Raw genomic sequence first — 368,155 nt, 5'->3', positions numbered from 1 at the left:
CACTGCAAGACCTGCGACATCAAGGACCCGACGCAGAACATCGTGTGGGTCACGCCGGAAGGCGGCGGCGGGCCGAACTACCCGAACATGTAATCGCCGGAACGCGCCGCCACGAGCGGCGCGTTTTTTGGCTGCCGCAAACGAAACGGGGCGCTGCCTGAAGCAGCGCCCCGTTTTGCATTCTCCGCGCAACTGCCGGGCGAGACGCGCTGCGCCCCGCCTGCTTGCGTCAGGTCGCGCTGCCCGCGATCTTCGGCGTCGGCGTCTCGACGTCGCCGCACTGCGCGCGATGGCGCAGCGCATGATCGATCAGCACCAGCGCGAGCATCGACTCGGCGATCGGCGTCGCACGAATGCCGACGCACGGATCGTGACGGCCGAACGTTTCCACCGTCGCCTCCTCGCCGGCCTTCGTGATCGACCGGCGCGGCGTGCGGATGCTCGACGTCGGCTTGATCGCGATCGACACGGTGATGTCCTGCCCCGTCGAAATCCCGCCGAGCACGCCGCCCGCATGGTTGCCGACGAAACCGCCCGGCGTCAGCTCGTCGCCATGCACCGAGCCGCGCTGCGCGACGCTTTCAAAGCCGGCACCGATCTCGACGCCCTTCACCGCGTTGATGCTCATCATCGCCTTCGCGATGTCCGCATCGAGGCGGTCGAACACCGGCTCGCCCCAGCCGACCGGCACGCCCAACGCAACGACGTCGATGCGCGCGCCGATCGAATCGCCGTCCTTGCGCAGCGCATCCATGTACGCCTCGAGCTCCGGCACGACCGCCGCATTCGGCGAGAAGAACGGATTCTCGTGCACGTGCGACCAGTCGACGAACGGCACGTCGATCTCGCCGAGGCCGCTCATGTAGCCGCGCACCTCGACGCCGAAGCGCTCGCGCAGCCACTTCTTCGCGACCGCACCCGCGCCGACGATCGGCGCGGTCAGGCGCGCGGACGAACGGCCGCCGCCGCGGTAGTCGCGGATGCCGTATTTCTGCCAGTAGGTGTAGTCGGCGTGACCGGGACGGAACGTCTCGACGATGTTGCCGTAGTCCTTGCTGCGCTGGTCGGTGTTGCGGATCAGCAGCGCGATCGGCGTACCGGTCGTCACGCCTTCGAACACGCCCGACAGGATCTCGACCTCGTCGGCCTCCTGCCGTTGCGTCACGTGGCGCGACGTGCCGGGCTTGCGGCGATCGAGCTCGATCTGGATGTCGGCTTCGGTCAGCCCCATTCCCGGCGGGCAGCCGTCGATCACGCAGCCGATCGCGGGACCGTGCGATTCGCCGAAGGTCGTGACAGTGAAAAGCGTGCCGAGGGTATTGCCGGACATGATGGAACCGCCCAAAGAGAAATGGGCAAACCGATGCGCTGCCCAGGCCGCAGGCAGGTCGATCGTTTGCCGGTCGAGAAAAAGAAGTAAGCCGCTATTATGCCAGCCGTCCCGGGCACGCGGGCCGCATGAAACGCAGCCCGGACGCACGGGACGTCCGCGCGCGGCCCGGCTGGCGCGGCAGAAGCCCGTTCCGGCCAGGTTGTAGCCGAATGCCTGCCGCCAGGCGCGCGCCTACTTCCGCGCGCCGCGCAGTTCGGTCACGGCGGCCTGCAGCGCCTCGGGCGTCGCGACCGACGCCGGGATCGGCTCGCCGACCGCCAGCGTCAACCGGCTCATCACGCCGCGCTTGATGGGCCGCGGCATCCGCGCATCGGAATGCCGCGAGAAATAGCTGCCCCACAGCCCGCGCAGCGCCATCGGAATCACGGGTGCCGGCGTGCGGTTCAGGATCTCCGTGATGCCGTGGTGGAACGTGTTGATGTCGCCCGTCTTCGTCAGCTTGCCCTCGGGGAAGATGCACACGAGTTCGCCGTCCTTCAGCGCGGCCTCGCAGGTGTCGTACGCGCGCGCGAGCATCGCGGGATCCTCGTGACGCGGCGCGATCGGGATCGCCTTCGCATGCCGGAACACCCAGCCCGCGAAGCGCGTCTTGAAGATCCGGTGGTCCATCACGAAACGGATCGGGCGCGGGCTCGCGGCGGCCAGCACGAGTGCGTCGACGTAGCTGACGTGGTTGCACACGAGCACGGCCGCCCCTTCGACCGGAATCCGCTCCGCGTGCACGAGGCGAATCCGGTAGAAGGTATGCACGAGTACCCACGCGACGAAGCGCAGCAGGAACTCGGGCACGAGCAGGTAGATATACGCGGCGACGATCACGTTCAGCAGCGCGGTGACGAGGAACAGCCCCGGGATGTCGACGCCGGCCTTGGTCAGCCCCATCGCCATCAGGGCCGACAGGATCATGAACAGCGCGTTCAGGATGTTGTTCGCCGCGATGATCCGCGCGCGGTGCGTGGGTGCGCTGCGGCTCTGGATCAGCGCGTACAGCGGCACGCTGTAGAAGCCGCCGAACATCGCGAGCAGGAACAGGTCGGCCAGGATGCGCCAGTGGCGCGCGCCGGCCAGGAACTCGCCGACCGACAGCAGATGGCCGGGCGACGGCAGCGCGTGGCTCGCGAAATACAGCTCGATCGCGAACACGCTGATGCCGATCGAGCCGAGCGGCACGAGGCCGATCTCGACGCGCCGCTGCGACAGCCGTTCGCACAGCAACGAGCCGAGGCCGATGCCGACCGAGAACGTCGCGAGCAGGATCGTGACGACGTCGGGGCTCGCGGACAGCACGTCCTTCGCGAAATTGAAGAACGACGTGAGGAACGTCGCGCCGACGAACCACAGCCACGAGATGCCGAGCAGGCTCAGGAACACGGTGCGGTTCTGGCGTGCGAGCCCGAGGTTGCGCCAGGTCTCGCTGACCGGATTCCAGTTGATCACGAGATCGGGTTGCGGTGCCGGCGTGGATGGCACGCGCTGCGCGACGAACCGCCCCGCGATCGCGATGACGACGACACTCACCGCGAGCACGCGCTCGCCGCTGCCCTCGATGCCCGCCGCCGCGCCGCCGATGATCGTGCCGATCAGGATCGCGATGAACGTACCCATCTCGACGAGGCCGTTGCCGCCAACCAGCTCATGTTCACCGAGATGCTGCGGCAGGTACGAATACTTGACGGGCCCGAACAGCGTCGAGTGCATCCCCATCATGAACGTGCACAGATACAGCAGCGGCGCGCTGTGCGTGACGAAGCCGGCCGCACCGACCAGCATCAGCACGATCTCGAAAGTCTTCACGAAGCGCGTGAGGGTCGCCTTGTCGTACTTGTCGGCGATCTGGCCGGACGTCGCCGAGAACAGCACGAACGGCAGGATGAAGATCGCGGAAATCAGGAAGGCCGCCGTCTTCGCATCGACGCCGGAGAACCGCGCAGTGTGATAAGTGACGAGCGACGTGAAGCCGATCTTGAAGACGTTGTCGTTCAGCGCGCCGAGGAACTGGGTCGTGAAGAACGGCGCGAAACGGCGCTCGCGCAGCAGGTCGAACTGCGACGCGTGCGCGTGCCGTTCGTCACGCCGCCCGGAAGTGGCTTGCGTTTGATCGCTCATGCGGAATACGCGCGCGTTGTCTGGGCAGCGCTGCGCGGGCCTCGTGTGGTCATTGAAAAAACGGCGGCGCAGGACAAACCTGCGCCGCCGCGCGCCGGGTGGCGGCGCCCGCGCATGACGGCGACGGGCGCGGCGTGGTTCACGACTTGTGCGCTTCGGCTTCCGATTCCGGCCAGTCGCGGATGTACGCCTTCAGCATCCGGTTCTCGAAGCTCTGCGCCTCGACGACCGTCTTCGCGACGTCGTAGAACGAAATGACGCCCATCAGCACCTTCTTGTCGAGCACCGGCATGTAGCGCGCATGGCGCTCGAGCATCATCCGGCGCACTTCGTTGACGTCCGTTTCCGGCGTGCACGTGAGCGGCTCGTCCATCACCTTGCGCACCTGCACGTCGCCGATCGCGCCGCCGTTCACGTGCAGACGCAGGATGATCTCGCGGAACGTCAGCATCCCGACGAGATCGCCGTACTCCATCACGACAAGCGAACCGATGTCGTGCTCGGCCATCGTATCGACCGCTTCGCGCAGCGGCTTATCGGGCGTCACCGTAAACAGCGTGTTGCCCTTCACTTTCAGAATATCGCTGACGCGCATCGTAGTCCCCTCATGCTTGAATGCAAAACCTCTTTCGATCCTATCGGAAAGCCTGTCAAAAGGAAAGCTCGGGCCCGCGCGGCGGGCCGCCCCCCGCTTGCCGAAGCGGGCCGCCGGCAGCACAATGGCCCTATGAACAGCGGCCCGAGGAGACGGCCATGGCCCATACGCATTCGGAGCAATTCGCCAGCTTCGCTGATTTCTACCCGTATTACCTGAACGAACACCAGAACCTGACGTCACGGCGGCTGCACTTCATCGGCTCCCTCGGCGTGATCGGCTGCGTCGCGATGGCGATCGCGACCGGCGACTGGCTGTGGCTGCCGGCAGCGATCGTCTGCGGCTACGGGTTCGCGTGGGTCGGACACTTCTTCTTCGAGAAGAATCGCCCGGCCACGTTCCGGCACCCGATCTACAGCCTGATGGGCGACTGGGTGATGTTCAAGGACATCTGCACCGGCAAGATCCCGCTGTAACGGCCGGGCGCCCCGCTCACGCGGGCCGCGGCGGCCGTGCATGCGGGTCGGACACGCCGCTCGGCGCCTGCCCCGGGGCGCCCGCCTGCTGTGCGCCGGCAACCCGGTGCGCGGCGATCAGCGACGCGAGCGACACGCCGAACCGGTCGCTCGACAGCACCGCGAGCAGCGCGGCGCCATCGACATGGCTGCGGCGCCGCTGCAGCTGGTAGGTCAGTTCCGTGCGGTCGATCACCAGCACGTCGAACAGCTGCGCGAGCGTCAGTTGCTCCGGGTTCGCGAGCAGGATGTAGCGCGGCGTGGTCTCGCCGCCGCCGTCGAGCCGCGCAATCCACTCCCGCTCCTCCATCGTCGTCAGCAGGCGCTGGGCGGTTTCCATGTCGCAGCGCAGCATGGTCGCGAGCCGCATCGCCGTGTAGCCGCGCTTGCCGGCCGTGCGCGCTTCCGCCAGCCGCGCGAGCATTTCCAGCGCGTCGAGCAGGTCGCTGCCCGGATAGTGGATACGGTGGAACTGGCCGACGCGGATCGCCGGCAGCGCGGAGGCCACCATCGCGCCGAGCAGCGCGATGAACCAGCTCAGGTAAACCCATAACAGGAACACGGGCAGCGCCGCGAACGCGCCATAGACCGCCGTATAGGTCGGAATGCGCCGCACGTAGTAGCCGAAGCCGCGCTTCGCGAGCTCGAACGCGACGGCCGCGAACAGCCCGCCGATCACCGCGTCGCGCCATGCGACCGTGCAGTTCGGCAGGTACACGTACAGCAGCGTGAACGCGAGCACCGTCAGCGGCAGCGACACCAGCGCGAGCAGCCACTCGACGATCGACGTCGACGGTGCTGCGCCGGTAAATGCAAGCGACTGCGTGAACAGGTACGACGAGATCGACAGGCTCACGCCGAACAGCAGCGGGCCGAGCGTGATCAGCGCCCAGTACGCGAGCACGCGCTGCGCGAACGGCCGCGGCTTGCGCACCCGCCAGATCAGGTTGAAGGCCGATTCGATCGTCATCATCGTCATCACCGACGTGACGACGAGCACGATCAGGCCGGCCGTCGTCAGCCCCTTCGCCTTCGACGCGAACTGGTTCAGGTACTTGAAGATCTGGATGTTGAACTGCGCGGGCATCAGGTGATCCGCGAGGAACCCCTGCAGCGAGATCTGGAACGACGCGAACATCGGGAACGCGGTGAACAGCGCGAACGCGACCGTCACGAGCGGCACGAGCGCCAGCATCGTCGTGAACGTGAGACTGCCCGCCACTTGCGGGATGCGATCCTCGGCGCTGCGCCGGGCCGCGAACTGCGCCAGGCGCTTGAGGGTGTCGAGATCGACGCTCAACTTCGGCAAACGGCTTCTCCTTCTTGATACCGCGCGCCCGACGGCGCGCCGCCGCCGCGCTGCGCGACGGCTTCAGCCCCTATAATAGCCGCTCGATTCCAGCAGGGGCCGACTGCACCGGGCACGCGCGCGGCCGCACGCGGCTCCGTCGCCCATGAAAGACATCCTCGTTCTCTATTACAGCCGCCACGGCGCCACGCGCGATCTCGCGCTCGCGATCGCGAACGGCATCGACAGCGTGCCGGGCATGCAGGCCCGCATCCGCACCGTGCCGCCCGTGTCGGCCGTCTGCGAAGCCACCGCCCCCGACATCCCCGCCGACGGCCCGCCGTACGCGGAACTCCGCGATCTCGAGGAATGCGCGGGCCTCGCGCTCGGCTCGCCGACCCGCTTCGGCAACATGGCCGCCTCGCTCAAGTATTTCCTCGACGGCACCACACCGCAATGGCTGTCGGGCGCACTGACCGGCAAGCCGGCCAGCGTATTCACGTCGACGGGCAGCCTGCACGGCGGCCAGGAATCGACGTTGCTGTCGATGATGCTGCCGCTGCTCCATCACGGAATGATGATCGTCGGGATCCCGTATACGGAATCCGCGCTCACCACGACCCGCACCGGCGGCACGCCGTACGGCGCGTCGCACGTCGCGCAGCACGATCGCTCGGCAGCCGCCGGGCTGTCGGCGGACGAAAAGGCGCTCGCGGCCGCGCTCGGCGTGCGGCTTGCACGCGCGGCGGCCGCCCTCTCCAGCGCCCAGGCCGCCGAGGCCGCATGAACGCCCCCGCCCGCCCCGCCGTCGCGGCCCGGCCGCGCTACGCGCTGGTCGCCACCGCGTGCCTCGTCGCGCTGATCGCGCTGTCGCTCGCGTGGGAGCTGTGGCTCGCGCCGCTGCGTCCGGGCGGCTCCGCGCTGATGCTCAAGGCCATCCCGCTCGCGCTCGCGCTACCCGGCGTGTGGCGGCGTAACATCTATACGATGCAGTGGGCGAGCATGCTGATACTCGTCTATTTCGCCGAAGGCGTCGTGCGCGGCATGTCCGATCGCGGGCTGTCCGCGACGCTCGGCTGGTGCGAGACCGCGCTTGCCGTCGCCTTCTTCGTGGCGGCGCTGGCGTACGTCGCGCCGTTCAAGCGCGCGGCGAAAAAGTCGCGCGCCGCGTCCTGACCCTTACGCGACAAGGTAATGATGTCTTCCGAAGCTTTCGTTTCCGCGTGCCGCGACGCGATCGGCGCCGATCATGTGCTGACCGACCCGCACGATACCGAGCCGTTCCTGACCGACTGGCGCCGCCGCTACAAGGGTGCCGCGTGCGCGGTGCTGAAACCCGCGAACACGGCCGAAGTCGCCGCGCTCGTCAAACTGGCCAACGCACACGGCATCGCGCTCGTGCCTCAGGGCGGCAACACGGGCCTGGCCGGCGGCGCCACGCCCGACGCGAGCGGCAGCCAGGCCGTCCTGAGCGTCGCGCGCCTGAACCGCGTGCGTGCGCTCGATCCGCACAACAACACGATCACCGTCGAAGCCGGCGTGATCCTCGCCGACGTGCAGGCGCGCGCCCGCGAAGGCGGCCGGCTGTTCGCGCTGAGCCTTGCGGCGGAAGGCAGCTGCACGATCGGCGGCAACCTGTCGACCAATGCCGGCGGCACCGCGGTGCTGCGCTACGGCAACGCGCGCGAGCTGTGTCTCGGGCTCGAGGTCGTCACGCCGCAGGGTGAAATCTGGGACGGCCTGCGCGGACTGCGCAAGGACAACACGGGCTACGACCTGCGCGACCTGTTCATCGGCGCGGAAGGCACGCTCGGGATCATCACGGCAGCCGTGATGAAGCTGCATCCGCTGCCGGCCGCGCAGGTCACGGCACTCGCCGCGCTCGAGTCGCCGCACGCGGCGCTCGATTTCCTCGCGCTCGCGCAGCGCGCGGCCGGGCCGCTGCTGACCGGCTTCGAGCTGATGTCGGACTTCTGCATGCAGCTCGTCGGCAAGCACTACCCGCAACTGCGCTACCCGTTCGCGCAGACGCATGCGCAGACGGTGCTGCTCGAGCTGTCCGACAACGAAAGCGAAGCGCATGCGCGCGCGCTCTTCGAGAAACTGATGGAAGAAGCGTTCGAGGCCGGGCTCGTGGTCGACGCGGTGGTCGCCGAGAATCTCGCGCAGTCGCGCGCGTTCTGGGACCTGCGCGAGCACATCCCGCTCGCACAGGCCGACGAGGGGCTCAACATCAAGCACGACATCGCGGTGCCGATTTCGTCGATCGCGCGCTTCATCGACGAGACCGACGCGGCGATCCAGCAGGCCGCGCCGGGCGCACGGATGGTCACGTTCGGCCATCTCGGCGACGGCAATCTCCACTACAACGTGCAGATGCCCGAAGGCGGCGACCCGAAAGCGTTCCTGGCCGCGTTCCAGGCGCCGATCAACCGGATCGTCTACGACAACGTGCACCGCCACCACGGCACGATCAGCGCGGAGCACGGCATCGGCCAGTTGAAGATCGACGACGCGCAACGCTACAAGTCGCCGGTCGAAACGACGCTGATGCGCACGCTGAAGACCGCGCTCGACCCGCGCGGCCTGATGAACCCCGGCAAGGTCCTGCGCTGAAGCCGCCCACTCCGGAGCCACGCCCGTGAAAATCCGCGTCCTGTCCGACCTGCATCTCGAAAGCAACCTGCCCGACGCGATCCCGCATGCCGACGCGGATCTCGTCGTGCTGGCCGGCGACATCCACAATCACGCGGAAGGGTTGCGCTGGGCCGCCGAAACGTTCGATCCCGAGGTGCCGGTGATCTACGTGCCGGGCAACCACGAGTACTACGACGGGGAATTCGGCGCGCTGGAGACGGCGATGCGCGATGCGGCACAGGCGCTCGACAACGTGCACTACCTGAACAACGACGTCTACGTCGATCCCGCGCAGCGCTTTCGCGTGCTAGGAACTACGCTCTGGGCCGATTTTTCGCTGTTCGGCGCCGACGAAGCCAGCCTTGCCAGCTCGATCGAGGCCGGGCTGCGCGTAATGCTCGATTTCAAGGGATTGATCCAGGTGACCTGGCCGCATGACGCGGCACTGCATGCGGCGCCGGGCACGCCGGAACGGGATTTCTCGCCGGCCGACGCGATCGCGCTGCATCGACGCAGCCGCGCGTGGCTCGAAGCGCAGCTCGCGACGCCGTTCGCGGGCCAAACGATCGTCGTTACCCACCACGCGCCGCACCGGCGTTCGCTGGCGGAGCGCTATGCGGAAGATCTTGCGTCGGCGGGATTCGTTACGGACATGGCGGAACTCGTGCAGCCGCCGGTCAATCTGTGGCTCCACGGCCACACGCATACGTCATTCGACTATGTGGCGGACGGCGGCACACGCGTGGTGTGCAATCCGCGCGGCTACATCCACCGGCGCACCGGCGAACTGGAAAATACCGCGTTCGCGTGGGACAAGGTCGTCGAGCTCGGCTGAACGCCGGCCCGCCCGGCCGCGTTGCGCGGCCATTTTCGACCCAGAGCGCGACCGCGGGATCAGCGGCCGGGGCGGCGTTGCTCGCGCACGCGCACCGGAACCGGCTTCATCTGCGCCTTCGCCTTCATCGCACGCAGCAGGTCGCGGGTCGCCGCGGCGGCCGCGGCCGCGCCCAGCAGGACTCCAAGGCCGATCATCAGGTGCGTATCCATTGCTGCTCCGGGGTTGCGTATCTCGTTAATTCCCACAGTATCAAACTGTCCGACACACGTTCGTAAAAAAATGTTGCGTGAAGGACAAATCTCGTCAGATTGCGGTCAACCGCGCTGTCATGTCGCACGCGTGTACTGCTCGAGCGCGGCTTCGTCGGCTGCGAGCGTGGCCGGCAGTTCGTCGCGCAGGAAATCGACCCAGGTGCGAATTTTCGCGTCGAGGTACTGGCGCGACGGATACAGCGCGTAGATGTTCATCACGTGCGACCGGTATTCGGGCATCACGCGCACGATGTGCCCGCTGCGCAGCCAGCCGATCGCCGAATAGAGCGGCAGCCCGCCGACCCCCATCCCCTCACGCACCGCCACTGCAAGCGCCTCGGCGACGTTCACGCGAAACGGCGGCGCCGTGATCGGGACGACCTCGTCACCGTTCGGCCCCGCCAGCGCCCATTCGTCGAACTGAAAGCCCGGCGCGACCATCCCGAGACAGATGTGCTGCGCGAGATCGGCCGGCCGCTGCGGCACGCCGTGCGCCTCGACATAGGCGGGCGATGCGCATACGACGCTGTAGCTCTCGCCGAGCCGCTGCGATACGAGCCCCGAATCCGGCAGGTCGCGGCCGACGACGATCGCAACGTCATACCCCTCGTCGAGCAGGTCGGGCATCCGCTGCGCGAGCGTCAGCTCGACGTGCACGTCCGGATAGCGCTCGCGATAGCGCGCGATGGCCGGCACCAGGTAGTGCTGGCCGAGGCTCGTGAAGCAATGAACCTTCAGCTTGCCCGACGGGCGTGCATGCGCATCGCCCGCCTCGGCTTCAGCCTGGTCGACATACGCGAGGATCTGCTCGCAGCGCTGCAGATAGCGCTCGCCGGCTTCGGTCAGCGCGATCCGGCGCGTCGTGCGATTCAGGAGGCGCGTGCGCAGGTGCGCCTCGAGATCCGAGACCGCGCGTGACGCGTAGGCGGTGGTCGAATTCATCTGCTGGGCGGCCGCGGTAAAGCTTCCCGCGTCGACCACGCGGACGAATACCCGCATGTTTTGTAGCGTATCCATCCCATTACCCGTGTGAATCCGGACGGATTGTTGCACAGACGCGAACAAGTATTGTCTCAGGATTCGTAAAAATGACTTTCACCCTTGTCCATTTATTCAGGAATCGCTGAAAAATATAATCGCATCCGACTCATCTATATCCGAAAGGGAGAAAATCGTGCAGTCTCCGGCAAAAAAAGGGACGATCGCACTGGCGGTTCTTGCAGTCTCATTAATAATGGCCGGATGCGCGAGCATGGGCGACAACAAGCCGCAGTCGGCCCGCATCGAGGCGAACGCGCTCGACGCCGGCGCCGCGATCCGTGCGGCCGACCGTGACGCGGGCTGGCCAGCAGCCGACTGGTGGCGCGCCTACCGTGATCCGCAACTCGACGCCTGGATCGCCAACGCCCAGGCCGGCAACCCGACGCTCGCGGCCGCCGAGGCCCGGGTGCGCGAAGCGCAAGCGATGGCACGCGTGGCCCGCTCGGCCGAATTGCCGCAGATCAACGGCAACCTCTCGCTGATGCGCGAACACTGGCCGGACAACGTGTACTACGGCCCGGGTCCGCTCGCGAATGCCGATACCTGGAACAATACCGGCACGCTCGGCCTGTCGTACCACCTCGACCTGTGGGGCAAGGACAAGAACGCGACCGAACGCGCGCTCGACACCGCGCATGCGACCGCCGCCGACGCGCGCGCGGCGAAGCTCGAACTCGAAGTCAACGTCGTGCGCGCGTATGTCGGCATGTCGATGAACTACGCGCTGCTCGATCTCGCGCACGAAACGTTCGAACGCCAGCGCTCGCTCGCCGATCTCGCACGCAAGCGGCTGCAGGCCGGCCTCGGCACGCAGCTCGAAGTGAGCCAGGCGGAATCGACGCTGCCCGATTATGAGCGCCAGATCGACAGCTACGAGGAAGCGATCCAGCTCGCGCGGCACCAGCTTGCCGCGCTGGCCGGCAAGGGTCCGGGCGCCGGCGATGCGATCAAGCGGCCGCAGCTGTCGCTCGACGCGCATGCCGGCCTGCCGTCGGCTATGCCGGCCGACCTGCTCGGCCGCCGCCCCGACGTCGTCGCGGCGCGCTGGACGGTCGACGCGCAGGCGCGCGGCATCGATGTCGCGAAGGCGTCGTTCTACCCGAACATCGACCTGCTCGCGACGGTCGGCGGCTTCGGCGTGACCGCGCCATTCACCGACTTCCTGCGCGCGATGAACGGCGGCTGGACGGCCGGCCCCGCGCTGTCGCTGCCGATCTTCGAAGGCGGCCGGCTGCGCGCGCAGCTCGGCGCGGCGAATGCCGGCTACGACCAGGCGGTCGAGCGCTACAACCAGACGATCGTCGGTGCGCTCAAGGACATCGCCGACCAGGTCGTGCGGATCCGCTCGCTCGATACGCAGAAGAAGGACGCCGCACGCTCGGTGGCCGCCAACGACCGCAGCTACCAGCTGTCGCGCGAAGGCTTCCGCCGCGGGCTGACCGACTACGTGAACGTGCTGGTCGCGCAGCAGCAGTTGCTGCGCGCGCAGGAGACGGCCGCCCGCATCGATGCGGAACGCCTCGCCGCGCACGCGCAGCTGATGGCCGCGCTCGGTGGTGGTGTCGAGACGGGTACGGATATACCGGGCGGCGATCCGTCGGGCGGCGATCCGTCGCACGGCAAATCCTCCGCGGGCGCAGCCGCGCCTGCCGCCGCGTCGGTCGCGAAGCCCGTGGCAGCAGTCGCCCGGCCCGCGCAGGTCGCCGCCGCCGGTGCGTCCGGCGTGCCGGCCGCACGATAACGCGGAGCGACGCCATGTCTGCCTCTTCCCCCGCTTCCACGCCCGCCGGCGGTCCGTTCGCGGCCTGGACCGCCGCGTTCGGCGACTGGGCCCGCACCGACGGCGCCGCGTGGCTCTACCTGTTCAAGGCGCTGCTCGCCGCGTTCATCGCAACCGGCGTGTCGATGCGGCTCGACCTGCCGGCGCCGAAGACCGCAATGACCACCGTGTTCATCGTGATGCAGCCGCAAAGCGGCGCCGTGCTCGCGAAAAGCTTCTACCGGGTCGCCGGCACGATCTTCGGGCTCATCGCGACGCTCACGTTCGTCGGGCTGTTCCCGCAGCAGCCGCAGCTGTTCCTGCTGGCCGTCGCCCTGTGGATCGCGCTGTGCACCGCCGGCGCCGCGCGCAACCGTAACTTCCGCAGCTACGGCTTCCTGCTCGCCGGCTATACGACCGCGCTGATCGGCCTGCCCGCGTCGCAGCATCCCGACGGTGCATTCATGAGCGCGATGACGCGCGTCTCGGAAGTCATCATCGGGATCGTGTCGGCCGGCGTCGTCAGTGCGCTCGTGTTTCCGCAGTACACGGGCGAGCAGATGCGCACGACGGTACGCAAGCGCTTCGGCAGCTTCGTCGACTATGTCGCGTCGGCGCTGTCGGGTCAGCTCGACCGCGCGCACATCGAGACCATCCACACGCGCTTCGTCGCCGACGTGGTCGGCTTCGAGGCCGCGCGCAGCATGGCCGTGTTCGAGGACCCGGACACGCGCATGCGCAGCGGCCGCCTCGCGCGGCTGAACAGCGAGTTCATGAGCGCGTCGAGCCGCTTCCACGCCCTGCACCAGTTGATGAACCGGCTGCACGCAGTCGGCGCGCAGGCCGCGATCGATGCGATCGAGCCGTATTTCCGCGAGATCGCGCCGTTGCTGACGACGCCCGCCGGCGAGCCCGTGCGTACGTCGACCGACGCGGGGCTCGCTGCCGGGCAATTGCTTGCATGGCGCGACGCACTGCCGCGCCGCATCCGCGCGACACGTGCGGTACTCGAGACGCAGCCGGACTTTCCGCTGCTCGACTTCGATACGGCCGCCGAGCTGTTGTACCGCTTCATCACCGACCTGCACGAGTACGCGGCGACCTACGCATCGCTGTCGACCGCGACGCACGAACGCGAGCGCTGGATCGAGCGCTACGAGCCGCGCACCAACGCGACGGCAATGGTGATCGCGGCGATCCGCACCGCGACCGTGATTCTCCTGCTCGGCTGGTTCTGGATCGAGACCGCGTGGCCGAGCGGCGTGACGCTCACGCTGACGGCCGCGGCCACCTGCGCGCTCGCGTCGTCGACGCCGCGCCCGACCGCGATGTCCGCGCAGATGGGCATCGGTACGGCGCTCGCCGTCTGCACCGGCTTCCTGCTGATGTTCGGCATCTATCCGCATATCGACGGGTTCCCGCTGCTGTGCGTCGCACTCGCGCCGCTGCTCGCGATCGGCATCTACATGACGCTGAAGCCGAAGCTCGCGGGCTACGGAATGGGCTACCTGATCTTCTTCTGCTTCCTCGCCGGCCCCGACAGCATCACGCACTACGACCCCATGAGCTTCATGAACGACGCGCTTGCGCTCGTGCTGTCGATGCTCGTATCGGCGATCGCATTCGCGGTGCTGTTCCCGCCGACCGCGCCGTGGCTCAAGAAGCGGCTGTTCGCCGACCTGCGCCACCAGGCCGTCGCGGCCGGCCACGCGCGGCTCGCCGGCTTGCGCACGCGGTTCGAGAGCGGTGCGCGCGACCTGATGTACCAGGCGCACGCGCTGTCCGCCGATCAGCCGGACGTGCAGCGCGACGCGCTGCGCTGGATGTTCGCCGTGCTCGAAACCGGCAACGCGACGATCGACCTGCGCCACGAGCTGGCGGCACTGCCAACCGACCCGCGCTATGCGCCGGCAATGCCGTGGCGCCGCGCGATCGAGACGATGCGCACCGCGCTGTCGACGCTGTTCTCGAAGCCGAACGTTGCACGCTTCGACGCAACGCTCGCCGCGACCAATGCGGCGATCGATGCGACTCGGCAGACGCTCGACGCGTTCGAGCTGTCGCGCGAGGAGCGCCACCGGCTGCAGCGCATCCTGAGCCACCTGCATTTCGTGCGCACGGCCCTGCTCGATCCTGAATCGCCGCTCGCCGCGCTCAACCGCAACCGCCCCGTGCGTCCCCAACCAGGAGCCTCGTCATGATGCCGCGTGAAATCGCCATTCTCGATGCCTACATGCCCACGGTGGTGCTGATGTTCGTCCTCGGCGCGCTCGCGACCTGGGCCGTCGACCGCCTGCTCGCCTATACGGGCCTCTACCGTCTCGTCTGGCACCCGTCGCTGTTCCGGGCCTGCCTTCTTGTCTGCATTTGCGGCGGACTGAGTCTTGCCGTTTACCGTTGATTCCGAACCATCATGATTCTCAGAAAACTCTTCGGCTTCGTCGCGACCGCCGTCATTCTTCTCGTCGCGATCCTGATCGGGCGCTCGCTGTGGGTGCACTACATGGACGATCCGTGGACGCGCGACGGGCGCGTGCGCGCCGAGATCGTCAACGTCGCGCCGGACGTGTCGGGCGCGATCGTCGAATTGCCCGTGCATGACAACCAGCTCGTGAAAAAGGGCGACCTGATCATGCAGATCGATCCGTCGCACTATCAGATCGCAGTCGAGCAGGCGCAGGCAGCCGTCGCCGCCCGCCGCGCGGAACTGCAGATGCGCCGTGACGACGCGGCCCGCCGCGCGGATCTCGATGCGCTCGTCGTGTCGAAGGAAAACCGCGAGAACGCCGCGCACAGCGCATCGAGCGCCGATGCGCAGTACCAGCAGGCGATCGCCGCGCTCGACGCCGCGAAGCTCAACCTCGAGCGCACGCGCGTCGTCGCGCCGGTCGACGGCTACATCACGAACCTGCAGACGTTCAAGGGCAACTACGCGGTGGCCGGCCAGGCGAAGCTCGCGATCGTCGACAGCCACTCGTTCTGGGTCTACGGCTACTTCGAGGAAACCAAGCTGCCGCGCGTGAAGATCGGCGCGCCGGCCGAGATGCGGCTGATGAGCGGCGGCGTGATGAAGGGCCACGTCGAAAGCATTTCGCGCGGCATCTACGATCGCGACAACCCGCAAAGCCGCGATCTCGTCGCGGACGTGAACCCGACCTTCAACTGGGTGCGCCTCGCGCAGCGCGTGCCGGTACGCATCAAGATCGACGACGTGCCGGCCGACGTGGTGCTGTCGGCGGGCACGACCTGCACGGTCATCATCGATCCCGACAAGCAGAAGAAGTCGTAATGGCTGAACGGCCGGGCGCGCTCAGGCCGCGATGCGAAAGCGCCCGACCAGCGACTTCAACGCCTGCGCCTGCTCGTCGAGCGCGTTCGCCGCGGCGGCAGCCTGCTCGACGAGTGCCGCGTTCTGCTGGGTGCCGGAGTCCATCTGCGTGACCGCGCGGCCGATCTCGTCGATCCCGGCGCTCTGCTCGTCCGATGCGGCAGAAATTTCACCGATGATGTCGGTCACGCGCTTGACCGCTCGCACGACGTCACCCATCGTGCGGCCCGCATCGTGCGCGAGCGCCGCACCGTTGGCGACGCGCTCGACCGACGCGCCGATCAGCGCGCGGATCTCCTTCGCCGCGGTCGCCGCGCGCTGCGCGAGCAGGCGGACCTCGCCTGCGACCACCGAGAAGCCGCGCCCCTGCTCGCCGGCGCGCGCGGCCTCGACCGCCGCGTTCAACGCGAGAATGTTGGTCTGAAACGCGATCCCCTCGATCGTGCCGATGATGTCGCGGATGTTCTTCGCGCTGTCGTCGATCTCGCTCATCGTCGCCACCACACGCCCGACGACTTCCCCACCCGTCTCCGCCACGGCCGACGCATTGGCCGCGAGCGCGCTCGCCTGCCGCGCGTTCTCGGCGTTCTGCCGTACGGTCGACGTGAGCTGCTCCATGCTGGCCGCGGTACGCTCGAGCGCGACGGCCTGCTGCTCGGTGCGTTTCGACAGATCGAGATTGCCGGTGGAGATTTCGCCGGAAGCGGCCGCGATCGCCTCGGCGCTGACGGCGATCTCGCCGACGGTCGCCGCGAGCCCCGTCTGCATCTCGGCCAGCGCACGCACCATGCTGTCGCGGTCGTGCCGGCCCAGCTTGATCGGTTGCGTCAGGTCGCCACGCGCGATGTCGGCGGCGATCGCCTTCGCGTGCGCGGGCTCGCCACCGAGCTGCGACGCGAGACGGCGTACGACGCGCTCGGCGATGACGATCGCGAGCACGATCAGTGCAACCGTCATCGCCGCGATCATCGCGAACGACGACGAGAAAATGGTGGCGGACGCATCGAGTGTCGCCTTCGACTTCGCGCCGCGCGTCTTCACGAGCTCGGCGACGAGTTTCTCGAGCTTGCCGGTTTCGACCAGCAGCGACACATCCTGCGTGCCGACCTGCCAGTTCATCTGCGACAGGTCGAGCGGCTGCGCGCGCACGAGCTCGACGAAATCGCGCAGGTGCGCGCTCCACGTGCCGACCGCCGTCGAGAATGCGCGCAGCCGCGCCGAGTCGTCGACGTCGGCCGGATCCGCGTAGCGCTGCAGCGTGCCGAGCGCGTGGCCGATCGACGCGAGCCCCGCGCCCACTTCCGCGCCCAGTTCGTCGCGCTCCTTCGCGGTGGTCGCAGTCAGCAGCATCTTCTGGGCACGGCTCGCGCGCAGCACTTCGGCCCGAACCTCCTCGGCCGCGCGGCTCGCGACGTGGCCCTGCTCGTAGACTGACGCGATCGACGCGTTCAGCCGGCTGATCTGCCACAACGAAAACATGCCGATCGCCAGTGTGCCGACGAGCAGGATCGCGAATGCGGCGCGCAACGTCGCCTTGACGGTCCACGGCCGGCGCTCGCGACGCGCCGCTCGCAGGCGCCGGGCGGCGCGGCCTGCGGCAACGTCGGGTGCGGCGGCCGCCGCACCTGGCTGTGGATGCAAAGATGCTGCTTTCATCGAACTATCCCCGTATTGATCACGCGGCCGGAAAGGTCGGTCCCGGCATTCCCGCGATGGCTGGCCATGCCGCGCGTCCTGCGCCCGCACGGCGGGTAGCCGGTGCCGGGCGCGGCGCGCCTGTTGTCTTGTCATTGGGTCGTTCTACGGCCGCCACCGCCGTTTCTTGAGTCCGGGAAACCACGCACCGGCCCCGGCGCGGCTCCCGCTGACAGGCGGGAGCGCCGCCAGCGGTTATACCTGGCCAAAAAAACGGGCACCGGCCGATCCGTCAGATGAATGTCCGATTCACGATAAAACTTGTCCGGACATTCTTGATACGCCACATTACACTTCTTTGACGCAGCAACGATTCAAGACGCGCCAATCCCCAGCAGAGCGCGCCCGCCACCTCAACTCGTTCAGCTCTCACATGGAAACCAGCCTCGACAACGGCTCCGCCCGCGCGGCCGCCGCCCAGCCGCCCGCGCCCCCCGTTGCCCGTACCGTCTACCCGGTGCTCGGCGCGATCAGCTTCTCGCACATGCTCAACGACATGATCCAGTCGTTGATCCTCGCGATCTATCCGATGCTCAAGAGCCAGTTCGCGCTGTCGTTCGCGCAGATCGGCCTGATCACGCTCACCTACCAGATCACCGCATCGCTGCTGCAGCCGCTCATCGGCCTCTACACCGACAAGCGTCCGAAGCCGTATTCGCTGCCAGTCGGCATGGGCTTCACGCTCGCTGGGCTGCTGCTGATGTCGGTCGCGCCCAATTTCCCGATGCTGCTGGTCGCCGCTGCGCTCGTCGGCTGCGGCTCGTCGGTGTTCCACCCCGAATCGTCGCGTGTCGCGCGGATGGCGTCGGGCGGCCAGCACGGGCTCGCACAGTCGGTGTTCCAGGTCGGCGGCAATGCGGGCTCCGCGCTCGGGCCGCTGCTTGCCGCGCTCGTGATCATTCCGCACGGCCAGCACAGCATCGCGTGGTTCTCGGCGGCCGCGCTCGTCGCGATGATCGTGCTCACGCAGATCGGCCACTGGTACAAGAAGCATCCGTCGATGAAGAAGAAGGCAGCGGCAACCGGCCACCCGACGCTGTCGCGCGGCCGCGTGATGGGCGCGATCGGCGTACTGGTGCTGCTCGTGTTCTCGAAGTACTTCTACCTCGCGAGCATCAACAGCTATTTCACGTTCTACCTGATCGACAAGTTCCACCTGTCGGTGCAGGCCGCGCAGATCCACCTGTTCGTGTTCCTCGCGGCCGTGGCGGCCGGCACGCTGATCGGCGGGCCGGTGGGCGACCGGATCGGCCGCAAGTACGTGATCTGGGTGTCGATCCTCGGTGTCGCGCCGTTCACGCTGCTGCTGCCGTACGCGAACCTGTTCTGGACCAGCGTGCTGACCGTGATCATCGGCATCGTGCTGGCGTCCGCGTTCGCCGCGATCCTCGTCTACGCGACGGAGCTGATGCCCGGCAAGGTCGGGATGGTGGCGGGCCTGTTCTTCGGCTTCGCATTCGGCCTCGGCGGGGTCGGCGCGGCCGTGCTCGGCCAGCTCGCCGACGCGACGAGCATCACGTTCGTCTACAAGGTGTGCTCGTTCCTGCCGCTGATCGGTGTGCTGACGGTGTTCCTGCCGAACCTCGAAAGCAGCCGGCGCAAGAAGGCGTGACGAACCGGCCGCGGCGTGCGCGCCGCGGCCGGTCGAACGGCTCGAATGAAGAGATGAAGAAAACGACGGCGGCTTCAGGCCGCCGTCGTCGCATGCAACGTCAGGAAACGCTTGAGGATGCCGGACGAATAGCTGCTCGCGATCGCCGACAGGAAATGCGAGAACGACTGCGTCGCGTGATCGTCGGCCGTATCGGAAATCGTGCGCACGAGCGCGAACGGCACGTCGTGCTCCGCGCACACCTGCGCGATCGCGGCCCCTTCCATTTCGACCGCGAGCGCATCCGGCAACGCATCACGCAGCGCGACGACCTCGCGCTCGCTCGACACGAAGCGGTCGCCGCTAATGATCAGCCCCGCGTGCAGCGTCGCCCCGGCCAGGCCGAAGCGTGCGGCGAACTGTGCGCCCTCTTCCGCGACGAATTCCGTACACGCGGCCCGCAAGCGTGCCGTCAGCGCCGCGTCGGTCGCGAAACGCGTGATGCCGAGCAGCGGCACCTCGTAGCGCGGAAAAAGCGGCGACGCGTCGAGATCGTGCTGCAGCAGCGTATCGGCGACGACGACGTCGCCGACGCGCACCGTGCGCGACACGCCGCCCGCGACACCGGTGAACACGACGCCCGCCACGCCGAACACGTGGATCAGCGCGCTGACCGTCGCGGCGGCCGCGACCTTGCCGACCCGTGCGAGCGTCACGACGCAGGCCGCGCCGTGCACGGTGCCGACGTGATAATCGCGGCGGCCGAGCGTGACCGTCTTCATCGCGCCGTCGGCACGCATCGCGGCGATCAGGTCGCCGAGTTCCTCGGGCAGTGCAGCCAGGATGCCGAGCGGACGGGGTGAAACCGTACCCACCATGTCGATGCCCATCATTCCACCGCCTGCAGTTTCGCGACCGCGAGCGCGAGCCACTTCTCGCCGTGCCGCTTGAATTTCACCTGCGCCTTCGCGTCGGTGCCGTTGCCTTCGAGCGCGGTGACCGTGCCTTCGCCGAACTTGGTATGGAACACCTGCTGGCCAACCCGGAAGCCGGCATCGGCCGCGCGCTGCTTGTTCGCGAACGAGGGCAACGGCGCGGACACGGCCGGGTCGACGATCTGCTCGCGGCTGCCGCCGCCCGGCCGCGCGAACCAGTCGCGCCCGTACCCGGCGTTGTCCGACCGGCCGCCCCAGCGCGAACCGGCCTCGACCTTCGGCGTCAGCCACTTGAGCACGTGCTCGGGCAGTTCGTCGAAGAAGCGCGAGCGCACGTTGTAACGCGTCTGGCCATGCAGCATCCGGCTCTGTGCGAACGACAGGTAGAGCCGCTCCTTCGCACGCGTGATCGCGACGTACATCAGCCGGCGCTCTTCCTCGAGTCCGTCCGATTCGAGCACGCTGTTCTCGTGCGGGAACAGCCCTTCCTCGAGGCCCGTGATGAACACGGCCGAGAATTCGAGCCCCTTCGCCGCGTGCACCGTCATCAGCTGCACGGCGTCCTGCCCGGCCTGCGCCTGGTTGTCGCCGGCCTCCAGCGACGCATGCGACAGGAAGCCGGCGAGCGGCGTCATCGTGTCGGGGTTCTGCGCCGGGTCGGCGGGCGATACCGGATCGAGCACGTCGACCGCCGGATCGTCCGTCGCGGTGCCGAGCTCGGGCGCCGCGATCGCGCCCGCGCGCAGCGGGATCGAACGGGCCGGCGTGTCGAGCCCGTAGCCTTCCTCCGCGATGAACGCGGTGGCCGCGTTCACGAGTTCCTGCAAGTTCTCGAGACGGTCCTGGCCTTCGCGCTCGCCCTGGTAGAAATCGGCGAGACCGCTGGCGCGCACGATGTGCTCGACGGTGTCGGGCAGGTTCATGTGCTGCGTATCGGCGCGCATCTTCGCGACCAGGTTCGCGAACCCGCCGAGGCTCGTGCCGGCCTTGCCCGTCACGTACGGAATCGCGGCGGCCATCGAACAGCCGTACAGGCGCGCGGCGTCGGCCAGCTGCTCGATCGAGCGCGCGCCGATGCCGCGGGTCGGGAAGTTCACGACGCGCACGAACGCGGTGTCGTCGTTCGGGTTGTCGATTAGGCGCAGGTACGCGAGCGCGTGCTTCACTTCCTGGCGTTCGAAGAAGCGCAGGCCGCCGTACACGCGGTACGGGATGCCCGACGACATCAGCGTGTGCTCGATCGAGCGCGACTGCGCGTTGCTGCGGTACAGGACGGCCACTTCGCTGCGCGCCATCCCCGTGTTGATCAGCGAGCGGATCTCCTCGACGATCCAGCCGGCTTCCTGCGAATCGGTGCTCGCCTCGTACACGCGCACGGGCTCGCCGTGGCCCGCGTCGGTGCGCAGGTTCTTGCCGAGGCGGTGCGCGTTGTTCGAGATCAGCTGGTTCGCCGCGTCGAGGATGTTGCCGTGCGACCGGTAGTTCTGCTCAAGCTTGATCAGGTTGCGCACGCGGAATTCGTCTTCGAAGTCGCGCATGTTGCCGACGTTCGCGCCGCGGAACGCGTAGATCGACTGGTCGTCGTCGCCGACCGCGAAGATCGCGTTCTCGCCACCGGCGAGCATCTTGAGCCACGCGTACTGCAGCTTGTTGGTGTCCTGGAACTCGTCGACGAGGATGTGCCGGAAGCGCGCCTGGTAATGCGCGCGCAGCGGCGCGTTGTACGCGAGCAATTCGTAGCAGCGCAGCAGCAGCTCGGGGAAATCGACGACGCCCTCGCGCTGGCACTGCTGGTCGTACGCCTGGTACAGCTCGACGAACTTGCGGTTGAAATTGTCGGACGCATCGACCTTGTCGGGACGCAGCCCCTGCTCCTTCGCGTTGTTGATGAAGTACTGCACGTTCTTCGGCGGGTACTTCTCGTCGTCGACGTTCGCCGCCTTCATCAGCCGCTTGATCGCGGACAGCTGGTCGGCGGTATCGAGGATCTGGAAGGTCTGCGGCAGGCCGGCGTCGCGCCAGTGCGTGCGCAGCATCCGGTTGCACAGGCCGTGGAACGTGCCGATCCACATCCCGCGCGTGTCGATCGGCATCATCGCCGACAGGCGCGCCATCATCTCGCGCGCGGCCTTGTTCGTGAAGGTCACGGCGAGCACGGTGGGCGGCGACGCGTAGCCCTGCTGGATCAGCCACGCGATGCGGGTGATCAGCACGCGGGTCTTGCCGCTGCCCGCCCCTGCGAGGATCAGCGCCGGTTCGTTCGGCAACGTGACGGCGGCGAGTTGTTCGGGGTTCAGATTGGCGAGCAGATCGGGCATGGAGCGGCAGCGAACGGGCGAGAAAAATGCGGACCCGACATTATAAGTCGGCCGCGCGATGCTGTTCCCGATCCGTTCGACGGCACGTCACAAGCGCGTTGCGGCCGCGTCGCGACAGGCCCGCGCCGGCAAGGCGATGGCTGGTCGATGTGCATCCATTTATAATTGTCGGATTCGGCATCCAATTCACGCATTTTTCGGCAGATTTCCAACATGAGCGACAACACGCTTGCGAAGAGTTTCGAACCCCACACTATCGAGTCCCAATGGGGGCCGGAGTGGGAAAAACGCGGCTATGCGGCCCCGGCATTCGACCCGGCCCACCCCGATTTCGCGATCCAGTTGCCGCCGCCGAACGTGACGGGCACGCTGCATATGGGCCACGCGTTCAACCAGACGATCATGGACGGCCTCGCCCGCTACCACCGGATGCTCGGCGAGAACACGCTGTGGGTGCCCGGCACCGACCACGCGGGGATCGCGACCCAGATCGTCGTCGAGCGCCAGCTTGACGCGCAGGGCGTGTCGCGCCACGACCTCGGCCGCGAGAAGTTCGTCGAGCGCGTGTGGGAATGGAAGGAAAAATCCGGCTCGACGATCACCGGCCAGGTGCGCCGCCTCGGTGCGTCGACCGACTGGTCGCGCGAATATTTCACGATGGACGACAAGATGTCGGCCGCCGTGCGCGACGTGTTCGTCACGCTCCATGAACAGGGCCTGATCTACCGCGGCAAGCGCCTCGTGAACTGGGATCCGGTGCTGCTGACCGCCGTGTCGGACCTCGAAGTGGTGAGCGAAGAGGAAAACGGCCACCTGTGGCACATCCGCTACCCGCTCGTCGACGGCTCGGGCTCGCTGACCGTTGCCACGACGCGTCCGGAAACGATGCTCGGCGACGTCGCGCTGATGGTCCACCCGGAAGACGAACGCTATGCGCACCTCATCGGCAAGCTCGTCACGCTGCCGCTGACGGGCCGCGAGATCCCGGTGATCGCCGACGACTACGTCGACCGCGAGTTCGGCACGGGCGTCGTGAAGGTCACGCCCGCGCACGACTTCAACGACTACCAGGTCGGCCTGCGCCACAAGCTCGCGCCGATCGAGATCCTGACGCTCGACGCGAAGATCAACGACAACGGCCCCGAACAGTATCGCGGCCTCGACCGCTTCGACGCGCGCAAGGCGATCGTCGCCGACCTCGACGCGGAGGGCTTCCTCGACTCCGTGAAGCCGCACAAGCTGATGGTGCCGCGCGGCGACCGCACGGGCGTCGTGATCGAGCCGCTGCTGACCGACCAATGGTTCGTCGCGATGACCAAGCCGGCGCCGGAAGGCACGTTCCATCCGGGCAAGTCGATCACCGAGGTATCGCTCGACGTCGTGCGCGACGGCCAGATCAAGTTCGTGCCGGAAAACTGGACGACCACCTACTACCAGTGGCTCGAGAACATCCAGGACTGGTGCATCTCGCGCCAGCTGTGGTGGGGCCACCAGATTCCCGCGTGGTACGGCGAGAATGGCGAGGTTTTCGTCGCGCGCAGCGAGGAAGACGCCCGTGCGAAAGCCGACGCGCAAGGCTATACGGGCGCACTCAAGCGTGACGAAGACGTGCTCGACACGTGGTTCTCGTCGGCGCTCGTGCCGTTCTCGTCGCTCGGCTGGCCGAACGAAACGCCCGAACTGAAACACTTCCTGCCGTCGTCGGTGCTCGTCACCGGCTTCGACATCATCTTCTTCTGGGTCGCCCGGATGGTGATGATGACCACGCACTTCACGGGCAAGGTGCCGTTCCACACGGTGTACATGCACGGCCTCGTGCGCGATGCCGAAGGCCAGAAGATGTCGAAGAGCAAGGGCAATACGCTCGACCCGATCGACATCGTCGACGGTGTCGACCTCGAGACGCTGGTCGCGAAGCGCACCACCGGCCTGATGAACCCGAAGCAGGCGGCGACGATCGAGAAGAAGACGCGCAAGGAATTCCCGGACGGCATTCCCGCGTTCGGCGCCGACGCGCTGCGCTTCACGATGGCGTCGATGGCGACGCTCGGCCGCAACGTGAACTTCGACCTCGCGCGCTGCGAAGGCTATCGCAACTTCTGCAACAAGCTGTGGAACGCCACGCGCTTCGTGCTGATGAACTGCGAAGGCCACGACTGCGGCACCGACAAGCCGGAAGTCTGCGGCGCGGGCGATTGCGGCCCGGGCGGCTACCTCGACTTCTCGGCGGCCGACCGCTGGATCGTGTCGCTGCTGCAGCGCACCGAGGCCGACATCGCGAAGGGTTTCGCCGATTACCGCTTCGACAACATCGCGACCAGCATCTACAAGTTCGTGTGGGACGAGTACTGCGACTGGTATCTCGAACTCGCGAAGGTGCAGATCCAGAACGGCACGCCGGAACAGCAGCGCGCGACGCGCCGCACGCTGCTGCGCGTGCTCGAGACGGTGCTGCGCCTTGCGCACCCGGTCATCCCGTTCATCACTGAAGCGCTCTGGCAGAAGGTGGCGCCGCTCGCGGGCCGCTATCCGCAAGGCAAGGCCGAAGGCGAAGCGTCGCTGATGACGCAGGCGTACCCGGTCGCGAACCTGCAGAAGATCGACGAGGCGTCCGAACAGTGGGCGGCCGACCTGAAGGCGATCGTCGACGCGTGCCGCAACCTGCGCGGCGAGATGAACCTGTCGCCGGCAACCAAGGTGCCGCTGCTTGCAGCCGGCGACGCCGAGCGCCTGCGCTCGTTCGCGCCGTACGTTCAGGCCCTCGCGCGCCTGTCGGAAGTGCAGATCCTCGCTGACGAAGCGGCGCTCGACAAGGAAGCGCACGGCGCGCCGATCGCGATCGTCGGGCCGAACAAACTGGTGCTGAAGGTCGAGATCGACGTCGCGGCCGAACGCGAGCGCCTGTCGAAGGAAATCACGCGCCTGACGGGCGAGATCACGAAGTGCAATGCGAAGCTCGGCAACGAGGCATTCGTCGCGAAAGCGCCGCCGGCCGTGGTCGAACAGGAGCAGAAGCGCGTCGCGGAATTCCAGAGCACGCTCGAAAAACTGCGCGCGCAGCTCGATCGGTTGCCTGCGTAACAAAGGGTAAGGTCGTTTGCGTTCACTATAATGCGGACGTGAACATAGACCGTCTGACAAGTCGATTACAGGAATAAAGGTTCGATCATGTTGAAAGTTACCAAGGCAGTGTTCCCCGTGGCCGGTCTCGGCACGCGGTTCCTTCCGGCGACGAAAGCAAGCCCGAAGGAAATGCTGCCGGTCGTCGACAAGCCGCTGATCCAGTACGCAGTCGAGGAAGCGATCGCCGCCGGCATTACCGAGATGATCTTCGTCACCGGGCGCAGCAAACGCGCGATCGAGGATCACTTCGACAAGTCGTACGAAGTCGAGGCCGAACTCGAGGCGCGCGGCAAGGAAAAACTGCTCGAACTCGTGCGCAGCATCAAGCCGAGCCATGTCGACTGCTTCTACGTGCGCCAGCCGGAAGCGCTCGGCCTCGGCCATGCGGTGCTGTGCGCGGAGAAGCTGGTCGCGGACAACCCGTTCGCGGTGATCCTCGCCGACGACCTGCTCGACGGCAACCCGCCCGTGATGAAGCAGATGGTCGACGTGTTCGACCACTATCACAGCTCGGTGATCGGCGTGGAAGAGATCCCGCCGTCGGAGACGAAGTCGTACGGGATCGTCGACGGCAAGGAGTGGGAGGAGTCGATCGTCAAGATGTCGGCGATCGTCGAGAAGCCGGCGCCGGAAGTCGCGCCGTCGAACCTCGGCGTGGTCGGCCGCTACATCCTGAAGCCGCGGATCTTCGAGCACCTGCGCGCGCTGAAGCCCGGCGCGGGCGGCGAGCTGCAGCTCACCGACGCGATCCAGGCGCTGCTCGCCGATGAGCAAGTGCTGGCCTACAAGTACCAGGGCACGCGCTACGACTGCGGCAGCAAGCTCGGCTACCTGAAGGCGACGGTCGAATTCGCGCTGCGCCACGCGGAAGTCGGCGCGGAATTCGACGCCTACCTGCGCACGCGCGGCGGCGCACACACGGCCGACTGAACGCGGCAAGGGCACAAGGGCTCACTCCGGCGAGCCCGCCCTCACCTCACCGGCCGACGCTCAGCGCGCTTCGGCCGGCTTCACCGAGACGACGCCCGGCATCCCGCCCGCGTCGTCTTTTTTCGTCTTGACGAGCCAGCCGCCGCCGTCGCCGAACGGCACCTTCGCGAGCGCGCTCTTCACGAGCGCCGGCACGGCCTGCTGCGTGCCGGGGTCGCGATCGCGCAGCGCGGCCGACACGCGGTAAACGTCGGCGCCCGATTTCGCGTCGACGAAACGCAGCGTCAGCACGTGGCGATACACGCGGCCCATGAACGGCAGCGCGAACGGCGCCGGCCCGTCGACCGTCACGCATGCGCTGCTCGCGGCGCCGCACCCGTCGGCGCTCGCCGCAACCGTGGCCGGCTGCGTCGCATACGCAATCGACAGCCGGTAACGCGCGGCCGCGAGCGGCTTCGCCTCGAAGCCGCGGTGCGCGAGTTCGTCGCGCACGAGCGTCTCGATCTGCCGGTATTCGGCATCGTCGGCCTGCGCGGCCGTCCGCACGAAGTCGTAGCCGTGCGCGTCGGATGCGAACGCGTTCGGCTGCCCGAGCGCACTCACGCCGCTCGTCACGCCGGCGCACCCCGTCAACAGCGACGCCGCCAGCGCGGTCGCTGCCCATTCCTTTCTCATGGCTTTCCCCAAATGCCTGCCGTCGTGCCCGGCCCTGTCAGGCGGACGGCTCGTCGATCGCGGGTAGCGACACCGTCACCGCGGTGCCGACACCCACCTCGCTGTCGACCGACACGCTGCCCCCATGGCGCGTGACGACCGTCTTCACGAATGCCATGCCGAGCCCGGAACCCGAGATTTCGGGCCGCTCGCCGGCATGGAACCGCTTGAAACGCTCGAACAGATGCCGCTGATGTTCCGGCGCAATGCCGTATCCCTGATCGCGAATCGTACAGAACATCCGTTTCGACGCGTGCTCGACCGCCAGCGTACACGTGATCACGGTATCGGACGGACTGTATTTGACTGCATTGTTCAACAGGTTCACGAACGCGCGCGTGATCAGCGAACGGTCCGCGCGCACCCAGCACATGTCGGTGCCGACGTCGGTGTCGACGCGAATGTGCTTCGCCTGCGCCTGTGGCCACACCTCGTCGCTCGCATCGATCAGCACGTCGACGAGGCTCGTCACCTCGAGCTGGTACACCTGCGACTCCGCGCGCGCCAGCTGCACGAACTCGTCGGCCAGCGACAGCGCGCGGTGCGCGTAGCGCTCGATCCGCGCCAGCAGCCCGCGCATCGCGTCGGTCTCGGCGCGGTCGCGCTCGATCTCGACGAGCGCGAGAATCGACGACTGCGGCGAGCGCATGTCGTGCGACAGCAGGTGCAGCGCTTCCTCGCGCTGCCGCTCGGCCGCGTGCAGCTCGGTCACGTCGACGAGGCCGGCGATCCAGCCCGTCACGCGGCCCTGCGCGTTCGTGCAGGCCGCGTAGCGTAGCAGATGGTCGAGCCCGTCGCGATCGCGCACCTCGATGCCGCGCGCCATCGCGTCATGTTCGGCCTCGAGCGTCGGGTCGAGCGCGGCCGGCCAGTGCTCGCGGATCGCCACGTCGTGTTCGGCATTGCCGTCGACGGTCTTCATGAAGGTCAGCTCGCCGAGCGCGATGCGCAGCGGCCGCCCTTCCGGCAGCGGCAGCGACAGGCGCGACCCGTAGCGCTTGGCCGCATGGTTCGCGATCAGCACGGTGCCGGCCAGGTCGGTCACGAAGATCGGCTCGGGCATGCTGTCGAGGCTGTCCCACACGAAACGCTTCATGTCCTGCACGCGCTGCGCGGCTTGCGCCATCAGCGCCATCTGCCGCTCCAGCACGTCGCCGCCGACGCTGCGCGTGCGCGGCGCCTCGGGCAGCAGGTGCGGCTCGTCGGCAAGCCGCTGCAGCTCGCGGCGCAGGTACGACATCGTCATTTCCAGGCGCCGCCAGTTCCAGATCGGGTAGACGGCGACCAGTCCGAAGATCGCGGGCGCCGGTGACAGCCAGATGCGCGCTTCGAACAGCAGCACCAGGCTCGCGACGACGGCGAGCACGGCAAGGCTCAGCGTCAGCAGCAGCGCGCGCCACGGCGACAGCATCAGGAAGCCGCCCAGCAGCACGGCGAGCGGCAGCAGCGACGCGATGAACAGCCCGGCGCGCGACGCGGGCGAGATCGCGCTGCCGGTCGCCAGCATGTCGAGCACGTTGGCATGGATATACACGCCGGCGAGCGGCCCGAACTCGCCGGACACGGGTGTCGCGAAGCGGTCGTACAACCCCGACGCCGTCACGCCGACGACGACGATCTTGCCGCGCAGCGCGTCGGGCTTCACACGCCCTTCGAGCACGTCGTCGAACGAAAGCGTCGGATACGCGGGCGTGTTGCGACTGAACGGGATCAGGTAGCGGCCCTCGCCGGCCGCGTCGCGCGACAGGTCGTGAGCATGCGCGCCGGGCGCGCCGCCGACCGGATGGAGCCGGCCGCCCTGGATCGCGCGATACACGGGCACCATCAGCTGCGGCCAGCGCACGCGCCCGTCGCTTTCGTACAGCGCCACGCTGCGTACGATGCCGTCGCGGTCGACTTCGAGGTTGATGTGGCCGAGCCCGACCGCACGCGCCGCGAGCGCAGCCACCGGCGGATCGACCGCGCGCGTGCCGTCGGCCTGCTCGGGGCTCAGCAGCACGGGCAGGAAGGTCGGTACGCGGCTCATCGCGTCCGCGAACGCGCGATCTTCCGGCGACGGTTCGGTAAACAGCACGTCGTAGACGACGGCGGCCGGTTGCGCGCGCGCCAGCGTGTCGAGCAGCCGCGCATGCTCGTCGCGCGACCACGGCCAGCGGCCGAGCGCGGATACGCTCTGGTTGTCGATGTCGACGACGACCACGTCGGGCGACAGCGGCAGGCTGCGCAGCATCAGCAGCCGGTCGTAGATCAGGCCGTCGACGCTCGACGACAGGCGGCCGAGCGCGCACGCGAGGATCACCGCGATCCCGAGGCAGCCGATCGCGATCCATTCGATCAGGAAGCGGCGGCCGAGGCGCCGCCGCGGGGAAACGGAGTCGGGTTTCATGCGCCGCGGATCAGCGCGACAGCGTGAACGCGCTGACCGGACTGGTCTTCTCGTAGAACTTGCCGCCTTCGAACTCCTCGACGGTCACGGCCCAGAAATAGTCGCCCGGCGGCAGGTGCGCGACGGTGATCTGACGCGCATGCAGGCCGACCTGGTCGACGACCGGTGCGCTCAGGTCCTTCGAGCGCGACAGCACGAACCGGTAGCGCGCATCCTTGCCCGAACCGTTCGGCGACCAGCGGAACTCGTAGCCGCCGGCACCCGGCGACGCGCTCGCGTCGAGCCCCATCACGCGGCGTTCGAACGCGTACGTGCGCGGCCGGCCCTCGAGGCCATTCGCATCGATCGCGGCGACCCGCACGAAGTAGTTCCCGTTCGGCACGTCGCGGAAGACTGCGCGCGGCGAATCGGTGCGCGTTTCGCGGAACAGGTCGAGCAGCCCGGCGTCGTGCGCGAGCTGCACGCGGTATGCCTGTGCCTGCGCGAGCGGCGCGACGTCGAATGCGACGTCGGGCTCGTCCTGCACCTTGTCGGGATGCGCGAGCGCCGGTGCGGGCAGCAGCTCGACGGGCGCGCCGACCGCGCCGGAGGCGGTCGCGACGCTGCCGAAATTCGCATGCACGAGCGTCGGGTCGGCCGGCTTCTGGCCGCCCGCGACGCCGACGGTGCCGTCGAGCACCTCGACACGCGTCGACGCATTGCCGCCCGCGTCGTAATTCACGCGGAAGTGCGTGCCGCGCACGCCGGCCACGACCGACGGCGAACGGATCTGGAAGCGGTCGTCGCGTTTCTTCAGATGAGTGACCTCGCTGTCGACCGAGCCGCGCGTGAGCTCGAACTCACGATCGAGCGTGCCGGTCAGCACCGTGCGGCGCAGCGCCTTCAGGTCGAGCTGGCTGTCGGGCGGCAGGCTCATGTGCGTGCCGTCGGCGAGCTCGAGCGTCACGAAGCCGTTCGGCCCCGTGCGCACGCGATCGCCCTCGGCGAGCGTCGCATCGTTCGCGAGCGGCGAGTACGCGTCGCCGGACGCGCGTTCGGCCGTACCCTGCACCGCGATGACGCGCGCGGTCAGCTTTTCCTTGCGCAGACGCGCGACCGGCAGCTTCAGCGCGATGCCGGGCTGCAGGTGCTTCGGTGCGGGCACGCCGTTGATCTGCTGAAGCAGTTGCCAGTCGTCCGCGCCCTGCAGGTAGCGCGCGGCGACGTCGTACAGCGTGTCGCCCGCCTGCGTGCGGTAGACGACCATCTTGCCCGCGGCAGCGGGCGGCTGCGCGGCCGCATGCTGCGCGGCGAACGCCAACGCAACCGCGCAGGACACGCGCAGCGCCGCCGTGCGCAGGTTCGCCGTGCGCCGCGTGATTCCCGTGGTCACTCCGGTTCTCCCTGGCCGACCCGCTCGAGCCGGTAGCCGTAGCCGTAGATCGGCGCGAGGCGATAGCCGTTTTCGGGCCGCAGGCCGAGCTTGGTGCGCAGCATCGAGATGTGCGTATCCATCGTGCGCGACGGGATGTCGGTCGCCTGCTTCCACACGAGATCGAGAATGTGCGCGCGCGACAGCGGCCGGTCGAGGTGCTGGAACAGCAGCAGCGCGAGCTCGAATTCCTTCTGCGTGAGGCTCACGGCCTTGTCGCCGACGTAGGCCTGCTTCAGGTTCACGTCGAAACGGAACTGATCGAATTCGCGAACGGTGGCCTCGGCGTTGACCGGATACGCGCGGCGCAGCAGCGAGCCGATGCGCGCGCGCAGGATCGGGCCCGACACGGGCTTGACCACGTAATCGTCGGCACCGGCGTTGAGGATCTGCGTGATCCCTGCCTCGTCGTCGCGGCTCGTCATGAAGATGATCGGCAGGCTGTGCTCGGTCTGATTGGCACGCACCCACTTCAGCACTTCCTCGCCGGACATGTCGGGCACGTTCCAGTCGAGCACCAGCAGATCGAACGTCTCGCGCTGCAGACGCTTCTTCAGGGCCTTGCCTTCCTTGAACGCATAGCACGTATGGCCAACGGCCGTCAGCGTTTGACTGACGAAATCCGTCTGGGCCGGATCGTCATCCAGTACAGCAATTCTCATAGCACCCCGCAAATCGAAATCGATTCGTCCAGTTCAGCTCCCCGCCCTCACCCTGCCGCGCAACACGCGCGCGGCGTCCGGATACCGGCCGGCGAGCCGTCGTTCGCCGCTCGCGCCTCCTGCGCAAACCGGCGACCCCGGCTTAATATCTCAAAAACGGGGCACGGACGAACCGGCGATTTCATCATAGTAGTATGAAATTCGCCAATAAATTGCGCGGACTACCGTCTTTTCTTCGAATAATCCTTCCTGCCACGCAACCGAACGCCTAGTCGACGCCCGCGATACCCGCCACCGGCTCGGCCACCTCGTCGGCCGGCATGCGCGGCGACGGCGGTTCCGGACGCACCGGTTGTACAAGCATCCGCTGCAGCTGGCCGCGCACGCGCTCCCACGCGGTGGCCGCGTAATCCGGCTGGCTCGCCGCCCACGCCTGCGCCAGGTCGAACACGCGCTCGATCGTCGCGCCGCAGTAGGTCAGGCCCGAGCCGTCGTCCTGCGCGGCATCGCGCAGCCGTTCGTCTAGCCACTCGGCCAGCCACGGCATCTCGGCCGCGGCCGAATCCGCGTAGGCCTCCAGCGCGGCACGCGCGTGGCGATCCTGTTGCGGGTCGAGCTCGATACGGCTCAGCCCCGATACGCTGCGTTGCGCTCCGGACGGACTTCGAAGGGTCCCTGGTCTAAAGGACATGTCCTCTCCCCGTTTGTACGACGGTAGCGTCAGGCATGGCCCCCGTGCCCGCCATATGACGTACCGTGGCCGGCGCATCCGCTGGGAGCGGACGACCGGCCGGGTCAGTATACGCAGCCGATCACGAAGCGAGGTTTAAGAATTGTCAGAGAGACGGGGCCGGCGAGGTGTGGCCGGCGAGGTGCAGCCGGCCGGCGCCAGGCGGTGCCGGCACCGTGATGCGGGCCGTCAGCGGCGGCGCATCAGGAACACGAAGGTCTTGTCCTGCGTCGTCGATTCGACGATCTCGTTGCCCGTCTGCTTCGCGAACGCGGCGAAATCGCGCTGCGAGCCCGGATCGGTCGCGAGCACCTTGAGGATCTGCCCGCTTTCCATATCGGCGAGCGCTTTCTTGGCACGCAGGATCGGCAACGGGCAATTGAGCCCGCGCGCGTCCACTTCCTTGTGAATCTGCATCGGCTGTCGACCTTCGAATGACGCGCCATTCAAGGCGCGGAGAGAAGCCGGGATTTTACCGCAGCGCCGCGGTGCCTGCCCGGGCCGCCTGCGGCCCGGCGCCCGCGGACACCCGGCTCAGGTGCCCGAAAAGCCGCCCGCGAGCCGTTCGCGCAGGTGCCGCACGAGCGCGCGCACCGCGCTCGGCACGACCGGGCTGTACGGGCGGATCGCGAAAATGTGGTCGCCGAACGCGCCCGACGGCCGCCAGCCGTCGAGCAGCGCGACGAGCCGGCCGGCGTCGAGATCGCGCTGCGCGCTGAAATCCGGCAGCAGCGCAATGCCGAGCCCGCCGAGCGCGGCTTCGCGCATCGCCTCGCTGTTGTTCGCCGCAAAGCTGCCGCGCACCGGCACGCTCACACGCTCACGCCGCCGGCCATGCGGCTCGAAGCTCCAGGCGGCCGGCTCGTTGTCGCGCAGGTAGCACAGGCAGCTGTGCTCGACGAGCTCGCTCGGGTGCCGCGGCGCGCCGCGCGCGTCGAGGTAGTCGCGGCTCGCGACGAGCAGCGAGCGCGTGTCGCACAGCTTCCATGCGACGTGGGTCTGCGGCGCGGTGGTCGTATGGCGGATCGCGAGGTCGAAACCTTCCTGCGTCAGCGAATGCAGCCGGTCCGACAGGTCGAGCTCGATCTGCACGCCCGGATGCTGCCGCAGGAAATCGGGCAGGTGCGGCACGACCTGCTGGCGACCGAGCGCGACCGGCACCGTCAGGCGCAGCAGGCCGCGCGGCTCGCCGGCCAGGTCCTTCACGCGCGCGAAGTGCTGCCCGATCGACTCGAACGCGTCGCGCGTGCTGTCGACGAGCGTCTGGCCCGCATCGGTGAGCCGCACGCTGCGCGTCGTGCGACGCACGAGCGGCACGCCGGCCGCCTTTTCGAGATCGGCGATGCGCTGGCTCATCGCGGCCTTGCTGATGCCGAGCCGCTGCGCGGCGGCCGTGAAACTGCCCGCCGCGGCCAGCACCGTCAGCGAATGGATATGCGGCCAGAGCGCCTGGACATTTTGCTGATTCATCCATTGATTATTCAGAATTCTGAACAGTGAATCAAGCTGCGCGGCCTTCTCCCGCCCGGCGCGTTTGCCTAGACTTGGTGCTGTCCACCCCACCCGATCCCCAGGAGACACGATGAATCCGGTTCCCGCGTACACCTCCGACGCCGACGTCGGCCACTATGTCGACGGCGCGCCCGTCGCCGGCCGCAGCGGCCGCTTCCAGGACGTTCTCAATCCCGCGCTCGGCCGCGCGGTGCGCCGCGTGGCGCTCGCCGACGACAGCGAAGTGCAGCAGGCCGTCGCATCGGCCCATGCCGCGTTCCCGGCCTGGGCCGCGACGCCGCCGATCCGCCGCGCACGCGTGCTGCACCGCTTCCTGCAACTGATGAACGAGCACCGCGACGCCCTCGCGGCGATCATCACGGCCGAGCACGGCAAGGTGTTTTCCGACGCGCAGGGCGAAGTCGCGCGCGGCATCGACATCATCGAATTCGCATGCGGCGTGCCGCAGCTGCTGAAGGGCGACTTCACCGACCAGGTCAGCACCGGCATCGACAACTGGACGATGCGCCAGCCGCTCGGCGTCGTCGCTGGCATCACGCCGTTCAACTTCCCGTGCATGGTGCCGTGCTGGATGTTCCCGGTCGCGATCGCGACGGGCAACACGTTCGTGCTGAAGCCGAGCGAGCGCGACCCGTCGGCGGCCTTGTTCATCGCCGACCTGCTCACGCAGGCCGGGCTGCCGGCCGGCGTGTTCAACGTCGTGCAGGGCGACAAGGGCGCGGTCGACGCGCTGCTCGACCACCCGGACGTGCAGGCCGTCAGCTTCGTCGGTTCCACGCCGATCGCGGCCTACGTGCAGCAGCGCGCCGTGCAATCGGGCAAGCGCGTGCAGGCGCTCGGCGGCGCGAAGAACCACCTCGTCGTGATGCCCGATGCGAACCTCGAGCAGGCCGTCGACGCGCTGATCGGCGCCGCGTACGGCTCGGCCGGCGAACGCTGCATGGCGATCAGCGTCGCGGTGCTGGTGGGCGACGTCGCGGACCAGATCGTGCCGCTGGTGGCCGAGCGCGCGCGCAAGCTGGTGATCGGCGACGGCATGTCGCCGGAAGTCGAGATGGGCCCGATCGTCACCGGCGATGCATTGAAGCGCATCGAAGGCTATATCGAGCAAGGCGTGAACGAAGGCGCGCAACTGGTGGTCGACGGCCGCGGGCTGCGCGTGCCGGGCCGCGAGGCAGGCTTCTTCACCGGCGGCACGCTGTTCGACCACGTGACGCCCGACATGCGGATCTACAAGGAAGAAATCTTCGGGCCCGTGCTCGGTTGCGTGCGCGTGAAGGATTTCGGCGAAGCGGTCGACCTGATCAACGCGCATGAATTCGGCAACGGCGTGTCGTGCTTCACGAGCGACGGCGGCATCGCGCGCGAATTCGCGCGGCGCATCCAGGTCGGCATGGTCGGCATCAACGTGCCGATTCCGGTGCCGATGGCATGGCACGGCTTCGGCGGCTGGAAGAAGAGCCTGTTCGGCGACATGCATGCATACGGCGAAGAAGGCGTGCGCTTCTACACGCGCCAGAAGTCGGTGATGCAGCGCTGGTCGTCGAGCATCGGCAAGGGTGCCGAATTCGCGATGCCGACCGCGAAGTAACCGCCCGACGGCACGCCGCCCGCCGATCAGTTAAGCGGGCGGTGCGCCGGCCGGATGCGTCAGCCGGCCTGCGTGCCGTGCGCGCCGTCGGCGGTCGGCAGGTACGACAGTTCGAGCCGGTACGCGAGCGCGACGAACAGGCTCTGCGCGAGGCCCATCGTGGCCGTCAGCGCACGGAAACCGAACGTCGCGCTGTCCTGCACCATCAGCGTCACCTCGGCCTCCCGCGCCAGCGGGCTCATCCGGCTGTCGGTGATCGCGATCAGCCGCGCGCCGCGCTGCACGGCCTGCTGCGCGACCTGCACGGTTTCCTCCGCATACGGCATGAACGAGATGACGATCATCACGTCGCCCTCGCGCACCGAGCGGATCTGCCCGAGATGCATGCTGCCGAGCGCGCTGAACAGCCCGATGCGCTTGTCGGTGTGCTGCAGCGCATAGTCGAGGTACACGGCAATCGGAAACGCGCGCCGCGAGCCGGCGATCCAGATCGCCTGCGTGTCGGCGAGCAGGTCGACGGCCTGCGCGAGCGCCTGCGAATCGAGCGTCTGCCGCAGCTGCTGCATCCCCGCAATGCTGCCCTTGATGAATTCGTCGGCGATCTGCTCGGGCTGCAGGCTCGACGAGCCCGATTCGATCACGTCGCGCAGCCGCAGGTTGTACGCGCGGCCCGGCGCGATCTGCTGCGCGATCCCTTCGCGGAACAGCCGCTGCATCTCGGAGAAGCCGGAGAAGCCGAAATGCTTCGCGAAGCGCACGACGGCTGACGGCTGGACACCGCACGCTTCCGCGAGCGACTGGATGCCTTCCAGGCCAAGCTGGTCCCGATGCGTTTCCACGTGGCGCGCAATCACCTTCAGGCGATTGCTGAGGCCGTCGTACTCCTGCGTCAGATGCTGCAGGAACTGCTCGACGGTGGCGGGAGGTTTCTCGGATGAACTCATCGGATAGCGCGAAGTTGACGGCCCCGGCATGCGCGCGATGTTGACTGACGCGGCCCGGGGCTCACCTGGATACATGCATGAAGGGCGAATTTAATCACGTTTGCGGCGCGGCCCGCGCCGCGTGCTCGCTCCCACGCGCTCGATCATCACTTGCCTACGCTCCACGGCGATACTGGAAGCGATTGTCCAACGCTCTCGCGGCGTCGTAAAGATTAGGGCGTCTACCAAGCCGGCCATCGGCGGGAAGCGGCGCTAAACCGCCCGCCCTGCGCCCCGGCCGGCCCGTGCCGCCGGTTCAACGATAGTCGACCCACACGCCGCCCGCATCGGCGGAGCGCACGCAGTTCTCGACCCAGCGCACGCCTTCCACGCCCGCATGGACATCCGGATAGCGGATGTTCTTCAATGCCTCGGCGTCGCCGCGATCGGCCGCATCCATTGCGAGCGCGAAGCGCGCATAGAGATTCGACCAGGCCTCGAACAGCCCTTCCGGATGCCCGGCGCCGATGCGATCTTCGCGCAATGCGTGCGGATGCAGATAACCCATCCCGCGATCGAGCACCTGCGCCGGCTGCCCCTGCACTTCGTAGCGCAACTGGTTCGGGTGCTCGTCCCACCACTCGACGCTCGCCTTCGAGCCGATCACGCGCACCTTCTGACTGTGCATCGAGCCCGCGTTCACCGCGCTCGACCACACGTAGCCGACCGCGCCCGTGTCGTATTCCATGATCGTGAACGCGTTGTCTTCCAGCGGCGCGCGGCTCTTCACGAAGCTCTGCCGCGAACACATCAGCCGACGGATCTTCAGCTCGGGCGCCATCACTTCGGAGATGTACAGCGGATGCGTGCCGATGTCGCCGAGCACATAGCTCGGGCCCGCGAACTTCGGGTCGACGCGCCAGCGCGCGGCCGCGCTCGCGGCCTCGACGCCCTCGCTGTGGAACCCGTGTGCAAACTGCATCTGCACGATGCGGATCTCGCCGAGATCGCCGCGCGCGATCATTTCGCGCGCCTGTTCGATCATCTGGTGTCCGGAATAGCCGTACGCGACGCCGACGATCAGGTTCTTCTCGACCGACAGCCGCTGCAGCGTCTCGGCCTCGTCGGTCGTGAAGCACAGCGGCTTCTCGCAGACCACGTGCAGCCCCGCGTTCAGCGCGGCGCGGCAGATCTCGAAGTGCGTGTTGTTCGGCGTCGCGATCGACACCGCGCGAATGCCGTCCGGACGGCGGGCCTCGGCATCGAACATCGTCGTGTAGTCGGGATAGCAGCGTTCCGCTGCAACGCCGAGCTTCACGCCGAACTGGCGACCGCGTTCGGGATCGATGTCGAACGCGCCGGCGACCAGCTGGAAGCTGCCGTCGCGCAGCGCGGCCGACCGGTGGCTGTAGCCGATCTGGCTGCCGAGCCCGCCGCCGACCATGCCCCAGCGAATCGAATGTCCAAGCAGAATCTGTCCGTCAATCATGATGGTGGTGTTCCTGGTCCGTGTTCAGGGTGTGCGTGGCGCGGTGGATCATGCGAAGCCGGCCGACGCGAGAAACGCGCGGCTCGCGGCGACGTCGCGCAGGCTCGTGCCGGCGTTGCGCGGGTCGCGCTCCTGCTCGATCGTGATGTAGCCCGCGTAGCCGATGTCGTCGAGCGCGTGCCGGATCGCCCGGTAGTCGAGCACGCCGGTGCCGATCGGGCACATCACGCCGCGCGCGCACGCGGCGAAGAACGCGATGTGCTCGCCCATCACCGCGTCGTACACGGCCGCGTCGATGTCCTTGAAATGCACGTAGTCGAGGCGCGCCGCGTGGCGGCGCAACCACACTTCCGGATCCATGCCCGAGTAGTACAGGTGGCCCGTGTCGAGACAGAGGCCGGCCGTGTCGGCCGGAATATCGGCGACGATCCGGTCGATCTCGTCCGCGAACTCGATGTAGCCGCCCGCATGCGGATGGATCACCGTGCGCACGCCGAACTCGTCGCGCGCGATCGTCGCGATCTGCCGGATATGCTCGACCATCGTCGACCAGCTTTCGTCCGACAGCCGCGGCGCGCGATCGCCATGGCCCGCCGCGTAGTCGCGTTCCTCGTGGCCCCAGTCCATCACGACGAGGTACGGCGCCGCATGACGCTGGCCGTCCTGCGTCGGCAGCTTAGGCAGCCGCGTGACCAGCGCGCAGATGTCGCGCGTCTGGCGCAGCAGGTTCGGCAGGTTCTCCGGCGCTACGAGATCGTCGAAGATCGTGCCGGCGGTGATGCTCAGGCGCTGCCGCTCGAGCTCCGCGCTCACCACGTCGAGCTCGAGCGGGATGTAGCCGTACGGCCCGAGCTCGATGCCCGAGTAGCCGGCCTCGGCCGCCTCGGCGAGCACCTGCCGCCACGGCGGCAGGTGCGGGTTCTTCACGTCGTCGACACCCCAGCAGCACGGTGCGCAACCCATCTTCATCGTCATGTCGGTCAGTCCGGCAGATAAGCGGTTGCGGTTCAGCCGCGATAGAACGCAGGGCGTTCGGCCATCGCGATCGGCTCGACCGCCCCGCTCTTTTGCGCACGCACGCAGGCGTCGGCCGCGACCGCCGCCGCGTAGCCGTCCCATGCGGACGGCCCGGTGAGCGCGTTCGCGCGCACGCCGTCGATGAACGCCTGCAGCTCGACGTCGTACGACGCGATGAAGCGCTCCTTCCAGTCGGTCATGATCTCGACCGACTGCCGCGCCGCATGCTTGAGCCCCACGGCCGGCGGATCGGGCAGCTTCGCGATGCCCTGCTCGCCCACCACCTCGCACTGGATGTCATAGCCGTACTGGCAGTTCACGAAGATCTCGACGTCGATGCGCACGCCGCTCGCGGTTTCCAGCAGCACGATCTGCGGATCGGCGAGATGCGAGGACGCATGGCGCGTCTTCTTCGGATAGACGACCTGGGTGCTCACGTAGTCCTCGCCGAGCAGCCAGCGCAGCACGTCGAGCTCGTGGATCAGCGTGTCGGTGATCGCCATGTCGGTCGTGTAGCGCTCGCCGACCGACTGGTTGCGGTGCGCGCAATGCAGCATCAGCGGCGCGCCGATCTCGCCGCTGTCGATCACACGCTTCAGCGCGCGATAGCCTTCATCGTACGGACGCATGAAGCCGACCTGCACGAGCCGCTTGCCGTGCGCGACTTCGGCCTCGACGATCCGCATGCAGCCTTCGGCCGTGACCGCGAGCGGCTTCTCGCAGAACACGGGCTTGCCGTGCGCGATCGCATCGAGCACGAAGGCTTCGTGCGTCGGCCCCCACGACGTGACGAGCACGGCCTGCACGTCGGCGGCCGCGACCACCTCGTGGCCGTCGCCGTAGATCTCGGCGTCGAGCCCGTACTTCGTCACCGCGTCGCGCGCCTGCTGCGGATCGATGTCGTTGACGGCCACGACACGCGCGCCGGACAGCGTGCGGGTCAGTCTGCGAATATGGTCCTGGCCGATCGCACCGCAGCCGATCACGCCGATTTGCAAGGTCATCTAAGAGTCTCCAGTCGTTCATTGGCGGTGCGGCACGCGCCGCACCGGTCAGCCATCCGTCAGCGCGCCGTGCGATCGAAATGACGATCGACGTAGCGTTGGATCGTGTCGCGCATGTAGCGCGACGACGCTTCCGCACGGTCCTCCCACGCAAACACGCACGACGACATCACGCCGTCGAAGCCTGCCGCGCCGAGCGCGCGAAAGAACACGTCCCAGTCGATCTCGCCCTGCCCGATGTCGAGATGCTGGTGCACGCGGATCTGGTTCGAACCCGGCGGGTTCACGATGTAGCGCAGCTGGCTGCTCTTGCGGTGGTCGAAGGTGTCGGCCACGCGCACGTGTGCGAGGATCGGCGCGGCCTGCGCGATCATCGCGGCCATGTCGTCGCCGTAGTAGAACGTGTGCGGCGCGATGTACGACAGCTTCAGCGACGGCGAGCCGATATTCGTGACGATGTCGATCGCGGGCTGCAGCTGCTCGATCCAGTCCTCCGGATGCGGCTCGACCGACAGCACGATGCGTTCGCGCTCGAGGATCGGCAGCAGCTCGTCCATCGACCGGAACCACGCGGCTTCGCATAGCTCCTTCGGGTTCGCGCCCGGCCGTTCGCCAACCGAGCGCTCGGGCGACGCGCCGCGCCCGAACTCCGACACCATCAGCGCGCACTCCATCTCGACCGCCACCTCGATCGCCTTCTTCCAGCAACGCACCGCCCATTGCCGCTCGTCCTCGAACGGGCTCGCCCAGCGGTACATCGGCTGCAGCGACGCGAGGCCGACGCCGCTCGCGCGCATGGCCTGACGGAACGCGGCCATCCGCTCGCGCGTCGCGCGGGGCATCACCCACCAGTCGAGAAAGTCGCTGCGCGGCGACAGCTCGATCTGGTCGTAGCCGAGCTCGGCCACCGCGTGCGGCAGGCGGTCGAGCGGCAGGTGGCGAATCATGTAGGGGTCCAGCGCGATCTTCATCGAATGTCCTCGACGGTGGCGGGTTCCGGTCGAAGGCGGCGGCACGTGCCGCCCTCGTCCGGCGATGCTTCTTGGGTCAGCGGCGCTTCTTCTTGTTGCGGTACTGGTCGGCGATCACCGCCGCGACGATGATCGCGCCCTTGACCATCTCCTGGTAATACGCGTCGATGCGGATGAACGTGAAGCCCGACGTCATCACGCCGAGGATCAGCACGCCGATCACGGTGCCCGTCACGCGGCCGAGGCCACCCGACAGCGACGTGCCGCCGATCACGACCGCCGCGATCGCATCGAGCTCGTACATCACGCCCATGCCCGACTGGCCCGAGATCGCCCGCGCGGCCGTCACGGTGCCGGCGATCCCGCTCAGGAGGCCCGCGATCGCGTAGACGAAGATCAGGTGGCGCGTGACGTTGATGCCCGACACGACGGCCGCATGACGGTTCGCGCCGATCGCATACGTGTACTTGCCGAAGCGCGTGTAGCGCAGCACGACGTGGAAGATCGCGGCGATCACGAGAAAGATGATCACCGGATTGGCGCCCGCGCCGATGGCCGCGAACGGGTCGGTCAGCATCGACACCGGCATCCCGTTCGTGAACCACTTCGCGAAGCCGCGCGCGGCCACCATCGTGCCGAGCGTCGCGATGAACGGCGGAATGCCCGTCATCGCGATCAGCGAGCCGTTCAGCAGGCCGACCAGCAGCCCGACGCACACGCCGGCCAGCACGGGCCAGATGATCGGCAGGTCGGTCAGGTGCGGAAACACCGCGCGCGGGAAGTCGGACACCTGCGCGAGACTGGCCGAGACGACCGCCGCGGCGGCCACGACCGAGCCTGACGACAGGTCGATCCCGCTGGTGATGATCACGAGGTTCACACCGACCGCGATGATGCCGATCACGGCCATCTGCAGCACGATGATCTCGAGCCGCTCGGTGTTGAACAGGAAGCTCTGGCCGACGACGATCCAGCCGACGATCTCGAAGAACAGGCTGATGCCGACGAGCACGAGGAAGATGCTCAGCTCGGGCGGCCACTTCGTGTGCCGCGTCTTGAGGGTCATGGTCTGCGCATCCGCGACCGGGTTCATGTTGCCCATTTCCTTGTCTCCAATCTTGTTTCGGCTCAGCGCGACGCGAGATCCATGATGCGGACCTGGTCGGCGTCCTTGCGATCGACGATGCCGGTCATGCGCCCTTCGTGCATCACCATCACGCGATCGCTCATTCCCAGCACTTCCGGCATTTCCGACGAGATCATCAGCACCGCGACGCCCTTGCCGGCGAGCGCGCTGACGAGCCGGTGAATCTCGGCCTTCGCGCCGACGTCGATGCCGCGCGTCGGTTCGTCGAGGATCAGGATGCGCGGCTGCGTGAGCAGCCAGCGGCCGATCAGCACCTTCTGCTGGTTGCCGCCCGACAGGTTCTGGATCTCCTCGTGCAGCCCGGGCGACTTCACGCGCAGCATCCGGCTCATTTCCTCGCAGTCGCGCTTCAGCTGCGCCTGCCGCACGAAATTGAACTTCACATAGCGGTTGCTGAGCACCGCGGCTTCCATGTTCGCCAGCAGGTCGAGATTCAGGAAGCAGCCGGTGTCCTTGCGGTCCTCGGTGAGGAAGGCCATCCCGTACTTCATCGCCTGCGCGGGCGTCGTGATGCGCACCGGCTTGCCGTCGATCCGGATCTCGCCCGACGTGGCCGGCACGACGCCGAACAGCGCCTCGGCAACGTTCGAACGCCCCGAGCCGACGAGGCCGGCCACGCCGAGGATCTCGCCCGCGCGCAGTTCGAAACTCACGTCGCGGAACACGCCGTCGACGCCGAGGTTCTTCACCGACAGCACGACGTCGCCGATCGGCACCTCTTCCTTCGGGAACATCTGCGTGATCTCGCGCCCGACCATCATGCGGATGATGTCGTCGCGCGTGACGTCGCTCGATGCATGCGTGCCGATGTACTTGCCGTCGCGGAACACCGAGAACTCGTCGGCGATCTCGAACAGCTCGTTCATCTTGTGCGTGATGTAGACGATGCCCTTGCCCTGCTCGCGCAACTGGCGAATGATCCGGAACAGGTGCGTGACTTCCTTGTCGGTCAGCGCCGAGGTCGGCTCGTCCATGATCAGCACGTCGGAGTCGAACGACACGGCCTTCGCGATCTCGACCATCTGGCGGCTCGCGACCGTCAGCGTGCGCACGTCGGTTTCCGGATCGATGTCGATCGACAGCCGCTCGAACAGCTCGGCCGTCTGGCGGCGCAGCGCCGCGTGATCGATCAGGCCGAAACGGTTCTTCGGTTCGCGGCGGATCCAGATGTTCTCCGCGACCGTCATGTACGGCATCAGGTTGAGTTCCTGGTGGATCATCGCGATGCCGCGGTCGAGCGCATCGAGCGGGCCGTTCAGCACGACGGGCTCGCCATTGATCAGGATCTCGCCCTGGTCGGGCGTGTAGACGCCGGCGATGATCTTCATCAGCGTCGACTTGCCCGCGCCGTTCTCGCCCATCAGTGCATGGACGGTGCCGCGACGCACGCGGAACTGCACGCCGTCGAGCGCAACGACGCCGGGAAAGGACTTGCCGACGCCGCGCACCTCGAGCACGCAGTCGGCCGCGGAAGAAGCCGGCGGGGCCGACGAGCCGGTCGAGCCGGACGAAGCGGCCGGCGCATCGCCGCCGGCCATCGGGCGCGCGACTCTGGCTGTAAACATGGACGTTCCTCGACAAGTCGCGCGCGAGCCCGGCCATGCCGGGCCCGCGCAGTTCAACGGATCACCGGTCAATGCTTCGCGTACTGGTTCATGTTCTCGGGCGTCACGAGCTCGAACGGCACGTTCACGTAGCGGTCGACGGGCTGTTTCTTCGCGAGCTTGAGTGCGGCCGCGACGGCCTGCTGCCCCTGCCCGGCCGCGTTCTGGTACACCGACACCTTCAGCTCGCCGCTCTTCATCGATGCGAGGCCGTCAGGCGTCGCGTCGATGCCGGCGACGATCGTCTTCGGCGTCAGCTTGCGCGCCGCCTTCAGCGCGTTGATCGCGCCGATCGCCATCTCGTCGTTGTTCGACACGATCGCGTCGAACTTCGTACCGGAGCTCAGCCAGTTCATCGTGATGTCCTGGCCCTGCGTGCGGCTCCACTTGCCTTCGCGCTTGTCGACGATCTTCATGCCCGCGCAATCCTTCGTCGCGATCACGTCCTCGATGTCCTTGGTGCGGGCGCGCGCCGATTCGTTGGACAGCTCGCCCATCAGCACGAGCAGGTCGCCCTTGCCGCCGAGCAGCTTGCACACCTGGCGCGCCTGCAGCGTGCCCGACTGCTTTTCGTCGGACGCGACGACCGCGACGCCGGTTGGCAGCTTGTCGAAATCGACCGGCTTGCGGTTCACGTAAACAAGCGGAATCTTGGCCGCCGTCACCATCTTGGTGATCTTCGGCGTCGCGTCGGTATCGACCGCGTTCACGATGATCGCGTCGACCTTCTGCGCGATCATGTTCTGGACCTGGCTCAACTGCTTGCCGACATCGTTGCCGCCGTCCTCGATCTGTACCGTCGCGCCGTCCTTCTTCGCCGAATCGGCGATGCTGTTGCGCAGGATGGTCAGGAACGTGTCGTCGAACGACGCCATCGTCACGCCGATCTTCTCGGCATGCGCGAGCGGCGCAGCCAGGATCGCGGCGGCCGCGACGGCCATCAGCTTGGTCTTCATGATCAATCTGTCTCCTCATCTCCGGGGGGCGGAAGACGGCGCGTTGCGCGCCGCCGGGCCGAGTCCGATACGGACTGAAGCATCCGGATGAAACTGTAGATCACTTCCTCGAAAATTTGGAAATTTATTTCTACGTGATTTCACCTAGGGAACTGGATTTCCAAAAAGTCTAGACTCCGTTCCGTAGCCCGATTCCTTGCGGCAGGCAGTCCCGCGTCGTGCAGCACACGTTGCGGATCGCCACCGATGGATCGGTCCCCTAATCTGCCGGCATCGCCGAACGCCGGCCGCGAGCGTGACACGTGATATGAGCCTGCTGAACTTTCCGAGTGACCGCCCCATCGATCTCGCCTGCCTCGGCCGCGTGGCCGTGGATCTCTATGCGCAGCAGTACGGCAGCCGCCTGGAGGACGCGCGCAGCTTCCAGATGTATCTCGGCGGCTCGTCCGGCAACGTCGCGTTCGGCGTGGCCCGGCTCGGGCTGAAGACCGCGATGATCTCGCGCGTCGGCGACGAGCAGATGGGCCGCTTCCTGCGTGAAACGCTCGAGCGCGAAGGCTGCGACACGAGCCAGCTGCAGACCGACCGCGAGCGCCTCACCGCGCTGGTGCTGCTCGGGCTGAAGGATCGCGACACGTTCCCGCTGCTGTTCGTGCGCGAGAACTGTGCGGACATGGCCGTGCGCGCCGACGAGATCAGCGAAGACTTCATCGCGGGCTGCCGCGCGCTGGCGATCACCGGCACGCACCTGTCGACGCCGGGCACGCGCGAGGCGTCGCTGACCGCGCTCGGTTATGCACGCCGCCATGGCGTCGTGCGGATCCTCGACATCGACTACCGGCCCGTGCTGTGGGGACTGACCGCGCGCGGCGCGGGCGAAAACCGCTACGTGCCGGACGCGCAGGTGACGCGGCAACTGCAGCAGGTGCTCGGCGAATTCGACCTGCTGGTCGGCACCGAGGAGGAATTCCTGATCGCGGGCGGCGTGCCGCACGACGTGATCGGTTCGTTGCAGGCGGTGCGCAAGATCACGAATGCGACGCTGGTCGTCAAGCGCGGCGCGCTCGGCTGCTGCGTGATCGAAGGCGACATTCCCGCCCGCATCGACGATGCACCGACCTACCTCGGCGAACGCGTCGAGGTGCTCAACGTGCTCGGCGCGGGCGACGCGTTCCTGTCGGGCCTGCTGTCGGGGCTGCTGCGCGGCCGCGACTGGGCCGAGTCGACGCGCATCGCGAACGCGTGCGGCGCGATCGTCGTGTCGCGTCACGCGTGCTCGGCCGCGATGCCGACGCCGGCCGAACTCGCGCACTGGTTCGACGGCAGCCGCAATCCGGTGGTCGACGCCGACCGCACGCTCGCGCACCTGCATCGCGTGACGGTGCCGCGCCGCGAATGGAACGAGCTGTGCGTGATGGCGTTCGACCATCGCAGCCAGTTCTACGAACTCGCGGTGCAGGCAGGCGCGGACGAAGCGCGGATCAAGACGCTGAAGCGCCTGCTCGTGCGCGCGGTCGAACAGGTCGAGCGCGATCGCCATCTCGAAGGCCACGTCGGCGTGCTGATCGACGGTGGCGGCTACGGCAGCGACGCGCTTGCGTCGGCCACCGGACGCGGCTGGTGGGTCGGCCGCCCGGTCGAGCTGCCGGGCTCGCGGCCGCTGCGTTTCGACGAAACGCGCTCGGTGGGCTCGTCGCTCACGCACTGGCCGACCGAACAGGTCGTGAAGTGCCTCGTTCACTATCACCCCGACGACCAGGTCGACCTGCGCGTCGAACAGGAGCAGCGCGTGCTGGAACTGTGGGAAGCCACGCGCGCCAGCGGCAACGAGCTGCTGCTGGAAATGATTCCGCCGCGCGCGGTCACGCCGGCCGGCACCGAGGACGATGCGGTGCTGCGCACGATCGCGCGCTTCTACAACCTCGGCGTGATGCCCGAATGGTGGAAGCTCACGCCGCTGAGCGCCGACGGCTGGGCGCGGCTCGCCGCGCTGATCGCCGAGCGCGACCCGCACTGCCGTGGCGCGGTGATCCTCGGGCTGAACCAGCCGCTGCAATACCTCGTCGACAGCTTCCGCTCGGCGACCAACCCGATCGTCAAGGGCTTCATGGTCGGGCGCACGCTGTGGGCCGATGCATCGCTGAACTGGTTCGCCGGCCGGATCGACGACCAGGCGCTGATCGACGAAGTCGCCGGCAACTTCGCGCAGCTGGTCGACGCGTGGCTCGGCCGACGTGCCGCGGCCGCCCGCGCCGCCGCGGCCTGACGCGACGCCCGCGATGACCCATTCCTCTTCATCGACCGACATGACCTCTACCGTAAGACTGACCGTCAGCCAGGCGCTCGTGCGCTACCTGGCCGCCCTGCGCGCCGAAGTCGTCCAGCCCGACGGCCGCACCGAGATCCTGCCGTACTGCGGCGGCGTGTTCGCGATCTTCGGTCACGGCAACGTGGCCGGGCTCGGCGAGGCGCTGCACGCGGAAAAGGACCGGCTGCCGACCTTCCGCGCCCACAACGAGCAAGGGATGGCCAATGCGGCCGTCGCGTTCGCGAAAGCGAATTTCCGCCAGCGGATGATGGCCGCGACGTCGAGCATCGGCCCCGGCGCGACCAACATGCTGACGTCGGCCGCGCTCGCGCACGTCGGCCGGCTGCCGCTGCTGCTGTTGCCCGGCGATGTGTTCGTGTCGCGCCTGCCCGACCCCGTGCTGCAGCAGGTCGAGGATTTCGAGCAAGGCGACGTCAGCGCGAACGACTGCTTCCGGCCGGTGACGCGCTACTTCGACCGGATCACGTCGCCCGAGCAGCTGCTCGTCGCGCTGCCGCGCGCGATCCAGGTGATGACCGATCCCGCGCAGTGCGGCCCGGTGTGCCTCGCGCTGCCGCAGGACGTGCAGACCTTCGCGTACGACTGGCCCGAGGATTTCTTCGCGCCGCCGGTGATCCGGATGCGCCGGCCGCCGGCCGACGCGCTCGAGCTCGCCGATGCGCTCGACGTGCTGAAGGCCGCGAAGAAGCCGCTGATCGTCGCGGGCGGCGGCGTGCTGTACAGCCAGGCGTGGGACGCGCTGCGCGCGTTCGCCGATACGCATGGCGTGCCGGTCGCCGAATCGCAGGCCGGCAAGGGCAGCCTCGCGTGGGACCATCCGCTGAATCTCGGGTCGATCGGCGTGACGGGCTCGCCCGCCGCGAACCACGCGGCCGCGCAGGCCGACGTGGTGTTCGCGGTCGGCACGCGGCTGCAGGACTTCACGACCGGCTCGCACGCGCTCTATGGCAATGCCACGCTATTGAGCCTGAACGTGCAGCCGTTCGACGCGGGCAAGAAACGCGGCCATCAACTGGTGGCCGATGCGCGCACGGGCCTCGGCCAGCTGTCGGCCGCGCTGGCCGGCTGGCATGCCGATCCGGCCTGGACCGCAGGCAGCCGCGACCAGGCCGCCGCTTGGAGTGCACGCGTGACCGAACTCACGACGCGCGTGCCGAAAGACACGCTCCCGTACGACGCGGAAGTGATCGGCGCGGTGCGCGATTCCGCAACCGACGCGGGACTCGACAGCGCGCGCGACGACCTCGTCGTGTGCGCGGCCGGCACGCTGCCGGCCGAGTTGCACAAGCTGTGGCGCAGCGGCGTGCCGGGCAACTACCACATGGACTATGCGTATTCGTGCATGGGCTACGAGGTCGCGGGCGGCCTCGGCGCGAAGCTCGCGCGGCCCGAGCGCGAAGTGATCGTGATCGTCGGCGACGGCTCGTACATGATGCTCAACGCGGAACTCGCGACGTCGGTGATGCTCGGTCGCAAGATCATCGTCGTGATCCTCGACAACCGCGGCTACGGCTGCATCGAGCGGCTGCAACTGAACTGCGGCGGCGCGAGCTTCAACAACATGCTCGACGACTGCGTGCCGGAAGGCGGCGAGCGCTCGACGATCGATTTCGCGATGCATGCGCGCGCGATGGGTGCCGAAGCCGTGCACGTGCGCGACATCGGCGAGCTGCGCAGCGAGATGAAGCGCGCCCGCGCCGCGAAGAAGAGCCAGGTGCTCGTGATCGATACCACGCACCGGCGCACGACCGACGACGGCGGCGCATGGTGGGAAGTCGCGGTGCCGCAGGTGTCCGAACGCACCGGCGTCGACGCAGCGCACCGCGCGTATCTCGATGCGAAGACCCGGCAGCGGCGCTGATGGCGCGCACTGCCCACGAACCCTCCCCGCGAAAAACACATTCGAACCAAGGAAGCACGCCATGAGCTGGAACGTCCGCATCGGTATCAATCCCCTGTCGTGGATGAACGACGACCTGCCGTCGCTCGGCGGCGAGACGCCGCTCGAAACGGCATTGAAGGAAGGCGCCGAGATCGGCTACGCGGGCTTCGAGCTCGGCAACAAGTTTCCGAAGACGGGCCCCGAGCTGAAGGCGAAGCTCGCCGAGTTCGGGCTCGTGTGCGTGTCGGGCTGGTATTCGGGTTTCCTCGCCGAGGTCGAGCCGGGCATGAGCGACGCCGAGGCGGTCGCCTCGGAAGTCGAGCGCTGCCGCGCGCACATGACGAAGCTGCAGTACAACGACGTGAAGGTGGTGGTCTACGGTGAATGCGCGGGCACGATCCAGGGCAACATCGACACGCCGGTCGCGAAGCGGCCGCGCTTCGTCGACGACGACGCCTGGCGGCGCTACGCGGCACGCCTCGACGCGTTCGGCGCGCACCTGCTCGACACGTACGGCATCAAGCTCGCCTACCATCATCACATGGGCGCGTACGTCGAGTCGCCCGACGACGTCGACCGGCTGATGGCGCTGACCGACCCGGCGAAAGTCTTCCTGCTGTTCGATACCGGCCACGCGTATTTCGGTGGCGCGGCCAACCCGGTGACACTGCTGAAGAAGCATGTGTCGCGCGTGGCCCACGTGCATTGCAAGGACGTGCGGCCGCAGGTCGTCACGCAGGCGCGCAACGACGGCTGGAGCTTCCTGAACGGCGTGATCAACGGCACCTTCACGGTGCCGGGCGACGGCGCGCTCGACTACGAGGCGACACTGCACACGCTGAAGGACGCCGGCTACGAAGGCTGGCTCGTCGTCGAGGCCGAGCAGGATCCGGCCGTCGCGCCGAGCTATGCGTATGCGAAGAAAGGCTACGAATCGCTGCGCGCGATCGTCGACCGGTTGAGCGCGTAAGCGCGTGAACGCATGAGCCCTACCCTGTTGCGGAGCCCCACCCCATGACGATTTCTCCCCTGCTGGTCAAAGCCTCTGCCGACCGCGAAATCTGCAACGTCACGCCCGAGTCGGCCGGCTGGAAGCACGTCGGTTTCCGTGCGCTGCGCCTGAAGGCCGGCGACACCGAAACGCTCGACACCGGCGCGCGCGAGCTGTGCGTCGTCGTGCTCACGGGCACGGTGCGCGCGGACATCGACGGCACAACCTACGATGCGCTCGGCAAGCGCGACAGCGTCTTCGAGGACGTGTCGCCGGACGCGCTATACGTGCCGGGCGACAAGACGGTCACGCTGGTCGCGACGCGCGATGCGGAAATCGCGCTGTGCACCGCGCCGTACGCGAGCGGCGACAAGCCCGTGCAACGCCTCGACGGCGAACGGATGCGCCGCTCGGTACGCGGGCAAGGCACCAATACGCGCTACGTGTGCGACATCCTGATGGGCGACAACCCGGCGGCCGACCGGCTGCTCGTGGTCGAGGTCGTCACGCCGGCCAGCCATTCGAGCAGCTATCCGCCGCACAAGCACGACCGCGACGCGGCGCCTGAAGAAACGTCGCTCGAGGAAACCTATTACCACCGGATCGATCCGCCGCAGGGTTTCGCGTTCCAGCGCGTGTACACGGACGACCGCAGCCTCGACGAAGCATGCGCGGTCGAGGACCACGACGTCGTGATGGTGCCGCGCGGCTACCATCCGGTCGTCGCGCCGCACGGCTACAACCTGTACTACCTGAACGTGATGGCCGGGCCGAGCCGCGCGTGGGCGTTCAAGAACGATCCCGCGCACGAGTGGATGCTCGACGCGCCGAAGCGCTGATGGAAAGACGGGCCCGCGCGCGGCCCGTGACGATGCGACGCCCGGCACGCGCACCCAGAGCCGGCGACGCCACGGAGCCGCCATGGTGACGACCCTCTTTCGCCTCGAACCCCATCCCTTCGACGACGACGCGTCGAATCCGGCACTGCCGCGCTTCGATGCGGCCGTCGCTCGCCGGCTGGGTGAAATCGCTGTCAACCTTGCCTCGCGCCGCGGGCTGCCGATCGCGGTGAGCATCGTCGGCGAGCAGACACCGCTGTTCTACTGCGCACTCGACGGCAGCGACGCAGGCGACAGCGACGCGATCCGCCGGCGGCAGAACACGGTATTGCGCTTCGGCCTCAGTTCGCTCGCGGTCGGCGAGCGCTTTCGCCGCGCCGGCTGGTCGCTGCAGTCGCAGGGGCTGTCGGATGACGACTATGCGCTCGACGGCGGTGGCGTGCCGTTGCGGATCGCCGGGGCGGGCATCGTCGGCGCGATGACGATCGCGGGGCTCGACTCCGCCCACAATCACGCGCTCGTCGTCGAGAGCCTGCAGTGGCACGTCGGCCGTTACGCGCTCGCAATGCACGCGTAACGATACGGGCGGCGCGACCGGCGCGGGCGCGCCGATGCACCGCCCTGCACGATCAGTTCAACCCGCCGCTCACGACGAGATGCTCGCCGGTCATCCAGCGTGCATCGTCCGATGCGAGGAACACCGCAACCGACGCGATGTCGTCCGGCTCGCCGAGGCGGCCGAGCGGCGTCTCGCTGCGCACCTGCTTGTCGAGATCGGAACCGATGATGCCCGCGCTGTGCGTGCCCTCGGTCACGATCATCCCCGGGTTGATCGCGTTCACGCGAATCTTGCGCGGGCCGAGTTCGAGCGCGAGCACGCCGGTGATCGCGTCGACCGCACCCTTGGTGCCGCTGTACACGGCGCTCGCGGGCGGCGTGATGCTGGTCACCACCGAGCTGATGTTGATGATGCTCGCGCCTTCGCCGAGATGCTTGACCGCGGCTTGCGTGGTCAGCAGCACGCCGAACACGTTCGTGTCGAACTGCCGGCGATAGTGCTCTTCGGTGATCGCTTCGATGGCCCCGAATTCGTACACGCCGGAATTGTTGACGAGCACATCGAGACGGCCGTACGACTCGATCGCCGTATCGACGATGCGCTGCGCGTCGGCTGCCTTCGACACGTCGCCGCCCACCGCGACCGCGCGGCCGCCGGCTTCGACGATCGCGCTGACGACCGCATCGGCGCCCGCCTTGCTGCTCGCGTAGTTGACGACGACCGACGCGCCTTCCGCGGCCAGTGCCTTCGCGATCGCCGCGCCGATGCCCTTCGATCCGCCCGTGACGATCGCTACCTTGTTTGCCAGCTTGCTCATGATCTCATTCCTCAGTCAGAAGACTCTCGATGGATGGTGCCGGCTGCCGCGTTGTTACGTCGATGTGCAACCGGTATGGCTGGCAATTTACTGTGCGGTGCGGCGGCGATAAAGCGGCTCGACACGAATTGACTGGCGGAGTTTTACGAACAATCGCTCGCGCGCCGTCAGCCGGCGCTCAGCCATGCGTTCGCGACCTCGCCGCCCAGCCCGTCGAGCGCGCCGTCGTAGACGATCCGTCCGCGCCCCATGACCGCGACGCGCCGCGCGAGCCGCGGCGCGAACTGCAGCCGCTGCTCGATCAGCACGATCGCGACACCGTCGGCCTGCAGCGCGGCGAGGCACGCGCCGACTTCGTCGACCGCGAGCGGCGCGAGCCCTTCCGCCGGTTCGTCGACGATCAGCACGCGCGGGCGGGCGGCCAGCGCACGCACCAGCGCGAGCACCTGCTGCTCGCCGCCCGACAGCCGCCCCGCCTTCACGTCCGCGCGCGCGGCCAGCAACGGAAAACGGTCGAACAGCCGGTCGAGCGCCGCGCGTTCGGCCGCACCGCCGGCGCCGCGCAGCCCGAGCCGCAGGTTGTCGCGTACCGTCAGCAGCGGGAACACGTCGCGGCTTTCGGCGACGTAAGCGACGCCGCGCCGCGCGATCTCAAACGTGCGTGCCCCCACGCATTCGGCGCCGGCGATGCGCACCGAGCCGGTCGTGCGCACGAGCCCCATCACGGCCTTCGCGAGCGTCGAGCGGCCCGAGCCGTTGCGGCCGAGCAGCGCGAGCGTCTCCCCTGGAGCCAGCGCGAGGTCGACACCGTCGAGCACGGGTTGCAGCCCGTACCATGCGCGCAGGTCGCGGATGTCGAGCAACGCGCTCACCGGCTGCCCTCCCCCAGATAGGCCGCACGCACGGCCGGATCGGTGCGGATCGCATCGGGCGCGCCGGTCGCGACCACCGTGCCGCGCACGAGCACCGTGATGCGTTCGGCGAAGCCGAACACCGCATCCATGTCGTGTTCGATCAGCAGTACCGTGCGCCCCTGCGTCGTCGCACGAATCAGCGCGATCATCCGCGCCGCCTGCGCCCGGCTCATGCCGGCGGTCGGCTCGTCGAGCAGCAGCGTGCGTGCGCCGCTCGCGAGCGCGATGCCGAGATCGAGCGCGCGCTGTTCCGCATAGCTCAGCGCAGCGGCCGGCGTGTCGCGATGCGCATCGAGGCCGACGTCGTGCAGCACGCGCTCGGTCGCGAGATCGACCGACGCCGAATCGCGCAGCCGGTTCCACCAGCGCCGCCGTTCGGCCGGCGCATGCAGCGCCGCGCAGCGCAGGTTGTCGAACACGGTCAACCGTGCGAATGCGCTCGTCTGCTGGAAACTGCGGCCGATGCCGAGCCGGCTCGCGATCACCGGCCCGCGCCCGCGCAGCTCGACGCCATGCAGCACGACGCGCCCGCGCGTCGGCCGCACCGCACCGGCGATCACACCGAACAGCGTCGACTTGCCCGCGCCGTTCGGCCCGATCAGCGCATGACGCTCGCCGGCCGCGATGCTCAGCTCGACGCCGTCGAGCACCGTCTGCGCGCCGAAGCGCTGCACGACGCCATGAAGCGCGATCGCGTTGCCGTTCATCGTCCGTCCTCCCGCTTGCCGTCCTGCCCGCCCGACACGAGCCGCGCGCGCCAGCCCCACAGCAGCGCGCCGATGCCGGCTGCCGAGCACGCGACGGCCCAGCCGATCGGCGTATCCGCGTCGATGCTCCAGGCGCCGAATGCGAAGTCCGGGCCGTCGTCCTGCGCGAAGCGCCACGCATAGCCAAGCTCGGCTGCGCAGACGATCGCGATGCCCCAGAACATGCACGCACCGGCCGCGCACACCATCCGCCACCGCTCGGCCGCCGGCGCGCCGCGCCGCAACGCATGCGCGAGCGCTTGCACGATCCCGGCGATGCCGCGCGGCGCGGCCACGACGATCACGACGAACAGCACGCCGAGATACAGCGCCCACGCACGCGACACGCCCGCGACGACGATGCTCAGTACCGTGAGCACGGCCGCACCGGCCGCCGGCCCGAAGAACGCGCCGGTGCCACCGATCACCGCGGCGATCAGCACGGTCGCCGAGCGCGCCATCGATACGCTGTCGGGCGTCGCGATTTCGACGTCGATCAGCGTCAACGTGCCCGCGACGCCGGCGAAGAACGACGCGCAGGTGACCATCGCAAGCCGCACGCGGCGCGGATCGGTGCCGAGCGCGGCGACGCGCACGGGGTTGTCGCGCACCGCATTCGCGAGCCGCGCGAACGGCGTGCGCGTCAGCGCGTGCATTGCCCACGCCGACGCGACGCACCACGCGGCGATCACCGCATAAGCCTGGACGGGTGCGCCGAAATGCCAGCCGCCCCACGGCGTGCCGCTCGCGCGGTCGATCGGCACGCCGCCGATCCCGCCGAACCAGGCCGGCACGCTCCACGCGGCGGCCGCGACGCATTCGCCGAGCCCGAGCGTGATCATCGCGAACGCGGTGCCCGAACGACGCGTTGCGAGCAGCCCGGCGACGAAGCCGAAAGCGGCACCGGCGACGCCGCCGACGAGCGGCAGTAGCGGCAGCGGGCCGCCAAAATGGTTGAACCAGTGCGCGGCCGCGAACGCGCCGAGGCCGGCGAACGCCGCGTGTCCGAACGACAGCAGCCCGGTCGTGCCGAGCTGCAGGTTGTACGACAGTGCGAGCACGACGAGCGCGGCCGTCTGCGCGAGATAGCCGAGCACCGCGCCATGCGGCCACAGCCACGCGGGCAGCGCGACGCATGCGGCGAACAGGGACCAGCGCGCGACGCCGGCGAGCATACGGTTACGCATCGGCACGCTCGCCGAACAGCCCGCGCGGCCGCGCGACCAGCACCGCGACGAGCAGCAGGTACGGCACCAGCGGCGCAAGCTGGGCGATCGACACCGCGGCCACGCTGTCGGGCAGCGCGATGCCGGCCCATTCCGTGAGGTCGCGCAGCGACGTATCGCTCGCGGCCGCGAAGGTCTGCGCGAAGCCGACCGCGAGCGACGCCGCGAACGCGCCGCCGAGCGAGCCGAGCCCGCCGATCACGACGACCGCGAACACGACCGACCCGACGGTTTCGGCCAGCGCGGGTTCGATCACCGCGAGCGGCGCGCCGATCACGCCGGCCAGCGCCGCGAGCGCGGTGCCCGCGCCGAACAGCGCCGTCATCAGGCGCGGCACGTCGTAGCCGAGCGCCTCGACGGCCGCACGGTGCGTCAGCGCCGCGCGCACGACGAGCCCGATACGCGACGCGCGCAGCAACGCGCCGAGCGCGACCAGCATCGCGGTGGACATCCCCATCATGAACAGCCGGTAGCGCGGCAACGCGAGGCCGAATACGGTCACGGGCGCACCGTCGAACAACGCCGGCACGGGCGCCGGCAGCGGCGCGAGGCCCCACACGAGTTTCGCGCCCTCGCCGATCAGGTACGCGAGGCCGAAGGTCAGCAGCAGTTCGCTCGTATGGCCGCGCGCCTGCACGCGGCGCAGCAGCATGCGTTCGCAGCCGGCGCCGAGCAGCCCGACCGCGAGCGGCGCGAGCACCAGCGCGGGCCAGAAGCCCGCGCTGGCCGCGATGCTGTAGCCGACATACGCGCCGAGCATGTAGAAGCTCGCATGCGCGAAGTTGAGCACGCCCTGCACGCTGAAGATCAGCGTGAGTCCGGCCGACAGCATGAACAGCAGCAAGCCGTAGCTGAGGCCGTTGAAGGCCTGGAGCGCGAACGCGTGCAAAGCGAAATCAGGCCGCGAGCGGCTCAAGCGCGGCGCGCAGCGCGTCGGGCAGCGGCACCGGCCGGCGCGTGCCGCGATCGACATACACGTGCACGAAATGCCCCTGTGCGGCGGGCGCCGCTTCGCCCTGCGCGAACAGCCCGACCTCGTAGCGCACGCTCGACGTGCCGAGCTTCACGACCCGCAGCCCCGCGTCGACCGACTGCGGAAACACGAGCGGCGCGAAGTAGTTGCACTGCGTCTCGACCACGAGGCCGATCGTCTGCCCGTGCTCGACGTCGAGCACGCCCGCACGGATCAGGTATTCGTTCACGACCGTGTCGAAGTAGCTGTAGTAGACGACGTTGTTCACGTGCCCGTAGACGTCGTTGTCCATCCAGCGGGTCGTGATCGGCAGGAAGTGGCGATAGGCGTCGCGCGGACGCGGTTGCGGCTTGTCGGACATGGCGATGGCGGTCAGGACGATGGAAGCGATGAGGACGATGCGCGGCGGCCGCATGACGGCGCGCGCCGGCAAGAAGCGGCGCGCCGTACCGCGATCGCTCGCGACACGGCGGATGCAACCTTGCTGACAGGCCGGCCCGTCACTGCCCCGGCCGGTCGACGAACTCGAAATCGAGGCCGCGCGCACGCATCCAGTCGGCGAGCGCGACACCCGTGCCGGCGCGCCACGGGCGCAGCAGCGGCGGATCGACGAGTTTGTATTCGAGCAGTTCCGGCGACAGCGCGACCGTGCCCGATGCACGCACGTGATACGCGATGATCAGCTCGTTCTTGCGGATGAATTCGTAGACGCCGACGAGCGACACGTGCTCGGCCTTCAGCGCCGTTTCCTCGAACACCTCGCGCGCGATGCCGTCCTCGGGCGTCTCGCCGTTCTCGAGGAAGCCGGTGATCAGCGCGAACATCCCTTCGGGCCAGGCCGCGTTGCGCGCGAGCAGGATCTTGCCGTCGAGCTCGACGATCGCGGCGACGACGGGCAGCGGGTTGTTCCAGTGCACATAGCCGCAGCTGTCGTCGGGGCACGCCTGGCGAATGCGGCCGCCTTCATGGTCGGGATCGGCGCGCTCGGTGAGCGGGCTCGCGCAGCGCGGGCAAAAGCGGTAATCGGCGGTGGTCATCGATGGGGATCTGGCAGGCGCCGGACGGCCGCCAGCCGGCTGCCCGCGCACCCGCTCGACGCGGGAAAGGCTTCATTCTAGCGAGTTTGCCCGTGCCGCAGACGATCCGTCCCCGCCGATATCACGGTTGCAGGCGCGCTCGCGCGGCGGTCGCCGCGAAGCCGGCCGCGCCGAGCAGCAGCGCGGCCACCGCGACCCACAGCGCGGGGGAAAACGACCCGAAGCGGGCGGCCAGCGGCGCCGCGACGAGCGGGCCGAGAATCTGCCCGACCCCGTACGACGCGGTCGCATAGCCCATCAGCCCGGCTGCCCGCTCGCCGTGCAAACGCCGCGCCTCGCGCATCGCGAACAGCGTGATCGCGGTGAACGGCAGCCCGAGCAGCGCGCTGCCGACCGAGAAGCCGGCCGCGTTCGGCCACACGATCCCGGCGGCAATGCCGAGCGCCTGCGTCGCGCAACCGGCGGCCAGCAGCAGCCGGTTGTCCCAGTGCCCGGGCAGCCGCGCGGCGGTGATCGCGCCGACGATCAGCGCCGCGCCGAACATCGGCCAGAACAGGTCGGGCCATGGCGAGCCGGCCGGCAGCGCGGCGCGCGCGATCACGGGCAGGAACGTCGCGGTGATGATGTAGCCGAAGCCCGGCATGCCGTACAGCACGACGAGCCATGCGGCGTCCGCGCGATGACGGCGCGTCTGGGCCTGCAGGGTCGCCGTTGCAGCGGCGGCGTGCGGCGCGGCGCCGCCCGCCGCCCCGGCTTGCGCCGGGGAAACGGCAAACGTGCGCCAGATCGCGACCGACAACACCGCCGACAACGCCGCGAAACCGAGCCAGCCCGACGCCGCACGCTGGCCGGCCAGCGCGCTGCCGATCAGCCCCGTCACCACGATGCCGACGCCGGGCCCCGCGTAGATCACCCCGCTCCACTCCGGTGCGTACAGTTCAGCCAGGCGCCGCAGCCCCCATTGCGACATGAACACGAACGTCCACGCGCTGACGACGCCCGCGACGAAGCGCACCGCGAGCCATACGGGCAGCAGGTGGCCGACGCCCATCGCGGCGGTCAACAACACGGTCGCCACGAGCCCGAAGCGCACCATTCGCGCGGGCGCGACCCGCAGCGCCGCGCAACTGACCGCGCCGACGAAATAGCCCGCGTAGTTCGCCGAGGCGAGCCAGCCGCCGGCCTTCAGACCGATCGAGCCGTCGGCGAGCATCAGCGGCAATAAGGGCGTGAACGCGAAGCGGCCAACGCCGAGCACGACCGCGAGGCCGACCATGCAGGCCAGCGCGGCCATGCGGGCGCGGCGGTCGGCATCGTCGACGGGAGGCGCGCCGGCGGCGGCGGTCGGGGCATTCGAGCGGGACATGGCGGCATGGGCCGGCGTTCAACGCGCCGGCCGGATCGGAATGCTTCCATCGTAGCTTGACCAAACGTTCTCGAAAAATGAATAATTAAGAATCCACTCATCGCTAGGAGAGAATCATGGATTTGGCGGCGCTGGCGATTTTCCGGGCCGTGGTGCGCGAGAACGGCGTGACGCGCGCGGCGGCCAAGCTCAATCGCGTGCAGTCGAACGTCACGACGCGCATCAAGCAGCTCGAGGAAGAACTCGGCGCGGCGCTGTTCGTGCGCGACGGCCGCCGGCTCGTGCTGACGCCGGCCGGGCACACGCTGCTGCCGTATGCGGAGCGCCTGCTCGCGCTCGCCGACGAGGCGCGCGACGCGGTGCGCGAGGACACGCCGCGCGGGCGACTGCGGCTCGGCACGATGGAGAGCACGGCCGCGAGCCGCCTGCCGACCGTGCTCGCGCGCTATCACCATGCGTGGCCGGACGTGTCGCTCGAGCTGCTGACGGGCACGACGGGCTGGCTGATCGACCGCGTACGCGACTTCGAGATCGACGCCGCGCTGTTCGCGCGCCCGCCCGCGCCGGACACGCTGCCCGACACGTTCGAGACGGTGCCGATCTTCCGCGAGGATCTGGTGTTGCTGACACCACGCGGCCATCCGCCGGTGCGCACGCCGCGCGACGTGATCCTGCCGACGCTGATCGCGTTCGAGCGCGGCTGCACGTATCGCAAGTACGTCGAACAGTGGTACGCGGCGCACGGCGTCAAGCCGGCGCGCGTGCTCGAACTCGGGTCGTATCACGCGATCGTCGCGTGCGTCGCGGCAGGTGCCGGCATCGCGGTCGCGCCGCGTTCGGTGCTCGACCTGCAGCCCGAGACCGGCAACATCACCGCGCACGTGATCCCCGAACTGGAAGGCATCGATACGCTGCTCGCGTGGCGGCACGGTTATGCGTCGGCGGCGCTGGCCGCGTTGCGCGATGCGCTCACCGAAGCCGCACGGCAGCCGGACGGTGCGGCGAAGCCGCCGGTTACCGTGCCGGCCTGAAGCGTCGGGCGGCCGGCGCGCATTGTTCCGGCATACCAACAAAAAGACCCGATCGGCATGCGCCGGTCGGGTCTTTTTCATTTCACGCGATGCCGTAACGAAACGGCATCGCATCGGTCGTGACGATCAGAGCCGCTCTTCGACCCAGCCCTTCACGCCGGCCAGCGCGCCCGGCAGGTTCGCCGGCTCGGTGCCGCCTGCTTGCGCCATGTCCGGACGGCCACCGCCCTTGCCGCCGACCTGCTGCGCGACGAAGTTCACGAGCTCGCCGGCCTTGACCTTCTTGCTTGCGTCAGGCGTGACACCCGCGATCAGGCTGACCTTGCCGCCTTCGACGGCTGCCAGCACGATCGCCGCGCTCTTCAGCTTGTCCTTCAGCTTGTCGACCGTTTCGCGCAACGTCTTCGCGTCGGCGCCGTCGAGCGTCGCGGCCAGCACGAATACGCCGCCGATTTCGACGGCCTGCTGCGCGAGCTCGTCGCCCTGGCTCGATGCGAGCTTCGACTTCAGCGCGCCCAGTTCCTTCTCGAGCGACTTCACCTGGTCCTGCACCTGCGCGATACGCTGCGTGAGTTCCGACGGCTGCGCCTTCAGCGCGGCCGCGGCTTCGTTCACGCGGGCGTCGAGTTCCTGTACGTAGCGCACCGCGTTGTCGCCGGTGATCGCCTCGACGCGGCGGATGCCGGCCGCGACACCGCCTTCGACGACGATCTTGAAGAAGCCAATGTCGCCGCTGCGGCTCACGTGCGTGCCGCCGCACAGTTCGCGCGAGAAGCCGAGGTCGAGCACACGCACTTCATCGCCGTACTTCTCGCCGAACAGCGCCATCGCGCCGCCCTTCACCGCTTCGTCGTACGGCATCACGCGCACGATGCCCGGCGCGTTCGCGAGGATTTCGTTGTTGACGATCTGCTCGACGCGACGGACTTCGTCGTCGGTCATCGGCGCGTTGTGCGCGAAGTCGAAGCGGGTCTTTTCCGCGTCGACCAGCGAACCCTTCTGCTGCACGTGCGCGCCGAGCACTTCGCGCAGCGCCTTGTGCATCAGGTGGGTGGCCGAGTGGTTGCGCTGCGTGCGTGCGCGGCGATGCGCGTCGATTTCCGCGCGCAGCACGTCGCCGACCTTCAGCGTGCCCTGCTCCAGCGTGCCGTGGTGGCCGATCACGTCGGCCTGCACCTTCAGCGTATCGGCCACCGAGAAGCGCGTCGCCGCGTTCGCGAGCACGCCCTGGTCGCCGACCTGGCCGCCCGACTCCGCGTAGAACGGCGTGTGATCGAGCACGACGACCGCGTCCTGGCCCGTCTTCACTTCGTTGACCGACGAACCGTCGACGTACAGCGCGACGATCTTCGCATCGTCGAATGCGATTTCCTCATAGCCGTGGAACGTGGTCTTCGCGCCCGTGTATTCGAGGCCCTGCGCGGCCTTGAACTTGCCGGCCGCGCGCGCCTGCTCGCGCTGGCGCGCCATCGCGTCGTCGAACGCCGGCTCGTCGACCGTCATCCCGCGCTCGCGGCACACATCGGCCGTGAGGTCGAGCGGGAAGCCGTAGGTGTCGTGCAGCTTGAATGCGAGTTCGCCGTCGAGCACCTTGCCGCCCTTCGCTTCGACGTCGGCCAGCGCGGCTTCGAGGATCGACATGCCGTGCTCGATCGTCTCGAAGAAGCGCTCTTCTTCCTGGCGCAGCACGTCGGTCACGCGCTGTTCGGCTTCCTTCAGCTCCGGATACGCGACGCCCATCTCGGCGACGAGGTCGGCCACCAGCTTGTGGAAGAACGAGCCCTTGCGGCCGAGCTTGTAGCCGTGGCGGATCGCGCGGCGCACGATCCGGCGCAGCACGTAGCCGCGGCCTTCGTTGCCGGGAATCACGCCGTCGACGATCAGGAACGAGCACGCGCGGATGTGATCGGCGATCACCTTCAGCGAGTTGTTCGTGAGGTCGCTGATTTCGGTCACGCGCGCGGCGGCCTTGATCAGGTTCTGGAACAGGTCGATCTCGTAGTTGCTGTGCACGTGCTGCAGCACCGCGGCAAGACGCTCGAGGCCCATGCCGGTGTCGACCGACTGCTTCGGCAGGCGCGTCATGTTGCCCTGCGCGTCGCGGTTGAACTGCATGAACACGAGATTCCAGATCTCGATGTAGCGGTCACCGTCTTCCTCGGCCGACCCCGGCGGGCCGCCCCACACGTCCGGGCCGTGGTCGTAGAAGATTTCGGTACACGGGCCGCACGGGCCGGTGTCGCCCATCGTCCAGAAGTTGTCCGACGCGTAGCGCGCGCCCTTGTTGTCGCCGATCCGGATGATGCGCTCGGTCGGCACGCCGACTTCCTTCGCCCAGATGTCGTATGCCTCGTCGTCTTCCTGATAGACCGTGACCCACAGCTTGTCCTTCGGCAGCTGGTAGACCGTGGTCAGCAGCTCCCACGCGAACTTGATCGCGTCGTGCTTGAAGTAGTCGCCGAACGAGAAGTTGCCGAGCATCTCGAAGAACGTGTGGTGGCGCGCCGTGTAGCCAACGTTCTCGAGGTCGTTGTGCTTGCCGCCCGCGCGCACGCTGCGCTGCGCCGTCGTGGCACGCGAGTACGGACGCGGATCCGTGCCGAGGAATACGTCCTTGAACTGGACCATGCCCGAGTTCGTGAACATCAGCGTGGGGTCGTTTCCGGGCACGAGGCTCGACGAGCGGACGATCGTGTGGCCCTTCGATTCGAAGAATTTGAGGAATTTCTCGCGGATTTCGGCAGCTTTCATGGCGTGCGGGGAATGTCTGGCTGAGACGGCTTCAAACGCCGGCCGTCCTGGCGGACGCACGGCGGCAGTTATCGTAAACGCTCGATTATACGATACAGACTGACGCCCCAGCCGGTGCGGCCGCGCGGGCGGCCCGCCTCCGCGGACGAGTGCGCCGGGCCACTGCCGCGGCCGATTCGCCTTAATATGCTCGGCATGCCAACCGGCCTTGCCCGACAAGGCCAGCCATGAAAGGAGACGATTCGACGATGGGTGCCCTGAGCCATATCCGCGTGCTGGACCTCACCCGCGTGCTCGCGGGCCCGTGGTGCGCGCAGACGCTTGCCGATTTCGGCGCGGACGTGATCAAGGTCGAGCGCCCGGGCGCCGGCGACGACACGCGCCACTGGGGGCCGCCGTACCTGAAGGACGCGGACGGCACGGATACCGCCGAGGCCGCGTACTACCTCGCGGCGAACCGCAACAAGCGCTCGGTGACGATCGACATCGCGACGCCCGAGGGCCAGCAGATCGTGCGCGAGCTTGCCGCACAGAGCGACGTCGTGCTCGAGAACTACAAGGTCGGCCAGTTGAAGAAATACGGGCTCGATTACGAATCGCTGCGTGCGGTGAAGCCCGACCTCGTCTACTGCTCGGTTACCGGCTTCGGCCAGACCGGCCCGTACGCGCACCGCGCGGGCTACGACTTCATCATCCAGGGGATCGGCGGCTTCATGAGCATCACCGGCGAGCGCGACGGCGAGCCGGGCGGCGGCCCGCAAAAAGCCGGTGTCGCGATCGCCGACCTCGCGACCGGCCTCTACTCGACGATCGCGGTGCTCGCCGCGCTCGCGCACCGCGACCGGACGGGCGAAGGCCAGTACATCGACATGGCGCTGCTCGACGTGCAGGTCGCGCTGCTCGCGAACATGAACACCAACTTCCTTGCGAGCGGCAAGCCGCCGGTGCGCTGGGGCAATGCGCATCCGAACATCGTGCCGTACCAGACGTTCCAGACGCGCGACGGCTGGATCATCGTCGCGGTCGGCAACGACGGGCAGTTCCGCAAGTTCGTGGAGGCCGGCGGCCAGCCCGAGCTGGCGGACGACGAGCGTTTCGCGACGAATCCGTCGCGCGTACGCCACCGCGACACGCTGGTGCCGATCCTCGCCGAGATGGTGAAGACGCGCGACAAGGCAGACTGGATCGGTGCGCTCGAAGCGGCCGGCGTGCCGTGCGGCCCGATCAACGATCTCGACGAGGTGTTCGACAACGAGCAAGTCGTCGCGCGCGGGATGCAGGTATCGCTGCCGCACCCGTGCGGCGCGGACGCGAAGCTCGTGCGCAACCCGATCCGGATGAGCGCGACGCCGCCCGAAGCACGCACGGCCCCGCCGCTGCTCGGCGCACAGACCGACGACGTGCTGCGCGACATGCTCGGCTACGACGACGCGAAGATCGCCGCGCTGCGGGCGAAACAGGCGATCTGAACTCGGCGGCAGGCACGGGTGCGGACGGGCCAGCGGTGGCAGCGGCCCCAACCACCGCCCCACGCCGCGCCGTCAATCGCGACGGGCGAGCGCGTCGAGCCAGCCGCGTGCATCGGGCCAGTCGCCGAGCCCGCTGTCCGCGTTGATGTGGCCACGCGGGCCGATATCGTGGAATGCGCTGCCCCATGCGTTCGCGCAGGTGCGGGCGAACGCGAGCGAGCCATACGGATCGTCGCTGCTGGCGACGACGCAGGTCGGAAACGGCAGCCGTTCGTACGGCACGGGCCCGAAGCCGTGCGCATCGACCGGAAACGCGGGACCGTCGGGATCAGGCAGCGCGACCAGTAACGCGCCGCGCACCTTCGCGAGCGCGGCCGGGCGCGCATAGCGCGTCGCCCACCACGCGGTGGTGAGCGTGCCGAGGCTGTGACCGGCAATCAGCACCGGCCCGCGCGCGGCTTCGACCGCGCGATCGAGTGCGAGACACCAGCCGTTGCGGAACGCCCGGTCCCAGTCCGGCATCGCGACGCGCGAGAAACGTGCATCGGCACGCTCCCAGCGGCTCTGCCAGTGAAGCGGGCCCGAATTGGCGTAGCCCGGCAGGACGAGAACGGGGAATGGGCTCATGGAAAGTGCGTCGACGAGTGAAATCGTTATGGTGCGTCGGCGCAGTGTCGCACACCCGTTCCTCCCTGATGCTGCCTGTCTGAAACCGGAAGGATGTGCGTGGGGTCGGGACGCGTCGAGCGCAGCGTCGCGACCGGACGGCAAGCCGCCTGGCAGGCGGCTCGCGTCATGTCATCGGTCAGCGCACGTTCGCGCCGACGATACCGCCTGCCGCGGCGCCCGCGACCGTGCCGAGCGGGCCGCCCGTCACCAGGTAGCCGAGCGCGCCGCCAGCGGCCGCGCCGATACCGGCATTGCGCTGCGTATGCGTCATCGCGCATGCGCCAAGTTGCGACAGGGCCGCGACGATCACGGCGGTACGAACGATAAACGTGGTCTTCTTCATCATCATTTTTGTTTCCTCCGGCCGCGCGGCAACCCGAACGGCGGCATTGAATCGGTGAAGCCATCATAGGCAACGCCAAACGGCCCGGGCAATCCGATTTACGTCGTGTTACAGCCGACACAATATCGAGATAATCGGTCGAAACCCGCCCCCGCCATGCCGCCAGCCGCGCGGGACGGACCCCGGTCAGGTAGAATCACGGGATTAAACCGGCGCGACGCGCCGACACAACCTGACGCCATCCGCATGAGCACCGAACGCAACGACGCCCCCGCGGCTTCCAATTTCATCCGCAACATCATCGACGACGACAACCGCACCGGCAAATGGAGCGGCCGCGTCGAGACGCGCTTTCCGCCCGAGCCGAACGGCTATCTGCACATCGGCCATGCCAAGAGCATCTGCCTGAACTTCAGCGTCGCGCGCGACTACGGCGGCGTGTGCCACCTGCGCTTCGACGACACGAACCCGGAAAAGGAAAGCGTCGAGTACGTCGACTCGATCGTCGACGCGGTGCGCTGGCTCGGCTTCGACTGGCGCAAGGACGCGGTCGATCACCAGTACTTCGCGAGCGACTACTACGACAAGCTGTACGAGTTCGCCGAGCTGCTGATCCAGCGCGGCAAGGCGTACGTCGACAGCCAGAGCGCCGATGAAATGCGCGCGAACCGCGGCTCGCTGACGGAAGGCGGCAAGCCGTCGCCGTTCCGCGAGCGCACGCCCGAAGAAAACCTCGACCTGTTCCGCCGCATGAAGGCCGGCGAGTTCAAGGAAGGCGAACACGTGCTGCGCGCGAAGATCGACATGGCTTCGCCGAACATGAACATGCGCGACCCGGTGATCTACCGGATCCGCTACGCGCACCACTATCGCACCGGCGACGCATGGTGCGTGTACCCGATGTACGACTACACGCACTGCATCTCGGATGCGCTCGAAGGCATCACGCATTCGCTGTGCACGCTCGAATTCGAGGATCACCGCCCGCTGTACGACTGGGTGCTGAACGAACTCGCGGAAGCCGGCAAGTTCACGCGCCCGCTGCCGCAACAGATCGAATTCTCGCGGCTGAACCTCACGTACGCGATCACCAGCAAGCGCAAGCTGCTGCAGCTCGTCACCGAAGGCCACGTCGACGGCTGGGACGACCCGCGGATGCCGACGATCGTCGGCGTGCGCCGCCGCGGCTTCACGCCGGAGAGCATCCACCTGTTCTGCGAGCGGATCGGCGTGACGAAGATCGATTCGTGGATCGACATGAGCATCTTCGAAGGCGCGCTGCGCGACGACCTCGACGACAAGGCCGCGCGCACGGTCGCCGTGCTCGATCCGCTGAAGCTCGTGATCGACAACTACCCGGAAGACCTCGAGGAAGCGTGCACGGCGCCCGTGCATCCGCACCACCCGGATCGCGGCGTGCGCACGTTCCCGATCTCGCGCGAGCTGTGGATCGAGCGCGAAGACTTCGTCGAGAACCCGCCGAAGGGCTATTTCCGCCTGTTCCCGGGCAACAAGGTGCGCCTGCGCTACGGCTACGTGATCGAGTGCACGGGCTTCGACAAGGACGCCGACGGCAACGTGACGGCCGTGCACTGCAACTACTTCCCGGACAGCAAGTCGGGCACCGAAGGCGCGAACACGTACAAGGTCAAGGGCAACATCCACTGGGTCAGCGCGAAGCATGCGCAGCCGGCCGAAGTGCGAATCTACGACCGCCTGTTCAAGGAGCCGCATCCGGACGCGGGCGGCGCGAACTTCCTCGAGGCGCTGAACCCCGATTCGAAGAAGATCGTCCAGGCGTACGTCGAGCCGGGCAATGCCGACATCGCACCGGAAACGCGCCTGCAGTTCGAGCGTCACGGCTACTTCGTCGCCGATCGTGTCGACTCGAAGCCGGGCAAGCCCGTGTTCAACCGGATCGTCGGGCTGCGCGACAGCTGGGGCAAGCCAGCGTAACGGCGTGCTTCGCGCGCGACGCGCGGCTTCGCAAGCCGCTGTCGCGTGACCATAAAAAACCGGCTCCAGGGCCGGTTTTTTGTTGCGTGCTTCGAAGCGAAGCCAGGTCACGGGGCAGCGGAAGCCGCCGCGCTCATTCACCCGCCCGTCAACCGCCGATGCAAATCCGCGAGCGGCAGCTTCGTGCGAAACAGCCGCGCGAGGCTGCGGCTCACATACGTATCGATGTCGCCGGGCATGGTCCAGCGGTACGCATCCATCTCGGGAATCATCGAGCCGTCGCGACGGCTCGGAAACATCGACGTGCACGTGCAGTGCGCGGGATCGATCTCGCCCTCGGCCACCTGCACCGCGAACAGGTGCAGATCCTTGTCGTGCCGGTACGCGAAGCGCCCGAGATCGAGCAACCGGGCCGGCGCGAACGCGATGCCGGTTTCCTCGAGCAGTTCGCGCAGCGCCGCGTCGGCCGGCGACTCGCCGGGCTCGCCCTGCCCCTTCGGGATGTCCCAGTGCGTGGTATCCGTCGCGTGCGCGAGGAACACGCGGCCGGCCGCATCGAGGATCACGACGCCGCACGACACCGTGCGCGGCGCGCCGCCCCGCTTCATCACGCGCGTGCTCAGCGTTTCTGCAGCTGCCACTTGCCCGCGCCGGTCTTGCAATAGACGGGCTTGAGCGTCATCGTCTGGCCCTTCGCGGTGATGTCGGTGGCGATTTCACGGCAGGTCTTGCCGTCCGTCTCGGTCGTGGTCGGCGTCAGCTTCGCATCGATCTGCGTGCCGCGGCCGCTGCTTTGCCACGTCGTGGTCTCGCCGTCCTTGCCTTCGTCGCGCACCTGCACGACAGCCTTGGAGAGCGACGCACGGTCGGTCTTGCTGAAGTAGCTGAGCGGCGTGTCGTTCAGGAAGTTCAGGTTGTTCTGCGCATGGGCGGGCAGCATCGCGGCAGCGCACGCGGCGCCGGCCAGCACGCGCGTGACGACGGAAAGGGATGCACGCATCGACATGTTGTTCTCCTTGGATGTTCGATCGAACGGCGCAGTGCATGCCGGCGAACCGGCACGCACACTGCGCCTGTCAGCGAGCGAGGATAGCATGCGTGCCGTCGGCGCCGCCTTCTAGTGGCCGGCCGGCGCGGCCGTTGGCTGATATCCGTCAGTCAGCGTACCCAGGAACGCGATCACGTCCTTGATCTCGGCCGCGTTCAGCGCGGGCTGTTCGCCGCGCTTGCGATCGAACGGCGCCTCGCGGTTGATGTTCGGCCAGTAGCGCTTGGGCAGGTCGTCATAGATCTGCACCTTGCCGTGCACGACCGGATAGAACTTCTCCGGATGGATGTCGCGCTCGACGTAGAAGCGCATCACGTCCTCCAGCGTGTGATACACGCCGTTGTGGAAGAACGTCTTGCGCAGCGCGACGTTGCGCAGCGACGGCGTGCGGAACAGCCCGCAGAATTCGTCGCGGCCCTTCAGGTCGGTGCGCTCGGGGCCGCACGCGCCGAGATCGTAAAAGCGCGGGTCGCGATTGACGGGCAGCGCGCGATTGCGCGGCACCGCGATCGCGATCAGCCCGAAATCGCTGAACTGCGGCGGCGTGCCGTCGAGTGCGCGCTGGCTGATGTGGCAGCTCGCGCAATTGCCCTTCTTCTCGTCGTTGAACAACTGCAGGCCGCGCAATTCGGCCGGCGTGAGCTGCGCATGGCCGGCGAGATACGCGTCGTACTTGCTCGTGTACGGCGAGAACAGTTCGGGCGTCTGCTCGAACGTCTCGAGCGCGCGCAGCACGGCCTTGAACGTGGCCGCATCGTCGTCGAGCACCTTCACGCCGAACACCGCGCGGAACTCGTCCGCATACGGCGCGGCCTTCACGGCCTGCGCCACCTTCGCAGGCGAGCTGTTCATCTCGAACGGCGACGTAAGCGGAATGCGCGCCTGCTCGGCGCCCGTGTCGACCCGGCCGTCCCACGTGAGGCCGCCCGTCGGGCCCGCATCGACGCTCTCGTCGCCTTCGTCGTCGGAATCGTGGAAGTGCTCGGTGAACTGCGGCACGCCCTGCAGGTACTTGAGCGACGGCACCGCACGAAAACCGGGGCGCTTCATGTCGTCGCCGCCGAACTGCACGGCCAGCGCGTTGGGTGGGCCGAATGCGTGATCGGGGCTGTGGCACGACGCGCATGCGAGCTTGCCGGAACCTGACAGCGTAGGGTCGAAGAAAAGTTGCTTGCCGAGCGCCGTCATCCGGCGCACGCCTTCGTAAACTTGTGCCCGCGTCTGCGGCTGGTTCGTCTCGACCACCGCGCCGCTGGCGGCAACCGTTGCGGACGCAACCACATTGGCGGCGCCCGGCGCACTCGCGGCACTCGCGGACTGCCCGGGCGGCGCCCCCGCCCCCGGCTGTCCGTCACAGCCGGCAAGGGTTACAAGCGTGGTGGCCAGCGCGAGCGCGCCGGTCAGGTGCAGCCACGAACGCGCGAACGCGCCGGCTGTCGGTTGGCGAGGCTTCATCGATTCGTCGGAAAGTGGGTTCAGGAGCGGCCGGAGTTTATGTCAGCCGCATGACCGTTACATGACGCCTCGTCGACAGGTAATCGAAAGGACGCCTACACCCGCCTGTCAAATCGCACCCTCAAAATGCTTTCGGCCGGACATGCCACGGTCACCTCGCGAACCGGCGGTACAAGAATGCGCCGGTTCCCCACGCGACAAGAGAGAAATAGAGAGTACAACGGATGAAAAACCACGCCTGGATTCGCTTTACACCGATCGCCGTTGCCGCGGCCGCCGCCCTCACCGCCTGTGGCGGCGACGACGTGCAGCAGCAAGGCCTGTCGACGGTGAAGAACGTCGTCGTGATCTACGCGGAAAACCGCAGCTTCGACAACCTGTACGGCAACTTCCCGGGCGCGAACGGCCTGCAGAACGTGACTGCGGCCAGCGCGCAGCAGAAGGACCGCAACGGCCAGCCGCTCGCGACGCTGCCGAAGGTCTGGGGCGGCCTGACCGCGAAGGGCGTCACGCCGGCCGTGACCGAGGCGATGACGGCGAACCTGCCGAACGCACCGTTCGCGATCGACGACCCGAACGGCTTCAACACGTCGATGAGCGTGACGACGCGCGACCTGTATCACCGCTTCTACGAGAACCAGATGCAGATCAACGGCGGCAAGAACGACATGTTCGCCGCGTGGGCCGACTCGGGCGGCCTCGTGATGGGCCACTACACGGCCGACGCGACGAAACTGCCGCTGTGGAAGATCGCGCAGCAGTTCACGCTCGCCGACAACTTCTTCATGGGCGCGTTCGGCGGCTCGTTCCTGAACCACCAGTACCTGATCTGCGCGTGCGCGCCGTTCTACGCGAACGCGGACAAGAGCCCGGCAGCCGGTTCGATCTCGGCCGTCGCGGCCGACGGCAAGTCGCTGCAGCTCGCGAGCAACTCGCCGGCATCCGCACTCGACGGCATTCCGAAGTTCGTGAACTCGGGCAACCTGACGCCGGACTTCTACGCGATCAACACGATGCAGCCGCCGTACCAGCCGAGCGGCAACAAGGCGGCATCGGGCGGCGACCCGAACCTCGCCGATCCGTCGGCCGCATCGACGCTGCCGCCGCAATCGCAACAGAACATCGGCGACCTGCTGACCGGCGCGGGCGTGTCGTGGGCATGGTACGGCGGCGCGTGGAACCAAGCGCTGCAAGCCGCACAGAGCGGCACGGCGAACGTGATCTACGGCCCGAACATGACGGCGCCGAACTTCCAGCCGCACCACCAGCCGTTCAATTACTACGCGAACCAGGCACCGGGCAGCGCGAGCCGCGCGCAGCACTTGCTCGACGGCGGCACCGACGGCAGCGAGTTCATCAAGGCGATCGACGCGGGCACGCTGCCGCAGGTCTCGTTCTACAAGCCGCAGGGCAACCTGAACGAACACGCGGGCTACACCGACGTCGCGAGCGGCGACCAGCACATCGCGAACCTGCTCGCCCACCTGCAGGCGAGCCCGCAGTGGAAGAACATGGTCGTGGTCGTCACGTACGACGAAAACGGCGGCTTCTGGGATCACGTGTCGCCGCCGAAGGGCGATCGCTGGGGCCCGGGCACGCGGATTCCGGCACTCATCGTGTCGCCGTTCTCGAAGAAGGGTTTCGTCGACCACACGCAGTACGACACCGCGTCGATCCTGCGCTTCATCACGCGCCGCTTCTCGCTGCCGCGTCTGACGGGCCTGCAACAGCGCGACGACGCGCTCAAGGCGAACGGCGGCCAGCCGATGGGCGACCTGACGAACGCGCTCGCACTGTCGCCGAACCTGTAACGGCAGAGCAATGCACCGGCCGGCGCGACGCCGGCCGCATGCGACAAAGGGCGGCTTCGGCCGCCCTTTGTCATTGCACACACGCGAACGCAAGCACGTACGCGCCGCGTCACCCGCCGTACTTCAGCCCGGCGCCATCGAGTGCGATGGCCAGAATCATCGCGCGTGCATTCGGCGGCGTCGGCCGACCACTCGGGCGGAACACGTCGTCCCCGCACGCGATCCGCGCGCCCGACAGCACGCAGACACCGGCCTGCCGTGCGCGCCCGGGTTTCCAGTGCTGCTCGCCGAAGTGCGCACGCCCCGGTTCGACCCAGCGTACGACCAGCAACTGCGCCGAACGCTCGAGCACCTGTACGTGCGGGCGGACCGTCGACGCACGCGGACGGCCGAGCGCCGCCGCCAGGATCATCGCATTCGGTTCGAACGGCGCCCGCCCGCGCGGGCTGAAGACGGCGTCGCCGCAGACGATCTTCTCGCCGGACAGCGCGCAGTGGCCCGAGCGGAGCGCGCGCCCGGGTGTCCAGCGCTGTTCCACACCGCCCGGCCGAAGCCAGCGCACGATCAGCATCTCGTCCGAAAAAGCGAGCACCTGCACGCGCGCATTCATTCGACACCACGCATCGAGCATCCATTCGCCGGCGGACGCGCCGCGGCACGCGTGCTACCACCCATACTTCAGCTCGACCCCGACATAGTCGGCGTTGTGCCCGCCCGCCTGGCGGATCGCATCGCCGACCTGGAAATGCACGGCCTCGATCGCACCGATCAGGTTCGCCGCGATCGTCCAGTCCGCCCGCAGTTGCACGTACATCCCCGTCCACAATCCGCCCTTGCCCGCCGTGCCCGGCACCACCGCGTTGCCCTGCTGGTAGACCGCATCGCCGGTCGTCTCGCGCCACTGGAACCCGAGCGCACCGAGCAGCGACAGGTTCGGCGACGGCTTCAGCGTCACCGACGGCTTCACGTGGATCAGGTTCGAATACCCGGTGAAGCCGGCGAGCGTGAAGTAATAGCCGTTCGGAAACAGCGGGTTGAAGGTTCCGACACGCCCGTCGTGCGGATGCCGGTCGCCCGACGCCGCGTCGACCTGCAGCGCGACGCGCGGCGACCACGGCGCGTCGAGCCGGTAGCCGGCGATCGAGCCGACCGCCCACGCGCGGATCGTGCTGCTGCCGACCGTCCCCGTCTGCAGCATCGTTTCGAGATCCCAGTCGAAGCGGCCGTGCGTACCGGTATAACGCAGGTCCCACACGTCGCGACGCTCCGCGCCGCTCGCATCGAGAAAGCGCGCGTTGCTGCGGTTGTAGCGCGACCAGTAGCCCGACAGGTCGCCGGGCCCCACCGACTGCCGTTCGAAGCGCACACCGCTGAACGTGAGGTCGCGGTTCGACACGTCGTCGAACGTGGACGCGGCGCGGTTCTGCACCGGCTGCGTCGCATACGCGATGAAGCGCCACTTCCCGTATTCGTAGTCGGCCCACACCGCATCGAACGCCTGCCGCACGTTCGGGCCGTCGCGCGCGGCGATGAAGCGCTGCAGGTCGAACGCCATCTCCTGCCGGCCGACGCGGAACTTGAACGTGCCGCCGCCGAGCGCACCCGTGTAGGTCGCGAATGCCTGCTCGAGATCGAGCGGATTCTTGTCGACCGGCGAGATCGTGTTCTTGCCGAATGCGCGGTCGTCCTGCAACTGCACGAAGAACTGCCAGTGCTGGCCGAGATGCGCATCGGCATGCACTTCGACGCGCTGGATCAGGTACGTGTCCGATTGCGCGGAACCGATGCCGAACAGCGGCGCGTCGTTGGTCTCGAGACGCTCGCGCAGGTTCACGCCGAGCGACAGATAGGATGCCGGATCGTTGCCGAGCGGAATGTACTTCAAGCCGTCGAGCGGTGCGCGTGGCACGCACGGATTCGCGAGCTCCGACCAGTCTTCCTGCCAGCGGTTGAACAGCACGGCCGGCCGCTTGGCCGTGCACGTCGATGCGGTGCCGTCCGCGGCCGGCGACGAGGCCGGCAACGTTTCGGCGAACGCGGCGCCGCGCCCGGCGAACAGCAGCCCGGCGACGACGGACGCGCGCGCGGCACGATCGAAGCAGCGGCTGCGATGCGTCCGTTCCCGCTGCCGGCTCATGCGCGCTCCTTCGCCACGGCACCCGCGGATTGCGCCGCGCACAGCGCGAGCACCGCAAGCGCGCAAACCGGCGCGAGCAACGCCAGGAAACCGACGGACCGGAACCCGAGTGCCCCGCACGCCGCGCCGAGCGCGAACGCGACGATCGCCGGCAGCATCTTCGCGAAACGCGCGCGCGCCGCCGTGCGCACGCTGTCGGCCGTGCCGGCGGACAGCATGTCGACGACGTCGAGGATCGCCTGCGTGACGTTGCCGGTCATCACCGTGTTCGGCACACCCGCACGCGGAATCACGCGCGGATGCGCGTTCTGCACGCCCATCGCGAACGTGCCGACGATGCCGGCCACGAGCGCCGGCAAGCTGTCGGGATGCGTGACGGGCGTCGCCCACACGCCGGCCGCGCAGAAGCCGAGCAGCAGCACGGCCTGCACCGTATGCAGCGCGCGCGTGCCCTGCCACGCCGGCCGCCCCGACATCGACCGTGCGATCAGGCTGCTCGCGATCACGCCGCACACGAATGCGGGAAACACGCTGAGCTTCAGCACGACACCCTGGCCGAAGCCCGCGATGCCCGCGCCGATCAGCACGAAGTTGCCCGTCACGTGCGCGGTGAACAGCCCGAACAGCGCGACGAAGCTCAGCGTATCGACGAAGCCGGCCACCGCCGCAAGGATCGTATCCTCGTGCTTCATCGCGCCGCGCTCGCGTGGATCTCGGCGACGTAGCCGCCCGGGAACTGCACGAGCGCCGCGTCGCGGCCGTCCGACGTGAACGGCGGTACGAGCACGGTCACACCCGCGGCCTGCGCCTTCTTCAGCGTCGCGGCGAGATCGGGCACTTCGTAGCCGGTCATTTCATGCCCGTACGGATACGGCAGGTGGCCGTCGGTCACGAGCACGGTCATCTTTCCGAAGCCCGATTCGATGCGGATGCGGCGGTACGTCTCGTTCGGCCGGCCGATCTCGATGCCCGGCGCCTTGAGGGTGTCGGACACCACCTTGCCGTTCGAGAACTTCACGAAATCGTGCACCAGCTTGCGCACGCTTTCCGGCGACACGTACACGCGGTTCTCCGGCACCGTCTCCAGCGCGTCGTAGTGCGGCGCTTCGGTATGCCAGTAGAGCTGCATGTTCAGCCCGCCGGCCCAGCGGATGACCGCGTCGCGGCCGATCGGATCGGGGAACGTGTCGACGATCACGTCCGCGCCGTGCGCGCGTGCCGTCTTCATCGCGACGTCCATGTCGGTGACGAGATAGCCGGTACGCTCCGAGCAGAACGGATACGGGATCGGCGTCTTGAAGCCGAACACCGAGACCGTGCCGACCGGCGTGAGCACGAGCTGCGACATCGTCTGGCTCGGCGTCGGCGTGACCTGGAACACGCCCTGCTTCGACTTCTTGCCGCCGAAGGTCGCGACGAAGCTGTCGGTGAAGCGGTCGAAGTCTTCCGGCGCCACGCACACGTGCGTCGTGTCGTACTGCGGCCCGACGGCCAGTACCGGCACCGGCGCGGTCGGGACCGGCGGTTTCGCGAACGACACCGGCGCCGCGACGCAGCCGGCCGCGATCGTCAGCGCGCACAGTGCGGAACGAATGGTTTTCATGATCAGGTTTCCTTGTTGTGTCATCGAATGGTGCAACCGGTCACGCGCGGCTGTCGTCGTCCACGCGCTTCGCATCGGCGAGCAGGGTCGCGAGCACGAGTGCGGCGATCAGCCCGAGATGCTCGAAAAAGCTGTTGAGCGCCATGAAATGCTCGGCGCCCGTGCGGTTCCAGAAATCGTTGGCCACGGCCATCGCGACCAGCGTCAGCATGCCGAGGCTGCCGGCGCCGAGCCACGTGAAGCGGCCCAGTACGATGCACAGCGAGCCGGCGATCTCGACCGCGATCGCCAGCACCGCCCAAAGCGCGGCCGGCTCCAGCCCGAAATGCGACTGCTCCGCGATCGCGCCGTTGAAATCCAGCGCCTTCGCGACACCGCCGATCAGGTACGCGGACACCAGCGCCAGGCGCGCGAGCGGCAGGACCCACGGCTGCGCGAGCAGCGCGCGGACCCACGCCGGGTTACCGGCGCCGCGGCGAGTGGTCGGGGTCGCCATGTCAGACCGCCCAGCACGAACAGCCGAACGCGCCCCAGAAGCCCTTTGCATCCGATGTCGGCAACGCGCGGCCCCACGCGTTCGCGTGTGCATGGCCGTGCAGGCCGCACGCACTTGCGCAACCGCATTGCGCGGCGGCCGCCGCGGCCCGCTGCAGCGGCGCGCCGTTGCGCTGCGTCGCGCCCCAGCCGCCGTAACCGCCGTACTCGCGTACCGGCGACCAATCGGGCATCGCCGGCGGAATCGGCGCATCATGCGACGCGAACGGCCCCGCCCCCCACACGATCCGGCCGCCGACCACCGTCAGCAATGCGGTCGTATCGACGATATCGTCCTCCGCGCACGTGAAGAAATCGCGATCCGGGACCATCAGGTCGGCGAGCTGACCGACCGCGATACGCCCTTTCTTCCCTTCCTCGTTCGAGAACCACGTCACGTACTCGGTCCACATGCGCAGCGCGGTCTCGCGATCGAGCAGGTTGCGCTGCGGATACATCCGCAGGCCGCCGACCGTCTTGCCCGACACGAGCCACGCGAGCGACACCCACGGGTTGTACGACGCCACCCGCGTCGCGTCGGTGCCGGCAGAGACCTTGATCCCCTTGTCGAGCATCTTCGCGACCGGCGGTGTCGCCTCGGCCGCCTGCGCGCCGTAGCGCTCGACGAAGTACTCGCCCTGGTACGCCATCCGGTGCTGCACCGCGATACCGCCACCGAGCGCCGCGATCCGGTCCATCGATTTCTCGGAGACCGTTTCCGCGTGATCGAAGAACCAGTTCAGCCCTTCAAGCGGGATATCTGCGTTGACCTTCTCGAACACGTCGAGCGCGCGGCTGATCGTTTCGTCGTAGGTCGCATGCATGCGCCACGGCCAGCGGTTCTGCGCGAGCACGCGCACGACGCCTTCGAGATCGTCTTCCATCTGCGCCGGCAGGTCCGGGCGCGCGACGCGGAAATCCTCGAAATCGGCCGCCGAAAACACCAGCATCTCGCCGGCACCGTTGTGGCGGAAATAGTCGGTGCCGTCGTGATACTTGACGCTCTTCGTCCAGTTCACGAAGTCTTCCTTCTCTGCATTCGGCTTCTGCGTGAACAGGTTGTACGCGATGCGGATCGTCATCTCGCCCGAGTCGTGCAGCTTGCGGATCACCTCGTAATCGTCGGGGTAATTCTGCGAGCCGCCGCCTGCGTCGATCACGCCTGTCACGCCAAGACGATTGAGTTCGCGCATGAAGTGGCGCGTCGAGTTGTACTGATACTCGAACGGCAGCTTCGGGCCTTTTGCGAGCGTCGCGTAGAGGATCGTCGCGTTCGGGTTCGCGAGCAGCAGGCCGGTCGGGTTGCCCGCGGCGTCGCGCAGGATCGTGCCGCCCGGCGGCTCGGGCGTGTCCTTCGTGTAGCCCACCACCCGCAGCGCGGCCGCGTTCAGCAGCGCGCGGTCGTACAGGTGCAGGATGAACACGGGCGTATCGGGTGCGGCCGCATTGAGTTCGTCGATCGTCGGCAGACGCTTCTCGACGAACTGGTGTTCGGTGAAGCCTCCGACCACGCGCACCCATTGCGGCGCAGGCGTGATCGCGACCTGGTGCTTCAGCATCTCCATCGCGACCGCGAGCGAACGCACGCCATCCCAGCGCAGCTCGAGGTTGTAGTTCAGGCCGCCGCGAATCACGTGCGTGTGGTTGTCGATCAGGCCCGGCAGCACGGTGCGGCAGTCGAGATCGACGACCTTCGTCGCGCGGCCCGCGAGCGGCACGATGTCCGCGTCGGCGCCGACCGCGACGAAGCGGCCGCCCTTGATCGCCACGGCGGTGGCAACAGGGTTCGCACGATCGAGCGTCGTGATGCGCCCGTTGTGCAGGATGAGATCGGGTTGAGTAGCGGTTGCGCTCATGAAGTGTCCTCGATGCGGTCAGAAGCCGAGCCAGTGACGGACCGGCGCGATGGCCTGGGCGCCGATCAGCATGCCGGCCAGGCCGACCAGCGCGATCAGCGGCGGTGCCGGCGAACGCACCTTGATCACGCTGTACACGACGCCGATCAACACGCCGGCGCCCAACGAAAGTAGATAAGATTCCATAACGATTTTTCTCCCGGCCGGATTAGAATCACCTGCATCGCACGCCCGCCTTCGCGGTGCGCCGCATCCGTTTCGCTTCCCTGCCATTCATCCCGACCATGCAACACCTTCCTGATCTCGAAGCCTGGGCCATCTTCGCGCGCGTCGCGGAGACCGGTTCGTTCGCGAAAGCCGCCGACCTGCTCGGCGTAACGCAGCCGACCGTGTCGAAGGCCATCGCGCGCCTCGAAAAGCGCCTCGGCGCGATGCTGCTGTACCGCACGTCGCGCAAGCTGTCGCTCACGCCGACCGGCGAACTGCTGCGCGACCGCGCGATCCGCCTGCTCGCCGATGCCGAACTGATCGAGAGCGAAGCGTCCGCGCAGGCGCTCGAGCCGCACGGCCTCGTGCGCGTGAATGCGCCGATGTCGTTCGGGCTGCGCCATCTGTCGCCGGTGCTGCCCGCGTTTCTCGAACGCTATCCGCGCGTCGACATCGACCTCGTGCTCACCGATCACATCGTCGACATCGTGTCCGGCGGCTTCGACGTCGCGATCCGCATTGCCGAGCTCAGCGATTCGTCGCTGCGCTCGCGCCGGCTCTGCGCGGTGCGCCGGCCGCTCGTCGCGTCGCCCGCGTACCTCGACCGGCGCGGCCGCCCCACGCACCCGCGCGACATCGAACAGCACGTGTGCCTCACCTACACGAACCTGCCGACGCCCGAACACTGGCGCTTCCGCCATCCGGCATCGGGCGACGAAGTCGGCGTATCCGTGCACGGCCGCATCCGCACCAACAACGCGGACGTGATCGTCCCCGCGCTCATCGCCGGTCACGGCCTCGCCCTTCAGCCCGAGTTCCTGGTGTGGGAAGCGATGCAGAGCGGCGAGCTCGAGGAAGTGATGTCCGACTGGAAGATCGCCGACATCAACGTCAACCTCGTCACGCCGCCCGGCATGCTGCGCGCCGCGCGCGTGACGGTGCTGCTCGATTTCCTCGCGGAACACTTCTCTCACGCGCCGTGGGCGCTGCCCGTGGCCTGAACCCGCAACGGCCGGCGACAGCGGATCGCCGCGGCCGGCCGTTGCCGCGATCGCAGCCGGTGTCCGTTACTTCGCCGGTACCGCCGCGAGCGCCTCGTGCGGCGTTGCGGTGCGCTGTGCAGCCTTGTGAACCATCGTGTACGCGTAGTCGACGCCCATCCCGTATGCGCCCGAGTGCTCGCGCACGATCCCCATCACCGCTTCGTACGTATCGCGGCGCGCCCAGTCGCGCTGCCACTCGAGCACGACCTGCTGCCACGTGACGGGCACCGCGCCGGCCTGCACCATCCGCTGCATCGCGAAGTCGTGCGCGTCCTTCGACGTGCCGCCCGACGCATCGGCCACCATGTAGATCTCGTATTCGCCTTCGAGCATCGCGCACAGTGCGAACGTCGTATTGCAGACCTCGGTCCACAGGCCCGACACGATCACCTTCTTGCGGCCGTTCGCGGCCAGCGCATCGCGCACCTTCTGGTCGTCCCACGAGTTCATCGACGTGCGTTCCAGCAGCGGCTGGTTCGGGAACACGTCGAGCAGTTCGGGGAACGTGTGGCCCGAGAAGCTTTCGGTCTCGACCGTCGTGATCGTGGTCGGCACGTTGAATGCCTTCGCTGCCTTCGCGAGCCCGACGACGTTGTTCTTCAGCGTCTGGCGATCGATCGACTGCACGCCGAACGCCATTTGCGGCTGCTGGTCGATGAAGATCAGCTGGCTGTTCTGCGGAGTCAGTACTTCAAGTTTCGGATTGCTCATGGCGCAAGGTGTCCTGTGAACGAAAAAAGGGGGGCCTGCCTCGACCGTGAAAACGGGAGGAGCCGGAGGTACGTCGGCGCCGGATCGTCATCCGGGCCGAAATATTTAAGCCGCAAACGCGCGGCGCGAACACCCAAGAAACGGAATCGATCCGATTCCTGAATCGATGCCTGTTCGGGGCTCCCCGCCCTTTTTTTCTTCACGCAAACCCGATACGCTTTCGAAATCTTGACGGCGCGCACCGCGCCATTCGTCTGCCATCACGGGGCCCGCCATGAAACCGTATTTCCTGTCGCTGTTCGCCGGCATCCTCGCCGGTGTCATCTACGGCGCGCTCGGCGTGAACTCGCCGGCCCCGCCGATCATCGCGCTCACCGGCCTGCTCGGCATGCTGGCCGGCGAGCAGATCCTGCCCGTTGCGCGCCGGATGCTTTCCGGACACCGGCTGAACACCGCATGGCGCGATGCACAATGCAGCCAGCACATGTTCGGCGCGCTGCCCGGCGGCACCACGAACGATCGCAAGCCGTCGTGACGCAATCGTTCATCACCGGCCACGCATGACCAACGTCGAACTGTTTCATTACCTGCTGCTATTGATCTGCGGGGCGGGCGCGCTCACGTGGCTCGCCGAACGGATCTCGATTCCGCCGGCCGTCGTGCTGCTGCTCGGCGGCTGCGTGGTCGCGGTCGCCGGCAAGCGCGTGCCCGACATGGACCCGGCGCTGCTGCTCGCGGCCGTGCTGCCGCCGCTGCTGATGTCGAGCGGGTTCTACACGGCGTGGAAGGAATTCCGGCAGGAGCTTGCATCGATCGCGTCGCTCGCGCTCGGCGCGGTGGTGTTCACGACCGTCGCGGTCGCGCTCGCCGTGCATGCCATGAACCCGGCGCTGCCGTGGGCCGCCTGCTTCACGCTCGGCGCGATCGTGTCGCCGCCCGACGCGGTTGCCGCGAAGGCGATCCTGCAGCGCCACCCGCTGCCCGCGCGGCTCGTCGCGGTGCTTGAAGGTGAGAGCCTCGTCAACGATGCGTCGGGCCTGCTGCTTTACCAGATGGCGGTATCGGCCGCGCTCGCCGTGTCGATCACGGCCGCGAGCGCCACCGGCCTGTTCTTCTCGCTCACGCTGATCGGCATCGCGGTCGGCCTCGCGTGCGGCCATGCGATGAGCTGGGTGCTGCCGCGCCTGCGCGACCCGATGCTCGGCATCGTCGTGACCTTTGCGATGGCATGGGGCAGCTACGGGATCGCCGAAGCCGTCGACGGCTCGGGCGTGCTGTCGGTCGTCACCTGCGGCCTCGTGCTCGGCGTGCGCCAGCATCGCGTGTTCGACGCCGACATGCGGATCAAGGCGAAGGCGACGTGGGAAGCAATCGTGTTCGTGCTCGACGCACTCGTGTTCATCCTGATCGGTCTCGCGCTGCACGCGATCCTCGCGCGCGTGAACCACGAAGGCGCGGTGCTGATGGCCGGCCTGCGCGTCGCGCTGCCCGCCACCGCCGCTGCGATCGCCGCGCGCATCGTGTGGGTGTTCGTCGCGATGTGGCTGCCGGGCCGCCTGCGCGCGCCGCGCGCCGGCCACGCACCGTGGTCGTGGCGCGAGGCCGTCGTGCTCGGCTGGTCGGGCATGCGCGGCGTCGTGAGCCTCGCGGCCGCGATCGCGCTGCCCGCCAGCTTCCCTGGCCGCGACCTGATCCTGTTCAGCACGTTCCTGCTGATCATCGCCACGCTCGTCGTGCAGGGCGGCACGCTCGCGCCGCTGATCCGCGTGCTGAGGCTGCGCCCGGCCGCGCGGCACACGATGTCCGAGCATGCGGTGCGCGCGCATGCGTTCGGCGCGGCGCTCGCGGAGCTCGACGCGCTCGAACAGCGCGGATCGACCCTCGAGCGGCCGTCGCTCGACCGCCTGCTCGCCGAATACCGGAACCGCGTCACCTCCAACGAGCGCGCGCATCGCCAGGGCGCCGAACCGGCCAACGTGCGCTCGCGCATGCTGCGCGTCGAACTCGAACTCGTCGGTGTGTCGCGCAGTGCACTGCTCGACCTGCATCGCGACGGCAAGGTCGACGACGCCGTGCTGCACCGGATCGAATCGGAACTCGATTTCGAGGAACTGCGGCTGCAGCGGCTGCTCGAACCGTAACGCCCGGCCCGGCCGCCGGCCTCCCCCCTTTTTTTCATGGAACTGCAATGAGCGAACTGTCCGTCGAAGCGAGCATCGGCTCCGTCGATTACCTCGTCCACTTCAGCGATGGCGTCCACCAGTGGCGCGCCGACGAACCGGCGTCGCTCGGCGGCGGCGATGCGGCGCCCGCGCCCGTCACGCTGCTGCTGTCGAGCCTCGGCGCGTGCACCGCGATCACGCTGAAGATGTACGCACAACGCAAGGGCTGGCCGCTCACCGAAGTACACGTGAAGCTCGCGCACGAATCGGGCAGCGCGGGCAGCACGATCGTGCGCCGCATCACGCTGGAAGGCGACCTGTCCGGCGAACAGCGCGAGCGCCTGCTGCAGATCGCGAACGCGTGCCCGGTGCACAAGATCCTCACGCATCCGATCACCATCGACACGGCGATCGCCTGACACGCGCCGCATCGACCACGAGATTCCCACCATGTCCGCCTCGATCAAGACCCTGCTCACGCCGCGCGAAAGCGACATCGGCAACCTCGTCGTGCGCCGCGTGCTGCCCGCGCGAGCCGCACGCCTCGTCGGCCCGTTCATCTTCTTCGACGAGATGGGGCCGGCCGTGCTGCCGGCCGGCCGCGGCATCGACGTGCTGCCGCATCCGCATATCGGCCTCGCAACCGTCACCTACCTGTTCGACGGCTCGCTGATGCATCACGACAGCCTCGGCTTCCGGCAGAAGATCGTGCCGGGCGACGTGAACTGGATGACGGCCGGCCGCGGCATCGTGCATTCGGAGCGCTCACCCGACGAAGACCGGCCGCACGATCAGCCGGTCCACGGGATCCAGACCTGGGTCGCGCTGCCGGTCGAGCATGAAGACACCACGCCCGCGTTCGTCCATCATGCGGCCGACACGCTGCCGTCGTTCACGCGTGACGGTGCAAGCGTGCGCGTGATCGCGGGCACCGCGTTCGGGCTCACGTCGCCGGTCGCCGTGTTCTCGCCGACGCTCTATGCGTATGCGGAATTCGCCGCAGGCGGCACGCTGGCGCTCGATGCCGAACACGACGAACGCGGCGTGTACCTGGTCGACGGCGACCTCGCGATCGACGGCACGCCGCTCGCCCCCGCGACGATGGCCGTGCTCGAACCCGGCGCGACCGCGGCGCTCGCCAGCGCGAACGGCGCCCGCGTGATGCTGCTGGGCGGTGCGCACCTGCCGGGTGAGCGGTTCATCGAATGGAATTTCGTGTCGAGCGAGCGCGCGAAGATCGACGCGGCCCGCGCGGCGTGGGCCGATCAGTCGTTCGGCAAGGTGCCGGGCGAAGAAAACGAGTGGACGCGCCAGCCGGAACGCAAGGCGCAATAAGGTGCGACAGGCGGGTTCGCCCGCAAGCAAGCAACGGCCGGCTCCCATGCCGGCCGTTGTGCGTTTACGTCTTCAATCCCATCAGCTTCGCGAGCGTCGGCCAGCGGTCGAGCGAGTCGATGAACGCACGGCGCGCCTGCTCGTCGACATACCGCTCGGGATCGAGCGCGGGCAGGTGCCGCGCGAGGCCGAGCACGTCGTTCGGTTGCGACAGGCGATCATCGTCGCTGTCGGCGGGGAGAATTACTGTTCGTCGATCCATACGCCATCCGGAGTTTTCACCGAGTAGCCCGCGGCCGTCTGCATCGCCACCGTACCTTCGTTCTCGCCGACCATCCGCGTGCGCGGCAGATCGGCCGCGTACTGCGCGAGCGTCGTGCCCGGTTTGAACGGGCTGTTCGACACGAGGTTCGACAGCAGCTGCGCGAGCGCGAGGAAGCTGGTCGGCTGATCGATCACGGTCGTCGCACCGTGGTTGCCGGTAAAGCCCACGAGCCTCACGCCCACCGGCCCGTGCACGATGCGCGGCGTCGGGATCTCGCGCAGGCCCGCGACCTGGTACTTGTCGCCGCGCAGCGCGGCGCCGTGCTCGGGCACGAACACGATCACCGCACGGCGGCCAGATTGTGCGATCAGGTCGGCCAGATGATCGAAGTCGTCCATCAGTTTCGTCACGCGCTGCGGATACGAGTCGATGCTCGTCAGCGAGCTGCCGACGATGCGGTTGCCGTCGTGCAGGCTGATCGTGTTGTAGTACAGCGCGACCGGGCCCGGCACCGACGCGCGCTGCGCGTACCAGTTCGCGAGCGTCGCGTAGTCGCTCTTGATCTCCGAGCCGTCGAACGCGTGCATCGCGACGGGCGCGGCCGCGTTCGACACCGGCGGTGCGTCGGGCACCCCGATGTTGTCGTGGATCACCTGCAGGAAGTTGTCGAAGTGGCCGTCGTGGTTCAGCAGCGACTGCACCTTGTAGCCCGCGCTCGCCAGTTGCGAGAACAGGTAGCACTGCTGCGGCGCGGGCTTGTACAGGTCCGCGTGAGCCTCCTGCCCGCAGCTCGCGCGCAGCACACGGATCGCCGCCGGGCCGCTGTAGCTCGCGGCCGTGCTGAAGTTATTGAACAGGTAGTCGAAGTGACTCAGCATCGGGTGGTTGCGCACCTTCGCGGCATCGAGGTCGTCCCACGACAGCGAGCAGATGTGCAGCACGATCACGTCGAACTGTGCGGACGGATCGTTGCCGAGATGGCCGAACGCGACCTGCCGCTGCGATTCCTGCGTGCGGAACGTCGCGAGCGCGGCGTTGTGATCCTCCGGCTGGCCGGCAATCGTCGTGCCCGTCGCGTTCGCCTGCTGCGGAAGCGGTGCGACGACGCGCGCCATCAGCCCGCTGCCGGCCTGCCACAGCGGCATCACGATCAGCACGGCCAGCACGAACGTCGCGACGCGCAGCCAGCGGTTGACGATGAAGTAGACGATCAGCGCGCCGGCCACCGTCAGCAGCAGCACCGGCGGCAACAGGCGCGGCAGCAGCTCCATCCAGTAGTCGAAGCGGAACGTGCTCACTTCGCGTGCGGCCTCGACGAGCCGGTCGAGCGGCGGCGCATGCATCTCGCGTGCGAGCAGCGGCACCGCGATCGCGATCGCGACGAGCTGCCGGACGAGGCGCCACGCGCGCTGCCGGATCGGTGCGCTCGCGGCGAGCGCCACCGCGAACGCGAGGTTCGCGAGCCAGAACGGCTGCAGGTGCCCGGTCGCGAACAGTGCGAACTTCAGGATGAAATACAGATTCCAGAACGTCATCTAACCCACTCCATGATGAGCGCCGCGTCAGTCGCGCGCCCGATCGAGTTTCGGCGCCAGCATGGCCAGCAGGCCGCGCGCCGCACCCTTCCACATCCGTACGTTGCCGTCCAGGCCGATACGCAACACTTCCTTCAGCCCGCCGAGCGGCGTGTCGAGGCGCTCGCCTTCGTGCCAGTCGAGCCACGCATCCGCGCGGCCGAACGTGCATTGCACGAGCTGGCGCTCCTGTTCGAGCGTCAGTTCCTCGAAGCTCACGCCGACATGAGTCGGCGTCACGCGGCTCACGCGCACCGGGAACGGGAACGGCCGGTCGCCGCGCGTCACGCACACCGTCAGCGTGTCGCCGACGGCGACCGACAGCCCCGGCACCGCTTCGAGGCCGAGGCCGCCGGTCGAGTAGTCGCTCGTGAAGCACGCCGCCGTCGAGCCGTCGGCGAGCAGCAGCGTGGCCGGCACGCGCATCGCGATCCGGTGCGTGACGCGCACCTGCTTGGTCTCGCGCGCCACGGCCAGCGCCGCGCCGAGCATCGCGAGGTTGTACACGGTCCAGCCGAGCGTGATCAGGATCGTCGACGCCTCGTCGCCCTGGTCGGCCGCGAGCCGCCACAGGCCGGCGAGGATCGCGAGCACGTTCAGCCCGAACAGCACCAGGTACGGCTTCGACGTCGACCAGTCGACGTAGCCTTCGTCGATCTTGCCGCCCTTGTCGGTCACGTTGAACTTGCCGTGCTTCGGACTGAAGAACGCGACGGTGGTCGGCAGCGCGATGTACCACGCGAGCACCGACTCGTAGACCTCGGCCCAGAACGAATGGCGGTAGCGCCCCTGCATCCGCGAGTTCGCGACGTTCGCAAGCACGAGATATGGGATCACGTAGCTCGCGAGCGCGAGCGCCGACGCGTTGATGAAGTACAGGTGGAAGAACAGGTAAGCGAGCGGGATCGTCAGGAACACCAGCCGCGGAATCCCGTAGAAGAAGTGCAGCATCGCGTTGCCGTAGCAGATCCGCTGGATGAAGCCGAGCCCGCGCCCGAGGAACGGGTTGTCGATACGGAAGATCTGCGCCATCCCGCGCGCCCAGCGCGTGCGCTGCTTCACGTGGCCCGCGAGGCTTTCGGTCGCGAGGCCGGCCGCCTGCACGGTCGGCAGGTACGCCGACGTATAGCCGCGCCGGTGCAGTTTGAGCGCCGTGTGCGCGTCCTCGGTCACGGTCTCGACCGCGACGCCGCCTACCTCTTCCAGCGCGGTGCGCTTGAGGACCGCGCACGAGCCGCAGAAGAACGTCGCGTTCCACAGATCGTTGCCCGACTGCACGAGGCCGTAGAACAGGTTGCCCTCGTTCGGGATCTCGCGGAACGTGCCGAGGTTGCGCTCGAACGGATCGGGCGAGAAGAAATGGTGCGGCGTCTGCACCAGCGCGCACTTCGGGTCGCGCAGGAACACGCCCATCGTCGTCTGCAGGAACGAGCGCGTCGGCACGTGATCGCAGTCGAAGATCGCGATGTATTCGCCGTGCGTCTTCGGCAGCGCGCGGTTGATGTTGCCAGCCTTCGCGTGGCGGTTGTCGTCGCGCGTCAGGTAGTCGATGCCGGCCTCGCGCGCGAATGCCGCGAACTCGGGACGCTTGCCGTCGTCGAGCAGGTACACGCGCAGCTTGGCGCTCGGCCAGTCGATGCTCTGCGCGGCGAACACGGTCGGCTTCACGACCGACAGCGGCTCGTTGTAGGTCGGGATGTAGATGTCGACGGTCGGCCAGCTATCGGGATCGTCGGGCAGCGGCACGATCGGCCGGTCGAGCGGCCATGCGGTCTGCACGAAGCCGAGCAGCAGGATCATCCACGTATAGGCTTCCGCGCCGTACAGCAGGTAGCCGGCAACCGCCTCGACCGGGCCGCGGAAGTCGAGCGTCTGCGTGGTGCGCCACCACACGTAGCGCACCGTCGCGAGCAGTGCGAGCGACGCGAGCGCGAGCGTCGGCAGATGGCCCGGCAGGCGGCGCAGCGCGAGCGCCAGCACCGCGACGATCGCGAAGAACGCGAACTGCGCACCGGGCATCAGCGGCGACATCCCGGCCGCCGCCCACAGCAGCGCGCCGGCCACGAGCAGCAGCGGCGCGAGCCAGCGGCGCCGGCCGACGCCGTTCGCGCGCGCATCGACCCAGCCGCCCCAGCGCACCCACGGCAGGCGCGCGAGCATCGCGTCGATGCGCCTGCCGACCGCGCGCCCGGCCACGTAGACGGGCACGACATAGGTATCGAACCACGCGAGCGGATCGCGCGCGGGCCGGCCGTCGGCCGCGCGCGGCGCACGCACGATCGCGCGCCACAGCCATTCGCGCGGGCTGAGCGGTTGCAGCACGCCCCACTCTTGCGCAAGCCGACGAAACGCGACGCGCACCCAGCGGCGCACATGATCGGGCCGGCCCGGCGGCGGCGCGTGGAAGAACAGCCGCACGAGCCAGTCGGCCAGCGTGCGTTGCGCCGGCAACCCGATGCCGCGTGCGAACCAGTCGACCGCGCGGCGGCCGAACGCACGCAGGCGCAGCACGAGGCCCGCGTTCATCGCGCAGCTCCGCGGCGACCGGCGGCGCCCGCCGCCAGCCACGTATCGACCCAGTTCGCGACGCCGTTCAGGTCGTGCGACGCCTGCGAATACGGCGCGTCGTCGAAGATCCAGCTGCCGCGCGCGAGCGCTTCGGGCAAGGCCGCATCGACGTGGATCCGCTGCTCGAGCATCGATGCCGGCCCCGCGACCGCGCGCAGCATGCCAAGCGCATCACGCTGCATGTCGCGCGCCGGATTCAGCCGGTTCACGACGATCTGCAGTTCGCCGCCGCCGGCACGCAGCGCACCGAGCCGCGCGGCCGTCGTCGCGCAGGCGGCCGGCTCGGGCGGCACGACGACGAGCGTCAGGTCCGCGCGGCGAACCGCCTGCTCGGCCTGCGTCGACGGATAGCGTGCGGTGTCGATCAGCACGACGCCGTCGGCCGGCAACGCAATTTCGTCGAGCGCGCGCGACAGCCACGCGGGATCGGCCGCGAGCCGCGCATCGCATGCGGCGGCGCCGGCTGCGTCGACCTGCCCGTACGGCACGAACAGCACGCCGTCGGCGCTGCGCCACGTATGTGCGTGCCACGGCTCGGCGCCGCCGAGCACGCTCTGCGCGAGGCCGTGCTCGGCCAGCGTGTCGAGGCCGAGCGTCGCGCCCATCAGGTTCTGCGCATCGAATTCGACGGCGACGACCGGCCGGCCGCGGCGCGCGAGCAGCACCGCGAGCGCGGCCGCGAGCGTCGTGCGGCCCGCGCCGCCCGTCGTCGACGTAATGGCGATCGTCTTCATCGGGCCGCCTCGCCACCACGGTCGTCGCGCTCGGCGTCGGGCAGCAACCGCCCGCGCAGCGCAACCGGTACGAGTTCGCAGGGCACCGCGTCGCGCCGGTCGATGCCGCGCGGCGCATGAAAGCCACGGCCGATGCCGAGGTGCTGCGCGACGATCCACACCGGCACCGCGATCGCAATGCCGACGATGAAACCGATAACGAGTTCGGCGATCATGCGACCCCCTCCTTGCGCAGCGGCATCGCGCTGCGGACGGCGCTGCGCTTGCGCGCGGCGGGAATGACGGGTTCCGGCGCGGATGCGTCGACAGCCTCGGCCGGCGGCGCCGGAGCGATCGCCTCGAGCGCGACGATCGTATCGATCGCATCGATCGCCCTGCTCACTTCGTTCGCATCGGGCAACGCCGCGCCGGGTTCGGCGCGCGCGGGCGATTGGCGCGTCGCGCCCGCCGGCTGCGTGACCGCGAACAAATCGCTGTAGTCGGCAATCGGCGCGCGCCGGTTCTCGGCCTTCAGCGCGTTGAGTTCGGTGTCGATGCTGCCGTGCCCGAGGCATACGACGCGGTCGGACAGCGTGTCGACCGGCACGTCGAAGATGCGCGCGAGCGCATCCTCCGCATCGACCGGTTCGCACGCGAACAGGAATACGTACAGGTGCGCGGCATCGGCCGTCACGACGTCGCCGGCGCGGCGCGGCCGGCAATGCCGCAGCGCGTCGACATGCGACACGCCCGGCAGCAGCGCGATCTTCGCGAGCGTGTGCGGCAGCGCGAGCACGGCACCGCGATCGAGCACCGCGCGAATCCGCAGGCAGAATGCGCCGACCGGCAGGTAGCCGAGCACCGAATCGCCGAGCGCGGCCGCGAGCGCCGCACGATAGTCGGCAGCAACCGGGCGCGCATAGAGCTGGCCGCGCAGCGCGTGCACGGCGGCCTGCATCCGCGATACCGGCAGGTCGCGCGCGACGACGCGGCTCGCGCCGACGCTCAGCACGAGCATCTCGAACTGCTGGCGCAGCACTTCGCCGCGCTCGACGACCGCGATCTTCAGCGCGCCGCCGCACTGCCGGCGCAGCGCGTGCACGTCCGCGCACAGCGCTTCGAGCTGCGCATGCGAGCGGAACACGAGCACCGCGGTCGCGGCCTGGGCATGCGCGCACGCAGCGACGACGGCCGCGTTGTCTTCGACGATTTCCCAGCCGTCCGGCACGCGGTTCGTGCCGTCGAGCACAGCGCGGCTGACGACGACGCGATCCTCGTCGCTCGCGAGCTTCATCCGGTGCGCGGGCTCGGTCGCGCCGCCATCGACGCTCGCCGACAGCCGGCCGCCCGGCGCAAAGCGCAGCGGCCGGACCTCGCCGGCCGCGAGCGTGTCGCCCGCCCGCCAGAAATCGACGATCCACAACAGCTCGCCATGGGTGCGCTGCAACTGTGCGACGCCCGAGCAGATCCCGTGGAAACCGCTGCGCGGCGTGCGATCCGCGTCGCGCACGAGCGGCGCATCGTCGGTACGCGATTCGTCGCCCGCACGCGGCGTCTCGGGATCGAGCAGCAGCACGAGCGCGATCCGGCGCGTACGGCACCAGTCGGCCAGCGCGTGCGCCTCGTCGGCGAGCGCGATCGGGTCGTCCCAGCTGAACCAGCGCTGCGCGCCTTCGACGAAATACAACGAGCGCGCGCGAAAGCCGTAGCGCTTCATCGCGCGCAGGCCGCCGGTCAGCCGTGCGAACGGGCCCGGTGCCGTGCGGCGCGGCGCGTCGGCCGTTGCGCCGGCACCGTCGGCCGGCTCGGCCGCCGGCGGCATGGCCAGCACGTTCAGGTTGCGCGGCCAGCCGGCCGGCTGCGCGCCGCCCGCGAAGCCACGCGCCTGCATCTGTTCGGCGACGTGCGTCGCGTCGCGCGCGAGCACGACCGTCACGTCGCGCGTACGCGCCTGTCGCGCGCTCTCCCACACGAGTGCATCACAGGCCGGCGTACCGCCGGCCGCGTAGATCGCGTACAGGCCGCCGGCTTCCAGTTGCGTCCACGCATCGGGCAAGCCGTCGATCGCGAGCCGGCTCACCGTGCCGACGCGGCCACCGGCCGGCCCCGTGCCGAGCAGCGCACGCAAGCGGCCCAGCAGGCCGGCGGCGCCGAGCACGGGACGGGTGGCATCGATTTCCGTATTCACGGCGTTCCCCTAGTAATCCGAATAAAGCCGCACCGGCGTCGGCGTGACGAGCCAGCTGCGTTGCGCGCGCGCGTCGAACGCATAGCGCAGGTACACGAGCGCCGAACTCGGCGCATAGTCGTGCGACCGGTCGACGTGCAGCTGCGCGCCGACGCTCAGGTGCGGGTTCACGCGGTACTCGACGATCCCGTTGACGCCGTACGAGAACGACACGCCGCGCGTCGAGCTGCCCGCGTACACGAACCCGGCCGCCACTTGCGCGGCCCGCTGGTCCGAGGACATCGGGTAATACAGCGAATCCTTCTCGTAGCTGTTCGAAATCCCGCCCGTGACGGTCAGGTCCCACGACAGCGCATCGTGCCGCCCCGCCCATTCGATCGGCACGCCGAGCGACAGGTAGCGCTGCGGGCTGTAGTAACCGCCCTGCCCGTACGTGTAGTAGCGCAGGTTCTGCGCGTAGTGCCACGCGTTGCCGACGAGCCCGGTGCTGACCCTCATCGTCGCGCGCTCGTACACGGGCACCGTGAAGCCGGTGCGCAGCGTGACTTCCGCGTTGCGTTCGACGTTGCGGCCGGACAGCACGCCCGCGCCGAGTTCCGCGAACAGGTTCGTGCGGCCGACGTCGACCGACGCGCGCAGGTTCACGCCGTCGCGGCGCACGCCGCCCCAGACCGCGCCCGTCCACGGGTCGCGCATCCCCGAGTACGACAGCACGCTGCTCGTTTCCGGCCGCCGCGACGCGTTCACCGAGAAACTGGCCGGGCCCGCGTCGAAGCGATAGCGCACGCCGCCGACGAGGTAATGCACCGGAAAGCCGAGCGGCGACGTACCGACGTCGAAGCGCCATGCGTCCGTCAGATAGCCGGCGCCGAGCGCGACGCCCGTGGCCGTCTGGTGCAGCGAGCCCGGCGGATTCGCGATCGCGGCGGGCGTCAGCGCGTTCTGCGCCTTGAGCGCCGCGTAGCTGCCGAACGTACTGAGCGAATACGCGTTCGGGTTGCTCGTGTCGAGCGTGCCCGGATCCAGATGCACGGTGTCGATCTGCGCAAACACGTGTCCGTCGTAACGGATCGGCATCTGCATGTAGATCGGCACCTGCTGCGCACGGTACGACGAGATGCCTTCGTCGCCCGACTTGTACGCGGGCGTCCAGCCGGTCTCGATCTCGGGATTGCGCCGCTGCTCGAGATCCGCGAACGCGGCCTGCGCGGGTGTGAGCCCGTCGCGGCCCGGGCTCACACCCGTCGCGCGTTCCTGCGACTGCGACAACCGGTACAGCGACGCCGCGTCGTCATAGCGGCCCTGCGCCTCGGCCACGCGCCCGGCCGCGACCGTCACGTCGGCGCGCGCCGGATACGCGGCATGCAGCCGGTCGGTCACCTGCACGGCTTCGTCCGGGCGGCGCAACGCATTCAGGCGACGCACCGCCGACAGTTGCGTATCGACGTCGTCGTCCGGCGTGCGCGCGAGCACCGCCTGCACACGCGCGAGCGCGGCCGCGCGGTTGCCGCTGTCTTCGTCGATGCGGGCCAGCGCAAGCTGCGTATCGGCATCGTCCGGCGTGCGCGCGACGACCGGCGCAAGCGCGGCGCGCGCCGCGTCGTAATGGCCCTGCGCGCGTTCGAGATCGGCCAGTTCGAGCGCATAGCGCTTGTCCGCGCGGCCGGCCGGGCTCGCACGATCGAGCCGCTTGCGCGCTTCCACGTAATCCTGCTGCGCGATCGCCTCGTCCGTCCGCCGCAACACGAGCCGCAGCGACTGGTCCTCGATCCTCGCCGTCTGCGCGGGCGTCAGCGACGGTTCCCGGCGCAGCGTGTCGAGCCACGCGACGAGCGCGTCGTCGCGCTCCGCACTGCCGAGCAGGTCGCCATAGCGCAGCCGCACGTCCGCATCGGCTTCGCGCGGGTGCGCGGCGATCCAGTCGTGCAACGGCGCGAGGCCGCGGTCCGGTTCGCCCGCGTCGATCCACTGCGCGCCGATCGCGGCGAGCATGTCGGGATCGTCCGGCGCACTCGCCTGCGCCTGCGCGAGTGAAGCGGCAAACGCGGTGCGGTCGCCGCGCGCGAGCGCGCCGCGTGCATCGGCCAGCGCGCGTTCCGCGTCGAGCTTGCGCGCGAGTGCGCGCATCCCGTCCGAACGGTGCGCGTCGTCGACCGGCGCGAGCGCGGCCTGCGCACCCGCCACATCGTCGAGCGAATTGCGGTACAGCGCGGTCGCATAACGCATCTCGGGCGTCGCGCCCTGCGCGATGCCGTCGTCCATCACCGTGCGGCCGAGCTGCGGCAGCCCCATGTCGCGATAGAGGCGCGCGAGCGCGAAGCGCGTCCACGCCGCGTCGGGCGCCGCGCGCACGGCCGCCTCGTAGCGCTGCGCGGCGGGCCCGCGTTCGCCCTTGTCCGCCAGCGCGCGCGCCTGGTCCGCAAGCAGGTCGGCACGCAGGCCATCGAGTGCGCGCCGATCGTCACGGCCCGTCACACGGCCTTGCAGCGCGTCGAGCAGCGGGCCGATCCTGTCCGCGCGGCCGGTGTTCTCATACAGCGTGGCCGTACCGCGCACAGCCGCGAGGCTCGGCGGACGCGCGGCCAGCAGCTCGCGCAGCAACGGCTCCGCGCGCGCCCAGTCGCGCTGCGCGAGCAACGCATCGGCGAGCTGCAGCTTCGCGTCCGGGCTGTCCGGCTGCATCGCGAGTGCCGCACGGGCTGCGCGCTCCGCGTCCTGCGGACGTCCCGCGGCCGCCGCCGCGCGGCCTTGCGCGAGCAGCCCCCAAAACTGTGCGGTGCGCGCGAGGCTCTGCCATTTGCCGCGCTGGTCGGTCGCAAGCGCCGCCGCGCGCGTGAACAGCGCGCGCGCTTCGTCGTGCCGCCCTTCACGCAGGCGCAGCAGGCCGAGCCCGCCGACCGCGTCGGCGTCGTCCGCGCGCGCTCGCGCGGCACGCGCAAGCAGCGGATCGGCGCCGGCCAGGTCGCCGCGCGCGAGCGCCTGCAGGCCGCGCTGCTGCGCGATGTAGTCGGGATTGCGTTCGAGCTGGCGCTGCGCGTCGCGCTGGCGATCCAGTGCCGCGACACGGTCGACGAATTCGGTATCGTCCGGCACGAGCGCGAGATACGCATGCAACGCGTCGAGATACGCGGGATCGTTGCCGGCCGACTGCAGCACGCGCCGCCACAGCGCCATTGCCTCCGTATGGTCGGCGTCGGCGCGCTTCGCGAGCGCCCAGGCGATCCGGTTTGCCTCCGGCCGCGTGTCGGCGCGCTGGTTCAAGAGCCGTGCGAGCGCCATCGTCGCGCTCGTGTCCTGCGGGTCGGCCGCGACCGCGCGGCGCAGTGCGACGATCGCCGGCTCGCGCCCGCCCGGCGCATTCGACACGATCTGGTAATACTCGGCGCCGAGCGCGCCCTCCGGCGCGCCGTTCGGAAACAGCGCGACGATCCGCCGGGCCGCCTCGTCCGAGCGGCCGCTGCGCGCGAGCAAACGAATCTGCGCCATCTCGCCGCGCCCGCTCGTCGCGACGCGGTACTCGTCAGCCACCCGCCGCGTGGCGGGTGCATTCGGCGATTGCGCCTGCAGGCGCGCGAGCGACGCCTGCGCGCCTTTCGCGTCACCGAGCCGCAGCAGCACGCGCACCTGTTCGGCCAGCAGGTCGGGATCGCCCGGCGCGATCAGCAGCCCCTTGCGCAGCGCGTCGCGCGCGAGGTCGTCGCGATGCTTGACGCCCCACATCCGCGCGGTGTCGAGCTGACGCTGCGCATCGGCGGACGCAGAGGTCGCCGAGGTCGCCAAGGTCGCAGCGTTTGCCACCGTCGCGTCCGATGCGGTGCCCGGCGCCGCCGCGCACACCGACGACGCGAGCCACGCGAATCCCGCGACGTGCGGCGCGGCGCGCTTCAGCGGGCGGCGCACGAGCGGCCTCCCCAGCGGGCGTCGAGCGTGCCGTCCGCACCGAACCGGTAGCGGCCGTCGCGCCAGCCGAGCCCGAACAACGTCAGCACGCTCGTGTAGTAACCGGGCGCCGACTGGCGCGCGAGCGTATCGACGCGGGCCGCCTGCGCATCCGCGAGCGCGCGCTGGCCGCGCGCGTCGAGGAACGGCACGGCCGCCGCCGAGAAGCCGCCGTTGCCGTCGTTCGGCCCCGCGACGCCCGTCGTCGTATCGACCTTCTCCGGCGGCGCGCCATGCGCGGCGATGTAGTCGGCGAAAGGTGCAAACCGCGCGAGCAACGGCGCGGCGAGCGGATCGGCGCGGTCGAGCATGCCGGCCCACAGATACACGCGAATCGCGTTGTACGCGCTCTCCGCATGCGTGTCGCGATCGGGCCCGAAACCGGTGCCGGCGCGATACAGCGCCCAGTCGGGCGAGAAGCCTTTCGGTGCGGTGTCGAGCAGCACGCGACCGGTGCTGGCGACGAGCGCGGCCCAGCGCTGGTCGTCGGGCAGGCGCGCGCCGAGCGCGCGGATCACCTGCGGCGGCGAATAGCTCGGATTCACGCGCCACTGGCCGTCGGCCAGCTTGAACCCCGTCGGCCCGGGCAGCAGCGTGAGGCCCAGGCCGGGCACGGTCGCCGTCTCGGTGTCGAGCACGCGCTTCGCGAGTAGCGCGCCGCGTGCCGTATAGCTGCGCTCGTGCCACAGCCGCCCGGCCTCGACGAGCGCATACGCGATCCACAGGTCGGCATCCGACGCCGCGTTCGCGTCGAGCACGCGCCACGCGCCGTCGGGCGCACGGCCCCACAGCCACGCCGGCAGATGCGCGCTCAGGTCGCCCTGCGCGAGATTGTTCTCGGTCCATGCGAGGATCGTGTCGAACATGCGCCGGTCGTTCGCGACCAGCGCGAAGAAAAGTCCATACGCCTGCCCCTCCGACACCGTGCGCGAATCGGCCGAGCCGACGTCGATCACGCGGCCGTCGGCCGAGATGAAATCGCGCTTGAACGCATCCCAGCGCGGCCACGCCGCGCCGCATCCCGCGTCGGCCGCGTCGGCCCCAGCGGTTCCCGCGGCCTGCGCGCGCGTGGCCATGCCGGCCGCCGCGCACGTCACCGCAACCGCCAGCGCGAGTGCCGCGCCGACGCGCCGCGCCGGCCGCGTGGTCCGTCGCTTCGCCATTGCCCGCGCCATCCGTTACATCCCCCGTCGACGCGCGGCGATTCTCTGCAGCACGCTGAACACGCCGAGCGCGAGCAGCAGCCCCGCGACGACGCCGACCGCGCCGAGCACGACCGGGTGCCGCGCCGCTTGCGTCCAGACGCGCGCATACCACGGCACGAAACCGACCACATACGGCTCGCCGACGCGCAGGCTGTCGACCTGCCCCGGCCGCACCAGCGCAAGGTCGCCCTGCAGCTGCGACACGAGCCCGGCGTTCTCGAACACGTTGAGCAGATCGCCGAGGCGCGGCTGGTCCGTCGCCGTCAGCGCGACGACGCTGCGCCCCCGGCTGCCCGGCAGCTCGAACCCGGCGAGCGCCGCGAGCGAGCCCGTCTGCTCGATATGCGCGCCGCCTTCGGTCAGGCCGACGCCGTTGCGCCAGCGCTCCTTCACCGAGAACGCGACGCGCGCGGCGCCTTCGCCTCCCGCGCCGCCCTGCTCGCCGATCACGAGCGGCAGCGCCGAGCGCCAGTGCGCGAGCAGCGGCGACGCGGGCGAGCCGTCGATCACGAGCAGATCCTTGCTGCCCGACAGCGCGGCGACGTCGCCGGGCCGTGCGACCTGCACGCGCAGCGCCGGGAAGCCGGTCCATTCGCCCATGTGGCCGAGCATCGTCAGGTAGGCCTCGAGCTCCTGCGGCGACGGCCGGTCAGGCATCACGACGGCCGTCTGCGACAGGTCGGCGAAGCGCGTGAACGGGAAGCCGCTGTTCGCGAAGAACGCGAGGTTCGGCAATTGCGCGTAATGGACGAAGTGCGAGAAGTCGATGGTCGAATCGGGATCGATCGCCGCACGCTGCGGCTCGGTCGCCGTGCTCGAGCACAGGCCCGTCTTCTGCGAGTCGAGCGTGAAGCGGAACTGCAACTGGTTGCCGCTGCCGACCCGGAACGCCGGGATGTCGACGTCGCTCGTCACGCGCCCTTCGGGCACCGACAGCAACGGCAGCTGCATCCGGCCGTGCGCATCCTCGGCTTGAGCCGGCCCGAGGCGGTACGACTTCACGAGCTGTTCGTTGATCTCGACGGCGAGCGTCGAGTTGTCCTGCACCGTCGGCGCCGTGTAGCGGTAGCGCAGCGTGATCGGCACGCCTGCGCCGTTCCACGAATGCAGATCGGCCGGCACGCGCAGGTTCAGGCGGATCGCGTCGGGCGTCGTGCCGCGCACTTCCAGATCGCGCGTATCGGACACGAGCTCGCGGAACGCGATCGGCCGGTTCACGGGCAGCCAGCGCGGCGCGTCGTACGGCTTGCGCGGCGCGCCGAGATCGACGTGCGCGACCGTCGCCGCCGGCCCCGACAGCGCCACGCGGCCGAGCACGAGCGTCGCGACCGCATCGTCGACCTCGGCCGCCGTGCGGCCCGTGACGACGAGCAGCTTGCGCCCCGGCGCCGCCGGGTTGTCGGCCACCGCGAGCAGCGGGCCGTTGATCGACGGCAGCGCGAGTCCGGCCGGCAGCGTCGCGGCCGTGCCGATCACGACCGCCTGGTCGTCGGCCGGCAGCCCGGTCGACACCGGGAACCGCGCATGCCGGTAGTCGGCCAGCGCGCCGAACCACGATGCGAGCACGCCCGCGCTGCGCAGCGTCGCCGAATCGGGCGACGCCGGCAGCACGAACGGCAGCCGCACGCGGCCGTTGTCGCGCCGGTCAAAGAATGGCGCGGGCAGCAGCGCGAGATCGTTCGGCAGGCGCACCGGCGATTCGTCGAGGATCAGCTCGCTCTTCGGGCTCACGTCGGCCCACAGCGCCGAGTTCGACGGATCCTCGCAATGGTCGAGCGTGTAATGCGCGATCAGGCGCAGGCCGATCTGGTTGAAATCCGAGAAGTAGCGCGGATCGATCGGGATTTCCTGCGTGACCGTGCGGCCCGCCTGTGCGGCGTCGAACGGGACGGTCGCGATCACCTCGCCGTTCACCGACACCTTCAGGTGCGACATCGGGAACACCAGCGACGGCGAATACGCGTAGGTCAGGCGCAGCCGCGCGCCGGTGACCACGCGGTCGAGCCGCACGCCCGCATTGATCGTGCGCGCGTCGTCGGCGCCGCGCAGGCGCAGCGGATCGAACGCACCGAGCGACGCGAACGGCAGGTGCACCGTCGTTGCCGGCAGGCCGGCTGCGGCCGCGCTGGCCGCCGCAGGCGCGGCCGCGGGCACCGGCACCGGCGCAGCGCCGGACGCCGCCGCAGCGGCCGGCACGGCCGGCATCGGCGCGGCCGACAGTACGGCTGCATGAAAAGCGCCGGCCATCGCGGCCGACAGGACGAGCAGCGACACGGCCGGCTTCATGCGCCGCTCCGTTTCGTCAGGATCATCCGGTCATCTGTCGCATCGAAGCCGATGCGCGCAAAGCAGCTATGCCCGTGAGTGAACATCCCCACTGCTTCCCCTCATATAAATCGAACTGGCCTGACTCATTTATCGAAACAATGCGGCGATTTCTTTAATCGCGCGTCATCGTGCTACGCGCGCCTGGCACTGGCGCACGCCCATTCGTCACACTATCTCAAAAACAGGACAAAACTTACCCCGATTCGCGACGATGAGACGAAAAAAAACTCAATCCGGTCGGAAATGCTGCGCGAGAGGGATGAATGGTAAGAATTGCGCCGTTGTCGCCCGGCAGGCCGAACGGCATACTGCCGGCGCGGCACGGTCGGCCGGCGGCGGTCCGTTGCAGACCGCCCCGCCGGAACGCGCTGCCGCGAGGCGGCGCGTATGCTACCGCAATCCCGCCTCGCCGGACGTGCTTTCTTTCACGGAAAACTGACTTGAATCAAATCGTCGACACTGCCACTCCGTCCCCCGATACGCTGCTGCGCATCATCGCCGCGCAGACCGAGATCGCGAAACTCGGCCTCGACCTGGGCAGCGTGATGGCCTATGTGGCTGAACAGGTGCCGCAGCTCACCGGCGCGAGCGCCGCCGCGGTCGAATTCGCCGAGGGCGACGACATGGTGTACCGCGCCGCATCGGGCACGGCCGCCGGGATGCTGGGCCTGCGGCTGCGGCGCTCGGGCAGCCTGTCGGGCCTGTGCGTGCAGCAAGGCGAGCTGCTGCACTGCACCGACTCGGAAACCGACTCGCGCGTCGATCGCGACGCATGCCGGCGGGTCGGCCTGCGCTCGATGCTCGTGATGCCGCTCACCCATGCCGACACCACGGTCGGCGTGCTGAAGGTGATGTCGCCGGAAGTCGACGGCTTTTCGCAAGCCGACGCCGGCACGCTGCGGCTGACGGCCGACCTGATCGCCGCCGCAATGTTTCACGCGGCGCGCAACGAGGCGAACGAACTGTACCTGCGCGCGACGCACGACGCGCTCACGGGCCTGCCGAACCGCGCGCTGTTCTACGACCGCCTGCGGCAGTCGATGCACACGACGCTGCGCGCGAACGGCCGGCTCGGCATTCTCAACATCGACATGGACGGGCTGAAGCCGATCAACGACGGGTTCGGCCATCGTGCGGGCGACGCGGCGCTGCGCGAGATCGCCACGCGGATGCAGGGGGCGGTACGGCGCTCGGACACGGTTGCGCGCATCGGCGGCGACGAATTCGCGGTGATCCTGCCGAACATCGGCAACCGCGACGATGCGCATGCGCAAAGCACGCGGCTCGCGCGCCAGGTCAGTGAACCGTTCGAATTCGAGGGGCGCCCGATGCAGCTCGGCGTCAGCGTCGGGATCGCGCTGCTGCCCGACGACGGCACCGACATGAACGCGCTGATCGAGCATGCGGACCAGGCGATGTATGAAGTGAAGCGCACGCGCTCGCAGCGGATAGCGCACGCGTAACGCGTACTCGAAGGCAGTTTCCTTGACGGACCGACGGGTGGAATGCCCCGCTCAACCGCCCGCGGCCGGCTTGACCAGGTGCTAGCCGATCTGCGGAACGGCGATCGCGAGCCCGACCACGAGCCATTGCACGATCGCGACGAGCACACCGGCCCGGCACAACCCGACCGCGCCGCGCACGCGCGCGTCGAGCGCGCGTCCGGCCTTCGATGCGTCGATCCAGCCGAGATCGGCGAGTGCGCGGTCAAGCGCCGCGAGCCCGTCGTCGACCGATGCGTCGCCTGCCGCCGCGCGCGCGAGCGCGGCGAACAGCCGGCGATCGATCTCGATCCGCACCGCATACCATAGCGCCGCGATCCCCGACCCGGTACTGACGACGGCCAGCAGCACGCGGGCGATCGTCGCCGGCGCCCAGCCCGACGCAATCCACCAGCCCGCGCCGGCCGCGGCCAGCGCGGCCGCGATCGCCCACGCGCCCGCATCGAGCGCGCCACGCGCGGCGGCGATCCTGAACGGCGCGGACGGGTCGCGCATCACTCGCCTCCCGCGCCGCGACGGCGATCGATCCAGTGCTGCAGCACGGCCACACCGTCGTCCGACCACACCGCATGCGGCCGCACCGCGCGCACCGCGGCCAGCGCGTCGCGCGCATCGCCGAGCCCGCGTCGCACCGCGAGCCACGCGGCCGCGCACATCACGCTGCGCCCGTAGCCGAGCGCGCAGCAGACCAGCACGTCGCGCCCTTCCCCGTGCAGGCGTTCAAGCGCCGCGACGGCTTGTGCGAGCTGCGCGGCCGTCGGCGCGACGAGGTCGAGCTGCGGCACCGCCACATAGGCGAGCGACGCATCGGCCGACGCCCAGCGCGGCATTTCGGCGGTCAGGTCGACCAGCGCCGTGAAACCGTGGCGGCGCACGTCGCGTGTGGTCGGCGTGCGGCCGAGCGACACGCGTTCGTCGATCCGCACCGGCGCCGGTTGCCGGAACGTCCACAGCCGCGAATTGACGAACGCGCCGGCAATCGTCGGCGCGAGCAGCCAGCGGATGACGACCGGGAACCGCCCGTGCGCATCCTTCTGGAACGCGCCGGGCGCGCCGCGCCGGTAGATCCACGCGACACATGCGAGCGCCAGCGCGACCCACCCGGCCGCCAGCGCCCAGCCGGGCGCGCGCGGCACGCACCCGAGCGCCACGAGCGCGACCGCCGCCGCGCCGAGCGCATAGCGGCGCGCGAGCGCGCGGCCGGCCGCACCCGGAGACGCATCGGCGCCCGGCAGCCGGCCCGCGGCATCGCGCAGCGGAAACAGGAACAACGCGAGACAGCCGACGGCCGCGCCGGTCGGCACGTCGATCGCGTGATGCTGGTAGGTCGTCAGCACCGACACGCCGATCGCCGCGAACCACAGATGCAGCACGACGCGCGCGAGCGTGCCGCGCAGGTGCTGTGCATAGACGGCCCACAGCACGACGAGCAGCCCGATGTGCAGCGACGGCGCCTGGTTGAACGGCTTGTCGAACCCCATCAGCAGTGTGAACAGCGCCCCGGCCACGCCGCCCGCGTCGGGCCGCTCGAACCCGAAGCGCAGCGGCCACGCGATGAAGCACGCGACCGAAATCAGTTGCACCGTCAACAGCCGCTTCACGTGATCGAGCAGGTCGGCGCGGCGCGTCCAGAAGAAGAACGACAGCGCATACAACAGGTCGATCGACCAGTACGGCACGATCGTCCACGGCACGAACGGGATCGCGTGCTCCCAGCCGAACGCGAAGGTCGGCACCGCCGCGCGGCGCGCGGCGAGCCAGTTCGCGAAGCCGTAGGTCGAGAAGAACACTGCGCCCATCACCACGAGCCAGCCGAAACGCAGCGCGAACGACGCGTCGCGCGCGCCGGCCGCCGAGGCCGGCTCGGCGAGGCCGCTCGCGCCGCCGTCGAGCGCGCTCATGACGCGTCGACCCGCTGCGCGAGGCTGACCGTGAAGATGCCCATTTCGTCGATCCGCTGGTCGAGCTTGCGGAAGCCCGCGCGTGCGACGAGTTCGTCCATCTCGGCCTGCGAGCGGCGGCGCATCACCCAGGTCGCCTCGCCGCGGTGATTGTTCAGCGCGCGCGCGATGAATTCGAGCTGCGGATGCCACGGCTGCCCCGTATAGACGAGATAGCCGCCCGGCGGCACGGCCTGCGCGAGCCCGCGCAGCGAACGCTCGATTAGCGCGTTCTCGCCGAACAGCTCGTAGAGGCCCGACACGATCGCGAGCGTCGGACGCGGCTCGAGCGTCGCGAGCGACGCTTCGTCGAACGCGTCGCCGCGCTCGAAGCGCGCGATCGGCTCGAGGCCGCGCTGCGCGATCAGCACGCGCCCGGCCTCGACGTTCGGCGGGCTGTAGTCGCGCAGCGTGATGTCGTCGGGCGCCGCGCCGTCGCGCTCGGCGGCCGACGCGATCGCGTCGAGCACGTAACGCCCGTGCCCGGCCGCGATGTCGACGATCCGCACCGGCGCGCCGTGGCCGCGCAGGCGGCCGATCGCCGCGCCGATCAGTTCCTGCAGATGCACCTTGCGCTGGCGGATGCCGATCCAGCCCGGCGAATCGAGATACGTGCGGTCGATCAGCGCGCCGACGCCGAGCCGCCCCTGCGCGCGGTTGCGGTACACGTAGTCGAGCGTCGAGCCCGAATCGAAGCCGAGCCGCAGCCCGAGTGCGATGCCGTCCGACAGCGCGCCGCCCGCCTTCAGGCCGGCACGCGTGAGCGCCCAGTACGCACGCGCGAACGCATTCGCGGGCGGCCGGCCGAGCGCCGCGTATTCGTCGTGGAACGCACCACGCCGGTCGGCGTCGGCGAGCGACACGCGCGGGCTCGGCGCATCGAATTCGCGCAGCACGAATGCACGCAGCGGTGCGAGCGCCTGTGCGCGATCGCGTTCGCCGAGCGTGTCGTGATAGAAGCCCGGCAGCACGATGCGCTCCTTGCGTGCGGAGCCGAGCCGCTCGAAGAAGCGGTCCTGCGGGCCGCGATGCACGACCCAGTCGGCGCCCGAGATCAGCAGTTGCGTCGGCACGGTGATCGCCGCCGCATCGGCGACGATCCGCTGCGCGGTGTCGTGCAGGTCGAGCAGCATGTTGACCGCGATCGGCCGCGTGATCAGCGGATCGGACGCATAGCTCGCGATCCGCTCGGGATCGTGCGTAAGGAATTTCGGCTTCACGTAGCTGTTCACGTAGAACAGCCCGCGCAGCTTGTGCATCAGCCGCAGGCCCGGCCGCGCGAACGGCACGTAGAGCTTGATGTGGAACGCCGGCGATGCGACGACGAGCGCGCGGATCGGCGGTGCGTAGTCGTGCGCCCAGGTGGCCGCGAGCACTGCGCCGACGCTCTGGCCGACCACGGCCATGTCCTCGATCGCGATGCCGTGCGTGTCGCGGATATGTTCGACGAAGGTCTGCAGGTCCCGCACCGACGCGGCCGCGCTCGGGCTGTAGCCGCGTGCGCCGGGCGAGCGGCCGTGGCCGCGCGCGTCCCACGCGAAGAACGCGAAATCGGGCAAATCGAGCTCGTCGACGAGGTGCGCGACGCGCGCCGAGTGTTCGTGGCCGCGATGCAGCAACACGATTGCGCCGCGGCAGCGCGCGCCCGTGGCGGGCCAGTGACGATAGAACAGCGTTTCGCCGTCGTGTGTGATGAAGTCGGCCTCGCGGGCCATGCGTGCGCTCATGCGATCTCTCTCGTTTCGTTATTCGAATCTTGGTGCGCCGCCCTCCGGCGCCCGGTACCGCAACTGCGTCGACTACTTTTTCAACCACCCTTTTCCGCGATGCCGGCCTGCACGCGCCGCACCACGGTCACGATCGACAGCACGATCAGCAGGCGCCACAGCCACGCGGCGACCCCGCCGACCGGAAACCCGAGCCCGATCCACAGCGCGAACGCGCCGAGGGCGAGCGCGCGGTCGCTCTTGCCGAACGGGCCGTCGTAGCGGCGGCTCACGCCGACCAGCGGGCCGATCAGCCCCGCGCATTCGACGATCACCGCCGTCAGCGCGAACAGCCAGACGTCTGCCGGAGCGAACACGGGAATCGCGAGAAACGGCAGCACCAGTGCGATATCGGACACGACGTCGCCGAGTTCGTTCAGGTAGGCGCCGAGCGTGCTCTTCTGGTTGTGCTCGCGCGCGAGCATCCCGTCGATCGCGTTGAGCGCCATCCGCGCGAACAGCCATAGCGGGATCAGCAGGAACAGCGCGCGGGCAAACACGCCGAGCCCGGCGAGCGCGCCGACGACGATCGAGCCGCCGGCCGCGAACAGCGTGACCTGGTTGGCCGTGACGCCGCGCTCCGCGAGCGAGTTCGCGAACGGGCGCAGACGGTTCTGGAATTTGGGTTTGAGTGCGTAGAGGCTCATCGTTTTATTTGCGCGGCACAGTCGGATACGTTTCCCGCCGCCATGCCCCGGGCGGCGAAACGGCCTTGGACAGCCTTCCATGGACGGCCCTAATCGTCGCCGAGCGGCCCCGATGCGTCAAGCATGCGCCCGGCCCGCACGCGTGGCGCCAATCTGGCGTTTTTGACGGAAACTCGCGATAATCCGCTGGCCCGATCGCAGCGAGATCCATTCGAACTGCAAACGGGCACTCGTGCAACAGCCGATTATCACGCCGCCGACCGGCACATTCGCCGCGACGCAACAGCGTGAAGCGGCGAATCGTCCGATTATCGCGGACCTGCGACAGGCAGCCACGAATTTGAAAAAATTTAAACAAGGGCCGTCCGGCGCGCATCCTGCCGCGCCGGCATTCCGGGGTCCCGCCCGCCGCACATCCGCCGCGGGCCATGCATGCAGGCAGGAGGCGCAGCGCCGATGAACATTCTCAACGTCTGGCAGCGCGATTTCCTGCTGTCCATCGTGCGGCTCGTCGCCGGCGCGTATCCGGTCTGGCATCAGGCGCCGCCGTCCCCGACGCAGAAGATCTACTTCTCGAACCACACGAGCCACATCGACACGCTCGCGATCCTCGCCGCGCTGCCGCGCAACGTGCGCGCGGTCGTAAGGCCGGTCGCCGCGCGCGACTACTGGGACAGCAGCGACATGAAGCGCCACATCGCGCAGAAGCTGCTGAACGTCGTGCTGATCGACCGCCACCGCGAATCCGGCGGCGATCCGCTCGACCCCGTGCGCGACGCGCTCAAGCAGGGCCATTCGATCATCATCTTCCCCGAAGGCACGCGCGGCGCCGAAATCCTGCCGCAGCCGTTCAAGAGCGGGCTGTTCCACCTCGCGACCGAGTTTCCGGGCGTCGCGCTCGCGCCCGTCTATCTCGAGAACCTGCAACGGATCATGCCGAAGGGCGCGATCTGGCCGGTGCCGCTGATCTGCAAGGTGCACTTCGGTGCGAACGATGCGCTCGGCGCCCAGGAAGACAAGCCGACGTTCCTCGCCCGCATGCGCGACGCGGTCGTCGCGCTCGCGCCGCCGCAGCGGCCGGCCGGCTGAACGCGCTCCCCTTCTCTCCCTTTTCCGGATAACCCCATGCGAACTCTCTTCTGGGAACTGGTCGCGGGCGTCACGGGCGTGCTCGTCATCGCCTCCGTGATCGGCGCAATCCTCGGCGCACGCAGCGGCGGCACGAGCGCGACCATCGTCAACCTGAACCAGCGCATCCGTGCGTGGTGGGCGATGATCGCGATCATGGTCATCGCGATCAGCCTCGGCAACAACGTCACGTATCTCGTGTTCGCGGTGCTGTCGTACCTGACGCTGCGCGAATTCATCACGCTCACACCGACCACCGCGAGCGACCACACGACGCTGTTCATCGCGTTCTTCGTCGCGATCCCCGTGCAGTACCTGCTGCTCGGCATCAACTGGTACGGGATGTATTCGATCTTCGTGCCGGTGCACCTGTTCTTCGCGATGTCGCTGGTATCGGCGCTCACGCAGGACACGCGCGAATTCCTGAGCCGCAACGCGAAGATCAACTGGGCGCTGATGGTGTGCGTGTACGGGCTGAGCCACGCGCCGGCCGTGCTGATCCTCGACATTCCGCACTACACGGGGCAGACCCCGCTGCTGCTGTTCTTCTTCCTGTTCGTCGTGCAGATCAGCGACGTGCTGCAGTATGTGGTCGGCAAGCTGTTCGGGAAGCGCAAGATCGCGCCGCAGCTGTCGCCGTCCAAGACGATCGAGGGCTTCGTCGGCGGCGGCCTGCTCGCGACGCTGTGCGGTGCGGCGCTGTATCGCGTGACGCCGTTCAGCTTCTGGTCGGCGTTCGGCATCTCCCTCGCGATCGTGATCGCAGGCTTCGTCGGCGGGCTCGTGCTGTCGGCCGTCAAGCGCTCGCTCGGCACCAAGGACTGGGGTTCGATGATCGCGGGCCACGGCGGGATGCTCGATCGCGTCGACTCGATCTGCTTCGCCGCGCCGGTGTTCTTCCACCTCGTACGGTATCTGTACGTGTAGTGCGCGGGCGCGCCGGCCAGTTCCGGCCAGTTCCGGCCAGTTCCGGCCCGGTGCGCCCGCATGTGCCGGCCGCGCATTGCACGCCGCCGGCGCCCCTTACCCGCGCGACGCGGCGCGGCGCGCGGCAGTCTTCCGGTCAGGCAGGCCCCGACCGGAAGACCCGGCGGATCAACGCTTGACGTACTGCTCGATCTCGCCCGCGTTGGCCACCTGCCCGTTCACCTTCACGACGCCGCCACTGCTGACCCGTGCGCTGGTCAGGTTATCGAGTCCGCCGTTGATCCCGATCCGGTCGTCACCGCGTAGCGTCCCGGCATTGAACACGCCACCGTTCACGCTGATCGTCGCCGCATGCGTCTCGGCGTGATTCCGCAGCCCGCCGTTGATCGCCAGACGCGTATCCGCGGTCAGCGTACCCCGATTCGTCGCACCGCCGTTCACGCTGATCGATTCGGCTTCGACCGTGCCGCCGTTCGTCAGGCCGCCGTTGACGGCGAGCCGGTCGAGCGCCGTCAAGGTGCCCTTGTTGGTCACGCCGCCGTTTACGCTGACCGCCTTGGCCCAGACTTCGAGGCCGTTCTCCAGTCCACCGTTGATCGACAGCGTGCCGTCCGTGACGAGGTGGCCCGTGTTCGTCGTGCGGCCATTCAGGATCAGGGCGTCGCTGGCGAACAGCCGCTTCGAGTTCGACGTGTCACCGTTGACGTTCACCGTCGCCGCCTCGATCGTGCCGTCGTTCGTCAGCCCGCCATTGACGCCGAGCCTGCCTTCCACTCCAAGCGTGCCGGTGTTCGATGCGCCGCCGTTCACGCTGGCGAACGTGGCCGTGAGCGTGCCGTCGTTTCTGAGCCCGCCGTTGGTGGCGAACCGGCCGTGTGCGATCAGTTTGCCCGCATTGATCGTTCCGCCGTTCACGCTGACCGACGCCGCCGTGACCGTGCCGCCGTTCTTCAGGCCGCCCAGCGCGCTCAATGCGTCGCGCGCGGTCACGCTGCCAGCGCTGCCCACGTCAGTACCGCCCAGCAATTGAATCGATTCGCCGTCGACCGTCCCGCCGATGCGCGAACCACCGGCAATCGTCACGTTGCCGTCAAGACCCGTGCCAGAAGCGAGCGTCGACCGGATCGCGCCGTCGATGTTCACGCCGGTATCCGAGCCGTTGCCGGTCAGCGTGATGTCGTGGGCGTCGATGCTGCCGCGCTTCGACACATCGATCGCGACCTCAGGCCGGTTCGGCGACTGCGCGAGACGGAATGCAGAATTGTCGCCGTCGTAGGTCACCGTGCCATCACCCGCGAGGGCGGCCAGTTTCAGCGCATGCAGCGCCGCATCGATACGCAACGTCCGTGCAATCAGGTCGATCCGGTTCGCATCGCGCGCATCGAGTCCGCCGCCTTCGACGACGATTTCGCCTTTCGTGTCGAAGCGGTTCGCGTTGCCGTTCGCGTCGAGCGACGGCGTGCCGGCCACCAGTTTCACCTGCGACGCATTGATGAAGCGCGCGCCATTGGCGGCGATCCCGTTCGGGTTCGCGATCACCAGCAGCGCCGACTCCCCGGCGATCTCCGTCGGCCCTTTCAGCATCGACTTCCCGCTGCCGGTCACCTCGTTCAGGATCACGCGGGCCGCCCGGCCGCCGAGCCGCGCGTTGCCGCCGATCTGGCCGGCGAGTTCGGTGTCGACAGGCTTCGTGCTGTTGTTCAGGACCAGCCCGTCCGGGCCGACGTTGTACTCCGTGAAGCGGTTGTGCGACAGGCCCGAGCCGTTCGGCTTCGCGATGTCGACGACGGGTACGCCGTCCTTCACGTCGATCCGGGGCGAGTTCGCGTCGCTCGTGTCAGCGACGAGGCCCGGGACCGACGATTCGGGATTGCCGGTGCCGGGGTTGCCGCCTTCCTGGTTGCCACCGCCCGCGTTGCCACCTCCCGCGTTGCCACCTCCCGAGTTACCGCCCTCCTGACCGTCCCCTCCCTGATTGCCGCCGCCTTCAGGGTTGCCGCCAGGAAACATCGCGTTTTGCTCAACTTTCCCGTCGTTTCGATACGTCCCCCCGACGACGTCCACCGCTCCGCCGGAACTGACCAGCCCGCCCGCCTCGTTGACGAATGCGTTGCCGGTGAGCGATACCGACCGATCACCGCGCAGCGTGCCGCTGTTGTGCACGCTGCCGATCACCCGCACCGCCCCGGCCCGCACGAACCCGTCGTTCGTCAACGTCGTGCCGGCCGAATTCGAACCGACCGCGAGCAACGCGTCGCTCGCCGTCACGATGCCGCGCTTGCCGATCTTCGTCTCGCCGAGCATCGTCAGCACGCTTCCCGCAATCGTGCCATCGATATTCGCATCGCCAACCAGCCGGACATCGCCATTCGCACCGGCGTCCTTCACCGTGCCGGTCGACCCCATCAGCACGATGCCGCCGCCCGACACGATGCCGCGCGTCTTCGGCACGACAGGGTCGCCGGCGATCGCCTCGATCCGGCCCGCGACGTTGACGCCGACGCTCGAACCCTTGCCGATCAGCGTGATCGCATTCGCATGAATGCTGCCGAGCTGCGACACGTCGATCGCAATCTCCGGACGGTTCGTGCCTTGTGCGAGTGCATAGGTCAGCTTGTCGCCGTCGATCTTCACGTTGCCGTCGATCGCGGTTGCCACGAGCTGCTGCGCCTGCAGGGCCGCGTTGACGCGCAGTGTGCGGGCGATCAGGTCGGTACGTGCCGCGCTTCGAGCATCGAGGCCGCTGCCTTCGATCTCGATCCCGCCTTTCGTATCGAACGCACCCGCATTGCCGTTCGCATCGAACACCGGAGTGCCCGCGACCAGTTTCACCTGCGGCGCATTGATGAAACTCGCGCCGTCCGCGGTGATCCCGTTCGGGTTCGCAATGATCAGCTGCGCCGACTGGCCGGCGATTTCCGTCGGCCCGAGCAGCTTCGTCCGTTCACCGCCGATGACTTCGTTCAGGATCACCTTCGCGGATTGTCCGCCGAGCCTCGCGTTGCCGTCGATCCGGCCCGCCAGCTGGGTATCGGACGCCGTGCTGCCGTTGTTCAGGATCAACCCGTTCGACCCGACGTTGTAGTTGATGAACTGGTTGTGCGATACGCCTGCCTCGTTCGGCTTGACGATCTCGACGATGACGTTCTTGTTCTTGAAGCTGATGCCAGGCACGTGGGGGTTGTCGGAGCCGCCCGTGGAAATCTGCGCATGGGCGGCCGGCGCGGACAACGCCGGCAACGCGACGGCCAGCAACTGCACGAGCCGCTTCGGGGTCAGGGGCGCGTGACGGTGCGCCGCACGCTTTCGAGTCATTTTCATGGTGGTCCTCGCTTGGGTGGATGACGGGCGGGACAATCCCGCACCGGACCGTTCAACGGGAGCGCGATGTCGTCGCGACAGCACGCCCCGCTGCACGGGATGAAGCAATCAGGCGCCGTCAGAACCGCGCGGCAATCTGAACGTCGAGCGTCGGGCTTGCGCTGTGCAGCGTGGAGGGTTTCAGCAGCGGCATGCCGAGCGCGACGTCGAAGCTCACGCGCTTGTAGCCGCCGCGCAGGCCGAGCGCGCCGCCAACCAGCGTGCGGCCGCCCGGCGTATCCGCGTCGGCCGTCACGCCGCCCGCGTCGAGCGCGGCATAGGCGTCGATGCCCGCCACCGCGCGGGTCGACAGCTCGTTGCGCAGCACCCAGCCGCTGCGTGCGGCCAGCGTTTCGTTGCCGTCGAAACCGCGTACCGTGTAGCGTCCGCCGATCTGCAGGAATTCCGTCGACGGCACGGAGGACGGCGCACGCTGCACGACGAAAGTGCCGCGGTAGTTCGCCCGGCGCGCGCCGACCGTGAACGGCGCGTCGACCGCCACGTTCGCCGTCGCGATCCCGTAGCGGCCATTCCAGTCACTGCGGTCCTGCACGTAGCCGGGAAACGCGCTCAGCCCGCGCAGGCTGCCGCGCCACGATGCGCCGGCCTCCACCGAGGCGCGCGTGAACCGCTGCAGGTGGCTGGCCGAGAATGTGTAGCTCGTGATGACGTGCTTCTGGACGCGCAGTTCGAACGCGTCGAACCACGCGCGGTCTTCCCGTCGCGCCAGCGTCAGGCCGACGCGGGTGCGCCCAGTACCCGACCGGTACGGCACATAGCTGATGCCGGCTTCGATCCGCCGTGTGCGGCGCGCGTACACGAACGTGGTATCGCCGACGGGAATCGCCTGCCGGGTCGCCCACTCGCTCGCGGCGAGCGAAAACGACGCATAGCCGACCGGTACGTCCCAGCTGGCGCTGAGGGAACGCGATCCGCGCGTCGAGCGCCGTGGATACGCATCATTGCCGGCGGTCAGCAGCAGTTGGTCATACAGGCCGAGCGGCGAATCGACCGCGACGATCGCGGCCACCTGGTTGCGCCCCGTTGCGTCCTGACCGCTGTTGTCCGCGGTGAGTACTCCGCGGATGCGGCGCGCACCGGCCGGGCGCCCGACGCGGATATCGCTGTCGCCGAATGCCGCGCCGGGCGCGATCGCGAAGGTCGCGGCCGACTGCCCCGGCAGGCGGCGCATGTTTTCGAGCGCCTGGTCGAGATCGCGCACGTTCAGCAGCGCGCCCGGTCCGTGCGGAAATACGCCCCGAGCCGTACCGATGCCGCCCGGCGCGTCGTCGATCGCACCGATCCGGCCGGGCAGCACCTCGACGATCACCCGTCCGTCCGCGTAGTCCTGGTCCGGAATCGCGGCAAGCGACGTGATGTAGCCACGCGCCACCAGCTGATCGGTGACCCAGCTGCGAATCGCCGCGAGCCCGCGCGTGCCGGCACACTGCCCGACGCCCGGTGCCTGTTTCGACAGCCAGGGGAAATCGGCCGCGCCGTGCCATTCGATCGAACGGATCGGCACGCACGGCGTTTCGTGCGGCAGCATGAGTGTGTCGCCACGTGCGCCCGCCTCCGGCGTCAGCACATCGGCGGACTGAAGGGCCTGCCGACGCACGGCGTCGAGCTGCTGTTCCTGATGCCGCTGCGGATCGGACGTCGACAACGGCGCCGCCGCTGTCCCTGCCGAAAGCGACAGCAGGCTCGACGCCATCGCGGCGCCCACCATGCCGGATACCTTCATATTGATTCGGACTACCTATATTACGGGTGAATCCGGCAGGCGATGTGAGGTTCGATCCTCGCGTGTCGCGCGTCGCCGGACATCCCGGCGAGGCGGCACCGAACCGGCCCGCCACGCGCGACAGCACTCGCATGCGTGCCGTCTCGTGAAAGGTCGGAGATTACCCGGCAGCGTGCGGGAAGATTGTCAAGCGAATGTGAAAGTCGCGGCTTCACGACACTTTCGCGCAAATCTGACTTGTCCTATTGCGCGCGTGACTGGCCGTGTTGAAGCAGGTGCGGGACCTGCGGGGAATCGTGTTCCGGTTCGTCGAGCGTGCCGCGTCAGTATCCTTCGCGCAGCACCTTCGGCACGACGTAGCGGCCGCGTGCTGCGTCGAACTTCACCGTATAGCGCGCATGGATGGTCTTGTCGCCGCGCGTGCCCGTTTCCGTGACCGTCAGCGGATAGACGTCGCCGGTGCCGCCGGTCAGGTCCGGCGCGATCTCGAAGCGGCGTTCCTCGCAGCGCGCCTGGGCGTTCGCACATTCGGTCGAGTCCGCGTTGTCGAGCGCCTCGTCGATGCGCGCCGCCGCCAGCACCAGCGCATTGCCGTATGGCAGCCAGATCGAGCGGAAGCTTTGCGTATAGCCTTGCCGCATGTCACTTTCGCCGATGACGAACCCGAACAGGTGCGGCCCGAGCCGCTCGATGCGCACCGTGCCCGGCTCGCCGCGCTTGCCCGACGCGATCTCCGTTTTCTTCACGATCGGCTCGAGCGTCGTGCCGTTGGCCGCGGGTTTCAGCACGTACAGGTCGATCGTCCCGGTCGTCGCGTCCGAATCCATCCCCGGCATCCCGTTTTGCGCGGCAGCCTCGGTCTCGCCGCACATCGCGAGCAGCGTGCGCGGGCCATCCGCGGTCGCGACTCGCAGCGCACCGCACGGCGCATAAATGAAATCGTCCCCGTCCGCCTGCCAGCCCTTGCGATCCGTGCGCCAGTTGCCGTAAGTATCGTGAATGAAGGTTTTCAACAGACGGTCGGGCTGAACCGGCTCGGCCGCATGAACGGGCGACAACGCGGAGAGCGCGGTCAGTACCGCGAGTGCGCCAAGCGCAGCGAGCGAAGCCGCGAGCGGCTTCAGACGTATGTTCCGGTGCGGGACAGTCATGACGTGGTTCGTTCTGCTCGAAAGGATGCGTGGCGGATGATTGCGGGCACACACGATCACGGTTGCCGTGGCGCGATGCCGGTGCCGTCCGGTTTCAACCGCGCGGTCGGCACCCACCCTTCGGCGATGCCGCGCGTGCGCGGATTCAGATAGACGACCGACGTGAAACGGCCGTAGCCGGTCCGCGCATCGACATGGTCGTGCTCGACGATGAACAGCCCGTCGATCCGGCATGCGTCGTCCGGCGCGGAATAGAACGGCAGGCGCCCTTGGCCGGTGACGACACGCCCGGCGTCGCTGCCCGTCACGTAGTCGCCCTGCGCCTGCGCGCGGCGGTTCAGTGCATCGCAATCGACGGCGTTGCGCACGGGCGCGGCCGGTGCCGCCGGCGCAACACACGTCGACACGAAACGCGCCAGCGCGCGCCGGTCGATCTTCAGCACGTCCGGCCGGTCGGGATCGCGCGTGACGTCGAGCGCACGCTTCGCCTGCATATCGAGCGTCACCCAGCCGATCGTCGCCTCGCGATTCGGCGTGCCCGGGTGGTCCGGCATCGTGAACAGCCTGATGCGGTAGACGTTGCCGTCACGCTCGTCCACGTCGGCGCGGATGCCGCGCCGGTTCATCGCGGTCTGCCGCAGTGCCGGCACGATCAACCGCGTCAGCTGGTCTTCGCACGACGCCTGCGGCGCGGCGGCGGCCGGCTGCGCGGCCATCGCGCCCAGACACGCCAGCGCGGCACGCACGGCGACGGCCGCGAACCGGCGGCGGCGCACGGCCTCGCCATTCGCGCCGGCCGGCGTTACGATCTCGTTCTTCACCCCAGGCTCCGTTCGATGCACGCGGAAACCTGCCCGCGAGCCCGTAGCGTACACGCAAGGCGCGGCACCGCAAGCGCGCATCGCATTGCCCGACTTGGACCTACGCATGAACCTCACGTTGCAGGATGTCGCATGGCACCGGTCGGTCGGGCGGCTCATCGAGTCGCTCGACCAGCCCGGCTTCTGGCTCGCACTGATCCGGCTGATCGAGGAATACGTCGCGGTCGACAGCTGGGTCGCGCTGACGTTCGGCGACGGCCGCCCGCAGGTGTTCGCCGAATGCCCGTACGAAGGCGGCGGCCCCGACCCGCTGTTCCACGACTACGTGAAGGGCCTGTACCAGCTCGACCCGTTCTACATCGCCAACCGCGACGCGCCGAAGAGCGGCCTGTTCCGGCTGTCCGACGTCGCGCCCGAGTGCTTTCGCGATACCGAGTACTACATGCGCTATTTCACGCACAACGTCGTCGAGGACGAGGTGCAGTTCAACGTCGTGCTCGACGATGCGCGCACGCTGTGCCTGTCGCTCGGCAGCAAGCGGCGCTTCAGCCCCGAGCAGGTGGCGCTGCTCGACCTGATCCGGCCGTGGGTGGCCGGGCTGATGCGGCAGCGGCTCGCGTTCGAGCCTGCCTCCGCGGAACATCCGCCGTCGCGCCTGCCCGGTGCACACGACGGCTTCGAGCAGGCGATGGCGCGGCTCGGCACGCCGCTTACCGCACGCGAGCTCGACGTGATCCGGCTGATCCTGAGCGGGCGCTCGAACAAGGAAGTCGCGAACAAGCTGTCGATTTCCGCCGAAACGGTCAAGGTGCATCGCCGCAACATCTACGGAAAACTCGCCATCAACTCGCAATCGGAGCTGTTCTCGCTGTTCCTGAACGCGCAGACCGGCGGATAACGCGCGGCCCGCGCACCGCCCATTCAACCGCGCCGCTCCCGCTGCGGCGCGAGCCGGTTCACGCCGGCGCCGTATCGGCCGCGTGCGTGCGCGCAAGCTTGAATTCGCCGACCGTCTGCGCGAGCTGCGCCGCCTGCTCGCGCAGCAGCGCCGCCGCCGCCGCGGACTCCTCGACGAGCGCCGCGTTCTGCTGCGTCGAATGATCGAGTTGCGACACCGCCTGGTTCACCTGAGCGATCCCGGTGCTCTGCTCGTTCGCGGCGACCGTCATTTCCGCGATCACGCTCGAAATGCCGCGCACGCCCTCGACGATCTCGTCCATCGTCGCGCCGGCCGTCTGCACGAGCCCCGATCCGCCCTCGATCTTGTCGACCGACGCCTGGATCAGCTGCTTGATTTCCTTCGCAGCCTGCGCGCTGCGCTGCGCGAGCGTGCGCACCTCGCCCGCGACGACCGCGAAGCCCCGCCCGTGCTCGTTCGCGCGCGCCGCCTCGACGGCCGCGTTCAACGCGAGGATGTTGGTCTGGAACGCAATGCCGTCGATCACGCCGATGATGTTCGAGATTTCGTTCGACGCTGCCGTGATCTCGCCCATCGTCGCGACCACCTGGCTCACCACCTCGCCGCCACGCATCGCCACGCTCGACGCCGATTCCGCGAGCCGGTTCACCTGCGTCGCCGAATCGGCCGAGTTGCGTGCGGTGCCGGCGATCTCCTCGAGCGCCGCCGCGGTCTCCTGCAGGCTCGACGCGGCATGCTCGGTGCGGCTCGACAGATCCTGGTTGCCCTGCGCGATCTCCGCGCTCGCCACGCTCACGGATTCGCTGAAACCGCGGATCTGCAGCAGGATCGACCCGATCTTCTCCGCAAACAGGTTGAACGCGCGCGCGATCTGCGCAGCCTCGTCGTTGCCGTCCGCGGGCAGTCGCTTCGTCAGGTCGCCGCTTCCGCTCGCGACGTCGGTCAGCGCGTCGCGCACCAGCAGCACGCGCTTGAATGCCGCGTTCGTCAGCGCACCGACGAGCGCGGCCGCGATACAGGCCACGATGAGGATCGCCACGAGCGTCGTCGTCGCCACGGCCCGCATGCCGGCCGTCACGTCGGACCGGTCGAGCGCCATCACGAGCGACCAGTCGGTGCCGGCGATCGCCTGGGCGCGGAGCAGCTTGGTCACGCCGTCCACCGCGATCGCCACCGGTTCGGTCGCGGTCTGCAGGCCGGCGAGACGCTCGGGCGTCAGCTCCGGCGACAGCTCGGCCGCCGGCTTCATGATCAGGTCGGTCTTCGCGCCGGCAATGAGGCGCCCGCTTCGGTCGACCAGGAACGCGAAACTCGACGGCGTCGGGTGCATCGACGCGACGATCGCGCTCGCGCGCTCCATGTAGAGACTCGCCGCCAGCACGCCTTTCAGCGTGCCGCCGCGCACGATCGGCACCGCGAATGCGAACGCGGGCTTGCCGGTCGTGGCATCGCGATACAACGCGGTGACGACGAGCCGGCCGGCGTCGACCGCCTGCTTGTACCACGGGCGAGCGGTCGGGTCGTACCCGGGCGCGAGCGGGATGTTCGAGAACGCCGTGCGGTCCGGCAGGCCGAGCGTCAGCACCTGGAAGCCGCCCGACTTGCCGAGCAGCGTCAGCGCCGGCAGCGGATCGCCTTCGCCGACGGCGAGCGTATCCGCGAGCGCCTGGGTCTGCTGCCCGCGGCTCGCGACCCACTCGTCGAGCGCCAGCGCATGGCCGGCCAGCACCGACTGCAGGTTCTGATCGATGGTTTCGTCGTTGTGGCGCTTGACGACTCCGTACACGAGGCCACCCGTGACGGCGAGCGCCGTGACGACGATGGCGACGCAAGTTGCCAGAATCCGAGCGCGAATTGATGACAGCATGATGACGGCGATCTCCGGTTGCGCGTTGTTATCGAATGGTCAAACGAGTACGCAAACGGATTTAACGACCCGCCACCTCGCAACTTGAGGTTCGACTGGTCAGACCAATCAAAAAAACATGCGCCGGCAACCGCCGCGGAGATCAATACCCCCGACGGGTTAACGCACCGGCGGGATGGGAAATCCGCCGCTTCGGCGCATACTGGGCCTCCTTATCCACCCTTCCGGCGCCCCCGGCGACGGGCCCTTGCCACCGAAACCGCCCATGAAACTGAAGCTCGACATCGTCCAGCTCGCCGGCCGCGACGGCGACACGCACTACAACCTGCAGCGCACGCTCGAAGCGATCGCAACCTGCGCACCGGGCACCGACATCGTGATGTTCCCGGAAGCGCAGCTCACCGGCTTCCTCGATCCGTCGAATCTTGCCGAATGCGCCGAGCCGCTCGACGGCCCGAGCGTCGGCGCGGTCATCGCCGCCGCACGTGCGCGCAACGTTGCCGTCGTGGTCGGGCTGATCGAAAACGACGGCGGCCGCTTCTACAACACCACCGTGTTCGTCACGCCGGACGGCATCGCGCTGCGCTATCGCAAGACCCACCTGTGGGTGAGCGAGCACGGCGTCGTGCTGCCCGGCGACCGTTACGCGACGATCGAATGGCACGGCGTGCGGATCGGCCTGCTGATCTGCTACGACAACGAATTCCCCGAAACCGGCCGCGCGCTCGCCGCGCTCGGCGCCGAGCTGATCCTCATCACCGACGGCAACATGGAGCCGTACCGCGCCGTCCACCGCACGTCGGCCACGGCACGCGCGATGGAGAACCAGGTGTTCACGGTGGTCGCCAACCGCGTCGGCGGCAGCACGCACGACGTCGTATTCGCGGGCGGCAGCCTCGCGGCCGATCCGTTCGGCAACCTGATCTTCGAGGCCGGCAATACCGAATCGCGTCATGCGGTCGAACTCGATTTCGAGCAGCTCGCCGCGTCGCGCGCGGTCTACGACTATCGCCGTGATCAACGTCTGCACATCGGCGGCGAACGCATCGAGCACGCCGACGGCCTTCGCGAACTGCTGATTCCGTAAGCGCGGGCCCGTTCCGGCTGCGACATCCGTCACGCCGGGGCGGGCACCTCGATCGCCAGCAGCGCCGAACTGACCGACTTGCCGTGCGCATCGAGCGCGAGCGAGCGCGTGACGCCGCCGCCGAGCGCATCGCGCAACACGAAATTGAATGCACCGAGCGCCGGCAGTTCGTAACGCACGACGTCGCCATGCACGATGCCCGCGAGCCATGCCTTCACTGCATCGGCATCCAGATGCGTGCGCAGATGATCGTAATGGCGCGGATCGCGGCAGATGACCGAAACGTTCAGCGTATTGCCCTTGTCGCCGGTGCGCGCATGCGCGAGTTCACGCAGTTGCATCATGCCTCCACGAATGAAAACGACGGCGCCACGTCCGCACGCGGCAGCAGCACCGACTGAACGGCGATCACCTCACGCGTCGACTTGAACGCACCGCCGCCGCCGGCGGGCCCGTTCGTATAGAGCGTCTCGACTTCGTTGCCGATGCGCGCCGCTTCGGCGGCGCTCGCCGCACGGCCGGCCACCCGCACGCGCACCTCGGCCGGCTCGCCGCGCACGGCGGGCGTCGCGTCGCCATACAGCGCATCGACGCCGATCAGGTCGAAGCGCAACTCGGTCGCTGCAACGCCGGTCAATGCCAGCCGCTCGCGGACGATCCCGAGCGCGAGGCGCGCACGTTCGAGCGCGCCCGGGCCACCGTACGAGATCTGGCCTTCGCCGATGTAACCGTCGACGTAAGCCACCGACACCTTCAGCGTATCGGGCCGCGCGGTGCCGCGCCCGCCCGTCACGCGCACGCGGTCCGGCGCCTCGCCGGCCACCACGACGCGCGTGAAATCCGCGACGACATCGGGCTGCAGATACCGCGCCGGATCGTGAATCTCATAGAGCAGTTGTTCCTTGCAGGTCGCCGTGCTCACGCGGCCGCCCGCGTGCGGCACCTTGGTGATCACGACCGAGCCGTCGGCCGCGACTTCGCCGATCGGAAACCCGAGCCGCGCAAGGTTCGGCACGTCCTTGTAGCCGGGGTCGGCGAAATAGCCGCCCGTCACCTGTCCCGCGCATTCGAGCAGGTGGCCGACGACCGTCGCTTGCCCGAGCACGTCCCAGTCATCCATCTGCCAGCCGAACGCGTGGATCAGCGGCGCGGCGAACAGCGACGGATCGGCGACGCGCCCGGTCAGCACGACGTCCGCGCCGGCCGCGAGCGCATCGACGATCGGCGCGGCGCCGAGGTACGCGTTCGCGGACACGATGCGGTCGCGATAATCGGCGACGTCATCGCCCGATTCCTCGAAGCGGAACGCGCCGCGCAGCACCACGTCGAGCACGTCGTCGCCTTCGACCGCCGCGACCTTCAGGCCCGCGATGCCGAGCGATCGCGCGATCTGCGCGGTGCGCCGTGCGGCCGCACGCGGATTCGCCGCGCCCATGTTCGACACGATGCGCACGCCCTTCGGCGCGGCGACCGGCAGCACCGCATGCATCCGCGCATCGAGCAGCGGGTCGTAGCCGAGTGCCGGATCCTTGCGCCGCGCCTGCTGCGCGATCGCGATCGTGCGCTCGGCCAGGCATTCGAAGACGAGATAGTCGAGCTGCCCGTGTTCGGCCAGTTCGACCGCGGGCTCGATCCGGTCGCCCGAGTAGCCGGCGCCCGCGCCGATGCGCACGCGCCGTTCAGGTTGCTTTGCTGTCATGTCCGTACCGTCGTCCGGCGGGTTTCACCGCCGGGAAAGATCAAAAGATGCCCAGCACGACGCACGCGATCGTCATCACGATCGAGGCGCCGAACAGCAGCGGGAACGTGAATTTCTGGTGCTCGGCCAGCTCGATGCCACAGAGGCCGACGACGAGGAAGGTCGCGGGCGTCAGCGGGCTGACCGGGAACCCGGTCGTCATCTGGCCAAGCAGCGCCGCCTGCCCGACCTGTACGGCCGGCACGCCGAGCTGGCCGGCCACCTCCGCGATCACGGGCAGCACGCCGAAGTAGAACGAATCGGGATCGAACAGCATGCTGAGCGGCATCGACGCGAGGCCGAGCACCACCGGAATGTGGCCGGCCATCGACGGCGGCACGAAGCCGACCGCCGCCTGCGCCATCGCCTTCAGCATCCCGCTGCCCTGCATGATCCCCGTGAACACGCCGGCCGCGAGCAGGATGCCGGCCATCATCAGCGCGGCGCGCGCATGCGCGTCGATGCGCTTTCTCTGCATGTCGACGTCCGGGTAGTTCACCATCAGCGCGATGCACAGCCCGACCATGAACATGATCGCGGGCGGGATCTTCTCGCCCATCACGACCATCGTGCCGAGCACGACGAGCGTCAGCACGAGGTTGAACCAGAACAGGTGCGGCCGGCGCAGCGCCTGCTCGTCCGGCGTCAGTTCGCGCGTCGGCAGCGGAATCGACGCGTCGTCGCGCGACAGGCCGAGCCGCTTCTCCTCGCGCCGCCCGAGCCAGTACGCGACGCCGAACACGAACACGAGCCCGATCGCCTGCACCGGAATCAGCGGATTGAACAGCGCCGACACCGGCAGGTGCAGCGACGCCGACGCGCGGATCATCGGCCCCGTCCACGGCAGGAAGTTGATACCCGCGGCCATCGACACCGCGGCGGCCAGCACGCGCCGGTCCATCTTCAGCCGGTCGTACAGCGGCAGCACGGCCGGAATCGTCACGAGAAAGCAGACGGCACCCGAACCGTCGAGGTGGATCAGCAGCGCGAGCAGCGTCGTGCCCATCACGATGCGCGTCGGCCGCGTGCCGACCGCACGCAGGATGCGGTCGATGATCGGGTCGAGCGTGCCGGCGTCGGTGATCGTCCCGAAGTACAGGATCGCGAACACGAACATCCCGACGACGGGGGCGAGCCCCTTCAGCCCGTCGACGACGAACTTGCTGGTGTGCAGCCCGAAGCCGCCGATCAGCGATGCGGCGATCGGCACGATGATCAGCGCGACGAGCGGCGACATCCGCTTCGACAGAATCGCGGCCAGCAGCACGACGATCGTGCCAAGCCCGAGTAACGGCAGCATCCGTGTCTCCTACCTTGTCTTTTGTTGGAGACGAGCGTAAGGTCGGCGCAGCGATAGCACAATTGAAATGATTTGATCGCAGCAATCACGAACCGTTATGAATCTGAATCTTCGCGACATTCGCGCGTTCGTCACCGTCGCGCAGGCCGGCAACTTCACGCGTGCGGCCGCGCGCCTGCACCTGTCGCAGCCGGCACTGACCGTGCAGATCCGCCGGCTCGAGGAAATCGTCGGCGCGCGCCTGTTCGACCGCAACAGCCGCAGCGTCGCGCTCACGCAGACCGGGCGCGAGCTGCTGCCGCTGCTGCAGCGCTCGCTCGACGACATGGAGCGCGTGCTGCGCGATGCGCGCGCGCTCGGCGAAGGCACGAGCGGCACGGTGCGGCTCGCGTGCCTGCCGACCTTCGCGTCCAGCATGCTGCCGGAGCTGATCCAGTCGTTCCGGCGCGACGTGCCGCGCGCGGGCTTCGAGATCCGCGACGGCGTCGCGAGCCTCGTCACCGCGCTCGTGCGCAATGAGGAAGCCGATCTCGGATTGACGGGCGGCGACACGTTCGATGCATCGCTGGAGGTGCTGTATGCAGGCGCCGACCGGCTCGTCGCCGTGTGCCCAAAAGATCATCCGCTCGCGCGCAAGCGCCACGTGAGCACCGCCGACGTCGCGGCCGTGCCGCTCGTGCTCACTGCGCAGGGCACGAGCGTGCGCAGCGTCGTCGACGCCGCGCTGGACGCGGCCGGCTGCACGCCCGACATCGCGTGCGAGCCGACCTACATGATGACGGCCGTCGCGATGGTGCGCGGTGGCCTCGGCGTGACGATCCTGCCGGCGACCGCGCGCGAGGTGCGCGCCGAGCCCGAGCTGGTCGCGAAGCCGATCGACGACCCCGCGTTCGTGCGGCCGATCGCACTCGTCACCAAGCGCGGCCGCACGCTGCCGCGCGTCGCGCAGGCGTTCGCCGAAACCATGCTGACGGAATTGAAGAAGCGCGCGTGAACCGCGCGCCCGGATCGACGCTTACTTCGCGTCCGGATCGACGTGCAGCGATTCGCCGATCGCATAGAAATTGCCACCCGCGATGTAGTGCAGGCTGCGCAGCGCCGGATCGGCCGATTCGAAATACCAGTGGCCGTCGCGGAACACGCGCGTGTCGGACCACGCCGCGACCACCTCGCCGATGAACAGGTCGTAGGTCTGCTGGTTGTGCGGCTCCGGAACCAGCCTGCACGCGAGCCAGCCCGAACAGCCGGCGACGAACGGCAGGTCGTGGCCCTCGACGTCGAACAGCGTCACGCCTGCTTCGCGCAGCTTGTCCGGCCGCTCCGCGAGACTGTGGTTGCCGACCGCATGCGTGAGCCGAATCTGTGCGGCCGTCGGCACCTGGATCACGAACGTGCCGCTGCGCTCGACGAGCTCGCGCGTCTTCGCGGATTTGTCGAGCACGACCGTCAGCTTCGGCGGCAGGAAGTCCAGCGCGCACGCCCAGGCGGCGGCCATCACGTTGTCGACACCGTCGTGACGGGCCGACACGAGCACGGTCGGGCCGTGGTTGAGGAGACGGTAGGCCTTCTTCAGCTCCACCGGAGCGATGTGACTGTCCATACGGGTTCCTTGGAGAACGGCACGCACGGACGGATGCCGTGCGGCGCGGCGCCGGCCGGTGCGCATGCGCGCAGCCGGGCCGCAGGCCGCATTCTCGCACCCAATTTCAATCGGCGCTGACGGCGCCGCCGGTCACTTCGCGAACAACTGGCCGATGTCGCGGAACGCCTTGAATTCGAGCGCATTGCCGCACGGGTCGAACAGGAACATCGTCGCCTGTTCGCCCACCTGCCCCTGGAACCGCACATACGGCTCGATCACGAAGGTCACGCCGAACGATCGCAGCCGCTCGGCCAGCGCTTCCCAGCTCGGCCAGTCGAGCACGATCCCGAAATGCGGCACCGGTACGTCGTGACCGTCCACCGCGTTCGTATGCGCGCCTTCCTGCGAAGCGGTCTTCGGATGCTCGTGGATCACGAGCTGATGCCCGTAGAAGTCGAAGTCGACCCACTGCGCGCTCGAGCGCCCCTCTTCCAGCCCGAACACACGGCCGTAGAAATCGCGCGCGGCAGGCAGGTCGTAGACCGGGATCGCCAGGTGAAACGGGGAAAGACTCATGATTGCCTCGTGATGGAACGCTCGCGTGGCGCGAGGACGACACCATGGTAGTCAAGGTCAAGCAAAAATTAAATCAATATATAGTTGCATCATTCACAAACAGAATTGATGAATGATCCGCGAACTGAAAACCCTCGTCGCCGTCGCCCGGGAAGGCACGTTCGCCGCGGCCGGCAACCGTATCGGGCTCACGCAGGCGGCCGTGAGCGCGCAGATGCAGCGTCTCGAAGCCGAGCTCGGCTTCGCGCTGTTCGACCGGCAAGGCCGGTCGGCCCGGCTCAACGAAATGGGGCATCACGTGCTCGACCAGGCGCAGGCGCTGATCGGCCTGTACGAGAACCTGAGCTCGACGGCGCCCGGTTCGCCGGCCAGCGTGCGCGTGACGATCGGCGCGATCGCGTCGGTACAGAGCGCGCTGCTGCCGGCCGCGCTCGCCGATTTCCATCGCCGGCATCCCGCGTGCCGCACGCGCGTGATACCGGGGCTATCGATCGAACTGGTCAACCGGGTGGATGCGGGCGAAATCGACATGGCCGCGATCATCCGGCCGCCGTTTTCGCTGCAGAGCGACCTGCACTGGACGACGCTCGTGCAGGAACCGTTCCGGCTGATCGTGCCGCGCGGCGCGAAGGGCAAGGACTGGGCCGAGCTGCTCGCGAGCGAGCCGTTCGTGCGCTACGACCGCGCGTCGTTCGGCGGCCGCCAGGTCGATCGCTTTCTGAGGAAGATGCACATCGCGGTGCGCGACACGTGCGAGCTCGACGAGCTCGACGCGATCGTCAAGCTGGTCGAGAACGGCGTCGGCGTCGCGATCGTCCCGCAGACGGCCGTGTATCGCCGCTGGCCGGCCGGCGTGCGCGCGATCGACCTCGGGCATCACACGTTCCACCGCGACATCGGGCTCGTGCATCGCGCGCGGCGGACGATGTCGGAGCCGGCGCAGATGCTCGCGCAACTGATCGAAGCGGCGGCACGGCAGGCGGCCTAGGGCCGATGTTGCCGATCAGCGCCGCCCGGCCGCCCAGTCGACGGCCGCATCGAACAGCGCGACCCCGGCTGGCGACAGGTTCACGAACGTGTCGTTGTCGAGGAAGAACATCACGCGACGCGCCGGCGCGAGCGCTTCGTAGTCCATCGTCGCGCCCTTCTCGTACGCGAAGATCGCGGCCTTGTCGGGTTGGCCGTACACGGTCGCGATCGTGATCGCGCCGAGCCCCGGCTTGCCCCAGCTCATCGGCGCCTGCTTGCCGTACACGTTCGTCGCGCCGGCCGGCAGCCCGGCCGCGATCGGGTGCGGCGCATTGACGAGCCACAGGTAGCGCTCCTTGCCCGTTTCGCCGAAGTCGACGTCATGACGCTTGCCGGTCATCGCGAGATCGTCGAGCAGATCGTTTTCCCAGGTCACGAGCGGCTTGTCGAGCGTGCGCCAGCCGGGCCGCACGTTCTTCGACGACACCGTCGACGAGATCACGACGAGGTCGGCATCGCGCGCCGCATCGGGCGTCGACGATTCGTCGATCAGGCGCACCGCGTAACCACGTTCGCCGAGATGCTGGCCGATGCGTTCGTCGACCTTCAGGTTCGGGCCGCGCAGCTGCACGAGCATCGCGACACGCGTGACGGCCTGCGGTGCATCGGCCGCCAACGCAGGCGTGGCTGCCCCTGCGCCGAGGCCGAGGCCCGCGCCGATCGCGAGCACCGAGCCCGCGATCGCGCGCAGTGCGCGACGCCGCGCACCGGCGGCAACGGCGCGCACGGCGCCGGTCTTCATGTTCCGGTTCATCTGGATCTTCTCCGAAGCCGCGCGCCGGCATGACGGCCGCGCGGCGATTGCGTGGTCAGAACTGCAGCGTGGTGAGCAGCGACACCTGTCGCGCATCGCCGATCGCGACGAAGTAACGGTTCGCGCTCGACGGGTAGTAGGTGCGATTGAAGAGGTTCTTCACATTGAGCTGGAACGACAGCTTCTGCTTGCCGATCCGCGTGTCGTACGTGGCGAACGCATCGGCAAGCACGTACGACGGCAGCGTGAAGCTGTTCGCCGAATCGCCGGGCCGCGCGCCGACGTAGCGCATGTCTGCACCGATGCGCAGGTCGTCGCCGCCGACCACCGTGCCGAAGTCGTAGACCGCCGCGAGCGACGCGGTGTGGCGCGCGACATTCCACAGCTGGTTGCCCGTGTACAGCGGATCCTCGGTCGTCTTCGCGTCGATGTACGCATAGCTCGCGATCACGTTCACGCGCTCGCCGATCTTGCCCGACACGTCGAGCTCGATACCGCGCGAGCGTGCCTTGCCCGACGTGCGCCAGTCGGTCAGCTTCGTCGCGTCGTTGTACTGCGACACGAGCACGTTCTTCTTGTCGATGTTGAAGAACGCGAGCGTGCCGGTCATCCCGCCCGGCAAGTCGAGCTTGCCGCCCACTTCCCACGCGGTCGCTTCCTCGGGCGGCGTCGCGCCGTCGATGATGTAACCCGTCATCGGCGCGATCGACGATGACGGCTTCAGCGACTGCGAATAGCTGCCGTACAGCGAGAACGTATCGGTCCACTTGTAGACGACGCCCGCGCGCGGCAGCCACTTCGAGCCGCTCAGATCGGTGTTCGCGACGAACGGCCGGCCGCGCCCTGCGACCTGGTTGTAGGTGATGTAGCGCAACCCGCCCGACACGATCCACTTGTCGGTCAAGTGGATCGTGTCCTGCACGAACGCCGACGCATCGTGCAGCGTGTCGGTCTGGTCGCTGTCGCTTGCGGACACCGTGCTCGACGGCGGCAGCAGCCCGTAGACGGGATTGATGTAGCTGAACGGCGTCTTCACGGCCTGCCGCAGCATGTCCTTGCGGTAGATGCGGCGGTATTCGGTGTCGAAGCCGACCTGCACGTCGTGCTGCATCCCGCCCAGCATCAGCTTGCCGTTCACGTAGCCGATGCCGTAGCTGTCGGTGCTGAGCGAGCCGTGCGTCGCGTCGTTGCTGCGCGTCATCGTGCCCTTCACCGGATCGACGCCCGTCGTGCGCAACTGGTTCGCGTCGTAGGTCTCGCGGTTGTAGCTGTAGCCGAAATGCGCGCTCCAGTCCGCGTTGAACTGATGATCGACGCTCAGTTGCGCGAGGTGCGATTCGCCGTCCATGTTGTTGAACGGCTCGTCGATGCGCCGCCGCGCGGGAATGTCGAGCGGCGCGTTGGTGCGCGGGTCGAGCGCCGTGCCGCGGTCGAACGGCGAATGGAATTTCCGGTACTGGTAAGACACCGCGACCTGCGTATCGCGGCCATACCATGCGAGCGACGGCGCGACGAAGGTCTGCCGGTATTCGCCGAAGTTGCGCCAGTACTGCTCGTTCGACTGGTCGACGATCAGCCGGTACGCAAGCCGCGAATCGCCGACCGGACCGGTCGAATCGAAGGTCGCGCTGCCGCCGTTCTTGCCGTGCCCGAACGTCGACGCGCCGAGCGAGATCGCGTTGTAGCGCTTGAGCTGCGGCTGCTTGGTGACGACGTTGACCACGCCGCCCGGGTCCATCAGCCCGTACAGCAGCGACGTCGGCCCCTTCAGCACCTCGACGCTGTCGACCGCCGCGTTGAACGCGCGCCCCTGCACGAGCGGCATCCCGTTCTGCATGATCGAGCCGTCACGGTTGCCGCCGAAGCCGCGCTTCATGATCGTGTCCTGCGTGCCCGCGAGCGTATTGCCCTGCGTGATGCCGCTGACGTTGCCGAGCGCGTCGTCCAGATTGCGCGGACGCTGGTCGCGCAGCACCTGTGCCGGCACGATGTTGACGGCCTGCGCGGTGTCGAGCAGCGGGATGTCGGAACGCAGCACGCCCGCCTCCTTCGGCGCGCGATAGCTTTCGGCGCGCAGCGCGCTGGTGCGCACATTGATCGCGGGCAACTCGGCGCCCGCAGCGACGCCGGCCGCCATGGGCCGTGCAACCGAACCGTCCGCGCGCTTCAGCGTGTAACCGCCGCCCGGCTGGCGCAGCGCGACGAGCCCCGTGCCCGCGAGCAGGCGGTCGAGCGCACCATCGACGTCGAAGCGGCCCTGCACGCCGCCGCTCGTCAGGCCGGCCGTCATCTCGGCCGGAAATGCGAGCAGGATGCCCGCGTCGCGGCCGAACCGGTTCAGCGCCGCCTCGAGCGGCCCGGCCGGAATGTCGAACGCACGGCGCGCCGCGCGCTGCGCGGCCGGCGCCGCATCGGTGTCGGTGTCGGCCAGCGCGGGCAGCGGCAGTAGCGCCGACACCAGGACGGCGCCGGCCAGCCGGCGCGCGAGGCGGCCCGGCGCGGCAGGTGCTGCCGGGCGCGACTCGCGCGGCAGATGTCGGGCAGGCGCCGGACGGCGCCGATACGTGAAACGGATGGAAACCATGATCGGGAGGTCGGTGGACGATGGGCCAGTGCTGCTTTCATTACCCATGTCACGCGAACATCGAGAAACAGCTCAGGTCGGCAGAAATTTTTTTTAAAACACTCACGAACGAGCCGGCACGACCGTCGCCCAGTAGCGCGTCAGGTAGTGAACGTCGATCGGCAATGTCGCCTTCAGCGTGTCGAGCACGCGCGCGGGATCGTCGAGCGGATAGGTGCCCGACACGCGCAGGTCGGCCACGGCCGCGTCGCAGCGCAGGCTGCCGCGGCGATAGCGGTCGAGCTCGGCGACGAGGTCGGCCAGCCGCATGCGCGACGCGACGAGCATGCCGCCCGTCCACGCGGACGCATACGCATCGAGCGGTGCCGGCTCGCCGATCGCGTCGCGCGTGAAATCCGCGCCCTCGCCGGCCGCGATCACGCGCGCGCCGGCCGCCGCATCGTCGGGCTGCACGCGCACGGCGCCGGCGAACACCTCGACGCGCGTCGCGCCGTCGCGCTGCCGCACCGCGAAGCGTGTGCCGAGCGGCCGCAGCTCGCCCTGCGCGGTCGCGACGACGAGCGGTCGTGCCGGCACGCGATCGTCGTGGCCGCTCGTCACCATGATCGTGCCGCGCAGCAGGCGCAGGTGGCGCGCCGCATCGTCGAAGCGCACGTCAAGCGCCGTGTCGGTATCGAGGACGACGACGGTGCGATCCGCGAGCGTCACCGTGCGCCGCTCGCCGACCGCCGTGCGCAGGTCCGCCGGCCAGATCGCCGCCCGCCGCGCGGGCTCGGCCATCCATGCGGCGCCGCCCGCGAACAGCAGCACGGCCAGCGTCTTCACGGCCGCCCGGCGGCGGCCCGCACGCGGTGGCAGCAGCGCCGCGTGCGCGGCCTGCGGGTCGAGCCCGGCCGCCAGCCCGCCGAACCTGCGCTGCATCGTTTCGATATGGCGCCATGCCGCGTCGTGCATCGGATCTTCCGCGCGCCAGCGCGCGAGCGCGGCATCGAACGCTTCATCGGTACGGCCGGCCTGCCGGTCGACCCACCATTCGACCGCGCGCCGCGCAACCTGCGGCGGCACCGCCGGCGCTCCCGGGGTGGCCATCGGTCAGGCCGCCATCGCGAAGAAGCACTGCGTGCCGGCCTTCACGAGATAGCGTTTCACCGTTGCAAGCGACACGCCGAGTTCGCGCGCGATCTCGGCCTGCGTGAGCCCGTCGAGCTGCGCGAGCAGGAACGCCCGCTTCGCCGCGAGCGGCAGGCCGTCGAGCAGCCGGTCGATTTCGAGCAGCGTCTCGATCACGACGGCCCGCTCCTCCGGCGACGACGCGTACGCTTCAGGGCGCTGCGCGAGCGCATCGAGATATGCGCGCTCGATCTGCTCGCGCCGCCAGTGGTTGCTCAGCACGCGCTGCGCGACCGTCGTCAGGAACGCGCGCGGCTCGTCGGCGCCGATCGGCTCGTCGCGCGCGAGCAGGCGCATGAACGTGTCGTGCGCGAGATCGGCCGCGCGGTGCGCGCAGCCGAGCTTCCGGCTCAACCAGCCGCGCAGCCACGCGTGGTGGCCGGTGTAGAGGGCGTCGATTTCTCGATGGAGAGACAGCTTGTCAGCAGACATGGCCGGGTTCCGGGGTACGCAGGCGTCAACAATTTTGTAAATGAGAATGATTATTATATACAAAACCGGACCGGCGACCGAGGTTCCGGTGCGCGGTGGCCGCTGCCGCGCTCCGGCGCGCGGCGCACCGATGGCGGTCACGCCCTGGCGCGGCACACGCTCCGCGTTCCCCGCACACAGTGATCATGAAACAGGAATGGGTGGCCGATCCGTGACGACACCGCCAGGCACGCGCGGCGCGCCGATAACACATTCATTACACCCCGGCCAATTCGATTCATTAAATAATTATTTGACGGATCGATAACAATATCCTGGTCACCGTGATTCCTCCCCGAATTGCCCGAAATTATCGCGAGATATGCAAGCCGCAATGGCGAAATCGCGAAATGACAATCAATTGATACGCAATTTTCAACAATTCAAATCCCTCGATTGCAGCGATCGGAGGACATCCCTGTCTGCGTCAGGCCACAAAAGAGAATTTCATTTTTGCCGTTTTAATCGGGCTCGGTAGTCTCCTGCCATTCCGGATCACGAACACAATCCAATGCGCAAGGAGATGACATGAAACGCACGACCCTCTCGCTGATTTCCATCGCGTCATTCGCGGCGATACCCGTCGCGCATGCGCAGTCGAGCGTCACGCTCTATGGCGTGATCGACACGTCGATCACCTACGTGAACCATGCGCAGGGCAAGGACAACGCGTGGATGCTCGGCAACAGCAGCGCGGGCAACCTGGCCGGCAGCCGCTGGGGCGTGAAAGGCACCGAGGATCTCGGCGGCGGGCTGAAGGCGCTGTTCCAGCTCGAGAACGGCTTCGACCCGAGCAACGGCCGGATGGGCCAGGGCGGCCGCATGTTCGGCCGGCAGGCGTTCGTCGGCCTGACGAGCGACCGCTACGGCACGCTCACGTTCGGCCGCCAGTACGATCCGCTCATCGACCTCGTGCAGGGCATCACCGCCGACAACTATCTCGGCAGCGTGTTCGCGACGGCGGGCGACGTCGACAACTACGACAACAGCTTCCGCGTCGACAACGCGGTGAAGTACACGTCGGCCGTCTATTCGGGCCTGCAGTTTTCGGCGATGTACTCGTTCGGCGGCATTGCCGGCAGCACCGGCGCCGCGAATTCGTATTCGGCCGCCGTGTCGTACAACAACGGGCCGTTCAGCGTCGCGGGCGGCTACTTCCATACGACCAACAGCCCCGCGTCGAACACCCAGCGCAGCGGCTGGACCAGCTCGTCGGACGGCACGTTCGACGGTCCGGTCAACAGCGGCTATGCGAGCGCGCATTCGATCGGCATCGCGCGCATCGCGGGCCAGTACGTGGCCGGCCCGTTCACGTTCGGCCTCGGCTACAGCAACGCGCAGTACCGCCGCGATGGAAGCTCGGTGTTCGGCTCGAACGAGCACTACAACACGGGGCAAGGCTTCGTGAACTACCAGGCGACCAATGCGCTGCTGGTCGGCGTCGGCTACAGCTACACACGCTCGGGCGGCGACACGTCGGCCACCTATCACCAGGTATCGGCCGGCGCGGACTACAACCTGTCGAAGCGCACCGACGTCTACCTGACCGCCGCGTACCAGCACGCAAGCGGCCAGACCGGCGACGGCAAGGGCGGCTCGATGGCCGCGCAGGCGTCGATCGGTTCGTACGGCTACGCGGGCACGAGTTCGCAGACGATGGTCAACCTCGGCCTGCGTCACCGCTTCTGATGCAAAACGGCCGGCTGCGCACCGCGCGGCCGGCCGAATCCGCATTCACCGATAAGGCGGCTTCGGCCGCCGATGTTTCCGGATCGCCTTTTCATCGCCCTTTTCAACCCGGATATCGACTGCCGCGCGATTTCCATCCGGTTTGATTCAGCACCGATTTCCCCAAGCGAATGACGCGATACGTCAGTATTCCGGCGCCGCCGCTGCCCCCGCATTCGCGCAAAAATCCGGCCATTTTTACCGATAATGCTTCGCCGCATCGTGTGATCGGACGCGATAAAAATGCGTGGCGAACGCACGGGCAAATGCAAAGGAAAGTTTGACGCGAGCCATTTGCCTGCTCGCTATGGCACACTTCGCGTCTGCGTAATTTCCTTGCACCGGGCGGTCGGATTCCGCCCCATCCTGCCATGCCGCGTCAGACAACCCGTTCGATCAGCCGAGAAACGCTGAAAATCGCCTCGACAATTGCGATGTCGTGCGCGCTGCACGGTGTCGCGCGGGCCGATTGCCTCGACGACGCGGCCACGTTCCAGCACGTGAGCGTCAGCCTGATGCGCGGCATCGCGCAGGTCGAGTCGGGCATGAATCCGAGCGCCGTCAACACCAATACGAACGGCACGGTCGACATCGGCCTGATGCAGATCAACAGCACCTGGCTGCCGACGCTCGCGCGCGAAGGCATCACGCGGGAAAGCCTGTTCGATGCATGCACGAACGCGTATGTCGGCGCGTGGATCCTGTCGCAGAACATCCGCCAGCTCGGCCCCAACTGGAACGCGATCGGCGCGTACAACTCCGCCTCGCCCGACAAGCGCCTCGCGTATGCGCGCAAGGTCTATGATGCAATCCGGACCATGCCGGATTCGCCGGATACTCCCATGCCTATCCTTCCACCGTCCTTTACGCCGCCGCAACAGGCCCAGGCGTACAACCCGTTCGCGAGCCTGAGCGCGCCCGCCGCGCAGCAGGTCACACGTCCGCGCACGATTTCGTCGGCCCCGCCGCCTCCGCCGCAGGGTGGCCCCGCCGGCCCGGCCGGCTCGTACAACTTCGGATGGACGGTCACGGGTGCGGACCAGGCGAAGCCGACCCAGGTCTTCGACGACGGCGCGCGGATCTACGTGCAGTTCAGCGACATGAAGCACGTGCCGGCGATCTTCACCGAGACGTCGTCCGGGCGCGTGCTGATGTCGTGGGAGCTGCAGTTTCCGTATGCCGTCCTGACACGTCCCGCGCAAACGTTAATCTTCCAGCTCGGGCCGTTCGAGGCGCGCGCGCAGCGGAGCGCGGGCAATGGCGCCGGCATGACGGCGCAGGCCGGGACGGGCACGGCGGCGACGGCGGCGGCTGGCTCGAAAAAGTCGGCGAACACGGCGACGAACACGGCAGCCAGTCCGGCGGCAACGCCGGCAAAACGCACGGCGTCGGCCGATGCGCTGTGGTACGTGAATACGCCTTCGACGTCGGGAACCACGGCGGCCTCGCCGTCGACCGCGAACATTCCGGCCACGCTGCCGACGGCCATCACGTCGAACACGCCGCCGCCCGCGCCGGCTCAAGTGCCGGCTGCGGCCGCTCAGCCCTCGCGCGCCAGCGCGGATGCGCTGTGGTACATCTCGAAGTAACGCACCGCCGATCGCACGCGTCGCGCGGCGATCATTGCTCGACGGTCGGCGGCAGTTCGGGTGCGTTCATGTCGTCCACCCATTGCAGTTCGGCCGTGCCGTTCTTCCTGAAATACACGCGCAGATAGCGCGACGTCGACGATTCCGGCTGCGGAATCGCCACGTCGATCGTCTTGTGCTCCGCCTGGACGCCACGCTGGATCTCGTCCAGCGGTTGCGCGAACACCCACGCGAGCTTCACTGTTTGCCCCGGCGTGACCTTGCAGCCGCAGGCGAACCCGCCGCCACCGCCGAAGGATTCGCCGGCTTCCCGCGCGGACGGATTGCCGAAGCATCCCGACTTGTGTTCGTTGTCGAGCCAGAACTCGTGAAGCTTGCGGGTGTATTCGTTATAGCCGGTGATGCAAACGGTGCGAGGCGCTGCCGATGCTGCGCCGTCATGTTGTTCGCATCCGGCCAGCACACCGAGCACGCCCAGCGCCGCCAGTGTCAGCACGCGGGCCGCTGCCCGCGGCACCATCGACAATCTCTCGACCGCGGCAATGCCGGGCACGACATGCATGCCGACGCCACGCGCTCGCGTACCCGTGGGCACGCCACCGGCACCACCCCTCACCCGCGCCGCACCCAGATCACCTTGCCGTCGCGAATGCCGAGATTGCGGCGTTCCTCCCGGTAATCCATCGTGCCCGGCAATGACTTGCCGTCGCGCTCGAGCACGCGCCACAGGCAGCCGTCCAGTTGCGCCGCCGCATCGGCTTCGGCCTTGCCGACCAGCGCGTCGTCCGGCCCCGCGTCCGCCTTGCAGGCCTGCGGCGTGCGTGCCGGCTCGCCATTCATCACCATGCCGCCTGCGGTCGCATTCCGCGTCTTCATGTCCGTGCATCCCGCAAACGTTGCGCCCGCAACCAGCGCCATCATCATCGCGATCGTCTTCTTCATCGGATTCTCCCTGTTGCACCCGGCGGAACCTGTGCGGCGTTCCCGGCCGGCCGGGCGTTGCATGCATGATCGGTTCCGCGCGCATGGGTCACGCCGATTCTGCGTGCCCCAAGCCGCGGATTCGGCCTGCCGCCGAAGCCGTCTGCATGTTACCGCACGCTGCGCGGCGTGACGGCACGTGCATGCCGGCTGCGCCACACGATGCGTGCCGCGACGATCCGCTCAGAACTTGTAGGTCGCGCCCGCAATGGCGTAGTAGTTGCTGCGCGACTGGACGATCGGGCTGTCGCCGTAGCGGCCGAGCAGCCGCGTCACGCCGCCGGTCGCGAGTACCGACCAGTGCTGCGACAGGGTCCAGTTCCACGCGACCGCCATCGACGCGCTGTCGATCCCGCCGCTCGTCGAATACGGCCGGAACCGGCTCGTCATCGACTGCGCATCGGTCACGCCATAGAACGTCTGCGTGTAGCGCCCCGAGCCCGCATGCACGGTGCCCGTCACGATGATCTCGTGCTGCGCGGCCTTGAACACGGGCACCGCGAGATCCATGTGCCCCGACACGCCGCGCGACGTGTGCGTCACGGGGGTATCGATCGTGACACTCAGTTCCGCCGCGTTGAACAGCGTCACGCCCGCGCGCACGCCGACCAGCACCGAGCCCGGAATCCTGCCCATGCCCTTCAGGTAGTCGGAGCCCGGCATGTCGACGCGGTTCCGGTCAGTGCGGCCCGCGTCGTAGCTCACGGCCGCCGACACGAACGCGCCGTGCGGCAAGTCCATCCGGTAGCCGGCACCCTGGGTGCTGTCGATGAAGAAGCCGTTGCCGAACTTCGCGGAAAAACCCGGCGCAACGACGCCGCGAGACTGGTTGCTGCCCTGGTAGCGCGGCGCGAAACCGCCACCCAGCGACAGCGAATACTGGTTTTCCGCGTGGGCGACGGCGGCGAGGGTCAGGCCGGCGAGCGGCATGCAATAGCGGTAGCGGCGGAGTATTGGGCGCACAATATTGAGATAAAAGTGACGGAGCCCGCAGTCTAGGTGCCGCCCTCTGCCGAGACTGTCCTGAATCTTCGGAGAATCTGTGCTCAATTGTGTTCGATTGTTCGAGATTGTCGTCCCGCTTCCCCGGCCTTCGGTACGCCGGATAGAATTCGCGTGCCGCGCCGCACACCGGCTCGCCCGGGCGTGAGATGGCGCGTGCATCCTGAGGAGACCATGAACGAAGATCCGCTCAAATACCGTGTACTGCTGATCGAGGACGACGACCGCCTTGCACAGCTCGTCCGCGAATACCTCGATGGCTATGAATTCGCGGTGACGGTCGTGCGCCGCGGCGACCTCGCCGTCGCGGCGGTGCGCGAGCACCAGCCGGCCCTCGTGATACTCGACCTGATGCTGCCGAACCTCGACGGGATGGAAGTCTGCCGGCGTATCCGCGCGTTCACCAACGTCCCCGTGCTGATCCTGACCGCGCGCCTGGACGTCTACGACCAGGTCGCGGGCCTCGAGACGGGTGCCGACGACTACGTGACGAAGCCGATCGAGCCGCGCGTACTGGTCGCACGCGCCCGCGCGCTGCTGCGCCGTGCGCAGCCGGCCGCCGCCGAAGCGCCCGTGGCCGCGCCCGAAGCGCTCGTGTTCGGCGAGCTGGCGATCTCGCCGCCGAACCGCACCGTCACGTGGCGAGGCGAGCCGGTCGACCTGAAGACCGCCGAATTCAACCTGCTGCTGATCCTCGCGCGCGCGGCCGGCACCGTGCTGAGCCGCGACGACATCCTCAAGCAGCTGCGCGGGATCGAGTTCGACGGACTCGACCGCTCGGTCGATTCCGGCATCTCGAAGCTGCGACGCCGCTTCGAGGATGCATCGTCGGAGCCGCACAAGATCAAGACGATCTGGGGCCGCGGCTACCTGTTCAGCCCTTCTGCGTGGGACGAATAAATGCTGCGCCCGTTGATCAGGCTGTACCTCGTCGTAATCCTGTTCGTCGCCTCGTCGATCCTGTTCATCCAGCTGTCGTTCGACCGGATCTTCTACGACCGCAGCGCGCAGGCGCAGCGCGACTCGTTGACCACCTATGCGTTCGTGCTCAACGACTACCTCGAGCGCCATCCGGGCGGGCAGCGCGAACTCGCGCTACGCGAGCTCGCGAAACACGGCAACGAAGGATTCGGCTTCCTGTCGATGGCCGCAGCCCGAGCGCAATTGAGCGGCGTGCCGCTGCGTGATCTCGATGCCGGCCGGATCGCGATCAGCTACAACGGCAAGGATTACTACATGCCGCTCGCGGACGGTACGGTCCTGCATGCGCGGCCGATCGAAGCCTCCGATCTCGACATCAAGATCTATGCGTACCTGCTGCTCGCGCTCAGCACGCTGTTCGCGGTGGTGCTGTGGATTCATTATCACTGGCGCGACCTGCGCAGGCTGCAGGAAGCCGCACACGCATTCGGCGCCGGTACGCTGTCGACGCGCGTGAAGCTGTCCGGCAAGTCGAACATCTACGAGTTGTCGCAGCAGTTCAACGACATGGCCGAGCGCATCGAGGCGTCGATCAAGCAGCAGCGCGAAATGATGCACGGCATCTCGCACGAACTGAAGACGCCGCTCGCGCGGCTCGAATTCGGGCTCGCGCTGCTCGCGGAGCCTGACGAAACGGGACGGATGCGCGAACGCCGCGACGCGCTGCGGCGCGACGTGCGCGAACTCGACGAGCTCGTCACCGAGCTGCTGACGATCGGCCGGCTCGAACAGGGCGCGAGCCAGCTCGCGCCGATGGAAGTCGTCGTCGATGCGCTGATCGACAGCGTCGCCGGCAACGTCGCGAACGACATCGCCGATCGCGGCATCACGCTCGACGTGTCGACGCTCGGTGCACCCGCGGCCCACGTGTGCGACCCGAAGCTGGTCGCCCGCGCGTTGCTGAACCTGATCCGCAACGGCGCACGCTATGCGTCGCGCACGGTGCTGCTCGCCGCCGAGGGCGACGCGTCCGGCGCGCTCGTGCTGAGCGTCGACGACGATGGCCCCGGCATTCCGGCCGCCGAGCGCGCCCGCGTGTTCGAACCGTTCCAGCGGCTCGACTCCAGCCGCGACCGGCAGACCGGCGGCTTCGGGCTCGGGCTCGCGATCGTGCGGCGCGTCGCGCAGGTGCATGGCGGCGACGTGCGCCTCGAGGATTCACCGCTCGGCGGCGCACGCTTCGTGATCACGCTGCCCGCGCGAACGCTGCCGGACAACCTGTTCGACATGCCGGATGCCCACGCGCATGCCAATGCATTCGGCGGCAGCACCGGCATGGCCATCCCCCGGCAATGAAGCACGCGGCAGGCTTCCCGGCCGGCCTCGCCTGACCGTCTGCCGCCGATGCGTCCGCGCCGCTCAGCGGCGGCGCAGCAGCGCGACGAAGAACAGGCTGCCGAACATCGCGGTCACGATCCCGATCGGCAGATCCTCCGGTGCCGCGAGCGTGCGGGCGGCCACATCGGCCCATACGAGCAGGATCGCGCCCGTCAGCGCGGCCACCGGTAGCAGCCTGCCGTGCTCGGCGCCGACGACGCGGCGGCACAGATGCGGCGTCACGAGCCCGACGAAGCCGATCGCCCCGCTCACCGCCACCATCGCGCCCGTCGCGAACGACGCGACGACGAACACCTCGCGCCGCATCCGCGCGCTCGGCACACCGAGCGACGCCGCGGCGACATCGCCCGACATCAACGCATTCAGTTCGCGCCGGCGCGCGTACAACGCGCCACCGGCGAGCACCGCGCACACGGCCGGCACCGGCAGCAGATCCCAGCGCGCGAGCCCGACGCCGCCGAGCATCCAGAACAGCACCGACGACGCGGCGCGCTGATCGCCGAGATACAGCAGCAGGTTGCCGAACGCGGCCATCATGAACGACACCGATACGCCCGCGAGCAGCAGCCGGTCCGATTCGAGCCGGCCGCGCCGGTAAGCGAGCGCGACGACGCAGGCGGTTGCCGCGAGCGCGCCCGCGAACGCGGCGGCCGACAGCGTGAACGGGCCGAATGCCGCGCCGGCCATCACCGTAACCGCAACGGCGCCGAGCATTGCGCCTGCGCTCACGCCGAGCAGGTGCGGATCGGCCAGGCGGTTCGCGGTCGCGGCCTGCAGCGCCACGCCGACCGCTGCCAGCGTCGCGCCGACGATCGCGGCCAACAGTGCGCGCGGCATCCGGATCAGCCACACGATGCTGTCGTCGCCCGCCCCCGCCGCGAACGCACCGCCCTCGCCGAACGCCGACACGATGTGCGTGGCGACGATCCGCACCGCAGCCGGCATCGCGATCGGCGCCGGCCCGAACGCGGCCGATGCGACGATAGACACGATCAGCAGCAGCGCCAGCACCGGCAGCACCGTGCGCATGCCGGGCCGCGCCCCACGCACGTGCACGCTCATCGCGCCGGCCCCGCGAACGCGGCCGGATACAGCGCGCGCGCCAGCGTCTCGACCGCCGCGACGTTCTCGGGGCCCGGCGTCGCCGCATCGTACGGAATCACGATGAAGCGCCGGTCGCGGATCGCGGCCACGCGCGCGAGCGACGGCTGGCTCTGCAGGAACTGCTGCTTCTGCGCAGCCGTCACGGCCGAATAGTCGACGATCACGATCACCTGCGGATCGCGCGCGACCACGCTTTCCCAGCTCACCTGCGTCCAGCTGCGCGGCAGGTCGGCCATCACGTTGCGCGCGCCGGCCGCCGCCAGCAGCGCAGTCGGCATCGCGAGCCCGCCGGCCGTCATCGGCTTGTCGGTGCCGCTGTCGTAGACGAACACGCGCAGCGGCTCCGGATGCCCGATCGCACGCGACACCGCCGCGAGACGCGTGCGCATCGACGCGACGACCTGCGCGGCGCGCGCGTCGACGCCGAAGATCCGGCCGAGATTGTTCAGGTCGCGGAACACGTCGTCGAACGACGCGGCCGCCTGCTTCATCACGTGCGAGCACGATTCGGTCAGCTCGTACGTACGAATGCCGAACGGCGCGAGCGTTGCGGGCGTCACCGCGCCGCCGACATGCATCCCGTAGTTCCAGCCCGCGAGATAGAAGTCGGCGCGCGCGGCCGCCAGCACCTCGAGCGACGGATACTGGCTCGCCAGTTCGGGCACGCCGCGCAGCGCGTCGCGCACGCGCGCGGTGCCCGTCTTCCAGCCGCCGATGCCGGTGTAGCCGACGAGCCGGTCCTTCAGGCCGAGCACGAGCATCATCTCGGTCAGGTTCACGTCGTTGCTCACGGCACGGGTCGGCGCGCGCTCGAAGGTCACGTCGCGATCGCAACTGCGCACGGTAACGGGATAGGCCCCCGCATGAGCGGCCGCGCAGCCGAGCACGGTCGCGGCAACCAGCCGGCGGGATATGGATGGCAACGCGGACGACAAAGCGAAGGACAAGACGGGAAACGGCATGGCGGTCATTCCGGATGAAGCGGCGTAATGCGCGGGCGGCCCGTGACGGGATGGCGATCGACGAGCGCGACGACGCCGAACACGTCGCGCAGCAGCGCTTCGGTCAGCACGTCGGCCGGCGTGCCCGATGCGACGATCCTGCCGTGCGCGAGCACGTGGAGCCGGTCGCAATAGGCGGCCGCGAGATTGAGGTCGTGAATCGTGGCGAGCGTCGCGATGCCGAGGCGCCGCACGCGCGCGAGCAGTTCGAGCTGATGGCGCAGGTCGAGATGGTTGGTCGGTTCGTCGAGCAGCAGCAGTTCAGGCTGCTGCACGAGCGCGCGGGCCAGCAGCGCACGCTGCTTCTCGCCGCCCGACAGCGACGCGAAACGTTGCGCACGGCGCTCGACGAGGCCGACGTCGTGCAGTGCGGATTCGACGATCCGGCGATCGTCCGCCGTCTCCGCATCGAACGGCCGCTTGTGCGGCGTGCGCCCCATGCCGACCAGTTCGTCGACCGTCAGCCCGAAATCATCCGGCGTCTCCTGCTGCAGCACCGCGATGCGATGCGCGACCGCGCGCGGCCGCATGCGCCATACATCCTCCGCATCGAGCGCGACACGGCCCGCATCGGGCCGCGCGTAACGGAACACGCAGCGCAGCAGGCTCGTCTTGCCGCTGCCGTTCGGGCCGACCAGCCCGACGAACTCGCCTTCGGCCACGCTCAGCGTGACCGAATCGAGCACGGCGATCGCGCCGCCGGGAGACCAGCTCACGCGTTCGATGTCGAGCATGTGCGTCACCGGAGGCTCGCCGCGCCGCATTAGAAGCGCATCGTCGCGACAAGCTCCGCCGAGCGCGACGGGCCGAGCAGCCATTGCTCGCCGCCGTTCGACGTCGTCACCGCATACGTACGGTTCGCGAGATTGCGCAGGTACAGCGCGAGCTCGGTGCGCGACGTCGGCTGCCAGCGCAGCGACGCATCGAACACCGTGTACGACGGCACCTGCACGCGGTTCGCGTCGTCGCCGTACGTCGCGCCGACGTAACGCACGCCCGCATTCGCCTGCCAGCGCTCGGCAAACGCCCAACCGAGCCACAGGTTCGCCGTCTGCTGCGGCACGTTGGCCGGTGCATTGCCGGCGCGCGACACCGTCGTGCTGCCGACCTTCTGGTTGAACTCGTCGTAACGCGCGCGCAGCAGCGCGACGTTCGCATCGATCGTCCAGCCGTGCGGCAGCCGCGCGCCGCCCGTCAGCTCGATGCCGCGCGACGATTGCCGGCCGACCTGCTGGCGCAGCGCGGGATTGAGCGGATCGGTGCTGAGCAGGTTGCGCTTCGTGATGTCGTACACGGCGAACGTCCAGTACGCGCGGCCGTCGAGCAGCGTCTGCTTGACGCCGGCTTCCCACTGCTCGCCGGTCGCGAGCCGGTAGTTCGCCTGCGACGCGGACAGCGTCACGAGCGAGCCGAGGCCCTCCGCGCCCGTCGTGTACTGCGCATACGCGCTGAGCGTCGGCGCGACTTCGAACACGAAGCCCGTGCGCCAGCCGACGTTCGCGAAGCGCTTGTCGAAGCCCGCGCCGGTCGCGGCCTGCTCGCGGCTGAACGCAATGTGGTCGTAGCGCAGGCCGCTCACCCACGCGAGCCGCGGCAGCACTTCGAGCCGGTTCTCGGCGAACACCGCGGCCTGCCGCGCCCGCGTGCTGAACTGCGGCACCGTCGGGTCGGGACTCGTGAACACGCCGGGATCGAAGCCGTGCGCGGGCACCGTCGAATCGCCGCCGTACGGCGAATTGTTGGTACCGCTGAACGTGATCTGGCTGAATTCCGTGCCAACGACGAAGCGGTTCGCGCGGCCGAACAGCGCGCCGTCGAAGCGTGCGCTCAGCCGACCGCCGATCTGCCGCTGGTGGTGGCCGATGTCGAGATAGTCGCCGCGCGTGACGAGACCCGTCGCGGCGTCGAGCGAATACGACTCGGCATTGCGCCAGTGGCGGTTCGACGTCAGGTAGTAGAGCTGGTTGTCGATCGTCACGCCGGCCGTCGGCCGGTAGCTGGCCAACAGGCGCGTCCACTGGTCGTAGTAGGACATCGTCGCATCGGCGACGTTGTAATTGAGCTTGCGCAGCGACGGATCGAGCACGCCGTTCGGTGCCGGCACGCCATAGTAGGTCGCCGGCATCTGGCGGCCGTAGTCGAAGTCGAGCGTCAGCGTGAGCTTCGGGCTCACGTCGAATTTCAACGCGCCGCCGACAGCCGTCGTATGCGTATCGGCCCGCTCGGCGAGACCGTTCGCACGCGCATCGCTCGCATAGAAGCGATACGACAGCTGCGAGCCGAGCGCACCCGTCGTATCGAACGCGGCGCGCTTCGCGCCGTCGGGGCCGACACCGACCTGCAGCGTCGTCTCGCGCGTGCGCTGCGGCCGCTTCGGCACCACGTTCACGACACCGCCGATCGCCCCTTCTCCGTACAGCACCGATGCCGGACCGCGCAGCACCTCGATGCGCTCGACCGACCACGTATCGAACGGGAACGTGATCGTGCCGGCGGCCGGCATCAGCCGCACGCCGTCGAGCAATGTCATCACCGATTCCTGCCCGCTGAAGCCGCGCACGCTCAATGCGGTGCCGCCCGTGCCGGGCGCCATCGCGCTCGAGAAACCCGCGGTGCGCGTCACCGCGTCGAGCACCGTGCGATCGCCGCGCGCGTCGATCGTGCCGGCCGTGACCGTCTCGACGCTCGCGGGCGTGTCAAGGCTCGCGAGCCCGAGCCGCGAGCCCGTTTCGAGCGGTTGCGTCAGCGGGTCGGCCGGCGCGGATTGCGCGCTGACGTTGATCGCCGGCAGCGCATGCCGCTCATCCGGTGCGGGTGCGGCCGCTTCGGCGGCCAACGCGCCGGAGGTCGCCATCGCGCAACCCAGCAGGGCCGTGCAGCCGCGTGCCGCGCGAACGCGCCAGGCGTCGGCGTTCCGGCGCGACGCGGCGTGATGCCGCTCCCCGCGCGCCGGGGTGTGTCTGGTTTTCGTCACGTCGTATCGATCTTCGGATGGTGGTGCCGCACGCGGCCGTGCCGGGCAGCCCGGCGCCGCCGGTGGCGCAAACATCCGATGATACAATATATCACCTTGATTAGTCAGGATTTTGTCAGGTTGCCCCGGCCGGGGTGCGCGGCCGGGGCCGTACGCCGCGTCTACAACGGGAAACTGAACTGCACCCAGAGCTTGTCGCCCTGCGGCCGGTTGCGCACCGCGAACTCGTGCTGGTATTTCACGACCACGCCCGACGCCGGCCCCCACATGTAACGCAGTTGCGGGCCGATCGCGACCGACTGCCCGCGAAAGCCGTCCGACGCGACCTGGATGCCGTCCTGCGTATCGTCGGTGAACTGCTTCAGGAACGTGCCCTGCACGCCGAGTTGCACGCGCCGGTCAATCGAATAGCCGACCAGGTAGTCGAGCACGGCGACCGCACCCGAGTGGTATCGCGTCGCATGGTTCGGCGAATTCAGCTCCAGCAGCGTGGTCGTCGAGATCTCCCAATCGCGGCCCGGAAACCAGGTCGTGCTGACGTACGGCAGGAACGCATACGTGTTCAGCCCCGTGTTCGCGATCCGGTTCACCGCATACGCGCCGGTCGGCACCGCGAACGACGGCGAGAAGAACGCGAAGAAGGTCTTCGATGCGTTCGCGTAGTTGATCATGAGCGGCTCGAGGATCACGTCGCCGAGCGACGTGCGGTTTCCGGTACCGCCCGGCGTCGACAGATGCAGGTGCACGATCGGTACGATCGCGCTGCTCGACAGCGAAAACGGCCCGAAGGTCGCGCCCCAGGTGTGGACCACGCGCGGTGTTTCCGCGACCACGCTCAGATGGAACCCCGGCACCGCGCTGCCGCCATCCGGCCCGGCAAACCGGTTCGACGCCGAGTACAGCGCGTAGTTGAAGTACTGCGTGTTGCCGGGCGGCGGAAGCATCCCGTTCAGCACCGTATTGACGCCGAACGGATAGCTGATCTGCCCGTTCTCCGTGGCCGACGCCGGAACCTGAATGGCCCCGGCGATCAGGAGTGCCAACGGCACCCGTCGCATTGCGAAATTCATGTCGTCTCCAGACCGGATTGTTTTCGTGTAATCGCGAGCCGGGCATCGCAGGCCCGGGGAGACGCAATGTAAAGCGCACGACAGCGGCGAAAAAGACGACGTTCGGGAGAACAGTTCTCCGTCACACGGAGAAATGCGCGACGGCGCAGCACCGGCCTGCGTTCAGCGGCCCACCTCCTTCCATTTGCGCGCGAGCCCGAGGCGTTCGAACCGCTCGATCAGGAATTCGGTGAACACGCGGATCTTCGCCGGCTGGTGGCGGCGGCTCTGGTATGCGATGTTGACGGTGAGTGCCGGCAGTTGCCAGTCGGTGAGCACCGGCACCAGCTTCCCCGCGACGATATCGTCGTGGATGATGTAGAGCGGCTGGATCAGGATGCCGAGCCCGGCAAGCGCCGCGGCGCGGATCACCTGCCCTTCGTTCGCATCGAGCACGCTCTTGATCGTGACCGACTGCTTCTTCGCACCGTGGCGGAAGTGCAGGACGTACGGATCGTTCGCGAGGTTGTAGACCAGCAGCCGGTGGTCGCACAGCGCATCGGGCGTCGCCGGTGCGCCGTGCTTCGCCAGATACCCGGGCGACGCGGCCAGCACGCGCCGCGTCTCGGCGAGCTTGCGCACGGTGATGCCCGAATCCGCTTCATGTTCGCGCGTGCGGATCGCCACGTCGATGCCGGCCTCGATGAAATCCGGGTAGCGGTTCGCCGCGATGATCTGCACGTTCAGGTTCGGGTAGCGCCGGTGAAACTCCGGCAATGCGGGTGCGATATAGATCGACGCGAACGATACCGACGCGGTCACGCGCAACGTGCCGGCCGGATTGACGCTCGCTTCGTTGACCGCCGCGTCGGCCTCCGACAGCTCCATCAGGATCGCGACGCAGCGCCGGTGGTACTCGTGCCCGGCGTCGGTCAGCCACAGGCGCCGCGTGGTGCGCTCGACGAGCCGCGCCCCCAGCCGTTCCTCCAGCGCGTTCAGGCAGCGGCTCGCCGCCGCGCTCGACATCCCGAGCCGCTCGGCGGCCTTCGACAGGCTGCCCAGCTCGGCGACCTGCACGAAAAATTCGATCTGCGTCCACTTGTCCATGCGTCCGATTCTTCCACCTGGCGGAGAACAAAACTCCTCCAAACCATCTTTTTTACGATCCAAGGAGGAATTAATGTTACGTCAACGCGCCGTCCAACGACATCAGGAGACAACCCCAATGCGCAATCTCAACGAAGACACCATCACGCAGGCCGTGATCGCGTCGCTCGCCGGCTGTCGCGACGAGCGGTTGCGCACGGTCATGACCAGTCTCGTCCAGCACCTGCATTCGTTTGCGCGGGAGACCCGGCTCACCGAGGCCGAATGGCAAACCGCGATCGGCTTCCTGACCGCCGTCGGCCACATCACCGACGACAAGCGCCAGGAATTCATCCTGCTGTCCGACGTGCTCGGGCTGTCGACCCTCGTCACCGCGCAGAACCATGCGAAGCCGGCCGGCTGCACGGAGGCGACCGTATTCGGCCCGTTCTACGTCGAAGGCAGCCACGACTTCGGGATGTTCGACGACATCGCGAACGGCGCATGCGGCGAGCCCTGCTTCGTGTCGGGCCACGTGCGCGGCATCGACGGCATGCCGATCGCGCACGCATCGCTGGAAGTCTGGCAAGCCGACGAGGACGGCCACTACGACGTGCAGCTACCGGCCGACGACGGCTCGGTCACGCACCGCGCGCGCGGCCGGCTGCGCACCGGCGCCGACGGCCGCTACGCGTTCCGCTCGATCCTTGCCGAGCCGTATCCGATTCCGCACGACGGCCCCGTCGGCGCGATGCTCGACGCGCTCGGCCGTCATCCGTGGCGCCCCGCGCACCTGCACTTCATGATCGAGGCGCGCGGCTACGAAACGCTGATCACGCACGTGTTCCGCGACGGCGACCGCTATCTCGACTCCGATGCGGTGTTCGGCGTACGGTCGACCCTCGTCGCCGACTGGGTCCGGCACGCGCCCGGTATCGCGCCGGACGGATCGCGCATGGACACGCCGTTCTACACGCTCGATTACGACTTCGTGCTCAATCCCGCGGAGCGCGCCGCATGATCCGCCACGTCGTGATGTGGAACGTCGCAGGCGCGACCGAACCCGAGCGCGCGATCGCACGCACCACCGTCAAGACCGCCTTCGAAAGCCTGCGCGGCCGGATTCCGGGCATGACGCACCTCGAGGTCGGCGCGGATTTCAGCGCGGCCGATTACGCATGCGACCTGATTCTCGTTGCGGAATTCGAGTCGCGCGAAGCACTCGACGGATATGCAACGCATCCTGAACACGCTCGCGTACGCGACGCACTGACGGGCCTGCGCATTTCGCGCCATCAGGTCGACTACGCAACGGAGTAACGACGCCATGAACTTCATCTACCAGGCACGCCCCGCACGCGTGATCTTCGGCGCGGGCAGCCTCGAGCATCTCGAACGCGAAGTGCTGGAACTGGGCGCCCAACGCGCGATCGTGCTCTGCACGCCGGAGCAGCGCGATCTCGCGCAACGCATCGTCGAGCGGCTCGGTGCGCGCGCGGCCGGACTCTACGATCGCGCGACGATGCACGTGCCGATCGAGATCGCCCGCGATGCGCAGGCGTTCGCCAGGTCGTGCGACGCGGATTGCGCGATCGCGATCGGCGGCGGCTCGACGATCGGCCTCGGCAAGGCGATCGCGCTCGAAAGCAGCCTGCCGATCCTCGCGATACCGACGACGTACGCCGGCAGCGAAATGACGCCGATCTACGGCCTGACCGAAGGCGGCATCAAGCGCACGGGCTCCGATGCGCGCGTATTGCCGAAGACGGTGATCTACGATCCCGCGCTCACCGTCACGCTCCCCGTCGAGCTGTCCGTGACGAGCGGCCTCAATGCGATCGCGCACGCGGCAGAGGGCCTCTACGCGAACAACGCGAATCCGGTGATGAGCCTCGTTGCCGAAGAAGGCATTCGCGCGCTGGCACGCGGCCTGCCCGGCGTACGGCGCAACCCCGCCGATCTCGGCGCACGCAGCGACGCGCTCTATGGCGCGTGGCTATGCGGGATGGTACTCGGCAACGTCGGCATGGCGCTGCACCACAAGCTCTGTCACACGCTCGGCGGCAGCTTCAACCTGCCGCACGCGCCGACCCACACGGTCGTGCTTCCGCATGCGCTCGCGTACAACGCCGCGCACGCGCCGGACGCGATGCAGCGGATCGCCCGCGCGATCGGCACGAACGACGCCGTGCGCGGCCTCTACGCCCTGGCGCTCGACAACGGCGCGCCGGTTTCGTTGAAGGCGATCGGCATGCAGGAAGCCGACCTCGATCGCGCAGCCGATCTCGCGGCCGCCAATCCGTACTGGAACCCGCGCCCGATCGAACGCGACGGCCTGCGCGCGCTGCTGCAGGACGCCTTCGACGGCAACCTGCCCGGCTCGACCGCGCGCTGATCCGAATACACGACACACCAACAAACGACACCGTCATGGAGACACCCCGCATGAATACCGAATCGAGCGCGCACGGCGACAGCACCGTCGAACACTGTGACGTCGCCATCGTCGGCTACGGCCCGACCGGCCTCGTCGCCGCATCGATGCTGGGCCGGGCCGGCCATCGCGTGATCGTCCTCGAACGCTGGCCGACGCCCTACGGCCTGCCGCGCCTCACGCATATCGACGGCGAAACCGCGCGCATCGTGCAGGCCAGCGCCGACGTCGATCACGCGCTGCGCCACGCGAAGGCCGTCGATACCTACCACTACCGCGATGCGAACGGCGACCTGCTGCTCGAACTGAACTGGACCGGCCGCGCATGCGGCTATCCCGCGCACATCTCGATCTACCAGCCCGACATCGAGGACGCGATCGACGCGCGCGCCAGTACCTTCAAGAACGTGACGATCCTGCGCGGCTGGGAAGTCGACACGCTGCTGCAGGACGACGACGGCGTGACGCTGACCGCGCATCCGTCACGCGGCAGCCAGGACGCGCAATGGACCGGCAAACCGCGCGCCATTCGCGCCCGCTACGTGATCGGCGCCGACGGCGCGAACAGCTTCGTCCGCCGCACGCTCGGCATCGAACGATCCGATTTCGGCTACAACGAGCGCTGGCTCAATCTCGATTCGGAGAACAAGCGCGATCTCGGCGAAGGCTGCGCGCGCACGACGATCTACTGCGATCCGGCGCGCGCGTACATGCACATGCCGATCGGCACGAAGCGCACGCGTTTCGAGCTGCGCGTGCTGCCGGACGAATCGACCGCCGAATGGGAAACGGAAGAAGCCGGATGGAAGTGGCTCAACGACCACTACGGCTACGGCCCGGACGACCTGAAGCTGCTGCGCCACGTCGTCTACACGTTCGAGACGCGCATGGCCGAGCGCTGGCGCGCCGGCCGCGTGCTGCTCGCGGGCGATGCGGCACACACGATGATGCCGTACATGGGACAAGGTGCGTGCTCCGGCATGCGCGACGGCATCAACCTCGCGTGGAAGCTCGACCTGGTGCTGACCGGGCGCGCATCCGCCGACCTGCTCGACACGTTTGAAGCGGAGCGTCGCCCGCACGTGACCGCGATCACGCAAATGTCGCTGTTTCTCGGGCAGGTCGTCAACGAGGACGATCCGCGCAAGGTCGCCGAGCGCGACGCGGCGTTCCGCTCGGGCAACATGCCGCCGATGCCGCCGTTCCCGAAGATCGATCACGGCATCGTGCACGACGAAGCCGACGGCACGCGCCTGCCCGCGACCGGCACGCCCGCGCCGCAGGGACGCGTTCGCCGTGGCGCAGCCGAGGGCCGTTTCGACGACGTGGTCGGCCGGGGATTCCAGCTCGTTGCGCGCGAACACCCTTCCCGCTACCTCGACGACGCGCAGCGTGCGTTCCTCGCTCGGCTCGGCTGTCACGTGGCCGTGCTGTCCGACGACGTGAGCGCACCGGATGCCGTGGTCGATCTCGACGGCGAGCAACAGGCGTTCATGCATGCGCACGGGATCGGCGCGTATATCGCGCGGCCCGACTTCATCGTGTTCGGGTCGGTCGCCGATCTGCGCGACCTCGGCACGCTCGTCGATGCCCTCCGCGACAAACTGCACTGGTCCGCCGCGTCGACCGAGCCGCCCGCGGCTTCGGCGGCCGTCACCCACGCATCGTGAAGGAGACACACGCATGACGACCGAACTGTCACCGTTCGCGCTGTCCCTGCAACGCGCGATGCCTGTCACGCGCTTGCTCGACTGCGGGATGGACTATGCCGATGCAATGGCGCTGCACGCGCGCACCTCCGCAGGCGAACCGTGGGACGTCGCCGCCGAAGCGCTGGCCGACGCGCAACTCTCGCGCGCCGCGCAGGCGGCGGACGCCGGCCACCTGGTCACGGCCGCCGACGCGCAGGCGATGGCCATCGCGAACCTGCTGTTCGCGCAGATGGCGTTCAACCACGACGTGCCGCGCAAGCGCGCGCTCTATGCGCGGCTCGTCGACGCGTCGCACGGCCTCGCGCGCTGGTCCGACAAGCGCATCGAACGCGTCGAAGTGCCGTTCGGCGATGCGCGCCTGATCGGCTGGCTGGTCCGGCCGCCGGCCGAACGCGTACGCGGCACCGTCATACTCTTCGGCGGCCAGAGCGGCTGGGGCTTCGCGTACTGGCCGATCGCGCGCGCGCTCGCGGCGCGCGGCCTCGCCACGCTGCTCGCCGAAGGGCCGGGCCAGGGCGAGACGCGGCTCGAACAACTGATCTTCGTCGACGTCGACATGAGTGCCGCGTACCGGCGCTTCGTCGATGCTGTCGCCGACCGCGCGCCCGGGCCGATCGGCATCTGGGGAAACAGCATCGGCGGGTTGTGGGCCGCTTCGACCGCTGCGAGCGACCGACGGATCGCCGCCTGCTGCGTGAACGGCGCACTCGCGGCGCCGACGCTGCTGCCGTTCCGCACGTTCGTCGAACAGGCTGCGGCCATGCTCGGCAACGACGATCCCGATGCGGTCGCGGCGAACTTCGCGCGGATGAGCTTCTCGTCCGAACGCGACCGCATCGCGTGTCCGCTGCTGGTGCTGCACGGCGGCGAAGACCCGCTGATCCGGCTCGACGACCAGCAGCCGTTTCTCGATGCGGCGACGTCCGGCGATGCGACGCTCAGGGTCTGGCCGGATGGCGAGCACACGATCTACAACCACGCGTCCGAGCGAACCGCGTTCGTCTGCGACTGGTTCGTCGAGCGCTTCGCGCAGGCTGCGGCTGCATGATCACGCACGCGGTGTCGACCGTGCGGATGGTCGACACCGCGTGCGGCATTACGACTTCGCGCCGCCGTTCTCCACCACGCCGTCGATTTCCGCGCGCGTGAAGCCGTACTTCGCCATCCGCTCGCGATGATCGGCCGAGCCGAGATACGCGCGCAGCTTCGCGTTCACGGCCTGCACGAGCGCATCGCTGTTCCGGCTGAACGAAAATCCGCCAACGGGCGCGGCCACACCCGCACCCCGCTCATGCGAGACGGCCTCCAGCCTCTCGTCCGTGTCAGCGACCGCGCGGGCGCCGATCGCGGTGCTCGCGAACGCGTCGACCTGCCCTGCAAGCAACGCAGCCACTGCGTCGGGCTGATCCTTGAAAATGACGATCTGGCCGTCGCGCACACCGGCCGCCTTGGCCGAATCGATCTGCACCTGGTCGGTCACGCACGCCAGCCGCGCGTCGCTGCGAGCCGCGATGGCCGCATAGCTCGTCAACTGCATCGGATTGCCGGCCTGCAGCACGAATCCGTCGCCGATCGCCCATACCGGAACGCTGAACGTCACGTGCCGCGCGCGTTCGGCCGTCACGAAGATCGGCACGTTCATGTCCCAGCGCCCGGCCTGTACGCCCGGCAGCAGCGCCTCGAACGACGTCGGGTGATATTCGATTTCCGTCACGCCGATCGCGCGCAGCACCACCTCGGCCACCTCGATATCCGCGCCGGTCACGGTACCGTCTTCTGACGTCCAGTAGAACGGCGGCTCCTCGATGTACGCAATCCTCACCTTCATGGTGTCACTCCTGACGTTCAATGATGTTCGTCGCGCCCAGACGCCGGGCACCCGATTCATGCAACCGCTGCATCCATCGCCCGGGACAGCGCCATCAATGCAGGCGGCAGTCGCTCCAGCGGAAGATAACCGAACCCGAGCCTGAAAACGCGGCTGCTTTCGCCGAACCACGTGCCTGATGCGAGCTGCACGTCGTGATCCGGCAACTTCTGCCAGAAGCGCGACACGGCCTGATCGTCGAAAGCATCCTGACGCAACCGCACGCAGCACAGTGCGCCCGCGTCTGGCCGCACCCACTCGACCCGTTCACGCTCACGTCCGCACCAGCCCGACACGATATCGAGCGCGCCCGCCAGCAGCCGGCGCCGGGGCGCAAGCACGTGCTCGCGATGGCGCAGCACGGTCGCCGCCAGCGTCTCGTCGAGCACCGAGCCCGAGATGACGGTATTCAGCTTCGCGACGAGCAGGCGCGCCCGAAGCCCCGCGTCGGCGACCGTGAGCCACCCTGTCCGCAGCCCGGGTGCACCCAGCGCTTTCGACACCGACGAGCCCGTGACGATGCGTGGATCGGCACCCGCGAAACTGGCTGCCACGGCGGCATCGCCATAGGTCGCTTCACGATAGGTCTCGTCGATGAACAGTATCGCGTCCGGGCACCGTTGCGCCATCAACGCCAGCAATGCATCGATCTCGGCGCGCGATGCCTGCACGCCGCCCGGATTCTGCGGGGACGCGATGCTGACCAGCCGCGTCTTCGACGACAGGCTCGCGTCGAACTGCGCGAGGTCCAGCCGGTAGCCGTTTTCGAACGACAGCCGCACTTCACGCACCGTTGCGCCGGCGCCGACCAGACAGTCGCGGCTCGGCGGAAAGCACGGCGTCGCGAGCACGGCCTCGTCGCCGGGCCGGCACACTTCATAGGCCAGCAGAAACAACCCGAGCGCGGTGCCTTGCGTCGTCACGATCTGCTCGGCCGGCACATCGCAGGTGTCGGCAATCGCATCGCGCAGCACGGCAGCACCTGCCGACTGGCTGTAGCCGAGTTTCAGGTGACGGACCGCTTCGACGCCGGCCAGATCCAGCAGCTCGCCGACCGTCAGGTCCTGCGACGTACTCTCCGCCAGGTTGAAGGTCCGGTTGACATCGAGCAGCGAGATGATTTCGTTGTACGGAAACCGTCCGCGCCACTCGCCGGAATGCGCGTGTGTCGTGTGCATGGGCAAGCCTCGCTTGGGCCGATCGATGGATCGGAACAGCGCCATCGTAGCGCTCGCACAAAAACCATAACAGCCACAATTTTCCATCGAACGGACCGACACAATTATGCGTGGCGAGATCGTGTCGTACGGTCGATAATCGGGCACTCCCCTGCCGCTGGTGCCCCATGGAAACGCAGACGTCATTCCGCTACAGGCAACTGGCCGACCTCATCGTCGGCATGATCGAGAACGGTACGCTGGCGCCGGGCACCCGGCTGCCGTCCGTACGTACCATCAGCGAGCAGCAGCGCATCAGCGTCTCCACCGCGCTGCAGGCATACCGTCAGCTGGAAGATCGCGGCGTGCTCGTCTCGCGACCGCAGTCGGGCTTCTATGTCGCGGCCGCTCGCGGCGGCACGCTTGCATTGCCGAGCGCATCGCGCTCGCGCGCAAAAGCATCGACAGTGTCGATCAGTGGCGCGGTCGCCGCGATGCTCGAACATGCTGCCAACTCGGCGCTCGTGCCGCTCGGATGTGCGGTGCCCGATCCGGCGCTGCTGCAATCGAAGCGGCTCGACCTTGCCCTCGCGCGTGCGGCCCGCCAGCACGGCACGCGCTACAACGTCTATTGCGCGCCCTACGGCGAGCCTGCTCTGCGCCGCGAAATCGCGCGGCGGGCCATGCGCTTCGGGCACCCGCTGTCCGCCGACGACATCCTCGTCACGAACGGCTGCACCGAGGCGTTGACGCTCGCGCTGAATGCCGTGGCAACGCGCGGCGATACGATCGCGGTGGAATCGCCGACCTACTTCGGTCTGCTTCACACGCTGGAGGCACTGGGACTGAAGGCGCTGGAGTTGCCGACCGACCCGCTGCGCGGCGTCGACGTCGGCATGCTCGAGCGGCGTCTCGAATCGGAATCGATCGCTGCGTGCGTGCTGTCGTCGAGCTTCGGCAATCCGCTCGGCTGCGCGATGACCGAGAATGACAAACGGGCGCTGCTTGCGCTGCTCGCGCGCCATCGGGTGCCGCTGATCGAAGACGACGTCTACGGCGACATCCATTTCGGTCGGGATCGGCCGAGGCCGTTCAGCGCACTCGGCAGCGGTGCCGACACGATCTACTGCAGTTCGTTCTCGAAGAGCCTCGCCCCGGGATACCGGATCGGCTGGATCGCGGCGGGTGCGCGCACTCAGCAGGTGATGGAACGCAAGCTTGCGCTCAGCCTGTGCGGCCCCGTGTTGCTGCAGGTCGCACTGGCCGACTTCCTCGCAAGCGGTGCATACGATGCGCATTTGCGCCGCATCCGGCGCGTGTTCGAGGACAACCTGGCGCGGATGGCGCGCACGATCGAGGCCAGCTTTCCGGCCGACACGAAAGTGAGCCGGCCAGCCGGCGGTTTCGTGCTCTGGCTCGAACTGCCGAAGCGATTCGATTCACGCGCGCTGTTCGATGCCGCGCTCGAACAGGGCGTCTGCTTCGCGCCGGGCGACATCTTTTCCGCCAGCCGGCGCTTTCGCCATTGCCTGCGCCTGAGCGCAGGACACGTGTGGAACAAGAACATCGAGGACGGCGTCCGGTGCCTGGGCCAGCTCGCGCGGGCACAACTCGCGCGCTGAGTGCGCAGCGACCACCGCCCCACGATCGCCGTGCTCAGCCGCCGATCTTGAACGCGGGCAACTGCTGCGCGAGCCGCGCGCCCATTTCCGCGCCGAGCGCCTGCAGCGCATTGAACGGCCGGATCATGACCTCGAATTCGACGATCCGCCCTTCGTCGTCGAAGCGAATCATGTCGATCCCCTTTAGCGCCTTGTCGCCGACGGCCGCGCTGAATTCCAGCACCACGCTCTTGCCATCGTCGGTGACGAACTGGCGGTAATAGGTGAACTTCTCGAGGATCGTAATCACCGTGCGCAACGCCAGCAACAGCGCGGGCGCGGGCCCGTAGGGGTTGAACGCCATCGGCGAACGGAACACGGCGTCCGGATGGACGATCGATTCCAGTGCGCCAAAATCCTTGCGCTCGATCATCGCATGCCACTTATCGAGCGATTGCGCGACAGCGGGTTGAAGATGCAGCGGTGCGTTCGTCATCGAAGACTCCTGTATCGTCGGGCGGAAAAGAAACGAATCGGTCTCAAAGCTCAAAGGGTGGCGGCAAGCGTCGTGCCCTGGTGAATCGCGCGCTTCGCATCGAGTTCGGCGGCCTCGTACGCGCCACCGATCACGTGCACCTTGCGCCCGGCGGCCTCCAGTTGCTCCGCCAGTTCGCGCAACGGCTCCTGCCCCGCGCAGATCACGACGTTGTCCACCGGCAGCGTCTGTTCGACACCGTCGATCGTCACGTGGAAGCCGTCGTCGTCGATACGCCGGTAGGTCACCGACGACGACATCCCGACGCCGCGCGCCTTGAGCCCCGTGCGATGGATCCATCCGGTGGTCTTGCCGAGCCCGTCGCCGACCTTCGACGCCTTGCGCTGCAGCAGCTGGATTTGCCGCGCCGCCGGCTCCGGCCGCGCATGGCGCAGGCCGCCAGCATTCGCATATGACGGGTCGACGCCCCACTCGGCGAAGAAGCGGTCTGAGTCGACATGCTCGCAGCCCGCGCGATGAACGAGATATTCCGCGACGTCGAAACCGATGCCGCCGGCGCCGACGATCGCAACGCTGCGGCCCACGGCCTTGTCGTCGCGCAATACGTCGAGATAACCGAGCGTCTTCGCATGCGCGACGCCGTCGATCGGCGGCGTGCGCGGCACGATGCCCGTCGCGATCACGACTTCGTCGAATTCGCCTTGCAGCAGCATCTCGGCGCTCGCACGCGTATTGAGGTGGAGCGTCACACCGCGCAGTTCGATCTGCCGGCGGAAATAGCGCAGCGTCTCGTTGAATTCTTCCTTGCCGGGCACCTTCTTCGCGATGTTGAACTGGCCGCCGATCTCGGCGCCGGCTTCGTACAGCGTCACCGCATGACCGCGCTCGGCGGCCGTGACCGCGAAGCCGAGGCCCGCCGGCCCGGCGCCGACCACGGCGATCCGCTTGCGCTGCTGCGCGGGGCGAATCACGAGCTCGGTTTCATGGCACGCGCGCGGATTCACGAGACACGACGTGATCCTGCCGCTGAACGTATGGTCGAGGCACGCCTGGTTGCAGCCGATGCACGTGTTAATTTCGTCCGCACGCCCTTCCCGCGCCTTGCGGACGAACTCGGCATCGGCGAGGAACGGCCGCGCCATCGACACCATGTCGCAATAGCCGTCGGCGAGCAGTTGCTCGGCGACTTCCGGCGTATTGATCCGGTTGGTCGCGACGAGCGGGATGCCGACCTTGCCCATCAACTGCCGCGTGACCCATGCATACGCGGCACGCGGCACCTTCGTCGCGATGGTCGGAATGCGCGCCTCGTGCCAGCCGATGCCCGTATTGATGATCGTCGCACCGGCCGCCTCGATCGCCTGCGCGAGCCGGATCACCTCGTCGAGCGTCGAGCCGCCTTCGACGAGATCGAGCATCGACAGCCGGTAGATCACGATGAAGTTCGTGCCGACCTGCTCGCGCACGCGCCGCACGATCTCGACCGGGAAACGGATGCGGTTCTCGTAAGCGCCGCCCCATGCGTCGTCGCGATGGTTCGTGCGCGCGGCGATGAATTCGTTGATCAGGTAGCCCTCCGACCCCATGATCTCGACCCCGTCGTAGCCCGCATGCTGCGCGAGCGCCGCGCATCGCACGAAATCGGCGATCGTCTCGTCGACCTCATCGCCGCTCAGCGCATGCGGCGTGAACGGGTTGATCGGCGCTTTCAGTGCGCTCGGCGCAGCGAGCGCCGGATGATACGCGTAGCGCCCGAAATGCAGGATCTGCAGCGCGATCTTGCCGCCCTCCGCGTGCACCGCACGCGTCACGACACGATGACGCTCGGCTTCCGCTTCGGTCGTCAGCATCGCACCGCCCGGCGCCGGACGGCCGCGCTCGTTCGGTGCGAATCCGCCGGTGACGATCAGGCCGGCCTCGCCTCGCGCACGCTCCGCATAGAACGCCGCCATCCGCTCGAAGCCGTTCGGCGCTTCCTCGAGGCCCACGTGCATCGACCCCATCAGCACACGGTTCCTGAGCGACGTGAAGCCGAGCTCGAGCGGGGTCGTCAGATGCGGATAACGCGATGTCATGGGAAGTCTCCATTTTTATGCAACAAGTTGCGCAGATATTAGTCCACCACTTTCGTTTATGCAACCCGTTGCATAAACGCATCCCTCATCTTGTACTGCGGCCCCGATATGGCAAGATGCGGTTCATTCCGCGGCCTCCTCGATCCGACATGTCCCTGCCCCACGCACTCCTCACCGCGCTCGCCGAACGCCCCGGTTCGGGCTCCGAGCTCGCCGACCGCTTCGATCGCTCGATCGGCTATTTCTGGCAGGCGACGCATCAGCAGATCTATCGCGAGCTGGGGCGTCTCGAGGAAACGGGCTGGATCGAATCGCTGCCGGCCGAATCGGGGCGCGGCCGCAAGCGCGCGTACCGGATCCTGCCGGCCGGCAAGAAGGAGTTGCGGCGCTGGATCGCCGAACAGGAAGATCCGACGCCGCTGCGCGAAGCGTTGATGGTGCGCCTGCGCGCGGAAGCGGTGCTCGGTCCGGCCGGCCTCGAGGACGAAATCAGGCGGCGCATCGCGCTGCACCAGGAGAAGCTCGACCTGTATCTGCAGATCGAGGCGCGCGATTTTTCGGAAGACGTCGATTCGCGCACGAAGCGCCTTCAGCACCTGGTACTGCAGGCCGGCATCGCGAACGAGCGGTTCTGGGTCGAATATTCGCAGCAGGCGCTCGACGTGCTGCGCTTGCCGAAAGACTGAACGACTGACGGAGGAAATGACGATGACGCAGAAAACCGTGCTCTGCTACGGCGATTCGAACACGCATGGCACACGCCCGATGACGCGTGCCGGCGTACTGGAACGGTTTGCACACGAAGAACGCTGGACCGGCGTGCTGGCGCAAACGCTCGGCGCGAGCTGGCGGGTCATCGAGGAAGGGTTGCCCGCGCGCACGACCGTGCACGACGATCCGATCGAAGGCCGGCACAAGAACGGTTTGTCGTATCTGCGCGCGTGCATCGAAAGTCACTTGCCCGTCGATTTCGTCGTGCTGATGCTCGGGACGAACGATCTGAAGACCCGCTTCTCGGTCACACCCGCCGACATCGCGACCTCGGTCGGCGTGCTGCTTGCCGAGATCGCTGCATGCCGCGGCGGCCCCTCCGGTGCGTCACCGAAGCTCGTGCTGATGGCGCCTGCCCCGATCGTCGAGGTCGGCTTCCTCGGCGAGATCTTCGCGGGCGGCGCAGCGAAGTCGCGGCAGCTCGCGAAGCGGTACGAACAGGTGGCAGGCGATGCTGGTGCGCATTTTCTCGATGCCGGCGCGATCATCGAGGTGAGCCCGGTGGACGGCGTCCACTTCGCGGCCGATCAGCATCGCGCGCTCGGGCAGCGGGTCGCGGCCCTTCTGCAGCAGATCGCGTAACGCGCCCGAGCGCCGAAGCGCAGCCGCGCGGCGTATGCCGGAACGCGGCGCGCCACGCACGGAAAGCCGCTCAGGCGTCCGGCAGGATCACCACCTTCCCCTTCACCTGCCGGTTCGCCATCCGCGCGATCGCATCGGCCGCGCCGGCGAGCGACACGCGCTCGGTGATCGCGGGTCGCACCTTGCCGGCCGCGAACCATTCGGCAAGCAGGCGCATGTTCGCGACATGCTGCTTCGGATCGCGGCGCACCGCATCGCCCCAGAACACGCCGAGAATGTCGCGCTCCTTGAGCAGCGCCAGGTTCAGCGCGATCTTCGGGATCTCTCCGGCCGCGAAACCGACCACGAGGAACCGGCCATGCCACGCGGTCGCGCGCAGCGCCGCCTCGCTGTACGCGCCGCCCACCGGATCGTAGACGACGTCCGCACCGCGCCCGCCCGTCAATTCGTCCACACGGCGGCGCAGGTCTTCGGTCGCATAGTCGATCGTCTCGTCGGCGCCCGCTTCGCGACACAGTGCCAGCTTGTCCGCACTCGATGCCGCCGCGATCACGCGCGCGCCGAGCGCCTTCGCGATCTCGATCGCGGCGAGCCCGACGCCGCCCGCCGCGCCCAGCACGAGCAACGTCTCGCCCTGTTGCAGCCGCGCACGCTGCTGCAATGCGTGCAGCGACGTGCCGTACGCGAGCACGAGCGCCGCGCCCTGCTCGAATGTCATGCCCGGCGGCAGCGCGGCAATCTGGTGCACGTCGGCCACGCACTGCTGCGCGAACCCGCCGTGCCCGGTAAACGCGACCACCGAATCGCCCGGCCGCCACGCGGTCACGCCCTCGCCCACCGCGTCGATCACGCCGGCAAATTCCGCGCCCGGCGAAAACGGCAGTGCCGGCTTCACCTGGTACAACCCCTGGACGATCAGCGCGTCGGGGAAATTGAGCGACGCGGCCTTCACCTGAACCCGGACCTGGCCCGCGGCCGGTTCGGGAATCGCCACGTCCTCGATGCGCAAACTGTCGATCGGGCCGAATGCGGTACACAACAGTGCTTTCATGTTCGTCTCTCTCCTTGTGCGGCGTGGCCGCGCATCGAGTCATCCTGCGGGGCACGCCCGCACGGCCGGTTCACGACGAATACGCAACAGCCGACGGCATCGGCCTCCGCGGCATCGTCTGCGTTCCGGAATGTCGGTGAAGCAATGATCAGAACCACGCGTCGCGCATGTCGAGCGTCGTCGTGTCGACGCTCGCGAGCAGATCGAGCTGCGCATCCACTTTCGGCAATTCCCAGTTGAAAAAATAGCGGGCCGCCGCACGCTTGCCGTCGTGGAAATCATCAGCTTTCCCGTGCGCGGCTAGCGTCACGTCGAGCCACAGCCACGCAACAACGAGATGGCCGAACGCTTCCAGATAGACGCTCGCGTTCGCGAGCCGCGCCTGCGTATCGCCGATCGCGCCGAGTTGCCGTGTGACCTCGACCAGCCGCGCCCAGCGCTGCGCCAGCGCATCGGCGTGCTCGCGCAGGCCGGCATCGAGCGTCCGCGCACGTTCAACGGTCGAGCCGATTCGTGCGTCCAGTGCGCGCAGCGATGCGCCATCGTCCTGTGCGACCTTGCGGCCCAGCAGGTCGAGCGCCTGAATCCCGTGCGTGCCTTCATGAATCGGATTGAGCCGATTGTCGCGATAGAGCCGCTCGACCGCGTAATCGCGCGTATAGCCATAGCCGCCGTGCACCTGGATCGCGAGGTCGTTCGCAGCGAGACACCACTGCGACGGCCAGCTTTTCGCGATCGGCGTCAGGATGTCGAGCAGGCGCGCGGCATCGGCGCGCACCTCCGCGTCGTCGTTCGCGCGCGCTTCGTCGACCCGCTTCGCGCAGTACAGGATCAGCGCGAGACCGCCTTCAACATAGGCCTTCTGTGCGAGCAGCATGCGCCGCACGTCCGGATGCGCGACGATCGGCGCCTGCGGTGCGGCGGCATCCTTGCCGGCCGGCCCGAGCGGGCGCCCTTGCGGCCGGTTCCGCGCGTAATCGAGCGCGTGCAGGTAACCCGTGTAGCCGAGCGCCACCGCGCCCGCGCCGACACCGATGCGCGCCTCGTTCATCATGTGGAACATGTATGCGAGGCCGTGGTTCGGCTGGCCCACCAGATAGCCGATCGCGCCTGCCCGCCCTTCCGGGCGGTAGCGCGTGCCTTCGCCGAAGTTCAGCAGGCAGTTGGTGGTGCCGCGGTAGCCCATCTTGTGGTTCAGCCCGGCGAGCACCACGTCGTTGTGCTCGCCCTGCACCGTGCCGTCGTTGCCTTGCAAGTACTTCGGCACGATGAACAGCGAGATGCCGCGCGTGCCGGGCAGCAACCGGCCGTGTTCGTCGGGAATCTTCGCGAGCACCAGGTGGACGATGTTCTCCGTCAGCTCGTGTTCGCCGCCCGAGATCCACATCTTGTTGCCGGTTAGCCGGTAGCGCGGGCCAAGCGGCGAGTCGCCCTCGAAATCCGCACGCGTCACGATGTCCGACAGTGACGAACCGGCTTGCGGCTCGGACAGGCACATGGTGCCGAGGTAGCGCCCTTCCAGTTCCGGGCGAACGAACGCGTCGATCTGCGCGGGGCTGCCGTGCGCGACGAGCAGGTTCGCGTTGGCGACGGTCAGGAACGGATAGGCGGCCGTTGCGATGTTCGCGGCCTGGAAGAACAGGAACGACGCGGCTTCGACCAGCTTCGGCAAGCGCATGCCGCCGAGCGCTTCGTCGTGGCCCGCAGCGATCAGCCCGGCGTCCGCGAAGGCGCGCACGGCCGGTTCGACTTCCGGGATCAGCGTCACGCGCTCGCCGTCGAACTGCGGCTCCTCGCGATCGCCACGCGCCGCATGCGGCGCGAACAGGTCTTCCGCAATCCGCTCGCTGGTGTCGAGCACCGCGTCGAACGTCTCGCGACTGTGCTCGGCGTAACGCGGCAGCGCGACGAGCGCTTCCGCGTCGAGCCAGTCATACAGCAGGAACGCGAGATCGCGTCGCGACATCAACAAGCTCATCGTGCTGCCTCCCAGGTGCCGGCTTCGTCAGCCGAATAAAGGGTTCCGTGACTGCGCGTGCTGGCAGGAATTTAGCACGGTCGTTCGCAAACGACAACGACGGATACGCTAGCTAGTCCGCGTAACCGGGATTGCGCCGATCGAGCCGGCGCAGCAAACCGGGCCAGACGAGCGCGCCGGCGCCCATCCCGCGCGTCACCGCGGCGATCTGCTGCTTGATGCCGTCGAGAATCGGTTGCGCGATCGGCAGCAGCGCCGAGCCGCCGGCCTGCGCGCGGACCTGGATCATGCAGGCCGCTTCGAAGAAGTACATCGCGACGAACGCGTCTGCCGGCGTCGCGCCGACGGTCAGCAGGCCGTGGTTGCGCAGCATCAGGTTCGTGTTGGCGCCGAGGTCGCGCACGAGGCGCGCCTTCTCGCCCTCGTTGAGCGCAATGCCCTCGTAGTCGTGATAGCCGAGCGACGCCAGCACGCCGAGCGACTGCTGCGACAGCGGCAGCAAGCCCCCTTCCTGCGCCGATACGGCGACACCGTTGATCGAATGCGTATGCATCACGCACAGTGCGTCGTCGCGTGCCGCATGCACCGCGCTGTGGATCGTGAAGCCGGCCGGATTGATCTCGTACGGCGATTCGGACACCTTGCGTCCGTCGAGATCCACCTTCACCAGCGACGATGCCGTGATCTCGTCAAACATCATCCCGTACGGGTTGATCAGGAAATGATGCTCCGGGCCGGGCACGCGCGCGGAAATATGGGTGAACACGAGATCGTCCCAGCCGAACAGCGCGGTGAGGCGATAGGCCGCCGCGAGATTGACTCGCGCTTCCCATTCGGCGGGGGAAACCGACTGCTTCACACTGACTTCGGATGAGGTCACGTCACGCTCCTTGCTCAGGGGTCGATATGTACCGGGCCGCATGATGCGGCCCGGCGTGGGGGATATTGTGCGTCAACCGGCGTGCGGCTTCGCGAGCTGATCGGCAACCGGCAGGCTGCGGATGCGCGTGCCGGTCGCCGCGAAGATCGCGTTGGTCAGTGCCGGCGCGACGGGCGGCAGGCCCGGCTCGCCCACGCCGCCGAGCGGCGTCGCAAAATCGTCCGGCGCAACGAGATGCACGCGGATTTCGCGCGGCGCTTCGTTCATTCTCAGCACCTGGAAGCCGTTGAAGTTGCTCTGCTCCGGATGGCCGTCCTTGAACGTGATCTCGCCGTGCAGCGCGATGCCGAGCCCCATCACCACCGCGCCCTCGAGCTGCGAACGCACGCGCTCCGGATTGACCTGCGGCCCGCAGTCGATCGCGATATCGACTCGCGGCACCGTGATCTTGCCGTCGGCATCGACCTGTACCTCGCACACCGCCGCCGTGTACGACACGAAGCTGCGATGCGCGGCGATTCCGAGCCCGTGCCACTTCGGCAGCTTGCGCCCCCAGCCGGCTTCGCGCGCAACCGTCTCGACCACGCGCCGCAGCCGCCCGGTATCGACCGGATACAGCGCCGGATCCTCGCCGTAGTTCACGTTCTTCACCGTGATGTGCGGCTCGAACCGCCGCGCGGGCCCGATCAGTTCGAGCAGGAAATCCTTCGGGTCGCGACCGGCCGCGTGCGCCAGCTCCGACACGAAGCTCTGGATGCCGAACGCATGCGGGATGTTGTAGACCGAGCGGAACCAGCCGATCCGCGTATGCGCTTGCGCGGCCGGATTCTCGATCCGCACGTTCGGAATCGCGAACGGCAGGTCGGCGATCCCCTGCGCGAGTTCGCCCGGCTGCTCATGCACGACACCGGCCCTGAACGTCGACTGGATCGACGGCGCGACCGTGCGATGCTGCCACGCGACCACTTTCCCCGACGCATCGATTCCGCCGTCGAACGCTTCGAGCGACACCGCGTGGAAATAGTCGTGCGCGATGTCGTCCTCGCGCGTGAACGTCAGCTTGACGGGCGCGCCGACCGCCTTCGACAGCAGCGCCGCCTCCACCACGTAGTCCGGCTTCGACTTGCGGCCGAAACCACCGCCGAGCAGCGTCACGTTGACCGTCACGCGCTCCGCCGGCAAGCCAAGCGCCTTCGCGACCTCGTCGCGTGTAGTCTGCGGCGCCTGCGTGCAGGTCCACACTTCGCAGCGACCGTCCGCCACGCGCGCGACGGCTGCGGGCGGCTCCATCGTCGCGTGCGCGAGATGCGGAATGTAGTACGTCGCCCGCACGCGTTTCGCGGCACCGGCCAGCGCCGCCGCCGCATCGCCGTCTTGGCGGATCACGTCGCCCGGTTGCGCGGCAGCCGCCTCGAGCGTCTTGCGATACGCAGCCGAGTCGTAGTTCGCATTGGACCCGCGCTTCCAGTCGATCTTCAGTTGCGCGCGTGCCTGGATCGCTGTCCACGTATCGCGCGCGACGACGGCCACGCCGCCCAGCGGCTGGAAACCGGACGGCAGCGGTGCTGACGCGAGCTGCACGACCTTGACGACGCCCGGCAGTTTCTCCGCGGTCGATGCGTCGAACGACGCGACCGTGTCCCCGTAGGCCGGCGGGCGCGCGACGACCGCATACAGCATCCCGTCGAGCCGCGTGTCGATTCCGTAATGCGCGCGGCCGCCGACGATGTCGCGTCCGTCGATCAGCGCCGTTTCGCCCTTGCCGATATAGCGGAATTCGGCCGGCGCTTTCAGCGCCACCGTTGCGGGATCCGGCGCCGGCAGCGTAGCGGCTTTCGCCGCCAGTTCGCCGAACCCGAGCTTGCGCCCGCTTTTCGTGTCGACGACCTCGTGCACCGTCGCCTTGACCTGACGCGCATCGACGCCCCACGCCGCGGCGGCGGCCTGTTCGAGCATCGTGCGCGCGGCCGCGCCCGCGCGGCGCAACGCGGCAAAGCTCTGGCGCAGGCTGCGCGACCCGTCGGTGTTCTGGTTGCCGTAGCGCGGCTCGTCGCCAACGGCCTGCGCAACCTTCACGCGCGCCCAGTCCGCGCCCAGCTCATCCGCCACCACGAGCGCGACGCTCGTGCGCACGCCCTGCCCCATCTCGGAACGGATGCAGGTCACAGTGACGGTGCCATCCGGCGCGATTGCGACGAACAGGTGCGGATCGTCGCGCAACCCGTGCGGCATCCCCGCGCCGCCATACTGCGGATTCGCGCTGACGGGCGGCTGCACCGGCACGGCCGCGCGCACGAGCGACGGCACGCCGAACGCGAGCAGCAGCCCGCCGGATGCGAAGCCGAGCAGCAGCGCGCGGCGGCTTTCGTTCTGGACGGAGAGCTCGGGCGCGCTCATGCGGCACCTCCGCGGCGCACGGCCAGGCGGATCGCCGCGCGAATGCGCGTGTAGGTGCCGCAGCGGCAGATGTTGCCGGACATCGCATCGTCGATGTCGGCGTCGGTCGGATGCGGATTCGTCTTCAGCAGCGACGCGGCCTGCATGATCTGCCCGGACTGGCAGTAGCCGCACTGCGCGACGTTCAGTTCCTGCCAGGCCTGCTGCAGCGGATGGGTCAGGTCGGTCGACAGTCCCTCGATCGTCGTCACGCGCTTACCGGAAGCGGCCGCGACCGGGGTGATGCACGACCGGATCGCGACGCCGTCGAGGTGCACGGTGCACGCGCCACACAGCGCCATGCCGCAGCCGAACTTGGTGCCGGTGTGGCCGAGGACATCGCGCAGATACCAGAGCAACGGCATGTCGGGATTGCCGTCGAAGTGCTGCTCGCTACCGTTGACGGTCAGCGTGATCATCGTTCACCTCCTGGTCGAGGCGCCCGCATCGCACCACGGGTGCCGGGTGGGGATTCGAACGGTAGCGGGTGCGTTCTGCCGCGCCGGCCCGGTGCCGTCTTGTGGACTGCTCCGCCGGCAGAACCGGCGGTCGATGCGTTGTTATTGGTGCGGCTGGCTGAGGATGGCTATCGGGTATGCGATACGGATGGATAGCGGACACGCGCCAGCCCGGATTCTGCCCCATGCAAACCGTCACTCAGGCAACGCGACCATGTCGGGACTGCCAGAAACGGCGCCCCGGATCGCGGCACCTGCGTGCCAGGTTCGGCCCCGGCGGCATCGACATCGCGCCGGGGAGCCAGAATCGTATGCAGAATGGCCCGGGCTCCAACTCTAACTGATGTGCGGCAGTTTTGCGCCGTAGGCACGTGTCGGTACGGACGTGGCAAACCGGGGGAAATGTCGAACGGGAATCGACGACGCATGACGAGCGTCATGCGGACGGAACCAACTGACGAGCCGGTCCCGGCGAGCGGCGCGATGGCGACGCGAGGCAGCCGCTCCATCCGCGGAGGACGTTGTGCGTGCCCAAGCGATTCGAGCGACACGTCCGGACGGAGCGTCCCGCGAATCAAGGTGCTGCCGGTTAGTGGCAGTGCTTCGTTACATCCGGACTACGTCCGCTACAACCTTCTTGCGGTTCCTGAAGCAATAGATCGCGATCGCGGCATTCTTCAGGGCGCCGCGAGCATCGAACGCAATCCTCCCGGTCGCACGGTCATACTGCGTGGCCTCGATCCGCACTCAAGCGATCGCCGGGCATCCCGCTCGCCCGGCACGCGGCTGCCCCATCACGCTCACCTCGACCTCAACGCCTGCAACCCCAGCGTGAGCGGATTGAACGGCATCTCCGACGCCCCCATCGAAAAGCTCGTCGCCTTCGACGGCACCCCCGGATTGCGCATCAGCGCGTGAACGATCCGCTCGCTCGCATGACCGTCGCCATACGGATTGCTCGCGCGCGCCATTTCCCCGTAAGCGCTCTCGCTGTCGAACAGCCGTGACGCCTCCCACACGATCCGCTCCTGATCGGTGCCGACGAGCCGCGCGGTGCCCGCCTGGATCGCCTCGGGCCGCTCCGTCGTCTCGCGCGTGACCAGGACCGGCTTGCCCAGTGCCGGCCCTTCTTCCTGAATGCCGCCCGAATCGGTGATGATGAAATGCGCGCGCGACATCAGGAATACGAACGACAGATACTCCTGCGGCTCGATCAGGTAGATGTTCGACAGGTGGCCGAGCCGTGCCCGCGCCGGCTCCCGGACGTTCGGATTCATGTGCAGCGGATAGACGAACTGCGCGTCGGGATAGCGGTTCGCGAGCGTGCACAGTGCGTCGCAGAAATTCTGGAACGGCTCGCCGAAACTTTCTCTTCGATGCCCGGTGATCAGCACGACACGACGCGACGGGTCGAGAAACGGAAACTGTCCGGCGACCTTTTCCGTCAGTTCGGTGGTGCAGTCCAGCATGCGCTTGACCTCGTGCAGCGCATCGATCACGGTGTTGCCCGTCAGCACGACCGCCCCGCCCGGTACGCCCTCGCTGAGCAGGTTGTCGCGTGCCTGCCCGGTCGGCGCGAAATGCCACGACGACACTGCGTCGGTCACGCGGCGGTTCAACTCCTCCGGCCACGGCGACCAGATGTCGCCGCTGCGCAAGCCGGCCTCGACGTGCCCGACAGGTAAATAGCGGTAGAACGCCGCAAGACTGACCGCGAGCGTGGTCGTCGTATCGCCGTGGACAAGCACGACGTCCGGACGCAATTCGTCGAAGACGATGCCGACTGCCTGCAGAATGCCGGTCGTCACGTCGGTCAGCGTCTGACTTTGCCGCATCACGTTGAGATCGTAGTCGGGCTTGATGTCGAACAGCGTCAGCACCTGATCGAGCATTTCGCGGTGCTGCGCAGTCACGCATACCCTGGCGTCGACACCCGCTTGTGCTTTCAATGCACGCACCAGCGGTGCCATCTTGATGGCCTCAGGCCGAGTACCGAACACAAGCAAAATCTTTTTCATCGTTATCCTCGTTGAGCCATTTCGCGCTGAATGACCCTGCTCGTGGCGCGAAGCATGTATTCAGGCGGCACTTCCCGTACGCGCACGCAGTCGACACGTTGCGGTGTCGTGGAGCGAGCGCGCCGCCCTGTCCGCGCGGTCTACGCCACGCGAATCGTCGTACTACCGGCGTCCCGTTGCACTTGATCAGTCACGTCATGAGTCGTTCCTCGCCTGGCCACGCGTCACGTCTGTTCGTCACGTCCCTTCCTCTACAGCAAAATTCAAACCAGCCGCCCTGCGGCCGTGTCCGATTCACGCTGCATGCGCCGCGCCCATGCGTCGCGCGAAGGAATGTTTCACAACTGCTACGCGTGTCGCATCGCCGGTCAAGCGCGATACAGGCAAACATCCGGGCTGTCGCACGGTTCCTCGGCGGCGTCGTCCGACGAATCGCGCGCTCATGTCGAGCGTCGATTGCGCAGCGGATCTCACGCATCTGGCGAAGCGCGTTGCGTTTCCTCGATCCACCACTTTTGTCTGTGCAGCAGGCGGCGCAGTCGACCGCACGGCCGCGGTCGTGCCCGAGGGATTTACCCGACACGCAACGTCGTTCACGTCGCACGAATCGCGCGGGTCGGAAATGTTGCGAATGTGTAACGCAGATCCGGAACGGGGCCGTTACATCGGGATCCGGTTCATGCAACGCATCGAACGCATGGAACGCGCCGGCATCCCGGCCGATGCACACGCAACGAACGGCTTGAGGCGCACCACCGCGTCGAGTCGTGCTACCAAGGCCGCACAGGTTCGGCAGACAATTCGCTCGCCGCATCACGCGTGCGGGCCGAAACACCGGTCGCGCGCGGGCATTCGGCCTGCGCGCACGCTGATTCTTCGATGAATCAAAATCCGCCGCCTTCGTTTGCGCCACGCCGCCGGCCTCCGCCCCCGTCCCTTGCTGCGCGCGGCATCGCAGACGATGGCTCACGCCTTGCTTAATGACGATCAGGTGTGCCCCGAAGCACTCGCCAGACAGCGGACGGACGGGGACACCCAAGCAGCGAAGCCGGGAGGAAACGCGACACGTCCTGCCTGGAGCGAAAGACGAGCGCTCCTGCGCGTCGCACGTGCCGACGTGTCCTGTCGAAGCACGCGCGATCCGCGAGCCTGGCTCCGGCTCCGATGTAGTGAGCCCGCTCGTGAACGCAAATATCGGTACCAGCCTCGGGTTCACCCGCGCCACGGTGAACCGAGCCACAAAGTCGACACGCTCGCCGGGCGCGACGCGGCCAACGCCGCACCCGGCGACGATTACACAGGACTACCGCGCAGGAGCCCAAGATCATGAAACGGCCCGCGCTTTGCCCGACCGCACGCTCGCGCGCAGCGGCCACCGTTGCGCTCGTCGCCTGCTGTATCGCCGCGTGCGGCTTTGCGCTGCACACGAGCGCCGCCGAACTCCGGCTCAACGGGCTGTACCAGCGCGCCGACGGTGCGATCACCGTGCGCCTGAACGGCATCGGCATCGATCCGTATTTCGCGGCGAAGGCGCTGCTCGCCGCGTCCGACGCGCAACTCGACGCCCGTCAGGCTGCACTCGCGTGGATCGCATGGTTGCTGCCGCGCCAGCGCCCGGATGGCGGCTTCGATCGCTACTGCGTGAAGAACGGCCGCTACCGTGCATGTGCCGACGCGGAAACCGACGACGCGATGATGGCGACCTGGATCGAATTGCTCGCCCGCTTCGCGCCGGCCGATGGCTTGCCCGCCGCGTGGGAACTCAGCCTCAACCGCGCCGGCACGCATCTGGACACGCTGCTCGACAAGCCCTCCGGCGTCTACCAGATCTCGTCGTCGCTGCACGTCGCGCTGCTGATGGACAACGTCGAGGTACACAGCGCGTTCCAGGCCCTCGCAGCGCACTACGTCCGGCGCGCCGACTACACGCATGCGGGCCCGTGGAGCCAGCGTGCCGACCGGCTTGCATCCGCGATCCTGAAGGTGTTCTGGCGCGGCACGGGATCCGGCTTTCGCGCCAGCACGCAGCAGGTCAGCGATTCGAGTTTCTATCCGGCGAAGATCGCGCAGATCCTCCCGCTCCTGTCCAGTATTCAGGTACCCGAACAATCTGGCGAGACGATCTATACGCAATGGATACGGAAGTACGCCAAGAGCTGGCAGCAACTCGCCAATACCGACTATCCATGGGGCTTGATCGCGCTGGTCGCGGTCAAGATGAACGATTGGGGCACGGTCGCCTGCTGGCAAGCGCGATCGGGGCCATACCGGCACGGCGCACACTGGAACGTACTAGAGGAGTCGCTTTATCTGGCATTCGAAAGCCGGATGGCCGCCCCCGTCATACCCGCTCGATGCGGATTCACGACGGCGGCGGCAACGGCAACGGTAACCGCATCGCGCTGATGCAACGGTGCACGCGGTTCATGATGGCTAAAAGGGAAGGAGACGTGTCATGTGTGGCATCGTCGGCGCGGTCGCGCAACGGGACATCGTCCCGATTCTGATTGAAGGTTTGCGTCGCCTCGAATATCGCGGCTACGATTCATGCGGCGTGGCGACGGTCGTCGACGGCCAGGCGCGTCGCGAGCGCAGTGTGTCGCGCGTCGCCGATCTCGACGCGCACGTGCGCACCGCCGGCCTGACCGGCAGCACCGGCATCGCGCACACGCGCTGGGCAACGCACGGCGCACCGGCAACCTGCAACGCGCATCCGATCTTCTCGCGCGACGAAATCGCGCTCGTGCACAATGGCATCATCGAGAACCACGAAACGTTGCGCAAGCAACTTTCAGACGAACACTACGAATTCGATGGTCAGACCGACACCGAGGTCGTCGCGCACCTGATCCACAGCAAGTATCGCGGCGACCTGCTCGCCGCCGTGCGCTCGGCAACGTCGCAGCTTCACGGTGCCTACGCGATCGCGGTGTTCAGCAAGCACGAGCCGCAGCGGCTGATCGGCGCGCGGGTCGGCTCGCCGCTCGTCGTCGGTATAAAAGACGGCGAATGCTTTCTTGCCTCCGACGCGCTCGCACTTGCCGGCATCACCGACCGCTTCATCTTCCTCGAGGAAGGTGACATCGTCGAGTTGACGCCGGGCGGTGTGCGCGTGCTCGATCGCGGCGGCGCACCGGTCGAGCGCGCGGTACAAACCATTTCCTCCGCCGAGGCCGCGGTCGAACTCGGGCCGTACCGGCATTTCATGCAGAAGGAGATTTTCGAGCAGCCGCAGGCCGTGGCCGCGACCATCCCGGATGCGGGGCTGTTCGACCCGGCCGTGTTCGGCCCCGACGCCGCGCGGGCGTTCGAGCAGATCGACAACGTGCTGATTCTCGCGTGCGGCACGAGTCACTATTCCGGCCTGACCGCGCGCCGCTGGCTCGAAACGATCGCGCGCGTGCCGGCGCAGGTCGAGATCGCGAGCGAATACCGTTACAGCGACGCGCTCGCGACGCCGAATACGTTGGTGGTGAGCGTGTCGCAATCCGGCGAGACCGCCGACACGCTCGCCGCGCTCAAGTACGCGCAAGCGCTCGGCCATATCGACACGCTGGCGATCTGCAACGTGCCGACCAGCGCGATGATGCGGCAGACCGGCTTGCGCTTCCTGACGCGGGCCGGCCCGGAAATCGGCGTCGCGTCGACCAAGGCGTTCACGACGCAGCTCGTCGCGCTGTTCATTCTCGCCGTCACGCTCGGCCGGCTGCGCGGCTACGTCGACGATGCGCAGCTCGCGCGCTACACGATGCAGTTGCGGCGCCTACCCTACGCGCTCGAGGATGTGCTTGGGCTCGAGCCGCAGATCGAGCGCTGGGCGGCGGAATTCTCGCAGCACGAGAATGCGCTGTTTCTCGGGCGCGGGCTGCACTACCCGATCGCGCTCGAAGGTGCGCTGAAGCTGAAGGAGATTTCGTATATCCACGCGGAGGCGTATCCCGCGGGCGAGTTGAAGCACGGGCCGCTCGCGCTCGTGACCCACACGATGCCCGTCGCGACGATCGCGCCGAACGACGCTCTGCTCGAGAAGCTGAAGTCGAACATGCAGGAAGTGCGGGCGCGCGGCGGGCAGCTTTACGTGTTCGCCGATGCCGATACGCGGATCGACAACAGCGAAGGTGTGTCGGTACTGCGGATGCCCGATTACTACGGGTTGTTGTCGCCGATCCTGCACGTCGTGCCTCTGCAGTTGCTCGCGTATCACGCGGCGTGTTTGCGCGGTGCGGATATCGACAAGCCGAGGAATCTGGCGAAATCGGTGACGGTGGAGTGAGGGGGTTGGGTAACCCGGGGCGGACTGGTGAAGGTCTTTGAAGGATGTAGCTGGCCCGCCCTACACGATTCAAACGTGTGACCTACGTTTTGGAAGGCCGTTGCTCGTGTAGCGCCGCGCCTTGCTGGGTGCAGCTTGTATCCAACTCGCCAGGGCGGCGTCGCTACAGCCGTGCTACCGGCCCGCAGGGACGCCGGGTATGCGTGCCCTTCGCAGTCGCTTAGACTACCCTTACGCGAGCTTTCCGCCGTGCAGTGCGGCGAGCGCGGAAAATGCGCAAGTCCACATGTCGAATGCTGGAACGCCCGGTCGATCCGCGATGGCTCGCCGACGTCCGACAGCGGGCGTAAGAAACGTCAATCGAATTTCAGGAGCGCCATCAATGCGGCGGTAGCAGCACCGTCGCCCCCGAAGCTCTCCAGATACTGGCGCTGTCCCGGCTTCACTCGAACCTTATCGGTGTAGCGATATGGGCCGGGACCGTCAGGCACGATGACGTACACGGTGTCTCCGCCTACGATCAGATTGGCAACATCGTGATAGGCCATCGCCTTGCCCGCATCCAATCCGATATTTCCGTCCTTGTCCTTGCTGAGCTGATGCACCTTTGCCTCGGCCACTTCGCCCACCGTCGCATCTAGCTTGACCATCGAAATTCCGTAGTAGCTCATCGCCGCTCCCGAACGGTTTAGGACCAAGGCTACTCGCCCGCTGATGACGAGGATGGACAATCGGCAGATCAAGCGCGACCGATCTCTTGACGTGCACACCAAATAAATCAGCGCTGCGCACCTTCACCGGTCCACCAGCCCATCGCCATCGCTGAGTTGTCCAGCGCACATCAGCTCCGCAGTCCCGCGCAGAAATCTCTATCGAATTTTGGCCCGGAGCGGGCGACCAACTATGAGCGCGGCGTCACAACGCAGGCAACACTGGTCGATTGTTCGGAAGGTACCGAAATACATGCGAATGCTCCGCCGTGGTTGAATGCTGAAACCGGCTGCCCTATGGACGCGTCGGCATCGCCCCTCATAAGGCTTAGAGACGCGAGGAAGTCCGTATTCGCTTTTTTATCCGAGCCCGGGTTCAGCATGTTATTGACTATGCCCACGGCACCGACAAAGTGCATAAGATTGACGGGATCGGATCGGTCTCCTACCACGCCAATCCTTGTAATCTTGTCAGCACTGTTGACGTAAAGGTGAATTCCAAGCTGGCTCTCAAAATGCCCATTCGCCAAATCGAGCTTCTTCAGTTCAGCTATCCCTCGTTGAAAACGTTCGTCATTAAGCGTTACTTCGATTCCATCCTTTTTCTTGCTCATTCGTCGGATCGTGTCTTCCCCGTCGGCCGTTGCCAGCTCGTCATACTGCTTTCGGAATGTTTCCGGTTTAAGGTCGACCCAAATGTCTACTGACTACGGCTGCGCGCTAACAGCCGAAACTGCTGGCGCATTAGGGCTAGACGCTGGCGATACCGTAGACGATTGGTCCGATTCACTGCACGCAGTCAGAGCAATCACAGCCGAACACACCCAAATCAACGCTTTCATAATTCCCCGTGTTGTGATTTCAAATTATCTGCTCACATTCTGACTCAATTGCGAAACATACTGCAACTTCCAATTCAAGTCCGGGAGAAATGATGGCGGACGGCAATGCAGCATTGATCGCATTCGTTAGTGTGCTCGCTGGTGGCTATGTCAACAATTTCTTGGCAAAGGACTATCGCCGGTTTCGTGACGGCACTGCACTAGCCGGGGAATTAGCCTCACACACGGCGGCATTTCCCATGCTGCGGGACATGTTGAATGGCATGATCGCGGCGATTGAGCAGGGACAGCGCCTTAGACTTCGGCGCTTCGCCCCTCCCAACGACCCGGTTTATGAAAGTAACGTCGGCTAGCTCGGTTTGCTCCCAAGCAAAGCGGCAGAAGACACCGCATTTGCATACCAACAAATCCGGGCGTTCCGCTTGAACTTCGCCATAGTGCTTTCCGACCACGAGCAAATGAGCAATGACGAAATTGAGGCGCGGCTTACAGGATGCCTTGACACGGTCAACAGGGAAGACCAACGCCTTCAGGAACTGATCGCCAACCTTAAGGCATTGCCCAACCAGCGGTACTTGGATACCAGAACAAATCGGCTGCGCGCAATGTCCTCGTCAATAGGCTAACTTCGGTCTGCAATTGGTACGCAACATCGCGAGCAAGCTAGTACGCGAGCTCACTCTGAGCACCGTGAGCGCAGTTCCGCGTGCTGATCGGAGTGCGCTCGACTCGCAACTCGTTGATCTTTCGGGAAGACTTGGCCCGCCCTACACGATTCGAACGTGTGACCTACGGCTTAGAAGGCCGAAAGACTAGGCATTTACGGGTGTTGATGAACGTCGCCAAAAACCCTCTAAATCCTTACCTGATAAGGCTTTCAAAAAAATCCCGACTCACCAGCCCGTTGACATGTGTTGATCAAAATTGCCAAAATCGGGTTCCGGATTGGTTCCGGAATCTACCCTAAGTGAGGGCGGCGACGATGGCAAAGGTCAATTTCACGGCGGGCAAGGTAGCGGCACACACCTGCCCCAAGGGCAAATCCGAAGCCTTCCTGTGGGACAGCGGCGCGCCCGGTCTTGGTCTTCGCGCAAACGCGGGCGGCACAAAACGGTATGTGCTCCAAGCGAAATTGCGCGGCTCACTTGTGCGCATCTCGATTGGCGACCCATCCGTTTGGAGCATCGAGAAGGCACGCGTTGAAGCACGCCGCCTGAAAACGCTTCTCGACAGTGGTGTAGACCCGCGCGAACAGGCAGCAGAACACGCCGCCGCCCACGAAGCGCGGAAAGCCGAAGCCAAGCGACAAGATGCGACCGTGCACGAAGCTTGGGCGGCTTATCTTGACGCAAACCGGTCGCGATGGAGCGAGCGCCATCTATTCGACCATGAGAATCTGGCACACGCTGGCGGCGAGCCGAGAAAGCGCGGGAAAGGTGTGACGGTCGCGGGACCGCTCGCCGCGCTCATGCCGTTGAAGCTGTCGACCTTAACCGCCGACGTGGTCGCCGCGTGGCTCGCATCCGAATCGCTAACGCGCCCGACAAATGCCGAGCAGAGTTATCGGAAGCTGCGCGCCTTCATCCGCTGGTGTAACGACCGGCCGGAATACGGCGGCATCATTGCACCAAACGCATACAACGCGCGCGCCGTCAGAAGCGCCGTACCGCGCACCAAGGCGAAAGATGATTGCCTGCAACGGGAACAGTTATCGGCTTGGTTCGACGCCGTCCGCAAGCTCGGCAATCCGGTCATTGCGGCTTATCTGCAAGCGTTGCTCATCACAGGCGCGCGCCGCGAGGAAATGGCGGCACTCCGATGGACCGACGTCGATTTTCAATGGCGCTCGCTGTCCATCGCCGACAAGGTCGAAGGTTCGCGCGCCATCCCGCTCACACCGTACCTAGCCAGTGTCCTGCGGGAACTCAAGCGCTTGAATGACACGCCGCCGAACATCCGTCAAATACGGGACTTGACTGCCAAAGGCGAATCATGGTCGCCCTCCCCTTGGGTTTTCGCGAGCAAAAAATCGGCGGACGGAAAAATCGCCGAGCCGCGCATCGCGCATAACCAAGCGCTCGCGGTAGCCGGCCTTCCTCATCTGAGCCTGCACGGCCTCCGGCGTTCGTTCGGGACGCTCGCAGAATGGGTCGAGGTTCCGGTCGGTGTCATCGCTCAAATTCAAGGTCACAAGCCGTCCGCCATCGCGGAAAAACACTACCGCCGCCGTCCGCTCGACCTGCTGCGCAAGTGGCACGACAACATCGAAGCATGGATGTTAGAACAGGCCGGCATCGAATTCGATGCGAAGGTCGAGCCGCAAGGCTTGCGCATCGCTCAGTGACTAAGCATTAGAATCGAACGAAGCGGCGGGGAACGATGTTCGTGCATCGGACCCCGCCTAACCACGAACGGCCTTCAGGGAGGCTCGCATCATGGCTACGTTCGATTTTACAAGCGGCACGCGTGCACTTGATAAGGTGTTGCGTTGGAATACGTTGGACGAAGCCGCATCGTTGCTTTCGGAAATCACGAATGAGGCGTGGACGCCGCGCCGCATCCTGAGCAACGTGTTAGACATGTATCGCGCTCCACAAAGCAAAATCCCGCCGCCGACTTGCCTGCGGTGCGCGCCGCCACGCGGCACAAAATTCGCCCGGTACAAATGGGATGCCGAGAACGGGACGCCTAGCAATCCATTCGTGTATGTGTGCGCCGCGTCGTATCAAACCGTGGCGCTCTATTCGGCTCAGGTAGACGACCTGCTGAAGACGGGCGAAGCCGCTATTTCGGTAGCGCAACGCCCCGAAGACGATTACGGACGGCCGGACGAATATGTGTTCGTCGAACCGCCAGAGCAAGCGCTAACCGTCGCTTTGTCGTCGGTCGGTATGAGCGCGGCCGGCCTGCAAGAGTTCGCCGCGCGTGTTATTGCCGAGCGCCCCGAAGTGACGAGCGCTACGCCACCGTCCGACTCCCCCGCCGACGTGGAGGATGCGACGCCCGCCGCCGTCGAGAAGCCGACCGTTACGAAGCACTCCATCAAAGCGCGCCGCAACGTGCTCGACCGGTTGATCGACCGGGCGATAGCGAGCGTCGGAAGCGAAGATACTCAGGCCGTGTTTCTAGTGCTCAAAGAGGCTGCGTTGGCCGCCGAGACGCCGTTTACTGGCGAAGTAAAGGGCGGGAAACTGTTCTACACGACCGTTGCTGATCAACTCGACTATCTGAACTCGGAAAGGCTGCGTCACCGGCTCAAGCCCCGTAAGCGGGCGGCAACGGGCGGCAACGGGCAATAACGGGCGGTTGCGGGCGCATCTATCGGTCAACTCGGAAACCTGCAAAAAAATCTGTATCGCCTTAACTCAAGCCGAACGGCAAGGTGATAAAGATGACGATGCAGCAATTTTCGGCGACTCAAGCCCACCGCCCGATGACTACCGAGGAGTTGGCGGAACTCCTCTCGCTTCGCCCGCAGTCCATCCGCAAGCGCTATTGCCAAACGGGTGCGTACTTCACGCTCCGCCCCGTCAAGCTGCCGAATGGTCGCCTCATGTGGCCGGCCGATGCCCTCGAAAAGCTCGCGGAGGGCATCTAAGATGAGCAAAAAAAATCGCCCGACCAATAACAATCAGCCGAGCGCGAACCAACGCCGCAAGTTTACCGGAACGAAAAATCCCCGTCATCTGCGCGCGCTGACCGCGCTGCAACGCCGCCCGATGCCGCGTGAAGAACTCGACCATTTCGCCGGCTGCTCGAATTCCCCCGCTCTCATCGCAAGCCTGCGCGCAAAGGGCCTCGCGTTGCCGTGTGTGCGCATCCCGTACATCGACCGCGACGGCCGCGAAGTGCGTCGCGGCGTGTATCGCCTCACGACCACCGACCGCCGCAAGGTCGCCCGCTGGATCAAAGTGCGGGAGGCGTAATGGACGACGTTCAAGCAATCAAAACCCGCATTAACCACATGATTGCGGTCGAACGCGACCGTTGCCGCCGCAAGATGGGCGCTGCGGCGTGGGCGCAGCACGAGGCATGGGTTACGGCACACATCGTCGCATCGGCGAAGGAATGGGTTGCGGTTCAATTGAAGGAGGGCCACCTCTAATGGATACCGACTTCATCGGCAATGCCGTGACCGACGAGGCACTTCAGCGTTCGCGCGATGTGGCCCAGTGCAAGAAAGCGCGTGAGGATTTTTTTGCACAACAAACCGTGCCAGCCGAAGTGCAGCCGATGCGCTATCGCCTGCAAACGGCGGATGACCTGTTGAATGCGCCGCCGCAACGTTGGCTCGTGCGTGGCGTCATCCCATCCGATGGGATGATTTCGATGTACGGACCGAGCGGGTCGGGAAAATCGTTCCTCGCCCTCGACCTTTGCGCTGCCATCGCGGGCGACGAAGAATGGTTTGGCTACCGCGTCACGGCTGTGCCCGTCGTCTATGTCGCACTCGAAGGTGAGGCTGGCTTGAGCAAACGCGCGCAGGCATGGACCGCTCACAACCGTCGCCCCTTGCCGGAAGGCTTGCGGTTCATCACGCAGTCGCTCGACCTCCGCAATCTGTCCGACGTGTCCGACCTCGTAGACGCCGTGAAGGCCGCTGGCGGCGCGGGGCTGCTCGTAATCGACACCTTGAATCGCGCTGCGCCTGGCGCTGACGAGAATAGCTCGAAGGATATGGGCCAAATCATCGCGAACCTCAAGGTCCTGCAAGAGAGCATCGGCGGTGCGGTGCTCGTTGTACATCACACGGGCAAAGATGTAAGCAAGGGTCTGCGCGGGCATTCGTCGCTGTTCGCGGCGCTCGATGCCGTTATCGAAGTGAAACGTGACGGCGGCCGTGAATGGTCGGTCGCAAAGAGCAAGGATGACGCGGACGGCGAGAAGCGCGCCTTCACGCTTCAGATTGTCGATGTGAGCAACGACGAGGACGGCGAACCGGTGTCGTCCTGTGTTGTCGCACCCGATGAGGCTGCGGCGGAAGTGTCGCGCGTGAAGCTGCCACAAGGTAAACACCAGCGCATCGTAATGGATGTTTTGGCAAAACCGTTCCGCGAATCGCGTAATTTCGGTAAGGGCGACGCGCCGTTCGGTCGCCCCTGCATCGAACTCGATGCTGCGATTTCGATTGCGGCCGCGCACATCCCATGCGAGGAGAAGCGCAGGAATGAGCGCGCAAAAGCCGCTATTACCGGCCTCGTCGCAAACGGCATCTACGGTGCAAAGGACGGTTGGCTCTGGGTGAAGTAATCCACCTTTCCCGTTCTCGAAGTCCTTCCCGAACCGTTTCCCCCTAATAGGGGGAACGGGAAATTTCGGGAAAGTAGGACCTCCCGAGAATTCCCGTTTCGGGAAAAAACGGGAAATTTCGGGAAAGGCGGAAATTGACGATTGGAGGCTCATGATGATTGATGGCTTGGTCAGCGGGAAGCTGTATGGCAAGCCGGCGGAACGCGCGGGCGCGAGCGGTAGGCCGTTCGTGACGGCAAAGGTTCGCGCTGCCGTTAGCGACGGTGAAGCGCTGTTCGTGAACGTGATTGCATTCTTGGACGACGCGAAGGAAGCTCTGTTGGCGCTCGATGACGGAGATTCCGTTGCGCTGGCCGGTACGCTGACCCCGAAGGTTTGGACCGACCGAAACGGCGACGCTAAACCGGTGCTCGGCATGGTCGCGCACGCGGTGCTGACCGCTTACCACGTGAAGCGCAAGCGGGCCGCTATGCAAGGTTCGAACGACGGCGACGAACGCCGGAGCGGACGCCCGGCTATGGACGCTTCCCGACAAGCAGCGGCGTTCTACAGCGACGACATGTCGGACATGCAGGACGGTTTGTAGACGCGGGGCAGCCCGCACTGTGAAGGTGTTTTCCTTCAATAAATAGGAGTGCAAAATCATGATGAAACGCCCCCTTTCCGAGCGCATGGAAATCCTCGATGCGCTCGTCGCCGATACCGGCCTCGCCGACGAACTCGCGGCGAAACAACGAGCGAAGCTGGATGCGCGTCGCGCCGAACTGGCGCACGAACTCAAGTCGTTGCCCGACCGGAAACGGGAACGGTCCGCGTTGACCAATGAGGCCGAACGCGCGGCGGCTGCCTTCGCTGCCGCGAAAGCGGCATGCTACGAAGCTGAAAAGTCGATGCTCGAAACGCGCGGTCGCCTCGTGGTTTGGACGATGGCCGATAACGGCGCGCGCGAACGCATCCTGACCGAACTCGAACGTACCGCGCCGCCCGAACTCTGCGAGGCGTTGGACGACTTGTCGGACGCGGACGACCTGTTGCGTGCCGCAGTTCGGACCGACGTATTCACGGAGAAAAACTGGCTCGGCGTTCGCGTCGGCAACGTTACGACGAACATGCCCCAAATCAAGGCGGCTCGCGCGAAAATCGCCGAAGCTCAACGGAACATTCGCGCGCTTGTCCACGACGGCTCGATTTCGAGCGGCGAACTGGTATCGCGTGTGCGCGCGTGCGTGGATGAGGCACTTCAGCCGATGTTCGAATTCGTGCCGCGCGAGAAATGGGAGCGTCGCCACTCCCGTCCGCGTGCGGACCTCGTGGCAGAAGTTGGCGGCTGCCAGAGCTAAGCGCTGTTTGGCGGCGCATCGTAGATGCACCGCTAAACTTCGCCCACGACAGAGCGTGTATCGTTCGCTTAAGCGAATGAGTCAGGTTATATCAATGCTCAATTGGCGGAGCAGTTTTGTATTTTATAAACCACCCTCAGATCAGGAACCGTCCAGCGCCTTAGATAATTTCCCCAGCGCAACATCGACAGCACCCAAAACGGTAAGAAATCGATTGGCCCAGTCGAGATTCTTCTCGTCTTCGGCTCGAGCCACGAGCCTCGCTTGAACATCCGATTTATTATTATCTTTTATTTTAAAAGGTTCGAGTTGCCCCGATGCGTCGATAGCATACACGTCGAACCATGAAGGATGGCTTTCGTGTATATCTTTGATCCAGTCATCCGGGAATAGTCCCTCAATCGCAAATCGCGATCTAACCAATACAAAGTGCCTATTCGCCTCGAAAGGTATTTGATGCCCTCCGAAATATTGCTGCAAATCGCGCCACTCCCGCTCACCCGCCTGATCGCCGTCGAATACGGTAACGCAAGCCTTCTCTTTGCGAATGAATTGGTATGTTGCGCGAAGGAATCCGGCAAGATGCTTCACTCCACCGAAGTCCTCAAATTTGGCTTGCCTAAGGTATTCAAACGATTTTTCTTCCGCAGAAATCTTTCCAAGTGCCCATGTAAGTAACGATCGATCTGACGGCCCTTCGACAAAAACATTGTATCTATCAAGATTGTAATAATCGCCAAATCTAATTCCCAGTGCCGATCTGATAGCAGATACGGCTTCGCTAAATGTCTTGTAGCGGAAAATTTCCGTTCGACCCTTTGCGTTTAGTGCGGTTCCGCATACATAGTTTGGATCCTGTGGCACAAAAGCCATCGAATGAGTGGTTTTAACTACGGTCGCATCTTTCGCAAGATTTTCCAGTATTCGATTGCAATTGCTGGCAAGGTGAGGATGTAGGTACGACTCTGGTTCTTCGAGCAACCATAGCGCGGTCCGCCCTTCGTCCACCTCTTGCTTTGTAATCCATCGAAAGGCGGCAAGTAATGCCGTCGTCTGGACGCCCATGCCCTTATCGTGGATTGGAGTTTTTTGCGGATCGGCAATCATGAAGTCGAACCGTGAAACCAATTCCTCGATTGATTTTCCCGGCAACGAAAAGCTGGCACTAAATTCTGACAGGTGTGCTGCTTTCAATTCTTCATTTAAGGCGCTGGCCGCCTCATTTAGGCTCATTTCGATATCTAAAATATGGGGCTCAATTACCTTTGAAACCTTTCTCCTGAGGAACGGCGTGATCAAATCATCGTATATCTGATTTATGCTCTTTGCAGACGGCACGTAGTGCAAGCTAAATCTGCCGAGGAGTTTATTTATTAGAGAGATGTGCGCCCTCGAATATTGGGCGGCTTTTGCATTCGCCTTGGGTCGCTTTATGTTTGGAAAAAAGCTGTAGACAGGGGTATTCGTGTCCGTGAAGTAAAGCGTGAGCGAAATTTGGCTTCCGCTTCTGGTCGTTCCCTGAAGGCCGTGCAGTTCATCTATGCCATCGTAAATATCTTGTTCTAGAGTGGGGTCGCCATCAAATGTGGCGGTTATGCTTGTTCTTGCCTTGCCGACGCCAAAAGTAAGGTCTGTGTCGCGGGCGTATCCGTACGAGTTGCTAATACCCGTGAAAAATACTTGAATGGCGCGCAATATGTTGGTTTTCCCAGAGTTGTTTGGCCCTACAAGGGTCACACTTCCGGGGATCGGGATATGTTGTTCTACCTCGATAGACCTGAAATTGCGAACTCTAATTTCTGTAATTTTCACGGTTGTTATTTTGGCTGGTTGGTCTTTATGGGTTATAAGCCGCCTATCGGATTAGCGTGCGCGGCAATGTGGGCGAATTGATTATGCGCCTGCCGCCGAGTTTAGATCAAGACTACTTCCGCCTCACGCGGCGTAGTCGTTGGCAAACGGTAAGGATGACGGCGAGGTGACTGGCCGGAAACCGTTGCGTCTATGCCCGCAATTGTCACGAAGCACGAGGTTGGGATGGGGGCTGCAATCTGTGGCGCGCGATGTCGCGTGACCGTCAGCAGGACTCGAAATTTTCGAAGCCACTGGCGGAACATTTTTTTGGGGTAGTCATGCCGAGAAAAACAAATGTAGCGAAAGCACTTTCCGGGACTTTGCGTACGGATAGGCTCAAGGGGATTGCGTCCAAACATTTGACCGTAGCGCCGCCGCCGGCAGGTATGTCATCGCGTGCAGCTACGGAATGGGTCCGCGTCGCGCCGCTCGTCGTGAGTTTGGGTCTTCTTAGCGGGTCCGACCTGCGCGCGCTTGAACTGCTCGCCGAAACATTGGCAACGGAGGCGCAGTTGCGCGAGACGCTGGACCGTGAAGGGTTGACGATTGCAACCGGGACCGGCGGAAGCAAGGCGCATCCGGCACTGCGCGCGCTGAGCGATGCGCGCGCCCAAGCGGCCCGGCTACTGGATGCGTTCGGCCTGAGTCCGCGCGGACGGCAAGCTATCGACGCGCCGCCGCCATTGCCGGCTGAAAATCCCTATGCCGCGTTCGTGAAATCGGTTCGACCGCAACGTTGAGCGAACTAGGTTCCGGATTGGTTCCGGCCATCCGCAGAAGCAAAAAGCCCGGTCACAAAAACCGGGCTAACTCATTGATTCTATTGGCCCGCCCTACACGATTCGAACGTGTGACCTACGGCTTAGAAGGCCGTTGCTCTATCCAACTGAGCTAAGGGCGGTCGGGGAGAAAAGACACGGCCGGCACGGGCCGCATTTGACGCAAGGCTTCGATCGACAGCAGAACCACCGAACTCGAAGCCCAGAAGCAAAACGGGCCCGGCATGAAGCCGAGCCCGAAATTATACCCGATCATCGCGTCACATCACGCGAGACGGGCCACCGCAGCATCAAACCGGCTGCGGATGCATCATGAACCAGCCGAGGCAGAACACACCGGCGATCACGCAATACACGCCGAACGAAGCCAGCCGGCCACGCCCTTCGAAATAGCGCATCAGGAACCGCACGCTCAGGTACGCGGCGATCGCCGTCAACACGCCGCCGAGCAGCGCATCGGCGAGCTGGTCACGCGCATGGAACAGCTTCGGCAGCTCAAGCACACCCGCCGCGAAAATGATCGGCGTCCCGAGCAGGAACGAGAATTCCGCGGCCTTCTCCGCCGTCAGCCCCGCCGCATTGCCGGCGATCATCGTCAGCCCGCTGCGCGAGAAGCCCGGAATCAGCGCGCCGATCTGCGCGAGGCCCACGAAGAACGCCTGCTTGAACGTCATCTTCTCCGGCGCCTGATGCGCGCGGCTGCGCTGGATGCGATCGCCGAGCCACAGCAGCACGCCGTTCACGATCAGCGCGATCGCGACGATCCGCAGGTCGTGGAACACGCGCTCGATGCGCTTCTCGAGGAGCAGCCCGACGATGCCGGTCGGGATCGTACCGATGATCAGCGCCCACATCAGGTGCCCGTCGTCGTTCTTGCGGCCGCCGAGCTGCGCGAAGAAGCCGCTGATCAGCGCGATCCAGCGCGCGCGGAAGTACCACAGCAGCGCCAGCGCGGTGCCGAGGTGCAGCGCGACGAGGAACGGCAGCAGTTGCGGTGCGTGCTTGTCGATGTGCATGCCGAACAGCGCCGGCACGAGCAGCGTATGGCCAAGGCTGCTGACGGGGAAGAGTTCGGTGACGCCCTGCAGGACGCTCAGGAATACCAGAAACCAGAGACTCACGCGTCGGTCCTTATAGTGAAGATTGAGCGGGAAGAAAAGCGGACAACGCGATGCGCGTCCGAAAAAACGCGCCCCGATTATGCCGAGCCCGGATTACTGCGCCAAGGCATTTGGCTGGATATTGCGGCAATGCACACAAACGCTTGCAATTTGTAAGCACTCAGAAAGCAAAAAGCCCGCCATTTGCATGGCGGGCCTTTCGACTTCGGCAGGAATTGCCGTCAGCGGCCGAGCTGATAGAAAAATAATACCGTGCTGCCGGTAAACATGCCGAACAGTGCGATACCCATTGCCATTGCCAGATCCATGGCCCCCTCCACGAAGTGTCATGACCCGGCAACATCACCGGTTTAGAGGCATTATCCCGACCGTTGACAGTCTTAAAAACTCGCGATTTCCCGAGAAGGGTTTTCCCCGAGCCGCCACGGCCCGATAATGGAGCGCGCCGTTCCCGTCCACCCGCCCAACCCGATTCGCCATGCCGACCTTCCAGCAACACGACATTCACGAACTTCACGCCGGCCCGTCGCTCGTCCGGGTCGCTCCGCAATTCGGCGGACGCCTGCTGTCATGGCATGTCGACGGCGAGCCGGTAATCTTCTGGCCGGAAACGGCCGACTGGAGCAACCTCGCGCGCGTGCGCGGCGGCAACCCGCTGCTGTTCCCGTTCCTTGGACGTCACCGCGTCGACGGCGAACTCGGCCGCTGGCGCGACGCCGCCGGCGTGGTGCGCGACCTGCCGATGCACGGCTTCGCGCGCGACCTGCCGTTCGCCGCGCAACCGTCGGCCGATGGCACCGCGCTGTCGATGACGCTCGACGCGACCGATGCGCTGCGCGCGAGCTACCCGTTCGACTTCCGGTTCGAAACGACCTATCGGCTGGCCGACTCGCACACGCTCGAAGTCGCGCTGACGACGACCAATCGCGGCGACACGCCGCTGCCCTATTACGCCGGCCACCATTTCTATTTCGCGCTGCCGCACGGCGAACGCGCCGAAACCACGCTCGAACTGCCGCCGACGCATCGTTGCGCGCAGCAGGCGGACGGTTCGATCAGCACGCCCGAACCGGGTGAAGCCCGCTATCAGCTCGACAACCCGGACATCCTCGACCGCTTCCACTGCCTCGACGGCGTGCCAGGCACGCCGGTGCGCATCGTGATGCCGGGCCGCCGCCGCACGATCGAGATCGCGCTCGACGTGCCGGGCTCGATCCCGTGGTACGCGGTCACGACCTGGACCGAAAAACCGGATTCGGACTTCTATTGCGTCGAACCGTGGCTCGGCCTGCCGGATGCTATCCACAACGGCCTCGGGCTGCGCACGCTCGCGCCGGGCGCGACCGAAACCGCCACGCTGCGGATTCGCGTCCTCCCGCTCGCCGGCTGATACGCCCGGCCGACACGTCAATTCGCGGCGCGCCGAACCGGCGCGCGACGGCCCCGGCAACGGCCCAAACTGCGGTGTGCGGGTCGAACCCGTTAAAATCGGACGTTTTGTGTTACCTGCCGCGTCATGAGCGGCAGGGTTTTGCGAGGTTCAATGTTCGGAACAACAACGAAGCGACTCTTCGCAGCCGCCTGCGCCGCCCTGCTGGTCGCGTGCGGCTCCGCGCCTGTCGGCCCCGGGTTCTATCGCGTCGAGCGCGGCGATACGCTCTACAAGATCGCGCGCGACAACCGCACGTCGGTATCGAACGTCGTGCGCTGGAACCAGATGACGAACCCCGATGCGATCGAAGTCGGCCAGGTACTGCGCGTCGCGCCGCCGCCCGGCACGACCACCGCATCGACGCCGTCGACGACCGGCACCGGCAGTGCCGGCCGGGCGCGCCCCGCGCCTTCCGCACCGGTTGAATCGGCCGTCAAGCCGGCGACGAGCATCGCGCTGATCTGGCCGGCAGCGGGCAACGTGGTCCGCACGTTCGACGGCTCGAAATCGAAGGGCGTCGACATCGCGAACTCGCCGGGCACGCCGGTGGTCGCGGCCGCGCCGGGGGTGGTGGTTTATGCGGGTAACGGGCTGCGCGGCTACGGCAACCTGATCATCCTCAAGCACAACGCCGATTACCTGACCGCCTACGCGCACAACCGCGCGCTGCTGGTGAAGGAAGGCCAGTCGGTCACGCAGGGGCAGTCGATCGCCGAGATGGGCAACAGCGACAGCGATCGCGTCGCGCTGCATTTCGAGTTGCGCTACGGCGGCCGGTCGATCGACCCATCACGCTACCTGCCGGCGCGCTGAGCGCCCGATGGGCGACACGCGATGCCGGCGCGCATCGCGTGCCGTCGCGGTGAAAATCGGGAAAGGTGATGTCAGCGCTTGCGCAGACGTCCGGTGAAACGGCCGGACAACGGATCGATGTGACGGGCAAACGCTACCAGTACACCGATTCCGATCAGGCTGAACCCCGCAGCTATCAAAAGCAAATCCATGGTCACACACTGATTTTTTCGTGATCTTATGCGTCATTGTGGAATCGTGCACTGAGCCGAGGCGATTGGACGAGTACGAAGATTCCCTACCCTCAGACGCCATTGTGGATTCGTCTGCGTGAAATCCTGATGTAAGCCGTTCGTCCGACACCACGTTCGTCCCCAGGAGACACCTCGATGCTGCCCGCCGCCGACCGCTACGACGACCTGCTCTCCCGCTTCGCGTGGGACGTTCCGGCGCGCTACAACATCGGCGTGGATGCCTGCGACAAATGGGCCGACGGCAGCGGACGCCTCGCGCTGATCCACGAAACGGCGCAAGGCGACGTTTTTCGGATCACGTTCGACGACCTGAGGAATGCTTCTAACCGGCTCGCGAACAGCTTCGTGCGCGCCGGCCTGCAGCGCGGCGACCGCATCGGCATCTTTCTCGCCCAGGGCCCCGAAACGGCCGTCGCGCACCTCGCCGCCTACAAGCTCGGCGCGATCGCGGTGCCGCTCTTCACGTTGTTCGGTGTCGATGCGCTCGAATACCGGCTCGCGAACAGCGAAGCGGCTGCGCTCGTCACCGACGCGGCCGGCTACGCGAAAATCGCACCGCTGCGCGCGCGGCTGCCGGCACTGCAAACCGTCTACTGCATCGGCGACGATGCCCCTGACACGCCGGGCGTGCTGCGCTACGACGCGGCGCTCGCCGCCGAAATACCCGACTTCGTGCCGGCCGATACGGCCGCCGACGATCCCGCGGTCATCATCTATACGTCCGGCACGACGGGCAAACCGAAAGGCGCACTGCACGCGCATCGCGTGCTGCTCGGCCACCTGCCGGGCGTCGAGATGTCGCAGCAGTGCTTCCCGCGCGACGCACGCCTGTTCTGGACGCCCGCCGACTGGGCATGGATCGGCGGCCTGCTCGACGTGCTGCTGCCGTCATGGCATCACGGCGTGCCCGTGCTCGCCCGCCGCTTCGAGAAATTCGACGGCGATGCGGCGTTCGCGCTGATGGCCCGCCACGGCGTCACCCACGCGTTCCTGCCGCCCACCGCGCTGAAGCTGATGCGCACCGTCCCGGCACCGCGCGAACGCTATGCGCTTTCGCTGAAATCCGTCGCGAGCGGCGGAGAATCGCTCGGCACCGAACTGACGGCCTGGGGGCGCGACGCGCTCGGCGTGACGATCAACGAGTTCTACGGGCAGACCGAGTGCAACATGGTGCTGTCGTCGTGCGCGGCACTGTTCGATGCGCAGCCCGGCGCAATCGGCAAGGCGGTGCCCGGCCATGCGGTCGCGATCGTCGATGCGGACGGCACGCCGCTGCCGCCCGGCGTCGAAGGGCGCATCGCGGTGCGCCGCCCCGACCCGGTGATGTTCCTCGAATACTGGCGCAATGCCGACGCGACGCGCGACAAGTTCGCGGGCGACTACCTGCTCACCGGCGATACGGGCACGATCGACGCCGACGGCTTCGTGCGCTTCGTCGGCCGCGACGACGACGTGATCACGAGCGCCGGCTACCGGATCGGCCCGGGCCCGATCGAGGACTGCCTGCTCACGCATCCGGCGGTGCGGATGGCGGCCGTCGTCGGCGTGCCCGATGCAACGCGCACCGAGATCGTCAAGGCGTTCGTCGTGCTGAATCCCGGCCACACCGGCGACGATGCGCTCGTGCAGGCGCTACAGGCGCACGTGCGCACGCGCCTCGCGGCGCACGAGTATCCGCGCGCGATCGCGTTCGTCGACAGCCTGCCGATGACCGCGACCGGCAAGATCGTGCGCCGCGCGCTGCGCGACGCGTAGGCCGGCGCCACCCGCGCCGCCCGCCCGGCCGGATGGTTTATAGTGGCGCCACCACGCAGTCTTTCCAAGAAAACGATGTCCTCTGATCACCACTCCGACGCGAGCGCGTCGCATAGCCCGCTCTACGCCAAACTCCTCGGCGAAACCGCCAAGATCGACTGGTGCGATCTCGAACGCTTCTTCGCGCAGGGCAAGCTGCTGTCCGTCGCGCGCGACCTCGATCTCGTCAGCGTCGCGGAAGCGGTTGCCGGCGACGATGCCGAGCAGGTCACGCGCTGGCTGTCGGCTGGCCTCGTCGCACGCATGCCGGCCGAAACCGCCGCCGATTATGCGGCGCGCAACCCGGAGCTGTGGGCGGTCGTCGTATCGCCGTGGGTCTGTGTGCAGGAACGCGCCTGACGCGTCCGCCATGTCCGAATCCGCGTTACCGCACGGGGCCGGCACGGCCGCCGTCACGCATCGGCGCGTCCTCGCACTCGCATTCCCGATCGTCCTCGCAAACCTGACCCAGCCGATCCTCGGCGCCGTCGACACGGCCGTTGCCGGCCACCTCGACGGCGCGCAGTATCTCGGCGGCGTCGCGCTCGGCGGACTGTTCTTCAATTTCGTGTTCTGGGGGTTCGGTTTCCTGCGGATGGGGACGACCGGCCTCGTCGCGCAGGCGCACGGTGCCGGCGACGCCGCCGGGATCCGCCTGAACCTGCTGCGCGCGTTGATCGTCGCGTTCGCGCTCGGCGCCGCGGTGCTGGCGCTGCAGGTGCCGCTCCTGTCATTTGCGCTGTCCGCGCTCGGCGGCAGCGATGCCGTCCGCGCAACAGCGCTTGCCTACAGTCACGCGCGGATCTGGAGCGCGCCGTTCGCGCTCGCGAACTACGTCGTGCTCGGCTACCTGCTCGGTATGCAGCGCGTGCGGCTCGCACTCGTGGCGCAGGTGTTCATCAATGCGGTGAACATCGGTGCCGTGCTGCTTTATGTGTATGGCTTCGGCTGGGGCATTGCCGGCATCGGCGCCGCGACGGCCACCGCAGACGCATGCGGTTTCGCGCTCGGCGCATGGATGCTGTGGCGGCTGCGGCCGCAGGGCCTTGCGCCGATCGCGGTACGTGCGCTCGCCGATCGCGTCGCGCTCAAGCGGCTGATCGTGCTCAACCGCGACATCTTCCTGCGCACGCTGTGCCTGCTCGGCGCATTCGGCTGGTTCGCGCACCTCGGTGCGAAACAGGGCGATGCGACGCTCGCGGCAAACGCGCTGCTGCTGAATTTCCAGACCTTCATGGCATACGGCCTCGACGGCTTCGCGCATGCGGCCGAAGCGCTCGTCGGCGCGGCGGCCGGCGCGCGCGACCGCCGCGCGTTCCGGCAGGCCGTGCGCGTCACGCTGTTCTGGTCGGCGCTCGGCGCGCTGCTGTTCGCGCTCGTGTACTGGGCCGCCGGCGGCTGGATCGTCGCGCGGCTGACCGACCAGGCCGAAATCCGCGAAGTGGCGCTGCGCTACCTGCCGTGGGCCGCGATTTCGCCGATCGTATCGGTCTGGGGCTTCCTGCTCGACGGCGTTTTCATCGGCGCCACGCAGACGCAATCGCTGATGCGTGCGATGGTCGCGTCGCTCTCGATCTTCGTCGTGGCCACGCTCGCCGCCGTCGGCACGTTCGGCAATCACGGCCTCTGGTTCGCGCTGCTGCTGTTCATGGCCGCGCGCGGCGCGACGCTGGCGCGCTATCTGCCGGGGCTGTTGCGGCGCATCGGCACCGACGCGCCCGCGGCCCGCGCCTGACGGCGGGCCGTAGCGGCCGTTACTGCGCGGGTTTCGGCGGCGGCGCGTCGAGCATCGACGGCGGCGTCATGTCGGTCGGCACGCCGTGATAGTCGGCCGGATCTTCCGGCGGGTGGCCGCGACGGGCCTGATGCGGATCGCTGGTACAGCCGGCGAGGAAAGATGCGGCCAGCACGGCCAGCATGAAACGGTTCATCGGGTATGGCTCCGGAAATCGGCGCGCCCATCGCACGCCCGAACCGCGCCGAGTCTAGCGGAAATCCCGTTTCAGAGTCGCACCGCGCATGTCCTACTATGTACGCATGGCGCTGTGCCGTGGAAAGGAGGCTGCCATGTCGTCTGAAGAAATTGCCGGCCTGATCGGCCTGTTCATCGGTCTGATGGTGCTCGTCGCCCTGTCGTTCTTCGAGTCGCGCGAATACAAGCGCAGCCATGGCGGCGAAGGGATGATCCATCACTGGATGGCCGAACACCACCTGCTCGACTGGCGGCGCAAGCACTAAGCGCGCCGCTGCCGTCCGGCCCTCCTCCGGGCCGTTCACGAACGTACCGTCCCGCGGCACGCCGGTGATCGCGTATCGCCGAAATTAACAGGGCCAAATTCACACACGCTGGTCAGAAGGACGAACGCCGTCGCGCGGCGCATGCCACGCGACGGCGTCCGCTTGCGCGCGCCCGGACGGGCGCACGCGGTTCAGACGGCTCAGCCCAGAAAGTGGCGGGCGTAGCGCGCGTTGATATCGGACAGGCGGAACAGCGTCAGGAAATCCGCGCAGTTGAAGTCGGGATCCCAGGCCGGCGCACCGCAGATCTTCGCGCCGAGGCGCAGGTAACCCTTGATCAGCGGCGGCGGCGCCACGACGGTGCCCGTCTGCAGTTCGTCGACCGGCAGGGCCGTGTGCGGGAACGCGCGATATTCGGGCGCCGTCAGCGAGCCTGCCGACAGCGACTGGTACAGGTTCGCCGCATAGTGGCCGCCGTCGGCCATCGACACGCTCGCGCAGCCGAGCATCGTCTCGTAGCCGTTCTGCATCATGTAAGCGCCAAGGCCGCCCCACAGCGCCATGATGACGGCGCCGCTGCGGTAGTCGCTGTGCACGCACGAGCGGCCAACCTCGACCATCTTGCCGCGCAGGTGCGTGAGGCGCGACAGGTCGAATTCGCCTTCGGCGTAAAGGCGGCCAACACGCGCCGCCTGGTGCGGCGGCAGCACGCGGTACGTGCCGACGACCTTCAGGGTGTCGAGATCGCGCACCAGCAGGTGGTCGCAGTACGCGTCGAACGGATCGACGTCGAGACCGGAGGGGCCGCTGACCTGCGCGCCCATCTCTTCGGCGAACACGCTGTAACGCAGGCGCTGGGCTTCGCGCAATTCGTCTTCCGTACGCGCCCACGCGGCGCGCAGGCGATACTCCGATGTGACGGTTTCAGCAGCACGCGGCAGGTGGCGCCGCGACGTGTCGAGGGGCAGCGAGGCAAAAGGGAGCGTAGGCGTCGGCAGTTCTCGCATTAGGCTTTCCTGGTCGTAAGGAATAGGACGACATGCCCGCCAATGTAGTAATCGGCCGTGACCGTTATGTGGCACGACCGTGTCCTTTCAATGACGTGTCGCCGAATTGACTTTAGCAGAAAGCTTGCGGAACCGTATGATGAATCCCTTCAAAGCCCTTCTGGCGGGCCTCACAGCAGGTCGGGCGTCAGTACCGCCCGCAGCACGGCCTGCCGGCTGCCGTCACGCGTGCGGCTCGCGAGCCACACGATTCCCCCCTTCTTGACGCTCCAGCTGTCATCGCCGCCGGCGATCAGCTGGGCGGCGACGCTGCCGAGCGTCGGCTGGTGCCCGACGATCACGACCGTCGGCGCAATGCCTTCCGGCCAGCCGGCCGCCGCCAGCACGTCGTCGACGCTGCCGCCCGGCGCCAGCGCGTCGACCGTCCGGTACTGGTCGGTCAGCGCCTCGACGGTCTGCACGGTGCGGGCCGCCGGGCTCGCGAGGATCACGGCGTTCGTCTCGAGGCGGCCACGCAGCCATTTGGCCATCGCCTGCGCGTCCTTGCGGCCCCGCACTGTCAACTGGCGCGCGAGATCGCTCGTCGCGTAGTCTTCGGCTTCGGCGTGGCGCCACAGGATCAGGTTCATCATGATGTTCTCCTTGCTTCGGCGAGCGCCCCGCGCCCATGCGTCCGGGCCCGCCGATTACGGTGCGAATTGTCGCAAATGCGGACGGTTCAACGCCGCGGCATTTGCCCGCATATAGGGATTGACCGGATCGGATATTCAACGATACAATCTTTGGCTCGTCGGAGCGTAGCGCAGCCTGGTAGCGCATCTGATTTGGGATCAGAGGGTCGTAGGTTCGAATCCTATCGCTCCGACCAAAGGAATCAAGGGGTTACGGTTAAACACCGTAGTCCCTTTTCCGTTTCTGGGCCCGTTGAGTGTCGGCCGGGATTCCCGGCTCGCAGCGCCTAAGTTCATTGTAGGGATCAATTGGGGCAGCGACGCTACAACGATCCACGCAGCTCCCCGGCGGCCATTTTTCGACGGTAAGCACAAAGCAAACGGCTGATGGCCTTTCGCTTTCAGTGCAGGAAAGACTGGCTGGAAATGATTGAGCGGCCGCCTGGCCGGCCCGTCGGGTTGTCGATGGATGCGGAGCCACGCGCCACCCGCGGCCCGCATACGGCACTTGCAGGAACACGCGATAATGCGCGTGGACAACCTGCATCCGCGCATGAAAAACAACATTCTCAAAACCGCCCTGTGCGCATCGGTGCTCGCGCTGGCGACTGCCGGCACCGCGTCGGCCAAAGCGCTCGACGACGCACTCGACTGCCACTCGACCGGCCACAAATTCGTCGCACCGCTGCTCGCCGCCGGCGACATCCAGTCGGAACCGATGCACGTCGAATCGAACTCGGTCAACGCATTCCGCACGAGCCACGCGCTGACGGCGTACGGCTTCGGCGTGTATGTCGTACTCGGATACCAGGCGAACGACCCGATCTTCCGCCCTGGCGACGGCACGCCGATCGGCGACTGGGCCTACGGCGTCGTGGTACGCGGCACGAAGAGTTCGGTGGAGGAAGCCGTGCGCAAGGCCGGCAGCGACGCGACCGTCAAGCAGGCGTTTCCGTTCCTGACAGCGATCGTCTGTTCGTCGGACTGAGGGGCCGTCAGGACGATCACGCGGCATTCATGAGGGGCACCCCAAGCCATCCTGCTGCCCGGCCCCTCCCAGCCCCGCCATCAACCTTTTACGCGCCGGTATACACCACGCGATACGGGATACCGACCTTCTCCCACTCGGCCGCCTCCTGGCTGAGGCTGTAGTCGGTCAGCGGGTTCTGCTCGACCCACGCGCTCGGCAGGCGCACTTCATACCCGCCCTTCTTCATCTGCGAAACGGAAATATCGGGCAGCCCGGCATCGGTCCGGCGCCGGCACAGCAGCGCCGCGAGCCGCAGGCAGAACAGCAGCGGCCACTCGACCTCGCGCGCCTGCGACAGCTTCCCGAGCTTGCCCGCGTGACCGAGCACGAGCGCCGCGAGGCGTGCCTGGTCGGTGCGTGAAAAACCGGGCATGTCCGCGTTGCTCGCGATATAGGCCGAATGCTTGTGATACGCGCTGTGCGAGATCGACAGACCGATCTCGTGCAACGCGGCCGCCCATCCGAGGAACATCCGCCCCTCCTCGCGCGCTTCTTCGTCGGCCTCTTCGAGTTCGTCGTAGAAACGACCCGCCAGCGCGCCGATCCGCTCGGCCTGCGCACGATCGACACCGTAGCGGCGCGTGAAGCCCTCGACGGTCACCGCGCGCATGTCCTCGTGCTGCGTCCGACCCAGCAGGTCGTACAGCACACCAAGGCGCAACGCGCCGTCGGTCGTATCGACGTAGTCGACACCAAGCTCCTCGAACACCGCGAGCATGATCGCGAGGCCGCCCGCGAGCACCGGCACGCGGTCAGGCTTCAGCGCGATCAGCTTCAGCCGGTTGACGTTCTCCGACTTGATCAGCGCACGCTTCAAGCGCTCGAGGCCGCCGCGCGAAATGCCGTGCGTGATGCCCGGATCGTTGAAGCCGTTCGCCTCGACGAGCTCCGCGAGCGCACGTGCGGTGCCGGACGAACCGATCGCCTGGTCCCACCCGGCCTTCTTGTACTCGCTCGAAATGATCTGGATCTCGCGCTTGGCCGCGAGTTCGGCCTGCCGCATCGTGTATTCGTCGACGTTGCCGGCCGGGAAGAAGGTGCGGCTGTGGCTCACGCAACCGATATAGAGGCTCTCCATCACGATCGGCGTGTAGTGCGAGCCGATGATGAATTCGGTGGAGCCGCCGCCGATGTCGACGACGAGCCGCTTGCCAGCGCTCGCCGGCACCGAGTGCGCGGCGCCCGCGTAGATCAGACGCGCCTCTTCACGGCCTGCAATCACTTCGATCGGGAATCCGAGCGCCGCTTCGGCCTCGCCGAGAAATTCGCCCGCGTTCTTCGCGACACGCAGCGTGTTGGTCGCTACCGCGCGCACATGATCGGGATGGAAATCGCGCAGGCGCTCGCCGAACCGCTTGAGCGCCTCCCAGCCACGCTCCTGCGACGCGCGATCGAGCATCTTGTCGCTCGACAGGCCCGCGGCCAGCCGGACGGGCTCGCGCAGCGCGTCGACGGGATAGATCTGGCTGCCCGCCGGCGTTTCCTCGACACGCCCGACGATCAGCCGGAAGCTGTTCGAGCCGAGATCCACGGCAGCCAGCAAGTGGGGGGTTGTAACCATCAGAAGGGGGCTCCGTGCGCGTTCGCCCGCGGCGGCCGGTGCGACAGCCGTGGGTGATCAATCAAAGGCGACATTTTAAGCGTGGAACGCTTGCCATTGCCACGCTTCACGGGCATGCACTCCGCTCGTTTGCATATCGTCGAAACATTTATGAGACGAAACGGTTACAGCGTAGAATTTCCCGATATAAATACACTACTGTCATCAGCACGTCATCGTACCGTGAGAGTTTCCGAGCGTCCTTTCGAATCATCGCCCGAATCACCCCCTACCCTGCCGATGTCCGTCCGTTATCCGCTTCTCAATCGTGAACTCGGCATCCTCGGTTTCAACGAGCGCGTGCTGGCCCAGGCAGCCGATCCTCAAGTCCCGTTGCTCGAGCGCCTCCGCTTCATCTGCATCACCAGCAGCAATCTCGACGAATTCTTCGAAGTCCGGATGGCCGGCCTGCAGGAGCAGATCCGCGACAACCCCGGCGCACTGACGCCCGACGGCATGTCGTTACAGCATGCTTACGACCTCGTCGTCGAACGCGCGCAGCGGCTCGTCCATCGACAGTACACGATGCTGCACGAAACCGTGCTGCCCGCGCTCGAACAGGAAGGCATCTACTTCCACGCGAGCGACACGTGGAACGACGAGCAGCTCGAATGGGCGCGGAACTACTTCCTCGACGAGCTGCTGCCCGTGCTGACGCCGATCGGCCTCGATCCCGCCCACCCGTTCCCGCGCGTGCTGAACAAGAGCCTGAACTTCGTCGTCGAGCTCGAAGGCCGCGACGCATTCGGCCGCCTGGCCGTGATGGGCATCGTGCAGGCGCCGCGCGCGCTGCCGCGCGTCGTGCGCATGCCGCACGCGCTGTCGGGCTTCGAGCACGGCTTCGTGCTGCTGAGCTCGTTCATGCAGCGCTTCGTCGGCGAACTCTTCCCGCAACTCGTCGTGAAGAGCTGCAATCAGTTCCGCATCACGCGCAACAGCGAGCTGTTTGTCGACGAGGACGAAATCACGAACCTGCGCGTCGCGCTGCAGGGCGAACTGCCCGCGCGCCACCTCGGCAATGCGGTGCGCCTCGAAGTGTCGGCCGACACGCCGCCGCACATCGTGCGCCGCCTGCTCGAGGAAAGCGAACTCGGCGAGAAGGACTGCTATCGCGTGGCCGGATCGGTGAACCTCGTGCGGCTGATGCAGATTCCCGATCTCGTCGACCGCCCCGACCTGAAGTTCACGCCGTTCACCGCGTCGACCCCGGCCGCGATCACGAACGCGCCGACGATGTTCGACGCGATCGACAACGGCGACATCCTGCTGCACCACCCGTACGAGAGCTTCCAGCCGGTGCTCGAACTGCTGCAGCAGGCCGCGAAGGATCCGAGCGTCGTCGCGATCAAGCAGACGATCTACCGCACGGGCACCGATTCGCCGCTGATGGACGCGCTGATGGAAGCCGCGCGCAACGGCAAGGAAGTGACCGTCGTCGTCGAACTGCTCGCGCGCTTCGACGAGGAAACCAACATCAACTGGGCGTCGCAGCTCGAAGCAGTCGGCGCGCATGTCGTGTACGGCGTGGTCGGCCACAAATGCCACGCGAAGATGATGCTGATCGTGCGGCGCGTCGTACAGGCCGGCAAGGCTTCGCTGCGCCGCTACGTGCACCTCGGCACCGGCAACTATCACCCGCGCACCGCGCGCCTCTACACCGACTTCGGGCTGATGACGGCCGACCAGAAGATCTGCGAGGACGTCCATCACGTGTTCCAGCAACTGACCGGCATCGGCGGCGAACTCACGCTGCACGAGCTGTGGCAGTCGCCCTTCACGCTGCATCCGCGCATCATCGACGCGATCCGCGCGGAGATCGACAACGCGCGCGCCGGCAAGCGCGCGCGCGTCGTCGCGAAGATGAACGCGCTGCTGGAGCCGACGGTGATCGCCGCGCTGTACGAAGCGTCGCAGGCCGGCGTCAAGGTCGACCTGATCGTGCGCGGTGTCTGCGCGCTGAAGCCCGGCGTGCCGGGGCTGTCGGAAAACATCACCGTGCGCTCGATCGTCGGCCGCTTCCTCGAGCACCACCGGATCTACTATTTCCACGCGAACGGCGCCGAGGACGTCTATCTGTCCAGCGCCGACTGGATGGACCGCAACCTGTTCCGCCGCGTCGAAGTCGCGTTCCCGATCCGCGATCGCAAGCTCAAGCGGCGCGTGATCGCCGAAGGCCTGTCGGTGTGCCTCGGCGACAACCAGTCGGCATGGCAGATGCACAGCGACGGCCACTACCGTCGGCGCCGCGCCGGCAAGACGATCCGCAACGCGCAACTCGGGTTGCTCGCGAAGTTCTGCTCCTGAACCGGCAGCGCGGCGCCAACAAAAAAGCGCAGCCCGCGGGCTGCGCTTTTTTGTTGCGGATCCGGCATCCGCCACTCGTCGAACGAGCGACGGATGCCGCTACGCGATCATGCCTCGTACGCAGCCGGCCGAATCGCGATGATGCGCGAGCCCGGGAACCGTGCGGTGAACGTGCTGCCGCGCCCTTCCTCGCTCTGCACGTACAGGTGCGCGTCGTGCCGCTGCAGCACGTGCTTGACGATCGCAAGCCCGAGCCCCGTGCCGCCCGTATCGCGCGAACGGCTGCGGTCGACGCGATAGAAACGTTCGGTGAGCCGCGGCAGGTCGGCGGCCGGAATCCCGAAGCCGCTGTCCGTGACGGAAAACACACCCTGCGCGCCTTCACGCCGCCACGTCACGACGATCTTGCCGCCTTCCGGCGTATAGCGGATCGCGTTGGTGACCAGATTCGCGAACGCGCTGAACAGTTCCGTCTGCGCACCGGTGACACCGAGCGTCTCGTCGATCGTGAACGCGATGTCGTGATGCCCGTTCGACAGCGTCTGCGCGTCCTCCTTCAGATGGTCGAACACGGCGCGCATGTCGATCGCGCGATCGAGCGGCGGCTTGCTCTCGCCCTCCAGCTTCGCGAGCACCAGCAGGTCGGTCACGATGTGCCGCATCCGCGATGCCTGCTGCTCCATCATCTCGAGATAGCGCGCGCGGTCTTCCTCGTTCAGCGGCAGCTCGCGCATCGTCTCGAGGAAACCCGACAGCACGGTGAGCGGCGTCTTCAATTCGTGCGACACGTTCGCGACGAAGTCACGTCGCATCGCATCGGTCCGCTCGAGCTCGGTGATGTCCTGCGTGAGCAGCAGCTTGCGATTCTCGCCGTACGGAAACACCTGCACTTCCAGCACGTTCTGCCGCGAGTCGCCCATCCCGCGCATCACGAGTGTCTCGTCGTAATGCTGCGCGTTCAGGTAGCGAACGAACTCGGGATGGCGAACCAGGTTCGTGATGTGCTGGCGCAGGTCGCGCTTCGCGTCGAGGCCGAAATGGACCTCGGCGATCGCATTGCACCACTCGATCTGGTCGTGGTCGTCGAGCATCGCGACGCCGTTCGGCGACGCCTGGATCGCCTGGATGAAACGCGAATGCTGCTGCTCGACCTGCCGCACCTGCGCGTGCCACTGCTTTGCAAGCTTGTGCAGACGGTAATAGATCTCGCCCCAGATGCCCGGCGCACTCGGCACCTCGCCATAGACCGGTGCATCGAGCAGCCGCCACAGACGCTGCGTATGAAAGGTGCTGAAAAAGCCCTGCGCGACCAGCATCACGACCACGAACACGAGGCCCGCGGTCGGGCCGGCGAAGACGCCGACCAATACGCCGATCAGCACGAGCAGCACGAGCGACACCAGAAAGCGCGCCCAGATGATGTTCATGATTCAGCGTCCGAAAGAATGAACAGCATGCCGTGGCACACGGCATGCGTGGATACGTTACGCGTGCTTGGCGAGCCGGTAGCCGCTGCCGCGCACGGTCTCGATCATCGCATCGCAGCCGGCCGGTTTCAAGGCCGCGCGCAATCGTTTGATGTGCACGTCGACGGTGCGCTCCTCGACGAATACATGGTCGCCCCACACCTGGTCGAGCAGTTGCGTGCGGCTATGCACGCGCTCCGGATGCGTCATGAAGAAGTGCAGCAGGCGGAACTCGGTCGGGCCGAGATCGAGCTTGATCTCGCTGCCTTCCGCATGCGCGGCGACGCGATGCGTGGCCGGGTCGAGGCGCAGCCCGTTGATCGACACGACGTCCTCGGTCAACTGCGGTGCGCGACGGCGCAGCACGGCCTTGATCCGCGCCATCAGCTCCTTCGGCGAGAACGGCTTCGTCACGTAGTCGTCCGCGCCGATTTCGAGGCCGAGCACCTTGTCCTGCTCGTCGCCGCGTGCAGTCAGCATGATGATCGGGATGTGCTTGGTCCGTTCGTTGTTGCGCAGGTCGCGCGCGAACGCAATACCGGACTTGCCCGGCAGCATCCAGTCGAGCAGCACGAGATCGGGCAGCACGTCGCTGATCAGGTTTTGCGCCTGTTCGGCGTTGTACGCCCGAATCGGGCAGTGACCGGCGTGCTGGAGATTCACCGAGATCAGTTCGGAAATCGCGGGCTCATCTTCAACGACGAGAATGTTGCTGGGCATCGGCACCTCTATTCTTCCTGTACGGAGTCGATTAACTGTTGGCTTCGCGATCGAGCGTGTCGCGCGGCTGGTGCCGCACGTCGGTGCCCTTCACGATGTAGATGATGAATTCGGCGATGTTCTTCGCGTGGTCGCCGATCCGCTCGATCGCCTTCGCGATGAACAGGTATTCGAGGCCGACCGAGATCGTGCGCGGATCTTCCTGCATGTACGACACGAGCTTGCGCACGAATGCACGGAATTCCAGGTCGATTTCCTTGTCGTCCTTGACGATCTGCGCGGCGGCCACCGTATCGAGGCGCGCAAACGCGTCGAGCGCGCGGCGCAGGATCGTCACGGCCATCTCGCCCGACACCTTGATCTCGGCGATGTTGACCGTGCGCGCAGCCGGCTCGTCGACCAGGCGGCGTACACGCTTCGCGATCTTCTCGGCCTCGTCGCCTGCGCGCTCGAGGTTCGTAATCGTTTTCGAAATCGACATCAAAAGGCGCAGGTCACGCGCGGCAGGCTGCCTCCGCGCGATGATGTTGCCGCACTCCTGGTCGATGTCGACTTCCATCGCGTTCAGCGTTTCCTCGGCCGCGATGACCTTCTCGGCCGTATCGCGATCGAATTCGTTCAGCGCGTGCATCGCACCGACGATCTGCGACTCGACGAGCCCGCCCATTTCCAGCACTTTCGACGACACGGCATTCAGGTCCGCGTCGAACTGGCTCGACAGATGTTTATCCGACATGGCTGTTGTTCTCCGTCATCAGCCGAAACGGCCGGTGATGTAGTCTTCCGTTTCCTTGCGCACCGGCTTGATGAAGATCTTTTCGGTCTCGCCGAATTCGATCAGCTCGCCCAGGTACATGTAGGCCGTGAAATCCGAGCAGCGTGCGGCCTGCTGCATGTTGTGCGTGACGATCACGACCGTGTAGTCGCTCTTCAGCTCCGCGATCAGCTCTTCGATGCGGCCCGTCGAGATCGGGTCGAGTGCCGAGCACGGTTCGTCGAGCAGCAGCACTTCCGGACGGATCGCAATGCCGCGCGCGATGCACAGACGCTGCTGCTGGCCGCCCGAGAGGCCGTAGCCGCTCTGGTTCAGCTTGTCCTTCACTTCGTTCCACAGCGCCGCCTTCGTGAGCGCCCACTCGACGCGGTCGTCCATTTCCGAGCGCGTGAGCTTTTCGAACATCTTCACGCCGAACGCGATGTTGTCGTAGATCGACATCGGGAACGGGGTCGGCTTCTGGAACACCATGCCGATACGCGCGCGCAGCAGCGAGATGTCGCGCTTCGTCGTCAGCAGGTTCTCGCCGTCCATCAGGATTTCGCCTTCGGCGCGCTGCTCCGGATAGAGCGCGAACATCTTGTTGAACGTGCGCAGCAGCGTCGACTTGCCGCAACCCGACGGGCCGATGAACGCCGTCACCTTCCCTTCGGGAATGCTCAGGTTGATGTTCTTCAGCGCATGGAACTTGTTGTAGAAGAAGTTGAGGTTGTTGACCTCGATCTTCGCGTTCAGCGGCTCCAGCGGACGGCCGTGCGCCGCATCTTGCGTGCCGGCGGGCGCTGCAGTGCGCTCGACGGGATTCAGGTGGCTTTCTGCCATATTCATCGGATTGCTCCGCCGTTACTTTTTCGAGAAGATCGAGCGCGCCAGGATGTTGAGTCCGAGCACCCCGAGCGTAATCAGGAACACGCCCGCCCATGCGAGCGACTGCCATTCCGCGAACGGGCTCATCGCGAACTTGTAGATCGTGACGGGCAGGTTCGCCATCGGCTGGCTCATGTCCCACGAGAAGAACTGGTTCGACAGCGCGGTGAACAGCAGCGGCGCCGTTTCGCCGGCGATCCGCGCGATGGCGAGCAGCACGCCCGTCACGATCCCGCCGACCGATGCGCGCAGCGTGATCTTCAGCACCATGCGCCACTTCGGCGTACCGAGCGCGAAGGCCGCTTCACGCAGCGCGTTCGGCACGAGCTTCAGCATGTTCTCGGTCGTGCGGATCACGATCGGAATCTGCAGCAGGGCGAGCGCGATCACGCCCGCCCAGCCCGAGAAGCGCCCCGACTTCGCGACGACGATCGCATACACGAACAGGCCGATGACGATCGACGGCGCGGACAGCAGGATGTCGTTGATGAAACGGATCGTGCTCGCCAGCAGGTTCTTCTGGCCGTATTCGGCGAGATAGACGCCCGCGAGGATGCCGATCGGCGTGCCGACCAGCGTGCCGAAACCGCACAGCAGCAGGCTGCCGACGATCGCGTTCGCGAGACCGCCGCCTTCCGTGTTCGGTGCCGGCGTCGATTCCGTGAACAGTTGCAGCGACAGGCCGCTCACGCCGAGATGCACCGTCGTGTAGAGAATCCACACGAGCCACAGCAGGCCGAAGGCCATCGCGCCGAGCGACGCGGCCAGCGCGATCGCGTTGACGGCCTTGCGCTTGCGCTGCAGGCGATTGCGCATCGCGTCGAGCACGGCGCCGTCCGGACCCGGGAAATTCATGATGGGCTCGCTCATTTCTTGCCCTCTCCCTTCTCGAGACGAAGCAGCAGCAGTTTGGAGATGGACAGCACGATGAACGTGATCACGAACAGGATCAGGCCGAGTTCCATCAGCGCGGACGTATGCAGGCCCGGTTGCGCTTCCGCGAATTCGTTTGCCAGCGCCGACGTGATGCTGTTGCCCGGTGCGAACAGCGACACGCTGTCGAGCAGGTTCGTATTGCCGATCACGAAGGTCACGGCCATCGTCTCGCCGAGCGCGCGGCCGAGGCCGAGCATCACGCCGCCGATCACGCCGGTCTTCGTATAGGGCAGCACGACCCTCCACATCACTTCCCAGGTCGTGCAGCCGATGCCGTACGCCGATTCCTTCAGCAGCACGGGCGTGACTTCGAACACGTCACGCATCACCGATGCGATGTACGGGATGATCATGATCGCGAGAATCACACCGGCTGCCAGGATGCCGATACCGATCGGCGGGCCGGCGGTAAGCGGGCCGAGAATCCACACGTCCTTGAACAGGTGGCCGAGCGGCTTCTGGAAATATTCCGCGAAGATCGGCGCGAACACGAGCAGGCCCCACATGCCGTACACGATCGACGGAATCGCGGCGAGTAGTTCGATCGCGATCCCGAGCGGGCGGCGCAGCCAGACGGGCGACAGCTCGGTGAGGAACAGCGCGATGCCGAAGCTGACCGGCACGGCGATGACGAGCGCGATGATCGACGTCACGATCGTGCCGTAGATCGGCACGAGCGCGCCATAGATGTCCGAGTTGGGATCCCACTCGGATTGCCACAGGAAGCCGAGGCCGAACTTCTGGATAGTCGGCATCGACGCGATGATCAGGGAAACGATGATCCCGCCGAGCAGCAGCAGGGTCACGATGGCGGCAAGCCGTGCAAGACCGCCGAATACGACATCCCCGACGCGGCTCGGCGCGCGTTGCTGCGCAACGTCGGCGGACCGTGAGGACGTATAGGAAATATCAGACATGGGTGCCTGCTTTTGATTGCCGGGCGCCGTAACGCCCGGCTTTACCGCACACACTGCCCGACCGGCACGGCCGGGCAGCGAACCGCTGCAATACTTACTCGGCGGCGACCGACTTGCCCGAAGCGTCCGTCACCTTCGCCTTCCACTGCTTGCGGATTTCCACTTCGACTGCCGGCGGCAGCGAAATGTAGTCGAGGCTGTCAGCAGCCTTCTCGCCGTTCTTGAACGCCCAGCTGAAGAACTTCAGCGTTTCCGCGCCCTGCTCCGGCTTTTCCTGCTTCGCGTGCAGCAGCACGAACGTCGCGCCGACAACCGGCCATGCTTCCTTGCCCGGCTGGTTCGTCAGGATCTGGTAGAACGACTTCGACCAGTTCGCGCCAGCAGCGGCTGCCTTGAACGTCTCCGTCTTCGGCTCGACCACCGTGCCCGTCGAATTCTTCAGGGCCGTGTAGACCATGTTGTTCTTCTTCGCGTACGCCCATTCGACGTAGCCGACTGCGCCCGGCAGACGCTGCACGAAGGCCGCGACGCCATCGTTGCCCTTGCCGCCCGTGCCCGTCGGCCAGTTGACCGTCGTGCCTTCGCCGACCTTCGACTTCCACTCGTCGTTGACCTTCGACAGGTAGTTCGTCCAGATGAAGCTCGTGCCCGAACCGTCAGCGCGGCGAACCACGGCGATGTCCGTGTCCGGCAGCTTGACCTTCGGGTTCAGCGCGGCGATCGCCGGGTCGTTCCACTTCTTGATCTTGCCGAGGTAGATGTCGCCGAGCACCGGGCCCGACAGCGTCAGTTCACCGGCCTTCACGCCCGGCACGTTGATGACCGGCACCACGCCGCCGACCACCGTCGGGAACTGGAACAGGCCTTCCTTCGCAAGCTCGTCATCCTTCAGCGGAGCGTCCGAACCGGCAAAATCGACCGTCTTCGCGACGATCTGCTTCAGGCCGCCCGACGAACCGATACCTTGGTAGTTGACCTTCGCGCCGCCGGTCTGCTGGTAGTCAGCAGCCCATTTCGTATAGATCGGCATCGCGAACGTGCTGCCTGCGCCCGTGATGTCGGCAGCGTGAGCGGCGACGGCGAAAAGCGCGCCAGCCAGGCCGGCAATCGCGGTTTGCATCAATTTCATGAGACCTCCAGTGTGTGAGCGGATGACTACGGCACCGCGAAGGTTAGGGGCTCCTCATGACGGTAATGTGACAATCGATGAAACTGGCGTGACAGTAACATGACTGGTTGAAAGGGAGTATCGGGTGCGGCGCACGCGGCACCCGGACGGCGCCGGAACGGCGATGGCGGCAAGAATTGCCTGCCTGGAAGATGGCGTTGCGCAACGTGCAACGACGGGGCAGCTACCCGTTTCACGTGTGTGCGAGCGGATCGTAGCGCAGTGTCGGCGGCACGAAAAGCCTCGGCTCGCGGCTGGCTCGACATCAGGGGTCTGACGATTTTTCGACCCTGGAATGCGGTGGTCGACGAACCCTTCTTATAGATAACGCAAACCTTTGCGTCTGACGAAATCGCGGCGCCCCGAAGGCGCCGCATGCCGGCTCAGCGGAAAGCCGGCGCGCGGGCGTTTGACCGCTCCGCGCCGGGTCTGCGCGTCAGGTCGTCGCCGCGCGTACCGCGTCGGCGATCGTCTCCGCATGGCGGACCGCGTCGGCCGCCTGCTGCGCTTCGACCATCACCCGCAACACAGGCTCCGTGCCCGATGCGCGGATCAGCACGCGGCCGCTGCCGGCGAGCGCGGCTTCGGCGGCGTCGATCGCGGCGCGAATCGACGTGCTGCCCTTCCAGTCGGCGCCCGGCTTCATCCGCACGTTGATCAGCTTCTGCGGGAACAGCGTGACGCCGTCGAGCATCTGCGCGAGGGTCTGGCCGCCGCGCTTCAGCGCAGCCAGCACGAGCAGCGCCGACACGATGCCGTCGCCGGTCGAGTGGCGATCGAGCGACAGGATGTGGCCCGAACCTTCCGCGCCGAGCTGCCAGCCGTGCTCGCGCAACTGTTCGAGCACGTAGCGATCGCCAACCGCCGCACGGACGAACTTCACGCCCTCGCGCTGCAGCGCGACTTCGACCGCGAGGTTCGTCATCAGCGTGCCGACCGCGCCTTCGACCTTGCCGTCGGTCGCGATCCGGTCCTTCACGAGCACGTAGAGCAGCTCGTCACCGTTGTACAGGCGACCGGTTGCGTCAACGACCTGCAGGCGGTCCGCATCGCCGTCGAGCGCGATGCCGAGATCGGCGTGGTTCGCGCGCACCGCGCGCACCAGCGCGTCCGGCGCGGTCGCACCGACGCCGTCGTTGATGTTGAAGCCGTTCGGCGCGACGCCGATCGGGATCACGTCCGCGCCGAGTTCGTGGAACACATGCGGCGCGATCTGGTACGCGGCGCCATGCGCGCAGTCGATCACGAGCTTCAGCCCGCGCAGGTTGAACGCGGCCGGAAACGTGCTCTTGCAGAATTCGATGTAGCGGCCGGCCGCATCGTCAAGGCGGCGGGCCTTGCCGAGACCGTCGGACGACGCGCATTCGAGCGGCTTGTCGAGCCACGCTTCGATCGCGGCTTCGGTGTCGTCCGGCAGCTTGTTGCCGTCAGCGGAGAAAAACTTGATCCCGTTGTCGTGATACGGGTTGTGCGATGCGCTGATCACGACGCCCGCCGACAAGCGCAGCGCGCGCGTCAGGTACGCGACGCCCGGCGTCGGCATCGGGCCGGCCAGCATCACGTCGACGCCGGCCGCCGAGAACCCGGCCTCGAGCGCGGCTTCGAGCATGTAGCCCGACACACGGGTGTCCTTGCCGATCAGCACGGTCGGACGCGAGCCTGCCGCGACCTCGGCCGAACTGGCCAGTACCTTGCCGGCCGCGTAGCCGAGACGCAACACGAAATCCGGCGTGATGGGTGCGTCGCCCACCGTGCCGCGAATGCCGTCCGTGCCGAAATATCGACGTCCCATGGGGTCCTTCCTCCTTCGTTTTCTGACTTATCGTTGCCGTGCGGCTTCGCGCACGGTATTCCAGATTTTCAGCGCATCGACCGTCGCCGCGACGTCGTGCACGCGCACGATCGCCGCCCCGCGCTCGACCGCGCACAATGCAGCCGCCACGCTCGCCGCGACGCGCTCCATCGGCGGCTTGCCGCCGATCACGGCGCCGAGCATCGACTTGCGCGACATGCCCGCGAGTATCGGATACGCGCGCCCGTCGGGCCGCGCGGGTGCCGTGTCCGGCAACGCGGCCAGCAGCGCGTAGTTGTCGTCGACGACCGCCTTGCCGAACCCGAAACCGGGATCGACGCAGATCCGTTCCGGCGCAATCCCGGCCTCGCGCAGCGCCTGCGCGCGCTCGGCGAGAAAATCGCGCACGTCGGTCACGACGTTGCCGTAGTCGGGTTCGCCGACCTGCATCGTCTGCGGCTCACCGAGCATGTGCATCGCACACAGCCCGCAGTTGCCGTCGCGCACCGCGTCGATCGCGCCCGACTGGCGGAACCCCCAGATGTCGTTGATCAGGTCGGCGCCTGCAGCGAGCGCCGCGCGCATCACGGCCGGCTTGTAGGTATCGATCGACAGCGGCACGTTCAGCGGCTGCAGCGCTTCGACGAGCGGGATCACGCGCGCGAGTTCCTCGTCCAGCGGCACGGGCGGTGCGCCGGGGCGCGTCGATTCGCCGCCGATATCGAGGAGATCGACGCCTTCGGCAATCATCCGCTCGGCCTGGCGCAGCGCATCGTCGCGCGCGAGGAAGCGGCCGCCGTCGGAGAACGAATCGGGCGTGGCGTTGAGGATGCCCATCACCAGCGGGCGCTCGAACGTCAGTTCGAAACGGCCGCACTGGAGCGGCGCGGGAATGAATGGGGAAACAGCGGAATCGGACACGAGCAACTGGCGTGAATGAATGCAAAACGGGCCGGTGTGAAGCCACACCAGCCCGTGAACGGCGCTAAAGCGCTAGAGCGGAGATTATGCCGCCGGCGAAGCAGGTGCCGGCGCGTTGCCGGGCTTCACCTCGGCGCTGCTGCCACCACCGGACGAATCGCCGCCGACAGCCGGCGAACTCTTCGGCGAGCGCGGCGGACGGCCTTCCATGATGTCGTTGATCTGGTCGGCGTCGATCGTCTCCCACTCCATCAGCGCGGCGGTCATCGCTTCGACCTTGTCGCGATTCTCGTCGAGCAGGCGGCGCGCAAGGCCGTACTGTTCGTCGAGCACGCGGCGGATTTCCGAATCGACCTTCTGCTGCGTCGCTTCCGAGATCGTGCGCGTGAAGCCACGGCCGAACGGCGATGCATCGTTCTCGTCGTCGACGTAGACCATCGGCCCGAGCGCGTCGGTCATGCCGAAACGGGCCACCATCGCGCGTGCCGTCTGCGTTGCCTTGTTGAAGTCGTCCGATGCGCCGGTGCTGACGAGGTTCATGAACAGCTCTTCCGCCACCCGGCCACCGAACAGGATCGCGAGGCGATCCATCAGGTAGTCCTTCGAGTACGTTTCGTTGTCATGCTCCGGCAACTGCCACGTGACACCCAGCGCACGACCGCGCGGAATGATCGTGACCTTGTGCACGGGGTCGGCCTTCGGCAACAGCTTCGCGATCACCGCGTGGCCCGACTCGTGATACGCGGTCGCGCGCTTCGCTTCCTCGCGGATCACGGCCGACTTGCGCTCCGGACCCATGAAGATCTTGTCCTTCGCGTCCTCGAAATCCTGCATCTCGACGATGCGCTTGCCGCGGCGTGCCGCAAACAGCGCAGCCTCGTTCACGAGGTTCGCGAGATCGGCGCCCGAGAAGCCCGGCGTGCCGCGTGCAATGACTGCCGCATCGACGTCGTTCGAGATCGGCACCTTGCGCAGGTGCACGCGCATGATCTGCTCGCGGCCGCGGATGTCCGGCAGGCCGACATAGACCTGACGGTCGAAACGGCCCGGACGCAGCAGCGCCTTGTCGAGCACGTCCGAACGGTTGGTTGCGGCAATCACGATCACGCCCGAGTTCGCCTCGAAGCCGTCCATCTCGACGAGCATCTGGTTCAGCGTCTGTTCGCGCTCGTCGTTACCGCCGCCCATGCCGGCGCCGCGATGACGGCCGACCGCGTCGATTTCGTCGATGAACACGATGCACGGTGCATGCTTCTTCGCCTGCTCGAACATGTCGCGCACACGAGCCGCGCCAACGCCGACGAACATTTCGACGAAGTCCGAACCGGAGATGCTGAAGAACGGTACCTTCGCTTCACCCGCGATTGCGCGGGCCAGCAGCGTCTTGCCGGTACCCGGAGGGCCGACGAGCAGCACGCCGCGCGGAATGCGACCGCCCAGCTTCTGGAATTTCTGCGGATCGCGCAGGAAGTCGACGAGCTCGGACACTTCTTCCTTCGCTTCGTCGCAGCCCGCGACGTCGGAGAAGTTCACCGCGTTGTTGTTCTCGTCGATCAGCCGCGCTCGCGATTTGCCGAACGAGAACGCGCCGCCTTTGCCGCCCCCCTGCATCTGCCGCATCATGTAGAACCAGAACACGATGATCAGGATCGTCGGCCCGAGGTAGTACAGCGCGGACATCAGCGCGTTCGGCTCGTCATCGGCCTTGCCGCTGACCTGCACGCCGTACTTCATCAGATCGCCAACCATCCAGATGTCGCCGGGCGACACGATCTGGTATTTCTGGCCATCAGCCGGAGTGACGGTGAGGTTGCGCCCCTGAACGATGACGTTCTTGACCTTGCCGTTCTTGGCGTCGTCCATGAACTGCGAATAGGACACGCCTTCCTGGACGCGGGGCTTGTCGAACTGCTTGAACACCGTAAACAGCACCAGTGCGATCACCAGCCACACCGCTGCCTTCGAAAACATATTGTTGTTCAAAGCACCACTCCTTCACTCGTAGACGAGCGCCTACATTTTCCTTGCGGCGCCCCTCGGTCATTCTAATCCAGTCCGACCACCCTCGCCATAAGCATTGACAACCGCCGCGATAGCGCTTCGCTTGTCTGGCAAGGGCCGGAGCCCGTTTGCGGCACCCCGCCGCGCATCAGCGCGGACGTTTCAGATGCCGACCCAAAATGAACGTTTCGGACGATTTGTCGCGGGACGCCTTCGGCTTGCGCGGCGCGACGATCTTAAACTGCTGTTTGAATTTCTCGACGATCTGGCTGTAGCCGCTGCCGTGAAAACATTTCACGAGCAGCGCACCGTCCGGCGTCAGATGATTCTGCGCGAATTCGAGCGCCAGATCGCACAGATGCTCGATGCGCGCCGCGTCCGCCGAGGCCACGCCGGAGAGGTTGGGGGCCATGTCGGAAATAACAAGGTCTACCGCGCGCCCTTCGAGCAATTCCTCGAGCTGGTGAAGGACTTCATCCTCGCGGAAGTCGCCCTGGAGGAAGTGGACATCGGCGATCGGCTCCATCGGCAGGATGTCGAGCGCCACGATCGTGCCGTCGATGCCGCCTTCGCGTTCAGCGTCACGCTTCTTGCCCTGCGCGAGCTTGTTGCGGGCATACTGGCTCCAGCTGCCCGGCGTCGCGCCGAGGTCGACGATCACCTGGCCCGGACGGATCAGCTTGTCCTGCTCGTCGATTTCCTTCAGCTTGTACGCGGCGCGCGCGCGATAGCCCTCCCGCTGCGCCATTTTGACGTACGGGTCGTTGATGTGGTCGTGCAGCCAGTGCTGGTTGAAGCGGTTTTTTGCCATTCGAGAGAGAGATTGCTGCCAATTGCTTCGTGAAGCCGCGCTTTTAGCGGATAATACGCGTCTTATTCGCGCGGCTGCGGCCCCTTTTCAGGCCCAAGCCGCGATTTTACGTGGTTTCGGCGCACGACTGACGCGGTAACTTCCCGCAATCGCTATTCAGTCAGCGCGCCCTTATTTAGATTTCGACATTTCCATGCCCGCCCTTTCGCTTTCTCCCGCCGAGCGCTCCGCGCTGCGCTCCCAGGCCCATGCGCTCAAGCCCGTCGTGCTGATCGGCGCCGAAGGGCTGACCGACGCCGTGCTGAAGGAAATCAAGGTGCACCTCGGCGCGCACCAACTGATCAAGATCCGCGTGTTCGGCGACGAGCGCGACGAGCGCATCGCGATCTACGACGAGATCTGCGATCGCCTGAGCGCGGCGCCGATCCAGCACATCGGCAAGCTGCTGGTGATCTGGAAGCCCGAAGCCGCCGCAGCGGCTCCGGCCCGCGGCCGTCGTGCCGGCACGCTGCCGAGCGCGGCCGAAGTCGCCGACGACAAGAAAGGCCGTGCACCGCGCACCGTCAAGGTCGTCAAGGTGTCGCCGAACGCGAGCCCCGTGCGTCGCCCGAAGCCGACGAAGGTCGTCGTGCGCGGCAACGAGCGCGTGACGGCAGGCGGTAACGTGAAGCGCGCCAAGAAGCGCCAGGCCAGCACGAAGCGTCCGTTCCAGGACAAGTAAGCATCGGGGCGGCGCGGGTGCTCCGTGCCGCCGCCCTGCCCGCGGGCCCGGCATCCACCGGGCCTGCGCGGTACTCGCCTCAGGCGTCGCGCGCCGGCAGACGCCAGATCAGCATCAGCCCCAGCACGCTCTCGACGAGATAGAACACGCTCGAGACGCCGTGCAGCATCCCGAAGCGGCTCGCATACGGCGAGTTCGCGATATCGGTGCCCGCGTCCATCGCAGCCACCCGCAGCGCGTTCATGAACGGCTGCAGCGCGAAATACCCGACCAGCACGCATACGACCATCGCGGCGACGACCCAGCGCACGCGGCGATATTCGCTGCTGCCGCGCCGCACCTGCTGGTTCGACAACGCGAGCAGCAGCACGCCGCACACGACACCGAGGATCGCCTCGATACGGAACAGCTGGGCGGCGACCGAGCCGGCCGTCATCCGCTCCAGCGACTTGAACAGCACGGGCGCGACCGCATACCCGATCGTCAGCAGGCTGCCGACCCACACGGCCGACAGCAGACGGAACACGCGATGCGGCATCACGTCGCCCCGCTTCAGATGTAGCTGACCGAGATGATTTCGTACTCGCGCACGCCGCTCGGCGCCTGCACGGCCGCGACGTCGCCTTCGGACTTGCCGATCAGCGCGCGCGCGATCGGCGAGCTGACCGAGATCAGGCCGTGATCGATATCGGCTTCGTCGTCACCGACGATCTGGTACTTGACGGTGTCGCCCGACTCGAGATCCTCGAGTTCGACAGTCGATGCGAAAACCACACGGCCTTCGGCATCGAGCACGGTGGGATCGATGACCTGCGCGGCCGACAGCTTCGATTCGAGTTCCGCGATACGACCCTCGATGAAGCCCTGCTTTTCCTTCGCGGCATCATATTCGGCGTTTTCGGACAGGTCGCCCTGTGCGCGGGCCTCCGAGATCGCGTTGATCACGGCCGGCCGCTCAACGGACTTGAGGCGCTGCAATTCATCGCGCAGGAGTTCCGCGCCACGCTTTGTCAACGGAATGGTGCTCATAAACGGCTCAATCGCTAAAAACGGCTATAAAAAAAATCACCGCGATTAAGCGCGTTTCCGATGCACTGGAAACACCGCCTAATCGCGGCACGTGATGCTTCGACAGGTAACTGACTGCTTAGTTTAGGCGAGCGTGAAGACCTTGTAAATCATAGACTTCCAGATCCTTCAGGTAGCGCAAACCTTCGACCGCCGCGCGCGCGCCCGACATCGTCGTGTAGTACGTGACCTTGTGCGCCTGCGCGCTCATGCGGATCGAACGCGAATCGGCGATCGCCTGGCGCGTTTCGTCGACCGTCGTGAACACGAGTGCGATCTCGCCGTTCTTGATCATGTCGACGATGTGCGGACGGCCGTCCTTCACCTTGTTCACGACCTTCACCGGCACGCCGGCCGCTTCGATCGCGGCAGCCGTGCCCTTCGTTGCGACGATCGGGTAGCCGAGGTCGTGCAGCATGCGCGCGACTTCGACCGCCTTCGGCTTGTCGGCGTCCATCACGGTCAGCAGCACCGTGCCCGACTCCGGCAGGCGCGAACCGGCCGCGAGCTGCGACTTGAACAGCGCTTCGCCGAACGTCTGGCCGACACCCATCACTTCGCCGGTCGAACGCATTTCAGGCCCGAGGACCGGATCGACGCTCGGGAACTTGACGAACGGGAACACCGCTTCCTTCACGCTGAAGTACGGCGGCTCGACTTCCTTCGTCACGCCCTGCTGCGCGAGCTTCTGGCCGACCATCGCACGCGCCGCGATCTTCGCGAGCGGCAGGCTGGTCGCCTTCGACACGTACGGCACCGTGCGCGATGCGCGCGGGTTCACTTCCAGCACGTAGATGATGTCCTGCTTCGAACCGTCCGCCTGCGGCACCTGCTGGATCGCGAACTGCACGTTCATCAGGCCGACCACGTTCAGCGCCTTCGCCATCGCGCCCGTCTGGCGCTTCAGCTCGGCAACGGTTTCCTTCGACAGCGAGTACGGCGGCAGCGAGCATGCCGAGTCGCCCGAGTGGACGCCTGCCTGCTCGATGTGCTCCATCACGCCGCCGATGAACACGGCTTCGCCGTCGCAGATGCAGTCGACGTCGCACTCGATCGCGTCGTTCAGGAAACGGTCGAGCAGCACCGGCGAATCGTTCGACACCTTCACGGCTTCGCGCATGTAGCGCTCGAGGTCGCGCGGCTCGTGGACGATTTCCATCGCGCGGCCGCCCAGCACGTACGACGGGCGCACGACCAGCGGATAGCCGATTTCAGCGGCCAGCGCGAGCGCTTCGTCTTCGGCGCGCGCGGTGCGGTTCGGCGGCTGGCGCAGGCCGAGGTCCTGCAGCAGCTTCTGGAAGCGTTCGCGGTCTTCGGCCGCGTCGATCATGTCCGGCGACGTGCCGACGATCGGCACACCGTGCGCCTCGAGGTCGAGCGCGAGCTTCAGCGGCGTCTGGCCGCCGTACTGGACGATCACGCCGACCGGCTTTTCCTTGTCGACGATCTCGAGGACGTCTTCGAGCGTCAGCGGCTCGAAGTACAGGCGGTCGGACGTGTCATAGTCGGTCGACACCGTTTCCGGGTTGCAGTTAACCATGATCGTTTCGTAGCCGTCCTCGCGCATCGCGAGTGCCGCGTGCACGCAGCAGTAGTCGAACTCGATGCCCTGGCCGATCCGGTTCGGGCCGCCGCCCAGCACCATGATCTTCTTGTTGGTGGTCGGCTGCGCCTCGCACTCTTCCTCATAGGTCGAGTACATGTACGCGGTCTTCGTCGCGAACTCGGCCGCGCAGGTGTCGACGCGCTTGTAGACCGGGCGCACGTTGAGTTCGACGCGGCGCTTGCGGACGTCTTCCGGGCTCGCGCCGAGCAGCTTCGCGAGGCGGCGGTCGGAGAAGCCGCTCTGCTTCAGATAGCGCAGCTCGTCGAACGACAGCGACGCGAGCGTGCGGCCGCCCAGCGCCTTTTCCTTCAGGATGATCTGCTCGATCTGCTCGAGGAACCACGGATCGATCGCGGTTTCCGCGTAGATTTCCTGGGCCGTCATGCCGATGCGGAATGCATCGCCGACATACCAGATGCGGTCCGGGCCCGGCTCGTGGATCTCGATCGCGATCTCGTCGCGGTTGGTCGACTTCTCGTCGAGACCATCGACACCGACTTCGAGGCCGCGCAGCGCCTTCTGGAACGATTCCTGGAACGTGCGGCCGATCGCCATCACTTCGCCGACCGACTTCATCTGCGTCGTCAGGCGCGAATCGGCTTCGCGGAATTTCTCGAATGCGAAGCGCGGGATCTTCGTGACGACGTAGTCGATCGTCGGCTCGAACGACGCCGGGGTCTGGCCGCCGGTGATTTCGTTCTTCAGCTCGTCGAGCGTGTAGCCGACTGCCAGCTTCGCCGCGACCTTCGCGATCGGGAAGCCCGTTGCCTTCGATGCGAGCGCCGACGAACGCGACACGCGCGGGTTCATTTCGATGACGACCATGCGGCCGTCCTTCGGGTTGATCGAGAACTGCACGTTCGAGCCGCCCGTGTCGACGCCGATCTCGCGCAGCACCGCGAGCGATGCGTTACGCAGGATCTGGTATTCCTTGTCGGTGAGCGTCTGCGCCGGCGCGACCGTGATCGAGTCGCCGGTGTGCACGCCCATCGGGTCGAGGTTCTCGATCGAGCAGACGATGATGCAGTTGTCGGCGCGGTCGCGCACGACTTCCATCTCGTATTCCTTCCAGCCGAGCAGCGATTCTTCGATCAGCAGCTCGCGCGTGGGCGAGAGATCCAGGCCGCGCCTGCAGATCTCTTCGAACTCTTCGCGGTTGTAGGCAATGCCGCCGCCCGAGCCGCCGAGCGTGAACGACGGACGGATCACGACCGGGTAGCCGCTGCCGCCGGTGAGCGCCATGATCTCGGCGTGCACCTGGGTCGCTTCTTCCATCGAGTGCGCGACGCCCGACTTCGCGGAACCGAGACCGATCTTGGTCATCGCGTCCTTGAACTTCTGGCGGTCTTCCGCCTTGTCGATCGCTTCCGGCGACGCGCCGATCAGCTCGACGCCGAACTTCTCGAGCACGCCGTGGTGGTGCAGGTCGAGCGCGCAGTTCAGCGCGGTCTGGCCGCCCATCGTCGGCAGGATCGCGTCCGGGCGCTCCTTCTCGATGATGCGCGCGACGACTTCCCACGTGATCGGCTCGATGTAGGTCACGTCGGCCGTATTCGGGTCGGTCATGATCGTCGCCGGGTTGCTGTTGACGAGAACGACCTTGTAGCCCTCCTCACGCAACGCCTTGCAAGCCTGCGCGCCCGAATAGTCGAACTCGCACGCCTGGCCGATGATGATCGGGCCGGCGCCGATGATGAGGATGCTCTTGATGTCTGTGCGTTTTGGCATGGCTGTGAATTCAATAAGTAATCGTTGTCGTGGGTCGGCCGGCTGCGCTCAGCTCATCGTGGCGAGCGCGAGCTTCACCGAGAATCCGATGAACAGGCCGCCCACGCTGCTCGCCGCGCCTGCTGCAAGCTTGCGGCGGCGGCGGAAGTGCTCGGCAAGCCGCGCACCCGCGAAGATCAGCGTGCTCAGGTACAGGAAGCTCGCGCATTGCGCGATCGCCCCGAGCACGACGAACGACAGCGCGGGATGCGGGAATGCCGGGTCGACGAACTGGATGAAGAACGAGATGAAGAACAGGATCGCCTTCGGATTCAGCAGGCTCACGATCAGCGCCTTGCGGAACGGCCGCTCGCCGTCGACCGCGGGCGGCGCATCGGCCGGCGCGTGGGCCGGCGCGCGAAGCTTCTGCCACGCGCTGCGCAGCATGCCGGTGCCGATGTAGAGCAGATACGCGGCGCCGCCGTACTTGACGACGGAGAACAGCAGCGGATTCGCCTTCAGCAGCGACGCGACGCCGGCGGCGGACAGCACCATCAGCACCGTATCGCCGACGAACACGCCGCACGCCGCGCGATAGCCGGCCTTCACGCCGCGCTGCGCCGCGAGCGACAGCACGTACATCGAGTTCGGCCCCGGCAGCAGGATGATGAAGATCACGCCGAACACGTAGGTCCAGATATCCGTGATGCCGAGTGCGTGGCCGAACATGATGCGAATCTCCCGTCCTTCGGTTGCGTCGTTGACGTTAAGCGTTGCGCTGCTTCGCCGCGTCCATCAGCGCGGTGAAACGGTCGAACAGGTAGCCGATGTCGTGCGGGCCGGGCGACGCTTCCGGGTGGCCCTGGAAGCAGAATGCCGGCTTGTCGGTCAGCTCGAAGCCCTGCAGCGTGCCGTCGAACAGCGACACGTGCGTCACGCGCGCGTTGGCCGGCAGCGAATCCGCATCGACCGCGAAGCCGTGGTTCTGCGACGTGATCACCACGCGACCGTCGCCGAGATCCTTCACCGGGTGGTTCGCGCCGTGGTGGCCCGTCTTCATCTTCAGCGTCTTCGCACCGACCGCGAGGCCCATGATCTGGTGGCCGAGGCAGATGCCGAAGGTCGGCACGCCACGCTCGATGAATTGCTTCGTGGCCGCGATCGCGTAATCGCACGGTTCCGGATCGCCGGGGCCGTTCGACAGGAACACGCCGTCCGGATTCAGCGCGAGCGCATCTTCCGCGCTCGCCTGTGCCGGCAGCACCGTCACGTGGCAGCCGCGCTCCGCGAGCATGCGCAGGATGTTGTACTTGACGCCGAAATCGTACGCGACGACACGGTACTTCGGCGCTTCCTGCATGCCGTAGCCGCCTTCGAGGCGCCATTCGGTCTGCTTCCACTCGAACGGCTTCGTGGTCGACACGACCTTCGCGAGATCCATGCCCGCGAGACCCTGGAACGAGCGCGCGAGCTCGATCGCCTTCGCTTCGTCGTCCGAGCCCGTCAGGATGCAGCCGCTCTGCGCGCCCTTGTCGCGCAGGATACGGGTGAGCTTGCGGGTGTCGATGCCGGCGATCGCGACGACGCCTTCGTCGCGCAGGTAGTCGCCGAGCGTGCGATCCATGCGGAAGTTCGATGCGAGCGACGGCAGATCACGGATGATCAGGCCGGCGGCATGGACTTTCGTGGCTTCGACGTCTTCGGCGTTGACGCCGACGTTGCCGATATGCGGATAGGTGAGCGTGACGATCTGGCGCGAGTAGCTCGGATCAGTCAGGATTTCCTGATAGCCGGTGATCGCGGTATTGAACACGACTTCGCCGATCGTGTGGCCTTCGGCCCCGATCGAATAACCACGAAAGACCGTGCCGTCGGCGAGTGCAAGCAAGGCGGGAGTAAAAGACGGCAACACGGGAGGCTCCTTGGGGAACACCCTGCTGCCGACCTGTTTACCCTGCCGCGCGAGCGCCGCGCTGCGTGGGCGCGCGCGGTCGCTTGCTGGACGCGGCCTGCGTTGTCGAAACGCGAACCCGGCGCGTGGCGCACGAGGCTTCGCGGCATCGCCCGGCAGGCGGCGTGCGGCGGATGAACGGGATGAATGAGGTAGGCGCTAGGGTGCGAGGTTGATCAGCACAAACTTTCAAATTATAGCCTGAAAATGGCCTTATCTTCAATCGATATGGCCGTCCGATCGTGCATGCGCGACGCCCTGCGGCGCGCAGCAACGCGCTGCGGCCCCTTTTGCGCGGCCGCCCTACCCCCAGCGTACCGCCGGATCAGTGCGCTTGACCAGCGCCGCGCGCGGGCCAGACGTACCACACCGCGCTCGCGAGCTGCAGCGCGAGCAGCACGCCCCACGCGGTGAAGTGCGCGGCGGCCGGATAGTGGCCGTCGACCGCGGGCCAGTGCGACAGCACCGCGCCGACACCGATCTGGAACGCAAAGATCAGCAGGAAGATCACAAGCGTGAGCGTCGTGTTCGCGCGGCCGATCAGGTGAGCGGGAAAATGCCCGGCCATCACCGCATAGGTCAGGATGCCGACGCCGCCGAACATACCGTATGCGGCCCACAGCACGGCCGGCTGCAACGGCACGCGCGCGACGATCGCCGCCTGCGTCGCGACGAACAGCGCCATGCCGACGCCGCAGAACGCATACACGGATACGCCGCGCCGCTCGAGCACGCGCGCCGCGGCGCCAAAGCCGACGCAGCCGGCCATCATCGCGAAGCCAAGCACCGACACGAGGCGCGCGGCATGCGATGCATCGAACCCCGCGACGTCGCGCAGGTACGGCCCGACCCACAGCGACTGCATCGCGTAGAACACGCCCTGCGTGACGACGGAGAACGACGAGATCTTCCAGAACGCGCGACTGCTCAGGATGTGCCATGTGCCCTTGAACTGGCTGACGAGCCCGCCCTGGTGGCGCACCTGCTTCGCTTCCGGCGCGCCCAGGCCGATCGATGCCGCGACGATCACCGTCAGCACCGCGAGGCCGAAACAGATCGCGCGCCAGCTGGTCCAGCCGAGCAGCCAGGTCAGCGGCGAGCCGACCATCACGCCGCCGAGGCCGCCCACGGCCATCACGAGGCCGTTGACGAGCGGCAGGCGGCCGACCGGAAAATGCTGCGCGAGCGCCTTGAACGCCGCGCCGAGGCACACCGATACGCCGACGCCGATCAGCAGCCGGCCGACCATCATCGTCCCGAGGCTGTGCGCGGCGCCGAACACGGCCGCACCGGCGGCCGCGAACAGCAGCATGCCGGCCGTCACGCGGCGCGGGCCGAAGTGGTCGAGCATCACGCCGGCCGGGATCTGCGCGCCCGCGAAGCCGAGGAAATAAAGACTGGTGAGCAGGCCGAGATCGGCGGCCGACAACCCGAGCTCGTGCGTGACGAACGGTGCGAAGCCCAGATTGACGCCGCGAAACACATACGACACGAAATACCCGACCGAAAACAGCGCGAGCACCCTCACCTGCACCGACGACATCGCTTCCCCTAGTTATATGAAGACATTCGAAGCAGCGCCCCCGCGCCGCGCACAAACAAAAACGCCGTCACCTGGGTGACGGCGTTTCGTCGCATTTCGTCGGATGATAGCGCAATCGCGCGAACCGGGCCGGCCGCACGATGCGTTCGCGACTGCGTTACTTCTTCTTGCCCTTGTGCGCAGCGGCCTTGGCCGGTGCCGCCTTCGTCGATTTGGCTGCCGGCTTCGCCGCGCCGCGCTTGGCGCCGTGCGACTTACCGCCCACCGCCAGGCTCGCGCGCTCGATGTGCGCACCACCGGCCGACGTCGCGATCCGCTCCGGACCGGGCTCCGCCGGCACCGAACGGCCGACCGGCACGTGCAGCACGAGCGCCTGGCCCGGCATCGCGAGATCGCGGTGCGTGCGGTTCCACGCCTTGAGCTGGCCGACCGACACGCCGTAACGGCCGGCGATCGCCGCCATCGACTGCTTGCGGCGCACACGGATTAGCATCTTGCGCGTGTCGGGGACATCGGGTTCCATCGCGAGCGCGCCGTTTTCGGCGACGTCGGCGCTGATGTCCTCGTCGTCGTCATCGCCGCGCGGCACGACGATCGTCGAGCCCGGCTTCAGGCGCATGCCGGCCGGAATCTTGTTGATCGACATCAGCGTATCGGCGTCCACGCCGATCTTCTCGGCGATCGCGGCCGGCCGCGCACGCTCGCTGACCGTATAAGTGGTCCACGACGAGAGCTGGCCGTTGTATGCCTTCAGGTTCTTCTCGAACGCCGACGCGTTGTCGAACGGCAGCAGGATCTGCGGCTCCGTCGCGCCGAGGATCACCGGCTTCGCGAACGACGGGTTCAGCGAGCGGAATTCGTCGAGCGACAGGTTCGCGAGCTTCGCGGCCACCGCCACGTCGATGTCGCGCGACGTCGTGACCGTCACGAAATACGGGTGGTTCGGGATGTCCGGCAGCGCGAGGCCGTACTGCTGCGGATTCGCGATGATGTTCTTCACCGCCTGCAGCTTCGGCACGTAGTTGCGCGTCTCGTTCGGCATCCGCAGGCTCAGGTAGTCGGTCGGCAGGCCGGCCGCCTGGTTGCGCGCGATCGCGCGCTGTACGTTGCCCTCGCCCCAGTTGTACGCGGCCAGCGCGAGATACCAGTCGCCGAACATGTCATGCAGGCGCGACAGGTAGTCGAGCGCGGCGCTCGTCGACGCGAGCACGTCGCGACGCTCGTCCTGCCACATGTTGCGCTTCAGGTTGTACGTGCGGCCCGTGCCGGGCATGAACTGCCACATGCCGGCCGCCTTCGCGACCGACAGCGCCTGCGGGTTGTACGCGGACTCGATGAACGGCAGCAGCGCGAGCTCGGTCGGCATGTGACGCGCCTCGAGCTCCTCGACGATGTGGTACAGGTACTTCTGCGAGCGCTCGGTCATGCGCTGCACGTAATCCGGGCGCTGCGTGTACCACGTGGTCTGCATGTCGACGAGGTCGGTCTGCAGGTCGGGCATCTGGAAACCGCGGCGGATGCGACCCCAGAGATCGGAGTCTGCACTGGTCAGGTCGCCGACGGATTGCTTGTCGACATCGACAGTCTCTTTGGCGGTGGCTGATTTACGGAGGTAGTTGGACGTCGCCTGCGAATCGGCGGCGTTGTTGGCGACAGGGGCCTGGCTCGCACAAGCGGCGAGCAGCAGAACCACCATCGCACTCAATATAAGTCGCATGAAAATCTCTGCTTCCGACGGCTGGAAATTGCAGGCGATACTACGGAAGTGCGTGCTTCACGTCAATAAAAACACCGAAAACTCAGCGAAATCCTACATTTGGAGCAATTTTTACAGACACCGCTTGAGGTTTGGAGTCCTCCGGAAATCATCATCGGAACCGGTTTTTCCACTCGCGCATCAGCGTGAACGCCGTCAGACGATCCGGCACTGTTTCGTGCAGTTCGGCCTCGAGCGTCGCGCGGATCGCATCGCTGTCCGCTCGCATGAACGGGTTAACGGCACGCTCATGCGCGATCGTAGTGGGCAACGTCGGCACGCCGCGCGCGCGCAGCGCCTGCGCGTCGTCGCGCCACGCGGCGAGTGCCGCATTGCCGGGCTCGCACGCGAGCGCGAAGCGGATGTTGGACAGCGTGTATTCGTGTGCACAATGCACGTGCGTGTCGCCCGGCAGCGCCGCGAGCGCGTCGAGCGACGCGAGCATCTGCGCGGGCGTGCCTTCGAACAGACGGCCGCAGCCGCACGAGAATAACGTGTCGCCGCAGAACACGTGCGGCGCCGCGTTGCCCTGCCCGGCCGCCTGGAAATAGGCGATGTGGCCGCGCGTATGGCCCGGCACGTCGAGCACGTCGAACGTGACGGCCGGCGCGTCGAGCGTCACGCTCGCACCGCCCGAAAGCGGCCGCGTGACCACGCCGATCGCCTCGGCCGCGGGGCCGTAAACGGTGAGCGGAACATCGTCCGGTTGGCTATCGCGCAGTGCCGCGACACCGCCGACGTGGTCGGCGTGGTGGTGCGTGAGTAAAATAGCGGTCAACCGCCAGCCTCGTTCGGCTAGAACCCGGCGCACCGGCGCGGCTTCACCCGGATCGACGGCGATTGCATCGCGGCCGTCCGAGACGAGCCAGATATAGTTGTCATCGAATGCCGGAACCGGCACGTATTCCAGCTCGTTCATGGGCGCGCAATCATCGTTATGTCTGACCGTCAAATTATAGACTGGCCCGCCTGGACCGACTCACCACCCGGCCGCTACGTGCTGGACTGGGAGCAGGCGCAGCTCGACCGGATCGTGTCCGACGTCTTCGGGTTCCACGCGCTGCAGCTCGGCCTGCCGCAGCTCGACGCGCTGCGCGAGAACCGCATGCCGTATCGCGGCCTCGTGCTCGATCCGGCGAGCGGCGCGAGCGCGCCCTACCAGTATCCGTGGGCGCGCGAGGCGCATGCGCCCGAGCACGCGCCCGACGGCCGCAGCACGACCTGGTGCGACCTGCTCGACCTGCCGTTCGAGTCGCAGAGCGTCGACCTGATCGTGATGCCGCACACGCTGGAATTCACGTCCGACCCGCACCGCCTGCTGCGCGAGGCCGAGCGCGTGCTGATGCCGGAAGGCCAGCTCGTGATCACCGGCTTCAATTCGCTCAGCCTGTGGGGCATGCGGCAATCGTTCGGGCGCATGGCGAACCGTCCGTTCGTGCCGGCCACGCGCGACCAGATCGCGTTCATCCGGCTCAAGGACTGGATCAAGCTGCTCGGCTTCGATCTCGAACGCGGCCGTTTCGGCTGCTACCGGCCACCGCTCGTCACCGACAAGTGGCTGTCCCGCTACGGCTTCATGGAAGCCGCCGGCGACCGCTGGTGGCCGATCTTCGGCGCCGTCTACATGGTGACGGCCGTCAAGCGCGTGCGCGGCATGCGCCTCGTCGGCCAGATCCGCATGAAGAAGCCCGTGCTCGCACCGGGCCTGACGCCGGCGGCCTCCCCGACCACTCATCAAGAACATTCATGACTACCGATACCATCGACATCTATACCGACGGCGCCTGCAAGGGCAACCCCGGCCCCGGCGGCTGGGGCGCCCTGATGCGCTACGGCGACAAGGAGAAGGAGCTGTTCGGCGGCGAGCCGAACACGACCAACAACCGCATGGAGCTGATGGGCGTGATCGCCGCGCTCGAAGCGCTGAAGCGGCCGTGCCAGGTGATCGTGCATACCGACTCGCAATACGTGCAGAAAGGCATCAGCGAGTGGATCCACGGCTGGAAGAAGAAGGGCTGGATCACCGCGGCAAAGACGCCCGTGAAGAACGCCGACCTGTGGAAGCGGCTCGACGCGCTCGTCGCGCAGCACGAGGTCGAGTGGCGTTGGGTCAAGGGCCACGCGGGCCATCCCGAAAACGAGCGCGCGGACGCACTCGCGAATCGCGGCGTCGAATCGCTCACGGCCTGACCGCCAGCCGCCCCCTGTTTCTTTTGTTTTTCCCGACATGCGCCAGATCATTCTCGATACCGAAACCACCGGCCTGAACGCCCGCACGGGCGACCGCCTCATCGAAATCGGCTGCGTCGAGCTGCTGAACCGGCGGCTCACCGGCAACAACCTGCACTTCTACGTGAACCCCGAGCGCGACAGCGATCCGGGCGCACTGGCGGTGCACGGGCTCACGACCGAATTCCTCAGCGACAAGCCGAAATTCGCGGAAGTCGCCAACCAGATTCGCGACTTCGTGAAGGACGCCGAGCTGATCATCCACAACGCGCCGTTCGACCTTGGCTTCCTCGACGCCGAATTCGCGCGGCTCGACCTGCCGCCGTTCAGCGAGCATTGCGGCGGCGTGATCGACACGCTGGTGCAGGCCAAGCAGATGTTCCCGGGCAAGCGCAACTCGCTCGACGCGCTGTGCGACCGCTTCGGCATCAGCAACGCGCACCGTACGCTGCACGGCGCACTGCTCGACTCGGAGCTGCTCGCCGAGGTGTATCTCGCGATGACACGCGGCCAGGACAGCCTCGTGATCGACATGCTCGACGACGCGGGTGCCGACGGCGGCTCAGCGAACGGCCAGCGCGTGTCGCTCGCCGCGCTCGACCTGGCCGTGGTGGCCGCGAGCGACGACGAACTCGCCGCACATCAGGCGCAGCTCGACGAACTCGACAAGTCGGTCAAGGGCACCTGCGTGTGGCGCAAGTCCGCCGACGAGGGCGCCGCCGAAACGGCTTGAAGCACGCGGCACGCGCCGCGGCCGCGCTCACACGCGCGGCTGCAGCGCGATGACCGCCATTCCGCCGAGCGCGAGCGCCGCGCCGGCCACGTCCCAGCGGGTCAGCGCGACGCCGTCGACCACCCGCAGCCAGACCAGCGCCACCGCGATATACACGCCACCGTACGCGGCATAGGTGCGCCCCGCCGCACTCGGGTGCAGCGTCAGCAGCCACGCGAACAGCGCGAGCGACAGCGCGGCCGGTACCAGCAACCACACCGGCCGGCCCTCCTTCAGCACGAGCCAAGGCAGGTAACAGCCAACGATTTCGGCCAGCGCGGTGGCGGCGAACAGCGCCGCGATCCTCATCAGTTCGGTCATCCGGTTCCTCGTGAATTCGGCCCCGTCGCCGGGGGCCGCACGGCCCCGCCGCGCGCCGCCGATCATACCCGAGCCGCCCCCGCCGGACGCCCCGCCAGACGGGCGACTCCCGGCAATTTGCACGATCATCCGTCATCGTGCTATCATGTCGCCTGTTTCAACATTCAATCTCTGTCTATTCGATTTCGAGAGAAGTCCATCCGCGCATTGCGTGCCGGCCCTTCGACCGAAATTGCATCCACAGGAAAGCCCGCCCGACAGGCCCGCTTTTCTCGTTTCGTTGCCCCTCCGGGGCGCTTGCCGGAACGCCGGACATCGTCCGCACCGGCATCTGCCGCCTGCATCACGCGGCCCATTCTTCATGAGCGCACTGTCGCGACGGCCCATCCGGCCCGCGTCGAAGCAGCCCCTTACGGCCCTTTACCGCCCGTAGTGCAGTAAGTGCTTAATGGCCTGCCCCGACGCGCCGCACTCGACACCGCGCTCGCCGGCAAACCGTGTCGGACGGCCCGCCCGTTCGGCGCAGTCAAAGGAGTGCATGACCTTGACCGCAACACACGTCAGCCCGACCGCTGCTTCTTCCTCCGCTTCGTCGTCCGGCGAAGCCCCGCTCGTCGCGGACGACATAACCGTCGTCGACCAGAGCCTCCTCAAGCGCGCCGTCAGCGCCATGGCCATCGGCAATGCGATGGAATGGTTCGACTTCGGCGTCTACAGCTACATCGCCGTCACGCTCGGCAAGGTGTTCTTCCCGTCCAGCAGCCCGTCCGCGCAGCTGCTCGCGACCTTCGGCACGTTCGCGGCCGCGTTCCTCGTACGCCCGCTCGGCGGCATGGTGTTCGGCCCGCTCGGCGACCGCATCGGCCGCCAGCGCGTGCTCGCCGCCACGATGATCATGATGGCCGTCGGCACCTTCGCGATCGGCCTGATCCCCAGCTACGCATCGATCGGCATCATGGCGCCCGTGCTGCTGCTCGTCGCCCGCCTCGTGCAGGGCTTCTCGACCGGCGGCGAATACGGCGGCGCAGCCACCTTCATCGCCGAATTCTCGACCGACAAGCGCCGCGGCTTCATGGGCAGCTTCCTCGAGTTCGGCACGCTGATCGGTTACGTGATGGGCGCCGGCGTCGTCGCGCTGCTCACCGCGTCGCTGTCGCAGGAAGCGCTGCTGTCGTGGGGCTGGCGCGTGCCGTTCCTGATCGCCGGCCCGCTCGGCCTGATCGGTCTCTACATCCGGATGAAGCTCGAGGAAACGCCCGCGTTCAAGCGCCAGGCCGAAGAGCGCGAAGCGCAGGACAAGGCCGTGCCGAAGGTACGCTTCCGCGAAACGCTGATGCGCAACTGGCGTGCCCTGCTGCTGTGCGTCGGCCTCGTGCTGATCTTCAACGTGACCGACTACATGGTGCTGTCGTACCTGCCGAGCTTCATGTCGTCGACGTTGCACTTCGACGAATCGCACAGCCTCGTGCTCGTGCTGATCGTGATGGTGCTGATGATGCCGCTGACGCTCGCCGCCGGCCGCCTGTCCGACCGGATCGGCCGCAAGCCCGTGATGCTCGCCGGCTGCGTCGGCCTGCTCGCGCTGTCGATCCCGTCGATGATGCTGATCCATGCGGGCACCACGGCGTCGGTGTTCGGCGGCCTGCTGATCCTCGGCGTGCTGCTGTCGTGCTTTACCGGCGTGATGCCGTCGGCACTGCCGGCGCTGTTCCCGACCGAGATCCGCTACGGCGCGCTCGCGATCGGCTTCAACGTGTCGGTATCGCTGTTCGGCGGCACGACGCCGCTCGTGACCGCGTGGCTCGTCGACGTCACGCACAACCTGATGATGCCCGCGTACTACATGATGGGCGCCGCCGTGATCGGCATCGTGTCGGTCGTCGCGCTCGCCGAAACCGCGCGCCAGCCGCTCAAGGGCTCGCCGCCGGCCGTCGCGACGCGCCGCGAAGCCCATCAGCTCGTGCGCCAGATGCGCGAGGACGACGAATCGGAGATGTACGGCGTCGTGTCGCCGGCACGCGCCTGAGCGTCGCCCATGAAAAAGCCCCGGCCGAAGCCGGGGCCCGATCGAACCCGATCCGCCCGACCGGCTTGCGCCGGCCGGGCTTTTTTTCATGCATGCGATGCGCGCGCCCTCATGCCTGCGCTTCGCAGTGGCGGCAGAAAATCAATGCACGCGAGCGCGACACGGCTGCCTGCGCCCCGCGCGCCGCGACGATCAGCCCGACCTGACCGAGATTGAAATCGCGCTCGACCATCAACTGCGTCAGCGCGGCAAGCGGCAACACGAGGGACGGGTGGTACAGGCTCGATTCGATCAGGGCTTTCATCATCGGCTCCATCAGGCAACGCGTAATTCGATGGAGTGGATTCTAGGGACCGGCCGCTTCCGGATAAACAGCACGAATGCGAAGTCACTTGTCAGCCGTCGCGAACAATCAGCAAAGGCTTGCCTGGCAAGGCCGAGCGGGCGGCGGGAAACGGCACGGGGCCGCGTCGCGCGCCGCCGCGACACCTAGACGAGCGGCGTTTCGACGAACGCCGGCAGCGCTTCCGCCCGCGCCGAATGCGCGGCCAGCGCCGGATAACGGACCGGATCGATCCGCGCGAGCACCGGGTAGTCGGCCGCCATGAACTGCGTGAAACGCCATGCAACCGCGACCGTCACGTCGGACTGCAGCAGGCGCGCGCCGCCGAACCAGCCGTTCGCCGCCGCGACGAGCGGCTCCAGTGCGCCGTATGCGCCCTCGATCTGGCTCAGCACGCGCTCGATCCACGGCGCGTGCTGCTTGTCGGTCGGACGCAGCGCCTGCTCGTAGACGACCTGCACAGTCTTCTCGGCGGCCGCCAACGCGAAGCCGACCGGCACGAGCACGCGCAGCCGTTGATCGGCAGCATCCGGCAGCAGGCGCCGCTCGGGCGCGGCCAGGTGATCGAGATAGTCGACGATCAGCGACGAATCGAGCAGCGTCGCGCCGTCGCCGGTCACGAGCGTCGGCGCCTTGACGACCGGGTTGATCGCCCTGAACTGCTCGAAATGACGGAACACCGAGATCGACTCGTGTTCGAACGGGAGGTCGAGCAGCTTCGCCGAAATGGCGACCCGACGCACGAACGGGGAATCCAGCATGCCGATCAGCTTCATCGCAAACGCTCCGCTTGAGGGGAATGGGATCGACGACTGTAGCAGCGTCGCGCGGCATCGCCTAGGACCCGTTCGCGCCGGCAACGGGCTGGCGCCGGCTCCACGAACGAGCTTGCCGAACGGGTGGAACGTGCTCGGCCTGCCCTTGCGCCCCTGCGCTTGATGCGCGTCAGCCGGACGCGCGCGGGACTCACGTTGTCCGGCCACAGTGACCATAATGCAAGTTCACGCCCCTTCCGCCCCAAGGTTCGCCATGTGGTATGCCCTCGTCGAGCAGCAGCGGGAATGGATGCGCGCCTGGCGCGCGGCGACGCGGCACGCGTTCGACGCGTGGCCCTCGGCCACGCTGCCGCACGCCGCGTCGTCATGCTACGACGACCTGTTCGAGCCGCTGCTCGGGCCGACGGCCGGCCCCCCGCGCTTCGACATCGGGTGGCCGGCCGTCGGCGAGCGCGTCGTCGCGCACACGCCGTTCTGCGACCTGCGGCGCTTCACGCGCGCCGATGCGCGGCGCACGGTGCTGCTGTGCGCGCCGCTCGCCGGGCATGCGGCCGTGATGATGCGGGAAACCGTCGAGACGCTGCTCGCGGACGGCGACGTCTGCGTGACCGACTGGCGCAATGCGCGCGACGTGCCGCTCGCGTCCGGCCGCTTCGGGCTCGACGAGTATGTCGCGACGCTCGACGGCTTCGTCGACGGGCTCGCGCACGACGACCGGCCGCTGCATGTGGTCGCCGTGTGCCAGGCGACCGTGCCAGTGCTCGGCGCGCTCGCGCTACGGGCGGCGCGCGGTCTCCCGTCGCCCGCGAGCGTCACGCTGATCGGTGGCCCGCTCGACGCGCGCCGCAATCCGAGTGCGCTCGGCACCGCCGCCGCGGCCCATTCGCTCGGCTGGTGCCGACGCCACCTGATCGACGTCGTGCCACCCGGCTTCGACGGACACGGCCGCCACGTGTTTCCGACCTATCTGCAGCAGGGCGAGATCGCGCTCGTGTACCCGCAGCGCTTCCTGTCGCTGATCGAAGCGTACGCGCTGGCCGCGTCGCGCTTCGACATGGCCGGGCTCGCCGGTGCGCGGCGCGCGCTGCTCGAATACACGGCGCTGCTCGACATGCCGGCCGAGTATTTCCTCGATACGGTCGACATCGTGTTCCAGCGCATGAGCCTCGCGCTCGGCACGTGGGACGTGGGCGGCCGGCGTGTCGAGCCGGCGGCTTTGCGCGGCATCGCGCTGCTGACCGTCGAAGGCGCATGCGACAAGGTCACGGGTGCCGGCCAGACGCATGCGGCGCTCGACCTGTGCAGCGGCCTCGCCGACGACGAGCGCTACCGCATCGACATTGACGACTGCGATCACTACGGGCTGTTTACGGGGGCGCGCTGGCACGGGGATGTGCATCCGATGCTGCAGCGCGTGTTCGCGTGGGCCGAAACCCGCCGCCCTCGCCCGCGCCGCATCAGGCGGACGTGATGCCGCGTCAGCGCCGCGCCGCATCGAGCAAAGACCGTACCTCGTCGTCGCTCGTCTGCTCGAAGCGCCCGTAGAACTGACTGATACCGAAGAACGGCAGCGGCAGCGACACGGTGACGAACGCGTCGGCCAGATCGTCGAACGTATGCCGCGCGCCCGCCGGCGCGACCGGAGCCGCCGCCACGATCCGCGCCGGATGACGCTCGCGCAACGCCTGCAGCGCGACGCGCATCGACGCGCCGGTCGCGACGCCGTCGTCGACGACGATCGCGATGCGCCCTTCGACCGGCAGCGGCGGCGCCGCACCGCGATACAACGCTTCGCGCCGATGCAGTTCGGCCGTCTCGCGCGCGATCACGTCGGCGAGCTGTTCGCCGGACACGTTCATCGAGCGGAGCACCGAACGCTGCAGATGAATCGCACCGCCTGTCGCGATTGCCCCCATCGCGAGCTCGGGATCGTACGGCACGCCGAGCTTGCGCACGACCAGCACGTCGAGCGGCGCGTGCAGCGCGCAAGCGACCGGATACGCGACGGGCACACCGCCACGCGGCAAGGCGAGCACGACGACATCGCCACGCCCCGCGTAATCGCGCAATGCGCCGGCCAGTTGGCAGCCCGCGTCGGCGCGATCGGCAAAACACTCGAACACGATCGGCTCCCTGCCGTTGCGCCGGATGCGCGAAACGCGCGTCGGCGCCTGTCAACGAGCATGGTTCATCGGCAGCGCCGATGCAAGCAGGGTCACACCGGCGCGCGTGGCGCCAAGGGAAAGGGTCAGAGGCCGCCGGCCTGCCGGTACAGCCGCCAGAACGATTGCGCATAGGATTGCGCAAGCTCGGGCGCGCGCTGGAACACGTTCACCGTCTCCGCATGCGCGGTCGCGCCCTCCGACAGGGTCGTCAGCGCGACGCTGTCGTCGACGATCACGAAGCGCGGTGCAGGATCGCCATGCCGCGAATCGATCGCCACGTCGATACCCGACGATTTCAGATAGCCGACGCCGCTGTACCTGCCCGCGCGCGGCGAACGCACGAGCACGACACGCACCTCGATCCCGCGCGAGCGGGCCGCGCGCAGTGCGCTCGCGACCGCCGGCGGCACGTGCGTATAGCCGGCCAGCAGCACGCGGTGCTGCGCCTGCCCGATCAGGTCGACGGTCGCGTCGGCCGCCGCATTGTCATACGAAAAGTATGTGCCGACCGATGCGGCGTCGGACGGAATCTGGGCGGCGTGGGCACTCGCCGCGCAGCAAAGCGCGGCGAGAAGGAAGGCGGCTGGTCTCATGGCGGGCGCCATTGTAGCGACGCCAATTCGCGTGGCAAGCACCGGCTGCGATGCTGCTGCGCCGGCGCAACACACAGCGCAAAACCGGTGCCCGGCGCACGGGTTACAGCCCGCTTTTCGCGCCGTCGATCAGCCGGCCGCGACGCGCGCGAGCCAGCTCGCCACGCCGTCGACGGAACGAAAATCCGCGAGGCTGCGCGCCGGCAGCGCCGGATATGCGCCGCCGGCCATCTCGGCCAGCGCGCGGCCGGGGCCGAGCTCGAGGAACGCGGTCGCACCGGCCTCCACGCAGGCGGCGAGACACGCCGCCCACTCGACCGGCTCGGCGATCTGTCGCGCAAGCTTGTCGAGGCCCGCGTCGACGTCGAGCACCGATGCGCCGTCAATCCCCGAAAACAGCCGCGTGCCGGGCAGCGGCCGCCGCACGGGCGTCGCGGCGAGCGACGCGCGAAACACCGGCACGGCCGCGGCGAGCCGTCGCGTGTGCGACGCGATCCGCACGCAGACGGGCGCGACGCGCAGCGCGCCGTCGCGCGACGCGTCGTCGGCCACCGCATCGACATCGGCCTGCCGCCCCGCGACCACGAACGCGTCGCCGGGGTTCGCGATCGCGATCGCCGCGTCGCGGCCGTCGCACAACCGCGCGAGCTGCGCGCGCGTCAGGCCGCGCACGAACACCATGCGCTCGTCGCCGCCGCTCGCGGCATCCATCGCACGCGCCCGCGCATCGGCCAGGTCGAGCGCGGCGTCCGGCTCGATCACCCCCGCGACGCTCCACGACGCGACTTCGCCGACGCTGTAGCCGGCGACGCAGCGCCGGCGCGGCCACACCGTATCAAGCAGCGCGGCGGCCGCGAGCGCCTGAACGGTGCAGAGGATCTGCGCGGCACGGTTTTCGCGCAGCGCGTCCGGGCCCGCCTGCCGGACCCACGTGCGCGGGTCGTCGCCGAGCAGGCGGCCGGCGTGCGCGAACAGCGCGTCGGCCTGCGGTGCGGTGCCGGTCAGGTCGAACATGTCGGCGCGCTGCGCGCCCTGTCCCGAGCAGAGGATGGCCAGCGTCATCGTGCGTCCCCGTCGGTTTCGAGCGCATCGACGAAGACGCTCATCGCGAGCAGGTCGGCCGCGCCGCCCGGGCTCAACCGCCGCGCCACGAAAGCACGATGCGCGGCAGCCGCCCGCATCCGCCAGTCGTGCGCACGCACGCCGCCACGTGCCACGAACGCGCGTGCGGTCGCCCGCGCGAAGTCGAGACCGGCCTGCCCGCCCCGGTGCAGCAGGTTCGTATCGTCGAGCGCGGCGATCAGCGCGAAGCACGCATCGACGCGCGCGGCTTCCCGGTCGCCCGGCAGGTCACGCTGCGCACGGCGCAGCGCGGGCAGCCCGACCGCGTAGACGGTCGTGAAACCGTCGGCCGCCTCGCGACGCGCGCCGCCGACGCCGTAGCGGCGGCTCGCACGCTCGCCGTGACTGCCGGGCAAGCGCGGGCCGCCGAGGATATCGGCACCCCAGCGGCGAGAGACGAACGCGCCGAGCGTCATCCCGCCCGGCACGGTTCCCGGCATCGCACGCCGGCCCGCCGCCGCACACAGCAACCCGAGCCCGAAGATCGCGCCGCGATGCGTATTGACGCCGCCGGTCGCGGCGAGCATCGCGTGCTCGGCGCGCAGGCCGATCTTGCGCAGCACGGCCATGTCCGCATCGCGTGCGCCCGCGTCGGCCAGCTCGGCGAAGTACGGCCGCAGCACGGCGGCGCTGCGGGCGAACGTCGCGGCATCCATGTCGGTGTGACTGCCGGTGTCGACGTGACTGACGAGCCCCGGCTTCGGATAGGTCTCGATTTCGAGCACGAGGCTGCGCTCGGCCAGGTCGGCGATGCGTTCGGCTTCGGATGGCGCCGGTACGCGGCAGGCAGCCCATGCGCTCATCGCTCGCCTCCGATGAATGCGCTCACCGGCATCAGTTCGACGGCGATCGCGGTCTTGACCGCGACTTCAGGCTGCCGCGCATGCAGTTCGCGCCAGTTGACGCCCGCGCCGTCGTCACGCAGCAGTTCGCCGTCGATCCGCATCGGCGCATGCGCGTCGATCGCCGCGAGGCCGTCGAGCAGCGACGCGATCGATACGGCATCCGGCAGCGGGAACACGATGTCGAGATCGGACGACGCCCCCAGGTAGGGCTCGCCCGTCAGCGCCTGCCATGCGAGGCTGCCGAACACGCGGCCCTGCACGCCGCAACGCGCGCCGAGCGCATCGAGTTCGCGCAACGCCGTGCGCCATGTGTCGGGCGCGGCGGCGAGCACGTCGGCCAACGCGGGCAGCGGGCCGACTGTCGCGAGCGCGTCAGCGGCCGCGTTCAATGCGATGCGCCGCTTGCCCGCGGAAGGCGGCAGCGGCAGGCCGAGCGGCACGCGGCCGGCATCGGCCTCGTCGGGCGACGCGCGGCGCACGATCAACGGCCAGCCGCGTTCGGACCACGCGCGCACGAGCGGATCGGCCGCGAGCGCGGGATCCCGCGCGAATGCCGCGCCCCACCCCGCCGCCGTCAGCGTGACGAGCGTGTGGCGGCGCAGCGGCAGTTCAGCGTGCGGCACGCGCGAGTGCCTCGACGCGCTGCGCGACATCGGCGGCAACCGGCCGGCCGCGTGATGCGCGCCGGTCGACGCGGTCGGCCGGCTTGCCGAGCCATTCGCCGACCTGCGCGTCGAGCGCGCGAACCGGATCGAGCACGGCGTCGACGGCGCCCATCTTCACGAGGTTGTCGAGGCCAGGCGCGAACACCGGCGTCGAGCGCGACATCTCCTTCAGCACGTCGATCGACAGCTTGGTCACGCGCGACATCGACGGCAGGTCCATCACCTCCGGCTCCGCGCCCGGCACCGCGAGCAGCGTGCGCGTCGCGAGCGCGGTTGCGATGAACGCGCCGGCGGCCGTGTGGCCGTACAGCACGCCGATCGTCCGGTGCCCGGCGAGATCCGCGTGCATCAGGCACTTCGCGAGATGCGACAGCCCTTCGTTCAGGCCGAGGAGTTCGTCGCGCTTGCTCATCCGCTGGCTGTCGCTGTCGACGAGCACGAGGATCGGCGTGTCGCCGCCGCGCTCAATCGTGTCGAGCACGCGCGCCGCGAGCGTCACGGCCTCGTCAATGCCGAACGGCAAACGGTCGGCAACGCCGATCACGTCGACGCGCGTGCCGGCCAGTTCCGCGTGGCCCGTCAGCAGGCCGCCGGTGCGTGCGATCGAATGGCCTTTCGGAAACAGCGAGGTCAGGACTTCATCGAGCGTCATGCTGGGGCTCCTGCAATTGGTCGGCGAGCGTGGCGAACGCATCGTCAGGCATTCCTGGAATCACTTCCGGCGCATCCGCACCGAGCGCACGCCACACGTCGAGCGCATCCTTGCACGCGCCGAACCGTTCGACGCGCGCTTCGAGTCGCGCCTGCTCAGCGCGCAGCATCGCCGCATCGAACTTCGGCGCGCGGCCGATCAGGTCGAGCGCCGCCGCACGGAACGCATCGGGCGTGTCGGCCACGTAGCGATCCGCGCCGCCGATCAGCCGGCGATGCTTGCCGCCCATCGTGCGCCAGATCAGCGCGCGGTCCTTCGCATCGAATTCCTCGACACCGCGATTGGTCTCGATCACTTCGGGGCCCGACACACTGATGCGGCCCTGCTCCGACACCGCGAGCGCCGAGCAGCACGCGGCGAGCAACCCGCCGCCGCCGTAGCCGCCCGCGCGCCCGCCGATCAGCCCGATCACCGGCACGCCGGCCGTGCGCGCTTCGACGAGCGCACGCATGATCTCGGCGATCGCGAGTTCGCCCGCGTTCGCTTCCTGCAGCCGCACGCCGCCCGTATCGAACAGGATCAGCACCGGCTTGCCGGTTTCGCGCGCGGCACGCAGCAGCCCGGTGAGCTTCGCGCCGTGCACTTCGCCGAACGCGCCGCCCATGAAGCGGCCCTCCTGCGCGGCGACGAACACCGGCTGGCCGTCGAGCCGGCCGTGGCCGACCACCATCCCGTCGTCGAACTGCTGCGGCAGGTCGAACAGCGGCAGGTGCGGGCTCGTCACGCGCTCGGCCGGACCGAGGAATTCGCTGAAACTGCCCGCGTCGAGCAGCCCGTCGATGCGCTGCCGCGCCGACGCTTCGTACCAGCTCGCGGCGTTCGCGACGAACGCGGGCGTATCGTGGATCGCGTCGTTCGGCGCCTCCTGACGGGCCGCGCCTGGGGAGGCGCCCGCCCCCTCGGCGGGCAGCGAATGGATGTGAGCGTGGGGGTTGTTCATTGGGCGTCTCCCTCGATCGCGCGCACGGCCTGCGCGAGCCGCAGCGACACCATGTCGGGCCGCGCGCCGCCGTCGTTGATCGACAGCTTCAAGCCGCCCGGCGTGCGCCGCTCGACGAAATCCGTGACGACGGCCTGCCATACCGCGCCGAAACCGACCGCCGCGGTGCGGATGTCGATCTCGCATTCGTTGCCCGGCAGCACGCGCTCGACGAGCACTTCGAGATTGCCGGATGCCACCACGCCGACGAGCGCCGCGGCCTGCTCGCCCTTCGCGCGCTCGCGGGCGGTGAAGCGATAGTTCAACTGTTCCATGCCCTTGTCCTTACCAGTTGCGGAACCGGGCCGGCGGCGCATACAGGCCACCCGACCAGTGCACGAGATCCTTGATCGAACGCGCGGCAAGCCAGCGGCGATCGGCGTCGAGCGGATCGATGCCGAGATCCTCCGGGCGACGGATCACGCCGCGCTCGCGCAGCCGCTCGACCATCTTCCGGTCGCGGCCGCGGCCGATCTCGGTATAGCCGGCGACGCCGCGGATCGCGTGCTCGCGTTCGTCCTTGTCGCGGCACATCAGCAGGTTCGCGATCCCTTCCTCGGTGACGATGTGCGTGACGTCGTCGCCGTAGACCATGATCGGCGCGAGGTCGAGCTGCAGCTTGTCGGCAAGCTTCAGCGCATCGAGCTTCTCGACGAACATCGGCACGTTCTTGTCACCGAACGTCTCGCCGATCTGCACGACGAGCTTGCGGCCGCGCCTGAGCGCCGCCGGCGTGTCGGGGTCGGCTTCCGCGCCGGCCTTCAGCCACGGCTCGCTCGGATGACGCCGGCCGCGCGCGTCGCTGCCCATGTTCGGCGCGCCGCCGAAACCGGCAATGCGCTCGGCCGTGACCGTCGACGAATGGCCGGACAGGTCGATCTGCAGCGTCGAGCCGATGAACATGTCGCACGCATAGAGGCCGGCCGTCTGGCAGAACGCGCGGTTCGAGCGCAGCGACCCGTCGGAGCCCGTGAACCATATGTCGGAACGCGCACGGATGTAGTCGTCCATCCCGACTTCCGAGCCGAAGCAGTGGATCTGCTCGACCCAGCCCGACTCGATCGCGGGAATCAGCGTCGGGTGCGGATTGAGCGCCCAGTGCGAGCAGACCTTGCCCTTCAGCCCGAGCTTCTCGCCGTAGGTCGGCAGCAGCAGCTCGATCGCGGCCGTGTTGAAGCCGATCCCGTGGTTCAGGCGCTTGACGCCGTACGGCTCGTAGATGCCCTTGATCGCGAGCATCGCGGTGAGGATCTGCGTTTCGGTGATCGCCGCCGGATCGCGCGTGAACAGCGGCTCGACGTAGAACGGCCGGCCGGCCTCGACGACGAAATGCACGCGGTCGCCCGGAATGTCGACGCGCGGCACCTTGTCGACGATGCGGTCGACCTGCGCGATCACGATGCCGTCCTTGAACGCGGTGGCCTCGACGACCGTCGGCGTATCTTCGGTGTTCGGGCCGGTGTACAGGTTGCCGTCGCGATCGGCGCTGACCGCGGCGATCAGCGCGACCTGCGGCGTGAGGTCGATGAAGTAGCGAGCGAACAGCTCGAGATAGGTGTGCACCGCGCCGAGCGCGATCTTGCCGCCGAACAGCAGCTTCGCGATCCGCTGCGACTGCGGGCCCGAGTAGGCGAAGTCGAGACGCTTCGCGATGCCGCGCTCGAACACGTCGAGATGCTCGGGCAGCACGACGCCCGACTGCACCATGTGCAGGTCGTGGATCTTCGCGCTGTCGACGTCGGCGAGCGCCGTCGCGAGCAGGTCGGCCTGCTTCTGGTTGTCGCCTTCGAGGCAGACGCGGTCGCCGGGCCGCAGCACCGCTTCAAGCAACGCGACGGTGTCGCGCGCATCGACCCGCTTGCCCTGCGCGAAACGCGCACCGGCCGCGAGGCGTGCATCGCGCGCCTGCCGCGCGTGATTCCATCCCGTCATGAACAGTTCTCCCGCTTCGATGGTTCAGCGGCATTCTAAGCCTGGCGCCGCCGCCGATTGATGATGTTGACGAATGCGACTCAGAGGACGCGGCGATGGATGCGGCCCGCGCACGAGCCGCCCATCGGACGGGCCTACGCGCCGACCAGCGCGCGCGTCGTGAAGTACAGCACCGACGGGCCGAGCAGGCAGCCGACGCCCGTATGGAACGTCGCGACCAGCGCGCCGTACGGGACGAGCCGGCGGTCGGTCGCGGCGAGCCCCGCGCTCACGCCGCTGACAGTGCCGGCCAGGCCGCCGAAGATCATCGCGGAACGCGGCGTCTTCAGGCCCATGAAGTTGGCCGCGACCGGCGTGCCGACCATCACGATGATCGCCTTCACGAGCCCCGTCGCGATGCTGAGCGCGATCACGTCGGAGCTTGCGCCGATCGCCGCGCCCGTCACGGGGCCGACGATGTAGGTGACGGCGCCCGCGCCGATGGTCGTCATGCTGACCGCGTCGGTATAGCCGAACACACGCGCAATGCACGCACCGACGATGAACGGCAGCACGGTGCCGAGCAGCAGCGACACGACGCCGACGAGCCCGGCCTTGCGTGCCTCGGTCGGCTGCACTTCGAACGCGGTCGCGACGATCGCGAAATCGCGCAGCATCGCGCCGCCCATCAGGCCGACGCCCGCGAACAGCGGCACGTCGGCAATCCCCTTCTCGCCGCCGGTGAAGGCGCCGCCGACGTAAGCCAGCGCGAGACCGATCACGATCGCGATCGCGGAGCCGTGCACGCGGCCGAACGTGAGCTTGCGCGACGCGATCGACGACAGCCACATGATCAGGCCGACCAGCGCGAACGACGCGACGAGCCCGTTGTGGGCAACAGTTTTTTCGAGCATCTGCAGCATGGCGGCCTCCGTCACTGTTCTTCGAATTGCGGCACGCCCGCGAAGGCCGTGTCGTCGCGCCCGGTGCGCACGAGTACCGCGATGCAGCATGCGCAGATCGCGACCGCGCCCACGGCGGCCAGCAGCGCGACGGGGCCGCCCTTCAGCGCGGCCACGACGTTCTGGTTCGCGGCCATCGCGACGACGACGGGGATGTACATCGCGCCCCAGAAACCGACGCCGGCCTCGGTCTCCTTCGGCAGCCAGCCGCGGCGGTGCAGCCACAGGCGCAGGCAGATCAGCAGCAGCATCGCGATACCGACGCCGCCGACGTTGGTCTTCACGCCGATCGCACTGCCGAGCAGGTCGCCGAGGAACAGTCCGGCCAGGTGGCAGAACGCCAGCAGCGCGGTTCCGTAGATGATCATGAGTCGTCTCCAGTCTCTTCGTGACGGGCGCCGGACGCATGCAGGCGCCGGCCCCGCACGCCGATCCCGTGCGCGGACTCGTCTCCTGCGGCGGTGCGCCGCGGCCCGGCGGCCCGTCTTGCGGGCACGTTCTCGGGCGGTCGATGGGATGATGCGGTTTCGGGCCGGACGCCGGATGCCGTAGACTGAATGAAGCAGCCGCCGGCACGACGCGGGCTACGCGTCCGGTGCGCCCCGTTGCGGGCCGCACCGGGGCGTGATCCGATACTAGCGCCGCAATATCCGGCCATTTATGAAGTTGTCGAAACCGATTCAGTGGATTTAGCAATGCGTCCGTTACCGCCCGAGCTGCTGCGCAGCTTCGTCGCCGTCGCCCAATCCGGCAGCTTCACCGCCGCGTCCGAGCGCGTGAACCTGTCGCAGTCGACCGTCAGCCAGCATATCCGCCGCCTCGAGGAGCTGCTCGACCGGCCGCTGTTCGAACGCGACACGCGCAACGTGCACCTGTCGCAGCACGGCGACGCGCTGTTCCGCTACGCGGTGCGCATCCTCGAACTGATGGACGAAGCCGTCACGTCGGTGTGCGGGCCGCCGCTGTCGGGCAAGGTGCGGCTCGCGATGTCGGAGGATTTCGCGTCGGCGCACCTGACGGCCGCGCTCGCGAGCTTCGTGCAGCGCAATCCGGAAGTCGAGCTCGCGATCTCGACCGGGCTGTCGGGCGACCTGTTCGACGCGCTCGACGAAGGCCGGCACGATCTCGTGTTCGCGAAGCGCATCGCCGGCAGCCGGCGCGGCCGCGTGATCCGCAGCGAGCCGCTGTACTGGTGCACGGGCCCCGATTCGCGGATCACCGGCCACGAGGCCGTGCTGCCGCTCGCGATGCATCCGGAGCCGAGCGTGTCGCGCCGCCGCGTGCTCGAATCGCTCGAGGCAGTCGGGCGGCCGTACCGGATCGCGGTCGTGAGCAGCAGCGTCGCGGTGTTGCGCGCCGCTGCGAGCGCGGGGCTCGGCGTCAGCGCGTTCGCCGGTTACGTGATCCCGGCCGGGCTCGCGCGGCTCGACGCCGGGCTGCCCGAACTCGGCGAGCTCGAATACGTGATCGACCGGCCGGCGGCCGCGTCGCGTTCGACGCTCGCACTCGAGGCGACGCTGATCGCGGCGGCGTCGGAGTTGTAACCGCACCGGCGCGACACACGCACGCGAGATCGCACCCGGCGCCCGCGCCCGGTGCCCGTGCCCGCACCTGACAGCTTTGCCCGGAACGCGTCATCGTCCGCGCAGCACCCGCTCGCGACAATGGGACCCATCGGAACGCACGGCCAGCCGCCGCGCGCGTCCGGTGTCCCGTCCCCTTGATCGGAGCACGCCATGAATGTCTTGCGATTCGCTGTCGCGACCGCCGCAGCCGCCCTGCTGTCCCCCGCCTTTGCCCAGACGACCGATATCGCGGCGCCCGAGCAGGGGCTGACCCGCGCGGAAGTCGTCGCGCAACTCAAGCAGGCCTATCTCGACGGCGAACTGCCGACGAACGACGGCAACTACCCGCCGAACGCCGCGACCCGCGCGCGCAACCGCGAACTCGTGCAGGCCACGAGCCCGGCGTGGCTCGCGCAGACGCCGCAGGCGTCGCAAACCGCCGCACAGCAGTAGCCGGCCGCAGCCCGTACGCGACGCCGCGGCACGGTTACGGCAGGAAGCTGCGGCGCCGCGCGTCAATCAGCTCGACGAGCAAGCGGTCGCGTTCGACTGCCAGTTCCTGCATCGAACGCTCGCCCTGGATCGCGCGCAATTCGTCGTTCAGCTTGCGATCGACGTCCGGATTGAATGAAGGCGTGCCGAGGTCGTCCCACCAGCTCGTGATCGGCCCCGACAGGTGTTCGAGGAAGTGCGCGATACCGCCCGCGCCGCCGCCGAGGTGATACGTCAGGCACTGTCCCATCAGCCCCCAGCGCAGGCCGGGGCCCCATGCGACAGCCTTGTCCGCATCGGCAACGCTCACGACGCCTTCGCCGACGAGGTGATACACCTCGCGGAACAGCGCGGCCGCGAGCCGGTTCGCGACGTGGCCGGTCATCTCCTTGTTGAGGACGATCGTCTGCTTGCCGAGCGCATCATAGAAATCCTTCACGCGAGCGATCACGTCCTGGCTGGTGGCATCGCCGCCGACCAGCTCGACGAGCGGAATCAGGTGCGGCGGATTGAACGGGTGCGCGATCAGGCAGCGTTCCGGATGCTTGTCGCACGCAGTCTGGATGTCGGACATTTTCAGGCCCGACGAACTCGACGCGATCGGCACGTGCGCGGGCAGCACGTCGTCCATCTGCCGGTACAACGCGCGCTTCAGGTCGAGCCGTTCCGGGCCGTTCTCCTGCACGAAATCGACACCGTCGAGCGCGCGCACGAGATCGGCGTCGAACGACAGCCGCGCGGAAAGTTCGGCGGCCCGGTCGCCGAGAAATGCGGCCAGCGCGTCGCGCAGCCGCGCGTCGGCTTGCGGCGCCGGATCGGTCGCGACGACGTCGAAGCCCTGCGTCAGATAGAAGGCGGCCCAGCTCGCGCCGATCACGCCGGCGCCGACGATCGCGATGCGTCGAATGTCCATGATTGTCCCGTGTCGTTGGTCTGCAAATAGATCGCGGCGATTGTCGCATCGAATCGCACGGGCCTGCATTGATGCAGATTTCAGATTCCCTCTTGAAATGCGCTTCGGCTGCCACTAATTACACGTCGTCGGGCAGTGCATCATGCAACGCACTGCCCCCGTTTCGACCCAGTGGAGTTCCCACGTCGCGCCCGCCGCAGGCGTCGCGCCGTCACGTCTCCCGCGTTCCCTGTTCAGGAGGACCAACATGAGCGGTATCCATTTCGGCAGCGACCTGTTCGACGAATTCGCCCGCGTGCAGCGGCAGTTGGCGAACCTGCTGGGCGAACGTCCGTCCGGTATTCGTGCGGTGCGGCCCGGCGCCTTCCCCGCGCTCAACGTCGGCGCCACCGACGGTGCCATCGAGATCGTCGCGTTCGCACCCGGCATGGCCGCAGCCGACTTCGACGTATCGATCGACAAGGACCTGCTGACGATCAGCGGCGAACGCAAGCCGGCACCACGCAGCGAAGACGACGATCTGCGCACCTATGCGCAGGAACGCTTTCACGGCGCATTCCGCCGCGTCGTCGAGCTGCCGCGAGATGCAGACCCCGAGCAGGTCAGCGCCCGCTACGAAAACGGCTGCCTGCTGATTCGCGTCGGCCGGCGCGAGGCATCGAAGCCGCGCGCGATCACCGTTCAATAATATTCAGGATACCGACATGAATGCGAACCCGACCCTGGCCGAGCGTCAGACGAACACCGTTCACCCCGCTGCCGCCGAAGCGACCCGCCGGCCCGCGATCACGCCGGCCGTCGACATCGTCGAGAACCATCTCGGCGTCACGCTGCGGGCCGACTTGCCCGGCGTGCCGCGCGAGAACCTCGACGTGAAGGTGCATGACAACACGCTGACGATCGAGGCCGACACGCACCTCGACACGCCGGCCGACCTGCGCGTGCGGCATGCAGAGATCCGCGCGACGCGCTATGCGCGCAGCTTCGTGCTGAGCCCCGACCTCGACACATCGAGGATCGACGCGAACCTGCGCGACGGCGTGCTGACGCTGACGATTCCGCGCCGCGAGGAAACGCGTCCGCGCCGTATCGACGTGACGGCCGGCAACGCGTAAGCATCGGTGCGTGCCGTTATCCCGCACGCATGAAAAAGCCCCGCCGGGTACACGCCCGGCGGGGCTTTTTTTACGACGTGCGGTGCAATTACGATCAGTCGAAGTCGAACAGGTCGAACACCGATTTCCGGCGACGCTGGCCGTCGTGCTTGTAGCGATCGTCGTGTGAGCGGCCGTCGCGTCTGTCACGGTCGTCGTGCAAGCGGCCGTCGCGCCCCCACCCGCCGTCGTGGCCGCGCGCCGCTTGCGCGTCGTGCCGTACGGACGTCTCGTCGCGACGCACCGGCGCGTCGCCGGTTTCGCGCGCGATCAGCTTGTCGAGTTCGCCGCGATCGAGCCACACACCGCGGCAGGTGGGACAGTAGTCGATCTCGATCGACTGGCGCTCGGCCATCAGCAGGTCGGGCGTCTTGCAGACAGGGCATTTCATCGCGCTTCTCCTTTCCGTGCGAATTTCTTCTGGATTCCGTATGAGGCGCGTGACGCCGGCCGCCGCAGCGGCCCGCGTCACGCGCGGTGGCTCAGTGGCCGTCCGTCGGTGCCGGGCGCTTCGCCTTCGCGCGCCGCGCCAGCATGTTCATGCCTTCGACGAAAGCCGAGAACGCCATTGCCGCGTAGATGTAACCCTTCGGCACATGCGAACCGAAACCTTCCGCGATCAGCGTCATGCCGATCACGACCAGGAACGACAGCGCGAGCATCACGATGGTCGGGTTGCGGTCGATGAAGCGTGCGAGCGGCTGTGCCGCGAACAGCATCACGGCGACGGCGACGATCACCGCGACGAACATGATCGGCACGTGTTCGGTCATGCCGATCGCGGTCACGATGCTGTCGATCGAGAACACGATGTCGAGCATCACGATCTGGCTGATCGCGGCCCACATCGTCAGGCCGACCGCGCCGCCGGCACCGCCCGCGCCTTCACCGTCGCGCGACACGTGGTGATGGATCTCGGTGGTCGCCTTCCAGACGAGGAACAGGCCGCCCGACAGCAGGATCATGTCGCGCCACGAGAACGCATGGTCGAACAGCGTGAACACCGGTTCGGTCAGGCTCGCGATCCACGCGACGCTGCCGAGCAGCGCGAGGCGCATCACCAGCGCGAGCGCGATGCCGAGGCGCTGCGTGCGGGCGCGCTGCGCTTCGGGCAGCTTGTTGCTGAGGATCGAGATGAAGATCAGGTTGTCGATGCCGAGCACGACTTCCATCACGACGAGCGTCAGAAGCGCAGCCCAGACGGCGGGGTCAACGGCAAGCGTCAGCAGGTAGTCCATGAAATGGGCCGATACGAAAGTGGAAAGCCCGATGATATGCCGCCCCGAACTTCGGAAAAATCAGAGAGAATCTGATTTTTGGTTCGGTTTTTCCGAAATTTCGATCCGATGCTCAATTTCCGACATCTGTACTACTTCTGGGTCGTCGTGAAGGAAGGCGGCTTCGCGCGCGCGGCCGGGCGGCTCGACATGGCCGTGCAGACGATCAGCGCGCAGGTGCGCGAGCTCGAAAAAGCGCTCGGGCACCAGTTGCTGCGCCCTGCCGGGCGTGGCGTCACGATGACCGACGCCGGCCAGGCCGCGTTTGCGCGCGCGGAAGTGATCTTCGAAATGGGGCGGCTGATTCCCGATGAAGTGCGCGCGGCGGCCAGCCAGCCGACCGTGCGCCTCGCGGTCGGCCTCGCTGACGGCATCTCCAAGCTCGCCGCGCACGCGATCCTCGCGCCCGTGCTGGATACGCCCACGCTGCGGCTGCTGTGCCACGAAGGCGAGCACGACGCGCTGCTCGCGGAGCTGGCGCTGCATCATCTCGATCTGGTGCTGGCCGGCCAGGGCGCGCCGTCCGGTTCGAACCTGCGCGTGACGAGCGAGCGGCTCGTCGCGTCGCCGGTCGACTGGTATGGCCCCGCGGCGCTCGTCACGCCGGCCGCGCGGCAGCATTTTCCGCAATGCCTCGCCGACCTGCCCGTGCTGCTGCCGACCGCGCATTCGGCGCTGCGCGCGCGCCTCGACCTGTGGCTGGAGGGTGAACGGATCGTGCCGCGTGTGGCCGGGGAATTCGAGGACAGCGCGCTGATGGCCGTGTTCGCGGCGCGCGGCCTCGGCGTGTTTCCGCTGAGCGAGCTCGGCGCGAACGACGCGTCGCTGCTGCGCGGGTTGCGGCGGCTCGGGCGCGCGGGCGACGTGACCGAGGAGATCCACGCGATCCGCTCGCGGCGCGGCGAGCACCATCCGCTGACGGCGCAATTGCTGGCCGCCGCACGCGGCGCACCGGCCGACTGAAGCGAGCGCGACATCAAACGAAACTATAATGACGCCCCGGCCTTACGAGATTGCCGCGCGCTTCATCCAGGCACCGCCCGTTGCGCGACCTCTCGCCAAGCCTTCTGAAAGACGCCATGCACAACCGATTTCGCCTGTTTTCCGTTTCGTGCGCGCTCGCGGCCGCGACCGTGCTGGCGGCGTGCTCGACGCCGCCCAAGCCGATCTACCAGCAGGAACAGTTCGACGCGACGAGCAGCCCGTATGCGCATACGTTCCACTCGAAATCCGACGCGGCCTGCGAGGCCGCGCGGCGCGCGCTGCTGAGCCAGGGCTATGTGGTGTCGTCGTCGCGCAACGACGCGGTCGACGGAAGCAAGAATTTCCAGCCGAACAACGACATGCACGTCGTGATCGAGTTTCACGTCGTGTGTGCGGACGCGAACGCGGACGGCTCGTCGAGCATCGCGTACGTGAACGCGGTGCAGGATCGCTATACGCTGAAGAAGTCGAATACGTCGGCCAGCGTCGGCCTCAGCGTGTTCGGCTCGCTGTCGCTGCCGATCGGGTCGAGCGACGATGCGCTCGTCAAGACCGCCAGCGAGACGATTCCCGCCGGCGTGTTCTATGAGCGCTTCTTCAATCTCGTCGAGCATTTCCTGAAGATCGACCCGGCCCGGCGCGACCGCGCGACCGTCAAGGCCGCCGAGAAGGAACCCGTCACGCCGCTGCCCGAACCCGCGCCGACGCCGCAGGGCGAGCCGATGAAGATGACGACGCCGGTCGTGCCGACGCCGCCCGCGGCGCCGGTGCCGCTTTCGCTGCCGGTCGTGGCGCCGGAGTCGGGCGCGAACGCCGTGCCGGCCGCCGCATCGGCCGTGGCCGTGCCGGCGGCGATGCGCGCTGCCGCGCCGGTGGCGGCATCCGGTTCGGGGTCGGTACCGGCTTCGGGTGCGGCATCTGCGTCGGCCGCCTCGTCGACGCCCTCGCCGGCTATCGCTCCTGCACCGGCGTCAGGATCAGCATCCACGCCGGCTTCGGCTCACGGGCCGGTTTCCGCGCCTGCATCCGCTTCCGGCCCGGCATCGCAACCTGCCGCAGCAGCATCGGCGGCACCGGCCGCGCCTGCGCCCGCGTCCGCCGCATCGGCCCCCGTATCGGCATCGGCACCGTCGGGCACATCACCCGCGCCGGCCGCCGCCAACCCCGTCGCGTCGTCCGCACCGTCCGGCGCGAGCGCCCCGGCCGCAAACTGACCGGTCGCCCGTATCGTCGCGCCCGGCCGCACCCGGCGCAGCGCGACGATACGCAACCTTCCCCGTCATTCCTCACGGGAATTTCCGCGCCGCGGGCTGCCCGCCCGTCGTGTCGCCGACATTGCGTCGACGCTTCGCAACGGGCATGTGTAGCCGATGTCCATGTTCGCCGGGATCGACAGCTGTCCGGCGATTACCCGACAGGCCGGCTTGTGCCGACCGCCCCGCCTACCGCAACGTCGCGTGCAGCTTCTGCAACGGCCCGACTGTCGTCGTCACGCCGTTGCAGACGATCACGGTGATATCCGTCGTCGACGGCCGTCCAGCCGTCACCCGACAGGCCAACTTGCGCCGTCCGCTCCGCCTACCGCAACGTCGCGCTCAGCGTCTGCATCTGCTCGACAGTCGCCGTCACGCCACCGCAGACGATCACGGCGATATCCTTCGCCGACGCAAGCACGGGCACCGGCCGCTCGAGCGCGGCCAGCGCCGCACCGCACGCAGGCTCGACAACGATCCGGTGTTCGTCGATGAATCGCAGCGACGCCGCCACCGCGTCGGCGTCGGACACGACGACCGGATGAATCTCGTGCCGTGTCGCCCATTCGACGGCCGCATCGCACGGCCGCTTCGCGCCGAGCGACGTCGCGATGCTCGTGATCGCCGGTAATTCGACCGGGCGCCCCTGAGCGAGCGAACGCGCATAGCAGTCGGCGCCTTCCGTTTCGGCTGCGACCACCGGCACGTCATGCCAGCCGTTGCGCGCCAGCCCTTCGAGCACGCCACACAGCAGCCCGCCGCCGCCGACCGCGAGCACGATCGCGTCGGGCTTCGGGCCGACCGCCGCCATCTCGTCGATCATCGTCGCGTGGCCCTGCCACAGCACGCGGTCGTCGAACGGATGCACGAACGCATCGTGCTCGCCGAGCGCCGACTGCGCGAACGCGTTCGCCTCGGCCCAGCTCGCGCCGTGCACGACGAGTTCCGCACCCTCGACGCGGATCAGTTCGCGTGCGCGGGCCGACGCGCTTTCCGGCACGACGACGAGCACCGGCACGCCGAGTTCGCGGCCGCAATACGCGACCGCGATGCCCGCGTTACCGCCCGACGACGACACGAAGCGCCGCGCGCCGGCCGCATGACGCGCTTCGCAGACGGCACCGATGCCGCGCAGCTTGAACGAGCCCGACGGCTGCAGCGCATCGAGCTTCAGCCGGACGGTCCTGCCGAGCCGGCGGGACGCGATTTGCGAGCGGATATAAGGAGTCGGTATATGGAGCGGCATGGGACGGAACCAAAGGGAACGGAGGAAACACGCGCGACCCGCGAATGCGAGCGGCAATGACGGTCATCGTACGGCACGCCTCTCATACTTTCCAATACCATCGAATGGCATTTGCTATGCTCTACAGGTATATCATCGAACCGGGACGGATGCCGCATGCGCCAGATTGAATTACGTCACCTGCGCTACTTCGTGGCCGTCGCACAAGCAGGCAGCGTGATGGCCGGCGCGCGCGCGGCCGGCATCGTCCAGCCCGCGCTGTCGCGACAGATCCGCGAACTCGAGGACGCGGTCGGCACGCCACTGCTGGTCCGCCGCGCAACGGGCGTCACGCTCACGGCGGCCGGCGCAAGCTTCCTGCAGGACGCGACCGGCCTGCTCGCGACGCTGCAGGACAGCCGCGAGCGCGCATTGCGCAGCGCGGCCGGCCAACTGGGCGAACTGCGGCTCGGCGCATTGCCGAACTGCCTGCCGCTGCCCGTCTTTGCAAACGTCCTCAAGGCGTTTCGTGACGCGTGCCCGGACGTGAAGCTGTCGATCGCGCCAATGCTGTCGGCCGAACAGGCAAGCGCGCTGGTGCGCGGCCAGCTCGACGGCGGGATCATGGCGTGGCGTCGGGACGAAGCGCCGCACCTGTCGGGCGTGCGGCTGCTGAGCGACCGCTTCGTGCTCGCGATGCCCGCGCCGCCCGGCGGACACTTCACCGCGCCGCGCACGCTGGCCGACGTCGCGAACGAGCCGTTCGTCTGGTTCGACGCGCAGCGCTCCGCCGCGCACCACCGGTTCCTGATGGCGCAGTGCCTGCAGGCCGGCTTCACGCCGCGCATCGCGCAGGTCGGCAGCGACATTCCGACGCTGATCGGCCTCGTCGCGGCCGGAATGGGCTGTGCGTTCGTGCCGGAAAGCGCATCGCCAACCTGCCCGCACACGGTCCGGCTCGTCGCGCTCGACGAGCTCGCGAGCCGCTTCGACATCGAGTTCGTGTTCGACGGTGCGGCAATGCCACCGTCGCCGGTCGTCGCGCGGTTTCTCGAGGCCGTGCGCGATGCGGCCGGCGAAGCGAGCTGACCGGGCAGCGGATACCGGATGGCGGAGGATCTCCGGCAATCAGGCAGCACGATTCGGAGTGCGGCTGACGCGCGGAATCACCCTCCGCCAAACCGTCGCTTTGGCCGCCTAAACAGGCAAATCAAATACACCTTACCCGCGAAAATGCTTTCGACGTGACGATGCCGGACGCCGCAGCGCCGGTGTTTTTAAATTGACACCAAAAACGGCCGTTTAACGCCGGTTCGAATTGCCGTGCGCCGAAATATACTGCGCGCGCATCCAACCCTCGTGCCAAAGAGAGGATGCGTTTCCGCCCCGGTCACGGTCCCCCTGTGGTCGGGGCTTTTTTTGCCCGTGTGCCATGTCTGCAAAGGGTTTCCGGCGATGATGCGATGCTCGCGCGGGATGATGCCCGTCACCTGACGGGCCTGCCCGATCCGCGCGGCTGCGCGTCGCCGGACGGTCAGCGGGCGAATTCCGGATCACTGGGCCGGTCGGCCATCAGTCCGGCTCGAAGCGCCGATGGATCGCGATCTCCCGGTCTAGCGCCGCACCTTTTTCATGACAAACCACTTTTGCAAAGGACGCTCGTTCGCCCGTGCCGCACACGGGCTTCGCACGCACGCTGCATTGTTGAGATGAAATCAACATAATTTCGTCCGTACACGGCTTTTTCGGCAAAAGTCATCCAGGCACACTTCGTCCTGTCCTCAACGGCCCGTGCCTTTGTCCCTCGACTACAGGAGCTCATCGCGTGAACCCCACGACTTCCTCTCCTTCCCGCCCGGGCGGCAGCGCCGCGCTGCCGCTGCTGGCACTCGCCGCCGGTGCGTTCGGCATCGGCACGACCGAGTTCTCGCCGATGGGCCTGCTGCCCGTGATCGCCGACGGCGTGCACGTATCGATTCCGCAAGCCGGCATGCTGATCAGCGCCTATGCGATCGGCGTGATGGTCGGCGCGCCGCTGATGACGCTGCTGCTCGCGCGCTGGTCGCGCCGCTCGGCGCTGATCGCGCTGATGTCGATCTTCACGATCGGCAACCTGCTGTCGGCGTTCGCGCCGGGCTACACGACGCTGCTGCTCGCCCGTCTCGTGACGAGCCTCAACCACGGCGCATTCTTCGGGCTCGGCTCGGTGGTCGCGGCCAGCCTCGTGCCGCGCGAAAAGCAGGCCAGCGCGGTCGCGACGATGTTCATGGGCCTCACGATCGCGAACGTCGGCGGCGTGCCGGCCGCGACCTGGCTCGGCCAGATCATCGGCTGGCGCATGTCGTTCGCGGCGACCGCGGGCCTCGGGCTGGTTGCGATCGCCGGGCTGTTCGCCGCGTTGCCGAAGGGCGAAGCCGGCAAGATGCCCGACCTCCGCGCCGAACTCTCGGTGCTGACGCGCCCCGTCGTGCTCGGTGCACTCGGGACGACCGTGCTCGGCGCCGGCGCGATGTTCACGCTCTACACGTATGTCGCACCGACGCTCGAGCACGTGACCGGTGCGACACCCGGCTTCGTGACCGCGATGCTGGTGCTGATCGGCGTCGGCTTCTCGATCGGCAACATCGCGGGCGGTCGCCTGACCGACCGCTCGCTCGACGGCACGCTGATCGGTTTCCTGCTGTTGCTGATCGCCACGATGGCCGCGTTCCCGGTGCTCGCCAGCACGCACGCCGGCGCCGCCGTCACGCTGCTCGTGTGGGGAATCGCGACGTTCGCGGTCGTGCCGCCGCTGCAGATGCGCGTGATGCGGGCGGCCCACGAAGCGCCGGGCCTCGCGTCGGCCGTCAACATCGGCGCGTTCAACCTCGGCAACGCGCTCGGCGCGGCCGCAGGCGGCGCGGCGATCTCGGCGGGTTTCGGTTATGCGGCCGTGCCGATCGTCGGCGGGCTGATCGCCGCGGCCGGACTCGCGCTCGTCTTCCTGCAGATCGCGCAGCAGCGCCGCGCACCGGCCGCCGCGAATTCGTAATCGCGACACGTCGCGCGCCGGCGATGCATGCCGGAGCCCCGATCCATATCGACTCACGCTCACGGCCGCGCAATGCGGCCATTTTCGTTTTCAGCGATCAATTCCGATTCAACACCCCTTCAATCTTGATAAATCAAAAATAATCACCAATCCCGCAGCACCCCGGATTCAATTAATTTACGGAATACCGAAATCGATTCAATCCGTTCGAATGATTCATTCCCTGCCCCTTCCATTTCATTCGGCGAATTAATTACCCATTCCCCATGGGCCGATTCAACTCGCCAAGTCAGCCGAAAAATTGTATCGAACCCCGCATTAATTACTCACCATTGCTGCACCGCGGGATAATATGTCATTCAAAGCGCTCACGAAAAAATCGGAAATCGCAACGCTCCTCGGCTTTATTCAATCGATACCCCGATCAAATGTAACAAAATGAAACAGCGCAAATTTAAAGATTGAAAGACTTGCCGATTCGTATCAGCATCAGCGATACCGTGGCATGCGAAGCGCGGCATAAATCCAATGAAAAAAACAATCGATGAGGGATCAGTGTGAAAGTCGCCATCGCTTCCATGACATTGTCGCTCGCGCTGTCAATCGGCCTTTCGATTCCCGCCGCCGACGCCGCCACCTATTCGAACGGCACCGCAACCGCCACCTTCAACGTCACGCTGACGCTGCAGCCGAACTGCACGATCGCCGCGAACCCGCTCGCCTTCGGCACCAGCGGGGTGCTGGCCACCGCGATCAACCAGCAGACGACCGTGAGCGTCACCTGTACCAACACGACGCCGTACAACGTCGGTCTCGACGCGGGCACGGTCACGGGGTCGACCGTCTCAAGCCGGCTGATGGCCGGCACGGCGACCGGCAACACGTCGACGACCGTCGGCTTCCAGCTCTACCAGGATGCCGGGCGCACGACGATCTGGGGCAACACGCAAGGCACCGACACCGTGGCCGGCACCGGCACGGGCTCCGCGCAGTCAATTACCGTCTACGGCCAGGTGCCCACGCAGGCGACGCCGAAGCCGGACACCTATCAGACGACCGTCACCGCAACCGTCTACTTCTGACCGGCGCCGCTTCGCATGCTCGCATTCCGTCGAACGCTCGCCGTATTGCTGTGTGCTGCCAGCGCCGCGCACGCCGCGTCGCTGCAGATTTCCCCGGTCACGATCGAATTCAGCACCGACGACACGGCCACCGGCATCACGCTGCGCAATCCGGGCGAGCGCCCCGTGTACGGGCAGGTGCGCGTGTTCCGCTGGGACCAGGCCGACGGCCAGGACACGCTGACGCCCACCCAGGATCTGATGGCCAGCCCGCCGCTCATCCAAGTCGGCACGCAGTCCGAACAACTGATCCGCGTCGTGCGCGCATCGCGCACGCCTGCCGACGCCGAGCAGACCTACCGGCTGCTGATCGACGAGCTGCCGCAGCCCGGCGAAACACCGGCCAACGGCGTGGCGATCCGGCTACGCTATTCGATTCCGGTGTTCGTCGAGCCGGCGACCAACGGCGCGCCGCAGCTCGACTGGGCGCTGCTGCGCGGCAACGGCGGCTGGGTGCTGCGGGTGCGCAACGGCGGCACGCGGCGCGCGCAACTGGCATCGGTCGAACTCGTGACCGGCGACGGCCGCACGTATCCGCTCACGCACGGCCTGCTCGGCTATGCGCTCGCGGGGCGCACGGGCCAGTGGAGCGTGCCGCTGCCGGCCGGCGTCACGCTCGGCGGCAAGGTCACGGTGCGAGCGGCCGTCAATTCGCAGCCGGCCAGTGCGGTCGTCACGGTGGAGCCGCCGGGCTAGACCGCCGGTGCGCCGCCCGGCCTCTCCCCCTTCGCCACGCGCCGGCACGCGTCCGGCCAACGGACGCAGGACGCCGTTCCGTTCGCCGCGCGCCGTGCTCGCGGCCGTCGTGGCCGGCGGCCTGCTCGCGCTCGGCTGCGCACGCGCGGATGAACCCACGGCACTCGTGATGACCGACAGCACGCACGACGTGATCCTCGAAGTCAGCGTCAACGGCGAGAACACGACGCTGCTCGCGCACTTCCGCGAACGCGACGGCCGCCTGTCGGCAAGCGGCGCCGACCTGCACACGATCGGCGTCGCGACCGACCGGCTCGGCATCGCCGACGCGACGACGGTCGACCTCGACACGATTCCCGGCCTGCGCTACCGCTACGACGCGGCGCACCAGAGCGTCGACCTGCAGATGCCCGACACGCTGCGCCGGCCGTACGCGGTCGACAGCCGCGCGTTGCGGCCCACGCAGGCGGCCAGCGCGTCGCGCGGCGTCGCGATCAACTACGAGGCGTACGCGCAGACGCTCGGCGACCGGCAGTACTCGCTCTACACCGACGTGCGCTACTTCGATCCGGGCGGCGTGTTCGACACCACGGGCGTCGCGACCTTCTATAACGGACGCCGGCGCTACACGCGCTTCGATACGTCATGGAGCCGCTCGGACCCGGCACGGCCGAGCACGACACAGATCGGCGACACGATCTCGGGATCGCTCGCGTGGACGCGCTCGGTGCGCCTCGGCGGCCTCCAGTGGCGCAGCAACTTCGCGCTGCGGCCCGATCTCGTGACGTTCCCGATCCCGTCGCTCGCGGGCTCCGCCGCCGTACCGTCGGCGGTCGACCTGTACATCAACAACGTGCGCCAGTACACCGGCAACGTGCCGAGCGGCCCGTTCATCATCCACGACGTGCCGGGCATCACGGGCGCCGGCCAGGCGACCGTCATCACGCGCGACGCGCTCGGGCGCACCGTCGCGACGTCCGTGCCGCTCTACGTCGATACGCGCATGCTGTCCGCCGGGCTGTCGAGCTATTCGTTCGAAGCCGGCTTCCTGCGCCGCAACTACGGGCTGCAGTCGTTCGACTACGACGCGCGGCCGGCCGTCAGCGGCTCGATGCGGCGCGGCGTGACCGATGCGCTGACCGTCGAGGGGCACGCGGAAGCGACCGGCCGCGTGCTCAACACCGGCGTCGGCGCGCTGCTGCGGCTCGGCAACGCGGGCGTCGTGAGCGGCGCGGTCGCAGGCAGCGCCGGCCGCTATCCGGGTACGCAGGTGAGCGTCGGCTACCAGTTGATCGCACCGCGCTTCTCGATCAACGCGCAGACGATCCGCGCGTTCGGCCGCTACGGCGATCTCGCCTCGCGCGACGGCGCGACGGTGCCCGCGGCGACCGACCAGGCAACGCTCGCGCTGCCGTTCATGCACCGCCAGACGCTGTCGCTCAGCTATATCGGCTTCCGGCTGCCGCAAGGCCCGAGCACGCGCATCGGCACGGTGTCGTACACGCTGAGCTTCGGCGATCTCGCGTCGCTGAGCGTGAGCGCGTACCGCGACTTCGCGCAGCAGGGCACGAACGGCGCGTTCTTGTCGCTGAACATCGGGCTCGGGCGCAACACGTCGATCAATACGACCGTCGGGCGCCAGCGCGGCCAGTCGAACTACACCGTCGACGCGAGCCGTCCGCCCGACTACGGCGGCGGTTGGGGCTGGGGCGTGCAGACGGGCGGCACGGGCGCGGTGCCCTACCGGCAGGCACAAGTCCGCTATCTCGGTCATGCGGGCGAAGTCATCGCGGCCGCGCAGAACATCGACCGCCAGACCGGCGCATCGCTCGACGTCAGCGGCGCGCTGGTGTTCATGGACAGCAGCGTGCAGTTGTCGCGTCGCATCTACGACGGTTTCGCGCTGGTATCGACCGATGGCGTCCCGGGCATTCCGGTGCTGCACGAAAACCGCGTGATCGGCACGACCGATCGCGCGGGGCACCTGCTCGTGCCCGACCTGAACGCGTACCAGAACAACCAGATCGCGATCGACTCGATGAAGCTGCCCGCCGATGCGCGGATCACCCGCACGTCGATGACGGTCGTGCCGCAGGCGCAATCGGGCGTCGTCGCGCAGTTCGGCGTGTCGCGCTATCGCGCGGCGTCGGTGATCCTGCGCGACGCCACGGGCCGCCCGCTGCCGGCCGGTGCGCGCGTGCATCACGCCGAAAGCGGCGCGGATACGATCGTCGGCTACGGCGGGCTCACGTTCATCGACGGACTGAAGGAGGACAACCACCTCGTGATCGACTACGGCACGCAACGCTGCGTCGCGGACTTTGCGTTCACCGCGCCCGGCAACGGCACACTGCCGACCATCGGGCCCCTCACCTGCCGGGCCGCGCCATGAGGCTCGCGCTGCTGGTCCTCGTTGCCTTCGTCGCGTGGTTCGGCTCGCCCCGTCACGCACAGGCCGAAAGCTGCACGGCCACCGCATCGGACGTGAGCTTCGGCTCGGTCAGCCCGATCTCGAACGCGCCGGTCGCCGTGACCGGCACGGTCGGCATCACCTGCACGTGGTCGACCGTCTCGCTGACGCCGAACGTGGTCGTATGCCTGAATCTCGGCGGCACGAGCCCGCGCAGCCTCGTCAACGGCAGCAACGCAATGCAGTACGACCTCTATCTCGACGGCGGGCATTCGGTCGCGTGGGGCTCCGTGTATTCCGGCACGACGCCGGCGTCCGTCACGCTCGTCAAACCGGCGCTCGGCACGAGCGCGTCCGCGACGGTCACCGTGTACGGACAGATCACCGGGAACCAGCCGACCGTGCCGACGACCGGCAACAGCACGACGACCTACTCGCAGACGTTCGGCGGCACCACGACATCGATCAACGCCGGGTTCTACCTGCTCGGTGCGCCAACCTGCGCGTCGCTGACGACATCGAACGGAACCTTCCCGTTCAGCGCGACCGCCAACGTCATCAACAATTGCAACATCAACGCGACCAACGTCAGCTTCGGCACCGCGAGCCTGCTGTCGGGCACACTCGCGGCAACGGGTACGATCACCGCGCAGTGCACCAACGGCGACGCGTGGAAAATCGCGCTGAGCGGCGGCAACAGCGGCAACGTGACGGCGCGTCAGATGCAGCGCAGCAGCGGTGGCGGCACGATCGGCTACGGGCTTTACACGGACGCCACGCACTCGGTCGCATGGGGCGACGGCACGGGCGGCAGCGCGACGGTCACGGGTGTCGGCACCGGCACGTCGCAGGTCGTGACCGTGTACGGCGCGGTGCCGGCCCAGACCACGCCCGCGCCCGGCAACTACAGCGACATGATCACTGCGACGATCAGTTTCTAGCGTTCAGCGGCATGAGCGAGCGCACGCGCCGCGCGCGCCGTTCAGAACGTGACGGTCCATGCGGGCGGTGCGCCCGCGCCGACGCTGCGCGGCGCCGATCGCACATCGGGCAGCGGCGCGTGGCTGAGCACGAACGGCGTGCCGTGCACGCAACTGACGCGCGGCATGCCGGCATCGGCGGCGCCCTGCGACTCGCCGGTGCCGATCGTGCAGGTTTCCGGAATGGTGAGACTGACGCGCAGCGGAATCGAGGGCTCCGTCGCGTTCGCGAGCGACCCGACGCCCGGCGCGGCGAGCGCGAGCGCGATCGCACCGCGTCTGATTTGGTCTGCTGTCATCGTGCGGCTCTCCTTCGTGCATTCATTCAGCATAGGCACGAATTATCGGCGTGCGTGCGGAAAACCTGCAACCGCACGCACGCGGTCGCACCCTGCCGCGCCGGTCAGCGCGCGGCGGCGAACCCGCCGAAAAACGCACGCGCATTCGCGTCGAGGCTGTCGAGGTGATAGCCGCCTTCCTGCACGATCACCGTCGGCAACCCGAGTGCGCCGATCGCGCCGCCGAGCCGCCCGAAACCCTCGGTCGTGACGGTCACCTTCGATTGCGGATCGTCCTTGTAGATATCGAAGCCGAGCGCGAGTACGAGCGCATCGGGCTGGAACCGCGCGAGCGCGCGCAGCGCATCGTCGAGCCGCTCGAAGAACGCCGACTCCGGTGCGCCGTGCGGCATCGGCAGGTTGAGGTTGAAACCGTCACCGGCCCCCGTACCCGTCTCCTCCTCATAGCCCGCGACGACCGGGTAGAAGTTGGTCGGGTCGCCGTGGATCGACACGTACAGCACGTCGTCGCGGCCGTAGAAAATCTCCTGCACGCCCTGCCCGTGATGCATGTCGGTGTCGAGGATCGCCACCCGGCGATGGCGGCCGAGCAGCGACTGCGCGGCGATCGCGGCATTGTTCAGGTAGCAGAAGCCGCCGGCCGCGTCGCGGCGTGCGTGATGGCCGGGTGGCCGGCACAGCGCGTACGCCTCGCGCGCGCCGTCGTTGACGTCGGCCGCAGCCGCCAGCGCGCCCTGCGCGGACCAGTACGCGGCGCGCCACGTGTTCGCACCGACCGGGCAACTGCCGTCGGCGAGGTAGCGCGCGGCTTTCGCGAGCACGCCGCGCAGCGGGTTCGGGTCGCGCACGAACACGTTCGACATCACTTCGTCGCCCCAGTCGTCGGGCATCTGCTTCCAGTCGCGATGCGCTTCTTCCAGGAAGCGCAGGTAGTTCATGTCGTGCACGGCCGCGATTGGTGCAGTGCCTCGGTCGGCCGGCTCGCGCACGTCGAAGTCGAGCGACCGGACGGCCGCGACGAGCCGCGCCGCGCGCTCGGGCACTTCCTGCGGTTCACGCATCTGGCCGCGCGACAGGTAGCTGCGCGGATGGTGCAGCAACTGCTCGGGATGGAAATAGGTTTTCATCGTTCGACCTCGTCGGTTTTTCGATTTATCGGTTCGCCGCGTCACGCATCCTGCATGGTGGTCGCCACAGCAACGCCCGCTTCGACATCCGCGTCAACGCCGGCGCGCGCGAGCACCGCATGAAGCAGCACGTTCGTGCCGCGCGTCACGTCGTCGGGCAGCGCATCCTCGGCTTCGTTGTGCGACAGGCCATCGACGCACGGAATGAACACCATCGCGGTCGGAACGCTACGCGCGAGCAGGATCGCGTCGTGCCCGGCGCCGCTGACGATCCGCTCGTTCGTATAGCCGAACGCGGCGGCGGCCTGCGCGACCTGCTCGACGCAGTCGCGATCGAACGGCGTCGCCGGGCTGCGCCAGCAGGTTTCAACCGCGACCTGCACGCCACGCGCGGCGGCGACACGTGCGCACGCATCGCGCAATTCACGCTCCATCGCATCGACTTGCGCGTCGTCGTGATGGCGAAGGTCGACCGTGAACGTCACATCGCCGGCAATGGTGTTGCGCGATGCGTTGCGGATGCCGAGTTGCCCGATCGTCGCAAGCCCACGCGGCGCATAACCGGCGACGATCCGTTCGAGTTCGAGCGCCATCTGCGCGCTCGCGAAATACGCGTCCTTGCGATACGGCATCGGTGTCGTGCCGGCGTGCGCGGCCACGCCCGTCACCGTCACGTCGAGCCAGCGGATCGCCTGCCCGCCCGTGACGATGCCGATCGTCGTGCCGTTCGCTTCGAGCACGGGGCCCTGTTCGATATGCGCTTCGAAGTACGCATCGACCGCACCGCCCGTCGCACGCGTGCCGCGATAGCCGCATGCATCGAGGGCCGCGCCGAGCGTGACGCCATCGGCGTCCTGCTTCGCGAGCGCATCGTCGAGCGGCAATGCGCCCGTGAACACGGCCGAGCCGAGCATCGCCGGTGCGAAGCGCGCGCCCTCCTCGTTGGTCCACGACACGATCTCGAGCGGCTTGCCGGTCGCGATGCCTGCGTCGTTCAGCGTGCGCACGAGTTCGAGCGCGGCGAGCACGCCATAGACGCCGTCGAAGCGGCCGCCTTCGGGCTGCGTGTCGAGATGGCTGCCGATCAGCACCGGCGCAGCCTGCGCATCGGTGCCGTCGCGCCGCGCGAACAGGTTGCCGACCGCGTCGACGCTCACCGTCATCCCCGCGTCGCGGCACCACTGCGCGAACAGGTCGCGCCCGCGACGGTCGTCTTCGGTGAGCGCGAGGCGCCGCACACCGCCGCGCGGCGTCGCGCCGACGCGCGCCATGTCCGCCAGGCTCTGCCACAAACGGGCGCCGTCGATTTCCAGCAGGTCTTTCATGTGCACTCCGGATGAATTCGTTCGTTGAGGTTCACTGCGAGCCGAGCGCTTCGGCGGCGGCCGGCCGTGCCGCGCGGCGCGCGTCGAGCGCGACGATGCAAAGCAGTGAGATGCCGGCAAGACACGTGTAGAACACCGCGAGCGGCCACCACTGGCCCGCGAAGCGATGCGCGAGCCACGTGCCGACGAGCGGCGTCAGCCCGCCCGCGATCGCGCCGCAGATCTGGTAGGCGAGCGAGATCGCCGAATAGCGCACGTGCGCGGGAAACACATCGCTGACGAAACCCGCGATCACCGAATAGAAACCGGCCATGCAGACCACCGCGAGCGCGATACCGGCGATCAGCGACGCGGACGTGCCGCCCTGCACGAGCATGAACATCGGATACGGCGACAGCATCGCGAGCAGCGCCGCGAGCTTCAGGAAGCGCGCGCCGCCGATGCGCTCGGCGGTCCACGCGGCGATCGGCTGCGCGACGAACTGGATGATCGCGACCACGAACAGGCTGTCGAGAATGAGCGATCGCGAGACACCGACGTACTGCGTCGTGTACGCGATCATGAACGTGTTCGTGAAATAGACGCCCGCGATGCCGATCGTGTTCGCGCCGATGCAGAGCGCCACGAGCCCCGATGCGGAGCGGAACACTTCCGCGACCGGCAGCTTCACCGTGCGGTTGGTTTCCTTCACGCGTGCGAATTCCGGCGACTCGTTCACGCCGAGGCGGATCAGGATGCCGACCACGAGCAGCACCGAACTCGCGAGAAACGGCAGGCGCCAGCCCCACGCGAGGAAGTCGGCCTTGTCCATCGACGTGACCGCGCGAAACGCGATCAGCGACAGGATCAGCCCCGCCGGACTGCCGAGCTGCGCGAACGACGCGAAGAACGTGCGGCGCCCCTGCGGCGCATGCTCGCCCGCCATCAGCACCGCGCCGCCCCATTCGCCGCCGACCGCGATCCCCTGCACCACGCGCAGTGCGACGAGCAGCACCGGCGCGAGCATGCCGACCTTCGAATAATCGGGCAGCAGCCCGACGCAGACGGTCGCGACGCCCATCATCATCAGCGTCGTCATCAGCGCCTTCTTGCGGCCGATGCGATCGCCGAGGTGGCCGAAGATCACGCCGCCGAGCGGCCGCGCGAAGAAGCCGACCGCGAACGTCGCGAACGACGCCATCGTGCTGACGAAGCGGTCATGCGACGGGAAATAGAGTTCGCCGAACACGAGCGCGGCGGCGGTCGCGTAGATGTAGAAGTCGTACCACTCGATCATCGTGCCGATGAACGCGGCCGTCGCGGCGCGTCCCGGCTGGCGGGCGGAAGGAAGGGACTGGGTCATGCGGGCTCCTGACGCGCGCCGCTGCGGAGCGACGCGCAATATCGTGTGACGGCCGTCTGTCGCGGCCTTGCGCCGCACGCTGCGGCACCCCTCCTTTATCGGCGACCGCAAATCATTAGTCAAATTTCAAGTTATTATTCACCGTATAAATTCAACTAATGTCAGCCTTGACGCCTCGCCCGGAGACCCGATGCGCCCCGACCTCGCCCCGTTCCTGAACGACCGCCTCGACTGGAACCTGTTGCGCACGTATCTGGTGATCATCCAGGAGCGCAGCGTGAGCCGCGCGGCCGCGCGCCTGCACGTCACGCAGCCGGCCGTGAGCCAGGCATTGCGGCGGCTCGAGGACACGCTCGAGCGCAAGCTGATCGAGCGGCGCGGCACGCACTTCGCGCCGACGCCGGCCGGCGAAGCCGTCTACCGGATCGCGAGCGACATCTACGGCGGCATCTCGCGCCTAGAAACCGAAATCGACGACAGCACGGCCGACCTGACCGGTTCGATCCGGCTCCTGACGGTGAGCCGCATCGAGTCGCCCGTCTACGATGAATTCCTTGCGGAATTCCATCGCGCGTATCCGCGCATCGACCTGCAGATCGAAGTGATGCGCTCGTCGGACATTCTGTCCTCACTGCTGCAGAAGACGGCCACGGCGGGGCTCGGCCTGTGCCGCACGCCGCACGACAAGCTGGAGATGCGCTGCTTCCTGCGCCAGCGCTATGCGATCTACTGCGGCCGCCATCACCGGCTGTTCGGGCAGACGCAGCTGCGGATGGACGATCTGCTCGCGGAGAATTTCGTGTCGTTCACGAGCGACCAGATCGGCGACAGCCTGTCGCCGCTCACCGTGTTTCGCGACCAGAAGGGCTTCACGGGGCGCATCGTCGCGTCGTCGCCGAGCCTCGAGGAAGTGCGGCGGCTGATCTTCGCCGGCTACGGAATCGGCTGCCTGCCCGAGCACATCGTGCGCGACGACATCGCGCAGCAGCGGCTGTGGCGGCTGCCGCCCGACGACGGGCTCGTCGATGTCGACGTGTTCCTGCTGTGGCATCGCGACCGCAAGATGAACGCGGCCGAGCACGCGTTTCTCGACGCGATGGAGCGCTGCATGCAGCGCTATTCGCTCGCGAAGCGGCTGGGGAAGTAGCGGCGCGAACGCGCCCGTGAAATGCGCCGGGCGCGCACGGCCCGGCGCGTCGGCCTCGTCAGAACCGATGCACGATGCCGAGCTGCACGCCGCGTGCATTCGCACCCGGATACGCGAGCGGCAGGCCGGGGTTCGCCGCACCGGCGAGCGTATAGCCGGCCTGGTTGCGGTTGCGCAGGTACGACAGCGCGCCGTAGAAGCTCGTGCGCTTCGACAGGTCGTACTCGTACATCAGCCCGAGCTGGTCCGCATTGTTGCCTTGCGACGACTGGTCGTGCAGGTACGCGTAGCCGAGCGCCAAGTAGTTCGCGGGATTGAACTGGTATTTGACCGACAGCCCGTACACGCGCGAATCGATGCCGAAATCGGCCCACTTCACCGAGGAGAAGCCGCCGTACACGGTTGCCTTGCCGATCTCGTACGACGCGCCGGCCATGATCGTGCGATCGGTCGTGGCCGCCGTCGCGTTCTTCAGCCACTGGCCCGCGACGAACGCGCCGAACGGCCCGTGTTCGTAGGTCAGGTCGAACTGCTGGCTGGAGCCTGCCGAGCGCACGCCGCCCGCATCGCCGAACCCGAAGTACAGCCCGCCCTGGAAGCCCGCGATCTCCGGGCTCTGGTACGACAGCGTATTGCTGGTGCGGTACGCGAACACGGTCAGGTTGTCCATGCCGGACGCCTGCGTGACGCCGCCGAACGCATCCTGCCCGCCCTGGTCGTTGAACAGCGGCGAATTCTGGCGGCCCGCGCGCACCTTGCCCCACTGCCCCGCGATGCCGACCCACGCCTGCCGGTTGAACATGCTGCCGGAACTCGCCAGCGAGCCGTCGTTCGGGTTGAAGCCGTTCTCCAGCGCGAACTCGATCTTCTGCCCGCCGCCGATATCCTCGCCGCCCTTCAGCCCGAACCGGCTGCCCCACTGGCCGCCCGAATTGATCGCCGCCGTGTAGCCGTTGCCCGTATTCACGTACTGCGCGAACTCGTCGATCACGCCGTACAGCGTGACGCCGTCCTGCGCGAACGCGGCGCCCGGTCCGGCGACGCACGCCACCGCGACCGTCACGCGAAAACCGGCGTGCACCATCCGCGCCCGGGAATCGCTTCCGCGGGCTGTCATTTGTTTAGTCATACTATTCAATAGTCAGAGAATGAAACGACACCGCATGCGGCAGTCGCGCCGCACCGGTATCGCGGGAAAGGAAACGTGGGGAGAAGCCCGGCGCAGGCAGCGCCCGGCTCGCGCGACAGTCAGGCCGGCAGCCCGCCGGCCCGATGCGCGTGACGTGTCGTCAGTGGTGAACTTCGCCGCGTTCGAGCGGCAGGATCAGGCGTTCGGGAATGCTGCGGCGCGACGCGCGCGCACCGATGTAATACAGCACGGCCGGCACGACGAGGCCGAGAATCCACGAGATGTCGGTGCCGCCGAGCGCGTCGACGAGCGGCCCCGTGTAGATGTGCGTCGACATGAACGGCAACTGCACGAGGATGCCGACCACGTAGATCGTGATCGCCATCACGTTCCAGCGGCCGTAGCGGCCGTCCGGATTGGACAGCGCCGGCACGTCGTAGCGCGAGCGCGTGAAGCAGTAGTAGTCGACCAGGTTGATCGCGCTCCACGGCGTGAAGAACGCAAGCAGGAACAGGATGAACGCGGTGAACTCCTTCAGGAACGAATGGCGGCCCGCGAGCGCGATGAGCGTCGATACGCAGATCATCCCGAAGATGTAGACGAGGCGGCTCCTCGACGACACGGCGTGCTTGCCGCGAAAGCCGCTGACGATCGTCGCCATCGACATGAAGCTGCCGTACGCGTTGAGCGCCGTCACCGTCACCTTGCCGAACGCGATGCTGAAGTACAGCAGCGCGGCCACGGCGCCCGTCGAGCCGAGACCGACGATATACGACACTTCGTGGTGCGCGAACTGGCTGCCGGCAAGTGCTGCCGCGAACACGCCGAACACCATCGCCGCCTGCGCGCCGATCACCGAGCCCAGGCCGACCGCAAAGAACGTCGCGACCGACGACGTGGAACGCGGCAGGTAGCGCGAATAGTCGGCGACGTACGGGCCGAACGCGATCTGCCACGACGCGGACAGCGACATCGACAGCAGGAAGCTTGCGAGCGAGAAATGCTTGTTCGCGAGCAGCGCACCGATGTCGTGGTTCGCGAACAGCTGCGTGAACATGTAGACGAACGCGGCGATGCCGACCACGCTCGCGATCCGGCCGACGGCGTGAATCGCGCGATAGCCGAACACGGTCAGCACGACGATCACGGCCGCGAACAGCAGGATGCCGGCCGCATCGTCGATATGCAGCAGTTGCGCGACGGCCTGCCCGGCCAGCACCGAACCGCTTGCGGAAAAGCCGATGTACATCAGGCACACGAGCACGATCGGGATCATCGCGCCGTACACGCCGAACTGCACGCGGCTCGAGATCATCTGCGGCAGCCCGAGCTGCGGCCCCTGCGCACCGTGCAACGCCATCACGCCGCCGCCGATGAACTGGCCGAGCAGCAGCGCGACCAGCGACCAGAACACGTCGCCGCCCAGCACGACGGCGAGTGCGCCCGTGACGATGGCCGTGATCTGCATGTTGGCCGACAGCCACAGCGTGAACTGGCTCATCAAGCCGCCGTGGCGCTCGGCGTCGGGAATGAAGTCGATCGAACGTACTTCGATCAGGCCGCCGGCTTTTCCACTGGGATTCGTTGACACGGGGAAATCTCCAAAATACTCAGGATCACAAATGGTTTGAACGAGACAGGAAGCTGCGAGCCGCCCTTTCGGCTCGGCGGGTGCGGGGCGCCGTGGATCGCCGGCATGCGCCACGCACGCACGGTCTGCGCACTGGCGCGCAAGCGGCACGACGTGTGCCGACATTGCCAGCGGATGATCTTGTATATACAACTTGTGAGGTATCGGTGATTACCCGGTATCGGCTGATTGTCGAAATTGTCCGAATAATGGGGATACGTTCGACCCGTTCAGTCGAAAGTTGGATGTCGGAATAATGAAAGGTCAGGTGCGCGCGGGCGATGCCTGATCGGGCTCGGCCGTCATGTCGGCGGCGGGGAGCAGGTTCAGCATGCGCCGCGCCGCCTCGATGTCGCGCACGTGCAGCCATTCGTCGTAATCGTCGCGACGCAGGATCACGACGCCCCGCTTCTCTTCGCCGGGCCGATGCATCCGCGCGAACAGCGGGTGCGTGTCGGCGTTGACCGTGAGCATCGCCATGCCCACGCGTTCGCCGCCATCGCCGCCTTCGTAGCGCCGCCAGATGCCGGCGACGCAGCACGGCTGCCAGCCGTCGACGCCGATCCTGTGCCACACGTTGCGACCGGTTTCGTAACAGGGCTCGAAGATCCAGCGCACCGGAATCAGGCAGCGCTGGCCGTTGCGCCACGCGTTGCCGTAGAGCCGCGACGAGCCGACCGTTTCCGCCCGCGCGTTCACCGTATCGAGTTTCTTTTTCTTACGGCCGTTCTCGTCGAGCCGCTCGGGCTGCATGAATTTCGGCCAGAAGCCGAACACGGCCGCGACGACCTCGAGGCCATCGCCATCGGCGCACGCGACCGGCGCCGCGTAGTCGGGATACACGTCGGGTGCCCACGGGTCGCGACGATACAGATCGCCGATGCCGATCTTCAGCTCGCTGATGCCCGGGTCTTCGTCGGGGGCGCGGTAATGGGTGCACACGGCGGGGTGGACGACGAAGGCAATGTTTCCATCGTAGGTCAGCGCGGGTGGCATGGTCGCGCTATCGCTTGGTATGACGAAACAGTTTTACGCATCGACGATGCGCCGGGCTCCGCCCGACGCGTGCCGTCACACGTGCTGCCCGATCCGCAGCGTCAGGATTTCGTCGCCCGCTTCGTCGAACCTCCCCGTCGGCGTCCAGCCCAGATGCCGGTAGAAGCCGTGCGAGCGCGACGCGGGATCGGTCGAACATCCCAGGAACAGCGACGCGAAACCGTTCGCCGCGAACTCGTCGATCACCTGCCGCAGCAGCCGCTTGCCGATCCCCGCCCCTTCATACTCGGGCAGGATCGCGAGCACGACGATCTCGCCCGAATCGGTATCGCCGAAGCAGTAGCCGACCATGCGCCCGTTCGCGCAGCAGATGTGGCCCGAGAACAGGCCGTCGCGGATCCCGTCGCCCCAGCTTTCGACGGTGATGCCGAGGCCGCGCAACTGCGCCTCGGTGAATGCGTTCTCGCGCGTCTTGCCGCGCAGTGCGATGCACGCGGCCGCATCGTCGGGAGCAGCCTTGCGCCAGGTGAGTTCAGTCATCGTGCGATTTTTCCATGGTCCGCCGCCGGCGCGATGCATACAGGCAGATCAGCTCCAGTGCGATCGTCGCGCCGGCCAGCGACGTGATTTCCGCATGATCATACGGCGGCGACACTTCGACCACATCCATGCCGACCAGGTTGATGCCTTCCAGGTGCCGCAGGATCTCGAACGCCTGATGGCTCGACAGCCCGCCCGAGACCGGCGTGCCCGTGCCCGGCGCGAACGCCGGATCGAGGCAGTCGATGTCGAACGTCAGGTACACGGGATGTTCGCCGACCCGTTCGCGAATGCGTGCGGCCACCTCGGCGGGCGTCGATGCGTGCACGCGGCGCGCATCCTGGATATCGAAGCCCATCGGCTCGTCGTTGGTCGTCCGGATACCGACCTGCACCGATCGTTCGGGGACGACCCACCCTTCCCGCGCCGCGTGATAGAACATCGTGCCGTGATCGATGCGCTTCACGTCGCGGTCGGGCCACGTGTCGGTATGCGCATCGAAATGCACGAGCGACAGCGGGCCGTGCACCTTCGCATGCGCCTTCAGCAGCGGATACGTGATGAAGTGATCGCCGCCGAGCGTCAGCATCGCGCAGCCGCGCGCTAGGATCGCGTCGGCATGCCGCTCGATCGCGCCCGGCACCGATTCGGGCTGCCCGAGATCGAATGCGCAATCGCCGTAGTCGACCGCGGCCAGCACGTCGAACGGATCGAACGACCACGGCCACGGGCGCTCCCACGCGATGCCCGTCGATGCGATCCGCAACCCGCGCGGGCCAAAGCGCGTGCCGGGCCGGTGCGATGCGGCGGAATCGAACGGCACGCCGGTGATCGCGAGGTCGACGCCGTCGAGATCGCGACTGAAACGCCGGCGCATGAAGCTCGTCGCGCCCGCGAAGGTCGGTTCGGCCTGCGTGCCGTAGAGGCTGTCGCGCGTGAAAGCGAAATCGTTCTGGCTCATCGTCGGATTCCTGTATGTGGGGGAAGCGGCCGCGCGGCTGGCGACCTCGTGCCCGATTCTGCCGTCACGGCATCCGACGAAAAATATGAACTAACATAAGCCGACTTCACGAAACGCGACGTATCGCCATGCTGACCCGATTGAGAGACATGGATGTGCAGTTGCTGCGGCTCTTTCTGACGATCGTCGAAAGCGGCGGCTTCAGCGCCGCGCAGGGCACGCTCGGAATGGCGCCTTCGACGATCAGCACGCACATGGCCAAGCTCGAGACGCGTCTCGGGTTCCGGCTGTGCGATCGCGGCAAGAGCGGTTTCCGGCTGACGCCGAAGGGCGAACGCGTGCTGCAGTCGACGCGGCGGCTCCTGCACGCGATGGACGTGTTCACGCGCGATACGCAGCACGTGTCGGGCACGTTGCTCGGCGAACTGCGCATCGGGCTGTCCGAGCGGCTCGCACCGGACATCGTCGAATCGATCGCGGCAGGCGTCGGCCGTTTCCGCGAACGGGCGCCGGACGTGCTGATCGAGATGATCGCGGTACCGCCCGACGAGCTGGAACGCAGGCTGCTGAAAGGCGAACTGCAGCTCGCGATCGGCTACTTTTCCGGCCACCAGGCCGGCCTGCACTACGCACCGCTGTTCGTCGAACACCAGTCGCTGCACTGCGGCGCCCGGCATCCGCTGTTTGCGAAAAAGACCGTGTCGGCCAACGACATCGCGACCGCGAGCAACGTCGCGCGGCTCTACAAGACGAACACGTCGGGTGCGGCGCTGCGCAACGCGCAGCCGACCGCGTTCTCCGAAAACGTCGACGCCGACGTGATCTTCATTCTCTCCGGCGCGCATGTCGGCTTCCTGCCCGACCATGTCGCCGCGCCATGGGTCGCCGCGGGCAAGATGCGCCGGCTGCTCGCGAGCAAGTTGAGCCATACGGTCGAATTCCAGCTCGCGACACCGCGGAACTGCGACGGCAGCGAAGCGTTGGACGCGTTCACTGCGGCGCTCGCCGAACAGTTCGGCGGGCTCGACGGCTTCGCGGGCCAGTGACCGGCGCGTGCCGCCCGTTCCGCGTCAGGCGAGCCGATCCGACGCGATGACCTGCACACCCGGCCGCGCGTCGATCGCCGCGTCGAGCATCGCGCGCGCGATCCGCGACGCAGGATTCACGCGCCACTTCGCCGGCAACACGGGGCCGGCCACGTTCAACGCGAACACCAGCAGCCGCTCGCCGAACCTGAATTCGTCGCGGCTGCCGCCGATCAGGCCGGGCCGCACATAAGTGAGCGACGCGAACCCGACGCCGGCAAGCGCCTGCTCGACCTCGCCCTTCACGCGGTTGTAGAAGATGCGCGACGCCGGATCCGCGCCGAGTGCGGAATTCAGCACGTAAGCCGGTGTGCCGGAGCGATGCGCGAGCCGCGCGACCGCGAGCGGATAGTCATGGTCGACGCGCCGGAATGCCGCCTGAGAGCCTGCGACCCGCATCGTGGTGCCGAGCGTACAGATCACGGCATCGGCATGCCACCAGTCGGCCACGTCGGGCAGATGATCGAAATCGACCTCGATCGCGCGCATCTTCGGGTGCGGCGACAACGGGCGGCGCGCGAGGACGATCACCTGATCGACCCGCGCATCGGCAAGCGCGACTTCGAGGACGTGACGCCCGACGAGTCCGGTCGCGCCGACGAGCAGCAATTTCATGTCCGGTTCTTCCGTGTGGAGCCTGCGTTGGCGGGCCGGGAACGGCCCGGTTTCCGGCTTCTCACATGATCGTCGGCCGACTCGGCGCAGACAACCACCCAACATCTCAAAAAATTACAGGGCGCGCTTGCTTCACCAGGGGTGCGCTACGAACCCGCCGCCGCCTGCCGCGACACGCTCGGCGCGACGCCCGTCCAGCGCTTGTACGCCTGCGAGAACGACGACATGTCGCTGAATCCCAGTTCCTGCGCGATTTCCTTGATCGACAGCCGTCCTTCCGCGATCAGCGCCTGCGCGCGGGTCTTGCGCACCGCGCTCGAAATGTCCCGAAAGCATGCGCCCTCGTCCTGCAACCGGCGCTTCAACGTGCGCTCGCTGGTGTTGAGCAGCGTCGCGATGTCCTTCAGCTGCGGCGGCCGGTCGAACGGGCGCGTGGCCAGGTATTCGTTCAGGAACGATACGAGGTCGACGCGCGTGCGCCTGCGCGTGACCAGCTCGGCGCACATGCGCTCGCACATCGCCGCGGTCGCGGCATTCGCCTGCGGCAACGGCCGCTCGAGATGCGCATGCTCGAACGTGAGCGTGCTGGCCGGCTGGCCGTGCCGGATCTTCGCGCCGAGCACCGGCTGCTTCGCGTCGGCGCCGGGGCCGGGGCCGAGGCCGAGGTCGGCGCCATACGCGAGGTCGAACGTCGCGAGTTCGAACGCGCTGCCGATCACGTCGCGCAGCACGCGGCACGTCGCCCCCATCGCGCGTTCGACGAAGAAGCGCTGCACGTTCGCGGCGAGCTCCGGCGACGCGTCGAACTGAATCACGTCGTGCTGCCCGGCCCGGCGGAACGTCATCCCGACGAACGTATAGGTCAGCGCCAGGTAGCGGCCGGCGAGCGCAACCGCGTCCATGCCGGTCGCGCTGCTCAGCAGCCCGTACCCGAGCAGGCCGTACGCCGAAAGCTGGTACGACAGGCCAACCTTGAGGCCGACGCCGGTCTCGCCGGCGGTCAGGTCGAGCAGGTTCGACGCCACCGCCAGCTCCTGCGCCGCCAGCACCGTGAAATCCGGGTCGGCGAGCTGCTTCAGCGTGAGCTGCGAACCCTTGAGCAACGCCTGCGGCGCGATCTTGCGATCGCGACCGAAGTCGATCATCAGCAGGACGGAAGCCGGGCTGCGGGCAAAGTTCCAGACATTCATCAGACGCCTCGCGACGTGGGTTGGCCTAGATTCTAAAGCGGTTGGCCTGCCCCAGCATGGATCGCGCGAGCCCGCGCGCCGATGATGATCGACATCGCAACCCGCACGGCGTCGATCACCATGAAGCTCTCTTCGCTCTTTCGTCCGGCCTGCACGCTACTGCTGGCCGCCCGCCTGTCTGCCGCGGCGCTCGCGCCGGCACTGGCCGACGATGCCGTTTCGCCCAATCCCCCGGAGTCCGCCACCATGCCCAAGACCTACGCAGACCAGCCCGCCTGGCGCGACATGCAGAAATTCCTTCCGACCGACTTCCAGTGGAAGGACGGACGGCAACCGACGGAAGAATGGTGGTCCTGGCACGGCCATCGCCTGCATCTCGACACGTACCGCAACCCGCAAGCGCGGGTGAAGGTGATCCTGTTCCATGGTGTGGGCACCAACGGCCGGCAGATGTCGATGATCCTCGGCGAGCAGCTGGCGCGCCGCGGCTACGAAACGATCGCGGTCGACATGCCCGAATACGGGATGACCGAGGTCGCCAGGGGCGCGCTGGTCCGCTACGACGACTGGGTGCGCGCGGGCAGCGACCTGATCGACGCGGAGCGTGCGAAGGACGACCGGCCGATCGTGCTCTACGGGCTGAGCGCGGGCGGCATGCTCACGTATCACGTGGCCGCGCTGAACGGCAAGGTCAAGGGCATCGTCGGCATGACCTTCCTCGACCAGCGCCTTCAACAGGTGCGCGACGAAACCGCGCGCAACGTGTTCATGAGCCGCGTCGGCGGCCCGATGATGCATCTCTCCGCGATGACCCCGCTGAAATCGATGCGGGTGCCGATGACGCTCGCCAGCAAGATGTCCGCACTCGTCAACGACCGGGATGCGCTGAAGGTGTGGCTGTCCGATCGCACCTCCGCCGGCAACGCGATGACGATCGCGTTTCTCGATTCCTACATGTCGTACCGGCCGGCGGTCGAGCCGGAGGATTTCGCCGTGTGCCCGATCCTGCTCACGCAACCGGCCGCGGACCGCTGGACGCCGCTGCACCTGAGCGAACCGTTCCTGCAGCGCGTGCGGAAGGTACCGGTGAAGGTCGTCATGCTGGACAACGCGGGCCACTATCCGCTCGAACAGCCGGGGCTGTCGCAGATGGTCGATTCGATCGATGCGTTCTATCGCGAGGTGACGGCGCAACGCGCCGACCTCCGCGCGCCGTCCTGACGAACCGTGCACGCGCCGGTGCAAGAACCGGCTCGGCAAACGGAAAGCCGCCGATGCGCACGTCGCGCATCGGCGGCTTCTTGCCGCGCGTGGTACGCGTCAGACGTGCAACGCGTGCCCGAGCGCGCGCAGCGCGGCTTCCTGCAGCGCTTCGCCGAGCGTCGGGTGCGCATGGATCGTGCCACCGATGTCCTCCAGCCGCGCGCCCATCTCCAGCGACTGCGAGAACGCGGCAGCCAGCTCCGACACGCCGCGCCCGACCGCCTGCCAGCCGACGATCAGGTGGTTGTCGCGCCGCGCGACGACGCGCACGAAGCCGTCGGTCGCCTGCAGCGTCATCGCGCGCCCGTTCGCCGCGAACGGGAACGATGCGCTCACGCAATCGACATCGGCCGCACGCGCGTCGTCCGGCGACCAGCCGGCCGTGACGATCTCCGGATCGGTGAAGCACACGGCCGGGATCGACGCAGGCATGAACTTGCGGCGCTTGCCGGCGATCAGCTCGGCCACCATCTCGCCCTGCGCCATCGCGCGATGCGCGAGCATCGGCTCGCCGGCAACGTCGCCAATCGCCCAGACGTTGCGCATCGACGTCCGGCACTCGTCGTCAATCCACAGCGCGCGGCCATTGCGATCGAGCGGCAGCGACTCGAGCCCGAAGCCGTCGACGCGCGGCCGGCGCCCGACCGCAACCAGCACGCGGTCGGCCTGCAGCGTCTGCTCCGCGCCGTCGGCGGCCTGCACGCGCACCGCACCGTGCTCCGCGAGCCCGAGCACCTTGTGGCCGAGCAGCAGCCGCACGCCCAGCCGCGCGAGCGAATCGGCAACCGGCCGCGCGAGTTCGGCATCGTATGCGGGCAACACGCGCTCCGCCGCTTCGACAACGCTCACGTCGACGCCGAGCTTGCGATAGACGATCCCGAGTTCGAGCCCGATATACCCGGCCCCGACGACGACCAGCCGCTTCGGCAGCGTCGTGGGCGACAGCGCTTCGGTGGACGACACGACATGCCCGCCGAACGGCATCGACGGCAGCGCGACCGGTTCGGAGCCGGTCGCGAGCAACAGGTGCTCGCAGCTGATGCGCGTCGCATGCCCGCCGGCGACGACGTCGACGGTCTTGCCGTCGACCACCTGCGCGTCGCCGTGCAGCACGCGCACGCCGTTCTTCTTGAGCAGCGCGCCGACGCCGCGCGTCAGCCGGTCGACGATGCCGTCCTTCCATGCAACGCTTTTCGCGATGTCGATCTCGGGCGTGCGCACGCGAATCCCGAGCGCGCCCTCGCCCGCGTGGCCGCGGGCCTGTTCGAATGCGTCGGCCACGTGGATCAGCGCCTTCGACGGAATGCAGCCGATGTTCAGGCACGTGCCGCCCAGCCGGTCGCGCTCGACGAGCACGGTCGGAATGCCGAGCTGGCCGGCGCGAATCGCGGCGACGTAGCCGCCCGGGCCGCCGCCGATCACGAGCAGCGTGGTGTGTTCGTTCTTCATCGCGCTCACTCCACGAACAGCAGTGCCGGGCGCTCGAGCACCGCACGCACGGCCTGGATGAATTCGGCCGCGTCCGCACCGTCGACGACGCGATGGTCGAACGACGACGACAGGTTCATCATCTTGCGCGCGACAACCGCGCCGTCGCGGATCATCGGCCGCTCGACAATCCGGTTCACGCCGACGATGCCGACCTCGGGATGATTGATGACCGGCGTCGACACGATGCCGCCGAGGGCGCCGAGGCTCGAGATCGTGATCGTCGAGCCGCTCAGCTCGTCGCGCTGCGCGCGGTTCGCGCGCACCGCATCGGCGAGCCGCGCGATTTCGGCGGAAATCGACCACACGTCGCGCGCTTCGGCGTGGCGCAGCACGGGTACCGTGAGGCCGCCGTCCGTCTGCGTCGCGACGCCCATGTGCACCGCGCCGTAGCGCGTGACGACACCCGCTTCGTCGTCGAAACGCGCGTTGATCTGCGGGAAATCGCGCAACGCGATCACCATCGCGCGGATCAGCAGCGGCAGCGGCGTGAGCTTGCCGCGCGTGTCGCCGTAGCGGCGGTTCAGATCCGTACGCAGCGATTCGAGCTCGGTGACGTCGATTTCCTCGACGTAGCTGAAGTGCGGAATGCGGCGCTTCGCTTCCTGCATCTTGCGCGCGATCGCACGCCGCAAGCCGATCACCGGCACGTCGGTTTCGTCGTTGCGTTCGTCGTAGCCATGCGCTTGCGAACCGCGCGATCCGCGCGCCGCACCGCTGCCGGTGCGCGCATACGCATCGAGATCCGCGTGCTGGATCCGCCCTGCTTCACCGGTACCGCGCACATAGCGCAGCTCGATGCCCATGTCCCACGCACGCTGGCGTACCGCCGGCGACGCGAGCGGCCGTTCGCCCGGCGCGAGCGCCGCGCGCGGCGGCTCTGCGTGCTCCGTGTGCCCGGCGTGCTTCGCACGACGCGGCTCCGCGGGGGCGTGCCTTGCTGCAGGCTTTGCCTGCGATTCCGCCTGCGCCTCGGCCGCCGCCTTCGACGGCGCCGCCGCGACCGGTGCGGTTTCTACCTTTGATTCTCGCACCGGTGCGCCGGCCTTCAGGTTGCCGTCGCCTTCGACCTCGAGGCGAATCAGCTCGCTGCCGACCGCCATCATCTCGCCGATCCGGCCGCCGAGCTCGATCACCTTGCCCGTCACGGGCGACGGAATCTCGACCGCCGCCTTGTCGGTCATCACATCCGCGAGCGGCTGGTCTTCCTTGATCGTCTGCCCGACTTCCACGTGCCAGGCCACCAGCTCGACCTCGGCAATCCCTTCGCCGATATCCGGCATCTTGATGACATGAATCCCCATCTCACGCCTCCATCACGCGTCGCAACGCTTCACCGACCCGGGCCGGGCCCGGAAAGTACGCCCATTCCTGCGCATGCGGATATGGCGTATCCCAGCCCGTCGTGCGCTCGACCGGCGCTTCGAGGTGGTAGAAGCAATGTTCCTGGACCAGCGACACCAGTTCCGCACCGTAGCCGCAGGTGCGCGTCGCCTCGTGCACCACGACGCAGCGCCCGGTCTTGCGCACCGACGCGACGATCGTGTCGAGGTCGAGCGGCCACAGCGTGCGCAGGTCGATCACCTCCGCATCGATGCCCGTCTCCTCGGCCGCGGCGAGCGACACGTGCACCGTCGTGCCGTAGGTCAGCACCGTCACGTCGTTGCCGGGCCGCACCACGGCGGCCGTATCGAGCGGCACCGTGTAGTAGCCCTCGGGCACCGCGCTTGCCGGATGCTTGAGCCACGACGTGACCGGCCGGTCGTGATGGCCGTCGAACGGCCCGTTGTACAGCCGTTTCGGCTCGAGGAAGATCACCGGATCGTCGTTCTCGATCGATGCGATCAAGAGCCCTTTCGCGTCGTACGGATTCGACGGCATCACCGTGCGCAGCCCGCACACCTGCGTGAACATCGCCTCCGGGCTCTGGCTGTGCGTCTGGCCACCGTAGATGCCGCCGCCGCAGGGCATGCGGATCGTCATCGGCGCGATGAACTGGCCCGCCGAGCGATAGCGCAGTCGCGCGCCTTCCGACACGATCTGGTCGGATGCCGGGTAGAAATAATCGGCGAACTGGATCTCGCACACCGGGCGCAGCCCGTATGCGCCCATCCCCACCGCCGCGCCGACGATCCCGCTTTCGGAGATCGGCGCATCGAACACGCGCGACTTGCCGTATTTGTTCTGCAGTCCTTCCGTACAACGGAACACGCCGCCGAAATAGCCGACGTCCTGCCCGAACACGACCACGTCGCTGTCGCGCCCGAGCATCACGTCCATCGCCGAGCGCAGCGCCTGGATCATCGTCATCGGCTGCGTTGCCGTGCCTGTCTCTTGTTGCGCCATGATCACGCTCCCAGTTCCTGGCGCTGACGGCGCAGGTGCGCGGGCAGCTCCTTGTACACGTCGTCGAACATCGAAGCCGGCGACGGAATCCGGTCGTCGGCCAGCGTGCCGTATTTCTCCGCTTCCTTCTGCGCGGCGATCACCTCGGCCTCGAGCTCGGCCGTCAACGCTTCGTGCGCGCTGTCCGACCAGATGCCCTTGACGATCAGGTGGCGCTTGAAGCGCTCGATCGGATCGCCGAGCGGGAAATGGGACCAGTCGTCGCTCGGCCGGTACTTGGTCGGATCGTCCGACGTCGAATGCGCGCCCGCACGGTAGGTCACCCACTCGATCAACGTCGGGCCGAGGTTGCGGCGCGCGCGTTCGGCGGCCCAGCTCGACGCCGCGTAGATCGCGAGGAAGTCGTTGCCGTCGACGCGCAGCGACGCGATCCCGCAGCCGACGCCGCGCCCGGCGAAGGTCGTGCCTTCGCCGCCCGCGATCGCCTGGAACGTCGAGATCGCCCACTGGTTGTTGACGACGTTCAGCACGACCGGCGCGCGGTACACGTGCGCGAACGTGAGCGCGGTGTGGAAGTCGGATTCCGCCGTCGCGCCGTCGCCGATCCACGCGGACGAGATCTTCGTGTCGCCCTTGATCGCCGACGCCATCGCCCAGCCGACCGCCTGGATGAACTGGGTCGCGAGGTTGCCGGAGATGGAGAAGAAGCCCGCGTCGCGGTCCGAGTACATCACGGGAAGCTGGCGGCCTTTCAGCGGGTCGCCTTCGTTCGACATCAGCTGGCAGATCATCCGTTCGAGCGGCACGTCGCGCGCGATCAGGATGCTCTGCTGGCGGTAGGTCGGGAAGCACATGTCGCCATCGCGCAGCGCCATCGCATGCGCGGTGCCGATCGCCTCTTCGCCGAGGCTCAACATGTAGAAGGAGATCTTCTTCTGGCGCTGCGCGATCATCATGCGCGCGTCGAAAATGCGGGTCTTGAGCATCGCGCGCAGGCCGGCGATCAGCCGCGCATCGTCGAGATCCGGTGCCCACGGACCGACGGCCTTGCCGCTGTCGTCGAGCACGCGCACGAGGCTGCGGGCGAGATCGGCGGTGTCCGCCGCGGCTACGTCGATCGGCGGGCGGCGAACGGCGCCGGCCGGCGATAGATGCAGATAGGAAAAGTCCGTCTTGCAGCCCGGGCGCCCGGTGGGCTCCGGCACATGCAGACGCAATGGCTCTGACAGGCTCATCGTGTCGTCTCCACGCTCGATTGTGTCTCACGCTGATTAGGAACGCGCGGCCGGTTGCCGGCCTGCGCGCGGGCTGGCGTGCGGATAGGCACGTCAACCTTGGAAATTTATGCCCTATAGCGGCGAACGTCGATGACCAACCCGCTCGACCACGGTGAGCAGATTTGCCATGTCTGGTGCGGGAGGGCCGCCAGGCGGGCAGCGGCCGGCATCCGGGGATTACCGGGCCGGGGCCTGGCGGGAAATCGCGGATGACGCCACGACCGATGCCGGGCGAGGCCGGCATGTCGCACCTGAACGGGCGGCCGTCGATATCAGGGGAAGGTCGATCGCGGACGACGACCGCCGATCGATGTGACCGATTCGATCACCATGCAGGCACGGAGCATGGCGAGCCGGCCACGCCTGCTTGCCGGGAGATACGTCCCCGCATCTCCCGGCACCCTTGAGCGTCAGTGGCTTTGTGCAGGCGTGAAGACGCCGCGAAAGCGCATCTTCCCGGACGCGAGGCGGTCATAGGCTTCCGTCGCCTGGTCCAGCGAGAACGTCTCGACGATCGGCTTGACCTTGCCTCTGGCGGCGAGATCCAGCACTTCGCTCAGGTAGCGCAAGCCACCATGCGTGGAGCCGATGACCTGCTGGCGCATCATGTGGAACGGCTTGCGCTGCGACGCGATCGAGAACGGCTTGCTGAAGTCGAGCCCGCAGAGGATCACCCGGCCGTCGACCCGCACGCCCGTCATCGCTTCCTCTGCAGTACTGAACTCGTTGGTCGTGACCAGCAGGACATCCGCGCCGCCCAGGTCGCGAAGCTCCGCGCCGTTTTCGACGACCCGGTCCGCGCCCAGGCCGATCGCGAGGTCGCGCTTGTCGGCCGAATGCGTGATCGCGATGGTCTCGAAGCCGCACGCGCGCGACAGTTGCAGCGCCACGTGCCCCAATCCGCCGATGCCGAGCACGGCCACCTTCTCGTGTGGTTGCGGCGCCGCATCGCGCAAGCCGCTCCATGTCGTGTAGCCCGCGCACATCATCGGCGCGGCATCGACATACGCCAGAGCGTCGGGCAGCAGCACCGTGCCCTCGGCCGCGACGGCGATGTACTCCGCATGCCCGCCCTGCGATGCGAACCCGGTGGTCCGCGGCGCATCGCAGTTCACGGCCGTCTGGCCGGATAGCGGACGATGCTCGCGACAGTACGGGCAGCGCCCGCATGCGGACTGCACCCACGTCGTGCCGATCCGGTCGCCCACCCGGCGCGCATGCACGCCCGCGCCCACTTCGACGATTTCGCCGACCACCTCGTGGCCCGGTGTCTGCGGGTAGATGTCCCCGCCGTAGCCCTGGGTGGCCCACACGTCCGTGTAGCACATCCCGGACGCGTGCACCTTCACCAGCACCTGCCCCGGACCGGCTTCCGGCACCGGCACTTCCCGCACTTCCCAGGGCCGGTTGGCCCCCGTCATCACGATCGCCTTCATCTTCATTGCCTGCTCCTTGTTCAACCGAACGCAGGGCCTAGTCTAGAAAAGGCGCATTATCATGACAATCTCGCCAATCTTTACGTCACGATGAAATCAGCTCATCAATTGAAAAGCGGCGATCTCTTCTCGCTCAACGTGTTCCTCGCCGCGGCGACGCATCTCAGCTTCCGCACGGCATCGGTCGAGCTCGACGTCACGCCGTCGGCGATCAGTCATTCGATCAAGAGTCTCGAGCAGCGCCTGGGGGTACGCCTGTTCAATCGCACCACGCGCAGCGTGTCGCTGACGGACGCCGGCGAACGGCTCGTCGACAAGCTCCGCCCGGCGATCTCGTCGGTGGCGGAAGCGATGCTCGCGGTCGACGGGATGCGCGACACACCCAGCGGCACCGTGCGCATCAACGCCAGCGAAGGGGCGATCCACCTCGTGCTGAAACCGGTGCTCGCGCGCTTCCTGCGCGACTACCCGCAAGTCCACCTCGATATCGTGACGGACGGCAAGCTCGGCGACATCGTTGCCGGCGGATTCGACGCGGGAATCCGCCTGGCCGAAGCGGTGCCGCAGAACATGATCGCGGTGCGCGTGTCCGATCCGGTGCGATTCGCCGCCGTCGCGTCGCCGGCCTATTTCGCCGCGCGCGGCCGACCCGACGCGCCGCAGGATCTGGACCGACACGACTGCATCCGCTTCCGCTTCGACAGCGGTGCGATCTACCGCTGGGAGTTCGAGCGCCGCGGTGTCGTCGAAACGGTGAACGTCAGCGGCCCGCTCACGCTGACCGACCAGCCGTTGATGGTCGACGCCGCGATCGACGGGATCGGGATCGCATTCGTGCCCGACCATCTCGTCCGCGATGCGCTGGCCGACGGGCGTCTCGAACGCGTGTTGGCCGACTGGTGTCCGGTCATGCCGGGGCTGTGCCTGTATTACCCCGGTCATCGCCACGTTTCGGGCGGGCTGCGGGCGCTGATCGACATGGTGCGGATTCAATCGCCCGATGCCAATCGAGCGGCATCGCAGCCAGCGCAACGCCGCAAAAGCAGGAAGCCCGCGAGCGACTGATTTTCTGCGGGTTTTCGATCGTCGCCGAATCGCACGGCAGTCCATCCGGGCAGCGCGCGGATTCGGTGCAGCATCGCATGCCAACGAACGGCTGCGCTGAACAGAACGCATACCTAACGATGACCGACATCGAGCATGTAGCCTTCCCCGCGAATCGTGCGAATCAGGCGCGGCTCCTTGATGTCCTCACGCAACTTGTGACGCAGGCGTGATATCTGCACGTCGATGCTGCGATCGAACGTGTCGATCGACTTGCCGCGCGCGGTATCCATCAAGTATTCGCGGCTCAACACTCGCCCCGGCGCGGCGAGGAACGCATTGAGCAGGCGAAATTCCGCGTTCGACAACGGAATGACCGTGTTGTCGGCGGCAATCAGGTGGCGGCCGATCTGGTGAAGCCGCCATCCGGCGAAGCGGCTTTCCTCCTGCGCCCTCGTGCGGCCTTGCGTTTGCGCACGCACGCGACGCAGGATCGTCTGGATGCGCGCGACCAGTTCACGCGGCTCGAACGGCTTGACGATATAGTCGTCGGCGCCCAGTTCCAGCCCGACGATCCGGTCGGTCATCTCGCCGCGCGCGGTCAGGATGATCAATGGGATCTCCGACGTCGCGCGAATCTCGCGGCAGAGATTGAGGCCGTCGTCGTCCGGCAGCATCAGGTCGAGCACCACGAGATCGAAGCCGCCCTCCCCGAGCGCGAGATGCATTTCCGCGCCTGTGCCGGCTTGCGCGGTCGTCATGCCGAAGTCTGCAAGGCAGTCGCACAACAGGCTGCGAATCTGCGAGTCGTCGTCGACGACGAGAATACGAATCGCTTTGTTCACGGCGTCTTGTCTCCGATGTTGCGGCGGTGTGATGTGCCCCACACTCATTATTGCCCGCCAATATAAGGGCTTTTTGCACGAATTATTGCAGCCTTGAAATAATTGCCCCCGCACCTTGCCCCGCAAGGTCATCCGAAGAAATCGGGACGCCTGATGAGCATTCGCATCATGGATAACCCGCCCGGTGTTTTCCCGAAGAGACGTCGCTGAACATCGTCCGCCTTCGCCGCCCCGCCTCGCTTCGCGCCTCCTGCCGCAACCTTGCCCAACCGGAAAGCCTTTGTGTCAGCGCGGATACAAAGCCGATATGAAACAGAAATGCCCGGGTCTTAACGTGGCTCCCAGGTCATATCGAGGCAGGAGACACGCGGGACATGAACTACGCACAACCCAAGCCACCTGTCCGGCGCATTGGCGGCATCGCCTTCGTGGTCGGATTGCACGCGGCGATCGTCTACGCATTGCTCACCGGTCTCGCGACGAAAGTCGTGGACGTGATTCGTCAGCCGATCGAGACGCGAATCATCGAAGAGATCAAGCCGCCGCCCCCTCCACCACCACCGCCGAAGCAGATCGCACCGCCGCCGCCGAAGCACGTCGCGCCACCGCCGCCGTTCGTGCCGCCCCCGGAAGTGCGCGTCGCGGCGCCCCCGTCGCAGAACGCGATCACCACGCAGTCGACTACGCCCGCGCCGTCGGCCCCCGTCGCGCCGCCGGCACCGCCCGCCGCTGCCGCGCCGGTGTCGACGAGCGTCGGCGTGGTGTGTCCCAACTCGACGCAGGTCCGCGCCGCCATTCGCTATCCGCGTGAAGCGCTCAAGGACAACCTGACCGGCGACGTCGTCGTGACGTTCGTGGTCGGCACCGACGGCAACGTCAAGGACCTGAGCGTGACCCAGTCAGCCGCGCCCGTTCTCGACAGGGCCGCGGAAAACGCAGTGCGGCAGTTCCACTGCGTCGCCCAGGGCGAGGAAGTCCGCGTGCAAGTGCCCTTCTCTTTCAAGCTCGATTGAGGCTGCGCTCGACAGCCGTTCTTTTTCTACCTGCCAACGCATTTCAGGAGACGTTCATGATCAACCGTACCCGCAAGGCCGCTCTGGTGACGGCTCTGTTCCTCGCGGCCAGCGCCGCCCACGCCGCCACCGATACGGTGACGAATCCCTATGGCCTCGATGCGCTCTGGAAAGGCGGCGATTTCATCGCACGAGGCACGCTGCTCATTCTGGTCGTCATGTCCATGGGCAGCTGGTACATCATCGTTGCGAAACTGCTCGAGCAAGCGCGTGTGCTGCGCCGCGCGAAGGCGGCAGAGACGGGTTTCTGGAAAGCGGGCAGTCTCGGCGAAGGCACGAAGAAACTGGACGCCGGCAGTCCGTTCCGCTTCATCGCCGAAGCAGGTCTCGCGGCATTCGATCATCACGAAGGCGCGCTGGTCGAACAGGTCGACCTCCACGATTGGGTGGCGGCGGCCATCGAGCGGGCGACCACGTCCGTCTCGAGCCGCCTGCAGGACGGCCTCGCGTTTCTCGGCACCGTCGGGTCGACCGCGCCGTTCATTGGCCTGTTCGGCACGGTGTGGGGCATCTATCACGCGCTGACGGCCATCGGCATCGCAGGCCAGGCCTCCATCGACAAGGTCGCGGGGCCGGTCGGCGAAGCGCTGATCATGACCGCGATCGGCCTGGCTGTCGCGGTGCCCGCAGTGCTCGGCTACAACTGGCTCGTGCGCCGCAACAAGGCGGTGATGGAGCGCGTGCGCGGGTTTTCGACGGAATTGCACATCGTCATCCTGACCGGTACGACCACGGCCATGACCGTAGGCCCCCGCGACGGCGCCGAGCACGACGAGACCATGTCGTCCATCAACACGACGCCACTGGTCGACGTGATGCTGGTGTTGCTGATCATCTTCCTCATCACGATTCCGGTGGTATCGCACACCGTGCCGGTCACGCTGCCCAAGGAGGCCGTGCAGCCGCTGCAAACGACCCCGCAGAACGTGATTCTCGCCGTGACGAAAGAAGGCGACGTGTTCTGGGACGAACGGCGCGTACCCGACGCGGCAACGCTCGTCGAGAAGCTCAAGGCGGTCGCGGTGCAGTCGCCGCAACCCGAAGTCCACATCCGCGGCGATCTCGACGCGCGCTACGCCGCCATCGGCCGCGTCGTGTTTGCCTGCCAGCGGGCGGGCATCGTCAAGGTCGACTTCATCACCGAACCGCCGCCGCGCCAATGATCCCTCCATACCGACAAGGAGACCCGAGATGGCTATGACGATGCCCACCGGCAACGCCGACGAAGCCGACGTGATGATCGAGATCAACACCACACCGCTCATCGACGTGATGCTGGTCCTGCTCATCATGCTGATCCTCACCATTCCCATCCAGACGAACGCGGTCAAGCTGGACATGCCGACCGGCACGCCGCCGTCGCAACCGCAGACACCGCCGGTGGTGCAGATCGATATCGCAGCCGACGGCACCATCGCATGGAATGGCGAGACGCTGGGTTCGCGCGAGCAACTGGAAACGCGCTTGCACGACGTCGCCGCCAACCCCGCGCCGACGGAACTGCATTTGCGGCCCGACAAGGCGGCGCCTTACCGCGCCGTCGCCATGGTCATGGCGTCCGCGCAGCGGCTCGGCGCGAACCGCATCGGGCTCGTGGGCAACGAGCAATTCATGCAGTAATCGCCTTCTCATCACGGAGCCCTCATGTTCGACTCCAACCCCGATTTGCTCGCCCCCGTGGCGGCCCCAAGCCCGCCATCGGATTCACCCGCCGGACCACTCGCGTGGTTCGGCCTGGCGATTCTCGTGATCGTGGCGTTCTTCGCCTTCGTCGACCGTCAGATGCTGATCCTGCTGACGGAGCCCATCCGCCACGATTTCGGGCTGACCGACACGCAGATCGGCCTGATGCAAGGCGCAGGCATCGCGCTGTTCGCGGGCGTGGCCTCGTTGCCGATCGGCTGGGTCGCCGACCGCGTGGATCGCCGTGTGGTGCTGGTCGCGTGTGTCCTCGTCTGGAGCGCTGCCACTGCGATCTGCGGCGTGACCACCCACTTCTGGCAGTTGTTCATCGCCACCGTCGGGCTGGGGATCGGCGAAGCCGGACTGGTGCCGGTGATCTACGGCCTGATTCCCGACCTCTTCCCTGCCCGCCAGCGCGTGCTCGCCAATGCGATCTTCGCGCTCGCCAACCTGCTGGGCGCAGGTGCGGGAATGGCGCTCGGCGGCGCACTGATGCACGGCATCGCCGAGGTGCACGGCGCGTTGCCGGCCGGACTCGCCGATCTGGCGCCGTGGCGGCTCGCGTTCTTTGCCGTTGCGCTGCCTGCCCCCGTGCTGGCCGTGCTGGTGCTGCTCATCCGACCCGGAAAGCACGGCGACACGGAAGCATCCGCAGCGCGTCACCGGACTTCCGCGCCGCTGCCGTCCGCACCGGTCTACTTCCGGCGCGAAGCCGTCACGATGGCCAAGTTCTTCGGTGCCATCGGACTGGTCAACTTGTCGTTCGGCGGTGTCGCGACATGGATGCCGGTCGTGGCGGTGCGAACCTTCGGCGCTACGCCGGCTGAAGCCGGCGGCGGCATGGGCGTGGCGGCGATGGCCGGTGGTATCGCGGGTTGCGTGCTCAGCGGACTCGTTGCCGGCCGCATGAGAGCGCGCTTCGGCGTGCTCGCGCCGCTGCGTGTCTGTGAATGTGGCGCGCTGGTCGCCGGTGGCCTATCGTTCCTCTATCTGGCCGTGGGTTCGCTTACGCCGGTCTACGCGCTCTTCGGCGCACAGCTCGCCTGCATGGTCGCAGGCATGGTTCTGTTTCCCACCATCATGCAGAACATCTGCCCTGCCCACTTGCGCTCGCGCGTGGCGGCGATTGGCGCCCTGACGTCGATCGTCGTGCAGTCCGGCAGCCCCGTGTTCATCGGTTTCATGTCGGATCGTCTGCACGCGTTCAGCCAGGGCTTGCTGTGGTCGATCGTCTGCGTGGCGGCGTTCGGCTTCTTTGCGGCCTGCATGTTGATGCGTGCGGCGGGCCGTGGTGTCCGCGAGGCAATCGAACGCTATGCGTAATTCCCTTCTTCCTCCCTCTCCCATGTCACCTCGCACGCTCTCACTCTCACTGCGTATCGAACGCTGGCCGTTGGCCACTCCGTTCCATATCACCGGCCACGTCATCGACGCCGCTCGCGTCGTGAGTGTTACCGTCGACGACGGACAAAACGCCGGCCACGGCGAAGCATCCGGGGTCTTTTACCTGGGTGAAACACCCGAATCCATCGCCGCGCAAATCGAAAGCGTCCGGGCGTCGATGGAAGCGGGGATCACGCGCGCGCAGTTGCTCGACATCTTGCCGCCCGGCGGCGCGCGCAATGCGGTCGATGCTGCATTGTGGGCGCTTGAATCACAACAGCAAGCCATGCCTGTCTGGCGCATCGCGGGCCTCTCCGCACCGCGCCCGTTGCGGACCACGATGACGATCGGCGTGGATACGCCGCATGCAATGACTGAAGCCGCGCAGAGACTGCCCCACGCCAGGGCGCTGAAGGTCAAGCTGGACGGCAGCGCCGCCGACGCCGCGCGCCTCTCCGCAATCCGTGAGATCCGCCCGGACATACCGCTCGCCGTCGACGCGAATCAGGGCTGGTCGCGCGCGCACTTCGACGCGATGATCCCCGTGCTGCAACAGCTTGACGTCTACATGCTCGAACAGCCGTTTGCGATCGGTGCGGACGCCTGTCTCGAAGATATCGATTGTCCGATCCCCCTCGCGGCCGACGAATCGTTTCAGGACCTCGGCGACCTGCCCGCCGTCGCGCGCCGCTACGACATCGTCAACCTCAAGCTCGACAAATGCGGCGGCCTGACACGCGCGCTCGACCTCGCCGCGCGTGTGCGCGAAGCCGGCTTGTCCGTGATGGTCGGTTGCATGGCAGGCACTTCGCTGGCGGTCGCCCCCGCATTTCTGCTCGGGCAACTGTGCGATCACGTCGATCTCGACGGACCGATCTTCCTCGCCCGCGATCGTGAGCCGGGCGTCACCTACATCGACGGCCTGCTGCACTGCCCGCCCCAGGTCTGGGGCTACGCGGGTGTCACCGCATCCTCTCGCTGAGCTATCACCATGACATCGGATTCATCCGCCACAACGACGCAGCTCGACGCGCTGTTCATGCCTTATCGCAGCGCCAATGCCCCCGGACTGATCGCCGGCATCGTCCATCGCGGCCAGCTGCTGTATCGGCGCGGTTTCGGCATGGCCAGCCTCGAACACGGCCTCGCCAACACGGCGGCCACACGGATGCGCATCGGCTCGGTCAGCAAGCATGTCACGTGCCTCGCCGTGCTGCTCCTGTGCGAACGCGGCGCGCTCGATGCCGACGCCCCCATCGGCGCATATCTGCCGGAGCTGCCGCCGGCCGCGGGCCGACCGACGTTGCGTCAGTTGATGTCGCATCGCGGCGGGCAGCGATGCGCACTGGACCTTGCCCTCCTGACGCAGGGCCTCGCCATGTCGCCGCAGGGCGCGTTCCTGGCTTCACAGCAACGTCAACGCGACGAAAACTTTCCGCCGGGCGAACGCATGATGTATTCGAACGGCGGCTATCACCTGCTTTCGCTCGCTGTCGAACGTGCGAGCGGGATGCCGTTCGGCGCATTCCTCGCGACCCATATCTTCGCTCCCCTGCTCATGCACGACACCGCGTGCGTACCCGACGACATGACAATCGAGCGCGGCATCGCGACGATGCATGTTCCTGACAGCACCGGCGAATACCGGCGCGGGATCTTTCCGACGTGGGAACTGCTGGGTGAAGGCTCGATCGTCTCGACCGTCGACGACATGCTGCGATGGACCGCACACCTGCGATGCCGCGACAAGATCGTCGGCAACGACGACACCTGGCGCCAGATGCTGGCTTTGCCCGTATTCTCCAGCGGTCAGCGCAGCCAATACTCGCTCGGTCTCACGCAGCGTACCTATCGAGGTGTCGAGCTGATCCACCATTCCGGTGGCGTCGTCGGTGGGACTTGCCAGATGCTGGTGTCGGTGGCACACGGGCTCGATGTCGTATTGCTCAGCAACGGCGCGCTCGGCTCACCGCTCGAACTGTCGAAGCGTGTCGTCGACATCGTGCTGGCGGGCGAGCTCGGCAGCGATAGCCCACCTGTCGCGACACGCGCCGCCGACCATACGGCGCGCCTCGGCAGCTACCGGTCGGCCAGCACCGGCGCCGTGTATGCACTGGAGGATCACGAAGGCGTGCTGGTGTTGACGGGACCGCTTTGCCCCAGGCCGCCGATGACGCTCTACGACAGCGCGGACGACCTGAACGACGTGCAGGTCGAAGCGGGCGGCGACGGGCCGCTGGCGTTGCGATGGGGGTCGTCTCGCACACCGAACGATCCGTCCAGCCTGCGCATCGTGCATTGCGGCCACGTCGATACGTTCGCACGCCTCGGCGAAGCGCCCGCGATGACGGCGCAACTCGTCGCCGCGATGTCCGGCACATTCGCAAGCCACGACGCCCATGCCCGCGCGATCATTCGACTCGACAACGAAACACTCGTTCTTCGCATGCACGGCGCGACGGGCCATTGCGACTACCGCCTCACGCCGCTGGCCCACGATGCGTTCGGTCTGGCGCCGGTCGATCCAGTGGACGTCATGACCGGCATCGTCACGTTGATGCGCGATGCAACGCGCGACAACGTCACCGGCTTTCGCGTCGATACCCCGCGTACCAGGCACCTCGCCTTCACACGAGTGCACGCCGAAGCCTGATACGTGCCGGCGTCGAACGACGCCGGCACGTGTTCACATCGCCGATGCAAACGGATTCGACACGCGCGGCCAGTAGTTGAGATCACGATGCCGATAATCCAGCTCGGCGAAGTTCATCGTGAGCGCACCTGGCGCAGCGATATGCAAGATGGCCTTCGAGCGCGACGCGAATTCGGTTTGAAAATGCTGCGTCGATTTCACGACCACCAGTTTCTTGCCGGGAAAGTCGATGCCGAGGCCGGTGAATACGTCCACGCCGAGCACCTGGGTGCGAACCGATATCAGCGCGATGTCGAGCCCGTTGTCCGATTCTACCCACACCGCCCGGCCAAGCGGTTGCTCGAGACCCATGATGCTTTGCGTATGCCGCTCCACCACGCTGCGTACCGTGACGCGCAGGTCCACCGGGTCCCCTGAGTACACACTGCATTTACCGCCAATGCGCAAATTCAGCGTGGCCCCGACACCTGCGTCCTTGCAGATCTGGATGGCGCCGAGATCCCAGAAGCACCCGATCGCAACATTGGCAATCCGTCGCTCGACCACGCGACGCAAAATGAACGTGCTGTCGCACGGCGCGCCACCGCCGGGATTGTCCGCGACATCCGCCAGCACGACCGGGCCGCCGTCGACCGCGAGCGCACGATCCAGGCCGGAATCGATATCGAGCCATGCGGGGCGTGTCGCGTCGCGCAGTTCCCAGAACTCGCGCGCCAGTTGCGCCGCCAGCGCGTCGGCCTTGGCGAGATCGTTGTCCGTCACGACCCAGAGTTTCGCGCCGGCTTCCGGCACGTCGCCCCATGGGAACCCGTGCCCGAGCGACACCGACAGCACGCCGTCGCGCCCTTCGAACGACTGCATGCGCCGAACGAACCCCGCCATCGGTTCGCTGGTGGTGTGCCACGCACCGACCATCCGGCAGTCGAACAAGCCGGTCGTCGGACGGATGCGTCCGGCCGCCATATCGAGCGCCAGCCGATAGGCGTCGCGCGCCCGATCGATGGCGTCGACATGCGGATACTCCTTGTAAGCGATCAGGACATCGGCCGATGCCTTCATCAATTGCGTGAAATGACAGTGCGGGTCGAGCGTGACCGAGATGGGAACATCCGGGCCGACAATAGCGCGAACGCCGGCGAGCAGATCGCCTTCACAATCGTCGTAACCCTCTGCCACCATCGCGCCGTGCAGCAGCAGAATCACGGCGTCCAGCGGCAAGGCGGCCTTCACGCCACCGAGGATCTCGTCTCTCAGGGACTCGTAGACCGCACGAATCGTGCGGCCGGACGGCTGGGCTTCGGCACACAGACCTTCAACGATGTCGTGACCGTCACCCTCCGCGAGGCGCCGCACTTCCGCGAGCACATGCCCCACGCCATCGGGCTCGCGCACACTCGCGTCGCCATGAAAGATGGTGAACTCCTCGAAGCCGCCCCATCCGGTCGGGCACGGAGCGAACGTATTGGTTTCGGTCGAAAGCTGAGCCGTATATATCTTCATGACGAGGTCTGCCGAAAGGGATTGAAGGGGGTGGAACGACTATAAGCACGCGCTATTTCCGCTTTGTGAGCAATCTGTATCAAGCGTGAAACAGAGCAGTGCCAACGGTTGCTCCGAGCCCCTCCTATCGACGCGGCAACGTGACCTGTGCCACCAGCCCGCCTTCCGGACCGTTGCGCAACACCAGTTCCCCGCCGTGACGCTTCACGACGTCGTTCGCGATGGCGAGGCCAAGCCCAGTCCCGCCCGTGTTCCTGTTGCGCGAACTTTCCACCCGGTAGAACGGCTCCAGCGCCCGCTCCAGTTGCGACTCCGGTATGCCCGGGCCGTGATCGACGATCTGGATACGCACGCACGACGGTGCGTCGATCAGGCGGATGTGTGCGTCTTCACCGTATCGAATCGCGTTGGCAACCAGGTTTGTCAGGCAGCGTTTGAGGCCAAGCGGTTGTGCCGAGATCGGGGGCACCTCACCGCTGATCGTCACCTTCTGACCGTGTTCGGCCGCATCTTCCGCGATGGCATCCACCAGTGCATTGATATCGACCGGACTGAAATCCTCGACCACCTCTTCATTGCGCAGAAACGACAGGGTCGCCTCCAGAAGCTGTGTCATCTCGTCGATATCGTCTCTGAGACGGTCGCTCAATTCGACATCCTGAGCAGATCGAAGGCGCAGCTTCATGCGCGTCAGCGGCGTGCGCAGATCGTGCGACACGGCGGCGAGAAAGCGGTTGCGCTCGCTCATTTGCCGCCGCAGCGACGCCTGCATCGTGTTGAACACGCTGGCAGCCTGACGTGCCTCGACAGGGCCGATTTCCTTGATGGGCGGCGCATCGATATTCCTCGACAGTTCAGCCGCACCGACGGTCAGCGTGCGGAACGGGGCGGCCAGCATGCGCGCGCCGATCCAGGACGAGATCAGCGCCGGCAGCACCTGGATCATCACGGCGGCGCCCCACTGCAGCGACGCACTCATCCCCGGAGGCGGCTTGAAAGGAGCGGTGCTGTAGAGCTTGAAGAGCAGCAGGCCGGCACTGATCTGCATCACGAGGATGATCGAGATCATCACGAAGAACAGGCGATAGAAAGCGGAATCGAAGCGGGGTTTGTGCATGGTCATGGCCGACGGCGAGCGATGGCGTCGATTATCGCCCGTGAATGTAGGGGCCATGTGAGCCGTTTATTGCAAACCCGAAACATGTCTTCGCCCCGGTTGCGCCTCGTCGGCCGTCCTGGCCGCCCTTCCCCCTCACCGATCGTTTGTATCAGCACCGATACAAACGCCACATGAACCAGAAATAACCGGCACTTACCGTTCACCCTGAGTCGCGCTACACGGCATCGCGTTCAGTCGATCGCAAAATCAGGAGGAGACAATGGTGAAGATGAAAAACCGGACGAAGCACGCGGCGGGTTCGGCAACGTTACCGCTGCGACACGGCAGGCGTTACGCCCCGCTCTTCGTCGGACCGGTATTCGGGTTGGCATCGTTGGGCGTGCATGCGCAGGAACAGGCGAAAACGCCCGTGCAGACTCAGCAGGTCGCCGCGCCGGATGCGGCGTCCGCTGCGACGCCTGCCGCCGCATCCGGCACCACGGTGCCGAATGCCCCTCCGGCTGAGGTGACGAAGGCGCAAGGCAAGGGCGGCGCGACGCTCAATACCGTGGTGGTGACCGCGACACGCCGACGTGAACCGGCTCGCGAAGTCCCCATGCAGGTCAACGTCCTGTCGGCCGACGAGTTGCAGAAGAGCGGCGCGAAGACGATGTCCGATTTTCTCTCTTCGGAGCCGGGTGTCGACCTGAACGCCAGCGGCGGCAGCGGGTCGGGGCAGGTCAGCATCCGCGGCGTGACAACGGGTGTGCAGACAGGGCCGACGGTCGGCATGTATGTCGACGACGTCGCGTTCGGCGGCAGCACCGTGTTCTCCCAAAGCGCAACGTTCGCGCTCGACATGAGCCTGCTCGACCTCAATCACGTCGAAATCCTGCGAGGTCCGCAGGGCACGTTGTATGGCGCGGGTGCAATGGGCGGCTTGCTGAAAAACGTGACCAACGAACCGGACTCCAGTCAATTTTCCGGGCAAGTCGGCACCGGCGTGTCGGGAACGGCGCATGGCGGCGTAAGCGGGACGGCCAACGCCGCGTTGAATATCCCGCTGAAGACCGACGTTGCCGCGCTGCGCGTCTCCGTGTTCGGCCAGCACGATGGCGGTTATGTCGACGCAGTGGGCCCCAAGGCGGACTCCCACATCGATCGCGGCGACACCTACGGTGCCCGCGCGTCGTTGCTGCTGACGCCGACCCGGGATTTGACGGTCCGGCTGACCGCGCTCTCGCAAAACATCAATCGCAACGATCCGAACTACGTCGAATACGGCGCCGACGGCAAGCCGGTCTGGGGTGACCTGACCACGCGACAGTTTGCCCAGCAGCCCTTTCATCAAAACATCCAGCTCTATTCTGCCGGGATCGAATACGAACTCGGCTGGGCGCGCCTGAACTCGATCACGTCGTATCAAAGGATCAACACGAGCGCGCCGCAAGACCTGACCGGCGTCTATGGGCCGCTATTTGCAGCCCAGGGGCTGGACCTGGGTTCGGTAGTCGCCAAGGACGTGGCCACCACGAACAAGGTGACCCAGGAGTTTCGCCTGACCTCGCCGGGCAACCAGCGACTCGAGTGGCTGGCCGGCCTCTTCTATACGCACGAGCGCAGCAACTCGAGCGAAGGATTCCTGACGACGTTGCCCGACGGCACACCCGGCCCGAACCTGTCGGAGCTCCAGGCGCCCAGCACGTACAACGAGTACGCGGCATATGGCGACCTGACGTATCACCTCACGCCGCGCCTTTCGCTGACGGGCGGCGTCCGGATCGCCCACAACACCCAGACCTATGAACAGACGACCTCCGGTACGCTCGCCGGCCCGACACAGACCATCTCTGCACCGTCGTCGGACACCAGCAAGACCTACATGTTCACCGCGCGCTATGCGCTGACGTCCAACAGCAATGCGTATGTCCGCATCGCCAGCGGATACCGGCCCGGTGGCCCGAATGCGCTGCTGATCGACCCACTCACCGGCATGCGCGCAGCCGGTAGCCCGACCTTCTCGCCCGACACGCTGTGGAGCTATGAGGCGGGCTACAAGGCCGACCTGCTCGACAAGCGGCTGTCGCTGGAGACGTCGGTCTACGACATCGAGTGGAAGAACATCCAGCAGCTCGGCACGGTCGATGGCGTCAACCAGGTCATCAACGCCGGCAACGCGCGAATCAAGGGCCTGGAGTTCTCCGGCACGCTCCGCCCCACCCCGCATTGGAACTTCAGTGCGAACCTGTCGCTCATCGACGCCAGCCTGACGAGCGGCAACGCTAGCGCGGGTACGACAGCGGGCCAGCCATTGCCGAACTCGGCCAAGTTCGCCGCTACGCTCTCGGGCACCTATCTGTTCACCGCGCAAGGGTATCCGTCGTATGCGGGCATTACCCAACGATTTGTCGGCCGACGTCATAGCGGGTTCGACGCCAGCTCGGGCCGGCCGGATTACCCGTTGCCGGGCTACGCGATCACGGATCTGCAAGCGGGCGTGGATTTCAAGAAGTTCAGCCTGGCCTTCTATGTTCGCAACCTGTTCGACCGTCGCGCGTTGATCGCGGCCGGTACTTCGCTGATTCCGATGGGCGGCCCGGCGCTCGTCAGCGTGATTCAGCCGCGCACGATCGGCGCGGCGCTTACCGTTCCGTTCTAAATCATATGGATAACTGAAAATGACACAAGAATCGCACGATATCGTCGAGCAACTGGATTCCCTGTTCGAACGCTTCAACAAAAGCGATGAACCCGGCCTCGTCGTGGCCATGGCGCATCGAGGCGAAGTCCTCTACCGGCGAGGCTTCGGCATGGCAAGCCTGGAACACGGCGTAGCCAATACGCCGGCCACACGCTTGCGCATCGGCTCGACGAGCAAACACTTCACCTGCCTCGCCGCGCTCCTGCTCGCCGAAGACGGCAAGCTCGACATCGACGCCGGGATTCGCACGTACCTGCCTGAACTGCCGCTGCTGGCAGGCGACCCCAGCTTGCGCCAGCTGATGACGCATACAGGAGGCTACCGCTGCTATCTCGACCTCACGCTGCTCGCGCAAGGCGTCGCGACGCTGCCGCGCGGCGGCACGCTGGCGGCCGAAATCCGGCAACGCGACGTCAATTTCCCGCCGGGCGAGCGGATGATCTATTGCAACGGCGGATATCACCTGCTGTCGCTCGCGATCGAGCGGGTCAGCGGCATCCCCTTCGAGACCTTTCTGAAGGATCGCATCTTCGATGTGATGGGCATGGTCGACACGGAGTCGGTCGCCGACGACATGCGCATCCGCCCGCGCATGGCGACCCAGCATGTGCCGGATGGAAAAGGCGGATTCACGCGCGGCCTCTTTCCGTCGTGGGAAGTGCTCGGTGAAGGCGGGATCGTGTCGACGGTCGACGACATGCTGCGCTGGCTCGCGCATCTGCGCGGCCCCAAGCGTGTCGGCAGCGAAGCAAGCTGGCGCCAGATGCTGACGAAGCCGCACTATTCGAGCGGCGCGGAAGGCGTCTACACCCTCGGGTTGATGCTCACACCCCACCGCGACGTGGAGGTGCTGCACCATGCCGGCGGTGTGTTCGGTGGCAGCTGTCAGATGTTGACCGTGGCCAAGCACGCACTGGACGTCATCATTCTCACCAACGGCGCGGCAGCCAATGTGGTTGAACTGGCTACGCAGATCGTCGATATCGTGCTGGGCGATGCCATCCTCGGCGCGAAGCCTGCCGCGCCCCTGCAAACTGCCGGGCACGAAACCTTGCTCGGCAAGTACCACTCGCGTGCGTCCGGGACGTATTGCGTGATCGGCGATCACGACGGGAAAATCAACGCGAGCTTTCATAACGTCCAACAGATGCCCCTGACGCTCATCGAGACGGAAGCCGGATTGCGGGTCGACGAAGGGACAGGCGGAACGCTGCTGATCAAACCTTGCGCGTCGACGGCAGCGGCACGCGTAACGGCGATCGAGCTGGTGGACTGCGGTCACGCGGAGACGCTCGAGCGCCTGCCCGATCACGCACCGTCGCTCTCCGATGCGTCGGCAGGTCTGGCGGGCACGTATCACGGTCACGATGCCGCGGCACGTGCGACGATCGCCGTGACGAACGGTGAACTCACCCTGACCATGCACGGCGTCGCAGGCAGCGTCGGCTACCGGCTGGAGCCCGTAGCCGACGACATTTTCACGTTCGACCCTGCCGGTCAGCTGGCCGTCATGCGCGGCGTCTTGACGGTGGAACGCTCGGGTAACGAGGTGACGCGCTTTCGCATCGACACGTCGCGCACGCGCAACCTGACCTTCATGCGCGAGAGGTGTGATTCATAGACATCGCGCCACTTCCTGGTGCGACGTTTTCGTTGCGCGGTGGGGTTCGCCGAGGGTGCTGTCGACGCGCCATTCGCAGTGCCGAATCCACTCCCTCGTTTCGTCGTTTGCAATAGTCCGACCACCCGCATCGTACCGATGCGGGTGGAGCAGGATCACTTCGCCTGCGACTGCCTGATCAGGTCGGCTGCCTTTTCGCCGATCATGATGGCCGGCGCATTGGTATTCCCGGACACGACGTCCGGCATGATGGACGCGTCGGCCACGCGAAGACCGGTCAAACCTCGAACGCGCAGCTCCGGATCGACGACGGCATCGGCACCCACGCCCATCTTGCATGTGCCGGCCATGTGGTGATACGTCACACATGCACGACGCACGTACTCGCGCAGCGCGGCAGGATCGTCCCCGGCCGGGCCCGGCAACACCTCGCGCGCACGCCATTCGTCAAATGCGGGCCGGTTGCCGATGTCACGGCAGATCTGAACCGCTTTCGCGAGACGCTCCAGGTCCGACTGCTCCGAAAGATAGCGAGGATCGAGAAGGGGCGCCGCAGCAGGATCGCCGGATGCGAGACGAATCTCGCCGCGGCTCGCCGGACGAACCAGGCCCGCGCACAGCGTCCACGCATTTGCCGGGCCGTCGAAACCCGGCGCATAGTACGGGATGTGCATGAACAGCGGCTGCAGGTCCGGACCGATGCGGCGCGCGTCACTGCGACAGAACAACTGCGACTCGAGCAGGTTGTTCCGCGGTGCCGGGATCGGCCTGGACGCCTCGAAGATCACGCCGCAAAGAAGGTGATCCTGAAGGTTCTTCCCGACACCGGGCAGGTGATGCGTTGCACGGATTCCGACGCGCGCGAGTTCGTCCGCCGGACCGATACCCGACAGCAGCAGAAGCTGCGGGCTGGCGATTGCGCCGCCACTGACGATCACCTCGCTGTCGGCCATCGCATCGATGACCGACGCCCCGTCGTAGTAGCGAACGCCGACGCAGCGGTCGCCCATGAGAATCAGCTTTTCGACGCGTGCGCCGGTTTTGACCGTCAGGTTCGCACGATCGCGAGCGGGCGACAGAAACGCCCGCGCGGTCGATTGGCGTACGCCGTCCTTGATCGTGAGATGGCAATAGCCTGCGCCGTCGATTGCCTCTCCGTTGCAGTCGTCGTTGCGCGCGAATCCCGCCTGTACCGCAGCTTCGATCGCGGCTTCGCAAATCGGATTGGGATCGCGATTTCGCGATACGTGCAACGGGCCGCCCACGCCGTGATACCGGTCTTCGCCGCCTTCATGATCTTCCGACATGCGGAAATACGGCAACACGGACTCATAGTCCCAGCCGAGGCAGCCCTGATACGCCCAGGCGTCGTAGTCGCTGCGGTGTCCGCGCACGTAGATCATGCCGTTGATCGCACTGGAGCCGCCGAGCGTACGGCCTCGCGGCCAGTAATGCGATCGCCCGGCGGTATGCGCTTGCGGCACCGTGTAGTAAGCGTAGTCCACCGGAGTATTCCACAGGGACGGCCAACCGCCCGGCGCCGCGATATTGGGATCTTCATCCCGCGGCCCGGCCTCCAGCAGCAGCACGCGGACTCGCGAATCCTCGCTCAATCGCGCTGCAATCACACAACCGGAGGAACCCGCGCCAACAACGATGTAGTCGTATGCATTCATGGTTTCGTACCCTTGACCGAAGGTCTGGACAATCGGCGTGCAATCGCACGATCAGAAGAAATGCGCAACCCGGACATTGAAGCGTTGCGTCTCGAGCGGGCCGTTCTCGGTTGAGGTCTGGCGGCCGTAGAGCGCGATGATTTGCCAGGTTTTCGTGGGAAACCATGCTGCCCCCACGAGAAAGCTGGGTGTCGATTGCCGGTTGGCCTGGGACACGCCGGCAATGGTCTGATTGCCGCCGAAGACGTATGAACCGCCGACCCGCAGATCGACGCTGCTCGTGAGCTGGTACCGCAACCAGCCCTGCGCCTGAAACAGGGGCGACTCCGTCATCGTCGCACCGGTCGCGCCGAAATTGTGGTTCGGCGTGAATGCGGTGGCGTCCGCTGCAAGGTCGAGGATCACCTTGGGCGCGACGGGCGTGATGAAGCCGGCCTGCAGCGCGAACTTCCACCGGTTTTCGCCGAGATTGATGCCTCGATTGCGGTCATAGCTGCCGGTCGGTGCGTAGATGAACGGCGTGATGCCCAGGAACGTGTTCGACTCGGGACGGTTGACGACCCAGACCGTAGCGGCAAAGATCGCATCGCCGAGGCCGGTATTGTTCCCGAGGGCGGACATCTGGTTCGTCCCGCCGACGTGGCCGAACGGAATCAGCACCTGCGGATCAATGGTGAATCCGCCGACCGACATGAAGTGGATGAAACGCGCGATGCCGATGTCCTGGGTAATGTTGCCTCCGGCGACCCGCGAACCGTTGGCATAGATCCGCGTATCCTCCGCGTGCTGATAGTACAGCGCACCGATATTCGCGCCGGCGGGCAAAGCCGTATAGTCCCCTGCATCGATATTGATCGCCGAGGCCAACGTCGGGAAGGTAGCCGCCATCGCAAGCGCAGCCAGCTTCCGCGCACGTGGATTGCCGGACAAGCGCGCAAGGCGAGGCGCTCGAATACCTGCCTGGTTTTTCTTCAAGATCGTCTCCTGGATAAGCGTCGGCCATATGATTTGGCCGTCCAGCCCAGTCTAGGATTCCTGATCATTCTCTTTCGGCGTTCAGTGCAGACGTTGCATCAATGCGTGCAAATTCGTCCCCACACCACGCCCTTTTCACGTTGTGCCTGTAACGGACGTGCCGCGTTACCCGGGTTCCGGTGCATTTCGACATGTCATCCGGTAGACGCCGGGGCTGCATCCGAATCGCGCCTTGAACAACCGCCCGAAGTGCGTCATGTCCGAAAAGCCGCACATCACCGCCAGCTCGAGCAGATTGCGGTTCGTGTCGGCCGGATCCGAGAGCGCCCGCCTGCTCGCTTGCAGCCGATATTCCTGAATCAACCCCTGGGGTGTCTGGCTGGTCGCGGCCAGTGCGCCGTAGAGCGTACGTCTCGACACGTTCAGTGCACTGGCAAGTCGGTCCGGCGTCAGGTCGGGGTCGCTGTAGTGGTGCGCGAGATAGATTTCGGCGTTCATGCGCAGGGATGCACTTCGCGCGCCGGCCCGGTTGAGCGCGTCGCCGGCCTCGCGGCGCATGACGGAATCGAGCAGCATCAACGTCGACTGCTCGAAACCGAACAGGCTTTCCGGATCGTCGGGTACCTGCCCGTCCATCAGATACCGGATGGACTGCAACGCAAGATGTGCATTGCCGACGGTCCGGCGTACCTGCGTATCCGCACGATCGACGAACCACCGCCACATCGTGCTGCTCCTCGGCGGCGCAAGCGCGGCAACGAACCTCGACGCATCCGCGCACTCGATCGAGTACGCCTGCGTCGCATCGTAGACAACCCACTCTCCCGGATTGACGGTCGATGTCCTGTTTCTTTGCGTCACGCGACTTTGCCCGGCGATCTGAAACAGGATCTTGTAACAGTCGCTCTCGGCGCGCGCCGCAAGCGCCCGGTCGCGTTCCACCCGGATCGACGAGGTATCGACTTCCGCCACGCGGATCCCGCCCGCCACGGCAATACGCACCGACATCCGGAAAAGCGGGCCTGTATCTCGAAGCGCCAGCGGCAGGAAACTGTCCGAGATCAGATCTCGCAGATTTGCGCCGCTGCTGCTCTCGCCAACAACGATTTCGTGTGCCATTGCAGGGTGAATAGAGTCTACGAAAACCTTGACCGACGCGTGGATCCGCATGAGTCGTGAAACCGCGCGCGAAGGCGCCCGCATATCGGGAACGCTGCCGGCTCTTCGAAGCCGCCCTGCGGCAACGTCGTCGAGTGCGGGAACGCGTAGCGAATGACCGGCGGATGAAGTGCACAACGAAACAGCGCATCTCCGTCATCGACATTGCCAACGGTACGTTTTGAATTCGGGGTGAAAACGGGAAAAACATCCGGTGCGCGCCGTCTCGGGCTGCACGGACGCCCTTTCGCCACATCGACCGGATGCAGTGCATTTTTTTGATGACCGACCGGCCGGTCAATGATGGTTTGTACCGAGACATTCGCGACGATCTTCCCCGCATCGGCAACGATGCCGCGAAGCATGCGTTGCTCGTCGCCACGATGTGCACGCTGAAGCCAAAAGTGTGCACGCAACGTCGATTCGGGTTCGACGCACGTACCTAGAATCGAAGTGCGGTCGACCCGGCACCCGCCTCATGTCGAGGCCCTGCTCCGTGGCGCATTCCCGGCCAGTCGAACCGCAAGCGCCGGCTCAAAAACCATAGCGAACCATCCAGAATCAGCAAGGAGATACCCACCGAAGATCGGGACGGCAAGCGTGCGCGCAACCGGACGGAGCCGACGGATGCCGCTTGCACGATCGTGGGCAAAAACGATGTCCGATAAAACTTTCGATTACGTCATCATTGGCGCCGGTTCGGCCGGCTGCACCATTGCAACCAACCTCGTCGAGCGCCGCAAGGGAACCGTCTTGCTGATCGAGGCAGGCGGTCACGACAAAGACCTGTTCATTCACATGCCCGGCGGCCTCGGCAAGGCCATCCCCCGCTATACGTGGCCCTACGCCGCCGAACCGTCGCAGGACGTGAATGGTCGATCCATCGCGGTTCCGCAGGGCCGCGTGCTCGGCGGATCCAGTTCCGTCAACGGCATGCTCTACGTGCGCGGACACCGGAACGACTACGACCGGTGGGAGACGGAATTCGGCTGCAAGGGCTGGGGCGCCGATGAAATGCTGCGTTACTTCGCCAAGGCGGAGAACAACGAATCGCTGACCGTTCCGCACCATGGAAACGACGGACACCTGAAAGTCACCGAGATTCGCTATCGGCATCCGCTCTCGCAGGCGTTCGTGCGAGCCGGTCAACAGATGGGACTCGAATACCTGACCGACTACAACGGCGACCGACAGGAAGGTGTCGGGTTCTATCAGGCCACCATCTTCAATGGCGAGCGCGGCTCCACCGCAGCGACCTATCTCAAGGCAATCAGAAACCACGCCGGGTTCAAGCTTGAAGTCGATGCGCTGGTCGAGCGCATCGAAATCGAAGGCGGCCGCGCGACCGGCGTGACCTATCGTCAAGGCAACCGGCAGGTGACCGTGCATGCTCGTGCTGAGGTGATCGTGACCGCGGGCGCGATCGGTTCGCCGAAGATCCTGCAGCTGTCCGGCATCGGACCGCGCCGTGACCTCGAAAATGCGGGGGTTCGAGTCAAGCACGTGCTGCCGGTCGGCGAGAATTTTCACGACCACATGCACACGTCGGTCAATGCGACCATCAAGACGCCGATCTCGCTCTATGGCCAGGACCGGGGGCTGCGGGCACTCAAGCATGGTCTCCAATGGATGCTGTTCCGTTCCGGACTCCTCACCTCTCCGGTACTCGAAGGATTCGCATTCGTCGACACGTGCAACCAGGGGCAGCCGGACGTCCAGTTTCACTTCCTGCCGGTCATCGATGCGTTCGACGATCCATTCGGCGTGACCAAGGGCCGGACCCACGGCATCACCATCAAGACGGGGCACCTTCAACCACATTCCCGCGGCCGCGTGACGATCAGGTCGTCGAACCCGGCGGATCTTCCGCGGATCGACGGGCGTTACCTGTCCGATCGCCGGGACGTCGACGGCCAGGTTCGCGCCACGAAACTGGCACTCAGGATGCTTCAGCAGCCGGCGCTCGCAGCGCATGTCGACGAAGTCTTCTCGCCGACCTGCATTCCCGACGACACCGCAGCGATCGAAGACTGGGTGCGTGGCGCCGCCAAGACGGTCTATCACCCCGTCGGCACATGCCGAATGGGGATGGAACCCGCGTCTTCCGTAGTCGATACGCAGCTGCGCGTACACGGTATCGCAGGGCTTCGCGTGGCCGACAGCTCGACGATGCCCAGTATCCCGAGCGGTAATACGAACGCACCGACGATCGCACTGGCCGAGAAGGCATCCGACCTGATCTCGAATGCGTCGCGTTAACGCTTGCCGATCAAATTGCTCCCGGAGGTGAACAGATGGCGCTGGTCCAGATGCTTGATGAAGTCAAACGATTCCTTGCACGCGAACATGGGCACTACATCGGTGGCCAGCCCGTCGCGGGACAAGGCAGTGAACGTATCGAAGTCCGGTGCCCGGCCACGCTTGCCGTGGTCGGCTCCGTCGCGCAGGCCTCGGACGACGATATCGAGGCCGCCATTGCGTCGTCCCATGAAGCGTTCAGGGAGGGCTGGGCCCGCTTCTCCCCTGCTGAACGAGAGCGCGTCCTGCTGCGATTCGCGGATCTGATCGAAGCGCATGGCGGGGAAATCGCGCAGATCGAAACGGCACAGTCGGGCAAGCTCATCACGTTGTCCCGAATCATCGAGGTAGGCTGGTCCGCTCGCTGGCTGCGGTACTACGCGGGTTGGGCCACGAAAATTGCCGGCGAAACGATTACGCCGTCCTATCCGAGCATGAACGGCGAGCGCTATACGTCTTTCACGCGGCGGGAGCCGCTGGGCGTTGTCTTCGGCATCATCCCGTGGAATTTCCCGGTCATGATTCCGGTGTGGAAATTCGGTGCGGCGCTCGCGACCGGCAACACGGTGATCATCAAGTCTTCGGAATTTTCGCCGCTGACGATGCTGCGCATCGCGGAACTCGGCACCGAGGCGGGGCTGCCACCCGGCACGCTCAACGTCATCAACGGCACGGGCCGAATCGGCGCAAAAGTCATTTCGGACCCTCGCGTCGCCAAGGTCTCGTTCACGGGCTCGGTTCCGACCGGACGCGTCATCGGCGAAGAGGCCGTCAAGGCCAACTTCACCCGCTTTACGCTCGAGCTCGGCGGCAAGAACGCCGCGGCGTTCCTTCCGGATACGCCGGTCGACAAGATTCTCGATGGAGTCTTCGAGGCGGGGTTTCTGCACAGCGGCCAAGTCTGTGCTTCGGCGGAACGTTTCTTCGTCCATCGCTCGCAATTCGACGAGGTCATCGAGAAGCTCGGTGCGCGCATGGATGGCATCGGGCCGTCCGATCCGATGGACGATGCGGGATTGATCGGGCCGGTATGCAACGAGCCGCACTTCAGGAAGTGCCTTGCCGCGTTCGAACGGGCAAAGGCCGAGGGCGACGACATCGTCACGGGCGGCGATGCATACCGGCGCGACGGACTCTACATCAAGCCGACGGTCATCTTGCCGAAGTCCCTGCAGTCGAGCTCATACCGTCAGGAGATTTTCGGCCCGGTCGGCACGTTCGTGCCGTTCGATGACGACGACGAACTGATCGCGATGATGAACGACTCGGCTTTCGGCCTGACCGCGAGCCTCTGGACGAATGATCTGGCGAAAGCCCTTCGATACGTTCCTCGTATCGAGGCGGGCACCGTGTGGGTCAACATGCACACGCTGGTCGATCCTGCCGTGCCGTTCGGCGGCGCAAAGGGATCCGGCGTCGGTCGCGAGTACGGTTCGTCGTTCATCGACGCCTACACCGAACTGAAGTCCGTCACCATTCGCCTCTGATCGCCGGGCGCCGTCTGTGCGATTCGACGACATGTCGTCCGGCGCCGCTCCCGGACGACAAACGCATCCGATGCCACGCCGCAAAAACAAAAAACCCGCGAGTGCTGGGCTTCTCGCGGGCTTTCGTGCCTTCATCGAATCGCGCTGAAAGCGATCGTGGTGCCGGGGACCGGACTTGAACCGGCAAGCCAATTAAGGCGGCGGATTTTCGTCACACTGCTTCTTTCAAAGCCGGCGTCGCGTGCGCGATGCCGTTCGTGCGCTGGACTATGCCTTCGCCGTCGCGCGCGGGCGTACTTGCTGCCCGTGCGCCTTAGGCGCCCCCCGTCTAGTCTCTACACCTTCCTCGCGGATACCGCGAGGCTTGGCTCGGCGTTGCCTCGATGCGCGCATCAGGGGTTTCGCCGAATTTGAAGGGTTCTGCACCGACCGTTTCCGGGCGGGCACTCAATCGTTTAAGTCCGCTATGTTTACCAATTTCATCACCCCGGCAAGAGGGCGGACGCGATTCTACCATTGCTTGCGCATGCGTTCCCTTATTCTGCGGCACCGCATCGCGACACCCCCCACCGCTGCCCGGCATCATCATTCGTCATCGACGCCGGCACACCGCCGCCAACGATTTCCTCCCGCGCCGCAACATCCCCGATACAATCGAGTCCGCGTCGTCCGACGGATCTATCCGTCAGACGTTTGTGTCGTGCTTTTTGCGAAACAAGCGTCGCTTGCGTCATCGCGAAGTCACAAACGTTTTCGATAATTTTCCGGCCGAAAACGTTTACATCGCATGACTTCATGACCTCGACCATCAAGGACGTCGCTGCCCTCGCGGGCTTCTCGATCGCCACCGTCTCGCGCGCGATCAATGCACCGCATACCGTCAGCCCCGCCACGCTGCAAACCATCCGCACCGCGATCGACACGCTGCAGTTTCGCCCGAGCCCGCTCGGCCGGCAATTGCGCGGCGAGCGCACGCGCCTCGTCGGTGTCGTCGTGCCGACGTTGTCGAACCCCGTGTTCGCCGACTGCCTGCTAGGCATCGACGAGCTCGCGACCGCGGCCGGCTTCAAGCTGATCCTGATGACGACCGAATACGACGCGGCGCGCGAGCGTCACGCGATCGAGACGCTGCGCGAGCAGCGCGTCGAAGGGCTGATCCTCACTGTTGCCGACGCGGACACGCACCCGCTGCTCGACATGCTCGATCGCGACGGCCCGCACTACGTGCTGATGCACAACGACACGCAGCGCCGCCCGTCGGTGTCGGTCGACAACCGCCGCGCCGCCTACGACGGCGTGCGGCTGCTGACCGCGCGCGGTCACCGCCGCGTGCTGATGCTGGCCGGCTCGCTCGCCGCGTCGGATCGCGCACGGCAGCGTCATCTCGGTTATGCGCAGGCACTCGAGGAAAGCGGCGTCGCCACGCTGCCGCCGGTCGAAGTCGACTTCAACGCACCCGAGCTGCCCGATGCGGTGCTCGCGCATCTCACCGCGCACGCAACGCGCCCGACCGCCCTCTTCTGCAGCAACGACCTGCTCGCGATGGTCGTGATGCGCGGCCTGCGCCGCGCGGGCTTCTCGATCCCGGACGACCTGTCGGTGCTCGGCTTCGACGGGATCGCGATCGGCGAACTGCTCGCGCCGCCGCTGGCGAGCGTCGCGACGCCGAACCGTGACATCGGCCGCCACGCATGGCAGCGTCTCGTCGAATGCATCGGCGGCGCAGCGATCGAACGCACGTCGCTGATCCTGCCGCACGTGGTGCGCGACGGCGCGACGGTCGCCCCGCCGGCCACCGACCTGCAATTGCGCAAGGCCTGAACACGCGCGCCGCGCCACCAAACACGCACACAACCACACCACCCCAGCGCCTCACCCTCGCCCGGAGACCTACCGTGTCCTTTCGCCTGACCTCGCTGCTGCGCGCGCTTGCCGCGCCGCTCGCTTGCGCCGCGCTCATCGCCGGCGCGCCCGCCGCCCACGCCGACGAAACGGCGATCTGCTACAACTGCCCGCCCGAATGGGCCGACTGGGCCGCGCAGATCGCGGCGATCAAGCAGAAGACCGGCATCCGCGTGCCGTTCGACAACAAGAACTCGGGCCAGTCGATCGCGCAGCTGATCGCCGAGCAGAAGAGCCCGGTCGCCGACGTCGTCTACCTCGGCGTGTCGTCGGCGTTCCAGGCGAAGGACAAGGGCGTGATCGCGCCGTACAAGCCCGCGCACTGGAACGACATCCCCGCGAACCTGAAGGACCCGCAAGGCTACTGGTTCGCGATCCACTCGGGCACGCTCGGCTTCTTCGTGAACAAGGACGCGCTCGACGGCAAGCCGGTGCCGCGCTCGTGGGCCGATCTGCTGAAGCCGGAATACAAGGGCATGGTCGGCTATCTCGATCCGTCGAGTGCGTTCGTCGGCTATGCGGGCGCGGTCGCCGTGAACCAGGCGCTCGGCGGCAGCCTCGACAACTTCAAGCCGGCACTCGACTGGTTCAGGAAGCTGAAGTCGAACGCACCGATCGTGCCGAAGCAAACCGCGTATGCGCGCGTGCTGTCGGGTGAGATTCCGATCCTGCTCGACTACGACTTCGACGCGTATCGCGCGAAGTACAAGGACAACGCGAACGTCGAGTTCGTGATTCCGAAGGAGGGCACGATCGCGGTGCCGTACGTGATGAGTCTCGTGAAGGGCGCGCCGCACGACGCGAACGGCAAGAAGGTGCTCGACTTCGTGCTGTCCGACGAAGGCCAGAAGCTGTGGGCCAACGCGTACCTGCGCCCGGTACGCGCACAGACGCTCGGCGCCGACATCGCGTCGAAGTTCCTGCCGGCGAGCGAATACGCACGCGCGAAATCGGTCGACTTCGGCAAGATGGCGGCCGGTCAGCAGGCATTCGGCCAGCAATACCTGCAGGTGATGCAGTAAGCAGGACGCAACCGATGCTCGACCTGACTTTTCCGCTGCGCTGGCGCGTCGCGCTCGTCGCGCCGGCGCTCGCGGTATTCGCCGCCTTCTGGCTGCTGCCGATGGCGGCACTCGTGCAGGTGTCCGCCGACGGCGCGTTCTTCTCGCACTACGCGGCGCTGCTCGGCAATGCGCGCTACATGAAGAGCCTCGGCGAGACCGTCGCGCTGTCCGCGGGCGTCACGCTCGCGACGCTCGCGCTGTCGACGATCTCGGGCCTCCTGCTCGCGCGCCGCGAATTCGCGGGCAAGCGCGTGCTGCTCGCGCTGCTCACGTTCCCGCTCGCGTTCCCGGGCGTCGTCGTCGGCTTCATGGTGATCATGCTTGCCGGCCGCCAGGGCCTGATCGGCATGCTGTCCGCGAAGCTCACCGGCGACAAGTGGGTATTCGCGTACTCGGTCGCCGGGCTGTTCATCGGCTACCTGTACTTCTCGATTCCGCGCGTGATCGTCACCGTGATCGCGGCCGCGTCGAAGCTCGACGCATCGCTCGAGGAAGCCGCGCGTTCGCTCGGCGCATCGCCGTGGCGCATCTTCGTCGACATCGTGCTGCCCGCGCTCACTCCGGGCCTGATCGCGGCCGGCGCGATCTGCTTCGCGACCGCGATGGGCGCGTTCGGCACCGCGTTCACGCTCGCCACCGACCTGAACGTGCTGCCGATGACGATCTATACCGAGTTCACGCTGAACGCGAACATCGCGACGGCGGCCGGCCTGTCGATCGTGCTCGGCATCGTCACCTGGGCCGTGCTCGCGCTCGCGCGCCGCTTCACCGGCCACACCGCCGCCGCCGCGGCCTGAGGATTCCTGCATGCAATCGCTTTCCGGCTCTTCCGCGCCGTCGCCGGCCCCCGCTCCCGCGCAGGCGAACGGCGTCGCCCGCCGCGCGCCGCGTGTCACCGGCGCGCGCGCGATCGCCGCGCTGCAATGGGGCGTCACGCTGCTGCTGTGCGCGTTCCTGATCGTGCCCGTCGTGATGTCGGTGCTCGCGGGCCTCACCGTCAACTATTTCCGCGGCCTGTCGAGCGGCCTCACGCTGCGCTGGCTCGAACAGGTGTGGCAGCAGTATCACGGCTCGATCGCACTGTCGCTTTACGTCGCGTTCGCGACGCTCGCAATCGTGCTCGTCGTCGGCGTGCCGGCCGGCTATGCGCTCGCGCGCAGCAAGAGCCGTGTCGCGCGTGCGATCGAGGAGGCGCTGGTGCTGCCCGTCGCGCTGCCCGGCCTCGCGTCGGCGCTCGCGCTGCTGGTCGTCTACGGCGGCTTCACCGCGTTCCGGATGAGCTTGTGGTTCATCGTCGTCGGCCACGTCGTGTTCACGCTGCCGTTCATGGTGCGCGCGGTCGCGGCCGTCGCGGCCGGCGCCGACCTGCGCACGCTCGAGGAAGGCGCGGCCAGCCTCGGTGCGTCGTTCGTCACGCGCTTCGTCACGATCGTGCTGCCGAACCTGCGCCCCGGCATCGTCGCGGGCGCGCTCGCGGTGCTCACGCTGTCGATCGGCGAATTCAACCTCACGTGGATGCTGCATACGCCCGACACCAAGACGCTGCCCGTCGGGCTCGCCGATACGTATGCGTCGCTGCGCCTCGAAGTCGGCAGCGCGTACACGATCCTGTTCCTGCTGATGACGCTGCCGCTGCTGGTCGCGATGCAGTGGCTCGGCGTCGATCCGTCCGGCACGCGCGCGCTCAAGAAGCGTCCGCGCTGAATTTCTCGCAGACATGAAACTCGATTCCACCCCCATCACCCTGACCCGCTGTGCGAAAACGTTCCGCGGCACCCGCGTGCTCGAACCGCTCGACCTGTCGATCGGCGCGGGCGAAACGCTCGTGCTGCTCGGGCCGTCGGGCTGCGGCAAGACTACGACGCTGCGCCTGATCGCGGGCCTCGATACGCCGGACGCCGGCGGCACGATCGCGTTCGGCAATGACGACGTGACCGCGCTGCCGATCGAGCGCCGGCAGGTCGGCATGGTGTTCCAGAACTACGCGCTGTTTCCTAACCTGACGGTGCGCGGCAACGTCGGCTACGGGCTGAAGATCCGCAAGACCGAGCCGCGCGCGCTGCGCGAGCGTGTCGACGAGCTGCTCGCGATGATGCGGCTCGACGCGCATGCGGACAAGCCGATCGACCAGTTGTCGGGCGGCCAGCGCCAGCGCGTCGCGCTGGCCCGCGCGCTGGCGGTGCGGCCTCGCGTGCTGTTGCTCGACGAGCCGCTGACCGCGCTCGACGCGAAGCTGCGCGACACGCTGCGTCGCGAGATGAATACGCTGCTGCGCGAACTCGGCGTGACGACGGTCTACGTGACGCACGACCAGGCCGAAGCGATGGAGCTCGGCGACCGGATCGTCGTGATGGGCGCGGGCCGCATCGAGCAGATCGGCACGCCGCGCGACATCTACTACCACCCGGCGAACCGCACGGTCGCGCAGTTCATCGGCACGCTGAACCGGCTCGCCGGGCAATGGCGCGACGGCACGCTGGTAACCACGGGCGGCGCGATCGCGACGCCGCATGCGGCCGACGAGTGGTTCTTCCGCCCCGAGGATGCGCAACTCGCCGATCCCGCGCATGCGCCGTTGCGCGGCGCGGTCAGTGCGTGCGCGTTCCTCGGCGAGCGCACGCGGCTCACGATCGAGCACGCGGCCCCCGACGCGCTCGTGATCGACGTGCCGGGCCGGATCGCGCTCGCGCGCGGGACGGCGGTCGGCCTCGCGATCGCATCGGAAGGGCTGATCGCGCTCGGCGCGTAATCCGTCATTCCGGCATTATTCATGCAGCACCCCACCGCGGCGCACGACGCCGCGACAACAATCAGACAATTCCGAGGAACGACGATGCTGCTTGCTCAAATCAGCGATCTCCACATCAAGCGTCCGGGACAGCTCGCGTACCGGCGCGTCGACACCGCGGCCGCGCTCACGCGCTGCATCGAAAAACTGAACGCACTCGTGCCGCGCCCCGACGCGGTGCTCGTCACCGGCGACCTGACCGACTTCGGCCACGATGAAGAGTACGGCAACCTGCGCGGGCTGCTCGCAGCGCTCGAGATTCCGTACTACCTGATGATCGGCAATCACGACGACCGCGCCGGGTTGCGCCGCGCGTTCGCCGACCGCGCGGAGCTGCAGGAGGGTGAATTCGTGCAGTACGCGCTCGACGTCGGCGCGGTGCGCGTGCTGGCGCTCGATTCGCAGGTACCCGGTGCCAGCTACGGTGACCTGTGCGATGCACGGCTCGCGTGGCTCGCCGCGCAGCTCGACGCCGCGCGCGACCGGCCCGTGATCGTCGCGCTGCATCACCCGCCGTTCGCGGCGGGCATCGGCCACATGGACAAGCTGCGCCTCACGCCCGCCGCTTCCGCGAAACTCGATGCGCTGCTGCGCGGCCATCCGAACGTCGAGCGCGTGCTGTGCGGTCACGTGCATCGCACGATGTTCACGCGCTTCGGCGGCACGCTCGCAGCCGCGGTGCCGTCGCCCGCGCATCAGGTCGCATTCGACCTGCGGACCGATGCACCCTCCGCATTCCGGCTCGAACCGCCGGCGTTCGCGGTGCATCGCTATGTGCCCGATGAGGGGATGACGTCGCATCACGTGTATATCGATGAAGGTGCCGGGCCTTATCCGTTTTATGAACCGACGGGCGAACTGGTCGACTGACGGGTTGAAGCACGCACGATGACGGGCAGCGGCCGGCCGGTTATGCCGGTTTGGCCGATTTGCCCCCGTCCGGCAGGATTCACGTCGCTCCGGTATGATCGGCAGCCTCGACCGGCACCCCGCCCGCCTGCGCACCCGATGCGTGCGCCGCGCGCCGCGCCGCCCCACTTCCGTCCGCGCAGCCATGTCCACCGCCTCCACCGACCGTCCGACCGACGCCGCCTCGCCTCACTATTCGCGCAGCCTGCTGTTGCTGCTCGCGACGATCGCGGGCGTGTCCGTCGCGAACATCTATTACAACCAGCCGCTGCTCGACAGCTTCCGCTCGGCGTTTCCCGACGGCGCTTCGTGGATCGGCGCGGTACCGACCGCGACGCAGCTCGGCTATGCGGCCGGCATGTTCCTGCTCGCGCCGCTCGGCGACCGCTTCGACCGCCGCGGGCTGATCCTGATGCAGATCGCCGGCCTGTCGGTCGCGCTGATCGTCGCGGCCACCGCGCCGTCGCTGGCCGTGCTCGCCGTCGCGAGCCTCGCGATCGGCGTACTCGCGACCATCGCGCAACAGGCCGTGCCGTTCGCCGCCGAGATCGCGCCGCCGGCCGAACGCGGGCATGCGGTCGGCACCGTGATGAGCGGCCTGCTGCTCGGCATCCTGCTCGCGCGAACGGCCGCCGGCTTCGTCGCCGAGTATTTCGGCTGGCGCGCGGTGTTCGCCGCGTCGGTCGCGGCGCTCGTCGCGCTCGCCGCCGTGATCGTGCTGCGGCTGCCGCGCAGTTCGCCGACGTCGACGCTGTCATACGGCAAGCTGCTCGGCTCGATGTGGCATCTGGCGGTCGAATTGCGCGGGCTGCGCGAGGCATCGCTGACGGGCGCCGCGCTGTTCGCGGCATTCAGCGCGTTCTGGCCCGTGCTCACGCTGCTGCTCGCCGGCGCGCCGTTCCATCTCGGCCCGCAGGCGGCCGGCCTGTTCGGGATCGTCGGTGCGGCGGGCGCGCTCGCGGCACCGTATGCGGGCCGCTTCGCGGACAAGCGCGGCCCGCGCGCGATCATCTCGCTCGCGATTGCGCTGCTCGCGCTGTCGTTCGTGATCTTCGCGCTGTCGGGCTCGAGCCTCGTCGGGCTCGTGATCGGCGTGATCGTGCTGGACGTCGGCGTGCAGGCCGCGCAGATCTCGAACCAGTCGCGCATCTATGCGCTGAAACCCGAGGCACGCAGCCGCGTCAACACGGTGTACATGGTGTGCTATTTCATCGGCGGCGCACTCGGCTCGTCGGCCGGCGTCGCCGCATGGCACGCGTTCGGCTGGATCGGGATGTGCGCAACCGGGCTGGTGTTCACCGCGCTCGGGGCCTGGTTCCACCATCGCGGCGGCCGGCGCAACTGAGCGCGACCGGCCACGGCCGCGTCACGTTTCGGCGCGGGGCGCGGCCGGTCCGGCGACGGGTGGCGGGGCAAACGCGGGGGCCGGTTCAACGATGGGCGGCGTAGCGAACGCGGGTGCCGGTTCAGCGATGGGCGGCATGGCGAACGCCGGCGCCGGATCAACGACCGCGGCAGGATCCATCACGGCAGCCGGCGTCGGCACCGCCAGCGGAACGGCGGAAGGCGCGAGGATCGGCGCCGCATCCGGCATCTCGATCTGCTCGGGGGTCGATACAGCCTCCGCCGTCGACGCGGCTGCCGCGGCCGCCGAACTGGCGGCTGCCGCACGCGCCGCGGGCCGGCGCGCCGGATCGAACACGAACGACAGCCCGACGCTGCCGAGGATCGCGACGGTCGCGACCACGGTCGCCATCGTCACCGGCTCGCCGAGCAGCAGCGCACCGAGCGCGACCGCGACGATCGGGTTCACGTACATGCAGCTGCTCGCGATGATCGGGCTCGTGTGGCGGATCAGGTAGCCGTACGCGACGTACGCGGCCATCGTGCAGAACACCATCAGGTACAGGAACGCGAACACCGGCCCCACCATCACGTGCTCGATGCGCTCGCCGATCAGCCAGGCAACGAGCGTCGAGATCATGCCGCCGAGGCCGATCTGCAGCGACGTGGACAGGAACAGGTCGGACGGCAGCTTGAGCCGCGTCGCGAGATGCGCGCCGCCGGCCCAGAACAGTGCGCCGGCCAGCACGCAGATCGTGCCGAGCGCCGAATTCTGCGCGGCCGCGCCGCCCGAGTTCAGCACGACGATGCCGACCATCCCGAGCGCGACGGCGCCCCACTCGCCTTTCGTGACCGGCCGCCCGGCGACCGCCGCGATCACGGTCGCGAACAGCGGCACCGTGGCCACCATCACCGCGGCCGAGCCGCTGCTGACCGAGCTGATCCCGAGCGCGATCGTGCCGGACGACAGCGCGACGAGCATCGTGCCGACGATCCCCGCATTGCGGATTTCGAGCAGCGTCGGCCATTCGGGCTTGCGCCGCAGCGCGAAGATGAACAGGCCGATCCCGCCGAGCAGGTTGCGCAACCCCGACAGCAGCAGCGGCGGGAACGACTGCAGCGCGAAGTGCAGGCCGCTGTAGGTCGAACCCCAGACGAAATAGATGAAGACGAGCGCCAGCGCCACGCGGCCGCCGCGGCTTTGCGGCAGGCGGATCCGGAACGAGAAGCGGGCGAAGAAATCGAGGAGACGGTCGAGCGGCGTCATTGCGCAGCCTGCCCGCACGTCACGCCGCGTGCTCCGCTGAAAGACGCCGGCGATGCCGGCAAACGGCCCTGGCGGGACCGGGAAGGCAGAGCGAACGTGCGGAACGACATGGCAGTGCGAACGGCGACGAAAGAGAACCGGCAAGCGGCGGCAGAGGGGCAAAAAAAACGCGCGCAACCGTTTCGGCTGCGCACGCTCGGCATTATGGCATCAAGGATTCGAAAGCATCGTCAGACCTGTCTGAAAGGATCACGAATGATGTTTCCGCGCGACATTTTCCGGCCGGCGGGCGCGTGAAATCGGGGGCCGGATACGCCGCGCGCCTGCGTTGACGGCGCCGGCTCCGCCCGCCATCCACGGCAATCCGTCGCGATCGAACCAGGCATCGGCCGAACGGCCAGTCCTGCACGCCGGCCAGCGCTCCCCCCTTATCGTGACGGTTCGCTCACGCATCTCCTGCCCTGCGTGACCTTCCTTCGACATCCGCACTTTCCATACAAAATTTTGTATAATCCAACCATTCTTTCGCCGAAGCCCGTTGTTTTCGTCGGCAGCGCGCTGGACGATCTTCGCAGCTTCCCGCTGCCCGCGCGACGCGAAGCCGGCCACCAGATCGACCAGGTGCAACGCGGCCTGGCACCCGACGACTGGAAGCCGATGCGCACCGTCGGCGTCGGCGTGCGGGAAATTCGCCTGCGCGATGCGAGCGGTGCGTTCCGGATCATTTACGTCGCGACATTCGCCGACGCCGTCTACGTGCTGCACTGCTTCCGGAAGCAATCGGCGCGCACGACCAGGGCCGATATCGAACTGGCCGCCCGGCGCTATCGCGCGCTGACGATGGAGAGGAAACGATGACCAACGAACGTTATTCAAGCGTCTGGGACGCAATCGAGGGCCAGCCGGCCGAAGCCGAGAACATGAAGCTGCGATCCGAACTGATGATCGCGCTCAAGCAGCGCATCGCGCAGCTCGAACTCAGCCAGGCCCAGGCCGCAAAACAGCTGGGGGTCACGCAGCCGCGCGTCTCCGACCTGATGCGGGGCAAGATCAACCTGTTCGGGCTCGACGCGCTCGTGAACATGGCGGCGGCCGTCGGCCTGCGCGTCGATCTCCAGGTACGCGAATCCGCGTGATGCGTCACCCGCGATAGCCGGCGCATCGCGGCACGCGCATGCGCCGCCACCGCATGCCACGCACCGCTACCGCTCACGATCCGCCGAACCAGTTGTACCCCTGGTCGACCCAGTAGCCACCCGGAAACGTATCGGTCACGAAGATCTCCATGATGTGCTTCGGGTTCTTGTAGCCGAGCTTGGTCGGCATCCGCAGCTTCATCGGGAAGCCGAATTCCGGCGGCAACCGATGGCCGTCGTAGTCGAACGCGAGCAGCGTCTGCGGATGCAGCGCGGTCGGCATGTCGATGCTCTCGTAGTAATCGTCCGCGCACTTGAAGCCGACGTATTTCGCCCGTGTATCGGCACCGGCGCGTGCGAGAAACGCGCCGAACGGCGTGCCGCCCCAGCGGCCGATCGCGCTCCACCCTTCCACGCAGATATGCCGCGTGATCTGTTCCGCATGCGGCAGCGCATACAGTTCATCGAGCGTCCACACGCGCTTGCCCGTCACGCGGCCGGACAGCACGAGCCGATACGTCGACGCATCGACGTGCGGCACGTCGTCGATCCCGTAGTACGCGTTGAACGGGAACGGTCGCGTGATGTCGGCTTCGGTGTAGGTCGGCGCGAGCCGCTCGCCGCTGAACAGCCACGCCTGCACGCGGTCGTTCATGCGCGACACTGTCTCGAGGAACGTGTTGACCGACGCGTCGTCCTTCAGCGTGCAGCCGGTCAGCATCGTCAGGCCGCCGAGCGTCAGCACGCGCCGGTTGAACAGCCGCCGCGACGGCATCTCGAGCTCGCGGCGCACGTCGAGTTCGAGCGACTTCCGGTCGAGCGTCCAGCGCGAACCGTCGCGCTTGTATTCGGATTCCGACATGATGATTTCCTTCACCCGAAGTTGACGGGTCAGCGCCCGCGCAGCATCGCGAGCAGCGAGCGCGGCACCAGCAGCGCCATCGCGACGTGAACGACGACGAATGCGACGAGCAGCGACATCGCCCAAAAGTGCACGACACGCGCGTTGTCGTAGCCGCCGAACAATTCGCGCAGCAGCGGGAATTGCACGGATTTCCAGATCGTGAGCCCCGACAGCACCAGCACGACGAGATCGACGATCGCGGTCAGGTACGCGGCACGCTGCACCGCGTTGTAGACGCTCAGGTCGTCGTGCGACAGCCGCCCGCCCAGTGCGGCACGGATGTCGCGCCAGATCGACGCCGGCGTGACGGGCAGCATCTTGCGCGCGAGGCGCCCCGTCGCGATCGACATCGCGAGGTAGAACAGCCCGTTGCCGACCAGCAGCCACATTGCCGCGAAATGCCATTGCAGCGCGCCGCCGAGCCAGCCGCCCAGCGTGATGCCGTGCGGAAACACGAACGGCGGATAGATTGGCGACGCGTCGTAGATGCGCCAGCCGGACAGCACCATCAGGATCGCCGCGAGTGCGTTGAGCCAATGGCTCGCACGCACCCACAACGGATGGATCGGGCGCGCGGGCGGCGTGGCGGCCGCGCGCCCGGTAGCGGGAACGGTTTGCATGATGAAGACTCCCGGAATGAGTCGATGGGACCCGATGCGGGCGGGCGGCCGTCGTGCGACGCACGTGCCGGCCGCGCCGCGCCTGCCTTCCGTCAGTTCGACGGCGCCATCTTGTCGCCCGACGACGGTTTGCCCATCGCGTCGTGCCCCATCGCGTCCTTCTTCATCGCGTCCTTCTTCATCGCGTCCTTCTTCATCGCGTCTTTCTTCATCGCATGCTTCTTCATGCCGTCCTTCTTCATCGCGTCATGGCCCATCGCATCCTTGGCCATCGCGTCGTGGCCCATCGCGTCCTTCGACATCGACGAACCTGGCTGCGACATCGCGTCGTTCTGCGCATACGCGCCCGTGGCGATCGTGGCAAAAGCGGCGACGCAGGCGGCAATCAGTACTTTTTTCATGACATCTCTCCAAAACATGGGTTTAAGGAGCCGAATAGACGGACGACGTCGCGGGAAATGACAGCCGCTGCGAAATATTTTTTTGAAGTTGCGCGAAAGCGCGTCATGCTGCACCGCTCCGCCGCTGCCGGCCAAGCCGTGGGGCCATGCGGCGGCGACACGCGCTGCCATTTCGACGGGCCATCGCACCGCCCGCCATGCTGCGGCCGCACCGGGGCAGCCGATCCTCTCCCGGTTGAAACCGCCGCCAAGCCAGTGTATCGTGTGCGCTGCTAACGCGGGGGTCCTGCAATGCGCTCGGTCAAACAACCGGCATTGCGGGTGAGAAATACCCTTTGAACCTGATCTGGATAATGCCAGCGCAGGGAAGCGTACGGATTTCGCCGCCATCCTTCTGACGAAATCCGCCGCCTCACCAAGCCTCGTCTCCTGCTTAGCTCGAGCCCCACATACGTCAAGGGCTCCGGGCAAGCGCCGAAGCGCCTGTCCGGCGCTCACACAGGAGATTGCATGAACGCCAATCCGAAGTTTCTGTCCGCCGACGCTCATGTCGATGCCGCGGCCGTCGCCCCGCTGCCGAATTCCCGCAAGGTTTATGTAACCGGCTCACAGCCCGACATCCGCGTGCCGATGCGTGAAATCACGCAGGCCGACACGCCGACCGGCTTCGGCGGCGAAAAGAACCCGCCGATCTACGTGTACGACACGTCGGGCCCCTACACCGATCCGGAAGCGAAGATCGACATCCGCGCAGGCCTGGCCGCGCTGCGTCAGGGCTGGATCGAGGCACGCGCCGACACCGAAGTCCTCGGCGGCCTGTCGAGCCAGTACGGCCTCGAGCGCGCGGCCGATCCGGCCACCGCCGACCTGCGGTTCCCGGGCCTGCACCGCAACCCGCGCCGCGCGCAGGCCGGCAAGAACGTCACGCAGATGCACTACGCGCGTCAGGGCATCATCACGCCGGAAATGGAATACATCGCGATCCGCGAGAACCAGCGCCGTGCCGAGTACCTCGAGAGCCTGAAGGCAAGCGGCCCGAACGGCGCGAAGCTCGCCGCGATGATGGGCCGCCAGCACCCGGGCCAGGCGTTCGGCGCAGCAGCCTTCGGCGCGAACGCGCCGGCCGAGATCACGCCGGAATTCGTGCGCTCGGAAGTGGCGTGCGGCCGCGCGATCATCCCCGCGAACATCAACCACCCGGAATCCGAGCCGATGATCATCGGCCGCAACTTCCTCGTGAAGATCAACGCGAACATCGGCAACTCGGCCGTCACGTCGTCGATCGGCGAGGAAGTCGACAAGATGACGTGGGCGATCCGCTGGGGCGGCGACACGGTGATGGACCTGTCGACCGGCAAGCACATCCATGAAACGCGCGAGTGGATCATCCGCAACAGCCCGGTGCCGATCGGCACGGTGCCGATCTATCAGGCGCTCGAGAAGGTCAACGGCAAGGCTGAAGACCTGACCTGGGAAATCTTCCGCGACACGCTGATCGAACAGGCCGAGCAAGGCGTCGACTACTTCACGATCCACGCGGGCGTGCGCCTGCAGTACGTGCCGCTCACCGCGAACCGGATGACCGGCATCGTGTCGCGCGGCGGCTCGATCATGGCGAAGTGGTGCCTCGCGCATCACAAGGAAAGCTTCCTGTACGAACACTTCGAAGAGATCTGCGAGATCATGAAGGCGTACGACGTGAGCTTCTCGCTCGGCGACGGCCTGCGCCCCGGCTCGATCTACGACGCGAACGACGAAGCGCAGCTCGGCGAACTGAAGACGCTCGGCGAGCTCACGCAGATCGCATGGAAGCACGACGTGCAGGTGATGATCGAAGGCCCCGGCCACGTGCCGATGCAGCTGATCAAGGAGAACATGGATCTCCAGCTCGACTGGTGCAAGGAAGCGCCGTTCTACACGCTCGGGCCGCTGACCACCGACATCGCACCGGGCTACGACCACATCACGTCGGGCATCGGCGCCGCGATGATCGGCTGGTTCGGCACCGCGATGCTGTGCTACGTGACGCCGAAGGAGCACCTCGGCCTGCCGAACAAGGACGACGTGAAGGAAGGCATCATCACGTACAAGCTCGCCGCGCACGCCGCCGACCTCGCAAAGGGTCACCCGGGCGCGCAGGTGCGCGACAACGCGCTGTCGAAGGCGCGCTTCGAGTTCCGCTGGGAAGACCAGTTCAACATCGGTCTCGATCCGGACAAGGCGCGCGAATTCCACGACGAAACGCTGCCGAAGGATTCCGCAAAGGTCGCGCACTTCTGCTCGATGTGCGGCCCGCACTTCTGCTCGATGAAGATCACGCAGGACGTGCGTGAGTTCGCGGCGCAGCAGGGCGTGTCGGAAACCGAAGCGCTGAAGAAGGGGATGGAAGTGAAGGCGGTCGAGTTCGTCAAGACCGGCGCCGAAATCTATCACCGTCAATAAGCGAACACGCGATCCGGTGATCCGCACCGGATCACCTCGCGATGCACGAAGCCCGCTTTCGAGCGGGCTTTTTTGCGCATGTCGCGTGCCTGCCGGTGCACGGGTAAACCACCGGAAACAATTCATTACGAAACCGCGAGAGCCTTAACAAGTCCTTACAGCAGCGCCGGGGGACGGCGCGTAGATTGGGTTCATGCGCGGCCGCCGGCCGGTCGCGTGTCCTCCGTTCACAACCGCAAGGACAACGATCATGAATTCGATACGGCGTATTGGGATATGCGCGCTGCTCGTCGCGACCGTGGCCAGCCTGTCGGCCTGTGACTCGATGACGAGACGCCAGCGCGACACGGCAATCGGTGCGGGTGTCGGCGGCGTCGCCGGCGCGGCAATCGGCGGCAGTGCGCTGTCGACGCTGGGCGGCGCAGCGGCCGGCGGCATCATCGGTAACCAGGTCGGCAAGTAAGCGGCGCAGCGCGCCGCGATGGTCAGCCAGACGGCGTTTCCGCGGTGCGGAAGCGCCGTTTTCGCATGCGGCGCCGCAACGTGGCCGGCAGCCGGTGCGGAAATGATCCGTTACCGTTTTGCACACCGTGTCATCGGCGCGCGGCCTAAGCTTAAGCATCTGCCGATTGCCGGCTCCGCCGGAGAGACATCATGAACAGGACCCTCGTCGCCGCGGCGCTCGCCTGCGTGACGCTCGCCGGCTGCTACTACCCGTACGGCTACTATCCTGGCGGCTATTACACGGCAGCCCCGGTGCAGCCTGCCCCCGTCTACGTCGATCCCGGCCCCGCCTATTACTATCCGGCACCTGCCTATGCGCCCGCGTGGGGCGGCTATTGGGGACCGGCGGTTTCGCTCAATTTCGGCTTCGGAGGACGCGGCGGCTGGCACCATCACTGATCGGGCACGACCGCCGGCAGGCGGCCGCACCGCGCCGGCCACCGGCGACATTCCCGTTTCTTGCCATTTCATCGAAACGTGAAACGACGGCGTGGTACCGGGGTGTAAGATTCTCTGCATCCCGTCCCCGCCCTTCACGATCGATGTCGCCCAAAAACGCCCTTCTGCTGACCGTGCTCGCTGCCCTGTGGGGTGCGTCGTTCCTGTTTATCCGGATCGGCGTCGTCGATCTGGGCGTCGCGCCGCTAATGGCGTTGCGGGTAGGCATCGGCGCGCTGTTTCTCGCCGGCTTCGCGCTCACGCGCTTCAAACCCGCCGATCTCGGCGCCCGGCTGCGCCGTCATGCGTGGCCGCTGTTTGTCGTCGGCGCGCTGAACTCGGGCATCCCGTTCTGCCTGTTCGCGTTCGCCGAACTGACGCTGTCGGCCGGCGTGACGTCGGTGATCAACGCGACGACGCCGCTCTGGGGCGCGCTCGTGGCCTACCTGTGGCTGAAGGACAAGCTGTCGCTGCCGCGCGCGCTCGGCCTCGTGATCGGTTTCGCCGGCGTGCTCACGCTCGTGTGGAACCAGATCGCGAATGCGCACGGCGAAACGGGCGCCACCGCGACCGCGCTCGCCGCCGCCGCGGCGCTCGGCGCGACGCTGCTGTACGGCATCGCGGCCAATTACACGAAGCGCAAGTTGACCGGCGTCGATCCGCTCGTCAACGCGACCGGCAGCATGATCGGCTCGACCATCCTGCTGCTGCCGTTCGCGATCGCCACCTGGCCAGCCGCGCCGGTCAGCGCGCACGCGTGGGGCTCGGTGCTCGCACTCGGCGTCGCCTGCACGGGCATCGCCTATTTCATCTACTTCTACCTGATCGCGCACGTCGGCCCCGCCCGCGCGATTACCGTGACGTTCGTGATCCCCGTGTTCGGCCTGCTGTGGGGCGCGCTGTTCCTCGGCGAACACGTGTCGGCCGTGATGATCGAAGGCTGCGCGATCGTGCTCGTCGGCACCGCGCTCGCGACCGGCGTGATCAAGCGGATTCCCGGGATCCGGCCGCGCAGCGGCGAAGCGACCTGACGATACATTCGGGTGCACGCGTCGCCATCGGTCGCGCCGTGATGCGTGACGACCGGGCGCCGACTGTTCACCGCCCCACCGCGGGCGCTGCCGCAGCACGGCCGGCGTTCCTCTGACGGCGATCTTCACTCGCGGCGGTGGCGGCCGCCGGGATTTCCCGCCTCACCACGCATGCCCCACGCATGCCATGCCGCCGGATTGTCATGTTCGGCGGCGCGCTTCGCTGCGCGGCGGCCATGCGCGACGCGCCGGCCGCAGCCGCATACCCGCGTGCGTCTGGAGTTTCCCTGATACGCGAGCGGCCCCATTCCCGTTACACTCCGAACACTTACCCGCAGAAGGCGGTCTCGATGTCCCACGTTCTTTCGCGTCCGCCCGCGCGTGCGACTGCTTCAGCGTGGTGGCGCGCTGCTGCCCCGCAGCTCGCCCTCGGGCACCGTTGACATGAAGCCCGCCCGCGACCTCTCGCTCGACTCCCTGCTCGAACGTCTCACGCCGACGCCCGGCGGCTGGGTCGCCACCTATCGCACCACGACATTGCGCAGCGTGTTCCAGCCCGTGCTGTCGATCACACACAAGCGCGTCGTCGGTTACGAGGCGCTGCTGCGCGTCGTCGATTCGAACGGCGCACTGATCTCGCCCGTCGCCCTGTTCGACAAGACGCGCGCCGACGCCGACGCGTTGCTGCTCGACCGGCTCGCGCGCTGCCTGCACACGGCCAACTTCGTCGCGCAGGGCATCGGCGACGGCTGGCTGTTCCTGAACGTCACGCCGCGCGTGCTCGATTCGGGCCTCGTGCAGCGCGAATTCGTCGAGGCGCTGTGCCGGCATTTCGCACTGCCGCCGAACCGCATCGTGCTGGAAGTGGTCGAACAGCCGTCGCGCGACGAAGCCGCGCTCGCCCGCACGATCGACATGATCCAGCATCGCGACTTCCTGATCGCGATCGACGATTTCGGCACGGGATTCTCGAACTTCGACCGCGTGTGGCGCGCGCGACCCGACATCGTCAAGCTCGATCGCTCGCTCGTCGAACGCTCGACCGGTTCGGCCGACGATCGCCGCATCATGCATCACCTCGTATCGATGCTGCATCAGGCCGGCGCGATGGTGCTCGCCGAGGGCGTCGAGAGCGACGACGCGCTGCAGGCGCTGATGGAAGCCGACATCGATTTCGTACAGGGCTTCCAGTTCGGCCAGCCCGATGCATCGATCGCACATGCCAGCGCGGCAGCGCCCGCGATGCTCGACGCCGCGTGGCAGCGCTTCATTGCCCACCGGCACACGCCGGTCGTGGCCGAGCAGCCGGGCTTCGACGCGATCGAGCGGCTCGTGCTGACCGGCGCGGCCGCGTTTTCCGCGAGCGGCAACCTGCAGGACGCCGCACAGCGAGTATTCGCGGTGCCGGCCGCGCGCCGCGTGTTCGTCACCGACGAGATCGGCGAGCAGTTCCTGCCGTCGATCGGCGCGCGCCCCGACGATGGCCAGCCGGGTGTCACCCGCCTCTCACCGCTCTTCCCCGAAACCCACAGCAACTGGTCGCGGCGCCCGTATTTCCAGCGCGCGATCGCCGCGCCCGGACGCGTTGCACTGATGGGCCCGCACTTCTCGCTGACGGAAGGACGCGACTGCTATACGGCCGCCGTCGCGATCCGCGCGCAAAGCCGGCTCGTCGTGTTCTGCGTCGACTTCGTGCTCGACAGCGCAGGAACCGTGATGCGATAACCGGCGCGGCGGCGGGCGAATGACGCTCGCGCCCGTCGTTGGTCCGCCCGTCCATTCGTCAGTCGATCACCTTCCCTCTTCCCGACTTCACCACGCTGCGGCGCGACTTGTGCTCGAGCCGCCGCTCCTTCGACGCGCGCGTCGGCCGCGTGGCGACCCGCGCGCGCGGCGTGAACGCGACGCCGCTGATCAACGCATCGAGGCGCGCCAGCGCGGCTTCGCGGTTCTTCTCCTGGGTGCGATATTCCTGCGACTTGATCACGACGATGCCGTCGCGCGTGATGCGCTGGTCGGACAGCGCGAGAAGCCGCTCCTTGATGACGGGCGGCAACGACGACGCGCGGATGTCGAAGCGCAGGTGGATCGCGCTCGACACCTTGTTCACGTTCTGCCCGCCCGCGCCCTGCGCGCGCACGGCCGTCCATTCGACTTCGGCCGGGTCGAGCGTATAGCGGATCATCATCGCGACGCCTCCATGCGGCGCCGTGCGAGCGCCTCGTCGACGCGTGCCGCGAGCCCCGAATCGCGCTGCGTGCGCGTCGCGACCGCCTGCGCCAGCACGCGCCTCGGCCCGATCACCTGCACGCGCGTGCGGGCACGCGTGACGGCCGTGTAGACGAGTTCGCGCGTGAGCACGCGGCCGAACGATGCCGGCAGCACGAGCGCGGCTTCGTCGAATTCCGAGCCCTGCGATTTGTGGACCGTCAGCGCGAACGCGGTTTCGTGCGGCGGCAGCGCGGCCGGCGACACCGCGCGCGCGGTGCCGTCCGCCCGCCTGAACCACACGCGCAGCACGCCGTGCGCGTCGGGTAGCGCAATGCCGATATCGCCGTTGAACAGCCCGAGCGCATAATCGTTGCGCGTCACCATGATCGGCCGCCCCGTGAACCAGTGCGCGCCGACCGCGAGCGGCACGCGCGCCGCGTGGCGCACGTGCGCGGCCACGAGCGCATTGACGTGCTCCGCGCCGCGCAAGCCGCTGCGGGTCGCGCACAGGATCCGGAACCGGTTGAGCGCATCGAACAGCGGCAGCGGATCGGGCACCGGCGCGGCCAGCGCGTCGCGCAATGCGTCGAGGTAGGCACCGAACCGCCGCGCAAGCCGCTCGACCGTCGACGACGCGAGCGACTCGCCCGCATCGTCATGGAACGACGCGGCGGCCGAATCGTCGGCGGGCAGCGCATCGAGCGCGGCCTGCACGTCGCCGCTGCGGATCGCGAGCGAGAGCCGCCCGATCGGCGAATCGAGACCGAAGCGGTAATTGCGTTCGAGCCAGACCACGCAGTCGGCGAGCGGTGCCGGTACGGGCATGGCGGACGCGGCGGCGGGTTCGCCTGGCAGTATCGATGTGGCCGATTCAAGCGCCACGTCGCCTGCGCCCAACGGCGGCAGTTCGACGGCGTCGAGCCACGCGAGTTCGTCGGCCTCGATCCACGCGGGGGCCTCGCCTGCCTCGCCAGCCTCGCCGGTTTCGGTCAGCACCGGACCTGCGGCCGGCGGCTGCGCGTCGTTGATCGGTGAAACCTCGTCATCCTGCGGTTCGTCGTCGAAGAGCGATGCCTGTCGCTCATCGACTTTCCGTCGCGACGCCGGTTTGCGTGGAGCGGCCGCGGCAAGCGCCGACGGCGGTGCCGAGGCCCGAGCCGCGGCGGAAACCGGATGCGCAGCGGGAACGGCTGCGGTCGCGGCTTCGTCCTGCACCGGCAACGCCGCGACGAATGCCGCCTCGTCGATGCCGAGCGCCTGAGCGATGCGCGTGCGCGCCGCGGCGGTAAACGCCGGGCGCGCGCTCAGCTCCGCGAATACGGCACCCGCCTCGACCGCGGCGAGTTGGTCCTTGTCGCCGAGCAGCACGAGCCGCGCGCCCGGCGCCAGCGCATCGAGCAGATGCGCGGCGAGCGCGACGTCGATCATCGACGCCTCGTCGACGACGATCAGGTCGTACGGCAGCGGATTGTCGCGATGATGCCGGAAGCCGGCCGCCCCGCCGCCGCCCAGCAGCCGGTGCAGCGTGTACGACGTATCGGGCAGGCGCGCCGCGAGTTCGGGTGGCAGGTCGCCGGCCCGCGCGTGCAGCGCTTCCTGCATCCGCTGCGCGGCCTTGCCGGTCGGCGCGGCAAGCGCGACGCGCAACCCCGGGTGCATATCGAGCAGACAGGCCAGCACGCCGACGACGGTCGTCGTCTTGCCCGTGCCCGGGCCGCCGCTGACGATCGTCACGCGGCCCGTCAGCGCGACGATCGCCGCGACGCGCTGCCAGTCGACTTCGCCGGTTGCCGGCGCGAAGTAACGCGCGAGGCTGTCGCGCAACCGGCCGGGTGCAAGACTTTCGTCCGGCGCGGCCACACCGGCCTGCGCGACGAGCGCATCGGCAAGCCGCCTTTCGTAGTCGAAATAGCGCGACAGATACAGGTGATCGTGACGGTCGACGATCAGCGGCCGCTCGTCGCCGCGCGAGAGCGTGCCGAACGCAACCACGCCGCTCGCGGCAAGCGCCGCGCGGACTTCGTCGAGCGGTGCTTCGTAACGCTGCGCGAGCGCGCCGAGCGCGACGCACACGTGGCCGCCCGCGGTCGCGCGGCTCGTCGCGAACGCGGCGCGCGCGGCCCAGCGTGCGGCCGCGGCCGGCGCGCCGGCGCGGCGAGAGAGGTCGCCGATGCGGCGCGCGAAGCCTTCTGCGAGCGCGATGCCGAAATCGGCCGGTTCGGGCAGCCGCGCGACGAGGCCTCCGGTGAATTCGAGCGTATCGTCCTGCGCGTTCATGTTCATGCGCGGCCCCCTTCCATCATCCGGTCGAGTGCGTCGACGAGCGCGCGCCCGGGCCGCCGCGCATGCACGCCGGCCGGCTCGCCGCCGCTGCGCCAGTCAGGCCGCACACCGCGCACGAACAGGTACAGGTAACCCGCGATATGCGTGTCGTAGTCGTAGTCGGGCAGCCGCCCGCGCAGGTAGCGATGCAGTGCGACCGTATAGAGCAGCGCCTGCAGGTGATACGCGTGATCGGCCATCGCGACATCGAGCGCGCGCGGGCCGTAGGCGTCCGGCGTCGTGCCGAGATGGTTCGACTTCCAGTCGACGATCCAGAAGCGGCCGTCGTGTTCGACGATCATGTCGATGAAACCCTTGATGAAACCGGCGAGCGTGCCCGCCTCCAGTGCAACGTCCGGGTAGCCGTGCGCGACCAGCAGGCGGCGCAGCGCCATCAGGTCGAGCGCGGGCGCCGGGAACAGGAAACCCATTTCGTCGAGCCGCTTCGCGGGATCGAGATCGGCGAGCCGCATGCCCGGCACGAGCTCGGTGCGCACGACATCGTCGACCAGCTGCACCATCATCGCCGGCAGGCGTGTGGCGAGTTCGGGCTCGGCCTCGACCGGCCGGTCGTGCAGCGCGCCGAGCGCGGCCCTGGGCCACGACTCGGGCTCCGTGAAGCGGCTGAGTTCGAACAGGCGGTGCAGGCACTCGCCGGCCGCCGCCCCGCGCGGGAACACGAGGATGTCGTCGTCCGGAGGTTCGGGCGCGACTGTTTCGGCCAACAGCCACTCGCCATCCGGCGCCACCGCGGCAAGCGCATCGTGATCGGGCCGCAGTTCGTCATCGGGCACGGCCGCGACGCCGGCCTCTTCGCGCGCCATCGACGCAGTCAGCGAACTGAAGCTGGCCATCCGCCACGCATCGCGCAGCATGCGCGTCGCATGGCGCGCCGCGAGTGTCTGCGACGCGTCGTGCCCGGCCGCGAGACGCTCGGGTCGCGCCGGCGCCGGCAATGGCGCCACGCTTACGGGGCCACCCGCGAGCGCGTGCCACGCCGTATCGAGCGCGGCTTCGTCGGGCGGCTCGTCGAGCCACGCATCGAACGCCTGGCCGGCGCCCGCAACGAGCCAGTTGAGCACGCTGCGCCGCGCTTCGCGTGTCGAGCGCGACGACAGGTACGGCCCGGCGACGACGTAGCAGCGATAGACGGCGCGCGTGAGCGCCACATAGACGAGCCGCGCGCGCTCCGCGGCCTGCTCGCGCAGCGCCTGCCGCGCCGCATGGGCGGCCGCCTCGTCGTCGCACCCGTAATGCAGCACCGCGTCGCCCGCATCGTCGTGATATTCGCGCGCATCGGGCAGCGCGGACGCGGGCGGCTCGCGCAACCCGCCGTCGTTCAGGAACGGACAGAACACGATCGCGTATTCGAGGCCTTTCGACTTGTGCACGGTGACGATCTGCACGAGGTTGCGATCGGATTCGAGCCGCAACTGCGCTTCCTCGCCGCCGCCGTCGAGCCGTTGCGCGGCCAGCCAGCGCAGCGTCGGCGCGATGCCCGGCTGCGCGGACGCGCGTGCCTGCGTCAGTTCGGCCAGATGGTTGATGTCGGTCACGCGGCGCTCGCCGTCCGCGCCGGCCATCAGCCGCTCGGCAATCCGCAGCTCGCGCGTGAACGTACGCCACATCACCGCGAAGCCGCGTTCGCGCCACAGTAGCCGGTACCGCGAGAAGCGCTCGACCCAGCTCATCGCGTCGGCGCTATCCACCGCTGATGCGTCACGTTGCGCATCGCCGTCGCCTTGTTCCATCCGCCACAACGCGCCGGCATCGAGGCCGAACCAGTCCGATGCGAGCGCCGCGCGCAAGCGCCGCAGGTCGCCCGGCGCATCGATCGCCGCCAGCACGCGTTCGAGCTGCTCGGCGTCGCCGGTCGAGAACACCGAGGCCTGCGCCAGTTCGACGCTGCCGATGCCCCACGTGGCCAGCACGCGCTTCACGAGACTGCCCTGCCGGTGTGTCTGCACGAGCACCGCGATATCGCCCGGCGACAGCGGCGTATCGCCGAGCCGCACGCGCCCTTCGCGCGCGCCGCGCATCAACCGCGCAATCTCGGCCGCGCAGGCCTGGGCAGCCTGCGCCTGTGCATCGCGCTTGAGCAGCGTGCCTTCGCCGCCCGGCAACGCCCAGACCCGGAAATCGCCTGCCGGGCCCGGATCGGTCTCATCGACGAACGGCGCGCGCACGCGCGTGCCGGCGCGCACCGCGTAATAGTCGAGCCCGTCGAGCACGAACGCACGCGGATTCGACATGAAGAAGCGGTTGCACGCATCGACGATCGAGGGCGTCGAACGCTGGTTGACCGCGAGCGTGTAGCACGCGCTCGCCCGTTCACGCGCGGCAAGATAGGTATGCAGATCGGCCGCGCGGAAGCTGTAGATCGCCTGCTTCGGATCGCCGACGAGAAACAGCGGGCCGCCCGGCGCGAAGATCCGGTCGAAGATCGCGAACTGCAGCGGGTCGGTATCCTGGAACTCGTCGATCAGCGCGGCCGGATAGCGCGCGCGCAGCGTCTCGGCGAGCCACGGATGCGCATGCAGCGCGTGGTACAGGTTCGCGAGCAGGTCGTCGAACGAGACGATACGCCGCGTGCGCTTGCGCTCGGCCAGCTCTCCCGGCGCCATGTCGAGCCATTCGGCGATCAGCGCGAGCCAGCGCGCGCGCTGCGCGGCCTCGGCCGCGGCCACCGCCGCTTCGAGCGCGTCGGCCACGTCGAAGAATGCGTGTTCGGGCGTCGCGCCGCCTTTTTTCGTCGCCTTCACGAGCGCGGTACGCGTGAGCTTCAGCGCGGCCTTCGGCAGCGCAGCTGTCGCGTCGCCCTGCGCGAAATGCGCGGCCCATGCGGCAAGCGCATCGGCAACCGCTTCGGGTTTGTGCGAGCGCTGGTTGAGCGCGGGTTGCGCGGTGCGCAGCAACGCATCGATCGCGTCGCGCTCGTCCGCCCACATCCGCGCGGCCTCGGCGAAGCATTCGGCCGCGGCGGCCTCGGCCGATTCATCCGGCTCGGTCACGCCGTCCCAGCGCAGCGCGGCGAGCGGCTTCTTCAGCCGGCGCGCAAGCTGCGCATCGAGCGCGGCCGGGCCGGCGCCCGATTCGACGAGCCAGGTCGCAAAGCCCGGCCAGCGCGCAGCCGCCGGTTCGACGCGCGTGCGCCAGAAATCCGCTGCCAGTTCGAAACGAAGCGACGCGTCGTCGGCCTCCATGTCGAACGCGAACGGCATCGCGGCCGCGAACGGCGCTTCCTGCAGCGCGCGCTGGCAGAACGCGTGGATCGTATGGATCGCGGCCTGATCGAACGCGCGCAGCGCACGCCGGATCCGCTTCGCGGCCGTTTCGGGATCGAGCTCGCCGCTTTCGCCGAGCGTGGTCTCGAGCAGGCGCTCGATGAACGGATCGCCGCCGTCGTCGCCCGTGTCGAGCGCATGCGCAAGCTGCGCGAGCCGGCCGCGAATCCGCTCGTGGAGCTCGGCGGTCGCCGCCTTCGTGAAGGTCACGACGAGGATTTCATCCGCGCCGAGATCCTTTTCCAGCAACAGGCGCACATACAGCGCGCAGATGTTCCAGGTCTTGCCGGTGCCGGCCGACGCCTCGATCTGGTTGACGCCGTCGAGCGGGCACGCGAACACGTCGAGTTCGAGCGCCTGCTGCGGCTGCGACACGGCACTCATGCGACCTCCTTCAGATGCTCGACAAGCGGATCGAACACGAGCCGCGCGAGTGTGCCGAACGGCTCGTCGAGCGATGCATGCGCACCGCGCCACGCGATCGCGATGGCCGGATCATCGGCTTCGCTCACGACGCGCTCGTTGATCCAGACACTCGCGGCCTTGGCTTCGCCGTCGGACACCCTCGCCCATGCGCTGCGCGGGAAAAACCGCAGCGGCATGCGCCGCCCCGCGCGAAACAGCGCGGCCAGCGGCGCGAGCCGCTCGAGCGGCGCCGCGACAGGCGTCAGCTCGAATGCACCGCCGCTGCCGAACCACAGCGTGCGGCGCGGGCCGCCCGGCTCGATCGCGCAGTAGACGAGGTGCGCGAGCCACGCGGACAGGTAGTCGCGCGCACTCGGCCGCGCATAGCGGTAGATGATCTGCCCGGCCGGCGTGAGCCGGTTCAGCGTGCCGTGCAGTTCGAGCGGCGCGCTCACCGCGTCGCCCGACAGCAGCGCGTCGTCGGCGCCGAACAGCGCCTGTTCGGTGTCCGGCCAGGCCGGTACGACGGTGAGCGTGAACGGCCGCCGCTCCATCCCGTCGGCCAGCGCCCGGCGCACGTTCGACGCGAGTTGCGTCATCGAGCCAAGCGCCTGGTCGCGCCACACGGCGCCCGTCGCGCCGCCCGGCAGTTCGGGGCTCGCATCCGCAATGCGCAGCGCGTGATCGTGCACGCCGCCCTCGTCCGACTCGATCAGCAACGGGAGCACGCGCTCGGCGAGCGCGTCGCTGCCGGCGAAATCGAGCGCGAACGGCTCGGTATCGAGCAGTTCGGCCTGCGCGTCGGCGAGCACGATGCCGAGCCGCGCGCGCAGCAGCGCACGCGCGGGATGGCGCCAGAAGCGTTCGAATTCGCTGAATGCGACAGGCTCGACCGGTTCGGCCGGCAGCGGCTGCGCGAAGAACGGCAGCTCGCGCGGCCCGTCGCGCGACGCCTCGGCGGCCAGCAGCGTCGCGAGCGTCGCACGCTCGGCATCGTAGGAAGCGAGTTCGCTGCCGGGCTGGAAATACGCGGCCGCGAACGGTTGCAGCGGATGCTCGACGACGAAGGCGCGCCGCGCGGCATCGACCGCGTCCGGCGCCGCGTCGGGCCCCGCCGTGACGAGCGCGAGGTGGTCGAGCAGTTCGTCGACGAGTGCCGCGGGCGGCAACGGCGCGTTGTCGCGAATGCTGCGGCCGGTGTACGCGATCAGCAACCGGTCGCGCGCGGCGAGCAGCAGGTCGAGAAACAGGTTGCGCTCGTCGTCGCGGCGCTGGCGGTCGCCGAGCTTCGGCAATACGGCCATCAGGTCGAATTCGTCCGCGCGCGCGAGACTCGGCAGCACGCCGTCGTCCATCCCGAGCAGGCAGACGACGCGATACGGCAAGCCGCGCAGGCTCGTCAGCGACGAGAACGTGACGCCGCCCCACGGCACCCCGCCGCGCGCCGGATCGTCGAGCGCGGCGGCCAGCCCGGCCCGGACGACGGCTGCCGGCAACGCTTCGTCGGGCGCACCCTCCGTCATCGCGGCGAGCATCGCGTCGAGCGAATCGCGCACGCCCGCGAGCGCGTCCGCATACGCGGCGCCCGAATCGAAGAAACGTGCGAGCGTGTCGGCGAACAGTTCGCTCCAGCCTTGCGGCGTATGCGATTCGGCCAGCCGCCGCGCGAAGCCGTCGAGATCGTCGGTGAAGCGCGCGAGCCGGCCGAGCAGTTCGGCCTCGCTGCCGGTGGCCGCCTCGATCGGCAGCCACGCGCCGACCGGCGCCGCGCCTTCCGGCATCGCATAGCCGAGAAAGAGCCGCGCGAGCGCATCGGAGAACGTATGGCGCGGCGACGGCACGGCCGCGTCGTCGCTCGCGAGCGGCGACAGCCCGCGCCGCGCGCCGGCGGCCGCGAGCCAGGTCTGCACCGTCTCCAGCGCGGCCGCATCGATGCCGTAGCGCGCCGCCACCGCGTCGACGCGCAGCCATTCGACCAGCTCGGGCGCGCCGACCTGCCGCTCCGGCAACGCGAGCCAGTCGAGCAGCACGCGGGCGACCGGGTTCGCCTGCGACGGCGGCAGGCCGGTGATCCGGTAAGGCACGCGCGCACCGCCGGTGCCGGCCGTGCCGAACACGGCGTCGATCAGCGGCCCGGCCGCCGCGAGATCGGCCACCGCGACGAGCACGTCGGACGGCTGCAGGCTCGCGTCGGCGTCGAACCACGCGAGCAGCCGGTCGTGCAGCACCTCGAGCTGACGCGCGAGGCTGTGGCACACGTGCACCTCGATCCCGCGCTCGGCCGGTGCGTCGCCGGTTTCGGCCTCCGGCTGCAGTTCGAGGATCGCGTTCTGCACGCGCGCGAGCCACGTCGGCGCGGGATTCTCGACGAAACGCGACGCGTCGCCCGACGCGGCGCTTTCAGTCAGTTCGTGCAGCATGTGCAGCTGCGCCTGGGTCTGCCTGCCCCATTCGGCGAGCAGCGGATGGCCGACTTCCTGGTAGTCGAGCCGCCCGGCCGCATCGAGCGCCTCGGCATGCGCGGCGGTCACGATGTCGAACCAGAATTCACGGCACGGGTTCAGCGCATAGACGCGCACGTCGATCCAGCGCGACAGCTCGCGCAGCAATGCGACATGCAGCGGCGGCATCGTCGGCAGCGCGAACACGCTGACCGATTCCGGCCAGTCCGCGCGCGCGATGGTTTCAGCATCGAGATGGCGCGCCTCGACGAGGAAACGGTGCGCCGGCGGCGTGCCGCTGTCGCTCAGCTCGGCGAGCAGCGCGCGCCACAGCGCCGCCTGCCAGCGCTCGTCGTCGCGCGCGGCGTCGCTGATCCCGCGCGGCGCCCCATCGCCCGCGAGCACGGATTCGCCGGCCTGCCATGCGGCGAGCCATTCGGGACGATAGGTCAGGTAGTGATCGAGCACGGCAGCCACGCGGTGCGCGAGCTCGTAGCGCATTGCATCGTCGGACGCGGACAGATACGCGGCCAGCCGCGGCGACGCGAGCCACGGCGCCCCGTCGGACGCCTGCGCGAACAGCCGGTAGCAGCGCCACACGAGGCGGTCGGGTGCGAACGGCGAACGCGCGGGCACCGTCAGCACGCGGCCGATCTGCGCCCACAGCCATTGCGCGAGATAGGTGAACTCGACGTTCGCGCACACGCCGTTGCGCGCGGCGATGTCGAGCTCGAGACGGCGGCGCAGCGCCGCGCTCGGCACGATGACCTGTTGCGGCGCCCACGGGCCGTTGCGGGCCGGGAACGCGGCCAGATCCTCGAGCAGCGCGTCGGCCAGCGTTTCGTGACGGTTCGAATAGAAGAGATGGAGCATGAAGCAGGCGTCGGAACCTCGCGCCGGCCGGGCCGGGCGAACAGGATCACCAAGGATAGCAAATGGACCGCCGTCGCGGACCTCGTCCGGAAAGCCAGGTTTTGCGGACCGCGAAATACGATAGACTCGTCGCCAGTCAAGATGCCGCCCCCGGGCGTCTTCGTCTGCTATTCAGCCCATCGATGCGCTATTCGGTCGAAATCAGAAAGTTTTTCTACAGCCAGTACTTTTTCGGCGGCCTGCGGATCGCGGTCGGTGTCTCGCTGCCGGCCGTGCTGTGCCTGATCGTGTTTCACAACCGGGAGCTCGGCTTCACGATCTCGACGGGCGCGCTCGGCGCATGCGTCGTCGACATGCCGGGCCCGCTCAAGTACAAGCACAACGAAATGCTCGCTTGCAGCGTGATCGGTTTTCTGGCCGCGCTCGCAACCGGCCTTGCGACACCGAACATCTTCGTGCTGTGGCTCGCCATCGTGCCGCTCACCTTCGTGCTGTCGCTGATCGTCGTCTACGGCAACCGCTGGCCGCAGATCAGCTTCGCGACGCTGTTCATGATGGTGATGACGCTCGAGGAGAAGTTCACGCCGCTGCAGGCGTTCATCAACGCCGGCTGGATTCTCGCGGGCGGCCTCTGGTACACGTACTGGGCCACGCTCGTGTCGCAATGGCAGGCGCGCCGGATCGAGCAGCAGGCACTCGCAGAGAGCCTGTTCGCCTGCGCCGACTACCTGCTCGCGCGTGCGCAGTTCTACGATCTCGATGCCGATCTCGACGAGTGCTATCGCAATCTCGTCGCCAAGCAGATCACGGCGGTCGAAACCCAGGAAACCGCGCGTGACATCGTGCTGCGCAACCTGCCGAAGCTGCGCCGCGGCAAGCTCGATCCCGGCCGCACGACGATGTACAACCTGTTCATCAACAGCGTCGACCTGCACGAGCTGTTCGTCGGCGCGCACACCGATTACCCGCTGGTGCGCAATACGTTCGGCGGCTCCGATCTCATCATTTTCTACCGCGACCTGATCTGCAAGGCGGCCGCCGATCTCGAGGAGATCGGCCTCGCGGTGCTCGAAAACCGCGCACCGCATTCACGGATCAGCGTGAAGGCCGAACTGCGCGCGATCGAGTACGAGATCGAGCTGATGCGCAAGAAGAACTTCCCGGCCACCAACGCGGAAGCGTATGCGGCCGTGCTGGCCACGTTCCGGCGCATCTGGAGCGCGACGCGCCTGATCGACCGGATGCGCCGCAACCTGTCGGGCCATGCCGATCCGCAGCAAACCGAACTGAAGATCGACAAGGCGCTCACGCGCTTCCTGCAGCGCCGCCGGATGTCGCCGCTGCTGATCTTCTCGAACCTGAACATGCGCTCGCCGAGCTTCCGCCACGCGCTGCGCGTGACGATCGGGGTGGCGGTCGCGTTCTGGCTCGGCCGGCTGCTGCCGCTCACGAACGCGTACTGGATCGTGATGACGACCATCATCATCCTGAAACCCGGCTACTCGCTCACCAAGCAGCGCAACGCGCAGCGGATCATCGGCACGCTGATCGGCTGCGCGGCGAGCATCGCGCTGATCTACACGGTGAAGGAGCCGCACCTGCTGATCGCGATCATGTTCGCGTCGATGGTGATGAGCTACAGCCTGCTGCTGTTCAACTACGCGGCGAGCGTCGTGTTCACGTCGTCGTACGTGCTGCTGATGTTCCACCTGCTCGCGCCGGGCAGCATGCGGATCATCGGCGAGCGCGCGATCGACACCGTGGTCGGCTGCATGATCGCGATCGCCGCGAGCCGGCTGTTCCCGTACTGGGAATACCGGCTGATGGGCAAGCAGGTCGCCGACATGCTCACCGCCACCCGCAAGTATTTCGAGGCTGTGTGGCGCGCCGGGCGCGGCGTGTCGCCGCCGCCGGTGCCGGTCGCCGACGGTGCGGCCGTCGTGCCGGTCGTCGCGGCGGCGATCGAGACGCCGACCACGACCCTCGACGACGACTACCGCTACCGCCTCGCGCGCAAGGACGTGCACATCGCGTTCGCGAATCTCGGGCAGGCGTTCCAGCGGATGATGATCGAGCCGAAGGCGCACCAGCGCTTCGTGCCCGAACTGAACGACCTGCTCGTGCAGACGCACGTGCTCGGCGCGCAGATCACGGCCGCCGCGCCGCTGATCCGCACGGCCTGCGCGGCCGACGGCAGCATCCTCCACGACGACGCGCTGCATCGCGGCCTCGCCGCGGTGCTCGACAATCTCGAGAAGGCCGAGGCCGGCGAGCCGCCGCCCGCCGACCAGCTCGACGCGTCGAAGCAGATCACGCGCGACCTCGACGCGATGGTCGTGTCCGCGGAGAAATCCGATGCGGTGGGTGCCGAGCTCACGCACGACCTGAAGGTGCTCGCGCACCAGTGCAAGCAGATGCTCGCGTCGTCGCTGCTGATCCGCAAGGATGCGAGCGTGATCCGCCTGCCCGCCTGAGCGCGGCTTTACCCCGCCGGTGGCCGGCCCGCGCATGCCGCGGATCGGCCGCGGCGCTCCCCGATTCAACGATCCCCGAAGCATGACCCGCCCGTTCCACGCGGCCTGCGCCCTCGTTGCGCAACCGCCCGGCCCCCTATTGCGCCCGTCGCGCCAGTCAGGGAATACCCGATTCCGGTCACCCGGCCTGGCTTGTTATCATTCGTTCACATTTAAGTTGTATATACAACTTGAGCCAATCGGACCGGCCCCGCTCGCCCGGTCCGTCGCATAACGATATCGGAGACACGATGAAAAACTTGCAGCGCCACCTGAGCGCGCGGCACATCCGCTTTCTCGCGCTGGGTTCGGCGATCGGCACGGGCCTGTTCTACGGTTCGGCGTCCGCGATCCAGCTCGCGGGCCCGGCCGTGATCCTGGCGTACATCCTGGGCGGCGCGGCCGTCTACATGGTGATGCGCGCGCTCGGCGAGATGGCCGTGCGCGAACCCGTCGCCGGCTCGTTCGGCCACTACGCGACCGAGAACCTCGGCCCGTTCGCCGGATTCGTCACCGGCTGGACCTACACGCTCGAAATGGTGATCGTCGCGATCGCCGACATCACCGCGTTCGGCATCTACATGGGTTTCTGGTTTCCGGATGTCCCGCAGTGGATCTGGGTGCTCGGCGTCGTCGCGATCATCTGCGGGCTGAACCTGTGCCATGTGAAGGTGTTCGGCGAGCTGGAGTTCTGGCTGTCGATCATCAAGGTCGGCGCGATCGTCGCGATGATCGGCGGCGGCGTCGCGATCCTGCTGACCGGCATGCACTTTGGTCACTCGGCCGACGTGCCGACGTTCGCGAACCTGTGGAACCATGGCGGCTTCCTGCCGAACGGCATCGGCGGGCTGATCGCGTCGCTGTCGGTCGTGATCTTCGCGTACGGCGGAATCGAGGTGATCGGCATGAGCGCCGGCGAGGCAAAGGATCCGGAGCGCGTGATTCCGCGCGCGATCAACGCGGTGCCCGCGCGTATCCTGCTGTTCTACGTGCTGACGATGGTCGTACTGATGTCGATCAGCCCGTGGACCGGTGTCGGCGGCGACGGCAGCCCGTTCGTGCAGATCTTCTCGGCGCTCGGCGTGAAGTCGGCCGCGACGATCCTCAACCTGGTGGTGATCAGCGCGGCGATCTCCGCGATCAACAGCGACATCTTCGGCGCGGGCCGGATGATGTTCGGGATGGCGCGCCAGGGCCAGGCGCCGCGCGTGCTGATGACCACGTCGCGCCACGGCGTGCCGTGGGTCACGGTGCTCGTGATGGCGCTCGCGCTGCTCGTCGGCGTGCTGCTCAACTACCTGATGCCGAAGGACGTATTCCTGATGGTCGCGGCGATCGCGACGTTCGCCACCGTGTGGGTGTGGCTGATGATCCTGCTGTCGCAGGTCGCGATGCGCCGCCGGCTGTCGAACGCCGAAGTCGCGGCGCTGAAGTTCAAGGTGCCGTTGTGGCCGGTCGCGCCGGCACTGACGATCGCGTTCATGGGTTTCGTGATCGTGATGCTCGGCTGGTTCGAGGACACGCGCGTCGCGCTGTATGTCGGCGCGGCCTGGCTCGCGCTGCTGGCGCTCGTGTTCTACGCACGGATCCGCCCGAAGTTCGCCCCTGCGTCACGTTGACGCACGGCTGACCCGCGTACGCGGCGCGCCAGTTCAGGCGCCCGCTTCTTCCCCTGCACCGCGTGGCATTTGCCTCGCCGACAGCCGGGGACTCATCTCCTTCACATCCACCCCACGTGCGTGGCCCGCCGGGCCGCGCACCGGCACGTCAGTGCGACGCCGCGCTCGCGGCCTCGGCCGGATGGGCCTCGTCGTACGCGTGCTTCTGCGAAATCGCGTTGTACAGGATCGTCCCGATCACGAGCAGCACGGCCACGACGATCAGGATGCTCACGTTGCGGACAGGGTTCTTCTTGCGCTGATCGTTCATGGTCGGGGCGACTCCGTCAAATTCGTCGAAGCGGGCATTCTACGCGCTTGCGCCCCCGCTGCGACGCCCCGTTTCCGATCCTCTTTCCCCTCCTCCCCCCGCCCGCCGCAAGCTTTCATTTGATAACCGTTCCCATTTCGATCTAGAATCTCGAGTCTTTCATTTTGTAATGTTTCGGGTCGCTCGGGCGGCAGGCGCGCCCCGGAACGCTCCCTTCGTCCACCTGCCCCTTCCGGAGTCTTCATGTCGAATCCGCGCACCCGCCTGCTGCCGCTTGCCGGCGCCCTCGCCCTTGCCGCCGCCGCATTCGCGCCGCTGGCCCACGCGGCCGAGGAAGTGAGCCTGTACACCACCCGCGAACCGAAGCTGATCCAGCCGCTCATCGACGCGTTCACGAAGCAGAGCGGCGTCAAGGTCAACACGGTGTTCGTGAAGGACGGCCTGCTCGAACGCGTGAAGGCGGAAGGCGCGCAGTCGCCGGCCGACGTGCTGATGACGGTCGACGTCGGCAACCTGCTCGACCTCGTCGACGGCGGGCTCACGCAGCCGGTGCGCTCGAAGGCGCTCGACGACGCGATTCCCGCGAACCTGCGCGGCGCGAACGGCGACTGGTACGCGCTGTCGCTGCGCGACCGCGTGCTGTACGTCGAGAAGGACCTGAAGGTCGACGCGTTCCGTTACGAGGATCTCGCCGATCCGAAATGGAAGGGCAAGGTCTGCATCCGCTCGGGCCAGCATCCGTACAACACGGCGCTCGTCGCGGCGATGATCGCGCACGACGGCGAAGCGGCCACCGAGAAGTGGCTGCGCGGCGTGAAGGCGAACCTCGCACGCAAGGCGACGGGCGGCGACCGCGACGTCGCGCGCGACATCCTCGGCGGCATCTGCGACGTCGGCCTCGCAAATGCCTACTACGTCGGTCACATGAAGAATGCGGAACCCGGCAGCGATGCGCGCAAGTGGGGGGACGCGATCAAGGTCGTGCGGCCGACGTTCGCTAACGCGAAGAGCGGCGGCACGCACGTGAACATCAGCGGCGCGACGGTCGCGAAGCACGCGCCGCACAAGGCCAACGCGGTGAAACTGCTCGAATACCTCGTGTCGCCGGAAGCGCAGGCGCTGTATGCGCAGGCGAACTACGAATACCCGGTGCGCGCGAACGTGAAGCTCGACCCGGTGATCGCCAGCTTCGGCACGCTGAAGATCGACCCGCTGCCGCTGGCGGACATCGCGAAGCATCGCAAGCAGGCGAGCCAGCTCGTCGACAAGGTCGGTTTTGACAACTGACGCAACAACCGCCGGCACGCGCCGGCCGCCGTGCCGGCCGCGCCTGCGGCCGCGCGCGGGCAGCCTGTGGCTGATCGCCGCGCTGGCGATCGCGGCGGCGGTCGCGGCGCCGCTCGCGGTGCTCGTGGCCGCCGCGTTCGATGCCGATCTCGCGCACTGGCGGCATCTCGCCGAATTCGTGCTGCCGCAGGCGCTCGTCAATACGCTGCTGCTGCTCGCGGGCGTCGGCGCGATCGTGTCGATCGTCGGCACCGGCTGCGCGTGGCTCGTCACCGCGTACGACTTCCCGGGCCGCCGGATCCTGACGTGGGCGCTGCTGCTGCCGCTCGCCGTGCCCACCTACATCGTCGCGTTCGCATATCTCGACCTGCTGCACCCGATCGGCCCCGTCCAGGGCGCGATCCGCTGGCTGCTCGGCTTCGACAGCCCGCGCCAGTTCCGCCTGCCCGACCTGCGCTCGCTGCCCGGCGCAATCTTCGTGCTCGGCTTCGTGCTGTATCCGTATGTTTACCTGAGCACACGCGCGATGTTCGTCATGCAGTCCGCGAGCCTGCTCGAAGCCGCGCGTACGCTCGGTGCAGGACGCGTCGCGACGTTCTGGCGCGTCGTCGTGCCGCTTGCGCGGCCCGCGATCGCGGTCGGCGTGAGCCTCGCGCTGCTCGAAACACTGAACGACATCGGCGCGTCGGAATTCCTCGGCGTGCAGACGCTGACCGTATCCGTCTATACGACGTGGATCACACGCTCCGATCTTGCCGGCGCCGCGCAGATCGCGCTGGCAATGCTCGCGATCGTCGTCGGCATGATCGTGCTCGAACGCTACGGGCGCCGCCGCCAGCGCTACGCGCATGGCCGGCGCATGCGGCCGATCGCGCCGCGCCGCCTCACCGGCGTATCCGCGTTCGGCGCCGCCGTACTCTGCTGGCTGCCCGTGGTGCTAGGCTTCGGCGCGCCGGCCGCATATCTCGCGGTCGAAACGGCCAAGCGGCTGCATCTGGTCGGCGGTGTATCCGAACAATTGATGACGGGGCTCGCGAACACGCTGACGATCGCCACCGCCGCCACCGTCGCGACACTCTTGTGCGGGCTCGTCGTCGCATGGGCCGCGCGCGCGCAACGCGACAGCGCCCGCGCGGGCCCCGCCCGCGTGTGCGCGAGAATCGCGAGCCTCGGCTATGCGGTACCGGGCACCGTGCTCGCAATCGGCCTGCTGATCCCGTTCGCCGCGGCCGACCGGCTGTTCGGCGCGGTGCTCGGCCGCGACGGGCTGCTGCTGATGGGCTCGGCAGCCGCGCTCGTGATCGCCTATACCGTGCGCTTTCTCGCGATCCCGGCCGGCAGCATCGAGGCCGGTCTCGCGCGCATTCCGCCGTCGCTGGAACAGGCCGCGCGCTCGCTCGGCGAGACGGCCGGCGGCACGCTGCGCCGCGTGCACCTGCCGCTGCTGCGGCCCGCGCTCACGACGAGCGCACTGCTGGTGTTCGTCGACGCGATGAAGGAATTGCCGGCGACGCTGCTGCTGCGCCCGCTGAACTTCGACACGCTCGCGACCTGGCTGTATGCGGAAGCCGCGCGCGGCACCTACGAGGAAGGCGCGGTCGCCGCGCTCGCGATCGTGCTGGCCGGGCTCGTGCCCGTGATCCTGCTCGCCCGCACCCGCCACAAGATCGGAGCCTGACACCGTGAACCTGCTCGAACTCGATGACCTCTGCCTCGCCTACGACACGCCGCACGGTCGCCGCACCGTGGTCGACGGGCTGAGCCTCGCACTGCCGCGCGGCGAGATCGGCTGCCTGCTCGGCGCGTCGGGCTGCGGCAAGACCACCGTGCTGCGCGCGATCGCCGGCTTCGAACCGGTGCGCATGGGACGCATCGTGCTGGACGGCGCGCCCGTCGCGGCGCCGTCGCTCGATGTGCCGCCCGAGCGGCGCCGCATCGGCATGATGTTCCAGGATTACGCGCTGTTCCCGCACCTGAGCGCGGCGGACAACGTCGCGTTCGGCCTGCGGCGGATGCCAAAGGCCGAACGGCGCCTGCGCGTCGCGGAGATGCTCGACCTTGTTGGCCTCGCCGATTCCGGCGGCGCGTATCCGCACGAACTGTCGGGCGGCCAGCAGCAGCGCGTCGCACTCGCGCGGGCGCTCGCGCCGTCTCCCGAACTGCTGCTGCTCGACGAGCCGTTCTCGAATCTCGATGTCGATACACGCGAGCGGCTCGCGTTCGAACTGCGCGACATCCTGAAACGCACGGGCCACACCGCGATCCTCGTCACGCACAACCAGGCCGAAGCGTTCGCGATCGCCGACCGGATCGGCGTGATGAAGGGCGGCCAGCTCGCGCAATGGGATACGCCGTACGCACTGCATCACCATCCGGCCAGCCCGTTCGTCGCGGATTTCGTACGCCGCGATGCGCTGGCCGACGAACGCGCGCGCGCACTGGCGCGCGGCCGCTGAACCCGCGGGCGCGATGCGCGCCCGCGTCGTTGCATGGCCGCGTTACATTGCGTCGTTATGCCGGCTCGGCAAGATCGCGCACGGGCAGCGCGGTCGAATACTTGATCTGCTCCATCGCGAACGACGAACTGACGTCGAACAGCGGCACCGCGCGAATCAGCTGCTTGTAGACGCGGTCGTAATCGTCGATGCCGGCCACCACGACGCGCAGCAGGTAATCGGTCTCGCCGCTCATCCGGTACACCTCGACCACTTCCGGCATGTCGCGCACGGCCTGCGTGAAACGCTGCGCCCATTCCTCGGTGTGCTGGTTCGTGCGGATCGCGACGAACACGGTCGTGCCGACCCCGAGCTTGCGCGGATCGCACAGCGCAACCTGTGCGCGAATCGCGCCGGTTTCCTTGAGCCGCTGCACGCGCTTCCAGCACGGCGTCTGCGACAGGTTCACGCGCTGTGCCAGTTCGGCGATCGGCAGCGTGGCATCCGCCTGCAACAGCTCCAGCAGCTTGCGATCGATGGCGTCCATTTCTCCAGTCCCTCGTAGATAGAAATTTATTCTATTCATCCTGCACAACGGGGAACAATATGAAAACGGCTACGCCGCGTCGACCGGTATAAATACCGATCCGGTACGCGCGCGGAACGAGCGATTCCGCCGGCACGCGCCAAATGAAACAGGCGATCCCGCCCGTCAGGGTGGAATCGCCTGAATTCCTGCACGTCGCGGCCGGCCCGGCGCCTGCGCGCCACCGGCCGGCGCACCGCTCAATACGCGACCGTCGCGATCTCGTGCACGAAGCTGCCTTGCTCGAGCGCGTCGACGAACGCGATCGCATAGTCTTCCGCCGAGATCTTGCTGTTGCCCTGCGCGTCCGCGATCAGCTTGCCGACGCCCGTGCGGAACGTCCCCGTCCGCTCGCCCGGCGCGATCAGCGCGGCCGGCGCGAAGAACGTCCAGTCGAGATCGCCGACCGTCTTCAGGTAGTCGAGCGCGTCGCGGTGCGCGAGTGCGACCGCCTTGTACGCTTCCGGGAAACCTTCGCTGTCGACCAGTTGCTTGCCGGGCGCGACTTCGAGCGAACCGGCACCGCCCACCACCACGAGGCGCTTCAGCCCTGCCTGGCGCGTGCCGGCGACCAGCGCCTTCGCAGCCGCGACGACCTTCGCCGCATCGTCCTGCTTCGGACCGTACGCGCTTGCGACGACGTCATGGCCCGGCAGCGCGGCCGCGATGCTGGCCGCGTCGAACAGGTCGGCCGCCTTCGCGGTGATGCCGTCGCCGGCCGCCCCCGGATTGCGCGACAGCGCGGTCACGCGATGGCCGCGTCGTGCGGCTTCCGCGGCGATACGCGAGCCGATCGTGCCGGTGGCGCCGAACAGCGCGATATTCAAAGTACGTTGCGTCATATCGATTCTCCAGTAAGAAAAATATGTAACACAGTTAATTACACATAAGACCGAAAAAAAACGGGGCAAAGCCCCCGTTGCGCCGGTCGCCGCGTCTGTCGCGCCGTCCGGCTTCCTGCCCTGCTGCCGGTCACCCGCCGGCGCGCGCCGCCTGCTGCGTGCGCTGCTCCAGACCCAGCATGTCGGCCGTGACGTCTGCCAGCGTGCGCGTGGCAAGCGATGCTTCCATCGCACGCTGCGCGTCGCCGATGTATTCGATCAGCGCACCCTGGATGTGCCGCCCGACGAGACACGCGGGATTCGGCGCCTCGCGATGCAGCGCGAACAGTTGCGCATCGTCGACCGCGCGATACACGTCGAGCAGCGTGATCGCGCCGGGCTCGCGCGCCAGCAGCGCACCGCCGCCCGCGCCCAGTTGCGACGTGGTCAGCCCTGCGGCCGCCAGCATCGACAGTAACCGGCGGATCAGCGCCGGATTCGTGTTCACGCTGCCCGCGATGATGTCGGACGACAACGGCACGCCCTCCTGCATCGACAGCAAGGCAAGCACGTGGACGGCAAACGCGAACCGGCTGCTGGTATTCATTCCTGACTCACTTGACGACGCCGGCCCATCCCGCGGCCGGCGACATGTGTAACTATCATAATTACATTTCGCGGATCATGCAAGCCCGCGTCACTCTCCGCTCGCGGGCTTGGCGCCCGACGCGTTCTGCTGGCTCCACTGCTGGAGCTTCTTGCCGGCTTCCGCGATCTTCGCGCCGGCTTCGGACGCCGCATGCGCGACGACCGCGGACGCGGCCGCGTCGATCTGCGCCTGCGCGGCGGAGGCGAGGCCGCTCGCGGACAGCGGCGGCACGGCCGACGCCGCGGACGCGATGCCGGCCTTCGCGGCGTTGATCTGCTGATTGACGGTGCTCGCCACCTGATCGAGCGCCTTGGCCGCATTGTTCGCGGCATCGGCGGCCGCGCTCGCGGCCGTATCGGGTTGCGTGACCGGCGCGCCGGACTTCTCGCAGCCCGCGAGCAACAGCAGCGCACCGGCGGCCACGGCCGCCAGTACGGACCCGGGCACGCGACGCGCCCGCGATGTCTTCATGTTCATCAGCAATCTCCGGCCGTGCGTCGCACGGCCTCGTGGTTAGACCGACGTCGATGATACCGCCTGTGGAACCGGGCCAATCACGCTCGGTCATTAAAAATGGCTTTCAATTTCGGACTCGTCTGATTCAATCGCACACGCGAGAACACTAAAGTGGGCACGCTTCAATCCGCTTCGGACGTGCCCCCTTTTTCTCATGAATTTCCTCGTCGACTGGCTCATCGCCCTGGCCGCAGTGCTCGCCGCCACCCTGTTCCTGTGCCTGCGCCCGCCGTCGGCGCGCCGCCTGGCCGAATCCGGGCGCCCGCGTCGCGTCGCGTCCGCGCGCCTGCTCACGCAGGCCGTGATCGGCTTCTGGACGGCCGCGCTGATCGTCGCGGAAGGCATCCTCGGCCCCACCGCCGACGGCCAGTCGCTTGTGGGCTTCGCGGCGCTTGCGTTTGCCGCGCTCGGGCTGACGACCATCGCCGCATACTGGTCGGCGTGCGCGCTGCGGCTGCGCCGGCCGTCCCTGCTGTTCCGGCGCGCCTGACGCGCCGGAACGGTGCGCAGCAACGCACCATCGCGCACCACACCGCACCAATCGGCACGTCACACGCACCAGTTCCGCACGTGCCGCACCACACGCGTGCACCCGGCGTCACACCACGCTTGGGCCCGCTGCGCCCCCTTCCCGTGCACGGATTCACCGGAATGCCGCACCGCGCGGCGTTGGGGCACCAACTCCACGCAGCCGTTCACCAAGTTGGCTCGATACTTGCGTTCCTTGCCCGTTTTTTGCGCAAGGAAGCCACGGCATGGTTGGTCTGAAATCCGGCGTCGACACACTGTTCCTGTTGATCGGCGCCGTCATGGTGCTCGCGATGCACGCGGGCTTTGCATTTCTCGAACTCGGCACGGTCCGCAAGAAGAACCAGGTCAACGCGCTCGTGAAGATCCTGGTCGACTTCTCGGTGTCGACGCTCGCGTATTTCTTCATCGGCTACACGATCGCGTACGGCGTCGAGTTCTTCGACGACATCGGCACGCTGTCGCAGCACAACGGCTACGCGCTCGTGCGCTTCTTCTTCCTGCTGACCTTCGCGGCGGCGATCCCCGCGATCGTGTCCGGCGGCATCGCCGAGCGCGCGAAGTTCAATCCGCAGCTCGTCGCGACACTGATCATCGTCGGCTTCGTCTATCCGTTCTTCGAAGGGATCGCATGGAACGAACGCTTCGGCGTGCAGGCCTGGCTCACGCACGCGTTCGGTGCGCCGTTCCATGATTTCGCGGGCTCCGTCGTCGTACATGCGTTCGGCGGCTGGGTCGCGCTGCCGGCCGTGTTGCTGCTCGGCGCGCGCCACGGCCGCTATGCGAAGGACGGCCGGATCGCCGCGCATCCGCCGTCGAACATCCCGTTCCTCGCGCTCGGCGCGTGGGTGCTCGCGGTCGGCTGGTTCGGATTCAACGTGATGAGCGCACAGACGCTCGACAAGATCAGCGGCCTCGTCGCCGTGAACTCGCTGATGGCGATGGTCGGCGGCACGCTCGCTGCATGGATGGCCGGCCGCAACGACCCGGGCTTCACGTACAACGGGCCGCTCGCGGGCCTCGTCGCGGTGTGCGCGGGCTCCGACGTGATGCACCCGATCGGCGCGCTCGTCACGGGCGCCGCGGCCGGTGCGCTGTTCGTCGCGATGTTCACCTGCGTGCAGAACAAGTGGCGCATCGACGACGTGCTCGGCGTGTGGCCGCTGCACGGCATGTGCGGCGCGCTCGGCGGCCTCGCGGCCGGCGTGTTCGGCCTGCCCGCGCTCGGCGGTCTCGGCGGCGTGTCGTTCATGTCGCAGCTCGTCGGCACGCTCGGCGGCATCGCGATCGCGACCGCGGGCGGCACGCTCGTCTACGGCGCGCTGAAAGCGACTGTCGGGCTGCGCCTCGACCGCGAAGCCGAGTTCGACGGCGCGGACCTGTCGATCCACCGCATCTCGGCGACGCCCGAGCGCGATTGAGCACCTGACGAACGCCCGACGCATCATTACGTTTTCAATTCAAAAAACTTTCATCGAGCGTCCTTACACTTCCGTCCAGTTTTCAATTTGCCTTCGCGAAGCTTGCCGACCGCCTGCTTCGCGAAGGCCATTCTTCCAACAACTGAAACTGGACTCCACATGCCCGCGTTGCCCAATGCTTCCCGTCGTCAGGCCCTGAAGATCCTCGCCGGCGCGCCGATGCTTCCCCTTTCCGGCCTCGCGCTGCCGGCCCTGCTGACGGGTTGCGGCGGCGACGACAATCCTGCGTCGACGCCGGCCCCGGTCGCCGCCGCGTACACGTCGGCGACCTTCTCGGCGATGGCCGCACCCACGCTCGACAACGCGGCCGCAATGGCTACGACGACGGTCGGCTCGACGCTGTCGGTGTCGTTCTCGGACGGCTCGGCGCGCAACTTCAAGCTCGCGTACCGGCCGTTCTTCGTGACGGGCGACCTGGTGCCGGACGGCAAGGGCGGCACGACGCTCGCAGGCGGCTATTACGACATCAACAACCAGCCGATCATCGACCGCTCGGTTGCCGGCAAGGAGCGCCAGTTCTATTCCGACTGCCCGGACGGCAGCTCGCTGCTGACGCTGAAGAACGCGAACGTGCCCGGCGTGAAGGGCAACACGGTGTTCGCCGTCGTGCAGTTCGAATACACGACGCGCGACCAGGCCAGCGCATCGCAGTACGGCCAGCTGCCATCGCCGATCGCGGTGCTGACGCTCGACCAGGATCCGGCCAACGGCGCGCTGAAGGTCGTCAAGTACCACAACGTCGACACGTCGAAGGCGCACGGCCTGTGGATCACGTGCGGCGCGAGCCTGTCGCCGTGGGGCACGCACCTGTCGAGCGAAGAGTACGAGCCGGACGCGACGAAGGTCGCGACCGACGCGCAGTTCAAGGCGTTCAGCAAGAACACGTTCGGCGACGAGACGAAGGCGAACCCCTACCACTACGGCCACCTGCCCGAGATCACCGTGAATCCGGACGGCACGGGCACCGTGAAGAAGCACTACTGCCTCGGCCGCATCTCGCACGAGCTGATCCAGGTGATGCCGGACCAGCGCACCGTGATGATGGGTGACGACGCCACCAACGGCGGCCTGTTCATGTTCGTCGCCGACAAGGCGGCCGACCTGTCGGCCGGCACGCTGTACGTCGCGAAGTGGACGCAGACGTCGTCCGTCGGCGCAGGCACCGCGACGCTCACGTGGATCAAGATCGGCCATGCAACGAGCAGCGAGATCGAAGCGCTCGCGAACACGCTGAAGGCGTCGGACATCATGGACCTGACGACCACCGACCCGAACGATGCGAGCTACACGAAGATCCACTTCGGCGGCAAGTTCAACTGGATGCGCGTGAAGCCGGGGATGGAAAAGGCGGCCGCGTTCCTCGAGACGCACCGCTACGCGGCGCTGCTCGGCGGCAGCATGGGCTTCACGAAGCTCGAAGGCACGACCGTGAACGCGAAGGACAAGATCGTCTACACGGCGATGTCGCGGATCGAGACGTCGATGGTCAAGGGCAATGCAGTGTCGCGCGACGTCGCGGTCGACAAGAAGATCGCCGCGGGCGCCGTCTATGCGCTGAACCTGAAGGCCAGCCAGCGCGACACGACGGGCAGCGCGATCGACAGCGAATGGGTACCGGTCGACATGGGCGCGCCGGCCGCGCTCGTCGGCGAGGATCTCGCCGCGGCCGACGGCCTCGGCAACCTCGCGAACCCGGACAAGATCGCGAACCCGGACAACCTGAAGTTCTCCGAAAAGCTGCGCACGCTCTTCATCGGCGAAGACTCGGGCATGCACGTGAACAACTTCCTGTGGGCCTACAACGTCGACACGAAGTCGCTCGTGCGCGTGCTGTCGTGCCCGGCCGGCGCCGAATCGACGGGCCTGCATGCGGTCGACGAGATCAACGGCTGGACGTACATCATGAGCAACTTCCAGCACGCGGGCGACTGGGAATCGCCGCTGCACGACAAGGTCAAGCCGACGCTCGATCCGCTCGTGCGCGCGAACTTCAAGGACCGCTTCGGCGCCAGCGTCGGCTACCTGACGGCCGAGCAGACCAGCATCAAGCTCGCGAAGGCCTGAGGGGGCCACGCGAGGAGGGCCTGCCCCCTTGGGAGTCCCTGGCCGGGCGCCCCTGGCCGGGCCCTTCTTCATCACCGTTCATTCGTCGGCGCTCCACGCCGTTTCATGCGCGATGCCCAGTGCGGGCATCGCGCTTTTTTTTGCGCATGCGAATCACGCAAAGCGCGCGTGCAAACAGATACCGCCTGCGTTCAAACAGAGGGTTTTGACGATCGGGGGATAATACGGGCCTGACGCGTCCGGGCGGACGAGCAGAAAGACGGGCAAAAAAAAGCGCCACGGAGACCGTGGCGCTAAAAAAGTTCTAGCCATTCCGAGGGCCGTGCTAGAACCTGAGAGACTGCGCGAAACATCGTTGCCGGTTAAACTCTTGAAACGATGTTTCGAAAACGTGAGACATTCTTTCCGTTTCCGCCCGACAAGTCAAGCGGTATTTGCACCGGTTCATGCACTTTCTGGCAACGCTCAATTGAGCGTTTTCCTAATAAACCAAGGGTGAACCCGTAAAATCTCATCCAATGACCGGTTCGCCCGCGGAACATGCATCCTTTGACAATAGTCCTACAATACCAACAAAATTGAAATCGAGTTTCGGAATTAGAGAGAATCCCTCGTGTCGACAACTGTAACCTCTCCCGCGTTGCGGGACCGTGAATCGTCACCCGACGAGATCACCGCCCTCGCCCGCGGCCTCGCCGTGCTGCGTCGCATCGCGGCGGCCGACGCGCCCGTCAGCAACCGCGAACTGACCGAACTGACCGGCATCCCGAAGCCGACCGTCTCGCGCATCACCGCAACGCTCGTCAGCGCCGGCTTCCTGTTCCAGTTGCCCGACAGCGAGCGCTTCGTCCTCACCGCATCGGTGCTCGAACTGAGCCACGGCTTCCTGCGCAACTTCGACATCCGCGCGCGTTCGCGGCCGTTCATGATCGAGCTGGCCGAACGCACGTCGCTGTCCGTGCACCTCGCGGTGCGAGACCGGCTCGACATGGTCGCGATCGACGTGATCCGGCCGCGCTCGGCCGTACTCGTCACGCGCCTCGAGATCGGCTCGCGGATGGACATCGCGCGCACCGCGGTAGGCCGCGCGTATCTTGCCGCACTCGAGGACGACGAACGCCGCCAATTGCTCGAGTCGCTGCGCACGACGGCCGGCGACGACTGGCCGCATGTGTCCGCGCGCCTGAACCCCGCGCTGGACGACGCGATGCGCGACGGCCACGCGATCGCGATCGGCGAATGGCGCGAAGGCCTGAATGCCGTCGCGGCCGGTTTCGTCGGCCCGTCGGGCCAGCGCTATTCGGTGAATTGCGGTGGCGCGTCGCACCAGTGCCCGCCGGAATGGCTGCACGAACACGTGGTGCCCGCGCTGCACGAATGCATCGCGAAAATCACGCGCGAAATCGGCGGCGCACCGGCCCGGCGCATCAGCGTGTAATCGTTTCGTCATCGCCCAGTCGCGTTCTGTAACGACCGTAACCCGTTGAAAGATAGACCACTGGACTGTAACGGGGACGGGACGTAGGATCATGCCCATCGTCGCGCCGCACTCGCGGTGCGCACCGCTCTTTTCCCGCGCAGACCGGCGGGGGCCCGGACCGAGCCGGGCGCCCCCTCCCGGCACCGCTCGCCCACGCGCAGCCCAGCAGTCCGATTTCCGGCCCGCCGCGCCGTCTTCCTGACAGATCACGATGGATAACGAACAAAAGCCCACGCCTCCTTCGAAAGACCCCGCGTCCCCCGCCGCGCGGCGCCCGCGCCGCACGCTGATGGCCGGCGCGCTCGCGGTCGTCGTCATCGGCGGCCTGCTGTGGTGGCACCCGTGGAACCGCACGCCGGCAACCGGCAGCGGTGCGAACGGCGCGGGCGCCAGCGCCGCCGGTGGTGCCGGCGGCCACCGCGGCCGCGGCGGCCCCGCCGCGATGGCGAACGTTCCGCAGCCCGTGCAGGTCGCGACCGCGACGCAGGGCGAAATGCCGATCGTGCTGTCCGCGCTCGGCACCGTCACGCCGCTCGCGAACGTGACGGTCAAGACGCAGTTGTCGGGCTACCTGCAGTCGGTCTCGTTCCAGGAAGGCCAGATCGTCAAGAAGGGCGACGTGCTCGCGCAGATCGACCCGCGCCCGTACCAGGTGTCGCTCGAGAACGCCGAAGGCACGCACGCGCGCGACTCCGCGCTGCTCGCAACGGCCCGCCTCGACCTGAAGCGCTACCAGACGCTGCTGTCGCAGGACTCGATCGCGTCGCAGACCGTCGATACGCAGGCGTCGCTCGTCAAGCAATACGAAGGCGCGGTGAAGACCGACCAGGCCGCGATCGATTCCGCGAAGCTCAACCTCACGTATGCGCGCATCACCGCGCCGGTGTCGGGCCGCGTCGGCCTGCGTCAGGTCGACCCCGGCAACTACGTGACGCCGGGCGATACCAGCGGCCTCGTCGTGATCACGCAGTTGCAGCCGATGAGCGTGATCTTCACGACGTCGGAAGACAACCTGCCGCAGATCCTCAAGCAGGTGAACGCGGGCCAGAAGCTGTCGGTCACCGCGTACAACCGCAACAACACGGTGCCGCTCGAGACGGGCGCGCTCGCGACGCTCGACAACCAGATCGACACGAGCACGGGCACGGTCAAGCTGCGCGCGAACTTCGATAACAAGGAAGGCATGCTGTTCCCGAATCAGTTCGTGAACACGCGCCTGCTCGTCGACGTGCTGCGCAATGCGACGATCGTGCCGACGTCCGCGGTGCTGACCGGCTCGATCGGCCAGTTCGTCTACATCGTGAAACCCGACAACACGGTGACGGTACGCAAGGTCACGATCGGCCCGGTCGACGGCGAACGCACGAGCATCGTCAGCGGCGTCTCACTCGGCGAGCGCGTGGTGACCGACGGCTCCGACCGCCTGCGCGAAGGCGCGAAGATCTCGATCCCGGCCGACAAGCCGAAAGGCGCATCGGGCGCGCGCGGCGCCGGTACGGCGTCGGGGGCATCGGGTGCCGGCGGCCATCGCGGTGGACACAAGCACGGCGCGTCGCAGGCAGCGGCCCCCGCGGCCCAGTAACGCGCGGGCCGCTCGATGAATCCATCCCGCCTCTTCATTCTCCGGCCGGTCGGCACCGCCCTCCTGATGGCGGCGATCATGCTGGCCGGTCTCGTCGCACTGCGCTTCCTGCCGCTCGCCGCGCTGCCGGAAGTCGACTATCCGACGATCCAGGTCCAGACCTTCTATCCGGGCGCCAGCCCGGAGGTGATGACCTCGTCGGTCACCGCGCCGCTCGAGCGGCAGTTCGGGCAGATGCCGTCGCTGAACCAGATGTCGTCGCAAAGCTCGGCCGGCTCGTCCGTGATCACGCTGCAGTTCTCGCTCGACCTGCCGCTCGACATCGCCGAACAGGAAGTGCAGGCCGCGATCAACGCGGCCGGCAACCTGCTGCCGTCCGACCTCCCTGCCCCGCCGATCTACGCGAAGGTCAACCCGGCCGACGCGCCGGTGCTGACGCTCGCCGTCAAGTCGAAGACGCTGCCGCTCACGCAGGTGCAGGATCTCGCCGACACGCGCCTCGCGATGAAGATCTCGCAGGTCGCGGGCGTCGGTCTCGTCAGCCTGTCGGGCGGCAACCGCCCGGCCGTGCGGATCCAGGCGAACCCGACCGCGCTCGCGCAGTACGGGATGAACCTCGACGACCTGCGCACGACGATCTCGAACCTGAACGTGAACACGCCGAAGGGCAACTTCGACGGCCCGACGCGCGCATACACGATCAACGCGAACGACCAGCTCACGAGCGCCGACCAGTACAACAGCGCGGTCGTCGCCTACAAGAACGGCCGCCCGGTGATGCTCACCGACGTCGCGACGGTCGTCGCCGGCTCGGAGAACACCAAGCTCGGCGCGTGGGTGAATTCCGACCCCGCGATCATCCTGAACGTGCAGCGCCAGCCTGGCGCGAACGTGATCCAGACGGTCGACGCGATCAAGGCGCAATTGCCGAAGCTGCAGGAAACGCTGCCGGCCGCGCTCGACGTGGAGATCGTCACCGACCGCACGACGATGATCCGCGCCGCCGTGCGCGACGTGCAGTTCGAGCTGCTGCTCGCGGTCGGGCTGGTCGTGCTGGTGATGTACCTGTTCCTCGCGAACATCTACGCGACGATCATCCCGAGCCTGTCGGTGCCGCTGTCGCTGATCGGCACGCTCGCGGTGATGTACCTGGCCGGCTTCTCGCTGAACAACCTGTCGCTGATGGCGCTCACCATCGCGACCGGCTTCGTGGTCGACGATGCGATCGTGATGATCGAGAACATCGCGCGCTACGTCGAGGAAGGCGAAACAGGGCTCGAGGCCGCGCTGAAGGGCTCGAAGCAGATCGGCTTCACGATCATCTCGCTGACGGTATCGCTGATCGCGGTGCTGATCCCGCTGCTGTTCATGGGCGACGTGGTCGGGCGCCTGTTCCATGAATTCGCGATCACGCTCGCGGTGACGATCGTGATCTCGGCGATCGTGTCGCTCACGCTCGTGCCGATGATGTGCGCGAAGCTGCTGCGCCATTCGCCGCCGCCCGAGAGCCATCGCTTCGAGGCACGCGTGCACCAGGCAATCGACTGGGTGATCGCGCGCTACGCGGTCGCGCTCGAATGGGTGCTGAACCGCCAGCGCTCGACGCTCGTCGTCGCGCTGCTGACGCTCGCGCTGACGGGCCTGCTGTACGTCTACGTGCCGAAGGGCTTCTTCCCGGCGCAGGATACCGGCGTGATCCAGGCGATCACGCAGGCGCCGCAGTCGATCTCGTACGGCGCGATGGCCGAGCGCCAGCAGGCGCTCGCGGCCGAGATCCTGAAGGATCCGAACGTCGAGAGCCTCACGTCTTTCATCGGCGTCGACGGCAGCAACATCACGCTGAACAGCGGCCGGATGCTGATCAACCTGAAGGCGCGCGACGAACGCTCCGAGACGGCCGCGCAGATCATCCGCGACCTGCAGCACCGCGTCGCGAACATCACCGGCATCTCGCTCTTCATGCAGTCGGTGCAGGACCTGACGATCGACTCGACCGTCAGCCCGACGCAGTACCAGTTCATGCTGACGAGCCCGAACTCGGAAGAATTCGCGACCTGGGTGCCGAAGCTCGTCGCGCGGCTGCAGCAGGAGCCGTCGCTCGCCGACGTCGCGACCGACCTGCAGAGCAACGGCCAGTCCGTCTACATCGAGATCGACCGTCCGAGCGCCGCGCGCTTCGGCATCACGCCTGCGACCGTCGACAACGCGCTGTACGACGCGTTCGGCCAGCGCATCGTGTCGACGATCTTCACGCAGTCGAACCAGTACCGCGTGATTCTCGAGTCCGAGCCGAAGGAGCAGCACTACGCGCAATCGCTGAACGACATCTACCTGCCGTCGGCGGGCGGCGGCCAGGTGCCGCTGTCGTCGATCGCGTCGTTCCACGAACGGCCGTCGCCGCTCCTGGTCGCGCACCTGTCGCAGTTCCCGTCGACCACCATCTCGTTCAACCTCGCGGCCGGCGCGTCGCTCGGCGAGGCGGTCAAGGCGATCGACACCGCCGAGAAGGACATCGGGCTGCCCGCGTCGTTCCAGACGCGCTTCCAGGGCGCGGCGCTCGCGTTCCAGGCGTCGCTGTCGAACCAGCTGTTCCTGATCCTCGCCGCGGTCATCACGATGTACATCGTGCTCGGCGTGCTGTACGAGAGCTACATCCACCCGATCACGATCCTGTCGACGCTGCCGTCGGCCGGCGTCGGCGCGCTGCTCGCGTTGATGATCACCGGGCACGACCTCGACATCATCGGGATCATCGGCATCGTGCTGCTGATCGGCATCGTGAAGAAGAACGCGATCATGATGATCGACTTCGCGCTCGAGGCCGAGCGCGTCGAAGGCAAGCCGCCGCGCGAGGCGATCTACCAGGCGTGCCTGCTACGCTTCCGGCCGATCCTGATGACGACGCTCGCCGCACTGCTCGGCGCGGTGCCGCTGATCGTCGGCTCCGGCGCCGGCTCCGAGCTGCGCCAGCCGCTCGGGATCGCGATCGCCGGTGGCCTGATCGTGTCGCAGGTGCTGACGCTGTTCACGACGCCCGTGATCTATCTCGGCTTCGACTCGCTCGCGCGCCGCGTGCGCGGCTGGTTCGAACGCCACGGCCCGCAAGCCGGCACGCGCACGGATGCGTAAGCGATGAACCTGTCGCGCCCCTTCATCACCCGCCCCGTCGCGACGACGCTGCTCGCGATCGGCGTCGCGCTCGCGGGCCTGTTCGCGTTCATCAAGCTGCCGGTGTCGCCGCTGCCGCAGGTCGACTTCCCGACGATCTCGGTACAGGCGTCGCTGCCCGGCGCAAGCCCCGAGACCGTCGCGACCAGCGTGACGAGCCCGCTCGAACGGCACCTCGGCTCGATCGCCGACGTCTCGGAAATGACGTCGACGAGCACGGTCGGCAATGCGCGGATCACGCTGCAGTTCGGCCTGAACCGCGACATCGACGGCGCCGCCCGCGACGTGCAGGCCGCGATCAACGCGGCACGCGCCGACCTGCCCGCCGCGCTGAAGAGCAACCCGACCTACCGCAAGGTCAACCCGGCCGACTCGCCGATCATGATCGTGTCGCTGACGTCGGAGACCTCGTCGCCCGCGAAGCTGTACGACTCCGCGTCGACGGTGCTGCAGCAGTCGCTGTCTCAGATCGACGGGATCGGCCAGGTCTCGGTGAGCGGCTCCGCGAACCCGGCCGTGCGCGTCGAGCTCGAGCCGCAAGCGCTGTTCCACTACGGGATCGGCCTCGAGGACGTGCGCGCGGCGCTCGCCTCCGCGAACGCCAACGCGCCGAAGGGCGCGATCGAGTTCGGCCCGCAGCACTACCAGCTGTATACGAACGACCAGGCATCCCAGGCGTCGCAATACCGCGATCTCGTCGTCGCGTATCGCAACGGCGCGGCCGTGCGGCTGTCCGACCTGTCCAACGTCGTCGATTCGGTCGAGGATCTCCGCAACCTCGGCCTGTCCAACGGCAAGCGCGCGGTGCTCGTGATCCTCTACCGCTCGCCCGGCGCGAACATCATCGACACGATCGATCGCGTGCGCGCGGCACTGCCGCAGCTCACCGCGTCGCTGCCCGCCGACATCACGGTCACGCCGGTGCTCGACCGCTCGACCACCATTCGCGCGTCGCTGAAGGACACCGAGCACACGCTGCTGATCGCGGTCAGCCTCGTGGTGATGGTCGTGTTCCTGTTCCTGCGCAACTGGCGCGCGACGCTGATCCCGAGCGTCGCGGTGCCGATCTCGATCATCGGCACGTTCGGCGCGATGTACCTGCTCGGCTTCTCGATCGACAACCTGTCGCTGATGGCGCTGATCGTCGCGACCGGCTTCGTCGTCGACGATGCGATCGTCGTGCTCGAGAACATCTCGCGGCACATCGAGAACGGCAAGTCGCGGATGCAGGCCGCGTTCGACGGCGCGCGCGAGGTCGGCTTCACGGTGCTGTCGATGAGTATTTCGCTCGTCGCGGTGTTCCTGCCGATCCTGCTGATGGGCGGCATCGTCGGGCGCCTGTTCCGCGAGTTCGCGCTGACGCTGTCGCTCGCGATCGCCGTCTCGCTCGCGGTGTCGCTCACGGTCACGCCGATGATGTGCGCGCGCCTGCTGCCCGAGTCGCACGAACCGCAGAGCGAAGGCCGCTTCGCGCGATTCCTGGAACGCTGTTTCAGCCGCATGCAGCGCGGCTACGAGCGCTCGCTGTCGTGGGCGCTGCGCCGGCCGTTGCTGATCCTGCTGACCCTGTTCGCGACGATCGGGCTGAACGTCTACCTGTACATCGTCGTGCCGAAGGGCTTCTTCCCGCAGCAGGACACCGGGCTGATGATCGGCGGCATCCAGGCCGACCAGTCGACGTCGTTCCAGGCGATGAAGCTGAAGTTCTCCGAGATGATGCGGATCGTGCAGAGCAACCCGAACGTGAAGAGCGTCGCGGGCTTCACCGGCGGCACGCAGACCAACTCGGGCTTCATGTTCGTCACGCTGAAGGATCGCACCGAGCGCAAGCTGTCGGCCGACCAGGTGATCCAGCAGTTGCGCCCGCCGCTGGCGGACGTCGCGGGCGCACGCACGTTCCTGCAGGCGGCGCAGGACATCCGCGTCGGCGGCCGGCAGAGCAACGCGCAGTACCAGTTCACGCTGCTCGGCGATTCGAGCGCCGACCTGTACAAGTGGGGGCCGATCCTGACCGAGGCGCTGCAGAAGCTGCCCGAGCTGACCGACGTGAACTCGGACCAGCAGCAAGGCGGCCTCGAGGCGATGGTGACGATCGACCGCGCGACGGCCGCGCGCTTCGGCATCAAGCCCGCGCAGATCGACAACACGCTGTACGACGCGTTCGGCCAGCGCCAGGTCTCGACGATCTACAACCCGCTGAACCAGTACCACGTCGTGATGGAAGTCGCGCCGAAGTACTGGCAGAGCCCCGAGATGCTGAACCAGGTGTGGGTCAGCACGTCGGGCGGCAGCGCGAATGGCTCGCAGACCACCAACGCGGCCGCCGGCACCTACGCCGCAACCTCCGCCGGCACATCGAGCGCCGGCACGGCCACGCAGAGCGCCGCGGCGATCGCGTCCGACTCCGCGCGCAACCAGGCGCTCAACTCGATCGCGGCGAGCGGCAAGTCGAGCGCGTCGTCGGGTGCGTCGGTGTCGACGTCGAAATCGACGATGATCCCGCTGTCGGCGATCGCGACGTTCGGGCCGAGCACGACGCCGCTGTCGGTCAACCACCAGGGGCTGTTCGTCGCGACGACGATCTCGTTCAACCTGCCGCCCGGCGTGTCGCTGTCGCAAGCGACGCAGGTGATCTACCAGACGATGGCGCAGGTCGGCGTCCCGCCGACCATCGTTGGCAGCTTCCAGGGCACCGCGCAGGCGTTCCAGCAGTCGATGAACGACCAGCCGATCCTGATCCTCGCGGCGCTGCTGGCCGTCTACATCGTGCTCGGGATCCTGTACGAGAGCTACATCCACCCGATCACGATCCTGTCGACGCTGCCGTCGGCCGGTGTCGGCGCGCTGCTCGCGCTGCTGCTGTTCAAGACCGAGTTCAGCATCATCGCGCTGATCGGCGTGATCCTGCTGATCGGTATCGTGAAGAAGAACGCGATCATGATGGTCGACTTCGCGATCGACCAGACGCGCAACAACCAGAAGTCGTCGTTCGACGCGATCCACGAGGCGTGCCTGCTGCGCTTCCGCCCGATCATGATGACGACGATGGCCGCGCTGCTGGGCGCGCTGCCGCTCGCGTTCGGCAGCGGCGACGGCGCCGAACTGCGCGCGCCGCTCGGGATCGCGATCGCCGGCGGCCTGATCGTGTCGCAAGTGCTGACGCTCTATACGACGCCGGTCGTCTACCTGTACATGGACCGCTTCCGCGTGTGGGGCGAGAAACGCCGCAACCGCCGCGGGAATACCGGCGGGCCGGCCGTCGCCGGGGAGTGATGAAAGCGGCCGCCCGGTGGGCGGCCGTTTTTTTTGCGCTTGAACAGCCGCGACGATCGGCTATCGTGAGTCCATGCCCATCGCGGGGCCCTGCACGGGGACACACCATGAACGTCCAGCTCAACCATACGATCGTCTGGTGCCGCGACAAGCGCGCGTCGAGCCGTTTCCTCACCGAGCTTCTGGAATTGCCGCCGCCGACGCCGTTCGGCGCGATGCTGGTCGTCCCGCTCGGCAACGGCGTGTCGCTCGATTTTTACGAACAGGCGGGAGAGATCGCGTCGCAGCATTACGCGTTCCTGCTCGACGAAGCCGGCTTCGATCGTGTGCTGGCGCGCATCCGCGAGCGGGGGCTGGCACACTGGGCCGATCCGGCGAAGCGGCAACCGGATGACATCTACCGCCACAACGGCGGGCGTGGCGTGTACTTCGACGATCCGGACGGCCACTTCCTCGAAGTGATGACGCAGCCCTATGTGCTGAACGGCTAGTTCCGCTGGCAGGCCGGCATTGCGCCGGCCGGTATTGCGCGGGCTGGGTGTCGGCCTGTTGCGGACGACACCCGAGGCCGGCGGCGGCCGTTACTCGGCCGCTGGTGCCGTCTTGCGCGGACGCCGCGCGCGCGGTGCCGCCTTGCGGGCCGGTTTCTTCGGCTTGGCTTCGGCAGGCGCGTCGACCGCCGCCTCGGCAGGCGCGGCAGCCGCCTCACCGCCGACCTCGCCGGCCGCCGGCTCGGCGTGCGTCACTGCGGCGTGGCGCTCGTCGCCCTGCTCCGCATCGCGATGCGTATCGCCCGCATGCTTGCCGTGCGCGTGCTTGTCACCACCATGCTTCGCCGCGCCATGCCCGGCGTCGTCCGGCTTCCCGGCCGCCTGACGGCTTGCGCTCTTCGCGGCGGCGCCCTTCTTCGCGCCGGTCTTCTTCGCCGCGCTCTTGCGCGCACGCTTGCGGCCATCCTTCGGGTCGCCGTGCATCTCGGCCACTTCCAACGCTTCGGTCGCTTCAGCCGGCACGACTGCCACTGCTTCGGCAGGTTCGGCAATCGCGGCCTCTTCTGCCTCGACCTGCACGGTTTCGTGCACAAACGCTTCCGCCCGCTGCCCGCGACGCCGCGGCTCGCGCCCGGCCCGTGCCGGCTCCGCCGCGCGCGCGCCGTGGTGTGCGGCGCCACCGTCGCCGGCCTGCGCAGCCTGCTCCGCGGCCACCGACTGGCGTGCCCGCGACACGAACGCGCCCGACTTGTCGTCACGCCCCACTTCGAGCAGCCCGCGCGCCTGCGCCTCGTCGAGCAGGTTGCCGAACGCACGGAACCCGTAGTACGACTCGTTGAAGTCCGGCTTGCGACGCTTGATCGCGCTCTTGAGCACCGACGCCCAGATCTTGCCGACGTCGTCCCGCTCCGACGCGAGTGCATCGAACGTCTCGACCGCCAGCGCGATCGCCTCGGCCTTGCGCGTGTCCAGGTCGTGCTTGCGCGACGGCTCGTCCGGCCGCTTCGCGCCGCCGTTGCCCGCGCGCTGCTGCTGTTCGCGCTTCGCGAGCGCGCGCTGCTGCTCGCGCACCAGGTCGTCGTAGAAAATGAATTCGTCGCAGTTCGCGACCAGCAGGTCCGACGTCGATTTCTTCACGCCGACGCCGATCACCTTCTTCGCGTTCTCGCGCAGCTTCGACACCAGCGGCGAAAAATCCGAGTCGCCGCTGATGATCACGAACGTATCGACGTGCGACTTCGTGTAGCAGAGGTCGAGCGCGTCGACCACGAGCCGGATGTCGGCCGAGTTCTTGCCCGACTGGCGCACGTGCGGAATCTCGATCAGTTCGAAGCTCGCCTCGTGCATCGACGCCTTGAAGCCCTTGTAGCGATCCCAGTCGCAATAAGCCTTCTTCACGACGATGCTGCCCTTCAGCAGCAGGCGCTCCAGCACGGGCTTGATGTCGAACTTCTCGTACTTCGCGTCGCGCACGCCGAGCGCGACGTTCTCGAAGTCGCAGAACACGGCCATGCTGACGTTGTCCAGGGGTAATGCCATGTGTACTCCAACCAGTGGGCCGATGCGTTGTATGACGTAGCGGCGAAAAATGCATCGCGCACATGATAGCCGGTCGGCGCGTCATTCCCGCATCCGTGTGAGTGAATGACAGCTGGAATGTCGGTGGTGGTCGCGCCGCTGCGGATCGCGTGCCCGCGCCGGGCAGCCCCGGCTGGCGCCCGATGTCGGTACGCCCGATGCCGGTACGCCCGCTGCCGGTACGCCCCTTAATACGCACCCGCCGCAGGGGCAAATCGACATTACACTTGAGTTATCGGTCGTCCGTCCCTATCTGGATAGGATGACGCATCGAGCAAGGAGCGGTTTCATGACGACGAAGGTACTGCTGATTGGCGCGACCGGCCGAACGGGCCAGGCCTGCGCGGATCTGCTGCTCAAGCAGCCGGAGTTCGAGGTCACGGCGCTTGTGCGCCGGCACGGCTATGCGCTGGCGGGCGCACGGGTGGTCGAGGCCGATCTGACGAACGATTTCTCGCACGCATTCCAGGGCATCTCGCACGTGATCTACGCGGCCGGCTCGGCTGAAACGGAAGGCGCGGCCGAAGAGGAGCAGGTCGACCGCGACGCGGTTGCCCGCGCGGCCGAATACGCGCTGGCTTACAACGCGCAGAAGCTCGTGGTGATCAGTTCGCTGTCCGCCTACCAGCCCGAGCTCGGCCCGGACGCGCTGCACCATTATTCGCAGATGAAGCGCGAAGGCGACGATCGCGTGATCGCGTCGGGCGTCGATTACGCGATCCTGCGGCCCGGCCCGCTCACGGACGTTCCGGGCGTCGGCAAGATCGCGCTGACCGATGCGTGGTTCGAAGGCGCCCCGCCCGTGTCGCGCCAGGATGTGGCCTGGGCCGCGATCGAGGCGATCAAGCTCGGGATCTCGCGCAAGGTCGTCGGCTTCGTCGGCGGCAGCGTGCCGATCGAGCAGGCGTTGCGCGCCTAGCAGCCCCGCACGCGCCGCCGCTCGGCGGCGCGTCGTTCCGTACCGGCGGCCCGCACGACGGGCCGCTCTGGCGCGCGCGGCGCCGCGCTTACTGCTTCGGATGCGCGTCGGCCCACGCCTTCACGGCGGCGAGCGTGTTCTCGACGTGCTTGTCGGGCGACATGCTCGTGTATTCGTAGAGAACCTTCCCTTCCGGCGAGATCACGTAGGACACGCGGTTCGCGCGGTCGATCGCCGGCAGCTTCGCATCGTATTCCCGGATGATCTTCGCGTCCGGATCGGCCGCGACCGGGAACTTGCTCCGGCACTCGCTCACCGAGAACTTCGTCAGCGTGTCGATCTTGTCAGCCGATACGCCGATCACCGTCGCGCCGTAAGCCTTGTAACGGTCGACCGCATCCGCGAACGCGTGCGCCTCGATCGTGCAGCCCTTCGTGAACGCGGCCGGGTAGAAATACAGCACGACCGGCCCCTGCTTCAGCGCGTCCGCGAGCGAGTACGTGTAAGTCTTGCCGCCCAGCGACGCCTGCGTCGTGAAATCGGGCGCCGCGGCACCCGGCTTCAATTCCGCCTGCGCCATCAGTGCATGGCCGCCCACCAGCGCCGCCACGGCGGCGCCCAGCAACAGTTTTCGCTTCATCTGCGTCCTCATTTCTTATAAAGTCAGCCTCGATGTAGGCCATGCCAGCGTTCGCCTGTCGAACACCCGCGTGACCGATCCGGTCCAGCGGCAACGCCATCCGCGGCCGGTCCGTTAAAGATTCCGCACAGTCTGCCGTTATTCCTTCCGGACAACCGGTTCCAGCCCTTCACGTCAGCGAGAAACATGGAAGCCAACAGGAAACAGACGTCACGCAAGGGCTCCTGGCGCAGCGCCTTGCATACGCTGCGCCGCTTCGCCTGGTCGGGCGGCGCGCTGATGCCCGCGCGCGCCGGCGCGCCGCGCCGCGACGACTCCGTGCGCAACTGGCTGGAACAGACGGTCGGCACGGTGGATTTCCTCGCCCATGTCGACCGCGAGCTGCGCTTTCTGTACGTGTCCGACGCAAGCCTGCGCTTCATCGGCTACCACCGCGACTACCTGCACACGCTGACGCTGCGCGACCTGATCGCCGAACAGGATACCGCGGCGCTCGAAGGCCTGCTTGCACGCGCCGCACGCTCCGGCCAGGTCGAGAAGGCGACGATGTGCATCGTCAAGTCGCTCACCTACCCGCTGGACGTCGAGATCCGCGCGTTCAAGAGCCGCCACCACGGGGTCGACGGGTTCGCGATCGCGGCGTTCGACGTGTCGTCGTGGCGTGCGCTCGAGGCGCGCCTGACCTACGAAATGCACCATGACCCGATGACGGGGCTCGACAACCTGTCCGCGCTCGTGCCCGCGCTGATGCGCGCGCAGCAGGCCGCCGACGAGGACGGCACCTGCGCGGCGCTGCTGCTGCTCGACCTCGACGACTACCAGCGGATCAACCGCGCGCTCGGCTACGACGCGGGCGACATGCTGCTGCGCGAGACCGCGCAGCGGCTGAAGGCGCTCGTCACGCCGAACGAGCAGCTCGCGCGCGTCGCGAGCGACAAGTTCGCGGTCGTGCTCGGCGCGCCGGACCGCACGCAGGCGAGCAATGCCGCCGACGCGCTCGCGCGCCGGCTGCAGGCTGCGGTGCGCGAGCCCTACGTGTTCCAGGGACAGACCGTGCACCTGTCCGCGAGCATCGGCATCGCGCTCTACCCTGACGAGCGCGCGGTGCCGCATCGCGCGCAGCACCACAGCCCGCTGCTGCGCCGCGCCGACCACGCGCTCGCGCAAGCGAAGGCATCGGGCGGCAACGCGCTCGCGTTCCACGCGCCCGTCGACGATCCGGCCGACGCCGAACGGCTGAAGCTCGAAGCCGACCTGTACGACGGCGTGCGCAACGGCGAGTTTTCGCTCCATTTCCAACCGATCACACGCAGCCAGTCGGGTGCGGTGGTCGGCGTCGAGGCACTGATCCGCTGGCGCCATCCGGTCCATGGCCTCGTGCCGCCGGCGACCTTCATTCCGCTCGCCGAATCGATCGGCCTGATCAACTATCTCGGCAACTGGGTGCTCAAGGCCGCGTGCATGCAACTCGTCGCCTGGGACCGCCAGGGGCTTGCGCTGCAGTACGTGGCGGTCAACGTGTCGCCGCAGCAGTTTCGCGACCCGCGCTTCACGCAGAGCGTGCGCGAGGCGATCGCGTTGACGGGCATCGACCCGCGCCGCATCGTGCTCGAGATCACCGAAAGCCTGCTGATGCACGATCCTGCACAGGCGAAGGGGCTGCTCGAGGAGCTGACCGATCTCGGCATCCGCTTCGCGATCGACGATTTCGGCACCGGCTATTCGAGCCTCGCCTATCTGCAGCGCTTCCCGCTCGCAAAGCTGAAGATCGACCGCAGTTTCGTCGAGAACCTGCTGACCTCGCGCAACGACCGCGCGATCGTGTCGGCCGTGGTCGGCCTCGCGCAGACGCTCGATCTCGAGCTCGTCGCGGAAGGCGTCGAGACCGAGGCGCAGCGCGAATTGCTGACGGAGATGGGCTGCAACCATATCCAGGGCTGGCTCGTCTGCCAGGCGCTGCCGTCCGAGGAGCTCGCGCGGCGCTTCGAGGCGCAGCAGCTGCACCTGCACGCCGCCGCCTGACGCGCGCGGCGAACCGGACAGATCCGTATGTCAACCACCGAATACCTGCCCCGCACCGCATTGCTCGACAAGCTGTGGGCCCGGATGAACGAACGGGGCGATTTCCCGCTGCTGTCGGAATCGCTGCGCGCGACGATGGCCGCGATGAAGAACGACGATCTCGACTTCACCGCGCTCGTGCGCGTCGTGCTGTCGGACTTCGCGCTCACGCAGAAAGTGCTTCGGCTTGCGAACTCCGCGATGTACATGGCGTTCGGCGGCAACATCACGACCGTGACCCGCGCACTGATGGTGCTCGGCATGGACGCCGTCGGCCATCTGGTCGTCGGGCTCAAGCTCGTCGACCATTTCCACCACAGTACGCCGCGGCGCATCGACGCGAAGCTCGAACTGAACCGCGCGCTGCTGTCCGGCTGTGTCGCGCGCAAGCTCACCGAACGCGCCGAGTTGCGCGCAGGCGAGGAAGCCGTCGTCTGCACGCTGATGCGCCAGGTCGGCAAGCTGCTCGTGGTCTGCTATCTGGACAGCGAATGGGACCGGATCCGCCGCCGCGCGGCCGAACTGAACGGCGACGAAGCAGCCGCCTGCATCGATGTGCTCGGCGTCGGCTTCGACGAGATCGGGCTCGAGGCGGCCGCACGCTGGCGCTTGCCCGACGTGATCCGCGCGGGGATGGCCGACCACGACCACGTGGTGCGCACCGACGCGTTCGGCAACGAAGAGGACGACCGCGACGCGGACCACACAACCGATGACGGCCCGGCCGACCGCGTCCGCTGGCTGCGCGCGATCAGCCGCTGCTCGACCGACGTCGCGGGCGCGCTCGTGATGCCCGCGAGCCCGCAACGCGACGCGCGCATCGCGGCGCTCGCACAGCACTACGGCGCGGAACTCGACATGGAATCCGACGCGCTCGTCGAGATCGCCGAGCGGCTCGCCCGCGAGGAAGCGAGCGACACCATGATGCGCGAGATCGTCGAGCTGCGCGCGAACGCCGATGCGATCGCGCGCGCGCAGGCCGAGCCCGAGGCGTGCCTCGAAGCCGGCCTCGCGGACCTGCGCGCGCTGCCGTCCGAGCACGTGCTCACGCCCGTGCTCGCGCTCGCGTCGGAAAGCCTGCTGGCCGGCCTCGCGTTCACGCGCACCGTGATGTTCGTGCGTCACGACGACGGCATGTTCGCCGCGCGCCTCGGCTTCGGCCCCGGCGTCGATACGACGCTCGACCGGCTGCGCTTCGACGAGCGCTTCGAGCCGGACGTGTTTCATCTCGCGATCTCGAACTCGGTCGGCATCTTCATCGAGCAGGCGCAGGAGCCGAAGATGCTCAAGCGCCTGCCCGCGTGGTATCTCGATGCATTCGACGACACGCGCGCATTCGTGCTGCTGCCCGTGCGCGTCGGCACGACGACCGTCGCGCTGCTGTACGGCGACTGGGCCGGCGCGCAGCCTGCGCGCAAGATCACGCAGCAGGAGATGGCCGTGCTCAACGAGCTCGCGCGCGAACTGGGCCGGTTCTTTCCGGCCTGACGCGGCCCCCGGCCGCTGTCCACGCCGCTTTCCCGCCTCCAAAAACAAACCGGCCGCATCAGCGGCCGGTTTGCTTGCATCGTGCGATCGAACGCTACGCTTACTTGAGCGTCACGGGCACGCTGAAGTACTTCTTCGCGAGGTTGTCGATCGTGCCGTCGGCCTTCAGTTCCTTCAGCGCCTGGTCGAGCGCGGTCTTCAGCGCCGCGTCGTTCTTGCGCAGGCCGAAGCCGACGCCCGAGCCGAGGATCTCGGCATCGCTCACGGTACCGCCCGCGAACGCGAAGCCCTGGCCTTGCGGCTTCGACAGGAAGCCCTTCGAACCCGCTTCCGCGTCCTGGAACGTCGCGTCGAGACGGCCCGACTTCAGGTCGGCATAGGCCAGGTCCTGCGTCTGGTACGGCACGACTTCGACGCCTGCCGGCGCCCACTTCTTCTTCGCGTACGCTTCCTGGATCGTGCCCTGCAGCACGCCGACGCGCTTGCCCTTCAGCGATTGCGGGGTCGGCAGCAGGCCCGTGCCCTGCTTCGCGATCAGTTGGTTCGGAATCGTGTAGATCGGATCGGTGAACGCGATCGCATGCTTGCGCTGGTCGGTGATCGTCATGTCCGAGTTGATCGCGTCGAACTTGCGCGCCTGCAGCGCCGGGATCAGGCCGTCGAAGTCGTTCTCGACCCACACGCACTTCGTCTTCAGCTTCGCGCACACCGCGTTGCCGATGTCGATGTCGAAGCCGGTCAGCTTGCCGTCGGGCGTCTTGTATTCGAACGGCGCGTACGAGGCTTCGACGCCGAAACGGATCTCTTTCAGATCCGCTGCCATCGCGCTGCCTGCCGCCACGGCCGACGCCGCCACCACCGCATGCGCGGCCACTTTACGCCAATCCAACTTCATCAGGTGTTCTCCTCGATACTCGAATGTTCCGGAACTACGGGCGCATGCATCATTGCAGGGTCGGATGACCACGGCAATGCCGCCGCCGCGCCGTGATGCGGCGCAACAGCCGCAAGGCCGCGATTGTACCAATCCGCGCGGCCCGATATGGCAAAGCAGCCGCCGGCACGTGATGCTGCACTGCGTGCGCCGACGTCAGCCGGGCTACTCATCGAACTTGCAAGACGATGTCGCAAATACGCAAGCGCACCGCGCGGGCCTTCTGCGCGGCATGCGGACTTAATCTCAAAAATGGAATGGTTGCCGGGCGATGCGCGGGCCGCGGATCGCCGCGGCCACGCGCAATCGGTCACCGTCAGACGAGCGCCGCGACCGTCTCGCGGGTCGTGTCGATGACGAGCAGGCCCGCGCGCAAACCCGGCTTCACCGTCGGATTCGGGAACACGATGCGCTCCTCGTCGTGCTTCACCGTGTAGCGGTAGTCGCCGTCCTGCGCGAGCACCGTGCCGCGTGCGAACGCGGTGAAGTTCGCGACGTCGGCCGCGACGAACAGCTCGAGCGCGTCGCTCTGCTTCGTGATCTGGTCGATCACCGTGAAGACACGCGGCAACGACGGATGGCCGCCCCGAGCGTCAGCATCACGAGCGGCGCCCGACACGAGCTTGCGCACCCCGCGGTCGGCCGGCGCGAAGCGCGTCAGGTCGTTCTGGCCGAACGGGCGCACCTTGCCGAGTTCCAGCGTGCACGCGAGCGCGCCGCAGTGCTCGGCCGTGAAATGCGAATACGTGTTGCCCTTCGCGGTATGCAGCAGCACGGCCGCGATCTGCGCGTCGCCGAGCCATTCGAACATCGTGCGCGTCGGCGGCATGCCCGTGTGCGGCAACAGCGCGAACTGCTCGAACACCGATGCGCGAATCGCCGTATGCATGTCGATGTGCCAGCGCGCGGCGCCGGCCGGCGCGGCCGCGAAGAACGCGGCGGCGGCCGCTTCGAGCTGCGTGGCACGCGGCGCTTCGCGGCTGTCGGGCACCTGCGCGTGACGGCCGCTGAACAGGCGATTCAGGTCGTCGTCCAGATAGCGCTCGCCGGCGCGCATCGCCGGCACGTTGCCGAGCACGACGAGCAGCCGGCACGCGAGCGGCAGCGCGCCCGATGCGAGGTCGCGCACGAGCATCGACAGCAGCTCGATCGGCGCCGTCTCGTCGCCGTGCACGCCGGCCGACACGAGCACGCTCGCGCGCGCCGTGCCGGCGGCCTCGGCCGCGACCGGTTCGAGCGCGAGCAGCCCGTCGCCGAGCCATCGCCAGCGCACGGCGCCGGCGGCGCAGGTGCCGTCTGTCGCAGACGGCGCGCCACCGGTCAGCGTGAACGCGAGGAAGTCGTCGAGCAGCGCGGCGACCATACGGGAATCAACGCTGGAAGTCATACAGCGAACCGACACGCAGGATCTGCGTGAGCTCGTCGAGCGCCGTGCGCGATTCTTCGAGCAGCGCCGGATCGGCGAGGTCTTCCGGTGCGAGGCGATCGCGATAGTGCCGGTCGATCCACGTGTCGAGCGACGCGAACAGCGTGTCGTTGATCCACACGTTCGACGTGACGGCCGCGCGTTCCACGTCGTTCAGCACGACGCGCAGGCGCAGGCAGGCCGGGCCGCCGCCGTTCTTCATGCTTTCGCGCAGGTCGAACACGAGCACGTCGTGAATCGGGCCGTTGCCGGCCGCGAGTTCGTCGAGATAGGCCGCGACGTTCCCGTTTTCGCGGCATTCCTGCGGCACGACGAGCACCTGCGAGCCATCGGCGCGCGACAGCAGCTGGCTGTTGAACAGATACGACGTCACCGCGTCGTTCACGCTCACGGCTGCCTCCGGTACCTCGATCACGTTCAGGCGCGCACCGCGTGCGTCGAGCGCGGCGGTCAGCGTGTCGTAGATCGCCTGCTTGTTGACGAACGCGCGCTCGTGCGTGAACAGCGTGTCGCGGTTGCCGACCGAGATCACGTCGTTGTGGAACACGCCCGCGTCGATCACGTCCGGATCCTGCTGCGCATAGACCGTCGCTTCTTCGGCCAGCCCGTGACGATGCGCGACCGCGCGGCTCGCCTCGAAGGTCTGGCGTGCCGGGAAGCGCTTCGGCTCGGGGCCGCGGCGGTATTCCGCGCGGCCGTACACGAAGAACTCGATGCCCGGCTTGCCGTATTCGGCGCAGAAGCGCGTGTGGTTCGCCGCGCCCTCGTCGCCGAGTGCCGGCGTGCCGGTCAGCGCTTCGTGCACCGCGAAATGCGCGGGATCGGCAAACAGCGTCGACAGTGTGCGGCGCGTTGCTTCGTGTTCGATCGCGCGATGCAGCTTGCTGCACAGGTTCGCCGGCGTGAAGTGCACACGGCCGTCGCTCGTGTCGGCCGACGGGCTGACGGTGGCCGCGTTCGCGGTCCACATCGCCGACGCCGAGCTCGCCGCGGCGAGCAGTTCGGGCGCCTGCTTCGCGGCCTTCGCGATCACGTCCGCGTCCTTGCCCGAGAAGCCGAGCTCGCGCAGCAAGCGCAGCGACGGCCGCTCCTGCGGCGGCAGCACGCCTTGCGCGAAGCCGAGATCCGCGAGCTGCTTCATCTTGCGCAGCCCCTGCTTCGCGGCGGCCTTCGGGTTCGCGGCCGATTTTTCGTTGTTGAGCGACGCCACGTTGCCGAACGACAGCCCGGCGTAGTTGTGGGTCGGGCCGACGAGCCCGTCGAAATTGGCTTCTTGTGCGTTCATCGTCGTTCCCTCGATCAGAAATGCAGGCCCGGCGACAGGCTCGCGGGCAAGGTCAGTTGCGTGCTTTCCACCGACGCCATCGGATACGCGCAATAGTCGGCCGCGTAGTACGCGCTCGGACGGTGGTTGCCCGAGCGGCCGGTGCCGCCGAACGGCGCGGCGGAAGACGCGCCGTTGGTCGGCCGGTTCCAGTTGACGATCCCGGCGCGAATCGTGCGGCGGAAGTGTTCCCACACCTTCGCGTCGTCGGCGAGCAGGCCGGCGGACAGGCCGAACGCCGTATCGTTCGCGCGCTCGATCGCTTCGTCGAACGTCGCGTAGCGGACGATCTGCGCGAGCGGGCCGAAGTGTTCTTCATCGGGCAGGTTCGCGACGCCCGTCACGTCGACGATCGACGCGTTCACGAAGCCGAGGCGTGGATCGCGCTGCGTCATCGCGACGATCGGCTTCGCGCCCTGCTCGATCAGGCGCGACTGCGCGTCGACGAGCTTCGCCGCTGCGCGTGCCGAGATCACCGCGCCCATGAACGGCTGCGGATCGGCGTCGAACACGTCGGCCGTGATCTTCGACGTGACATCGGCGAAGCGCGCAAGGAAGCGGTCGCCGAATGCGCCCTGCGGCACGAAGATGCGGCGCGCGCACGTGCAGCGCTGGCCGGCCGACAGGAACGCCGACTGGATCGTGTGATGCACGGCCGCGTCGATATCCTCGACTTCGCCGATCACGAGCGGGTTGTTGCCGCCCATCTCGAGCGCGAGCACGATTTCCGGACGGCCGCCGAACTGCTTGTGCAGCAGCGTGCCGGTATCCGAGCTGCCGGTGAAGAACAGCCCGTCGATCTGCCGATGGTTCGCGAGCGCGATGCCGGTGTCCTTCTCGCCCTGCACGAGGTTCAGCACGCCGTCCGGCAGCCCGGCTTCCTTCCACACTTCGACCGTCGCGCGCGCGACGCCCGGTGCAAGCTCCGACGGCTTGAACACGACCGCATTGCCGGCGATCAGCGCGGGCACGATATGGCCGTTCGGCAAGTGGCCGGGGAAGTTGTACGGGCCGAACACCGCGACGACACCGTGCGGGCGGTGACGCAGCACCGCGACGCCGTCGGCCATGTCCTGGCGCTTCTCGCCGGTGCGTTCCTGGTAGGCCTGGATCGAGATACCGACCTTCGCGGCCATCGACGCGACTTCGGTGCGTGCTTCCCACAGCGGCTTGCCCGTCTCGCGGCCGATCGCGGTCGCGATCGCTTCCTTGCGTTCGTTGAGCAACGCGGCGAAACGCTTGACGATCGCGCAGCGCGATTCGAAGTCGAGCGCCGACCAGCCGGCGAATGCGCGGCGCGCGCTTGCGACCGCGCGGTCGACGTCGGCCGCCGACGCGCTTTCACCCTGCCATGCGATCTCGTCGGTGCCGGGGTTGCGCGAAGCGAACACGGGGCCCGAGCCTGCGACCCAGGCGCCGTCGATGAAGAGTTCCGTCATGATTCGTTTATCCCTGTTTGACTTTGAGCGGCAGCACGCGCACCGGATCGCCGGCCTTCACGTCGAGCGCGACGGCATCGTCGGCCGACAACACGAACGAGCCGTTCGCGACCACGCCCGGCGCAACGCCGACTCGGAAGTCGGTGAGCGACGTATTCGACACGAGCGACTTCGGCGGATGGCCGTCCCGCGCGTCATCCCGCGCATCCGGCACGCCGATCGCGACCGGCACGACGACGCTCTCGCGCACCGTGCGCAGGTCGTTGACGTGGCATTCGAGCACGGGGCCCGCGTCGAAGATGTCGACGTGATTCTGGTAACGCAACCCTTCCGCCTCGAGCATCTTGCGGGCCGGCAGCGTGTCGCGGTGCGTGAGGCCGACCGCGTCCTGCGCGTCCTGCGGCAGCAGGTCGACATACACCGGGTAGCGCGGCATCAGTTCCGCGAGGAACGACTTGCGGCCGTGCGAGCTGAGGTAATCGGCCGCGTTGAAATCGATCTGGTAGAAGTGCGAACCGACTGCGCGCCAGAACGGCGACGTGCCGTCTTCGTCGAAGTGGCCGCGCAATTCCGCGCAGATGCGTTCCGGAAAGCGCTCGCGGAACTGCGCGATGAACATGAAGCGCGAGCGCGACAGCAGGCCGCCCACGCCGCCCGTGCGATAGCGCGGGCTCAGGAACAGCGAGCACACTTCCGCATAGCCCGTCAGGTCGTGCGAGATGTTCAGCGCGGACATCCGCGTCCACACGCCGAGCTCCTGGCTCGCGTGCACGACCGTGCTCACGCGGTAGTTGTAGAACGGTTGTTCCAGGCCGACCTGCGTTTCGATCCCGCACACGCCCGCGATGTCGCCCGTCTTCGATTCTTCCATCACGAAGAAGTAGCCGGCCTCGCCGGCCGCGGCCTCGCCCGCGAGCGTGCGGCGCGTGCGCTCGATGCGCGCGGCGAGCGCGTCGCGGTCGGGCTTGAACGTGGTCAGGCCCGGCCCGGTTTCCTTCGCGAGCGACACGAGCGAATCGACGTCGCCCGTTTGTACGACCCGAACGACGATCATGCTGCGTCTCCCTTCAAATCTTCATCGTCGCGGCGGTGCAGCGGCACGCAGCGCACGACATCGCCATCCTTCACATCGAGCGCCGCGCGCACGTCGCCGGCCAGGGGCGCGTCGCCCACATCGCCCGGCAGGTCGGCCAGTACGCAGCGGAACGATTCGCCGCTGCCCGTCGACACCATGTAGGCCACGTCGCCCTGCTGGTGCGCGGCCTCGCGCACGACACGCTCCATGCCGTGCTTCACGCACGCGGTGCGGTCGACTTGCGCGGTCAGCACCGGGCCCGCGTCGAAGATGTCGACGAAGCGGTCGGGCTCGAAGCCTTCCTCGAGATGGATGTCGTATGCGAGCAGCGCCGATTCGTTCGGCTCGCCGAGCACGCGCTGCGCGGCTTCCGGCAGCAGCGGCACGTAGAGCGGATACGCCGGCATCACTTCCGCGATGAAGGTACGGCTGCGGCCGCCCGACGCGATGTCGACGTCGGTGAAGTCGCGGCCGAAGAACTTGCGGCCCACCGCTTCCCAGAACGGCGATGCGCCGTTGCCGTCGCTCACGCCGAGCAGCAGCGTGAACACTTCGGGCGTGAAGCGGCGGCGATTCGCGGCGATGTACATCATCCGTGCGCGCGAGATCAGGTGCGCGGCCGCGTCGCCGCGCAGCGACGGATCGACGTAGAAGCCCGCCAGCCGGCTCTTGCCGGTCAGCTCGTGCGACATCGTGAGCGCGTGGATCTTGCGGTTCACGTGCAGCTCGCGCGACGCGTGAATCAGTGCGTCGTTGCGGAACGCGTAGAACGGTTCCGAGTAGCCGGCCGCGGCCACGATGCTCGCCGTGCCGAGCAGCTTGCCCGTCGACGAATCCTCGAGCACGAAGAGGTAGAACTCCTCGCCGGCGAAGTCGACGTCCGCGCGAAACGAATCCTCGGAGAGCGCCACGCGCGCTTCGAGCGCCGCGCGGTCGTGCGGCAGCGAGTGCAGGACCGGCTGCGCGGTGCGCGCCATGTGCGCGAGCGCATCGAGATCCGTGAGTTTGCCGGGGCGAACAAATAGCATCGTCGTTCCTGTCTGCGATGGGCGCGCCGATCAGCGCGCGGTGGCTTCCTGAGCGGCGAGCACTTGTTCGACTGCCTTCTCGAAGCGCTTCATGCCTTCGTCGAGCAGGTCGAACGGGATCACCAGCGACGGGACGAAGCGCAGCACGTTCGGGCCGGCGATCAGCATGATCAGGCCGTTCTCTGCTGCTGCGGTGACGAAGTCCTTCGCGCGGCCGTCGAATGCCGCGGTGAGTTCGGCGCCGACGAGCAGGCCTTTGCCGCGCACGTCCTTGAAGATGCCGAAGCGCGCGTTGATGCGTTCCAGCGCGCCCTTCAGGCGCACGCTGCGTTCACGCACGCCTTCGAGCAGTGCCGGGTCGCCGATCAGTTCGACGACCTTGTCGGCGATCGCCGATGCGAGCGGGTTGCCGCCGTACGTCGTGCCGTGCACGCCGACCTTGAAATGCGCGGCCAGTTCGTTCGTCGTCAGCATCGCGCCGATCGGGAAGCCGTTGCCGAGCGCCTTGGCGGTCGTCAGGATGTCCGGCGTGACGCCGGTATCCATGTAAGCGTAGAACTGGCCCGTGCGGCCGACGCCCGTTTGCACTTCGTCGAAAATCAGCAGCGCGCCGTGTGCGTCGCACGCTTCGCGCAGTGCCTTCAGGAACGCCGGATCGGCCGGGATCACGCCGCCTTCGCCTTGCACGGGCTCGACGATCACCGCGCAGGTTTGCGGGCCGATTGCGGCCTTGGCGGCTTCGATGTCGTTGTACGGCAGGTGCTTGATGCCGGCCGGCACGGGGCCGAAGCCTTCCGAGTACTTCGGCTGGCCGCCGACGCTGACCGTGAAGAACGTGCGGCCGTGGAACGACTGCACGAACGAGATGATTTCTGCCTTGTCGGCGCCGTGGCGATCGAACGCGACGCGGCGGGCGAGCTTCAGTGCAGCTTCGTTCGCTTCCGCGCCCGAGTTCGCGAAGAATGCGCGGTCGGCGAAGGTCAGCGATTCGAGCCGCTTCGCGAGGCGCAGCACCGGCTCGTTCGTGTAGCCGTTACCGATGTGCCAGAGCTTGCGGCTTTGTTCGTCCAGGACCTTCAGCAGTTCCGGGTGGCCGTGGCCGAGCGACGTCACGGCGATACCGCACGCGAAATCGATGTACTCGCGGCCGGCCGTGTCCCACACGCGGGAGCCCTCTGCGCGATCCGGCACGAACGGCGCGGGGGAAAATACCGGCACCATCACTTCATCGAATGTCTGGCGGTTCACGGTCGAGGTCGTCATGGTCGTTCCTTTCGGTTTCGTAAGAGGGTTCAACAGGATCAAGTTTAGGTAAGGGCGACGCAAGCGTCTTGCGGAATTGCGACGGGTTCTATCGGAAGCGGATAGTGCGCTTTGTTTTTGCCCTCTCGGGCGGGTGGTTCTTGGTTGGGTGTCGGTATTTTGGGGCTTTTTTGAGGTTCGCTTGCGTTTGGCGTGAAGCACCCGTGGTCTTGTCGGTCTATTAGCGTCGCCCCTGCGCGGGGCAGCGGTTACTTTTCTTTGTCTTGCCAAAGAAAAGTAACCAAAAGAAAGGCGCCCGGATAACGCATGACCTCCCGGTGCCATGGTCGTCAGAGTGGTTCGCACCTAAGTGTCCGCGCCAGTCAGGAACGCGGAGTGGTTCGAGCAATGGTTCTGACACCCCCCACTACCCACCAGAGCGGTATACCGCCCGCTAGCTCCGCCCTCGCTTCGCTCGGCCGACAGGGACACCCCCTCCAGTAACACTTGCGGTCAATCAGTTCGAGAAATCACGGGCAAGCACCCCGAATTCTGAAAATCAAGGCGTGCCCTCATTCCCAACGAAAAAGGGCCGCAGCACTCACGCACTCACGACGTTATCAAGCACTCACCGATGGCAAGCAGTCCGATAGGTACGAATGGTGTGAGTAAAGAGGGTTGCGTGGTTTGCTGATGCGGCGCCGCCAGAAGCACGTGAGCGCATGCGATGCGAAGTGAAGTACCTTGCAGCCGAGCGTAGCGAGGATGGAGCTGGCGGGCGGTATACCGCTCTGTTGGGTAGTGGGAGGTGTCAGAACCATTGCTCGAACCACTCCGTGTTCGTGACTGGCGCGGACACTTAGGTGCGAACCACTCTGACGACCATGGCACCGGGAGGTCATGCGTTATCCGGGCGCCTTTCTTTTGGTTACTTTTCTTTGGCAAGACAAAGAAAAGTAACCGCTGCCCCGCGCAGGGGCGACGCTAATAGACCGACAAGATCACGGGTGCTTCACGCCAAACGCGAGCGAACCACCCAAAAACAAAACCAAAACCAAAATCAATCCTTAGCACCGCGCTCAACAAGCGCGCCCCCCCGAGGCTCCCCGCCGCCGCCAGTCTGCTTCTCGAGCCAGGCTCGCCGATCCTCCCGAGGCGTCACCCCAAACCTTTCGCGGTACGCATTAGAAAAATGCGCGGCAGAAGAAAACCCACAGGCGAGACTGACTTGAACAACCGACTTGCTGGTCCGCTGCAACTGAGTGCGAGCCTTGAGCAACCGGAGATTGAGGTAATACTTGGAGGGCATCGCCCCGAGATACTGTCGAAAGAGCCGCTCCAGTTGCCGGCGTGAAACGCCAACGAGCTCGGCGATCTCATCGGTGGTCAACGGATCCTCGACATTCGCTTCCATCAACAGCAAAGCATCATTCAACCGAGGATGCCGCTCGCCCGGCGCAGTAACGAAAGGAATCCGCTGCCGTTCCTCGCCACTCCGCAACGTCCCGGCCCCAAGCGCATCGGCGATCCTCTCCGCGAGGTCAGGCCCATGTTCCCGGCCAATCATGGCCAGCATGAAGTCAACAGTAGCCTGCCCACCCGCACAGGTAGCCCGATCCCGATCGATCTCGAAGATCTGCTGCGTGACGATCGACCGCTCGAACTGTTCGGCGAACTGCTGATACGTCTCCCAGTTCACGCTCACGCGATACCCGGAAAGCTGCCCGGCCATCGCGAGCCACCACACGCCGTGGTGAATGCCCGTGACGATCGGCGTCCGCTGCCCCACCCTCGCGAGACTCGCGAGAAACAACCGATAGTCGGCAAACTGCTGAAACCGCTCGGACACGACGATCACCCAGTCACACGCGATCGCATCGTTGAACGCCGCATCGGCATGCCAGTGCGCGCCGCCGGCGAGCGGCACGGGCCGCCCGTCCCACGAACACACCTGCCAGCGATACAGCAGCCGCCCGTCGATTTCGTTCGCGAGATTCAGCGCATCGACGATCGGACCCACGCCCGACATCGACACGGGCGGCAATGCAACGATCGCCACCTGCGTCGTGCGGGTGGCGCCTGCGGGACGAGACACCGGTACCACGGTTGAAACCTGTCCTGTCGCGTTACTTGAGACTGCCCGACAGGAACTGCTTCAGCCGCTCGCTCTGCGGACGTACCAGCACTTCCTTCGGATCGCCCTCTTCCTCGGTCCGCCCCTGATGCAGGAACATCACGTGGTTCGACACGTTACGGGCAAAACCCATTTCGTGCGTGACGACGATCATCGTGCGACCTTCCTCGGCCAGCTTCTGCATCACCTTCAGCACTTCGCCCACCAGCTCCGGGTCGAGCGCCGACGTCGGCTCGTCGAACAGCATCACGTCCGGATGCATCGCCAGCGCGCGTGCAATCGCCACGCGCTGCTGCTGGCCGCCCGACAGGTGCGACGGATACTGCTTCTCGACGCGCGGCGCGAGGCCGACCTTCTCCAGGTATTCGCGCGCACGCTCCTCGGCTTCCTTCTTCGAAATGCCGAGCACGTGCAACGGCGCTTCCATCACGTTCTCGAGCACGTTCATGTGCGCCCAGAGGTTGAAGTGCTGGAACACCATCGCAAGCTTCGTGCGGATGCGCTGCAGCTGCTTGTGATCGGCAACTTCAAGCGCACCGGCACGGTCGGTCTTCGTGCGCACGGCCTCGCCGTCGACGACGATCTGCCCCGCATTCGGCCGCTCGAGAAAATTGATGCAGCGCAGGAACGTGCTCTTGCCCGAGCCGCTCGCACCGATGATGCTGATGACGTCGCCGGCCTTCGCGTTCAGCGATACGCCCTTGAGCACTTCGTTGTCACCGTAGCGCTTGTGGATGTCGAGCGCCGCAAGCTTGGCGGCTGCGCTCGTTTGAGTGATCTCGGCCAACTGGCTCTCCTCGAAGTGATTCAATGACGGGCGGCCGCGAGATACGCAAGCCAGTGGCGCTCCGCGCGGCGAAACGCCGCGACGAGTGCGAACGATACCGCAAGATAGATCAGCGCGGCGATTCCGAACGACTGGAACGCCATGTAGGTCGCGGAATTCGCGTCGCGCGCGACCTTCAAGATGTCCGGCACGGTCGCCGTGAATGCGACGGTCGTCGCGTGCAGCATCAGGATCACCTCGTTGCTGTACAGCGGCAGCGCGCGGCGCAGCGCCGACGGCAGGATCACGCGGCGGTACATCGTGAACGGCGACATCCCGTACGCCCGCGCAGCCTCCACTTCACCGTGCGGAATCGCGCGGATCGCACCCGCGAAGATCTCGGTCGTGTACGCGCAGGTGTTCAGCGCGAACGCGAGAATCGCGCAGTTGAAACCGCTACGGAAGAACGCGTCGAGCAGCGAATGCGAACGCACGAACTCGAGGCTGTACATGCCCGTGTACAGCAGCAGCAACTGCACGTAGAGCGGCGTGCCGCGGAACACGTACGTGTAGAACCGCACCGGTGTCGACACCCACTTGTTCTTCGATACGCGCGCAACTGCGAGCGGCACCGCGCACACGAAGCCGAGCGAAATCGACGCGACGAGCAGCCACAACGTCACCGCGAGGCCGGAGAGGCGCTGGCCGTCCCAGTAAAGGAACGCCTGGCCGAATTCCTGGAGAATTTCGATCATAGATCTGCGTGCCGCACGCCCATGGAATAACGCTTCTCGAGCTGGATCAGCACGAGGTTGGAAACGGTCGTGATCGCGAGATAGATCAGCGCCGCGACGAGGATGAAGAAGAACATGTTGAACGTGCTCTTGCCGGCGTCCTGCGCGGCCTTCACGACGTCCGCGAGGCCGATGATCGATACCAGCGCGGTGGCCTTCACGAGCACCTGCCAGTTGTTCCCGATCCCGGGCAGCGCAAAGCGCATCATCTGCGGAAACATGATCCGGACGAACACGCGCATCCCGCTCATCCCGTAAGCCGCGCCGGCCTCGAGCTGGCCGCGCGGCACCGACAGGAACGCACCGCGGAACGTCTCGGTGAAGTACGCGCCGTAGATGAAGCCGAGCGTCAGCACGCCGGCCACGAACGGGTCGATGTCGATCTGGTCCCAGCCGACGAAGTCGGTGAACTGGTTCAGCCAGATCTGGATGCTGTAGAACAGCAGCAGCATCAGGACGAGATCGGGCACCGAGCGGATCAGCGTCGTATAACCGGTCGCGATCGCTCGCAGCACCCGGTTGTGCGACAGCTTCGCCACCGCGCCGATCAGCCCCAGCGCCACCGCAGTGGCGAGCGACAGCACCGACAGCTCGATGGTCTGCACGGTGCCGGCCCAGAGGACAGGACCAAAGCCGTAAAGGAACACGCGCGTCTCCAGAGTTGGAATGGATGCCGACGCGTATGCCTGTCCCGCGCCGGGCTGACGCGGATAGTCGCAAGCGAAATTGATTGTCTCAAATCACCTTGCCCGTGATTGCTGCGTCGCAGCAATCCGTTTCGCCATTTGCAACTATGGCCTACATCGCTGTTTCAAAAGGAAAAAAGCCGCTCCCTGACAACCGGATAACCGGCAGGGAAGCGGACTTTTTGCAATTTTCCGGTCGCTTTTTCGATATAGCGCCGAAGACGGTTGCGGCTGTGCTTACCGCCCCTTCAGGATGTCGGAGCGCGAAGTCGTATAGACAAGCCCGTCCGGGCCGAAATGGACGTTGAAGAACGCGTCGGTGTTGACGCCGTCCTCGAGCCAGCGCCAGCTCCAGACTATCTCGGGCTTGAGCGGATACTGCGCGATGTCGCCGGGCTTGCCGAGCAGGCGCCGCACCTCGTCCTCGTTCATCCCCGGGCGCACCTTCGCGAAATTCTCGGCGGTCAGCACCTGCGTCGCGCCCGTGTAGCGGCCGTTCGCATCGAGATCGACGAACCACGTCTGGTTGCCCATCGGGCCGCGCGGGTATTCGAGCCGCTTCGAACCGTCGGTGAAGTCGCGCTCGGTCTCGGGCTTGCCCATCGTGCCGCGCACGTCGGCCTCGGTCGATTCGCCGACCTTCAGCCCCTTCAGCAGCAGCGGCGCGGGCTTGATCGCGTTGAAGAAGTCCCTGATACGTTGCACGTCGAGGTTGCCTTGCTTGTCGTCGCAGCCGGTCAGCGCCAGCGCGGCGGCCAGCATCGTCACGGGAAGCAGCCGGAAACGGAAATTCATCGGAAGAAATGCGCGTCGAGAAAACACGCGGCAAGGATACCCGTGCGACGCCAAAAGCGCGAGACGGGCGCGCGGCCCGTCTCGTATTCAATGCATCGTTTCGGTTTCAGTGTCGGCCACGCGGCTCGCCGCTTGCGGCGCGCGCGGCACGGCCGGCGGCGCACCGATGCGCCGCCGCGTGCGCACGAGTTCGGCCAGCTGCCACGAACCGAGCGCCAGGCAGCCGAACAGCACCTCGCGGCCACGCTTGACCAGCGCGAGCGACAGCGCCGTCTCGCGATCGACGCCGAACATCTGCGCGAGCAGCACGACGGTCGCCTCCTGCACGCCGAGGCCGCCCGGCACCATGAACGCCGCATGGCGCACGGCCTGCGCCATCGCCTCGATCGCGATCGCACCACCGATCGACACCGGATGGCCGAGCAGCGCGAGCGCCCAGTAGATCTCGAGCGCACCGAGCACATAGCCGGCCAGCTGCCAGAAGAACGCGCTGAACAGCAGGCCCGTGCGCGACATCAGCCCATCGATGTCGGCATCGAGCCGCTTGCCGTCGACGCCCTGCAGCAGCCGGTGCGAATCGCCGAGCAGGCGGCCCGCGAAACGCTCGATCGCATGGAAGATCCCGCCGCGGCGCATCAGCACGACGCCGAGCACCGGCAGCGGCAGCGTGAGCAGCAGCGCGAGACCGATCGTGCCGCCGCCCATGCTGTCCGTCGTCGCAAGCAGCAGCACGAGGCCGAGCGCGGCGAACGCATACTGAACGACGATCGTCACGAGCAACTCGACGATCACCGATGCTGTCACGCCGCTCGCGTCGGGCACCTGCCAGCGCGCGAGGCGGATGCCGACGATCTCGCCGCCGATCCCGACCACCGGCAGCAGCCGGTTCACGGCCTCGCGCACGGTCGCGATCCACCACAGGAATGGCAACGACGAGCGCTTGTCGAGCAGCAGGTGCCACGCGTACGCGTCGAGCAGCAGCGGCAGCGCATGGAACGGCACGAGCCACAGCAGCGCATAGCCGGCGCGCGCGAGCATCTGCGTCACGTCGCCGACGCCCTCGTGCAGCCCCAGCGCGAGCAGGATGCCGATGCCGAGCGGCCAGCCGAGCCACTTGATCCACTTCATCATGATGGCTGCGCTCCCGGTGCGCGCGACGCGTGCGCGCCGCGCCGTGCCGCGGGCTGGCCGAACACGTCGGCAAACCCGCCGGTCGCGACGTCCGCGGCCTTCAGCGCGGCCGCGACGCGCGGCGACAGCAGCGCATCGAGTTCGTCGACCGGACGGTAGCCGGCCATCGTCGGCGTGATCGGGCCGTCACCGGCCTCGGCCGGATGGCAGTAGATCTCGCCGA

Annotated in this window: 320 protein-coding genes, 4 tRNA genes, 1 pseudogene and 1 riboswitch (1 of these 326 running past the window's edge); of the genes and pseudogenes, 133 read left to right on the top strand and 192 right to left on the bottom strand. The window is 67.3% G+C overall.

Features of this window, described 5'->3' with window-relative positions:
* Nucleotides 1–93: 4Fe-4S dicluster domain-containing protein (locus BCO18175_RS20205; protein WP_133246935.1), on the top strand; the 93-nt coding region annotated here is incomplete at its 5' end.
* A gap of 136 nt (nt 94–229) precedes the next feature.
* Here the strand turns inward: BCO18175_RS20205 and aroC are convergent.
* From aroC to BCO18175_RS20190, 3 genes are all read right to left on the bottom strand, one after another.
* Entirely contained in the window at nt 230–1,330 is a 1,101-nt protein-coding gene (aroC, locus tag BCO18175_RS20200) for a chorismate synthase (RefSeq protein WP_174983437.1), read from the bottom strand.
* 234 nt (nt 1,331–1,564) lie between these two features.
* Entirely contained in the window at nt 1,565–3,499 is a 1,935-nt protein-coding gene (locus BCO18175_RS20195; protein WP_174983435.1) for an MFS transporter, read from the bottom strand.
* 139 nt (nt 3,500–3,638) lie between these two features.
* Complete coding sequence (locus tag BCO18175_RS20190; RefSeq protein ID WP_006755543.1) at nt 3,639–4,094, bottom strand: CBS domain-containing protein; 456 nt, start codon at nt 4,092–4,094, stop codon at nt 3,639–3,641.
* Between the two features lie 158 nt (nt 4,095–4,252).
* Between BCO18175_RS20190 and BCO18175_RS20185 the strand changes: the two genes are divergently transcribed.
* Nucleotides 4,253–4,570 (top strand): Mpo1-like protein, encoded by a 318-nt coding sequence (locus tag BCO18175_RS20185; RefSeq protein ID WP_174912726.1) that lies wholly within the window; start codon nt 4,253–4,255, stop codon nt 4,568–4,570.
* 16 nt (nt 4,571–4,586) lie between these two features.
* Here the strand turns inward: BCO18175_RS20185 and BCO18175_RS20180 are convergent, their stop codons facing one another.
* The gene (locus tag BCO18175_RS20180; protein WP_174983433.1) at nt 4,587–5,918 is read right to left on the bottom strand and encodes a YihY family inner membrane protein; all 1,332 of its coding nucleotides are present in this window, start codon (nt 5,916–5,918) and stop codon (nt 4,587–4,589) included.
* 145 nt (nt 5,919–6,063) lie between these two features.
* On the opposite strand from BCO18175_RS20180, the gene wrbA reads away from it, so the two are divergent.
* Genes wrbA through BCO18175_RS20160 form a run of 4 tightly spaced genes read left to right on the top strand, consistent with a single transcriptional unit; the run spans nt 6,064 to nt 9,369 of the window.
* Nucleotides 6,064–6,684: an NAD(P)H:quinone oxidoreductase gene (gene wrbA, locus BCO18175_RS20175; RefSeq protein ID WP_011351764.1), complete on the top strand. Its 621-nt coding sequence runs from the start codon at nt 6,064–6,066 to the stop codon at nt 6,682–6,684.
* The gene (locus tag BCO18175_RS20170; protein ID WP_039347320.1) at nt 6,681–7,073 is read left to right on the top strand and encodes a DUF2069 domain-containing protein; all 393 of its coding nucleotides are present in this window, start codon (nt 6,681–6,683) and stop codon (nt 7,071–7,073) included. Before wrbA ends, BCO18175_RS20170 begins: the two co-directional genes overlap by 4 nt.
* Before the next feature lie 18 nt (nt 7,074–7,091).
* Entirely contained in the window at nt 7,092–8,513 is a 1,422-nt protein-coding gene (locus BCO18175_RS20165; protein ID WP_027787719.1) for an FAD-binding oxidoreductase, read from the top strand.
* Nucleotides 8,514–8,538: 25 nt separating this feature from the next.
* Complete coding sequence (locus BCO18175_RS20160; RefSeq protein WP_174912736.1) at nt 8,539–9,369, top strand: metallophosphoesterase; 831 nt, start codon at nt 8,539–8,541, stop codon at nt 9,367–9,369.
* A 59-nt stretch (nt 9,370–9,428) separates the two neighbouring features.
* On the opposite strand, the gene BCO18175_RS20155 is transcribed toward BCO18175_RS20160, so the two are convergent.
* Both BCO18175_RS20155 and BCO18175_RS20150 read right to left on the bottom strand, forming a co-directional pair.
* A complete protein-coding gene (locus BCO18175_RS20155) occupies nt 9,429–9,581 on the bottom strand; it encodes a hypothetical protein (RefSeq protein WP_163008969.1) in 153 nt (50 codons plus the stop codon).
* Nucleotides 9,582–9,698: 117 nt separating this feature from the next.
* Complete coding sequence (locus BCO18175_RS20150; RefSeq protein WP_174983431.1) at nt 9,699–10,640, bottom strand: LysR family transcriptional regulator; 942 nt, start codon at nt 10,638–10,640, stop codon at nt 9,699–9,701.
* 157 nt (nt 10,641–10,797) lie between these two features.
* Between BCO18175_RS20150 and BCO18175_RS20145 the strand changes: the two genes are divergently transcribed.
* Genes BCO18175_RS20145 through BCO18175_RS20130 form a run of 4 tightly spaced genes read left to right on the top strand, consistent with a single transcriptional unit; the run spans nt 10,798 to nt 15,712 of the window.
* Complete coding sequence (locus BCO18175_RS20145; RefSeq protein ID WP_174983429.1) at nt 10,798–12,405, top strand: efflux transporter outer membrane subunit; 1,608 nt, start codon at nt 10,798–10,800, stop codon at nt 12,403–12,405.
* A gap of 14 nt (nt 12,406–12,419) precedes the next feature.
* Complete coding sequence (locus BCO18175_RS20140) at nt 12,420–14,624, top strand: FUSC family protein (protein WP_174983427.1); 2,205 nt, start codon at nt 12,420–12,422, stop codon at nt 14,622–14,624.
* Nucleotides 14,621–14,824 carry a DUF1656 domain-containing protein gene (locus BCO18175_RS20135; RefSeq protein WP_011351756.1) on the top strand — a complete coding sequence of 68 codons (204 nt, stop codon included), beginning with the start codon at nt 14,621–14,623 and terminating at the stop codon, nt 14,822–14,824. The genes BCO18175_RS20140 and BCO18175_RS20135 overlap by 4 nt, the downstream gene beginning before the upstream one ends.
* A gap of 12 nt (nt 14,825–14,836) precedes the next feature.
* Complete coding sequence (locus BCO18175_RS20130) at nt 14,837–15,712, top strand: efflux RND transporter periplasmic adaptor subunit (RefSeq protein ID WP_011351755.1); 876 nt, start codon at nt 14,837–14,839, stop codon at nt 15,710–15,712.
* A 21-nt stretch (nt 15,713–15,733) separates the two neighbouring features.
* Here BCO18175_RS20130 and BCO18175_RS20125 read toward each other — a convergent pair whose 3' ends face one another.
* Nucleotides 15,734–17,407, bottom strand: coding sequence for a methyl-accepting chemotaxis protein (locus BCO18175_RS20125; protein ID WP_174983425.1), 1,674 nt, complete (start codon nt 17,405–17,407; stop codon nt 15,734–15,736).
* A 412-nt stretch (nt 17,408–17,819) separates the two neighbouring features.
* Between BCO18175_RS20125 and BCO18175_RS20120 the strand changes: the two genes are divergently transcribed.
* A complete protein-coding gene (locus tag BCO18175_RS20120; RefSeq protein WP_174983424.1) occupies nt 17,820–19,058 on the top strand; it encodes an MFS transporter in 1,239 nt (412 codons plus the stop codon).
* Nucleotides 19,059–19,132: 74 nt separating this feature from the next.
* On the opposite strand, the gene BCO18175_RS20115 is transcribed toward BCO18175_RS20120, so the two are convergent.
* Nucleotides 19,133–19,930: a 5'-methylthioadenosine/adenosylhomocysteine nucleosidase gene (locus BCO18175_RS20115; protein ID WP_174912757.1), complete on the bottom strand. Its 798-nt coding sequence runs from the start codon at nt 19,928–19,930 to the stop codon at nt 19,133–19,135.
* Nucleotides 19,927–22,290, bottom strand: coding sequence for a UvrD-helicase domain-containing protein (locus BCO18175_RS20110; protein ID WP_174912760.1), 2,364 nt, complete (start codon nt 22,288–22,290; stop codon nt 19,927–19,929). Before BCO18175_RS20110 ends, BCO18175_RS20115 begins: the two co-directional genes overlap by 4 nt.
* Nucleotides 22,291–22,503: 213 nt before the next feature.
* Here BCO18175_RS20110 and BCO18175_RS20105 point away from each other — a divergent pair, with 213 nt between their 5' ends.
* Both BCO18175_RS20105 and galU read left to right on the top strand, forming a co-directional pair.
* On the top strand, nt 22,504–25,371 hold the full coding sequence (locus tag BCO18175_RS20105) for a valine--tRNA ligase (protein WP_174983422.1): 2,868 nt from the start codon (nt 22,504–22,506) through the stop codon (nt 25,369–25,371).
* 87 nt (nt 25,372–25,458) lie between these two features.
* Nucleotides 25,459–26,343: a UTP--glucose-1-phosphate uridylyltransferase GalU gene (galU, locus tag BCO18175_RS20100; protein WP_174912766.1), complete on the top strand. Its 885-nt coding sequence runs from the start codon at nt 25,459–25,461 to the stop codon at nt 26,341–26,343.
* Nucleotides 26,344–26,403: 60 nt separating this feature from the next.
* On the opposite strand, the gene BCO18175_RS20095 is transcribed toward galU, so the two are convergent.
* From BCO18175_RS20095 to BCO18175_RS20065, 7 genes are all read right to left on the bottom strand, one after another.
* Nucleotides 26,404–27,018 carry a DUF4136 domain-containing protein gene (locus BCO18175_RS20095; protein ID WP_174983420.1) on the bottom strand — a complete coding sequence of 205 codons (615 nt, stop codon included), beginning with the start codon at nt 27,016–27,018 and terminating at the stop codon, nt 26,404–26,406.
* Between the two features lie 37 nt (nt 27,019–27,055).
* Nucleotides 27,056–29,443 (bottom strand): CHASE2 domain-containing protein, encoded by a 2,388-nt coding sequence (locus BCO18175_RS20090; RefSeq protein WP_174983418.1) that lies wholly within the window; start codon nt 29,441–29,443, stop codon nt 27,056–27,058.
* A gap of 10 nt (nt 29,444–29,453) precedes the next feature.
* Nucleotides 29,454–30,815, bottom strand: a complete 1,362-nt coding sequence (locus BCO18175_RS20085) for a FecR family protein (protein ID WP_174983416.1) — start codon at nt 30,813–30,815, stop codon at nt 29,454–29,456.
* Nucleotides 30,812–31,516, bottom strand: coding sequence for a response regulator transcription factor (locus BCO18175_RS20080; protein ID WP_006490421.1), 705 nt, complete (start codon nt 31,514–31,516; stop codon nt 30,812–30,814). The genes BCO18175_RS20085 and BCO18175_RS20080 overlap by 4 nt, the downstream gene beginning before the upstream one ends.
* Before the next feature lie 268 nt (nt 31,517–31,784).
* Nucleotides 31,785–32,207 (bottom strand): peptidase, encoded by a 423-nt coding sequence (locus BCO18175_RS20075; protein ID WP_174912780.1) that lies wholly within the window; start codon nt 32,205–32,207, stop codon nt 31,785–31,787.
* 228 nt (nt 32,208–32,435) lie between these two features.
* Complete coding sequence (locus tag BCO18175_RS20070) at nt 32,436–32,663, bottom strand: sulfurtransferase TusA family protein (RefSeq protein ID WP_006402122.1); 228 nt, start codon at nt 32,661–32,663, stop codon at nt 32,436–32,438.
* Nucleotides 32,664–32,780: 117 nt separating this feature from the next.
* Nucleotides 32,781–33,716, bottom strand: a complete 936-nt coding sequence (locus BCO18175_RS20065) for a LysR family transcriptional regulator (RefSeq protein ID WP_089439849.1) — start codon at nt 33,714–33,716, stop codon at nt 32,781–32,783.
* 112 nt (nt 33,717–33,828) lie between these two features.
* Between BCO18175_RS20065 and BCO18175_RS20060 the strand changes: the two genes are divergently transcribed.
* Nucleotides 33,829–35,349 carry a CoA-acylating methylmalonate-semialdehyde dehydrogenase gene (locus tag BCO18175_RS20060; protein ID WP_174912783.1) on the top strand — a complete coding sequence of 507 codons (1,521 nt, stop codon included), beginning with the start codon at nt 33,829–33,831 and terminating at the stop codon, nt 35,347–35,349.
* A gap of 59 nt (nt 35,350–35,408) precedes the next feature.
* Here BCO18175_RS20060 and BCO18175_RS20055 read toward each other — a convergent pair whose 3' ends face one another.
* From BCO18175_RS20055 to BCO18175_RS20020, 8 genes are all read right to left on the bottom strand, one after another.
* A complete protein-coding gene (locus BCO18175_RS20055; RefSeq protein WP_174912786.1) occupies nt 35,409–36,293 on the bottom strand; it encodes a MurR/RpiR family transcriptional regulator in 885 nt (294 codons plus the stop codon).
* 295 nt (nt 36,294–36,588) lie between these two features.
* Complete coding sequence (locus BCO18175_RS20050) at nt 36,589–37,761, bottom strand: Gfo/Idh/MocA family protein (protein WP_174983414.1); 1,173 nt, start codon at nt 37,759–37,761, stop codon at nt 36,589–36,591.
* A gap of 48 nt (nt 37,762–37,809) precedes the next feature.
* Nucleotides 37,810–38,736 (bottom strand): TIM barrel protein, encoded by a 927-nt coding sequence (locus tag BCO18175_RS20045; RefSeq protein WP_174983412.1) that lies wholly within the window; start codon nt 38,734–38,736, stop codon nt 37,810–37,812.
* 32 nt (nt 38,737–38,768) lie between these two features.
* The gene (locus tag BCO18175_RS20040) at nt 38,769–39,782 is read right to left on the bottom strand and encodes a Gfo/Idh/MocA family oxidoreductase (RefSeq protein ID WP_174983410.1); all 1,014 of its coding nucleotides are present in this window, start codon (nt 39,780–39,782) and stop codon (nt 38,769–38,771) included.
* 59 nt (nt 39,783–39,841) lie between these two features.
* Nucleotides 39,842–40,753, bottom strand: a complete 912-nt coding sequence (locus BCO18175_RS20035) for a sugar phosphate isomerase/epimerase family protein (RefSeq protein WP_166894555.1) — start codon at nt 40,751–40,753, stop codon at nt 39,842–39,844.
* A 76-nt stretch (nt 40,754–40,829) separates the two neighbouring features.
* Nucleotides 40,830–41,855 (bottom strand): ABC transporter permease, encoded by a 1,026-nt coding sequence (locus tag BCO18175_RS20030; RefSeq protein ID WP_174912802.1) that lies wholly within the window; start codon nt 41,853–41,855, stop codon nt 40,830–40,832.
* Nucleotides 41,856–41,881: 26 nt separating this feature from the next.
* The gene (locus tag BCO18175_RS20025; protein ID WP_174912805.1) at nt 41,882–43,465 is read right to left on the bottom strand and encodes a sugar ABC transporter ATP-binding protein; all 1,584 of its coding nucleotides are present in this window, start codon (nt 43,463–43,465) and stop codon (nt 41,882–41,884) included.
* Between the two features lie 68 nt (nt 43,466–43,533).
* Nucleotides 43,534–44,460 (bottom strand): sugar ABC transporter substrate-binding protein, encoded by a 927-nt coding sequence (locus BCO18175_RS20020; protein ID WP_174972579.1) that lies wholly within the window; start codon nt 44,458–44,460, stop codon nt 43,534–43,536.
* A gap of 307 nt (nt 44,461–44,767) precedes the next feature.
* On the opposite strand from BCO18175_RS20020, the gene BCO18175_RS20015 reads away from it, so the two are divergent.
* The 5 genes from BCO18175_RS20015 to BCO18175_RS19995 all read left to right on the top strand — a co-directional run bounded on the left by BCO18175_RS20015 (nt 44,768) and on the right by BCO18175_RS19995 (nt 51,078).
* Nucleotides 44,768–46,726 carry a bifunctional 5-dehydro-2-deoxygluconokinase/5-dehydro-2-deoxyphosphogluconate aldolase gene (locus BCO18175_RS20015; protein ID WP_174912813.1) on the top strand — a complete coding sequence of 653 codons (1,959 nt, stop codon included), beginning with the start codon at nt 44,768–44,770 and terminating at the stop codon, nt 46,724–46,726.
* Between the two features lie 40 nt (nt 46,727–46,766).
* Complete coding sequence (gene iolD, locus BCO18175_RS20010; protein ID WP_174983409.1) at nt 46,767–48,650, top strand: 3D-(3,5/4)-trihydroxycyclohexane-1,2-dione acylhydrolase (decyclizing); 1,884 nt, start codon at nt 46,767–46,769, stop codon at nt 48,648–48,650.
* A 61-nt stretch (nt 48,651–48,711) separates the two neighbouring features.
* A complete protein-coding gene (gene iolE / locus BCO18175_RS20005; RefSeq protein ID WP_174983407.1) occupies nt 48,712–49,641 on the top strand; it encodes a myo-inosose-2 dehydratase in 930 nt (309 codons plus the stop codon).
* 44 nt (nt 49,642–49,685) lie between these two features.
* Nucleotides 49,686–50,501 (top strand): 5-deoxy-glucuronate isomerase, encoded by an 816-nt coding sequence (iolB, locus tag BCO18175_RS20000; protein WP_174983405.1) that lies wholly within the window; start codon nt 49,686–49,688, stop codon nt 50,499–50,501.
* Between the two features lie 82 nt (nt 50,502–50,583).
* A complete protein-coding gene (locus BCO18175_RS19995) occupies nt 50,584–51,078 on the top strand; it encodes a heme-degrading domain-containing protein (protein ID WP_174983403.1) in 495 nt (164 codons plus the stop codon).
* A 52-nt stretch (nt 51,079–51,130) separates the two neighbouring features.
* On the opposite strand, the gene BCO18175_RS19990 is transcribed toward BCO18175_RS19995, so the two are convergent.
* From BCO18175_RS19990 to BCO18175_RS19955, 8 genes are all read right to left on the bottom strand, one after another.
* Nucleotides 51,131–51,877 carry a glucose 1-dehydrogenase gene (locus BCO18175_RS19990; RefSeq protein ID WP_174972542.1) on the bottom strand — a complete coding sequence of 249 codons (747 nt, stop codon included), beginning with the start codon at nt 51,875–51,877 and terminating at the stop codon, nt 51,131–51,133.
* 167 nt (nt 51,878–52,044) lie between these two features.
* Nucleotides 52,045–52,749, bottom strand: coding sequence for an ABC transporter ATP-binding protein (locus tag BCO18175_RS19985; protein ID WP_174983401.1), 705 nt, complete (start codon nt 52,747–52,749; stop codon nt 52,045–52,047).
* Nucleotides 52,746–53,498, bottom strand: a complete 753-nt coding sequence (locus tag BCO18175_RS19980) for an ABC transporter ATP-binding protein (RefSeq protein WP_174983399.1) — start codon at nt 53,496–53,498, stop codon at nt 52,746–52,748. The genes BCO18175_RS19985 and BCO18175_RS19980 overlap by 4 nt, the downstream gene beginning before the upstream one ends.
* Nucleotides 53,495–54,724 (bottom strand): branched-chain amino acid ABC transporter permease, encoded by a 1,230-nt coding sequence (locus BCO18175_RS19975; RefSeq protein WP_174983396.1) that lies wholly within the window; start codon nt 54,722–54,724, stop codon nt 53,495–53,497. Before BCO18175_RS19975 ends, BCO18175_RS19980 begins: the two co-directional genes overlap by 4 nt.
* Nucleotides 54,717–55,652: a branched-chain amino acid ABC transporter permease gene (locus BCO18175_RS19970; protein ID WP_174912837.1), complete on the bottom strand. Its 936-nt coding sequence runs from the start codon at nt 55,650–55,652 to the stop codon at nt 54,717–54,719. The genes BCO18175_RS19975 and BCO18175_RS19970 overlap by 8 nt, the downstream gene beginning before the upstream one ends.
* 7 nt (nt 55,653–55,659) lie before the next feature.
* The gene (locus BCO18175_RS19965) at nt 55,660–56,097 is read right to left on the bottom strand and encodes an acyl-CoA thioesterase (protein ID WP_174944676.1); all 438 of its coding nucleotides are present in this window, start codon (nt 56,095–56,097) and stop codon (nt 55,660–55,662) included.
* A 139-nt stretch (nt 56,098–56,236) separates the two neighbouring features.
* On the bottom strand, nt 56,237–56,773 hold the full coding sequence (locus tag BCO18175_RS19960) for an NUDIX domain-containing protein (RefSeq protein ID WP_089456050.1): 537 nt from the start codon (nt 56,771–56,773) through the stop codon (nt 56,237–56,239).
* Between the two features lie 121 nt (nt 56,774–56,894).
* Nucleotides 56,895–58,139: a YbfB/YjiJ family MFS transporter gene (locus BCO18175_RS19955; RefSeq protein ID WP_174983394.1), complete on the bottom strand. Its 1,245-nt coding sequence runs from the start codon at nt 58,137–58,139 to the stop codon at nt 56,895–56,897.
* Nucleotides 58,140–58,255: 116 nt separating this feature from the next.
* On the opposite strand from BCO18175_RS19955, the gene BCO18175_RS19950 reads away from it, so the two are divergent.
* Nucleotides 58,256–59,170, top strand: a complete 915-nt coding sequence (locus BCO18175_RS19950) for a LysR family transcriptional regulator (RefSeq protein ID WP_174983392.1) — start codon at nt 58,256–58,258, stop codon at nt 59,168–59,170.
* A 126-nt stretch (nt 59,171–59,296) separates the two neighbouring features.
* On the opposite strand, the gene alaS is transcribed toward BCO18175_RS19950, so the two are convergent.
* Nucleotides 59,297–61,921 (bottom strand): alanine--tRNA ligase, encoded by a 2,625-nt coding sequence (alaS, locus tag BCO18175_RS19945; RefSeq protein ID WP_174983391.1) that lies wholly within the window; start codon nt 61,919–61,921, stop codon nt 59,297–59,299.
* Nucleotides 61,922–62,169: 248 nt separating this feature from the next.
* Between alaS and BCO18175_RS19940 the strand changes: the two genes are divergently transcribed.
* Nucleotides 62,170–63,390, top strand: a complete 1,221-nt coding sequence (locus tag BCO18175_RS19940) for a CaiB/BaiF CoA transferase family protein (protein ID WP_174983473.1) — start codon at nt 62,170–62,172, stop codon at nt 63,388–63,390.
* 72 nt (nt 63,391–63,462) lie between these two features.
* Here the strand turns inward: BCO18175_RS19940 and BCO18175_RS19935 are convergent, their stop codons facing one another.
* Together BCO18175_RS19935 and BCO18175_RS19930 are read right to left on the bottom strand one after the other, a co-directional pair.
* Nucleotides 63,463–64,017 carry an RBBP9/YdeN family alpha/beta hydrolase gene (locus tag BCO18175_RS19935; RefSeq protein ID WP_174983389.1) on the bottom strand — a complete coding sequence of 185 codons (555 nt, stop codon included), beginning with the start codon at nt 64,015–64,017 and terminating at the stop codon, nt 63,463–63,465.
* 178 nt (nt 64,018–64,195) lie between these two features.
* Entirely contained in the window at nt 64,196–64,405 is a 210-nt protein-coding gene (locus tag BCO18175_RS19930) for an ornithine acetyltransferase (protein WP_011351716.1), read from the bottom strand.
* Nucleotides 64,406–64,648: 243 nt separating this feature from the next.
* On the opposite strand from BCO18175_RS19930, the gene BCO18175_RS19925 reads away from it, so the two are divergent.
* Nucleotides 64,649–66,358: a glutamine--tRNA ligase/YqeY domain fusion protein gene (locus BCO18175_RS19925; protein ID WP_174912855.1), complete on the top strand. Its 1,710-nt coding sequence runs from the start codon at nt 64,649–64,651 to the stop codon at nt 66,356–66,358.
* A 137-nt stretch (nt 66,359–66,495) separates the two neighbouring features.
* On the opposite strand, the gene BCO18175_RS19920 is transcribed toward BCO18175_RS19925, so the two are convergent.
* The 3 genes from BCO18175_RS19920 to BCO18175_RS19910 form a co-directional block, all read right to left on the bottom strand.
* Complete coding sequence (locus BCO18175_RS19920) at nt 66,496–66,966, bottom strand: NUDIX hydrolase (protein ID WP_174983471.1); 471 nt, start codon at nt 66,964–66,966, stop codon at nt 66,496–66,498.
* Between the two features lie 11 nt (nt 66,967–66,977).
* The gene (locus BCO18175_RS19915) at nt 66,978–67,364 is read right to left on the bottom strand and encodes a hypothetical protein (protein ID WP_174983387.1); all 387 of its coding nucleotides are present in this window, start codon (nt 67,362–67,364) and stop codon (nt 66,978–66,980) included.
* A 111-nt stretch (nt 67,365–67,475) separates the two neighbouring features.
* On the bottom strand, nt 67,476–68,861 hold the full coding sequence (locus BCO18175_RS19910; protein ID WP_174983385.1) for a cytochrome-c peroxidase: 1,386 nt from the start codon (nt 68,859–68,861) through the stop codon (nt 67,476–67,478).
* A gap of 224 nt (nt 68,862–69,085) precedes the next feature.
* Between BCO18175_RS19910 and BCO18175_RS19905 the strand changes: the two genes are divergently transcribed.
* A complete protein-coding gene (locus BCO18175_RS19905; RefSeq protein WP_174983383.1) occupies nt 69,086–70,672 on the top strand; it encodes an acid phosphatase in 1,587 nt (528 codons plus the stop codon).
* A gap of 109 nt (nt 70,673–70,781) precedes the next feature.
* Here BCO18175_RS19905 and BCO18175_RS41120 read toward each other — a convergent pair whose 3' ends face one another.
* The 7 genes from BCO18175_RS41120 to BCO18175_RS19870 are packed head-to-tail and all read right to left on the bottom strand — an operon-like array spanning nt 70,782 to nt 76,988.
* Nucleotides 70,782–71,282 (bottom strand): DUF3331 domain-containing protein, encoded by a 501-nt coding sequence (locus BCO18175_RS41120; RefSeq protein ID WP_174983381.1) that lies wholly within the window; start codon nt 71,280–71,282, stop codon nt 70,782–70,784.
* Between the two features lie 54 nt (nt 71,283–71,336).
* Nucleotides 71,337–72,809 carry an alginate export family protein gene (locus BCO18175_RS19895; RefSeq protein ID WP_174983380.1) on the bottom strand — a complete coding sequence of 491 codons (1,473 nt, stop codon included), beginning with the start codon at nt 72,807–72,809 and terminating at the stop codon, nt 71,337–71,339.
* The gene (locus BCO18175_RS19890; protein WP_174983378.1) at nt 72,806–73,501 is read right to left on the bottom strand and encodes a YoaK family protein; all 696 of its coding nucleotides are present in this window, start codon (nt 73,499–73,501) and stop codon (nt 72,806–72,808) included. Before BCO18175_RS19890 ends, BCO18175_RS19895 begins: the two co-directional genes overlap by 4 nt.
* Nucleotides 73,498–74,412: a VOC family protein gene (locus BCO18175_RS19885; RefSeq protein ID WP_174983376.1), complete on the bottom strand. Its 915-nt coding sequence runs from the start codon at nt 74,410–74,412 to the stop codon at nt 73,498–73,500. Before BCO18175_RS19885 ends, BCO18175_RS19890 begins: the two co-directional genes overlap by 4 nt.
* 40 nt (nt 74,413–74,452) lie before the next feature.
* On the bottom strand, nt 74,453–74,908 hold the full coding sequence (locus BCO18175_RS19880) for a DoxX family protein (protein ID WP_174983374.1): 456 nt from the start codon (nt 74,906–74,908) through the stop codon (nt 74,453–74,455).
* A gap of 1 nt (nt 74,909) precedes the next feature.
* On the bottom strand, nt 74,910–76,802 hold the full coding sequence (locus BCO18175_RS19875) for an amidohydrolase (protein WP_174983372.1): 1,893 nt from the start codon (nt 76,800–76,802) through the stop codon (nt 74,910–74,912).
* Nucleotides 76,803–76,820: 18 nt separating this feature from the next.
* Nucleotides 76,821–76,988: a DUF1427 family protein gene (locus BCO18175_RS19870; RefSeq protein WP_043182444.1), complete on the bottom strand. Its 168-nt coding sequence runs from the start codon at nt 76,986–76,988 to the stop codon at nt 76,821–76,823.
* Between the two features lie 98 nt (nt 76,989–77,086).
* Between BCO18175_RS19870 and BCO18175_RS19865 the strand changes: the two genes are divergently transcribed.
* Nucleotides 77,087–78,010, top strand: a complete 924-nt coding sequence (locus tag BCO18175_RS19865) for a LysR family transcriptional regulator (RefSeq protein WP_174972505.1) — start codon at nt 77,087–77,089, stop codon at nt 78,008–78,010.
* 66 nt (nt 78,011–78,076) lie between these two features.
* On the opposite strand, the gene BCO18175_RS19860 is transcribed toward BCO18175_RS19865, so the two are convergent.
* Nucleotides 78,077–78,763, bottom strand: coding sequence for a hydrolase (locus tag BCO18175_RS19860; protein WP_174983370.1), 687 nt, complete (start codon nt 78,761–78,763; stop codon nt 78,077–78,079).
* 274 nt (nt 78,764–79,037) lie between these two features.
* Between BCO18175_RS19860 and BCO18175_RS19855 the strand changes: the two genes are divergently transcribed.
* The 4 genes from BCO18175_RS19855 to BCO18175_RS19840 are packed head-to-tail and all read left to right on the top strand — an operon-like array spanning nt 79,038 to nt 82,260.
* Nucleotides 79,038–79,298, top strand: coding sequence for a XapX domain-containing protein (locus BCO18175_RS19855; protein ID WP_174983368.1), 261 nt, complete (start codon nt 79,038–79,040; stop codon nt 79,296–79,298).
* A gap of 25 nt (nt 79,299–79,323) precedes the next feature.
* The gene (locus BCO18175_RS19850) at nt 79,324–80,904 is read left to right on the top strand and encodes a Na+/H+ antiporter (protein WP_174983367.1); all 1,581 of its coding nucleotides are present in this window, start codon (nt 79,324–79,326) and stop codon (nt 80,902–80,904) included.
* Between the two features lie 47 nt (nt 80,905–80,951).
* Nucleotides 80,952–81,344 (top strand): OsmC family protein, encoded by a 393-nt coding sequence (locus BCO18175_RS19845; protein WP_011351699.1) that lies wholly within the window; start codon nt 80,952–80,954, stop codon nt 81,342–81,344.
* A 31-nt stretch (nt 81,345–81,375) separates the two neighbouring features.
* Nucleotides 81,376–82,260, top strand: a complete 885-nt coding sequence (locus tag BCO18175_RS19840; RefSeq protein ID WP_174983365.1) for a pirin family protein — start codon at nt 81,376–81,378, stop codon at nt 82,258–82,260.
* A 64-nt stretch (nt 82,261–82,324) separates the two neighbouring features.
* Here the strand turns inward: BCO18175_RS19840 and BCO18175_RS19835 are convergent, their stop codons facing one another.
* The 9 genes from BCO18175_RS19835 to bcsB are packed head-to-tail and all read right to left on the bottom strand — an operon-like array spanning nt 82,325 to nt 96,998.
* Nucleotides 82,325–82,522 carry a hypothetical protein gene (locus BCO18175_RS19835; protein WP_174972496.1) on the bottom strand — a complete coding sequence of 66 codons (198 nt, stop codon included), beginning with the start codon at nt 82,520–82,522 and terminating at the stop codon, nt 82,325–82,327.
* Complete coding sequence (bcsG, locus tag BCO18175_RS19830) at nt 82,504–84,060, bottom strand: cellulose biosynthesis protein BcsG (RefSeq protein ID WP_174983363.1); 1,557 nt, start codon at nt 84,058–84,060, stop codon at nt 82,504–82,506. Before bcsG ends, BCO18175_RS19835 begins: the two co-directional genes overlap by 19 nt.
* 27 nt (nt 84,061–84,087) lie before the next feature.
* The gene (bcsA, locus tag BCO18175_RS19825) at nt 84,088–86,625 is read right to left on the bottom strand and encodes a UDP-forming cellulose synthase catalytic subunit (protein WP_174983361.1); all 2,538 of its coding nucleotides are present in this window, start codon (nt 86,623–86,625) and stop codon (nt 84,088–84,090) included.
* Nucleotides 86,622–87,401 (bottom strand): cellulose biosynthesis protein BcsQ, encoded by a 780-nt coding sequence (gene bcsQ, locus BCO18175_RS19820; protein ID WP_174918986.1) that lies wholly within the window; start codon nt 87,399–87,401, stop codon nt 86,622–86,624. The genes bcsA and bcsQ overlap by 4 nt, the downstream gene beginning before the upstream one ends.
* Nucleotides 87,398–87,616, bottom strand: coding sequence for a hypothetical protein (locus BCO18175_RS19815; protein ID WP_174983359.1), 219 nt, complete (start codon nt 87,614–87,616; stop codon nt 87,398–87,400). Before BCO18175_RS19815 ends, bcsQ begins: the two co-directional genes overlap by 4 nt.
* On the bottom strand, nt 87,613–89,568 hold the full coding sequence (gene bcsE / locus BCO18175_RS19810; protein WP_174983357.1) for a cellulose biosynthesis protein BcsE: 1,956 nt from the start codon (nt 89,566–89,568) through the stop codon (nt 87,613–87,615). Before bcsE ends, BCO18175_RS19815 begins: the two co-directional genes overlap by 4 nt.
* A gap of 9 nt (nt 89,569–89,577) precedes the next feature.
* Entirely contained in the window at nt 89,578–93,468 is a 3,891-nt protein-coding gene (locus BCO18175_RS19805; RefSeq protein WP_174983355.1) for a cellulose synthase subunit BcsC-related outer membrane protein, read from the bottom strand.
* The gene (gene bcsZ, locus BCO18175_RS19800; protein ID WP_174983352.1) at nt 93,453–94,682 is read right to left on the bottom strand and encodes a cellulose synthase complex periplasmic endoglucanase BcsZ; all 1,230 of its coding nucleotides are present in this window, start codon (nt 94,680–94,682) and stop codon (nt 93,453–93,455) included. The genes BCO18175_RS19805 and bcsZ overlap by 16 nt, the downstream gene beginning before the upstream one ends.
* A 3-nt stretch (nt 94,683–94,685) precedes the next feature.
* Nucleotides 94,686–96,998: a cellulose biosynthesis cyclic di-GMP-binding regulatory protein BcsB gene (gene bcsB / locus BCO18175_RS19795; RefSeq protein ID WP_174983350.1), complete on the bottom strand. Its 2,313-nt coding sequence runs from the start codon at nt 96,996–96,998 to the stop codon at nt 94,686–94,688.
* Nucleotides 96,999–97,480: 482 nt separating this feature from the next.
* Here bcsB and BCO18175_RS19790 point away from each other — a divergent pair, with 482 nt between their 5' ends.
* A complete protein-coding gene (locus BCO18175_RS19790) occupies nt 97,481–98,503 on the top strand; it encodes a diguanylate cyclase domain-containing protein (protein WP_438820505.1) in 1,023 nt (340 codons plus the stop codon).
* Nucleotides 98,504–98,584: 81 nt separating this feature from the next.
* Here the strand turns inward: BCO18175_RS19790 and BCO18175_RS19785 are convergent, their stop codons facing one another.
* The 4 genes from BCO18175_RS19785 to BCO18175_RS19770 form a co-directional block, all read right to left on the bottom strand.
* On the bottom strand, nt 98,585–99,037 hold the full coding sequence (locus BCO18175_RS19785) for a hypothetical protein (RefSeq protein ID WP_174917794.1): 453 nt from the start codon (nt 99,035–99,037) through the stop codon (nt 98,585–98,587).
* Nucleotides 99,037–100,443, bottom strand: coding sequence for a phosphatase PAP2/dual specificity phosphatase family protein (locus BCO18175_RS19780; RefSeq protein WP_174983346.1), 1,407 nt, complete (start codon nt 100,441–100,443; stop codon nt 99,037–99,039). Before BCO18175_RS19780 ends, BCO18175_RS19785 begins: the two co-directional genes overlap by 1 nt.
* Entirely contained in the window at nt 100,440–102,209 is a 1,770-nt protein-coding gene (locus tag BCO18175_RS19775) for a bifunctional alpha/beta hydrolase/class I SAM-dependent methyltransferase (protein WP_174983344.1), read from the bottom strand. The genes BCO18175_RS19780 and BCO18175_RS19775 overlap by 4 nt, the downstream gene beginning before the upstream one ends.
* Before the next feature lie 80 nt (nt 102,210–102,289).
* A complete protein-coding gene (locus tag BCO18175_RS19770) occupies nt 102,290–102,895 on the bottom strand; it encodes a CDP-alcohol phosphatidyltransferase family protein (protein ID WP_174917791.1) in 606 nt (201 codons plus the stop codon).
* A 456-nt stretch (nt 102,896–103,351) separates the two neighbouring features.
* On the opposite strand from BCO18175_RS19770, the gene BCO18175_RS19765 reads away from it, so the two are divergent.
* On the top strand, nt 103,352–103,984 hold the full coding sequence (locus BCO18175_RS19765; protein WP_174983342.1) for a lysophospholipid acyltransferase family protein: 633 nt from the start codon (nt 103,352–103,354) through the stop codon (nt 103,982–103,984).
* Between the two features lie 36 nt (nt 103,985–104,020).
* Nucleotides 104,021–104,950 (top strand): phosphatidate cytidylyltransferase, encoded by a 930-nt coding sequence (locus BCO18175_RS19760; RefSeq protein ID WP_174983340.1) that lies wholly within the window; start codon nt 104,021–104,023, stop codon nt 104,948–104,950.
* A gap of 168 nt (nt 104,951–105,118) precedes the next feature.
* On the opposite strand, the gene BCO18175_RS19755 is transcribed toward BCO18175_RS19760, so the two are convergent.
* The 4 genes from BCO18175_RS19755 to BCO18175_RS19740 form a co-directional block, all read right to left on the bottom strand.
* Entirely contained in the window at nt 105,119–108,271 is a 3,153-nt protein-coding gene (locus BCO18175_RS19755; protein ID WP_174983338.1) for a two-partner secretion domain-containing protein, read from the bottom strand.
* Nucleotides 108,272–108,389: 118 nt separating this feature from the next.
* Nucleotides 108,390–110,054, bottom strand: coding sequence for a ShlB/FhaC/HecB family hemolysin secretion/activation protein (locus tag BCO18175_RS19750; RefSeq protein ID WP_174983336.1), 1,665 nt, complete (start codon nt 110,052–110,054; stop codon nt 108,390–108,392).
* Between the two features lie 323 nt (nt 110,055–110,377).
* A complete protein-coding gene (locus BCO18175_RS19745; RefSeq protein ID WP_174983334.1) occupies nt 110,378–111,205 on the bottom strand; it encodes a topoisomerase IV in 828 nt (275 codons plus the stop codon).
* Between the two features lie 56 nt (nt 111,206–111,261).
* On the bottom strand, nt 111,262–112,026 hold the full coding sequence (locus tag BCO18175_RS19740) for a hypothetical protein (RefSeq protein WP_174983332.1): 765 nt from the start codon (nt 112,024–112,026) through the stop codon (nt 111,262–111,264).
* Nucleotides 112,027–112,132: 106 nt separating this feature from the next.
* Between BCO18175_RS19740 and BCO18175_RS19735 the strand changes: the two genes are divergently transcribed.
* Nucleotides 112,133–112,924: a response regulator transcription factor gene (locus BCO18175_RS19735; protein ID WP_174983330.1), complete on the top strand. Its 792-nt coding sequence runs from the start codon at nt 112,133–112,135 to the stop codon at nt 112,922–112,924.
* A gap of 58 nt (nt 112,925–112,982) precedes the next feature.
* Here the strand turns inward: BCO18175_RS19735 and BCO18175_RS19730 are convergent, their stop codons facing one another.
* Complete coding sequence (locus BCO18175_RS19730; protein ID WP_174983328.1) at nt 112,983–114,812, bottom strand: methyl-accepting chemotaxis protein; 1,830 nt, start codon at nt 114,810–114,812, stop codon at nt 112,983–112,985.
* A 265-nt stretch (nt 114,813–115,077) separates the two neighbouring features.
* On the opposite strand from BCO18175_RS19730, the gene BCO18175_RS19725 reads away from it, so the two are divergent.
* The gene (locus BCO18175_RS19725; RefSeq protein WP_174969412.1) at nt 115,078–115,899 is read left to right on the top strand and encodes a carbon-nitrogen hydrolase family protein; all 822 of its coding nucleotides are present in this window, start codon (nt 115,078–115,080) and stop codon (nt 115,897–115,899) included.
* A 29-nt stretch (nt 115,900–115,928) separates the two neighbouring features.
* Here the strand turns inward: BCO18175_RS19725 and BCO18175_RS19720 are convergent, their stop codons facing one another.
* Genes BCO18175_RS19720 through BCO18175_RS19710 form a run of 3 tightly spaced genes read right to left on the bottom strand, consistent with a single transcriptional unit; the run spans nt 115,929 to nt 118,937 of the window.
* Nucleotides 115,929–116,240 (bottom strand): AtuA-related protein, encoded by a 312-nt coding sequence (locus BCO18175_RS19720; RefSeq protein ID WP_059649396.1) that lies wholly within the window; start codon nt 116,238–116,240, stop codon nt 115,929–115,931.
* Nucleotides 116,240–117,598, bottom strand: a complete 1,359-nt coding sequence (locus tag BCO18175_RS19715) for an acyclic terpene utilization AtuA family protein (RefSeq protein WP_174983326.1) — start codon at nt 117,596–117,598, stop codon at nt 116,240–116,242. Before BCO18175_RS19715 ends, BCO18175_RS19720 begins: the two co-directional genes overlap by 1 nt.
* Before the next feature lie 40 nt (nt 117,599–117,638).
* Nucleotides 117,639–118,937, bottom strand: coding sequence for a CitMHS family transporter (locus BCO18175_RS19710; RefSeq protein ID WP_174983324.1), 1,299 nt, complete (start codon nt 118,935–118,937; stop codon nt 117,639–117,641).
* Nucleotides 118,938–119,034: 97 nt separating this feature from the next.
* Here BCO18175_RS19710 and BCO18175_RS19705 point away from each other — a divergent pair, with 97 nt between their 5' ends.
* Entirely contained in the window at nt 119,035–119,931 is an 897-nt protein-coding gene (locus tag BCO18175_RS19705) for a LysR family transcriptional regulator (RefSeq protein ID WP_174983322.1), read from the top strand.
* A gap of 21 nt (nt 119,932–119,952) precedes the next feature.
* On the opposite strand, the gene BCO18175_RS19700 is transcribed toward BCO18175_RS19705, so the two are convergent.
* Together BCO18175_RS19700 and BCO18175_RS19695 are read right to left on the bottom strand one after the other, a co-directional pair.
* On the bottom strand, nt 119,953–120,537 hold the full coding sequence (locus BCO18175_RS19700) for a flavin reductase family protein (RefSeq protein WP_174917780.1): 585 nt from the start codon (nt 120,535–120,537) through the stop codon (nt 119,953–119,955).
* Nucleotides 120,538–120,669: 132 nt separating this feature from the next.
* Nucleotides 120,670–121,095, bottom strand: coding sequence for a VOC family protein (locus BCO18175_RS19695; RefSeq protein ID WP_059863468.1), 426 nt, complete (start codon nt 121,093–121,095; stop codon nt 120,670–120,672).
* A 112-nt stretch (nt 121,096–121,207) separates the two neighbouring features.
* On the opposite strand from BCO18175_RS19695, the gene BCO18175_RS19690 reads away from it, so the two are divergent.
* Nucleotides 121,208–122,083 (top strand): LysR family transcriptional regulator, encoded by an 876-nt coding sequence (locus BCO18175_RS19690; RefSeq protein ID WP_174983320.1) that lies wholly within the window; start codon nt 121,208–121,210, stop codon nt 122,081–122,083.
* A 15-nt stretch (nt 122,084–122,098) separates the two neighbouring features.
* Here the strand turns inward: BCO18175_RS19690 and BCO18175_RS19685 are convergent, their stop codons facing one another.
* From BCO18175_RS19685 to BCO18175_RS19670, 4 genes are read right to left on the bottom strand one after another with little or no spacing between them, the layout of a single operon-like run.
* Nucleotides 122,099–122,878, bottom strand: a complete 780-nt coding sequence (locus tag BCO18175_RS19685; protein WP_174983318.1) for a hypothetical protein — start codon at nt 122,876–122,878, stop codon at nt 122,099–122,101.
* A 55-nt stretch (nt 122,879–122,933) separates the two neighbouring features.
* The gene (locus tag BCO18175_RS19680) at nt 122,934–125,510 is read right to left on the bottom strand and encodes a TonB-dependent siderophore receptor (RefSeq protein ID WP_174983317.1); all 2,577 of its coding nucleotides are present in this window, start codon (nt 125,508–125,510) and stop codon (nt 122,934–122,936) included.
* Between the two features lie 54 nt (nt 125,511–125,564).
* Complete coding sequence (locus BCO18175_RS19675) at nt 125,565–126,551, bottom strand: FecR domain-containing protein (protein ID WP_174983315.1); 987 nt, start codon at nt 126,549–126,551, stop codon at nt 125,565–125,567.
* A 3-nt stretch (nt 126,552–126,554) separates the two neighbouring features.
* Nucleotides 126,555–127,064: a sigma-70 family RNA polymerase sigma factor gene (locus BCO18175_RS19670; RefSeq protein ID WP_174969422.1), complete on the bottom strand. Its 510-nt coding sequence runs from the start codon at nt 127,062–127,064 to the stop codon at nt 126,555–126,557.
* A gap of 567 nt (nt 127,065–127,631) precedes the next feature.
* On the opposite strand from BCO18175_RS19670, the gene BCO18175_RS19665 reads away from it, so the two are divergent.
* Together BCO18175_RS19665 and BCO18175_RS19660 are read left to right on the top strand one after the other, a co-directional pair.
* On the top strand, nt 127,632–128,792 hold the full coding sequence (locus BCO18175_RS19665; RefSeq protein ID WP_174969423.1) for a porin: 1,161 nt from the start codon (nt 127,632–127,634) through the stop codon (nt 128,790–128,792).
* Between the two features lie 410 nt (nt 128,793–129,202).
* The gene (locus BCO18175_RS19660) at nt 129,203–130,420 is read left to right on the top strand and encodes a transglycosylase SLT domain-containing protein (RefSeq protein WP_174983313.1); all 1,218 of its coding nucleotides are present in this window, start codon (nt 129,203–129,205) and stop codon (nt 130,418–130,420) included.
* 31 nt (nt 130,421–130,451) lie between these two features.
* Here BCO18175_RS19660 and BCO18175_RS19655 read toward each other — a convergent pair whose 3' ends face one another.
* The 3 genes from BCO18175_RS19655 to BCO18175_RS19645 all read right to left on the bottom strand — a co-directional run bounded on the left by BCO18175_RS19655 (nt 130,452) and on the right by BCO18175_RS19645 (nt 132,331).
* On the bottom strand, nt 130,452–130,982 hold the full coding sequence (locus BCO18175_RS19655) for a hypothetical protein (RefSeq protein WP_254608131.1): 531 nt from the start codon (nt 130,980–130,982) through the stop codon (nt 130,452–130,454).
* A gap of 50 nt (nt 130,983–131,032) precedes the next feature.
* Entirely contained in the window at nt 131,033–131,362 is a 330-nt protein-coding gene (locus tag BCO18175_RS19650; RefSeq protein WP_174983311.1) for a hypothetical protein, read from the bottom strand.
* Nucleotides 131,363–131,584: 222 nt separating this feature from the next.
* The gene (locus BCO18175_RS19645; protein WP_174983309.1) at nt 131,585–132,331 is read right to left on the bottom strand and encodes a MipA/OmpV family protein; all 747 of its coding nucleotides are present in this window, start codon (nt 132,329–132,331) and stop codon (nt 131,585–131,587) included.
* 246 nt (nt 132,332–132,577) lie between these two features.
* Here BCO18175_RS19645 and BCO18175_RS19640 point away from each other — a divergent pair, with 246 nt between their 5' ends.
* Nucleotides 132,578–133,303 (top strand): response regulator, encoded by a 726-nt coding sequence (locus tag BCO18175_RS19640; protein WP_046545396.1) that lies wholly within the window; start codon nt 132,578–132,580, stop codon nt 133,301–133,303.
* Entirely contained in the window at nt 133,304–134,680 is a 1,377-nt protein-coding gene (locus tag BCO18175_RS19635; RefSeq protein WP_174983307.1) for an ATP-binding protein, read from the top strand.
* A gap of 63 nt (nt 134,681–134,743) precedes the next feature.
* Here the strand turns inward: BCO18175_RS19635 and BCO18175_RS19630 are convergent, their stop codons facing one another.
* From BCO18175_RS19630 to BCO18175_RS19605, 6 genes are all read right to left on the bottom strand, one after another.
* Nucleotides 134,744–135,784 carry a FecCD family ABC transporter permease gene (locus BCO18175_RS19630; RefSeq protein WP_174983305.1) on the bottom strand — a complete coding sequence of 347 codons (1,041 nt, stop codon included), beginning with the start codon at nt 135,782–135,784 and terminating at the stop codon, nt 134,744–134,746.
* The gene (locus BCO18175_RS19625) at nt 135,781–136,797 is read right to left on the bottom strand and encodes an ABC transporter substrate-binding protein (RefSeq protein WP_174983303.1); all 1,017 of its coding nucleotides are present in this window, start codon (nt 136,795–136,797) and stop codon (nt 135,781–135,783) included. Before BCO18175_RS19625 ends, BCO18175_RS19630 begins: the two co-directional genes overlap by 4 nt.
* Nucleotides 136,794–137,591 carry an ABC transporter ATP-binding protein gene (locus BCO18175_RS19620; protein WP_174983467.1) on the bottom strand — a complete coding sequence of 266 codons (798 nt, stop codon included), beginning with the start codon at nt 137,589–137,591 and terminating at the stop codon, nt 136,794–136,796. The genes BCO18175_RS19625 and BCO18175_RS19620 overlap by 4 nt, the downstream gene beginning before the upstream one ends.
* Nucleotides 137,591–139,681, bottom strand: coding sequence for a TonB-dependent receptor (locus BCO18175_RS19615; protein WP_174983464.1), 2,091 nt, complete (start codon nt 139,679–139,681; stop codon nt 137,591–137,593). The genes BCO18175_RS19620 and BCO18175_RS19615 overlap by 1 nt, the downstream gene beginning before the upstream one ends.
* A gap of 281 nt (nt 139,682–139,962) precedes the next feature.
* Complete coding sequence (locus BCO18175_RS19610) at nt 139,963–140,871, bottom strand: SphA family protein (RefSeq protein WP_174983301.1); 909 nt, start codon at nt 140,869–140,871, stop codon at nt 139,963–139,965.
* Nucleotides 140,872–141,033: 162 nt separating this feature from the next.
* Nucleotides 141,034–141,957: a LysR family transcriptional regulator gene (locus tag BCO18175_RS19605; RefSeq protein WP_174917766.1), complete on the bottom strand. Its 924-nt coding sequence runs from the start codon at nt 141,955–141,957 to the stop codon at nt 141,034–141,036.
* 118 nt (nt 141,958–142,075) lie between these two features.
* Here BCO18175_RS19605 and BCO18175_RS19600 point away from each other — a divergent pair, with 118 nt between their 5' ends.
* The 5 genes from BCO18175_RS19600 to BCO18175_RS19580 are packed head-to-tail and all read left to right on the top strand — an operon-like array spanning nt 142,076 to nt 147,130.
* Nucleotides 142,076–142,957, top strand: a complete 882-nt coding sequence (locus BCO18175_RS19600; RefSeq protein ID WP_174983299.1) for an intradiol ring-cleavage dioxygenase — start codon at nt 142,076–142,078, stop codon at nt 142,955–142,957.
* Nucleotides 142,954–143,256 carry a Dabb family protein gene (locus BCO18175_RS19595; RefSeq protein ID WP_174983297.1) on the top strand — a complete coding sequence of 101 codons (303 nt, stop codon included), beginning with the start codon at nt 142,954–142,956 and terminating at the stop codon, nt 143,254–143,256. Before BCO18175_RS19600 ends, BCO18175_RS19595 begins: the two co-directional genes overlap by 4 nt.
* A gap of 7 nt (nt 143,257–143,263) precedes the next feature.
* Complete coding sequence (locus tag BCO18175_RS19590; RefSeq protein ID WP_174983295.1) at nt 143,264–144,331, top strand: maleylacetate reductase; 1,068 nt, start codon at nt 143,264–143,266, stop codon at nt 144,329–144,331.
* 50 nt (nt 144,332–144,381) lie between these two features.
* Nucleotides 144,382–146,040, top strand: coding sequence for a bifunctional 3-(3-hydroxy-phenyl)propionate/3-hydroxycinnamic acid hydroxylase MhpA (gene mhpA / locus BCO18175_RS19585; RefSeq protein ID WP_174983293.1), 1,659 nt, complete (start codon nt 144,382–144,384; stop codon nt 146,038–146,040).
* A gap of 13 nt (nt 146,041–146,053) precedes the next feature.
* Nucleotides 146,054–147,130 (top strand): alpha/beta hydrolase family protein, encoded by a 1,077-nt coding sequence (locus BCO18175_RS19580; protein WP_174983291.1) that lies wholly within the window; start codon nt 146,054–146,056, stop codon nt 147,128–147,130.
* Nucleotides 147,131–147,178: 48 nt separating this feature from the next.
* Here the strand turns inward: BCO18175_RS19580 and BCO18175_RS19575 are convergent, their stop codons facing one another.
* Both BCO18175_RS19575 and BCO18175_RS19570 read right to left on the bottom strand, forming a co-directional pair.
* On the bottom strand, nt 147,179–147,910 hold the full coding sequence (locus BCO18175_RS19575; RefSeq protein WP_174983289.1) for a transporter substrate-binding domain-containing protein: 732 nt from the start codon (nt 147,908–147,910) through the stop codon (nt 147,179–147,181).
* Between the two features lie 56 nt (nt 147,911–147,966).
* Complete coding sequence (locus BCO18175_RS19570; RefSeq protein WP_254608130.1) at nt 147,967–149,274, bottom strand: pyridoxal phosphate-dependent aminotransferase; 1,308 nt, start codon at nt 149,272–149,274, stop codon at nt 147,967–147,969.
* Nucleotides 149,275–149,294: 20 nt separating this feature from the next.
* On the opposite strand from BCO18175_RS19570, the gene BCO18175_RS19565 reads away from it, so the two are divergent.
* Nucleotides 149,295–150,728 carry a PLP-dependent aminotransferase family protein gene (locus tag BCO18175_RS19565; RefSeq protein WP_174983288.1) on the top strand — a complete coding sequence of 478 codons (1,434 nt, stop codon included), beginning with the start codon at nt 149,295–149,297 and terminating at the stop codon, nt 150,726–150,728.
* Nucleotides 150,729–150,762: 34 nt separating this feature from the next.
* Here BCO18175_RS19565 and BCO18175_RS19560 read toward each other — a convergent pair whose 3' ends face one another.
* Both BCO18175_RS19560 and BCO18175_RS19555 read right to left on the bottom strand, forming a co-directional pair.
* A complete protein-coding gene (locus BCO18175_RS19560; protein ID WP_174983286.1) occupies nt 150,763–151,203 on the bottom strand; it encodes a nuclear transport factor 2 family protein in 441 nt (146 codons plus the stop codon).
* 50 nt (nt 151,204–151,253) lie between these two features.
* Entirely contained in the window at nt 151,254–153,278 is a 2,025-nt protein-coding gene (locus BCO18175_RS19555) for an FAD-dependent oxidoreductase (protein WP_174983284.1), read from the bottom strand.
* Between the two features lie 149 nt (nt 153,279–153,427).
* Between BCO18175_RS19555 and BCO18175_RS19550 the strand changes: the two genes are divergently transcribed.
* Nucleotides 153,428–153,964, top strand: coding sequence for a PadR family transcriptional regulator (locus tag BCO18175_RS19550; RefSeq protein WP_174917760.1), 537 nt, complete (start codon nt 153,428–153,430; stop codon nt 153,962–153,964).
* Nucleotides 153,965–153,986: 22 nt separating this feature from the next.
* Complete coding sequence (locus BCO18175_RS19545; protein WP_174983283.1) at nt 153,987–154,631, top strand: SGNH/GDSL hydrolase family protein; 645 nt, start codon at nt 153,987–153,989, stop codon at nt 154,629–154,631.
* Between the two features lie 70 nt (nt 154,632–154,701).
* Here the strand turns inward: BCO18175_RS19545 and BCO18175_RS19540 are convergent, their stop codons facing one another.
* From BCO18175_RS19540 to wecB, 6 genes are all read right to left on the bottom strand, one after another.
* Nucleotides 154,702–155,682, bottom strand: coding sequence for an NADPH:quinone oxidoreductase family protein (locus BCO18175_RS19540; protein WP_174983281.1), 981 nt, complete (start codon nt 155,680–155,682; stop codon nt 154,702–154,704).
* 148 nt (nt 155,683–155,830) lie between these two features.
* A complete protein-coding gene (locus tag BCO18175_RS19535) occupies nt 155,831–157,660 on the bottom strand; it encodes an acyl-CoA dehydrogenase (protein ID WP_174983279.1) in 1,830 nt (609 codons plus the stop codon).
* A 112-nt stretch (nt 157,661–157,772) separates the two neighbouring features.
* The gene (locus tag BCO18175_RS19530) at nt 157,773–158,540 is read right to left on the bottom strand and encodes a class II aldolase/adducin family protein (protein WP_174983278.1); all 768 of its coding nucleotides are present in this window, start codon (nt 158,538–158,540) and stop codon (nt 157,773–157,775) included.
* Nucleotides 158,541–158,612: 72 nt separating this feature from the next.
* A complete protein-coding gene (locus BCO18175_RS19525; protein WP_174983276.1) occupies nt 158,613–160,937 on the bottom strand; it encodes a xanthine dehydrogenase family protein molybdopterin-binding subunit in 2,325 nt (774 codons plus the stop codon).
* Complete coding sequence (locus BCO18175_RS19520; protein ID WP_034186692.1) at nt 160,934–161,395, bottom strand: (2Fe-2S)-binding protein; 462 nt, start codon at nt 161,393–161,395, stop codon at nt 160,934–160,936. The genes BCO18175_RS19525 and BCO18175_RS19520 overlap by 4 nt, the downstream gene beginning before the upstream one ends.
* An 839-nt stretch (nt 161,396–162,234) precedes the next feature.
* Nucleotides 162,235–163,452 carry a non-hydrolyzing UDP-N-acetylglucosamine 2-epimerase gene (gene wecB, locus BCO18175_RS19515; protein WP_174983274.1) on the bottom strand — a complete coding sequence of 406 codons (1,218 nt, stop codon included), beginning with the start codon at nt 163,450–163,452 and terminating at the stop codon, nt 162,235–162,237.
* Between the two features lie 442 nt (nt 163,453–163,894).
* Here wecB and BCO18175_RS19510 point away from each other — a divergent pair, with 442 nt between their 5' ends.
* The 3 genes from BCO18175_RS19510 (at nt 163,895) to glmS (ending at nt 167,725) form a co-directional block, all read left to right on the top strand.
* Nucleotides 163,895–164,335 carry a hypothetical protein gene (locus BCO18175_RS19510; protein ID WP_174983272.1) on the top strand — a complete coding sequence of 147 codons (441 nt, stop codon included), beginning with the start codon at nt 163,895–163,897 and terminating at the stop codon, nt 164,333–164,335.
* A 443-nt stretch (nt 164,336–164,778) separates the two neighbouring features.
* Nucleotides 164,779–165,858, top strand: coding sequence for a hypothetical protein (locus BCO18175_RS19505; protein WP_174983270.1), 1,080 nt, complete (start codon nt 164,779–164,781; stop codon nt 165,856–165,858).
* Nucleotides 165,859–165,907: 49 nt separating this feature from the next.
* Nucleotides 165,908–167,725 carry a glutamine--fructose-6-phosphate transaminase (isomerizing) gene (gene glmS / locus BCO18175_RS19500; protein ID WP_174983268.1) on the top strand — a complete coding sequence of 606 codons (1,818 nt, stop codon included), beginning with the start codon at nt 165,908–165,910 and terminating at the stop codon, nt 167,723–167,725.
* A 51-nt stretch (nt 167,726–167,776) separates the two neighbouring features.
* Here the strand turns inward: glmS and BCO18175_RS19495 are convergent.
* The 3 genes from BCO18175_RS19495 to BCO18175_RS19485 form a co-directional block, all read right to left on the bottom strand.
* Nucleotides 167,777–167,883, bottom strand: a tRNA-OTHER gene (locus tag BCO18175_RS19495).
* A 198-nt stretch (nt 167,884–168,081) separates the two neighbouring features.
* Complete coding sequence (locus BCO18175_RS19490) at nt 168,082–168,396, bottom strand: hypothetical protein (protein ID WP_174983266.1); 315 nt, start codon at nt 168,394–168,396, stop codon at nt 168,082–168,084.
* Between the two features lie 230 nt (nt 168,397–168,626).
* A complete protein-coding gene (locus tag BCO18175_RS19485; RefSeq protein WP_174983264.1) occupies nt 168,627–169,049 on the bottom strand; it encodes a hypothetical protein in 423 nt (140 codons plus the stop codon).
* A gap of 320 nt (nt 169,050–169,369) precedes the next feature.
* On the opposite strand from BCO18175_RS19485, the gene BCO18175_RS19480 reads away from it, so the two are divergent.
* A complete protein-coding gene (locus BCO18175_RS19480; protein WP_174983262.1) occupies nt 169,370–169,630 on the top strand; it encodes a hypothetical protein in 261 nt (86 codons plus the stop codon).
* Between the two features lie 405 nt (nt 169,631–170,035).
* Here the strand turns inward: BCO18175_RS19480 and BCO18175_RS19475 are convergent.
* Nucleotides 170,036–170,103 (bottom strand) — tRNA-Arg (locus tag BCO18175_RS19475).
* A 156-nt stretch (nt 170,104–170,259) separates the two neighbouring features.
* On the opposite strand from BCO18175_RS19475, the gene BCO18175_RS19470 reads away from it, so the two are divergent.
* The 8 genes from BCO18175_RS19470 (at nt 170,260) to BCO18175_RS19435 (ending at nt 175,867) form a co-directional block, all read left to right on the top strand.
* On the top strand, nt 170,260–171,621 hold the full coding sequence (locus BCO18175_RS19470; protein WP_174983260.1) for a tyrosine-type recombinase/integrase: 1,362 nt from the start codon (nt 170,260–170,262) through the stop codon (nt 171,619–171,621).
* Between the two features lie 91 nt (nt 171,622–171,712).
* Entirely contained in the window at nt 171,713–172,576 is an 864-nt protein-coding gene (locus tag BCO18175_RS19465) for a hypothetical protein (RefSeq protein ID WP_174983258.1), read from the top strand.
* 92 nt (nt 172,577–172,668) lie between these two features.
* Nucleotides 172,669–172,875 carry a helix-turn-helix domain-containing protein gene (locus tag BCO18175_RS19460; RefSeq protein ID WP_174983257.1) on the top strand — a complete coding sequence of 69 codons (207 nt, stop codon included), beginning with the start codon at nt 172,669–172,671 and terminating at the stop codon, nt 172,873–172,875.
* A gap of 1 nt (nt 172,876) precedes the next feature.
* Nucleotides 172,877–173,203: a hypothetical protein gene (locus BCO18175_RS19455; RefSeq protein ID WP_174983255.1), complete on the top strand. Its 327-nt coding sequence runs from the start codon at nt 172,877–172,879 to the stop codon at nt 173,201–173,203.
* Nucleotides 173,203–173,382: a hypothetical protein gene (locus tag BCO18175_RS19450; RefSeq protein ID WP_174982957.1), complete on the top strand. Its 180-nt coding sequence runs from the start codon at nt 173,203–173,205 to the stop codon at nt 173,380–173,382. The genes BCO18175_RS19455 and BCO18175_RS19450 overlap by 1 nt, the downstream gene beginning before the upstream one ends.
* Nucleotides 173,382–174,527: an AAA family ATPase gene (locus BCO18175_RS19445; RefSeq protein ID WP_254608129.1), complete on the top strand. Its 1,146-nt coding sequence runs from the start codon at nt 173,382–173,384 to the stop codon at nt 174,525–174,527. Before BCO18175_RS19450 ends, BCO18175_RS19445 begins: the two co-directional genes overlap by 1 nt.
* 154 nt (nt 174,528–174,681) lie before the next feature.
* Nucleotides 174,682–175,113: a single-stranded DNA-binding protein gene (locus BCO18175_RS19440; protein ID WP_174983460.1), complete on the top strand. Its 432-nt coding sequence runs from the start codon at nt 174,682–174,684 to the stop codon at nt 175,111–175,113.
* Between the two features lie 58 nt (nt 175,114–175,171).
* On the top strand, nt 175,172–175,867 hold the full coding sequence (locus BCO18175_RS19435; protein WP_174983250.1) for a hypothetical protein: 696 nt from the start codon (nt 175,172–175,174) through the stop codon (nt 175,865–175,867).
* A gap of 141 nt (nt 175,868–176,008) precedes the next feature.
* On the opposite strand, the gene BCO18175_RS19430 is transcribed toward BCO18175_RS19435, so the two are convergent.
* The gene (locus BCO18175_RS19430) at nt 176,009–177,679 is read right to left on the bottom strand and encodes an ATP-dependent nuclease (protein WP_174983248.1); all 1,671 of its coding nucleotides are present in this window, start codon (nt 177,677–177,679) and stop codon (nt 176,009–176,011) included.
* A 251-nt stretch (nt 177,680–177,930) separates the two neighbouring features.
* Between BCO18175_RS19430 and BCO18175_RS19425 the strand changes: the two genes are divergently transcribed.
* Nucleotides 177,931–178,461: a phage terminase small subunit P27 family gene (locus BCO18175_RS19425; RefSeq protein ID WP_254608128.1), complete on the top strand. Its 531-nt coding sequence runs from the start codon at nt 177,931–177,933 to the stop codon at nt 178,459–178,461.
* An 84-nt stretch (nt 178,462–178,545) separates the two neighbouring features.
* Here the strand turns inward: BCO18175_RS19425 and BCO18175_RS19420 are convergent.
* Nucleotides 178,546–178,622 (bottom strand) — tRNA-Arg (locus BCO18175_RS19420).
* Between the two features lie 168 nt (nt 178,623–178,790).
* Complete coding sequence (locus tag BCO18175_RS19415) at nt 178,791–179,621, bottom strand: undecaprenyl-diphosphate phosphatase (RefSeq protein ID WP_043182315.1); 831 nt, start codon at nt 179,619–179,621, stop codon at nt 178,791–178,793.
* A 478-nt stretch (nt 179,622–180,099) separates the two neighbouring features.
* Between BCO18175_RS19415 and BCO18175_RS19410 the strand changes: the two genes are divergently transcribed.
* The 5 genes from BCO18175_RS19410 to BCO18175_RS19390 all read left to right on the top strand — a co-directional run bounded on the left by BCO18175_RS19410 (nt 180,100) and on the right by BCO18175_RS19390 (nt 185,628).
* The gene (locus tag BCO18175_RS19410) at nt 180,100–181,011 is read left to right on the top strand and encodes an aldose epimerase (RefSeq protein WP_174983246.1); all 912 of its coding nucleotides are present in this window, start codon (nt 180,100–180,102) and stop codon (nt 181,009–181,011) included.
* A 153-nt stretch (nt 181,012–181,164) separates the two neighbouring features.
* A complete protein-coding gene (locus BCO18175_RS19405; protein ID WP_174969454.1) occupies nt 181,165–181,866 on the top strand; it encodes a peptidoglycan DD-metalloendopeptidase family protein in 702 nt (233 codons plus the stop codon).
* Between the two features lie 368 nt (nt 181,867–182,234).
* The gene (locus BCO18175_RS19400; protein ID WP_174983244.1) at nt 182,235–183,854 is read left to right on the top strand and encodes an acyl-CoA synthetase; all 1,620 of its coding nucleotides are present in this window, start codon (nt 182,235–182,237) and stop codon (nt 183,852–183,854) included.
* A 75-nt stretch (nt 183,855–183,929) separates the two neighbouring features.
* Nucleotides 183,930–184,253 (top strand): DUF2288 domain-containing protein, encoded by a 324-nt coding sequence (locus BCO18175_RS19395; protein ID WP_174915298.1) that lies wholly within the window; start codon nt 183,930–183,932, stop codon nt 184,251–184,253.
* Between the two features lie 10 nt (nt 184,254–184,263).
* Nucleotides 184,264–185,628, top strand: a complete 1,365-nt coding sequence (locus BCO18175_RS19390) for an MATE family efflux transporter (protein WP_174983242.1) — start codon at nt 184,264–184,266, stop codon at nt 185,626–185,628.
* A gap of 19 nt (nt 185,629–185,647) precedes the next feature.
* On the opposite strand, the gene BCO18175_RS19385 is transcribed toward BCO18175_RS19390, so the two are convergent.
* The gene (locus BCO18175_RS19385) at nt 185,648–185,824 is read right to left on the bottom strand and encodes a hypothetical protein (protein ID WP_174915296.1); all 177 of its coding nucleotides are present in this window, start codon (nt 185,822–185,824) and stop codon (nt 185,648–185,650) included.
* A 136-nt stretch (nt 185,825–185,960) separates the two neighbouring features.
* Between BCO18175_RS19385 and BCO18175_RS19380 the strand changes: the two genes are divergently transcribed.
* Nucleotides 185,961–186,131, top strand: coding sequence for a hypothetical protein (locus BCO18175_RS19380; protein WP_165765590.1), 171 nt, complete (start codon nt 185,961–185,963; stop codon nt 186,129–186,131).
* 200 nt (nt 186,132–186,331) lie between these two features.
* Here BCO18175_RS19380 and BCO18175_RS19375 read toward each other — a convergent pair whose 3' ends face one another.
* Entirely contained in the window at nt 186,332–187,138 is an 807-nt protein-coding gene (locus BCO18175_RS19375; RefSeq protein WP_011351620.1) for a GNAT family N-acetyltransferase, read from the bottom strand.
* A 170-nt stretch (nt 187,139–187,308) separates the two neighbouring features.
* Complete coding sequence (sixA, locus tag BCO18175_RS19370) at nt 187,309–187,770, bottom strand: phosphohistidine phosphatase SixA (RefSeq protein WP_174975777.1); 462 nt, start codon at nt 187,768–187,770, stop codon at nt 187,309–187,311.
* A 159-nt stretch (nt 187,771–187,929) separates the two neighbouring features.
* On the opposite strand from sixA, the gene BCO18175_RS19365 reads away from it, so the two are divergent.
* Together BCO18175_RS19365 and BCO18175_RS19360 are read left to right on the top strand one after the other, a co-directional pair.
* Nucleotides 187,930–188,006: transfer RNA gene (locus BCO18175_RS19365), tRNA-Pro, on the top strand.
* 356 nt (nt 188,007–188,362) lie between these two features.
* Nucleotides 188,363–188,797: a hypothetical protein gene (locus tag BCO18175_RS19360; RefSeq protein WP_174915274.1), complete on the top strand. Its 435-nt coding sequence runs from the start codon at nt 188,363–188,365 to the stop codon at nt 188,795–188,797.
* Nucleotides 188,798–188,885: 88 nt separating this feature from the next.
* Here the strand turns inward: BCO18175_RS19360 and ppx are convergent, their stop codons facing one another.
* Complete coding sequence (gene ppx / locus BCO18175_RS19355; protein WP_046545374.1) at nt 188,886–190,400, bottom strand: exopolyphosphatase; 1,515 nt, start codon at nt 190,398–190,400, stop codon at nt 188,886–188,888.
* Nucleotides 190,401–190,679: 279 nt separating this feature from the next.
* On the opposite strand from ppx, the gene ppk1 reads away from it, so the two are divergent.
* Nucleotides 190,680–192,743 carry a polyphosphate kinase 1 gene (ppk1, locus tag BCO18175_RS19350; RefSeq protein WP_174983240.1) on the top strand — a complete coding sequence of 688 codons (2,064 nt, stop codon included), beginning with the start codon at nt 190,680–190,682 and terminating at the stop codon, nt 192,741–192,743.
* A 107-nt stretch (nt 192,744–192,850) separates the two neighbouring features.
* Here ppk1 and phoR read toward each other — a convergent pair whose 3' ends face one another.
* The 11 genes from phoR to BCO18175_RS19295 all read right to left on the bottom strand — a co-directional run bounded on the left by phoR (nt 192,851) and on the right by BCO18175_RS19295 (nt 205,117).
* Nucleotides 192,851–194,170, bottom strand: coding sequence for a phosphate regulon sensor histidine kinase PhoR (gene phoR / locus BCO18175_RS19345; protein ID WP_174935416.1), 1,320 nt, complete (start codon nt 194,168–194,170; stop codon nt 192,851–192,853).
* Nucleotides 194,171–194,227: 57 nt separating this feature from the next.
* A complete protein-coding gene (gene phoB, locus BCO18175_RS19340) occupies nt 194,228–194,929 on the bottom strand; it encodes a phosphate regulon transcriptional regulator PhoB (protein WP_027787869.1) in 702 nt (233 codons plus the stop codon).
* A gap of 31 nt (nt 194,930–194,960) precedes the next feature.
* Nucleotides 194,961–195,665 carry a phosphate signaling complex protein PhoU gene (phoU, locus tag BCO18175_RS19335; protein WP_174983237.1) on the bottom strand — a complete coding sequence of 235 codons (705 nt, stop codon included), beginning with the start codon at nt 195,663–195,665 and terminating at the stop codon, nt 194,961–194,963.
* 18 nt (nt 195,666–195,683) lie between these two features.
* On the bottom strand, nt 195,684–196,532 hold the full coding sequence (gene pstB / locus BCO18175_RS19330) for a phosphate ABC transporter ATP-binding protein PstB (RefSeq protein ID WP_069247653.1): 849 nt from the start codon (nt 196,530–196,532) through the stop codon (nt 195,684–195,686).
* Nucleotides 196,533–196,547: 15 nt separating this feature from the next.
* On the bottom strand, nt 196,548–197,441 hold the full coding sequence (gene pstA, locus BCO18175_RS19325) for a phosphate ABC transporter permease PstA (protein ID WP_174983236.1): 894 nt from the start codon (nt 197,439–197,441) through the stop codon (nt 196,548–196,550).
* Nucleotides 197,438–198,424, bottom strand: coding sequence for a phosphate ABC transporter permease PstC (gene pstC / locus BCO18175_RS19320; protein WP_174983234.1), 987 nt, complete (start codon nt 198,422–198,424; stop codon nt 197,438–197,440). Before pstC ends, pstA begins: the two co-directional genes overlap by 4 nt.
* A 94-nt stretch (nt 198,425–198,518) precedes the next feature.
* The gene (pstS, locus tag BCO18175_RS19315) at nt 198,519–199,553 is read right to left on the bottom strand and encodes a phosphate ABC transporter substrate-binding protein PstS (RefSeq protein WP_166963134.1); all 1,035 of its coding nucleotides are present in this window, start codon (nt 199,551–199,553) and stop codon (nt 198,519–198,521) included.
* A 475-nt stretch (nt 199,554–200,028) separates the two neighbouring features.
* Nucleotides 200,029–201,384: a phosphoglucosamine mutase gene (glmM, locus tag BCO18175_RS19310; protein WP_174983232.1), complete on the bottom strand. Its 1,356-nt coding sequence runs from the start codon at nt 201,382–201,384 to the stop codon at nt 200,029–200,031.
* Nucleotides 201,385–201,411: 27 nt separating this feature from the next.
* Nucleotides 201,412–202,305 carry a dihydropteroate synthase gene (gene folP, locus BCO18175_RS19305; protein ID WP_438820504.1) on the bottom strand — a complete coding sequence of 298 codons (894 nt, stop codon included), beginning with the start codon at nt 202,303–202,305 and terminating at the stop codon, nt 201,412–201,414.
* 84 nt (nt 202,306–202,389) lie between these two features.
* Complete coding sequence (gene ftsH / locus BCO18175_RS19300) at nt 202,390–204,288, bottom strand: ATP-dependent zinc metalloprotease FtsH (RefSeq protein WP_174951848.1); 1,899 nt, start codon at nt 204,286–204,288, stop codon at nt 202,390–202,392.
* A 166-nt stretch (nt 204,289–204,454) separates the two neighbouring features.
* Entirely contained in the window at nt 204,455–205,117 is a 663-nt protein-coding gene (locus BCO18175_RS19295) for an RlmE family RNA methyltransferase (protein WP_174983228.1), read from the bottom strand.
* A 193-nt stretch (nt 205,118–205,310) separates the two neighbouring features.
* On the opposite strand from BCO18175_RS19295, the gene BCO18175_RS19290 reads away from it, so the two are divergent.
* Nucleotides 205,311–205,838 carry a YhbY family RNA-binding protein gene (locus BCO18175_RS19290; protein ID WP_174915264.1) on the top strand — a complete coding sequence of 176 codons (528 nt, stop codon included), beginning with the start codon at nt 205,311–205,313 and terminating at the stop codon, nt 205,836–205,838.
* 79 nt (nt 205,839–205,917) lie between these two features.
* Here BCO18175_RS19290 and BCO18175_RS19285 read toward each other — a convergent pair whose 3' ends face one another.
* The 8 genes from BCO18175_RS19285 to gloB form a co-directional block, all read right to left on the bottom strand.
* Entirely contained in the window at nt 205,918–206,376 is a 459-nt protein-coding gene (locus BCO18175_RS19285) for a DUF4149 domain-containing protein (RefSeq protein WP_174915306.1), read from the bottom strand.
* Between the two features lie 14 nt (nt 206,377–206,390).
* Nucleotides 206,391–206,867: a transcription elongation factor GreA gene (gene greA / locus BCO18175_RS19280; protein ID WP_011351601.1), complete on the bottom strand. Its 477-nt coding sequence runs from the start codon at nt 206,865–206,867 to the stop codon at nt 206,391–206,393.
* 118 nt (nt 206,868–206,985) lie between these two features.
* The gene (gene carB, locus BCO18175_RS19275) at nt 206,986–210,240 is read right to left on the bottom strand and encodes a carbamoyl-phosphate synthase large subunit (protein ID WP_174969471.1); all 3,255 of its coding nucleotides are present in this window, start codon (nt 210,238–210,240) and stop codon (nt 206,986–206,988) included.
* A gap of 48 nt (nt 210,241–210,288) precedes the next feature.
* Nucleotides 210,289–210,948, bottom strand: a complete 660-nt coding sequence (gene leuE, locus BCO18175_RS19270; RefSeq protein ID WP_174915262.1) for a leucine efflux protein LeuE — start codon at nt 210,946–210,948, stop codon at nt 210,289–210,291.
* A 37-nt stretch (nt 210,949–210,985) separates the two neighbouring features.
* A complete protein-coding gene (carA, locus tag BCO18175_RS19265; RefSeq protein WP_174915261.1) occupies nt 210,986–212,131 on the bottom strand; it encodes a glutamine-hydrolyzing carbamoyl-phosphate synthase small subunit in 1,146 nt (381 codons plus the stop codon).
* A gap of 364 nt (nt 212,132–212,495) precedes the next feature.
* Complete coding sequence (locus BCO18175_RS19260; protein WP_174983226.1) at nt 212,496–213,713, bottom strand: MFS transporter; 1,218 nt, start codon at nt 213,711–213,713, stop codon at nt 212,496–212,498.
* Nucleotides 213,714–213,870: 157 nt separating this feature from the next.
* Nucleotides 213,871–215,430 carry a transglycosylase SLT domain-containing protein gene (locus tag BCO18175_RS19255; protein ID WP_174983224.1) on the bottom strand — a complete coding sequence of 520 codons (1,560 nt, stop codon included), beginning with the start codon at nt 215,428–215,430 and terminating at the stop codon, nt 213,871–213,873.
* 151 nt (nt 215,431–215,581) lie between these two features.
* Nucleotides 215,582–216,388, bottom strand: a complete 807-nt coding sequence (gene gloB / locus BCO18175_RS19250) for a hydroxyacylglutathione hydrolase (RefSeq protein ID WP_174983222.1) — start codon at nt 216,386–216,388, stop codon at nt 215,582–215,584.
* Nucleotides 216,389–216,406: 18 nt separating this feature from the next.
* Between gloB and BCO18175_RS19245 the strand changes: the two genes are divergently transcribed.
* The 3 genes from BCO18175_RS19245 to dnaQ are packed head-to-tail and all read left to right on the top strand — an operon-like array spanning nt 216,407 to nt 218,431.
* On the top strand, nt 216,407–217,219 hold the full coding sequence (locus BCO18175_RS19245) for a class I SAM-dependent methyltransferase (protein ID WP_174983220.1): 813 nt from the start codon (nt 216,407–216,409) through the stop codon (nt 217,217–217,219).
* Nucleotides 217,216–217,659, top strand: a complete 444-nt coding sequence (rnhA, locus tag BCO18175_RS19240) for a ribonuclease HI (RefSeq protein ID WP_011351593.1) — start codon at nt 217,216–217,218, stop codon at nt 217,657–217,659. Before BCO18175_RS19245 ends, rnhA begins: the two co-directional genes overlap by 4 nt.
* A 37-nt stretch (nt 217,660–217,696) precedes the next feature.
* Entirely contained in the window at nt 217,697–218,431 is a 735-nt protein-coding gene (gene dnaQ, locus BCO18175_RS19235; protein ID WP_174983218.1) for a DNA polymerase III subunit epsilon, read from the top strand.
* A gap of 27 nt (nt 218,432–218,458) precedes the next feature.
* Here the strand turns inward: dnaQ and BCO18175_RS19230 are convergent, their stop codons facing one another.
* Complete coding sequence (locus tag BCO18175_RS19230) at nt 218,459–218,791, bottom strand: YnfA family protein (protein ID WP_174983216.1); 333 nt, start codon at nt 218,789–218,791, stop codon at nt 218,459–218,461.
* Between the two features lie 538 nt (nt 218,792–219,329).
* Here BCO18175_RS19230 and proP point away from each other — a divergent pair.
* Complete coding sequence (proP, locus tag BCO18175_RS19225; RefSeq protein WP_174983214.1) at nt 219,330–220,817, top strand: glycine betaine/L-proline transporter ProP; 1,488 nt, start codon at nt 219,330–219,332, stop codon at nt 220,815–220,817.
* A gap of 109 nt (nt 220,818–220,926) precedes the next feature.
* Here proP and BCO18175_RS19220 read toward each other — a convergent pair whose 3' ends face one another.
* Entirely contained in the window at nt 220,927–221,133 is a 207-nt protein-coding gene (locus BCO18175_RS19220; RefSeq protein ID WP_174951989.1) for a hypothetical protein, read from the bottom strand.
* 173 nt (nt 221,134–221,306) lie between these two features.
* On the bottom strand, nt 221,307–221,936 hold the full coding sequence (locus tag BCO18175_RS19215; RefSeq protein WP_174983212.1) for a glutathione S-transferase family protein: 630 nt from the start codon (nt 221,934–221,936) through the stop codon (nt 221,307–221,309).
* Between the two features lie 253 nt (nt 221,937–222,189).
* On the opposite strand from BCO18175_RS19215, the gene BCO18175_RS19210 reads away from it, so the two are divergent.
* Nucleotides 222,190–223,407: a polyhydroxyalkanoate depolymerase gene (locus tag BCO18175_RS19210; protein WP_174983210.1), complete on the top strand. Its 1,218-nt coding sequence runs from the start codon at nt 222,190–222,192 to the stop codon at nt 223,405–223,407.
* Nucleotides 223,408–223,414: 7 nt separating this feature from the next.
* Here BCO18175_RS19210 and BCO18175_RS19205 read toward each other — a convergent pair whose 3' ends face one another.
* The 11 genes from BCO18175_RS19205 to madL form a co-directional block, all read right to left on the bottom strand.
* The gene (locus BCO18175_RS19205) at nt 223,415–224,059 is read right to left on the bottom strand and encodes a phosphoribosyltransferase (protein WP_174983208.1); all 645 of its coding nucleotides are present in this window, start codon (nt 224,057–224,059) and stop codon (nt 223,415–223,417) included.
* A gap of 125 nt (nt 224,060–224,184) precedes the next feature.
* Nucleotides 224,185–224,706, bottom strand: a complete 522-nt coding sequence (locus tag BCO18175_RS19200) for a phospholipase D-like domain-containing protein (RefSeq protein ID WP_174983207.1) — start codon at nt 224,704–224,706, stop codon at nt 224,185–224,187.
* A gap of 117 nt (nt 224,707–224,823) precedes the next feature.
* Complete coding sequence (gene mdcH, locus BCO18175_RS19195) at nt 224,824–225,756, bottom strand: malonate decarboxylase subunit epsilon (RefSeq protein WP_174983205.1); 933 nt, start codon at nt 225,754–225,756, stop codon at nt 224,824–224,826.
* Nucleotides 225,753–226,619 (bottom strand): triphosphoribosyl-dephospho-CoA synthase MdcB, encoded by an 867-nt coding sequence (gene mdcB, locus BCO18175_RS19190; RefSeq protein WP_174983203.1) that lies wholly within the window; start codon nt 226,617–226,619, stop codon nt 225,753–225,755. Before mdcB ends, mdcH begins: the two co-directional genes overlap by 4 nt.
* A complete protein-coding gene (mdcG, locus tag BCO18175_RS19185; RefSeq protein ID WP_174983202.1) occupies nt 226,616–227,284 on the bottom strand; it encodes a malonate decarboxylase holo-[acyl-carrier-protein] synthase in 669 nt (222 codons plus the stop codon). Before mdcG ends, mdcB begins: the two co-directional genes overlap by 4 nt.
* Complete coding sequence (gene mdcE / locus BCO18175_RS19180) at nt 227,271–227,978, bottom strand: biotin-independent malonate decarboxylase subunit gamma (protein ID WP_174983200.1); 708 nt, start codon at nt 227,976–227,978, stop codon at nt 227,271–227,273. Before mdcE ends, mdcG begins: the two co-directional genes overlap by 14 nt.
* Nucleotides 227,965–228,978: a biotin-independent malonate decarboxylase subunit beta gene (locus BCO18175_RS19175; RefSeq protein WP_254608127.1), complete on the bottom strand. Its 1,014-nt coding sequence runs from the start codon at nt 228,976–228,978 to the stop codon at nt 227,965–227,967. Before BCO18175_RS19175 ends, mdcE begins: the two co-directional genes overlap by 14 nt.
* Entirely contained in the window at nt 228,975–229,292 is a 318-nt protein-coding gene (gene mdcC / locus BCO18175_RS19170; protein ID WP_011351579.1) for a malonate decarboxylase acyl carrier protein, read from the bottom strand. The genes BCO18175_RS19175 and mdcC overlap by 4 nt, the downstream gene beginning before the upstream one ends.
* A 10-nt stretch (nt 229,293–229,302) precedes the next feature.
* Nucleotides 229,303–230,949: a malonate decarboxylase subunit alpha gene (mdcA, locus tag BCO18175_RS19165; protein WP_174969485.1), complete on the bottom strand. Its 1,647-nt coding sequence runs from the start codon at nt 230,947–230,949 to the stop codon at nt 229,303–229,305.
* Between the two features lie 134 nt (nt 230,950–231,083).
* Entirely contained in the window at nt 231,084–231,851 is a 768-nt protein-coding gene (madM, locus tag BCO18175_RS19160; RefSeq protein WP_174915244.1) for a malonate transporter subunit MadM, read from the bottom strand.
* An 11-nt stretch (nt 231,852–231,862) separates the two neighbouring features.
* Nucleotides 231,863–232,258, bottom strand: a complete 396-nt coding sequence (gene madL / locus BCO18175_RS19155; protein WP_034186756.1) for a malonate transporter subunit MadL — start codon at nt 232,256–232,258, stop codon at nt 231,863–231,865.
* 327 nt (nt 232,259–232,585) lie between these two features.
* On the opposite strand from madL, the gene BCO18175_RS19150 reads away from it, so the two are divergent.
* Together BCO18175_RS19150 and BCO18175_RS19145 are read left to right on the top strand one after the other, a co-directional pair.
* On the top strand, nt 232,586–233,434 hold the full coding sequence (locus tag BCO18175_RS19150) for a LysR substrate-binding domain-containing protein (RefSeq protein WP_174915243.1): 849 nt from the start codon (nt 232,586–232,588) through the stop codon (nt 233,432–233,434).
* 192 nt (nt 233,435–233,626) lie between these two features.
* The gene (locus tag BCO18175_RS19145) at nt 233,627–233,908 is read left to right on the top strand and encodes a DUF4148 domain-containing protein (protein ID WP_174983198.1); all 282 of its coding nucleotides are present in this window, start codon (nt 233,627–233,629) and stop codon (nt 233,906–233,908) included.
* A gap of 34 nt (nt 233,909–233,942) precedes the next feature.
* Here the strand turns inward: BCO18175_RS19145 and BCO18175_RS19140 are convergent, their stop codons facing one another.
* Nucleotides 233,943–234,860 (bottom strand): 3-hydroxyacyl-CoA dehydrogenase NAD-binding domain-containing protein, encoded by a 918-nt coding sequence (locus BCO18175_RS19140; RefSeq protein WP_174983196.1) that lies wholly within the window; start codon nt 234,858–234,860, stop codon nt 233,943–233,945.
* 247 nt (nt 234,861–235,107) lie between these two features.
* Between BCO18175_RS19140 and BCO18175_RS19135 the strand changes: the two genes are divergently transcribed.
* Both BCO18175_RS19135 and BCO18175_RS19130 read left to right on the top strand, forming a co-directional pair.
* A complete protein-coding gene (locus BCO18175_RS19135) occupies nt 235,108–235,548 on the top strand; it encodes an Hsp20/alpha crystallin family protein (RefSeq protein WP_174983194.1) in 441 nt (146 codons plus the stop codon).
* Nucleotides 235,549–235,564: 16 nt separating this feature from the next.
* Nucleotides 235,565–235,975: an Hsp20/alpha crystallin family protein gene (locus BCO18175_RS19130; protein WP_174983192.1), complete on the top strand. Its 411-nt coding sequence runs from the start codon at nt 235,565–235,567 to the stop codon at nt 235,973–235,975.
* A gap of 94 nt (nt 235,976–236,069) precedes the next feature.
* Here BCO18175_RS19130 and BCO18175_RS19125 read toward each other — a convergent pair whose 3' ends face one another.
* Nucleotides 236,070–236,405, bottom strand: a complete 336-nt coding sequence (locus BCO18175_RS19125) for a zf-TFIIB domain-containing protein (RefSeq protein ID WP_174983191.1) — start codon at nt 236,403–236,405, stop codon at nt 236,070–236,072.
* A gap of 91 nt (nt 236,406–236,496) precedes the next feature.
* Nucleotides 236,497–237,252, bottom strand: coding sequence for a TerC family protein (locus BCO18175_RS19120; protein WP_174983189.1), 756 nt, complete (start codon nt 237,250–237,252; stop codon nt 236,497–236,499).
* A 108-nt stretch (nt 237,253–237,360) separates the two neighbouring features.
* Between BCO18175_RS19120 and BCO18175_RS19115 the strand changes: the two genes are divergently transcribed.
* Together BCO18175_RS19115 and BCO18175_RS19110 are read left to right on the top strand one after the other, a co-directional pair.
* Nucleotides 237,361–238,254: a LysR family transcriptional regulator gene (locus tag BCO18175_RS19115; RefSeq protein ID WP_174969491.1), complete on the top strand. Its 894-nt coding sequence runs from the start codon at nt 237,361–237,363 to the stop codon at nt 238,252–238,254.
* Nucleotides 238,255–238,370: 116 nt separating this feature from the next.
* Nucleotides 238,371–239,489, top strand: a complete 1,119-nt coding sequence (locus BCO18175_RS19110; RefSeq protein ID WP_174983187.1) for a DUF2242 domain-containing protein — start codon at nt 238,371–238,373, stop codon at nt 239,487–239,489.
* 364 nt (nt 239,490–239,853) lie between these two features.
* Here the strand turns inward: BCO18175_RS19110 and BCO18175_RS19105 are convergent, their stop codons facing one another.
* Entirely contained in the window at nt 239,854–240,774 is a 921-nt protein-coding gene (locus tag BCO18175_RS19105; RefSeq protein WP_174983186.1) for a pyridoxal-phosphate dependent enzyme, read from the bottom strand.
* Nucleotides 240,775–240,930: 156 nt separating this feature from the next.
* On the opposite strand from BCO18175_RS19105, the gene BCO18175_RS19100 reads away from it, so the two are divergent.
* From BCO18175_RS19100 to BCO18175_RS19075, 6 genes are all read left to right on the top strand, one after another.
* The gene (locus BCO18175_RS19100; RefSeq protein WP_174983183.1) at nt 240,931–241,842 is read left to right on the top strand and encodes a LysR family transcriptional regulator; all 912 of its coding nucleotides are present in this window, start codon (nt 240,931–240,933) and stop codon (nt 241,840–241,842) included.
* A 736-nt stretch (nt 241,843–242,578) separates the two neighbouring features.
* Nucleotides 242,579–243,784 (top strand): MFS transporter, encoded by a 1,206-nt coding sequence (locus BCO18175_RS19095; RefSeq protein WP_174983181.1) that lies wholly within the window; start codon nt 242,579–242,581, stop codon nt 243,782–243,784.
* 578 nt (nt 243,785–244,362) lie between these two features.
* Nucleotides 244,363–244,866, top strand: a complete 504-nt coding sequence (locus BCO18175_RS19090) for a Csu type fimbrial protein (RefSeq protein WP_174983179.1) — start codon at nt 244,363–244,365, stop codon at nt 244,864–244,866.
* 15 nt (nt 244,867–244,881) lie between these two features.
* The gene (locus BCO18175_RS19085) at nt 244,882–245,601 is read left to right on the top strand and encodes a fimbrial biogenesis chaperone (protein ID WP_174983177.1); all 720 of its coding nucleotides are present in this window, start codon (nt 244,882–244,884) and stop codon (nt 245,599–245,601) included.
* A 7-nt stretch (nt 245,602–245,608) separates the two neighbouring features.
* Nucleotides 245,609–247,993 (top strand): fimbria/pilus outer membrane usher protein, encoded by a 2,385-nt coding sequence (locus BCO18175_RS19080; RefSeq protein WP_174983175.1) that lies wholly within the window; start codon nt 245,609–245,611, stop codon nt 247,991–247,993.
* The gene (locus BCO18175_RS19075) at nt 247,990–248,952 is read left to right on the top strand and encodes a Csu type fimbrial protein (RefSeq protein ID WP_174983173.1); all 963 of its coding nucleotides are present in this window, start codon (nt 247,990–247,992) and stop codon (nt 248,950–248,952) included. Before BCO18175_RS19080 ends, BCO18175_RS19075 begins: the two co-directional genes overlap by 4 nt.
* 41 nt (nt 248,953–248,993) lie before the next feature.
* Here BCO18175_RS19075 and BCO18175_RS19070 read toward each other — a convergent pair whose 3' ends face one another.
* From BCO18175_RS19070 to BCO18175_RS19055, 4 genes are all read right to left on the bottom strand, one after another.
* The gene (locus BCO18175_RS19070; protein ID WP_174983171.1) at nt 248,994–249,290 is read right to left on the bottom strand and encodes a hypothetical protein; all 297 of its coding nucleotides are present in this window, start codon (nt 249,288–249,290) and stop codon (nt 248,994–248,996) included.
* A 104-nt stretch (nt 249,291–249,394) separates the two neighbouring features.
* Nucleotides 249,395–250,417: a histone deacetylase family protein gene (locus BCO18175_RS19065; RefSeq protein ID WP_174983169.1), complete on the bottom strand. Its 1,023-nt coding sequence runs from the start codon at nt 250,415–250,417 to the stop codon at nt 249,395–249,397.
* Nucleotides 250,418–250,458: 41 nt separating this feature from the next.
* Nucleotides 250,459–251,742, bottom strand: coding sequence for a Zn-dependent hydrolase (locus BCO18175_RS19060; protein WP_174983167.1), 1,284 nt, complete (start codon nt 251,740–251,742; stop codon nt 250,459–250,461).
* Between the two features lie 31 nt (nt 251,743–251,773).
* Nucleotides 251,774–253,084, bottom strand: a complete 1,311-nt coding sequence (locus BCO18175_RS19055) for an MFS transporter (RefSeq protein WP_174915224.1) — start codon at nt 253,082–253,084, stop codon at nt 251,774–251,776.
* 190 nt (nt 253,085–253,274) lie between these two features.
* Between BCO18175_RS19055 and BCO18175_RS19050 the strand changes: the two genes are divergently transcribed.
* Nucleotides 253,275–254,231 (top strand): LysR family transcriptional regulator, encoded by a 957-nt coding sequence (locus tag BCO18175_RS19050; protein WP_174983166.1) that lies wholly within the window; start codon nt 253,275–253,277, stop codon nt 254,229–254,231.
* 58 nt (nt 254,232–254,289) lie between these two features.
* On the opposite strand, the gene BCO18175_RS19045 is transcribed toward BCO18175_RS19050, so the two are convergent.
* The 5 genes from BCO18175_RS19045 to speB form a co-directional block, all read right to left on the bottom strand.
* On the bottom strand, nt 254,290–255,360 hold the full coding sequence (locus BCO18175_RS19045; protein WP_174983164.1) for a porin: 1,071 nt from the start codon (nt 255,358–255,360) through the stop codon (nt 254,290–254,292).
* Nucleotides 255,361–255,520: 160 nt separating this feature from the next.
* Nucleotides 255,521–256,951 (bottom strand): purine-cytosine permease family protein, encoded by a 1,431-nt coding sequence (locus tag BCO18175_RS19040; protein WP_174983162.1) that lies wholly within the window; start codon nt 256,949–256,951, stop codon nt 255,521–255,523.
* Nucleotides 256,952–257,254: 303 nt separating this feature from the next.
* Nucleotides 257,255–257,932 carry an SOS response-associated peptidase family protein gene (locus tag BCO18175_RS19035; protein WP_174983454.1) on the bottom strand — a complete coding sequence of 226 codons (678 nt, stop codon included), beginning with the start codon at nt 257,930–257,932 and terminating at the stop codon, nt 257,255–257,257.
* Nucleotides 257,933–258,061: 129 nt separating this feature from the next.
* Nucleotides 258,062–258,526 (bottom strand): GNAT family N-acetyltransferase, encoded by a 465-nt coding sequence (locus BCO18175_RS19030; RefSeq protein WP_174983160.1) that lies wholly within the window; start codon nt 258,524–258,526, stop codon nt 258,062–258,064.
* On the bottom strand, nt 258,519–259,487 hold the full coding sequence (gene speB / locus BCO18175_RS19025) for an agmatinase (RefSeq protein ID WP_174983158.1): 969 nt from the start codon (nt 259,485–259,487) through the stop codon (nt 258,519–258,521). The genes BCO18175_RS19030 and speB overlap by 8 nt, the downstream gene beginning before the upstream one ends.
* Before the next feature lie 128 nt (nt 259,488–259,615).
* Between speB and BCO18175_RS19020 the strand changes: the two genes are divergently transcribed.
* On the top strand, nt 259,616–260,533 hold the full coding sequence (locus BCO18175_RS19020; protein WP_174983156.1) for a LysR family transcriptional regulator: 918 nt from the start codon (nt 259,616–259,618) through the stop codon (nt 260,531–260,533).
* A 24-nt stretch (nt 260,534–260,557) separates the two neighbouring features.
* Here the strand turns inward: BCO18175_RS19020 and BCO18175_RS19015 are convergent, their stop codons facing one another.
* Both BCO18175_RS19015 and BCO18175_RS19010 read right to left on the bottom strand, forming a co-directional pair.
* Complete coding sequence (locus BCO18175_RS19015) at nt 260,558–261,187, bottom strand: NAD(P)H-binding protein (RefSeq protein ID WP_174969505.1); 630 nt, start codon at nt 261,185–261,187, stop codon at nt 260,558–260,560.
* 146 nt (nt 261,188–261,333) lie between these two features.
* Nucleotides 261,334–262,377: an AraC family transcriptional regulator gene (locus BCO18175_RS19010; protein WP_174983154.1), complete on the bottom strand. Its 1,044-nt coding sequence runs from the start codon at nt 262,375–262,377 to the stop codon at nt 261,334–261,336.
* Between the two features lie 120 nt (nt 262,378–262,497).
* Here BCO18175_RS19010 and BCO18175_RS19005 point away from each other — a divergent pair, with 120 nt between their 5' ends.
* Entirely contained in the window at nt 262,498–263,598 is a 1,101-nt protein-coding gene (locus BCO18175_RS19005; RefSeq protein ID WP_254608126.1) for an alpha/beta hydrolase, read from the top strand.
* 99 nt (nt 263,599–263,697) lie between these two features.
* Here BCO18175_RS19005 and lpdA read toward each other — a convergent pair whose 3' ends face one another.
* From lpdA to BCO18175_RS18980, 5 genes are all read right to left on the bottom strand, one after another.
* On the bottom strand, nt 263,698–265,089 hold the full coding sequence (gene lpdA / locus BCO18175_RS19000; protein WP_174983153.1) for a dihydrolipoyl dehydrogenase: 1,392 nt from the start codon (nt 265,087–265,089) through the stop codon (nt 263,698–263,700).
* Nucleotides 265,090–265,094: 5 nt separating this feature from the next.
* Complete coding sequence (locus BCO18175_RS18995) at nt 265,095–266,432, bottom strand: dihydrolipoamide acetyltransferase family protein (protein WP_174983151.1); 1,338 nt, start codon at nt 266,430–266,432, stop codon at nt 265,095–265,097.
* A gap of 1 nt (nt 266,433) precedes the next feature.
* On the bottom strand, nt 266,434–267,474 hold the full coding sequence (locus tag BCO18175_RS18990; RefSeq protein WP_043182180.1) for an alpha-ketoacid dehydrogenase subunit beta: 1,041 nt from the start codon (nt 267,472–267,474) through the stop codon (nt 266,434–266,436).
* Nucleotides 267,475–267,476: 2 nt separating this feature from the next.
* Nucleotides 267,477–268,709: a 3-methyl-2-oxobutanoate dehydrogenase (2-methylpropanoyl-transferring) subunit alpha gene (locus BCO18175_RS18985; protein ID WP_043182179.1), complete on the bottom strand. Its 1,233-nt coding sequence runs from the start codon at nt 268,707–268,709 to the stop codon at nt 267,477–267,479.
* 452 nt (nt 268,710–269,161) lie between these two features.
* Complete coding sequence (locus BCO18175_RS18980) at nt 269,162–270,193, bottom strand: alcohol dehydrogenase catalytic domain-containing protein (protein ID WP_174983150.1); 1,032 nt, start codon at nt 270,191–270,193, stop codon at nt 269,162–269,164.
* An 84-nt stretch (nt 270,194–270,277) separates the two neighbouring features.
* Here BCO18175_RS18980 and BCO18175_RS18975 point away from each other — a divergent pair, with 84 nt between their 5' ends.
* On the top strand, nt 270,278–271,252 hold the full coding sequence (locus BCO18175_RS18975) for a LysR family transcriptional regulator (protein ID WP_174983148.1): 975 nt from the start codon (nt 270,278–270,280) through the stop codon (nt 271,250–271,252).
* Nucleotides 271,253–271,365: 113 nt separating this feature from the next.
* Here the strand turns inward: BCO18175_RS18975 and BCO18175_RS18970 are convergent, their stop codons facing one another.
* Nucleotides 271,366–272,208, bottom strand: a complete 843-nt coding sequence (locus BCO18175_RS18970) for a response regulator (RefSeq protein ID WP_438820503.1) — start codon at nt 272,206–272,208, stop codon at nt 271,366–271,368.
* 242 nt (nt 272,209–272,450) lie between these two features.
* On the opposite strand from BCO18175_RS18970, the gene BCO18175_RS18965 reads away from it, so the two are divergent.
* The 7 genes and pseudogenes from BCO18175_RS18965 (at nt 272,451) to BCO18175_RS18935 (ending at nt 278,868) form a co-directional block, all read left to right on the top strand.
* Nucleotides 272,451–273,089, top strand: coding sequence for an energy transducer TonB (locus BCO18175_RS18965; protein WP_174915213.1), 639 nt, complete (start codon nt 272,451–272,453; stop codon nt 273,087–273,089).
* A 56-nt stretch (nt 273,090–273,145) separates the two neighbouring features.
* Nucleotides 273,146–273,877, top strand: a pseudogene (locus BCO18175_RS18960) (MotA/TolQ/ExbB proton channel family protein); the annotation flags it as partial.
* A gap of 9 nt (nt 273,878–273,886) precedes the next feature.
* Nucleotides 273,887–274,312, top strand: coding sequence for an ExbD/TolR family protein (locus BCO18175_RS18955; RefSeq protein WP_217483920.1), 426 nt, complete (start codon nt 273,887–273,889; stop codon nt 274,310–274,312).
* Between the two features lie 28 nt (nt 274,313–274,340).
* Nucleotides 274,341–274,769 (top strand): ExbD/TolR family protein, encoded by a 429-nt coding sequence (locus BCO18175_RS18950; RefSeq protein WP_174969511.1) that lies wholly within the window; start codon nt 274,341–274,343, stop codon nt 274,767–274,769.
* A gap of 24 nt (nt 274,770–274,793) precedes the next feature.
* Nucleotides 274,794–276,155, top strand: coding sequence for an MFS transporter (locus BCO18175_RS18945; RefSeq protein WP_174983146.1), 1,362 nt, complete (start codon nt 274,794–274,796; stop codon nt 276,153–276,155).
* Complete coding sequence (locus BCO18175_RS18940; RefSeq protein WP_174983144.1) at nt 276,148–277,197, top strand: dipeptide epimerase; 1,050 nt, start codon at nt 276,148–276,150, stop codon at nt 277,195–277,197. The genes BCO18175_RS18945 and BCO18175_RS18940 overlap by 8 nt, the downstream gene beginning before the upstream one ends.
* A gap of 9 nt (nt 277,198–277,206) precedes the next feature.
* On the top strand, nt 277,207–278,868 hold the full coding sequence (locus tag BCO18175_RS18935) for a serine hydrolase domain-containing protein (RefSeq protein ID WP_174983142.1): 1,662 nt from the start codon (nt 277,207–277,209) through the stop codon (nt 278,866–278,868).
* A gap of 33 nt (nt 278,869–278,901) precedes the next feature.
* Here BCO18175_RS18935 and BCO18175_RS18930 read toward each other — a convergent pair whose 3' ends face one another.
* Both BCO18175_RS18930 and BCO18175_RS18925 read right to left on the bottom strand, forming a co-directional pair.
* The gene (locus tag BCO18175_RS18930) at nt 278,902–280,368 is read right to left on the bottom strand and encodes a M81 family metallopeptidase (RefSeq protein ID WP_174983140.1); all 1,467 of its coding nucleotides are present in this window, start codon (nt 280,366–280,368) and stop codon (nt 278,902–278,904) included.
* A gap of 124 nt (nt 280,369–280,492) precedes the next feature.
* The gene (locus BCO18175_RS18925; RefSeq protein ID WP_254608124.1) at nt 280,493–281,491 is read right to left on the bottom strand and encodes an ATP-binding protein; all 999 of its coding nucleotides are present in this window, start codon (nt 281,489–281,491) and stop codon (nt 280,493–280,495) included.
* A 256-nt stretch (nt 281,492–281,747) separates the two neighbouring features.
* Between BCO18175_RS18925 and BCO18175_RS18920 the strand changes: the two genes are divergently transcribed.
* Both BCO18175_RS18920 and BCO18175_RS18915 read left to right on the top strand, forming a co-directional pair.
* The gene (locus BCO18175_RS18920) at nt 281,748–284,126 is read left to right on the top strand and encodes a TonB-dependent receptor (RefSeq protein WP_174983139.1); all 2,379 of its coding nucleotides are present in this window, start codon (nt 281,748–281,750) and stop codon (nt 284,124–284,126) included.
* 19 nt (nt 284,127–284,145) lie between these two features.
* The gene (locus tag BCO18175_RS18915; RefSeq protein WP_174983137.1) at nt 284,146–285,789 is read left to right on the top strand and encodes a serine hydrolase domain-containing protein; all 1,644 of its coding nucleotides are present in this window, start codon (nt 284,146–284,148) and stop codon (nt 285,787–285,789) included.
* Between the two features lie 155 nt (nt 285,790–285,944).
* Here the strand turns inward: BCO18175_RS18915 and BCO18175_RS18910 are convergent, their stop codons facing one another.
* The 4 genes from BCO18175_RS18910 to BCO18175_RS18895 all read right to left on the bottom strand — a co-directional run bounded on the left by BCO18175_RS18910 (nt 285,945) and on the right by BCO18175_RS18895 (nt 289,963).
* Nucleotides 285,945–287,465, bottom strand: a complete 1,521-nt coding sequence (locus BCO18175_RS18910) for a GMC family oxidoreductase (RefSeq protein WP_174983135.1) — start codon at nt 287,463–287,465, stop codon at nt 285,945–285,947.
* Between the two features lie 51 nt (nt 287,466–287,516).
* Nucleotides 287,517–288,440, bottom strand: coding sequence for a transporter (locus BCO18175_RS18905; RefSeq protein WP_254608123.1), 924 nt, complete (start codon nt 288,438–288,440; stop codon nt 287,517–287,519).
* A 165-nt stretch (nt 288,441–288,605) separates the two neighbouring features.
* Nucleotides 288,606–289,559 (bottom strand): helix-turn-helix domain-containing protein, encoded by a 954-nt coding sequence (locus BCO18175_RS18900; protein ID WP_174983134.1) that lies wholly within the window; start codon nt 289,557–289,559, stop codon nt 288,606–288,608.
* A gap of 17 nt (nt 289,560–289,576) precedes the next feature.
* Entirely contained in the window at nt 289,577–289,963 is a 387-nt protein-coding gene (locus BCO18175_RS18895) for a hypothetical protein (RefSeq protein ID WP_174983132.1), read from the bottom strand.
* A 292-nt stretch (nt 289,964–290,255) separates the two neighbouring features.
* Between BCO18175_RS18895 and BCO18175_RS18890 the strand changes: the two genes are divergently transcribed.
* The 9 genes from BCO18175_RS18890 to BCO18175_RS18850 all read left to right on the top strand — a co-directional run bounded on the left by BCO18175_RS18890 (nt 290,256) and on the right by BCO18175_RS18850 (nt 301,391).
* On the top strand, nt 290,256–291,857 hold the full coding sequence (locus BCO18175_RS18890) for a GMC family oxidoreductase (protein ID WP_174983130.1): 1,602 nt from the start codon (nt 290,256–290,258) through the stop codon (nt 291,855–291,857).
* A 35-nt stretch (nt 291,858–291,892) separates the two neighbouring features.
* A complete protein-coding gene (locus BCO18175_RS18885) occupies nt 291,893–293,383 on the top strand; it encodes an aldehyde dehydrogenase family protein (RefSeq protein WP_174983128.1) in 1,491 nt (496 codons plus the stop codon).
* A 795-nt stretch (nt 293,384–294,178) separates the two neighbouring features.
* Nucleotides 294,179–295,204, top strand: a complete 1,026-nt coding sequence (locus BCO18175_RS18880) for a LacI family DNA-binding transcriptional regulator (RefSeq protein ID WP_174969519.1) — start codon at nt 294,179–294,181, stop codon at nt 295,202–295,204.
* Between the two features lie 74 nt (nt 295,205–295,278).
* The gene (locus BCO18175_RS18875) at nt 295,279–296,307 is read left to right on the top strand and encodes an ABC transporter substrate-binding protein (RefSeq protein ID WP_174983126.1); all 1,029 of its coding nucleotides are present in this window, start codon (nt 295,279–295,281) and stop codon (nt 296,305–296,307) included.
* A 14-nt stretch (nt 296,308–296,321) separates the two neighbouring features.
* A complete protein-coding gene (locus BCO18175_RS18870; RefSeq protein ID WP_174983124.1) occupies nt 296,322–297,146 on the top strand; it encodes an ABC transporter permease in 825 nt (274 codons plus the stop codon).
* Between the two features lie 10 nt (nt 297,147–297,156).
* Nucleotides 297,157–298,053 carry an ABC transporter permease gene (locus BCO18175_RS18865; protein ID WP_174969521.1) on the top strand — a complete coding sequence of 299 codons (897 nt, stop codon included), beginning with the start codon at nt 297,157–297,159 and terminating at the stop codon, nt 298,051–298,053.
* A gap of 13 nt (nt 298,054–298,066) precedes the next feature.
* The gene (locus BCO18175_RS18860) at nt 298,067–299,098 is read left to right on the top strand and encodes an ABC transporter ATP-binding protein (RefSeq protein WP_174983123.1); all 1,032 of its coding nucleotides are present in this window, start codon (nt 298,067–298,069) and stop codon (nt 299,096–299,098) included.
* An 84-nt stretch (nt 299,099–299,182) separates the two neighbouring features.
* Nucleotides 299,183–300,007 (top strand): phosphodiesterase, encoded by an 825-nt coding sequence (locus tag BCO18175_RS18855; RefSeq protein WP_174983121.1) that lies wholly within the window; start codon nt 299,183–299,185, stop codon nt 300,005–300,007.
* 184 nt (nt 300,008–300,191) lie between these two features.
* On the top strand, nt 300,192–301,391 hold the full coding sequence (locus tag BCO18175_RS18850; protein WP_174983120.1) for an MFS transporter: 1,200 nt from the start codon (nt 300,192–300,194) through the stop codon (nt 301,389–301,391).
* 21 nt (nt 301,392–301,412) lie between these two features.
* On the opposite strand, the gene BCO18175_RS18845 is transcribed toward BCO18175_RS18850, so the two are convergent.
* Nucleotides 301,413–302,657: an EamA family transporter gene (locus BCO18175_RS18845; protein ID WP_174983118.1), complete on the bottom strand. Its 1,245-nt coding sequence runs from the start codon at nt 302,655–302,657 to the stop codon at nt 301,413–301,415.
* 108 nt (nt 302,658–302,765) lie between these two features.
* On the opposite strand from BCO18175_RS18845, the gene BCO18175_RS18840 reads away from it, so the two are divergent.
* The 3 genes from BCO18175_RS18840 (at nt 302,766) to BCO18175_RS18830 (ending at nt 303,793) form a co-directional block, all read left to right on the top strand.
* The gene (locus BCO18175_RS18840) at nt 302,766–302,954 is read left to right on the top strand and encodes a hypothetical protein (RefSeq protein ID WP_174982955.1); all 189 of its coding nucleotides are present in this window, start codon (nt 302,766–302,768) and stop codon (nt 302,952–302,954) included.
* Nucleotides 302,955–303,161: 207 nt separating this feature from the next.
* On the top strand, nt 303,162–303,515 hold the full coding sequence (locus BCO18175_RS18835; RefSeq protein ID WP_174983117.1) for a type II toxin-antitoxin system RelE/ParE family toxin: 354 nt from the start codon (nt 303,162–303,164) through the stop codon (nt 303,513–303,515).
* Entirely contained in the window at nt 303,512–303,793 is a 282-nt protein-coding gene (locus tag BCO18175_RS18830) for a helix-turn-helix domain-containing protein (protein ID WP_043182145.1), read from the top strand. The genes BCO18175_RS18835 and BCO18175_RS18830 overlap by 4 nt, the downstream gene beginning before the upstream one ends.
* Nucleotides 303,794–303,866: 73 nt before the next feature.
* On the opposite strand, the gene BCO18175_RS18825 is transcribed toward BCO18175_RS18830, so the two are convergent.
* From BCO18175_RS18825 to BCO18175_RS18815, 3 genes are all read right to left on the bottom strand, one after another.
* Complete coding sequence (locus BCO18175_RS18825; protein WP_174915192.1) at nt 303,867–304,655, bottom strand: molybdopterin-dependent oxidoreductase; 789 nt, start codon at nt 304,653–304,655, stop codon at nt 303,867–303,869.
* Nucleotides 304,656–304,684: 29 nt separating this feature from the next.
* A complete protein-coding gene (locus BCO18175_RS18820; RefSeq protein ID WP_174983115.1) occupies nt 304,685–305,317 on the bottom strand; it encodes a cytochrome b/b6 domain-containing protein in 633 nt (210 codons plus the stop codon).
* Nucleotides 305,318–305,409: 92 nt separating this feature from the next.
* Complete coding sequence (locus BCO18175_RS18815) at nt 305,410–305,718, bottom strand: pentapeptide MXKDX repeat protein (protein WP_174983114.1); 309 nt, start codon at nt 305,716–305,718, stop codon at nt 305,410–305,412.
* Between the two features lie 269 nt (nt 305,719–305,987).
* Nucleotides 305,988–306,104: riboswitch (TPP riboswitch) on the top strand.
* Nucleotides 306,105–306,228: 124 nt separating this feature from the next.
* On the opposite strand from BCO18175_RS18815, the gene thiC reads away from it, so the two are divergent.
* The 5 genes from thiC (at nt 306,229) to BCO18175_RS18790 (ending at nt 311,858) form a co-directional block, all read left to right on the top strand.
* Entirely contained in the window at nt 306,229–308,160 is a 1,932-nt protein-coding gene (thiC, locus tag BCO18175_RS18810) for a phosphomethylpyrimidine synthase ThiC (protein ID WP_174969529.1), read from the top strand.
* Between the two features lie 250 nt (nt 308,161–308,410).
* Nucleotides 308,411–308,623 (top strand): glycine zipper 2TM domain-containing protein, encoded by a 213-nt coding sequence (locus BCO18175_RS18805; RefSeq protein WP_174915189.1) that lies wholly within the window; start codon nt 308,411–308,413, stop codon nt 308,621–308,623.
* 191 nt (nt 308,624–308,814) lie between these two features.
* On the top strand, nt 308,815–309,063 hold the full coding sequence (locus BCO18175_RS18800; protein WP_174915188.1) for a hypothetical protein: 249 nt from the start codon (nt 308,815–308,817) through the stop codon (nt 309,061–309,063).
* Between the two features lie 143 nt (nt 309,064–309,206).
* Nucleotides 309,207–310,133, top strand: a complete 927-nt coding sequence (locus BCO18175_RS18795; RefSeq protein ID WP_174983112.1) for a DMT family transporter — start codon at nt 309,207–309,209, stop codon at nt 310,131–310,133.
* Nucleotides 310,134–310,577: 444 nt separating this feature from the next.
* Complete coding sequence (locus BCO18175_RS18790; RefSeq protein WP_174915186.1) at nt 310,578–311,858, top strand: EAL domain-containing protein; 1,281 nt, start codon at nt 310,578–310,580, stop codon at nt 311,856–311,858.
* Between the two features lie 58 nt (nt 311,859–311,916).
* On the opposite strand, the gene arfB is transcribed toward BCO18175_RS18790, so the two are convergent.
* Genes arfB through recC form a run of 4 tightly spaced genes read right to left on the bottom strand, consistent with a single transcriptional unit; the run spans nt 311,917 to nt 321,669 of the window.
* Nucleotides 311,917–312,321 (bottom strand): alternative ribosome rescue aminoacyl-tRNA hydrolase ArfB, encoded by a 405-nt coding sequence (gene arfB, locus BCO18175_RS18785; protein ID WP_039352282.1) that lies wholly within the window; start codon nt 312,319–312,321, stop codon nt 311,917–311,919.
* Nucleotides 312,318–314,621 (bottom strand): AAA family ATPase, encoded by a 2,304-nt coding sequence (locus BCO18175_RS18780; protein ID WP_174983443.1) that lies wholly within the window; start codon nt 314,619–314,621, stop codon nt 312,318–312,320. The genes arfB and BCO18175_RS18780 overlap by 4 nt, the downstream gene beginning before the upstream one ends.
* A gap of 2 nt (nt 314,622–314,623) precedes the next feature.
* Nucleotides 314,624–318,334 (bottom strand): exodeoxyribonuclease V subunit beta, encoded by a 3,711-nt coding sequence (gene recB / locus BCO18175_RS18775; RefSeq protein ID WP_174983111.1) that lies wholly within the window; start codon nt 318,332–318,334, stop codon nt 314,624–314,626.
* Nucleotides 318,331–321,669, bottom strand: a complete 3,339-nt coding sequence (gene recC / locus BCO18175_RS18770; RefSeq protein ID WP_174983109.1) for an exodeoxyribonuclease V subunit gamma — start codon at nt 321,667–321,669, stop codon at nt 318,331–318,333. The genes recB and recC overlap by 4 nt, the downstream gene beginning before the upstream one ends.
* A 182-nt stretch (nt 321,670–321,851) precedes the next feature.
* Here recC and BCO18175_RS18765 point away from each other — a divergent pair, with 182 nt between their 5' ends.
* Together BCO18175_RS18765 and BCO18175_RS18760 are read left to right on the top strand one after the other, a co-directional pair.
* The gene (locus BCO18175_RS18765) at nt 321,852–324,143 is read left to right on the top strand and encodes an FUSC family protein (protein ID WP_174983107.1); all 2,292 of its coding nucleotides are present in this window, start codon (nt 321,852–321,854) and stop codon (nt 324,141–324,143) included.
* Nucleotides 324,144–324,433: 290 nt separating this feature from the next.
* Complete coding sequence (locus BCO18175_RS18760) at nt 324,434–325,801, top strand: amino acid permease (RefSeq protein ID WP_174983105.1); 1,368 nt, start codon at nt 324,434–324,436, stop codon at nt 325,799–325,801.
* A 148-nt stretch (nt 325,802–325,949) separates the two neighbouring features.
* On the opposite strand, the gene BCO18175_RS18755 is transcribed toward BCO18175_RS18760, so the two are convergent.
* Nucleotides 325,950–326,111 (bottom strand): hypothetical protein, encoded by a 162-nt coding sequence (locus BCO18175_RS18755; RefSeq protein WP_006476417.1) that lies wholly within the window; start codon nt 326,109–326,111, stop codon nt 325,950–325,952.
* 243 nt (nt 326,112–326,354) lie between these two features.
* Here BCO18175_RS18755 and BCO18175_RS18750 point away from each other — a divergent pair, with 243 nt between their 5' ends.
* Genes BCO18175_RS18750 through BCO18175_RS18740 form a run of 3 tightly spaced genes read left to right on the top strand, consistent with a single transcriptional unit; the run spans nt 326,355 to nt 329,854 of the window.
* Nucleotides 326,355–327,398: a Fe(3+) ABC transporter substrate-binding protein gene (locus tag BCO18175_RS18750; protein WP_089424913.1), complete on the top strand. Its 1,044-nt coding sequence runs from the start codon at nt 326,355–326,357 to the stop codon at nt 327,396–327,398.
* Nucleotides 327,388–329,076: an ABC transporter permease gene (locus tag BCO18175_RS18745; protein WP_174983103.1), complete on the top strand. Its 1,689-nt coding sequence runs from the start codon at nt 327,388–327,390 to the stop codon at nt 329,074–329,076. The genes BCO18175_RS18750 and BCO18175_RS18745 overlap by 11 nt, the downstream gene beginning before the upstream one ends.
* Before the next feature lie 4 nt (nt 329,077–329,080).
* On the top strand, nt 329,081–329,854 hold the full coding sequence (locus BCO18175_RS18740; RefSeq protein WP_174983102.1) for an ABC transporter ATP-binding protein: 774 nt from the start codon (nt 329,081–329,083) through the stop codon (nt 329,852–329,854).
* A gap of 55 nt (nt 329,855–329,909) precedes the next feature.
* Here the strand turns inward: BCO18175_RS18740 and BCO18175_RS18735 are convergent, their stop codons facing one another.
* From BCO18175_RS18735 to BCO18175_RS18720, 4 genes are all read right to left on the bottom strand, one after another.
* Nucleotides 329,910–330,380 carry an Lrp/AsnC family transcriptional regulator gene (locus BCO18175_RS18735; RefSeq protein ID WP_011351482.1) on the bottom strand — a complete coding sequence of 157 codons (471 nt, stop codon included), beginning with the start codon at nt 330,378–330,380 and terminating at the stop codon, nt 329,910–329,912.
* A 239-nt stretch (nt 330,381–330,619) separates the two neighbouring features.
* Nucleotides 330,620–331,261, bottom strand: a complete 642-nt coding sequence (locus BCO18175_RS18730; protein ID WP_085040422.1) for an NAD(P)-dependent oxidoreductase — start codon at nt 331,259–331,261, stop codon at nt 330,620–330,622.
* Between the two features lie 130 nt (nt 331,262–331,391).
* Nucleotides 331,392–331,847: an Rrf2 family transcriptional regulator gene (locus BCO18175_RS18725; protein ID WP_174973208.1), complete on the bottom strand. Its 456-nt coding sequence runs from the start codon at nt 331,845–331,847 to the stop codon at nt 331,392–331,394.
* A gap of 90 nt (nt 331,848–331,937) precedes the next feature.
* Nucleotides 331,938–332,366, bottom strand: coding sequence for a hypothetical protein (locus BCO18175_RS18720; protein WP_174915176.1), 429 nt, complete (start codon nt 332,364–332,366; stop codon nt 331,938–331,940).
* 193 nt (nt 332,367–332,559) lie between these two features.
* Between BCO18175_RS18720 and BCO18175_RS18715 the strand changes: the two genes are divergently transcribed.
* The 8 genes from BCO18175_RS18715 to BCO18175_RS18680 all read left to right on the top strand — a co-directional run bounded on the left by BCO18175_RS18715 (nt 332,560) and on the right by BCO18175_RS18680 (nt 346,472).
* Nucleotides 332,560–332,895 (top strand): hypothetical protein, encoded by a 336-nt coding sequence (locus BCO18175_RS18715; protein ID WP_174983100.1) that lies wholly within the window; start codon nt 332,560–332,562, stop codon nt 332,893–332,895.
* Between the two features lie 265 nt (nt 332,896–333,160).
* Nucleotides 333,161–334,354 carry an ammonium transporter gene (locus tag BCO18175_RS18710; RefSeq protein WP_174983098.1) on the top strand — a complete coding sequence of 398 codons (1,194 nt, stop codon included), beginning with the start codon at nt 333,161–333,163 and terminating at the stop codon, nt 334,352–334,354.
* Nucleotides 334,355–334,513: 159 nt separating this feature from the next.
* Nucleotides 334,514–336,478, top strand: a complete 1,965-nt coding sequence (locus BCO18175_RS18705; protein WP_174983096.1) for a PhoX family protein — start codon at nt 334,514–334,516, stop codon at nt 336,476–336,478.
* 613 nt (nt 336,479–337,091) lie between these two features.
* Nucleotides 337,092–337,916 carry an IclR family transcriptional regulator gene (locus BCO18175_RS18700; protein ID WP_174983094.1) on the top strand — a complete coding sequence of 275 codons (825 nt, stop codon included), beginning with the start codon at nt 337,092–337,094 and terminating at the stop codon, nt 337,914–337,916.
* Between the two features lie 253 nt (nt 337,917–338,169).
* Nucleotides 338,170–339,540, top strand: coding sequence for an MdtA/MuxA family multidrug efflux RND transporter periplasmic adaptor subunit (locus BCO18175_RS18695; protein ID WP_174983092.1), 1,371 nt, complete (start codon nt 338,170–338,172; stop codon nt 339,538–339,540).
* Between the two features lie 15 nt (nt 339,541–339,555).
* Nucleotides 339,556–342,669 carry an MdtB/MuxB family multidrug efflux RND transporter permease subunit gene (locus BCO18175_RS18690; protein WP_174973198.1) on the top strand — a complete coding sequence of 1,038 codons (3,114 nt, stop codon included), beginning with the start codon at nt 339,556–339,558 and terminating at the stop codon, nt 342,667–342,669.
* 3 nt (nt 342,670–342,672) lie between these two features.
* A complete protein-coding gene (locus tag BCO18175_RS18685) occupies nt 342,673–345,981 on the top strand; it encodes an efflux RND transporter permease subunit (RefSeq protein WP_174983090.1) in 3,309 nt (1,102 codons plus the stop codon).
* Between the two features lie 107 nt (nt 345,982–346,088).
* A complete protein-coding gene (locus BCO18175_RS18680; RefSeq protein ID WP_174983087.1) occupies nt 346,089–346,472 on the top strand; it encodes a VOC family protein in 384 nt (127 codons plus the stop codon).
* 90 nt (nt 346,473–346,562) lie between these two features.
* On the opposite strand, the gene BCO18175_RS18675 is transcribed toward BCO18175_RS18680, so the two are convergent.
* Nucleotides 346,563–348,011, bottom strand: a complete 1,449-nt coding sequence (locus BCO18175_RS18675; RefSeq protein WP_174983085.1) for an NYN domain-containing protein — start codon at nt 348,009–348,011, stop codon at nt 346,563–346,565.
* A 328-nt stretch (nt 348,012–348,339) separates the two neighbouring features.
* Here BCO18175_RS18675 and BCO18175_RS18670 point away from each other — a divergent pair, with 328 nt between their 5' ends.
* A complete protein-coding gene (locus tag BCO18175_RS18670; protein ID WP_174915161.1) occupies nt 348,340–348,969 on the top strand; it encodes an NAD(P)H-binding protein in 630 nt (209 codons plus the stop codon).
* Nucleotides 348,970–349,057: 88 nt separating this feature from the next.
* Here BCO18175_RS18670 and BCO18175_RS18665 read toward each other — a convergent pair whose 3' ends face one another.
* Complete coding sequence (locus BCO18175_RS18665; protein ID WP_174915160.1) at nt 349,058–349,609, bottom strand: peroxiredoxin; 552 nt, start codon at nt 349,607–349,609, stop codon at nt 349,058–349,060.
* A 279-nt stretch (nt 349,610–349,888) separates the two neighbouring features.
* Here BCO18175_RS18665 and cdpA point away from each other — a divergent pair, with 279 nt between their 5' ends.
* Together cdpA and BCO18175_RS18655 are read left to right on the top strand one after the other, a co-directional pair.
* On the top strand, nt 349,889–351,631 hold the full coding sequence (gene cdpA / locus BCO18175_RS18660) for a putative bifunctional diguanylate cyclase/phosphodiesterase (RefSeq protein ID WP_205818858.1): 1,743 nt from the start codon (nt 349,889–349,891) through the stop codon (nt 351,629–351,631).
* A gap of 27 nt (nt 351,632–351,658) precedes the next feature.
* Nucleotides 351,659–353,158, top strand: a complete 1,500-nt coding sequence (locus BCO18175_RS18655; RefSeq protein WP_174983083.1) for an HDOD domain-containing protein — start codon at nt 351,659–351,661, stop codon at nt 353,156–353,158.
* Nucleotides 353,159–353,258: 100 nt separating this feature from the next.
* On the opposite strand, the gene BCO18175_RS18650 is transcribed toward BCO18175_RS18655, so the two are convergent.
* From BCO18175_RS18650 to hpnK, 14 genes are all read right to left on the bottom strand, one after another.
* Nucleotides 353,259–354,053, bottom strand: coding sequence for an ABC transporter substrate-binding protein (locus BCO18175_RS18650; protein WP_174915157.1), 795 nt, complete (start codon nt 354,051–354,053; stop codon nt 353,259–353,261).
* A 355-nt stretch (nt 354,054–354,408) separates the two neighbouring features.
* A complete protein-coding gene (gene astE / locus BCO18175_RS18645; RefSeq protein ID WP_174983081.1) occupies nt 354,409–355,479 on the bottom strand; it encodes a succinylglutamate desuccinylase in 1,071 nt (356 codons plus the stop codon).
* A complete protein-coding gene (gene astB / locus BCO18175_RS18640) occupies nt 355,463–356,803 on the bottom strand; it encodes an N-succinylarginine dihydrolase (protein WP_174973184.1) in 1,341 nt (446 codons plus the stop codon). Before astB ends, astE begins: the two co-directional genes overlap by 17 nt.
* Nucleotides 356,804–356,817: 14 nt before the next feature.
* Complete coding sequence (astD, locus tag BCO18175_RS18635) at nt 356,818–358,281, bottom strand: succinylglutamate-semialdehyde dehydrogenase (protein WP_174973182.1); 1,464 nt, start codon at nt 358,279–358,281, stop codon at nt 356,818–356,820.
* Between the two features lie 7 nt (nt 358,282–358,288).
* Complete coding sequence (gene astA, locus BCO18175_RS18630; protein ID WP_174915153.1) at nt 358,289–359,335, bottom strand: arginine N-succinyltransferase; 1,047 nt, start codon at nt 359,333–359,335, stop codon at nt 358,289–358,291.
* The gene (gene aruF / locus BCO18175_RS18625) at nt 359,332–360,384 is read right to left on the bottom strand and encodes an arginine/ornithine succinyltransferase subunit alpha (protein WP_174983079.1); all 1,053 of its coding nucleotides are present in this window, start codon (nt 360,382–360,384) and stop codon (nt 359,332–359,334) included. The genes astA and aruF overlap by 4 nt, the downstream gene beginning before the upstream one ends.
* 30 nt (nt 360,385–360,414) lie before the next feature.
* Nucleotides 360,415–361,647, bottom strand: coding sequence for an aspartate aminotransferase family protein (locus BCO18175_RS18620; RefSeq protein WP_043182068.1), 1,233 nt, complete (start codon nt 361,645–361,647; stop codon nt 360,415–360,417).
* 1,039 nt (nt 361,648–362,686) lie between these two features.
* Entirely contained in the window at nt 362,687–363,730 is a 1,044-nt protein-coding gene (locus BCO18175_RS18615; protein ID WP_174973175.1) for a GlxA family transcriptional regulator, read from the bottom strand.
* A gap of 22 nt (nt 363,731–363,752) precedes the next feature.
* On the bottom strand, nt 363,753–364,547 hold the full coding sequence (locus BCO18175_RS18610) for an ABC transporter ATP-binding protein (RefSeq protein WP_174983076.1): 795 nt from the start codon (nt 364,545–364,547) through the stop codon (nt 363,753–363,755).
* A gap of 20 nt (nt 364,548–364,567) precedes the next feature.
* Complete coding sequence (locus tag BCO18175_RS18605; protein WP_011351456.1) at nt 364,568–365,281, bottom strand: ABC transporter permease; 714 nt, start codon at nt 365,279–365,281, stop codon at nt 364,568–364,570.
* A complete protein-coding gene (locus BCO18175_RS18600) occupies nt 365,278–365,967 on the bottom strand; it encodes an ABC transporter permease (protein WP_174918700.1) in 690 nt (229 codons plus the stop codon). Before BCO18175_RS18600 ends, BCO18175_RS18605 begins: the two co-directional genes overlap by 4 nt.
* 276 nt (nt 365,968–366,243) lie before the next feature.
* Complete coding sequence (locus BCO18175_RS18595) at nt 366,244–366,801, bottom strand: hypothetical protein (RefSeq protein WP_011351454.1); 558 nt, start codon at nt 366,799–366,801, stop codon at nt 366,244–366,246.
* A gap of 87 nt (nt 366,802–366,888) precedes the next feature.
* On the bottom strand, nt 366,889–367,932 hold the full coding sequence (locus BCO18175_RS18590) for a lysylphosphatidylglycerol synthase domain-containing protein (protein WP_174983074.1): 1,044 nt from the start codon (nt 367,930–367,932) through the stop codon (nt 366,889–366,891).
* Nucleotides 367,929–368,155, bottom strand: partial view of a hopanoid biosynthesis-associated protein HpnK gene (hpnK, locus tag BCO18175_RS18585; protein WP_174983073.1) — the final stretch only. Its footprint extends 658 nt past the window's final position; 227 of the gene's 885 nt are visible here — the last part of the coding sequence; its start codon lies beyond the right edge, outside the window; its stop codon occupies nt 367,929–367,931. The genes BCO18175_RS18590 and hpnK overlap by 4 nt, the downstream gene beginning before the upstream one ends.

This window comes from Burkholderia lata (assembly GCF_902499335.1).
In the GTDB taxonomy this organism is placed as follows: domain Bacteria; phylum Pseudomonadota; class Gammaproteobacteria; order Burkholderiales; family Burkholderiaceae; genus Burkholderia; species Burkholderia lata_B.
Note: the sequence above shows the minus strand (reverse complement) of the source record. Positions and strands in the feature narration are given on the sequence as shown.

What these genes read in the sequence shown, in the direction of transcription:
- aroC (WP_174983437.1), bottom strand. Translation starts at nt 1,330, where the DNA reads ATGTCCGGCAATACCCTCGGCACGCTTTTCACTGTCACGACCTTCGGC.
- BCO18175_RS20195 (WP_174983435.1), bottom strand. Translation starts at nt 3,499, where the DNA reads ATGAGCGATCAAACGCAAGCCACTTCCGGGCGGCGTGACGAACGGCAC.
- BCO18175_RS20190 (WP_006755543.1), bottom strand. Translation starts at nt 4,094, where the DNA reads ATGCGCGTCAGCGATATTCTGAAAGTGAAGGGCAACACGCTGTTTACG.
- BCO18175_RS20185 (WP_174912726.1), top strand. Translation starts at nt 4,253, where the DNA reads ATGGCCCATACGCATTCGGAGCAATTCGCCAGCTTCGCTGATTTCTAC.
- wrbA (WP_011351764.1), top strand. Translation starts at nt 6,064, where the DNA reads ATGAAAGACATCCTCGTTCTCTATTACAGCCGCCACGGCGCCACGCGC.
- BCO18175_RS20170 (WP_039347320.1), top strand. Translation starts at nt 6,681, where the DNA reads ATGAACGCCCCCGCCCGCCCCGCCGTCGCGGCCCGGCCGCGCTACGCG.
- BCO18175_RS20165 (WP_027787719.1), top strand. Translation starts at nt 7,092, where the DNA reads ATGATGTCTTCCGAAGCTTTCGTTTCCGCGTGCCGCGACGCGATCGGC.
- BCO18175_RS20155 (WP_163008969.1), bottom strand. Translation starts at nt 9,581, where the DNA reads ATGGATACGCACCTGATGATCGGCCTTGGAGTCCTGCTGGGCGCGGCC.
- BCO18175_RS20150 (WP_174983431.1), bottom strand. Translation starts at nt 10,640, where the DNA reads ATGGATACGCTACAAAACATGCGGGTATTCGTCCGCGTGGTCGACGCG.
- BCO18175_RS20140 (WP_174983427.1), top strand. Translation starts at nt 12,420, where the DNA reads ATGTCTGCCTCTTCCCCCGCTTCCACGCCCGCCGGCGGTCCGTTCGCG.
- BCO18175_RS20135 (WP_011351756.1), top strand. Translation starts at nt 14,621, where the DNA reads ATGATGCCGCGTGAAATCGCCATTCTCGATGCCTACATGCCCACGGTG.
- BCO18175_RS20130 (WP_011351755.1), top strand. Translation starts at nt 14,837, where the DNA reads ATGATTCTCAGAAAACTCTTCGGCTTCGTCGCGACCGCCGTCATTCTT.
- BCO18175_RS20125 (WP_174983425.1), bottom strand. Translation starts at nt 17,407, where the DNA reads ATGAAAGCAGCATCTTTGCATCCACAGCCAGGTGCGGCGGCCGCCGCA.
- BCO18175_RS20120 (WP_174983424.1), top strand. Translation starts at nt 17,820, where the DNA reads ATGGAAACCAGCCTCGACAACGGCTCCGCCCGCGCGGCCGCCGCCCAG.
- BCO18175_RS20115 (WP_174912757.1), bottom strand. Translation starts at nt 19,930, where the DNA reads ATGATGGGCATCGACATGGTGGGTACGGTTTCACCCCGTCCGCTCGGC.
- BCO18175_RS20110 (WP_174912760.1), bottom strand. Translation starts at nt 22,290, where the DNA reads ATGCCCGATCTGCTCGCCAATCTGAACCCCGAACAACTCGCCGCCGTC.
- BCO18175_RS20105 (WP_174983422.1), top strand. Translation starts at nt 22,504, where the DNA reads ATGAGCGACAACACGCTTGCGAAGAGTTTCGAACCCCACACTATCGAG.
- galU (WP_174912766.1), top strand. Translation starts at nt 25,459, where the DNA reads ATGTTGAAAGTTACCAAGGCAGTGTTCCCCGTGGCCGGTCTCGGCACG.
- BCO18175_RS20095 (WP_174983420.1), bottom strand. Translation starts at nt 27,018, where the DNA reads ATGAGAAAGGAATGGGCAGCGACCGCGCTGGCGGCGTCGCTGTTGACG.
- BCO18175_RS20090 (WP_174983418.1), bottom strand. Translation starts at nt 29,443, where the DNA reads ATGAAACCCGACTCCGTTTCCCCGCGGCGGCGCCTCGGCCGCCGCTTC.
- BCO18175_RS20080 (WP_006490421.1), bottom strand. Translation starts at nt 31,516, where the DNA reads ATGAGAATTGCTGTACTGGATGACGATCCGGCCCAGACGGATTTCGTC.
- BCO18175_RS20075 (WP_174912780.1), bottom strand. Translation starts at nt 32,207, where the DNA reads ATGTCCTTTAGACCAGGGACCCTTCGAAGTCCGTCCGGAGCGCAACGC.
- BCO18175_RS20070 (WP_006402122.1), bottom strand. Translation starts at nt 32,663, where the DNA reads ATGCAGATTCACAAGGAAGTGGACGCGCGCGGGCTCAATTGCCCGTTG.
- BCO18175_RS20065 (WP_089439849.1), bottom strand. Translation starts at nt 33,716, where the DNA reads ATGAATCAGCAAAATGTCCAGGCGCTCTGGCCGCATATCCATTCGCTG.
- BCO18175_RS20060 (WP_174912783.1), top strand. Translation starts at nt 33,829, where the DNA reads ATGAATCCGGTTCCCGCGTACACCTCCGACGCCGACGTCGGCCACTAT.
- BCO18175_RS20055 (WP_174912786.1), bottom strand. Translation starts at nt 36,293, where the DNA reads ATGAGTTCATCCGAGAAACCTCCCGCCACCGTCGAGCAGTTCCTGCAG.
- BCO18175_RS20050 (WP_174983414.1), bottom strand. Translation starts at nt 37,761, where the DNA reads ATGATTGACGGACAGATTCTGCTTGGACATTCGATTCGCTGGGGCATG.
- BCO18175_RS20045 (WP_174983412.1), bottom strand. Translation starts at nt 38,736, where the DNA reads ATGACGATGAAGATGGGTTGCGCACCGTGCTGCTGGGGTGTCGACGAC.
- BCO18175_RS20040 (WP_174983410.1), bottom strand. Translation starts at nt 39,782, where the DNA reads ATGACCTTGCAAATCGGCGTGATCGGCTGCGGTGCGATCGGCCAGGAC.
- BCO18175_RS20035 (WP_166894555.1), bottom strand. Translation starts at nt 40,753, where the DNA reads ATGAAGATCGCGCTGGACCCCTACATGATTCGCCACCTGCCGCTCGAC.
- BCO18175_RS20030 (WP_174912802.1), bottom strand. Translation starts at nt 41,855, where the DNA reads ATGGGCAACATGAACCCGGTCGCGGATGCGCAGACCATGACCCTCAAG.
- BCO18175_RS20025 (WP_174912805.1), bottom strand. Translation starts at nt 43,465, where the DNA reads ATGTTTACAGCCAGAGTCGCGCGCCCGATGGCCGGCGGCGATGCGCCG.
- BCO18175_RS20020 (WP_174972579.1), bottom strand. Translation starts at nt 44,460, where the DNA reads ATGAAGACCAAGCTGATGGCCGTCGCGGCCGCCGCGATCCTGGCTGCG.
- BCO18175_RS20015 (WP_174912813.1), top strand. Translation starts at nt 44,768, where the DNA reads ATGAGCCTGCTGAACTTTCCGAGTGACCGCCCCATCGATCTCGCCTGC.
- iolD (WP_174983409.1), top strand. Translation starts at nt 46,767, where the DNA reads ATGACCTCTACCGTAAGACTGACCGTCAGCCAGGCGCTCGTGCGCTAC.
- iolE (WP_174983407.1), top strand. Translation starts at nt 48,712, where the DNA reads ATGAGCTGGAACGTCCGCATCGGTATCAATCCCCTGTCGTGGATGAAC.
- iolB (WP_174983405.1), top strand. Translation starts at nt 49,686, where the DNA reads ATGACGATTTCTCCCCTGCTGGTCAAAGCCTCTGCCGACCGCGAAATC.
- BCO18175_RS19995 (WP_174983403.1), top strand. Translation starts at nt 50,584, where the DNA reads ATGGTGACGACCCTCTTTCGCCTCGAACCCCATCCCTTCGACGACGAC.
- BCO18175_RS19990 (WP_174972542.1), bottom strand. Translation starts at nt 51,877, where the DNA reads ATGAGCAAGCTGGCAAACAAGGTAGCGATCGTCACGGGCGGATCGAAG.
- BCO18175_RS19980 (WP_174983399.1), bottom strand. Translation starts at nt 53,498, where the DNA reads ATGAACGGCAACGCGATCGCGCTTCATGGCGTCGTGCAGCGCTTCGGC.
- BCO18175_RS19975 (WP_174983396.1), bottom strand. Translation starts at nt 54,724, where the DNA reads ATGCGTAACCGTATGCTCGCCGGCGTCGCGCGCTGGTCCCTGTTCGCC.
- BCO18175_RS19965 (WP_174944676.1), bottom strand. Translation starts at nt 56,097, where the DNA reads ATGTCCGACAAGCCGCAACCGCGTCCGCGCGACGCCTATCGCCACTTC.
- BCO18175_RS19960 (WP_089456050.1), bottom strand. Translation starts at nt 56,773, where the DNA reads ATGACCACCGCCGATTACCGCTTTTGCCCGCGCTGCGCGAGCCCGCTC.
- BCO18175_RS19955 (WP_174983394.1), bottom strand. Translation starts at nt 58,139, where the DNA reads ATGTCCCGCTCGAATGCCCCGACCGCCGCCGCCGGCGCGCCTCCCGTC.
- BCO18175_RS19950 (WP_174983392.1), top strand. Translation starts at nt 58,256, where the DNA reads ATGGATTTGGCGGCGCTGGCGATTTTCCGGGCCGTGGTGCGCGAGAAC.
- alaS (WP_174983391.1), bottom strand. Translation starts at nt 61,921, where the DNA reads ATGAAAGCTGCCGAAATCCGCGAGAAATTCCTCAAATTCTTCGAATCG.
- BCO18175_RS19940 (WP_174983473.1), top strand. Translation starts at nt 62,170, where the DNA reads ATGGGTGCCCTGAGCCATATCCGCGTGCTGGACCTCACCCGCGTGCTC.
- BCO18175_RS19935 (WP_174983389.1), bottom strand. Translation starts at nt 64,017, where the DNA reads ATGAGCCCATTCCCCGTTCTCGTCCTGCCGGGCTACGCCAATTCGGGC.
- BCO18175_RS19930 (WP_011351716.1), bottom strand. Translation starts at nt 64,405, where the DNA reads ATGATGAAGAAGACCACGTTTATCGTTCGTACCGCCGTGATCGTCGCG.
- BCO18175_RS19925 (WP_174912855.1), top strand. Translation starts at nt 64,649, where the DNA reads ATGAGCACCGAACGCAACGACGCCCCCGCGGCTTCCAATTTCATCCGC.
- BCO18175_RS19920 (WP_174983471.1), bottom strand. Translation starts at nt 66,966, where the DNA reads ATGAAGCGGGGCGGCGCGCCGCGCACGGTGTCGTGCGGCGTCGTGATC.
- BCO18175_RS19915 (WP_174983387.1), bottom strand. Translation starts at nt 67,364, where the DNA reads ATGTCGATGCGTGCATCCCTTTCCGTCGTCACGCGCGTGCTGGCCGGC.
- BCO18175_RS19910 (WP_174983385.1), bottom strand. Translation starts at nt 68,861, where the DNA reads ATGAAGCCTCGCCAACCGACAGCCGGCGCGTTCGCGCGTTCGTGGCTG.
- BCO18175_RS19905 (WP_174983383.1), top strand. Translation starts at nt 69,086, where the DNA reads ATGAAAAACCACGCCTGGATTCGCTTTACACCGATCGCCGTTGCCGCG.
- BCO18175_RS41120 (WP_174983381.1), bottom strand. Translation starts at nt 71,282, where the DNA reads ATGAATGCGCGCGTGCAGGTGCTCGCTTTTTCGGACGAGATGCTGATC.
- BCO18175_RS19895 (WP_174983380.1), bottom strand. Translation starts at nt 72,809, where the DNA reads ATGAGCCGGCAGCGGGAACGGACGCATCGCAGCCGCTGCTTCGATCGT.
- BCO18175_RS19890 (WP_174983378.1), bottom strand. Translation starts at nt 73,501, where the DNA reads ATGAAGCACGAGGATACGATCCTTGCGGCGGTGGCCGGCTTCGTCGAT.
- BCO18175_RS19885 (WP_174983376.1), bottom strand. Translation starts at nt 74,412, where the DNA reads ATGAAAACCATTCGTTCCGCACTGTGCGCGCTGACGATCGCGGCCGGC.
- BCO18175_RS19880 (WP_174983374.1), bottom strand. Translation starts at nt 74,908, where the DNA reads ATGGCGACCCCGACCACTCGCCGCGGCGCCGGTAACCCGGCGTGGGTC.
- BCO18175_RS19875 (WP_174983372.1), bottom strand. Translation starts at nt 76,802, where the DNA reads ATGAGCGCAACCGCTACTCAACCCGATCTCATCCTGCACAACGGGCGC.
- BCO18175_RS19870 (WP_043182444.1), bottom strand. Translation starts at nt 76,988, where the DNA reads ATGGAATCTTATCTACTTTCGTTGGGCGCCGGCGTGTTGATCGGCGTC.
- BCO18175_RS19865 (WP_174972505.1), top strand. Translation starts at nt 77,087, where the DNA reads ATGCAACACCTTCCTGATCTCGAAGCCTGGGCCATCTTCGCGCGCGTC.
- BCO18175_RS19860 (WP_174983370.1), bottom strand. Translation starts at nt 78,763, where the DNA reads ATGAGCAATCCGAAACTTGAAGTACTGACTCCGCAGAACAGCCAGCTG.
- BCO18175_RS19855 (WP_174983368.1), top strand. Translation starts at nt 79,038, where the DNA reads ATGAAACCGTATTTCCTGTCGCTGTTCGCCGGCATCCTCGCCGGTGTC.
- BCO18175_RS19850 (WP_174983367.1), top strand. Translation starts at nt 79,324, where the DNA reads ATGACCAACGTCGAACTGTTTCATTACCTGCTGCTATTGATCTGCGGG.
- BCO18175_RS19845 (WP_011351699.1), top strand. Translation starts at nt 80,952, where the DNA reads ATGAGCGAACTGTCCGTCGAAGCGAGCATCGGCTCCGTCGATTACCTC.
- BCO18175_RS19840 (WP_174983365.1), top strand. Translation starts at nt 81,376, where the DNA reads ATGTCCGCCTCGATCAAGACCCTGCTCACGCCGCGCGAAAGCGACATC.
- BCO18175_RS19835 (WP_174972496.1), bottom strand. Translation starts at nt 82,522, where the DNA reads ATGGATCGACGAACAGTAATTCTCCCCGCCGACAGCGACGATGATCGC.
- bcsG (WP_174983363.1), bottom strand. Translation starts at nt 84,060, where the DNA reads ATGACGTTCTGGAATCTGTATTTCATCCTGAAGTTCGCACTGTTCGCG.
- bcsA (WP_174983361.1), bottom strand. Translation starts at nt 86,625, where the DNA reads ATGAACGCGGGCCTCGTGCTGCGCCTGCGTGCGTTCGGCCGCCGCGCG.
- bcsQ (WP_174918986.1), bottom strand. Translation starts at nt 87,401, where the DNA reads ATGAAGACGATCGCCATTACGTCGACGACGGGCGGCGCGGGCCGCACG.
- BCO18175_RS19815 (WP_174983359.1), bottom strand. Translation starts at nt 87,616, where the DNA reads ATGATCGCCGAACTCGTTATCGGTTTCATCGTCGGCATTGCGATCGCG.
- bcsZ (WP_174983352.1), bottom strand. Translation starts at nt 94,682, where the DNA reads ATGGCGCGGGCAATGGCGAAGCGACGGACCACGCGGCCGGCGCGGCGC.
- bcsB (WP_174983350.1), bottom strand. Translation starts at nt 96,998, where the DNA reads ATGAAGCCGGCCGTGTCGCTGCTCGTCCTGTCGGCCGCGATGGCCGGC.
- BCO18175_RS19785 (WP_174917794.1), bottom strand. Translation starts at nt 99,037, where the DNA reads ATGCGCGACCCGTCCGCGCCGTTCAGGATCGCCGCCGCGCGTGGCGCG.
- BCO18175_RS19780 (WP_174983346.1), bottom strand. Translation starts at nt 100,443, where the DNA reads ATGAGCGCGCTCGACGGCGGCGCGAGCGGCCTCGCCGAGCCGGCCTCG.
- BCO18175_RS19775 (WP_174983344.1), bottom strand. Translation starts at nt 102,209, where the DNA reads ATGAGCGCACGCATGGCCCGCGAGGCCGACTTCATCACACACGACGGC.
- BCO18175_RS19770 (WP_174917791.1), bottom strand. Translation starts at nt 102,895, where the DNA reads ATGAGCCTCTACGCACTCAAACCCAAATTCCAGAACCGTCTGCGCCCG.
- BCO18175_RS19765 (WP_174983342.1), top strand. Translation starts at nt 103,352, where the DNA reads ATGAACATTCTCAACGTCTGGCAGCGCGATTTCCTGCTGTCCATCGTG.
- BCO18175_RS19760 (WP_174983340.1), top strand. Translation starts at nt 104,021, where the DNA reads ATGCGAACTCTCTTCTGGGAACTGGTCGCGGGCGTCACGGGCGTGCTC.
- BCO18175_RS19755 (WP_174983338.1), bottom strand. Translation starts at nt 108,271, where the DNA reads ATGAAAATGACTCGAAAGCGTGCGGCGCACCGTCACGCGCCCCTGACC.
- BCO18175_RS19750 (WP_174983336.1), bottom strand. Translation starts at nt 110,054, where the DNA reads ATGAAGGTATCCGGCATGGTGGGCGCCGCGATGGCGTCGAGCCTGCTG.
- BCO18175_RS19745 (WP_174983334.1), bottom strand. Translation starts at nt 111,205, where the DNA reads ATGACTGTCCCGCACCGGAACATACGTCTGAAGCCGCTCGCGGCTTCG.
- BCO18175_RS19735 (WP_174983330.1), top strand. Translation starts at nt 112,133, where the DNA reads ATGAACCTCACGTTGCAGGATGTCGCATGGCACCGGTCGGTCGGGCGG.
- BCO18175_RS19730 (WP_174983328.1), bottom strand. Translation starts at nt 114,812, where the DNA reads ATGCTGTCATCAATTCGCGCTCGGATTCTGGCAACTTGCGTCGCCATC.
- BCO18175_RS19725 (WP_174969412.1), top strand. Translation starts at nt 115,078, where the DNA reads ATGAAACTGAAGCTCGACATCGTCCAGCTCGCCGGCCGCGACGGCGAC.
- BCO18175_RS19720 (WP_059649396.1), bottom strand. Translation starts at nt 116,240, where the DNA reads ATGCAACTGCGTGAACTCGCGCATGCGCGCACCGGCGACAAGGGCAAT.
- BCO18175_RS19715 (WP_174983326.1), bottom strand. Translation starts at nt 117,598, where the DNA reads ATGACAGCAAAGCAACCTGAACGGCGCGTGCGCATCGGCGCGGGCGCC.
- BCO18175_RS19710 (WP_174983324.1), bottom strand. Translation starts at nt 118,937, where the DNA reads ATGCTGCCGTTACTCGGGCTTGGCACGATCGTCGTGCTGCTGGCCGCG.
- BCO18175_RS19705 (WP_174983322.1), top strand. Translation starts at nt 119,035, where the DNA reads ATGAATCTGAATCTTCGCGACATTCGCGCGTTCGTCACCGTCGCGCAG.
- BCO18175_RS19700 (WP_174917780.1), bottom strand. Translation starts at nt 120,537, where the DNA reads ATGGACAGTCACATCGCTCCGGTGGAGCTGAAGAAGGCCTACCGTCTC.
- BCO18175_RS19695 (WP_059863468.1), bottom strand. Translation starts at nt 121,095, where the DNA reads ATGAGTCTTTCCCCGTTTCACCTGGCGATCCCGGTCTACGACCTGCCT.
- BCO18175_RS19690 (WP_174983320.1), top strand. Translation starts at nt 121,208, where the DNA reads ATGATCCGCGAACTGAAAACCCTCGTCGCCGTCGCCCGGGAAGGCACG.
- BCO18175_RS19685 (WP_174983318.1), bottom strand. Translation starts at nt 122,878, where the DNA reads ATGAACCGGAACATGAAGACCGGCGCCGTGCGCGCCGTTGCCGCCGGT.
- BCO18175_RS19680 (WP_174983317.1), bottom strand. Translation starts at nt 125,510, where the DNA reads ATGGGTAATGAAAGCAGCACTGGCCCATCGTCCACCGACCTCCCGATC.
- BCO18175_RS19675 (WP_174983315.1), bottom strand. Translation starts at nt 126,551, where the DNA reads ATGGCCACCCCGGGAGCGCCGGCGGTGCCGCCGCAGGTTGCGCGGCGC.
- BCO18175_RS19670 (WP_174969422.1), bottom strand. Translation starts at nt 127,064, where the DNA reads ATGTCTGCTGACAAGCTGTCTCTCCATCGAGAAATCGACGCCCTCTAC.
- BCO18175_RS19665 (WP_174969423.1), top strand. Translation starts at nt 127,632, where the DNA reads ATGAAACGCACGACCCTCTCGCTGATTTCCATCGCGTCATTCGCGGCG.
- BCO18175_RS19660 (WP_174983313.1), top strand. Translation starts at nt 129,203, where the DNA reads ATGCCGCGTCAGACAACCCGTTCGATCAGCCGAGAAACGCTGAAAATC.
- BCO18175_RS19655 (WP_254608131.1), bottom strand. Translation starts at nt 130,982, where the DNA reads ATGCATGTCGTGCCCGGCATTGCCGCGGTCGAGAGATTGTCGATGGTG.
- BCO18175_RS19650 (WP_174983311.1), bottom strand. Translation starts at nt 131,362, where the DNA reads ATGAAGAAGACGATCGCGATGATGATGGCGCTGGTTGCGGGCGCAACG.
- BCO18175_RS19645 (WP_174983309.1), bottom strand. Translation starts at nt 132,331, where the DNA reads ATGCCGCTCGCCGGCCTGACCCTCGCCGCCGTCGCCCACGCGGAAAAC.
- BCO18175_RS19640 (WP_046545396.1), top strand. Translation starts at nt 132,578, where the DNA reads ATGAACGAAGATCCGCTCAAATACCGTGTACTGCTGATCGAGGACGAC.
- BCO18175_RS19635 (WP_174983307.1), top strand. Translation starts at nt 133,304, where the DNA reads ATGCTGCGCCCGTTGATCAGGCTGTACCTCGTCGTAATCCTGTTCGTC.
- BCO18175_RS19630 (WP_174983305.1), bottom strand. Translation starts at nt 135,784, where the DNA reads ATGAGCGTGCACGTGCGTGGGGCGCGGCCCGGCATGCGCACGGTGCTG.
- BCO18175_RS19625 (WP_174983303.1), bottom strand. Translation starts at nt 136,797, where the DNA reads ATGACCGCCATGCCGTTTCCCGTCTTGTCCTTCGCTTTGTCGTCCGCG.
- BCO18175_RS19620 (WP_174983467.1), bottom strand. Translation starts at nt 137,591, where the DNA reads ATGCGGCGCGGCGAGCCTCCGGTGACGCACATGCTCGACATCGAACGC.
- BCO18175_RS19615 (WP_174983464.1), bottom strand. Translation starts at nt 139,681, where the DNA reads ATGGCGACCTCCGGCGCGTTGGCCGCCGAAGCGGCCGCACCCGCACCG.
- BCO18175_RS19610 (WP_174983301.1), bottom strand. Translation starts at nt 140,871, where the DNA reads ATGAATTTCGCAATGCGACGGGTGCCGTTGGCACTCCTGATCGCCGGG.
- BCO18175_RS19605 (WP_174917766.1), bottom strand. Translation starts at nt 141,957, where the DNA reads ATGGACAAGTGGACGCAGATCGAATTTTTCGTGCAGGTCGCCGAGCTG.
- BCO18175_RS19600 (WP_174983299.1), top strand. Translation starts at nt 142,076, where the DNA reads ATGCGCAATCTCAACGAAGACACCATCACGCAGGCCGTGATCGCGTCG.
- BCO18175_RS19595 (WP_174983297.1), top strand. Translation starts at nt 142,954, where the DNA reads ATGATCCGCCACGTCGTGATGTGGAACGTCGCAGGCGCGACCGAACCC.
- BCO18175_RS19590 (WP_174983295.1), top strand. Translation starts at nt 143,264, where the DNA reads ATGAACTTCATCTACCAGGCACGCCCCGCACGCGTGATCTTCGGCGCG.
- mhpA (WP_174983293.1), top strand. Translation starts at nt 144,382, where the DNA reads ATGAATACCGAATCGAGCGCGCACGGCGACAGCACCGTCGAACACTGT.
- BCO18175_RS19580 (WP_174983291.1), top strand. Translation starts at nt 146,054, where the DNA reads ATGACGACCGAACTGTCACCGTTCGCGCTGTCCCTGCAACGCGCGATG.
- BCO18175_RS19575 (WP_174983289.1), bottom strand. Translation starts at nt 147,910, where the DNA reads ATGAAGGTGAGGATTGCGTACATCGAGGAGCCGCCGTTCTACTGGACG.
- BCO18175_RS19565 (WP_174983288.1), top strand. Translation starts at nt 149,295, where the DNA reads ATGGAAACGCAGACGTCATTCCGCTACAGGCAACTGGCCGACCTCATC.
- BCO18175_RS19560 (WP_174983286.1), bottom strand. Translation starts at nt 151,203, where the DNA reads ATGACGAACGCACCGCTGCATCTTCAACCCGCTGTCGCGCAATCGCTC.
- BCO18175_RS19555 (WP_174983284.1), bottom strand. Translation starts at nt 153,278, where the DNA reads ATGACATCGCGTTATCCGCATCTGACGACCCCGCTCGAGCTCGGCTTC.
- BCO18175_RS19550 (WP_174917760.1), top strand. Translation starts at nt 153,428, where the DNA reads ATGTCCCTGCCCCACGCACTCCTCACCGCGCTCGCCGAACGCCCCGGT.
- BCO18175_RS19545 (WP_174983283.1), top strand. Translation starts at nt 153,987, where the DNA reads ATGACGCAGAAAACCGTGCTCTGCTACGGCGATTCGAACACGCATGGC.
- BCO18175_RS19540 (WP_174983281.1), bottom strand. Translation starts at nt 155,682, where the DNA reads ATGAAAGCACTGTTGTGTACCGCATTCGGCCCGATCGACAGTTTGCGC.
- BCO18175_RS19535 (WP_174983279.1), bottom strand. Translation starts at nt 157,660, where the DNA reads ATGAGCTTGTTGATGTCGCGACGCGATCTCGCGTTCCTGCTGTATGAC.
- BCO18175_RS19525 (WP_174983276.1), bottom strand. Translation starts at nt 160,937, where the DNA reads ATGAGCGCGCCCGAGCTCTCCGTCCAGAACGAAAGCCGCCGCGCGCTG.
- BCO18175_RS19520 (WP_034186692.1), bottom strand. Translation starts at nt 161,395, where the DNA reads ATGATCACGCTGACCGTCAACGGTAGCGAGCAGCACTTCGACGGCAAT.
- wecB (WP_174983274.1), bottom strand. Translation starts at nt 163,452, where the DNA reads ATGAAAAAGATTTTGCTTGTGTTCGGTACTCGGCCTGAGGCCATCAAG.
- BCO18175_RS19510 (WP_174983272.1), top strand. Translation starts at nt 163,895, where the DNA reads ATGTCGAGCGTCGATTGCGCAGCGGATCTCACGCATCTGGCGAAGCGC.
- BCO18175_RS19505 (WP_174983270.1), top strand. Translation starts at nt 164,779, where the DNA reads ATGAAACGGCCCGCGCTTTGCCCGACCGCACGCTCGCGCGCAGCGGCC.
- glmS (WP_174983268.1), top strand. Translation starts at nt 165,908, where the DNA reads ATGTGTGGCATCGTCGGCGCGGTCGCGCAACGGGACATCGTCCCGATT.
- BCO18175_RS19490 (WP_174983266.1), bottom strand. Translation starts at nt 168,396, where the DNA reads ATGAGCTACTACGGAATTTCGATGGTCAAGCTAGATGCGACGGTGGGC.
- BCO18175_RS19485 (WP_174983264.1), bottom strand. Translation starts at nt 169,049, where the DNA reads ATGAGCAAGAAAAAGGATGGAATCGAAGTAACGCTTAATGACGAACGT.
- BCO18175_RS19480 (WP_174983262.1), top strand. Translation starts at nt 169,370, where the DNA reads ATGGCGGACGGCAATGCAGCATTGATCGCATTCGTTAGTGTGCTCGCT.
- BCO18175_RS19470 (WP_174983260.1), top strand. Translation starts at nt 170,260, where the DNA reads ATGGCAAAGGTCAATTTCACGGCGGGCAAGGTAGCGGCACACACCTGC.
- BCO18175_RS19465 (WP_174983258.1), top strand. Translation starts at nt 171,713, where the DNA reads ATGGCTACGTTCGATTTTACAAGCGGCACGCGTGCACTTGATAAGGTG.
- BCO18175_RS19460 (WP_174983257.1), top strand. Translation starts at nt 172,669, where the DNA reads ATGACGATGCAGCAATTTTCGGCGACTCAAGCCCACCGCCCGATGACT.
- BCO18175_RS19455 (WP_174983255.1), top strand. Translation starts at nt 172,877, where the DNA reads ATGAGCAAAAAAAATCGCCCGACCAATAACAATCAGCCGAGCGCGAAC.
- BCO18175_RS19450 (WP_174982957.1), top strand. Translation starts at nt 173,203, where the DNA reads ATGGACGACGTTCAAGCAATCAAAACCCGCATTAACCACATGATTGCG.
- BCO18175_RS19445 (WP_254608129.1), top strand. Translation starts at nt 173,382, where the DNA reads ATGGATACCGACTTCATCGGCAATGCCGTGACCGACGAGGCACTTCAG.
- BCO18175_RS19440 (WP_174983460.1), top strand. Translation starts at nt 174,682, where the DNA reads ATGATTGATGGCTTGGTCAGCGGGAAGCTGTATGGCAAGCCGGCGGAA.
- BCO18175_RS19435 (WP_174983250.1), top strand. Translation starts at nt 175,172, where the DNA reads ATGATGAAACGCCCCCTTTCCGAGCGCATGGAAATCCTCGATGCGCTC.
- BCO18175_RS19425 (WP_254608128.1), top strand. Translation starts at nt 177,931, where the DNA reads ATGTCGCGTGACCGTCAGCAGGACTCGAAATTTTCGAAGCCACTGGCG.
- BCO18175_RS19410 (WP_174983246.1), top strand. Translation starts at nt 180,100, where the DNA reads ATGCCGACCTTCCAGCAACACGACATTCACGAACTTCACGCCGGCCCG.
- BCO18175_RS19405 (WP_174969454.1), top strand. Translation starts at nt 181,165, where the DNA reads ATGTTCGGAACAACAACGAAGCGACTCTTCGCAGCCGCCTGCGCCGCC.
- BCO18175_RS19400 (WP_174983244.1), top strand. Translation starts at nt 182,235, where the DNA reads ATGCTGCCCGCCGCCGACCGCTACGACGACCTGCTCTCCCGCTTCGCG.
- BCO18175_RS19395 (WP_174915298.1), top strand. Translation starts at nt 183,930, where the DNA reads ATGTCCTCTGATCACCACTCCGACGCGAGCGCGTCGCATAGCCCGCTC.
- BCO18175_RS19390 (WP_174983242.1), top strand. Translation starts at nt 184,264, where the DNA reads ATGTCCGAATCCGCGTTACCGCACGGGGCCGGCACGGCCGCCGTCACG.
- BCO18175_RS19385 (WP_174915296.1), bottom strand. Translation starts at nt 185,824, where the DNA reads ATGAACCGTTTCATGCTGGCCGTGCTGGCCGCATCTTTCCTCGCCGGC.
- BCO18175_RS19380 (WP_165765590.1), top strand. Translation starts at nt 185,961, where the DNA reads ATGTCGTCTGAAGAAATTGCCGGCCTGATCGGCCTGTTCATCGGTCTG.
- BCO18175_RS19375 (WP_011351620.1), bottom strand. Translation starts at nt 187,138, where the DNA reads ATGCGAGAACTGCCGACGCCTACGCTCCCTTTTGCCTCGCTGCCCCTC.
- sixA (WP_174975777.1), bottom strand. Translation starts at nt 187,770, where the DNA reads ATGATGAACCTGATCCTGTGGCGCCACGCCGAAGCCGAAGACTACGCG.
- BCO18175_RS19360 (WP_174915274.1), top strand. Translation starts at nt 188,363, where the DNA reads ATGAAAAACAACATTCTCAAAACCGCCCTGTGCGCATCGGTGCTCGCG.
- ppx (WP_046545374.1), bottom strand. Translation starts at nt 190,400, where the DNA reads ATGGTTACAACCCCCCACTTGCTGGCTGCCGTGGATCTCGGCTCGAAC.
- ppk1 (WP_174983240.1), top strand. Translation starts at nt 190,680, where the DNA reads ATGTCCGTCCGTTATCCGCTTCTCAATCGTGAACTCGGCATCCTCGGT.
- phoR (WP_174935416.1), bottom strand. Translation starts at nt 194,170, where the DNA reads ATGAACATCATCTGGGCGCGCTTTCTGGTGTCGCTCGTGCTGCTCGTG.
- phoB (WP_027787869.1), bottom strand. Translation starts at nt 194,929, where the DNA reads ATGCCCAGCAACATTCTCGTCGTTGAAGATGAGCCCGCGATTTCCGAA.
- phoU (WP_174983237.1), bottom strand. Translation starts at nt 195,665, where the DNA reads ATGTCGGATAAACATCTGTCGAGCCAGTTCGACGCGGACCTGAATGCC.
- pstB (WP_069247653.1), bottom strand. Translation starts at nt 196,532, where the DNA reads ATGAATATGGCAGAAAGCCACCTGAATCCCGTCGAGCGCACTGCAGCG.
- pstA (WP_174983236.1), bottom strand. Translation starts at nt 197,441, where the DNA reads ATGAGCGAGCCCATCATGAATTTCCCGGGTCCGGACGGCGCCGTGCTC.
- pstC (WP_174983234.1), bottom strand. Translation starts at nt 198,424, where the DNA reads ATGTCTGATATTTCCTATACGTCCTCACGGTCCGCCGACGTTGCGCAG.
- pstS (WP_166963134.1), bottom strand. Translation starts at nt 199,553, where the DNA reads ATGAAATTGATGCAAACCGCGATTGCCGGCCTGGCTGGCGCGCTTTTC.
- glmM (WP_174983232.1), bottom strand. Translation starts at nt 201,384, where the DNA reads ATGGGACGTCGATATTTCGGCACGGACGGCATTCGCGGCACGGTGGGC.
- BCO18175_RS19295 (WP_174983228.1), bottom strand. Translation starts at nt 205,117, where the DNA reads ATGGCAAAAAACCGCTTCAACCAGCACTGGCTGCACGACCACATCAAC.
- BCO18175_RS19290 (WP_174915264.1), top strand. Translation starts at nt 205,311, where the DNA reads ATGCCCGCCCTTTCGCTTTCTCCCGCCGAGCGCTCCGCGCTGCGCTCC.
- BCO18175_RS19285 (WP_174915306.1), bottom strand. Translation starts at nt 206,376, where the DNA reads ATGCCGCATCGCGTGTTCCGTCTGCTGTCGGCCGTGTGGGTCGGCAGC.
- greA (WP_011351601.1), bottom strand. Translation starts at nt 206,867, where the DNA reads ATGAGCACCATTCCGTTGACAAAGCGTGGCGCGGAACTCCTGCGCGAT.
- carB (WP_174969471.1), bottom strand. Translation starts at nt 210,240, where the DNA reads ATGCCAAAACGCACAGACATCAAGAGCATCCTCATCATCGGCGCCGGC.
- leuE (WP_174915262.1), bottom strand. Translation starts at nt 210,948, where the DNA reads ATGTTCGGCCACGCACTCGGCATCACGGATATCTGGACCTACGTGTTC.
- BCO18175_RS19260 (WP_174983226.1), bottom strand. Translation starts at nt 213,713, where the DNA reads ATGTCGTCGGTGCAGGTGAGGGTGCTCGCGCTGTTTTCGGTCGGGTAT.
- BCO18175_RS19255 (WP_174983224.1), bottom strand. Translation starts at nt 215,430, where the DNA reads ATGCGACTTATATTGAGTGCGATGGTGGTTCTGCTGCTCGCCGCTTGT.
- gloB (WP_174983222.1), bottom strand. Translation starts at nt 216,388, where the DNA reads ATGAACGAGCTGGAATACGTGCCGGTTCCGGCATTCGATGACAACTAT.
- BCO18175_RS19245 (WP_174983220.1), top strand. Translation starts at nt 216,407, where the DNA reads ATGTCTGACCGTCAAATTATAGACTGGCCCGCCTGGACCGACTCACCA.
- rnhA (WP_011351593.1), top strand. Translation starts at nt 217,216, where the DNA reads ATGACTACCGATACCATCGACATCTATACCGACGGCGCCTGCAAGGGC.
- dnaQ (WP_174983218.1), top strand. Translation starts at nt 217,697, where the DNA reads ATGCGCCAGATCATTCTCGATACCGAAACCACCGGCCTGAACGCCCGC.
- BCO18175_RS19230 (WP_174983216.1), bottom strand. Translation starts at nt 218,791, where the DNA reads ATGACCGAACTGATGAGGATCGCGGCGCTGTTCGCCGCCACCGCGCTG.
- proP (WP_174983214.1), top strand. Translation starts at nt 219,330, where the DNA reads ATGACCTTGACCGCAACACACGTCAGCCCGACCGCTGCTTCTTCCTCC.
- BCO18175_RS19220 (WP_174951989.1), bottom strand. Translation starts at nt 221,133, where the DNA reads ATGGAGCCGATGATGAAAGCCCTGATCGAATCGAGCCTGTACCACCCG.
- BCO18175_RS19215 (WP_174983212.1), bottom strand. Translation starts at nt 221,936, where the DNA reads ATGAAGCTGATCGGCATGCTGGATTCCCCGTTCGTGCGTCGGGTCGCC.
- BCO18175_RS19210 (WP_174983210.1), top strand. Translation starts at nt 222,190, where the DNA reads ATGTGGTATGCCCTCGTCGAGCAGCAGCGGGAATGGATGCGCGCCTGG.
- BCO18175_RS19200 (WP_174983207.1), bottom strand. Translation starts at nt 224,706, where the DNA reads ATGGCGCCCGCCATGAGACCAGCCGCCTTCCTTCTCGCCGCGCTTTGC.
- mdcH (WP_174983205.1), bottom strand. Translation starts at nt 225,756, where the DNA reads ATGACGCTGGCCATCCTCTGCTCGGGACAGGGCGCGCAGCGCGCCGAC.
- mdcB (WP_174983203.1), bottom strand. Translation starts at nt 226,619, where the DNA reads ATGAGCGCATGGGCTGCCTGCCGCGTACCGGCGCCATCCGAAGCCGAA.
- mdcE (WP_174983200.1), bottom strand. Translation starts at nt 227,978, where the DNA reads ATGACGCTCGATGAAGTCCTGACCTCGCTGTTTCCGAAAGGCCATTCG.
- BCO18175_RS19175 (WP_254608127.1), bottom strand. Translation starts at nt 228,978, where the DNA reads ATGAACAACCCCCACGCTCACATCCATTCGCTGCCCGCCGAGGGGGCG.
- mdcC (WP_011351579.1), bottom strand. Translation starts at nt 229,292, where the DNA reads ATGGAACAGTTGAACTATCGCTTCACCGCCCGCGAGCGCGCGAAGGGC.
- mdcA (WP_174969485.1), bottom strand. Translation starts at nt 230,949, where the DNA reads ATGACGGGATGGAATCACGCGCGGCAGGCGCGCGATGCACGCCTCGCG.
- madM (WP_174915244.1), bottom strand. Translation starts at nt 231,851, where the DNA reads ATGCTGCAGATGCTCGAAAAAACTGTTGCCCACAACGGGCTCGTCGCG.
- madL (WP_034186756.1), bottom strand. Translation starts at nt 232,258, where the DNA reads ATGATCATCTACGGAACCGCGCTGCTGGCGTTCTGCCACCTGGCCGGA.
- BCO18175_RS19150 (WP_174915243.1), top strand. Translation starts at nt 232,586, where the DNA reads ATGCGTCCGTTACCGCCCGAGCTGCTGCGCAGCTTCGTCGCCGTCGCC.
- BCO18175_RS19145 (WP_174983198.1), top strand. Translation starts at nt 233,627, where the DNA reads ATGAATGTCTTGCGATTCGCTGTCGCGACCGCCGCAGCCGCCCTGCTG.
- BCO18175_RS19140 (WP_174983196.1), bottom strand. Translation starts at nt 234,860, where the DNA reads ATGGACATTCGACGCATCGCGATCGTCGGCGCCGGCGTGATCGGCGCG.
- BCO18175_RS19135 (WP_174983194.1), top strand. Translation starts at nt 235,108, where the DNA reads ATGAGCGGTATCCATTTCGGCAGCGACCTGTTCGACGAATTCGCCCGC.
- BCO18175_RS19130 (WP_174983192.1), top strand. Translation starts at nt 235,565, where the DNA reads ATGAATGCGAACCCGACCCTGGCCGAGCGTCAGACGAACACCGTTCAC.
- BCO18175_RS19125 (WP_174983191.1), bottom strand. Translation starts at nt 236,405, where the DNA reads ATGAAATGCCCTGTCTGCAAGACGCCCGACCTGCTGATGGCCGAGCGC.
- BCO18175_RS19120 (WP_174983189.1), bottom strand. Translation starts at nt 237,252, where the DNA reads ATGGACTACCTGCTGACGCTTGCCGTTGACCCCGCCGTCTGGGCTGCG.
- BCO18175_RS19115 (WP_174969491.1), top strand. Translation starts at nt 237,361, where the DNA reads ATGCTCAATTTCCGACATCTGTACTACTTCTGGGTCGTCGTGAAGGAA.
- BCO18175_RS19110 (WP_174983187.1), top strand. Translation starts at nt 238,371, where the DNA reads ATGCACAACCGATTTCGCCTGTTTTCCGTTTCGTGCGCGCTCGCGGCC.
- BCO18175_RS19105 (WP_174983186.1), bottom strand. Translation starts at nt 240,774, where the DNA reads ATGCCGCTCCATATACCGACTCCTTATATCCGCTCGCAAATCGCGTCC.
- BCO18175_RS19100 (WP_174983183.1), top strand. Translation starts at nt 240,931, where the DNA reads ATGCGCCAGATTGAATTACGTCACCTGCGCTACTTCGTGGCCGTCGCA.
- BCO18175_RS19090 (WP_174983179.1), top strand. Translation starts at nt 244,363, where the DNA reads ATGACATTGTCGCTCGCGCTGTCAATCGGCCTTTCGATTCCCGCCGCC.
- BCO18175_RS19085 (WP_174983177.1), top strand. Translation starts at nt 244,882, where the DNA reads ATGCTCGCATTCCGTCGAACGCTCGCCGTATTGCTGTGTGCTGCCAGC.
- BCO18175_RS19075 (WP_174983173.1), top strand. Translation starts at nt 247,990, where the DNA reads ATGAGGCTCGCGCTGCTGGTCCTCGTTGCCTTCGTCGCGTGGTTCGGC.
- BCO18175_RS19070 (WP_174983171.1), bottom strand. Translation starts at nt 249,290, where the DNA reads ATGACAGCAGACCAAATCAGACGCGGTGCGATCGCGCTCGCGCTCGCC.
- BCO18175_RS19065 (WP_174983169.1), bottom strand. Translation starts at nt 250,417, where the DNA reads ATGAAAACCTATTTCCATCCCGAGCAGTTGCTGCACCATCCGCGCAGC.
- BCO18175_RS19060 (WP_174983167.1), bottom strand. Translation starts at nt 251,742, where the DNA reads ATGAAAGACCTGCTGGAAATCGACGGCGCCCGTTTGTGGCAGAGCCTG.
- BCO18175_RS19055 (WP_174915224.1), bottom strand. Translation starts at nt 253,084, where the DNA reads ATGACCCAGTCCCTTCCTTCCGCCCGCCAGCCGGGACGCGCCGCGACG.
- BCO18175_RS19050 (WP_174983166.1), top strand. Translation starts at nt 253,275, where the DNA reads ATGCGCCCCGACCTCGCCCCGTTCCTGAACGACCGCCTCGACTGGAAC.
- BCO18175_RS19045 (WP_174983164.1), bottom strand. Translation starts at nt 255,360, where the DNA reads ATGACTAAACAAATGACAGCCCGCGGAAGCGATTCCCGGGCGCGGATG.
- BCO18175_RS19030 (WP_174983160.1), bottom strand. Translation starts at nt 258,526, where the DNA reads ATGACTGAACTCACCTGGCGCAAGGCTGCTCCCGACGATGCGGCCGCG.
- speB (WP_174983158.1), bottom strand. Translation starts at nt 259,487, where the DNA reads ATGAGCCAGAACGATTTCGCTTTCACGCGCGACAGCCTCTACGGCACG.
- BCO18175_RS19020 (WP_174983156.1), top strand. Translation starts at nt 259,616, where the DNA reads ATGCTGACCCGATTGAGAGACATGGATGTGCAGTTGCTGCGGCTCTTT.
- BCO18175_RS19015 (WP_174969505.1), bottom strand. Translation starts at nt 261,187, where the DNA reads ATGAAATTGCTGCTCGTCGGCGCGACCGGACTCGTCGGGCGTCACGTC.
- BCO18175_RS19010 (WP_174983154.1), bottom strand. Translation starts at nt 262,377, where the DNA reads ATGAATGTCTGGAACTTTGCCCGCAGCCCGGCTTCCGTCCTGCTGATG.
- BCO18175_RS19005 (WP_254608126.1), top strand. Translation starts at nt 262,498, where the DNA reads ATGAAGCTCTCTTCGCTCTTTCGTCCGGCCTGCACGCTACTGCTGGCC.
- lpdA (WP_174983153.1), bottom strand. Translation starts at nt 265,089, where the DNA reads ATGAAGAACGAACACACCACGCTGCTCGTGATCGGCGGCGGCCCGGGC.
- BCO18175_RS18995 (WP_174983151.1), bottom strand. Translation starts at nt 266,432, where the DNA reads ATGGGGATTCATGTCATCAAGATGCCGGATATCGGCGAAGGGATTGCC.
- BCO18175_RS18990 (WP_043182180.1), bottom strand. Translation starts at nt 267,474, where the DNA reads ATGGCGCAACAAGAGACAGGCACGGCAACGCAGCCGATGACGATGATC.
- BCO18175_RS18985 (WP_043182179.1), bottom strand. Translation starts at nt 268,709, where the DNA reads ATGAGCCTGTCAGAGCCATTGCGTCTGCATGTGCCGGAGCCCACCGGG.
- BCO18175_RS18980 (WP_174983150.1), bottom strand. Translation starts at nt 270,193, where the DNA reads ATGAAGATGAAGGCGATCGTGATGACGGGGGCCAACCGGCCCTGGGAA.
- BCO18175_RS18975 (WP_174983148.1), top strand. Translation starts at nt 270,278, where the DNA reads ATGAAATCAGCTCATCAATTGAAAAGCGGCGATCTCTTCTCGCTCAAC.
- BCO18175_RS18970 (WP_438820503.1), bottom strand. Translation starts at nt 272,208, where the DNA reads ATGACCTTGCGGGGCAAGGTGCGGGGGCAATTATTTCAAGGCTGCAAT.
- BCO18175_RS18965 (WP_174915213.1), top strand. Translation starts at nt 272,451, where the DNA reads ATGAACTACGCACAACCCAAGCCACCTGTCCGGCGCATTGGCGGCATC.
- BCO18175_RS18955 (WP_217483920.1), top strand. Translation starts at nt 273,887, where the DNA reads ATGACCGTAGGCCCCCGCGACGGCGCCGAGCACGACGAGACCATGTCG.
- BCO18175_RS18950 (WP_174969511.1), top strand. Translation starts at nt 274,341, where the DNA reads ATGGCTATGACGATGCCCACCGGCAACGCCGACGAAGCCGACGTGATG.
- BCO18175_RS18945 (WP_174983146.1), top strand. Translation starts at nt 274,794, where the DNA reads ATGTTCGACTCCAACCCCGATTTGCTCGCCCCCGTGGCGGCCCCAAGC.
- BCO18175_RS18940 (WP_174983144.1), top strand. Translation starts at nt 276,148, where the DNA reads ATGCGTAATTCCCTTCTTCCTCCCTCTCCCATGTCACCTCGCACGCTC.
- BCO18175_RS18935 (WP_174983142.1), top strand. Translation starts at nt 277,207, where the DNA reads ATGACATCGGATTCATCCGCCACAACGACGCAGCTCGACGCGCTGTTC.
- BCO18175_RS18930 (WP_174983140.1), bottom strand. Translation starts at nt 280,368, where the DNA reads ATGAAGATATATACGGCTCAGCTTTCGACCGAAACCAATACGTTCGCT.
- BCO18175_RS18925 (WP_254608124.1), bottom strand. Translation starts at nt 281,491, where the DNA reads ATGACCATGCACAAACCCCGCTTCGATTCCGCTTTCTATCGCCTGTTC.
- BCO18175_RS18920 (WP_174983139.1), top strand. Translation starts at nt 281,748, where the DNA reads ATGGTGAAGATGAAAAACCGGACGAAGCACGCGGCGGGTTCGGCAACG.
- BCO18175_RS18915 (WP_174983137.1), top strand. Translation starts at nt 284,146, where the DNA reads ATGACACAAGAATCGCACGATATCGTCGAGCAACTGGATTCCCTGTTC.
- BCO18175_RS18910 (WP_174983135.1), bottom strand. Translation starts at nt 287,465, where the DNA reads ATGAATGCATACGACTACATCGTTGTTGGCGCGGGTTCCTCCGGTTGT.
- BCO18175_RS18900 (WP_174983134.1), bottom strand. Translation starts at nt 289,559, where the DNA reads ATGGCACACGAAATCGTTGTTGGCGAGAGCAGCAGCGGCGCAAATCTG.
- BCO18175_RS18895 (WP_174983132.1), bottom strand. Translation starts at nt 289,963, where the DNA reads ATGCTTCGCGGCATCGTTGCCGATGCGGGGAAGATCGTCGCGAATGTC.
- BCO18175_RS18890 (WP_174983130.1), top strand. Translation starts at nt 290,256, where the DNA reads ATGTCCGATAAAACTTTCGATTACGTCATCATTGGCGCCGGTTCGGCC.
- BCO18175_RS18885 (WP_174983128.1), top strand. Translation starts at nt 291,893, where the DNA reads ATGGCGCTGGTCCAGATGCTTGATGAAGTCAAACGATTCCTTGCACGC.
- BCO18175_RS18880 (WP_174969519.1), top strand. Translation starts at nt 294,179, where the DNA reads ATGACCTCGACCATCAAGGACGTCGCTGCCCTCGCGGGCTTCTCGATC.
- BCO18175_RS18870 (WP_174983124.1), top strand. Translation starts at nt 296,322, where the DNA reads ATGCTCGACCTGACTTTTCCGCTGCGCTGGCGCGTCGCGCTCGTCGCG.
- BCO18175_RS18865 (WP_174969521.1), top strand. Translation starts at nt 297,157, where the DNA reads ATGCAATCGCTTTCCGGCTCTTCCGCGCCGTCGCCGGCCCCCGCTCCC.
- BCO18175_RS18860 (WP_174983123.1), top strand. Translation starts at nt 298,067, where the DNA reads ATGAAACTCGATTCCACCCCCATCACCCTGACCCGCTGTGCGAAAACG.
- BCO18175_RS18855 (WP_174983121.1), top strand. Translation starts at nt 299,183, where the DNA reads ATGCTGCTTGCTCAAATCAGCGATCTCCACATCAAGCGTCCGGGACAG.
- BCO18175_RS18850 (WP_174983120.1), top strand. Translation starts at nt 300,192, where the DNA reads ATGTCCACCGCCTCCACCGACCGTCCGACCGACGCCGCCTCGCCTCAC.
- BCO18175_RS18845 (WP_174983118.1), bottom strand. Translation starts at nt 302,657, where the DNA reads ATGACGCCGCTCGACCGTCTCCTCGATTTCTTCGCCCGCTTCTCGTTC.
- BCO18175_RS18840 (WP_174982955.1), top strand. Translation starts at nt 302,766, where the DNA reads ATGGCAGTGCGAACGGCGACGAAAGAGAACCGGCAAGCGGCGGCAGAG.
- BCO18175_RS18830 (WP_043182145.1), top strand. Translation starts at nt 303,512, where the DNA reads ATGACCAACGAACGTTATTCAAGCGTCTGGGACGCAATCGAGGGCCAG.
- BCO18175_RS18825 (WP_174915192.1), bottom strand. Translation starts at nt 304,655, where the DNA reads ATGTCGGAATCCGAATACAAGCGCGACGGTTCGCGCTGGACGCTCGAC.
- BCO18175_RS18820 (WP_174983115.1), bottom strand. Translation starts at nt 305,317, where the DNA reads ATGCAAACCGTTCCCGCTACCGGGCGCGCGGCCGCCACGCCGCCCGCG.
- BCO18175_RS18815 (WP_174983114.1), bottom strand. Translation starts at nt 305,718, where the DNA reads ATGAAAAAAGTACTGATTGCCGCCTGCGTCGCCGCTTTTGCCACGATC.
- thiC (WP_174969529.1), top strand. Translation starts at nt 306,229, where the DNA reads ATGAACGCCAATCCGAAGTTTCTGTCCGCCGACGCTCATGTCGATGCC.
- BCO18175_RS18805 (WP_174915189.1), top strand. Translation starts at nt 308,411, where the DNA reads ATGAATTCGATACGGCGTATTGGGATATGCGCGCTGCTCGTCGCGACC.
- BCO18175_RS18800 (WP_174915188.1), top strand. Translation starts at nt 308,815, where the DNA reads ATGAACAGGACCCTCGTCGCCGCGGCGCTCGCCTGCGTGACGCTCGCC.
- BCO18175_RS18795 (WP_174983112.1), top strand. Translation starts at nt 309,207, where the DNA reads ATGTCGCCCAAAAACGCCCTTCTGCTGACCGTGCTCGCTGCCCTGTGG.
- BCO18175_RS18790 (WP_174915186.1), top strand. Translation starts at nt 310,578, where the DNA reads ATGAAGCCCGCCCGCGACCTCTCGCTCGACTCCCTGCTCGAACGTCTC.
- arfB (WP_039352282.1), bottom strand. Translation starts at nt 312,321, where the DNA reads ATGATGATCCGCTATACGCTCGACCCGGCCGAAGTCGAATGGACGGCC.
- BCO18175_RS18780 (WP_174983443.1), bottom strand. Translation starts at nt 314,621, where the DNA reads ATGAACGCGCAGGACGATACGCTCGAATTCACCGGAGGCCTCGTCGCG.
- recB (WP_174983111.1), bottom strand. Translation starts at nt 318,334, where the DNA reads ATGAGTGCCGTGTCGCAGCCGCAGCAGGCGCTCGAACTCGACGTGTTC.
- recC (WP_174983109.1), bottom strand. Translation starts at nt 321,669, where the DNA reads ATGCTCCATCTCTTCTATTCGAACCGTCACGAAACGCTGGCCGACGCG.
- BCO18175_RS18765 (WP_174983107.1), top strand. Translation starts at nt 321,852, where the DNA reads ATGCGCTATTCGGTCGAAATCAGAAAGTTTTTCTACAGCCAGTACTTT.
- BCO18175_RS18760 (WP_174983105.1), top strand. Translation starts at nt 324,434, where the DNA reads ATGAAAAACTTGCAGCGCCACCTGAGCGCGCGGCACATCCGCTTTCTC.
- BCO18175_RS18755 (WP_006476417.1), bottom strand. Translation starts at nt 326,111, where the DNA reads ATGAACGATCAGCGCAAGAAGAACCCTGTCCGCAACGTGAGCATCCTG.
- BCO18175_RS18750 (WP_089424913.1), top strand. Translation starts at nt 326,355, where the DNA reads ATGTCGAATCCGCGCACCCGCCTGCTGCCGCTTGCCGGCGCCCTCGCC.
- BCO18175_RS18735 (WP_011351482.1), bottom strand. Translation starts at nt 330,380, where the DNA reads ATGGACGCCATCGATCGCAAGCTGCTGGAGCTGTTGCAGGCGGATGCC.
- BCO18175_RS18730 (WP_085040422.1), bottom strand. Translation starts at nt 331,261, where the DNA reads ATGACGCAACGTACTTTGAATATCGCGCTGTTCGGCGCCACCGGCACG.
- BCO18175_RS18725 (WP_174973208.1), bottom strand. Translation starts at nt 331,847, where the DNA reads ATGAATACCAGCAGCCGGTTCGCGTTTGCCGTCCACGTGCTTGCCTTG.
- BCO18175_RS18720 (WP_174915176.1), bottom strand. Translation starts at nt 332,366, where the DNA reads ATGAACATGAAGACATCGCGGGCGCGTCGCGTGCCCGGGTCCGTACTG.
- BCO18175_RS18715 (WP_174983100.1), top strand. Translation starts at nt 332,560, where the DNA reads ATGAATTTCCTCGTCGACTGGCTCATCGCCCTGGCCGCAGTGCTCGCC.
- BCO18175_RS18710 (WP_174983098.1), top strand. Translation starts at nt 333,161, where the DNA reads ATGGTTGGTCTGAAATCCGGCGTCGACACACTGTTCCTGTTGATCGGC.
- BCO18175_RS18705 (WP_174983096.1), top strand. Translation starts at nt 334,514, where the DNA reads ATGCCCGCGTTGCCCAATGCTTCCCGTCGTCAGGCCCTGAAGATCCTC.
- BCO18175_RS18695 (WP_174983092.1), top strand. Translation starts at nt 338,170, where the DNA reads ATGGATAACGAACAAAAGCCCACGCCTCCTTCGAAAGACCCCGCGTCC.
- BCO18175_RS18690 (WP_174973198.1), top strand. Translation starts at nt 339,556, where the DNA reads ATGAATCCATCCCGCCTCTTCATTCTCCGGCCGGTCGGCACCGCCCTC.
- BCO18175_RS18685 (WP_174983090.1), top strand. Translation starts at nt 342,673, where the DNA reads ATGAACCTGTCGCGCCCCTTCATCACCCGCCCCGTCGCGACGACGCTG.
- BCO18175_RS18680 (WP_174983087.1), top strand. Translation starts at nt 346,089, where the DNA reads ATGAACGTCCAGCTCAACCATACGATCGTCTGGTGCCGCGACAAGCGC.
- BCO18175_RS18675 (WP_174983085.1), bottom strand. Translation starts at nt 348,011, where the DNA reads ATGGCATTACCCCTGGACAACGTCAGCATGGCCGTGTTCTGCGACTTC.
- BCO18175_RS18670 (WP_174915161.1), top strand. Translation starts at nt 348,340, where the DNA reads ATGACGACGAAGGTACTGCTGATTGGCGCGACCGGCCGAACGGGCCAG.
- BCO18175_RS18665 (WP_174915160.1), bottom strand. Translation starts at nt 349,609, where the DNA reads ATGAAGCGAAAACTGTTGCTGGGCGCCGCCGTGGCGGCGCTGGTGGGC.
- cdpA (WP_205818858.1), top strand. Translation starts at nt 349,889, where the DNA reads ATGCCCGCGCGCGCCGGCGCGCCGCGCCGCGACGACTCCGTGCGCAAC.
- BCO18175_RS18655 (WP_174983083.1), top strand. Translation starts at nt 351,659, where the DNA reads ATGTCAACCACCGAATACCTGCCCCGCACCGCATTGCTCGACAAGCTG.
- BCO18175_RS18650 (WP_174915157.1), bottom strand. Translation starts at nt 354,053, where the DNA reads ATGAAGTTGGATTGGCGTAAAGTGGCCGCGCATGCGGTGGTGGCGGCG.
- astE (WP_174983081.1), bottom strand. Translation starts at nt 355,479, where the DNA reads ATGACTTCCAGCGTTGATTCCCGTATGGTCGCCGCGCTGCTCGACGAC.
- astB (WP_174973184.1), bottom strand. Translation starts at nt 356,803, where the DNA reads ATGAACGCACAAGAAGCCAATTTCGACGGGCTCGTCGGCCCGACCCAC.
- astD (WP_174973182.1), bottom strand. Translation starts at nt 358,281, where the DNA reads ATGACGGAACTCTTCATCGACGGCGCCTGGGTCGCAGGCTCGGGCCCC.
- astA (WP_174915153.1), bottom strand. Translation starts at nt 359,335, where the DNA reads ATGATCGTCGTTCGGGTCGTACAAACGGGCGACGTCGATTCGCTCGTG.
- aruF (WP_174983079.1), bottom strand. Translation starts at nt 360,384, where the DNA reads ATGCTATTTGTTCGCCCCGGCAAACTCACGGATCTCGATGCGCTCGCG.
- BCO18175_RS18620 (WP_043182068.1), bottom strand. Translation starts at nt 361,647, where the DNA reads ATGACGACCTCGACCGTGAACCGCCAGACATTCGATGAAGTGATGGTG.
- BCO18175_RS18605 (WP_011351456.1), bottom strand. Translation starts at nt 365,281, where the DNA reads ATGATCGAAATTCTCCAGGAATTCGGCCAGGCGTTCCTTTACTGGGAC.
- BCO18175_RS18595 (WP_011351454.1), bottom strand. Translation starts at nt 366,801, where the DNA reads ATGAATTTCCGTTTCCGGCTGCTTCCCGTGACGATGCTGGCCGCCGCG.
- BCO18175_RS18590 (WP_174983074.1), bottom strand. Translation starts at nt 367,932, where the DNA reads ATGATGAAGTGGATCAAGTGGCTCGGCTGGCCGCTCGGCATCGGCATC.